Source organism: Saliphagus sp. GCM10025334 (assembly GCF_042663485.1).
Lineage (GTDB): Archaea > Halobacteriota > Halobacteria > Halobacteriales > Natrialbaceae > Natronosalvus.
Window position 1 is genome coordinate 1,303,648 of sequence record NZ_JBHTAF010000001.1, and the last position, 448,016, is coordinate 1,751,663.

General features: G+C 64.6%; 421 protein-coding genes, 8 tRNA genes and 6 pseudogenes (2 of these 435 only partly in view). 210 read left to right on the forward strand and 225 right to left on the reverse strand.

All coding sequences use genetic code 11. From position 1 onward, the window contains the following. Both ACFQO4_RS06085 and gap read right to left on the reverse strand, forming a co-directional pair. Positions 1 to 126, reverse strand: the beginning of a protein-coding gene (locus tag ACFQO4_RS06085) for a phosphoglycerate kinase (RefSeq protein WP_500260044.1). It extends 1,080 nt beyond the left edge of the window; 126 of the gene's 1,206 nt are visible here — the first part of the coding sequence; the start codon lies at positions 124 to 126; its stop codon lies off the left edge, out of view. An 88-nt stretch (positions 127 to 214) separates the two neighbouring features. Next, entirely contained in the window at positions 215 to 1,282 is a 1,068-nt protein-coding gene (gene gap, locus ACFQO4_RS06090; protein WP_500260045.1) for a type I glyceraldehyde-3-phosphate dehydrogenase, read from the reverse strand. 326 nt (positions 1,283 to 1,608) lie between these two features. On the opposite strand from gap, the gene ACFQO4_RS06095 reads away from it, so the two are divergent. From ACFQO4_RS06095 to ACFQO4_RS06110, 4 genes are all read left to right on the forward strand, one after another. Then, complete coding sequence (locus ACFQO4_RS06095; protein ID WP_500260046.1) at positions 1,609 to 2,679, forward strand: type II glyceraldehyde-3-phosphate dehydrogenase; 1,071 nt, start codon at positions 1,609 to 1,611, stop codon at positions 2,677 to 2,679. A 187-nt stretch (positions 2,680 to 2,866) separates the two neighbouring features. Next, positions 2,867 to 3,262 (forward strand): Hsp20/alpha crystallin family protein, encoded by a 396-nt coding sequence (locus tag ACFQO4_RS06100; RefSeq protein WP_253432479.1) that lies wholly within the window; start codon positions 2,867 to 2,869, stop codon positions 3,260 to 3,262. A gap of 216 nt (positions 3,263 to 3,478) precedes the next feature. Next, positions 3,479 to 4,195, forward strand: coding sequence for a V-type ATP synthase subunit D (locus ACFQO4_RS06105; protein WP_500260047.1), 717 nt, complete (start codon positions 3,479 to 3,481; stop codon positions 4,193 to 4,195). 31 nt (positions 4,196 to 4,226) lie between these two features. Next, positions 4,227 to 4,613 carry a DUF6276 family protein gene (locus tag ACFQO4_RS06110; RefSeq protein ID WP_500260048.1) on the forward strand — a complete coding sequence of 129 codons (387 nt, stop codon included), beginning with the start codon at positions 4,227 to 4,229 and terminating at the stop codon, positions 4,611 to 4,613. Positions 4,614 to 4,725: 112 nt separating this feature from the next. Here ACFQO4_RS06110 and ACFQO4_RS06115 read toward each other — a convergent pair whose 3' ends face one another. Continuing rightward, the gene (locus ACFQO4_RS06115) at positions 4,726 to 5,508 is read right to left on the reverse strand and encodes a helix-turn-helix transcriptional regulator (RefSeq protein ID WP_500260049.1); all 783 of its coding nucleotides are present in this window, start codon (positions 5,506 to 5,508) and stop codon (positions 4,726 to 4,728) included. A 213-nt stretch (positions 5,509 to 5,721) separates the two neighbouring features. Then, a complete protein-coding gene (prf1, locus tag ACFQO4_RS06120) occupies positions 5,722 to 6,981 on the reverse strand; it encodes a peptide chain release factor aRF-1 (protein ID WP_500260050.1) in 1,260 nt (419 codons plus the stop codon). Positions 6,982 to 7,117: 136 nt separating this feature from the next. Between prf1 and ACFQO4_RS06125 the strand changes: the two genes are divergently transcribed. Together ACFQO4_RS06125 and ACFQO4_RS06130 are read left to right on the forward strand one after the other, a co-directional pair. Then, complete coding sequence (locus tag ACFQO4_RS06125; RefSeq protein ID WP_500260051.1) at positions 7,118 to 7,753, forward strand: hypothetical protein; 636 nt, start codon at positions 7,118 to 7,120, stop codon at positions 7,751 to 7,753. Positions 7,754 to 7,873: 120 nt separating this feature from the next. Further along, a complete protein-coding gene (locus ACFQO4_RS06130; protein ID WP_500260052.1) occupies positions 7,874 to 9,061 on the forward strand; it encodes an archaeosine biosynthesis radical SAM protein RaSEA in 1,188 nt (395 codons plus the stop codon). A gap of 21 nt (positions 9,062 to 9,082) precedes the next feature. Here the strand turns inward: ACFQO4_RS06130 and ACFQO4_RS06135 are convergent, their stop codons facing one another. Beyond that, positions 9,083 to 9,580, reverse strand: a complete 498-nt coding sequence (locus ACFQO4_RS06135; protein WP_500260053.1) for a hypothetical protein — start codon at positions 9,578 to 9,580, stop codon at positions 9,083 to 9,085. 312 nt (positions 9,581 to 9,892) lie between these two features. Further along, entirely contained in the window at positions 9,893 to 13,189 is a 3,297-nt protein-coding gene (locus ACFQO4_RS06140; RefSeq protein ID WP_500260054.1) for a PAS domain S-box protein, read from the reverse strand. Between the two features lie 233 nt (positions 13,190 to 13,422). Here ACFQO4_RS06140 and ACFQO4_RS06145 point away from each other — a divergent pair, with 233 nt between their 5' ends. Further along, positions 13,423 to 14,544 (forward strand): MBL fold metallo-hydrolase, encoded by a 1,122-nt coding sequence (locus ACFQO4_RS06145; protein ID WP_500260055.1) that lies wholly within the window; start codon positions 13,423 to 13,425, stop codon positions 14,542 to 14,544. Between the two features lie 102 nt (positions 14,545 to 14,646). On the opposite strand, the gene purQ is transcribed toward ACFQO4_RS06145, so the two are convergent. The 5 genes from purQ to ACFQO4_RS06170 form a co-directional block, all read right to left on the reverse strand. Further along, positions 14,647 to 15,336 carry a phosphoribosylformylglycinamidine synthase I gene (purQ, locus tag ACFQO4_RS06150; protein WP_500260056.1) on the reverse strand — a complete coding sequence of 230 codons (690 nt, stop codon included), beginning with the start codon at positions 15,334 to 15,336 and terminating at the stop codon, positions 14,647 to 14,649. A gap of 77 nt (positions 15,337 to 15,413) precedes the next feature. Further along, positions 15,414 to 15,665 (reverse strand): phosphoribosylformylglycinamidine synthase subunit PurS, encoded by a 252-nt coding sequence (purS, locus tag ACFQO4_RS06155; protein WP_253432447.1) that lies wholly within the window; start codon positions 15,663 to 15,665, stop codon positions 15,414 to 15,416. 253 nt (positions 15,666 to 15,918) lie between these two features. Beyond that, positions 15,919 to 16,215 (reverse strand): DUF7853 family protein, encoded by a 297-nt coding sequence (locus ACFQO4_RS06160; RefSeq protein WP_500260057.1) that lies wholly within the window; start codon positions 16,213 to 16,215, stop codon positions 15,919 to 15,921. A gap of 91 nt (positions 16,216 to 16,306) precedes the next feature. Then, positions 16,307 to 16,873, reverse strand: coding sequence for an NUDIX hydrolase (locus ACFQO4_RS06165; RefSeq protein ID WP_500260058.1), 567 nt, complete (start codon positions 16,871 to 16,873; stop codon positions 16,307 to 16,309). 92 nt (positions 16,874 to 16,965) lie between these two features. Beyond that, positions 16,966 to 17,949: a diacylglycerol/lipid kinase family protein gene (locus ACFQO4_RS06170; protein ID WP_500260059.1), complete on the reverse strand. Its 984-nt coding sequence runs from the start codon at positions 17,947 to 17,949 to the stop codon at positions 16,966 to 16,968. 53 nt (positions 17,950 to 18,002) lie between these two features. Here ACFQO4_RS06170 and ACFQO4_RS06175 point away from each other — a divergent pair, with 53 nt between their 5' ends. After that, positions 18,003 to 18,704 carry a PHP domain-containing protein gene (locus ACFQO4_RS06175; RefSeq protein ID WP_500260060.1) on the forward strand — a complete coding sequence of 234 codons (702 nt, stop codon included), beginning with the start codon at positions 18,003 to 18,005 and terminating at the stop codon, positions 18,702 to 18,704. Between the two features lie 16 nt (positions 18,705 to 18,720). Here ACFQO4_RS06175 and ACFQO4_RS06180 read toward each other — a convergent pair whose 3' ends face one another. Next, a complete protein-coding gene (locus tag ACFQO4_RS06180; protein ID WP_254159320.1) occupies positions 18,721 to 19,134 on the reverse strand; it encodes an Lrp/AsnC family transcriptional regulator in 414 nt (137 codons plus the stop codon). A 102-nt stretch (positions 19,135 to 19,236) separates the two neighbouring features. On the opposite strand from ACFQO4_RS06180, the gene carA reads away from it, so the two are divergent. Together carA and ACFQO4_RS06190 are read left to right on the forward strand one after the other, a co-directional pair. Further along, positions 19,237 to 20,316 (forward strand): glutamine-hydrolyzing carbamoyl-phosphate synthase small subunit, encoded by a 1,080-nt coding sequence (carA, locus tag ACFQO4_RS06185; protein ID WP_500260061.1) that lies wholly within the window; start codon positions 19,237 to 19,239, stop codon positions 20,314 to 20,316. A gap of 93 nt (positions 20,317 to 20,409) precedes the next feature. Beyond that, complete coding sequence (locus ACFQO4_RS06190) at positions 20,410 to 21,060, forward strand: maltose acetyltransferase domain-containing protein (RefSeq protein ID WP_500260062.1); 651 nt, start codon at positions 20,410 to 20,412, stop codon at positions 21,058 to 21,060. Here the strand turns inward: ACFQO4_RS06190 and ACFQO4_RS06195 are convergent, their stop codons facing one another. From ACFQO4_RS06195 to ACFQO4_RS06215, 5 genes are all read right to left on the reverse strand, one after another. Further along, a complete protein-coding gene (locus ACFQO4_RS06195; RefSeq protein WP_500260063.1) occupies positions 21,061 to 22,734 on the reverse strand; it encodes a DUF7519 family protein in 1,674 nt (557 codons plus the stop codon). 128 nt (positions 22,735 to 22,862) lie between these two features. Further along, entirely contained in the window at positions 22,863 to 24,137 is a 1,275-nt protein-coding gene (locus tag ACFQO4_RS06200) for a DUF58 domain-containing protein (protein WP_500260064.1), read from the reverse strand. After that, entirely contained in the window at positions 24,134 to 24,817 is a 684-nt protein-coding gene (locus tag ACFQO4_RS06205) for a DUF7269 family protein (protein ID WP_500260065.1), read from the reverse strand. Before ACFQO4_RS06205 ends, ACFQO4_RS06200 begins: the two co-directional genes overlap by 4 nt. Beyond that, positions 24,814 to 26,703, reverse strand: a complete 1,890-nt coding sequence (locus tag ACFQO4_RS06210) for an ICP22 family protein (RefSeq protein WP_500260066.1) — start codon at positions 26,701 to 26,703, stop codon at positions 24,814 to 24,816. The genes ACFQO4_RS06205 and ACFQO4_RS06210 overlap by 4 nt, the downstream gene beginning before the upstream one ends. 119 nt (positions 26,704 to 26,822) lie before the next feature. Continuing rightward, positions 26,823 to 27,311 carry a TRAM domain-containing protein gene (locus ACFQO4_RS06215; RefSeq protein ID WP_500260067.1) on the reverse strand — a complete coding sequence of 163 codons (489 nt, stop codon included), beginning with the start codon at positions 27,309 to 27,311 and terminating at the stop codon, positions 26,823 to 26,825. A 214-nt stretch (positions 27,312 to 27,525) separates the two neighbouring features. On the opposite strand from ACFQO4_RS06215, the gene ACFQO4_RS06220 reads away from it, so the two are divergent. The 3 genes from ACFQO4_RS06220 (at position 27,526) to ACFQO4_RS06230 (ending at position 30,611) form a co-directional block, all read left to right on the forward strand. Next, positions 27,526 to 28,317 carry an electron transfer flavoprotein subunit beta/FixA family protein gene (locus tag ACFQO4_RS06220; protein ID WP_500260068.1) on the forward strand — a complete coding sequence of 264 codons (792 nt, stop codon included), beginning with the start codon at positions 27,526 to 27,528 and terminating at the stop codon, positions 28,315 to 28,317. Then, positions 28,314 to 29,273, forward strand: coding sequence for an electron transfer flavoprotein subunit alpha/FixB family protein (locus ACFQO4_RS06225; protein ID WP_500260069.1), 960 nt, complete (start codon positions 28,314 to 28,316; stop codon positions 29,271 to 29,273). The genes ACFQO4_RS06220 and ACFQO4_RS06225 overlap by 4 nt, the downstream gene beginning before the upstream one ends. Before the next feature lie 393 nt (positions 29,274 to 29,666). After that, complete coding sequence (locus ACFQO4_RS06230) at positions 29,667 to 30,611, forward strand: formyltetrahydrofolate deformylase (protein ID WP_500260070.1); 945 nt, start codon at positions 29,667 to 29,669, stop codon at positions 30,609 to 30,611. 46 nt (positions 30,612 to 30,657) lie between these two features. On the opposite strand, the gene ACFQO4_RS06235 is transcribed toward ACFQO4_RS06230, so the two are convergent. Continuing rightward, positions 30,658 to 32,055, reverse strand: coding sequence for an MATE family efflux transporter (locus ACFQO4_RS06235; RefSeq protein WP_500260071.1), 1,398 nt, complete (start codon positions 32,053 to 32,055; stop codon positions 30,658 to 30,660). Between the two features lie 393 nt (positions 32,056 to 32,448). On the opposite strand from ACFQO4_RS06235, the gene ilvA (ACFQO4_RS06240) reads away from it, so the two are divergent. Continuing rightward, complete coding sequence (gene ilvA / locus ACFQO4_RS06240; RefSeq protein WP_500260072.1) at positions 32,449 to 33,660, forward strand: threonine ammonia-lyase; 1,212 nt, start codon at positions 32,449 to 32,451, stop codon at positions 33,658 to 33,660. 50 nt (positions 33,661 to 33,710) lie between these two features. Here the strand turns inward: ilvA (ACFQO4_RS06240) and ACFQO4_RS06245 are convergent, their stop codons facing one another. From ACFQO4_RS06245 to ACFQO4_RS06255, 3 genes are all read right to left on the reverse strand, one after another. Then, positions 33,711 to 36,212: a methyl-accepting chemotaxis protein gene (locus tag ACFQO4_RS06245; protein ID WP_500260073.1), complete on the reverse strand. Its 2,502-nt coding sequence runs from the start codon at positions 36,210 to 36,212 to the stop codon at positions 33,711 to 33,713. Beyond that, the gene (locus tag ACFQO4_RS06250; RefSeq protein ID WP_500260074.1) at positions 36,209 to 37,489 is read right to left on the reverse strand and encodes an ABC transporter substrate-binding protein; all 1,281 of its coding nucleotides are present in this window, start codon (positions 37,487 to 37,489) and stop codon (positions 36,209 to 36,211) included. Before ACFQO4_RS06250 ends, ACFQO4_RS06245 begins: the two co-directional genes overlap by 4 nt. A gap of 155 nt (positions 37,490 to 37,644) precedes the next feature. Continuing rightward, on the reverse strand, positions 37,645 to 38,640 hold the full coding sequence (locus tag ACFQO4_RS06255) for a radical SAM protein (protein WP_500260075.1): 996 nt from the start codon (positions 38,638 to 38,640) through the stop codon (positions 37,645 to 37,647). 195 nt (positions 38,641 to 38,835) lie between these two features. On the opposite strand from ACFQO4_RS06255, the gene ACFQO4_RS06260 reads away from it, so the two are divergent. Then, positions 38,836 to 39,483, forward strand: coding sequence for a helix-turn-helix domain-containing protein (locus ACFQO4_RS06260; RefSeq protein ID WP_500260076.1), 648 nt, complete (start codon positions 38,836 to 38,838; stop codon positions 39,481 to 39,483). 13 nt (positions 39,484 to 39,496) lie between these two features. Here ACFQO4_RS06260 and ACFQO4_RS06265 read toward each other — a convergent pair whose 3' ends face one another. Next, positions 39,497 to 40,258, reverse strand: a complete 762-nt coding sequence (locus ACFQO4_RS06265; RefSeq protein ID WP_500260077.1) for a class I SAM-dependent methyltransferase — start codon at positions 40,256 to 40,258, stop codon at positions 39,497 to 39,499. A 179-nt stretch (positions 40,259 to 40,437) separates the two neighbouring features. Between ACFQO4_RS06265 and ACFQO4_RS06270 the strand changes: the two genes are divergently transcribed. From ACFQO4_RS06270 to glmS, 3 genes are all read left to right on the forward strand, one after another. Next, a complete protein-coding gene (locus tag ACFQO4_RS06270) occupies positions 40,438 to 40,692 on the forward strand; it encodes a DUF5789 family protein (RefSeq protein ID WP_500260078.1) in 255 nt (84 codons plus the stop codon). A gap of 271 nt (positions 40,693 to 40,963) precedes the next feature. Further along, positions 40,964 to 42,148: a sugar phosphate nucleotidyltransferase gene (locus ACFQO4_RS06275; protein ID WP_500260079.1), complete on the forward strand. Its 1,185-nt coding sequence runs from the start codon at positions 40,964 to 40,966 to the stop codon at positions 42,146 to 42,148. Further along, on the forward strand, positions 42,148 to 43,953 hold the full coding sequence (gene glmS, locus ACFQO4_RS06280) for a glutamine--fructose-6-phosphate transaminase (isomerizing) (RefSeq protein WP_500260080.1): 1,806 nt from the start codon (positions 42,148 to 42,150) through the stop codon (positions 43,951 to 43,953). The genes ACFQO4_RS06275 and glmS overlap by 1 nt, the downstream gene beginning before the upstream one ends. Positions 43,954 to 44,188: 235 nt before the next feature. Here glmS and ACFQO4_RS06285 read toward each other — a convergent pair whose 3' ends face one another. The 4 genes from ACFQO4_RS06285 to ACFQO4_RS06300 form a co-directional block, all read right to left on the reverse strand. After that, positions 44,189 to 46,372: a dipeptide ABC transporter ATP-binding protein gene (locus ACFQO4_RS06285; protein ID WP_500260081.1), complete on the reverse strand. Its 2,184-nt coding sequence runs from the start codon at positions 46,370 to 46,372 to the stop codon at positions 44,189 to 44,191. Between the two features lie 2 nt (positions 46,373 to 46,374). Then, complete coding sequence (locus ACFQO4_RS06290; protein ID WP_500260082.1) at positions 46,375 to 47,280, reverse strand: ABC transporter permease; 906 nt, start codon at positions 47,278 to 47,280, stop codon at positions 46,375 to 46,377. After that, positions 47,277 to 48,227 (reverse strand): ABC transporter permease, encoded by a 951-nt coding sequence (locus ACFQO4_RS06295; RefSeq protein ID WP_500260083.1) that lies wholly within the window; start codon positions 48,225 to 48,227, stop codon positions 47,277 to 47,279. Before ACFQO4_RS06295 ends, ACFQO4_RS06290 begins: the two co-directional genes overlap by 4 nt. Positions 48,228 to 48,472: 245 nt before the next feature. After that, complete coding sequence (locus tag ACFQO4_RS06300; protein WP_500260084.1) at positions 48,473 to 49,807, reverse strand: aminotransferase family protein; 1,335 nt, start codon at positions 49,805 to 49,807, stop codon at positions 48,473 to 48,475. Between the two features lie 176 nt (positions 49,808 to 49,983). On the opposite strand from ACFQO4_RS06300, the gene ACFQO4_RS06305 reads away from it, so the two are divergent. Then, a complete protein-coding gene (locus tag ACFQO4_RS06305) occupies positions 49,984 to 51,453 on the forward strand; it encodes a CoA-acylating methylmalonate-semialdehyde dehydrogenase (protein WP_500260085.1) in 1,470 nt (489 codons plus the stop codon). 86 nt (positions 51,454 to 51,539) lie between these two features. On the opposite strand, the gene ACFQO4_RS06310 is transcribed toward ACFQO4_RS06305, so the two are convergent. The 9 genes from ACFQO4_RS06310 to ACFQO4_RS06350 all read right to left on the reverse strand — a co-directional run bounded on the left by ACFQO4_RS06310 (position 51,540) and on the right by ACFQO4_RS06350 (position 63,655). After that, positions 51,540 to 52,061: an Lrp/AsnC family transcriptional regulator gene (locus ACFQO4_RS06310; protein WP_497902481.1), complete on the reverse strand. Its 522-nt coding sequence runs from the start codon at positions 52,059 to 52,061 to the stop codon at positions 51,540 to 51,542. 78 nt (positions 52,062 to 52,139) lie between these two features. Continuing rightward, positions 52,140 to 52,925 (reverse strand): hypothetical protein, encoded by a 786-nt coding sequence (locus tag ACFQO4_RS06315; RefSeq protein WP_500260086.1) that lies wholly within the window; start codon positions 52,923 to 52,925, stop codon positions 52,140 to 52,142. Continuing rightward, positions 52,922 to 53,884 (reverse strand): hypothetical protein, encoded by a 963-nt coding sequence (locus ACFQO4_RS06320; protein ID WP_500260087.1) that lies wholly within the window; start codon positions 53,882 to 53,884, stop codon positions 52,922 to 52,924. Before ACFQO4_RS06320 ends, ACFQO4_RS06315 begins: the two co-directional genes overlap by 4 nt. Continuing rightward, a complete protein-coding gene (locus ACFQO4_RS06325; protein ID WP_500260088.1) occupies positions 53,877 to 55,142 on the reverse strand; it encodes an ArgE/DapE family deacylase in 1,266 nt (421 codons plus the stop codon). The genes ACFQO4_RS06320 and ACFQO4_RS06325 overlap by 8 nt, the downstream gene beginning before the upstream one ends. Before the next feature lie 2 nt (positions 55,143 to 55,144). Continuing rightward, entirely contained in the window at positions 55,145 to 55,894 is a 750-nt protein-coding gene (locus tag ACFQO4_RS06330; RefSeq protein ID WP_500260089.1) for an SDR family NAD(P)-dependent oxidoreductase, read from the reverse strand. A gap of 138 nt (positions 55,895 to 56,032) precedes the next feature. Beyond that, positions 56,033 to 57,607, reverse strand: coding sequence for an ABC transporter substrate-binding protein (locus tag ACFQO4_RS06335; protein WP_500260090.1), 1,575 nt, complete (start codon positions 57,605 to 57,607; stop codon positions 56,033 to 56,035). A gap of 188 nt (positions 57,608 to 57,795) precedes the next feature. Next, positions 57,796 to 59,277, reverse strand: a complete 1,482-nt coding sequence (locus ACFQO4_RS06340) for an aldehyde dehydrogenase family protein (protein ID WP_500260091.1) — start codon at positions 59,275 to 59,277, stop codon at positions 57,796 to 57,798. A 140-nt stretch (positions 59,278 to 59,417) separates the two neighbouring features. After that, complete coding sequence (locus ACFQO4_RS06345) at positions 59,418 to 62,063, reverse strand: heavy metal translocating P-type ATPase (protein ID WP_500260092.1); 2,646 nt, start codon at positions 62,061 to 62,063, stop codon at positions 59,418 to 59,420. Between the two features lie 188 nt (positions 62,064 to 62,251). Next, positions 62,252 to 63,655, reverse strand: a complete 1,404-nt coding sequence (locus ACFQO4_RS06350) for a DUF8593 domain-containing protein (RefSeq protein WP_500260093.1) — start codon at positions 63,653 to 63,655, stop codon at positions 62,252 to 62,254. 474 nt (positions 63,656 to 64,129) lie between these two features. On the opposite strand from ACFQO4_RS06350, the gene hisG reads away from it, so the two are divergent. From hisG to ACFQO4_RS06375, 5 genes and pseudogenes are all read left to right on the forward strand, one after another. Further along, positions 64,130 to 64,984, forward strand: coding sequence for an ATP phosphoribosyltransferase (gene hisG, locus ACFQO4_RS06355; RefSeq protein WP_500260094.1), 855 nt, complete (start codon positions 64,130 to 64,132; stop codon positions 64,982 to 64,984). Positions 64,985 to 65,088: 104 nt separating this feature from the next. Continuing rightward, positions 65,089 to 66,771 (forward strand): MATE family efflux transporter, encoded by a 1,683-nt coding sequence (locus tag ACFQO4_RS06360; protein WP_500260095.1) that lies wholly within the window; start codon positions 65,089 to 65,091, stop codon positions 66,769 to 66,771. A 45-nt stretch (positions 66,772 to 66,816) separates the two neighbouring features. Beyond that, positions 66,817 to 66,889, forward strand: a tRNA-Arg gene (locus ACFQO4_RS06365). A gap of 396 nt (positions 66,890 to 67,285) precedes the next feature. Further along, positions 67,286 to 67,665: pseudogene (locus ACFQO4_RS06370) on the forward strand (hypothetical protein); the annotation flags it as partial. Between the two features lie 762 nt (positions 67,666 to 68,427). Then, complete coding sequence (locus ACFQO4_RS06375) at positions 68,428 to 69,600, forward strand: hypothetical protein (protein WP_500260096.1); 1,173 nt, start codon at positions 68,428 to 68,430, stop codon at positions 69,598 to 69,600. 22 nt (positions 69,601 to 69,622) lie between these two features. On the opposite strand, the gene ACFQO4_RS06380 is transcribed toward ACFQO4_RS06375, so the two are convergent. Continuing rightward, complete coding sequence (locus ACFQO4_RS06380) at positions 69,623 to 70,042, reverse strand: hypothetical protein (RefSeq protein ID WP_500260097.1); 420 nt, start codon at positions 70,040 to 70,042, stop codon at positions 69,623 to 69,625. Between the two features lie 507 nt (positions 70,043 to 70,549). On the opposite strand from ACFQO4_RS06380, the gene ACFQO4_RS06385 reads away from it, so the two are divergent. Next, positions 70,550 to 71,005, forward strand: coding sequence for a hypothetical protein (locus ACFQO4_RS06385; RefSeq protein WP_500260098.1), 456 nt, complete (start codon positions 70,550 to 70,552; stop codon positions 71,003 to 71,005). Between the two features lie 21 nt (positions 71,006 to 71,026). On the opposite strand, the gene ACFQO4_RS06390 is transcribed toward ACFQO4_RS06385, so the two are convergent. The 3 genes and pseudogenes from ACFQO4_RS06390 to ACFQO4_RS06400 all read right to left on the reverse strand — a co-directional run. Beyond that, the gene (locus ACFQO4_RS06390) at positions 71,027 to 71,884 is read right to left on the reverse strand and encodes a DUF6338 family protein (RefSeq protein WP_500260099.1); all 858 of its coding nucleotides are present in this window, start codon (positions 71,882 to 71,884) and stop codon (positions 71,027 to 71,029) included. Between the two features lie 842 nt (positions 71,885 to 72,726). Beyond that, the gene (locus tag ACFQO4_RS06395; protein ID WP_500260100.1) at positions 72,727 to 73,506 is read right to left on the reverse strand and encodes a DUF2971 domain-containing protein; all 780 of its coding nucleotides are present in this window, start codon (positions 73,504 to 73,506) and stop codon (positions 72,727 to 72,729) included. A 175-nt stretch (positions 73,507 to 73,681) separates the two neighbouring features. Further along, positions 73,682 to 74,062: pseudogene (locus tag ACFQO4_RS06400) on the reverse strand (PD-(D/E)XK family putative nuclease); the annotation flags it as partial. A gap of 246 nt (positions 74,063 to 74,308) precedes the next feature. Between ACFQO4_RS06400 and ACFQO4_RS06405 the strand changes: the two are divergent. From ACFQO4_RS06405 to ACFQO4_RS06430, 6 genes are all read left to right on the forward strand, one after another. Beyond that, a complete protein-coding gene (locus tag ACFQO4_RS06405) occupies positions 74,309 to 74,596 on the forward strand; it encodes a hypothetical protein (protein ID WP_500260101.1) in 288 nt (95 codons plus the stop codon). A 382-nt stretch (positions 74,597 to 74,978) separates the two neighbouring features. After that, positions 74,979 to 78,275, forward strand: coding sequence for an SRA domain-containing endonuclease (locus ACFQO4_RS06410; protein WP_500260102.1), 3,297 nt, complete (start codon positions 74,979 to 74,981; stop codon positions 78,273 to 78,275). Then, positions 78,268 to 79,617, forward strand: a complete 1,350-nt coding sequence (locus ACFQO4_RS06415; RefSeq protein ID WP_500260103.1) for a hypothetical protein — start codon at positions 78,268 to 78,270, stop codon at positions 79,615 to 79,617. Before ACFQO4_RS06410 ends, ACFQO4_RS06415 begins: the two co-directional genes overlap by 8 nt. A gap of 1,385 nt (positions 79,618 to 81,002) precedes the next feature. After that, on the forward strand, positions 81,003 to 81,212 hold the full coding sequence (locus ACFQO4_RS06420) for a ribbon-helix-helix domain-containing protein (protein ID WP_312911368.1): 210 nt from the start codon (positions 81,003 to 81,005) through the stop codon (positions 81,210 to 81,212). Then, on the forward strand, positions 81,209 to 82,069 hold the full coding sequence (locus tag ACFQO4_RS06425) for a tyrosine-type recombinase/integrase (RefSeq protein WP_500260104.1): 861 nt from the start codon (positions 81,209 to 81,211) through the stop codon (positions 82,067 to 82,069). The genes ACFQO4_RS06420 and ACFQO4_RS06425 overlap by 4 nt, the downstream gene beginning before the upstream one ends. A gap of 60 nt (positions 82,070 to 82,129) precedes the next feature. Further along, the gene (locus tag ACFQO4_RS06430; RefSeq protein WP_500260105.1) at positions 82,130 to 82,318 is read left to right on the forward strand and encodes a hypothetical protein; all 189 of its coding nucleotides are present in this window, start codon (positions 82,130 to 82,132) and stop codon (positions 82,316 to 82,318) included. A 260-nt stretch (positions 82,319 to 82,578) separates the two neighbouring features. Here the strand turns inward: ACFQO4_RS06430 and ACFQO4_RS06435 are convergent, their stop codons facing one another. Beyond that, entirely contained in the window at positions 82,579 to 83,553 is a 975-nt protein-coding gene (locus tag ACFQO4_RS06435) for a calcium/sodium antiporter (protein ID WP_500260106.1), read from the reverse strand. A 360-nt stretch (positions 83,554 to 83,913) separates the two neighbouring features. On the opposite strand from ACFQO4_RS06435, the pseudogene ACFQO4_RS06440 reads away from it, so the two are divergent. The 4 genes and pseudogenes from ACFQO4_RS06440 to ACFQO4_RS06455 all read left to right on the forward strand — a co-directional run bounded on the left by ACFQO4_RS06440 (position 83,914) and on the right by ACFQO4_RS06455 (position 86,539). After that, positions 83,914 to 84,689, forward strand: a pseudogene (locus ACFQO4_RS06440) (IS5 family transposase). A 280-nt stretch (positions 84,690 to 84,969) separates the two neighbouring features. After that, the gene (locus ACFQO4_RS06445) at positions 84,970 to 85,584 is read left to right on the forward strand and encodes a class I SAM-dependent methyltransferase (protein WP_500260107.1); all 615 of its coding nucleotides are present in this window, start codon (positions 84,970 to 84,972) and stop codon (positions 85,582 to 85,584) included. Positions 85,585 to 85,964: 380 nt separating this feature from the next. After that, entirely contained in the window at positions 85,965 to 86,243 is a 279-nt protein-coding gene (locus ACFQO4_RS06450) for a DUF7344 domain-containing protein (RefSeq protein ID WP_500260472.1), read from the forward strand. 17 nt (positions 86,244 to 86,260) lie between these two features. Then, complete coding sequence (locus ACFQO4_RS06455) at positions 86,261 to 86,539, forward strand: HalOD1 output domain-containing protein (protein WP_500260108.1); 279 nt, start codon at positions 86,261 to 86,263, stop codon at positions 86,537 to 86,539. A gap of 635 nt (positions 86,540 to 87,174) precedes the next feature. On the opposite strand, the gene ACFQO4_RS06460 is transcribed toward ACFQO4_RS06455, so the two are convergent. Continuing rightward, positions 87,175 to 88,746, reverse strand: coding sequence for a sensor histidine kinase (locus tag ACFQO4_RS06460; RefSeq protein ID WP_500260109.1), 1,572 nt, complete (start codon positions 88,744 to 88,746; stop codon positions 87,175 to 87,177). A gap of 240 nt (positions 88,747 to 88,986) precedes the next feature. Continuing rightward, on the reverse strand, positions 88,987 to 89,478 hold the full coding sequence (locus ACFQO4_RS06465; protein ID WP_500260110.1) for a CHRD domain-containing protein: 492 nt from the start codon (positions 89,476 to 89,478) through the stop codon (positions 88,987 to 88,989). Positions 89,479 to 89,959: 481 nt separating this feature from the next. On the opposite strand from ACFQO4_RS06465, the gene ACFQO4_RS06470 reads away from it, so the two are divergent. From ACFQO4_RS06470 to ACFQO4_RS06480, 3 genes are all read left to right on the forward strand, one after another. Further along, on the forward strand, positions 89,960 to 90,391 hold the full coding sequence (locus ACFQO4_RS06470; protein ID WP_500260111.1) for a plastocyanin/azurin family copper-binding protein: 432 nt from the start codon (positions 89,960 to 89,962) through the stop codon (positions 90,389 to 90,391). Between the two features lie 679 nt (positions 90,392 to 91,070). Next, complete coding sequence (locus tag ACFQO4_RS06475) at positions 91,071 to 92,492, forward strand: DUF7529 family protein (protein ID WP_500260112.1); 1,422 nt, start codon at positions 91,071 to 91,073, stop codon at positions 92,490 to 92,492. A gap of 393 nt (positions 92,493 to 92,885) precedes the next feature. After that, a complete protein-coding gene (locus ACFQO4_RS06480; RefSeq protein WP_500260113.1) occupies positions 92,886 to 93,335 on the forward strand; it encodes a MaoC family dehydratase in 450 nt (149 codons plus the stop codon). A gap of 162 nt (positions 93,336 to 93,497) precedes the next feature. On the opposite strand, the gene ACFQO4_RS06485 is transcribed toward ACFQO4_RS06480, so the two are convergent. Continuing rightward, positions 93,498 to 93,809: a hypothetical protein gene (locus ACFQO4_RS06485; protein WP_500260114.1), complete on the reverse strand. Its 312-nt coding sequence runs from the start codon at positions 93,807 to 93,809 to the stop codon at positions 93,498 to 93,500. A gap of 367 nt (positions 93,810 to 94,176) precedes the next feature. Here ACFQO4_RS06485 and ACFQO4_RS06490 point away from each other — a divergent pair, with 367 nt between their 5' ends. Further along, positions 94,177 to 94,371 (forward strand): hypothetical protein, encoded by a 195-nt coding sequence (locus ACFQO4_RS06490; RefSeq protein ID WP_500260115.1) that lies wholly within the window; start codon positions 94,177 to 94,179, stop codon positions 94,369 to 94,371. Beyond that, complete coding sequence (locus tag ACFQO4_RS06495) at positions 94,368 to 95,357, forward strand: NAD(P)-dependent alcohol dehydrogenase (RefSeq protein ID WP_500260116.1); 990 nt, start codon at positions 94,368 to 94,370, stop codon at positions 95,355 to 95,357. Before ACFQO4_RS06490 ends, ACFQO4_RS06495 begins: the two co-directional genes overlap by 4 nt. 46 nt (positions 95,358 to 95,403) lie before the next feature. On the opposite strand, the gene ACFQO4_RS06500 is transcribed toward ACFQO4_RS06495, so the two are convergent. Next, positions 95,404 to 96,078, reverse strand: coding sequence for a helix-turn-helix domain-containing protein (locus ACFQO4_RS06500; protein WP_500260117.1), 675 nt, complete (start codon positions 96,076 to 96,078; stop codon positions 95,404 to 95,406). An 85-nt stretch (positions 96,079 to 96,163) separates the two neighbouring features. Between ACFQO4_RS06500 and ACFQO4_RS06505 the strand changes: the two are divergent. Continuing rightward, a pseudogene (locus tag ACFQO4_RS06505) lies at positions 96,164 to 96,931 on the forward strand (DUF4386 domain-containing protein). 120 nt (positions 96,932 to 97,051) lie between these two features. On the opposite strand, the gene ACFQO4_RS06510 reads toward ACFQO4_RS06505, so the two are convergent. Beyond that, positions 97,052 to 97,444 carry a PH domain-containing protein gene (locus ACFQO4_RS06510; RefSeq protein ID WP_500260118.1) on the reverse strand — a complete coding sequence of 131 codons (393 nt, stop codon included), beginning with the start codon at positions 97,442 to 97,444 and terminating at the stop codon, positions 97,052 to 97,054. A 445-nt stretch (positions 97,445 to 97,889) separates the two neighbouring features. Between ACFQO4_RS06510 and ACFQO4_RS06515 the strand changes: the two genes are divergently transcribed. Next, positions 97,890 to 98,747: an N-glycosylase/DNA lyase gene (locus ACFQO4_RS06515; RefSeq protein ID WP_500260119.1), complete on the forward strand. Its 858-nt coding sequence runs from the start codon at positions 97,890 to 97,892 to the stop codon at positions 98,745 to 98,747. A 43-nt stretch (positions 98,748 to 98,790) separates the two neighbouring features. On the opposite strand, the gene ACFQO4_RS06520 is transcribed toward ACFQO4_RS06515, so the two are convergent. Next, a complete protein-coding gene (locus ACFQO4_RS06520; RefSeq protein WP_500260120.1) occupies positions 98,791 to 99,804 on the reverse strand; it encodes a tyrosine-type recombinase/integrase in 1,014 nt (337 codons plus the stop codon). Positions 99,805 to 100,277: 473 nt separating this feature from the next. On the opposite strand from ACFQO4_RS06520, the gene ACFQO4_RS06525 reads away from it, so the two are divergent. Next, a complete protein-coding gene (locus ACFQO4_RS06525) occupies positions 100,278 to 100,685 on the forward strand; it encodes a DUF2267 domain-containing protein (RefSeq protein WP_500260121.1) in 408 nt (135 codons plus the stop codon). Positions 100,686 to 101,006: 321 nt separating this feature from the next. Beyond that, positions 101,007 to 102,203, forward strand: coding sequence for a sensor histidine kinase (locus ACFQO4_RS06530; protein WP_500260122.1), 1,197 nt, complete (start codon positions 101,007 to 101,009; stop codon positions 102,201 to 102,203). A 56-nt stretch (positions 102,204 to 102,259) separates the two neighbouring features. Here ACFQO4_RS06530 and ACFQO4_RS06535 read toward each other — a convergent pair whose 3' ends face one another. From ACFQO4_RS06535 to ACFQO4_RS06545, 3 genes are all read right to left on the reverse strand, one after another. Beyond that, on the reverse strand, positions 102,260 to 102,577 hold the full coding sequence (locus ACFQO4_RS06535) for an AzlD family protein (protein WP_500260123.1): 318 nt from the start codon (positions 102,575 to 102,577) through the stop codon (positions 102,260 to 102,262). After that, the gene (locus ACFQO4_RS06540) at positions 102,570 to 103,304 is read right to left on the reverse strand and encodes an AzlC family ABC transporter permease (RefSeq protein ID WP_500260124.1); all 735 of its coding nucleotides are present in this window, start codon (positions 103,302 to 103,304) and stop codon (positions 102,570 to 102,572) included. Before ACFQO4_RS06540 ends, ACFQO4_RS06535 begins: the two co-directional genes overlap by 8 nt. 107 nt (positions 103,305 to 103,411) lie before the next feature. Next, complete coding sequence (locus ACFQO4_RS06545) at positions 103,412 to 104,662, reverse strand: hypothetical protein (RefSeq protein ID WP_500260125.1); 1,251 nt, start codon at positions 104,660 to 104,662, stop codon at positions 103,412 to 103,414. 228 nt (positions 104,663 to 104,890) lie between these two features. On the opposite strand from ACFQO4_RS06545, the gene ACFQO4_RS06550 reads away from it, so the two are divergent. The 4 genes from ACFQO4_RS06550 to ACFQO4_RS06565 are packed head-to-tail and all read left to right on the forward strand — an operon-like array spanning position 104,891 to position 107,682. Then, complete coding sequence (locus tag ACFQO4_RS06550) at positions 104,891 to 105,529, forward strand: Era-like GTP-binding protein (protein WP_253432329.1); 639 nt, start codon at positions 104,891 to 104,893, stop codon at positions 105,527 to 105,529. Positions 105,530 to 105,531: 2 nt separating this feature from the next. Then, positions 105,532 to 105,930 (forward strand): DUF2073 domain-containing protein, encoded by a 399-nt coding sequence (locus tag ACFQO4_RS06555; RefSeq protein ID WP_312911337.1) that lies wholly within the window; start codon positions 105,532 to 105,534, stop codon positions 105,928 to 105,930. Between the two features lie 9 nt (positions 105,931 to 105,939). Next, complete coding sequence (locus ACFQO4_RS06560) at positions 105,940 to 106,821, forward strand: OapC/ArvC family zinc-ribbon domain-containing protein (protein ID WP_500260126.1); 882 nt, start codon at positions 105,940 to 105,942, stop codon at positions 106,819 to 106,821. Between the two features lie 45 nt (positions 106,822 to 106,866). Then, complete coding sequence (locus tag ACFQO4_RS06565; RefSeq protein WP_500260127.1) at positions 106,867 to 107,682, forward strand: CPBP family intramembrane glutamic endopeptidase; 816 nt, start codon at positions 106,867 to 106,869, stop codon at positions 107,680 to 107,682. Positions 107,683 to 107,735: 53 nt separating this feature from the next. Here ACFQO4_RS06565 and ACFQO4_RS06570 read toward each other — a convergent pair whose 3' ends face one another. From ACFQO4_RS06570 to ACFQO4_RS06580, 3 genes are all read right to left on the reverse strand, one after another. Continuing rightward, positions 107,736 to 108,362, reverse strand: a complete 627-nt coding sequence (locus tag ACFQO4_RS06570; protein ID WP_500260128.1) for a DUF7411 family protein — start codon at positions 108,360 to 108,362, stop codon at positions 107,736 to 107,738. A 1-nt stretch (position 108,363) separates the two neighbouring features. Then, positions 108,364 to 108,735, reverse strand: coding sequence for a DNA-binding protein (locus ACFQO4_RS06575; RefSeq protein WP_500260129.1), 372 nt, complete (start codon positions 108,733 to 108,735; stop codon positions 108,364 to 108,366). Between the two features lie 232 nt (positions 108,736 to 108,967). Next, positions 108,968 to 109,423: a 30S ribosomal protein S19e gene (locus tag ACFQO4_RS06580; protein ID WP_500260130.1), complete on the reverse strand. Its 456-nt coding sequence runs from the start codon at positions 109,421 to 109,423 to the stop codon at positions 108,968 to 108,970. 151 nt (positions 109,424 to 109,574) lie between these two features. Here ACFQO4_RS06580 and thiL point away from each other — a divergent pair, with 151 nt between their 5' ends. Next, positions 109,575 to 110,552, forward strand: coding sequence for a thiamine-phosphate kinase (thiL, locus tag ACFQO4_RS06585; protein WP_500260131.1), 978 nt, complete (start codon positions 109,575 to 109,577; stop codon positions 110,550 to 110,552). A gap of 70 nt (positions 110,553 to 110,622) precedes the next feature. On the opposite strand, the gene ACFQO4_RS06590 is transcribed toward thiL, so the two are convergent. The 3 genes from ACFQO4_RS06590 to ACFQO4_RS06600 all read right to left on the reverse strand — a co-directional run bounded on the left by ACFQO4_RS06590 (position 110,623) and on the right by ACFQO4_RS06600 (position 113,450). Beyond that, positions 110,623 to 111,747, reverse strand: coding sequence for a site-2 protease family protein (locus tag ACFQO4_RS06590; RefSeq protein WP_500260132.1), 1,125 nt, complete (start codon positions 111,745 to 111,747; stop codon positions 110,623 to 110,625). 393 nt (positions 111,748 to 112,140) lie between these two features. After that, positions 112,141 to 112,380, reverse strand: a complete 240-nt coding sequence (locus ACFQO4_RS06595; RefSeq protein ID WP_253432306.1) for a DUF7123 family protein — start codon at positions 112,378 to 112,380, stop codon at positions 112,141 to 112,143. A gap of 236 nt (positions 112,381 to 112,616) precedes the next feature. Then, positions 112,617 to 113,450: a molybdopterin synthase gene (locus ACFQO4_RS06600; RefSeq protein ID WP_500260133.1), complete on the reverse strand. Its 834-nt coding sequence runs from the start codon at positions 113,448 to 113,450 to the stop codon at positions 112,617 to 112,619. A 107-nt stretch (positions 113,451 to 113,557) separates the two neighbouring features. Between ACFQO4_RS06600 and pyrH the strand changes: the two genes are divergently transcribed. The 6 genes from pyrH (at position 113,558) to upp (ending at position 122,782) form a co-directional block, all read left to right on the forward strand. Then, positions 113,558 to 114,289 (forward strand): UMP kinase, encoded by a 732-nt coding sequence (gene pyrH, locus ACFQO4_RS06605; protein ID WP_312911325.1) that lies wholly within the window; start codon positions 113,558 to 113,560, stop codon positions 114,287 to 114,289. Continuing rightward, complete coding sequence (gene lysS / locus ACFQO4_RS06610; protein WP_500260134.1) at positions 114,279 to 116,060, forward strand: lysine--tRNA ligase; 1,782 nt, start codon at positions 114,279 to 114,281, stop codon at positions 116,058 to 116,060. The genes pyrH and lysS overlap by 11 nt, the downstream gene beginning before the upstream one ends. Positions 116,061 to 116,195: 135 nt before the next feature. Beyond that, on the forward strand, positions 116,196 to 118,019 hold the full coding sequence (locus ACFQO4_RS06615) for a site-2 protease family protein (RefSeq protein ID WP_500260135.1): 1,824 nt from the start codon (positions 116,196 to 116,198) through the stop codon (positions 118,017 to 118,019). Positions 118,020 to 118,489: 470 nt separating this feature from the next. Continuing rightward, on the forward strand, positions 118,490 to 120,232 hold the full coding sequence (locus ACFQO4_RS06620) for a nitrite/sulfite reductase (RefSeq protein WP_500260136.1): 1,743 nt from the start codon (positions 118,490 to 118,492) through the stop codon (positions 120,230 to 120,232). Further along, positions 120,225 to 121,895 carry a Coenzyme F420 hydrogenase/dehydrogenase, beta subunit C-terminal domain gene (locus ACFQO4_RS06625; protein WP_500260137.1) on the forward strand — a complete coding sequence of 557 codons (1,671 nt, stop codon included), beginning with the start codon at positions 120,225 to 120,227 and terminating at the stop codon, positions 121,893 to 121,895. Before ACFQO4_RS06620 ends, ACFQO4_RS06625 begins: the two co-directional genes overlap by 8 nt. Positions 121,896 to 122,104: 209 nt before the next feature. After that, on the forward strand, positions 122,105 to 122,782 hold the full coding sequence (upp, locus tag ACFQO4_RS06630) for a uracil phosphoribosyltransferase (protein ID WP_500260138.1): 678 nt from the start codon (positions 122,105 to 122,107) through the stop codon (positions 122,780 to 122,782). A 109-nt stretch (positions 122,783 to 122,891) separates the two neighbouring features. Here the strand turns inward: upp and ACFQO4_RS06635 are convergent, their stop codons facing one another. After that, positions 122,892 to 123,491 (reverse strand): alpha/beta hydrolase, encoded by a 600-nt coding sequence (locus ACFQO4_RS06635; protein ID WP_500260139.1) that lies wholly within the window; start codon positions 123,489 to 123,491, stop codon positions 122,892 to 122,894. A gap of 121 nt (positions 123,492 to 123,612) precedes the next feature. Here ACFQO4_RS06635 and ACFQO4_RS06640 point away from each other — a divergent pair, with 121 nt between their 5' ends. Further along, positions 123,613 to 125,478: a S9 family peptidase gene (locus tag ACFQO4_RS06640; protein ID WP_500260140.1), complete on the forward strand. Its 1,866-nt coding sequence runs from the start codon at positions 123,613 to 123,615 to the stop codon at positions 125,476 to 125,478. Between the two features lie 51 nt (positions 125,479 to 125,529). Here ACFQO4_RS06640 and ACFQO4_RS06645 read toward each other — a convergent pair whose 3' ends face one another. Then, entirely contained in the window at positions 125,530 to 126,156 is a 627-nt protein-coding gene (locus ACFQO4_RS06645) for a methyltransferase domain-containing protein (RefSeq protein WP_500260141.1), read from the reverse strand. Positions 126,157 to 126,375: 219 nt separating this feature from the next. On the opposite strand from ACFQO4_RS06645, the gene ahaH reads away from it, so the two are divergent. The 9 genes from ahaH (at position 126,376) to ACFQO4_RS06690 (ending at position 134,925) form a co-directional block, all read left to right on the forward strand. Continuing rightward, entirely contained in the window at positions 126,376 to 126,708 is a 333-nt protein-coding gene (gene ahaH, locus ACFQO4_RS06650; protein WP_500260142.1) for an ATP synthase archaeal subunit H, read from the forward strand. Beyond that, positions 126,695 to 128,974 (forward strand): V-type ATP synthase subunit I, encoded by a 2,280-nt coding sequence (locus ACFQO4_RS06655; RefSeq protein ID WP_500260143.1) that lies wholly within the window; start codon positions 126,695 to 126,697, stop codon positions 128,972 to 128,974. Before ahaH ends, ACFQO4_RS06655 begins: the two co-directional genes overlap by 14 nt. 9 nt (positions 128,975 to 128,983) lie before the next feature. Further along, complete coding sequence (locus ACFQO4_RS06660; RefSeq protein ID WP_500260144.1) at positions 128,984 to 129,220, forward strand: ATP synthase subunit C-like protein; 237 nt, start codon at positions 128,984 to 128,986, stop codon at positions 129,218 to 129,220. Between the two features lie 23 nt (positions 129,221 to 129,243). Then, the gene (locus tag ACFQO4_RS06665) at positions 129,244 to 129,825 is read left to right on the forward strand and encodes a V-type ATP synthase subunit E (protein WP_500260145.1); all 582 of its coding nucleotides are present in this window, start codon (positions 129,244 to 129,246) and stop codon (positions 129,823 to 129,825) included. Positions 129,826 to 129,943: 118 nt separating this feature from the next. Next, positions 129,944 to 131,020 carry a V-type ATP synthase subunit C gene (locus ACFQO4_RS06670; protein ID WP_500260146.1) on the forward strand — a complete coding sequence of 359 codons (1,077 nt, stop codon included), beginning with the start codon at positions 129,944 to 129,946 and terminating at the stop codon, positions 131,018 to 131,020. After that, positions 131,017 to 131,361, forward strand: coding sequence for a V-type ATP synthase subunit F (locus tag ACFQO4_RS06675; protein WP_500260147.1), 345 nt, complete (start codon positions 131,017 to 131,019; stop codon positions 131,359 to 131,361). Before ACFQO4_RS06670 ends, ACFQO4_RS06675 begins: the two co-directional genes overlap by 4 nt. Before the next feature lie 3 nt (positions 131,362 to 131,364). Continuing rightward, a complete protein-coding gene (locus tag ACFQO4_RS06680) occupies positions 131,365 to 133,122 on the forward strand; it encodes an ATP synthase subunit A (protein ID WP_500260148.1) in 1,758 nt (585 codons plus the stop codon). 6 nt (positions 133,123 to 133,128) lie between these two features. Next, the gene (locus tag ACFQO4_RS06685) at positions 133,129 to 134,547 is read left to right on the forward strand and encodes an ATP synthase subunit B (RefSeq protein ID WP_500260149.1); all 1,419 of its coding nucleotides are present in this window, start codon (positions 133,129 to 133,131) and stop codon (positions 134,545 to 134,547) included. A gap of 177 nt (positions 134,548 to 134,724) precedes the next feature. Next, the gene (locus ACFQO4_RS06690; protein ID WP_500260150.1) at positions 134,725 to 134,925 is read left to right on the forward strand and encodes a hypothetical protein; all 201 of its coding nucleotides are present in this window, start codon (positions 134,725 to 134,727) and stop codon (positions 134,923 to 134,925) included. 22 nt (positions 134,926 to 134,947) lie between these two features. Here ACFQO4_RS06690 and ACFQO4_RS06695 read toward each other — a convergent pair whose 3' ends face one another. The 5 genes from ACFQO4_RS06695 to ACFQO4_RS06715 form a co-directional block, all read right to left on the reverse strand. Then, complete coding sequence (locus tag ACFQO4_RS06695) at positions 134,948 to 135,748, reverse strand: hypothetical protein (RefSeq protein ID WP_500260151.1); 801 nt, start codon at positions 135,746 to 135,748, stop codon at positions 134,948 to 134,950. Positions 135,749 to 135,862: 114 nt separating this feature from the next. After that, positions 135,863 to 136,771: a pyridoxal 5'-phosphate synthase lyase subunit PdxS gene (pdxS, locus tag ACFQO4_RS06700; RefSeq protein ID WP_500260152.1), complete on the reverse strand. Its 909-nt coding sequence runs from the start codon at positions 136,769 to 136,771 to the stop codon at positions 135,863 to 135,865. A 62-nt stretch (positions 136,772 to 136,833) separates the two neighbouring features. Further along, complete coding sequence (locus ACFQO4_RS06705) at positions 136,834 to 137,508, reverse strand: DUF6517 family protein (RefSeq protein WP_500260153.1); 675 nt, start codon at positions 137,506 to 137,508, stop codon at positions 136,834 to 136,836. A gap of 131 nt (positions 137,509 to 137,639) precedes the next feature. Continuing rightward, positions 137,640 to 139,124, reverse strand: a complete 1,485-nt coding sequence (locus tag ACFQO4_RS06710) for a sodium:solute symporter family protein (RefSeq protein ID WP_500260154.1) — start codon at positions 139,122 to 139,124, stop codon at positions 137,640 to 137,642. After that, the gene (locus tag ACFQO4_RS06715; protein ID WP_500260155.1) at positions 139,121 to 139,399 is read right to left on the reverse strand and encodes a DUF3311 domain-containing protein; all 279 of its coding nucleotides are present in this window, start codon (positions 139,397 to 139,399) and stop codon (positions 139,121 to 139,123) included. Before ACFQO4_RS06715 ends, ACFQO4_RS06710 begins: the two co-directional genes overlap by 4 nt. Positions 139,400 to 139,573: 174 nt before the next feature. Here ACFQO4_RS06715 and ACFQO4_RS06720 point away from each other — a divergent pair, with 174 nt between their 5' ends. Further along, positions 139,574 to 140,662 carry an ArsR/SmtB family transcription factor gene (locus ACFQO4_RS06720; protein ID WP_500260156.1) on the forward strand — a complete coding sequence of 363 codons (1,089 nt, stop codon included), beginning with the start codon at positions 139,574 to 139,576 and terminating at the stop codon, positions 140,660 to 140,662. 58 nt (positions 140,663 to 140,720) lie between these two features. Here the strand turns inward: ACFQO4_RS06720 and ACFQO4_RS06725 are convergent, their stop codons facing one another. Both ACFQO4_RS06725 and ACFQO4_RS06730 read right to left on the reverse strand, forming a co-directional pair. Next, the gene (locus ACFQO4_RS06725) at positions 140,721 to 141,833 is read right to left on the reverse strand and encodes a CPBP family intramembrane glutamic endopeptidase (protein WP_500260157.1); all 1,113 of its coding nucleotides are present in this window, start codon (positions 141,831 to 141,833) and stop codon (positions 140,721 to 140,723) included. 178 nt (positions 141,834 to 142,011) lie between these two features. Beyond that, entirely contained in the window at positions 142,012 to 143,316 is a 1,305-nt protein-coding gene (locus tag ACFQO4_RS06730; protein WP_500260158.1) for a phosphoglucose isomerase-related protein, read from the reverse strand. Between the two features lie 124 nt (positions 143,317 to 143,440). On the opposite strand from ACFQO4_RS06730, the gene ACFQO4_RS06735 reads away from it, so the two are divergent. Together ACFQO4_RS06735 and ACFQO4_RS06740 are read left to right on the forward strand one after the other, a co-directional pair. Then, a complete protein-coding gene (locus ACFQO4_RS06735) occupies positions 143,441 to 144,025 on the forward strand; it encodes a DUF8056 family protein (RefSeq protein WP_500260159.1) in 585 nt (194 codons plus the stop codon). Between the two features lie 92 nt (positions 144,026 to 144,117). Then, positions 144,118 to 144,597: a DUF5812 family protein gene (locus ACFQO4_RS06740; RefSeq protein ID WP_500260160.1), complete on the forward strand. Its 480-nt coding sequence runs from the start codon at positions 144,118 to 144,120 to the stop codon at positions 144,595 to 144,597. A 261-nt stretch (positions 144,598 to 144,858) separates the two neighbouring features. Here the strand turns inward: ACFQO4_RS06740 and ACFQO4_RS06745 are convergent, their stop codons facing one another. Continuing rightward, positions 144,859 to 145,659: an Ig-like domain-containing protein gene (locus ACFQO4_RS06745; protein WP_500260161.1), complete on the reverse strand. Its 801-nt coding sequence runs from the start codon at positions 145,657 to 145,659 to the stop codon at positions 144,859 to 144,861. Positions 145,660 to 145,779: 120 nt separating this feature from the next. On the opposite strand from ACFQO4_RS06745, the gene ACFQO4_RS06750 reads away from it, so the two are divergent. After that, on the forward strand, positions 145,780 to 145,926 hold the full coding sequence (locus ACFQO4_RS06750) for a hypothetical protein (protein ID WP_500260162.1): 147 nt from the start codon (positions 145,780 to 145,782) through the stop codon (positions 145,924 to 145,926). Positions 145,927 to 146,063: 137 nt separating this feature from the next. Beyond that, on the forward strand, positions 146,064 to 147,002 hold the full coding sequence (locus ACFQO4_RS06755; RefSeq protein WP_500260163.1) for an HFX_2341 family transcriptional regulator: 939 nt from the start codon (positions 146,064 to 146,066) through the stop codon (positions 147,000 to 147,002). A gap of 5 nt (positions 147,003 to 147,007) precedes the next feature. On the opposite strand, the gene ACFQO4_RS06760 is transcribed toward ACFQO4_RS06755, so the two are convergent. The 3 genes and pseudogenes from ACFQO4_RS06760 to ACFQO4_RS06770 all read right to left on the reverse strand — a co-directional run. After that, entirely contained in the window at positions 147,008 to 147,742 is a 735-nt protein-coding gene (locus tag ACFQO4_RS06760; RefSeq protein WP_500260164.1) for a Yip1 family protein, read from the reverse strand. Positions 147,743 to 147,828: 86 nt separating this feature from the next. Beyond that, a complete protein-coding gene (locus ACFQO4_RS06765) occupies positions 147,829 to 148,437 on the reverse strand; it encodes a hypothetical protein (RefSeq protein ID WP_500260165.1) in 609 nt (202 codons plus the stop codon). A 60-nt stretch (positions 148,438 to 148,497) separates the two neighbouring features. Then, a pseudogene (locus tag ACFQO4_RS06770) lies at positions 148,498 to 148,911 on the reverse strand (MMPL family transporter); the annotation flags it as partial. A gap of 301 nt (positions 148,912 to 149,212) precedes the next feature. Between ACFQO4_RS06770 and ACFQO4_RS06775 the strand changes: the two are divergent. Both ACFQO4_RS06775 and ACFQO4_RS06780 read left to right on the forward strand, forming a co-directional pair. Then, complete coding sequence (locus tag ACFQO4_RS06775) at positions 149,213 to 151,921, forward strand: valine--tRNA ligase (RefSeq protein ID WP_500260166.1); 2,709 nt, start codon at positions 149,213 to 149,215, stop codon at positions 151,919 to 151,921. 70 nt (positions 151,922 to 151,991) lie between these two features. Next, on the forward strand, positions 151,992 to 152,279 hold the full coding sequence (locus ACFQO4_RS06780; RefSeq protein WP_500260167.1) for a DUF7344 domain-containing protein: 288 nt from the start codon (positions 151,992 to 151,994) through the stop codon (positions 152,277 to 152,279). Between the two features lie 19 nt (positions 152,280 to 152,298). On the opposite strand, the gene ACFQO4_RS06785 is transcribed toward ACFQO4_RS06780, so the two are convergent. Continuing rightward, positions 152,299 to 152,994 (reverse strand): DUF1405 domain-containing protein, encoded by a 696-nt coding sequence (locus ACFQO4_RS06785; protein WP_500260168.1) that lies wholly within the window; start codon positions 152,992 to 152,994, stop codon positions 152,299 to 152,301. A 257-nt stretch (positions 152,995 to 153,251) separates the two neighbouring features. Here ACFQO4_RS06785 and ACFQO4_RS06790 point away from each other — a divergent pair, with 257 nt between their 5' ends. Next, entirely contained in the window at positions 153,252 to 153,398 is a 147-nt protein-coding gene (locus ACFQO4_RS06790; RefSeq protein WP_253432202.1) for a hypothetical protein, read from the forward strand. 101 nt (positions 153,399 to 153,499) lie between these two features. Here the strand turns inward: ACFQO4_RS06790 and ACFQO4_RS06795 are convergent, their stop codons facing one another. After that, positions 153,500 to 153,652: a hypothetical protein gene (locus ACFQO4_RS06795; protein WP_500260169.1), complete on the reverse strand. Its 153-nt coding sequence runs from the start codon at positions 153,650 to 153,652 to the stop codon at positions 153,500 to 153,502. 177 nt (positions 153,653 to 153,829) lie between these two features. After that, positions 153,830 to 154,318, reverse strand: a complete 489-nt coding sequence (locus tag ACFQO4_RS06800) for a hypothetical protein (protein ID WP_500260170.1) — start codon at positions 154,316 to 154,318, stop codon at positions 153,830 to 153,832. Positions 154,319 to 154,451: 133 nt separating this feature from the next. On the opposite strand from ACFQO4_RS06800, the gene ileS reads away from it, so the two are divergent. Together ileS and surE are read left to right on the forward strand one after the other, a co-directional pair. Beyond that, positions 154,452 to 157,661 (forward strand): isoleucine--tRNA ligase, encoded by a 3,210-nt coding sequence (gene ileS, locus ACFQO4_RS06805; protein WP_500260171.1) that lies wholly within the window; start codon positions 154,452 to 154,454, stop codon positions 157,659 to 157,661. A gap of 257 nt (positions 157,662 to 157,918) precedes the next feature. Then, positions 157,919 to 158,719, forward strand: coding sequence for a 5'/3'-nucleotidase SurE (gene surE / locus ACFQO4_RS06810; protein WP_500260172.1), 801 nt, complete (start codon positions 157,919 to 157,921; stop codon positions 158,717 to 158,719). Positions 158,720 to 158,811: 92 nt separating this feature from the next. Here the strand turns inward: surE and samp2 are convergent, their stop codons facing one another. Both samp2 and ACFQO4_RS06820 read right to left on the reverse strand, forming a co-directional pair. After that, positions 158,812 to 159,036, reverse strand: coding sequence for a ubiquitin-like small modifier protein SAMP2 (samp2, locus tag ACFQO4_RS06815; RefSeq protein WP_500260173.1), 225 nt, complete (start codon positions 159,034 to 159,036; stop codon positions 158,812 to 158,814). Between the two features lie 54 nt (positions 159,037 to 159,090). Continuing rightward, the gene (locus tag ACFQO4_RS06820) at positions 159,091 to 160,182 is read right to left on the reverse strand and encodes a bactofilin family protein (protein ID WP_500260174.1); all 1,092 of its coding nucleotides are present in this window, start codon (positions 160,180 to 160,182) and stop codon (positions 159,091 to 159,093) included. Between the two features lie 164 nt (positions 160,183 to 160,346). Between ACFQO4_RS06820 and ACFQO4_RS06825 the strand changes: the two genes are divergently transcribed. From ACFQO4_RS06825 to ACFQO4_RS06835, 3 genes are all read left to right on the forward strand, one after another. Next, entirely contained in the window at positions 160,347 to 161,375 is a 1,029-nt protein-coding gene (locus tag ACFQO4_RS06825; RefSeq protein WP_500260175.1) for a replication factor C small subunit, read from the forward strand. Between the two features lie 180 nt (positions 161,376 to 161,555). Beyond that, a complete protein-coding gene (locus ACFQO4_RS06830; RefSeq protein WP_500260176.1) occupies positions 161,556 to 162,083 on the forward strand; it encodes a hypothetical protein in 528 nt (175 codons plus the stop codon). A 138-nt stretch (positions 162,084 to 162,221) separates the two neighbouring features. After that, positions 162,222 to 162,713: a hypothetical protein gene (locus tag ACFQO4_RS06835; RefSeq protein WP_500260177.1), complete on the forward strand. Its 492-nt coding sequence runs from the start codon at positions 162,222 to 162,224 to the stop codon at positions 162,711 to 162,713. Positions 162,714 to 162,717: 4 nt separating this feature from the next. Here ACFQO4_RS06835 and ACFQO4_RS06840 read toward each other — a convergent pair whose 3' ends face one another. From ACFQO4_RS06840 to ACFQO4_RS06850, 3 genes are all read right to left on the reverse strand, one after another. Beyond that, positions 162,718 to 165,327 (reverse strand): GAF domain-containing protein, encoded by a 2,610-nt coding sequence (locus tag ACFQO4_RS06840; protein WP_500260178.1) that lies wholly within the window; start codon positions 165,325 to 165,327, stop codon positions 162,718 to 162,720. A 137-nt stretch (positions 165,328 to 165,464) separates the two neighbouring features. Continuing rightward, complete coding sequence (locus tag ACFQO4_RS06845) at positions 165,465 to 166,157, reverse strand: hypothetical protein (protein WP_500260179.1); 693 nt, start codon at positions 166,155 to 166,157, stop codon at positions 165,465 to 165,467. Further along, complete coding sequence (locus ACFQO4_RS06850; RefSeq protein ID WP_500260180.1) at positions 166,154 to 166,810, reverse strand: hypothetical protein; 657 nt, start codon at positions 166,808 to 166,810, stop codon at positions 166,154 to 166,156. The genes ACFQO4_RS06845 and ACFQO4_RS06850 overlap by 4 nt, the downstream gene beginning before the upstream one ends. A gap of 343 nt (positions 166,811 to 167,153) precedes the next feature. Here ACFQO4_RS06850 and alaS point away from each other — a divergent pair, with 343 nt between their 5' ends. Further along, a complete protein-coding gene (gene alaS / locus ACFQO4_RS06855; RefSeq protein ID WP_500260181.1) occupies positions 167,154 to 169,925 on the forward strand; it encodes an alanine--tRNA ligase in 2,772 nt (923 codons plus the stop codon). Between the two features lie 98 nt (positions 169,926 to 170,023). Next, positions 170,024 to 170,689 (forward strand): helix-turn-helix domain-containing protein, encoded by a 666-nt coding sequence (locus ACFQO4_RS06860; protein WP_500260182.1) that lies wholly within the window; start codon positions 170,024 to 170,026, stop codon positions 170,687 to 170,689. On the opposite strand, the gene ACFQO4_RS06865 is transcribed toward ACFQO4_RS06860, so the two are convergent. Beyond that, positions 170,686 to 171,048: a hypothetical protein gene (locus ACFQO4_RS06865; RefSeq protein WP_253432166.1), complete on the reverse strand. Its 363-nt coding sequence runs from the start codon at positions 171,046 to 171,048 to the stop codon at positions 170,686 to 170,688. The two genes, ACFQO4_RS06860 and ACFQO4_RS06865, sit on opposite strands and share 4 nt — an antisense overlap. 97 nt (positions 171,049 to 171,145) lie before the next feature. Here ACFQO4_RS06865 and ACFQO4_RS06870 point away from each other — a divergent pair, with 97 nt between their 5' ends. Further along, on the forward strand, positions 171,146 to 172,282 hold the full coding sequence (locus ACFQO4_RS06870; RefSeq protein WP_500260183.1) for a tRNA (guanine(26)-N(2))-dimethyltransferase: 1,137 nt from the start codon (positions 171,146 to 171,148) through the stop codon (positions 172,280 to 172,282). Position 172,283: 1 nt separating this feature from the next. Here ACFQO4_RS06870 and ACFQO4_RS06875 read toward each other — a convergent pair whose 3' ends face one another. Beyond that, positions 172,284 to 172,535 carry a hypothetical protein gene (locus ACFQO4_RS06875; protein ID WP_500260184.1) on the reverse strand — a complete coding sequence of 84 codons (252 nt, stop codon included), beginning with the start codon at positions 172,533 to 172,535 and terminating at the stop codon, positions 172,284 to 172,286. A gap of 129 nt (positions 172,536 to 172,664) precedes the next feature. Between ACFQO4_RS06875 and ACFQO4_RS06880 the strand changes: the two genes are divergently transcribed. Then, positions 172,665 to 173,978: a YihY/virulence factor BrkB family protein gene (locus ACFQO4_RS06880; protein WP_500260185.1), complete on the forward strand. Its 1,314-nt coding sequence runs from the start codon at positions 172,665 to 172,667 to the stop codon at positions 173,976 to 173,978. A gap of 121 nt (positions 173,979 to 174,099) precedes the next feature. Here the strand turns inward: ACFQO4_RS06880 and glnA are convergent, their stop codons facing one another. Next, complete coding sequence (glnA, locus tag ACFQO4_RS06885; RefSeq protein ID WP_500260473.1) at positions 174,100 to 175,455, reverse strand: type I glutamate--ammonia ligase; 1,356 nt, start codon at positions 175,453 to 175,455, stop codon at positions 174,100 to 174,102. A 125-nt stretch (positions 175,456 to 175,580) separates the two neighbouring features. On the opposite strand from glnA, the gene lrp reads away from it, so the two are divergent. Then, positions 175,581 to 176,039, forward strand: a complete 459-nt coding sequence (lrp, locus tag ACFQO4_RS06890; RefSeq protein WP_500260186.1) for an HTH-type transcriptional regulator Lrp — start codon at positions 175,581 to 175,583, stop codon at positions 176,037 to 176,039. Positions 176,040 to 176,049: 10 nt separating this feature from the next. On the opposite strand, the gene ACFQO4_RS06895 is transcribed toward lrp, so the two are convergent. Beyond that, positions 176,050 to 176,961: a hypothetical protein gene (locus ACFQO4_RS06895; protein ID WP_500260187.1), complete on the reverse strand. Its 912-nt coding sequence runs from the start codon at positions 176,959 to 176,961 to the stop codon at positions 176,050 to 176,052. Between the two features lie 105 nt (positions 176,962 to 177,066). On the opposite strand from ACFQO4_RS06895, the gene ACFQO4_RS06900 reads away from it, so the two are divergent. From ACFQO4_RS06900 to ACFQO4_RS06915, 4 genes are all read left to right on the forward strand, one after another. Continuing rightward, entirely contained in the window at positions 177,067 to 177,447 is a 381-nt protein-coding gene (locus tag ACFQO4_RS06900; protein WP_500260188.1) for a Rid family detoxifying hydrolase, read from the forward strand. A gap of 25 nt (positions 177,448 to 177,472) precedes the next feature. Next, positions 177,473 to 177,712 (forward strand): DUF7981 family protein, encoded by a 240-nt coding sequence (locus ACFQO4_RS06905; RefSeq protein WP_500260474.1) that lies wholly within the window; start codon positions 177,473 to 177,475, stop codon positions 177,710 to 177,712. A gap of 56 nt (positions 177,713 to 177,768) precedes the next feature. Beyond that, positions 177,769 to 177,850: transfer RNA gene (locus tag ACFQO4_RS06910), tRNA-Ser, on the forward strand. 451 nt (positions 177,851 to 178,301) lie between these two features. Beyond that, positions 178,302 to 179,084: an RlmE family RNA methyltransferase gene (locus tag ACFQO4_RS06915; RefSeq protein ID WP_500260189.1), complete on the forward strand. Its 783-nt coding sequence runs from the start codon at positions 178,302 to 178,304 to the stop codon at positions 179,082 to 179,084. 36 nt (positions 179,085 to 179,120) lie between these two features. On the opposite strand, the gene ACFQO4_RS06920 is transcribed toward ACFQO4_RS06915, so the two are convergent. Next, positions 179,121 to 180,113, reverse strand: coding sequence for an ornithine cyclodeaminase family protein (locus tag ACFQO4_RS06920; RefSeq protein ID WP_500260190.1), 993 nt, complete (start codon positions 180,111 to 180,113; stop codon positions 179,121 to 179,123). A 173-nt stretch (positions 180,114 to 180,286) separates the two neighbouring features. Between ACFQO4_RS06920 and ACFQO4_RS06925 the strand changes: the two genes are divergently transcribed. Together ACFQO4_RS06925 and ACFQO4_RS06930 are read left to right on the forward strand one after the other, a co-directional pair. Further along, on the forward strand, positions 180,287 to 181,084 hold the full coding sequence (locus ACFQO4_RS06925) for a tetratricopeptide repeat protein (RefSeq protein ID WP_500260191.1): 798 nt from the start codon (positions 180,287 to 180,289) through the stop codon (positions 181,082 to 181,084). Positions 181,085 to 181,251: 167 nt separating this feature from the next. Continuing rightward, positions 181,252 to 181,554 carry a DUF424 domain-containing protein gene (locus ACFQO4_RS06930; protein WP_500260475.1) on the forward strand — a complete coding sequence of 101 codons (303 nt, stop codon included), beginning with the start codon at positions 181,252 to 181,254 and terminating at the stop codon, positions 181,552 to 181,554. A gap of 56 nt (positions 181,555 to 181,610) precedes the next feature. On the opposite strand, the gene azf is transcribed toward ACFQO4_RS06930, so the two are convergent. The 3 genes from azf to cofH all read right to left on the reverse strand — a co-directional run bounded on the left by azf (position 181,611) and on the right by cofH (position 184,361). Beyond that, the gene (gene azf, locus ACFQO4_RS06935) at positions 181,611 to 182,360 is read right to left on the reverse strand and encodes an NAD-dependent glucose-6-phosphate dehydrogenase Azf (RefSeq protein WP_500260192.1); all 750 of its coding nucleotides are present in this window, start codon (positions 182,358 to 182,360) and stop codon (positions 181,611 to 181,613) included. A gap of 122 nt (positions 182,361 to 182,482) precedes the next feature. After that, entirely contained in the window at positions 182,483 to 182,767 is a 285-nt protein-coding gene (locus ACFQO4_RS06940) for a hypothetical protein (protein ID WP_500260193.1), read from the reverse strand. A gap of 208 nt (positions 182,768 to 182,975) precedes the next feature. Continuing rightward, entirely contained in the window at positions 182,976 to 184,361 is a 1,386-nt protein-coding gene (cofH, locus tag ACFQO4_RS06945) for a 7,8-didemethyl-8-hydroxy-5-deazariboflavin synthase subunit CofH (RefSeq protein ID WP_500260194.1), read from the reverse strand. Positions 184,362 to 184,558: 197 nt separating this feature from the next. Between cofH and ACFQO4_RS06950 the strand changes: the two genes are divergently transcribed. The 7 genes from ACFQO4_RS06950 to ACFQO4_RS06980 all read left to right on the forward strand — a co-directional run bounded on the left by ACFQO4_RS06950 (position 184,559) and on the right by ACFQO4_RS06980 (position 191,796). Beyond that, positions 184,559 to 186,640 carry a hydantoinase/oxoprolinase family protein gene (locus tag ACFQO4_RS06950; RefSeq protein ID WP_500260195.1) on the forward strand — a complete coding sequence of 694 codons (2,082 nt, stop codon included), beginning with the start codon at positions 184,559 to 184,561 and terminating at the stop codon, positions 186,638 to 186,640. After that, positions 186,637 to 188,238: a hydantoinase B/oxoprolinase family protein gene (locus tag ACFQO4_RS06955; protein ID WP_500260196.1), complete on the forward strand. Its 1,602-nt coding sequence runs from the start codon at positions 186,637 to 186,639 to the stop codon at positions 188,236 to 188,238. The genes ACFQO4_RS06950 and ACFQO4_RS06955 overlap by 4 nt, the downstream gene beginning before the upstream one ends. Before the next feature lie 209 nt (positions 188,239 to 188,447). Continuing rightward, positions 188,448 to 189,467 carry a phosphoribosylaminoimidazolesuccinocarboxamide synthase gene (locus tag ACFQO4_RS06960; protein ID WP_500260197.1) on the forward strand — a complete coding sequence of 340 codons (1,020 nt, stop codon included), beginning with the start codon at positions 188,448 to 188,450 and terminating at the stop codon, positions 189,465 to 189,467. A 195-nt stretch (positions 189,468 to 189,662) separates the two neighbouring features. Further along, a complete protein-coding gene (locus tag ACFQO4_RS06965) occupies positions 189,663 to 189,890 on the forward strand; it encodes a hypothetical protein (protein WP_497902395.1) in 228 nt (75 codons plus the stop codon). A 105-nt stretch (positions 189,891 to 189,995) separates the two neighbouring features. After that, a complete protein-coding gene (locus ACFQO4_RS06970; RefSeq protein ID WP_500260198.1) occupies positions 189,996 to 190,427 on the forward strand; it encodes a DUF5807 family protein in 432 nt (143 codons plus the stop codon). A gap of 131 nt (positions 190,428 to 190,558) precedes the next feature. Next, positions 190,559 to 191,251, forward strand: coding sequence for a hypothetical protein (locus ACFQO4_RS06975; protein ID WP_500260199.1), 693 nt, complete (start codon positions 190,559 to 190,561; stop codon positions 191,249 to 191,251). Between the two features lie 164 nt (positions 191,252 to 191,415). Further along, the gene (locus ACFQO4_RS06980) at positions 191,416 to 191,796 is read left to right on the forward strand and encodes a hypothetical protein (RefSeq protein ID WP_500260200.1); all 381 of its coding nucleotides are present in this window, start codon (positions 191,416 to 191,418) and stop codon (positions 191,794 to 191,796) included. Between the two features lie 39 nt (positions 191,797 to 191,835). Here ACFQO4_RS06980 and ACFQO4_RS06985 read toward each other — a convergent pair whose 3' ends face one another. Further along, entirely contained in the window at positions 191,836 to 193,683 is a 1,848-nt protein-coding gene (locus ACFQO4_RS06985) for a PAS domain-containing sensor histidine kinase (RefSeq protein WP_500260201.1), read from the reverse strand. Between the two features lie 331 nt (positions 193,684 to 194,014). On the opposite strand from ACFQO4_RS06985, the gene ACFQO4_RS06990 reads away from it, so the two are divergent. Continuing rightward, on the forward strand, positions 194,015 to 195,292 hold the full coding sequence (locus ACFQO4_RS06990; protein WP_500260202.1) for a tryptophan--tRNA ligase: 1,278 nt from the start codon (positions 194,015 to 194,017) through the stop codon (positions 195,290 to 195,292). Position 195,293: 1 nt separating this feature from the next. Here the strand turns inward: ACFQO4_RS06990 and ACFQO4_RS06995 are convergent, their stop codons facing one another. Beyond that, complete coding sequence (locus tag ACFQO4_RS06995; protein WP_500260476.1) at positions 195,294 to 196,193, reverse strand: isoaspartyl peptidase/L-asparaginase; 900 nt, start codon at positions 196,191 to 196,193, stop codon at positions 195,294 to 195,296. Between the two features lie 140 nt (positions 196,194 to 196,333). Between ACFQO4_RS06995 and ACFQO4_RS07000 the strand changes: the two genes are divergently transcribed. Beyond that, a complete protein-coding gene (locus ACFQO4_RS07000) occupies positions 196,334 to 196,633 on the forward strand; it encodes a hypothetical protein (protein WP_500260203.1) in 300 nt (99 codons plus the stop codon). Positions 196,634 to 196,692: 59 nt separating this feature from the next. Next, positions 196,693 to 197,955, forward strand: a complete 1,263-nt coding sequence (icd, locus tag ACFQO4_RS07005; protein ID WP_500260204.1) for an isocitrate dehydrogenase (NADP(+)) — start codon at positions 196,693 to 196,695, stop codon at positions 197,953 to 197,955. A gap of 241 nt (positions 197,956 to 198,196) precedes the next feature. Here the strand turns inward: icd and ACFQO4_RS07010 are convergent, their stop codons facing one another. Then, positions 198,197 to 198,598, reverse strand: coding sequence for an ArsR/SmtB family transcription factor (locus tag ACFQO4_RS07010; RefSeq protein WP_500260205.1), 402 nt, complete (start codon positions 198,596 to 198,598; stop codon positions 198,197 to 198,199). Between the two features lie 97 nt (positions 198,599 to 198,695). Between ACFQO4_RS07010 and ACFQO4_RS07015 the strand changes: the two genes are divergently transcribed. Next, positions 198,696 to 199,253, forward strand: a complete 558-nt coding sequence (locus ACFQO4_RS07015) for a DUF7509 family protein (RefSeq protein ID WP_500260206.1) — start codon at positions 198,696 to 198,698, stop codon at positions 199,251 to 199,253. Between the two features lie 108 nt (positions 199,254 to 199,361). On the opposite strand, the gene ACFQO4_RS07020 is transcribed toward ACFQO4_RS07015, so the two are convergent. Beyond that, a complete protein-coding gene (locus ACFQO4_RS07020; RefSeq protein ID WP_500260207.1) occupies positions 199,362 to 199,700 on the reverse strand; it encodes a cupin domain-containing protein in 339 nt (112 codons plus the stop codon). A gap of 107 nt (positions 199,701 to 199,807) precedes the next feature. Between ACFQO4_RS07020 and ACFQO4_RS07025 the strand changes: the two genes are divergently transcribed. Further along, a complete protein-coding gene (locus ACFQO4_RS07025) occupies positions 199,808 to 200,332 on the forward strand; it encodes a DUF5817 domain-containing protein (RefSeq protein ID WP_500260208.1) in 525 nt (174 codons plus the stop codon). Continuing rightward, a complete protein-coding gene (locus ACFQO4_RS07030; protein WP_500260209.1) occupies positions 200,329 to 200,682 on the forward strand; it encodes a hypothetical protein in 354 nt (117 codons plus the stop codon). The genes ACFQO4_RS07025 and ACFQO4_RS07030 overlap by 4 nt, the downstream gene beginning before the upstream one ends. A 77-nt stretch (positions 200,683 to 200,759) precedes the next feature. On the opposite strand, the gene ACFQO4_RS07035 is transcribed toward ACFQO4_RS07030, so the two are convergent. From ACFQO4_RS07035 to ACFQO4_RS07045, 3 genes are all read right to left on the reverse strand, one after another. Continuing rightward, positions 200,760 to 200,888: a hypothetical protein gene (locus ACFQO4_RS07035; RefSeq protein ID WP_500260210.1), complete on the reverse strand. Its 129-nt coding sequence runs from the start codon at positions 200,886 to 200,888 to the stop codon at positions 200,760 to 200,762. Positions 200,889 to 201,175: 287 nt separating this feature from the next. Continuing rightward, on the reverse strand, positions 201,176 to 201,835 hold the full coding sequence (locus ACFQO4_RS07040) for an ArsR/SmtB family transcription factor (RefSeq protein WP_500260211.1): 660 nt from the start codon (positions 201,833 to 201,835) through the stop codon (positions 201,176 to 201,178). Positions 201,836 to 202,001: 166 nt separating this feature from the next. Then, positions 202,002 to 202,865 (reverse strand): hypothetical protein, encoded by an 864-nt coding sequence (locus ACFQO4_RS07045; protein ID WP_500260212.1) that lies wholly within the window; start codon positions 202,863 to 202,865, stop codon positions 202,002 to 202,004. A 271-nt stretch (positions 202,866 to 203,136) separates the two neighbouring features. On the opposite strand from ACFQO4_RS07045, the gene ACFQO4_RS07050 reads away from it, so the two are divergent. From ACFQO4_RS07050 to ACFQO4_RS07070, 5 genes are all read left to right on the forward strand, one after another. Next, positions 203,137 to 203,625 carry a DUF5802 family protein gene (locus ACFQO4_RS07050; RefSeq protein ID WP_500260477.1) on the forward strand — a complete coding sequence of 163 codons (489 nt, stop codon included), beginning with the start codon at positions 203,137 to 203,139 and terminating at the stop codon, positions 203,623 to 203,625. Positions 203,626 to 203,653: 28 nt separating this feature from the next. Further along, positions 203,654 to 204,631, forward strand: coding sequence for a Vms1/Ankzf1 family peptidyl-tRNA hydrolase (locus ACFQO4_RS07055; RefSeq protein ID WP_500260213.1), 978 nt, complete (start codon positions 203,654 to 203,656; stop codon positions 204,629 to 204,631). Positions 204,632 to 204,895: 264 nt separating this feature from the next. Further along, on the forward strand, positions 204,896 to 205,912 hold the full coding sequence (locus tag ACFQO4_RS07060) for an N-acetyltransferase DgcN family protein (protein WP_500260214.1): 1,017 nt from the start codon (positions 204,896 to 204,898) through the stop codon (positions 205,910 to 205,912). Further along, complete coding sequence (locus ACFQO4_RS07065; RefSeq protein ID WP_500260215.1) at positions 205,909 to 206,949, forward strand: dipeptide epimerase; 1,041 nt, start codon at positions 205,909 to 205,911, stop codon at positions 206,947 to 206,949. The genes ACFQO4_RS07060 and ACFQO4_RS07065 overlap by 4 nt, the downstream gene beginning before the upstream one ends. A gap of 166 nt (positions 206,950 to 207,115) precedes the next feature. Then, positions 207,116 to 207,532: a hypothetical protein gene (locus ACFQO4_RS07070; protein WP_500260216.1), complete on the forward strand. Its 417-nt coding sequence runs from the start codon at positions 207,116 to 207,118 to the stop codon at positions 207,530 to 207,532. Between the two features lie 5 nt (positions 207,533 to 207,537). On the opposite strand, the gene ACFQO4_RS07075 is transcribed toward ACFQO4_RS07070, so the two are convergent. Beyond that, complete coding sequence (locus ACFQO4_RS07075; RefSeq protein WP_500260217.1) at positions 207,538 to 208,584, reverse strand: DUF7972 family membrane protein; 1,047 nt, start codon at positions 208,582 to 208,584, stop codon at positions 207,538 to 207,540. A 204-nt stretch (positions 208,585 to 208,788) separates the two neighbouring features. On the opposite strand from ACFQO4_RS07075, the gene ACFQO4_RS07080 reads away from it, so the two are divergent. Further along, complete coding sequence (locus ACFQO4_RS07080; protein WP_500260218.1) at positions 208,789 to 209,445, forward strand: FxLYD domain-containing protein; 657 nt, start codon at positions 208,789 to 208,791, stop codon at positions 209,443 to 209,445. A 278-nt stretch (positions 209,446 to 209,723) separates the two neighbouring features. On the opposite strand, the gene ACFQO4_RS07085 is transcribed toward ACFQO4_RS07080, so the two are convergent. Next, complete coding sequence (locus tag ACFQO4_RS07085) at positions 209,724 to 210,557, reverse strand: PspA/IM30 family protein (RefSeq protein ID WP_500260219.1); 834 nt, start codon at positions 210,555 to 210,557, stop codon at positions 209,724 to 209,726. Between the two features lie 147 nt (positions 210,558 to 210,704). On the opposite strand from ACFQO4_RS07085, the gene ACFQO4_RS07090 reads away from it, so the two are divergent. The 3 genes from ACFQO4_RS07090 (at position 210,705) to ACFQO4_RS07100 (ending at position 212,486) form a co-directional block, all read left to right on the forward strand. Next, a complete protein-coding gene (locus ACFQO4_RS07090) occupies positions 210,705 to 211,082 on the forward strand; it encodes a dihydroneopterin aldolase family protein (protein ID WP_500260220.1) in 378 nt (125 codons plus the stop codon). A gap of 148 nt (positions 211,083 to 211,230) precedes the next feature. Further along, a complete protein-coding gene (locus ACFQO4_RS07095) occupies positions 211,231 to 211,761 on the forward strand; it encodes a hypothetical protein (RefSeq protein ID WP_500260221.1) in 531 nt (176 codons plus the stop codon). Positions 211,762 to 212,027: 266 nt separating this feature from the next. Further along, entirely contained in the window at positions 212,028 to 212,486 is a 459-nt protein-coding gene (locus ACFQO4_RS07100; RefSeq protein ID WP_500260222.1) for a DUF5790 family protein, read from the forward strand. A gap of 56 nt (positions 212,487 to 212,542) precedes the next feature. Here the strand turns inward: ACFQO4_RS07100 and ACFQO4_RS07105 are convergent, their stop codons facing one another. Then, positions 212,543 to 213,280, reverse strand: coding sequence for a creatininase family protein (locus tag ACFQO4_RS07105; protein ID WP_500260223.1), 738 nt, complete (start codon positions 213,278 to 213,280; stop codon positions 212,543 to 212,545). Between the two features lie 125 nt (positions 213,281 to 213,405). Here ACFQO4_RS07105 and ACFQO4_RS07110 point away from each other — a divergent pair, with 125 nt between their 5' ends. Beyond that, positions 213,406 to 213,750, forward strand: a complete 345-nt coding sequence (locus tag ACFQO4_RS07110) for a DUF5789 family protein (protein ID WP_500260224.1) — start codon at positions 213,406 to 213,408, stop codon at positions 213,748 to 213,750. Between the two features lie 3 nt (positions 213,751 to 213,753). Here the strand turns inward: ACFQO4_RS07110 and ACFQO4_RS07115 are convergent, their stop codons facing one another. Together ACFQO4_RS07115 and ACFQO4_RS07120 are read right to left on the reverse strand one after the other, a co-directional pair. Beyond that, entirely contained in the window at positions 213,754 to 215,682 is a 1,929-nt protein-coding gene (locus ACFQO4_RS07115) for an ABC transporter ATP-binding protein (RefSeq protein WP_500260225.1), read from the reverse strand. Positions 215,683 to 215,844: 162 nt separating this feature from the next. After that, positions 215,845 to 216,345 carry a DUF192 domain-containing protein gene (locus tag ACFQO4_RS07120; RefSeq protein ID WP_500260226.1) on the reverse strand — a complete coding sequence of 167 codons (501 nt, stop codon included), beginning with the start codon at positions 216,343 to 216,345 and terminating at the stop codon, positions 215,845 to 215,847. 63 nt (positions 216,346 to 216,408) lie between these two features. Between ACFQO4_RS07120 and ACFQO4_RS07125 the strand changes: the two genes are divergently transcribed. Then, a tRNA-Val gene (locus ACFQO4_RS07125) sits at positions 216,409 to 216,482 on the forward strand. 454 nt (positions 216,483 to 216,936) lie between these two features. On the opposite strand, the gene ACFQO4_RS07130 is transcribed toward ACFQO4_RS07125, so the two are convergent. Further along, positions 216,937 to 217,374 carry a DUF7344 domain-containing protein gene (locus ACFQO4_RS07130; RefSeq protein WP_500260227.1) on the reverse strand — a complete coding sequence of 146 codons (438 nt, stop codon included), beginning with the start codon at positions 217,372 to 217,374 and terminating at the stop codon, positions 216,937 to 216,939. A gap of 449 nt (positions 217,375 to 217,823) precedes the next feature. After that, on the reverse strand, positions 217,824 to 218,681 hold the full coding sequence (locus ACFQO4_RS07135) for a DUF502 domain-containing protein (protein ID WP_500260228.1): 858 nt from the start codon (positions 218,679 to 218,681) through the stop codon (positions 217,824 to 217,826). 124 nt (positions 218,682 to 218,805) lie between these two features. Here ACFQO4_RS07135 and ACFQO4_RS07140 point away from each other — a divergent pair. The 3 genes from ACFQO4_RS07140 to ACFQO4_RS07150 all read left to right on the forward strand — a co-directional run bounded on the left by ACFQO4_RS07140 (position 218,806) and on the right by ACFQO4_RS07150 (position 221,273). Further along, positions 218,806 to 218,879: transfer RNA gene (locus ACFQO4_RS07140), tRNA-Phe, on the forward strand. Positions 218,880 to 219,161: 282 nt separating this feature from the next. Next, positions 219,162 to 220,022, forward strand: a complete 861-nt coding sequence (locus ACFQO4_RS07145; protein WP_500260229.1) for an aldo/keto reductase — start codon at positions 219,162 to 219,164, stop codon at positions 220,020 to 220,022. A 345-nt stretch (positions 220,023 to 220,367) separates the two neighbouring features. Beyond that, positions 220,368 to 221,273, forward strand: coding sequence for a hypothetical protein (locus tag ACFQO4_RS07150; protein ID WP_500260230.1), 906 nt, complete (start codon positions 220,368 to 220,370; stop codon positions 221,271 to 221,273). Positions 221,274 to 221,618: 345 nt separating this feature from the next. On the opposite strand, the gene ACFQO4_RS07155 is transcribed toward ACFQO4_RS07150, so the two are convergent. Then, complete coding sequence (locus tag ACFQO4_RS07155) at positions 221,619 to 222,071, reverse strand: RDD family protein (RefSeq protein ID WP_500260231.1); 453 nt, start codon at positions 222,069 to 222,071, stop codon at positions 221,619 to 221,621. 334 nt (positions 222,072 to 222,405) lie between these two features. On the opposite strand from ACFQO4_RS07155, the gene ACFQO4_RS07160 reads away from it, so the two are divergent. Next, positions 222,406 to 222,987 carry an OB-like fold-containing membrane protein gene (locus ACFQO4_RS07160; protein WP_500260232.1) on the forward strand — a complete coding sequence of 194 codons (582 nt, stop codon included), beginning with the start codon at positions 222,406 to 222,408 and terminating at the stop codon, positions 222,985 to 222,987. Beyond that, positions 222,980 to 223,498 carry a metal-dependent hydrolase gene (locus tag ACFQO4_RS07165; protein ID WP_500260233.1) on the forward strand — a complete coding sequence of 173 codons (519 nt, stop codon included), beginning with the start codon at positions 222,980 to 222,982 and terminating at the stop codon, positions 223,496 to 223,498. Before ACFQO4_RS07160 ends, ACFQO4_RS07165 begins: the two co-directional genes overlap by 8 nt. Before the next feature lie 102 nt (positions 223,499 to 223,600). Here ACFQO4_RS07165 and ACFQO4_RS07170 read toward each other — a convergent pair whose 3' ends face one another. After that, positions 223,601 to 224,926, reverse strand: a complete 1,326-nt coding sequence (locus tag ACFQO4_RS07170) for a PQQ-dependent sugar dehydrogenase (protein ID WP_500260234.1) — start codon at positions 224,924 to 224,926, stop codon at positions 223,601 to 223,603. Between the two features lie 145 nt (positions 224,927 to 225,071). Further along, complete coding sequence (locus tag ACFQO4_RS07175) at positions 225,072 to 226,391, reverse strand: DUF2238 domain-containing protein (RefSeq protein WP_500260235.1); 1,320 nt, start codon at positions 226,389 to 226,391, stop codon at positions 225,072 to 225,074. Between the two features lie 357 nt (positions 226,392 to 226,748). Between ACFQO4_RS07175 and ACFQO4_RS07180 the strand changes: the two genes are divergently transcribed. Both ACFQO4_RS07180 and ACFQO4_RS07185 read left to right on the forward strand, forming a co-directional pair. Beyond that, a complete protein-coding gene (locus tag ACFQO4_RS07180) occupies positions 226,749 to 227,291 on the forward strand; it encodes a hypothetical protein (RefSeq protein WP_500260236.1) in 543 nt (180 codons plus the stop codon). A 167-nt stretch (positions 227,292 to 227,458) separates the two neighbouring features. After that, entirely contained in the window at positions 227,459 to 228,007 is a 549-nt protein-coding gene (locus tag ACFQO4_RS07185) for an NUDIX domain-containing protein (protein ID WP_500260237.1), read from the forward strand. Between the two features lie 89 nt (positions 228,008 to 228,096). Here the strand turns inward: ACFQO4_RS07185 and ACFQO4_RS07190 are convergent, their stop codons facing one another. Then, the gene (locus tag ACFQO4_RS07190; protein WP_500260238.1) at positions 228,097 to 228,894 is read right to left on the reverse strand and encodes an alpha/beta fold hydrolase; all 798 of its coding nucleotides are present in this window, start codon (positions 228,892 to 228,894) and stop codon (positions 228,097 to 228,099) included. Between the two features lie 537 nt (positions 228,895 to 229,431). Between ACFQO4_RS07190 and ACFQO4_RS07195 the strand changes: the two genes are divergently transcribed. Further along, on the forward strand, positions 229,432 to 231,018 hold the full coding sequence (locus ACFQO4_RS07195) for a Cdc6/Cdc18 family protein (RefSeq protein WP_500260239.1): 1,587 nt from the start codon (positions 229,432 to 229,434) through the stop codon (positions 231,016 to 231,018). A gap of 12 nt (positions 231,019 to 231,030) precedes the next feature. On the opposite strand, the gene ACFQO4_RS07200 is transcribed toward ACFQO4_RS07195, so the two are convergent. From ACFQO4_RS07200 to ACFQO4_RS07210, 3 genes are all read right to left on the reverse strand, one after another. Next, the gene (locus tag ACFQO4_RS07200) at positions 231,031 to 231,465 is read right to left on the reverse strand and encodes a hypothetical protein (RefSeq protein WP_500260240.1); all 435 of its coding nucleotides are present in this window, start codon (positions 231,463 to 231,465) and stop codon (positions 231,031 to 231,033) included. 105 nt (positions 231,466 to 231,570) lie between these two features. Continuing rightward, positions 231,571 to 232,050, reverse strand: coding sequence for a copper resistance protein CopD (locus ACFQO4_RS07205; protein ID WP_500260241.1), 480 nt, complete (start codon positions 232,048 to 232,050; stop codon positions 231,571 to 231,573). 58 nt (positions 232,051 to 232,108) lie between these two features. After that, entirely contained in the window at positions 232,109 to 232,660 is a 552-nt protein-coding gene (locus ACFQO4_RS07210) for a metal-dependent hydrolase (protein WP_500260478.1), read from the reverse strand. Between the two features lie 142 nt (positions 232,661 to 232,802). Here ACFQO4_RS07210 and ACFQO4_RS07215 point away from each other — a divergent pair, with 142 nt between their 5' ends. Then, on the forward strand, positions 232,803 to 233,684 hold the full coding sequence (locus ACFQO4_RS07215; RefSeq protein WP_500260242.1) for a hypothetical protein: 882 nt from the start codon (positions 232,803 to 232,805) through the stop codon (positions 233,682 to 233,684). A gap of 22 nt (positions 233,685 to 233,706) precedes the next feature. Here the strand turns inward: ACFQO4_RS07215 and ACFQO4_RS07220 are convergent, their stop codons facing one another. Beyond that, the gene (locus ACFQO4_RS07220) at positions 233,707 to 234,186 is read right to left on the reverse strand and encodes a deoxyuridine 5'-triphosphate nucleotidohydrolase (protein WP_500260243.1); all 480 of its coding nucleotides are present in this window, start codon (positions 234,184 to 234,186) and stop codon (positions 233,707 to 233,709) included. 141 nt (positions 234,187 to 234,327) lie between these two features. After that, positions 234,328 to 234,534 (reverse strand): dodecin family protein, encoded by a 207-nt coding sequence (locus ACFQO4_RS07225; RefSeq protein WP_253432011.1) that lies wholly within the window; start codon positions 234,532 to 234,534, stop codon positions 234,328 to 234,330. Positions 234,535 to 234,695: 161 nt separating this feature from the next. Between ACFQO4_RS07225 and ACFQO4_RS07230 the strand changes: the two genes are divergently transcribed. Continuing rightward, the gene (locus ACFQO4_RS07230) at positions 234,696 to 234,977 is read left to right on the forward strand and encodes a hypothetical protein (protein WP_500260244.1); all 282 of its coding nucleotides are present in this window, start codon (positions 234,696 to 234,698) and stop codon (positions 234,975 to 234,977) included. A 241-nt stretch (positions 234,978 to 235,218) separates the two neighbouring features. Here ACFQO4_RS07230 and ACFQO4_RS07235 read toward each other — a convergent pair whose 3' ends face one another. Both ACFQO4_RS07235 and ACFQO4_RS07240 read right to left on the reverse strand, forming a co-directional pair. Next, the gene (locus ACFQO4_RS07235; RefSeq protein WP_500260479.1) at positions 235,219 to 235,614 is read right to left on the reverse strand and encodes a DUF7522 family protein; all 396 of its coding nucleotides are present in this window, start codon (positions 235,612 to 235,614) and stop codon (positions 235,219 to 235,221) included. A gap of 443 nt (positions 235,615 to 236,057) precedes the next feature. Beyond that, positions 236,058 to 236,130 (reverse strand) — tRNA-Pro (locus ACFQO4_RS07240). A gap of 84 nt (positions 236,131 to 236,214) precedes the next feature. Between ACFQO4_RS07240 and ACFQO4_RS07245 the strand changes: the two genes are divergently transcribed. After that, the gene (locus ACFQO4_RS07245; protein ID WP_500260480.1) at positions 236,215 to 236,469 is read left to right on the forward strand and encodes a pro-sigmaK processing inhibitor BofA family protein; all 255 of its coding nucleotides are present in this window, start codon (positions 236,215 to 236,217) and stop codon (positions 236,467 to 236,469) included. A gap of 64 nt (positions 236,470 to 236,533) precedes the next feature. Here the strand turns inward: ACFQO4_RS07245 and ACFQO4_RS07250 are convergent, their stop codons facing one another. Further along, positions 236,534 to 237,241: a DUF7504 family protein gene (locus tag ACFQO4_RS07250; RefSeq protein WP_500260245.1), complete on the reverse strand. Its 708-nt coding sequence runs from the start codon at positions 237,239 to 237,241 to the stop codon at positions 236,534 to 236,536. Positions 237,242 to 237,396: 155 nt separating this feature from the next. Between ACFQO4_RS07250 and ACFQO4_RS07255 the strand changes: the two genes are divergently transcribed. After that, complete coding sequence (locus ACFQO4_RS07255) at positions 237,397 to 238,056, forward strand: metallophosphoesterase family protein (RefSeq protein ID WP_500260246.1); 660 nt, start codon at positions 237,397 to 237,399, stop codon at positions 238,054 to 238,056. Positions 238,057 to 238,235: 179 nt separating this feature from the next. On the opposite strand, the gene ACFQO4_RS07260 is transcribed toward ACFQO4_RS07255, so the two are convergent. From ACFQO4_RS07260 to ACFQO4_RS07270, 3 genes are all read right to left on the reverse strand, one after another. Continuing rightward, positions 238,236 to 238,598, reverse strand: coding sequence for a hypothetical protein (locus ACFQO4_RS07260; protein ID WP_500260247.1), 363 nt, complete (start codon positions 238,596 to 238,598; stop codon positions 238,236 to 238,238). Positions 238,599 to 238,745: 147 nt separating this feature from the next. Continuing rightward, positions 238,746 to 239,012: an amphi-Trp domain-containing protein gene (locus ACFQO4_RS07265; RefSeq protein WP_500260248.1), complete on the reverse strand. Its 267-nt coding sequence runs from the start codon at positions 239,010 to 239,012 to the stop codon at positions 238,746 to 238,748. Positions 239,013 to 239,132: 120 nt separating this feature from the next. After that, positions 239,133 to 240,575: a phosphoglucomutase/phosphomannomutase family protein gene (locus ACFQO4_RS07270; protein ID WP_500260249.1), complete on the reverse strand. Its 1,443-nt coding sequence runs from the start codon at positions 240,573 to 240,575 to the stop codon at positions 239,133 to 239,135. 239 nt (positions 240,576 to 240,814) lie between these two features. Between ACFQO4_RS07270 and ACFQO4_RS07275 the strand changes: the two genes are divergently transcribed. Continuing rightward, positions 240,815 to 241,468, forward strand: coding sequence for an NADPH-dependent FMN reductase (locus tag ACFQO4_RS07275; protein WP_500260250.1), 654 nt, complete (start codon positions 240,815 to 240,817; stop codon positions 241,466 to 241,468). Positions 241,469 to 241,495: 27 nt separating this feature from the next. Here the strand turns inward: ACFQO4_RS07275 and ACFQO4_RS07280 are convergent, their stop codons facing one another. The 6 genes from ACFQO4_RS07280 to glmM form a co-directional block, all read right to left on the reverse strand. Then, complete coding sequence (locus tag ACFQO4_RS07280) at positions 241,496 to 241,669, reverse strand: DUF1059 domain-containing protein (protein WP_312911086.1); 174 nt, start codon at positions 241,667 to 241,669, stop codon at positions 241,496 to 241,498. A gap of 26 nt (positions 241,670 to 241,695) precedes the next feature. Next, entirely contained in the window at positions 241,696 to 242,106 is a 411-nt protein-coding gene (locus tag ACFQO4_RS07285) for a carboxymuconolactone decarboxylase family protein (protein WP_500260251.1), read from the reverse strand. A gap of 226 nt (positions 242,107 to 242,332) precedes the next feature. Continuing rightward, positions 242,333 to 242,599 carry a GIY-YIG nuclease family protein gene (locus tag ACFQO4_RS07290; protein ID WP_500260252.1) on the reverse strand — a complete coding sequence of 89 codons (267 nt, stop codon included), beginning with the start codon at positions 242,597 to 242,599 and terminating at the stop codon, positions 242,333 to 242,335. A gap of 84 nt (positions 242,600 to 242,683) precedes the next feature. Next, positions 242,684 to 242,833, reverse strand: coding sequence for a DUF7563 family protein (locus tag ACFQO4_RS07295; RefSeq protein WP_253431981.1), 150 nt, complete (start codon positions 242,831 to 242,833; stop codon positions 242,684 to 242,686). Positions 242,834 to 242,944: 111 nt separating this feature from the next. Further along, entirely contained in the window at positions 242,945 to 243,712 is a 768-nt protein-coding gene (gene larB / locus ACFQO4_RS07300) for a nickel pincer cofactor biosynthesis protein LarB (protein WP_500260253.1), read from the reverse strand. A gap of 69 nt (positions 243,713 to 243,781) precedes the next feature. Further along, positions 243,782 to 245,146: a phosphoglucosamine mutase gene (glmM, locus tag ACFQO4_RS07305; RefSeq protein ID WP_500260254.1), complete on the reverse strand. Its 1,365-nt coding sequence runs from the start codon at positions 245,144 to 245,146 to the stop codon at positions 243,782 to 243,784. Positions 245,147 to 245,316: 170 nt separating this feature from the next. On the opposite strand from glmM, the gene ACFQO4_RS07310 reads away from it, so the two are divergent. The 5 genes from ACFQO4_RS07310 to ACFQO4_RS07330 all read left to right on the forward strand — a co-directional run bounded on the left by ACFQO4_RS07310 (position 245,317) and on the right by ACFQO4_RS07330 (position 249,285). Continuing rightward, a complete protein-coding gene (locus ACFQO4_RS07310; protein WP_500260255.1) occupies positions 245,317 to 246,228 on the forward strand; it encodes an HVO_0234 family beta-propeller protein in 912 nt (303 codons plus the stop codon). Positions 246,229 to 246,296: 68 nt separating this feature from the next. Next, positions 246,297 to 246,827 (forward strand): hypothetical protein, encoded by a 531-nt coding sequence (locus ACFQO4_RS07315; RefSeq protein ID WP_500260256.1) that lies wholly within the window; start codon positions 246,297 to 246,299, stop codon positions 246,825 to 246,827. Positions 246,828 to 246,980: 153 nt separating this feature from the next. Next, positions 246,981 to 247,868: a ribose-phosphate diphosphokinase gene (locus tag ACFQO4_RS07320; protein WP_500260257.1), complete on the forward strand. Its 888-nt coding sequence runs from the start codon at positions 246,981 to 246,983 to the stop codon at positions 247,866 to 247,868. A 173-nt stretch (positions 247,869 to 248,041) separates the two neighbouring features. Continuing rightward, positions 248,042 to 248,587 carry a heme NO-binding domain-containing protein gene (locus tag ACFQO4_RS07325; protein WP_500260258.1) on the forward strand — a complete coding sequence of 182 codons (546 nt, stop codon included), beginning with the start codon at positions 248,042 to 248,044 and terminating at the stop codon, positions 248,585 to 248,587. A 134-nt stretch (positions 248,588 to 248,721) separates the two neighbouring features. Further along, positions 248,722 to 249,285, forward strand: a complete 564-nt coding sequence (locus ACFQO4_RS07330) for a hypothetical protein (protein ID WP_500260259.1) — start codon at positions 248,722 to 248,724, stop codon at positions 249,283 to 249,285. Positions 249,286 to 249,355: 70 nt separating this feature from the next. Here ACFQO4_RS07330 and ACFQO4_RS07335 read toward each other — a convergent pair whose 3' ends face one another. Then, positions 249,356 to 250,537 (reverse strand): S24/S26 family peptidase, encoded by a 1,182-nt coding sequence (locus ACFQO4_RS07335; protein WP_500260260.1) that lies wholly within the window; start codon positions 250,535 to 250,537, stop codon positions 249,356 to 249,358. A 134-nt stretch (positions 250,538 to 250,671) separates the two neighbouring features. Here ACFQO4_RS07335 and ACFQO4_RS07340 point away from each other — a divergent pair, with 134 nt between their 5' ends. Then, positions 250,672 to 252,222: a DNA-directed DNA polymerase II small subunit gene (locus ACFQO4_RS07340; RefSeq protein WP_500260261.1), complete on the forward strand. Its 1,551-nt coding sequence runs from the start codon at positions 250,672 to 250,674 to the stop codon at positions 252,220 to 252,222. A gap of 34 nt (positions 252,223 to 252,256) precedes the next feature. Here the strand turns inward: ACFQO4_RS07340 and ACFQO4_RS07345 are convergent, their stop codons facing one another. From ACFQO4_RS07345 to serA, 3 genes are all read right to left on the reverse strand, one after another. After that, on the reverse strand, positions 252,257 to 252,763 hold the full coding sequence (locus ACFQO4_RS07345) for a hypothetical protein (protein WP_500260262.1): 507 nt from the start codon (positions 252,761 to 252,763) through the stop codon (positions 252,257 to 252,259). Positions 252,764 to 252,852: 89 nt separating this feature from the next. After that, entirely contained in the window at positions 252,853 to 253,605 is a 753-nt protein-coding gene (locus tag ACFQO4_RS07350; RefSeq protein WP_500260263.1) for a hypothetical protein, read from the reverse strand. Positions 253,606 to 253,653: 48 nt separating this feature from the next. Beyond that, positions 253,654 to 255,234: a phosphoglycerate dehydrogenase gene (gene serA / locus ACFQO4_RS07355; protein WP_500260264.1), complete on the reverse strand. Its 1,581-nt coding sequence runs from the start codon at positions 255,232 to 255,234 to the stop codon at positions 253,654 to 253,656. A 218-nt stretch (positions 255,235 to 255,452) separates the two neighbouring features. Here serA and ACFQO4_RS07360 point away from each other — a divergent pair, with 218 nt between their 5' ends. Next, the gene (locus ACFQO4_RS07360) at positions 255,453 to 255,923 is read left to right on the forward strand and encodes a FlaD/FlaE family flagellar protein (RefSeq protein WP_500260481.1); all 471 of its coding nucleotides are present in this window, start codon (positions 255,453 to 255,455) and stop codon (positions 255,921 to 255,923) included. A gap of 311 nt (positions 255,924 to 256,234) precedes the next feature. Continuing rightward, positions 256,235 to 256,735: a PadR family transcriptional regulator gene (locus ACFQO4_RS07365; protein ID WP_312911057.1), complete on the forward strand. Its 501-nt coding sequence runs from the start codon at positions 256,235 to 256,237 to the stop codon at positions 256,733 to 256,735. 107 nt (positions 256,736 to 256,842) lie between these two features. Here the strand turns inward: ACFQO4_RS07365 and ACFQO4_RS07370 are convergent, their stop codons facing one another. The 4 genes from ACFQO4_RS07370 to ACFQO4_RS07385 all read right to left on the reverse strand — a co-directional run bounded on the left by ACFQO4_RS07370 (position 256,843) and on the right by ACFQO4_RS07385 (position 261,643). Next, entirely contained in the window at positions 256,843 to 257,421 is a 579-nt protein-coding gene (locus tag ACFQO4_RS07370; RefSeq protein ID WP_500260265.1) for a hypothetical protein, read from the reverse strand. Between the two features lie 165 nt (positions 257,422 to 257,586). Then, a complete protein-coding gene (locus ACFQO4_RS07375) occupies positions 257,587 to 259,140 on the reverse strand; it encodes a carboxypeptidase M32 (protein WP_500260266.1) in 1,554 nt (517 codons plus the stop codon). A gap of 227 nt (positions 259,141 to 259,367) precedes the next feature. Continuing rightward, positions 259,368 to 259,970, reverse strand: coding sequence for a TIGR00296 family protein (locus ACFQO4_RS07380; RefSeq protein WP_253431914.1), 603 nt, complete (start codon positions 259,968 to 259,970; stop codon positions 259,368 to 259,370). Positions 259,971 to 260,119: 149 nt separating this feature from the next. After that, complete coding sequence (locus tag ACFQO4_RS07385) at positions 260,120 to 261,643, reverse strand: carboxypeptidase M32 (RefSeq protein ID WP_500260267.1); 1,524 nt, start codon at positions 261,641 to 261,643, stop codon at positions 260,120 to 260,122. A gap of 163 nt (positions 261,644 to 261,806) precedes the next feature. Between ACFQO4_RS07385 and ACFQO4_RS07390 the strand changes: the two genes are divergently transcribed. Then, positions 261,807 to 262,361 carry a DoxX family protein gene (locus tag ACFQO4_RS07390; RefSeq protein ID WP_500260268.1) on the forward strand — a complete coding sequence of 185 codons (555 nt, stop codon included), beginning with the start codon at positions 261,807 to 261,809 and terminating at the stop codon, positions 262,359 to 262,361. Positions 262,362 to 262,413: 52 nt separating this feature from the next. Here the strand turns inward: ACFQO4_RS07390 and ACFQO4_RS07395 are convergent, their stop codons facing one another. Both ACFQO4_RS07395 and ACFQO4_RS07400 read right to left on the reverse strand, forming a co-directional pair. Further along, positions 262,414 to 263,508, reverse strand: coding sequence for a M20 family metallopeptidase (locus ACFQO4_RS07395; protein ID WP_500260269.1), 1,095 nt, complete (start codon positions 263,506 to 263,508; stop codon positions 262,414 to 262,416). A 136-nt stretch (positions 263,509 to 263,644) separates the two neighbouring features. Then, the gene (locus tag ACFQO4_RS07400) at positions 263,645 to 265,063 is read right to left on the reverse strand and encodes an O-antigen ligase family protein (protein ID WP_500260270.1); all 1,419 of its coding nucleotides are present in this window, start codon (positions 265,061 to 265,063) and stop codon (positions 263,645 to 263,647) included. 220 nt (positions 265,064 to 265,283) lie between these two features. Between ACFQO4_RS07400 and ACFQO4_RS07405 the strand changes: the two genes are divergently transcribed. Next, positions 265,284 to 267,191: a PINc/VapC family ATPase gene (locus tag ACFQO4_RS07405; RefSeq protein WP_500260271.1), complete on the forward strand. Its 1,908-nt coding sequence runs from the start codon at positions 265,284 to 265,286 to the stop codon at positions 267,189 to 267,191. Between the two features lie 120 nt (positions 267,192 to 267,311). On the opposite strand, the gene ACFQO4_RS07410 is transcribed toward ACFQO4_RS07405, so the two are convergent. The 3 genes from ACFQO4_RS07410 to ACFQO4_RS07420 form a co-directional block, all read right to left on the reverse strand. Then, entirely contained in the window at positions 267,312 to 268,616 is a 1,305-nt protein-coding gene (locus tag ACFQO4_RS07410; RefSeq protein WP_500260272.1) for an MFS transporter, read from the reverse strand. A gap of 593 nt (positions 268,617 to 269,209) precedes the next feature. After that, positions 269,210 to 269,848, reverse strand: a complete 639-nt coding sequence (locus ACFQO4_RS07415; RefSeq protein WP_500260273.1) for a DUF2391 domain-containing protein — start codon at positions 269,846 to 269,848, stop codon at positions 269,210 to 269,212. A 204-nt stretch (positions 269,849 to 270,052) separates the two neighbouring features. Continuing rightward, the gene (locus ACFQO4_RS07420; protein WP_500260274.1) at positions 270,053 to 271,927 is read right to left on the reverse strand and encodes a PAS domain-containing protein; all 1,875 of its coding nucleotides are present in this window, start codon (positions 271,925 to 271,927) and stop codon (positions 270,053 to 270,055) included. A gap of 364 nt (positions 271,928 to 272,291) precedes the next feature. On the opposite strand from ACFQO4_RS07420, the gene ACFQO4_RS07425 reads away from it, so the two are divergent. Continuing rightward, positions 272,292 to 273,035, forward strand: a complete 744-nt coding sequence (locus ACFQO4_RS07425; RefSeq protein ID WP_254159080.1) for a DNA polymerase sliding clamp — start codon at positions 272,292 to 272,294, stop codon at positions 273,033 to 273,035. A gap of 36 nt (positions 273,036 to 273,071) precedes the next feature. Here ACFQO4_RS07425 and ACFQO4_RS07430 read toward each other — a convergent pair whose 3' ends face one another. From ACFQO4_RS07430 to ACFQO4_RS07445, 4 genes are all read right to left on the reverse strand, one after another. Continuing rightward, positions 273,072 to 273,779: a DUF2238 domain-containing protein gene (locus ACFQO4_RS07430; RefSeq protein WP_500260275.1), complete on the reverse strand. Its 708-nt coding sequence runs from the start codon at positions 273,777 to 273,779 to the stop codon at positions 273,072 to 273,074. Beyond that, the gene (locus ACFQO4_RS07435) at positions 273,772 to 274,386 is read right to left on the reverse strand and encodes a hypothetical protein (RefSeq protein WP_500260482.1); all 615 of its coding nucleotides are present in this window, start codon (positions 274,384 to 274,386) and stop codon (positions 273,772 to 273,774) included. Before ACFQO4_RS07435 ends, ACFQO4_RS07430 begins: the two co-directional genes overlap by 8 nt. 78 nt (positions 274,387 to 274,464) lie before the next feature. Beyond that, complete coding sequence (locus ACFQO4_RS07440; RefSeq protein WP_500260276.1) at positions 274,465 to 275,469, reverse strand: metal-dependent hydrolase; 1,005 nt, start codon at positions 275,467 to 275,469, stop codon at positions 274,465 to 274,467. A gap of 183 nt (positions 275,470 to 275,652) precedes the next feature. Next, on the reverse strand, positions 275,653 to 277,788 hold the full coding sequence (locus ACFQO4_RS07445; protein ID WP_500260277.1) for a S9 family peptidase: 2,136 nt from the start codon (positions 277,786 to 277,788) through the stop codon (positions 275,653 to 275,655). Positions 277,789 to 277,974: 186 nt separating this feature from the next. Between ACFQO4_RS07445 and ACFQO4_RS07450 the strand changes: the two genes are divergently transcribed. Genes ACFQO4_RS07450 through ACFQO4_RS07465 form a run of 4 tightly spaced genes read left to right on the forward strand, consistent with a single transcriptional unit; the run spans position 277,975 to position 283,333 of the window. Beyond that, complete coding sequence (locus ACFQO4_RS07450; protein ID WP_500260278.1) at positions 277,975 to 279,081, forward strand: TAXI family TRAP transporter solute-binding subunit; 1,107 nt, start codon at positions 277,975 to 277,977, stop codon at positions 279,079 to 279,081. Between the two features lie 22 nt (positions 279,082 to 279,103). Beyond that, the gene (locus tag ACFQO4_RS07455) at positions 279,104 to 279,709 is read left to right on the forward strand and encodes a DUF1850 domain-containing protein (RefSeq protein ID WP_500260279.1); all 606 of its coding nucleotides are present in this window, start codon (positions 279,104 to 279,106) and stop codon (positions 279,707 to 279,709) included. 10 nt (positions 279,710 to 279,719) lie between these two features. Next, positions 279,720 to 282,419 carry a TRAP transporter permease gene (locus ACFQO4_RS07460; protein ID WP_500260280.1) on the forward strand — a complete coding sequence of 900 codons (2,700 nt, stop codon included), beginning with the start codon at positions 279,720 to 279,722 and terminating at the stop codon, positions 282,417 to 282,419. 56 nt (positions 282,420 to 282,475) lie between these two features. Next, positions 282,476 to 283,333, forward strand: coding sequence for a PH domain-containing protein (locus ACFQO4_RS07465; RefSeq protein WP_500260281.1), 858 nt, complete (start codon positions 282,476 to 282,478; stop codon positions 283,331 to 283,333). Positions 283,334 to 283,357: 24 nt separating this feature from the next. Here the strand turns inward: ACFQO4_RS07465 and ACFQO4_RS07470 are convergent, their stop codons facing one another. The 8 genes from ACFQO4_RS07470 to ACFQO4_RS07505 all read right to left on the reverse strand — a co-directional run bounded on the left by ACFQO4_RS07470 (position 283,358) and on the right by ACFQO4_RS07505 (position 289,346). Next, entirely contained in the window at positions 283,358 to 283,966 is a 609-nt protein-coding gene (locus tag ACFQO4_RS07470) for an IMPACT family protein (protein WP_500260282.1), read from the reverse strand. A 4-nt stretch (positions 283,967 to 283,970) separates the two neighbouring features. After that, complete coding sequence (locus ACFQO4_RS07475) at positions 283,971 to 284,378, reverse strand: hypothetical protein (protein WP_500260283.1); 408 nt, start codon at positions 284,376 to 284,378, stop codon at positions 283,971 to 283,973. A gap of 49 nt (positions 284,379 to 284,427) precedes the next feature. Continuing rightward, positions 284,428 to 284,724, reverse strand: a complete 297-nt coding sequence (locus ACFQO4_RS07480) for a helix-turn-helix domain-containing protein (protein ID WP_254159066.1) — start codon at positions 284,722 to 284,724, stop codon at positions 284,428 to 284,430. Between the two features lie 242 nt (positions 284,725 to 284,966). Continuing rightward, a complete protein-coding gene (locus ACFQO4_RS07485; protein WP_500260284.1) occupies positions 284,967 to 286,127 on the reverse strand; it encodes a DUF5305 domain-containing protein in 1,161 nt (386 codons plus the stop codon). Beyond that, positions 286,124 to 286,264 (reverse strand): hypothetical protein, encoded by a 141-nt coding sequence (locus ACFQO4_RS07490; protein WP_500260285.1) that lies wholly within the window; start codon positions 286,262 to 286,264, stop codon positions 286,124 to 286,126. Before ACFQO4_RS07490 ends, ACFQO4_RS07485 begins: the two co-directional genes overlap by 4 nt. A 52-nt stretch (positions 286,265 to 286,316) precedes the next feature. Further along, positions 286,317 to 287,486, reverse strand: a complete 1,170-nt coding sequence (locus tag ACFQO4_RS07495; RefSeq protein ID WP_500260286.1) for a S26 family signal peptidase — start codon at positions 287,484 to 287,486, stop codon at positions 286,317 to 286,319. Positions 287,487 to 287,582: 96 nt separating this feature from the next. Beyond that, positions 287,583 to 288,707, reverse strand: coding sequence for a CARDB domain-containing protein (locus tag ACFQO4_RS07500; protein ID WP_500260287.1), 1,125 nt, complete (start codon positions 288,705 to 288,707; stop codon positions 287,583 to 287,585). Positions 288,708 to 288,860: 153 nt separating this feature from the next. Continuing rightward, on the reverse strand, positions 288,861 to 289,346 hold the full coding sequence (locus tag ACFQO4_RS07505; protein WP_500260288.1) for a hypothetical protein: 486 nt from the start codon (positions 289,344 to 289,346) through the stop codon (positions 288,861 to 288,863). Between the two features lie 274 nt (positions 289,347 to 289,620). Between ACFQO4_RS07505 and ACFQO4_RS07510 the strand changes: the two genes are divergently transcribed. From ACFQO4_RS07510 to ACFQO4_RS07525, 4 genes are all read left to right on the forward strand, one after another. Beyond that, positions 289,621 to 290,211 carry a DUF7344 domain-containing protein gene (locus ACFQO4_RS07510; protein WP_500260289.1) on the forward strand — a complete coding sequence of 197 codons (591 nt, stop codon included), beginning with the start codon at positions 289,621 to 289,623 and terminating at the stop codon, positions 290,209 to 290,211. Continuing rightward, entirely contained in the window at positions 290,208 to 291,140 is a 933-nt protein-coding gene (locus ACFQO4_RS07515; protein ID WP_500260290.1) for a hypothetical protein, read from the forward strand. Before ACFQO4_RS07510 ends, ACFQO4_RS07515 begins: the two co-directional genes overlap by 4 nt. Positions 291,141 to 291,259: 119 nt before the next feature. Next, positions 291,260 to 291,583 carry an EMC6-like membrane protein gene (locus ACFQO4_RS07520; RefSeq protein WP_500260291.1) on the forward strand — a complete coding sequence of 108 codons (324 nt, stop codon included), beginning with the start codon at positions 291,260 to 291,262 and terminating at the stop codon, positions 291,581 to 291,583. A 1-nt stretch (position 291,584) separates the two neighbouring features. Then, positions 291,585 to 293,399 carry a ribosome biogenesis/translation initiation ATPase RLI gene (locus ACFQO4_RS07525; protein WP_500260292.1) on the forward strand — a complete coding sequence of 605 codons (1,815 nt, stop codon included), beginning with the start codon at positions 291,585 to 291,587 and terminating at the stop codon, positions 293,397 to 293,399. 140 nt (positions 293,400 to 293,539) lie between these two features. Here the strand turns inward: ACFQO4_RS07525 and ACFQO4_RS07530 are convergent, their stop codons facing one another. Continuing rightward, positions 293,540 to 293,791, reverse strand: a complete 252-nt coding sequence (locus ACFQO4_RS07530; RefSeq protein ID WP_500260293.1) for a YMGG-like glycine zipper-containing protein — start codon at positions 293,789 to 293,791, stop codon at positions 293,540 to 293,542. Positions 293,792 to 293,917: 126 nt separating this feature from the next. Then, positions 293,918 to 294,439 carry an archaemetzincin family Zn-dependent metalloprotease gene (locus ACFQO4_RS07535; RefSeq protein WP_253431834.1) on the reverse strand — a complete coding sequence of 174 codons (522 nt, stop codon included), beginning with the start codon at positions 294,437 to 294,439 and terminating at the stop codon, positions 293,918 to 293,920. Between the two features lie 39 nt (positions 294,440 to 294,478). Between ACFQO4_RS07535 and ACFQO4_RS07540 the strand changes: the two genes are divergently transcribed. The 3 genes from ACFQO4_RS07540 (at position 294,479) to ACFQO4_RS07550 (ending at position 296,475) form a co-directional block, all read left to right on the forward strand. After that, positions 294,479 to 294,925: a UPF0146 family protein gene (locus ACFQO4_RS07540; RefSeq protein ID WP_500260294.1), complete on the forward strand. Its 447-nt coding sequence runs from the start codon at positions 294,479 to 294,481 to the stop codon at positions 294,923 to 294,925. 62 nt (positions 294,926 to 294,987) lie between these two features. Next, on the forward strand, positions 294,988 to 296,031 hold the full coding sequence (locus tag ACFQO4_RS07545) for a zinc-binding dehydrogenase (protein ID WP_500260295.1): 1,044 nt from the start codon (positions 294,988 to 294,990) through the stop codon (positions 296,029 to 296,031). 102 nt (positions 296,032 to 296,133) lie between these two features. Continuing rightward, positions 296,134 to 296,475: a DUF7977 family protein gene (locus ACFQO4_RS07550; RefSeq protein WP_500260296.1), complete on the forward strand. Its 342-nt coding sequence runs from the start codon at positions 296,134 to 296,136 to the stop codon at positions 296,473 to 296,475. Positions 296,476 to 296,606: 131 nt separating this feature from the next. On the opposite strand, the gene ACFQO4_RS07555 is transcribed toward ACFQO4_RS07550, so the two are convergent. Beyond that, positions 296,607 to 297,140 (reverse strand): hypothetical protein, encoded by a 534-nt coding sequence (locus ACFQO4_RS07555; RefSeq protein WP_500260297.1) that lies wholly within the window; start codon positions 297,138 to 297,140, stop codon positions 296,607 to 296,609. A gap of 195 nt (positions 297,141 to 297,335) precedes the next feature. On the opposite strand from ACFQO4_RS07555, the gene ACFQO4_RS07560 reads away from it, so the two are divergent. The 3 genes from ACFQO4_RS07560 (at position 297,336) to ACFQO4_RS07570 (ending at position 299,377) form a co-directional block, all read left to right on the forward strand. Further along, positions 297,336 to 297,794 (forward strand): Tfx family DNA-binding protein, encoded by a 459-nt coding sequence (locus tag ACFQO4_RS07560; protein WP_500260298.1) that lies wholly within the window; start codon positions 297,336 to 297,338, stop codon positions 297,792 to 297,794. A gap of 64 nt (positions 297,795 to 297,858) precedes the next feature. Further along, entirely contained in the window at positions 297,859 to 298,644 is a 786-nt protein-coding gene (locus ACFQO4_RS07565; RefSeq protein ID WP_500260299.1) for an SDR family oxidoreductase, read from the forward strand. A 145-nt stretch (positions 298,645 to 298,789) separates the two neighbouring features. After that, positions 298,790 to 299,377 (forward strand): DUF8215 family protein, encoded by a 588-nt coding sequence (locus ACFQO4_RS07570; RefSeq protein ID WP_500260300.1) that lies wholly within the window; start codon positions 298,790 to 298,792, stop codon positions 299,375 to 299,377. A gap of 18 nt (positions 299,378 to 299,395) precedes the next feature. Here ACFQO4_RS07570 and ACFQO4_RS07575 read toward each other — a convergent pair whose 3' ends face one another. Continuing rightward, complete coding sequence (locus tag ACFQO4_RS07575) at positions 299,396 to 299,707, reverse strand: DUF7091 family protein (RefSeq protein ID WP_253431819.1); 312 nt, start codon at positions 299,705 to 299,707, stop codon at positions 299,396 to 299,398. 210 nt (positions 299,708 to 299,917) lie between these two features. Here ACFQO4_RS07575 and ACFQO4_RS07580 point away from each other — a divergent pair, with 210 nt between their 5' ends. The 3 genes from ACFQO4_RS07580 (at position 299,918) to ACFQO4_RS07590 (ending at position 302,077) form a co-directional block, all read left to right on the forward strand. Beyond that, entirely contained in the window at positions 299,918 to 300,847 is a 930-nt protein-coding gene (locus ACFQO4_RS07580; protein WP_500260301.1) for a replication factor A, read from the forward strand. Continuing rightward, positions 300,848 to 301,474: an RPA family protein gene (locus ACFQO4_RS07585; RefSeq protein WP_500260302.1), complete on the forward strand. Its 627-nt coding sequence runs from the start codon at positions 300,848 to 300,850 to the stop codon at positions 301,472 to 301,474. 204 nt (positions 301,475 to 301,678) lie between these two features. After that, positions 301,679 to 302,077, forward strand: a complete 399-nt coding sequence (locus ACFQO4_RS07590) for a DUF8146 domain-containing protein (protein ID WP_500260303.1) — start codon at positions 301,679 to 301,681, stop codon at positions 302,075 to 302,077. Between the two features lie 54 nt (positions 302,078 to 302,131). On the opposite strand, the gene ACFQO4_RS07595 is transcribed toward ACFQO4_RS07590, so the two are convergent. Continuing rightward, complete coding sequence (locus ACFQO4_RS07595) at positions 302,132 to 302,587, reverse strand: DUF5814 domain-containing protein (RefSeq protein ID WP_500260304.1); 456 nt, start codon at positions 302,585 to 302,587, stop codon at positions 302,132 to 302,134. A gap of 206 nt (positions 302,588 to 302,793) precedes the next feature. Here ACFQO4_RS07595 and ACFQO4_RS07600 point away from each other — a divergent pair. After that, positions 302,794 to 302,865 (forward strand) — tRNA-His (locus ACFQO4_RS07600). Positions 302,866 to 303,104: 239 nt separating this feature from the next. On the opposite strand, the gene tatC is transcribed toward ACFQO4_RS07600, so the two are convergent. Then, positions 303,105 to 304,223, reverse strand: coding sequence for a twin-arginine translocase subunit TatC (gene tatC, locus ACFQO4_RS07605; protein ID WP_500260483.1), 1,119 nt, complete (start codon positions 304,221 to 304,223; stop codon positions 303,105 to 303,107). A gap of 688 nt (positions 304,224 to 304,911) precedes the next feature. Here tatC and ACFQO4_RS07610 point away from each other — a divergent pair. Both ACFQO4_RS07610 and ACFQO4_RS07615 read left to right on the forward strand, forming a co-directional pair. Next, positions 304,912 to 307,263 (forward strand): twin-arginine translocase subunit TatC, encoded by a 2,352-nt coding sequence (locus tag ACFQO4_RS07610; RefSeq protein WP_500260305.1) that lies wholly within the window; start codon positions 304,912 to 304,914, stop codon positions 307,261 to 307,263. A 120-nt stretch (positions 307,264 to 307,383) separates the two neighbouring features. Continuing rightward, positions 307,384 to 307,560, forward strand: a complete 177-nt coding sequence (locus tag ACFQO4_RS07615) for a ribbon-helix-helix domain-containing protein (RefSeq protein ID WP_312910970.1) — start codon at positions 307,384 to 307,386, stop codon at positions 307,558 to 307,560. 53 nt (positions 307,561 to 307,613) lie between these two features. Here ACFQO4_RS07615 and ACFQO4_RS07620 read toward each other — a convergent pair whose 3' ends face one another. The 4 genes from ACFQO4_RS07620 to ACFQO4_RS07635 all read right to left on the reverse strand — a co-directional run bounded on the left by ACFQO4_RS07620 (position 307,614) and on the right by ACFQO4_RS07635 (position 311,985). Beyond that, positions 307,614 to 308,459, reverse strand: a complete 846-nt coding sequence (locus ACFQO4_RS07620; protein WP_500260306.1) for an arsenite methyltransferase — start codon at positions 308,457 to 308,459, stop codon at positions 307,614 to 307,616. Then, complete coding sequence (locus ACFQO4_RS07625; protein ID WP_500260307.1) at positions 308,452 to 308,823, reverse strand: ArsR/SmtB family transcription factor; 372 nt, start codon at positions 308,821 to 308,823, stop codon at positions 308,452 to 308,454. Before ACFQO4_RS07625 ends, ACFQO4_RS07620 begins: the two co-directional genes overlap by 8 nt. Before the next feature lie 167 nt (positions 308,824 to 308,990). Beyond that, entirely contained in the window at positions 308,991 to 311,387 is a 2,397-nt protein-coding gene (locus tag ACFQO4_RS07630; RefSeq protein ID WP_500260308.1) for a DEAD/DEAH box helicase, read from the reverse strand. Positions 311,388 to 311,472: 85 nt separating this feature from the next. After that, complete coding sequence (locus tag ACFQO4_RS07635; protein WP_500260309.1) at positions 311,473 to 311,985, reverse strand: PH domain-containing protein; 513 nt, start codon at positions 311,983 to 311,985, stop codon at positions 311,473 to 311,475. Positions 311,986 to 312,187: 202 nt separating this feature from the next. Here ACFQO4_RS07635 and ACFQO4_RS07640 point away from each other — a divergent pair, with 202 nt between their 5' ends. The 4 genes from ACFQO4_RS07640 to ACFQO4_RS07655 all read left to right on the forward strand — a co-directional run bounded on the left by ACFQO4_RS07640 (position 312,188) and on the right by ACFQO4_RS07655 (position 317,515). Then, positions 312,188 to 312,979 (forward strand): DUF91 domain-containing protein, encoded by a 792-nt coding sequence (locus ACFQO4_RS07640; protein ID WP_500260310.1) that lies wholly within the window; start codon positions 312,188 to 312,190, stop codon positions 312,977 to 312,979. A 95-nt stretch (positions 312,980 to 313,074) separates the two neighbouring features. Continuing rightward, the gene (gene endA, locus ACFQO4_RS07645; RefSeq protein WP_500260311.1) at positions 313,075 to 314,160 is read left to right on the forward strand and encodes a tRNA-intron lyase; all 1,086 of its coding nucleotides are present in this window, start codon (positions 313,075 to 313,077) and stop codon (positions 314,158 to 314,160) included. Positions 314,161 to 314,248: 88 nt separating this feature from the next. Beyond that, a complete protein-coding gene (locus tag ACFQO4_RS07650) occupies positions 314,249 to 315,814 on the forward strand; it encodes a sensor histidine kinase (RefSeq protein ID WP_500260312.1) in 1,566 nt (521 codons plus the stop codon). A gap of 84 nt (positions 315,815 to 315,898) precedes the next feature. Continuing rightward, on the forward strand, positions 315,899 to 317,515 hold the full coding sequence (locus ACFQO4_RS07655; protein WP_500260313.1) for a tryptophan--tRNA ligase: 1,617 nt from the start codon (positions 315,899 to 315,901) through the stop codon (positions 317,513 to 317,515). 201 nt (positions 317,516 to 317,716) lie between these two features. Here ACFQO4_RS07655 and ACFQO4_RS07660 read toward each other — a convergent pair whose 3' ends face one another. Together ACFQO4_RS07660 and ACFQO4_RS07665 are read right to left on the reverse strand one after the other, a co-directional pair. Beyond that, the gene (locus ACFQO4_RS07660; protein WP_500260314.1) at positions 317,717 to 318,187 is read right to left on the reverse strand and encodes a DUF5518 domain-containing protein; all 471 of its coding nucleotides are present in this window, start codon (positions 318,185 to 318,187) and stop codon (positions 317,717 to 317,719) included. 126 nt (positions 318,188 to 318,313) lie between these two features. After that, positions 318,314 to 319,420, reverse strand: a complete 1,107-nt coding sequence (locus ACFQO4_RS07665; protein ID WP_500260315.1) for an aldo/keto reductase — start codon at positions 319,418 to 319,420, stop codon at positions 318,314 to 318,316. Positions 319,421 to 319,641: 221 nt separating this feature from the next. Here ACFQO4_RS07665 and ACFQO4_RS07670 point away from each other — a divergent pair, with 221 nt between their 5' ends. The 3 genes from ACFQO4_RS07670 (at position 319,642) to ACFQO4_RS07680 (ending at position 321,934) form a co-directional block, all read left to right on the forward strand. Further along, positions 319,642 to 320,313: a DUF7344 domain-containing protein gene (locus ACFQO4_RS07670; RefSeq protein ID WP_500260316.1), complete on the forward strand. Its 672-nt coding sequence runs from the start codon at positions 319,642 to 319,644 to the stop codon at positions 320,311 to 320,313. Positions 320,314 to 320,627: 314 nt separating this feature from the next. Further along, positions 320,628 to 321,539: an acyltransferase gene (locus ACFQO4_RS07675; RefSeq protein WP_500260317.1), complete on the forward strand. Its 912-nt coding sequence runs from the start codon at positions 320,628 to 320,630 to the stop codon at positions 321,537 to 321,539. Positions 321,540 to 321,622: 83 nt separating this feature from the next. Further along, a complete protein-coding gene (locus ACFQO4_RS07680) occupies positions 321,623 to 321,934 on the forward strand; it encodes a DUF7577 domain-containing protein (protein ID WP_500260318.1) in 312 nt (103 codons plus the stop codon). Between the two features lie 101 nt (positions 321,935 to 322,035). Here ACFQO4_RS07680 and ACFQO4_RS07685 read toward each other — a convergent pair whose 3' ends face one another. Continuing rightward, positions 322,036 to 322,815 carry a hypothetical protein gene (locus ACFQO4_RS07685; protein ID WP_500260319.1) on the reverse strand — a complete coding sequence of 260 codons (780 nt, stop codon included), beginning with the start codon at positions 322,813 to 322,815 and terminating at the stop codon, positions 322,036 to 322,038. A 545-nt stretch (positions 322,816 to 323,360) separates the two neighbouring features. On the opposite strand from ACFQO4_RS07685, the gene ACFQO4_RS07690 reads away from it, so the two are divergent. Together ACFQO4_RS07690 and ACFQO4_RS07695 are read left to right on the forward strand one after the other, a co-directional pair. Beyond that, positions 323,361 to 323,639, forward strand: a complete 279-nt coding sequence (locus ACFQO4_RS07690) for a hypothetical protein (protein ID WP_500260320.1) — start codon at positions 323,361 to 323,363, stop codon at positions 323,637 to 323,639. A 53-nt stretch (positions 323,640 to 323,692) separates the two neighbouring features. After that, positions 323,693 to 324,535, forward strand: a complete 843-nt coding sequence (locus tag ACFQO4_RS07695; protein ID WP_500260321.1) for a polyprenyl synthetase family protein — start codon at positions 323,693 to 323,695, stop codon at positions 324,533 to 324,535. 9 nt (positions 324,536 to 324,544) lie between these two features. Here the strand turns inward: ACFQO4_RS07695 and ACFQO4_RS07700 are convergent, their stop codons facing one another. Beyond that, entirely contained in the window at positions 324,545 to 327,472 is a 2,928-nt protein-coding gene (locus ACFQO4_RS07700; protein WP_500260322.1) for a PAS domain S-box protein, read from the reverse strand. Positions 327,473 to 327,616: 144 nt separating this feature from the next. Further along, the gene (locus ACFQO4_RS07705; RefSeq protein ID WP_500260323.1) at positions 327,617 to 328,711 is read right to left on the reverse strand and encodes a DUF373 family protein; all 1,095 of its coding nucleotides are present in this window, start codon (positions 328,709 to 328,711) and stop codon (positions 327,617 to 327,619) included. A 223-nt stretch (positions 328,712 to 328,934) separates the two neighbouring features. Between ACFQO4_RS07705 and ACFQO4_RS07710 the strand changes: the two genes are divergently transcribed. From ACFQO4_RS07710 to ACFQO4_RS07735, 6 genes are all read left to right on the forward strand, one after another. Then, positions 328,935 to 329,513 (forward strand): cysteine hydrolase family protein, encoded by a 579-nt coding sequence (locus ACFQO4_RS07710; RefSeq protein WP_500260324.1) that lies wholly within the window; start codon positions 328,935 to 328,937, stop codon positions 329,511 to 329,513. A 113-nt stretch (positions 329,514 to 329,626) separates the two neighbouring features. Next, the gene (gene thpR / locus ACFQO4_RS07715; protein ID WP_500260325.1) at positions 329,627 to 330,184 is read left to right on the forward strand and encodes an RNA 2',3'-cyclic phosphodiesterase; all 558 of its coding nucleotides are present in this window, start codon (positions 329,627 to 329,629) and stop codon (positions 330,182 to 330,184) included. A gap of 399 nt (positions 330,185 to 330,583) precedes the next feature. Beyond that, positions 330,584 to 331,609, forward strand: coding sequence for a hypothetical protein (locus ACFQO4_RS07720; RefSeq protein ID WP_500260326.1), 1,026 nt, complete (start codon positions 330,584 to 330,586; stop codon positions 331,607 to 331,609). Between the two features lie 86 nt (positions 331,610 to 331,695). Continuing rightward, on the forward strand, positions 331,696 to 331,848 hold the full coding sequence (locus ACFQO4_RS07725; RefSeq protein ID WP_497902219.1) for a 50S ribosomal protein L39e: 153 nt from the start codon (positions 331,696 to 331,698) through the stop codon (positions 331,846 to 331,848). Between the two features lie 2 nt (positions 331,849 to 331,850). Further along, entirely contained in the window at positions 331,851 to 332,129 is a 279-nt protein-coding gene (locus ACFQO4_RS07730; RefSeq protein ID WP_253431751.1) for a 50S ribosomal protein L31e, read from the forward strand. 1 nt (position 332,130) lies between these two features. After that, the gene (locus tag ACFQO4_RS07735; RefSeq protein ID WP_500260327.1) at positions 332,131 to 332,796 is read left to right on the forward strand and encodes a translation initiation factor IF-6; all 666 of its coding nucleotides are present in this window, start codon (positions 332,131 to 332,133) and stop codon (positions 332,794 to 332,796) included. Positions 332,797 to 332,905: 109 nt separating this feature from the next. Here the strand turns inward: ACFQO4_RS07735 and ACFQO4_RS07740 are convergent, their stop codons facing one another. Continuing rightward, the gene (locus ACFQO4_RS07740; protein ID WP_500260328.1) at positions 332,906 to 333,220 is read right to left on the reverse strand and encodes an ASCH domain-containing protein; all 315 of its coding nucleotides are present in this window, start codon (positions 333,218 to 333,220) and stop codon (positions 332,906 to 332,908) included. Positions 333,221 to 333,443: 223 nt separating this feature from the next. Here ACFQO4_RS07740 and pfdA point away from each other — a divergent pair, with 223 nt between their 5' ends. Further along, positions 333,444 to 333,920 (forward strand): prefoldin subunit alpha, encoded by a 477-nt coding sequence (pfdA, locus tag ACFQO4_RS07745; protein WP_500260329.1) that lies wholly within the window; start codon positions 333,444 to 333,446, stop codon positions 333,918 to 333,920. 64 nt (positions 333,921 to 333,984) lie between these two features. Continuing rightward, the gene (ftsY, locus tag ACFQO4_RS07750) at positions 333,985 to 335,421 is read left to right on the forward strand and encodes a signal recognition particle-docking protein FtsY (protein ID WP_500260330.1); all 1,437 of its coding nucleotides are present in this window, start codon (positions 333,985 to 333,987) and stop codon (positions 335,419 to 335,421) included. 49 nt (positions 335,422 to 335,470) lie between these two features. Here the strand turns inward: ftsY and ACFQO4_RS07755 are convergent, their stop codons facing one another. Further along, a complete protein-coding gene (locus ACFQO4_RS07755) occupies positions 335,471 to 336,109 on the reverse strand; it encodes a DUF502 domain-containing protein (RefSeq protein WP_500260331.1) in 639 nt (212 codons plus the stop codon). A 265-nt stretch (positions 336,110 to 336,374) separates the two neighbouring features. Between ACFQO4_RS07755 and ACFQO4_RS07760 the strand changes: the two genes are divergently transcribed. Together ACFQO4_RS07760 and ACFQO4_RS07765 are read left to right on the forward strand one after the other, a co-directional pair. Continuing rightward, positions 336,375 to 336,752 (forward strand): thiol-disulfide oxidoreductase DCC family protein, encoded by a 378-nt coding sequence (locus tag ACFQO4_RS07760; RefSeq protein ID WP_500260332.1) that lies wholly within the window; start codon positions 336,375 to 336,377, stop codon positions 336,750 to 336,752. Between the two features lie 180 nt (positions 336,753 to 336,932). Further along, positions 336,933 to 340,451 (forward strand): LAGLIDADG family homing endonuclease, encoded by a 3,519-nt coding sequence (locus ACFQO4_RS07765; RefSeq protein WP_500260333.1) that lies wholly within the window; start codon positions 336,933 to 336,935, stop codon positions 340,449 to 340,451. Between the two features lie 53 nt (positions 340,452 to 340,504). On the opposite strand, the gene ACFQO4_RS07770 is transcribed toward ACFQO4_RS07765, so the two are convergent. Both ACFQO4_RS07770 and rio1 read right to left on the reverse strand, forming a co-directional pair. Next, positions 340,505 to 341,389 carry a transcription initiation factor IIB gene (locus tag ACFQO4_RS07770; RefSeq protein WP_500260334.1) on the reverse strand — a complete coding sequence of 295 codons (885 nt, stop codon included), beginning with the start codon at positions 341,387 to 341,389 and terminating at the stop codon, positions 340,505 to 340,507. 111 nt (positions 341,390 to 341,500) lie between these two features. After that, positions 341,501 to 342,367, reverse strand: coding sequence for a serine/threonine-protein kinase Rio1 (rio1, locus tag ACFQO4_RS07775; RefSeq protein ID WP_500260335.1), 867 nt, complete (start codon positions 342,365 to 342,367; stop codon positions 341,501 to 341,503). Positions 342,368 to 342,528: 161 nt separating this feature from the next. Here rio1 and ACFQO4_RS07780 point away from each other — a divergent pair, with 161 nt between their 5' ends. Continuing rightward, the gene (locus ACFQO4_RS07780) at positions 342,529 to 343,707 is read left to right on the forward strand and encodes a M24 family metallopeptidase (protein ID WP_500260336.1); all 1,179 of its coding nucleotides are present in this window, start codon (positions 342,529 to 342,531) and stop codon (positions 343,705 to 343,707) included. Positions 343,708 to 343,821: 114 nt separating this feature from the next. Here the strand turns inward: ACFQO4_RS07780 and ACFQO4_RS07785 are convergent, their stop codons facing one another. Both ACFQO4_RS07785 and ACFQO4_RS07790 read right to left on the reverse strand, forming a co-directional pair. Continuing rightward, complete coding sequence (locus ACFQO4_RS07785; protein WP_500260337.1) at positions 343,822 to 347,001, reverse strand: FAD-binding and (Fe-S)-binding domain-containing protein; 3,180 nt, start codon at positions 346,999 to 347,001, stop codon at positions 343,822 to 343,824. A gap of 7 nt (positions 347,002 to 347,008) precedes the next feature. Next, a complete protein-coding gene (locus ACFQO4_RS07790; RefSeq protein ID WP_500260338.1) occupies positions 347,009 to 347,980 on the reverse strand; it encodes an NAD(P)-dependent oxidoreductase in 972 nt (323 codons plus the stop codon). Between the two features lie 146 nt (positions 347,981 to 348,126). On the opposite strand from ACFQO4_RS07790, the gene ACFQO4_RS07795 reads away from it, so the two are divergent. Together ACFQO4_RS07795 and ilvA (ACFQO4_RS07800) are read left to right on the forward strand one after the other, a co-directional pair. Further along, positions 348,127 to 349,434: an amidohydrolase gene (locus ACFQO4_RS07795; RefSeq protein WP_500260339.1), complete on the forward strand. Its 1,308-nt coding sequence runs from the start codon at positions 348,127 to 348,129 to the stop codon at positions 349,432 to 349,434. Further along, a complete protein-coding gene (gene ilvA, locus ACFQO4_RS07800; protein ID WP_500260340.1) occupies positions 349,431 to 350,669 on the forward strand; it encodes a threonine ammonia-lyase in 1,239 nt (412 codons plus the stop codon). Before ACFQO4_RS07795 ends, ilvA (ACFQO4_RS07800) begins: the two co-directional genes overlap by 4 nt. A 378-nt stretch (positions 350,670 to 351,047) precedes the next feature. On the opposite strand, the gene ACFQO4_RS07805 is transcribed toward ilvA (ACFQO4_RS07800), so the two are convergent. From ACFQO4_RS07805 to ACFQO4_RS07830, 6 genes are all read right to left on the reverse strand, one after another. Then, positions 351,048 to 352,409, reverse strand: coding sequence for an aminotransferase class III-fold pyridoxal phosphate-dependent enzyme (locus ACFQO4_RS07805; protein WP_500260341.1), 1,362 nt, complete (start codon positions 352,407 to 352,409; stop codon positions 351,048 to 351,050). A 134-nt stretch (positions 352,410 to 352,543) separates the two neighbouring features. After that, positions 352,544 to 354,256 carry a BCCT family transporter gene (locus tag ACFQO4_RS07810; protein WP_500260342.1) on the reverse strand — a complete coding sequence of 571 codons (1,713 nt, stop codon included), beginning with the start codon at positions 354,254 to 354,256 and terminating at the stop codon, positions 352,544 to 352,546. Positions 354,257 to 354,638: 382 nt separating this feature from the next. Next, on the reverse strand, positions 354,639 to 355,286 hold the full coding sequence (locus tag ACFQO4_RS07815) for a DUF8102 family protein (RefSeq protein ID WP_500260343.1): 648 nt from the start codon (positions 355,284 to 355,286) through the stop codon (positions 354,639 to 354,641). Between the two features lie 87 nt (positions 355,287 to 355,373). Then, entirely contained in the window at positions 355,374 to 356,654 is a 1,281-nt protein-coding gene (locus ACFQO4_RS07820) for an amidohydrolase (protein ID WP_500260344.1), read from the reverse strand. Between the two features lie 116 nt (positions 356,655 to 356,770). Then, the gene (locus ACFQO4_RS07825) at positions 356,771 to 357,160 is read right to left on the reverse strand and encodes a Rid family detoxifying hydrolase (RefSeq protein ID WP_500260345.1); all 390 of its coding nucleotides are present in this window, start codon (positions 357,158 to 357,160) and stop codon (positions 356,771 to 356,773) included. 19 nt (positions 357,161 to 357,179) lie between these two features. Next, a complete protein-coding gene (locus ACFQO4_RS07830; protein WP_500260346.1) occupies positions 357,180 to 358,562 on the reverse strand; it encodes an aspartate aminotransferase family protein in 1,383 nt (460 codons plus the stop codon). A gap of 309 nt (positions 358,563 to 358,871) precedes the next feature. Here ACFQO4_RS07830 and ACFQO4_RS07835 point away from each other — a divergent pair, with 309 nt between their 5' ends. Then, on the forward strand, positions 358,872 to 359,318 hold the full coding sequence (locus tag ACFQO4_RS07835) for a DUF2391 domain-containing protein (RefSeq protein ID WP_500260347.1): 447 nt from the start codon (positions 358,872 to 358,874) through the stop codon (positions 359,316 to 359,318). 57 nt (positions 359,319 to 359,375) lie between these two features. Further along, a complete protein-coding gene (gene ligA, locus ACFQO4_RS07840) occupies positions 359,376 to 361,475 on the forward strand; it encodes an NAD-dependent DNA ligase LigA (protein ID WP_500260348.1) in 2,100 nt (699 codons plus the stop codon). Positions 361,476 to 361,542: 67 nt separating this feature from the next. On the opposite strand, the gene ACFQO4_RS07845 is transcribed toward ligA, so the two are convergent. Further along, complete coding sequence (locus ACFQO4_RS07845; protein ID WP_500260349.1) at positions 361,543 to 362,409, reverse strand: ABC transporter permease subunit; 867 nt, start codon at positions 362,407 to 362,409, stop codon at positions 361,543 to 361,545. After that, positions 362,406 to 363,329, reverse strand: a complete 924-nt coding sequence (locus tag ACFQO4_RS07850) for an ABC transporter ATP-binding protein (RefSeq protein ID WP_500260350.1) — start codon at positions 363,327 to 363,329, stop codon at positions 362,406 to 362,408. Before ACFQO4_RS07850 ends, ACFQO4_RS07845 begins: the two co-directional genes overlap by 4 nt. Before the next feature lie 149 nt (positions 363,330 to 363,478). Between ACFQO4_RS07850 and ACFQO4_RS07855 the strand changes: the two genes are divergently transcribed. Together ACFQO4_RS07855 and ACFQO4_RS07860 are read left to right on the forward strand one after the other, a co-directional pair. Further along, positions 363,479 to 364,129: an AAA family ATPase gene (locus tag ACFQO4_RS07855; protein ID WP_500260351.1), complete on the forward strand. Its 651-nt coding sequence runs from the start codon at positions 363,479 to 363,481 to the stop codon at positions 364,127 to 364,129. Between the two features lies 1 nt (position 364,130). Next, on the forward strand, positions 364,131 to 364,547 hold the full coding sequence (locus ACFQO4_RS07860; RefSeq protein ID WP_500260352.1) for an RNA-binding domain-containing protein: 417 nt from the start codon (positions 364,131 to 364,133) through the stop codon (positions 364,545 to 364,547). A 106-nt stretch (positions 364,548 to 364,653) separates the two neighbouring features. Here ACFQO4_RS07860 and ACFQO4_RS07865 read toward each other — a convergent pair whose 3' ends face one another. From ACFQO4_RS07865 to ACFQO4_RS07880, 4 genes are all read right to left on the reverse strand, one after another. Next, complete coding sequence (locus ACFQO4_RS07865) at positions 364,654 to 365,712, reverse strand: hypothetical protein (RefSeq protein WP_500260353.1); 1,059 nt, start codon at positions 365,710 to 365,712, stop codon at positions 364,654 to 364,656. Between the two features lie 126 nt (positions 365,713 to 365,838). Beyond that, positions 365,839 to 366,501, reverse strand: coding sequence for an HAD family hydrolase (locus tag ACFQO4_RS07870; RefSeq protein WP_500260354.1), 663 nt, complete (start codon positions 366,499 to 366,501; stop codon positions 365,839 to 365,841). A gap of 137 nt (positions 366,502 to 366,638) precedes the next feature. Next, on the reverse strand, positions 366,639 to 368,030 hold the full coding sequence (locus ACFQO4_RS07875; protein WP_500260355.1) for an oxidoreductase: 1,392 nt from the start codon (positions 368,028 to 368,030) through the stop codon (positions 366,639 to 366,641). An 80-nt stretch (positions 368,031 to 368,110) separates the two neighbouring features. Beyond that, positions 368,111 to 368,198: transfer RNA gene (locus ACFQO4_RS07880), tRNA-OTHER, on the reverse strand. A gap of 160 nt (positions 368,199 to 368,358) precedes the next feature. Between ACFQO4_RS07880 and ACFQO4_RS07885 the strand changes: the two genes are divergently transcribed. Further along, positions 368,359 to 370,257 carry a helicase C-terminal domain-containing protein gene (locus tag ACFQO4_RS07885; RefSeq protein ID WP_500260356.1) on the forward strand — a complete coding sequence of 633 codons (1,899 nt, stop codon included), beginning with the start codon at positions 368,359 to 368,361 and terminating at the stop codon, positions 370,255 to 370,257. 183 nt (positions 370,258 to 370,440) lie between these two features. On the opposite strand, the gene ACFQO4_RS07890 is transcribed toward ACFQO4_RS07885, so the two are convergent. The 3 genes from ACFQO4_RS07890 to ACFQO4_RS07900 form a co-directional block, all read right to left on the reverse strand. Further along, positions 370,441 to 371,691 carry a class I SAM-dependent methyltransferase gene (locus tag ACFQO4_RS07890; RefSeq protein WP_500260357.1) on the reverse strand — a complete coding sequence of 417 codons (1,251 nt, stop codon included), beginning with the start codon at positions 371,689 to 371,691 and terminating at the stop codon, positions 370,441 to 370,443. Beyond that, complete coding sequence (locus ACFQO4_RS07895) at positions 371,684 to 372,805, reverse strand: 60S ribosomal export protein NMD3 (RefSeq protein WP_500260358.1); 1,122 nt, start codon at positions 372,803 to 372,805, stop codon at positions 371,684 to 371,686. Before ACFQO4_RS07895 ends, ACFQO4_RS07890 begins: the two co-directional genes overlap by 8 nt. A 491-nt stretch (positions 372,806 to 373,296) precedes the next feature. Continuing rightward, entirely contained in the window at positions 373,297 to 373,428 is a 132-nt protein-coding gene (locus tag ACFQO4_RS07900; RefSeq protein ID WP_500260359.1) for a hypothetical protein, read from the reverse strand. A gap of 226 nt (positions 373,429 to 373,654) precedes the next feature. Here ACFQO4_RS07900 and htpX point away from each other — a divergent pair, with 226 nt between their 5' ends. The 6 genes from htpX (at position 373,655) to ACFQO4_RS07930 (ending at position 379,447) form a co-directional block, all read left to right on the forward strand. Beyond that, positions 373,655 to 374,545 carry a zinc metalloprotease HtpX gene (htpX, locus tag ACFQO4_RS07905; RefSeq protein ID WP_500260360.1) on the forward strand — a complete coding sequence of 297 codons (891 nt, stop codon included), beginning with the start codon at positions 373,655 to 373,657 and terminating at the stop codon, positions 374,543 to 374,545. Between the two features lie 286 nt (positions 374,546 to 374,831). After that, complete coding sequence (locus ACFQO4_RS07910) at positions 374,832 to 375,539, forward strand: class I SAM-dependent methyltransferase (protein WP_500260361.1); 708 nt, start codon at positions 374,832 to 374,834, stop codon at positions 375,537 to 375,539. 52 nt (positions 375,540 to 375,591) lie between these two features. Further along, the gene (locus tag ACFQO4_RS07915) at positions 375,592 to 376,038 is read left to right on the forward strand and encodes a RidA family protein (RefSeq protein ID WP_497902180.1); all 447 of its coding nucleotides are present in this window, start codon (positions 375,592 to 375,594) and stop codon (positions 376,036 to 376,038) included. Between the two features lie 3 nt (positions 376,039 to 376,041). Next, on the forward strand, positions 376,042 to 376,617 hold the full coding sequence (locus ACFQO4_RS07920) for a hypothetical protein (RefSeq protein ID WP_500260362.1): 576 nt from the start codon (positions 376,042 to 376,044) through the stop codon (positions 376,615 to 376,617). A 91-nt stretch (positions 376,618 to 376,708) separates the two neighbouring features. Beyond that, on the forward strand, positions 376,709 to 377,314 hold the full coding sequence (gene pspAB, locus ACFQO4_RS07925) for a PspA-associated protein PspAB (RefSeq protein ID WP_500260363.1): 606 nt from the start codon (positions 376,709 to 376,711) through the stop codon (positions 377,312 to 377,314). Positions 377,315 to 377,428: 114 nt separating this feature from the next. Next, positions 377,429 to 379,447 carry a MutS-related protein gene (locus tag ACFQO4_RS07930; RefSeq protein WP_500260484.1) on the forward strand — a complete coding sequence of 673 codons (2,019 nt, stop codon included), beginning with the start codon at positions 377,429 to 377,431 and terminating at the stop codon, positions 379,445 to 379,447. Between the two features lie 66 nt (positions 379,448 to 379,513). On the opposite strand, the gene ACFQO4_RS07935 is transcribed toward ACFQO4_RS07930, so the two are convergent. Beyond that, positions 379,514 to 379,960, reverse strand: a complete 447-nt coding sequence (locus ACFQO4_RS07935) for a hypothetical protein (RefSeq protein ID WP_500260364.1) — start codon at positions 379,958 to 379,960, stop codon at positions 379,514 to 379,516. Between the two features lie 159 nt (positions 379,961 to 380,119). Between ACFQO4_RS07935 and ACFQO4_RS07940 the strand changes: the two genes are divergently transcribed. Beyond that, a complete protein-coding gene (locus tag ACFQO4_RS07940; RefSeq protein ID WP_312910853.1) occupies positions 380,120 to 381,250 on the forward strand; it encodes an ORC1-type DNA replication protein in 1,131 nt (376 codons plus the stop codon). A gap of 119 nt (positions 381,251 to 381,369) precedes the next feature. Here ACFQO4_RS07940 and ACFQO4_RS07945 read toward each other — a convergent pair whose 3' ends face one another. Together ACFQO4_RS07945 and ACFQO4_RS07950 are read right to left on the reverse strand one after the other, a co-directional pair. Then, positions 381,370 to 382,725 (reverse strand): carboxylate--amine ligase, encoded by a 1,356-nt coding sequence (locus ACFQO4_RS07945; protein ID WP_500260365.1) that lies wholly within the window; start codon positions 382,723 to 382,725, stop codon positions 381,370 to 381,372. A 105-nt stretch (positions 382,726 to 382,830) separates the two neighbouring features. Continuing rightward, entirely contained in the window at positions 382,831 to 383,112 is a 282-nt protein-coding gene (locus ACFQO4_RS07950; protein WP_500260366.1) for a DUF7553 family protein, read from the reverse strand. Positions 383,113 to 383,242: 130 nt separating this feature from the next. Between ACFQO4_RS07950 and uvrB the strand changes: the two genes are divergently transcribed. Continuing rightward, on the forward strand, positions 383,243 to 385,297 hold the full coding sequence (gene uvrB / locus ACFQO4_RS07955) for an excinuclease ABC subunit UvrB (protein WP_500260367.1): 2,055 nt from the start codon (positions 383,243 to 383,245) through the stop codon (positions 385,295 to 385,297). 21 nt (positions 385,298 to 385,318) lie between these two features. Here the strand turns inward: uvrB and ACFQO4_RS07960 are convergent, their stop codons facing one another. From ACFQO4_RS07960 to lipA, 8 genes are all read right to left on the reverse strand, one after another. Beyond that, a complete protein-coding gene (locus ACFQO4_RS07960) occupies positions 385,319 to 385,570 on the reverse strand; it encodes a hypothetical protein (RefSeq protein WP_500260368.1) in 252 nt (83 codons plus the stop codon). Positions 385,571 to 385,645: 75 nt separating this feature from the next. Beyond that, positions 385,646 to 386,320, reverse strand: a complete 675-nt coding sequence (locus tag ACFQO4_RS07965; protein ID WP_500260369.1) for a helix-turn-helix domain-containing protein — start codon at positions 386,318 to 386,320, stop codon at positions 385,646 to 385,648. A 112-nt stretch (positions 386,321 to 386,432) separates the two neighbouring features. Continuing rightward, on the reverse strand, positions 386,433 to 387,530 hold the full coding sequence (locus ACFQO4_RS07970; RefSeq protein WP_500260370.1) for a molybdopterin-dependent oxidoreductase: 1,098 nt from the start codon (positions 387,528 to 387,530) through the stop codon (positions 386,433 to 386,435). An 82-nt stretch (positions 387,531 to 387,612) separates the two neighbouring features. Beyond that, the gene (locus ACFQO4_RS07975; RefSeq protein ID WP_500260371.1) at positions 387,613 to 389,286 is read right to left on the reverse strand and encodes a Na+/H+ antiporter NhaC family protein; all 1,674 of its coding nucleotides are present in this window, start codon (positions 389,284 to 389,286) and stop codon (positions 387,613 to 387,615) included. Between the two features lie 105 nt (positions 389,287 to 389,391). Beyond that, a complete protein-coding gene (locus ACFQO4_RS07980) occupies positions 389,392 to 390,990 on the reverse strand; it encodes a dihydrolipoamide acetyltransferase family protein (RefSeq protein WP_500260372.1) in 1,599 nt (532 codons plus the stop codon). A 1-nt stretch (position 390,991) separates the two neighbouring features. Then, on the reverse strand, positions 390,992 to 391,978 hold the full coding sequence (locus ACFQO4_RS07985) for an alpha-ketoacid dehydrogenase subunit beta (protein ID WP_500260373.1): 987 nt from the start codon (positions 391,976 to 391,978) through the stop codon (positions 390,992 to 390,994). Between the two features lies 1 nt (position 391,979). Continuing rightward, the gene (pdhA, locus tag ACFQO4_RS07990; RefSeq protein WP_312910837.1) at positions 391,980 to 393,089 is read right to left on the reverse strand and encodes a pyruvate dehydrogenase (acetyl-transferring) E1 component subunit alpha; all 1,110 of its coding nucleotides are present in this window, start codon (positions 393,087 to 393,089) and stop codon (positions 391,980 to 391,982) included. A 311-nt stretch (positions 393,090 to 393,400) separates the two neighbouring features. Further along, positions 393,401 to 394,357, reverse strand: coding sequence for a lipoyl synthase (lipA, locus tag ACFQO4_RS07995; protein WP_500260374.1), 957 nt, complete (start codon positions 394,355 to 394,357; stop codon positions 393,401 to 393,403). A gap of 137 nt (positions 394,358 to 394,494) precedes the next feature. Between lipA and ACFQO4_RS08000 the strand changes: the two genes are divergently transcribed. After that, positions 394,495 to 395,892 carry an MATE family efflux transporter gene (locus ACFQO4_RS08000; RefSeq protein WP_500260375.1) on the forward strand — a complete coding sequence of 466 codons (1,398 nt, stop codon included), beginning with the start codon at positions 394,495 to 394,497 and terminating at the stop codon, positions 395,890 to 395,892. Positions 395,893 to 395,951: 59 nt separating this feature from the next. On the opposite strand, the gene ACFQO4_RS08005 is transcribed toward ACFQO4_RS08000, so the two are convergent. Continuing rightward, the gene (locus tag ACFQO4_RS08005) at positions 395,952 to 396,560 is read right to left on the reverse strand and encodes a DJ-1/PfpI family protein (protein WP_500260376.1); all 609 of its coding nucleotides are present in this window, start codon (positions 396,558 to 396,560) and stop codon (positions 395,952 to 395,954) included. Between the two features lie 102 nt (positions 396,561 to 396,662). Continuing rightward, the gene (locus tag ACFQO4_RS08010; protein WP_500260377.1) at positions 396,663 to 396,830 is read right to left on the reverse strand and encodes a DUF1059 domain-containing protein; all 168 of its coding nucleotides are present in this window, start codon (positions 396,828 to 396,830) and stop codon (positions 396,663 to 396,665) included. Positions 396,831 to 397,007: 177 nt separating this feature from the next. Between ACFQO4_RS08010 and ACFQO4_RS08015 the strand changes: the two genes are divergently transcribed. The 4 genes from ACFQO4_RS08015 to ACFQO4_RS08030 all read left to right on the forward strand — a co-directional run bounded on the left by ACFQO4_RS08015 (position 397,008) and on the right by ACFQO4_RS08030 (position 401,129). Then, positions 397,008 to 398,765, forward strand: coding sequence for an excinuclease ABC subunit C (locus tag ACFQO4_RS08015; RefSeq protein ID WP_500260378.1), 1,758 nt, complete (start codon positions 397,008 to 397,010; stop codon positions 398,763 to 398,765). A gap of 116 nt (positions 398,766 to 398,881) precedes the next feature. Continuing rightward, positions 398,882 to 399,391 carry a GNAT family N-acetyltransferase gene (locus tag ACFQO4_RS08020; RefSeq protein ID WP_500260379.1) on the forward strand — a complete coding sequence of 170 codons (510 nt, stop codon included), beginning with the start codon at positions 398,882 to 398,884 and terminating at the stop codon, positions 399,389 to 399,391. 76 nt (positions 399,392 to 399,467) lie between these two features. Continuing rightward, the gene (locus ACFQO4_RS08025) at positions 399,468 to 399,761 is read left to right on the forward strand and encodes an SUI1 family translation initiation factor (RefSeq protein ID WP_254158939.1); all 294 of its coding nucleotides are present in this window, start codon (positions 399,468 to 399,470) and stop codon (positions 399,759 to 399,761) included. A 183-nt stretch (positions 399,762 to 399,944) separates the two neighbouring features. After that, positions 399,945 to 401,129, forward strand: coding sequence for an MFS transporter (locus ACFQO4_RS08030; RefSeq protein WP_500260380.1), 1,185 nt, complete (start codon positions 399,945 to 399,947; stop codon positions 401,127 to 401,129). Positions 401,130 to 401,233: 104 nt separating this feature from the next. On the opposite strand, the gene ACFQO4_RS08035 is transcribed toward ACFQO4_RS08030, so the two are convergent. Next, positions 401,234 to 401,692 carry a DUF8593 domain-containing protein gene (locus tag ACFQO4_RS08035; RefSeq protein ID WP_500260381.1) on the reverse strand — a complete coding sequence of 153 codons (459 nt, stop codon included), beginning with the start codon at positions 401,690 to 401,692 and terminating at the stop codon, positions 401,234 to 401,236. Positions 401,693 to 401,832: 140 nt separating this feature from the next. Between ACFQO4_RS08035 and ACFQO4_RS08040 the strand changes: the two genes are divergently transcribed. Next, on the forward strand, positions 401,833 to 402,771 hold the full coding sequence (locus ACFQO4_RS08040) for a DUF7983 family protein (protein ID WP_500260382.1): 939 nt from the start codon (positions 401,833 to 401,835) through the stop codon (positions 402,769 to 402,771). Between the two features lie 74 nt (positions 402,772 to 402,845). Here the strand turns inward: ACFQO4_RS08040 and ACFQO4_RS08045 are convergent, their stop codons facing one another. From ACFQO4_RS08045 to ACFQO4_RS08060, 4 genes are all read right to left on the reverse strand, one after another. Further along, positions 402,846 to 405,149: a PAS domain-containing sensor histidine kinase gene (locus ACFQO4_RS08045; RefSeq protein ID WP_500260383.1), complete on the reverse strand. Its 2,304-nt coding sequence runs from the start codon at positions 405,147 to 405,149 to the stop codon at positions 402,846 to 402,848. 191 nt (positions 405,150 to 405,340) lie between these two features. Further along, entirely contained in the window at positions 405,341 to 406,174 is an 834-nt protein-coding gene (locus ACFQO4_RS08050; protein WP_500260384.1) for a DUF8593 domain-containing protein, read from the reverse strand. 218 nt (positions 406,175 to 406,392) lie between these two features. Beyond that, positions 406,393 to 407,286: a hypothetical protein gene (locus tag ACFQO4_RS08055; protein WP_500260385.1), complete on the reverse strand. Its 894-nt coding sequence runs from the start codon at positions 407,284 to 407,286 to the stop codon at positions 406,393 to 406,395. A 67-nt stretch (positions 407,287 to 407,353) separates the two neighbouring features. Further along, positions 407,354 to 408,442: a saccharopine dehydrogenase family protein gene (locus tag ACFQO4_RS08060; protein WP_500260386.1), complete on the reverse strand. Its 1,089-nt coding sequence runs from the start codon at positions 408,440 to 408,442 to the stop codon at positions 407,354 to 407,356. 127 nt (positions 408,443 to 408,569) lie between these two features. Here ACFQO4_RS08060 and hjc point away from each other — a divergent pair, with 127 nt between their 5' ends. Further along, positions 408,570 to 409,091, forward strand: coding sequence for a Holliday junction resolvase Hjc (hjc, locus tag ACFQO4_RS08065; protein WP_500260387.1), 522 nt, complete (start codon positions 408,570 to 408,572; stop codon positions 409,089 to 409,091). Between the two features lie 133 nt (positions 409,092 to 409,224). On the opposite strand, the gene ACFQO4_RS08070 is transcribed toward hjc, so the two are convergent. Then, complete coding sequence (locus ACFQO4_RS08070) at positions 409,225 to 409,431, reverse strand: zinc ribbon domain-containing protein (RefSeq protein ID WP_253431591.1); 207 nt, start codon at positions 409,429 to 409,431, stop codon at positions 409,225 to 409,227. Between the two features lie 61 nt (positions 409,432 to 409,492). Between ACFQO4_RS08070 and ACFQO4_RS08075 the strand changes: the two genes are divergently transcribed. Continuing rightward, positions 409,493 to 409,702: a DUF8143 family protein gene (locus ACFQO4_RS08075; protein WP_500260388.1), complete on the forward strand. Its 210-nt coding sequence runs from the start codon at positions 409,493 to 409,495 to the stop codon at positions 409,700 to 409,702. A 93-nt stretch (positions 409,703 to 409,795) separates the two neighbouring features. Here the strand turns inward: ACFQO4_RS08075 and ACFQO4_RS08080 are convergent, their stop codons facing one another. From ACFQO4_RS08080 to ACFQO4_RS08105, 6 genes and pseudogenes are all read right to left on the reverse strand, one after another. After that, a complete protein-coding gene (locus tag ACFQO4_RS08080; protein WP_500260389.1) occupies positions 409,796 to 411,490 on the reverse strand; it encodes an outer membrane protein assembly factor BamB family protein in 1,695 nt (564 codons plus the stop codon). A gap of 318 nt (positions 411,491 to 411,808) precedes the next feature. Continuing rightward, positions 411,809 to 413,655 (reverse strand): annotated as a pseudogene (locus ACFQO4_RS08085) (acyl-CoA dehydrogenase family protein). Between the two features lie 126 nt (positions 413,656 to 413,781). After that, positions 413,782 to 414,411: an SWIM zinc finger family protein gene (locus ACFQO4_RS08090; RefSeq protein WP_500260390.1), complete on the reverse strand. Its 630-nt coding sequence runs from the start codon at positions 414,409 to 414,411 to the stop codon at positions 413,782 to 413,784. Positions 414,412 to 414,620: 209 nt separating this feature from the next. Next, positions 414,621 to 415,340: a rhodanese-like domain-containing protein gene (locus tag ACFQO4_RS08095; RefSeq protein WP_500260391.1), complete on the reverse strand. Its 720-nt coding sequence runs from the start codon at positions 415,338 to 415,340 to the stop codon at positions 414,621 to 414,623. Between the two features lie 142 nt (positions 415,341 to 415,482). Further along, positions 415,483 to 415,555 (reverse strand) — tRNA-Gln (locus ACFQO4_RS08100). 65 nt (positions 415,556 to 415,620) lie between these two features. Beyond that, entirely contained in the window at positions 415,621 to 416,211 is a 591-nt protein-coding gene (locus ACFQO4_RS08105) for a cupin domain-containing protein (RefSeq protein WP_500260392.1), read from the reverse strand. A gap of 127 nt (positions 416,212 to 416,338) precedes the next feature. Here ACFQO4_RS08105 and ACFQO4_RS08110 point away from each other — a divergent pair, with 127 nt between their 5' ends. Beyond that, on the forward strand, positions 416,339 to 416,932 hold the full coding sequence (locus tag ACFQO4_RS08110; protein ID WP_500260393.1) for an IMP cyclohydrolase: 594 nt from the start codon (positions 416,339 to 416,341) through the stop codon (positions 416,930 to 416,932). A gap of 79 nt (positions 416,933 to 417,011) precedes the next feature. On the opposite strand, the gene ACFQO4_RS08115 is transcribed toward ACFQO4_RS08110, so the two are convergent. Further along, positions 417,012 to 417,605: an NAD(P)/FAD-dependent oxidoreductase gene (locus ACFQO4_RS08115; protein WP_500260394.1), complete on the reverse strand. Its 594-nt coding sequence runs from the start codon at positions 417,603 to 417,605 to the stop codon at positions 417,012 to 417,014. A 233-nt stretch (positions 417,606 to 417,838) separates the two neighbouring features. Here ACFQO4_RS08115 and ACFQO4_RS08120 point away from each other — a divergent pair, with 233 nt between their 5' ends. Further along, a complete protein-coding gene (locus tag ACFQO4_RS08120) occupies positions 417,839 to 418,300 on the forward strand; it encodes a hypothetical protein (protein ID WP_500260395.1) in 462 nt (153 codons plus the stop codon). 234 nt (positions 418,301 to 418,534) lie between these two features. Here the strand turns inward: ACFQO4_RS08120 and ACFQO4_RS08125 are convergent, their stop codons facing one another. The 11 genes from ACFQO4_RS08125 to ACFQO4_RS08175 all read right to left on the reverse strand — a co-directional run bounded on the left by ACFQO4_RS08125 (position 418,535) and on the right by ACFQO4_RS08175 (position 429,727). Next, positions 418,535 to 420,595, reverse strand: coding sequence for a DEAD/DEAH box helicase (locus ACFQO4_RS08125; protein WP_500260396.1), 2,061 nt, complete (start codon positions 420,593 to 420,595; stop codon positions 418,535 to 418,537). A 235-nt stretch (positions 420,596 to 420,830) separates the two neighbouring features. Then, on the reverse strand, positions 420,831 to 421,553 hold the full coding sequence (locus tag ACFQO4_RS08130; RefSeq protein WP_500260397.1) for a hypothetical protein: 723 nt from the start codon (positions 421,551 to 421,553) through the stop codon (positions 420,831 to 420,833). A gap of 180 nt (positions 421,554 to 421,733) precedes the next feature. Then, entirely contained in the window at positions 421,734 to 423,026 is a 1,293-nt protein-coding gene (locus tag ACFQO4_RS08135; protein ID WP_500260398.1) for a DUF7345 domain-containing protein, read from the reverse strand. Between the two features lie 206 nt (positions 423,027 to 423,232). Beyond that, a complete protein-coding gene (locus ACFQO4_RS08140) occupies positions 423,233 to 423,886 on the reverse strand; it encodes a hypothetical protein (protein ID WP_500260399.1) in 654 nt (217 codons plus the stop codon). 205 nt (positions 423,887 to 424,091) lie between these two features. Then, positions 424,092 to 425,144, reverse strand: a complete 1,053-nt coding sequence (locus ACFQO4_RS08145; protein WP_500260400.1) for an ABC transporter ATP-binding protein — start codon at positions 425,142 to 425,144, stop codon at positions 424,092 to 424,094. Between the two features lie 2 nt (positions 425,145 to 425,146). Next, positions 425,147 to 426,310 (reverse strand): FecCD family ABC transporter permease, encoded by a 1,164-nt coding sequence (locus ACFQO4_RS08150; protein WP_500260401.1) that lies wholly within the window; start codon positions 426,308 to 426,310, stop codon positions 425,147 to 425,149. A 1-nt stretch (position 426,311) separates the two neighbouring features. Further along, positions 426,312 to 427,496 carry an ABC transporter substrate-binding protein gene (locus ACFQO4_RS08155; RefSeq protein ID WP_500260402.1) on the reverse strand — a complete coding sequence of 395 codons (1,185 nt, stop codon included), beginning with the start codon at positions 427,494 to 427,496 and terminating at the stop codon, positions 426,312 to 426,314. Between the two features lie 67 nt (positions 427,497 to 427,563). Beyond that, positions 427,564 to 427,962 (reverse strand): cupin domain-containing protein, encoded by a 399-nt coding sequence (locus tag ACFQO4_RS08160; RefSeq protein WP_500260403.1) that lies wholly within the window; start codon positions 427,960 to 427,962, stop codon positions 427,564 to 427,566. Between the two features lie 258 nt (positions 427,963 to 428,220). Further along, positions 428,221 to 428,415 carry a cold-shock protein gene (locus ACFQO4_RS08165; RefSeq protein WP_252701219.1) on the reverse strand — a complete coding sequence of 65 codons (195 nt, stop codon included), beginning with the start codon at positions 428,413 to 428,415 and terminating at the stop codon, positions 428,221 to 428,223. Between the two features lie 123 nt (positions 428,416 to 428,538). Continuing rightward, complete coding sequence (locus ACFQO4_RS08170; RefSeq protein WP_500260404.1) at positions 428,539 to 428,778, reverse strand: hypothetical protein; 240 nt, start codon at positions 428,776 to 428,778, stop codon at positions 428,539 to 428,541. Positions 428,779 to 428,959: 181 nt separating this feature from the next. Beyond that, positions 428,960 to 429,727, reverse strand: coding sequence for a carbonic anhydrase (locus ACFQO4_RS08175; protein ID WP_500260405.1), 768 nt, complete (start codon positions 429,725 to 429,727; stop codon positions 428,960 to 428,962). Between the two features lie 940 nt (positions 429,728 to 430,667). Between ACFQO4_RS08175 and hemL the strand changes: the two genes are divergently transcribed. Further along, entirely contained in the window at positions 430,668 to 432,020 is a 1,353-nt protein-coding gene (gene hemL / locus ACFQO4_RS08180) for a glutamate-1-semialdehyde 2,1-aminomutase (RefSeq protein WP_500260406.1), read from the forward strand. 570 nt (positions 432,021 to 432,590) lie between these two features. After that, positions 432,591 to 435,068 carry an ATP-dependent DNA helicase gene (locus tag ACFQO4_RS08185; protein ID WP_500260485.1) on the forward strand — a complete coding sequence of 826 codons (2,478 nt, stop codon included), beginning with the start codon at positions 432,591 to 432,593 and terminating at the stop codon, positions 435,066 to 435,068. Between the two features lie 105 nt (positions 435,069 to 435,173). Here ACFQO4_RS08185 and ACFQO4_RS08190 read toward each other — a convergent pair whose 3' ends face one another. Beyond that, complete coding sequence (locus tag ACFQO4_RS08190) at positions 435,174 to 436,544, reverse strand: ABC transporter substrate-binding protein (RefSeq protein ID WP_500260407.1); 1,371 nt, start codon at positions 436,542 to 436,544, stop codon at positions 435,174 to 435,176. A gap of 219 nt (positions 436,545 to 436,763) precedes the next feature. Here ACFQO4_RS08190 and ACFQO4_RS08195 point away from each other — a divergent pair, with 219 nt between their 5' ends. After that, positions 436,764 to 437,300, forward strand: a complete 537-nt coding sequence (locus tag ACFQO4_RS08195) for a DUF5518 domain-containing protein (protein ID WP_500260408.1) — start codon at positions 436,764 to 436,766, stop codon at positions 437,298 to 437,300. 59 nt (positions 437,301 to 437,359) lie between these two features. Here ACFQO4_RS08195 and ACFQO4_RS08200 read toward each other — a convergent pair whose 3' ends face one another. Continuing rightward, entirely contained in the window at positions 437,360 to 438,676 is a 1,317-nt protein-coding gene (locus ACFQO4_RS08200) for an ABC transporter permease (RefSeq protein WP_500260409.1), read from the reverse strand. After that, positions 438,676 to 439,590, reverse strand: coding sequence for an ABC transporter ATP-binding protein (locus tag ACFQO4_RS08205; RefSeq protein ID WP_500260410.1), 915 nt, complete (start codon positions 439,588 to 439,590; stop codon positions 438,676 to 438,678). The genes ACFQO4_RS08200 and ACFQO4_RS08205 overlap by 1 nt, the downstream gene beginning before the upstream one ends. 158 nt (positions 439,591 to 439,748) lie before the next feature. Here ACFQO4_RS08205 and rpiA point away from each other — a divergent pair, with 158 nt between their 5' ends. Then, positions 439,749 to 440,462 (forward strand): ribose-5-phosphate isomerase RpiA, encoded by a 714-nt coding sequence (gene rpiA / locus ACFQO4_RS08210; protein WP_500260411.1) that lies wholly within the window; start codon positions 439,749 to 439,751, stop codon positions 440,460 to 440,462. A gap of 97 nt (positions 440,463 to 440,559) precedes the next feature. Here rpiA and ACFQO4_RS08215 read toward each other — a convergent pair whose 3' ends face one another. The 4 genes from ACFQO4_RS08215 to ACFQO4_RS08230 all read right to left on the reverse strand — a co-directional run bounded on the left by ACFQO4_RS08215 (position 440,560) and on the right by ACFQO4_RS08230 (position 443,552). Next, positions 440,560 to 440,988, reverse strand: coding sequence for a hypothetical protein (locus ACFQO4_RS08215; protein ID WP_500260412.1), 429 nt, complete (start codon positions 440,986 to 440,988; stop codon positions 440,560 to 440,562). A 206-nt stretch (positions 440,989 to 441,194) separates the two neighbouring features. Then, the gene (locus ACFQO4_RS08220; protein WP_500260413.1) at positions 441,195 to 441,977 is read right to left on the reverse strand and encodes a methyltransferase domain-containing protein; all 783 of its coding nucleotides are present in this window, start codon (positions 441,975 to 441,977) and stop codon (positions 441,195 to 441,197) included. Continuing rightward, complete coding sequence (locus tag ACFQO4_RS08225; protein WP_500260414.1) at positions 441,974 to 442,531, reverse strand: OsmC family protein; 558 nt, start codon at positions 442,529 to 442,531, stop codon at positions 441,974 to 441,976. Before ACFQO4_RS08225 ends, ACFQO4_RS08220 begins: the two co-directional genes overlap by 4 nt. A gap of 220 nt (positions 442,532 to 442,751) precedes the next feature. Continuing rightward, positions 442,752 to 443,552: a helix-turn-helix transcriptional regulator gene (locus tag ACFQO4_RS08230; RefSeq protein ID WP_500260415.1), complete on the reverse strand. Its 801-nt coding sequence runs from the start codon at positions 443,550 to 443,552 to the stop codon at positions 442,752 to 442,754. Between the two features lie 151 nt (positions 443,553 to 443,703). On the opposite strand from ACFQO4_RS08230, the gene fni reads away from it, so the two are divergent. After that, entirely contained in the window at positions 443,704 to 444,771 is a 1,068-nt protein-coding gene (fni, locus tag ACFQO4_RS08235) for a type 2 isopentenyl-diphosphate Delta-isomerase (RefSeq protein ID WP_500260416.1), read from the forward strand. A gap of 95 nt (positions 444,772 to 444,866) precedes the next feature. Here fni and ACFQO4_RS08240 read toward each other — a convergent pair whose 3' ends face one another. After that, a complete protein-coding gene (locus ACFQO4_RS08240; RefSeq protein WP_500260417.1) occupies positions 444,867 to 445,586 on the reverse strand; it encodes a DUF547 domain-containing protein in 720 nt (239 codons plus the stop codon). A gap of 288 nt (positions 445,587 to 445,874) precedes the next feature. On the opposite strand from ACFQO4_RS08240, the gene ACFQO4_RS08245 reads away from it, so the two are divergent. The 3 genes from ACFQO4_RS08245 to ACFQO4_RS08255 form a co-directional block, all read left to right on the forward strand. Further along, entirely contained in the window at positions 445,875 to 446,864 is a 990-nt protein-coding gene (locus ACFQO4_RS08245; RefSeq protein ID WP_500260418.1) for an AI-2E family transporter, read from the forward strand. Between the two features lie 130 nt (positions 446,865 to 446,994). After that, positions 446,995 to 447,801, forward strand: a complete 807-nt coding sequence (gene pheA, locus ACFQO4_RS08250) for a prephenate dehydratase (RefSeq protein WP_500260419.1) — start codon at positions 446,995 to 446,997, stop codon at positions 447,799 to 447,801. A 131-nt stretch (positions 447,802 to 447,932) separates the two neighbouring features. Continuing rightward, positions 447,933 to 448,016, forward strand: partial view of an Hsp20/alpha crystallin family protein gene (locus ACFQO4_RS08255; RefSeq protein ID WP_500260420.1) — the 5' portion only. The gene runs 336 nt beyond the window's last position; only the first 84 of its 420 coding nucleotides appear in the window; the start codon lies at positions 447,933 to 447,935; its stop codon lies off the right edge, out of view.

Sequence of the window (448,016 nt, forward strand, 5' to 3'; positions counted from 1 at the left end):
AATCGAGTCGGCGTGTCGAGCGAAGCGCCGGTTGTTCTGGGCACGCCCGTCCTCGACGGGCGCGTTGAGGTCGACGCGGACGAGCAGTCGTTGGCCTGGCTCGAGGTCGTCGATGGTGTCGAACATATCCGTACGCGCGTCACGCGATCGCTTAAAAGGGACGGAATTACCAGGTGTTTCGTCCGGACCGTCGCGAACGACGACTCGAGTGGGGCTACTGCGTCGGGGCTTCCGCTTCAGCCTCGTCCTCGGCGATCACGTACGTCGCGAGGTCGAGCATGCGGTTCGAGAAGCCGTACTCGTTGTCGTACCACGTGAGGATCTTCACGAGACCGTCCTCGAGCACCATCGCGGACTCGAGGTCGACGTACGAGGAGAACGGGAGGCCGACGATGTCCCGGGAGACGATTTCCTCGTCGGTGTAGCCGAGCACGCCGACGAGGTCGCCGTCAGCGGCTTCGCGGATGGCGGCCTCGAGGTCGTCTTTCGTGACGTCGGCTTCGAGGTCGACCGTCAGGTCGGTGATCGAGCCGTTGGGGACGGGGACGCGAATCGCCATGCCGTCGAGTTTCCCCTCGAGTTCGGGGAGGACCTCGGTGGTGGCGATGGCGGCGCCGGTCGTCGTGGGGATGATGTTCTCGGCGGCGGCGCGACCGCGGCGGCGCTTCGATTCGGGACCGTCGACGAGCGACTGGGTGCCGGTGTAGGCGTGGACCGTGGTGAGCAGGCCCGAAGCGATGCCGAACTCCTCGTCGAGCACCTTGGCGACAGGGGCGACGCTGTTCGTGGTACAGGAGGCGTTCGAGAGAATGTCCTCGCCCTCGTACTCGTCGTGGTTGACGCCGTAGACGAACATCGAGACGTCCTTCTCGCCTTTCGGGGGCGCGGAGATGATGACCTTGTCGGCGCCTGCCTCGAGGTGCATAGCAGCGTCGTCGTGGGAGCGAAACAGACCGGTCGCCTCGAAGGCGACGTCGACGTCGAACTCCTCCCACGGTAACTCGGCGGGGTCGCGCTCGTTGAGCAGTTGGATCTCCTGGCCGCCGACGAACAGGGTGTCACCGTCGCGCTCGACGTCGTCGAGGCGACCGTGGACGGAGTCGTACCGGAGCAGGTACTCCATGTCGTCGTTGTCCATCACGTCGTTGATCGCGACGATCTCGATCCCGTTGTACTCGAGGGACGCGCGCAGGACGTTCCGACCGATGCGACCGAATCCGTTGAGGCCGACGCGAACGACGCCCTCCGTGGAAGTGTCTTCGGCGAATGAATGTTCACTCATATCTGAGTACTAAGCTGTCCAGGGTTAAAGTAGTTGCCCTGGCTCTGGACAGCGTCCGATGTACCTTGGATCCTATACTAACAGGCAGAGCGTAATTAACACCAGGGATGTTCGAACGTTCTGTCACACGAGACCGACGTACCGGGGTCGGTATAGGACCCACTAAACCCCGTTTATGAAAAAATTAAAAGATATATATTCGGCCGTGTGTCTCGTTATCAACCCGACGCAGTCTTCCGATTATTATCTCGAGTACTCAATTACGAGTTAACATCTATCAGTCTGTCCGAAACAATTATACCCGTCGCCGGTGGAGTGGACCTCGTATGCTCCGCGTCGGAATCAACGGATATGGAACCATCGGGAAACGCGTCGCGGACGCCGTCTCGGCGCAACCCGACATGGAACTCTGTGGCGTCGCCAAGGTCAGCCCCGACTACGTCGCCATCGGCGCCGTCGAGGCCGGCTACCCCCTCTACGTGGTCGACGAAACGCGGATCGAGGAATTCCGCGAGATCGGCGTCGACGTTGCCGGCACGGTCGACGAACTCGTCGAGGCAAGCGATGTCGTCGTCGACGCAACGCCCTCCGGGATCGGTGCCGAAAACCGTTCGCTGTACGAACGCCACGACACGCCAGCGATCTTCCAGGGCGGCGAGGACGCCACCGTTGCCGAAGTGAGCTTCAACGCCCGCGTGAACTACGACGAGGCCGAAGACGCCGACTACGTCCGCGTCGTCTCCTGTAACACGACCGGACTATCCCGGCTCGTCGCCCCGCTCGAGGAGGCCTACGGCATCGAGAAGGTACGGGCGACGCTGGTTCGACGCGGCGGCGACCCCAACCAGACCGGCCGCGGCCCGATCAACGACGCCGTCCCCGACCCCGTCTCCATCCCCTCCCACCACGGTCCCGATGTGCAGACGCTCTTCCCCAAACTCGACATCGACACCATCGGCCTGAAGGTGCCGACGACGATGATGCACGTCCACGCCATCAACGTCACCCTCGAGAACCCGCCTGCGAGCGAAGACGACGTGCGCGACCTGCTCGCGGCCCAGGAGCGAACTATCATGGTCCCCGAGTATGCCCGCATCGACGGCGCCGGGACGCTCAAGGACATGGCGGCCGACGCCGGTCGACCCCGCGGCGACATCTGGGAGAACTGCATCTGGGAGGAGTCAGTCACGCTCCAGGGTTCGGACCTCTACTGCATGCAGGCGATCCACCAGGAGTCCGACGTCGTTCCCGAGAACGTCGACGCCCTGCGTGCGATTTCGGGCCACCTGTCGGGTCCCGAAAGTCGGTCGCTAACGAACGAGACGCTCGGCATCGGCTTCGGAGGGCTTCGCGACCGGCCGGTGAAGCGACTCGATACGCAGACGGCCGACGACTGATTGCTGACGGCTGAACTAACGGCTGACGACTGGCGACTACCAATTCACGTTCCATCCTCCAACCACTCCGTTTCACATCGAAATCGCCAGCGACAGCAGAGTCGCCGTCACTCGAGCACATCGATCCCGTTCTCAGGATCTCGCCTCGAGGAATACCTTTTTGCACCTGCCACTTCTAGAGTCCCTCATGCGCCGAGACGACCGCGACGAACCCTTTGACGACCTCTTTCGAGAGATTGAGCGGATGATGAACGACATGATGGCTGGCGGAGACGTCGGCTTCGAGTCGCGGACGGACACCGACGCCGGCTTCGGCGCCGACACTCACGTCGACGTCCACGACACCGAAGAGGAAGTCCGCGTCATCGCCGACCTCCCCGGCGTCGAAAAGCAGAACATCGAACTCGAGTGCGACGGAAAGACGCTCACCATCTCCGCCCGGAGCGACCACCGCGAGTACGACGAGCGCGTCTCCCTTCCCCGCCGGGTCAACGAACACACCGCCTCCGCGACCTACAACAACGGGGTGCTCGAGGTCGTCTTCGAGCCCGCCGAGCAGTCCTCGGACATCAGCCTCGAGTAGCGGTATCGCAAGCGGTCTCGGTACGCAGTCGGTTTTTCCTCGCGTCTGTGCCGATCAGTGCCTACCCCCTCCCCTTGACCCCTATCACCGGTCACCGACGGTTACCAGCGGCCACCACACTACCGACACCCGTCGAGTACGATCACACAACGACCGTCTGGCTGTTGGCTGCAACTGTAAACAGTTATCCGACTGCGCGCGCAACCCACCCACAAGATGGCCAAGGACGTCAAACCCACCCGGAAAGAGTTGATGCAGATCGAGGATCGCATCGACCTCTCCGAGCGCGGGCACGGGACGCTCGAGAAGAAACGCGACGGGCTGATCATGGAGTTCATGGACATCCTGGACCAGGCCCAGGACGTCCGGGGCGAACTCTCGGAGGACTACGAGCGCGCCCAGAAGACGATCAACATGGCGCGTGCGATGGAAGGCGACGTCGCCGTTCGTGGGGCGGCCGCCGCCCTGCAGGAACACCCCGAGATCACGACCGAGTCGAAGAACATCATGGGCGTCGTCGTCCCCCAGATCGAGTCCTCGAAGGTCACGAAGAGCCTCGACCAACGTGGCTACGGGATCATGGGCACCTCCGCACGCATCGACGAGGCCGCCGAAGCCTACGAGGACCTCCTCCAGAGCATTATCCTCGCCGCCGAGGTCGAGACGGCGATGAAGAAGATGCTGCGGGAGATCGAAACCACCAAACGGCGCGTCAACGCCCTCGAGTTCAAACTCCTGCCCGACCTATACGAGAACAAGGAGTACATCGAGCAGAAACTCGAGGAGCAAGAACGCGAGGAGATTTTCCGGCTCAAGAAGATCAAGGAGAAGAAAGAGGCAGAGGAAGACGAAGAGGAGGAACTCGTCGGTACTCCGCGCGACGCCGAGGAGCACGAACCCGCGACCGCGAGCGGCGTTCCCGGAACCAACTAGGACCCAGCACCGTCGACACGCATTTATCTCGATGAACTGCTCCTGTGACGTCGACCCAATTACCTTCGCGGTTTCATCCTCGATTCGAGCCTACGCTCCCGAAGAGGCCGACGCGGCGGCAATCTGTCCGCACTGCCTTCGCGTCGAGCCCGCCAGCTCTGGGGCGGGCGATCCCGACTTCTCGCGCGTGAGTACGTCGTTTCCGTCAGGCGACGCGGGAATCTCACTGGCGCTCGCGATCGGACTCTGTGACTCGCTGGCGACGAACCGCACGAAACTCGAGGGCGCCCTCGAGGCGGTCGAGCGTCACGGGGCCGACCCACTGCTGGCCATCGATCGGGTGCTCGCCGAGCCGTCGGTCGAGCCAGCGGTCGACCTCGAGCGCCGGCGTCATCAGCTCGAACAGCTACTCTACTGATCGGGCGATCGGCGTTGCGAGCCACGGGGCTCAGGGGCTACAGGGCCTTGAGGCTACAGTGGCTACAGGGCTACTCGAGCGACGTCACTCGGTTCTGGAACTCGCGCGCAGTCTACTCCGGCGGCTGCAGCGCCGTTGCCGTAGAGCGAATCTGTCGAAACGCATCGCGCCCCCACTCGTAGGCCGCCTGCGAGTCGTTCTCGATGACCCCCTGGACGTCGCCCTCGTTCGTGAGAGTGACGAACGTGTACGTCTTCGCCGGCAGCTCGAGGACCGCCAGCCCGTACGGAATCTCCTCGACCGTCGCCGCTTCGAACGCATCCACCTCGAGGAAGCGCTCGAGGGCATCAGTGGAGGTCTCGAGGAGAAACGACAGGAGGTCGTCCGTCAGAACGACCTCGACCGCGAGGTCGCCGTCGGCCGTTTGATCGGCGAGAATACGACGAAACTGCGGCGTGCGTTCGGTGGCGCCGAGTGCCCAGACCCGGTCCGCGTCTCGCATACGGTCGGCGATCCGTTCGACCGGCGCGTTCGGCGCGTGCGAACTGGGTTCGTGGATCGTCGCCCCCTCCAGAACCGCCATCGACAGCGGAGCGTCGGGCGGGGCGAACTGCAGGACGTGACTGGCCGACGTGATGGATTCGAGGGCTCGCTGGCTCCGACGGTACTCCTCGAGGGCGAGTCGACCCGCAGTGGTCAGCCGTACCGACCCGTCGCGACGCTCGAGGAAGTGAGAGGTCTCGAGTTCGCGGATGGCGCGGTCGAGCGTCGACGACGAGCAGTCGATGGCGTCGAGGAGGTCGCCTTTCGCCCGCGGTCCCGTCTCGAGTGCTGCCAGCAGCGGGTGACGGCGGGACACCACCTCGAGCGGGGCGGCGGGCGAAGGCGAGGTCATCGTTCGTCATCGACTCCTCTGCTCGTGGTAAAAAGTCTCTCGGTCGTTCACGACTTGCGATTCACGACTCGTGACTCGTAACTCGGAACTCGTGGTTCGTCGTTCCAACTGGACAACGGGTCGAGAGAGCTACCGCCGGCTACCGCCACTCGAGGAGTCGACAGGAAGGTCGGATCGCTGTAGCTGCCTGGATGCCTAAGCTGCTTGAGCCGCCTAGATGCCCGTATCGTACCGGAGAATGCCCGCAATGCCACCGAAGGCATTGTAGAGCTGTTCGCCCTTCTCGAAGTCACTCGAGATGAACTTGGTCTCGGTGCCGCGCTGTTCGGCGATGGTGATGAGGTGCTCGATGGCGTCCTCGCGGTCTTCGTCCGTGACCTCGACGTCGGTACCGCACTCGCTGCACTCGTGAGTGGGCGTGGCCTTTCGACGGTCGATCAGGTCGTAGTCGGTGTTGCCACAGGCTTCGCAGTCGAAGGTGACGACGTCCTTGCGGAGGTCCTCGCTGATCAGGAGGGTCTCGACCGACCCCATCACGAGATTGCGCCGGGTCTGGTCGAACCCGTAGGTGGCGAGTTCCCCGCTGTGGAGTTCCTTGAAGAAGCGTTCCATGTGCTTCTTGTCCTTCATCACCTCGGCGTCGGCCAGAGCGTCGGAGGCGTTGTCGACCAGGTCCTTCAGGCCGGACTCGTCGGTGTAGGAGACGTCGAACTTTCCGAGTACCGTATCTTGAATCTCGTGATGGAGATAGTCGCCGTCGAGGAACTCGTCTTTCGTCGGGGAGGGACCGCCGACGAGAACGCCGTCGAGTTCGTGACGCTTGGGGACGAACAGGTCGTTGGCCATCCCCGCGACCTCCTGGTAGAAGTTGTCGATAGCCTCGAGGCGCAGGCGGGCGAATCGCTGGGCGGACTGGCCACCTTTCCGCTGCTTGCCAGGGACGAGCGAGGAGGCGGACTTGACGGGTTCGATGCGCTTGCCCTTGAGCCAACCGACGTTGGCCTCCCGGCGGTCGAGGACGATCAGCCCGTAGAGGCCGTGGTCCTCGAGCATGTACTCGAGGGGGTCGGTCAGGAAGTTCGAGTCGCAGTGGTACCGAAAGGACTCGACGGGATCCGGTGGGCTCTCGAGGACGCGCGTGATCATCTCGGTCTGGCCACCGCCGGAGTCGACGGCGCCTGAAAAGAGGACCATGCCGTTTTCGGGCGGGTAGGTGTCGTAGTACCGGAGTCGGTCCTTGATGCTCTTGAGGGCGTCCTGGACGTTCGTCCGAGTCTGTTTGGACTTGATGTTCGCCGCCTCGCTGTGCTCCTGGGTGACGTGGGCGACGACGTCGCTGACCTGGCGGTCCTCGGGGACGTAGATCGTTACGAGCTGGGTTCCCGATCCCTCGTAGTTGTCGAGGTCCTCGATGACCTTCCGGAACTCGTACTTCTTCCGGTCGGAACTGGCCTGCTCTCCCTCCTGACTCATTGTCTCTCTAGAACGGAGCCGCAGGTAAGTACCCTTTGACACGCCGTGGGACGCGGTGTCACCGGCCATCGGTGCCGCCACCGAAGCAAGCGCCACCACCCGAAGGATTACGTTCAGTCGTATTGTCACTATAGCCATGCAACGCCGCGCCCTCCTCGTTGGGTCTGCCGCCGCCCTCGTCGCCGGAGCCGCTGGCTGTCTCGGCGAGATCGGACCGTCCTCGAGCGCTCGAGCGGACGGAACCAAACGCGAACTCACGATGGTCGAGCAGGATTCGATACCCGCCGAACACGAGGTTTTGATCGATGTGACGTTGCTCGAGGAGACAGTAACGGAAGAGCGACCGGCACGGCTCGAGGTACGGACGACGAACGAGGGCGACGAACGGGCGCTCTCCGTGGGTGAAGCCGGGTGTAGCCTGTTCAACCGATCGCGAGGAGGAAGCGACGACCCCGAGGGGCTGTGGCTCTACAGACACACCGACCACCTCGAGCGCGTCGACGGCAGGTGGGTCGAGGACCGCGATGCAGAAGAAGGGAGAACGTTCACGACTCAGGGCTGTCCGCCTCGAACGTACGACCCCGACGAGTCGGTCGTCACCGAGTACGAGGTGTGGCACGACTTCCAAATCGATGGCTACTTCGATCCGGGTGCCTACCGCTGGAAGCACCGCGTTTCGGGGTGGGACGACCCGGACACGAGAGGGGACGCGGACAAAGCGTTCTCGCTCGAGTGGGGGTTCGCGCTCCGGGTTTCGAACCCGGATTCGTGACGACAGTCGCACGAAGTGACGAACGTCTGCACCCGCGAGCGAACGGAGTGAGCGAGCGGCCTCTTTAACTACTGTGTACGTCCCGAAGCCGCTTTACCCCTCGAGACGCTTTCCTCGGTAATGAGCCAGCCGACGCCCGAGGTCTACGAGCAGGGCAAGGGCATGGACGCCCACAACCAGGTGATGCGCGAGGTTCGCTCGCGCAAGGAGAAGAGCTACGACCCCCACGAACCGACGCGGGTCTGGCTCGACGAGGACAACACGCCCGACGGCGTCAGGGAGAGTCTGACGATCATCCTCAACACCGGCGGGTGTCGCTGGGCGCGGGCGGGCGGCTGTACGATGTGTGGATACGTCGCCGAGAGCGTCGACGGCGGGACGGTTCCCCACGAGGCGCTGATGGACCAGATTCAGGTCTGTCTGGATCACGAAGCCGACGAGGCCGACGAGCCAGCACCGCTGATCAAAATCTACACCTCCGGGTCGTTCCTCGACGAGCGCGAGGTGAGCGCCGAGTCCCGGAAGGCCATCGCCGAAACATTCGGCGACCGCGAGCGGATCGTCCTCGAATCCCTGCCCGACTTCGTCGACCGCGAGAAGATCGGCGACTTCACGCAGTACGGCCTCCAGACGGACGTGGCGATCGGCCTCGAGACGGCGACCGACCGGGTTCGCCGCGATTGCGTGAACAAGTACTTCGACTTCGAGGCGTTCGAGACGGCCTGTGCGGAGGCGGTCGCGGCGGACGAGGCCAGTGGGGCCGGTTCCGAGGTCGACGTCGAATCTGGCGCCGCAAGCGACGAAACCGGCAGCGGAGGCGTAGCTGACAGCACAGGCGAAGTCGGCAGCACAGGCGGCGCCGGCATCAAAGCCTACCTCCTGATGAAACCCCCCTTCCTCACCGAATCGGAGGCCCTCGAGGACATGGTCGCTTCCGTCGAACGTTGCCTGGCCGTCGACGGCTGTCACACCGTCTCGATGAACCCCTGCAACGTCCAGCGCTACACCATGGTCGACGACCTCTACTTCCGGGACGGCTACCGCCCGCCGTGGCTCTGGTCGGTCGCCGCCGTCCTCGAGCGGACCGCCGACGTCGAGGGCATCGTCGTCTCCGACCCCGTCGGCCACGGCACCGACCGCGGCGCACACAACTGCGGGGAGTGTGACGACCTCGTCCAGAAGGCGATCAAGGACTTCGACCTTCGACAGGACCCGTCGGTGTTCGAGCAGGTGTCCTGTGAGTGTGAGGCGACCTGGGAGGCTGTCCTCGACCTCGAGACGGGGTTCAACCAGCCGCTCACGCGGTAGCGGGGAAGCAGAGCGACACCGTCAGATCAGCGGGTAGAACAGGCCACGACTCGAGTCCCAGTAGACGGTGTCGCCCTCGACGGGAAGTAAGTTCTCGAACGCGACCAGCGACTCGAACTGTACCCCCGACATGGTCAGGTGAAACGGATTGCCACAGAGTCGGGGTTCGACGTTGAGCGGCCCCGGTCGCCAGATGAAGCCCGCCTCGGGAATGTAGGGATAGGCCTCCACCTGGTAGGTGAGCGCGTCACGGGCCTCCACGACGGCGGGGACGCGGTAGAGGTTCAACGTTCTCGCGAGTTGCTGATGGGCGTCGCCGAGTGCGATAACGTCTCCTCGCTCGTCGGCAGGGAGAGCGGCGTAGCGAACCGTCTGGTCGACGGTGAGTCCATGGGCGAACAGTCCGAGCAGTCGTCGTAACTCCGCGTCGAACAGACAGTCAAGTGCCGCGTCTGTTCCGTGGGCCCCGTCGTACAACGCACGCGAGGCGATGCGTTCGAGGGCGCGGTCGCGAGCCACCTCGAGTCGCCGACAGAGGAGCGGACCCCACGCTTCGATCGGCCCCGTTTGGACGACGTAATCGGTAGCCCCTGCCTCGAGAATCGTGGCTGGGTCGGCGGTGGGTTCGCTGGGGAGATCTGGGTCGAGGTCGGGATCAGTGTCGGGGTCGGATCACCCTGCCTTCGACAGTACGGACGTGAGGTCGTCCCTGCAGGGGGGCGAACCGACCAGCAGGAGCGACATTTCGGGGGTATCCATGATAATAGCGATCGATTCCCACATATTAAAGCGGTTGTGGCTTTCTCGAAACGCCGTCGGGGCCTGCTCGAATCAGTCGCTCGCCGCCGTCCCGTCGATCGTCGCTGAGCGCGTCGGCACGTCGGCCGTTGGGATCTGCATCCTGACGACGGTGCCTCGCGGATCGTTCTCCTGGAAGGTCAACTGCCCACCGGACTGGGTGATCACCCAGTTGACGAGCCACAGTCCGAGCCCGCTGGCGTGACGGAGCTGGGTGATCTCTTCGTCTTCCTGCAAGAGCGCACGCTCTTCCCCGGGGATACCGGGGCCGTCGTCGGCAACTGTGAGCGTGAGCGTATCGTCGTCGTCCACCTCGAGACCGATCTCGATCGTCGGTTCCTCCCGATCGCTGTGTTCGATGGCGTTCTCGAGGACGTGATAGATCGCGTCGGCGAGGAGTTCGTCGGCGCGAGCGTGTGCTCGATCGGGGAGCGTACAGCCGACGTCCACGGCCGGGTACTCCGCGTCGATTCGGTCGAGAGCGGTTTCGACGCAGTCGACGACGTCGACGGGGCCGGTCGCCGCGCCGTCGCGATCCAGCGTTCGTTCGACCGCTCGGGTCTTCTCGGCGAGGCTGATGAGTTCGCCAGCCCGTTCCTGAATCGCTTCGGCAAAGTCCCGGTCGTCGTCGTCCTCGACGGCTTCCGCGAGCATTTCCGCGCAGCCGTTGATGATGTTCATGCCGTTTCGCAGGTCGTGTCGGAGGACGCGATTCAGGATCTCGACACGTTTTTGATGCTGTTTCTGGGCCGTGATGTCGGTGTAGAGGCCGAACGCGCGGTCAGTCGAACCGTTCGTGTCCATCGGGACGACCCGCATCATGAAGTCGCGAAGCCCGTCGCTCGTCCGACGCTTGACCTCCGCCTCGACGGCTTCCCCCTGCGTCCCACGCTCGTTGATCTCCTGGGCGTGCCCGAAGCGATCGGGAGGCACGATGAACGAATCGAGCGGTTCCTCGAGCAGTTCGGACTCCTCGTACCCGAAGATTCGCTCGAACGCCGGGTTCACCTGCTCGACGATCGGACCCTCGGGGACGCGCTTCGTGCTGACGATCGCGTCAGGGACGTTCTCGAAGAGCGCGGCGAAGCGGTCGCGTTCCGCCTTGAGTCGGGTTTCGAACGCGAGGCGATCGAGCGTGTCAGAGACGTGCGAGAGCAACAACTCGGTCAGTTCCTGGTCGGCCCGGTCGAACGCACCCACGTCCGTCGAGACCGCCTGGAAGATGGCGCGGTCGCCGATCGGCGCGCTCAGCACCGATCGGTAGGAGTCGCGTTCGGGGGTCGCCTCCTCGTCGGCTCTGAGGTCGTCCAGCCGGTACGTTCGGTCGTTTCGATAGGTCTTCCCGGCGATGCCCTCGTCGATCGGTGCGCGACTCGAGAACCCGTCCTCGTGGATCGTCGAGGAGACGGCGACGGTCTCGAGGTACTCGCCGTCGACGCGGTCGACGACGCAGACGTCGAACTCGAGGACGTCCTCGGCGGTTTCGACGGTGAGGTCGTAGACGTCCTGGGGCGTTTCACACGAGTCGAGGCGGGAGGCGATCTCGTGGAGTTTCGCCATCTTCTCCCGATGATCGACGAGCTCTCGTTCCATCACCTTTCGATCGGTGACGTCCCGGAGGATGCCGACGCTACCGGAGAGGTCGCCCGCGCCCTGGAGGAGGGTGGTGTTGACCTCGCAGGGGACGATGTCCCCGCTTGCGGTGACGATGTCGACGTCGTAGGTTGCTACCTCGTCTCCGCCGCCGTCTTCGTCGCTAGCAGCGAGCCGTTCGACCTCACGGACCCCGCGCTCGAAGCTCTCCTCAGTGAGTACCTCGGAGGCGTGGAGTCCGACGAGGGTATTCCGGTCGTAGCCGGTGATATCGACCATCGTGTCGTTGACCGTGACGAGTGTTCCCTCGGTGTCGACGGCGTACAGGCTGTCGCCAACGGCTTCGACGACAGTCTTCGCTCGCTCGAGTTCGCGCTCGCGGGCGGCCTGGTCGAAGGCAGCTTCGGCCGTCGCCGCGAGAATTTGTATCAGGGTGAGGTCGGTCTCCTCGATCGTGGCGGGGCCGGACGCGGCGACGGTCAGCAGGCCGTGCTCGCCGAGTGGGTAGATGACAGCGTTGCCGACCTCGTCGGTGAGGTCGTATGGGACCATCTCCGCGGAGGCGTCCTCGATGACGACCGGCGATCCGGATTCGTAGGTCGACCACAGCGGGTCGTCACCGGGACCGACCGGCGTAAACTGCACCGTTTGCTCCTCGAGTCGCTCACTCACGGCGACCAGGTCGAGTCGATTCGCGTCCTCGTCGTAGACCCGGATACCGGCGAGGACGTCGTCGATAATCTCGTCCGTCGCGTCGATGACGAGCGAGCCGATTTCGGCCTCCGAACTCGTCTGCATCAGCGCCTGGGTCGTCTCCTGGAGCGTCTCGAGTGCGAGCGACCGCCGGAACTCCGACGTCATGTCGCGGACGAACGAGAGGGCTCCCGTGACGGTGCCGTCAGCGTCGACGAGGGGCGTCGTGGACCACTCGCACCGAAACGACGTTCCGTCTTTGTCGACGTTTCGCGAGATGCCGTGGTTCGTACTCGGCTCGCCCTCGAGCCAGGTCGCCCACCAGTCGGTAATCGCCTCGCGTCTCTCCCGGGGGACGACGAGGTCGGTCGCGTGACGGCCCATCGCTTCCGCCGCGGTGTAGCCGAACAGGTCGGCCGCGGCGTCGTTCCAGTGGCGGACCTCGAATTCGGGGCTCCACTTGATGATCGCGAATGGCGACTGCTCGACGATGAGTTGGACGTGATCGGGAGACGACTCGAGGAACGGTTCGTTGCGCTCGTCGTGTGTTTTTGCGAGCGAAGACGAGTCGCTGGAGTCAGGGTGGGGGTTGGGGTCGAGTTCGGATTCTGAGTCCGAGTTGAGACCGGAGTCGGGTTCGGAATCGGAGCCGTGACCGAGGTCGGCGCCAGCATCGGTTTCCGTCTCGACGATCGCCTCGAGCACGCGGGTCACGAGCGTCTCGACCCCCTGTGACTTCGGAACGTAGCCGGTGACGCCAGCGGCGAGCGCCTCACCCGCGATGGCTTCGTTACCGGCGTCGGTGTAGACCACGACTGGAACCTCCGGCGCCCGCCGACGAATCGCCCGGAAGAGGTCGAGGCCGGTTCTCGTGGCGGAGCCGAGGTCGTACTCCGTAATGACGCAATCGGTGGACTCGAGTCGGTCGAGACACGCCTCGTCGCTCTCGACGCACTCGAGGTCGAGACCGACTGCTCGAACGGCGGAGGCGACGCGATCGGTGCAGTCGGGGTCGACGTAGATGACGCGGGTTCGTGTGTCCATGACTCGAGTTCCAGAACGGGTGCTGTCGTTCAGTTGCAATCTACAAGGAACGGCCCCGTCTTTAGTGTTCGATTCGACTCAGGAATTGAGTCCACTTTAAGCTATGGGAAATTAACGGTGGTGAGGGCTCGTGAAGCGTTTTTACCGGATACCCCTGACGAGAACCCATCGAGAGACCGCCGCGACCGCCTGCAACACATTTATAATCGCCGCCACGATTGGTATTGTATAATATGGGCAATACTGATATCGACGCATCCGAGGTCGCCCGCCGCATCGTCGACGACGACGAGAGTCTGTTCGTTCTCGACGTCCGCAACGAGGACGACTACGAGGAGTGGCAGATTCCAGCCAGCACGAACGTCCCGGTCTACGACGAACTGCTCGAGTACGACTACTCGGGGCTCGAAGATCACCTCGAAGATCTCCCCGAGGACGAGGAGATCGCCGTCGTCTGCGTCGCGGGCGTCACGTCCGCCCGCGCCGCCGAATTCCTCCGCGACCACGGGTTCGACGCGAAGTCGATCCCCGACGGAATGAACGACTGGGGTCGCGTCCACCGGGAGTACGAAATCCCCGATGCCGAAGGCGTCGTACAGATCGTCCGACTTGGCACCGGTTGTGTGTCCTACCTCGTCCACGACGGCGAGGAAGCCGTCGTCGTCGATCCGACCCAGTACGTCGACCGGTACCTGGGCCTCGCCGACGACCGGGATCTCGAGATCGTCGGCGTCGTCGACACGCACGCCCACGCCGACCACGTCTCCGGAGCGCGCCGACTGGCCGGCGAACTCGACGTCCCGTACCACCTCCACGCAGCGGACGCGGGCGAACTCGAGACGATCACGGCCCTCGCAGACGGCGACGCGATTTCGGTCGGCGATCGGGAACTCGAAACGATGCACACGCCCGGCCACACGCCCGGAAGTGTCTCGTTGCGCTTCAGCGACGCGCTCCTCTCCGGGGACACGCTGTTCCTCCGGAGCGTCGGCCGCCCCGACCTCGAGGACGGGTCCGAGGACGCCATCCGCGGGGCGTCCGGCCAGTTGTTCGACAGCCTCGACGGTCTCCTCGATCTCCCCGACGAGACCATCGTCCTCCCCGGGCACTTCAGCGACGAGGACGTGCGCCCGCTCGCGACCGAACTCGGCGACCTCCGGGCGGAGACGACGAACGAACTCCTGGGGTACGTCGAAGACGGTAACGAAGAGGCGTTCGTCGAAACCATCGTCGAGAGCCTCTCCGACGAACCCCCGAACTACAACGAGATCAAGCAGATCAACTGGGGCAAAGAACAGCCCGGCGGCGACGTCGAAACCCTCGAGCTCGGACCCAACAACTGCGCCGCCAACTGAGCCGTCGTCGTTCGTCCGCTCGAGCGGAGTCGGTTCGAGTGCAGTCCACTCGATCAGGGGCCACTCGAGTAGAGTCCGCTCGAGGCAGACCCCCGTCGTCGATTACCCCTCGAGGGCCCGTTCGAACCCGCGCAGAATCTCCTGTCCGTCCGTCCCGCCGACGTCCGGGAGCGTCGCCCGTTCGGGGTGGGGCATCAGTACTGCCACCGTCTCGCTCTCGCCTAGCACGCCCGCAACGTTGTGTTTCGAGCCATTCGGATTGGCGTCGTCGGTGAGGTTGCCCTCGGCGTCACAGTACCGAAAGAGGACGCGGTCCTCGGTCTCGAGGCGAGTGAGGCGATCCTCCTCGATCTCGAAGCGGCCCTCGCCGTGTGCGATCGGGATCTCGATCACGTCGCCCTCCTCGAAGGCGGCCGTCCAGGGCGTGTCGGTTCGTTCGACTCGCAGGAAGACGTGCTCACACTGGAAACGGGCGCTCTCGTTCGTCGTGAACGCCCCCTCGGTCAGGCCGGACTCGCAGCCGACCTGGGCGCCGTTACAGATCCCGAGGACGGGGACGCCCTCGGCGGCGGCCTCGCGTACGTCCTCGAGGATCGGGGACCGGGCGGCCATCGCGCCCGCGCGAAGGTAGTCTCCATAGGAGAAGCCGCCGGGGAGAACGATGCCCGTCGTGTCCGCGGGGAGGCCGTCCTCGTGCCAGACGATTTCGGCGTCGATGTCCAGGTGCTCGAGGGCGGCTTCGGCGTCGCGGTCGCAGTTCGAGCCGCCGAAGCGGACGACGGCGACCGTCACCGTCGGCACCCCCTGGTGTGGCGAGTCCCGGTCGGCGTCGGCATGGGCACCGGCATCGACGCACGTGCAACCGTCATCTATCGCTCGTCGACCGCCACGTCGTAGTCGTGGATGGTCGGGTTCGCGAGCAGTCGTTCGGCCATCTCGTCGGCTCGATCGGCCGCCTCGTCGGCCGACGCCGCCTCGAGGTCGATCTCGAAGCGATCGGCCGAGCGAAGCGCCTCGAGCGAGAATCCCAGTCGCTCGAGGGCACGGCGGGTGGTCTCGGCCTCGGGGTCGAGGACGCCGCGTTTGAGTCGGACGGTCACCGTGGCGGTGTAGGCGGTCATCGTCTGAATCCCCGCATCCGTGCTCAAAAACGCTTTCGGGTTTGCCTCGTCATACACGTTCGTGGATAGTATCGACTGCTGCTCGAGATTCCGGAAGTTCTCGAGAGCAATCCGGGCGTTCGACGCCCGAGGGGAGCGCCAGGAGTTCGATCCGCGTCGGCGTGACGGCCGGCCATCCCGCATTCGATGGCGTGGCTCGACGGGTTGCGACGCAGAATCGACAAGGCGGCGTTCGTGAGGACGAAAACGGACGTCAGACCAGCGCGGCCTCGAGTTCGACGAGTGCGCCGTCGACGGCCTCCTGGTCCGCGTCCGGAATCGAAACGCGGTCACCCCGGAGGAGCGAGATGAGTTTCTGGCCCTGTCTGACCGTGATCGTGTCGTCGTCGGCCTCGATGCTCTCGACGATCTGGACGAGCCACGCCGGGACGGTTCGCTCGTCCTCGAGGTACGTGTCGGCACGCTGGACGAGGGCGTGGTGAACGACCCAGCGCTCTTCGCGCGAGAGGTCGACAGTGCGGCTATCGGCTTCCTGTGGAGGTGTACTCATCGTGTCACGGGTCGGCTCTACCGACCACTGGCCGACAGTAAGGACCGTCCACTAATAAGCCTTGTCGCTTGTTAACATACCTGTGAGTCACTCACCGGGTGTCCCGCCGCATCGCAATCTCGAACCAGGGACAGAGGCGAAGTTGTCGGTACCACTCGGGATGGGCCGAGAGCCGCTCGTACGGCACCCACATGAGCCCCGCGACCTCCTCCTCGTCCGGATCGAGCGTCGTGTCGTGGAGCGTCACCTCGAGGACGGCACAGACCTCGTGCTCGACGCCCGCGTTCTCGAAGTACCGCTTGTACTCGAAGCGGTCGGTGAGCCGGACGTCCTCGTACTGATCCGGTGTGATGCCGAGTTCCTCCTCGAGTCGCTGGCGCGTCGCATCCTCCTGGCTCTGACCCTCGACGGGGTGGGAGGCGACCGTCCCGTCCCAATAGGTCCCCCAGAGGCGCTTTCCGGGGGCTCGCTGGGCGAGCAGGATGTTGTCGTCCTGGTCGAACACGAGCGACGTAAAGGCCCGGTGGCGCGTCCCCTCGCCGGTGTGAGCCTCGAGGCGGTTGACCAGGCCGAGTTCGGTGTCGTCGGCGTCGACCGCGATCACGTCCTGGGCGGCGTTCTTGTGTGGCAGTTCTTCGGAATCCGTCGACTCGTTCATACGACAACTGAACGGGGCGTCCGTAAAACCAGTATCGGCTTTCGAGAGGAGATCTCTCGAGATTTGAGGAGAGGAGACCCTCGAGGCCGACCCTACAAGCCCGCACCCTCGGCGTCCGGGTTCGACGCGTAGTCGTCCCCCACGACGACCGAAATCGCCCCCGGAAGGGTCTCGAGATCGAGTTCCTCGGCCGCGAGCACCTCGCCGTCGAGGCTGTAGGTGATTGGCTCGTCGTGGAGGCTCTCGATCGTTACCCGCGGCACGCGGTGGCGGACGATCCCATCTGCATCCAGGTCGAAGAGGTGATCGAGCGCCGTCGCGCCGACCATCGACGGCATCGACGCGTTCTCGACGAGGGTCACCTCGAGCAACCCGTCCTCGGCGTGGGCCTGCGCCTGGCGCCGGCCGAACCGGCGGCAGTTCCCGATGAACGCGAGCGCGACGTCGCCCTCCCAGACGGCGGACGTCTCTGCGTCGGCGTTCTCGAGGGTGACCCGCAACGGCGCCCCGTTGTAGTTCGTCGCCGTCTCGATCGTCTTGAGTACGTACGCGAGCACGCCGAATCGCCGTTTGCTCTCGGAGTCGGTCTCGAGGCTGGCTTCGGCGGTCAGCCCGCCGATACAGGAGTTTAGAAACGCGCGGTCGTTGGCTCGCCCGAGGTCGAGGCGCCTTCGTCGGCCCGACTCCGCCAGCGAGAACGCCTCGCCGATGCTCTCGATGCCGAGGTTCGACGCGGCGTTGTTGCCCGTTCCGGCGGGGACGATCAGCAGCGTCGGCCAGCTCTCGACCCCTGACTCGACGAATCCGTCGACGACCTCGTTCACCGTCCCGTCGCCACCGGCCGCCGCGACGAGTTCCGTCCCACTTTCCGCCGCTTCGCGAGCGTACTCGCGGGCGTCACCTTCGGCTTCGGTTACGCGCAATTCCCACCCGCCGTCTGCCGCGAGGCCGTGAACCTGCTCGAGGTGGTCCTCGCTCCCGCTCACCGGGTTGCAGATCACGACTCTGTCGGTCGGTTCGGCGGCCCCGGAACCGTCTGCTCGGAGCGATCCAGGAGGGACCCTCGGGACGTGCATGCCAACACAACCTTTCCCCAAAACAAAAACCCTCCCCCATCGTTGTCCAGGATATGTTCGCCGTCGATTTACACGCACATACCCGGTTCTTCCACGGCCATCGGGGACTCGGGGATCGGTACGATCCAATCGGCGTCTCGCTCCTCGCTCGTACTGCCCGTTGGCGCGGACTCGACGGCGTCGCGACGACCAATCACGACTACTACACCCCCTTCGAGCGCGAGGCCGCCACGGTCGTTCCCGGCATCGAGGTCACGACAACCCGCGGGCACGTCCTCGTCGTCGGACCGAACCCGCCTCGTGAGACGGTCCCGCTCGAGTACACCCCCGCGGAGGTGGTCGACATGGCCCACGACCGGGGCTGTGCGGCCATCGTCGCCCACCCGTTTCGAAACAGCACGGTGACCGACGTCCAGGACCTCCCGTTCGACGCCATCGAGATCAACGGCAAACACCCCCGGACGCAGCCGCTGGTCGAGCGACTCGCGGCCGAACACGACGTCCCGCTCGTCGCCGGGAGCGACGCCCACTACCCGGTCGAGGTCGGGCGAGCGTACACGCGAATCGACGCCGACGAACTGACCCCCGAGTCGGTCGTCGAGGCGATCCGGGACGACCGTGTCGAGGCGGTCGTCGATCGACGGCCCGTCGACCGATTTATCCGACGCTGGTACCGGGCGATCCACAGCCGAAAGCACCCGAACGACCTGCTCTCGAAGCCGACACCCGGTGTCGGTGAACCACCGCAGAGTTAGTCTGATTTCTCGAGGATCAGCCCAGTTTCTCCTCGAGAATCAACCGCGTCTTGGTGCTCACGACCTCCTCCTGCTCGCGCGCCTGCGTGATGAGTTCGTTGACGCTGCGCGTGTCGGCGGCGTCGACGACGAGTACGACGTCCTGTTCGCCCGAGACCTGCCAGACGAAGTCGACTTCCGCCCACTCGGCCATACGCTCGGCGATGCTCGCGGTGTCGACGTCGACGGCGACGCTGATTTCGATCATCGCCTTGACGTTCCCCGTGCGCGTGGTGACGGTGAATCGTTCGATCACGCCGTCGGCGTTCATGCGTTCGACGCGGTTTCTGACCGTCCCCTCGCTCGTTCCAACCTCTTCGGCGATCTCCGTGTACGGCGTGCGGGCGTCTCGCCGGAGAATGTTCAGGATGTGTCGGTCGAGGTCGTCCATTGAGATTTGACTGTTCGGACGGCACCTACTTGTCGATTACGAATTTCGTAACAATACTTCGAAGGCAACACTTATGGTGGGCCGTACAATACGTATCTCGTAATGAACCCGGCCTACGTTGCGCTGGAGAGCGGTCACGTACTCGAGGGACGTGCTCGTGCTCCGGGTACCGCACGCGGGGAACTGGTTTTCACAACAGCATACACCGGCTACGAGGAGAGTCTCACCGACCCCTCCTACGAGGAACAGATCCTCACCTTCTCGTACCCGCTGATCGGCAACTACGGCGTCCGCGAAGAGCGCTTCGAGTCCGATCGAATCCACCCGCGAGCCGTCCTGGCCCGCGAGCTCACCGACGACGTCGCCGACTGGCTCGCGTCCGAGGGCGTTCCGGCCGTCGACCACCTCGACACCCGCGACGTCGTGACCGACGTCCGCGAGGGCGGCGCCATGAAGTGTGGCATCGCCGTCGGCGAAGACGTCACCCCAGACGACGCCCGCGCGGAACTCGAGCGGTGTGAGGCGATGAGCGATCACACCGAAATCGGCGCACAGGTCAGCGTCGACGAACCCGTGGTCCGCGGCGCCGACAACGACGGCCCGACCGTCGCGCTCGTCGACTGCGGCGCGAAGGGATCGATCGTCGACTCGCTGCTCGCCCGCGACGCCACGGTTCACGTCCTCCCCCACGACGCGAGCACCGCAGACGTCGAGGCCGTCGACCCGGACGTCCTGTTCGTCTCGAACGGCCCCGGCGACCCGGTTAACTTCGAGGCCGCGATCGACCTCGTCCAGGAATTCGTCGAGGACACCCCCGTAGCCGGCATCTGCCTCGGCCAGCAGATCGTCGCCGAGGCCCTGGGCGGGGCCACCGAGAAGATGACCTTCGGCCACCGCGGCGTCAACCAGCCCGTGCTCGACCTCGAGTCCGGCCGGGTCGTGATGACGACCCAGAACCACGGCTACACCGTCGCCGAACCCGGCGACCACCTCGAGGTCACCCAGCTCAACGTCAACGACGACACGCCCGAAGGTCTCGACGGCATCGAGTACGACGTGCTCACTCGCCAGTACCACCCCGAAGCGAACCCCGGTCCCGAGGACACCCTCGACTTCTTCGACGACGTCCTCGCGATGGCCACCCCTCGACGTTCCCCTCGTGCGATCCCGGCTGACGACTGAGCGACCTCGTCAGCCGTAGGTCGGTTCGTCCCCGCCGAACCGATCACGACGACCGTGTTCTACCCGCGTTCGAATCGACGTCCACACACCCGTATGGGAACTGAAAAACAGAAGATGGTAGCCGGGGAGCTGTACGACCCCGCCGATCCCGAACTCGTGGCCGACCGCGAGCGGGCTCGAGGACTCACGCGTCGCTACAACCGGATGGCCGAGAGCGGTGGCAACGACGGTGACGGCGACAGCGACGGGACGACTGACGGCGACGGGACGGCCGACAGCAACGGTGACAGCGACCACCGACGACAGATACTCGAGGAACTCCTCGGATCGATCGGCGGCGAGTGCCAGATCGAGCCACCCTTTCGCTGCGATTACGGGTACAACGTCCACATCGGCGAGGACTTCTTTGCGAACTACGACTGCGTCGTCCTGGACGTCTGTCCCGTGGAGTTCGGCCGAAACTGCCTGCTCGGACCCGGCGTCCACGTCTACACGGCGACGCACCCGCTCGAGGCCACCGCGCGACGCGAAGGGCTCGAGTACGGAAAGCCAGTTGCGGTCGGCAACGACGTCTGGATCGGCGGCCGGGCGGTGCTCACTCCCGGCGTGACGGTCGGCGACGCCGCCGTCGTCGCGGCCGGCGCGGTCGTGGTCGACGACGTGCCGGCGGGCGTCGTGGTCGGCGGGAATCCCGCGCGGGTGATCAGGGAGGTACCGTCTGCGGAGGGAGCAGAAGAGGAGTAGTCACTTGCGAAGGATCCAGGCAACCAGCACGACCGCCAGCAGCGCCGCCCCCAGCGCCGCCGCCGCGAGCCGTCGATCGACGACGAGGACGTCGCTCGCCGCCCAGCGGTAGAGGCCGACGCTCCCGAGTGCGACCGCGCCACCGGTCGCGACCGCGACGAGTGCGTGGACGAGTTCGGCCCGCATCGTCGCCGCGTCCCGCCCAAGTTCGGCGCGGAGCCCGTCCGCGTACTCGCCGACGTCCCAGACGACGAACGCGCCGGCGGCCGTCCAGATCGCCGCCTCCGTCCGGCCGATGACCGCGAGCGAGCTAGCGAGGCCGAGAATCGCCATCGCCGCCAGCGCCGAACCGACCGCCCGCGGCGACAGGAGGCGAATCGCTCGAAGCAACGAGACCGTCCCGAACAGCGACGAGAGCATCCCCAGTGCGACGAGCAGGACGGCGACGACGAGCGCGATCGGCGGGAACTCGAGCAACAGGTCCGCGACCACCTGCGGTTCGATCTGGCGAACCAGGGCCTCGAGCGACGCCTCGACGGCGGGCGTGGCGAGCACCGACGCGAGCGCGAGCGTCAGCACGACCCCGCCGACCATCGGGGCTGCCAATCGAGCGACGACCGCGGCCAGCCCCCGCCGTAGCGCCCGTCGAGTCCACTCGAGGGCAACCACAAATGCGGCAACGGCGAGGAGGACGAGGAAAAGAGTTCGAAGCTCCCGCGCGACGACGACCGTGGCCAGCGCCTCGCCGGCCGGTGCCGGCACGGTCGCCGCGAGTTCCCGGGGCGAGAGCGGAACGTCCGAGAACTGCTCGAGCAGCGCCGGAAGCACCACGACCCCGGAAAGACCGACCAGCGCCACACGGATCGCGATCGAGTTGCCGCGGCGAACGGCGCCGGCGATCCGCGAGACGGTCTCGCGCCGATCGGGCGGGACGAGGCGTTCGATCGGGACGTAGCCGACCGTCACGAAGACGGCCCCGGCCGTCACCAGGACGAGCCCGAAGAACGAGACGGTCGCCAGGGTCTGGCCTGGCTCGAGGAGGACGTCACTGGCGGCCCCCGTCACTTCGGCGACCGCCGGCCCCGCACGCTCCCTGACGCCGGCCTCGGGGAGCACGCGAACGACGACCACGACCACGACTCCGAGCGCGGCGAGCGTCGTGGCCCTGGCGGCCGCACGGACCCCGCCGTCACCCAGTCGGTCCCACGACGCCAGCGTCCCGGCGAGGGCGGCGACGACGAGCGACCAGACGGTCACCGCCGCGAACGGGCCGAAGCCGGCGACGCCGACGGCGAATGCCCAGGCGATGGTTACGGGGACGGCGACCAGGACGGCCGCGGGGACGGCGAGCGCCCCACCGACGGCGCGACGCACCGGGCGGTCACTCCCGAGCAGGGTGGCGACCAGCGCCGCGCCGATGCCGCCGACCGTCGCGACGGCCGCGAGACGGGTGCCGATCAGGGACCCGCCGACGGCGAGACAGATGGCGAGCGTGAGCACGAGGGTCGCGACGTCGCTCGTCGTCGGTTGCGCCAGGGCGCCTCGAACGGCCCCGAGTACGGCACTCGTTCCACGTTTCCCGGCCGCGCTCGCGGCGGTTCGGGCCGACTCGAGGCGCGAGTGGTCGCGTGTCCCGTGATCGCCGCTCGGACTCGGCCTCGTAGTCGGACTCAAGCGCGTACTATCGACTCGAGTCGATGTACTTGATTCGGTTCCGCCGTCGGTCCGTATGCGAGGGTCGCCTCCAGCAGCTGCATCGCTTCGGACGGCTCCATCCGCACTCGCGTCCGTCTCGAGCCCCGTCATCGGGCACCCCCCATCGCACGGATCGCCCGGGCCAGTTCGACCGACAGCGGATCGACCGGGTCCCAGTCGACGACGACGGAGCCGAGCCCGCGGAGGTCGTCGATGCGATTCCGGCGTTCGATGCCGGCGATTTCCGTTCCCGGCGATCGGTCGCCGCCAGACACGCTGGTCGTCATGTCCGGGCTCACGACGGTCACCGTCCGCCCGCGGAGGCGAAGCTGTTCGACCAGGTCGACCGCCGCGTCGTCCGTGAGCGGGCTACAGAGGACGACCTGCGCGTTCCGGGGGAGACGCGTCTCGAGGTCGGTCGCGAGCGTCCCGCCGTCGGCGGCGAGGCGGCTCGCGGTGCCGTTACCGGACACGTCGCCGACCGCGTCGTCCACACGCCGACGAACGTCGTCGCCACCGCCGGGGTCGATCCACACGTCGTCCTCGAGCGTCGCGAACCCGGTTCGGTTGCCGTCCTCGAGCGAGGCGAGTACGCCGCGCGAGGCGGCGTACAGCGTCAGGTCGTGCGAGTCGGGGCCGCCGGAGCGTGACTCGCGGTGGACGCCGGCGCGGTCGTCGACGAGGAAGACCATCGTGACGGCGCGCTCCTCGCGGTGTTCGATCGTCGCGAGGTCGCCCGTCCGGGCGAGGCGGTGCCAGTCGATCCGGTTGATCGGATCGCCGTGGCGGTACTCCCGGGCCGCGTAGAACTCGATCCCGTTCCCACCCTCGTCGGTCGGCGTCCGCCCGACGAAGCGGATCGTCCGGTCACGAACGGCGAACGAGTCCAAGAGTGTCTCGCAGGTCAGCGAGCCGTCGCCCTCAGCGTCGGGTTCGAACGTCTCGAGCGCGCTCGCGGCGAGGTTTCGGACGCGAACGCGGGGCGTGCCGAACGCGTACTGCCCCCGGGGTGGCAGCACCTCGTACTCGTGGCTGACGGTTTCGCCGGGACGAATCGCGGTGGCGAGGGCGCTCGAGCCGGCGACCACCGGCACGTCCTCGGGGACGGCGTCAACCACCCGGACGTCGGGGAGCACCCGGTCGCCCTCGTTGGTCACCGAGAGGGTGACGGAAACCGGCTGGCCGGGTCGGGGTCGATCGTCGTCGAGGGTTCGCTCGACGGCGAGGTCGGTCGACGGCGCGCCGCTCGCGACGCCGACCAGGACGTACCCCAGCGGAACGACGGCGACCACGAACAGCGCGGGCGCGCCCAGCACCACCGCGAGAAGGCAGATCGCGAGGGCGACGACGATGGCACTCTGCCATCGGGGGACGCGACTCATCGCGGGTCCCCCCGTCGTTCGCTCTCGATGGAGTGGTCTCGAATCGCCTCGACCGCCTCGATTGCGTGTTCGAGCCCGCGCGTGAAGGGATCGGCCGTGCTGCAGAGGTCGATCAGCCAGAGCGACAGCGGCGTCGACGGGCCGTCCTCGTCGGCGAGGAAGGCGGCCGCCCGCCGATCGTCGGTCCAGGTACCCGCCCGGATCGCCGCCACGGCGTCCGCCCGGTCCAGCCCGGTGTGAGTCGCGTAAGTGTCAGCGGCGAGCGCGCGAAGCGCCTCGACGAGTTCCGTTCGGGCCTGGTCGCGAACCGGGCGAGGCTCGTCGTCGTACGCCGTCGCGCGATCGATCCAATCGTCGTAGACCGCGCCAGCGAGTCGGGACGAGGTATCGGTCAGCGAGCGTGAGCCGGCGAATGGCTCGGTCGAACTCGCATCGAGTGGCCGCGGCGCGTCGACTCGGAACCGGCCAGCGGCCGTGATCGTCGGGGCGACGACCAGGAGGACGACCGCGAACGCCAGCACCAGGTGGGTGGGGTTCAGGGTCGAGAGCACCGACTCGAGTTCGGGAACCGCCTCGAGCACGGTCGCCGGGCGGTACAGCAGGCCCGCACCGAGCGCGAGCAGTCCGGTCGCGAGGGCGGTTCCGGCGAGCAGGCCGAGCGTCGATGGGCGACGGCTCACGGTTCACCCGTTGAGTTCTCGTTCGGACTTCCGTTTGCATCCCGGCTCGGGTCCCGGTTCTCGTCACCGTTCGCGTCGCTCCTTGCGTCGTCCGTCGGTTCGTCGCTCGTTCCGTCGTCCGCCGATTCGTCGTCCGCCGATTCGTCGTCCGCCGCCAGCGACGACCGAATCGTCGCTTGAGCGGCCGTCGTTCGTTCGAGTCGCCGCGCCGGGTCCCGGCCGCCGTACTCGACGTCGCGGAAGGCGTCCGTAATCGTCTCGACCGGTTCGGCGGGCACGCCCCGGGCCTTCGCCCCTTCGGCGACGTCCGTGGGGGTCGCGACCCGCAGTCGGGACACGGTCGAGACCGAGGCCACGTCCGCGAACGCCTCGCGGATGCGTACGCGAGCGGTCGGTCGGTCGTCTGGCGTGGCGGTCCCGGCGTCGGTCCCGGTTGCCTCGCCGCCGACGAACGGGAGCGACGCTCGCACGGAGCGAGCTTTCGTCCCCACCCCGGCGAGGATCCCGGCGACTGCTCCGAGGAGGAGTCCCGGCAACTCGGCGATCGATCGAAGGCCGCACAGCGCCTCGTAGGCTCGCTCGAGCGCCCGCGAGCAGGCGACGACGACGCCCATCGCGAGCGCCAGCAGGTGACTAGGGAGCGCTCGAAGTGTCGCGATCGGGTCGTCCTTCCGCAGGAAGACGTAGCCGACGACGACCGCCAGTGCGACGGCCAGGAGCGTCAAGATCGGTCGCTCGCCAGCCGGCCCCAGCGAATTCTCGAGCGAGTCGGTCACGCTGTTCGTGTCTTCCTCGGCGCTGTCCGTTCCGTCGTCTTCGGCGCCGTTTGTCTCGCCATCCGAAGCGTCGGTAGCGCCGGTGGCGTCGCTCGCGCTTGAGTCTTCGGTTCCGCCCGACGTCTCGGGGTCCGACTCGCCGCCGTCGCGACTCGCGTCCAGGTCGTCGGTCGGAGCATCGCCTTCGGCGTCGTCGGGGACAGCGCCCTCGTCCCACGCCTCGTCGCCGGCGTTCGCGTCGAACCCGTCGCCCGAGTCGGGTTCGTCGCCCGTACTCGAGCCGTCGGTCGCCTGGTCGTCGCCCCACGGAGACTCGCTATCGAGGCTTCCACCATCGTAACTTTCGCCGTCGATACCTCCCTCAGAACCGTCTACCGTCGTCTCACCGCCGGCCCCATCGCCCTCGAGCGAAATCGACCGGGCGCGTTGGTCGGTAACGAGGTCGCCGTAGCCGCCCTCGAGTCCGTCCGCCGAGGTCGGCACGTCAAGCAATCCGCCGGACGTCGTCGGCTCGTCGGCCATCCCAACCGCGTCTTCGGGAGCGGCTTCCTCGAGAGTCTGGGGATCGTCGAACGCGTTCGACTCGAGGCCCCCGGGGTCGTCGTACGCGCCGGGATCGGAACCGGTGGCACCGGCGGCGAAGTCGCCCGGCGACCCACCGATAGCGGCGTAGATGCCCGCGAGTCCGAACAACGCGTCGCTCACGACGGGATTCGTCAGGAGGTCGTGCTGGCCCTCCATCGCCGAGAGGGCCGCCGCCTGTACGAGTTGGTTGTCGAGGGCGCCAGCACCAGCACCGCCACTGGCGCCAGTTCCTGTACCAGCACCGGAATCCCCCGTTCGAAGTCCGTCGCCGTCCGCACCCGACGCTCCGAGTTCGTCAGCCCGTCCGGCGAGATCGCCGTCGTCCGCCGCAGCCGCCTCGAGCATCGCCTCCTGGATCGCCCGGTCGTGCTCTGCGCTCGTCTCACCGTCGCCGAGCGCGGTCGCTACCGGGGAGTCCGCGGCGAGCATCGGCATCGCGCTCGCAGCCAGGACGATCCCGCCGATGGCACAACCGACGGCGAGAACGGCGAGGAGGCGAGACGCTCCGTCCGATCCAATCGTCATTCACGTGTGACATACCAGCAGGTCTACTTACGTCTTATTGCAGTTTACAGTGCGCAAGCGACGACCGAAGAATACGTGGCGACGGCTCTACGAAGGCTCTGTCCACCCTGGCGGCCCGCTCAGGAGCCCCAGAAGTTCTCGCGACTGCCGAGTTGTTCGCGCTGTGGGCGACGCCCGCCTCGCTCGGACGTGTCTTCCTCGTCGTCGGCGTCGGCTCCGTCTGCCCCGTCGGCGTCCGCGTCGTCGTCATCCTCGTCGCTCTCATCCTCGGGCTCGAGGGGCAGTCGCTCGAGGACATCTGCGCGTGCGTGATTGCTGTGGACGCGGGTGATTTCGGCTTTGACCCGGGCCTCCGGCAGGACGCCGTCGATCATGACGATGAAGCCGTCTTCGGTTCGCCCGACGCCGGCGCCGCTTTCGTGCATGTCGACGACGTCGACGACCACTTCCTCGCCGGATTTGACCGGCTGGGTCTTGAGGTCCTGGATCGGCTGGTTGTAGTGGTTACACCACTCTTTGCCGCCGCGGTCGCCGTAGTGCGTACACCCCATTCCGCTGATTCGCTCGGTAAAGCTGGGGCAGTCGTCTGCGAGTGGACAGTCCGCCATGGACCCTAGTACCTGTGGTATCGTTAAACCGCTTCCGGAACCGGCTTCCAGAATCGAGACAAACGCCGGGTAAACCCACCGCAGACGCGTCCGGACGCGTGATACTCTCGATCGGTGAGAGATGGTCGCGAGTCCAGGCGAACCCGAATCAACTGAACGTCCGCGACGCGCGGTTTCGAAAACGTTTACGCCCGGGGGAGCGCAATCAACGATGATGAAGGTACTCGTACCGGTCAAGGAGGTTGCGACCGTCGAAGACGAGTTCGAAATCGACGGCACGACCATCGACGAGCGGTATCTCGGCGCCGATCTCAACGAGTGGGACGACTACGCCATCGAAGAGGCCGTCCAGCTCGAGGAAGACGGCGTCGTCGACGAGGTCGTCACCGTCACCATCGGTGACGAGGAGACCGAACAGACCATCCGCCAGGCGCTCGCGAAGGGCGCCGACCGCGCCATCCGCGTCTGGGACGACGCCCTCGAGGACGTCGACCTCCTCGACGTCGGTGCGAAAGTCGCTATCCTCGAGGCGGTCGTCGAAGCCGAGGACCCTGACCTCGTCCTGACGGGCGTCCAGTCAGGCGACGACAGCTTCGGTGCGACGGGCGTCGCCCTCGCGGAAGCCGTCGGCTACCAGTGGGGCGCCGTCGTCAACCAATTGGATCTGGAAGCCGGAGACGAGACCGCGTCGGTCCACCGCGAACTCGAGGGCGGGATCGAGGAGCTAACCGAGATCGACGTCCCCGCCGTGCTCACGATCCAGACGGGGATCAACGAGCCCCGCTACGCCAGCCTCCGGGGCATCCGGATGGCCCAGCGCAAGGAGCTCGACCATCAGACGCTCGCCGACCTGGGCGTCGAGGCCGACGCCGTCGCGGGTGACCTCCGACTGACCGCGATGTACGAACCCGAGAGCGAGAGCGACACCACCGTCTTCGAGGGTGGCGCCGACGAGACGGCCGCGCAACTCGCTGATCTCCTGCGGGAGAAGGGGGTGGCCCAATGAGCGCCGACGTGCTGGCCGTCGCCGAGCACCGCCAGGGCGAGCTCCGGGACGTCAGCCGTGAGGTCGTCACCGCGGGTGCCGAACTCGCCGGCGAAACCGGCGGCGACCTCCACATGGCCGTTGTCGGCGGCGACGTCGAGACCTTCGCCGACGCGCTGAATCTGGAAGGCGTCGACACCGTCCACACCGTCGCCTACGGCGACGAATTCAACCACGACGTCTACACGCAGGCGATCACCCAGCTGGCGGGCGAGCTCGAGCCCGCCTACCTGGTGATGCCCAACAGCGTCAACGGGCTGGACTACGCCCCTGCGGTCGCCACGCGCCTCGAGATTCCGCTCGTCACCGACGCCGTCGGCCTCGCGACCGAGGGCGACACCCTCGTCGGCACGCGCGAGATGTACGGCGGCAAGGTCGAGACGACCACCGAGGTCGACGCCGACCAGGTAGCCGTTACGATCCGTGGCGCCGAGTGGGAACCCACCGAAGCCGCGGGCGACGCCACCGTCGAGGCCTTCGAGGCCGACATCGACGAGGACGCCATCGGCTCCTCGGTGACGGGATTCGAGGAGGTTGCCGGCGGCGACGTCGACATCAGCGAGGCCGACCTCCTGGTCTCCATCGGCCGCGGCATCGAGGAAGAGGAGAACCTGGACCTGATTCGCGAGCTGGTCGAGGCGCTCGACGCGACGCTCTCGTCGTCGCGACCGATCGTCGACGCGGGCTGGCTCCCGGCCAACCGCCAGGTCGGCCAATCCGGCAAGGTCGTCACGCCCGACGTCTACATCGCCATCGGCATCTCCGGCGCCGTCCAGCACGTCGCCGGGATGAAAGGCTCCGAGACGATCGTCGCGATCAACACAGACCCGAACGCGCCGATCATGGACATCGCCGATTACGCGATCCACGACGACCTCTTCGACGTGGTGCCGGCGCTGATCGAGCAGTTCTCCTGAACACCCGCGCGAGCGGTACGCGGTGCGGAACGCGAGCACGGTTTTTGGTCCAGATTTTTCGAGGAGTGGTGAGCAGGGCGCGGTTCGGAGCGATCGTAGAGAGTGAGAACCGCGATCGCGAACGGCACCGCCGTGAGCGAACCCGACGAGAAAAAGGTGGTTCTGGCGTCGTGCCGGCACTGATCGAGTCCTGAGTACCCGCGCGAGCGACGCGGTTGGATCGAGGGCGATTTTCGGCTGGCCCCAAACTATACATTCTATAGTATTATCTCGGTCGCGGCTCGGCTTCACCTCGAGCGAGTCCGAATATTACACCGATGGCAGGGCTTTTCCCCGTTCGAGACGTGGGGGAGAGGTAATGTCTACTGCAGTGCTCGAGCGGCGGTGGTGTCGATGACGACCGATCTGACCGAAATCACGGTCGTCGGAGACGACGACACCGGGCTAATCGCCAACGTCACGACACTCCTGTTCGAGCGTGGGTGCAACATCGAGGACCTCGACCAGGCGGTTCGCGACGGCGTCTTCCGGATGAACCTCGCCATCGACACGTCGGGGATGGTCTGCACGGAGGCCAAACTGCGCGCCGACCTCGAGGATCTGGGCGACGACCTGGGACTGGACGTCCAGGTCCGGTTCCCGACCGACCGCGACAGCCAGCAGATCGCCGTCCTGGTCACGAAGGAGAGCCACTGCCTCGAGGCGCTGTTCGAAGCCTGGGCCAACGACCGCCTGGGCGCCGACATCGGCGTCGTGATCGGCAACCACGACACCCTCGAGCCTCTTGCCGACCACTACGACGTGCCGTTCCACAACGTCGGGACGGAGAACGGCCAGCAGGACGAAGACAGGTTGCTCGAGTTGCTCGCCGAGTACGACGCCGACCTGATCGTCCTCGCCCGGTACATGCGGATCCTGAGTCCGAACGTCGTGTTCCGCTACGAGGATCGCATCATCAACGTCCACCCCTCCCTGCTGCCGTCGTTCCCTGGCGCCGAGGCCTACCGGCAGGCCATCGAGGAGGGCGTCCGTGTCGCCGGCGTCACCGCCCACTACGTCACGACGGATCTCGACCAGGGGCCAATCATCACCCAGCGGGCCTTCGACGTCCCCGACGATGCCGACCTCGCGGAGATGAAAGCCCGCGGACAGCCACTCGAGGCCGAGGCGCTGCTCGAGGCCGTCCAGCTCCACCTGAACGGCGACGTCTCGGTCCACCGCGGCCGGACGACGGTGCGGGAAAACGGCGACGCCTATCAGCTCGGATTGCCCCGGGAACTCGAGGACGTGACCCCCGACCGGCCGATCGACGGAATCACGAGCGCACTCGACGACTGAGATTACGGCGAGTCGCGTTCGATTTTTTCGTTGCTCGTTCACTCGTTCACTCACTCGAGCGACTGCCACGTTCGGCCATCATCCGGGCCGCTTTGGCAGCCCAGTCGCGCTCGAGGTACGCCCAGGAGACGACGCACAACGCCCAGAGGTAGTACAGGAAGACGCCGGTCGCGACGCCGAGGACGCCCCAGTCGAGTGAGATGGCGGCGACGTAGGAGAAACAGAGGTAGAACAGGAACAGGCCGCTCGAGCGCGCCAACAGGGGGTAGATCGTCTCGCTGGCGCCCTGGAGCGCACCCGCGATGGCGACGTAGACGACGAGGAACGGCGCGCTGAGGCCGTATGCTCGAGCGAAGGTGACGGCGTGGCTCGCCGTTTCCGGGTCGTCGGTGAAGATCCGGACGAACTGGGGCGCGAAGACCGCGAGGAACAGCCCGATGACGCCGACCGTCGCCAGTCCCAGGCCGGCGATCGCCCAACCGTCATAGCGGGCCGTGTCCGGATCGCCCTCCCCGAGGTGCTGGCCGACGACGATGCTCGCGGCGACGTGATACCCCCGGGAGAGGGGACTCGAGATCTGCTGGTAGACCCGACGGCCGATCTGATAGGCGGCGTTGGCCTCCGTGCTGATCAGCAGCAGGATCGAGTTGAACGGGAACTCGATGGCAGTCGCGATCAGGCCCTCGGCGATGCGCGGTGCGCTCACTGCAAGCAGTTGCTTCGCGATGATCCAGTCGGTGGGTCTGACGAGCGAACTCTCCCGCCAGGGGCCGGCGAGTATCCCTAGCAGCGCGAGCGCCGTGAACACGTTGGCGCCAGCCGTCGCGAGGCCGACACCGACGACCTCGAGGCGCGGGGCGCCGAACAAGCCGAGCCCCAGCACGACCGATCCCGTCACGTTGAGGACGTTGGCGAGGACGTTGACGACCATCGGCGAGATCGTGTCGCCGGTCCCCTGGAGGGCTCTCGCGGCGATGATGCCGACGTGGCGGGCGGGCGCCGTGGCCATGATGATCGCGAGGTACACCGATCCGTACGTCACGACCGCCGATTCGGCGCCGAGGACCGCGATCGCGTACTCGCTGAGGAGGACGCCGAAGAGCACGAAGGGGACGCCGGCGACGGCTCCGAGGAGGATCGCCTGGGTGATCGCCTCGTCGCGAGTGTCGGTCGCGCCGCTGCCGGTGTCCTGGCTCGAGAGCGCGATGGCGCCGCCGCCGAGGCCGAGGCCGATCCTGAGCGGCAGGCGCGCGTAGAGGTCCGCGAGGCCGATGGCAGCGATGGCGGCCGGCGAAAAGAGGCCGGTCACGACGATGTCGACGGTCCGCATCAGGGTCCGCGTCGTCTGCTCGGCCATAATCGGCCACGCGAGTGCGAGGACGCGTTTCCAGACCGAGAGCACTCGCTCCCGTTCCGTCGACTCGGAACCGGCGCTCGCACCCATACGGCCGAACCGTTCTCGGGGGCGTTTATTCCTCCGAAAGGAGCAAGCTGCTCGAGGATTAGTTCGCCGGGTAAATGTGGAAATAAGGCCCGTCTGACGTGTCACCGAGGAACGAACGACAACCGTCTGCTACCCGTCAGACGCCAGTTTCACCTCGCTTCCGTCTATCGATTACACTTTCGCTCCGGCTGCATGAGATTTATATATCTCCGGTCCTCCTATACAGTCGCACGTCACACGCCGTGCATACCCTGTATTCCCTGTCGTGCTGTCGCTTCTGACAGCACGTTTTCCACACGAGGCCAGCGGCGCTGTTGTCTCCGACCGAATCGACGAACAGCTGGGCCGTCGCCAACAGCAATCCTTTACAATACTTGCCCGATACTCGCAGGTATGCTCGAGCTTGCCGACGTCCTCGAGGCCCGCGAACGGGTTCGAGAGACCTCGCGTCACACCCCGCTGACGTACTCACACACCTACTCCGACATGACCGGCGCGGCGGTCCACCTGAAACTCGAGAACTTCCAGCGGACCGGCGCGTTCAAGATCCGTGGGGCGACCAACCGCATTCAGACGCTCTCGCCCGAAGAGCAGGCCGCCGGCGTCGTCACGGCCAGCGCGGGAAACCACGCCCAGGGCGTCGCGCTCGCGGCCACCCGCGCCGGAGTTGATTCGAAGATCGTCATGCCCGAGCAGGCTCCGATCGCGAAGGTCAAGGCGACCCGGAGCTACGGCGCCGAGGTCGTCCTCGCAGGGGCCAACTACGACGCGGCCGCCGAACGTGCCCACGAGATCGAGCGCGAGGAGGGCCGAACTTACGTCCACGCCTTCGACGACGAGTACGTGATGGCCGGCCAGGGGACGATCGGCCTCGAGATCCTCGAGGACTGCCCCGACGTCGAGACCGTGGTCGTCCCCATCGGCGGCGGCGGCCTCATCGCTGGCATCTCGACGGCCATCAAGGCGAAACGACCCGACGTTCGCGTCGTCGGCGTCCAGTCGACGGGCGCCTCGAGCGTCGCGGCGTCCCTCGAGAAGGGGTCGGTCGTCACCATCGACGGGGTCGACACGATCGCCGACGGGATCGCGACCCGGAGCGTCGGCGAGAAGACGTTCTCGGTCATCCGCGAGCGCGTCGACGAGGTCGTCACCGTCACCGACGAACAGATCGCGATGGCCGTCGCCCACCTCCTCGAGCGTTCGAAGACCGTCGTCGAGGGTGCGGGCGCCGTCCCGCTCGCGGCGATCCTCTTCGAGGCGTTCGACTACGACGACGGCGAGGTGATCGTTCCACTCCTCTCGGGGGGCAACATCGACCTCAACATGCTCACCACGGTGATCGTCCGGGGCCTGATCGAAACCGGCCGCTACCTGAAGATCCAGACCGTGCTCAAAGACCAGCCGGGAGCGCTCGAGGAACTCCTGGCGATCATCTCGGGCCATCGGGCGAACATCTACGCGATCCAGCACGATCGAACGTCGAGGGACATCAAGATGAGCGACACCGAAGTCGAGATCGACCTCGAGACGCGGGGCCACGACCACGTTGCGGAGTTGCTCGAGGCCATCGAGGATCACGGGTACGCGGTCGAAGTCCTGGTGTAGTCCCGAGAATCGAGCGTCGTCCGAGGAGGAAGTCGAAGCCGTTCCGAACCCTATTTAGTGTCTCCGAACGTGAACGTTCCCTCGGTGTCGGGCCCCGAGTCGTCTGCAGTTTCGCGCTCATCCTCGACGTTCTCGAGGGCTTCGTCTTTGTCTTCGTCTCCGTCTCCACCCACCTGCACGGATTCGTCACCAGCCGAGTCGTGGGGCGATTCCGTTGCCGACGCGTCGTCGAACTCGAGCGGCTCGTCCGACGCCGTCGACGCGTGGGCTGTATCGGAGTCCGGAAGGGCCCCAGCCCCAGAGCCGTCGATCCCGACGCCCGCACCATCCGTCTCGAAGCGCTCGAGGGCGGCACTCAACTGGCTCGCCTGGTCAGTGAGCGAACTCGCGGAGGTCGTCACTTCGGAAATCGCGGAGGTCTGTTCCTCGGCTGCGGCGGCGACGTGCTGTGACTCGTTCGAGGTCGCCTGGGAGATCTCGGTTGCGTTCGAGACCATCGCCACGGCCTCCTGGGTCGAGGCCGCCTGTTCCTCAGTCGCCGCCGAGATCTCCTGGACGCCGTCGTTCGTCCGCTGGGCGAACTCGGCGATCTCGTCGAGTGCCGTCACCGCGTTCTCGATCGACTCGCTGTGCTCGTCGATGCGCGTCGCCGTACCCTCGATCTGGGCAGCCGTCTCGTGGGTTTGAGAACTGATCGACTCGATGCGCTCCTCGATGTCCTCGGCCGTCTCCTTGGCGTCGGCGGCCAGTTCCTTGACCTGCGCGGCGACGACCGCGAACCCGCCGTCTTCGTCGCCGCCAGTTCCGCCGCGGGAGGCCTCGATGTTCGCGTTGAGCGCCAGCATGTTCGTCTCCCTGGCGATGTCAGAGATGAACTCGACCAGGTGGTCGATCTGGGCCATCTCCGCCTCGAGGGCGTCGATCGCCTCGACAGCCTCCTCGGACTCCGCCTCGATCTCGTCCATGCCATCTTTGGCCGCCTGAGCGGCCTGCTTCCCGCGGCGGCCGGTTTCCGCCGTCCGCGCCGCGATGTCGGCGACCTCGTTCGAGGAGGCCGCGATCTCCTCGGTCGTCGTCGAGAGGCCCTCCATCTCCCCGGAGACGGCCTGCAGTTCCTCGTGCTGTCTGTCCGCACCGTCCGAAATCGCCTGGATCGACTGCGTGACCTGCTCACTCGCGGAGCGCACCTCCTCGCTCGAGGCCGTGACCTGCTCACTCGCGGTGGCGACCTCGTGGGCGAATCGCTTGACACCGTCGGTCGTCTCCTCGAGTTCCTCGAGCATTGCATTGAACGAGTGAGCGATGTCGGTCATCGCCTCGCTCCGGCTCTCGGGATCGAGTCGTCGGGTGAGGTCGCCGTCGGCGGCCTCCTCCATCACGACGCGGTACTCGTCGGCTTTCGTCTCGAGGTGACGGGCCATCGCCTCGGATTCGGCGCGGGCTTTCTCGGCGTCCGTCCGCGCCCGCTCGGCCTCACGAATCTGCTCGCGAAGCGACGTTCGCATGCTGTCGAACGCCACGAACAGCTGTCCGATCTCGTCGACGCGGTTCGTCTCGAGGTCGACCTCGAGGTCCCCGCGTTCCATGTCCGCCGCTCGATCCCGGAGGCGCCCGAGCGGGGCGACCGTCTGCCGCCCGAGGACGACTGCGACGAGCCCCAGCGCGAGCAGGCTCACCAGGAGCATCGCGAGGACGTTCTGGCCCACGTCCGTTGCCACGCCGTAGGCCGCGTCGGTGGGCACGCTCGAGACGGCGACCCACTGAGTGTCGGCGACGGGGACGTACGCGCGGACGTAGTCGCCCTCGTTCTCGACCGTCATCCGTCCGCCGAGGGCCGCTTCGACGGCTTCCCCGTCGAGGTCGTCGCCGTCGAACGCGAGCGATCCCGGCGCCAGCACCCCGTTTCGGTCGCCGTCGACGATCATCGTCGTCGACGCCGCGCCGGGCTGGTCGAGCTGGTTGACGCGGTACTCGAGGGTGCCGATCAGCACCACCACGCGATCGTCGTCGCCAGCGACCGGGCTGGCGAAGGCCATCACCTGATCGCCCAGAGCCTCTGACTCGTAGGCCTCCTCGGTGTTCCAGACCGCTTCCTCGTTGCCGAGTTCGCTCGCAAAGTCGGCGTCCGTCCAGGGCTCCGAGACCGACTCGAGGGAGACGTCCCGGTACTGGGAACTCGTGCTGGTCTCGATCGTTCCCGTCTCGGCGTTCACGACGTGGATCGCCCGGACGTCGACGGAGAGGCGCGCCTGCGATTCGACGATCGCCCCCTGCACTTCCTGCACGTCCTCGGAACGCAGGGTCTCGTCGGTCGAACTCGTTCGCGTCTGGACGCGCATCGACTCGACCCAGTCGCCGATCCCCTCCGCCTGCAACTCGGCCGTCGAGGCGAGCTGGTCGGTCGCGTCGTCGCGAACCGTTCGGTCGATCTCCGTGTAGCTGACCGCGCCGACGGCGCCGATCACGAGCGTCACGGCGAGAATCGAGATGACGAATTTGAGCAGGTACCGCCGGCGAATCGGGCCCGGAACGAGTCGCGAGAGACGGCTCATTCGAGACTCACCTCGTCCAGACTGGCGATGCCGCCGTCGGCACTTTCGTCGAACTCCCAGTACTCGAACGTCGCGTCCACCGTATCACCGTTCGTATCGAAGACCACGGAACTCGAGGCCCCCTGGTACTCGACGGGGTCGCCGGCGGCGGCTCGCTCGAGGCCGTCCGCGAGGCTCGCGGGCGTCACGGTCGTTCCGGACTCGCTCGTGACGGCGTACATCGCGCTCCGGATGGCCGTCCCGTCGTTCTGCCCGGCGTACGCGTTTGCGAGCAACAGCGCGGCCGACGCGTCGTAGGCGTGGGCGGTGAAGATGCCCGGATCGGCGTCGTAGGCATCCGTAAAGAGGTCGGCGAACTCGTCGGCGTACGGACCCGCCGAGAGCGGGGCCGTCCCCCGGATGCCGTCGAGGGAGTGATCGACGGCCTCGTGGAGCGTCGGATCCCGCATCCCTTCGGTCACCAGCACGTCCTCCTCCCCGCCGGCGTCGTAGAAGTCCGTGAGGATGCGCGCGCCGGTCAACGGATAGCCGATGAGCACCAGCAGGTCCGGGTCGTCGGCCTGAGCGGACTCGAGTTCGTCCTCGTACGATCGGTCGTCCCCCTCGTCCTCGAGGGGTTCGAACGGCACCCGGTTCGTCACCGTTCCGTCGTGTTCCGTCTCGAACGCCTGGGTGAACGCCTGGCTCAACTGCCAGCCGTAGTCGTTGTTGACGTACAGGACCGCCGCGCTGTCGTGGCCCAGGTCGCTCGCGGCGCGTTCTGCGAGGATGACCGCCTGCAGGGAGTCCGAGAGCGCCGTCCGAAAGACCAGCCCACCGTCGTTCAGCGACGTAATTGTCGGGGTCGTACTCGCCGGCGAGCAACAGACTGTCCGGTACGGAATCAAGACCTGCTGGGTCGCCTGCAACGTGACGTCCGAAGCGGCCGGTCCGTTCACCATCGGGTACCCCGCCTCGACGAGTTCGACGGCCCGCTGGACGCCGGTCACCTGATCGGCGGCGGTGTCGACGACGCTGTAGTCGACACCCATATCGACCGCGTCGGCGACCTGATCTGCAGGCAGGATCGCCGCGTCCCGAATCGGCTTCCCCACTGCCTCGAGGTCGCCCGTCAGTGGTTGCATCACGCCGAGTTTGATCGTTCGATCCGTTTCGTCCTGGCTCTGGCCGTCGCTCGAGGGAACGAACTCGCGAACGTCGTTCAGGCAGCCGGCCAGCGCGGTCAGACTGCCGGCACCAACGGCAGCGAGCACCGCACGCCTGGGAGGTGAAGTCATACGCCTGTATTAGAGGTCATATTAATAATTGTTTATACAAACATTGGAGATATTACAGCAATTGTGAGATAACGAATGCATTTGTGAAGATATATTACAGCAGTTGTTCAGCGAAGGTTCTGCACCGAAAAAATCGCTCACTCACGGGTCGAACACTACGCCAGCGGCGTCCGCTCGACTACCTGGCCGTCGTACGTCGGATACTGCTCGACGATCTCGCCGTCGTCGACGTCACCCGCCTCGATCATCTCCTCGAGTAGCCACCAGGCGACCTCGACGTGATTCGACTTCACGGTGTAGAACTCCTCAGGGACCCCGAGCGCCTCGAATCTCGAGGGGGCGACGCGAGTCTTTCCGTAAACCAGGGTCCCGTCGTCGGTGACGTCGTCGAACTCCCGGCGGACCGTTCGGGCCATCCGCTTGAGTCGCCGCCGGTGCTGGGCCGCGTCCTTGAACACCGAGGTGCAGAAGTAGACCTTCGGGTGGTCGCCCATCACCTCGAGGATGCCGTCGCGGTCGTTGTCGACGGCGCTCATGTGGCCCTCTTTGAGTTCGAACCCTTCCGCCTGCATCCGGCGGTAGTTGCCGTGGGACATCTCGAACTCGTTGACGTTACAGAAGTCGGCGGCGCCCTCGTCCAGAAAGTCGAGGAACTCCGTCTCGGGGCGGATGCCGGGGATCTCGAACGCCGGAGTCAGTCCTTCCTCGCGAGCGACGTAGAGGATGTCCTCCCACTCGGTGCCGTGGAGGTCGCCCCACTGCTCGAGCGGCGGGTGGAACCGAATTTCGTCGAGGCCGGCCTCCGAGAGCCGTCGCATGTTCTCTCGGCCCCCCGGAATGCCGGTGTAGAGGTGGGTATGGTGGTCCTGGCCGAACTCGTCTTTCAGCAAGGAGAGGTAGTGACAGGTGCGCTCGAGGGCCTCCTGGGGTTCCCCGCCGGTGATCGAGGTGCCGAGGGCGTCCATCCGATGGGCCTCGGTGAGCACGTCCTCGTCGTCCTCGACGAGGCGCTCGTTGGCGTAGACGTCCGTGACGTTCTTGCGGTTCTCGCCGAGCGGGCAGTAAAAGCAGTCGCGCTGGTCGCAATAACCGTAGACGAACAGCACCATCTTGCCGCCTTTCGCACACTGCTCACAGCCCTTCGAGATCATTCGATAACACCGATTCGGTCTCGAGGGTCAAAAGCGGTGCGAATCGCCGCGTTCGAATCCCTGGGTGCGAATGGGTCTCGTGCGTTCTCTGCGGTCCCCGCCGATCGGCTCTGGGAAGCGAGTTGAACGAACCGACGGGAGTTTCGGCCGAAGCATATCGTGAATATATAACGGCCGAATTCGTGTCGTCGACGCATGAGGTCCGTGCGCGTTTCGCTCGGTCACGACCCGGAGGCACTCGCGCCGATTCACGCAGCCATCTGCGAATCGCCCGCCATTGACCGCGAGGTCGTCCTCGGCGGGCAAGCAGTCGACAGCGTCGAGACGATTACCTCGTTCGTGTACGGCGACGTCGACGCCTACGAGTCGGTCCTGGACGGCCTCGAGACGGTTCACGAGTACGACACGACCCCCGCCGACGACGGGTTCTTCCTGTATCTCCGTCGAGACCTCGGGCCCGAAGGGACGTCGTTGCTCGACGCGCTCTCACAGGAGACCGTCGTCGTGGTTCCGCCGATCGAAATTCGGTCCGACCGGACGATTCGAACGACTCTCGTCGGCCACTCGAGCGACCTCGCGACCGTGATCGAGGAACTCGCGGGCGGCGTCACGGTCGACGTCCGCTGGACGAGCGATTCCGTGACGGTCACCGAAACGGCGGCCTCGCAGCGACAGTTAGTAGCGCTCGAGACCGCCTGGGCGGTCGGCTACTACGAGGTCCCGCGCCGCAACGGCATCGAAGCGGTCGCCGACGAACTCGAGTGTGCCGTATCGACGTCCTCGGAACTGCTCAGGCGCGGCGAGGCGAACGTCGTTGGCCGGGTGCTCGAGACGCGCCGGTGATCGTGCGCGGCCGCTAGCGGTCGTCTCGCGCGGTGGAACCGGCGTCGATGCCCGCGTCGACACCGCCATCCGAACCGAGAGCCTTCCGACACCGTACTGTGTACCCGATCCCCGCGGCGTACGTCGCGACGACCTCGCACTCGTCGAAGACCGCCCGGAGCGATTCGTCGACGTCGCCGTCGGGATTCCAGTTCGCGTACCAGCGAAGGAACCACCGGAGGAACGGATTCGCGACCCGTGCGGGTCCCGCTGGGACGGCACCGAGGTCGAACACGACGAAGGACCCGCCGGAAACGAGGTGTCGGTACACGTTCTCCACCGCCCGGCGCACGTCGGGCATGACGCTCATCGAGAGGGTCGCGACGCCGGCGTCGAACCGCTCCTCGAGCGCGACGGTCGTCGCGTCGGCACGGTGAACCTCGACGTTTTCCCACCCGTGTCGGTCGATCCGCTCTCGAGCCTTCTCGACCATCGCTGGGCTGTAATCGACGGCGACGAGGCGTCCGTCCTCCCCAATCGCCCGTAGAATCGGCTCGAAGTTCACCCCCGGACCGCAGCCGACGTCGAGTACCCGGTTCCCCGGTCGAAGGTCCAGGTGGTCGATTGCGTGCTCGCGAATGGGCTCGAAGTCGCGCTCGCTCATCGCGTACCAGTCGCTCCAGCGATTCCATACCTTCCGACTGCGTTCCAGGTGAGCCTCGCGCTCGGCGCTCGAGACGCCACCGTCGCCGTCCGCTTCCGTCACGTCCCTCGACTCCGTCGATTCGTCGCTCATAGTCGTGGGTTCGGCCAGGTTGACCGAGTACCTGGTCACGAAATCTATCGGCTATTTATATATCATCGAGCCCGGATTCGCATCGCTCGAGCGAACACTCACGGTAATTCGAATCACTCGAGTTGACACTCACGGTAAACCTCACAGAAATTCAAGCCATTCCGCGGTGTCCGAGGCGTATGGAGGAAGTCAAACTCAGCCGCGTCGAACACGCACTCTCGGAACTCTCGTACCCGATTACGCGAGCGGACGCCGCCGTCGAATTGGAGGACGTGACGCTGTTGCTCGCCGACGGGGAGGCCAACCTCGGCTCGGTCATCGAGGAGACCCACAGCGAGGAGTACGACTCCGCAGACCAACTCGAGGACTCGCTGTACAACGCCCTGCCGATGGAGGCCGTCGGCGAGCCGTACCAGTCCGAAGGGGAGGGATAGGTCGGCTCCGCCCTGGCCCCCGTTCGACGGGCGTCTGTCGCGCTCGCGTCCACGTTGGGTGTTCGCGTTCACATCCGTCGCTCGGGTCCGCCCGTTCGCCCGCTCGTCCGATCACCCGCTCACAACCCACCGACTCGAGGCCCCCAGACCCGTCGAACCGGGGACGCTCGAGGGGAACTCGACACCCGTCGTGAGAATCGACCGAGATACAGAACCCGTGTGCATGAGTCCATCCAAAAGACTGACGTCGCCAGACGGAGGGTCGAATAGTATGACCGAACGCTCCGCGATCGTGCTCGCGGCCGGGGAGGGAAGCCGCCTCAGACCGCTGACCAAGCATCGGCCGAAACCGATGCTCCCGGCGGCGACGAAGCCGATCCTCGAGCACGTCTTCGACGCGCTGATCGACGCGGGCGTGACCGAGATCACGACCGTCGTGGGCTACCAACGAAACCGCGTCCAGTCTCACTTCGGGCCGACCTACCGTAACGTCCCGATCAGGTACGTCCAACAGGAGAAGCTGCTGGGAAGCGGCCACGCGCTCCTGGCCGCGGCGGACGCCCACCGGGACGACCAGGGGTCGACGCTCGTCGTCTACGGCGACCAGCTCGTCGACGGCGACATCGTCGCGGACGTGCTCGAGTCCCACGACGAGGACTCGGTGGCGACGCTCGGCCTGATCCCGACCGACGACGTCGGCGAGTACGGCGGCGTTCTCACGGACGACGGCGAAGTTATCGAGATCGTCGAACGACCGCTCGACGACCGCGAGTACTACCTCAACGCGGGCGTCTACGTCTTCGACGAGCGCATCTTCGAGGCGATCCGCGGGGTCGACCCGCGCGTGGGCGAACAGTCCCTCATCGACGGCATCTCGAGCCTGGTCGACGACGAGACCGCCAGCGTCCGGGGCGTCGTCTCCGACGGCCTCTGGGTCGATGCGACCTACCCGTGGGACCTGCTGACCATCGCCGAGGACCTCCTCGCCAGCGGCGGCGTCGAGAGCCAGGTGTCAGCCGACGCCTACGTCCACGAGTCCGCGACGGTGGTCGATCCCGTCGTCGTCCCCGCCGACTGCGTCGTCGGGGCGGGGTCGGTCGTGGGACCGAACGTCTGTCTCGGCGAGAACGTGACGGTCGGGTCGAACGTCTCGCTTACGCACGCCGTCGTCGACGCCGACACGCGAATCGAAGACGGGGCGACGGTTCGCGACTGCGTCACTGGCCGTGGAGCGCGAATCGGCCCCGGGTCGACCGTCGTCGGCGGGCCGAGCGACGTGCAGATCAACGACGCGGTCCACCGGGACGTCGACTTCGGCGCGCTGTTCGCCGACCACGCCCACGACGAGGGCGGATCGACGTTCGCCCCCGGCGTAATCGTCGGCGCCGACGCCTACGTCCAGGCGGGATCGACCCTCCGTGGAACGATCGAGGACGACGTGGAGGTGCGTTCCTGATGTGTGGCATCATCGGCTTCGTCGGCAACGGCGAGGGCGAGACTGACGCGCTCGACGTCCTGATGACCGGGCTCTCGGGCCTCGAGTATCGGGGGTACGACTCCGCCGGCGTCGCTCTCGGCGACACGGACCTCCGCGTCCACAAGCGCCAGGGCGAGGTGTCCTCGCTCGAGGAGACCCTGGCGGCGAACGAGCCGGGCGGCGAGTCCGTCGGCATCGGCCACACCCGCTGGAGCACCCACGGCCCGCCCTCGGACGTGAACGCCCACCCACACACCGACGCGGAGGGCCGGGTCGCCGTCGTCCACAACGGCATCATCGAGAACTACCAGTCGCTCCGGACGGAACTGCGCGAGGCCGGGGTCACGTTCCAGAGCGACACCGACACCGAGGTCGTTCCCCACCTGATCGCTCGGGGCCTCGAGGACGGTCTCGATCCCGAGACGGCGTTCCGGGCGGCCATCGAGCGTCTCGAGGGGAGTTACGCCATCGCCGCCGTCTTCGAGGGATCGGAGACGGTGTACGCGGCCCGCCACGAGTCGCCGCTCGTGCTCGGCCTGGGCGAGGACGGCCACTACCTCGCGAGCGACGTCCCGGCGTTCATCGAGTACACCGACCGCGTAATCTACCTCGACGACGGCGAGTTCGCGACGCTCACCGGCGACTCGATCCGGATCACCGATTCGGACGGCGAGGTCGTCGAGAGCAGCGTCGAGACCATCGAGTGGGACGCCGAAGACGCCGGCAAGAGCGGCTACGACCACTACATGCTCAAGGAGATCCACGAACAGCCCACCGCGATCCGAGAGTGTCTCCGCGGGCGACTCAACGAACTCACCGGCCGGATCGAACTCGAGGAACTGGCGGACATCGCCTTCGACGGCCCCGTGACGTTCGTCGCCTGCGGGACCTCATACCACGCCGCGATGTTCGGCGTCTCGCTATTGAACCGCTGGGGCGTCCCCGCCCAGGCGACCCTGGCGAGCGAATTTACGGCTGACACGATGCCACTCACGGACGACTCGCTCGTCGTCGGCGTCACCCAGAGCGGCGAGACGGCCGACACAATGCGCGCCCTCCGGGAGGCGAACCGGGTGGGCGCGACGACGCTCGCCGTGACGAACGTCGTCGGCAGTTCCGCCGCCCGCGAGACCGATCACGTCCTCTACATCCGGGCCGGCCCGGAAATCGGCGTCGCCGCCACGAAGACGTTCGCGAGCCAGCAGGCCGCCCTCACCATGGTCGCCGCCGCGCTGAGCGACCACCGTTCTCGCGAACTGATCCAGTCACTCCGATCGATCGCCGACGCCATCCAGCAAGTGCTCGACACCTCGAGCGCCCAGGAGGTCGCCCACGCATACCGCGACGCCGACGCCTACTTCTTCATCGGCCGCGGCCTCAACTACCCGGTCGCGCTCGAGGGGGCGCTGAAGCTCAAAGAGATTTCCTACGAACACGCCGAGGGCTTCGCAGCGGGCGAGTTGAAACACGGGCCCCTTGCGCTCGTCGGCCCGAATACACCCGTGTTCGCGCTCGTGACCGGTGATGGCGAGGAAGCCGAGAAGACCATCGGCAACGTCAAGGAAGTCGAGGCCCGCGGCGTACCCATCGTCGCGGTCACTGACGGTCAGTCCGACGTCGAGCGCTACGCGGATCACGTCCTCGAGATTCCGGCGCTCGAGGCCGTCGCGAGTTCGGTCGTGGCGAACGTCCAGCTCCAGCTGGTGTCGTACTGGATCGCCAACGAGCTGGGTCGATCGATCGACAAGCCCCGGCACCTGGCGAAGAGCGTCACCGTCGAGTGATCGCGGAGAACGTCACCGGTGGGTGACCGAACGGTCGCTGCCGAGAAAATTGCGAGATTTGTGGTGGTTCGTTGGTGGTGGTGGAACAGTTCCAAATCTCGCAGCCGTAGTATACAGTTATTCACATATATTACTATTGGATGAACTTTGTTCGGTTAATTTGTGAGGTCACAGACCGCCGTTCTGTATGAAAAATATCAGTTCGGCTGTAGCCGTCGCTTCGGCGATGTCCGACTCAGTCGCTGCCACGGTGGGCCGCCTCGAGAACGTCCTCCGGCGGCTCCTCGTCGCCTCTGGTAGCCGTCGAGTGGAGCAGACAGGCCGCACGCTGATCGCCGTCGACCGGGACGAGCGCCGGGTCGTGTTCGTGACACTTCGGCATGACCGCCGGACAGCGGCTGGCGAAGTTACACCCCGTCGGCGGGTATCGCGGGTCCGGAATCTCGCCCTCGAGGGTGATCCGCTCGCTCGAGCGCTGCGGATCGGGATCGGGGTCGGGAATTGCGCTCAGCAGCGCTTCCGTGTAGGGGTGTTTCGGATCGGCGAAGAGCGCGTCCACAGGCCCGGTCTCCACGAGTCGGCCGAGGTACATCACGGCGACGCGGTCGGAGACGTGGCGGATGACCGAGAGGTCGTGACTGATGAAGATCATCGAGAGATCTCGTTCGGCCTTGATCCGCTCGAGGAGGGCCAGGATCTGGCCCTGGACGCTCACGTCGAGCGCGCTGGTCGGCTCGTCCGCGATCAGGACGTCCGGATCGACCGCGAGCGCCCGAGCGACGCCCACGCGCTGTTTCTGCCCGCCGGAGAGTTCGTGGGGGTGGCGGTGACGGGTTTCGGCGTCGAGACCCACCTCCTCGAGCAGGTCGATCACGCGGTCGGTGACCGTCTCGTTAGGTGCCAGCGTCGCGTGTTTCTCGACCGCGAACCCGAGAATGCGCGCGACTCGCTGGCGCGGGTTGAGCGACGAACTGGGGTCCTGGAAGACGAACTGGATTCGCTGGCGGAGCTCCTCGTCGGGGGTCTCCGCGAGGGAGACGCCGTCGAGCAGGATGTCGCCCTCGGTCCGATCCTCGAGAGCGATACAGAGGCGCCCGAGGGTCGTCTTGCCGGAGCCGCTCTCCCCGACGAGCCCGACGGTTTCGCCCGCGCGAAGCGAGAGCGAGACGCCGTCGACGGCCTGCACCGGCGGCGATCCCTTTGGGAGCAGGCGATCGAGCAGCGAGGTCGACGTGTCGAACTCCTTTCGCACGTTCTCGATCTCGAGGATGGGGTCGCCGACGTCGGTCGTCCGTGACCCGGCCGTCTCGGATGCCTCGGCGGGCACGGGCTCGAGGACGCCGATCTCGTCGGTTCGAATGCAGGCTGCTCGCTGGACGGCGCCGTCGTCGGTCGGTGGCGGTGCGGTTCCAGCGGCGGTTTCAGCGGCGGTCTCGGAGGTCCGCGCTGGGACGCCGTCGTCTCTCTCGACCGGCTCGAGTGGCGGATCGTCCGCCTCGCAGGCCGCCGTCGCGTACGGACAGCGTGGGGCGAAGTTACAGCCACTCGGCCGGTTTCCGGGCTGGGGAACGGTCCCCTCGAGCAGTTCGGGTACGTGGTCGGTCAGCCGCGGCATCGATCGGAGCAGGCCTGCCGTGTAGGGGTGGCGGGGTTGGGTGAACACCCGCTCAGTCGGCCCCTGCTCGACCATCCGTCCGGCGTACATGACGCCCACGCGGTCGGTCGACTCCGCGACAACCCCCAGGTCGTGGGTGATGAGGACGACGCTGAGATCGCGAGAGTCCCGGAGATCCTCGAGCAACTCGAGGATCTGGGCCTCGATAGTCACGTCCAGCGCCGTCGTCGGTTCGTCGGCGATCAGCACCTCGGGATCGCAGCAGATGGCGATCGCGATGAGTACCCGCTGGCGCTGGCCTCCAGAGAGTTCGTGCGGATAGGACTCGAAGACGGCCTCGGGGTCGGGCAGGCGCACCTGCTCGAGCAGGGAGAGCGCCGTCTCCCGCGCTTCCTCGTCGGACAGTTCCCGGTGCTGGTGGAGCGTCTCGAGGAGCTGCGTGCCGACGGTCAACACCGGCGTGAGCGAGGTCATCGGGTCCTGGAAGACCATGGCGATCTCCGATCCGCGGATCGACTGCAGCGTCGAGTCGGACATCGTCGTCAGATTGGCGCCGTCAAACGTGACCGAGCCCGACGCGATCCGGCCGTTGTCCTCGAGTAGCCGCATGATCGAGTGAGCGGTGACGCTCTTGCCGGAACCGCTCTCCCCGACGATACCGAGGGTTTCCCCGCGTTCGAGGGTGAAGGTCACGTCCTCGATGGCACGAATGCCGCCCTCGTCGGTCGCGAATTCCGTCGTCAGTCCGTCGACCGATAGCAGTGGGTCACTCGTATTCGTGCTCGTGTTCGTATTCGAACTCATGCTCAGAACCTCCGTTCAGCGTTTTCGTGCGGATCGAGCGCGTCACGAAGCCCGTCGCCGACCAGGTTGAAGCCCAGTACGGTGACGAAGACGGCGACTCCCGGAAACACCGAAATCCAGGGGGCATTGCTCATGTAGCTACTCCCGTCAGCGACCATCTGCCCCCACGAGGCCTGGGGCGGCTGGACGCCGAGACCGAGAAACGAGAGGGAGGCTTCCGCGATGATGGCGAACGCCATCAGCAGGGAGGCCTGGACCAGCAGCGGCGAGAGGCAGTTCGGTAACACCTCCCGGAAGACGATGTGACGCCTCGAGTAGCCGAGGGCCTCGGCGGCCTCGACGTACTCCTCCTCGGTGACCGAGAGGGCGCTGCTGCGGGCGATGCGGGCGAACTGCGGGATGTAGACGATTCCCAGCGCGATGATGACGTTCTGGAGGCTGAACCCGAGCGCGGCGACGACGCCGATCGCGAGGATGAGCGCGGGGAACCCGAGCAGCACGTCCACCCCGCGCATGATGACTGTCTCCGTGTACCCTTTCGCGTAGCCGGCGAGTACGCCGAGCAGCGAGCCGATCACGGCGGCGACCGAGACCGCCGTGAGCGCGACCTGCACCGACACCTTCGCGCCGTAGATCGTTCGCGACAGGACGTCGCGACCCAGTTCGTCGGTCCCGAACGGGTGGTCCGCACTCGGTCCCTCGAGCGGGGTGAACGCGGGGTCGTTCGGGTCGTGGTGAACGGTTTCGATGATCGCTCCGCCGAAGAACTGCTCGTCGACGAACGCGAGCACGCCGACGACGACGATCACCGACACGACCGCGAGGCCGGCCACCGCCAGTTTGTGCGCCGCGAAACTCCGAACGAACCGGCGGAATCGATCCCGACGGGCGCTCGAGACGACGCTCATTGGCCGCTCACCCGCGGATCGAGGTAGCCGTACGTGAGGTCGACGAGCAGGTTGATCGCGACGAACAGGGTGGCGACGACGAGGACGGCCCCCTGCACCGCCGGGTAGTCCTGCTGGAGGACGGCGAACCAGATCAGCCGTCCCATGCCGGGCCAGGCGAACACCTGCTCGACGACGACGGTGGCCGAGAGGAGGTAGCCGAACTGCAACCCGGCGACGGTGATGACGGGCAACAGCGCCCCCTTCAGGACGTGGGCGGTCATGATCCGGCGCGTCGAGAGTCCCTTCGCCTTCGCCATCCGCACGCTATCGGAGCGCAGGTTCTCGAGGACGGCCGAGCGCGTCTGGCGCGTCAGCAGGGCGGCGTAGGCGGTTCCGACCGTCACCGCCGGCAGGAAGACGCTCTCGAGTGCACCGACGGGGTCGTCCATCGGCGAGACGTAGTTCCCCGCCGGAAAGAGTTCGATCGACGTCGCGAAGAAGAGGATGAGGAGCAGACCGAGCCAGAAGTTCGGGATCGAGATACCCGAGAGCGCCCCGAGCGTGACCGCGAAATCGGTCTTCGATCCCTTGCGGACTGCACTCAGCATGCCGGCGGGGATTGCGATGAGTATGGCGACGACCATCGAAGAGACGGCGAGGAACAGCGTCGCTGGCAGACGGCTCACGATCAGGTCCGAGACGGCCCGGCCCTGGACGAGCGAGCGGCCGAAGTCGCCCTGGAGCACGTTCGAGAGCCACGAGAAGTACTGAATGTACAGCGGCTGGTCCAGTCCGTGGGCAGCGCGGACCGCCTCGATGTTCTCATCGGTCGCCTGGATGCCGAGCATGTTGACGACCGGATCGCCGGGTGCCGCGTGGACGATCAGGAACACGACTGCGGAGACTCCGGCCAGCACGGGGACCGTCTGGAGCGTCCGCACCGCGACGTAGCGAAGGAAGTTCATCGAGCGATCAGGCCACCTCCGGCGGTGTGAGGCGTAAAATCATGGGTAGGTCGTTTTCACGGGCTCGCTTAAGTGTTGTGTCGAGTTCGTGGGAATCCAGGGTTACCTGAAATTCGTTCATTATTTCGATTGTGGGTTGGATTCTGTTGGTCGGACTCTGGTCGGGCGCATGTGAGCGACCCCGCGGGCCGGAAAGGGGCTCGCCCCTCGGGTCGGGAACCGCTCGAACCTCGAACCGAGATGGGTCAGGCTTCCATCGCCGCATCGGCGACGTCGAGGGCCACGTCGATCGCTGCAATCGCCTCGTCGATCTCTTCTCGGGTGATCGTCAGCGGCGGCGCGACGATGAGCGTGTTGATCATGTTGGCGACGTAAGTCCCGTGCTCGAGCGCGCGGGCGGCGACCTCGTCGACAACGGTCGCTCCCTTCGAGAGTTTGTCCTCGCGCGTCCCGAAAGGAGCCCGCTCGTCGGTCCGCTTCGTGAGTTCGATCCCGTGGAACAGCCCGGTTCCGCGGACGTCGCCGACGCTCGGGTGGTCGACTTCGAGCGAGGCGATTCGGTCGCCCAGGTACGAGCCGACCTCGTCCGCCCGCTCGATCAACCCCTCGGACTCGTAGGTCTCGACGGCCGCCAGCCCCGCCGCGCAGGCGACCGGGTGCCCCGCGTAGGTGTGGCCGTGAGTGAACATGTTGTCCTCGAAGTGGGCAGCGACCTCGTCGGTGACGACGGTCGCCGCGAGGGGCTGGTAGGCACCCGTGAGCCCCTTCGCCATCGTCATGATGTCGGGAGTCACGCCGAAGAGGTCGCTGCCGAACCACTCGCCGGTCCGACCGAACCCGGTCATCACCTCGTCGCAGACGAGCAACGCGCCGTGGTCGTGGGCGATTTCCTTGAGCCGCGGGAGGTACTCCTCCGGCGGGACCAGGATGCCGTTCGACCCGACGACCGGTTCGACCAGCACCGCCGCGACGGTGTCGCCCTCGAGCATCAGCATCTCGTCGATGTACTCGAGGCTCTCCATGGGGTCGAGCGTCGACCCGTAGGCGTAGGGGTCGGGCGCCTTGATCGCGCCCGGAATACCGGGTTCAGCGGCGAGTCGGCGAGGGTCACCGGTGACGCTGATCGACCCCGCGGTCGCGCCGTGATACGAGCGGTACCGGGAGACGATCTTGTCCTTGCCCGTGTAGAACTTCGCGATCTTGATCGCGGCCTCGACGGCTTCGGTGCCGCTGGTCGAGAAGAACGTCTTCGAGAGGTTTCCCGGCGTCACCTCGGCGAGTTTCTTCCCGAGTTCGGCCCGCGCCTCGGTGGCGAACCCCGGCGCGAAGTACGCCCCCGCTCGAGCCTGGTCGGCGATAGCTTCCTCGACCGCCGAGGCCGAGTGGCCGAGATTCGAACACATGAGTTGCCCGGAGAAGTCGACGTACTCGTTCCCGTCGGCGTCGGTGAACCGGGCGCCGTCGCCACCGACGATCTGCGTCGGCGAGACCTCGCTCTGGTAGGCCCACGTCCCGAAGACGTACTCCCTGTCCATCGCCTCGACGGCGTTCAGCCCGTCGCTCGAGTTATCCGTTACCATGTCCCTACCACGGCTATCGGACTCTGTTGATTAATATTTATCCCTTAATCAGATTTCTCGGACAAAATTCTACATTTCAGAGTTACACAGCATTCAGTCCATGTTTTCTATGGATAGTGAGTACAATATCCATAATTTCAGAAGCCTTATAGTGGCTGGCGGACAGCCCTAGACGAATGCCACACGATACCACCGAACAGTTCGGGACGGTGAAAAACTACGTCGACGGAGAGTGGGTCGCCCCTGGCGCGGACGGCCAGGACGTGGTGAACCCGGCGACCGGCGACTCCCTCGGATACGTCGGCTTCAGCACCGACGAGGACGTGGACGCGGCCGTCGAGGCCGGCATGGCCGCCTTCGAGGACTGGCGAGAGACGCCCGTCGAGGCACGCATCCAGCCGCTGTTCGAACTGAAGCGCCTCCTCGAGGACCACCTTGACGAACTCACGGAGATCCTCGTCCGCGAACACGGAAAGACCATGGGCGAGGCTCGAGGGGAACTCCGACGAGGCATCGAGAACGTCGAAGTCGCCTGCGGCATCCCGACGCTCATGCAGGCGGGACACGTCCAGCACGCCGCCCCCGACATCGACGAGACGGCCGTCAGGGAGCCTCTCGGCGTGTTCGCCGCCGTCACCCCGTTCAACTTCCCCGGCATGATTCCGCTGTGGTTCCTCCCGTACGCGGTCGCGACCGGGAACAGTTTCATTCTGAAGCCAAGCGAACGAGACCCGCTCGTGACCCAGCGGCTGTTCGAACTCATCGAGGAGGCCGGCTTCCCCGATGGCGTCGTCCAGCTCGTCAACGGGAGCGTCGACACCGTCGACGCCCTCCTCGAGCACCCCGACGTCGCCGGCATCTCCTTCGTCGGCTCCACCCCCGTCGCGAAACACGTCTACGAGAAGGCGGCCGCCCACGGAAAGCGCGTTCAGGCTCAGGGCGGGGCGAAGAATCACGTCGTCGTCTCCGCGACCTCCGACCTCGAGTTCGCCGCCGAGAAGACGGTAAGTTCCGCGCTGGCGTGCTCGGGCGAGCGCTGTCTCGCCAACGACGTCGTGCTGGTCGAGGAGAGCGTCTACGAGGAGTTCGTTGACCTTCTCGCTGCGGAGACCGAAGCGCAGGTCGTCGGCGATGGCCTCGACCCCGAGACCACCGTAGGGCCGCTGATCACGCCCGAACACGAAGAGCGGGTTCGGGAATTCGTCGAAACCGGCCTCGAGGAAGGGGCCGAACTGGTCGTCGACGGCCGGGACGTCGGTCGCGACAGCGAGGGCAACTTCCTCGGTCCCTGTCTCTTCCGGGACGTGAGCCCCGAGATGACCATCTGCCGAGAGGAATTATTCGGCCCCGTCCTCGCCGCGATGGCGGTCGAGAACGTCGCGGAGGGAATCGAGGTGATGAACCGCAGCGACTTCGGCAACGCCGCGAGCCTCTTCACCGAGAGCGGTTCCGAGGCCCGGCAGTTCCGTCACCGAGCGGAGGCGGGCAACCTCGCGGTCAACGCGGGAACGGCCGCGCCGATGGCCTTCTTCCACTTCGGCGGGCAGAAAGACTCGTTCTTCGGCGATCTCCACGCCCAGGCGGAGGACGTCGTTCGGTTCTACACCGACGAGACGGTATACATCGAGCGCTGGCCGAACGCATAGGTCGACGTCTTCGGACCCCTACCCACACCCATCTCCCGTTCTCCTCGACGGCGGAAAACGCGCCTCGACTCGAGTCGAGACGCCGATCAGCGATCCCCGTCCTGGACGATCCGCTTCATCTCCTCAGACATCACCGAGACGACCCGCGGAGTGCTCTTGATCTCGTCCATGACGAATCTCGAGGACGTTTCCTTCACGCCCTCGATGCCGACGATTTCGTCGATGACCTCGTTCATCTGTTCGCGGTCCTGGACGCGCACGATCGTTACGAAGTCCACGTCGCCCATCGTGTAGTAGACCTGTTCGATGCCGTCGATCGCCGCGAGTTCGGTCCCGATGTCCTCGGAGTACCCTTGCTCGTGGGTGACCGAAATCTCCGTCAGCGCCACCATGTCCAGTCCGAACGGCACCGGATCGAGGTCGGCCGTGATCCCGCGGATGACGCCCCGGTCCTTGAGTTTCTCGAGTCGGTAGTGGATCGCGGATTTAGATAGGCCAAGTTCCTCCGAGAGGACGTTGAGGTTGACGTCGAAGTCGTTCTCGACGTACTCGAGGAGGTCGACGTCCGTCTGGTCGAAGGTCTCGCCCCGAGAGCGTGTGTTCGACATACTTCACGTAGAGCGCCGTCTCACATAAAAACGTGTGTCTTCACGAGTATCTGATAGGTTCCACGGGTATCTGACAGGTCACCGGTCCGCTGCCGGGCGTTCGAGCGCGGTAACGGCACCCTGCTCCCGGGCGCGTCGCGCGACTCCGATCGTCTCGGTGTGGTAGGCTCCGCCCAGGTTCGATTCGATACGGACGTCCTCGAGGCCGCCGAGCACCACCACGTCCGAGAGCACGTCGGCGGCGGCGTGCGTGACGGCCACTTCGGCGTCGGGCGCGAGGTACGGCGTCGTCGCGGTGGTGATCGCCTCGATCACGTCGCCTCGAGCGCCGTCGTGGGGAACGTCCGCGCGGAAGCGCGCGCCGTCGTACTCGAGGTCGAGGGAGACGCCGGATCCCGTCTCGGCGGGCGAGACGGTGATCGAACCGTCGTCGGTCTCGCGGATCACGGACTCGGAGAGCGTCGCGCGGGTCTCGCCGTCGATCGGTTCCGTGCCGACCTCGCGTACGGCCGTCGCGAGCGCGGGATTCGGGAGTCCCGCGGGGTGGCTCACGACCGCGTCGGGGCCGAGCGTCGTCGCGTAACAGAAGCGGTGTTCCGGCCGGGAGAAGTCCCACTCACCAGCGATTCCGGTGACGGACGCAGCGGTGACGCCACAGAGCCGCAGCGGGCCGAGGACGTGTTCGACCACGAACGCGCGGCCGTCGCCGGTGTAGTCGGCGTCCGGTTCGACGAGGTCGACGCGCACGTCCGCCTTACGGACACACTCGAGGCTCGCCGGGATGCCGTTGACCTCGATGCCCGGCTCTGACCGGGGTTCGACGCGAACGTACTCGCCCTCGACGGGTTCGGCGACCGTCCTCACGCCGATCCCTCCATACGGGCTAGCGTCTCCTCGAGGAGTCGCGTCCCGGTCGCGAACGCGTCCGCGCCGAACGGTTCACCCGGTTCACCGGTCCCGAGCGCCACTTTCTCGGGGGTCGGCACGGCCTCGAGGGTCGATCCGGGCGCCAGCCAGTCGTACGCGCAGTCCCCGAGCACCGCGCGGTGGGCGCCCTCGACGGCCGTCCGTGTCGCTCGAGACGGTCGGGCGCGGTCGACGCCCGCGACACGCTCGAGGCGAACCGCCTCGACACCCGGACAGGATTCGAACCGGGATTCGACCTCGGCGAACGCGGTCGCCGGCGTCGTCGCCGCCTCGAGGACGACCGTCAACCGTTCGTCGCTGGTTTCGACGCCGGCCAGCGAGAAGGTGGTCATTCCAGTCGTGAACACCCCGTCTCGGTCGTCGTCGATGGGATAGTAGGGATGGGACGGCTTCGCGGCCTCGAGGACGGTAGACAGGCGGTTCTCGTCGGTCTCGAGTCGCTGGTAAGTAGCGCTCGCCTCGGGCGCGCGCTCGAGGTCGACCGACACCCTCGCTCGGCCCCGGACGACGGTCGACAGTCGACCGCCGAGGGGTTCGAGTACGAGCCACGGACCCGCCGCGGTGAGGTTCGCGTCCGGGAAGTGCAGTCGCGCGGTAGTGTCCGCGGCCGCGTTCAACTCCCCGTCCGCCTCCTCGCTCCCGGCGACCGTCGCCGCGACGGCGAGCAGCCCCGCTTGGGCCGCCTGAGGTCCGCGATAGACGCCCTCACCGGTTTCGGGGTCGGTCGCGACCTCGAGGTCGGCTAGCGGGTCGGTACCGTCGAACGGGCCGACGAGCAGGTTGACGCGTTCGTCCTGCCCGTCGCGGCCCGTGTCCGCTCCAGGGTCGTTCGAACCGCGTTCGGCCACCTCGAGCGCTCGCTCCTGGATCGTTTCCGGCGACGGCAATTCAGCCATCGAGGTGCCCCATCAGGTCCGCCGTCGCGGCGGCCATCACCTTCGCGGCCGTGACGACCTCCTCGACGGGCACGTACTCGTCCTCGACGTGGGCCTGTTCGAGCAGGCCCGGCCCGTAGACGATGCACTCCTCGATGCCGGCGTCGTTGACGATGAAGCGCTGGTCGTCCGATCCCGGCGAAACGACGTACTCCGGCGGCCCGTGGTGGGGTTCTATCTCCCGCGCGAACGTCTGGGCGACGGTACAGTCCCGCGAGACGAGCGCGGGTTCGGCGAACATGATCTCCTCGTAGCCGACCCGCGAACCCGTCGCGGCCTCGGTCTCGGACATCAGCGCCTCGATCTCCTCGCGAGCGCCGTCGACGCTCTCCTCGGGGACGAGCACGCGGTAGAACGTAGCCGTACAGCGGTCGGGAACCACGTTCTCGGAGTAACCTGCGTCGACCATCGTCGCGGAGACGTCCGCCCGGGCCGACGCCGCGGGGACGACCGGTTCGTCCGTCGTCCGTCCGTGGAGGGTCTCGCGATACTCGCCGATCCGGGTGAGGAAGTCATTCATCGCCATCACGGCGTTCTCCCCGCCGTGGGCCATGCAGCCGTGGGCTTTCTCGCCGTGAGTGACGACGCGGAACTTCAACACGCCGCGGTGGCCCAGACAGATCCGCGAGGAGTCGAAGCACTCGGTGTAGACGCAGTAGTCCGTGTTCTCCCGGGAGAGGTAGCCCTCCCGGACCAGTTCGCCGAGGCCGGTGAAGCCGCCGGTCTCCTCGTCGACGGTCATGCTCTGGGTGATCGAGCCCTCGATCGGCACCCCCAGGTCCCGGAGCGCGTCGACGGCCAGTACGCTCGCGGCGATGCCGGACTTCATGTCGCTGGCCCCGCGAGCGTAGAGGTTCCCGTCCTCGAGGGTCGGCTCGTAGGGATCGGTGGCCCAGTCTTCGCCCGCGGGGACTACGTCGTAGTGGCCCGTGAAGTGGATGTCGGGGCCGTCGCGCCCCTCGTCCAGTCGGGCGAGGACGTTCATCCGGTCGTGGTCGGTCCGGTCCGGATAGTACTCCTCGACGACCTGGTCGGGGACGTCGATCACGTCCACGTCGTACTCGCGCGCCTCGAGTTGCTCCCGGAGGAACTCGGCTCCCTCGCGGTAGTTTCGCCCTGGCGGGTTCTCGGTGTCGATCCGGAGGAACTCAGTCAGAAACTCGAGGCCGTCCTCCCGGCGCGACTCGACGATGTCGTCGATGGCAGTTCGGGTCGTCATGGTCAGATGTCGCGCCCCCCGTCGACCTCGAGGGCGGTGCCGGTGATCATCGAGGCGTCCTCGCTAGCGAGGAAGACGGCCGCGCCGGCGACGTCTTCCGGTTCGCAGAGTCGCCCGAGCGGGATGGTGTCGTGCATCGACTCGACGCTCAGGTCGCCGGCGGCGAAGTCCTGCAGCATCGGCGTGTCCGTCGCGACGGGACAGATGGCGTTGACGCGAATCCCGTCCTCGGCCAGCTCGTACGCCAGTTGCTTCGTGAGGCCGACCATCCCTGCCTTGGAGGCGACGTAGGCCGAGAGCCCGGTCCGCGGGCGAATCGCGGCGGTCGAGGCGGTGTTGAGAATCACGCCCGCCTCGCTCTCTCTGAGCGTGGGCACCGCGTACTTGGCCCCGAGGAACGCGCTCTTGAGGTTCACGTCGACGGTGGCGTCCCACGTTTCCTCCGTCACGTCCTCGACAGGCGTCGACTCCTGCGGGATCCCGGCGTTGTTGTGGAGCACGTCCAGGCCGCCGAACGCCTCGACCGCGTGGTCGATCATCCCTTCCACGGCTGCCGGCTCGGACACGTCGGCGACGTGACTCCGGGCGGTCCCCCCGTCGGCCTCGATCGCCTCGACCGTCGCCGCGGCCCCGTCTTCGTCGAGGTCGACGACCAGCACGTTCGCGCCCGTCGCCGCGAACCGCCGGGCGGTGGCTTCGCCCATCCCCGACCCGGCCCCGGTCACGAGGACGCTTCTGTCACTGTCAGACATACTCGAGGGTCAGTTCGAACGGGCATGAAGTTTTGGGATGCGGGGGCCGATATCGGAACTTTGTTCCGACTTTAGAAGAATTATAGAACAGAGTTCAATGAGATTCGCCGAGAAGATATTTCGTTCAGTTATTCCGACTCACTCGTAAGTCGCCTCGTGGAGCGACCGGAACGAGCCGTGGGGGTACTGTTCGAATCCCTCCATGCGGTCCGAAACGCCCTGGATCCGCTCGGGGTAGTAGGTGTAGACGGAGTACACTTCCTCGTAGATGATCTGCTGGATCTCGTCGAGGAGTTCCTGTCGGGCCTCCTGGTCCGTCGTCTCGCGCTGTTCCTCGAGCAAGCTGTCCAGTTCGTCGTTGCTGATGTTCCAGACGTTGAGGCCGTCGGTGTGGTGGAGGTAGAGCAACTCGTCCGGATCGGCGAACGACTCCCAGTTAGAGACGGCAATCTCGAAGTCACCCTCCTGCTCGCGGGTCCAGAACGTCGAGCCGTCTAGCGTCTGCACGCTCGCCTCGACGCCGATGTCCTCGAGCATGCTCTGGACGAGCGTCGCCGCCTGCTCGTGCTGGGTCGTCGTCGAACTGATGATCTCGAGCGAGAGGTCCTCGTGACCGGCCTCTGCGAGCAGGTCCTGGGCCTGTTGTGGGTCCCCGTTCGGGTGATTGAAGTCCGAGAGATCGCCGTTGTACGCCGCGAAGGAACTCGGGAGGATCGACTTTCCGGCCTCGCCGTACCCCTGCAGAACCGTCTGGACGATCTGTTCCTTGTCGATCGCCCACGCGATGGCCCGACGGACCCGGCGGTCGTCGAGCGGTTCGACGTCGGTGTTGAAGTCGACGCGACCGGAACTGACGTCCTCGGTTCGCAGGACCGAGATGCCGTCGGCGTTCTCGACCTGGTCGACGTACTGGGGCGACATCTGGTCGACAGCCTGGATCGACCCCGTCTCGAGCTGGGAGATCATCGACGACTCGTCGGGGAGGATGCGGAACTCGATCTCGTCGATGTTCGGCAGGTCGTCCTGCCAGTAGTCGTCGTACTTTCGAAGGATCGCGTTTTGCCCCGAGTTCCACTCGACCAGTTCGTACGGCCCGGTCCCGACCGGGTTCGAGTTGTAGTCCTCGCCGTGTTCGGTGACGGCCGCCTCCGAGAGCGGCCACATCACCTTCTCGACGTTATCGAGAAACGGGGCGTGGGGGTGCTCGAGGTCGAAACGAACCGTGTAGTCGTCCTCGACGACGACGTCCTCGATCGCGCTGACGTAGTTCTTCCGGGGGTTCTCCTCGGTCTCGATCCACTCGTAGGTGTACTGGACGTCCGAGGCGGTGAAGTCCTCGCCGTTGTGGAACGTGACGCCCTCCTCGAGTTCGAACACGTACTGAGTGTCACTCTCGAGTTCCCAGTCGCTGGCCAGTTGCGAGACGTACTCGCCCTCGGGGGTGATGTCCACGAGGTTGTTGTAGATCAGCGAGTACACTTTGTTGGAGTCGAAGTCGGTGTCGCGCGCGGGAATCAGGTCCCACGCGCCCCGTCCGATGCCGAGCGAGACGCTGGTTCCGCCGCCACCGTTCCCGCCGTCGCCGTCCCCGTCGTCCCCGTTCCCGTCGTCGCTGGTACACCCCGCGAGACTCACCCCGCCAGCCGCTGCGATCGCCGTGAGGAGTCGTCGCCGCGACGCGTCGATCGCACCCTGTGTGGAAATGTCAGTCATGACGCTCGTATCACTATTATCGCTCGATGATAAAACAGTTTCCATAACTCGCATGATAAATGTGGAAATTTTTCTCTCGTCGAGGAAATATACGGATTTATTACACCACATTCGACCGACGACCGATCAAAACTGCCTTCTGCGTGGAGTCGCCGAACGACGTTCTCCTGGGTACGAGGACCGGACGATCACGCACCCGGCAGGTTGGCGCCACCGTCCTCGAGCGCAATGGCAACGTTCTTCGTCTGTACGTAGGATTCGAGCGCCTCCAGGCCCTTCTCGCGGCCGATTCCGCTCCGCTTGTACCCGCCGAAGGGCGTCTGCTGGGTGTCGACGAACCAGTCGTTGACGTAGACGTTCCCCGCCTCGAGGCGCCTCGCCAGTCGACCTGCTCTCGAGACGTCCCCGGTGAAGACGCCGGAGACCAGCCCGTACTCGACGCCGTTGGCGATTTCGAGGGCCTCGGCCTCGGTTTCGAATGGAACGACGCAGAGGACCGGACCGAAAATCTCCTCCTGTTCGATTCGCATCCCGGGTTCGACGTCGGCGAAGACGGTCGGTTCGACGAAGTAGCCGGGCCGATCCGGCGTCCCGCCGCCGGCCGCGAGCGTCGCGCCCTCCCGTTGCCCGAGGTCGACGTAGCTCGTGACCTTCTCGAACTGTTCCTCGGAGGCCAGCGGGCCCATGTCGGCGTCCTCGGCCCCGGGGGCGAGGTCGTACTCCTCGGCGAGGTCGACGATTCGTTCGACGAACTCGTCGTAGACCGACTCGTGAACGAGCGCCCGATCGGCGGCCGAACAGACCTGCCCGGCGTTCGTGAAGATGGCCGTCGAAATCGTCTCCGCCGCGGCCTCGAGGTCGGCATCGGGAAACACGATCGCGGGGTTCTTGCCCCCGAGCTCGAGCGTGACAGGCGTGATCGACTCGGCGGCCGATCGCATGATGGCCTGGCCCGTCGGGACGCTTCCGGTGAAGGTGATCGTGTCGACGCCCTCGTGTCCGGTGAGCGCAGCCCCCGTCTCCCCGCCGCCGGGAACGACGTTGACGAGACCGTCGGGAACACCCTCCTCCGCACACAGTTCAGCCAGCCGGAGCGTGCTCAACGGCGTGTTCGGCGCCGGTTTGACGACGACCGCGTTCCCGCCGACCAGCGCGGGGGCGGTCCCGCGCGCGAAGAGATTCCCGGGGAAGTTCCACGGCGTGATCTGCGCGCTCACACCGTAGGGTTCGCGAATCGTGAAATCGAGGGTGTCGGAACCGAGGGGGATGCTCTTGCCCTCGAGTTTGTCGGTGAACCCGGCGTAGTACTCGAAGTAGCGGGCCGCGCTCTCGACGTCGCTTCTCGCCTGCGATAGCGGCTTCCCCTGGTCCAGGCTCTCGAGGGCGGCGAGTTCGTCGACGTGATCGCGGATGACGCGTCCCATTTCGTAAACCCGTCGACCGCGCTCGTCCGGGGGCGTCTCTCGCCACTCCGCGAAGGCTCGCCGCGCCGCTCGCACGGCGTCGTCGACGTCGGCCTCAGTGCAGCTGGCGACGCGGGTGAAGGGTTCCTCGCTCGCCGGATCGATCAGTTCGCTGTAGTCTCCCCCGGACGGCGGGGTCCGTTCGCCGTCGATGTAGGCGTCGTACGCCGACGCGATCTCGAGATCGGCGTGTGTGAACTGGCCCATGTGTGTCACTGACGCCCCAGCTATATTATGTCTGTGAATAGTACCCGATGCCCGATTTTCGTTCTGTTATGGGGTATAATACAGAACTTTGTTCACCGAGAATGGAGAATTCGAAAATATATTCGTCCCTTGGCCAGTCGCTACCTCCGAATCCACTCGAGCGGCCGCGTGACCAGCGGCCGGTAGTCCTCGTGGGGATCGTAGGCGGCAAACGAGAGGCTGTTGGTCATGACGCTCACGCTCGAGGTCGCCATCGCCAGACCGGCCAGGGCAGGGTTGAGCAACCCGAGCGAGGCGATCGGGACCAGCGTGGTGTTGTAGATCAACGCCCAGAAGAGGTTCTGTCGAACCTTTTTCAGGGTGGCCTCCGAGATGCGAATCGCCTTGAGCACGTCGGCGGGGTCGTCGCGCATCAGCGTCACGTCGGCCGATTCGATGGCCACGTCAGTCCCGGATCCGATGGCGACGCCGACGTGGGCCGTCGTGAGCGCGGGCGCGTCGTTGACACCGTCGCCGACCATCATCACTCGCGTGCCGTCGCTGTCGTCGCCGCCGGCCGACTGCAGATCCTCGATGTGATCCGCCTTGTCCTCCGGCAGGACGCCCGCCCGAACGTTCGCGGGCTCGATGCCCACTCGCTCCGCGACCGCTCGAGCGGTTCGCTCGTTGTCGCCGGTCAGCATGACGACCCCGATTCCCCGCTCTCGCAGGGCGGCCACGGTCTCCGTCGCGCTCTCGCGGACCTCGTCGGCCACCGCGACGACGCCCAGCAACGCGCCGTCGACGGCGACCGGAATCGCGGTCTTCCCCTCGCGCTCGAGGCGCTCGAGGATTTCTTCGGCTGGCTCGGGGTCGATCCCCTCGTCCTCGAGCAGCTTTCGTCGGCCGACCACGACCGTCCCGCGGGCCGTCTCCGCGCGAATCCCGTGACCAGGGACGTTCTCGAAGTCCTCCAGGTCACCCATCTCGACGCCGCGCTCAGTGGCGCCCTCGACGATGGCGCGTCCAATGGGGTGTTCCGAGCCCGATTCGGCGGCCGCTGCGGCCCCCAGGACGAACGACTCGAGGGATTCCTCGCGCGTCTCGAGGACGCCGCCGTCGGCGCGGGAGTCGGTACCGCCGTCCGCTGCGACTCCGCTCGTTTCGTCGTCCAGGACGACCACGTCGGTCAGCGTCATCTCGCCGTGGGTCAGCGTCCCGGTCTTGTCGAAGACGACGGTGTCGATCCCACGGACCTGCTCGAGGACGTCGCCACCCTTGAAGAGGACGCCGTTGGTCGCGCTCAACGTGGAGCCGACCATCGTCGCCGCGGGCGTCGCCAACCCGAGCGCGCAGGGACAGGCGATCAACAGCGCGGAGGCGAGCACGACGACCGAGAACTCGAGGACGGGCACGCCGCCCGCGACCGGGCCGCCCCCGACCGGCTCGAGGATGGGGATCCAGGAGCCGATCCAGGCCGAGGCGCCGTGGAGGGCGTCGGGGAACAGCGCCCAGAGGACTGCCCAGACCACGGCGTTGACGATCACCGCCGGGACGAAGTAGGCGCTCACCGTGTCGACCACCCGCTGGATCTCGGGCTGGCGGGACTGGGCCTCCTTGACCCGGTCGACGATCTGTTGCAGAGCCGTCTCGGAGCCGACTTTGGTCGCCTCGACCAGCAGGACACCGTTCTCGTTGATCGTGCTCCCCACGACGTCGTCGCCCTCGCTCTTCTCCACCGGGACGGATTCGCCGGTCAACATCGACTCGTCGACGGCGCTCTGGCCCTCGAGGACGACGCCGTCGGTCGGAATCCGCTCGCCCGGTCGGACCTTGAGCACGTCGCCGACCCGGACGTCCTCCAGAGGAACCTTCACTTCAGTCCCGTCCCGCACGACCGTGGCGTCTTCGGCCTCCATCTCGAGGAGTTCCCGCAGGGCGTTGCCCGCCCGCGCCTTCGACCGGACCTCGAGCCAGTTGCCCAGCGTGATGAACCAGAGGATGAACGCGACGGCCTCGAAGTAGAGGTTGCCGGTCAGCCCGATGGTAAGCACGGCCGTCGAGTAGACGTAGCCCGCGAGGGTACCGACGGCGACGAGGGTGTCCATGTTCGCTCGTCGGTTGTGCGCGAACGCACGATAGGCGCCAACGAGGAACTCGCGGCCGAGGGTCGCCATCATGACCGTCGCGATGGCGAACTCGGTCCAGTCGACGACTCCCTCGCCGATTCCGAGCACCTCGTGGAGCGGCGGCACGAGTCCGAGCATCGCGAGCATGATCGGCACGAACGGCAGCGTGAGCAGGCCGCCCCCGATCACCAGCCGTCGCTGCCGGGCCAGTTCGCGCTCGACGGCGCGCTCGCGCTGGCCCTCGTCTTCCTCGTCCTCGCCGCCCGCAGGTTCGTACCCCGCCTCCTCGATCGCTCGTCGGATTTCGGCCAGCGAGACGTCCGACGGGTTGTAGCGAATCCGGGCCTCGTCCGAGGCGAAGTTCACGTCCGCCGCGACGACCCCGGGAAGGGCCTCCGTCGCCTCCTGGACGGTTCCCGAACAGGTTGCACAGGACATCCCCATCACGGGAATCGAGGTGGTTTCGGTCGCGACCTCGTAGCCCGCGTTCGACACCGCCTCGACGACCTCCTCCAGGCTGACCACGTCGGGGTCGTAGGCGACGACCCCCTCGTCGGTCGCGAAGTTCGCACTCGCCTCCTCGACTCCCTTGAGATCGCTCAGAGCGTCCTGGACGGTCCCCGAGCACGTCGCACAGGACATCCCGGTGATTTCGAGGTGGGCGCGTCGTTTCGTCATGGTGGAGACTACGGGTTACGTGTTCAAGCGAGTTGTGCCTTTCAATTACACGTTATTCCACCATCCGAATTTCGATTGTAAACCACCACTCCCGGTGGATTGATGAAGTGAAAGTGAACGAGCCACTCGTCGTCTCGAAAACGAATCCGCCGCTCGAAGACCACAGCGAGCGAAATCACGCGACTGGGCTACATCGATTCCTCATCCGACCCGAGTTCCTCGGCTCCTTTGAGTACTACCTGGTCGTCGGTCACGCGCTCGATTTCGTTGGCCTCAACGGGGAAGTCGTCGTCGTTGACGTTGCCCCAGTCGAGCGCGGCTTTGATCTTCTCGGTGATCCCCGGGTGGGCATCGACGTACATCGTTTCGCCGCCGTCTTCGACGTCGGTAACCATTCCGAGTTCCTCGCCCGCGGTGTCGACGACCGCTTTTCCGATTTCGTCGTCGGAGAGGGTTACTCGCTCGGCCCCCTCCGTAAATTCACCTTCAGAGGCCCCCATCGGTTCTCCTTCGGTAGCCCCCATCGATTCCCCTTCAGCACCCTCGACGACCCCGTCCTCGGTCGTGCCGGTCGGCATCGTTCCGGATTCCTCGGTAACGATGTCCTCAGTGTGAACGGTCTCCATCGCCAGGAGTTCGCCTCCGGTCACGTCGGCGTACAGGCGCTTCCGGTCGACCACCTCATCCTCGACGACGTGTTCGCGGGTGAAGTAGGTGTGAATTCGGTCGTCTTCGCTCACCTCGGATTCGATCTCGTACTCCGTGAGCACGTTGTCGGTCGACACGTCGACGTCGAGAAGATTGCTCTCGGCGATTGTGCGCTGGAGTCCCTCGATATCGATGTCGCGGTCCTCGACGGTGTCGGTTTCAACCACATCGGTGCCCGCGACGTGGCTCTCGACCGTGAATCGTTCGGTGAACTCGCGAGTGACCGACCACATCTCCTCGACATCGAGTTCGACGGAGTACGGGACGTCAGTAGTGGACTCGATGGAACCTACCTCGGTGTCTGCGGGCGCGGACTCTGACTCCATGCGACCGACCGCGTCGTAGTAGCGGTCCTCGTCGAACCAGTCCGCGTGATCATGCTCACCCGCTCCTTCCTCGACGAGTGTACAGCCCGTACACTCGCGTTGCAGGAGTTCGACGTCGACCACGCTCTCGTCGACCACCTCGGTGTCGACGAGTTCACTCTCGATACTCGTCTCCTCGACGACGACGCTCTCGACGACGGTGGTCTCGGTAATCTCCGTCGTCACCGTCTCGCCCTCGAGAAGGCGCTCTTTCAGGTCCTCGCGATCGATGCTGCTTCGCGTGAGAGCCTCGTCGCGACGGATCACTTCGAATGGTTCGGACGCCTCCGCGCCGTGGTAGATTACCACCTGGTCGCCCTCCTCCAGTCGGCCGAAGAACTCGTCCCACTCGACCGACTCGTGGGATCCCATCGTCTCGGACTCCGGGAGGATGCGGTAGCGATCCGGTTCGTCCTCATGTCGAGCGGGCGTCGCAGCGTGTTCGTCCGCCCAGCGGCGGATCGTCTCTCGGTCTGCCGACAATCGACTCTCCTGGGGTTGGTCTGTGGGTTCGTCCATAACACCTTCGGGATGCACGGTCGGAGGTAAAGCGAGGCGGATCGTTTCACCCACAGATTGATATTAGAAAGTGGTAACTGACGGGCGCCATCAGCTACGAGCGGGTAAACATACGCTTACCGATCGGAATTGGGGAATGGAGTCACTGGAGCGGCCGTACCGGTGCCTGCTTCGAAACGGATGAACCCTATATCGCCCGCTTCGCTCGAGTATTTTCCGAGACGATCCAGCGGAATCTCAATCGTAGATTAGTTTCCAGGTTTCGACAATCGACTGTACACCTTCGGCTCACTTCCCACTCAGTTTTCGTTTACCTTCAGTAATTAGTGAACTCGAGAGCCGATTCCCGGAATCGGACTAATCGAGCTGGCGATTTCTCGGTCGGCTCAAGACGAGCGACCTCTTCTGGGTCGAGCAATCGCGGAGCGGTTTCGATGGAAAGACAGTTCCCACCGCGCTCCCAATAGCCCGTAAATGCGTCTCGCCGTCCCCAACAAGGGCCGCCTGCACGACCCGACGATCGACCTCCTCGAGCGGGCCGGCCTCCACCTCGAGAACGGCGCCGCCAGGAAGCTCTACGCCGACACCGTCGACCCCGAGGTCACCATCCTCTTCGCCCGGGCCGCGGACATCCCCGAGTACGTCGCCGACGGCGCGGCCGACCTCGGGATCACTGGCTACGACCAGTACCGGGAAGCCGACGTCGCCACCGTCTCGGAACTGCTCGACCTCGAATTCGGCCGCTGTCGACTCGTGCTCGCGGCTCCCGAGGACGGCGACATCGCGTCCGTCGAGGACCTGGCGGGCAAGACCGTCGCCACGGAGTTCCCGACCGTCACCCGGCAGTTCTTCGACGAGCGCGGCCTCGAGCCCTCCATCGTCGAGGTCACGGGCGCGACGGAGTTGACGCCCCACGTCGAGATGGCCGACGCCATCGTCGACATCACGAGCACGGGGACGACCCTGAAGATGAACCGCCTCGCCGTCATCGAGGAGGTCCTCTCGAGTTCCGTCCACCTGTTCGCCCGCGAGGACGTCCTCGAGGAGCCCAAAGTACAGGAAATTCGAACCGCGCTCTCCTCGGTGCTGGCCGCCGACGGCAAGCGCTACCTGATGATGAACGTCCCCAGAGACCGACTCGAGGACGTCCGCGAAGTCATCCCCGGCATGGGCGGCCCAACGATCATGGACATCGCCAACGGCGGCGGCGAGTCAGTCGCCGTCCACGCTGTCGTCGACGAACGCGAGGTGTTCGAGACCATCACCGAAGTGAAGAACGCCGGCGCGAGCGACATCCTGGTCACCGAGATCGAACGGCTGGTCGAGTAGGGCTCCGCTCGAGGGACGAGAATCCCCGCTCGAACGTGGTCGCGAAATAGCGACGATGCGGCAGGTTCAGAACGTTCATTGTCCCGCTCCCACATCCTCAACCAGTGAGCGACGAGTCAGACGCCTCGAGCGACCGGCCAGCCGCGGACGTCGACGGCGGCGTGGACGTCGAGGACGATAGCAACCCTGACGACGCCCCTGCCGACCCCACTCCCGTCGACACCAGCGCCTCGATCACCGAGGGCAGCCTCGTCCGACCGCTCTTTCGCCTCGCCTGGCCCATCGTCGTCATCCAGCTACTGCAGGTCACCTACAACGTCGTCGACACCCTCTACCTCGGCCGGCTCTCCGCCGAGGCCGTCGGCGCGATCAGCCTCGCCTTTCCGCTGATATTCTTGCTCATCGCCATCGCTGGCGGCTTCACCACCGCCGGTGCGATTCTCGTCGCCCAGTACACCGGCGCGAAAGGGAATCGATCCGCGGGGCTCGTCGCCGGCCAGACCCTCTCGTTCGTCGGCCTCCTCTCGGTGTTCATCGGCATCGGCGGCTACTTCTACACCCGCCCCGCCCTCGAGCTCCTGCCCAGCGACCAGGAGACCGCCGCGTCGGTGATTCCGCTGGCCGCAGACTACATGGAGGTCATCTTTCTCGGCATCCCTCTCATGTTCGGCTTCTTCGTCTTCTCGGCGCTCATGCGCGGCTACGGCGACACCCGAACCCCGATGCTCGTGATGGTCGTCTCCGTCTTCCTCAACGTCCTGCTCGACCCGTTCTTCATCTTCGGGTTCGCCGACAACCCCCTGTTCGTCTGGCTCAACCTCGAGGGCCTCGAGGCCGCCCTCTACGGCCTTACCGGCTTTTCTGGTCTGGGGATCCAGGGCGCCGCACTCGCGACGATCGCCGCCCGCGGCGTCGCGACCGTGATGGGCCTGTGGATCCTCTTCACCACCGCGAGCGGGCCGGCCGTGCGCCTCGAGCACCTCCCACTGGACCGCGAGATCATTGGGGACATCGTTCGCCTCGGCGTGCCGAGCACGGTCGAACAGACCACGAGCGCGATGGCCATGATCACGCTCACCGCCATGATCGTCACGTTCTCGCCGCCGGTGGTCGCCGCCTACGGCCTGGGCAACCGGCTGATCTCGCTCGTCTTCCTGCCCGCGATGGGGCTCGGCCGCGCCATCGACACCATGGTCGGCCAGAACCTCGGTGCCGACCGGAGCGACCGCGCCGAACGCTCGGTCTGGCTCGCCGCCTCGACCGGCGCCGGCGTAATGGTCGTCGTCGCCGTGATCGCCGTCGCCTTCACCGAACCCATCGTCAGCGTCTTCCTCGGCGACGTCCCCGACGCCCCCGCGACCATCGCCTACGGCGTCGAGTACGTCCGCATCCGCTCTGTCGAGTTCGCCTTTATCGGTGTCTCACAGGTGATCCTCGGCGCCTTCCGCGGCGCCGGGAACACGAAGACCGCGATGGTCATCTCGATGCTCACCCTCTGGGTCGGCCGCGTCGCGAGCGTGCTCGTGCTGGCGTTCTCCTGGTCGATCACGGTTCCCGGCGTCGGGGTCACCCTCGCCGCCCTCGGCTGGGGCGAAACCGGCGTCTGGGTCGGGATGGCCCTGGGGAACGTCCTCGGCGCCACCGTGGGGGTCGCCTGGTTCACCCGCGGGACCTGGAAGGAGAAGTACATCGACGACGTCGAGGTGGTGGACGACGCGAACGCGATCGAAGAGGACCTCGAGGATGAGGCCGAAGTCGAGGCGACGGCTCCTCGAGGCGAAGACTAGCCACGACAGAAACATTATACGGCCGTAGTCAATCTATACCGACGAGGGCGCGTAGCTCAGTGGACAGAGTCCTTGGTTCCGGACCAAGATGTCGCGGGTTCAAATCCCGTCGCGCCCGTTCGAGTTCTGAACGGTGCAGATTCGATAGACGGCGCCGATGCGTTTATAACCCAAGCGCTGTCTGCGCGAAAGAGTTCGTTCGTTTTTCGAACGGGGGTCGGCATCATCGTGCGATTCGCTAAGAGCTAAATCACAAGGGTCGGGCATAATTGTTCCGGGCGACCTTGGTAAGGGTGAGGGTTCGGGTTCAATTTCTGTCTGGGATTTCTACCCTCCACAACACACCAGAGACGCGTAACTGCTCGAGGTCTTCGTCCGTTTTAATTCCGTTTTGTTATCTCCTTTCTGCGATCTGGTGGTTTCTACGACGCCCTTTCGAGCGTGATGCTTGGCCCACCGTCCGAAGGTTACCTCGAGGACGGCCAGGTCCTTACCGGGCCTGGAAGTATCGCGAATCCGTGCACTCGTTGAGAGCGCCGAGTACGGCATCGAGAGCTACGCCGAGCGGATTCAGCATATCATGGGGCTGGCGGATCACGTCGCCGAGTGCTCCCCGTTCCAGAAGTGGCTGGCTGAGCACGGCGCCGAACTCGAGTTCGACCAGGAAGGCGAACCGAAGCGGCTCCGATTCGACACGATCCTGTCGACGCTGAAAGCCTCAAGCTTCGAGAGCGCCCACGAAGTCGCCCGCGAGGCGATTGAGAAGTGGCGCCACTCAGGGAACGACCCAGCATTGTTCTCGAGAATCCGATGCTGTGGCGGACGCCTGGGGGGAGACACGGAAACGCGACCGGTCGGACGACTCGCGCCCGACTGGTAGAGCGGCCCTCGTGAGTGGCGACACTCCTTCGTGACTTCTTTTCAGCAATTAAGATATTAATCAATATGTGTGTGTGCAACTTCAGTTGTATTCCGGTCCTCGAGGGGTCGGGCTCCGCTACGATCGGGTCGGAGCCTTGGTAGGGTCGATTCGCGCTGCGCGCAAACGCCCCTTGAGGCGTATCCCCAAGGGGACAAAGCCAAAAAATTACAACGCCCCCGCCCCGCCTCCGCACGCAGATCTCCAGTTGAAGCACACGAAATAGGGGGCTGGCTTCACTGAATGTATGTAGTACTTAGATCGACTTGAGCTACCTAACCAACTGAGGTTGCACCCACTCCAACTAAAGTTTAGAAGATTTTATATGTATACATGGTTTTGTCTTCGCTGGATAGGGGCACGGTGAGGACGATTTTCTCACCAAGCCTTTAATGAGTTAGAGACATCCCTATATGCCCTAATATTAACCCCTATAGGTGGCCCTATGGTTGGGAGCGATTTTGGTATATAAGTGAATCGGTGATTTCGAATCCTGAATCGAAAGCCCCGCCCCACCGATTTAAGTCCGGTATTCGAGTGATTAATGATTTCCTACCGACTAGTGCTAGATGTTTAAGTGCCACCAACCACTATGAGTCTATTAAGGATTGACACGCCCGTCCCCGTGCCCCTATCCACCGCTTCCGCGCGATCGCGACAAATAGTTCGGCGGAATCGGCAGGCCGTGGACAAAGTTAGTCCGAGGAGCATGAGCGTTAATCATGCATACCCGACACATGGATATTGAGACGATTGATTTCGATGGCGACTCGCTGTCGACACGGAAAGTGGTTGATGTACAGTCTAAGCAGTTTAACACGCCAGTTAAAGCTCTTCAGGCCGGCAAACTCCGGGCATCTGAAACGGTTTCTCCATTCGCTCGTGGAGTCGTTGAGATATATCGAAGGGTAGACGCTGCAGCTCTGGAAAATTCCCAAGGTGAATGGACCGGCTTGGCAGATGGGCTGAAACGACAGCTGAAGGACGCACGAGATAATGAGTTCGTGGTCCCCTTCATCGAATATGACGATACTGCCGACCTTGAACTCGAACACGCAAAAGAAATTGCAAAACTGCAGACTAACTATGGGGATATACTCACGGTCCCACTGATGGTACCCCTTGTCAAGGCTGCAGACGATGGTGATGATCGGGAAACGTCCCATGTCTCAGACATCATCCAGAATACGCGTGTGTACCTCGAGGCTATCGAAGAGTTACAGATTAGCAAACCGGTGATGGGCGTAATCCCACCAATCAGCGAGGACTGTACACGAGTACTCGTAGAACTGTATGCAGAGAATGATCTTCGAGCATATTGCGTAGACTTCAGTCGACGCTCACCGATGGCCAAAGCCCAGATCGATAATGTCATAAATCCAATGATGCAGTACCTCACCGGATATAGTATCCGTGAGGAAAGTCTCATCTACGCGGTCAACGCGTACAATAGCCGTCCAGCAAAAGACGGTCGACGAACTGCTGACGCAATGTACGCGTACACGCTCGGGTTCGATATCGTAGGAGATAACCACATCGCACCAAACGTCCCAAAAGAAGTCCTCGAAGAATGGGCTAAACAAGGTGAAGAAGACGAGATTACAATGAGATTGTTCGATGCCGAGACAGTCTCGATCGTCGATGTTGAGGTTGGTGATCTAGACGACTTCCTTCCCCCAGAGGCGGATCTTTCAGTTGAACGAATCCAAGACCGGATCTCGAAAAACCAGAATGAAAAATACCGGTTCAGGAATCTCATTAATACTGAACTAATCAGTCTCTATCTCGAATCAGAAGGCGGGGTTGACCCCCGTAAAATATTCGTTGAACTTGACGAGGGTGAGTATACGTTGGATTCTGATCTTGAGAGGGTTCGGCAATTAACTGCCGAAGTGAGAAGTAGCGAGTAAAGGCAGTGCCTCTTAGCTAATTTCAATCGTTTTTACAAGCGCCAATAACTGATCGCCTTCGGTGAGCAACTGTTGACAAAGGTTCGTTGCAGTGTGGACAAATATCGTATTTAGGAAGCGCTTCATCAAGCTTGAGACTAACCTCTGCTATTTTTTGCCAATTACTGTTCACCTTTTGCCAAAGCATAGCTTCAGTTTCTGGACCAGGTGCTGTTAGAAGATACTGATTATTATCTGTCAAATCTTCGATCCTAAGCCTCGGGCCGTAGTAAGTTATGTCGCGTTTGAGAACTGTTGCGGTATTTGGGATTTTCTCACTATGAGGATTATCGATCACTCTATTTATTAAAATTCTATCCTCATGTTCTGCTCTCATGAATACTTGCTTTGTTGAATGTGTGGTTTCTGAACAAGTATACTGTTTATTCGTTGCTGCGGCCATGGGTAACAGTCTAATTTGTGTCCCTAGAATAGTTGTGGTACCGGCGAGACACGACTCTAATTACAAGGGGCCCACGTCTTCCCCCCCCCCCCCCCCTCCCCCCTGTTGGCGATGGTGGTATCTCGCTAACCAGGGTTGTCGAATGTGTTTAGGATAGGTCGAATCGGCCACTCAGATTACCTTCTAAGCGGACAATCCTCGATCAGCGCGGGAGGGAGTCTGTCGTTGCCAACGTCGGGCTTGCAGCTGACCAACCGACCACATCATTGTTATTCCTCACGCTACTCCTATCTACCAGAGCGGATAGCTGCGAGTGGATTCATGGCTCAAACGTGCCAAGGGAACAAAGCAAAAAACAACGTGGTCCGGTCACTTTCGCTAATCTCCATCTGAAGGTGGGGTTCTACAAGAAACAGCCGAAACAAGGGTTGTATGATGGATTCCCGTATTTTCCTAACAGTTATTTGGGTTGGGAGAGAATCCTAAGATAGGTAGGTAGCTAAGCCCATGTCCCAACCACTTACGTTGAGGGAAACTATCCCATTAGTCCTGTTATACGAATCCGAGGACTATCGGATAGAGGGCAGAACTCGTTTCCAGAAACTTGTATTTCTCGTACAAGAACAGATAGATAGAGATCTTTATCAATTTGTTCCGTACGATTATGGGCCATTCTCAAAGATATTGCTCGATGACTTAGAAAGGCTCGAGGACCTTGGTTTAGTTGAGATCAATCTGAAAGAGCTTTACCGGGGCGGAGAGCGGTATGACCATCAGTTATTACCAACTGGTGTGAAAAGCGTACGGAACCTCTTAGAGAATTCTGAGAACCCCGCAGTAATTGAGATTCATGAAGCAGCACAAGAGGCTATCAGACAGTGGGAAGACAAGTCCATGTGGGATCTGCTGGATCACATCTACGAAAATCATCAACAGTATAAGGAAAGAAGTGTGCTTTACTGATTCGCAGTAATCAGATCAGGGCTATTCGTCTGTTCCATCCGTCGTTTCAGTACCATCTTCTTCAATTTCTATATCTACGTCTTTTGCTTGTTCAATATCGATCTCATTAGTGGTAGATTCAGATGATACTTGTTGATCTCCTATTGGCCAATCTCCCACATCTTCTTTGTCTTTATCTGGTAGTTGATAATCAATGAATTGTACATGGGAGATATCTTGATGACGGCAGTAAAGCACATCTGCTCTACCTTTTTCAAGCCCATCCTTTTTCTCTTCCCCACTTACATCTACAGAAATCTCACTAGGTCTGCGGAGTAACAAGTCATAATTCCCATCAGCAGATCCTGATTGATGGAGTTGTCCCTCTAACTGGCGCCCCTGTCTAGTGATGATCCTAAGCCGGTCTCCACGGTCAACCCCTTCCAAAGCAGTTTCCCATGGTTGTTCTAAATCATAAAGAGATTTATCATCATCAGACTGATGAGATCCCAGACAATACGCAAATATCCCACCAATTACTGACTGTACACTAATAGCGGTAACAAAACTCAAAACAGACCAATCACCGAGTTCCGATAGAAGTATTTTTCTGCTCAAAAATACATCTATGCTAATTTCTTGATTACCAAAACCATTCTGTAATATTGACCAAAGGTATCCATGGGGATTCCATCGGTGGAGTATCGATAAGCCAACTAAAGAGACGAAACCAAACATGATGGTGAGAACCCATTTATCGAACCGGTTGTAGTCGTCCTCCTGATATCTTGCCCTGAGATATGTTCTGAACGAAATATAACCGGGTATCAGTAAAAATATAAATAGAAATAGCTGACTCGACAATCCCTGTCCTGTTTGCAAGGGTATTGTCTTAATCATAGCTCTGATTTCAGTATCCAGTAGACAGACTCACCGTAGATACTTATCGGTTTAATCATATTCTTCAACCCTAAAAAGCACTACTCAAGATTTGACTCCTGTTCAAAAACACTGTATTGTCGGACAGAAAAACAGCTGTTCGATGCCTCGGAATTACAGATCCGCATGATCCTCACGTTCTTAAGACCGGTTCATGCGCTAACCGGACGTGCAACTCGAAACCTACGAGACGGCAGGTGGTCGGCGGGTTCGGCTCACCGAGTCTGAACACGATCGCCTATTCGCGGTGTACGATGCTAAGAGAAGGCAGGTTGCTCTGTCATTGATGGCTCGCTGTGACTGTCGTGTTCGTGAAGTTGTAGATGTACTCCTTCGAGATGTTCGCCAAGGCGACGAGACTGGTCGATGGTTCCTTCGAATACCAGATGGGAAAGGGAGCAAGGAACGACAAACGCCTATGCCCACGGATGTAGCTGGCATGATCCCATGTACTATCCCAATAACTGGACCCAGATGATTGCATCCTTAAGGTGACTACGCGAACTGTACGCCGATGGGTCCGACGAACTGGACAAACTCGAGCGGCTGAGGAAAATGACGATCGCTGGTTGTACGTTGGACCACACGACCTCCGACGGACTTGGGGTCATCTTGCCCTTGAGGCAGAAGTTCTGCCGTCAGTATTGGTGCAATGGGGCGGGTGGGAGGATTACGAAACGTTTCAACGTTACTACTTAGGACAACATAGCGAACAGGTACAAACACGAGAAGCAGATAAAGTCAGCTGGCTTTAATTGGATTATCAGAAATTCCTGGATTTACCGGTTAGAATAGCCCGTTCACTAGAATTGTGGTTGTTGGTTCAATTCCGAGGATTCAATCTCAAACTCATATCCATACTTCTCAGTGATTGACTTAACAGTAGAATGAAGCCACTCTGGGGCAGTAGGTCCAATTAAGATTTTTTCAATGAGTGTGTCAACATCAACCGACATTTGTTTGCCAGAATTCAGTACATCTCCAAGCTTGGTATATGGAACGCCGTTTTCAGGAAATTTATCTAAATCTCGATATAGAATCCGATATTCCTGTTCATGCCTAAAACCATTTCTTTTATGATAATATGGTGCGATCGTACTGTCTTCACAGATAGTCTCTTTTGAGTAGTCGATATAAGTTACTTCCCCAAATTCAAGATCATCGGTATTTTCTAGCGACTTTTTCACAGACTCCGGGGTAGATATAATGGCCACTCCTCGACCATCGGTATAAAGACGCCACATGGCATCAGATTCATGATTATTCATGTGCCAGCAATTGAGATACGTTAGTAGGCGGAAGGATCGATAGGTATCCGACAAGGCCGCTTGTGTCCCTTCGTCATATTTTGAACGTCGATCATGGATATTCATAGGAGGGACTGACCCCTCATATGGGTCATCAAAATTATCAGACCTAGAAAACCACAACTTCTCTCGATCTAAGAGCGTTACAAATTGTCCCAGACTTCGATATCGCCATATTTTCTCATCACTTTTCGGTTGCGGCGGATTCCATTTATCGCTTTCAATCAAAGGAACGGATTCCTCATTCTGCACAACGTGAGGAATGAGTCTTGACATGAGTAGCAATTAGTGAAGAGACAAGAAAAAGAATGGGCTATTTACGGAGAAAGATCTTCAAATTGCCGTCGACATAGGATGGTGTCCAGATCCTATCGAGCATATTAATGAACACAATTTCTTTATAGCGGACTTGCAAAAACCAATAGGATTCATGTATATTGATTACATGTTTAAAATATTCATTAATTGGTAATTTGGCTTGCTGAGTTTTACGGTGGTCGCCACCCCCGTGCCACCGAAGTAATGGGATGGCCGAAGCTTTACACATCCGATCTTTAATAATCGTACATCCGCTCAAGCCATGAGGGCGATAAACAACAAAACAGTACCAACCGTCTGAATGACGTAGTTTTTCGTGATGTGCTCTATACACTTTAAAATTCCCTGGCTGCCCATCTGAGTGCTCGAGCATCGCGCTCTTGATTTCGACGGGCGTTTTGTTCTAGAATTTCGCATCATGCCAGCTCGAGCGCTCGAGTTCGAAGCGGCGCTTCCGGGCCATCCTCTTTTCGCAGATCGTCCCAAAGTGATTCGCTCGCTTTGACCGATTCACGCCGACTACGCATGCGCGTGCCGATATATATATCAACTCCTCCACCTGGTTCGACGACCGCCCATCGGTCGCTTCGCTCCCCGCGGGAGCGAGCGATGGGCGTGGGGCCTCGAGTAAAGGGGTCTGGGTATCCGTATCCAGCCATCCATCGGGCCGCAGTCATGCGATAACCTCGTTCACTTTGGAAATCGCGTCGACGTGTTCGCCGTTATCTCGGTACTCACACCAGCGTGAACCCACCCAGCCGTGACTGGAGGGAACGAATTTGGCGGTTTCACGGTTCGTCAGTGCCTCTTCCTTACAGCTGGTCGTCGTCCACAGCGCGGTGAGGTGAGCAGCCTCGTCGGCATTCATCTCGTCGGTATCATCATAGCGCGACCAGCTCCAATCACTGGCTTCCTTGGAATTGTACCGGAAGTCTGTCGAGGGGATGTTCTCTATTTTGCCATGGATATCGGCCAGTTTCGTTTTGCTGATCGAATCGGGATGATGGCTTTCCTCTGGCTCACCTTGACAGGATTTATGACGGAATGATGTATCGTATTAGGAGACTATGACTGATGGTCGCAGGATGACTACTGATCGATTCTACGGTGGGGTCGAGAATCGATTGCAAATTCTTTCCGATTTTCTCACCCAATTTGACGAATCCGACGCGGAACGTGCAGAGATATCTCGAGAAAGGGCCATCGAGTGGATCCTAACCAACACGAATGCGGAGGAGCGAAACGCCATCGAACGCCATCTGGGCTTTATCGAGTCAATCGGTTTGATCGAGGGAGACGGCGATCACTACAGACGGACCCGAATAGGTAAATGCTATCTACAGGATCAAGATCCGATCGTACTGTACGGTTGCCTGCGTACCGGCGTCAAGGGCTTCGACACTATTGTTCGAGCGTTGGCGACTGAACCCATGAACGATGAGGGGTTGATGGAACTCCTGATCAATGAATTCGAAGAGTGCAACATGGGAACTGCCGCAGTGGCAAAGCGTCACCGAGAGTGGCTGCAGGTGATCGGCTACGTCGAACGGATTGACGATCAAAACCACCTCACCGATTCCGGAAAAGCGGTTGCGAACCAACTTCGGGGTATCTCGTCGCTGCAACTCGAGCCCGGATCGATCTACAGTCGAAAGGAGTTACACGCAGAATACGGCGGGAGCATTCAAGGGGGGATAGCGCCCTCTCGCGACGAACCGGTCGTCTTCCTCTTCACGGGCGGGACCGGTGAAGAGCACGGCTATCGCGACGAGATACAATCAGACGGAACGGCGATCTACACCGGCGAGGGGCAGGTTGGCGATATGGAGATGCTTCGCGGCAATCGAGCCATACGAGACCACGTGGAGGAGGGGCGAGAGCTTCACCTCTTCTCGATGGAAGACGGGAATGTCCGGTACGTTGGGCAGTACCTGTATGCTGGTCACTTCTTCGAGCAGCTTCCAGACTCCCGAGGAGAGCCCCGCAAAGCAATCCGTTTCAGGCTCTCGCCGGTCGGTGAGGTAGCGAGTTCGGATTCGCCAGGTTCTGGAGAGGTCGTTCAAATCAGAGATCGGAATTCCCCCGATTCGAACCCTCCTCAATCGGCCAACCCGACGATTTACCAGGTTCCGGTAAAGACCGGCAACGGGCCGATCCGAACGAACTTCAAACGAACGGTGATCGAAGGCGTCGATCGGTATCGAGTGGCGGACGTCTACGATCCGCCGCTAGAACACGATTCGATTCGTGTCTGGGGTAATCGTGAGAACGAAACCGCTGACGAGGGAGACTACCTGCTGTTTGCAGATCGAGAAAATCGTTACAAAGGAACCTACACAGTTCTAGCGCGGATTGCTCACGCGACAGTACTGGATACGGAGGTGGCGGCGGAGTTCACCGACGCAGTCGGATGGGGAGACGACATCGATGCGATCTTCCCCCACGTGATGTTTCTCGAACCGGTGTACGAGGTAGCACTCGACCGAGAGGAATTCTGGGATACGCTGGGGTTCAAGGGATGGCCGAACGACACCTTCAGCGGTGTCAACTTCGATCGGCCTGGATCGACATTCTTCGAGGAGTACGACTCCGTCGAGGGGTTCGTTGAACAGATCAAGGAGTCTCGATTGTACCCATCCGAGCCGGTTACTGATTACGACTCGATGGAAGCCGCGCTCACGGACGTTCGGACCAGGCTTTCGAAATCTGATGAAGAGCGGTCGTGGATCGAGTCTCGCATTGGCGAGGTGATTATCCGCGACTGGTCGCGTTCGTTATCCGGGTTCAGACCCTCGGATGAAGTGTCTCCCGAGACTGCAGCGACGTTCGATCAAATCCGATCTATCTTCGATATGCTGGAACCGGAACTCGAGATCAAGGCCGAACAACTCAGAGTGGGATCGCTCAGCCGATACTCTCCGGCGCAGACGCTGTTCCTCACGCTGGTTCGCATCGTCCAGGAGGACCAGGGTCTCGAAGGAGTACCGCTCACACAACCGCGATTGAACAGCATTCTCAGAGATACCTACGAGGTGATCGGTCAGACTGATGTGGCTGACTCGCCTGCGGGTTCGAATCACCCAGTCATCGATCACATCCGGGGGACCGATCCCGCGGTCTACAAATTAACCGGCCCGCCGGATTACTGGCTCACGAGCGTCGAGTACGGGTCGGTCTCGTTCGAGGATAGACACGAGAACCGGTGGGACGAACTAGAAGCCGGCGACGTCGCCTTACTCCATTCACGAGCAGAACCGTCGAACGACGAACTCGGCACCAAGCCAAACGGCCTGATCGGCGTCGGAATCGTCGGTGAGACGTTCGAGAAGGATGAACCATGGTGGTGGGACGAATATGAGGTCGGGGACGGACAATCATACACGAAGATGGCGAGTTTCGATCGCCTGTTTCTCACCGGGAACGTGAACGCTATCGATACGTCTCGTGGGATCACCGAAAAGGATCACCTGGAGATCGAACGCGAGCTCGACGCGCTGACTGCGAACTATCTACCGACTGAGAAAGCCAACAAAATTTGCATGGACGTCTACGGAGCCGAATTCCCGGTACAGGGGATGTTCGCCAGGTTCCGCACGGATGACGGTGAAACCGACTATGACCGGCCGCTTGCCCTCATCGACGCTATGGCCGACGATCTGGCCGAAGTGACGACGATCAATCCTCACGAGACGTACGACGGATCGTTGCCCGAAAGGATCCTCGACGGGCTTCACTTCCCGAACGACCAGGGCGAGCGAATCCTCGAGCAGATTTCGACGGCGCTTCGGTCGGGTAAGCACGTCCTCCTCACGGGTCCGCCGGGAACGGGGAAGACCGAAATCGCCGAACGCGTCTGCGAGCACCTCGTGACGACGTCCCATCCGCACCTCTACTCCGGGTTCGAGATGACGACGGCCACCGCCGACTGGTCCACGTTTGACACTGTTGGCGGGTACATGCCGGGTGAGTCCGACGACGGCGGTGAGGAACTATCCTTCACGCCCGGTATCGTCCTCAACCGCCTCAAGGATATCGAGACGGGCGTTCAGTCGAACGAACTGATCGTCATCGACGAGCTCAATCGGGCGGACATCGATAAAGCGTTCGGCCAACTCTTCACGCTCCTCTCGGGACAATCCGTTCAACTCCCGTACACGGTCGACGGAAAAGAGGTCGAGCTGACCACGTACGAGAGCGTCGATGGAACCCCCTCGGCCAACCAGTACGTCGTGCCGAACTCGTGGCAGATCTTCGCGACGATGAACGCTTACGACAAGACCTCGCTGTACGAGATGAGCTACGCGTTCATGCGTCGGTTCGCGTTTGTCCGCGTACCGGCGCCAGAGCTTCCGGAGGAAACAGACGGCGACCGGTCTGTCGAGGATGTCGTCTTCGAGTACGCTGACGCCTGGGACCTCGACATTACCCGACCGGAGGCGTGGGCGGTCGGTCGCGTCTGGCAGGAGACGAACCACGCCGTCGAGGAGCGCGCCATCGGACCCGCCATCGTCGAGGACGTCCTTCGATACGTCACCCAGCATCCGGAAGAGGAACTCGAGTACCATCTTACGCAGGCCGTCATCAGCTACGTGTTCCCGCAATTGGAGGGGGTGCCCAAGCGAAAGCGAATCGTCCGCGAGATCGCAAGCGTAGACGAGATCGATTCGATACTGCTCGAAGCCGCAGCACGCGAAATGCTCCAGGTCACCCTTTCGGAGAATGAATAAAGACGAACTCCTCGAGCAACTCACGGAGGACATCCTCGCGTACGTGATGCAGGGGTCCTTTCCCGAGCGCGAGCTCGCCCGGTCGATCAAGCCGGAGCAGTTGGACGAGCGCTTCGAGGAGTACGAACTCTTGCTCGACCTCCACTTCATTCTGCAAGACGATGTCGTCGACTTCGTCAGGGAGCTTCCGGAGCACCTTCGAAGCATCCGAACGGAGACAAGAACGACGTCTCGGACGAGACGAGGGACCGTCGACGGTCGGATCAACTGGGGTGCGACCCTGAAGAAGCGGTACGCTGAACATCCGCGGGATGCATCGATCTTCGTCTGCGACAACCGCTCCGAGAACTACGACATCCCGGAAAACCTCGTCCTCAAACGGCTCATATCCGTTATTCATCGTACGGTCCGTGAGTCCGAGGAGTATCTTCGAGCGAACTACGATTGGGTAAGCGAAACGTGGCGTGCTAACGGAGATCTGATCGACGAACTACAGCGAATCGTCGAGCGGAACGTCCACGTCCGACGGATCCGCGAACCCGATGCATACGAGCCCACGGAGCGAATGCTTACGGCGGCCGCTGACTCGCGCCACGAGGTGTACCGAAATGCGGCGTCTCTCCTCAGGGCTAGACGACGGCTTTTCCGCGGTGAAGCCGACGAAATACATCGGCTGCTCGAAGAAACTGCCATCGCGCCGGACGATGAGAACACGCTCTTCGAGCTATTCGTCCTGTTTCGTTTCGTCGCAACTATCGAGGACCTTCGGGAAAGCCAACCGCAGTTCCAGACGATTGCGACTGACCGCCAGGAGGTCGCCAGGTTCGAGGGTGAGAAGGAGGTCGTCCTCTATCACGACAATTCCGCTCGTGACCGTGAGTTGTCCTTCGTCGCAGTGCCAGACGAAGAAGATGAGAAACATTCCCGATCCGATAAAGTCCAGCTGGTGGCACAGGATATAGCGAGCAACTACTTCGGAAAGGACTACCGCAATCAAACCGGGCGTCCCGACGTTATCGTCCTCGAGATTATCTCCGAGGATGGCAATGAGCACGAGTACCTGATTACGGAGGTGAAAAACAGCATCAACGAGGACACAATCCGTCGAGGGATCAAGGAAACCCTCGAGTACCTCGCGTTCCTCCGCGTCAACAAGGAGTATGTCTTCGGACGAGAGGGTAGTAACGTCTTTGGCTCCGGTTGGAACGGGGTTCTTGTTGTACAAGATCTAAACGACGAAACAGCCACCCTCGATGAGCAATCCGGTCGCGAAATCGCTATCCTTCAGGCTTCGGAGTTGAATGAGGGGTTGAAGCGGATACTCAGTGAAATCGTGTTGTGAAGGCGTTCGAATCATCTCGGGTCGAAGCAGGTCTCCACCACTGTTCTGCTGACCAACAAACCGATCGTCGTAGAACTCGGCCTAGGCACCTACTGGTAGAGTCGCCGGCGAGTACTGTTGATCTCTTCGGGTGCCATCGCCCATCGTGAACGAGCCGGTTCGCTCACAATAATTGGGATAGGGTTGGTTGATCAAGACAGAGAGGACGTCCTGCATCGCCTGATAGAAAGATCCATTCCTCCGGGAACGAATACTCCAGCGCAACCATTGTGGACTCTTTCCTATTAGGCATATGATTCCTATTAGGAATAAATTGGGAACGGTGAATGGGTTACCGTTCGTATCGGAGACGGGCTGACGGAGGTCACCGACCTCGAGAAGTACGGATCCGCACGTTACGCCCCTGTTACGTCCCATTGTCGAGTAATTCGGTCTACTCCAAAACCGACCATGAACCGGTTGATAGCACTGGCCCTGCTCCGGAGCAGCTGACAGTATAGTATCCGAATGCTACCACCAATTCCGATAGCCGAATTTCACCATCTCGACCGACTAGGAATGCGGTTTTGCTTGCGTGTCATCAATAGTCTTCGTCACCAATTCCGCCACTTCGCCTAGCGAATTTGCCCGGTGACGCGAAAGAGAAAAGAACTCAGCGAAAAACAGTCCACCGACCGGCCGAAAACCGAGGGAGGCAACCGATCAGTTGGTCTTCCCGACCATCCCGTTCGGACTATAATCCAAGTTCCACCAGATCGACCGACGGAAATGCCCAAATTGGGCCGATTCGTAGTAGTCGCATGTGACGTACAAACCCGACGACTGAACCCGGCCGTTGGCTCTGTTCGCCTGACCAACAGTAGATCCGACTCAGAGACCGATGCATCAACCGAGAATAGAGACCGGCCGCCGGCCCCGGGAACCGAGACCGACGCGATCGGTTAAAACGGGGTGTAACCCCAGCAATAACATCGATCGAGCATCACTGTTTGTGAGTATTCGATTCTTCTCGAGAGCGTCCACTCACCATTCATGTAGATTCGATCGGTCCAGATGCAATCGCAGCTCCGGGGCAGTGTGTGGCAGCCAGCTCAATGTGATCGTCGTGGAATCACTAAACAGTCGAATTTCGCCATTGGATTGGCCGAATTCCACCAATCAATGGTACAAAGAACTGGAAATCAGCCCACTCGACCGCGCGCGAGATATTATCTCAATAATAAGATATTATTCAAATAATTATTAGAAGGAACAATATATTTCACCGGTTCGTCCAATTTTGTGTTCACCATTGGAACCACCATTACCCCTCCGCTTGTTAGCGGTTTTCACCAACCCACCAATTAAATGGTCCGCTTATATACCATGAGTTGAACGTCGGGTGCATGGGAAAACCCCAAACGAAGCCGGTCTCCGGCCGGGTCCCGACCGACGTCGCCCAGCGACTCGAGCGGGCCGCCGACGAGACTGGTCTTACGAAATCGAAGCTTGTCGCCCGTGCAGTAGAGTACTACGTCGACGAAAATCCGGATCGAATCATGGAGTTCTATCCGGACGGATCGCTCGCTGCGTTCGTCGAGGAATTATGCCAATGAGTCAGACAAATCACGTCCCCACGATCGTCGAGGAGTCGGATGCCGAGCGGTTGCTCCGACAGCTCCACGAAGCGACGGAGACGAGCCTCGAGCCGATCGAACCGGTGAAAGCTCTCGGACTCTACCTCGAAGACAAGGCGCGCGACTGTCGACAGTCGACGGTCGACGCGCACCGATCCCGGCTCGGCTTCTTCGTCGACTGGTGTCACGAGCGCGACCTCGAGAACTGCAACGACTTGACCGCCCGCGACCTCCACGAGTATCGCGTCTGGCGACGAGAAGATCTCAACGTCGTAAGTGAGAAGACACAGATGGACACGTTGCGCGTCTTCGTCGAGTGGTGTGAAACGATCAACGCGGTCGAGTCCGGTCTCTTCAAGAAGGTCAAATCTCCAGCGATCCCCGACGGCGAAAACGCCCGCGAGACGGTCATCCACGCCGACCGTGCTCGAACGATCCTCGAGCACCTCGGGAAGTACGAGTACGCCTCGACCGAGCACGCCGTCTGGCTCGTCCTGTTCGAGACGGGGATGCGAATGGGAGCCGCTCGAGCCCTCGACGTCGTAGACTACCGATGTGACGCCGAGGTGCCCCACCTGACCGTCGTCCACCGACCGGAGACCGACAGCCCGATCAAGAATGGCGCTCGAGGCGAGCGTCGAGTCGGGCTCTCCGACGAGGCGTGCGAGGTACTCGACGACTACCTCGAGCACCAGCGGTCCGACGTGACCGACCAGCACGACCGGGTGCCGCTACTCGCTACCGCACAGGGTCGAATCGCCAAGTCGACGATTCGAAAGTACGTCTACAAGTGGTCACGACCATGCCTCGTTGGTCTCGAGTGTCCACACGATTGAGATCCAGATGAATGCAGCGCGGCTACCGATCTCGATAGGGCGTCGAAGTGTCCCTCGAGCGTGACGCCCCACCCGATCCGTCGAGGGTACATCACGCAACTCTTCCGGTCCGGCGTCGACGTACAGGTCGTGAGCGAGCGATGTAACGTCTCACCGGCGATCATCGACGAGCATTACGATGTTCGGTCGGAGGAGGACAAAATGCGCCAGCGCCAGGAGGTATTGCGTCGGTCGCTTCTGGAGGAGTAATCGGGGGATTGGGGAAGAACGGCTCTGTTGAAACATTTGATTAGTGATATATTTCAGAAGTCGTGCTGAATACAGAGCGCGAATGTTGCACAGGCTGAGGAAGGATCAATGCGGAAGGTTGAACGCTCAGTATAGGTCAAGGAGGTAACGGAGCGATGGCCGGTCTGTTCGAAAGGTATCAGAGACCGCGTGCGAAATGTAGAGGTTGGTACTTGACAGAGGAAACCCGCCAGGATTAACAAAAATGGCTATCCGACCAATCAGAGAATACCCAGGATCCACCGAGCAACTTCAGAGGTGGCGAACAAGGCGCCTTCCAAACGAGAGAGTACTCTCCCCGTCCAGAGGGCAGTGATCATCAGTAGAACGATTCCAGTGAGCCATGCCAGAGTCTCCAGTGCCGCGCCGCTCATCACGAGTGGGCGAACGACCGCTGCTACGCCCATGATTCCCGTGATGTTGTAGATGTTGCTGCCAACGACGTTGCCGACCGAGACGCCGAGGCTCCCCCGTTGGATAGCCACCAGCGAAACGGCGAACTCCGGTGTCGAGGTTCCTGCGGCGACGATCGTTCCGCCGATGACCCATTCGGAGATGCCGACGCCGCGGGCTAACTCCGAGGCGGCCAGTACCATATAGTCGCCGCTCACCAGTACCAGCGCTAACCCGCCCACGAGAAACACGATGTCTCGTCCACGAAAGGTCACCTGTTCGGTCACTCGGCGGGTCACTCCTTCTTCTCCGAGCGACTGATTAGTTGGCCCGTTCGGTTCTGTGTGGTTGGCTCGGAGCAAATAGGCTGTGTAGGTGACAAACAGTCCTACTAAGAGTGCACCTTCGGCCCTCGAAAGCTGGAGGTCGAACAGGGCAATTCCACCGATGAGAGTGCTCGCTAGCAGAGCAGCGCCATCACGATGGACGAGTGATTCCCCAATCGGGATCACTTTCAACAGAGAAACCACACCAAGGATGAATGCTAGATTGTAAATGTTTGAGCCAAGGACGTTTGCGACTGCGATGTCACCCGACCCCTTGAACGCGGCATCGACCGAGACCACGAGCTCTGGTGTCGATGTCCCCATTGCCACGATCGTCAGTCCGATTATGAGGTCCGGGAGGCCGAACCGTCGAGCCAATCGAACGACAGCATCGACTAAGAGCCCCGCGCCAATCCACAGGCCCAGAACTGAGAAGAAGACGACGCCTATTTGAACGGCTACGCCACCTTGAACCATCGTACCGGTATTCCGTTGATCAGCTAATCAATGTTGGGTGCCCGGTCTTTCCCCGCTGTCTCCTGCGATAATACTCCATATACGCCCTTGTTCAGCGCGACCGTGGTAACATCTCCAGCAGATGGTAGAAGTCTCAGTGCTCGATTCGCACGTCTACTGAGCGAGTCGTTCACCGATTTCGGTGTGAAACAAACGTACTGTCGTGCTGAACTCATCCTCTGTATTCAGCACGCCAATTTTTGACAGTGACCCGATAATTCGATCACGATTTGCTGAATACACAGCGCGGGCCGTGTTTAGACGCTAGTAATATTGCCTCTATGTCGGGATTTCTAGGGAATGAAGCGAGCACGGTCGGATGTGCACTCCAGACTGGCCCGCTTCACCGGACGATGCGTCGAATCATCTCAAAAAGCTGTCGGAAGTGATCCGAAAGAACCCCTCAGCAAAGGAAAAGATGGCTACGCTGGCTGGGTGATCGTGGCGATTCATGGCCTTCGAGAATACCTCGATCACTCCTATCGACAGTTGCTCGATGTACTTCGGAAATGCCCGATATCGTCGCCAAACTCGGCCTTTCACCGGATGAACTGCCGGACTTCACGACTGTTTGTGCTCGAAAACAAGCGCTCAAGATGCCAGTCTGGCGGACGCTGTTGCAGCTGTCGGCGGAACTATTCAATACCGGAGAGGTCCAGGCAATCGACTCGACCAGTATCGCTCATCGCTCGTCGAGCCATAACTACGCAAAACGTGTCAAAGGGATGTTTGAGTCGGTCAAAACCACTATTCTCGTAGACTGTTCTACGCGAGCCATTCTCGATGTGCACTGCTCGATGAACCTACCACATGACACGCAAATCGCGTGGCAAGTCCTGAAAAGAAACCTCAGCACCGTGGAAACTGTCGTCTCTGACAAAGGGTTTGATTGGGATGAACTCCGGCAGATGCTGCGAAGCGAGGGGATTAGACCGGTAATCAAGCATCGTGAGTTCTACTCGCTCGACGCTGCGCACAATGCTCGGATTGATGATGAAACCTACCATCAACGGTCTATCGCCGAATCGATATTTTTCGCGTTGCGCAAGCGTTCCGGTTCAACACTTAAGGCAAGAACGTGGTTTGGGCAGTTCTGAGAACTCGTCCTAAAGGCTGCCGTCAGAAACATCGAACAATCAACCAGGGCCTAACCCAGCTGATTTCGCGCGTCTAAACAAGACCCAAGGCGCGAATCGGGTACTTAACACCGGCAGAATGGTAGTGGTCGGTTCGACTGACTCAGAGACGTGATCAACAAAGCAACGAGAGTCCTATATGAGCCCGATCGAGAAACGGGAGTCCACGCCCACAGCAACACAGTCACGTCCGTTTTATTTCAACAGAATTATTATCCGAGGTTGAATTGAGTAGCAGTCCATGTCGGAGCAATCGGATTCTGAAACAGGTGGTCCAGCGGAGTGGTGGAACGGCGTATACGAGAGCGAGACCGTCCCTCCCTGGGATATTGGCAAGCCACAGCCAGCTCTCGTGAACGCCGTCGGGAGTGACGGATTATCCGGTCGCGTCCTTGATATTGGATGCGGAACTGGAATACATGCACTCTGGGCAGCAACTAAGGGACACACAGCTGTGGGCATAGATTTCTCCAAAAAGGGGATCGAGCAAGCACAGAAGAACGCCGAAGAACGAGGGCTCAATGCGACGTTCCGAGTCGCAAATGCACTGGACTTTCCCAACGACATCGGAACGTTCGACACCGTGCTGGACAGTGGTCTGTTCCATGCGTTCCAGAGCGAAGAGCGTGAGGACTACGCATGCGAACTCGCCAATATCGTCTCAGTAGAGGGTCGTGTGTTCCTTGTCGGATTTGGTGCAGGTGCTCCGGAGGATGGAGGACCGAACCCGCTCACTCCTGATGACGTATTCACCGCCTTTGCAAGAGAGTGGAACGTCCTGGAAACGCGGGAAGTAGCGTTCGAGACGCGCGAAACCTCGTTCCCAGGGTTACTCGCGATTATCGAGCGAGTCTGAGTGTTGGTGACCGGCACGCACTTTAGTCTGCCAGCGCATTCACCTACTCGAAGGCGAAACAAACGAGATTGCTGACTGCAACTTCTGAGTCGGTCACGTCGTTTCTGACAAAAATCGGATAGTTCATTCAGTGTGTGCTGAACTCAGGGCGCGAGTGCGGACTCGATGAAAGTAGATTATGGGGTGGTGATCGATCAGTACATATACGTATTGAGCACCCAAAGAGGTTTGTTACCACATAGCATAGTATCGCGCTATGAGGGAACGATGAACGCAAACGGGACGGGGAATGGCGAGTGCGATAAGTCCGAGTCAGGGGGGCCATCTGACGCGAACCTCCACGAGGTGTCGCTCTCTCTCTCGACACGATCCTATCGCTCCTGGCACATCATCAACGACGAGATCTCCTTCGCTATCTCATGGAGTCTCCTGACCAAACCCGCAGTCTCGAGGAGTGCGTTCACCACCTGACGAAACGAACCGGCGAACGTCCATCGCAGGACCAGGTGGAGGCGGTCCTCCATCACATTCACATCCCGAAACTGCGTGACTGTGGTGTTTGTGAGTACGATCCCCGATTTCAGGAGATTCGCTACTGGGGCCACGACCATCTCGAAACCTGGCTCAACCGGATACAAGCCCACGAAGCAGACCCATAACAACCACTATTTACATCATGACGGACCAGCCTGAGAAGGGGATCATCCATCGAGAACTCGAGACCGACGCGGAGAATCCAGCGATACAGGTCGCGGAAGCCGTCGCTGACATCGAAGGGAAAGATGCGATCGACTTACCGAATGTGTATGACTGTGTCGATGGTGTCCTTAACCATATCTTCTCGAACCCACCAGCACCGGATGCACAAATGCAGGTCGAGTTCAGCTATGAGAGCTACCGAATCACGATTGAACAGAACGGAAACACCAAGTTCGTAAAACTGGGTGATTCTTGAGAGTTGCCACTGTGGTTACTGGTATCACCTGCACCGAACGATTAAGCCGTATCCTACTCGCGCCAATTGACTGATTCAGAGATCAACTCAAAAATCACCGGTGAGGAGAGCGTGTCGGCAAATCTGGAGTTGATTATTCTGTTGCTTGGAGAAATTCATCTAACGTATCGGTGAGTTCGTTAAAACCTGGTTTCCGTTGTGGTCCGCCGAGTAGCGGACAAGAACACATCCTTCTCATCGGTATGACGCGCCTTGTCAACTTGATTAACCCCTTTCCATATCCCTGTGACATCGACCTGCCCGTGTTCAGTATGCTCGTATGATTCACCTCGCTCTACTGCCCGGTCAGAGTCAGAACCAGGTAGATCATCAGATCCACCCCTTGAGGCTACTGGCACCGCTATCCACCTTGTCTCTTTTGTTCGTGCGGTAACAGCTCCACCTCTACTGACTGGTTGATTCATTGTCTTCCGGATGAAACAAACAATGCCGTCGTGCATAACTCGTCCTCTGCATCTTGCATGAATTTTCTGACGGAAGAAGGATAGGTTAAACGAAGCGTGCGAGATACAAGGCGCGAATGTAGCACGAGATCCAGCTTGATTTGGAAAGTGGTGATCACCAGTACAGTGTGCTCAATTATCGGAATTGTCGGCTACCGGCAGCGTAAAAGCAAACGTTGTTTCATCGTGAGGGTTGGACTCGACCCAGATGTTGCCGCCGTGGCGCTCAATGATGCGCTCACACAGTGCCAGCCCAATTCCCGTCCCCCCGCCTTCCTCTTGCGTGTGGAGGCTCTGGAACACCTTGAAGACTCGATCGGCATCCGCAGGATCGATACCGACACCCTCATCGCGAACCGAGATCGTCCACTCGTCGCCCGCTTGCTCGGCTGAGACGTGTACTCGTGGTGGCTCTTCGCCGCTGTACTCGATGGCGTTGTCGAGCAGGTTTTGGAACACCTCCCGGAGTTGGTTGGCGTCGCCTTTGACGCGGGGAAGTGTCTCCGTGACGATCTCCGCATCCGTCTCCTCGATTTTTAACTGGAGGTCCTTGTGAACGTCTTCGAGAACGGTGTCCAACTCGACCGGCTCTAAGGAGTCCCCACGCGTTTCGACCCGCGAGTAATCGAGTAACCCATCTATCATGTCTCGCATCCGGTCGGCACCATCGACTGCAAACTCGATGAACTCCCGACCGTCCTCGTCGAGGTCGTCGGTATACCGCGACTCCAGCAACTGGAGGTAACTGGTCACCATCCGCAGGGGCTCCTGGAGGTCATGCGAGGCGGCGTAGGCGAACTGCTCCAAGCGTTCGTTGGACTCCTCGAGTTCCTGCTTATACACCTTGTGCTCGAGTTCATTGCTCACCCAGTTGCTGAGCAGACCAATGAACGAGACTTCCCAATCGGAGAACGCCTTGGTCCGCGCCTCCATCCCGTAGAAACAGAACGTCCCGTACACTTCTCCATGGACGATGACCGGTGTCCCGAGATAACAGGCGATCCCCCACTCGGGGTCGACCAGTTCCGGAGCCTCGGACTTCACGTCCTGCAGGACAAGCGTCTCAGCAGTCTCGACGACGCGTGAGCAGTTGGGCAGGGTCTCCAGTGGCGTCGTGTCACCCGGTTCGAGGCCCACAGCTTCCGGCGCGGCCACGTGTTCAAAGGTGTATTCACCAGCATCTTCATTGACACGTGAGAGCGTCGCAAACTTGGTTCCGACTGTCGTCCGGACTAGTTCAAGGAGCGAATCTATCTGCTGGGAGAACGGTTGGTCTGCGGCCGCCATTATCTCATTGGCACGTCGGAGAGCTTGCTCCCGTTTCTCGACTTCTTGCTGACGATCATCCGGGTCAGTGATGTCGCGTACGTACACTGAAAGTCCGGTTTCAGAGGGATAGACCTGGATTTCGTACCAACCGTCCTGTGGCGGATAGTGCGTCTCAAATGTGACAGCTTCTTGGGTTTCCATCGCACGTTCATGCTCCCACTGGAACGGCGAGTCGGTCAACATGGAAAATTCCTTCCAGATAACTTCCCCACGGAGATCCGCTTGGCCTCGCTGGAACAGGGTTTCAGCCTGGTCGTTGCAATACGTGAACCGCCAGTCTTCGTCAAGCGCGAAGATAGCGTCGGTTACGCGCTCCAAGACCTCTTCTGGAGAACTTTGAGTGGGGGGTTCACTCGGCGTCTCTGGGTCCGTCATTAGATGCCCTCAGTGCTTTAAGAGATATGGGCATTACGCATATCTACCGAACGGCTGGTTCATTGGTCTCGGGATGAAACAAAGAAAGCCATCGTGCTGAACACATCCTCTGTATTCAGCACGCTCGATCTAACAGCTGATGGATAGATCATATCAAGCCGTACAAGATACTGGTCGCGTATTGGTCAGCCTCTCCCGGACTGTGATTAGAAGAGAAATGGAACAGGGTGATGGGCCGGTTTAGTGAATCTGACCTCGAATCTCTCCAGGCGGATTGTCTACCGTATGAACGTTGACGTAGGTGTCTCCACGTTTCATGGCGAGAATGACATCATCGAGCGTGCTCCACCCACATCCGTTTCCATCGTCTGGGGCTGTGATCGTTCCCTCGGCGAGGATTCCGCTGTCGCTGGTTGGTCCACCGCTAAAGAGCGTTACGCCGACTGGCCCGTTCTTGCCCGCCGGTGCACAATGAACGTGCGCAGCGACGACATCCTCGATGTTTGTGACGATCAATTTGTAGCTTAGTGTATCACCTGCTTTGTTGAGTTGGAACGTAGCCTGACCTTGGGCATCCGTCTCGACAGGGGGAACTTCGTTGTTACCCGAAAGATGGGTCCGGAAGTTGCGAACCTGCCCACGACCGGCCGCGACACCGATGGCGGTCAGCGTGAATCCACTGCAAGTGACCGCTGAAACGAATCGCCGTCGTGACGTGGTATGTTTTGACATGGTATAATTACGATCGCCAAATGCGCATATGAGCCTTTTCCGAATTTCATCCCAGATTTGCTTGTGTGGCACAGTTGATGAATTCAGCCTCTGTATCTCGCACGACGGTCCTGACTGTATTCTGGTAAGATGTTCAGACAATGCTGAATACACAGCGCGAATGTAGCACAAGCTGGCAACCGATCAAATGGGAGGTGCTCGCTCAGCACAGGTAATGTAGGTAAACGGAAAGTCCTCAATTCCGCCATAGAGGACGAGAACTCCGTTCTGATTCAAAGCTGGATCGTGCACCTGTAGGTCCATCTACCAGTCAATCGGTTCCAGACTAACCATCGTTACACGGCAAACTGCTTTGAGAGGACTTTGAGGCACTTCAGTTGCGTATTTCTGAGATACTTCACGGCTCAACAGTTCGCATCTCGTTTCAGTCCAGTTGGTGTGATGAATGGTTTAAGCAACTCGTCGTAGCCAGACGCGTTTGATGGTACGAGAGACATCACGGCGGCGAGTTCTTCAGATAACCGGCGGAGCGTTTCTAATCGGATTCGGTAGTGCGTCTGTAAGCGCACAGGAAGACGACGAAGCCCTTGAGCCCGATACACAGATCGTGCTCGAAGCCCTGACCGAAGGCTGGGTCGGCGTCGAGCCGGACGAAATTGCGGACGAAGAGAATCCGACACTCACGCTACAAGAGGGTGAATCGTATGAAATCGGCTGGGAAGAAGGCGACGGCCAGCCACACAATATCGAACTCGTTGACGAGGACGACGAAGTCGTCGAAGACTACGAGACTGAAGAGGCAACCGAAGGCGGCGATGATCAATTCATCGAGTTCGACGCGACCGATGAAATTGTTGAGTACGTCTGCCGAGTCCATCCCGAGACAATGCGCGGTGAAATCGAGATCCAGTAAACGTCGCGCAGAACACGGAGACGACGATCGTCAGCGTGACGGCAAAGCCTTCGTAGTACTTTTACCGACTGACTGTCGAATCCTCTTTCGCTGAAATCGCCGGTAATTAGCAGAGGTATCAGCGCTACGTTCGCACGTATAGTGAGCAGATGGTTCACCAGTTCCAGGGTGAAAGAAGCGAAATTATCGTGCTAAACTCATCCTCTCTATCCAACACGCCGATCTTGCCAGTGGTTCGGTAATTCGATCAGGTCTTGCTAAATAGAGTGCGCGAATGTGGCAACACCAATGAAGTAGTACTCGCCTGGCACAGAGAAACCACATGTCATACTAAGACTGTACAGTAGGTTCAGCAGATCCCATTGTCGTGGTGTCAGAATTGTATGTGATATTATCGTTACTATTTTATATAGGGATCTGACGTGCGATAGTGTGAATCGATTGCGGTAGTTCTGCTGTACAACGCTTAGGGGAGGCCAATGAGTAAAGAGACACATCATACAACGCCAGAATCGGATTCCGAACCGCTGCGAGTAACCCGCCGAACCGCGCTTCGCGGGTCAGGTCTCGCCGGTTTACTCGCGCTGGGCGGGGCAGCGCTACGGCGCAAAAGGATTTCCTTGGGCCAAACGCCTCACAGGATCAGAACGAGACGTCAGAAGATGATGAGCCAATCCCAGTGACGTGGGAGAATTTCCTACGCGCCCAAGCAGATACCAACTTCGAAGCACATGTCGAAATCGGTGGGTTTGGCGAGTTCAAGCACTACCGAGATATTCCCCCCATTGAGGAGCAGGTCGACCAACCCAAGGCACCAAATCATGACGTGCTTTACTCATGGGGAATATTCGACCTAACCGAGCCGGTTACCATCACGAAACCGGACACCGGTGACCGATACCAGTCGATAGTTCTTACCAACCAAGATCAGTACGTGAAAGGGGTTCTCTCCGATCCCGGCGAGTACACGTTGATGCAGGATGAGATCGGAACGCGGTACGTCAGCGCCCTCATGCGCACGTTTGTCGATCTGAACGATTCAGACGACGTGAACGAAGTTCATAGACTACAGGACGAAACTACGGTAAGTCAACAATCGTCAGGATCGTTTGAGATTCCCAACTGGGATCAAGAATTGTTCGAAGAAATCCAGGAGGCGCTCATCACGGTCGGAGAGACGATGGACGACTTAGGAGGCGTCTATGGTGACGTCGACGAGGTTAACCCCGTCAAGCATTACCTCGGAGCCGGGGCATTCGGAGTGGGTGGACTTCCTGAGTCGGAGTCGGCACTTGTGATGCGGTATCCCGAACAGAACGACGGCGAAACGCCGTACACACTCACCGTCGACGAGCCGGATACTGTCCCCGTTGACGCGTTCTGGTCGATCACCGTCTACGAGGCCGAGGACAATAGCCTGGGAATACGCCGGGCGTCTGGAGGGATCAAAGAGGCCTGGAAACAGACAAACGAGGAGATGCAGGCTATGGCGGAGGCTCGTCGCGAGGAGGGGTGGGAGGTTGCGGCGATTCCAACGGTTCACACGTCGGTCGTTCCGCGTGACGCCAATGAAGACGATCGGTTTGGGTTCGTCTACGTCGTGCCGAACAACCACGCCGACGCGTTTACCGACGCGTTCGAACGGGGTACGTTCGACACCTACGAAGCCTACCAGACCGAGACGAACAACATGACGTTCCTGGTCACCGAGCTGCTTGACCCGGACAAAGAGATCGCCATCCTCGTCGCCAGTGCGTACGAGACCAAGTACTTCCAGCCGCTCATCCCGTCGATTCTCGAAGACGAGGCGATGTACTCTCACTTCAAGCTGATCAATGGGGACGTGCTTGGAACCGTTCGCCACGTCGAGTACGTGCCGCTGGTGCCCGAATCGATCTCGCTGTACGCGTACTCAGTTAACAACGTGACCGCAGAGCGGAACGATGACGGGAGTGTCACGGTACATTTCGGCGGTGACACCGATCAACCGAACTTCATCTACACTCCGGGAGGATGGCGCTATATTGTCCGACTCTACCAACCACGTGAGGAGGTTCTCGACGGGAGCTATCAGTTCCCCGAGGCCGAGCCGGTTGAATGACAAGGGCCCGGACATCAATGTTCTGACAACCGTGTCGGCGTGACTCGACCATCGCTCGACTTCTGCTTCGTACTGACAGTCGTGCTGAACTCAAGCTCTGTATCTCGCATGTATTTCTTGACAACAATTCGGTAGCTCGTCGAGTGTCTGCTGAATTCAGAGCGCGAATGTGGCACGAGTTTAGCTCAACCCTCGAAGTGGTGAGCGCTCAGAACGGGAAATACAGAGACCAACCTTAGGGTAGTTCTCTTCACTATCGCTGTAATCACACACCTCGGAAACATTTGGCTGAGAGCACACTGTAGTTCAGTGAATAATAATTTACTCATAGACCTCGCACAGGTACCCAGGATTACGAAGCACAGCAACCAGCCAATGAACTCGTTATAAAGAATGCACTATTACGAAGACATCGAAATCGGCGACGTAGAAGAGTACGGCAAGTACGAAGTCACGAAAGAAGAGATCAAGGAGTTCGCACGGAAATACGACCCACAACCGTTCCATCTGGACGAAGACGCCGCGAAAGAGTCTATCTTCGGAGAACTCGTTGCATCTGGCTGGCACACCGCGGCCATTATGATGCGTCTGAGCGTTGTGAATAGCGAAGAGGAGAGCGCGTTCCTCGGCTCGTTCGGTATCGATGAAATCAGATGGAAGTCACCTGTGCGGCCAGGAGATACACTCCGGCGTCGAAGTGAAGTTATTGAGAAGCGACTTTCGGAGAGCCGAGATGATCGAGGCTACGTAAAGAGCCGAATAGAAGGTCTCAACCAGAACGATGAAGTTGTCATTTCCATGATCGGGAACGGCATCTATGCGTGCCGACCTGACGATGGATAGAGAGGGTGTAGTGAGTGGATGGTTTGCCGGTGTCAATGCGAAATAAACGATGATGCCGTGCTGAACTCATCCTCTCTATTCAGCACGTCGCTCTTACCAACAGCCCGTCAGTTCTGAACTCATCTGCTAAATAGAGAGCGCGAATGTAGCACGGTCTAAGTCCTAATAAAATGGCGCGGGATCCCCTTTTGGTGGTTCAATTCGAATAGGTATTCCATCAATTTCATCAGGAATCTTCTCTGCGATTTCCTCTTCAGCGTAGACTACGGGTTGGAAACAAGTTTTCCCCGCGATGACTCGCTCACCTTTCCCCAACCCAGATCCGGTAACTCCTTCCTTATCACTGAATTGATCGCGTAATGTCTGAAGAACGCGCTTAGCTCGTTGATTGTGTTCATACCACTCTTTTGGAACACGCTCCGTGGCACCTCCGCTCGACCCTTCTTCAGTCGTAACCTCGATCCATTCAGTCATGCAGAATGTTAGTCTCTTGTCACCAATAGTGCTTCCGGCGTAGGAGCTCGATTGATCCTCCTGAAAAAGAAGAACCCATCTATTCTGAGCGCTATATTCGACCCAAGGCAAGGTGAAATGAGAGAAGATAATCTGCTAAGCACGCAGTTCTACAGATCGCCTAATTCAACGCAGTTTGATTGGAATAAACGAAGCCAGTTTGCTGCATCCATCCTCTGTATCTTGCACGCCATGTCTGACAGCAGTTCGGTAGTTCGTTGTGCCTCTGCAAGATACAAAGTGCGGATCTGTCCTGGGACTGTGCCGCCGTACGACGGAAATGGGAGTAGACCGGCACGTTTAGGATAACTCAGTCGTTTCGAGTGAAATGACCAGGCTCCCTAGCGTCGAGTCAATCGTTGTCATCAGGCCGGTGCTGGAGGCATTCGTCACCGTCCGACCGATACTGGCGACCGTTGGAGCGGTCTCGAGGATTGCGGGGCTTCTGGTCACAGGCGTGAGCGCCCCAGAAACGGCGACGGAGACGACGAGCCTGTCGCCGGGAACGAGTTGCCAGCGATGATCGAAACCAGAGAGATGCGGGCCGTCGTCATGCGTGGCTTTGGCTCGCCCGACGTCCTCAAACTTACGGCGGTCGAGAAGCCGACACCCGCGGACGACGAGGTGCTGATACGGACCCGTGCGACGACCGTGACCGCGGGCGACTGCGAGTTCCGACGGCTCGACCTCCCGCTCTCCTTTCGGCTCCCAGTCTGGCTCTACGTGAAGCTCTGGAAGGGGAATCGGGTCGTCCCCGGGCAGGAGGTCGCCGGGGAAATCGAATCGGTCGGCGACGACGTGACGCGATTCGTGCCGGGCGACCAGGTGTTCGCCGCGACGTCGTTCCGGTTCGGCGGGGCTGCCGAGTACGCCTGTCTCCCCGAGTCGTATCCCATCGCGAGGATACCGGAACCCATGACCGTCGAGGAGGCCGTCACGCTGCCGACGGGCGGACTGAACGCGATGCACTTCCTGCGGAGCGCGAACGTGGGGGATGGCGACGCGGTCCTGATCAACGGGGCCGGTGGCAGCATCGGCACGTACGCCGTCCAGATCGCTACGGCCTGGGGAGCCGACGTGACGTGTGTTGATAGCGGAGAGAAGCTGGACGTGCTGCGCTCGCTCGGGGCGAACTACGTCGTCGATTACACGCGAGAGGAGTTCACCGACCGCGGCGAGCGCTACGACGTCGTCGTCGACGTCATGGGTACGAGTCCGTTTTCGCGCACACTGCGCTGTCTGTCGACCGGTGGTCGATACGTCCTGGGCAATCCAACGCTGCTCGGGCGAATCAGGGGTGGTTGGACGAACTTGACCGGCGAGAGAATCGTCATCTCGTCCCTCGCCGGGTACGCGCCCGAGGACGTGGAGGCCCTCGTCGAACTCGTCGAAGCGGGCGAAGTGAGAGCGGTCGTCGACAGGCGATATCCGCTCGACGAGATCGCCGACGCTCATCGATACGTCGAGAGTGGACGGAAAACGGGTAACGTGGTCATCGACGTGGTGTGATACGGTCCGATTGGGCGCCCGACGGGAAGCGTCGGTCGACCGACTCCTACTTTAGGGGACCGAACTCGTCGAGCGCCGCGGTGATCACTTTTCCCTCCGCCTTCTGGAGGTGATCGCTCGCCGTCTGTGGCGCACAGCTGAGCTCGGCGGCGATCTCTTTCAGCGTTGCACCGCGGGGCTGTTCGTAGTATCCGAGGTCGGCGGCGATCTCGAGGGCTTCGCATTGGCGAGCGCTGAGACTCGCCCATGCGGTGTCGATGTTCCCGCGGAATTCGCCGATCTCCTCGATGGTGACCTCCATGTCCACCGGATCATGCTCGAACATCTCCTGGAGCTGGGCGGGGTCGCCGATGACGCGGGCACGCATCATTCCGTCGCGGTAGACGACCGGCATCCGCGGGATCACGCCGTGAACGCCTGTTTCGTGGCGTTGAGCTTCGACCAGTGGCTCCCCCTGCGGCTTGATGACGACGAGGACGTAGCCGGCGTCCTCGCCTACGTGGACAGTCTCGACGGCCTCAATCGCTTGAATGTCCGAGGCCTCGGCAGCCAGGGCGGTCACGTCACCGTCGATTGCCACGAAGAACGTCTTGTAGTCATCGAGCGCCGTCATCATCTCCAGGACGCGCCCTTCCTCGATGGACGGCGAATGCGCGAGCAACGCGAAGATGGGCGGTGCGTCCTCTCGGTCCGCCCGGACGGTGGCCCGAAGGTGTTTCACGCCAAGCTATCGCGCCACGCCACGATAAATGGAACGGCTATATCCTAAAAAACGCTCTTCGACGCCGCGTGCGTCTCCATTACCGATGAACTTCATACCGGAGGCATCAGATGCGGTACCGGGCGGCGACAGAACAGATCGATCGGTGCGGTCGGCGAGCGTAATCGGCGGCATCGGTCTCATATTGATGCTCGTCCCCGCGCTCTTTGGCACGCTCGTCGTTGTGAAGGGGCTCGTGACGCCCGGCGACGCCACGGCGACCGCCCTCGCCATCCAGGACGCCGCGGGGATGTTCCGTCTCGGGATCGCAGGCTTGCTCGCCGTCGCGATCCTCGACGTGATCGTCGCGTGGGCGCTGTACACCGTCTTCGAGCCGGTGAACAGGCGCATTTCGTAGCTCGCCTTGCTCTTTCGCGTCGTCTACGCCGGCGTCTTCGTCGTCGCAATCAGCCAGCTCGTCGGCGTAATCGGGACGCTGACCGACCCCGACGCGCCGGCCGCCTACACGACTGACCAACTCCATGCACAGGCCATGCTCGACATCAACGCCTTCAACGACATTTGGAACGCCGGCCTGCTTCTGTTCGCCGTGCACCTGCTCCTGCTCGGATACCTAGCGTACAGGGCGGACTACGTGCCGACGCTCATCGGAATTCTCCTCGCTATCGCCGGGTTCGGTTACGCCATCGACAGCATTGGTGTCGTCCTTGTCGCCGACTACTCGCTCCAGGTGACCATCGTGACCTTCGTCGGCGAGATCGTCTTGATCGGCTGGTTGCTGCTCAGGGGCCGCCGCGTGTCAGTGGACGCCGAGGATGCCACGTTGAACCCTCGGAGGGATTATGGCCGGTGAATTGAAGCGACAGGCCTGCAACCGCCTCGTTTGAAGAGCCACCTGCCGAATGAGGCAGGTCTACAGCGGGCATGTCTCCCTGATCTTCTGTTCTAGGAAGTAAAGCACAGAAACAGATTATCATTCGCTCGCTTGTTGTGCTTGGTTCTTACCCATTTGTTCACGGGCTGCGGTGGCAAATGGCTGGCCAAGCCGTTTCGTGACTGGGAATTCATTATCGATAGCAGGGCCTTGCAGTTTGAGTAGGCTGTTTCGGATTCCTCGGTTAAATTGAATACTGGTGATTTCTTCCAGTCGATAATCTTCAGTTTCTGACCGAACCATACCTGAATCAATCTGAATGATACGGCTATCAGTGAGGATTAGTTTTGGATTATGCTTTGATCGAACTCGACCGACTTTCGTATCAATTGCCTTTATAAACTCCTCATCATCAAACATTGTCTCTGCTACCCGTTTCCGGTACCGACGTGGTAAGGAACTGAGCGAATTATACTGTTCGTAGGTGACCATACCAGAGAATGTGCTAACTGACACCATATAACTTGGCGTATATCAATTTTCAATATTAATGTTGGCTACATGGGCATTTTCAAGGAAGATTGAGCAAATATTGTAACTTATAGAAGTGGTTTGTGTTATGACGGCTGGTTGTGACGACCATTATTAGCGCGTATCGACATGCAATAATCTGGAAAATTCGCCAACGTTTCGAATCGAAATGGCGTTGGTTAACTGTCTAAGCTGCAGTGGCCGGTGATAGGCATCTGTAGCCGTGATGAACAGAAGATCCAGCATGGGACTCAACAAGCATCACCGTGCTGGTGTCCGGGAAGGCAGAAGCTTCGAATGCGATACGAAATTCGGGACTACGATAATCACGACAGCCTGTTTAGAGTTCTAAAAGTTTGGTTATTACAACCAGAACACTTGTTACCTTATAGGATAGACTACAAACATGCGGAAGGAGCGCATAGAGGCCGTCTCAGAAGCACTCGCGGGCATCGGTTACGAGGGGATTGTTGCCTTCGATCAGTTCGAACCTGAGTACAGGACTATCGAGAGACTTTATCGAAAGTTCGAAGAAACCGACTCTGTCCAGCTGTTGGTCACGTGTGCGACGACTCAAGATTTCCAGCTCAATGGGGACGCCCAAGCGTTCTGGCGGACACTCACCGAAGTCTCGCTTGAGCATGATTCCCTGGATTCGCTCAACAACGTCGAGGCGGTATTATGGGAGGTCATGGAGGAACCGGTGAATGCCAGGTTCAATAGTATGAAGAGCGCTCGTCTCGAGAAGTTGCTCAATTCCAGATTCCCTGAATGGTTCTTAGCGAACCACCGTGATGCGGAACCGTTCGAGGTATGGGAACGACTTGCCAACGGTATCGAGAACGAGAAGCGAAAGAAGACGGTGGTACTCTCGATGAAGATCTATGACATTGCTCACCTCATAGAAACCGGTGAGTATCTGGAGTTTCCATACGATATTCCAATCCCGTGTGACCTGCAGATCGAGCGAGTCTCAAAAACCTCGGGGATTGTGAATTCCACAGAGACGAGTGAGGTCATGGCCGCCTGGGCAGAGGTAATGGAACGGGTGAGCGAGAAGGTCGGCCACCCCGTCTCGTTGCTGCGAATTGACTCGATCATTTGGCAGGCCGGACAGGTTATCGGGAACGCAGGTGAGGATCTCGGGGAGAGTCGCCAATCCCTCGACGCCCATTTCCAGGATGTCGGCCTCGAAGATCCAGAGCGCACCGATCTCGTCAACGAATTAACTGCGTCTATAGAACACCACCCAGAAGTATCATGAATCGCTCGAGTCGAATCTCCGAGTTCTAGTACCGAAGACGGTTTCAGATGTTACTGAGGTACTGCCGCCGCTGCTCCATCTTCTCCCGCTTCGTCCGCTGATCGTAGTGCTGCTCGAGCACGTCTGGGCTCACGTTCGCCCGTTGGCTTACGGCCGTCTCCGGTACGTCACTAGCCAGATAGTGCGTGATCCCACCACGTCGATAGGCGTGCGGACTGACGCTCGAGGGGCACTTCGGTGCCTTCCCTGGACTCTGCATATACTCGCAGCTCTCGGGATCGCGACCGTGCGGGCAGTCCGCGCCGGTCACGCAGGGCCGCGAGTAGCAGTAGGCGTCCTTCGCGATGGTCGCGGGGGACACCCGACCGTGGGTAGTCGTGATCAGCGGCTTTCGGCTGTACTCGTCGGTAACGTCCTCGCGACGGTCACGGATGTAATCGTCGAGGAGGTCGCAGATCCGATCAGAGAGTGCGACGAGGCGCTCGCCAGACTTGCCGTTCTTGACGGGCGTGTCGGTATCGGGCCGGTGGACGATCGCAAGGAACTGCTCGTCACGGTCGTAGTCCGCCAGGTCGAGTCCCCGCACGGCACCGCGTCGAAGCATCGTGTGCCAGAGCAGCGCCACCACGACGTGGGTGCGCGTCGCGTACTCGTATTTCTCGAGGTAGGCCAGCATCCGCTCGGCGTCCTCGGTATCGAGCATCACCGATCGGGTGTTCTCGTCGTCCGAGATGTTCGGCGAGCGTACCTTGTGATGCAGGTCGGGATGGACGCCGTCGATGGTGCCAAGCCAGCGGACGAAGACACGTAGCGTGTCTAGCTGGGTCTTCTCGGTCGCCGGCGCGAGGTCGCCCTCGTTGCGCCGCCAGATACGGTACTCGTGGAGCAGTCGGCCGGTGAGGGCGTTGCAGTTGGTGATGTCGCGCTCGTCGCACCAACGGACGAAGTGGCCGAGCCGCGACTTGTGGGCCTTCACGGTCGCCCATCTGAGTTCGGTCTCCCTGTCCGCCAGGTACAATTCCACAGCCGTTTCCGGGTCAATTGGTTCGAGGTTCATGGTTCGCGGTAGTTCTGACGCGAACCGCACGACGACGACGAGGAGGAATGCGCCCGTTCGAAAAAGGAACGGTTCACAGTCAAGACGGGCCGAACTCGGGACTCGAGACGGAACCGAACCCGACTCAGCCTGGCGATTTTCTGAATCACCATTGTTTCCGAAGGAACAGCCCACCCCCGTCGCGCCCGCTACGTTTCGTCACGGTTCGAATCCACTGGCTGTGGCATGTGGTGCAAAAACACGTTGGCACTATCCGGAATCAGTGACGAGTCGTATGCCGGTGCCCCGGTATGAGGGGAAGTAGCACTGCACACGGTCCGGAAGCGAATCTCGTGCGCTGAATAACGAGTTCCGATTGAAATGATCGTACTCAATCTGACTCGCACCCAGTCCTCGACGAACTGGCATCTCCGTTCGCCTACCTTGCATCTGAGGGCCTAATTTCGAGGCCGACTACGTACGAATAGCGGAACATGCAGGAAGACGAATTCTATGCCCACGTCCAGGAAGTCAGCCACCTCGAGACGACGGACCGTGCACAGGCTGCGAGCGAAGCCGTGCTCGCGACGCTCGGCGAGGCGCTGACAGGTGGCGAAGCCGAAGACGTTGCCGCGCAACTACCCGGCGAGCTGGCACGGATTCTCGAGGACGCCGATCACGATGGTACTGGATGCGAACGTGACGAGTTTATGAATCGCGTCCGAGAACACGTGCGCGACAGGGACATCGAAGCTGACGACGCCGAACGGTTCACCGAGGCGGTGACTGACGTCATCGCTGTCACACTCACGAACGACGAAGTCGAGGATCTCAATGGGCAGCTCGATGCAGAGATCCAGCCGCTGTTCGAGAACGTGGACGTCGATCCAGAATGGGCCTGATCCGAGCGAATATCGACCAGGGGACCACTATCCTCGTCTGGCAGGAATACCTCGAGGAGAAGTCGACGAGCACGGCGAATCGGAGAGCGCGGCCGGTCTCCGGTTCTCCTCGCAACTCCAGGACCGACGACAAGTGTGCTCGACCGGGAACGCCCAGAGAGGCGCCACCTCGAGCGCTCGATCGGCGGTTCCGCGAGTCGTCGACGGTCGGTTTGCCACTCGGGATCGTGAACGCGCCTTCATCTCGCCGAGAGTCTCGAGCCACGAACCCAATGTGTATTGGACAGAAACTTATGCGAATTCAGAATAATGGCTGCCACGATGAGTTCATCGTCCGACTCGGAGACGGAGCTTTACACCCGCATTCATCAGCAAAAAGTCGTTTCTTCGCTGGGAAGACGGGCGCTCGAGACGGACGACATCGATCGACTTATGCACGACGCGGCGGCGACGGTCGCGGAGACGCTCGATTGTGAGTACTGCAAAGTGCTCGAGTTGCTTCCCTCCGGGAACGTCTTCCTTCGGCAGGGCGTCGGGTGGCAGGAGGGGATCGTCGGGGAGGCGGAAGTGCCGACGGATACGAACTCGCAAGCCGGGTACACGCTCCTCTCGGAGGAACCGGTCGTCGTCGACGATCTGCGAACCGAAGAGCGATTCAGTGGCCCAGACCTGCTCACCGATCACGACGTAGTGAGTGGCATCAGCGTCATCATCGGCACCGTCGACGATCCGTGGGGGATCCTGGGCGTCCACACGACGGATCAGGTCTCGTTCACCGACCACGACGTCGACTTCGTCCAGAGCGTCGCGAACCTTCTCGCCGCGGCGATCGAGCGCCACACTTACCAGGACGAACTCGAGGAGACGGTCACGGAACTCCAGGCGTTGAACACGCGCCTCGAGAAGTTCGCCAGCATGCTCGCCCACGAACTCCGGAACCCGGTAACGATTGGCCAGATATACGCCCAGCACCTGCCGGAGGAGGCCGCGCCGAAGGCGGTCGAAAACGTCGTGGAGTCGTTCGACCGGATCGAGAACATGATCGACGTGATGCTCGTGTTGACGCGACGTGGTGACGCCGTCGGAGAGCGTGCACCCGTGTCACTCGCCGAAATGGCCCGAGACGTCTGGGAGGACGTGGAGACCCGAGAGGCGACCCTGACGGTCGACGGTGACCTCGTGATCGAAGCGGACGAGGTGTACGTGCGACACCTGTTCAGGAACCTGTTCGAGAACGCGATTCGACACGGCGGATCGGACGTGGCGATCGAGGTCGGAACGGTGGCGGACGGGTTCTACGTGGCGGACAACGGGAACGGTATCCCACCCGAAGACAGGGAACTGGTGTTCGAGCCGGGGTTTACGACGGCCGCCGATAAAGACGGGACCGGGCTCGGACTGGCGTTCGTCGACCGATTGGCCGACGTCTACGACTGGGACCTGCAGTTGGCCGAGAGCGATGCTGGTGGAGCGCGATTCGAGTTTCGAGACGTGGCCGCCAGCGAATCGCCACTCTGACCGACCGAGGCCCCCTCGAGCACCGAGCCATCACAACGTCGGCTACCGCCCCACGATCAGACGAGGCCACGAAACGCCACGACCGCGAGGATGCCACCACACAGCGCCAGGAGGATGTTCTCCGTTCGCCACGCGACTGCCAGGACGACGGCTCCGGCGGCCCACTCGGCTGGCCCGCCCGACGCTAGTTCCGGACCCAGGATGGCGATCACGATCGCCCCCGGGAGCACCGACAGGCCGGCCTCGAGGCGGTCGCTCACCTCGAGTCGGCTCAGGACCCAGAGCCCGCCGACCTTCGTGAGGTAGGTGAGGACGGCCATCGCGAGGACGACGGCGACGACGAACGGGTCGAGCGAGAGCCATTCCTCACGCATCGTAGCGGATCACCTCGAGGGCCGCCGCGGCGAGTCCGCCGAGGAGGATGTACCAGCGGCCGGGGAGCACCGACGAGGCGACCAGCGCCGTGGCGAGGGCGACGAGCCAGGGGACGAACGTCGACCGGCCGTCCCAGAGGTCGACCGCGAGCGCGAGGAAGACAGCGGCGAGGATGAAGTCGAATCCGTACCTGGCCGGATCACCGATGACGCCGCCGGCGAGGACGCCGACGACCGTCGAGACGACCCAAAAGGTCCAGACCGCGATGCCGCTGCCGAGGAGGAAGGCGCCGCGGCCGCTCCCCGTTTTCAGGTCGCGAACGGTCAGCGCCCAGTTCTCGTCGGCCATCAGGAAGAGGCTGCCGTAGACCTGGGCAGGCGAGAGGTGGCGAAACCAGCGCTCGAGGGCGGCGCCCATGAGCGAGTACCGGAGGTTGACGGCGACAGTCGTCACGAGGATTGCGGTGACCGGAAGCGGATCGGCCCAGAGCTCGACCGCGATGAGCTGAGAGGCCCCGGCGACGACCGTCGCGCTCATCAACGCGGCTTCCGCGACGCTCAGGCCGGCCTGGTTCGCGACGACACCGAAAGCGACGCCGTAGCCGGCGACGCCGAACGCGACCGGGATGCAGGTCAGAAAGCCGGTTCGAACGCCCTCGAGGGAGAATGTGATGGCGGAATCGGAGGCGCCGTCTGCCGATGTGGGGTGGTCGTGGGATGGAGCCATTGAGCGGTCTACTGTACGCTCGAGTAGAGGGTGGTGAGCGCGAAAACCGTCTCGGTTCCCCCAACAACTGACCGCTTTCCACAAATTGGGAGTTCGAACCGACTACACTACAGCGGTTCCCGAAGCGCCCACACGTCCTCGAGCGGCTCCAGTCGGTGCGGTTCGGCGCCGCGCTCGGTCAGGATACCGGTGTGATACAGCATCGCCTTCAACTGGAACACCGTCGGCGTGTGGTAGACGGCGCCGTCCTCGAGCGCATCGGGCCGCAGTTCGCCGTCGACGGTGAGCACCCGGCTTCGAACCGCTCGGTCTCCCCTGACGAACAACTCGACGGTGAAACTGGGGTGTAACGCGTGCAACCGTCGGACGAGGTCGACCAGCGACGGCTCGAGATTGCCGTCGTCGTGTAACGCCTGGAGTTCCGTCACGAGCAGTTTCGTCGCCGGGTAGGCGTAGACGATCCGGCGTGCCAGCTGGCCCCAGGCGGGAGCGAGGTCGATGAACCGCGTTCGCGAGCGGTACCAGTTCGTGAACTCCTCGAGGGCGGCCTCGACCGTGCCGTGACGGGCGAGGGCGAAGCGGACGACCTCCCGGCCGAGGGGTGTGAGTCCGGGCTCCCCGAGAGAATCGACACTCGCCTCGATCAGTCCCAGGAACGCCGCACCCCGTCTCGCCTCGTCGACAGCGCCGACTACGTCGTACGTCTCGAGCAGCGTCGCGGTGTCGCCGTCGGCGTAGCTGGCCAGCGGATAGCCGAGGTAGTTCTTCGGGTGGTTGAGCCCGAACGAGCGGTCGGTCACGCCCTGGGCGCTCGCCTGAAACCGGATCGCGTTCGCCTCAGTAGTCGTCCGGTTGCCGACGACGCGGGGCACCTCGAGCGGTTCGACGGCTCCCGACGGGGTGACGCCGAGAATGCCCACGTTCAACTCGCGGGCGAGGGTTCGATCGGTCTGGGAGACGACGGCCGCTGGCACGGCGAGGTAGGCCGCGTTGGCCTCGTGGAGCCGGTCGTAGGCCTGGACGATGCCCCGCTCGGTGTCGACGCCGCCTGTCGCGTAACCTTTGGCCTCGACGGCGATCAGCGGTGGTTCGTCGCCGAAGCGTTCGACCGCTAACAGCTCCGGCTCGAGACGCCTCACACCGACGAGATCGGGGTACCCGCCGCCGACTCGGACGCGATTGAACGGAGCGAGTGTCTCAAGAAGGTCCGTCTCGAGGCGCTGACCGGATCGCCACTCCGGCGTCGAAAATTGCGTGTCGACGACGGCGTAGGTGTCGGCTTCCCCCGACGGAAACAGCGCGCGCTTGGCGTGAGCGAGCACCTTCGGTTCCGCGAGCGAGCCGGCCGCGCTGCTCATAGCGGAATCATGCGAGTCCTGGAGCAAGAACCTTCGCCTCCTGCGGCCCGCTCGCGGCTCGAGCCGACCCGAACTCGAGTCGTCTATCGCGGGAATCGCGGGAAGGGACGCGATCACGCGATCGAAACCGTCGTTCGTGTGTGACAATCCCACTGTCTGACGTAGACTTAAGTGAATTCGGTTCTGTAGTACGTTCAGACACACTCGCAAGTGTGGAGGATCTCCAGGATGGGATTGTTTACAGGACTCAAAGATAGCATCTCTCGCGCGACGGATCGGCTCTTCTCTGAGCAGGAGCCAAAACGGATCGGCATCTACGGCCCCCCAAACGCCGGGAAGACGACCCTCGCGAATCGTATTGCCCGTGATTGGACCGGTGACGCCATCGGCACCGAAAGCCACATTCCCCACGAAACCCGTCGCGCTCGCCGGAAAGAAGACGTCGAGATCGAGCGAAACGGCAAGTCGGTGACCATCGACATCGTCGACACTCCCGGCGTGACGACGAAAGTCGACTACGAGGAGTTCACCGACGAGATGGAGAAAGACGACGCGATCAGGCGCTCTCGAGAGGCCACGGAAGGGGTCGCCGAGGCCATGCACTGGCTTCGTGAGGACGTCGACGGCGTCATCTACGTACTCGACAGCGCCGAAGACCCGATCACGCAGGTCAACACGATGCTGATCGGTATCATCGAATCGCGCGACCTGCCCGTACTCATCTTCGCGAACAAGATCGACCTCCCCGAATCGAGCGTCAAGCGGATTGAGGACGCCTTCCCCCAGCACAAGACGGTTCCGCTGTCGGCGAAAGAAGGGGAGAACATGGACGAAGTGTACGAGAACATCGCGGAGTACTTTGGATAACCATGCCTGAAGCAACCAAAGCCGACGACAACCGCCACGACGGCGTCCAGATCGACCTCATCAGCGGGGAACGCATGGAGGGTCTGGCGAGCATGGAGAAGATCCGAATGATCCTCGACGGCGTCCACGACGGCAACATCGTCATCCTCGAGGAGGGACTCACCCCGGACGAGGAGAGTCGCCTGATCGAGGTGACGATGGCCGAGATCAGCCCCGACGAGTTCAACGGTATCGAGATCGAAACCTATCCGAAGTCCGGCACCCGCGACTCCTCGCTGCTCGGTCGGATCATGGGCAACGACGAGTCGCCGAAGAAACTCACCGTCATCGGGCCGGCGAACCAGATCGAGACCCTGCACAAGGACGAGACGCTCATCAGCGCGCTCGTCTCCCGGAGCTAACGACGACGAATGCCACACCAGTGTACCACCTGCGGCCGGACGTTCCCCGACGGATCCAAAGAGATGCTCTCGGGGTGTCCGAACTGTGGCGGCAACAAGTTCCAGTTTGCGCCGGCGTCGTCCGGCACCGCGACCTCGAGTGGGACCGACACCGACACCAAGTCAGCCACCGGCAGTCGATCCGACGGTATCACGCGAGAGTCCGAATCGGCGTCCTCGAGTGAGAGTGACGGTGACGGGCGTGGGATTACGCAGTCGGGGTCGAGGTCGGGATCGAGGTCCGAGCCCAGATCTGGGTCCGGATCCACCTCGACATCGACGTCCACCTCGACGTCGGAATCGACGTCGACGAACCGCACCTGGCCTCGAACCGCGAGCGAACCCGCCTCGACCGAGCAGGACGACGCGCCAGCGGAGTTCACCGAGTGGCCCGAGTCGGCACGACGGCCCGACGATCGCGGTCGAGCGGAGACACACACCGATCGGTCCGCGCCTCGAGCAGACGACTCGACCGTCGAAGCAGGTGACACCCACACCGAACCCGAAGGAAGCGAGGGGGACGAGGACGCCGCCCAGGCGAGCGCCCGGAGCGACGTCGTCTCGAGCGACGAACTCCCCACTTCGAGTGCGACCGGCCCAACCGACGAGAGGGCAGGGCCCGACGTCGATAACGGCCGCGTCGTCAGCGAACCGACCGACGACGACCGCCCCTCGCTCGAGGACCTCCGCGAGGAACTCAACGAGCAGTTCGAGAGCATCAAGATCCTCAAGCCCGGCCAGTACGAACTCAACCTGATGGAACTCTACGACCGCGAGGAGTACATCGTCTCCCTGCAGGAAGACGGCCGGTACGTGATCGACGTGCCGGACTCCTGGCGCGACGGCGAGTGAATCCGGGAAGGCAACGCCAAAGAGGTGGGACGCTAACACGTTACTATGGACACCGTGAATCGGACCAGCGGATACACCCGATCCGTACTCGTCGCCGTTGGGCTGATAATTGCCGGATTTATAGCACAAACGTTCGCTTCTCTACCGGCGGTACTCGTCGACCCACAGGTAGCCGAAGCGCCGCTCGAGACCTCCTACGAGGTCAGGGCGCTTTACCTGATCCCACAATTCATCGGATTCGTCGTCGTTGGTGGCGCGTATCTGCAGTGGACTGGCCGCGGGCTGGGGTTCGTCGACCTCTCGATTCCGAACCTTCGCCAATCGATCATCGGCATCGTCGGCGTGGTCGGGAGCATCGCGTTCGTGATGGTCGCGGGCGTCGTTATCCAGGTTATTGGGATCGAAGCGACGTCGAATCAGATTCTCCAGTTCGTCGGCGAAGATCCGACGATGGTACTCATCATGATCGTCATCGTCTTCCTGTTCAACGCTCCCGCCGAGGAGTTCCTCTTCCGGGGAATTATACAGAAGCGGCTCTACGAAGCGTTCACGAAACCACAGGCGATCGTCGTGACGAGTGCCATCTTCGGCCTGGTCCACGTTCCCATCTACCTCGTCAGTGGACAGCCACTCGTGGGGACGTTCGCCTCGGTACTGATCGTCGCTGGTGCGGCAGTCATCTTCGGCTACTTGTATGCGATCACCGACAATCTCTTCGTGCCGATCGCCGCCCACGCCGGATACAACGCGTTCCAGTTCGGGCTCCTCTACCTCGCGCTCAAGTACGGTAACGAGGAACTGATCGAGGAGGCCACCTCGATCGTCGTGACCGCCATCGAGACGGGCTCGGTCCTCCTGTAATAGCCGAAGCTCCTCTCCCGTCGATACGAAACGCCGCTCGAGTGACGCGGGTGTCAGCGATTCCGTTCCTGTACGCCCGTGACGTGCGTCTGTTCGTGAGCCGGGAAGATCGACCCGAGCGCTGCCTCGCCGTCGCGCTCGGCGATGAGCGCTCGCAACTCGGCCTCGTAATCCGCCCGCGTGATCTCCTCGCTTGGCCCGACCGTCACGTCCAGCGTCGACTCGACCAGCCGATCGACCGCCTGGCGGCCGAACCCCGACAGCGGCGCGATGTAGTCGACGTCGTGGCGATCCTCGAGGCTCTGGGCCTGGGCACGCGAGACCGTCGGAACCCGGTCGTCGCGTCGCGTTCCGTCGGCGACGGCGTCGAAGTCCATCTCCGCCAGGCGTTCGAGGGCGTGTTGGTGGACCCGCTGGATCCCGTTTCGCGGGAAGCCGTCGGTGCGAATCGTCTCGACGGCCTCGGTCGCGACGTCGGAATCGAGTTCGAGTTTCTCGAACGTAAAGCCGAGCGAACGGGCGGTGTCTCGTGCGTAGGTCCAGTCGTCGGTGACGCCGAAGGTGGCCGTCGTCAGTGTCACGTCGTAGAAGTCCTCGAGCAAGAGTGCGGCGAGCGTCGAGTCCTTGCCGCCGCTGTAGAGGAGCCCGAGACGGAGTGAGGCGGGCGTCGACTCGTCCATTCTAGCGGCGCTTGATGTCGAAGCTCTTCTTCTCTGGCTGGAGTTCCTTGAGCAACTGCTCCATCTTCTGGTCGTCGATCTTGCCCTGGATGCGCCCGCTCTGGGCGAGGGCGACGACCTGGCGTTCGACCTGCTCGCCGAACTGCTGTTTACTCATCTTGACGGTGTTCAGGCGCTTTCGCGCGTCGTCGGTGAGGTACTGGCGCAGGAGGGCCTGGCGCTGGGCGTCGGCCTGCTGCTGGGCGGCCTCCTGGGCCTCGGCGTTGGCCCGTCCCTGCCCCTGTCCACCCTGGGACTCGGCGCGGTCCTGTAGCTGCTCCAGTTTCTTCCGGCGCAGTTCCTCGAGGTCGTCGTCAGATTGTTCGCCGTTCATAGACGCGTGTTGTCGGGCAACGGAGAAAATGATTACGGACGCGTACGGACACGTGCAACTGGAGGTCGAACGGCGGACTGTCGACTCGCTCTCGAGCAATTGCGCCGTCGCTCACCGTTCGGTTGCGAATCGAAGCCCGTCGAAAACCGATCTGACGGATCGTTGCGATGGGTTCTCACCAATCGCTCAAACGAAGCAGAGACTGCCGATACCGAACGACAACGGGATCGTCTCAGGCGTAGCGCTCGAGTTCCGGACGGTCGAGCTCCGAGAGGACCTCCCCGGCGGTTTCGTCGAGGCGGCTGCGTCCCTCGGCGGTGATACGGCGACCCTCGCCCTCGGCGGTCTCGACGAGGTCGAGGTCCTCGAGTTGCTGGAGGATCGTTCGAATTACGTTTCGCGATCCGTCGGCGCGCTTGTCGGGGGCGACCTGGTAGCGGTTCGAGCCGCGTTTGGCGCCGCCGTACTCGGTCGCCAGGCGCTCGACGCCGATGGGGCCGTTGTCAGCGACCTTGCGAAGGAGACTCGCCGCGCGGACCGCCCAGAAGTTCTCCTGCTCCGGGGGAAGGTCTCGATTGACGCCGTTTTTCGCGAACGCTGCCCACTCCGGTTGCTCGAGGTCGTCTTCGAGGTCGTCGGCGAGCGCCTCGATGAGCGCTTCCGCCGGGACGTCGTACATCGTAGCCATTGGGTTCTGGTTCCCGCTTGCGCCATTTAAGCGCATCGTTGTCCCTTCGGCGGCTGACCGGCCAGCCTCGCCGGTTCCGGGTGTGAGAGCCCCGCACGGGTCGGGGCCGTGGATCCGGATGGTTTTTCGCCCCGCCGTCGAAAGGACCGGTATGGACGAACGGGCCGCGCTGGCGTTGCTCGAGAACCGGTTCGACCCGGTAGGTGACGACGCCGCCGTCGTGGACGATCTCATCATTACGACGGACATGCTCCACGAGACGACCGATTTTCCGCCGGGGACGACCCGGTACACGGCGGGCTGGCGCGCCGTCGGCGCCTCGCTCTCGGACGTCGCGGCCATGGGCGCCGAGGCGACGGCGGCCGTCGCCGCCTACGCGGCCCCCGAGTTCGACGCCGCCGATCTCGCGGCGTTCGTCGACGGTGCGAGCGCGGTCTGTGAACTCGTGGACGCGAAGTACGTCGGCGGGGACCTGGATACCCACCGGGAGTTTACGGTGGCGACGACGGCTGTCGGGCGAGCAGACGAGCCAGTGTTTCGCGATGGGGCCTCCCCCGATGACGTCGTCTGCGTGACGGGGACGCTCGGACGGACCGCCGCCGCGTTGCAGTTGTTCGCGGAGGCTGGCGATGGCGACGTCGTCACTGGCAATACTGGAGACGGCGCTGGCGGCAATGGAGACGGCGGTGATAACGGAGACGGCGATACAGAGAGAAACAACGCCCTCGAGCGAGCCAACGACCTCTTCCAGTTCGAGCCGCGCATCCGTGCAGGGCGCGCCCTCGCCCCCTACGCGGGCGCGATGATGGACTCGAGCGACGGTCTCGCCCGATCGCTCCACCAGCTGGCCGAGGCCAGCGACTGCGGGTTCGCCCTCGAGCGCGAGTCGATCCCCGTCGCGCCCGAACTCGAGGCCGTCGTCGACGATCACGAAATCGCCCTCGAGCGAGCGATCACGACCGGCGAGGACTTCGAACTCGTCTGCACCGTGCCCGAGGCAGCCGTCGAACGCGTCCGGGACGACCTCGAGTGTTCGCTCACGGTCGTCGGACGGGTCGTAGACGCCGACGCGGGGATCACGCTCGACGGCGAAGCGCTGGCCGATCGGGGCTACACGCACGGCGAGTGACCGCACGCACAGCAATGAACGCACCGCGAGTGACCGTCTCCGACACCCTCGAGCCCCCAGTCTCGAGCCGTCAGTTGATCACGGCAATGGGTGCGGGCATGAAACACAGCAATCCCAGCCCGAACGTGACGACACCGAGTGCGAACCGTTTGCGGTCGAGTCGGTCGTCGTCGATCGGAACCGCTGGACCCACCGCCGCGAGCAACCCGGTGAACAGCCCCCAGAACACCCAGATGAACACCGAGTTTCCGCTGTAATCGCCTACGTAGTAGAGGTAGCCCGCGAGCGCGAACAGGACCCCGGGCACCAGCGCCGCGATGGTCTCCTGGAGGTCGCCGGCCATCGCCCGGAGGATGTGGCCGCCATCGAGCTGGCCCACCGGAATCAGGTTCAGGAACGTGATGAACATCCCGACCCAACCGCCGATGACGACCGGGTTGACGTTTCGCGTCTGATCGTCGGCGTACAGCGGCTGATCGACGGCACCCGCGATCAACTCGAGCATCGGCGGGAACCCCAGTCGAATCTGGGTCGCGTTCGGGTCGGTCGCCCCCTCGGGGACGGGCACCGGCGGGAGGTGGAGGCCGACGACGGTGACGACGACCGTCGCGACGAGCCCGGCGATCGGACCCGCGACGCCGATATCGAACAGCGCCTTGCGGTCGGGCATCTGCCCTTTCATCTTGATCACGGCGCCCATCGTCCCGATGAGCGTCGGCACCGGCAGGAAATACGGCAGGGAGGCGTCGACCCGGTGGTAGCGACTCAGCACGTAGTGACCCATCTCGTGGACGCCGAGGACGCCGAGGATAGCGACGGTGAACGGCCAGGCGCGCCACATCTCGGCCGGGTTGGCGATCGGGTCGATGCCGTACCACATCGTCCCGGCGAACAGTGTCGAGACCACCGTGGCGAGCAGGAGAAAGACGTTCGTCCAGGGGACGCCGTCCGGGCCGAGCGAGAGCGGTTCTGCGACAAGTACGTACTCGCCGCGACGAACCGTGAGTTGCACGTCGTAGCCGGCGTCTCGAAAGTCCCGCCAGAGTTCGCGCATCATCCGTTCGGGAGCCATCTGTGGCGTTCCGTAGTAGCGAATCTCCTCGTCGTCGACGGCGATCTCGTAGACCGAAAACGCCGGTTCGATCGACTCGAGGGGCGGGCCGTCGACGGGATCGGTCGGGTCCGCCGGATCCATTGCTGGTTCGTTGACCGCCTGTGCGTATAAATCGACTGTCGGCGGCGAGCGCTGGTGGGAACCGGGTGAGTGGGAGGCGACTATTAGGGTCGTTTCTGACCCAGTCGTCACTTCAGGCGTGGAGGCGATTGAACACCAGTCGCCACTCGAGAGCTGGCGACAATGGAAGGGGAACGCCCGGCACCGACGGGTACGACAGGGTCGGCGCCGGAACGTGTGTGCGTGTTGGGTGTCCGCTGTGCGTTCGATCACGCCCCCGTTCGGTTGGCGAGGGCGGCGGTTCTTGGGGGGTGGACGACGTAAGATCGCCCGGGTCCGGCAATGATCGCCGTGTGCGCCTTGGAGGAACGCACACGCGTCGGGGCCGTTCAGGGCGTCAATGGCACGACGCGATCAGGCGGGGGCGACGCGCCAGGTCGTCGCGCTCGTGTACGACCACTTCTCGATCTCGAGATCGGTCGCCGAGTCGGAGAGCTTGACCATTAGCGCGCCGATTTCCTTGGGAGAGAGGCCGACGTCGTCGGCGATGAACTTCCCTTTGAAGTACATCTCGCCGTCTGCGGCACGGTCGCGCAGGTACTGCTTCAGGCGGAGTTCTTTGCGGTCGGTGGAGGGTTGGGCTGTCGTGCTCATCGACAACTACCCCTACAGACCGGATACTGTTATAAAGGTCAGTTACTTAGAACCGTTTCAAATCGCTTCAGGCAAACGAGGGGTAATCTTCGTTTTACCCGTGTTTTACGAACCGTTAAAGGCGCCACCAGACCCGCTTAGACGTTTTAAAACAGCTGCTAACGTATTATTGGCCGAATCTCATCGATGGTCGCGAACGGTCGTGGAAATAGTGTTTCAATGTCACTTTGATCGTCTCACGAGCGTTCGTGAACCCAGAATTCGTCCTCGACCGTCACTTCCTTCTTGAATAGCGGCACCTCGTCTTTGAGTCGATTGATCCCGTCTTCGACCGTCCGAAACGCCTCCTTGCGGTGGCCTGCGAGGACGACGACGTACACGATGTCCTCGCCGTCGCGAACGACGCCCGTCCGGTGGTGCAACTCGACGCCGAAGACGCCCTCGCGCGCCTCGAGTTCCGCCTTGATCGTCGCCATGCGCTGCTCGGCGACTCCCTCGTAGGTCTCGAACTCGAGGTACTCCGTCCGCTCGTCGTCCGGCGTGTCTTTCGCGCGGACGCGCCCGGTGAACGTCGCAATCGCCCCCGCCCGATCCGCTGCCGGACGATCCCTGAGGCGGTCCACGAGGGACTCGAGCGTCTCGTAGGGCTTGTGAGCCTCGAGTTCTGCGACGAGGGACTCGAGATCGAGGTCGCCGGGCTCGTCGACGGTCGCGAGAACCGGCGAACGAGCGATCGCGGCGTCGCTGCCGACCACGACCGACGGGTGGCCGGGGATCTCGAGGCCGATGACGACCGCGAACGCGCAGTCGGTCGCGAGGGTGTCGAGGGCGTCGGTCACCGAGAGGCCAGTTCCCGTGGCCGTCCAGTCGCCGTCGGCGCCGAGGGTGTAGGTGACGTCGCCGCCGGGGGTGAGTCCCGAACCGTGGGCGTCCGCCAGTCCGTCCGCGATCGTCGCGTCGTAGCGGACGACGCCGACTCGGCCTGCCTGCGAGAGCCTGTCCACGGCCAGGTCGGCCGTTCGCTCGAGGACGTCGGCGGGCTCGTCGCCGATGATGCCGAGGACGTGCATACACGATACTCGGCGTGGAGCGTTTTGTAGCTGTCGTCCGCGCGCGGAGCGGCCGCCGAACGGGGTTGACAACCCTTAAGATGGCAACCCGGTTAGACCGCGGTAGTATGAAAGTGGTCGTCTCAATCGGCGGGAGCGTGCTCGTGCCCGAGCCCGGCGCGGATCGGGTGCAGGCACACGCCGCCGTCGTCGAAGACCTCGTCGCGGACGGGTGTCGAGTCGGGGCCGTCGTCGGGGGCGGCGGCGTCGCTCGTGAGTACATTAGCGCCGCCCGGGACCTGGGTGCCAACGAGATCGAACTCGACCAGCTGGGTATCGACGTCACCCGGCTCAACGCGCGCCTGCTCATCGCCGCGCTCGGCGAAGATGCCGTGACGGCGCCGGCTCGAGACTACGAGACCGCCGGCGACGCCCTCCGTCGCGGGGAGGTCTGCGTGATGGGTGGCGTCGCTCCGGCCCAGACGACCGACGCCGTAGGGGCAGCGCTGGCGGAGTACGTCGACGCCGACCTGCTCGTCTACGCCACGAGCGTCCCCGGCGTCTACTCCGACGACCCGAACGAGAACGATGGGGCGACGAAGTACGGTGAACTGTCGGCCACGGAACTGGTCGACGTCATCGCCGGCCTCGAGATGAACGCCGGCTCCTCGGCACCTGTCGACCTGCTCGCCGCCAAAATCATCCAGCGCTCGGGCATGCGAACCATCGTCCTCGACGGGACGGACCCCGATCGGATCGCCCGAGCCGTTCGCTACGGCGACCACGACGGCACGGACGTTATCCCGGAAAGAGCGGGCGAGGAACCGACCTACTGGGCGGGCGAGACCGATGAGCACTGAGAAGACGGCCTCGAGCGACGACGACGACTCCGGCGGGGCCAATGGCTCCCCAGCGAGTGAGACAGAGAGTCCGTACACGCTCCAGCGCGAGCGCGAGGAAGGCGGCGACGAGTATCACGCGTTCTGGGCCGACGAGGTGGCGGATCGCATCGAGGCTCGAGAGCCCGAGGAGCCGATCGTCGTCAAGGGCGGCATCTCCCCCTCTGGCGTCCCCCACCTCGGCAACATGAACGAGATCATGCGCGGGTACTACGTCGCCGAGGTCCTCCGCGAGCGCGGCCACGAGGTCCGCCAGGTGTTCACCAGCGACGACCGCGATCCCCTTCGCAAGCTCCCGCGCACGCTCTGTGACCTCGAGGGGAACCTCGTCGACCTCGGGGACGTCGACGCGGGTGCGCTCGGTCGGAACCTGGGCGCGCCCTACACCGACATCCCGGATCCATTCGGCTGCTGTGACTCCTACGGCGACCACTTCTCGACCATCATCCAGGACAGCGCGGACGCCCTCGAGGTTCCCATCGACCTCGTCTCGACGACCGACCTCTACCTCGAGGGCGCGTTCGACGACGTCGTCGCGTACGTCCTCGAGAACCGCGACCGCGCGGCCGAAGTGCTCTCACAGTACCAGGACAAGGTCGACAGCGACGGTGACTACGTCCCGTTCAATCCGATCTGTGAGGAGTGCGGCAAGGTGACCGAAACCGTCACCGGCGTCGACCTCGAGGCCGGCACCGTCGCCTACGAGTGCACCGACATGGAGGCCGGCGACCGGACGATTTCGGGCTGTGGCCACGAGGGAACCGCCGAATTTAGCGAGGGCAAGATGCCCTGGCGCTTCGAGTGGCCCGGCCAGTGGCAGGTCCTGGGCGTCGACTTCGAGCCCTTCGGAAAGGATCACGCCGAGGGCTCCTGGCCCAGCGGGGAGGATATCTCTCGAAACTTCTTCGAGATCGAACCGCCCGTCCCGATGGTCTACGAGTGGTTCACCCTCGACGGCGAGCCCTTCTCGTCCTCGCAGGGGTACGTGATTCTGGTTTCAGACGTCCTCGAGGTGCTCGAACCCGAAGTGCTCCGCTACTTCTTCGCGAAGGATCCGGCGAAAGCCCGGGACTTCAGCGTCGAGCGCCTCGACCTCCTGGTCGACGAGTTCGATCGCTTCGAGGCGATCTACTTCGGCGAAGTGGAGGCCAGCGAGGACGAGCGGGCGTTCGCCGAGCGAGTCTATCCGCTGGTGGTCGGCGGCGTTACCAGCGACGGTGACGAAGGCGACGCGACCGGCGTCGACGAACTCGAGGCTCGAGAAGATCGAATTCGCCTCCCCTACACCTTCGCCGCCGTCCTCGGCATGACCGAGGATCCCGACCTGCGCGAGGAAATCGCCCGCCGCGAGGGTCACATCCCCGACGACGCCCCCGAGTGGGCCGTCGAGGACGCCCTCGACCGCGTCGAGCGCGCCCGGAACTGGGCCCGGCGCACCGAAAACGAGTTCGACTACGAACTCAAGCGCGAGGAAATCCCGGACCACGACTTCGACACAACGACGGAGGCGGCGCTCGAGGAACTTGCCGACTTCATCGAGGAAGGCCACACCCCCGACGAGATCCAGGGCGAGATCTACGAGACCGCGAAGCGTCACGACGTCGGCGTCGGCGACTTCTTCGCGGCCGGCTACCGCCTCTTCTTCGACGAGGAGCAGGGGCCGAAGCTCGGCCCGTTCCTCGCAAAAGTGGATCGGGCGTTCGTCGTTGACCGGCTTCGACGGGAGCGATAGCCTTCGGTCTACGTTTCGGAGCGGGCCCCTGCTGGTACTCCGTCTCTCCGCGACTACTCGTCCCCTCGAGGAGAACACCCTCCGGCACGGTTCCAGACAAAACGCCTTTGGCTACGCCGCTCCCACAACGTACCAATGCAGACTTCCACGGTCGTCGCGTTCCTCCCCATCTCGGACACTCTCACGTGGATTCTCGCCGGGATCGCCGCCTACTGGCTGGCCGTCGTCGCCCTCCGCCAGCGCGGTCTCCTCCCCAACTACGTCAAGACCCAGGGGCCGATCCTGACTATCCACACGAAACGCGGGCGGGCCTTCCTCGACTGGCTCGCCGGACCGAAACGGTTCTGGCGCGCCTGGGCGAATTTCGGCGTCGGCATCGCCATCGTCGTCATGGGCGCGATGTTCGTCTTCTTGCTCACCGCCGCGTTCGCCGCCGCGAACTCGCCACAACCCTCGAGCGTCCAGCAACCCTCGAACGTCCTCGTGATTCCGGGCGTCAACGAGTTCCTGCCGCTGTCGGCTACCCCGGGCATCGTCGTCGGCCTCCTGGTCGGCCTCGTCGTCCACGAGGGTGGCCACGGCCTGCTCTGTCGCGTCGAGGACATCGACATCGACTCGATGGGCGTCGCCATGCTCGCCGTTCTGCCGATCGGCGCGTTCGTCGAACCCGACCAGGAGAGCAGCCGAGCGGCCTCCCGGGGGGCGCAAACGCGAATGTTCGCCGCGGGCGTCACGTTCAACTTCGCGGTGACGATCCTCGCGTTCGCCCTGCTCTTCGGCCCGGTCGTCGGATCGATCGGCGCCGCCCCGGGCGCCGCCGTCGGCGGCGTCGCCCCCGGTTCGCCCGCCGAAGCCGCGGGCATCCAGCCCAACGACCGCATCACCGCCGTCGAGGGGCAACCGGTCGAGTCTAACGACGACCTCTCGGAGACGCTCGAGGCCGCGGGTAGCGGCACCGTTACCGTCGAACTCAACGGCGATCGGACCGAGGAGATGGACCAGTCCCTGCCGGTGACCGCCGCGCTCGAGGACTCGCCGATCGACATCGAGCCCGGCGACCTCATCCTGGCTGTCGACGGCGAGCCAGTCGTCACCGAGGCGGGCTTCCTCGAGGCCGTCGGCGACAGCGAAACGGTCGACCTGACGATCCAGCGCGACGGCGAGGAGCGAACGCTCGAGGCCGTCCCCATCGGGAGCGTCGTCCAGGTCGCCGACGACGGCCCGCTCACCGAGGCAGGAGCACCCGCCGGTGAGCGATTCGTCATCACCGAGTTCGACGGCGAGCGCACGCAGTCGTACGCCGACCTCGAGTCCCTGCTCGGCGACACCGATCCCGGCGACGAGGTGACCGTCGCGGGCTACCTCGGCGGCGAGCGCGTCAGCTACGACGTCACCCTCGGCGAACGCAGTCAGCTCACCAAGGGCGGAACCGTCGGCTTCTTCAGCGTCGGCGGCATCTCCGGCGTCCAGGTGAGCGACGCCGGCCTGGAGCTGTACCCGGTCGAGGAGTACCTGGCGGTCCTCGGCGGCGACGCTCAGGGCAGTTACGGCCACATCACCGACAGCTTCCTCGGGAAGGTCGCGTTCGTGCTCTTCTTGCCGATCGTCTCCGTCGTCGGCCTCCTGCCGTACAACTTCGCCGGCTTCGCCGGCGGTATCGAGAACTTCTATCAGGCCCAGGGGTTGCTCGCCGGCCTGGGCGACTGGACCGTGTTCGCCCTCGCTAACGCGCTGTTCTGGACCGGCTGGATCAACGTCCAGCTCGGCTTCTTCAACTGCATTCCGGCGTTCCCGCTCGACGGCGGGCACATCCTCCGGACGAGCACGGAGTCCGTCCTCTCGCGGCTCCCGCTCGAGGCGACCCGGGGGATGGTCCGGGTCGTGACGACGCTCGTCGGCGTCACGATGCTCGTGAGCTTCCTGTTCATGCTCTTCGGGCCGCAGCTGTTGGCAGGGTGACCGGCCGAGAAGGTCTTGGCTCGAGGAAGTAATCGAATCGAGTGCTCGCCGGCGTTGCAAATCAACCTGAAGACGGCCGGGCCCGGCTGTCGCCGCCGCTGCCCGAAACCGGCAATTTCCTCCGCATCGTAGCGAGCGACGAGCACCCGATCTCCAACCGCCTGGACCGATAGCGTACTGGTTCGGAGTGCTCACGGCGAGCGGCAGGAACGTCGGTCGGGCATGCCGGGGCCGACCCCGGCGAGGCCGGCGGACGCCCGGATAGGATCGACCTTCGCTACTGATCTCGCTGATGGGCGCGTCACGGGTACCGGCAAGAATGTGAACGTTTCGCGCAGCGCAAGCAGCGTTGACCGTGATACCAAGAGGCATTGATAAGGACTCTGTAAGATATTCGCACGCAAGTCGCGTCGGTGATTCACCATGCACGGTACAGACGGTCCCCCGGACCAGAACCGGAGGACGACACGATGAACGCGGTCGAGGAGTGGAAACGAGAGAAGCACCCGCTGGACGTCATCGATGACGTCAGGCGATACGCCGAGGAGGGGTTGTCCTTCGACGAGATTGAAGAACGCGGCGGCGGCGGCGAGTGGGAACGGCTCAAGTGGGCCGGTATGTACAGCCACGGCGTCCAGGACGGCTACTTCATGATGCGGACGAAGGTTCCGGGCGGGTACCTTACACCCGATCAGGCCGAGGTGATCGGCGAGGTCGTCGAGGAGTACGCCAGGGCACCCGAGGCGTACGGCGGCGAGAACCAGAACGAATGCTGGGGCGACGCCTACCTCGACATCACCACGCGTCAGGACGTCCAGAAACACTGGGTGGAGATCGAGGACGTCCCCGACGTCTGGGAGCGCTACGACGAGGTCGGCCTGACGACGATCCAGGGGTGCGGTGACGGCGCGCGGAACGTGCTCGGCTGTCCCGCGGCGGGGCTCGACGATCACGAGTGCTTCGACGCCCAGCCGGTCGTCGACGCCGTCTCCGAGTACTTCACCGGCAACCGCGAGTACGCGAACCTCCCCCGGAAGTTCAAGATGACGATCACGGGGTGCAAACACGACTGCGGCCAGTCCCAGATCAACGACCTCGGGCTGGTTCCCGCACGCAAGGAACTCGACGGACAGGAGTACTACGGCTTCCACGTCCGCGTTGGCGGCGGCCTCTCGGACGGCCCGCGGATGGCCTCGAACCTCGACGTGTTCGTCTTGCCTGAAGATGCCGTCGAGTTCTGCCGGGCGGTCGCCCAGACGTTCAAGGAGCTCGGCGACCGCAACAACCGCGGCGTCTGCCGGATGCGCTACCTCGTCGAGCAGCTCGGCCCCGAGACGTTCGAGGAGGCGATTCGCGACCGCTGCACCGTCGACTTGCCCACCAGGGGCATCGACCTCACCGAGGGGTACGCCGGCGACCACGTCGGCGTCCACGACCAGAAACAGGAGGGCCTGACGTACGTCGGCTTCAACGTGATCGCCGGGCGGATGGGCGGCGACGAGTTCGCCGAGGCGGCCCGCGCGGCCAGGACGTACGGCGCCGAGGACGCCTCGATCCGGCTGGCGACCGACCAGAACTTCCTCATCACCCACGTTCCGGTGGAGAACGTCGAGGACCTGCTCGCGGAGCCGTTCGCCCAGGACTACCAGCCTGATCCAGGGCCGTTCTCGCGCGGCGCCGTCGGCTGCACCGGTTCGGAGTTCTGCAACTACGGCATCATCGAGACGAAAAAGCGCGTCAGGCGCTGGGCCCGCGAACTCGACGACCGCATCGACACGCCAGACGACCTCGAGGTCGTCCGGATGCACATGTCGGGCTGTTCCGCATCGTGCGCCCAGCCCCAGATCGCGGACATCGGCTTCCGTGGTGAGACCGTCCAGGTCGATACTGGCGGTGAGAGCGCGGAGCCTCGCTCCGCGGACGATTCGAGCGGGCAAAACCCGCGAGACGCTGACGACATCGTCGAGGGCATGGACTTCGGCCTCGGCGGCTCGCTCGGGTCCGACAACGAGTTCCTCGACTGGGTCGAGAATGCGGTCCCCGCCGAGGCGGTCATCCCCGCCCTCGAGCGGCTGTTCGAGGCCTACGCCGAGGGCCGGGCCGACGGCGAGCGGTTCTACGAGTGGTGTCGCCGGGTCGACAACGGGCGACTGCGCTCGATCATGAAGCAGGCAGACGCACCCGTCACCGAGGGGGTGGCTGTCGATGACTGAGGAACACGACGAGCGGACGACCGAGGAACGGGACAGCGACGTCGACGATACCCCCGCGTTCCCGGCAGTCCCCGAGACGGACGCCGACGATGACGAGGAGTCGGTCCCAATTGCCTCCGGCGCGCGGATCCACCGCCCCGACAGCGAACACGGCACGATTCCCGCCGACGGCGTCGGTCCCGGCGGCGAGGAATCCGAGTCGGCCACGGCGGCTACGGCGGAAACCGCCAACGAGGGCTCGTCGGAGATCCATTCCGACGGCGTTCCCGTGAGTGAAACGAACGAGGGCAGGTCAGGGCTTCGCCCTGACGGTGGCGCTCGACCGGCAAACGTCGACGCCGACGGAACCCTCGGCGACGTGGAGTTCACCGAACCCGCCGAAGGGGTCAGCCAGGACGTCGACAGCGGTGCGCCCGACGAGCGCGTCGGCGTTCCCGAGGGCGTCGACCTCGAGACGCCGGGCTACGAGATCCGCTCGGAGATGAACGACATCGAGACGCCCGACGAGAAGACCTGGTTCATGGAACTGGACGAGGCCGTCATCGACGACGGCCGCTGTATCCAGTGTGGAACCTGCGTTTCGGCCTGTCCGTCGGACTCCATCGGCGTCGGTGACGACGACCTGCCGAAACTGGTCAAGATGTGCACCGGCTGTTCGCTCTGCTGGGACTTCTGTCCCCGCGGCGGCCTGCGCTACGAGCGCCAGTGGAAGATCACCGGCGGCGACGACAACGTCTCGGGCGCAGGCGACCCGATCACGGAGTTCTCCGCGAAGGTCGACGACGACTGGACCGGCGGGGCCCAGGACGGCGGCGTCGTCACCGGCATCCTCGCCACTCTGCTCGAGGCCGGCGAGATCGACGGCGCGCTCATCGCTACCGAGAGCGAGGAGGAGCCCTGGAAGGCCGAGAGCTACCTCGCCACCAGCCGCGAGGACCTGATCGAGAACGCGGGCACCATCTACAACCAGACGCTCGCGCTCGGCAACCTCGATCTCGGTCAGTGGGAGCACAAGCTTCCCGACGAGCCCTGGGAGGACATCTCGCTGGCGCTCGTGGGCACTCCCTGCGAGATCGAGGGCATCCGCGCCCTGCAGGACTTCGGCTGGGAATACGGCGCCCAGGAGGAGGGCATCCGCGCGGTGGACTACACCATCGCGCTGATGTGCACCAAGAACTTCAACTACTACAGCCTCATGGGCGAGCACCTCGAGGAACAGCGGGGCATCTCGCCCGACGAGATCGGCAAGATGGACGTCCTCCACGGGAAGTTGATGGTCTACGGCCACGACGGCCGGATGGTGCTGGAGGAGGACATCGAGAACTTCCACGACGCCGCGCTCAAGGGCTGCGACGAGTGCGCCGACTTCACCGGCTATGCCGCCGACATCACCGTCGGCTCCGTCGGCTCCGCCGACGAGTTCTCGAGCGTCATCGTCCGCACCGAGCAGGGGCTGCAGGCGTGGGAACTCACCGAACCCGTTCTCGAGTACCACGACCTCGAGGACCGGTCGGCCATCGGCGGCCTTCAGAGCTGGGACAAGAAGAAGGCCTTCGAGAGCCTCGAGCGGCCGTTCGACCCCGACGCGCCGCGGTTCATCGACTACGCCGACCACGCGGAACACTACGGCACGAAGCTGAACCCGCACGACGCTGGGCACTGAACGGACCAACCGATGCCGGACGACCGGCGAGCCGTCGGGCGCCACCTGCACCTGTACCTGCGGCTGAAGCGCCCCCTTCGGACCGACTCGAGGCACCGTCCGCGAGCCGTTCGAGGTTCGAGGCTCGAGTGGTGACGAGAGCGGCGCTCGGAGGGAAGGTCGTCTCGAGCAATCGGTACAATAAATGTCACCGCCTGCGGAATGCCGGTATGCCGATCGAAGACCGCGGTGACGCCTACCTCGTCACCCACGCGCTGGCGAAGGACACGCTCTCGCGCCTGCGGGACGTCGAAACCGAACAGGTGAGCTTCCGCAAGGGACTCGTGAAACTCGGACGGATCTGTGGCTACGAGATCATCGACGGGCGCATGGAGACCGAGTACGTCGAGATCGAGACACCCCTCGAGCCCACGATGGGCGAGCGGGTCAAGGGGCTCGACGACGTGGTCATCATCAACGTCCTCCGGGCCGCGACGCCGTTCGTCGAGGGATTGCTCAAGGCCTTCCCGCGCGCCCGCCAGGGCGTCATCAGCGCCAGTCGCGACGAGGAGGCCGGGCGCGACGAGAACGGCACCTTCCCGATCACCATCGACTACGTCAAGCTCCCCGAGATCACCGAGGACGACACCGTGATCGTCGCGGATCCGATGCTCGCGACCGGCAGCACGATGAACGCCGTCCTCGAGCACGTGGTCGCGAACTCGACCGATCCGGAGCACCTGATCGTCCTCTCGGCGGTTTCGGCGCCCGAGGGCCTGCTTCGCGTGAGCGAGGCCGTCCCCGAGGCCGACCTCCTGACGGTGGCCATCGACGACCACCTCGACGAGAACGGCTTCATCGTCCCCGGCCTGGGTGACGCCGGCGACCGGGCGTTCCGGACGACCTGAGCGGTCGACGGGCCGTCTTTCTGTGGGCGTGTTTCCACGACAGGGTGTCGCTCGAGCGAGAGTCAGTGACCGAACCGGCGACTCAGAGAGAGAACGAAAGAGCGACGCCTCACTCGAGCGTCTCGGCGAAAAAATCGCCAATCTCCGTCGCGACCGACTCGTGCTGGCCGACGAAGAAGTGATCCGCCGAGAACTCGAGCACGCGGTCGCCCCGCTCCGTCGCCGCCTCGACGACCGGTTCCCAGTCGACGGTCGTATCCCGGACGCCGTAGCCGATCTGGACCGGAATATCGAGCGACGCGAGCGCCGGCACCACCTCGAGATCCTGGCCGAGGCTCGAGGGCGGCGCCAGTGCCGAGACCGCGTCGACGGCGGGGTCGTCGGCGCTCGCGAGCAGGGCCAGGCCGGAGCCGAAACTGAAGCCGAAGACGCCGACGCGGTCGTATCGTGGGCTCGCCCAGCGGATCGCGTTCCGGACGTCTTCTCGCTCGCCGTGGCCCTCGTTCCACTCCCCGTAGTCGATCCGCAGGCAGGCAATTCCCCGCTCGACGAGGGCGTCGCTGACGGCGACCAGGCGCCGATCACTTCGATTTCCCCCGTGCTGGGGGTGAGGCGGACAGGCGACGACGATGGCAGTCGGCTCCGACGACGGTTCCTCGAGCGTGGCCCGGACGTCTCGCGCTCCGGGGACGACGATCGGCTGTGACACGGCCGGCGGTTCGGGCTCGAGAGGCTTGAAGCCACCATATCGCCCGCTGGCGATGGTGCGGAAGGCGGAGAGACGTGACGCATTTCCAAGTATTGAAGAGCCCCCCGAGTCACGGTGACGTATGGCACAATCTACCGACGCCGACGTTCTCGAGGAGCTGGCGAGTCTGCCGACGATGGCCCACCCGACGATGAGCCCGGACGGCGACGAAGTGGCGCTCTACTACGACGTGACGGGGCGAAACGAACTCCACGTCCTCGACGTCGAGAGCGGCGACCTCGAGCAGTGGTCCGACGGCGAGGTACCCCGAAACGCCCGCTGGTACGTCACCTGGGGTGACGGCGACCGGGTGTTCTTCCACCTCGACGACGACGGCAACGAGCAGAACGACGTCTACGCGCTCACCCGCGACGGCGAGGTCGAGACCGTCCTCGAGATGGACGGCCAGGTCACGGTCCAGGACGTGAGCGACGACGGCGAGACGCTGGTCGTTGGCTCCACACGAGACGGCCAGATGAACCTCTATCGCCACGACCGCTCGAGCGGTGAGACGACCAAGATCACCGACTACGAGCGAGCGGCCGGTGGAGCGAAACTCTCGCCGGACGGCCAGCGGGTGGCGTTCTCGACGAACGAATCGGACGACCACAACAACAAGGACGTCTACGTGATGGACGTCGACGGCTCGAACCCCCGAAATATCGAACTGGGCGAGGACGGCGCGGAGTCGATGCCCAACGACTGGAGCCCCGAGGGCGAGCGCTTGCTCGTCAGCGACAACTCCGCTGACCTGGGGCGGATCGGCGTCTACGACCTCGAGTCGGAGTCGGTCGAGTGGTACGGCGAGGACGAGTACGAGGAACACGGGACCGCCTTCCTCCCCGACGGCGAGCGCGTGCTCGCGATGCGGAGCCGCGACGCCGTCGCCGTCCCCGTCGTCTACGACCTCGAGACCGGCGAGGGCCGCGAGTTCGACGTCCCCGAGGGCGTCGCCTCCCTGGGCGGCTACGGTCCCGGCAGCGTCGTCATCGACGACGATCGGGTGCTCGTCCAGCACACGACGCCCACCCGGCGCCCCGAACTGCTGGTCTACGACCTGTCCGATGACAGCTACGAGACGCTGCTCGAGGCCGAATACGGGCCGTTCGATCCCGAGGACTTCGCGGACGCAGAGTACCTCCGCGTGGACTCCGACGGGATTCCGGAGACGCCCCAGCGCGCCGTCGAGCACGAGCCCTACGACGAACTCGAGATCGGCGCGCTCTTCTACGATTCGGGCGAGCGACCGTCGCCGCTGATCGTCAACCCCCACGGTGGCCCCCGCGCTCGAGACACGAAGTCGTTCGACCTCTACACCCAGGTACTGGTCTCCCAGGGCTTCTCGGTGCTCCAGATCAACTACCGTGGGTCCACGGGACGGGGCCGGACGTTCGTCCGCGAACTCTACGACGACTGGGCGGGCGCCGAACAGGGTGACGTCGCTACCGCGGCCGAGCACGTCCTCGAGACCTACGACTTCCTCGATTCGGACCGCGTCGTCGTCTTCGGCGGCTCCTACGGCGGCTACTCCGCCTACTGGCAGATGGTCCAGTATCCGGACCTGTACACCGCGGGCGTCGCCTGGATCGGCCTCACCGACCTCACGGACATGTTCGAGAACACGATGCCCCACTTCCGGACGGAGTTGATGGAGACCTACCTCGGGACGCCCGAGGAGAACCCCGACCTCTACCGGGAGCGCAGCCCCGTCACCCACGTCGAGAACGTCGACGCGCCAATTTTCCTCGTTCACGGCGTCAACGACCGCCGCGTCCCCGTTTCGCAGGCCAGGATCTTCCGGGACGCCCTGCTCGAGGCCGGCTACGAGGAGGGCGAGGACTTCGAATACGAGGAACTCGGCGAAGAGGGCCACGCGTCGTCGGATCAGGCACAGAAGCTGCGGATGTTCGAACTGCTGGCTGACTTCCTCGAGCGGCGGGTGGAGTGAAGCCGGCTCGATATGGGCCAGCCAAAGAATCGGCGTCAAACCCCCTCTGGGTTACTCTTCAGGCGCTCGAGCGATCGTCGTGATCGCCACCTCGGGTTCGTAGCTGGGTCCCTGGAACAGGTGCTTGACTTCCTCGAAGCCCGCCTCCTTGAACATGCGGTCGGCCTCGTACTCGTCGTAGAAGAGCATCATCGCGTCGGCCAGCACCTGGGCGATCCGGTTGTCCGGGTAGTTTGGCCCGACGACGAGCACCTGGCCCCCCGGTTTCAGCACGCGGTTGAACTCCCGCAAGGCGAGGACGGGTTCGGGCCAGTACTCGATCGATCCCGACGACCAGATGATATCGAACGTGTCGGTCTTAAACGGGAGTCGCTCCGCGTCGCCCCGGTGGAAGTGGACCGGGCCGCCCGTCTTGCCGAACTTGGCGTAGGCCTTCTCGAGCTGGTGTTCGCTCTGGTCGAGCGCGTAGACGGTGTCGACGTGCTCGAGCAGACCCTCGGTCGCGAAGCCGGTGCCACAGCCCACGTCGAGCACCATTTCAGCGTCCTCGAAGTCGAGCAGCGAGAGCGCCTCGGTTCGCATCTCCTCGTTCCAGATGAAGGGGTTGATCCGGTCGTAAATCGTCGAGAGGTACTTGTAGAACAGCCGCGCCCGCGCCTTGTTCTCGAGGATTCCCATTTGGTGCCGATTGACCGGCTGTCGTGATAGGTCTGTCCATCCAGCGCGACTCGAGCGCCCCCGTCCGTCGATTCGGCGCCTGGTGACGCCGCAGTGGCGACTCGAGAGAGGCCCTCGTTCGGCGTTCCCTTCGGGGACCGGAGCGAAACGCGAGGCCGCACGCCAGCCACTTTCGCAACTACCTTATACGCGCTCAAGCAAACGTCGGGTGCTTAGAGTATGCCGAGGCCACAGGTTCTACAAGAGATCAAGTCGGCCGAAGAGGAGGCCGACGAAATCGTCGCATTGGCGGAGAACGACCGCGACGAGCGCATCGCCGAGGCCCGGAAACGCGCCGAGGAGATTCGCTCGGAAGCAGAAGCGGAGGCTCGAGACCTCAAGGAGCGCCGACTCGAGGACGCTCGTGAGGAAATCGACGCCGAGTGTGAACGCGTGCTCCGGGAGGGGACCGAAGACCGCGAGGCGCTCGAGAAACGCGCCATGACACGGGTCGACGAGGTGGCATCCCACGTCGTCGACCTGTTCCAGGAGGACGTCAATGCTCAGACCTGAACGGATGAGCAAGGTCTCGGTGACCGGCTCGAAGGGCGTCATGCCCACGGTCATCGAGGCAGTTTACGACCTGAACCTGGTGCACCTCTCGGACTACGACGGCTCCTGGGCGGGCTTCGACAACGGCAACCCCATCGTGGGCGCCGACGAAGCCTCCGAGAAGCTCGTCACGGTTCGAGCCCTCGAGAGTACGCTCGACCTCGAGGACGAGGACGTGGACGTCGCCACCGGCCGGCTCGGCGACGACTGGGAGCCCCGCCTCGAGTCCATCCGGACGCGGGTCAACGACCTCGACGACCGACGCACCGAGGTTCGCGACCAGCTGCGCCGCGTCAGGGAGCGACTCGACCGGATCGAACCCTTCGCGGACCTCGGGATCGACCTCGACTTGCTGTCGGGGTACGATTCCGTCGAGGTCGTCGTCGGCGACGGCTCGCTGACGGAGGTCGAGACGGTCCTCGACGCGTCCGACGACGTTCGCGCCTACGAGACGTTCACCGGCACCGGCGACGGAGTCGTCGCCATCGTCGCAGCACCCGCCGCCGGAGCCGACGAAGGGTTCGTCGACGACGCCCTCGTCGGCGTCGACTTCAGCCGCTACCAGGTGCCCGAGACGGAGAAGGACCCCGAGTCCTACGTCTCTGATCTCGAGCGCGAAGAACGCGACCTCGAGGGCAAACTCGAGGAGATCGACGCCGACCTCGAGACGATCAAGACCGAGGAGGGCGCGTTCCTGTTGCTCGCCGAGGAGAAACTCACGATCGAGGTCCAGCGCGCCGAGGCGCCGCTGCAGTTCGCGACGAGCGACCGAGCGTTCATCGCCGAGGGCTGGATCCCGACGACCGAGTACGACCGCCTCGTCGCCGCGCTGAACGACGCCGTCGGCGATAGCGTCGAGATCGAAGAACTCGAACGCGCCGACTACGACCGTCACGGCGCTCACACGCACACCGAAGACGTCCAGAAAGGGACGCCCGCCGCACAGGACGAGGACGGGCCGACCGCCAGTGAGGACGAAGAAGAGCGGGCCGAGCAGAAAGCCGTTACCGACGGCGGCTCGGCCGTCACGATGGACGACGAACCGCCGGTCATCCAGGACAACCCCTCGGCCGCGAAGCCGTTCGAGGCCCTGGTCAACGCGGTCAACAAACCCAAATACAGTGAACTCGACCCGACGATCTTCCTGTTCCTGACGTTCCCGGTCTTCTTCGGCTTCATGATCGGCGACGTCGGCTACGGGATCCTGTACGTCGCCATCGGCTACTACATGGCGACTAACTTCGAGAGCGACGGCATCTCGAGTCTGGGCGGCGTGGCCATCTGGGCCGGCGCGTTCACGATCATCTTCGGGTTCATCTACGGCGAAATTTTCGGCTTGCACGCTCTCGGCGACATCGTCTGGGGCGACCTGTTCGACGTCGAGCTGTTGCCGTTGAACAAGGGCCTCGAGCCCGGTGCCGCCGAGTTCGCCATCGGCTGGATGGTCGTGAGCGTGCTCGCCGGCATCGTGCACCTGAACATCGGCTACCTGATCGACTTCTACGAGAACCTCAGCCACGGCGTCAAGGACGCGCTCTTCCACAGCGGGTCGTGGATCCTGATGCTCAACGGGATCTGGATCTGGATCTTCTCGGCTCACGCCGCGGGCGAGAAGCCGGAGTTCCTCTACACGACGTTCGCCAGCGATGGACCCTTCCCGATCGGGTTCACCGGGTTCCCCGAGTGGGGCCTGTTCACGTTCCCGGAAGCGATACCGGGCATCGGCGGTTCCCTGCTGACGGTGCCGCTGCTCGTGTTCTTCGTCGGACTGGTCATGCTCGCGATCGGTGACACCGTCGAGGTCGTCGAAGCGCTCGACGTCGTCGTGAACGTCTTCTCGTACACCCGGATGGGCGCGGTGTTGCTCGCGAAGGCCGGCATGGCTTTCGTGGTCAACCTGCTGTTCTTCGGCGCCTACGAGGATCCCGATGGAGCGTTCCACTTCCTCGGCTCGGCCGGACACGACCCCAGCTACGTCGCCGAACACTACGGCAGTGGGGCCACAGTCATCTTCGACGGCCTCATGCACATGGGTGGCATCGCCGGACTCATCGGCGGCTTCGTCATTCTAGTCGTCGGACACATCGTCGTGTTAATCCTTGGCGTGACAAGCGCCGGCTTACAGGGCGTTCGACTGGAGTACGTCGAATTCTTTAACAAGTTTTATGAAGGCGGTGGAGCCAACTACGAACCGTTCGGACACGATCGAACCTACAGCCAGGAGTAATCAAAAATGATGGAATCCCTCGAAGCCTCGAACGTTGCACTGCAGACCCTGAACGACCCCGGCGCGGCCGCCGCGATCGCGGTCGGTCTCGCGGCACTCGCCTCCGGATACGCCGAGCGAGGTATCGGTGCGGCTGCCGTCGGCGCGATGGCCGAGGACGACGACATGTTCGTGCCAGGCCTGATCATGACCGTCCTCCCAGAGACGCTCGTGATCCTGGCACTGGTCGTCGTCTTCATCGCCTAAGCACCCCCGTTCGCTTTTCCACAATGAGTTTGGATACAGTCGTAGAAGACATTCGAGAAGAGGCCCACGCGCGTGCGGAGGACATCCGCGCGGAAGGCGAGGCTCGCGCCGAGGAGATCGAGTCGGCGGCCGAGGACGACGCCGAGGAAACCCTCGAGCGTGCCGAGACCGAGGTCGAACGCGAGATCGAGCAGCTGCGCGAACAGCGACTCTCCAGTGCGAAACTGGAGGCGAAACAGGAGCGCCTGGAGGCCCGACGCAACGTCCTCGGCGAGGTTCGCGAGCAGGTCGAAACCGAACTGGCCGACCTCGAGGGCGAGACCCGCGAGGACCTGACGCGGACGCTCATCGACGCGGCCGGCGAGGAGTTCGACGAGGGCGACGACGTTCGCGTCTACGGTCGCGCCGAGGACCAAGCACAGATCGAGTCGATCCTCGCGGACTACGACGGCTACGCGTACGCCGGCGAGCGCGACTGCCTCGGCGGCGTCGTCGTCGAGAGCGACCAGTCCCGCGTCCGGGTGAACAACACCTTCGACTCGGTGCTCGAGGACGTCTGGGAAGAGAACCTCCGGGAGATCAGTAACCGACTCTTCGAGCAATGAGCACGGTCGTTCCCACTCGCACGGCTCGCATCCCACTCTCTGCTCACACTCACCTACGTCGGACTCGTCCGACGAGGATCGCCTCACGACACTCGGCTCACCACACGAGGTGGTTCGCGTGAGTACGGGCGCCTCGAATCCGGAATACGTGAACGCTCGCGTGCGGTCGCGTCGAGCCTCGCTGTTCGCGGACGAAGACTATCGGAAACTGGTCCGGATGGGGCCGAGCGAGATCGCACGGTTCATGGAGGAGACGGAGTACGAACGCGAGATCAACGCCCTCGGTACCCGCTTTTCCGGCGTCGACCTGATCGAGTACGCGCTGAACCAGAATCTCGCCAGGCACTTCCACGACCTGCTCGACTGGGCCGACGGTCGTCTCTACGACCTCATCGCCCGGTACCTCCGGAAGTTCGACGTCTGGAACCTGAAGACGATCCTCCGGGGCATCTACACCGACTCCAACGCCGAGGAGGTTCGGACGGACCTGATCCGTGCCGGCGAACTCGACGAGCGAACCATCGACCGCCTGCTCGAGGTCGACACCATCGAGGACGCGATCGAGGTGCTCGACCGGACGATCTACCACGACCCCCTCGAGGTCGCCTACGAGGAGTACGAGGAGAGCCACGCGCTGGTCCCCCTCGAGAACGCGCTCGATCGGGCGTTCTACGAACGGCTGCTGGCCGACATCCGCGGCCTCGACACGCCCGGGTCGGCCGGTCCACAGGAGGGACCGCGAGCGCTCTACATCGAGTTCCTCCAGGCCGAGATCGACTTCCGGAACGCACGGAACGCTCTGCGACTCGCTCGCAGCGGCGCCGACCTCGACCCCGCGGCGTACTACATCGACGGCGGCGTGCTCTTCACCGAGAGCGAACTCCGCCAGCTGGTCAACCGCTACGACGATCTGGTCGATCACATCGCCGCCAACCGCCGCTACGGTGACCGGCTCTCGGGCGCGCTCGACCGACTGCGCGACGCCGACAGCCTGATCCAGTTCGAACACGCCGTCGACGCCGCGTTGCTCGAGTACGCGGACACGCTCTCGAGCATCTACCCGGTGTCGGTGTCGGCCGTGCTCTCGTACATTCTCGCGAAAGAACGCGAGATCGAGAACATCCGCGCCATCGCTCGCGGTCGAGAGGTCGGCCTCTCGGAGAACGAAATCGAAGAGGAGCTGGTGATCCTATGAGCCAGGAGATCGCAGTCGTCGGCAGTCCGGAGTTCACCACGGGCTTTCGGCTCGCCGGCGTCAGACGGTTCGAGAACGTCCCTGACGACGAAAAGGCCGACACCCTCGACGACGCCGCTACGGCCGTCCTCCAGGACGGTGACGTCGGCATCGTCATCATGCACGAGGACGACCTCGAGTATCTCTCGCGAAACGTCCGCTCTGACGTCGAAACGAGCGTCGAGCCGGTCGTCATCACCATCGGCGGCGGTGCCGGCGGTGGCGGTGGCCTTCGCGAGCAGATCAAACGCGCCATCGGAATCGACCTGATGGACGAGGACGAAGACCAAGACAGTCAGTAAGCTATGAGCCAGGCACTAGAATCCGTCGACGAAGACGGTGTGATAGAAAGCGTGAGCGGTCCCGTCGTGACCGCCGCGGACCTCGACGCCCGAATGAACGACGTCGTCTACGTCGGCGACGAAGGGCTGATGGGCGAGGTCATCGAAATCGAAGGGAACCTGACCACGATTCAGGTCTACGAGGAGACCTCCGGCGTCGGCCCCGGCGAACCCGTCGAGAACACGGGCGAGCCGCTTTCGGTCGACCTCGGACCCGGCCTGCTGGACACCATCTACGACGGCGTCCAGCGACCGCTCGACGAACTCGAGGAGAAGATGAACTCGGCGTTCCTCGACCGCGGGGTCGACGCGCCGGGGATCGACCTCGAGGCGACGTGGGAGTTTACGCCCACCGTCGACGAGGGAGACGCGGTCGAACCCGGGGACGTCATCGGTGAAGTCCCCGAAACCGAGAGCATCACCCACAAGGTGATGGTCCCGCCGGATTACGAGGGTGGCGAGATTACCTCGATCGAGAGCGGCACGTTCGCGGTCGACGAGGTCGTCGCCGAACTCGATTCCGGCGAGGAGGTTACGATGCACCAGGAGTGGCCGGTTCGGTCGGCCCGCCCCGCCAAGGAGAAGCGGACGCCGACGATCCCACTCGTCAGCGGACAGCGCATCCTCGACGGTCTGTTCCCGATCGCCAAGGGCGGTACCGCGGCGATTCCGGGCCCCTTCGGCTCCGGGAAGACGGTCACCCAGCACCAGCTCGCGAAGTGGGCCGACGCGGACATCGTCGTCTACGTCGGCTGTGGCGAGCGCGGCAACGAGATGACCGAGGTCATCGAGGACTTCCCGGAACTGGAAGACCCCAAGACCGGGAAGCCGCTGATGAGCCGGACCTGCCTCATCGCGAACACCTCGAACATGCCCGTCGCGGCTCGTGAATCCTGCATCTACACGGGGATCACCATCGCGGAGTACTTCCGCGACATGGGCTACGACGTCGCGCTGATGGCCGACTCCACCTCGCGGTGGGCAGAGGCCATGCGCGAGATTTCGAGCCGACTCGAGGAGATGCCCGGTGAGGAGGGCTACCCCGCCTACCTCGCCGCGTCGCTCTCGGAGTTCTACGAGCGCGCCGGCCTGTTCCAGAACATCAACGGTACCCAGGGATCGGTGTCGGCCATCGGCGCAGTCTCGCCTCCGGGCGGTGACTTCTCCGAGCCCGTCACCCAGAACACCCTGCGCATCGTCAAGACGTTCTGGGCACTAGACGCTGACCTCGCCGAGCGCCGGCACTTCCCGTCGATCAACTGGAACGAGTCGTACTCGTTGTACCGACAGCAACTCGATCCCTGGTACCGGGAGAACGTCGCGGAAGACTACCCGGAGGTCCGCCAGTGGGCCGTCGACGTGCTCGACGAGGAGGACGAACTCCAGGAGATCGTCCAGCTCGTCGGCAAGGACGCCCTGCCGGAGGACCAGCAGCTGACCCTCGAGGTCGCGCGCTACCTTCGGGAGGCGTGGCTCCAGCAGAACGCGTTCCACGACGTGGACACCTACTGCGAGCCCGAGAAGACCTACCGGATGCTCCAGGCGATCAAGACGTTCAACGACGAGGCCTTCGAGGCGCTCGACGCCGGCGTCCCGGTCGACGAGATCCAGGACGTCGAGGCGACCCCCCGGCTCAACCGGATGGGCACCGCCGAGGACTGGCACGAATTCATCGATGAACTCGAGTCGGATATCGAGTCCCAGATCAGGGCCCTCTACTAGCCAATCATGAAAGAATATCAAACGATCACGGAAATCAGCGGTCCGCTGGTGTTTGCCGAGGTCGACGAACCCGTTGGCTACGACGAGATCGTCGAGATCGAAACGAAAGACGGCAAGACCCTGCGCGGACAGGTACTCGAATCGAGCGAAGGACTCGTCTCGATCCAGGTGTTCGAGGGGACGGGCGGCATCGACCGCAACGCCTCCGTTCGCTTCCTGGGCGAGACCATGAAGATGCCCGTCACGGAGGACCTGCTCGGGCGCGTCCTCGACGGGTCCGGGAACCCCATCGACGGCGGTCCCGAGATCGTTCCCGACGAGCGACTCGACATCGTCGGCGCGGCGATCAACCCCTACTCCCGGGAGTACCCCGAGGAGTTCATCCAGACGGGTGTCAGTTCTATCGACGGCATGAACACGCTCGTTCGCGGGCAGAAACTGCCGATCTTCTCCGGTTCCGGACTGCCGCACAACGATCTGGCGCTCCAGATTGCCCGGCAGGCGACGGTGCCGGAGGAGGAAGGAGAAAGCGACGAGGAGGGCTCGGAGTTCGCCGTCATCTTCGGCGCGATGGGGATCACCCAGGAGGAGGCCAACGAATTCATGCAGGACTTCGAGCGCACCGGCGCGCTCGAGCGCTCGGTCGTCTTCATGAACCTCGCGGACGACCCCGCCGTCGAGCGGACGGTCACGCCGCGACTGGCCCTGACCACCGCCGAGTACCTCGCCTTCGAGAAGGACTACCACGTCCTCGTCATCCTCACGGACATCACGAACTACTGTGAGGCGCTGCGCGAGATCGGCGCGGCCCGCGAGGAGGTGCCGGGCCGACGTGGCTACCCCGGATACATGTACACCGACCTGGCCCAGCTCTACGAGCGGGCGGGTCGAATCCAGGGCCGCGAGGGCTCGGTCACCCAGATTCCGATCCTGACGATGCCCTCCGACGACATCACCCACCCGATTCCGGACCTGACGGGCTACATCACGGAGGGTCAGATCATCGTCGACCGGTCCCTGAACAGTCAAGGGATCGAGCCGCCGATCAACGTCCTGCCCAGCCTGTCGCGGCTGATGGACGACGGGATCGGCGAGGGACTGACCCGCGGCGATCACGCGGACGTTTCCGACCAGCTCTACGCCGCGTACGCGGAGGGTGAGGACCTGCGCGACCTCGTGAACATCGTCGGTCGCGAGGCACTGACCGAACGGGACAACAAATTCCTCGACTTCGCCGACCGGTTCGAAAACGAGTTCGTCCAGCAGGGGTACGACACCGACCGGTCGATCGAGGATACCCTCGAGATCGGCTGGGATCTCCTCTCGATGCTGCCCAAAGAGGAACTCAACCGGATCGACGAGGACCTCATCGCGGAGCACTACCGCGAGTCCGAGGAGTCCGCGGAAGCCGTTCAGGCCGACTGATCGGTTCGATTCGACGATTTCTTCGACCTCGTGTGCTCGAGCGGTGGCGCTGCCTGGCTCGAGTTGTACTGGCTGGTGTGGTCGAGTCGAGTTACGATGGACGGTGTAGCCGGCTCGAGAGACTCGGACTCGAGACAGCGATGCAACACTTAATACGGCAGCGTTATTTCACGCCGTATGGACAGAATCGAAGTGTTCCTCGTCGTGATCGCGTGGGAACTGGCGGCGATCGTGCTGACGACTGCCGGGATGCCGGGGAATTTCGTCGTCCTCCCACCGCTGTTCCTGTTCTTCGCACTGCCGATTTATCTGGTCGGGATGATATTTGTTGACAATGTGTCTCAGCAGACGCTCACTCGCCTGTTGCGTCTACAGTAACCTGGCTCGGAGGCGCCTTCGGCTACGAACGTCCGTTTCGAGGCAAACCGCGTCGCTGCTGCCAACGACGACCGTAGATCCGCGGAAGCGGGTCGATCGCTGCACCCCGAACGGCGGGCGGAACCGACGAGTACCGCACGGAGGCGCTGTCCGGCAGCGGACCGCCCGGGAGTAGCGAGACGGCCGTCGGGTTTCGCGGCCCTTCTCGCCGCTTCCTGGAGGGCTTCGATCGATTCCTGGTGTACACCTCCTCGAGGGCCGCGTGTCCCTCGACCACGCCGCGTCGAGCTTGCTTCATCCGTTTCTTGGCCTGCTGCTGGAGCGCCACGTTCGGCGCCTCGGCCCGGATCTCGTCGCCGAACGCCTCGAGGTCGGCCGCGGCTCTCGAGTCGCCGTTCGAAGCGGCGGACAATCGATCGGGACCGACCACGTCCTCGATTTCTGCCCTGAGTCGGCGGCTCGCCTGCCGGAAGTCCACGAGGTCGACCGTATTCCAGAGTTCCCGCAACTTGATCGCGTGGTGGAGCTCGCTGAGATCGATCCCTTCGCTCGCGTCGCGATCCCGGATCGCTTTCGGGAGGTTCTCGACGTCGATCAGGTCGGGGAGGTCGTCGGCGTCGACGGCGTCGGGCAGCCGCTCGAGGTCCACCGTCTCGAGGAGGCCTTCGGCCGCGTCGGTGATCTCCCACAGTTCCTTCGCCAGGCTCGACACTCGCTCGTCGGACGCGTCCCGTTCGATCGCCTGAAACAACCCGGTCGTTCCCCCGAGGACGCGTTCCGAGAGCTGCTCGAGGTCGTTCGTCTCGGTCGTCGTACTGTTCATACCGTACGGAGGCGCCGAACGGAGAAAACGGGGCGCCTTACCAGGGAAAGGTCGCGAGGCAGGAATCGCGTTCGGGCCGCTGATTCGGTGACGAAGACGGGTTCGAGTCCCCGTTCAAACGCCTCGGCCCTGCATCCGCTCCTCTTCGGGCAGGTCGACGTTCGCGTCGCCCTTCATGCTCTTGCCCAGGTTCTTCGAGATTTCGGCGAGTGACTCGGGGTCGTCCCAGTGGTTGACCGCCTCGACGATCGCCTCGGCCATTTCCGGCGGGTTCTCCGCGCCGAAGATACCGCTGCCGACGAAGATGCCGTCGCAGTCGTGAGTCATCATGAGCGCGGCGTCTGCCGGGGTGGCGATGCCGCCCGCGGCGAAGTTCACGACCGGGAGCCGCCCCATCTCCGCGGCCTCGTGGACCAGGTCCGCGTTCGCCTCGATCTCGCGGGCGTAGGCCTCGCGCTCCTCGTGGCTCATCCCCTCGAGTTTGCGGATCTCGCCCTTGATCGTGCGCTGGTGGTAGACCGCCTGGTTGACGTCGCCGGTGCCGGCCTCGCCCTTGGTGCGGATCATGGCCGCGCCCTCGTCGATCCGGCGCAGGGCCTCCCCGAGGTTGCGCGCGCCGCAGACGAACGGCGCGGTGAACGCGCGCTTGTCGATGTGGTAGTCGTTGTCCGCGGGCGTGAGCACCTCGCTCTCGTCGATCATGTCGACGCCGACGGCCTCGAGGATCTGTGCTTCGGTGCGGTGGCCGATACGGGCCTTGCCCATGACGGGGATCGAGACGGAGTCGACGATCTCCTCGACGTCAGCGGGGTCGGCCATTCGAGCGACGCCGCCGCGCTTTCTGATGTCGGCGGGGACGGCCTCGAGCGCCATCACGGCGACGGCGCCGGCGTCCTCTGCAATCCGTGCTTGCTCGGGGTTCACGACGTCCATGATGACGCCGCCTTTCTGCATACGGGCGAAGCCGCGCTTGACGAGATCGGTGCCGCGTCGAAGCTCCTCGAGATCGGTTGGCTCGGGCATGAACGAGCGTTCGGAAGCCCTGCACTTACGCGTGTCTGTTGGGCCTCGCGATTCGTCATTCGTCAGTCGAGGGTGGACTCGTCCGGTTTCGCTCCCGCGTCGATTCCCTCCGAACGCTCGGTCGAGTCGACCGTTTCGCGGACGCGAGCGCGGACGAACGCGGCGATCGTCTCGCGGTCGGCCTGCGGATGGACCTCGACTTCTGCCTCGGTCTCGACCTCGTCCGCTGCCTCTGCCTCTCCCTCGAGGGCGTCCTCAGGCGGTGTCTCGAGCGGAATCGTGCCGCCCGCCATCGCGAACTGGTCGCCCGCGGGCCAGACGGCGAGGTGCGTTTCGGTGTCGATCCGGGCGTCGCCGGCGGGATGGGTCGTCTCGAAGACGTACCACCGGCCGGCGGTGCCGTCGCCGCGGTCGAACTCGGTGACCGAGCGTTCGTCCCGGACGGTGATCCCCTCTTCGTCGAGCAGGGAGACGAACCGTTCTTTGGCCGGGTCTGCGGCCAGCGACATCACGTCCTCGACGGATTTTCCAACGGCCGACAGCGACGGCGAGAGGTCGACGTCGATTCCGAGTAGCGACCGGGGCTGAATATCACAGTCGCCGATTTTCGGCGTCTCGGCGTGCTCGTAGACCGTCGTCTCGGCCGTGATCGACAGCAGCGAGATCGAAACGTCCTCGGTTCTCGAGCCGACGGGCACCCACGTCTCGTGAAGCGACGGCGGCAACTCGGCGGTCATACCTCCGCTTCGACGGCCGTCCTTTTTGCCGTGGCGGTCTCCCGGCTTAGTACGCTCCCAAGCATCGACTGATGAGTGACACCGGATGAACGCCGTCGGTTCCACCCATCAGTTCAGGCTTGGAAAAGCACTCAGTCGGCCTCGAGCGCCTCGAAGTAGATCGCCCGTTGTTCGGCAGACGCGGGGGTGGTGAGCCACGAGATACCTATCGTGAGCGCGAGACCGAGGCCCATTCCGACGAGACCGGCTGACCAGCCGCCGTAGCTACCGGGGACGAACGGGAGGAAGACGCTCGCGAGGTAGAACGCCTGGCTCCCGAAGATTCCTGCGGTAATGCCGGCTCGAGTCGTCCCGCGCCAGTAGAGCGCGATCATCACGGGCAAGGCGAGCTGGGCGAACCCACTGAATGCGGCGTCGCCGAGTTCGAACAGCGTGGCCTGGTTCGAGAGGCTCGCGAGGAAGGTCGAGACGGCGAAGACGACGACGCCGAGGCGAGCGATCGTGTCCTCGCGCCGGTCCGAAAGCGTCGCGTCGACGAACGGACGATAGAGGTCGCGCGTGAAGTACGACGACCCCGACAGCAACATAGAATCCGAGGAGGACATCATCGCGGCCATCGCGCCCGCTATGACGAGCGCGGCGAACCACGTCGGAGTGAACTCGGCGAGGATCAGCGGAAGGACGTTGCCGCCGGCCTCGATTTCGGCGACCGCGATGCCGGTGTCGAGCCCACGAGCCCAGGCGCCGAGCAGGAACGCGGGGACGAAGAGGAGCAGACAGAGGACGGGCCAGAGGGCGAACGACCGCTTGAGTACCGCCTTCGAGCCTGCGGCGAAGAACCGCTGGTTGACCTGCGGGAACATGGCGACGCCGAAGCCGATCGTGATCGCCGTCGAGAGCATAAACTGCGGGGAGTAGTAGGCCCCGCCCAGCGCGAGGTGTTCGCTCGCGGTCGCCTCGAGTTCGGCCGTCGCTGCGGTCGGCCCGCCGACGGCGGCGAGCATCCAGAGCAGGGCGGCCCAGGTCGTGACGAGCATGAACGCGCCCTGGAGCGTGTCGGTCCAGGCGATGCCCCGGAAGCCGGCGAGGACGACGTAGAGGATCATGAAGAGGGTAATGAGGCCGGCCCCAGCGGCGTAGGGAATCGCGCCGTCGGTCAGCGCCTCGAGGGCGGTCCCCGCGCCGACCTGCTGGAGCATCACGTACGGGAAGAGCCACACGAGGCTCACCCCGGCGACGAGGCCGCGGAGGCGTCTCGAGCCGAAGCGGTCCCCGAGCATCTCCCCGAGGGTGACGTAGCCGCGTTGCTGGCCCAGCAACCACTGTTTGTAACCGACGACGTACCAGAGGACGGCGAAGATGAGGCCGTCCATCACGCCCATAACGAGGATCCACTCGGGGCCGTAGAGGAAGGCCAGGTTTGGTCCGGCGAAGAAGGTGAACGCCGAGAGCAGGGTCGCGAAGGTGGTAAACAACAGGACGATCGTTCCGAGCGTTCGGCTGGCGAGGTAGAAGTCCTCGGCCGTCCGCTCGGTGAGCCGGTAGGCGACGAGGCCGACGGCGAGCGCGAGCAGGAGGTAGCCGACGACGATCCCGAGCTGGAGCGCGAGGGTCACCGGCGATCACCCCCACCGTCTGCTCGGCCGTCCGACCGTGGTGACCGTGACTGTGACTGTGACTGCGGTCGGTTCGGCTCGATCCCGACGCCCCAGGCGCGCTGGGCGAACGTCCAGAAGAGCGCGGAACACAGCGCCAACCAGCCGACGTGCCACCAGAGCCACAGCGGCAGGCCGAACGCGGTCGTCGCGTCCCCCCAGAGGAACCACGGGATCCCGAGGAGGCAGACGAGCACCGCCACGAGGACCCAGCCGATTCGTTCGAATCGCTTCATACGCCCCGTCGTTACTCGCCCTGGGTAATTGTTTCTATTCGACTTCGGCCTTTGAAGACGATCGTTCATCAATGGCGTTTTGGGCGGTTTCAACCGACTCTCCGAAAGGTAAAACGCCTCTTTCAGGTAGGGAAAGGAGTATATGTGTCGGTGAGAATACCTGAATAGACACTGATGGCCCGCCTCTTTCCCCTTCGTTCGGAGACGCCCGCCCAGGAGGGCCAGCCTCGAGTGGTCGACCTCGAGGACGAGGACGCCGACGCGGTGTTCGGTGCGCTGTCGTCGACGACGGCCCGCCGGATCTACAGTCACTTAAACGACGAACCCGGGACGCCGAGCGACGTCGCCGATGCCATCGACTCCTCGATCCAGAACGTCCGCTACCACCTCGAGAAACTCGAGGACGCGGGACTGGTCGAGGTCGTCGACACCTGGTACTCCTCGCGGGGTAACGAGATGAGCGTCTACGCGACGGCGGACGGGCCGCTGATCGTCACGAGCGACCGCTCGACGGCCGAGCGGCTGAAGACGGCCCTCTCGCGATTCATCGGGGGCGTCGCGGCCCTCGCTGGCGGGAGTTTGCTCGTCCAGTACGGCCTCTCGAGGTACGTCGGTCCGCAGGCGGGAACGGAAGGGACGGCGGGGACGGGCGGGACGACTGATGGTGGAGCTGCTGGGAACGGGAACGGAGACGGAGACGGGAACGGGGCAGGCGACGAAGCCGGCAACGGTAACGGAGCGGCTACCGACGACAGCGCAGACAGCGCCGACGCCCCCGAATCCGAAGATAGCGAGATGGCCGAGGAGGATACGGCCGACGGCGATGGGGGTGATGGAGCCGAGAGCGAAGACGGTGGACCTGACGGCAGTGACGGTAGCGACGATGGCGATATGGGTACTACCGACGTGGACGAATCCGACGAGGACACAGAAACCGGCGACGACGCCTCGAGCGACGATGCCTCGAGCGACGGCGGCGGTGACGACTCGGTCGAGGGGGACGACGCTGCCGACGCGGACGGCGCCAACTATAGCGACAACAGCACCGACGGCACCGACGGCGACGTCGCCACCGACGGCGGCAACGAGTCGGTCGTCCCGTCGGGTGACGGCAACGGCAGCGTCGACGGCGTCACGGACGGCGCTGCGGAGGCTGCCGACGCCATCTTCGCGACGATTCCGCCCGGCGCACTCTTCTTCCTCGGCGGACTGGTCGTCCTGATCGCGGTAACGGTCTACTGGTACTGGGCGACCTCCTACTGAACCGACGGGGCCTGCCCGAGACTCGAGAGAGACGGGGTGGGGCGCGTTCGGATTCGAGTCACAGAGCAATCGACGCGAAGATGACGGCGTTGTAGATGCCGTGGATGATCGCCGGGACGACGAGGTTGCTCGTCACGAGATACACCGTGCCGAGCACGAGCGAGAGGCCGAAGACGATGGCGAGGCTGGCGATGAGCGCCTCTGGGCCCGCCGTTGCGTACGCAGCAGTGTGGACCACCGTGAAGAGGACGCTCGAGACTAGGAGGGCACCGAGTGGGGAGAACACGTCGTACATCGACTTCTGGATGACGTTCCGGTACATCAGTTCCTCGAACGGGCCAGTGATGAGAATCGAGGCTGGAACCATTACGTAGAGCAGTTCGGGGTTTCGTTGTGCGGCCTGCGTCGCCGAGTGCTCGGCCCCTTCGATGCCGCCCGAGGAGAACAGTACCGAGATGGCGATATTGACGAGAAAGATGAGCGCCACGCCCCCGGCGATCCAGGCGACGGCGCGGAGACTCGGTGTCTCGAGGTCGAAATACGAGCGATCACGCCCCGTGGTGTAGACGAAGGCGACGGCGATCACCGCCGTGCCGATGGCGACGCCAATCTGCATGACCGCCTGTCGCTGCAGTTCAGACAACCCGCCGACGACGAGCGCGGCGGGAATCTCGAGGAGGAGGCCGATCAACGGGCTCACTATCCAGGCGACCAGCGCGAGCGCCGCGAGCCGTGCGGTTACGACGGTTCGCCGTAGCAGGCCGGCAGTGGGAACCGATCCGTACTCGGCGAGTGCGATGCCGATAGCCGTTCCGGCCGCGAGAAACGACACGAAGACGGTCGAGATCCGTACGCCGAAGCCCGGAATATCGGTCCCGCCGGAGAGACCTTGCGTGAGGGCGTAACCGGTCAGCAAAACGACGAGCAGGCTACCCAGCGCACCGACCAGGCTGTAGCGACGCTCGAGGAGGTCGTATCGGCGGCCAGCGAAGACGGCGAGGGTGCCGACGGCGAACAGAAGTCCAAACAGGACGGCGAGGTGGTCGACGCCCTCGCGAACGGGGATGGCGAGTCCGGTCGTCGCGAACGCCGCGACGACGAGGCCAATGCCGGCGACTGCCCCGGTTTCGTCGCTCGATCGAGCGCGGTCATCCCGCGCGGTCTCGTTCATATCTCTTCGTTCGCCCGAACGATAATAGGCGCTCTGCAATCGGCACCTGGTCGGGTCCGTCGAGGGTGGTCGAGGGTGTGGACCAATGGTCGGTGAGGTCGTCGCCTGGTTACTGCCATCCCGACGTCGAACCATTCCCGGAGTACCGCTCGTTCCCGGAGAACCGTTCGTTCTCGAATTACCGCTCGACGCGCAGCGTCGTCTTCTCCGCGACCGCCTCGGCTTCCTCGAACTCGCCACCACCGAGCAGTCCGCGAGTGGCCTTTTTGGCCCACTCGACGGCCGGTTGGGTGAACGTGCTCACCTCGTAGAGTTCGCCCGCGAGGACGCAGGCGGCTTCCATACCGTAGAGGAGGCCGCCGAGTTCGAAGGCGTCGACCGACTCGAGTTCGACGCGGACGTTGGGGCGGCCGGCCGCAGCGAGGCTCGCCTCGGTGGCCTCGAACTCCGCCTCGAGCAACTCGCCGAGGGTGGCGTCCCCGAGGTAGGCGAGTTCGTCGACGTCGGTCGCGGGAATCTCGCGGTCGGCGGTCTCGCGCGGTGTGACGAACGTCACCAGCTTGTCGCGGGGGCCGGCCCGATAGAGCTGAAGCTGTGAGTGCTGGTCGGTGACGCCCAGCGCGCGGACGGGCGTCTGGCCCAGGTCGTCCTTGCCGAGGCTCTCGGCCCACAGCTGGGCGAACCACTCGGCATAGGTCTCGAGCGACTCCGCGTAGGGGACCATCGCGTTCATCGAGGCGCCCCGGGCGTCGAGCGCGTAGGCCGTCGCGCCGTAGGCGTAGGCCGGGCACTCGAACAGCGACCCAGACAAGGTGTCGGCTTCCGCCGCCGCCCCCTCGAGGATGGCCTCCAGGTCGTGCCCGCAAATGGCCGCGGCGACCAGGCCGACCGCCGAGAGCGCCGAGAAGCGACCGGGGACGCCGTCGGGCACGGAGACGGCGGCGAGGCCGTGGCGATCGGCGAGTGACCGCAGGGGGCCGGACTCGCCAGTCGTGACGACCGTCCGCTCGGTCCAGTCGACGCCGGCGTCCTCGAAAGCCTCGCGGACGACCAGGAAGTTCGCGAGCGTCTCAGCAGTCGTCCCCGATCGGGAGACGACGTTGATCGCGGTCGACTCGAGGGGCAGAGCCTCGAGGCGTCGGGTGATCCAGGCGGGGTCAACGTTGTCGAGATAGATCGCCTCGGTGCCGTCGCCCGCGTCGGCGAGCGCGTCCGTAATCGTCGCCGCGCCGAGCGCGCTCCCGCCGATGCCGATCGTGACGAGCGCGTCGGCGTCGGCCACGGGCTGGACGGCGGCTCGAATTTCGTCTGGATCCGTTCGCTCGGGGAGATTCAGGGCGGCGTAGCCGTGTTCGTCGTTCGCCCGTCCCGCCTCGATTCGCTCGTGCGCCGTCGCGACCCGTTCGTCCAGACGCTCGAGACTCTCTCGCGAGATGCCGGGAGAAGCGACCGACGCGAGCGCGTTGCCGATGTCGACGTCCATATCGGAGAGGCGATAGCGACCGGTAAAGGCGTTCCGTCACGCCTCGAAGCGGCGTTCGCTCCGAGCGGAGACTGGACGCTCGAGCATCGCATCCCTTATTCGCTCCGACTGCCAATCGCGGTCAATGAGCGCGTCTGACGAGTCGCCCGACTCGAGGGCTGTACCTGGCGACGAGTCAGTCGACTCCGGAGCCGCAACCGGCAACGAGACGAGCGACTCGAAGACGTACGGCGGAGTGCTCGGGGCGTTCCCGTACGCGATTCGCCAGAGCAACTCGCGGCTGTTCAGGAGCTACGTCCTCGTCGGCGGGGCCATTGCGGCAATTCTCGTGTTCGCGTTCGCCCTCTCCCTGGTTCGCGTGATCGGGGAGACGGTCGGCACGACGGCGACGCTGTCGTTCTCCCGATCGTTCGTCATCGTCGTCGGCATGGCCGTCGTCGCGCCGATCCTCGCGCCCGTCTTGCTCGTCGCCCGGCGCCACCGGCGACAGGTCGGCGACGACGTGCGGTACGACCGGCGACTCGCTGCGAGCGGCTACCTCTTCCTGGCTGCGCTGTACGTCGGCCTGATCCCGACGGTTCCCGCGGAGTTTCAGACCGAGGGCGGTCCTATAGTGGGCTTTCTGTACGGCCTCCCGCTCGCCGTCGGACTCGCCATCCCAGCGCTCGCCGGGGCTGGGATCTACGTGGTCCACCGGCTCTCCCGGTAGCCAAGAGCAGAGCAGCGCACTCGAGTCGGCTCGCGAGCGCATACCCGCGACGAGTCGAAACCCCGAAAGCCGTCGCGCTCCTCTCATCCACTATGACCGAGAAGACGGGCACCTTCGTCGTCACCCACGCCGAGGACGAGTCGGTCGTCCTCCGGGACGTCGACTCCGCGCAGGTGCACACGCTCGCCGCGAACGACGGCCTCGAGACACACGACGTACTCGAGGCGACGATCGCCCCCGAACCGCCCCTCGAGGTCGCCTGGACGCTGATCGACGTCGAGGACCGACGCCGGGTCGAACTCGTCGACAGCGACCTCGAGCCGACGACCCACTCGAAGGAGTTGGCTGCCGAGGCCGACGTCGGCGACCTCGAACAGCACGAACGGGCCGGAACGGGCGAGATCCACGTCTTTCGCGTTCCCGCCGCGCGCGTCGAGGAGGCAGCCCGCGACGTCCTCGAGGACGAAGAGACCATCGCACGGGCGGCCCGCCTCGAGGCCGTGCGCGTCGAGGTTCGTCGAGCGGTGGACGACGAGACCGGCGTGTTGAGCGTCAGGTACCTGCCAGACTGACTCGAGTGTAAAACTACAGATTTTGAAGTAGTTGTGAGTACGAGTGTTCGGATCGAAGGTGGACGCTGGCGCTGAGGGCGCTGTCGAGAGGAAAAGGCCTGGCCGTAGGGCAAAACGCTGTTGACGAGGCGCTCCCGGTGAAGGCATCGTCACGAGGACAGAACCCCCGACGCGGCGTCGAGGCCGCAGCGCCCCGATCTCGAGTCCAACCCCCACGTCCGACAGCCTTCGACGTTCGTCACGGGCCGGTTCCAGTCGTGCTCAGAACTCGCCGTACGGATCGCGCCGTTCGATCGACACCTCGCCGGTGGCCAGGACGCGAACCAATCCGCTCGTGGTCCGGTTCGGATCGACAGTCCACGTGCCGGAGGCCGTCGCCCCTTCGGCCGTCTCGATCGAAATCCCGTGATCCCCACGAGCGGCGCTCACGTTTCGAACGTGGACGGCCGATCGAGGCTCTAGGGCGACGGTTTCTTCGTACGCCGTGTCGCCCTCGTGGGTCACGGTGACGGTGACGTCGTGGGCGAGGTGGTCGAAGTTGGTGACGGCGAATCCCGACGCGGGTCTGTCCGCGTGGTCGGCCCCGAACGTTCGGTCGGCAGTCCGGTACTCGGTGGCGTCGTCGCCGATCCGAACGGCGTACTCCTCGCCGACGGACCACTCGATGGGTGGCGGTCCGTAGTCGCGGTGTTCGGGTTCCGCACCCGCCCCACATCGCGAGTAGCCGGTCGCCACGGCGAACGCGTAGACGCCGTGATCGGTTTCGGCCTCGAGGACGGCGTCGGACGCGACGTCGATTTCCCGCAGGTCGCGGCACTCGAGCGTGTTGTACGTGAACGCGTGTTCGTATCCGGAGACGTACGCAGAGACGTGCTCGGCCGTCATCTCGGCAGGTCGTTCGGGTGATTCTTCCGGACCTGGCGGGAGTGCGGGCGGATCGACCGTCGCAGGCGGGTGCGGATCGAACGCCGTCGAGTCCAGCCTACCCCCGCGGTAACCAGTCAGCGGAAGCGGAACACCGCTCCCGATTCCAGTTGCCGCGAGGAAATGACGTCGATTCACGTCGTTTGGAGAGACAGTCAGTCGATAAATAACTTCTCGCCGTTCGAGAGGTCTGGCACCACGAGTCGAAGACGTCGTCTCCGGACAAGCTACTTGGGCACGAAAGGCGAATAACGGAGCATGGACGAAGAGGGCGACGAAGCGGACGAGAACACCACGGACGAAGCTGAACTGGTGGCATGGGTCGAACAGCGACGCGGGCGCGAACTCACCGAGGAAGAGGCGAATCTGTCTCTCGCCCAGGCTCGCCTGATCGGCGAGCTGTGAGACTACCAGTCGTTCGGAACGGACGGCCGATTAGTGTTACAGACGCTGACGGCAGCTGGAGCGACAGCGACTGACCACCGCGTCGCAGCGGTCGAGAGTCTGATGGTTTTTATACTATCCGGCCACCTCTACCGCGTATGCAAACCCACATCGTCCCGGTCGGCTTCGACTACGACCGGCTGATCGCCCCACTGGTGCGCGATCAGTACGGCGTCGACCGCGTCATCCTCCTCGAGGGGGCCGTCGGGAGCGAGGCCAACGTCGAGTACTCCCGGCATCTCTCCCAGAAACTCGAGACCGACTTCCAGAACCTGCTGGGGGCGACCACCGAGCGGTTCGTCCTCGAGGACGTCTACGACTACGACGAGGCGTTCGAGCAGGCCTACGACCTGATCAACGACGAACTCGACGAGGGCAACGAAGTCTGGGTCAACATCGCTGCCATGCCCCGGACGGTGAGCTTCGCCTTTGCGACCGCTGCCCACTCCCTGATGGTCGAGCGCCAGGACGACCGCGAGCACATCCACACCTACTACACGGCCCCGGAGAAGTACCTCGAGACCGAACTGGCCGAGGAGTTACGCGAGCAGTCGGCCTTGCTCGAGGATCTGCTTGCAGGGGGAGGGGAGCCCGACGGAGGCGAATCCGCGGACGTCGTCGAGACGGAACGCGTGTCCACCCGCCTCGAGAGCGCCCAACAACTCCTCGCGGAGTTCGACGAGCGCGGGACGACCATCGGCGCGAAAGAGATCGACGGCGAGCACATCGTGGAGCTACCCGTGGCCTCCTTCTCGAACGTCAAGCCGTTCGAGGAACTCATCCTCTACAAACTCGGCGAGGACGGCGAGTTCGAGTCCGTTTCGGAGCTCGCGGAGGCCCTCTCGCGCGAACTCAACGAGGAGTACACCGACAGCTTCCGCTCGAAGGTGATCTACAACGTCGACCGACTGGGGCCGGGCGGAAAGGGCTACATCGAGCGCGAGGAGCACGGGAAGTCTTACCGGACGCGGCTGTCGCGGATCGGCGAGCTGTGGGTCCGCGCGCACTCCGATTCGGCCGCGATGTCCGAACGGTGAACGACTCAGAAGAGCGTCACGAGCGAAAAGAGACCCAGGGGGATGCCCACGCCGAGCGCTGCCGCCCCGTTCGGAATGTCGGCTTCGCTGGCGAGTCCACCGGTAAGCAGGTACCACTGCCAGCCGATCGTCACCAGGGAGGCGACCAGTAACAACGGATCGAGCGGCGCCATCGCCGCCTCCAGCGCGTCGACGCTTCGGTCGACGTCGGTGATGGTCACGTCCGAGAGCGCGACTCGGAGTCCAACGAGACCGATTGCGAGTCGAACGAACTCCGGTAGTGCGGCCCACCCTGCGAGCGACAGTACACCGGTGAACGACGGCGTCCCGCCCGCGAGGCGTCCGACGGCGTAGAGAGTTCCCGTCCCGAGCGCCCAGAGGAGGAGCGGAGCGAAGACGGCGAAGCCGAGGGAGTCGTGGACCGCCTCCTGGACGAGTTCGCCTGCGTCGCGCTCGATCGTTTCGGGTTCGCTACAGCCCTCGGTAACGAGCGAATCGGCGTCGTCTTCGTACGTCTCACAGACCATTTCGGGCGGTCGATCCGGATTGTCCATCGTGACGGTGGCGTCGATTGCGCCGGCGAGCATCGATCCGACGAGTGAGACGGCGAGGACGAGCGCGATCGTGTACAGAACCACGATTCCAACCGCGATCGGGAGGGTCGTCTTCGGCGGTCGTTCGTCGAAGAACGCAGCCGGCGACAGGAGGAGCTGTGCGAGCGGGCGGAGGGCAGGGATCATTGCGTTCCCGAATAATTAGATAAACAACAAATAAATTCCCCTTCGAGCTATCCGACTATCGAAGGAGACGGACTCGAGGGAGACGGTCAACGTCCCCGGCCGCCCTGTTCCCGGTCGCCCTCGTCGTCGCCACTGGAGGACGACTCACCGGGGCCTGCGTGGTCCGGCGGGCCGCCACTGCTGGGCGTTCCTGCGTGCGGCGGCGGGCCGTTCCCGGACGTGTCCCCAGTACCTCGTCGACCTTCCCCGCCGCTCCGTCCCTCGTCCGATCGAGCGCGTTCGCCCCGGTCCGAGTTCGCGGCTGACCGACGCTCACCACGGTCGATCTCGCGGCGTTCGTCGTCCGCAGCTTCGGATCCATAGCGTTCGTCGTCGCTCGAGGGGGAGGCATCGTCGGTTCCACGTTCGCGTCCAGTTGGATCGTCAGGTTCGTCCGGGTCGCCCGAACTACCGTTCGAACCAGGTCCCGCGTCGGTACCATCGTCGACCAGCGGCGACGTCGTCCACGAAAACGGGTCCGGGGTGGGACTGTCGTCGGCAACGTCGTCGCTCGAGTCGATCACGTCCGGCTCGAGGGCCGGGACGAGCAGGAGGGCGAGTCCGACGAAGGTGACGGCGGCGAGTACGATCGGGGCGACGAGACCGAGCGGCGACGTCGAGAATTCGCCGTCACGTTCCGGGCGGTCGTCGGGCATCAGTGATCGTCGAGAGGCGGCGAACGACCTTCGTTACGCACACCGAACTGGCGCAGGGTTTTAGGCGAAGCGCTCGAGCACCCGTTCCCGAACGACGAGCAGCGACGGGAGGACCGTCAGGCAGGCGACGAACGTGAACACGATCGCCAGCCCGGTCACCAGCCCGAATCGCTGGAGCCGCGGCGCGAGTGCGAGCGCGAGCACTCCGAATCCGGCGGCGGTCGTCGCCGCACTGCCGAGCAAGGCACCGCCCATTCCCGTCACCGTCGCCGAGAGAGCGCTCTCGAGGGTCGGGCGCTCGCGGCGTTCGGCGACGAAGCGCTCCCCGAGGTGGATGCTGTAGTCGACCCCGAGACCGATCGCGAGGCTCGTGATGACGGCCGTCTCGCTGTTGAACGGAATCTCGAGGAGCGCCATCGCGCCGAGCAGCCACGCCAGCGCGACGACGACGGGCGCGAGCGTCACGAGGCCGACCTCGACTTCGAGGGGGAGGCCCGGGCCGTTCTCCGCCCCGGCGAAACGCGAAAAGGCTAACACGCTGTGGCGACCAGTCGACGTATGGACGAGTCCGTCAGGTTCGGCGACGACGGTCCTCGAGCCGCCGTTTTTGTAGGGCCGCCTAGGCCCATCTCCTTTCCTCGTTTCGACGGATGTATTGTTCCGGACTGGAATACAGTGACCAACGACCAGTATCACCGATGTACGATCACGACACCGATTACCGGATGCGAACGGCCCAGGAGTACCGACGACGCCCCGCGCGGGCGGTGAGAGCATGAGTGCCGACGCCGACTCAGAGGGCGAAGGCGACCTCGAGGAGCAGGACCAGGATGATGACCAGGGACTCGAGGGTACCTACGACCCCGAAGCCATCGAATCCCGATGGCAAGACGCCTGGGTCGAGGCCAAAACCTACGCCTACGAGAACGAGTCGACCGATCCGAACACGGCGTACGGCATCGATACGCCCCCGCCGACGGTCTCTGGAGATATGCACATGGGGACCCTCTACGGGCATCTTCTGCAGGACTTCGCGGCGCGATTCAATAGAATGGCAAACGGTGAGGTATTATTCCCGTTCGGCTACGACGACAACGGAATCGCGAGCGAGCGGCTGACCGAAGACGAACTCGACATCCGTCACCAGGACTACAACCGTCAAGAGTTCCAGCAGCTCTGCCGGGAAGTCTGTGCTGAATACGAAGAACAGTTCACTAAGAAGATTCAATCGGCGGGTTGTTCGATCGACTGGGATCACACCTACAAGACGATCGAGCCCCGCGTCCAGCGGATCTCCCAGCTCTCCTTTATCGACCTCTACGAGAAGGGACGCGAGTACCGCAAGAAGGCGCCCGCGATCTGGTGTCCCGAGTGCGAGACGGCCATCTCGCAGGTCGAGACCGAGGACGACGAGCGGAACTCGCACTTCAACGACATCGCGTTCGAGATGGCCGGCGATAATCCGCCTCGAGAAGAGTTCGTCATCTCGACGACGCGCCCCGAACTCCTGCCGGCCTGTGTCTCCGTCTTCATCCACCCCGACGACGAGGAGAACCGGGATCTCGTGGGTGAGTCGGCCAGGATCCCCATCTTCGGCCACGAAGTGCCGATCATCGAAGACGACCGCGTCGACATGGAGAAGGGCAGCGGCGTCGTCATGTGCTGTACGTTCGGCGACCAGAACGACATCGAGTGGTACCAGGCCCACGACCTCCCACTACGGGTGGCCATCGACGAGACCGCGACGATGACCGACCTCGCGGGCGACTACGAGGGGATGGGTACCGAGGACGCTCGAGAAGCCATCGTCGAGGACCTCGAGGACGAGGGATACCTCCGTGATCGCCGCGAAATCGTCCACGACGTCGGCGTCCACGAGCGCTGTGACACCCCCGTCGAGTACCGCGTCTCCAAGCAGTGGTACGTCGAAATCCTCGACCACAAAGAGGAGTACCTCGAGGCCGGCGAGGCCATGGACTGGTACCCCGAAAAGATGTTTACCAGGTACCGTCACTGGATCGAGGGCCTCGAGTGGGACTGGCTGATCTCGCGCCAGCGCGACTCGGGCATCCCGTTCCCCGTCTGGTACTGCAGCGAGTGCGATCACCCGATCATCGCGGAGAAGGAGGATCTACCGGTCGATCCCCTGAGCGACGACCCGCCGGTCGAGCGCTGTCCCGAGTGCGGTGGTGAGGGATTCGAGGCCGAAGAGGACGTCTTCGACACGTGGGCGACCTCCTCGCTGACCCCGCTGATCAACGCCGGTTGGGACTGGGACGCCGAAGCTGAGGCCTTTACGATGGCGAACCCGGAACTCTACCCCTTCGACCTGCGCCCGCAGGGCCACGACATCATCTCGTTCTGGCTGTTCCACACCATCGTCAAGTGCTACGAGCACACCGGCGAGGTGCCATTCGATGCGACGCTGATCAACGGCCACGTCCTCGACGAGAACCGCGAGAAGATGTCCAAATCGCGGGGCAACGTCGTCGAACCCGCCGAAGTCCTCGCGGAGTACCCCGTCGATGCGGTCCGCTTCTGGGCGGCCAGCGCCGCCGTCGGCGACGACTTCCCCTACCAGGACCAGGATATCGTCGCCGGCGAGAAGCTCCTGCGCAAACTCTGGAACGCCTCGAAACTCGTCGACTCCCTCGCGCCTGCCGAACCCGAAGAGCCCGCGGAACTCGAGGCGATCGACCGCTGGCTGCTGGCGGAACTCGACGCCACCGTCGAGATGCTCACCGAGCACTTCGAGAACTACGAGTTCGCCAAAGCCCGCAACCACCTGCGGACGTTCTTCTGGAACACGTTCTGCGACGACTACCTCGAGATCGCCAAAACGCGGGCGGACAGCGCCTCGACGCAGTACGCGCTGCGAACGGCTCACCGAACCTTCCTCCTGCTCTGGGCGCCCATCCTCCCCCACGCTACCGAGGAGATCTGGCAGGCGGTGTATGCCTCGAGCGACGAGGCGACGGACGAGGACGACCTCGACAGCGTCCACACCGAGGACTGGCCCGTCTCACAGGGCCACGAGGCCGACCTCGAGGCCGGCGAGACCGCGATGGAGGTCATCTCCGCACTCCGGCGGTACAAGTCCGAGCGCCAACTACCCCTGAACGCCAGCCTCGACAGCGTGGCCGTCTACGGCCCCATCGAGGGCTTCGCGGACGCGATCCAGGACGTGAGCCACGTCCGGTCGCTCGAGTCCCTCGAGCAACCGCCGGAGATCACCACCGAGGTGGCGTCGATCGACCTCGACTACGCAACCCTCGGCCCGAAGTACGGCGCGAAAGTCGGCGAGATCGACGCGGCCATCGACGCGGGCGAGTACGAGATCGAAGACGAGACGCTCGCCGTCGCCGGCGAGGAACTCGAGGCCGACCTGTTCGAGGTCGACCTCGAGCGAACCTACTCGGGCGACGGTGAGATGATCGAGACGGAGTCGGCGGTCGTCATCGTCGACGACGAGCGGGCGGACTGAGTCCGTCGGATTTCTCGCGCTCCGTCCGAGGTCCCGCGAGTCGTTCGACGCCCAGGACTCCCAGACGGTCGTGGAAATCGAGCACGTTGGCTATATACGTTCACTGGTAAGAACGACGAGAGCGACGGGTGCACACACTGCGCCGCTCGAGCAGCTCGCCGACGCCGTCGCCGTCCACGAGGGCGGTCGATCGCCGGATCGACTCGAGCGCGTCGCCACCGCGTTACACCACGCCCACCTGCCGAAACTGGCCGACGCCAACGTCGTCACCTACGACCGCGAAATCAGCCGCGTGGAACGACTGCCGGCCGCCGCACAGCTCGACCCGTTCCTCGAGTTGGTCGACGACGAGTACTAGCTGACTGCCGTTTTTCCGTTCACTGGGCCGCGGCCTGCCGCGCCGTTTCGCACAGTTTCGCACGCGTCGCCAGCGCCAGAAACAGCGCCAGCAGCGTGACAGTTACCTCACCAGCGCCGATGATGCCCAGCGCGTCAGCCCCGAGGTACATCGGTTCCGTTCGCTCGAGCGGGATCGCCGTGTGGTGGAGGTCGCCAACGACGGGGACGAAGTAATCCAGGACGAGGTTGACGCCGTAGTACGCGAGCGCGACGGCGATGGCCCAGACGGGAAAGTCAGTAATTCGGTGGAGGACGAACGCCTGGACGACCATCGCGAGGTGGCTCCAGAAGAGGAAGTGGAACATCAACGGGTCGAGGTAGCTGTAAGCGTCCCAGAAGGCGAGCAGCGTGTAGGGCGTCCAGAGTCCGAGGATGATGTTTCCGAAGAAGGCGATGGCGGTGAGCCAGGGCTGTTCGTAACCGAGTTTCCAGGCGCCGATAGCCAGTGCGATGGCCAGCGTTGCCAGTGGGCTATCGGGAACGAACGGCCACATAACGGGCGACGTCGACAGGAGCTGGGCCTGATAGTACCAGAACCCGAAGACCGTCCCCGCGAGGTTGATCGCGACCACGAGCCACGCGAACCGGAGCCCCAGGTCCTCGAGCGCCGTCGGCACCGGCGCCAGGTATCGCGGGAGCGGCTGGCGGTCGGCCACTCGCGTGTGTGCTGTCATCGCTACCGACCACGAAGACGGGGTGCAAAACGATAGCGGTCCGTCCCTTCGGTGTCCGAACCCGTCGACTGCTCGCTCGAATCGAGCGCCCGGTCGTCGAACGGAGTGCAGTTACGTCGGGACGACGGTATAGTGGGACGACGGCACAACGGTGAAACGGCGGAGACGGCGGTACGGCAGAACGGTGGGCGAGGTATGGCGGAGACGACAGGAGCGCGTGCGAGTCCTTTATGTGCCCGCCGTCTGAATATCAACCAATGAAATCCGATGGATCGTCAATGGCTGGCGAGGATCGAACGTTCACCCGCGAGATCATGTTCGTCATGCTCCTGTGGATCGTCGCCGTCGTCGCCGCCGGTATCGTCCTGATCCTCTTCCGAGACGTGCTGACCGGCCTGTTCTGAGGCGACTCACATCCGACGCAACGCGCCTCGAGGGCAGACTCGACGAGTCGAGGGCCCTGTCATCGGCTTCCTTCGTCGATCACCGATCAGCCCTCGAGCGATCAGAGCATTCGATACCGGAACGAGAGGTAGACGATCACGAAGACGAACGCGCTCGCGAAGAGGTACTCGCCGGTCGTAATCGCGTAGACGAGCGCCCCCGCGTTGAGCGCGATGCCGAAGAGGTAGACCGGTCCCAGCCGATCGGTGTTCATACGCCTCTCACCCGACGGGGTGGCTCGAGTCGGTCGGTCACCAGTCTGTCGACGGTCATCATCGCTCTCTCGAGAGGCCAGAGACCTCAATCCGTCGGTCGGCGGCCACCGAGAGCGCCGGACCAACCGGTGTAGCTGTGCCAGCGGCGAGCCGAGCAGGTCCCTGCCCGTCCGTGGTCATCGGTCACCGGTTCCACTCGAGGCCAGGGAAACCTCGAAGACGCCGGCGATCAGGCCCGCCAGCCCCAGTAGAAGCAGGCCGGCGAGGCCGGTGACGACGACGGGTTCGCGTTGCGACGTCGTCAGGAGAATCGAAACGGCGAGGAGCGTAGAGAGCGCGCCCACGACGCCGAGAGCGCCGGCGACGCCGGGGCGCACCCACGCGAGGCCGGAATCGGGAACCCAAGCGCGACCACGAACGAGAGACGCGACCGCCGCCCCCGTGAGTCCGAGCACGAGAACGTAGGCGACAAACAGGATCGAGGAAGTGGCGTCCGCGAACTCGACGGCGACGGCCTCCTCGAGGACGCCGAACCCCACCAGGATGAGGTAGCCTGGGATCTGCAGGGGCTGAAACGACGTCGAGAGGGCGAGGGCGTACAGACCGCCGAAGACGACCGTCGGGACGACGGCGTCGCGAACGAACGTGCGTTGGCGTGCGTGCATCGGTTACGTGTGCGCTCTCCGACAGCAAAGGTGTACTGTCCGCTCCTCGCCCGAGCGTCCCTCACGGTTCCGATCCGGCAGATCAGTCTGCCCAACCGATTCCTCTTTACTCCCGGAGTGATTCACCACGGGTATGAGCCGGTTCGAGGAGGTGGACGACCAGTACGATCCCCACGCACTCGAGGAGCGCGTGTTCGACTACTGGGACGAGGTCGACGCCTACGAGCGAACGAAGCAGCATCGCGCCGACGGCGAGTCGTTCTTCTTCGTCGACGGCCCGCCGTACACCTCCGGGGCGGCCCACATGGGCACGACCTGGAACAAGAGTCTCAAAGATCTCTACATCCGCTTCAAGCGGATGCAGGGGTACGACGTCACCGACCGGCCGGGCTACGACATGCACGGCCTGCCCATCGAGACGAAAGTCGAGGAGGAACTCGGCTTCGAGAACAAGAAGGACATCGAGGCCTACGGCGAGGAGAACTTCATCGAGGCGTGCAAGGAGTACGCCGACGAGCAACTCGAGGGCCTGCAGTCGGACTTCAAGTCCTTCGGCGTCTGGATGGACTGGGACGATCCCTACAAGACGGTGAATCCCGAGTACATGGAGGCCGCCTGGTGGGGCTTTTCGAAGGCCGCCGAGCGCGGGCTGGTCGAGCAGGGTCAGCGCTCCATCTCGCAGTGTCCCCGGTGTGAAACCGGCCTCGCGAACAACGAGGTTGAGTACGAAGACGTCGAGGATCCCTCGATCTACGTGAAATTCGATCTCGCCGATCGCGAGGGATCGATCGTCATCTGGACGACCACCCCGTGGACCATCCCCGCGAACGCCTTCACTGCGGTCGATCCGGACCTCGAGTACGTGGGCGTTCGCGCCGAACGAGAGGGCGAGAGCGAGGTTCTCTACGTCGCCGAGGCCTGCCTCGAGGGCGTCCTGAAGAAGGGGCGCTACGAGGACTACGAGATCCTCGAGGAACTCACCGGCGAGGAGATGATCGGCTGGGAGTACGAACACCCCCTCGCCGAGGAGGTGCCCGACCACGCGAGCCACGAGGGCGCCCACCAGGTGTACGCCGCGGACTACGTCGAGGCCGACCGCACGGGACTCGTCCACTCCGCGCCCGGCCACGGTGAGGAGGACTTTACCCGAGGACGGGAACTCGGCTTCCCGATCTTCTGTCCCGTCGGCAGCGACGGCGTCTACACCGAGGAAGGCGGGAAGTACGCGGGCCAGTTCGTCAAGGAGGCCGACGAGGAGATCACCGCCGACCTCGAGGCAAACGGCGCCCTCCTCGCCTCGGAGACGGTCACCCACAGCTACGGCCACTGCTGGCGCTGTGACACCGGCATCATCCAGATCGTCACCGACCAGTGGTTCATCACGATCACGGACGTCAAGGACGAACTCCTCGAGAACATCGAGGACAGCGAGTGGTTCCCGGACTGGGCCCGCGACAACCGGTTCCGTGACTTCGTCGAGGACGCCCCCGACTGGAACGTCTCCCGCCAGCGCTACTGGGGCATCCCGATCCCGATCTGGACGCCTGAGGGACGGGACGACGGCGAGGACATGATCGTCGTCAGCACCCGCGAGGAACTCGCCGAGCGCGTCGACCAGGATGTCGATCCCGAAACAGTAGACCTCCACAAGGACGTCGTCGACGACCTCACGATCACCGAGGACGGGACGACTTACACCCGCGTGCCCGACGTCTTCGACGTCTGGCTCGACTCCTCAGTGGCGTCGTGGGGTACCCTCAACTTCCCCGGTGAGCAGGAGGAATTCGACGAACTCTGGCCCGCCGACTTCATCCTCGAGGCCCACGACCAGACGCGGGGCTGGTTCTGGTCCCAACTGGGGATGGGCACCGCCGCGATGGGCGAAATTCCCTACGACAAGGTGCTGATGCACGGCCACGCGCTGGACGAGGACGGCCGGAAGATGTCCAAATCGGTCGGGAACGTCGTCGAACCCCAGGAAGCGATCGAGCGCCACGGCTCCGACGCGATGCGGATGTTCCTGCTCTCGGCGAACCCGCAGGGCGAGGACATGCGCTTCTCGTGGGACGGCATGCGGACGATGGCGAACCACCTCCGGACGCTCTGGAACGTGTTCCGGTTCCCGCTGCCGTACATGCGACTGGACGGGTTCGATCCGAGCGAGACGGGGCTGGACGAGGTCGATTCGGACCTCGAGCTGGTCGACGAGTGGGTCCTCGCCCGCCTCCAGTCCACGAAGGACGAGATGACCGAGCACCTCGAGCAGTTCCGCCAGGACCGGGCACTCGAGACGCTGCTCGAGTTCCTCGTCGAGGACGTCTCCCGGTTCTACGTTCAGGCGGTCCGCGAGCGCATGTGGGACGAATCGGACAGCCCCTCGAAGGCGGCCGCGTACGCGACGATCTACCGCGTTCTCCGCGAGGTCGTGGTGCTGCTCGCACCCTACGCGCCGTTCGTCACCGAGGAGATCTACGGCACCCTCACGGGCGACGACGGCCACCCGACGGTCCACATGGAGGACTGGCCCGCGGTCGAGGAGTACTGGGCCGATCCCGAACTCGAGACCGACGTGGCCTACGTCCGCGCCATCGAGGAGGCGGGGGCGAACGCCCGCCAGCAGGCCGGGCGAAAGCTCCGCTGGCCCGTCCCGCGCGTGGTCGTCGCCGCAGACGACGAACGCGCCGTCGAGGCCGTCGAGCGCCACGAGTCCCTCGTGGCCGATCGGCTCAACGCCCGCGCGGTTGAGCTCGTCGGCCCCGGCCAGCAGTGGGGCGAACTCGCCTACAGCGCCGAGGCGGACATGAGCGAACTCGGCCCCGCCTTCGGCGGCCGCGCCGGCGAAGTCATGAACGCGCTCAACGAAGCCCGGATCGAAGAGCCGAGCCTCGAGGCGCTCGAGGCGGCCGTCTCGGACGCACTGGAGGGCGAGGAACTGACCGAGGAGATGGTCTCGTTCGTCACCCAGACGCCCGACGACGTGGCCGGTACCGCGTTCGGCCTCGACGGCGACGACAAGGGCGTCGTCTACGTCGACGCCTCGCTCACCGACGACATCGAGAGCGAGGGCTACGCCCGTGAGGTCATCCGACGCGTCCAGGAAATGCGCAAAGAACTCGACCTGGACGTCGAGGAGCGCATCGCGCTCGAGATCGAGATCGAGGACGACCGCGTGTCCGACCTCGTCCGCCAGCGCGAGGACCTGATCCGCGAGGAGGTCCGCGCCGAGGCGCTTCGAGCGGTCGAGGCGGACGGCCCCGACGCCTACCAGAAGACGTGGGACGTCGAGGGTGTGAGGATGGAGTTGGCGCTCGAGCCGGTTGCGGCGGCGGAAGCGTCGGACTGAGCAGCTCGGGAGCGATCTCGGACACGGAACGCGAGCGGAAGCGAGCGTTCCGCCTTTTTGGGCCAGATTTTTGCGCGAGTGGTGAGAACGCACCACGTTTGAACCCGAGTGGAAAAAGGTGGGTGTCGACGATGGATCTGGCGCTCGAGCCAGTGGCGGCCGCGGAAGCGTCGAACTGAGCGACTCGAGGCCTACTATCGCCGGTCGTATCCGACGGCTAACGAAAGCTGATAGTCGTGGCGAGCGAAGGATCGTTCATGTCCGCCCGACCGGCCGTGTTGCTGACGAACGACGACGGGATCGAGGCGACGGGAATCCGGGCGCTCTACGACGCCCTCGAGCCCGTCGCGGACGTGACGATGGTCGCACCCGCCACCGACCGGAGCGGCATGTCCCGGAGCGACTCCAGGGCGTTCACCGTCGAGGAGCGAGCGGAGGGCTACGCCGTCGACGGCACCCCGGTCGACTGCGTCCACTTCGCCCGGGGCAAACTCGAGCGGGAGTTCGACGTCGTCGTCTCCGGCTGTAACGACAGCCCGAACCTCGGCGCGCACAAGATCGAGCGCTCGGGGACGGTCTGTGCGGCCATCGAGGCCGGCTTCCTCGGCCTGCCGGGAATCGCCCTCTCGCTGTACGACTCCGTGACGGGGAGCCGCGAGTTCGTCCGCGACGAGTACGCCGACGCCGAGCGGATCACCCGATACCTGGTCCGGGAAACTCTCGAACTCGGCGACCGACGGCCGTTCGACTACCTCAACGTCAACGTGCCCGCCGGCGAGTCCGACCCGCGGATCAGGATCACGGAGCCGACCTACCACTTCGACGTGCGGATCGACGAGCGGCCGGACGGCACCTACCGCGCCTGGGATCACTTCTACGACCCGCTGGACCCGAGCGTGGACGTCGATCTGACCGATCCCGTCGGCACCGATCGCCGGGCCGTCGCCGACGGCGAAGTGTCGATCACGCCGCTGTTCGTCGACCACCGGACGCCTGAACCCGACGCGCTCGAGTCGCTGGCGAGCGGCTACTCGAGCGACGGTGAGGGACGTCGCTAGGCGGTTCGATCGGTCGCCTGACCCTCGCAAGAAATACTATAGAAAGTATAGTAATACTTCGAGAGAGCGAACTCTCGAGCCAGTGATCCAAACTACCCGCCCTTGATCAACCGCAGGACGGTCATCGTCTCGGCGTCGATCGGCTGATCTTCGGGTACCGGGCGACCGTCGACGAGGACGCTCACCTCGTGGGGGCTGAGGTCCACGGCGGCGAGAGCGTCGGCGTAGGTGGGGACGTCGCCGTCGTACTCGAGGGCCGCGAACTCGAGTTCTCTCGTCCCCTCGCCTTTGACGTCGACAGTTACGCGGTCAGGCATTCGTGTTCGGCTCGAGGTTGCCGGTGCGAGCACTTGAGCGCGTCGCTCGCGTTCTCACGCGGTGGCGTCGCCGGGCTCCGGGTGACCGGTGTCGGTGGTCGATTGTCTGACCCGACGGCGGTGAGCGAGCAGCCCACCGACGAGCGCCCCAAGGCCGAGGAGCGTGATCAGCAGGTTCAGGAACCAGCCGACGAACGGTACCAGCCCGACGAGGGCGCCGGCGACCAGGCCGACCACCAGCGCGAGCCAGCGGTTGTGGACGTCCGCGAACGAGAGCGCCCACGCGGCGACGGCGAATCGGCCGTAGACAACCCCGATCCAGACGAGGAAAGCGAACGCCAGCGCTCCCACGAGCGAGAGCGGAATGCCGATCACGGTCAGCGCGACGGCGATCAGGAGAATCGGGACGCCGATCAGCACCGCGAGTCCGATCAACCCCGTTCGCACTGGCTCAGCCGCGACTCGAGCGGCGACTCCGTCCGAAAACCGAGGGAAGAGCGACAGCAGGACCGCCCCCAGCAGCAAGTTCGCCGCCAGCGCGTAGGCGGCTGCGATCCACGAGGCCAGGGGGAGGACCACGGGTGCGAGATCGACGCCGAGGCTCGAGTCCCGGGTAATCTCGCCCGCGACGGCGCCAGTGTTGCCCTGTAGGTCGCCGTCGTACCGGAGATCGCCCTCGACGGCCGCCGACTCCCCGAGGGTGATCGTTTCGGCGCCGATCGTCGCGTCGCCCGCAATCGTCCCGTCGATGGTCACCGTCCCAGCGCCGACCTCGAGGGAGCCATCCACGATGCCGCTCTCGCCGATCTCGAGGGTACCCGCGGCGCCGGCGATGCTGCCACCGACGTGCCCGTCTATCTGGACCGTCCCGCCGACCGCATTGACGTCCCCGCGAACCTCGCCGCGCTCGGCGACGATCACGTTTCCGGAGACCGCGTTCACGTCGCCCGTGACGGTCCCTTCGACGACCACGTTCCCCGAGATGGCGTTGACCTCGTCGACAGTTTCGTCCTCGGCGACGACGACGTTGCCGCCGACCCCGTTTTCGGACTGCGCCAGCGCCACGCCGGGTACGAGCGCGAGGACGAGCAGCGTCGCGATGGCGACAACGACGATACGAGTCGACAATTGAGATTTAGTTGACATATTACCAGTAGCTAGTACGCCATGCTCGACGATAAAACACCACTGCAGGTCCCGTTGGCGGAGCCGATTGAGGTCGCCGTCTCTCCTCCCGAGTGGCGCGATCGCGTCGCCAGCGCAAACACCGCTTCGGTCGTTTTATTGCCGGCGCTCCCCTCGTCGGGGACATGAGTGAAGACGAGTCCGAGTCGTCGTCTGGCGACGCCGAGTCGACCGGCCAGACGGCAGGCCAGGCGGAGTCCGTCGCCGGGCGAACCGAGGTCTGGATCGAGAAGTACCGGCCAGAGACGCTAGACGAGATTAAAGGCCACCAGAACATCGTGCCCCGACTGGTAAGCTACGTCGAGCAAAACGATCTCCCCAATCTCATGTTCTCGGGGCCGGCCGGCACCGGCAAGACCACCGCAGCCCAGGCTGTCGCCCGCGAACTCTACGGCGAGGACTGGCGGGAGAACTTCCTCGAGTTGAACGCCTCCGACGAGCGCGGGATCGACGTCGTCAGGGATCGAATCAAGAACTTCGCGCGCTCGAGTTTCGGCGGCTACAACTACCGCATCATCTTCCTGGACGAGGCCGACGCGCTGACGAGCGACGCCCAGTCCGCCCTTCGCCGGACGATGGAGCAGTTCTCCCACAACACCCGCTTCATCCTCTCGTGTAACTACTCGAGCCAGATCATCGACCCGATCCAGTCTCGCTGCGCCGTCTTCCGCTTCACGGAACTCTCCGATGACGCCGTCGAGACACAGGTGCGCGAAATCGCCGACGCGGAGGGCATCGAGGTGACCGACGACGGCGTCGACGCGCTCGTCTACGCCGCCGCGGGCGACATGCGCAAGGCGATCAACGGCCTGCAGGCCGCCGCCGTCATGGGCGACACCGTCGACGAGGAGGGCGTCTTCGCGATCACCGCGACCGCCCGCCCCGAGGAGGTCGAGGAGATGGTCGAGAAGGCCATCGCCGGCGACTTCACGGCGGCCAGGGCGACCCTCGACTCGCTGCTCACCGACCGCGGCCTGGCCGGCGGCGACGTGATCGATCAGCTCCATCGATCGGCCTGGGAGTTCGACCTGGAGGAACTCGCCACGGTGCGCCTGCTCGAACGCCTCGGCGAAGTGGACTACCGCATCACGGAGGGGGCGAACGAACGGTTGCAACTCGAGGCGATGCTGGCGTCGCTGGCGCTCGAGGAGTGATTACCGTTCCCTGGAACACCTTCGTCGGAATCGACCTGCTCAGCGGAGGGAAGTTAAGGACGATCCGTGGGTGGACGCCGTATCGACTGTCGGACTCGGTCGCTGGTCGGATGCAGGAGACCGACGGCGAATTCGATTCGTGGATGAATTCACGAGAGGTGCTACCCCGCCATTTTATGCGTGGGTGAGGAGAAAGTACTTAAAGATGCCATTTCGAGTGAGCGTATGGATCGTAGACAGGTACTGGCGGTCTGTTGCAGCGGCGCATTAACGCCGGTCGTCGGTTGTCTTGATCGGGATACCAGTACCGCCAGCGACGATCCTCGAGAGACGGATACTAACACAGTGGGTGCTCTCGAGAGCGACCAGATGAGAGCAGTGTACGCGCTTCTCGTTACTGAGGCCCCATCTGAAGCAGACGTTACACGATCGACGCACGAAGCAATCGCAGACAATTCGGTGTTGGACGAGATCCTCTCACGGTCAGTGGAGTCGGGGAGGGACTTTCCAACCGAAAAGCGAGCGAGCGGGGAGTACGAAGTCGTGACGATCGATACCAATGAGATGGACCGAGAGAAACTGTACGACGCCGCTGTCTCTCTCGAGAGACTTCCCACGTACGACGAGGATTCGACAGAACACCCGTTGGGAAGGTACGTCGAGCACGAAGGTCAGCTACTCGTGTTCGGGTACGGGGTCGACGATTAGGTCCGTTCCCGGAATCCCGAATATCGGAGCGGCCAGTGCTGGCGTCGCTGGCGCTCGAGGAAACGTTCGCGGGGAGAGCGAACGAGAACGAGGGAACGCCTCGGAACGATTTAGTCGACGACAGTTCTATCATCGAACATGGTAGTCGACCCCGGCGCCGCAATCGTCGGCCTCGTCGGCGTCGGCTGTCCCGCCCTCGCCCTGGCGACCCTGCGCCACGGCAGCTGGATCCGTCTCGCGTACAGAACGGATCCCGCCGACGATACCGACGCTCGAGCGAACGCGCTCGTGATGAGTGCTGTTGGAGCCTCGATGCTCGCGCTCGCGCTCGCGGTCGACCTCGAGCTCCCCGAACGCGCCGTCGGAACCGCCGCGATCCTCGGAACGAGCGCGCTCTGTTTTGGACTTGGCTGGGCGGTCCGACGCTACGACCGCCGGGACCTGCTGACGACGCCGAACGTCGACCGCGAAACCGGAAAGCGACTCGGAACCGCCGTGATGCTCTGTGGCGTGTTGGTCCTCCCGCTCGCGGGGGCCGTCTGGATCGAGGTCGACGCCGGACTCGTGGTTCTGCTGGCTGCCGGCTCGAGTCTCGCGTCGTTGCTGGCGATCGGGATCGCCTACCGGTAGCCCGTCAGGGCGACGGGTCGCTGCCCTCGGCTGGTGACTCGAGGTCGGAGCGTGGGCGACGATGGCGGTGGTCGACGGCGGGATCGGCAGAATCGGCAACGGACCCTCCGTCCGAACCGTGCTCCTCATCTTCGGGCGACCCCTCCCGGAACTCGAACCGCGCACCGCCCGCGTCGCTGTCGGTAATCTCGACGATCCAGCCGTGAGCGCGAGCGATCTGGTCGACGATGTTCAGTCCGAAGCCGGTCCCGCCGCTGGCGGTCGTGTACCCCGTTTCGAACACCGACTGGCGCGCATCCGATGGAATTCCGACGCCGTCGTCGGCGACGAAGAAGCCGTCCTCGAGGGCACCGACGGTAATGGTCAGGTCGCTCGCGTCGCCGTTTCGTTCCCCGCTGGATTCGCTCGAGCCGTGTTCCACCGAATTTCGAAACAGGTTCTCGAGCGCTTCCCGAAGTCGCGCCCGGTCGGCCTCGAGCGACTGGTTCTCACCGAGTTGCAGCGTCGCCCCGTCGGTGTCGACTGCCGACCAGGCCTTCGTCGCCACCGCGTGGACCTCGAGGGGTTCGGTGTCGTCGATCACGTCGCCGCGTCGCGAGAGCGTGAGCAGTCGTTCGATGAGTTCGTCCATCCGATCGAGTGCGTTGTCGATCTCCTCGAGATGGGACTGATCGCCAGTCTCGCCGAGCAACTCGAGGTAGCCCTGGGCGACGTTGAGCGGGTTCCGGAGGTCGTGGCTGACGATGCTGGCGAACTCGTCTAAGCGCTCGTTCTTCGCCGTAAGCGCGCGTTCGTGGCGCTTCTGGTCGGTGATGTCGGTATAGATGGCGTACCCCTCGACGCTTCGTTCGCCGGCGGTGAGCGGGACGACGTTGACCAGGAAGTCCCGAACGTCGGTCGCGGTTCGCCGCCGCGTGACCACGCGCAGGGTTTCGCCGGCGAACAGCGCCTCGTTGAGCCGGCGCGCTTCGTCCTCGTACCCCGACGGGATGATGTAGTCGTCGACGTCCTCGTGCAGAACGGTATCGGTGTCGAAGCCGAAGACCTCCTCGAATCGGTCGTTGACCGCCTGGACGGTCGGTTCGCCGTCCGAGAGGTGGTACTGGACGGCAGGGTCGGGAACGTTGTCGAACAGCGCCGAGAGCCGATCCCGTTCCTCGACGAGGCTGGCTTCGGCCCGCGCCCTGCCGATGGCTTCGGTCACGTGGGCACACAGGAGCTCCGCCAGCTCGAGGTCGATGTCGTCGAAGGCGTGTGATTGCTCGGAGACTGCCTGGAAGACGCCGTACTCCCCGAGGGGCACGGTCATAGCCGACTTGAATCGTTCCAGGCCCTCGATTTCCGGGTCCTCGATCATGACTTCGTCGATGACCGACGGCTCGCCCCGTTGGTAGGTCTCGCCGACGATTCCGTGGTCGAGGGGGACGCGCCTGGCCAATCGCTCGTCCATCGTGTCCGAGTAGGCTTCGGGGACGAGTTCCTCGGTCTCGAGGTCCGCCGAGAGGAAGACGCAGATGTCGAGTTCGAGCACCGTCTCCGTCGTCTCGAGAGCGCGCTCGTAGACCGCCGCCTCGTCTGTCGAACCGACGATTTTAGTCGTCCCCTCGTGGAGCCTGGTCAGGCGCTCCCGCCGTTCGCGCAACGTCTCTGCAACGCGGAGGCGACTGAGCGTCTGGGCGACGTACGTCACGAGCAACTCGGCGAACTCGAGGTCCGATTCGTCGTAGGCGCGTTCGTCGGTCGAGATCGCCTGAAAGACGCCGAACTCTTCGATCGGGACGCTAATTGCCGATCCGTAGCCGTCCTCGTGCGGGCGGGCGTCGGGGTGATCCGCCACCTCCTCGAGCAGGAACGAGCGTTGTTCCCGGTAGGTCTTGCCGAGGATCCCCTCCGAGAGATCGTGTGCTCGCGAGATGTCGTCGAATTCGTCCGAGCCGGCGCGAATCACCAGCTTCGTCTCGCCGTCTCGCTCTTCGGCGAGCGAGATCGACGATGCGTCGAATCCGAGGATGGCTTCGGCCGACTCGATGGCGAGGTCGAGGAGGCGTTCCTCAGAGCGACACGCGACGAGACGAGTGGTCATCCGGTGAAGGCGAGCGACCTTCGGGCGGTCGCCACTTTCGTCCACTGTAGCGGTCGCTGTCGATTGTCCCGACTGCCGTCTGCACTGCCAGTCGATCTCGTCGGCCAGGTGAACCACCGAGTCGTCGGTCCGACGAACGAACCCGTCAACGCCCTCGAGGGCGTGGATCGATGTGGAATCGACGCGTGAGTCGGCGGTGAGGTCGTGGGTAGGATCGGTGTCGGGACCGTTGTCGGGATCGGCAGCAGAGACACGGTCGGGATTGCCGTAATAGATGAGCGGCGTTCCGCTACAGGCAGCGGCGACGGCTTCGATCGGCGGCGCGTCACCGGTCGCGTCCTCCGCGAAGACGACGCAGTCGGCAGCGGCGACGCGCTCGTCGAGGGCTTCGATCGAGTCGACGCACTCGACGGACGACCGCGGCGCCACCCGCTCGAGTTGGCGTTCGAGTTCGAGAACGCCTTCGGACCAGGTCGTATCGGCCGACGGCCCGGCATTGGGAGCAGTTACGTAGAGGACGGTATCGGTCATGGCTGGTGAGGCGGAACGCTGGAAACGACGCTCGAGTTACCGTAGAATGGGCGATATCTAACATATATCTGTGGGTTGTTCAGTGCCGGAATTCTTCGGAGCCATCCAGGTGAGATCAGTCGAGACCCCGCTCGCCGTCAGACCGACTCGCTCGAGCGAGCGCGGTCCGCCGACAGCGACCACGCCCACCGCACCCAGTAGAATCCGAGGATTGCGGCGACGACGAACCAGAGGCCGCCAAACGGGGCGTACCACTCGAGCACGTACGCCGGCGCGGCGGCGACGAACCGACCGACGCCCACGGCCGCCACAACCACGAGCGCCGTGACGAACAGGAGTCGATCGGCGTCGACCTCGCTCGAGCGCCACACCCGAACCGAGCCGAGTCGCCGAACGTCGGCGGATACGAGTGCGACGGCGGCCGCGCTCGCGCCGACGGTCAACGCGAGCGCGACGTCCAGGTCGAGGACGTACCCGCCGGCGAGGAGGTCGCCGATGGTCACCGGCACGAGCGGCAGCGTGAACGATAGCGCCGGACCGCCGTTCCAGGCCGCGTAACAGAGCGGAATCAGCAGGATCGTTGGGGTGACGAGCGCGATAGCGATCGTTCTGACGGTGTCGAATCCCACCGTCAGCGAGTCGAGGACGACGTCGTCGATCGTGACGCGTGTGCCGACGTGGCTGATCAGGAACAGCGCGATGAGCCCACACAGGTAGCCGCCGACGGCGACCGTTCGTCGGCGCTCGAGGCCGAGCCAGGGGTGGTCCAGGAGCTCGAGGACGGGGCCAGGCGTCGCTCGCTCGGGGAGGGAAGGGATGTCGGTGCTCACGGGTCCTCCACGATGAGCGTCGCGCGTCCGTCGTGATCCGGACCGGACTCGTTGGTCATATCGATCGCCCCCGGGGAGACCCGCCAGCCCGCGGCGTCGAAGATGGCCTCGACGGTCTCTCGTCCCCGCCGGTAGGAAGCGATGCCGTGTTTCGGACGGGCGCCGGTGTCCTCGTGAGCCTGCATCGAGACGACGTCTTCGAACGACCAGCACCGGACGTGGCGTCGCCCGCTGGCCCCCCAGTAGGTCTGGGCAGCCGTCGTCTGCTGGCGGACGTACGAGTCGGTCGTTCGATCCCAGGCGAATCGCGTGTATTCCACCGGGTTGCGGACCCACCCCTCCTCGTCCAGGACGGTCATGACGCGCTCGAGGCCCGCCTCGCCGTCCGCAGCGGGTATCAGCACAACGTTGAACGGCGCCGTGGGGACGAACCCGTCGCGCGTCGGCGCGTAGTGGTGGCGGCCGACGGGCGCCTCATCCTCGGTGGTGATTTCCGTGCCGATCCAGTCAGCGGCAGCCGCGGACGGTTCGGCGCCCTCGACCGTGCCGTGAAGTGTGGTCGAGTGCGGGGGTGTCGGGAGGAGGGCGATACCAGTAGCCGTGCCGATACCGGTCAGGCCGATTTTCCGCAGCAGGGACCGTCGCGTCGTCATTGCCGACACTCGACCTCGTTTACTATCGCAGCCGTAGCCGTGGCTGAGACTGCGACCGTAGCCACAGCCGTGGCCGCGACCGTCGTCGACGGACGGAGGGGGGGGCGGCCCGTCGCGGCCTCGAGAGGGCCGTCGCCCGAGTCGAGACACATATTCGATCGCTAACATCATATCGGAAAGTCCAACTGAGAGTACTTATTTATTTCGTGATCTATTCGTCCCGCAATAGTCGATTCGAGTGACACGCGGGTCGGACAGATGGGCGTTCCAGGCGCCCAGAGAATGAGCCGTGACACCCGTTGCGCAACTGTTTTACCGCCTGCAGGGCCAATACGAGGTACGAATGAGTGAACTGGAGGAGGAGTACCGACTCGAGTATTTCGAGGAGGAGGGGTTCGTGCGCAAGGAGTGTCCCTCCTGTGGGGCACATTTCTGGACGCGCGATCACGACCGCGAGACCTGCGGGGAACCGCCCTGCGAGCAATACGACTTCATCGACGAACCGGGATTCGCCGAGGAGTACACCCTCGAGGAGATGCGCGAGGCGTTCCTCTCGTTCTTCGAGGACCACGACCACGAGCGCATCGATCCGTACCCGGTAGCGGCCAACCGCTGGCGCGACGACGTCCTGTTGACCCAGGCGTCGATCTACGACTTCCAACCGCTGGTTACCTCGGGGAAGACGCCCCCGCCAGCGAACCCGCTGACCGTCAGCCAGCCCTGCATCCGGATGCAGGACATCGACAACGTGGGCAAGACGGGCCGGCACACGATGGCCTTCGAGATGATGGCCCACCACGCGTTCAACGTCCGCGAGGACGCCGAGGAGGAGTACGCCTACGAGGGCGAGGTCTACTGGAAGGACCGCACCGTCGAACTCTGTGACGAACTGCTCGACTCCCTGGGCGCGGACATCACCGACGTCACCTACATCGAGGACCCGTGGGTCGGCGGCGGCAACGCCGGGCCCGCCATCGAGGTCATCTACAAGGGCCTCGAGCTGGCCACGCTGGTCTTCATGTGCATGGAGCAAGACCCCGACGGCGAGTACGAACTCAAGGACGGGAACACCTACTCGTTCATGGACACGTACATCGTCGACACGGGCTACGGCCTCGAGCGCTGGACCTGGATGAGCCAGGGGACGGCGACGGTCTACGAGGCGATCTACCCCGAGATGATCGACTTCCTCAAAGACAACGCGGGGCTGGAGTACACCGACGACGAAGCCGACATCGTCGCCCGGGCAGCACGGCTCTCGGGCCAACTCGACATCGACGACGTCGACGACGTCGAGGCCGCCCGCGGGGAAATCGCTGACGAACTCGGCGTCGACGTCGGCGACCTCCGCGACCTCGTGGAGCCGCTCGAGCGGATCTACGCCATCGCCGACCACTGCCGGACCCTCGCGTACATGTTCGGCGACGGCATCGTCCCCTCGAACGTCGGCACAGGTTACCTCGCGCGGATGGTGCTCCGCCGAACGAAGCGGCTGTGCGACACGGTCGGCGTCGACGCCCCCCTCGACGAACTCGTCGACATGCAGGCCGAGCGCCTAGGCTACGAGAACCGCGACACCGTCCGCGACATCGTCCGCACCGAGGTCGAGAAGTACCGCGAGACGCTCGAGCGCGGCGGCCGACGGGTCGAAGCCCTCGCAGCGGAGTACGCGAAGAAAGGCGAGTCGATCCCCCTCGAGGAACTGATCGAGCTCTACGACAGCCACGGCATCCAGCCCGACATGGTCGAGGAGATCGCCGCCGAAGCCGGCGCCGACGTGGACGTCCCCGACGACTTTTACAGCCTCGTCGCCGACCGCCACGACACGACGACGGTCGAGGAAGCCACCGAGGAGGGCGACGAGCGGTTCGCCGACCTCCCCGAGACGGAGAAACTGTACTACGACGACCAGCAGCGAACCCAGTTCGAGGCAGTCGTCCTCGACGTGTTCGACCGCGAGGAGGGCTACGACGTCGTGCTCGACCAGACGATGTTCTACCCCGAGGGTGGTGGCCAGCCAGCCGATCGGGGCACGCTCTCGAGCGAAGAGAAGACCGTCGACGTGCTCGATGTCCAGATCGAAGACGGCGTCGTCACCCATCGAACCGACGAGGATCCGGGGAAGGGCGAGTTCGTCAAGGGGCAACTCGACGCCCCTCGTCGTCGCCAGTTGATGCGCCACCACACGGCGACCCACATCGTCATGCACGCCGCCCGGCAGGTGCTCGGCGAGCACGTCCGCCAGGCGGGTGCTCAGAAGGGCGTCGAGTCCTCGCGCGTAGACATCCGTCACTACAACCGGATCTCCCGGGAGGCCGTCAAGCAAATCGAGCGCGTCGCCAACGGCATGGTGATGGACAACGTCTCCGTCGACCAGGAGTGGCCCCACCGACACGAGGCCGAGGCCGAACACGGCTTCGACCTCTACCAGGGCGGAATCCCACCGGGAACGAACATCCGACTCATCCACGTCGCCGAGGACGTCCAGGCCTGCGGCGGCACCCACGTCGCCCGTACCGGCGACGTCGGCGCGATCAAGATCCTGACCACCGAGCGCGTCCAGGACGGCGTCGAGCGACTCGTCTTCGCCGCTGGCGACGCGGCCATCGAGTCCACCCAGCGCACCGAGGACGCCCTCTACGGGGCCGCCGAGGCCCTCGACGTCTCCCCCGAGAACGTCCCGGAGACCGCCGAACGCTTCTTCGAGGAGTGGAAAGCGCGTGGCAAGGAGATCGAGGATCTAAAAGAGCAGCTCGCGACCGCCCGCGCCAGCGGCGGTGGCGGCGGTGAGGAGGTCGCAGTCGGCGAGACGACCGCCGTCGTCCAGCGGATCGACGCCGACATGGACGAACTCCGGGCGACGGCCAACGCTCTCGCCGCGGAGGGCAAGATCGCCGTCATCGGCTCAGGCGAGAGCGGCGCGCAGTTCGTCGTCGCCGTCCCCGACGGCGCCGACGTCAACGCCGGCGAGGTCGTCGGCGAACTCGCCTCGCGAGTCGGCGGCGGCGGCGGCGGTCCGGCCGACTTCGCCCAGGGTGGCGGGCCGAACGTCGATGCGCTCGACGAGGCGCTCGAGGACGCGCCCGACGTGCTTCGGCAGGTACTGGACGCCTGAGACGCGCTCGCCGTCCGGGGGCTCACTCGACCGACGGCAACACCAGTGCCCGTGAGAGGCCAGGTTTTTTGACGCCGCTCGTCCCATGACCGACGACGATGGCGCTATTCGCGGAGTTTTCCGTTCCAACAGAGGCGTTCGCCCTCCACGAGACGCTCGAGGCCGAGCCTGACGCCGTCGTCGAAATCGAGCGCGTCGCCGCCACCGAGGAACTCATCACGCCGTACTTCCGGGTCAGCGGCGTCGATCTTGGTGCCTTCGAGGCCGCCGCCGCGGACGACCCGTCGGTCCGGGGACTCACGCGAATCGATCGGTTCCGGGAAGCGACCCTGTACCGTGCCGACCTGGTCCGGGACGTCGACGCAATTGTCTACGCGTACACGTCGACAGACGCGACGATTCTCGAGGACTCGGCCCAGCACGACCGCTGGGAGCTTCGGATGCGGTTTCCCGACGGCGACGCCCTCTCACAGTTCAGCACCTACTGTGAGGATCGAGAGATTCCGTTCGAACTCACGCGACTGTACGACCGGGCCAACCCCCAGTCGAGGGCCAAGTTCGGCGTAACGGAAAAGCAACACGAGGCGCTGCTGACGGCGTGGAAACGCGGGTACTTCTCCTCGCCAGAGGTCACGCTCGAGGACGTCGCGAGCGAGATGGACATCACGCCACAGGCGCTCTCGAATCGGTTGCGACGTGGCTACGAGTCGCTGATCGAGCACACGATTGCGGTGACGGGGCCCGACGAGGATATGGAGGGCTAGAGAAACTCGCGCACGTCGGAGTACCACATGTCGTGGTAGTCGACGTGACCGACGCGACGGCCGATCGAGACGGCCAGGACGTGCCAGCACAGCGCCGTGGGATCCTCGGGATCGAGGTTGAACTCACTGTCCTTGCAGGTACAGCCGCCGTCCTCGACGACGTACTCGTCCTCGTAACCCACGACGACGGTGAAATCCCGGTAGACCTTGACCCGCCCCTCCGCGACGGCCTCGATGGCGCGCACCCCGCGGTCGCCGTGCAGGCGAGAGATGCGCTCGACGATCGAGGGGGAGAGTTCGCCGGCCTCCTCGAGGTCGGCCTGCCAGCGCTCGACGGGATCGGCGTTCGACTCGGGCACGTCCGGTACTCTCTGTCGGACCGTCATATCGGTTTGGGTGTCCGGGCGGGAACGTGGAAATCACACCGCTTTTCGCCCCCCGCCGTCGAGAACGGGTATGCGCGTGACGGAGGGTGGCGTCGAGTTCGAGGTTCCCGGCGAACAGACCGAAGGCGTCGAGGAGTCGGTGTTCTACAACCCCCGCCAGGAGTTGAATCGGGACCTGACGATAGCGACGCTGCGAGCGTTCCGCGAACGCCAGTCCAGGGCCCGTCGCTACCTGGACGCGATGACCGCCAGCGGCGTCCGCGGCCTCCGGGCGGCCGTCGACGGCTGGGACGTCACCTGCTGTGACCGCGAGCCGGAAGCCGTGGACCTCGCGAGCGAGAACCTCGAGCGCGCCGGCTTCGAACTCGGGGTCGACGCCGAGGTCGTCCACCGGAACGTCAACGCCCTGATGCACGACGCCGTCTTCGACGTGATCGACCTCGACCCCTACGGGACGCCGATGCCGTTCGCCGACGCGGCGTTCGCCCGGTGTCGCCACCTCGTCTGCGTCACCGCGACCGACACCGCGCCGCTGTGTGGCGCCCACTTCAGGAGTGGGATCCGCTCCTACGGCGCCGTGCCCCGGAACACCGAGTACCACACCGAGATGGGCGTCCGGACCCTGCTCTCGGGACTCGCCCGGAGCGCCGCCCGGTTCGACGTCGGCGTCACCCCGCTTCTGACGCACGCGACCAGTCACTACGTCCGCACGTTCCTCGAACTCGACCGGAAGCCGACCGCCGCGGACGCCAGCCTCGAGGAACTGGGCTTCCTGGTTCACTGCGAGGACTGCCTGTATCGCGAATACGCGTTCGGGCTGGCGCCCGCCGCGGATCTCCCACTTCGGACGTGCCCCAACTGTGACGGCGCCCGGCTGCTGGCGGCCGGCCCGCTCTGGCTAGGTCCGATGCGGGATCGCGAGTTCGTCGTCGACGTTCGCGAACGAATCCCGGACGAGTTCGGGACCGCCGGGACGGGACGGGCGCTCCTCGAGACGCTCGAGTCCGAACTCGACGAACCGACCTACTACGACCAGCACAAGCTCTGCAAGAACTGGGGGCTACCCGCCAACGCGATGGCCGACTTCCTGGCCGACCTCGAGACGGCGGGGTACGCGACGTCGAAGACCCACTACGGCGGGACGACGTTCAAGACAGATGCCCACGTGGGCGAGATTCTCGAGGCGACGAGGGCGAGTCTGGAGTGAGTCAGGGCTCGAGATTCTCGTCTGCGTCCCCATTTGCGTTCGCGTCTCCGTCTGCATCCCCATCCGCGTACAGCCGAACGAGACCACACTCCGGACAGCACACCGCCTCGAGTTTCGTCGTCGTCTCGAGGCCGAGTTTCCCGAGCACGCCGTCGTGCTTGGCGCCGTCGATTCGGAGCCCGTAGCCGCTTCCGGTCCGGACCGTCGTCTCCTCCATCGTCACGGCACAATCGGGACATCGACGCTGGATCATGTCGCTTTCTTTTAGAGTTCGAACAATAGATCTGGCGGATGCCACTGTGAATCGACCACTCAACGGAGCGGCGGGTTACGGGACGCACTCGTCCGCAGGGCTATTACCCTCCCCGAGGAAGACCTACCCGTGATCGACCGTCGCCGCACGATTCAGCTCACCTATCGCATCCTCTCGCTCGCCCGGGCCGAACAACTGACACTGCTGTCGGCAGCCGTCGCGTTCTACGCCTTCCTCTCCCTCGTGCCGCTGTCGCTGCTATCACTCGGCGTGGCGGCGTCGATCGGCGGCGAGCCGCTGGCGGCTCGGGTGGCCGCAGTCTCCGAAGACGTACTGACGCCCACGGCCCGGCAGATCCTCGCGGAGACGCTCCTCGACGAAACCGGCCGACAGGGGGCGACGGCCATCGGCGCCGTCGGCCTCATCTGGGGCGCCAGCCGCGTCCTTCACGGCCTCGACCAGATGTTCTCGGCCGTCTACGGTACCGTGCGGTCGTCCTCGCTGCTGGACACCCTCTGGGACTCGATGATCGTCCTGGTGGCCGCCACGCTCGGCTTCAGCGCGGTCACCGTCCTCGAGTTCGCCGTCGAGTTCGTTCCCGGGTTCTCCGTCGGCCTCCTCGGCCCGGTGTTCGTCCTGATCAGCCTCCTCGCCGCGTTCTTCCCGATGTACGTCGTCTTCCCGGACGTCCCGGTGGGCCTCCGGGAAGCTGCACCGGGGGCGATCATCGCCACGGTCGGCTGGTTCGCGCTCGGGCAGGTGTTCTCACTCTACACCGCATTTGTGGGCGGGTTCAGCGTCTACGGCGTCCTCGGCGCCGTCTTGCTCGTGCTCATCTGGCTCTACATTGGTGCCGCCATCGTCGTCTTTGGCGTCGTGGTCAACGCCGTCCTCGCCGGAATTGACGTGGATCGGCAGCTACAAAGTCACGGGCCACGACAGGTATCCACAGAAGCGATGTCCGAGGACGCCACTGGAACCGACGAGCAAGACGGGCCAGCACGGGGGGCAAGCGAGCCGCAGTCACGATCACGCTCACAACAGCGCGAGGGATCCAGAACCCGCGACCGAGCGGACGATCCCGCCGCCCTTCGCGAGGAACTCCGCCAGCTCGAGGATCGGCTCGAGTCCTTCGAGAGCTCCGTCGAGGACCGAACCGTCAGACGCCAGTCCCTCGAGGCCGACCTCAAGCGGTACGTCCGTCGCCGCGTTCGCCGGGGGCACGCCCACGGCTGGGGACCGTACCTCGTCTTGCTGTACGGCACCGCGATGACCCTGGGCGCGTTCTACTTCCTCGAGGGCCCGTGGGCCGTGCTGGCGATGCTCGTCGTCTGGACGTCGACGCTCGGCGTCTACGTGCTGATGGTGCTGTTCGGCGCCGGCATCTCCGCGCTCGGTCTTCCGGGACGGCTCCGTAACCGAATCTCGGAATGGCGGTCCTGAGCGGGGTCGACCGCTCGAGGAGGAATCGATGGACGACCGTGCGCTCCTCTCGTCGGCACCATCCGACAGCACGAAGAAGAACGCAAACAGCGAGCGGCGCGGTCGGTGATCCAGTGAAGCGCTAGAACGTCTCGAGGTACCGATCGAGTTCCCACTCGGAGACGTCGACCAGGTACTCCTCGAACTCCTGGCGCTTCGCCTCGACGAACTTCGGCCCGACGTGCTCGCCGAGGGCGTCGTAGATGACCTCGTCCGCTTCGAGGGCGTCGACTGCCTCACCGAGGTTCGTCGGTAGGGTCTCGATGCCGTACTCTTCACGTTTCTTCCCGTCGAACTCGTAGATGTTCTCCCGGACAGGGTCTGGCGCCTCGAGGTCCTTCTCGATGCCGTCGAGACCCGCGTGGATCATGACCGCCAGCGCGAGGTAGGGATTACACGAGGGGTCGGGCGAGCGCAGTTCGATGCGAGAGGCCGCTGGCACGCGAGCGGCCGGCTTGCGGATGAGCGCCGAGCGGTTGCGGTCGGACCACGCCACGTAGACCGGCGCCTCGTAGCCGGGCACCAGGCGTTTGTAGCTGTTGACGATCGGGTTCGCGATCGCGGTGATCGCCGGGGCGTGCTCGAGGACGCCCGCGAGGAACGACTTCGCCGTACTCGAGAGGTTGAACTCGTCGTCGCCGTCGTGGAACGCGTTCTCGCCGTCCTCGGTGAACAGCGAGATGTGGGTGTGCATCCCGGAGCCGTTGATCCGCGGGATCGGCTTCGGCATGAACGTCGCGTGGTAGCCGTGCTGGGCCGCGATGGCGCGCACGACCGTCCGGAAGGTGCCGACGTTGTCGGCCGTGGTGAGCGCGTCGTCGTACTCGAAGTTGATCTCGTGTTGGCCCTCGGCGACCTCGTGGTGGCTCGCCTCGACCTCGAAGCCCATGCTCTCGAGGCCGTAGATGATGTCCCGGCGGACGTCACTCGCGAGGTCCTTCGGCGCGAGATCGAAGTACCCGCCGGCGTCGTTCGTCTCGGTCGTCGCGCCGCCCTCTTCGTCCTCCTCGAACAGGAAGAACTCGGGTTCGGGCGCGGCGTTGATCGAGTAGCCGAGGTCCTGAGCGCGATCGATCGCCCGCTTCAGAATGTAGCGCGGGTCGCCCTCGAAGGGCTCGCCGGTGGAGGTGTTGTAGACGTCACAGATCATCCGGGCCGAGGCGCTCTCGCCGCTCTGTCTCCACGGGAGGATGGCGAACGTGTCCGGATCGGGCACCAGACGCATGTCCGACTCCTGGATTCGCACGAAGCCTTCGATCGAGGAGCCGTCGAAGTAGATTCCCTCGGTAAACGCCTTCTCGGCCTGGCGGGACGGAACGGCGACGTTCTTGACGACGCCGAGGATATCGGTGAACTGGAGCCGGAGGAAATCGACGCCTTTCTCCTCGATTTCGTCCAGCACCGCCTGTTCGGTCGGGGTGATGTTTCCGCTTGTCATCTTCTCGTCGTTCTCCTCAACGATGTCCACTACTAAAATCCTGCTGTTGTGAGCAAATCTCCCGTCTCTCGATCGAAAGTGGATATTCGTAAAGTTCTAATGGTGGGAGTGAGTTGGTAGACGTGATGACGTACGAAAATCTCGACGCAAAGTTAGTGAATGCACTTCTGGGCGACGGCCGGGCGAGCCTCCGCAGCCTCGCCGAGGACCTCGACGTCTCCGTGACCACCATCTCGAACCACCTCTCTGCGCTCGAGGGCGAGGGCGTGATCCACGGCTACACCCCGAAGATCGACTACGATGCCCTCGATTACGACGTTACGGCCGTCATCCAACTGAAAGTCGAGGGGAACGCCCTCCCGGACATCACCGAGACGCTCAAAGAGCACAAGCAGATGATCTCCGTCTACGAGGTCACCGGCGACTACGACGTCATCGCGGTCGGAAAGTTCACCGACACCGACGGGATGAACGACCAGATCAAGGCCCTCCTCACCGACCCCGACATCAAGGAGTCGAACACGAGCGTCGTCCTCAACGCAGTCTCCGAGAACGAACAGTTCGAACTCGAAGTCGACGAATAGCGCCTCGAAATTACCTCGAATCGCCGTCTCTCGCCTCGATTGTGTACTCGATCGTCAAAAACTGTCGACCGACGAGCCACATCTCGTGGCTGGCGTGCAGGTCCTGGCCGTCGCTCGCGACCCGCCAGACGCGAAACCGCTGCTCCATCGGCAGGCGAACCGGCCCCAGGGGCGTCACGAGATAGAGACCGCCGTCGCCCGGGCCCCGGGTGGTGAAAGTCACCCCGTCCTCGTCGGACTCGAGCGCGAACTGCTCCGGCCGGAGCACCGTCGAGAGGTTGCTCGCCGGCAGGGGAACGGCGACGTTCGCGTACGTGACGCCTGCTCGCTCGTGGGTCGTGTAGACCGCGACGAACACCGCCTCGCCGGAATCGGGATCGGTTCGCGTCCAGACGCGAGCGCCGCGCGGGTCTGCCGACGTCGGAACCCGCGCCAGCCGACTCTCGAGGCGGCGCGTCCGTCCGTCGCTCCGTCCGGGGAGGTTGAGCTGCTCGAGGCGAGCGGTCGCGAACGAGGCGAGCCATGCCCCGAGTCGAAAGCCGCGGTGCCAGCGCGTTTCGTAGGTGAGGTCGTAGTCGCTCGTCCGTTCGTAAAAGCGGCGGACTGCGGGGTGGACGTCGCCGGGGTCGAACGCATCGACCGGACCGGACTCGAGGTCGATTTCCTGGCGTTCGTAGACGTCGAAGTCCTCGAGTTCGCCCGCGACCGGGTCGACCTCGAGTCCGTTCCGGGCCGCCCAGTCGGGGCCGACGTAGCGGCCACCGAACAGCGGCGAGAACGGCCGGTCGGCGACGAAACGGGTTCGAATGGCACGCCAGCAGCCGACGAGCGCGACGGCCGTGAACGCGACGACGAGGAGCCAGCGTGCTCGGGATTGGAATCGTGAGCGAGCACCTCCGCGACGCCACCTCCATGGTCCCATCGGTGAGCCATCGGGTCGCGGGCGGCTTATACTGTCGGCCTCGTTCGCGAACTCCGCCCGGCCGTTTCGCCGGTTTTTAAGTCACCCTGTCGAGTTGCCTCGTACATGAAGCGCATCATCAGCACGGACGACGCACCGGCGGCCGTCGGCGCCTACAGCCAGGGAACGACCGACGACTCGATCGTTTTCACTGCGGGCCAGATCCCGCTCACGCCCGACGGCGAATTGCTCGACGACGAGCCGATCGACGTCCAGACCGAGCAGGCCCTCGACAACGTCGAGGCCGTCCTCGAGGAAGCGGGCGCGGCCATGAGCGACGTGCTCAAGATGACCGTCCTCCTGGACGACATCGACGAGTTCGAGGCGATGAACGAGGTCTACGCGAGCTACTTCGACGACGAGCCGCCGGCCCGGAGCGCCTTCGAGGTCGCGAACCTGCCGAAGGGCGTCGGAATCGAAATTGAAGCGATCGCCAGCCTCGAGTAGTCGAGGCGTGGTCGAAACCGTAAACGTGGACGCTCGCCTGAAATCCGCCGTCCTCTGGGGTGCCGTCGGCACGATGACGTTCCTCGTGCTCGTCCAGGGGTACGCACTCGCCATCGAGCCACTGGTGTCGCTGACTCGAGCGGGACTGGTCGCGCTGGTGGTTGGCCTCGGAACTGCGGCGGCGGCGTACCGACTCGAGCCCCGGGTGGCGCGGTGGGCAGCGGGGCGGACCGGTGAGCGAGACGTGGACGGGGAACGGAAGTGACGCCCGTCGACTCCTTACGTAACAGTTAAACGACCCACCCGGCTATGCTCGAGTGAGCCAGGATGGCCGAACGGTAAGGCGCACGCCTGGAAAGCGTGTTCCCTTTCGGGATTCAGGGTTCAAATCCCTGTCCTGGCGTTTCTCGCGTCACAACCCCGCGAGCGGCGCGTAGCGACGCGAGCGATCGTGACGCGAGAAACGCGAACGAAGGGATATAACGAGGGAAGTCGCAGCCCGCACAGCGAGCGAAGCGAGCGAGCAGGACCGTCTTTGCGTAGTTCAAATCCCTGTCCTGGCTCGATTGTCGCAAGTAAACGTACAACGGGTTGACTCTTCGTCCTCCACCGCTCGAGGTATCGTAGTCATCGAAACGAGTTACCCAGTGGTTGCAGGCAGCCGGCTGGAACCAGCAATTCCGACCGACCAGTTGCTACCGATCGGCAATAATAGTGAACACCTGCTACAGGATCGATTGCGTCAAGCCTTACCGCCTCGAGCGCGTCTGCCAGAACATGACCGACTGTCGCGCCCACCGTCCGGCGTTCGGACGTGCGGCGAACCGAGGAGTAGAGACTCGAGGTGGGGACTGATGGGACGAGGGAAAGACGACTACTACAACCGCGCGAAACAGCAGGGCTATCGCTCGAGAGCGGCCTACAAACTCAAGCAACTCGACGACCTCGAGTCGCTCATCGAGGGCGGCGACACCGTGGTCGACCTCGGGGCGGCCCCCGGTGGCTGGCTCCAGGTCGCCGCCGAGAAGGTCGGTCCCCGCGGGCGAGTCATCGGCGTCGACCTCCAGCGAATCAAGGATCTCGAGGATCCCGAACTCGCCGATCGCACGGAGACGCTCCGAGGGGACATGACCCAGGAGAAGACCCTGAAGCGGGTCCTCGATGCCGCGGACGGCCCCGTTGACTGCGTCGTCTCGGACATGGCGCCGAACATGTCCGGGGAGTACTCGCTAGACCAGGCGCGCTCGCTTCACCTCGCCCGAATGGCCTTCGAGACGGCCCTCGAGTTGCTGGACACGGGGGGCAACTTCGCGGTGAAGGTGTTCGAGGGGCCGGACGTGGACGCCCTCCGGGCGGATATCGAGGACGAGTTCCAGTACGTCAGAGCGACCAGCCCGGACGCCTCCCGGCAGTCCTCCTCCGAGATTTACCTCCTCGCCAAGGGGCGCCTGACCGCCCCGGTCGAGGTGGGTGAGGAACTCGAGGTCGAGATTATCGACACGGGATCGGAGGGCGACGGTATCGCGTCGGTGGAGGGGTACCGGCTGTTCGTCGCCGGGACCGAGGAGGGAGAGACGGTCCGGGTTCGCGTCGAGGACGTCAAACCGAACTTCGGGTTCGCGGAACTGCTCGAGTGACTGTACTCCAGAAGTGGTAAATCACCAGACTCGAGCCTACTTCTGGACGCCGACGAGGTCAAACGGCGAGCCGTTCTCGTTGCTCGCGGCCTGTTCGTAGACGACGTGAGCGGCCGCGACATCCTGGATCGCGAGACCGGTCGAGTCGAAGACGGTGACGCCGGTGTCGGCGTCCCGCCCCGTCTTCTCGCCGACGACGAGCTGGCCGATCTCGCCGTAGATGTCGTCGTCGGTGAGGACGCCCTCGTTGTAGGGGACGTTGATCTCGCCGGAGTGGGTGCACTGCTTGTGGTCGTCGATGACGATGCGGGCACCCCGGAGGAGGTCGTCGGCCAATTCGTGCTTGCCCTCGGCGTCGGCCCCCATCGCGTTGATGTGGGTATGCTCGCCGACGTCGTCGGGACCGACGATGGGCGTCTCGACGGGCGTCACCGTCGAGAGCACGTCGCAGTGGCCAGCCTCGCTGATCGATCCCTCGCGAACGTCGAACTCGTCGCCGTAGGCGTCGATAAATCGCCGGACGCGCTCGTCGTCTAGGTCGCTCACGACGACCTCCTCGATGGGTCGAATCTGGGCGATGGCGTCGAGCTGGGTGTACGACTGGACGCCGGCGCCGACGATGCCGAGGCTCGTGGCGTCCTCGACGGCCAGGTAGTCCGTGGCGACGGCGGCCGCCGCGCCGGTGCGCTTCATCGTGAGTTCGGTGCCGTCCATCACCGCGAGCGGGAACGCAGTCTCGGGATCGGAGTAGATCATCGTCCCCATCACGGTCGGCAGGTCGTGGTCGACGGGATTGTCGGGGTGGACGTTGACCCACTTCAGCCCAGCGGCGTCCCAGTCCCCAGCGTCGAGGTAGGCGGGCATCGACCGGAAGTCCCCGTTGTACTGGGGGAGGTCGATGTAGGACTTCGCCGGCATCTGTGCGTCCCCGCGCTCGTAGGCGGCGAAGGCGTCCTCGACCGCGCCGATGACGTCCGCCATCATCGCGTTCTGGTCGACGTCCTCGCTGTCCAGCAGGAGCGTTTGCATACCCGCGAATATTGCGGGCCCGTACTTAATACATGAGAATTCCTCGCGTCTTCGTCTCCTCGTCTCTTGGCCCCTCGCCCTCTCGCTTTCTCGCCTCCGCTCGAGGCCGCAGTCCTCGATTCGACAGCAATCCGAACGCAGGCCTTAACCCGCCAGCTACCCAACTCGAGGACATGACCGACCGCCAGGAGGATTCAGACCGCAGGCACCGCTTCTCGGAGGGAGCCGGCTTCGACGAGTCCTACGAGGAGTTCGACCTCGATCCGCCCGAACTCGACGTCGATCCCTCGCGGGTCGACCCCATCGATTCGCGGGCACTCGCCGACATGCTCGACGAGCGCCAGATCGGGAGCGAGGACGTCGACGCCCAGGAACTGATCGACGTCGGCCTCAGCTACACGCAGATCAACCGCTACGAGCAGGCCACCGAGGCCTTCGAGCGCGCCGCCCGGTTCACCGACGACCCCGCCACGGAACAGGAGGCCTGGGTCAACAAGGGGGTCGCCCACGCCGAACTCGAGGAGTACGACGAGGCCATCGGCGCCCACCGCGAAGCCCTCCGCATCGCCCGCGAAGCGGAGGAAGACGCCGGCGAGTACGATCGCTCCTCGCCCGAGCACACCGCGACCGCCCACACCAATCTCGCCTACGCCCTGTGGGAGTTCGGCGAGACGGCCGAAGCCCTCGACCACGCCGAACGCGCCGTCGAGGTCGACGACCGCTTCGCCGAGGGCTGGTACAACCGGGCGTTCTTCCTGGCCGACCGGGGCCTCACCGAGGATGCGCTCCACTCGATCGACAACGCGATCAGGCTGGGGCTCCGTAACGCGCCGGTCCTCGAGGAAAAAGCCCGGATTCTCGAGGAACTGGGCGAGGACGAGCAGGCCGAGGCCCTCGCCGAGGAGGCGAACGAACTGCGCGAGCAGGCCGAACAGCAACTGGTCGAGGAGCGCGAGCAGATGCGTGAGTGACCGTGACGTCGACGAACGCCGACGCGGACGATGACTTCGAATCGGGCGAGGACGCGCTCGAGGGGAGCGTCGACTCGAGTGAGAACGCCGAGGCCGTGACAGGCGGAGACAACGAGGTGAACGCAGATGCCGACACCGAGGCCAGCGAGCACACCGACGATGGCCCGATGTTACTCGTCGAGCGCCAGACGCCCAAAGGCCTGCTCGTCTCGGTCTGTGATCGGAACGTCCTCGGGGAGTCCTTCGAGGCCCCGGACGGTCGTGCCTCGCTGACCGTCACCGAGGACTTCTACGGCGAGGGGGCCGACGCCGTCGGCGAGGAAGCCGTCGTCGACAGCCTCTCGCGGGCGAGCGTCGCCAACCTGGTCGGCGAGGAATCCGTGTCGGTGGCGATCGGTGCCGGATTCGTCGAAGCCGAGCACGTCCTCGAGCTCGAGGGGACGCGACACGCCCAGTTCTTGCGGATGTAAGTGCTGCAGAATGCGGATGTGAGCGCTGCAGAAGCTGACGTCTCGCAATCGCCGCCTTACTCGTGAGCCGCCGAGTTGTCCCGCGGTTCGTACCCCAGCACCTCGCGAGCGCGCTCGAGCGAGTAGTACTTGCGGTCGTTGTCGGAGATGCCGTAGACGATCTCGTAGCCGTAGTCGGCCTCGATCGCCCGGTCGAAGAGGTGGGCGCAGTCCCGGTAAGAGAGCCACATCGCCTGCCCGCGCTCGTAGTCGACGGGCGGGTGGTCCTTCGTGAGGTTCCCGATCCGGACGCAACACACCGAGAGGCCGTATTCGTCGTGGTAGTACCGGCCGAGGGTCTCTCCGGCGGCCTTCGAGACGCCGTAGAGGTTACCAGGGCGGGGGAGTTCCGTCCCGTCGAGGCGGAACTCGTCGTGGACGCGGTAGAGGTCCGGGGTCCGCTCGTCGGTCTCGAAGGCGCCGACGGCGTGGTTCGAGGAGGCGAAGACGACCTTCTCGACGCCGGCGTCGACGGCGGCCTCGAGGACCGTCTGGGTGCCGTCGATGTTGTTTCGCAACACGCTGTCCCACGGTGCCTCCGGACGCGGGTCGCCCGCGAGGTGGATGACGACGTCGACGCCCTCCATGGCCTCGCGGACGGCCGTCTCGTCGACGATGTCGGCGACGACGCAGTCGTGGGTTTCGGCGTACTCCCCGGTCAGCGGCTCGCGGTCGAGCAGCCGCCAATCGTAGTCGTCGGCGAGGTCGTCGAGGATCGCGGTCCCGACGCGGCCTCCAGCCCCCGTGAGCAGGACTGACTGTTCCATTCGTTCGGGTGGTGGTGAAGGGGTGATAAGAAACGTGCGGTTCGTGATTCGGGTTCGTTATTCGGGATTTATGATTTCTGGCTGGCCTCGCTGCCGACTCGAGGTCGCCCTAGATCGTTCGCTTATGACCGCCGAATGCGAAACCGGTCACCGTCGAGGGCCTCGAGCACGCCAGGCTCTCGCAGACTGACGACTCGACCCGTCGGCGTCGCCTCGGTTTCGGCGCGCACGTCGACGGCCTCGAGCGTTCCGAGCAACTGGGCCGAGGGCGGTTTCTGTGCCGCTCCGCAGTCGTAAATCGTGAGCAAGCCGCGTTCGCCGGAGCCCCGCTCGTAGACGACGAGGTGAGCGTGGTTCGGCAGGTGCCAGCGGTTCTCGGCGTCGCTGGCGGGTACGAGGTGGTTCATACGCGACCACTTTTCGCGCGCCCGTGATAGACTTCCCGACGTTCGCTCGACGTGGGACTCGCACACGAACCCGAGTGTCGCTCGCGGTCGATTGGCGCTCGAGCGTCGAACCAGTCCTACTATAGTTTGTATAGTATAGTCGAGCGAGTATTATTCTGTACGAGCGTCGCACCTGGCTCTCGATCGCTGTGGCCGACTCCAAAATCGATTACTCAGGAACCGATTCCACGCCGGCTGTGGCCCGCTCGTCCTCGAGCAGCGGCGTTCCGTCGGCCTTCGGTCCCAGTCGCGGCCCGAACGGCGGGTCGTCGGGGTCGATCACGCGCCGCGTTTCGTAGTCCGTCGAGCGCTCGACCGGCACGCGACCGATCGAAGTGACGAGGTCGACGTAGTCCTCGAAGGATCGGAACTCGCCGTGCTCGCCGCCGGCGCGGGTCGTGATCTCCTCGGAGAGGATCGTTCCCATGAAGTCGTCGGCCCCGCAGGCGAGCATCTTCAGGCCGCCCTCGTCGCCGTACTTGACCCACGACGACTGGACGTGGTCGATGTTGTCGAGAAAGAGCCGCGAGACGGCGATCAGCAGTTCGTCCTCGTCCTGGCTGGCCCCGCCCGAAACGACGCCGTGTTCGTACAGCGGCGTGTTCTGGTGGACAAAGGAGAGGGGAACGAACTCGGTGATGGCACCGTCGACGCGCTCCTGGAGGTCGCGAACTTCCTTCAGGTGCATCGCGCGGTGGGCCTCGTTCTCTACGTGGCCGTACATGATCGTCGCGGTCAGGCCGAGACCGACGTTCGCGGCGGCCTCCATGGCCTCGAGCCAGTCGCCGGTTCGGATCTTCCCGGGGCAGATGACGTCGCGAACCTCGTCGACGAGGATTTCGGCGGCCGTTCCTGGAACCGTGTCTAGCCCAGCGTCCTGCAGTCGTCCGTACACCTCATCGTAGGACCAGTCGGTTCCCCGCCGGGCGTGGTATCCCTCCTCGGGGGTCATCGAGTGGACGTGGACGCCGTCGACGCTCATCGCCTCGAGCTGGTCGGCGTAGGTGCCGGGATCCGTTTCGTACGTGGCGGGCGGTTTGTAGTTGACCGCCTTCGGATCGGGGTGGGCCTCGAGGATCTCGAGGTGCTCGTCGTCGAGGGCGAACGCAGGGTGGAGGCCGGAGACCGAGGTCACCTCGTAGATTCCTCGCTCGACGGCGTCGGCGACGATTTCGCGCGATTCGGCAGGTGTCTTCGTGAAGCCAGCCGTCTCGAGGCCGTCGTAGTCGCGCTCGAAGGTGTGGGCGGCGTCCTTGAAGTTACAGAAGAGACAGCCGACGTTGCACGCGGTCGTGACGTTGTTGTTGAGGTTGGCGATGAACGTGACCTCGTCGCCGACGACGTCCTGGCGGCGGTGGTCGGCCGCCTCGAGCACCCGTTCCTTGCGCTGGCGGTCGATCCCCTCGCGGTCGGTCCCCGTCGTGAGCAACTCGACGGCGTCGTCGACCGTGAGCCGTGTCCCGTTCCGTGCCTTCTCGAGGGCGTTCTCGAACGACTGGTCGGTCTCGGGAACGTACTCGAAGGCGAGGTCGGCGTCAGTCACGGGGGGTTCCATCGTCGGTACGATGGACACAGAGCAGGAAAAACGTGGTGAAAGTGGCCGATTCCGCTGTCCACTGACTTTCACTTCGGTTGCCAGCATCGACACGACTCGAGGGGCCTGCCAACGCTTTTTGGGACCGTCGCATATAGACGGGATATGAGTCCGAACGAGCCCCTCGCAGGATCAGCGGAGACGACGGGGGCGGGGTGATGAACGCGACGACACAGGTCGGCGTCGACGTCGGCGGCACGTTCACCGACGTCGTCCTGGCGACCGAGGACGGCCTGACGACCGCGAAGGTCCCCTCGACGGCCGACCAGAGCGAGGGCGTCCTCGAGGGAATCGAGAAGGCCTGTGAGAAGGCGGCGGTCCCGCCCGACTCCGTCGAGACGTTCACCCACGCGATGACGGTCTCGGTGAACGCGCTCCTCGAGGGCGACGGCGCGACGACCGCGCTGGTCACGACGGAGGGCTTTCGCGACGTCCTCGAGATTGGTCGCCAGGACCGCCCGTCGCTGTACGACCTCTCGGTCGAGCGGGTCGACCCGCTCGTCCCTCGCCGCCGTCGGTTCGAACTCGCGGAACGGGCGACGACCGAGGGCGTCGTCGATCCGGTCGCCCTCGAGGACGTGGTCGACCTGGTCGACCGCCTCGCCGAGGCCGGGAGCGAGATCGAGAGCGTGGCCGTCTCGTTCCTCCACGCGTACGCGGATCCCGCGAACGAGGCCGCCGTCGCGGACCGACTGCGGGAGCGACTCGAGGTGCCCGTCTCGGCCTCCCACGAGGTGCTTCCCGCGTTCCGGGAGTACGAGCGGACCTCGACGACGGTCGCAAACGCCTACGTCCGCCCGGCGATCGACGCCTACCTCGGACGGCTCGTCGAACGGGCTCGAGCCTCCGGTCTCCCGGAACCGCAGGTGATGCAGTCAAACGGCGGCATCGCGGACCTCGACGCCGTCCGCGAACGGGCGGTGACGACGGTACTCTCGGGGCCGGCGGCGGGCGTCGTCGGGGCGGCCGCGACCGCCGAGGCCGCAATCGCGGACGCGGGTCTCGAGGGACTCGTCACCTTCGACATGGGCGGCACCTCGAGCGACGTGAGCCTCGTCCGCGACGGCGAGGTCGCCCGAACCACGTCGGCCGAAATCGCCGGTCACCCCATCGCGACGCCGATGGTCGACGTGACGACCGTCGGCTCCGGCGGCGGCTCGATCGCGTGGGTCGACGCCGGGGGCGCCCTTCGGGTGGGTCCCGCGTCGGCGGGCGCCGACCCCGGTCCCGCGTGTTACGGTCGCGGGGGGATCGAGCCGACCGTCACCGACGCCGCCGTCGTCCTCGGCTACCTCGGCCCGGACGCGACCCTCGGCGGCGAGGTCTCCCTCGACGTCGGCGCCGCCCGGGAGGCGCTCGCGGAACTGGCGGGAGCGGCGGGGCTCGAGTCTGCCCGCGAAGCCGCCGCCGGGGTCTACCGCGTCGCGAACGCGACGATGACTCGCGCCATCCGATCGGTGACCGTCGAACGCGGCCACGACCCTCGCGAGTTCGGGCTCGTGGCCTTCGGCGGCGCCGGACCGATGCACGCCGCCGCCGTGGCAGACCAGCTCGGGATGGACCGCGTCGTGATCCCCCTCGCCGGCGGGGTGCTCTCGGCGTACGGCCTGCTCGACGCCGACGAGAAACACGATCGGGTTCGAACCCACCGGACGCCGCTCGAGGCGGCCGACCGCGATGTCCTGGAGGAAACCTACGCCGAGCTGACGGCCGACGCGCTCGAGGACGTCGACTCCGGCGGCAACCCCGTCGTCGAACGACGCGCCGACCTCCGGTACGCCGGCCAGAGCTTCGAACTCGAGGTGCGGGTCGACGACTCGGTCGACCTCGCGACCGTCCGCGAGCGCTTCGACGCGGCCCACGAGCGCGCCTACGGCTACCGGATGGACGAACCGATCGAACTGGTCGCGCTCGGGGTGACGGTCCGCGCGACCCGCGAGGCGCCGTCGATTCGATACGAGGCACGGGGCGAGGGACGGGACGAGAGAGACGACGAGGACGCACTCGATTCGCGACCGGTCTTCTTCGATGGGGAGCCCCACAAGACGACGATTCTGGCCAGAACCACCGTCGCTCCGGGGGCGACGGTCGAGGGGCCGTCGATCCTCGAGGGCGAGGAGAGCACGACGGTCGTCCCGCCGGGGTGGTCCGGTTCGGTGGGCGAAGACGGCGAACTCATCCTCGAGCGTGACCACGGCCCCGGTCAGAAAGCCGAGACCAACGGAGGTGAGCGCCCGTGACCCTCGACGCCGTCACCCTCGAGGTGCTCCGGAACCGGCTCGAGGGCATCGCCGAGGAGATGGGTCACGTGTTGATCCACGGGGCCTACTCTCCGAACATCAAGGAGCGGCGAGACTGCTCGACGGCGCTGTTCGACGCCGAGGGTAGGCTGGTCGCTCAGGCCGAGCACATCCCGGTCCACCTCGGGGCGATGCCGGAGGCGGTGCGGGCGGTTCGAAAGCGCGACCCCGAACCCGACGAGGCGTACGTCCTGAACGATCCGTTCACCGGGGGAACGCACCTCCCGGACGTGACGGTCGTCGCACCGATCGACGTCGGCGGCGATATCGTTGGCTACGGAGTCACGCGAGCCCACCACGGCGACGTCGGCGGGATGACCCCGGGGAGCATGCCCGCGGGGGCGACCGAGATCTACCAGGAGGGGCTGCGACTGCCGCCGACACGGCTCGTCGTCGACGGCGAGATCGATTCGAACGTGCTGGAACTCGTGCTCGCGAACGTCCGCAACCCCGCGGAGCGCCGGGCGGACCTCCGGGCCCAGCTCGCCGCGACCGACCGAGCCCGCGACCGGGTGCGCGAACTCGTCGCCGAACGCGGGCGGGCGACCCTCGAGGCGGCCTTCGACGGCGTCATCGAGTACTCTCGAGAGCGGATCGAGGCCGAACTCGAGACGATTCCCGATGGTACCTATCGGGGACGCGACTGGCTCGAGGGCGACGGCGTCGAGGAGTCGACGATTCCGCTCGAGGTGGCGGTCACGATCGACGGGACGACGGTGGACGTCGACTTCGCGGGGACGGCCGACCAGGTGGCCGGCAACATGAACGCGCCGCTGGCGGTCGCCAGGAGCGCGGTGTACTTCGTCCTCAGAGCCGTGACGGACCCGGACATTCCGCCGAACGACGGCTGTTACCAGCCGGTGACCGTGCGTGCGCCAGCGGGATCCGTTCTGAACCCCAACCGGCCAGCGGCCGTCGTCGGCGGCAACGTCGAGACGAGCCAGCGAGTGACGGACGTGGTGCTCTCGGCGTTCGCAGAGGCTGTCCCCGAACGCGTGCCCGCCCAGAGCCAGGGCACGATGAACAACCTGATTATCGGAAGCAGGGACGCCGAGGGCTTCACCTACTACGAAACCATCGGCGGCGGGTTCGGCGCCCGGCCCGACCGCGACGGCGTCGACGGTGTCCAGGTCGGGATGACCAACACACTGAACACGCCGATCGAAGCTCTCGAGGCGGCCTACCCGATGCGCGTCGAGCGCTACGCGCTCCGGGAAGGAAGCGGCGGCGACGGACGCTATCGCGGCGGCCTCGGCCTCGAGCGCTCGGTCACCGTCGAGGCTGACGCGACGGTCTCCCTGCTCACCGAGCGTCGACGACTCGCCCCACGCGGCGCGAGCGGCGGCGAGGACGGTACCACGGGCGAAAATCGGATCGACGGGACGGCCGTCCCCGCAAAGACGACGGTCGACGTCGAGGCCGGCACCACCGTCACCGTCGAGACGCCCGGCGGTGGCGGGTACGGCGACCCGGGCGAGCGCGATTCGAGTGCGCGCGAACGCGACGCCCTCGACGGCAAGTCGGTCGACGGGAAGTAAACGGAGTCGGGGGAGCGGGGTCGAAGATAGCCGAGACGACGGAACTCGAATCGATACTGAAACCTTTTAGGCGCCCGTACTGGCATCTCGAGTATGCACGGCGGCCCAGTGGCTCCCTCCGGATCCACATCCACGTTCGCGACGACGGCACCGACGAGCACCCGGAAATCCAGCCCGACGAACCGGTCCACGGTTCGGGGGTGGCTCGCGTGACGAGCGTCAAGGAGTTTCGCATCGACGAGGAAGCGACCGCCGACGAACTGGGCTCGGGCGCATTCGTCTTCACGGACGATTATTCGGTGTTCGACTGGGGAAAGATGCCCAACCAGATCCCCGACAAGGGTGCGAGCCTCTGTACGATGGGCGCGTACAACTTCGAACTGCTCCAGGACGCCGGCGTCCCGACGCACTACCAGGGCGTCGTCGAGGATGGGTCGGTGGTCCCACTCGAAGAGGCCACTCGCCCGCCGTTCGAGATGGCGATCGACCTCACCCAGGTCCCCGATCTGCCCCACGAGGGGCGCACCTACGACTACGACGCCTACCACGCCGCGGCCGGCGAGAACTACCTGATCCCCCTCGAGATCGTCTTCCGAAACGAGGTCCCGATCGGCTCGAGCCTTCGCCGACGAACCGATCCCGAAGACCACGGCCTCGAATTCGAGGACTGGCCCGAGGGGGCGGTCGACCTCGAGACGCCGATCGTCGAGTTCTCCACGAAGTACGAGGAAGGTGACCGCTACCTCTCCCGGGAGGAGGCCGACGCCATCGCCGGGAAAGCCAACATCGAGGTGCTCGAGGCGGTCGCCCGCGAGGTCAATCACGCCATCACCGAACAGGCCGAGACGGCCGGACTCGTCCACCAGGACGGCAAGATCGAGTGTCTCTACTACCGGGGCGAGATTCGCGTCGCGGACGTCGTCGGCACGTTCGACGAGAACCGCTTCAGCTACGAGGGGGTGCAACTCTCGAAGGAGGTCATCCGCCAGCACCACAAGCGAACCCAGCCGGACTGGGTCGACGCCGTCACCGACGCGAAAGAACGCGCCAGGGCCGAAGACGTCGCCGACTGGAAGTCCCTCTGCGATCGGGAGCCCCAGCCACTCGACGAAGACGTGATCGACATCGCTCGAGCGATTTACTGCGCTGGGACGAACGCCTACGTCGGCCGAGAAATCTTCGAGGCGCCGTCGCTGTCGGCCGCGATTGGGGCCGTCCAGCGGCTGTAGGCCTGGTTGGGCCGTCCAGCGGCTGTGCGTCACGGTCGACACCCTCCTGTAGCGTCGGCCGGACCGATGCCGTCCAGCAGTCGGAGGCCCCAATCGGACTGGAGGCGGGGCCCCTCGAGTCGATCTCCCACGCTCTTTGGCACCATCCCACAATCACAATTATTAACGAAGATTTCCGGACAAAGTAACGCTCATATGGGCCGATTCCGTACGATCGATCGATACCTGATCACCATGTTGGCCTTCCTGTCCGCCGATCCGACGACCGCAATCGCCATCGTCGCGAGCATCGCCCTCGTCTTGCTCGTGTCCATCGTCACGTTCTTCGCGCTGGCCCCGACCGTCTCCCCGACGTGGGCCGAGCGACTCGACGCCGGCTCGAGCGCGCGTTCGTTCGAACACGAACCGCAACACGGCGACTGATCGACAACGAACGACCGGTTTTCCTTTTTACCGCACCCGGCTCGAGTTCACCGACCCTGGCTCGAGTGCGCGCCATTTTTCACCCGTGACCTCCTCGAACGTGGTATGACCGAGGCACGCGAGGCATTTCTCGCCGGCGAACGACCGGAGGACGTAGCGCTCTTTCTTGCCGACTCCTACGTCTCCGACGACCGACTCGCCGAGTACGGCGATCCCGTCGAGGGTGGCGTCCTGATCGTCATCGACGGCGAACGTGGCCGAAACGCGTTCAAAGCGGCGACCGGCACCGGCGCGATGGAGTTCGCCAGGCTGGCGATGGAACACGAGGGGATCATCGACGACGACTTAGCTGGCGGCACCTGCCCGGACAAACCCGAGGGCGAGGAGGGCGACCACGGCGCCCAGTTCGTCTTCGCGTTCGCCGAGGAACAGAACGAGGAGGTCGGCGGCATCTACGCCGAGGGCGACGTCGTCCACGCCTACGCCCAGTGTACCTGCGGGACGGCCTACTCCGATCGCTGGGCGGTCCAGGGCTGACGTCGTCGACGTTTGAGGTCAGAACCGCGAGGGACGCCCGAGTTCTCGCCCACCGCTCGAGGGGCCGGACGCGCTCACCGCTCGAGGTTCTGGACGCAACGTTTTCCGTCCGGCCGACGTAGGCGCAACCCATGAGCGTCGATTCGCCGTACGAAACCGACACCGGAACCGGCTTCTCGAGCAGAGAACTGCAGGTCATCGGTGGCGCCACCATCCTGATGGCGATCAACGTCGCGCTGATGTACGCCGTCGTCCTCACCCCGCTCCAGGAGGCCAACGCGTACCTCTTCCAGTTCCCCATCGTTGGCGTGCTCGTCTACGGGGCCGCGATCACGGGCGGTGAGATCGTCGCCGAGCGCGGCGTCACGGGAGGGAACCTCGGCATCGCCTTCGTCGGCATGGTGATCCTCCAGTTCGCTTTCGGGGTCTTCGGCGCTGGCGTGCTCGGGTTCGTTCCGCGCGCCCAGCAACCGCAGATCCTCGCCGTCACGGCGGTCGTCGTCGCCGTCGTGACCGCCGTGATCGCCACCTACGTCTACGCCCGCTCGAAGACGTTCGAGTCCTGGGGTCGCTTCGCCACGTACGCCTTCATCGGGGGCGTGGTGGCCATCCTGATCGGGACGTTCGTCACCCCCGTCCTGCTGGCCGGCTTCGTCCTGATCTTCCTCGGCTTCCTGCTCCGGCTCGGCTACGAAATCTGGCAGGTCCGGGACAAACGCAACGCCTCGGTCGCCCTCCAGACCATCGGCGTCTACATCGCCGTGGCCGGGGTCTTCGTCCACGTGCTCCAGCTCGTGATTCGACTCCTGGCCTCGAGGGGGTGAATGGACGAATTTCGTCCGTGCTCGAGGATGTTCACCGATCGGTTCTCTCGCGTATCGATCGGGGTCAATGCTCTACCGGAGGCCGAGCGACCGCCACTCGTCGGACGCGTCTGACGGGCGACTGACTGACCTTTTTGGCGGGGTGTGTGGTAGCAGGAGACCCAATGGCTGTCACGTTCCGTGAGCTCGAAGCGGACGGGTCGAAAGCAGGTGACGAGGAGCCGGCGAGAGGGACCGAGACCAGAACTGAAAGTGAAAGCGAAGTCAGCGTCGACATCGACGCGGCGTACATGCGCCAGTGTATCGACGGCGACGCGTCGGCCGATCAGGCCTCCGACCGGGAAAAACTCGACGAACGCACCCTCCGACAGCAGGTCGCAGTTCTCGAGCGTCTGGTGCGCGCCGAACGACGGCGAAACCAGGCCGTGATCGACCACTACGAGCGGGTGCTCGAGGAGCGGGAAACGGACGGTGAGCGAGCGGGCCAGGAGTCTGAAATGGAGACGAAGTCTCTACTCGAGCGCGTGCTCTCGAGGCTCGGGTGAAAACGACAGTTCGAGAGGCAGCGACAGCGGCCGGCACCGCTACGAGTCGAACTCGAGTCCCGTGATTTCGAACCGGGCGCCGCCGTCCTCGCCGTCGGTAACCCGGATCGACCAGTCGTGGCCAGTGACGATCTGTTCGACGATGTAGAGACCGTATCCGGTGCCGTCGACCGATCCGGTGTACCCGAGGTCGAACACCTCGTCCTTTCGGCTGTCTGGAATCCCTGGCCCGTCGTCCTCGACGGCGAAGCCGCGGGGGATTCGCTCGACCCTGATTCGACCCTCACCCGCCGTTCGCTCGAGACCGTGTTCCACGGAATTTCGAAACAGATTCTCGAGGGCTTCCTGGACGCGCACCGAATCGCCGTACGTCACGCCCTCGAGCTCGTTCTCGAGGACGGCGTCGTCGGTCGGGACGTTTCGCCAGGCTCGATCCACGACGGCGGCGAGCTCGACCGGTTCGACCGAGTCGACGATCCGTCCGTGACGAGCGAGTTCGAGCATCTCGCCCGTGAGCCGTTCCATTCGATCGAGGGCGTGTTCGATCTCGTCGGCGTGATCGGGGTTGCCGCTGTCGCGATAGGCCTCGAGGTAGCCTCGCGCGGTGCTCATCGGGTTCCGAAGGTCGTGGCTGACGATGCTCGCGAACTGCTCGAGGTGTTCGTTCTGGGACTGCAGTCGGGCCTCGCGTTCGGCTCGATCGAGGGCGACCTCGACGTTGGCCGCGAGAATCTGGGCGAGGTCGACGCTGAACGGTTCGAGCGGCCCGCTGGTCGTCTCGAAGCCCAGCACGCCGTGAGAACCGAGCGGGAGTACCGCGACGACGGCGCCGTCCTCGAGGGTGGTTTCGATTCCGTCGGCGTCGAGGTACCGCGCCCCGCCCTCGAGCACGGATCGATCGAACGCGTCGCCGTAGCGGTCGAAGACCGCCCGGTCGTCACAGGCCGGTTCGAGGTGACCGTCCTCGAGGAGCGCGATACAGATCCGCGGCAAGTCGGGAATGTCCTCGGCGATGGCGACGGCGACGTGGGCGACGTCGGCGCGGTTCGAGGCCGAGACGAGGTCGCGACTCGCCTCGTGGAGGACGTCGAGCAGCTGTTCCTGTCGCTGTTGTTCGGTGACGTCCCGAGTGCTCCCCAGGACGCCGATGGCTTCGCCGCCGTCGTACCTGGCGGCCTTGCTCGTGCTCACCCAGCGATCGCGCCCCTGCCGATCGACGTAGTGTTCGATCTTGTTGATGATCGGCTCGCCGGTTTCTATGATCCGGCGCTCCTCAGCGAAGAGCTCCTCAGCCACCTCGGGCTGGAGGAGTTCGAAGTCGGTCAGACCAATCATCTGTTCGCGCGTGAGTCCGTACTCGTCGGCGGCGACGCGACTCGCGTCGACGATTCGGTGGTGGTCGTCCTTGAGGAAGACCTGGTGAGGGAGGTACTCGAGCAGGGACTCGAGTCGGCGGGCAGGCGATTGCGCCGGCGGTCCGCCGCCCGCCGCAGCGCGGAGTCGTCGCTCGAGCAGGGGAGAGCTGTCGGCGCCCGGACAGATGACGTCGGCCGCACCGGCGGTGAGCGTGGCCGTCACGGGCTCGAGTTCGTGGACGAGCGAGTAGACGACGACCGGGGTTGACCCCCCGACCCGGTCGAGTACCGCCTCGAGCTGGGTGAGGCCGTCGACGTCGCTGGCGTGACAGACGACGATGCAGTCGGCTGGCTCCCTGTCAGTGTTCGTGTTCGTGTCCAGGTCCATGTCCGCACCCGCGAGGTCCTCGGGCCGGTCGACGACGGTTACGTCGATGGTGGAACAGTCTCTCCGCAGCGTTTTCGCGAGCGCCTCGAGCGAGCCGTTCGGGCTCACGAGGGTGACGTCGATGTGGGATCGCGTTCGTTCCATACTGGTCTGTCGCTCGTGGTATAACTAGATTGTACGTTCATCACTCGGCGACAGTCAAAACCCTATTGGCCCGTTCAGATTTCACCGCCGGCTACCAGACCACCGAAACGCTCTTTGTCGGTTCGTCCGGAGAGTGAGTATGGCGTTCGCTCTCGAGTGGCGGTGGCGCGTGCGGTTCTCGAGAGCGGACAGTGTCGTCGTCGGTCGCGTCGATTGACCCGGCTCCCCGGTCGCGGCGGTCGTCGGTGCTCCCTTCGCTCCTCGCTTCTGGCGGCTTCAGGCCGCCGCGGTATCGTTTTCGATAGCACTGCGATTCAGTTTCAGTTCCGAGATGACACCGACACCATCGTCACCCACCGACGAATCGACATCGGACAATCAGACACCGGACAATAAGACGCGGACCGACCGCGACGACGATCGCGTCGACACCGATGCGACAAGCGAATCCGGAACCGACCACGCCATCGTCACCCCATACGCCGTCCGCGGCGAGGTCGACTACGACCGCCTGCTCGAGCAATTCGGCGCCGACCGCCTCACCGACGCGCAGCGGGAGCGCTTTCCCGATCACCCGACGATCCGGCGAGAGACGTTCTACGCCGGCCGAGACGTCGACGCCTTCCTCGAGGCCGCCGAGGCGGGCGACCCGCACGCCATCGTCACCGGTCGCGGTCCGTCCGGTCCGATGCATCTGGGTCACGTCCTCCCCTTTTACCTCGCGCGGACGATCCAGCGCGAGACCGGCGCCACGGTGTACCTGCCGGTCTCCGACGACGAGAAGTTCCTCGCGAAGAACCAGTCCTTCGCGTCCATCGGCCAGGCTACGCGCGAGAACCTGCGCGACCTGCTGGCGGTGGGCTTCGATCCCCAGCGAACTCGAATCGTGATCGATACGGCCGACGCGGACGTAGTCTACCCGGTCGCCGTCCGACTGGCGAAGCACCTCACCCCGGCGACCGTCGAGGCCGTCTACGGGGAGCAAGACACCGTCGGCCTGCAGTTCTACCCCGCCGTCCAGGCGACGCACCTCCTGCTCCCGCAACTCGTCTCGGGTCGCCAGCCGACGCTCGTCCCCATCGCCGTCGACCAGGATCCCCACGTCCGGGTCTGCCGTGACGTCGCCGCCAGAGAAGCGCTCCCGGTCGAGAAGCCGGGCGCCCTGCTCGGTCGATTCCTCCCCGGCCTCGAGGGGCCCGGGAAGATGAGTTCCTCGGGCGCGGCACCGTCGATCGAGCTGACCGATGGCCCGGAAGCCGTCGCCGACACGATTCGCGAACACGCCTACAGCGGCGGCCGCTCGAGCCTCGCAGCCCATCGCGAACACGGTGGCGACCCGACGGTCGACGTGGCCTTCCAGTACCTGCGCTACGGGTTCGAACCGGACGACGACCACCTCGCGACGGTCGCGGCCGACTACCGCGACGGGCGCCTCCTCAGCGGCGAACTCAAGGAACTCGCCGCCGAACGAATTTCGGAATTCCTGACCGACCACCAGCATCGCCGGGCAGCTCTCGGCAACCTCGAGGACGAACTCGCGCCGTACCGATTGACAGAGGAGGAGCGACGGACGGCGCTCGAGGCGGCGGGCGTGCCGAGTCTGGACTAACCTACTCCTCGAGCGAGCGACGCGAGACGCGGGCCGTCTGCATGGCGTCGCTGTTGTACGCCGCGCCGATCCCTCCGCGGGAGTCGATGGCGATCACGCCGGCGCTCGAGCCCGTCAGTTCGCCGAACTCCTCGATGGCGAGGTCCGTAGCTGCCTGCGCGTCGAGACCGCGCTCGACGTGGCGGGCGACGCGCCGCGAGAGGGTGACCCGGGCGATGTCCTCGCCGGCACCCGTCGCGCTCACGCCGGCGGCGGGGCAGGCGTAAAAGCCCGAGCCGACCTGTGGGACATCACCGACGCGACCAGCGAGGGCGAGCCACCGCCCGCCCGTGGAGGTGGCCGCCGCGATTCGGTTGCCGTCGAAGGCGACCGCACCGACGGTGTCGTGATCCTTCGGGTCGTCCCGGCCGTCAGGGTCGGATTGCCCGTACTGGTCGCGAATCCACTCGAGCTGGGCTTTCGGGCCGCCCTCGGGCGCCTCGAGGTCGGCCCACTTCTCCCGGGTACGTTCCGAGCGGAGGTCCACGCCCGTCTCGATTCCATACTCCGCGGCGAGCGCGACCGCGTGCTCGCCCGAGACGAATCCGTGGGGCGTCTCGTCCATGACCAGGCGGGCGACGCTGACGGCGTGCTCGACGCCGGGCATCGAACAGGCTGCACCGACATCCCGATCGTCGGTCATAATCCCCGCGTCCGTTCGGACGACGCCGTCGCTCTGGATGGCTCCGCCGACGCCTGCGTTGAACCGGGGCGAGGACTCGAGGACGTGAATCGCGCTCTCGACGGCGTCGACCGGCGTCTCACTCTCGGCGCCCTTGTTCGCGGCCGTCTCGAGGACAGTTTGCCTGGGTTCGGGCGCTTCGGGAGCGGTTCCGGCGCCACCGTGGACGATGACCTGCAGCTGTGACCGTGAGGACATACTGTGAGGCGGTTCCGGAACCCAAATGATTCTTGCCATCCCGCCGGCGGTCCAGTAGCGACGAACCTCTAACCTGAGACAATCCCACACACTTAGGAGGGCGCCGCTTGTACGGACCGGCGATGAGCCCGGTCGCGTTTCTGGTCATCTTCTGTGCGACGATGACCGCCATTGCCGCCAGTCGTATCGACTGGACCGCCAGCGACGAGTTCGGCGAACCGGAGGGAACGGCCGGCGTCGTCCTCGGGTTTACGATCCTCGCCATCCGCTGGTTCGGCCTCGCGGAGGGATGGCTCTCCTCGAGGTGGCTCTCGCTCGCGCTCGCACTCCTCGGGGCGGTCGCCGTCGTCCTTGGGCTGGTCGTACTGGCCGGCGACTCGAACGCGGACGACGCCCAGGACGCGAACGCGCTCGAGAAGTGAGCGCCAGCCAGCCCAAATGGGAGGTCTTTTACCCCCGAGCAAACCACCTACGAACGATCATGAGCTACGAGCAAGTCGAGGTCCCCGAGGACGGGGAGAAAATTACGCTCGCCGACGAGGAGACCGGCGAACTCGACGTACCGGCAAACCCGATTATCCCGATTATTCACGGCGACGGCATCGGCACCGACGTCGGCCCCGCCGCCCAGAAAGTACTCGACGCCGCCGCGGAAGCGACCGGCCGATCGATCTCCTGGATGCGCGTCTATGCCGGCGAGAGCGCCCGCGAGCGCTACGACGAGAACCTCCCCGAGGACACCGTCAGCGCGATCCGCGAACACCGCGTCGCGATCAAGGGCCCGCTGACGACTCCCGTGGGGGCCGGCTTCCGCTCGCTCAACGTCGCCCTGCGACAGACGCTCGACATGTACGCGAACGTCCGTCCGACCTACCACATCGACGGCGTCCCCTCGCCCGTCAAAGAGCCCGAGAAGATGGACATGATCACCTTCCGGGAGAACACCGAAGACGTCTACGCTGGCGTCGAGTGGGAAGCCGGCACCGACGAGGTCGAGCAGGTTCGCACGTTCCTCGAGGAGGACATGGACATCGCGGACGTCATCCACGACGGCCCGGTCGGCATCGGCGTCAAGCCCATCTCGGAGTTCGGCTCGAAGCGCCTGATCCGCGAGGCCATCGACTACGCCATCGCCAACGAGCGCGATTCCGTGACGCTGGTCCACAAGGGCAACATCATGAAGTTCACCGAGGGCGCCTTCCGTGACTGGGGCTACGAACTCGCCGAGGAGGAGTACGGCGACGACGTCATCACCGAGGACGAACTCTGGGACGAGCACGACGGCGACCAGCCTGAGGGCACCGTGGTCGTCAAGGATCGCATCGCCGACAACATGCTCCAGCAGCTGCTGACCCGTACCGACGAGTACTCTGTCATCGCGACGATGAACCTCAACGGCGACTACATGTCCGACGCCGCCGGCGCCCAGATCGGCGGTCTCGGCATCGCTCCCGGCACCAATTTCGGTCACGGCCGCTGTCTCGCTGAACCCGTCCACGGCTCCGCGCCGAAGTACGCCGGCGAGGACAAGGTCAACCCGACCGCGATGATCCTCTCGGGACGGGAGATGCTCGACTACCTCGGCTGGAAAGACGCCGCCGACCTCGTGCGTGACGCCGTCGAGGAGACCATCTCCTCCGGAACCGTGACCTACGACCTCCACCGCCAGATCGACGGTGGCACCAAGGTCGCCACGAGCGAGTTCGCCGACGCCGTCGTCGAGAACATCGAAAAGCTCTCATAGAGAGGTTTTCGAGCTCTGGCGGCTCTGCCGCGAGAACATCGAGAAACTGTCGTAGACATTTTTCGGGCGCAACGCCCGTTCCAATCTATCGATTTTTCGTTCATCGGATTCGAGTACCACGTTCGATCCTCGGCGGCTATCGCTCGAGCGGTCACCCACTCTCAATCCGGCCCAGCGAGTCCCCGTGGCGAAATTCCTCGTCTCACCGACGCGAATCTCTGGTACGTCTCGAGCGCGACGCTCAAGAATCGGTGGCGTCGTACGTCTCGAGGGATTCCCACTCCAGCCGAAGCAGTTCGCGGATGCCGTGTTCGAGAATCGCCTCGCCCATCCCGCTCGCCCGGTAATAGGAGTGGAGGCCGCGGCTGTCGGGCGTCTTCCGCTTCCGGTTCTCGACTAGCCCCACGTCGACCAGTTCGTCGAGGTGGTAGTGCAAGGTGTTCCCGCGCAGGTCGAGGGCCTCCCGGAGCTCGGTCGCGCTCATGGCACCGTCCTCGACGAGGGTGTTGAGGATGCGAAATCGGTGCTCGTTCCCGATCGCCCGCTGCATGTCGAGGTACGCCTCGAGCGGGAGGACGCTGTGTTCGGGAAGGAGCCCCTCGTCGTCCGAATGTCCGACGTCGCCGCGGGGTGCGCCTGCCATTACCGGAACGTAGTCTCGCCACCGTCTTAACAGTTCTCGAGTCGAGAGGTGCTGATAACGCGCATATTTAAATAGTGCCCGTTCGTCGGTCGGTTCGATGCGCGATCGCCTCCGCGACGCTCTCGATCCGATTCCCCGCGAACGCTTTCTCGTCTACCTGATGGGACCGTACAAGTCGATCGATCCCGATTCTGGTCCTGGCTCCGGAGCCAACGGCGACGACGAACTCTTCGACCTGCTCGTCACGCTTCGCGATCGGCTCCGGACCGAGTCCGGCGTGAACGCGTTTCTGGCTGTCGACCCGGAGATCCCGCTCGAGGAGGTCGACGCGGCGACCCAGAGCATCGCGTTCGCCCGGGCGAGCAACGCCGTCGTCTTCGTCCTCCCGTTCTCCGGGGAGAATCTCGGAGTCGGCATCGAGGTTGGGTCGGTGCTCGAGGACGTCTACCAGTCGGACGACCCGGAACGAGCGGAGCGAACGCTGGTTGTTCACGAGGCGGACGTCCGGAGCGCCATGCTCGGCGGGGTCACCCGTCGCTGGGACGCGACAGTCTACGACTACGAGGACGCGGACGAACTCGTCTTCCGGACGAAGGAGTTCGTCGGAAACGTCATCGCTCGGGAAGCGACCGGGTCGCTGTCGAGTCTCGAGTGACGATCGTCGACACTCGCGACAGCGATGGGCTCTCCGCCGGTAGGGAGGCGACGTTCGCATGGCGGGACGAGAGCGGCCCAATCACGACTCGAGCGACGGCTGGGCCCACTACTCCTGCCAGGTCGGATTCTCTCGCGGCGGGTCGAAGATGTCCACGCCGCGAACCGTCTCCTCGCCGCGATTCTCGGCAGCGTGGGGCTGGTCGCCGGGGATACCGTAGGCGTCGCCCGGCCCGCAGACGATCTCCTCGCCGTCGGTCAAGAACGTCAACTCGCCCTCGTAGATGAACCCCGTCTGCTCGTGGGGGTGGCTGTGCTCCTCGACGGCCGCGCCGGGTTCGATTTCGAAGTGCTGGACGTTCATCGAGTCGGTCCCGGCCATGATCGCGAGGTGGACGCCGTCGGCGGCTTCGGTGGTCTCGATGTCGGGCAGCGATACGTGATCCATGCGTCCGAATGGACGGCCACCACCGTAACGATTTGCGCCGCGGCAGGCGCGTTCACTTTCGCCACGGTTCCCGAACGTTCAACTGGACCCGCCCCGGACGAGAGCGTATGTACGCCGTCGTCGGGTGCAGCGAGTGTTCGCACCTCTGGTTGTTCGAGGGGCGATCCGAGACCACACAGTGCCCACGCTGTGGCTCTCGCAAGCCCTACGAGCGCCGCAAGAAGTTCGTCGAGACCGACGACCCCGACCACGCTCGCGAGGTGCGCGCTTCGATGCTCGCCAACCGGCAGGGCCAGGGCGAGGCCTTCGCTCGCGTCGACTCCTTCGCCGACCTCGAGAGCCGAGTCGCGGATGGCGTCGTCAGCGACGAGGACTACCTCGAGGAGTCGGGTCTCGACGTCGAGGAGGTCGCCGCCGCGGGTGAACGGGACCCGCGCCAGCCGACGAGAAGCGGGAGCAAGAAGGACGTCGTCGAGCAGGCGCTGTCGGATCTCGAGGAGCCGACCGAAGACGAGGTGATCGCCTACGCGGGCGACCAGGGGGTCGATGCGGGATACGTCCGAAAGGCCCTCGAGAAACTCGTTCGGGCCGGCGAGGTCAGCGAGAGCCGCGGGCGATATCGATCGCTATGAGCGAATCGCTCGAGGTCCAGCGGACGATCATCGGGCTCGGGCTCCTTCTGGCGGTGCTCGTGATCGGGTACGGTGCGGTCGTCTCCGAAACCGTGCTCGGCGTCGACGCAACGACGGCCGCGATGTGGGTCCTGGCCGGAACGTTCGCCGTCAGTTCGATCGTTCACGCCTGGATCGGCCAGTACGGCTTCGCGCTGGGTCACGCCGGCGGCGCCTTCGGCTGGGGAGCCGTCTTGCTCGGCTCGAGCGCCGCAGAGGTCGGCATCGGTCTGGCGTTGCTCGTCCTGTCGGGAGTCTATCTCGCCCTGATGGGGCGGCGCGGGGCGCGGACCGATGCGGCGTCGACATAGCGCTCGGTCTCGTGGTCGACCTATCTCCGCCCTCGTATTTGATCAGTCGCTCGACGTACTCACCTCGCGAACCGGCCTCAGAGGAGGCCGACCGCGGCACCGATCGACAACGCGAGGACGACGATCGTCAACACCAGTTCGGCCAGTAGCAGGTACTGGTAGAAGCGATACCGCTGCAGACGGGGGGATGGGCAGTCTCGAGTCATGGGGGTGGAGCGCCCGCCGGTGCTCGCCGAACGGACGCACTCATAGCTACCGGACGACGTGAAAAGTATCGTCGCCTTGGCCCCACAGTGAAAGTAAAAGTGGATTACCGCGATTAAAACGCCGCGGAGATGGCTCGTCGTGCAGTCTACGGATAGATGTGGGGTCAGTATCCGAGGCGATGACGAGTGAAAGTGATCCGGTTCGATCGGAGTCCCATTTAGGGTCCAGCCTCAGTTCCGATCACTGTCTCATTCCCAGCCTCAGTCGAGGTTCCGCTCGGCGCCACTCACGTCTCCGTCTTGAGTTCCCACCCGCGCTCGGTTCGCTGGACGACGCCCTCGTCGGCCAACCGCTCGAGTAACTCGGCGATAACCTCCCGCGGCGCGCCAACCTCGTGGCCGAGTTCGTCGATCCCTTTGGGTTCCTGGCGAACGCTCGAGAGCACGTCGGCGTGGATGCGACTATCCTGGCCGACGCCGACCTCCTCCGAGAGACGGTCGAGCGTCTCGCTGAGTCGTCCCTGCACCCACCGCTGGGCGAGTGAGAGTTCGTTTTCCAGGACCTCGAGGTCCTCGAGCGTCGAGAGGAGGTCGTCGAGGCCGTCAGACGACGCCCCGGAGACGTCGAGAGAGAGGTGTCGACAAGTCGTGATGTCGAAGGTGTTGTTCTCGGGATAGGCGCTCTTGCTGGCGAAGCCGTACGGCGAGACGTTCACCTCGAGGCGGACGTTGCGGGCGATGTGGAAGTACTTCCGTCGCTGGTCGTCGACGCGGCTCTCGACGAGGCCGGCCTCCTCGAGTTTTCTGAGGTGGTCGATGACGGCCTTCGGACTGACGCCGAGGTACTCGGAGATCTCGGTCACGTAGCAGGGTTTTCGCGAGAGGAGTCGCAGAATCCGTCGCCGGTTCTCGTTCCCGAGCAGATCCAGCAACGCAGCAGAGTCCATCTATCCGGTGTTGGCGATGGGTACTGAAAAGCGTGTCTCTCGTTTTGTAGCGTTTTCGAGCGTTTTCGAGCGTTTCGGCATGAGACCCGAGAGCGGCTTCACTCGAGCGACGAGAATTCGAGACAGTAAGTGGTGTGTGAGCAGGAATCCGCGGCGAACAGGTCGATCAGTCGTCGGTGTTGTTGGTGTCCTGGCTCTCGTCGTCGGTCGTCGATTCCTCGTCAGAGTCGTCAGTCGTCACGTCCTCATCGGACGCCGATTCCTCGTCGTCGGCGCGTTTGTCGGGCGTATCGGGCGGTGACTCGTCACCGGAACCGGCGCCTGGATCGTCTGGAGCGCCGTTACCCTGTCCTTTCTCCTCGCCGTTGCCTTCGTTCTCGTCTTCACCTGGCCCAGTTCCCTGACCGGCATCACTCCCCTTCTCCTGACCGTTTCCCGGCGAACCGTTCTGTCCGCCAGCGTGGTCGGGCGGTCCCCGCGGCGGGTCGATACCGGCAATCTGCTTCGCTCGCTCGGCGACTTCGGGGCCGGCCAGTTCGGACGCGTTCGCCCGTAACGTCTGAATGGACGTCGTATTGACGCCAGCGTCCGCCGCTCGCCGTTCGGTGCGGTTGATCGAGTCGTCGACACTCGCGAGTTCGACGGTCAGACGCGCCATCCGAACGTTGTACTCACCCGGGTGGAGTTCGTCTTTCTGCTCCTGAAGGGCCCGATACTCCTCCTTCAGGTCGGCGATTGTCGAGTTGTGCTCGTCGGTTCGTTCGGCGATCAGTGCGGCTCGTCGCTCCTCGCTGGCGTTCTGGAAGGCTGCCTCGAACATGCCATCGTCGACAGCGTGGGTGGTACTCACCGAGCTGGCTTGCATGAACGTCGACACTTCCTCCCCCATCGTCGAGCTATTCTCGGCCGTGGTCGACTCGCTCTGGCTGGCGAACGAACCGAGCCCCCCGGTGGCGGCCACGGCTGGGGCGACGAGGACGCCGACGACGGCCACAGCGACGAGACACACCACGGTACGGGTCGCAGTCATTACTCGGGGCTTCCCCAAACACGACTAAAAAGACGGAGTTTCGTTCGGACCGTTTTTGCGTTCACCAGAATCGTTCGAACCGTTTCGAGCGTTCAAATCGCCCGTGGGCGCCGTCGTCCGCCGACTAGTAATTCGAGCGTCGCTACCAGACCAGTCGCCTGTCGTTCGCGTGCTCGAACGGCGTCGGGCCATTCGAAAGGACGCTGAAAGCGCTCATTGATAAGGTATTCGCACAATAGTTATACGACACCGTGCCATGGTATCAGGTAGCATGTTCGAAATCTTCTCTCGAAGCTACTACCTCGGCCGACTCTACGTGACGCCCGCGAACGGCGACCAGGCCATTATGGAACGAACGCAACACGAACGGATCAACGAGGCCGTCTACACGACCGGCGAGGGAGTCGAACCGCTCGACGCCCCGCTCGTGATGAAACTCGAGTCGGGCCACTTTGCCGTCCACGGCGACGATTCAGTCCCGACGAACACCCTCGCCGTTCCCGAATCGATGCTCGAGGGATCCCAGATTCGAAACCCGCCGAGTCTCCGGGAGGTGTTCCTGGCGCGACGCGACCGGGCCGAGCAGTTGCTCGGACTCGGCCTGGGCGGCTACCAGGATAGCTACCCGTCGATGGGCGAGGGCGTCGATGGCGCCGACAGCACCGACGGAACCGACGGCACCGATGGGTCCGATACTGGACGCGGACCAGGTCCGAGTTCGGGTCCGGGGCACGGGTCGGGACCAGGAACCGGGACCTAAAAGTAACCCCCGTTCGCCTATCCGGTCGATGATCGACGAGTTGCTCGGGCGGGCGACGCTCAAGAACCGCATCGCCGACCTCGAGGAGGAGAACGAGCGACTGCGTCGTCGGTACGAGGCCGAGTCCGATCGCCGGTCGGATGCCGCCACGGCACGGCAGACGGCCGAACGCGAACAGAACCAGCTCGAGGATCGGATCGCCCAACTCGAGGGCGAACTCGAGCGGCTTCGGGCCGACCAGACGGACGCGGACGGCGGCGACGGAATCGACCCACGACGACGAGATCGCATCCGCGGCGCGGAATTGTCGTCGATCCTCGAACGCCTCGAGTCGTTTCGAACGGGGCCAGAGGGGGCGCTGACGGCGGTGGTGCCGACAAACGACGGGCTCGATTCCGCACCCGATGTCCTGACGGAGGTGCTCGGCGAGCGGGTCGCGCTGCTCGAAACGCTCGATCCCGCCGTCGTGTGCGTCGACGACGCCGAACTGGTCGCGGTTGCCTTCTCGCCGCCCGTCGATCCCCGGAACGCCGAGCTCGACGCGGGGCGCTCGAGCGACGGCGCCGTCGCTGGTCCACACCTCGAGTGGGACGACCGATTCCGATTCGAACGCTCGTGGTTTCTCCCGCACGGACGGTTCACGCTCGCACTCGTCCGCGCGGATCTGTTCGCCCTCGGCGTCTACGACGGCGACGACCGCCTCGACTATCGCGGGTTCGAGAGCGACGTCAAGGGAAGCCACTCGAAGGGTGGCTTCTCGCAGGGACGCTTCGAGCGCATCCGCGACGGCCAGATCGCCGACCACCTCGAGCGCTGTCGGGAGGCGATCGCCGACCGACCGGACGGTCCACTGTACCTCGTCGGCCAGGACGAGGTCGTCTCGCGGCTGGTCGAACACGGACTCGAACCGACGGCGACGGCCACCGTCGACGCAACGGGGAAGCCGAAGGCGGCGCTCGAGGATGCATTTCGGTCGTTCTTCACGACGGAATTGGTCATCCTATAACTATCATTAGTATAGTCTTGCTCGAGCAGGTGAAAAACGAAATTATCGGGCGGGTAGAACGGTTTCGAGACGCAAAATCGGTAGCGAACTCGAGATCGTGCCTCCGTCCGAATCGAGCGGACGCGTGTCTGGGTCACCTCAGGCGGGCGCACATTCGAGTCACCTCAAGCGCGCGTCCAGACCGTCATCGAGCACTCGCGTACCGACGCTGGCCGGGTCGCCGGTGACGACAGAATAAGGTTCCCCCTCACCGTCTACTCCCGCATGCGCGTCGCTATCCTCGCTCACGAAAAGTTTCCCGACCACGCCAAGACGGCCCTCGGCGTGCTCCGCTACGCGGACTACGACGTCGTCGGCGTCCTCGACCGCGAGACGGCCGGCGGCCGCGTCGCCGACTTCGTCCCGGACGTCCAGGACGCTCCCATCGTCTCGAGCATGGCTGACCTCGAGGCCGAGGGCGTCGACGCCTTGCTCATCGGCATCGCGCCGGTCGGCGGCGGGTTCGACCCCAGCTGGCGCGAGGACGTGCGGACGGCCCTCGAGTACGGCTGCGATCTCATCTCGGGGCTGCACTACTTCCTCGAGGACGACGAGGAGTTCGCCACGCTCGCCGACGAGTACGACGCCGACGTCTGGGACGTACGAAAGCCTCACGACGAACTAACGGTCGCCGAAGGCGTCGCCGACGAGGTCGACGCGGAGGTAATCTTGACCGTCGGCACCGACTGCTCGGTCGGCAAGATGACGGCGACGATGGAACTCGCCCGCGACGCTCGCGATGCGGGCCACGACGCCGGGGTAATTCCAACCGGCCAGACGGGGATTATGATCGAGGGGTGGGGCAACCCCGTCGACCGGGTCGTCAGCGACTTCACGGCCGGATCGGTCGAAGAGATGATCCTCGAGAAGGGCGACGACCACGACTACCTGTTCGTCGAAGGACAGGGGAGCATCATCCATCCCGCCTACTCCGCCGTGACCTGTGGCATCCTCCACGGCGCGATGGCCGACAAACTGGTCCTCTGTCACGCGGCCGAACGGGAGATGCTCGCGTACGACTACGGCGTGACGGTCCCCTCCATGCAAACCTACGTCGATCTCTACGAGAGCCTCGCCGAGCCGGTTCATCCGACCTCGGTCGTCGCCGGCGCGCTCAACACCTACGGCCTCGAGGCCGACGCAGCCCGCGAGGCCGTCGACGCCTTCGAGGCCGACCTGGGGAAACCCGCCACGGACGTCATCCGGTACGGGACCGACGGCCTGCTGGAGGTGCTGCTGTGAGCCTCGAGACCGGGTTCGAGCGGGTGACGATGCCGCTCGAGTTCCCGTTCACGATCGCCCGCGGGACGCAGACGACTGCGGAGAACGTAATCGTCCGGATCGAGGACGAGGACGGAACCGTCGGTATCGGCGGGGCGGCGCCCTCGTCGCACTACGGCGAGACGGCGGCGACGGTCGAGGCGGTCCTGCCAGACCTGCTGGCGGTCGTCGAGGACGTCGGCGACCCCCACCAACTCGAGCGAATCGAACGCCGGATGCGCGAGACGATCGAACGCAATCCCGCCGCCCGGTGTGCCGTCAGCATCGCTCTCCACGACCTCGTGACGAAGCGTCTCGACGTCCCGCTCTATCGCTACTGGGGGCTCGATCCGACCGAGACGGTCGAGAGTTCCTACACCATCGGCATCGACGACACCGAACGGATGCGCGAGAAGACCGAGACAGCCCTGGATCGCGGCTTCGGGACGCTGAAGGTCAAACTCGGCACCGACCGCGACCTCGAGATCGTCGAGACGATTCGCGACGTCGCCCCCGACGTGCGCCTCTACGTCGACGCGAACGAAGCCTGGACGCCCCGCGAGGCGGTCTCGCGGATTGAAGCGCTGGCGGATTACGACCTCGAGTTCGTCGAACAGCCCGTCTCGGCGACGAACCTAGAGGGGCTTCGGTACGTCTACGAGCGAGCGGCGCTGCCGATCGCCGCCGACGAATCCTGTCTCACCGCGGCCGACGTGCCGCAGATCGCCGAGCGATGTGACGTGGCCAACCTGAAACTGATGAAGTGCGGGAGCCTTCGCGAGGCGCGCCGGATCGTACACGCCGCCCGCGCACACGGCCTCCAGGTGATGTGCGGCTGCATGACCGAGTCCAACGCCTCCATCGCCGCGGCGTGTCACCTCGCGCCGCTACTCGACTACGCCGACCTCGATGGGTCGCTCTTGCTCGCGGACGACCCCTACGACGGCGTGTCGATGCCCGGCGGTCGCATCGACCTCGAGGGTCTCGAGCGGTCTGGTATCGGCGTCGTTCGGCCCTGAAGTCCGGTGCCGGGTCGTCCGTCCCTGAGATTCGGTACGAGTATCGTCCGTTCCCGGAGTCCGCTACCGGCGACATTCTCGAATGCGATCGAGGCAAACCGACAAATCACGTTGTGTGTCAACAATCCACAAACTATTTATGCCAGCAGGTAGAAACAACGAGACCATGGCATCCGAGCGGCCTCGCACCGAAACACGAGTCGTCGAGCAGTGGAATCGGGTATTCGAGGCGCTTTCGGCGGAATCGAGGCGTCGGCTCGTGGCGTCGCTGCTCGAGGCCGGACCGACCGAATCCGTGCCCCTTCCGGAGGCCGCCCAGTGTCACGGGGATGTAGACGACCAGCGCGCCGTCACGATCCGGCTCCACCACCGGGACTTGCCGTTACTCGCCGACGGGAACTACGTCGACTGGAGTCGCGAGCCGTTCTGTGCGAGCCGCGGCAACAACTTCGACGAACTCGCGGCCGTAATCGAAGCGATCGAGACGGCTGCTCCCACCTTCCCCGAGCAGCTCGTCGGGGACGGAGGCGAAGACAGGGACGGTGACCGACTCAAATACGAACGCGCTCCAGTCGACCGATAACGCCCTCACCTGGAGTCCGGGTCGGATGCACGCCGATCCGACATCGATCCCGACTCGGACTCGAGAACCAGCGGTCCGATAGAGACCGTCCGCCGCGTGATCGTCGCCGTCCGTAGAATGTACGCCGTGAGCAGCGCGAGCGGGACGAAGACCACGGCGAGTAGGGCGCTCACTACCCACGGAAGCGCCGGCAACGCGATGACCGCCCCCGTCCGACCGGCGTACAGAAACCCGATTAGCAACGCCGACGTGATTGCCGGAACCCCGGTCAGGATCGTGAGCTGGGAGAAGCGAGTCAGCTCCCGCTGGAGGTACGTCGTTTTGATGTGTTCGCGGGCGACCGTGAACAACTCGAGATCCGCGACGATCCGGTCGAGAGCCTCCCGGGCCGGTCGCGAGAGGGCTCCCTCGTGATATTGTCCGAGTCGCTTGGCGGTGTAGAGGTGCCTCGAAACGTCGTACTTTACGGCGACCGACACCGCATCGAACGTTTCGGTACTCGATTCCGAGAGGATCGTCTGGGCGCGATCCGTCCTCGATTCGACGGTGCGGACGTACCGCCGAACGTCCTCCCGGGCGTCGCCCTCGAGGGTGTCCGCCTCATCCTCGAGGGTGGTCGCTCCCTCGTGGATGGACGCGAACAGTTCCTCGAGAACGCGAGCCGGCGACGCCGGGGCGACCGGGTCGCCGATCGTCTCTGCGACCTCGGATCTGAAGGATTCGACGCCCTCGAGTCTATCCTCCGCCGCTCCGGCGGACGTGAACTCCTGTGAGAGGATGAGCTGGTTGATCGAGACGACGAGCGTGACCAGCGAGAACGTTCCGGCGACCATCCCGCTCGCCAGCCGAGTTATCGAGTTGGCGTTGGCGAACGAGATGACGCCGAGCCAGTCCAGTCCCAGAAAGAACAGGAACGCACCGACCGAAATCCACGCGGCGATGAACAGCCGATCGCCGTCGACGAGCACCCATCGCTGGAAGCGGGCGAGAACGGTTGGTCGTCGTCTCGAGGCCGATGCCTCGTCGGCTGTGCTCGTCTCGTCACCGACCATAGTCGGCGTTCACCGGCCACGAGCAAAAGCGTCGTCGTTGCAAACGGATGTCGTGATCGATCGACGCCCGCAAACGCGGTTCCAGAGACTGACGCCACCCATTCAGGACCCACTCTGAGACGACCAGCGGGGCCGCCACTCCCTGGCACCCGTTCAGGTGCATGCCACAGACTAAACCCGGTTGGCATAGACGTGAAACGTGCGATGGCGACTAGCGACCAGGACGGAGAGCGAACGAACTCGACGTCGGCGAGGAGCACGTATAGCACGGACAGCACAGGCGACGAGCGATCGCACCGCCAGCATCCGGACTGGCAGGACCCACCGACCAACCGAAACGAGCGCCCCGGACCCTCGACGTCACGACGCGGGGCCCTCGCTGCCGTCGGATCGGTCGCCGGACTGGCGATCGCCGGCTGCCTCGGAACGGGAACGACTCCGTCCTACGGTGGGACAGACGACGAGCAGGGAGCGGAGACGGAGCGTGTCCCCGTCGACGTCGACGGCGAGGGGCGAACGGCCGAGGAGATGACCGCCGCCGCGGCGCTCGCCGACGACGGCCCCGCCGACGGCGTCTCGCCACTCGACGCGATCACCCTCGTCGATCACGAGTTCGTCCTGGAAGACGATTACCAGGGCTCGACCGTCCAGGGAACCCTCGAGAACGCGGGTAACGATCGGCTGGCACTCGTCGAGATCCGCGTCCGGGTCTACGACGACGCCGACAACCTGCTCGGCACCTACTTCAAGCACACGAGCGACCTCGATGCCGGCGATACGTGGGCGTTTACCGCGTACGTCCTCGCGTCGCCGGCCGACATCGCGGCGTACGACATTGCCGCACTCGGGACGCCCACCTGACGAGGGGAGCGGCCGTACGGTCTGTCGCCCGCCGCTTCACTTTCGGCACGTTCCAGACTGCCCCGGCTGAGAATGCTTCCTCGCTCGCCGCGAAAGCGTCTATCTACATCCCCCGCTCGAGGGTTGTGACCCTCGGTCGAGGCGAACGCGGCGACTATGTAGCAATACCGGCGCCCGGTCTCTCGACCCCGAAACCGCAGTTGTATCCGGGCGGACTCGAAGCAACTCGATCGGAGCCAGTCACCGCGACCGGACGACTCGAGGAACGGCGCTCGCGATCAGTTTTCCTCTTCTTCTTTGAGTTCGGCCAGTTCGGATTCGACCTCGGCGTCGCTCACGTCGGCGTCGGCCTCGGGTTCGGTTTCGACTTCCGCCTCGAGGTCCTCTGTGTCAGCCTCGGACTCAGTCGCCCCCTCGCCGCCCATCTCGGCCTTGAGCGTCTCGAGTTCGGCGTCGACGCCGCTGTCGGTCGACAGGGACTCGAGTTCGCGGTCGATGCTGTCCTTGTCCGAGAGGACGTCCTCGAACGCGCCCGACTCGTGGAGTTCGTCCATCGCGGCGGCACGAGCCTCCATGTCCTCGGTCTTCTCCTCGGCGCGCTCGATCGCCCGGCCGACGTCCTCGAACTCCTCTCCCGTGGCGGTCATCGCCTCCGAGACCGTGGAACTCGCCTCGGCGGCCTCGTACCGGGCCTTCATCGTCTCCTTCTTCGTGCGGAACTCCTCGATGCGACCCTGGAGCTCGTCTTTCTGCTCGATCAGCCGATCCTGCTGGTTCTGCAGGTCCGAGATCTGGCGCTCGAGCTCCTCGATCTGGTTCATCTTGGCCTTCTTCTTCTCGAGGGCCTTCCGGGCGAGGTCTTCCCGTCCCTGCTGGACCGCCGTTCGGGCCTGCCCGTTGTGCTTCTCGACGTTCTCCTCGAGGCGGCGTTTCTGCATCTCGAGGCGCTTTTTCTGCGTCGTCAGGTCGGCGATGCCGCGTTTGACCTGCTGGAGCTGGTCGCGCATCTGCTCGTAGGAGTAATCGAGCGTCTGCGTCGGATCCTCCGAGCGGTCGAGGATCGCGTTGAGCTTCGACCGGATGATGTACGACGTCCGAGAGAGGATACCCATACGTACTACGTGTCGCTCCCGACTCTTAAAAACTTCACATCAACTACTCTTCGTGCGAGCCCGAGAGCAGACGGCCGTTCGCGCGATTCGCTCGTCGTCGTCACCGCGGACCGCAACGACCACAGGCCCCGATGCGAAAGTGAACGTATGCCTACCGACGACGCCGACGACTCGAGCGCCGCTCCAACGGACGCCCAGCAGGCCTGCTTCGAGGCCGGCATCAAGTTCGGCTCGCTCTACCACCAGTTCGCCGGCACGCCCATCAGCCTCGAGAGCGCCGACAGCCTCGCGCGAGCGATGGAGGAAGCGATCGAGAACCAGCCCCACTGCACCGACGTGACCGTCGACGTGCAGAGGGACGCCCTCGAGGCCGCGCTCGAGGAGGGAGCCGCCGAGTACACGGAACTCACGGGTCAGTTCCTCGAGGTCGAGATCGACGTCACCTACGAGGACGTCGAGGTCGTCACGAGAATGGCGATGGAGAACGGCTACCCGCTAATGCGCCTCGAGTCGGTGCGTCGGTGAGTCTCGAGTCGATGAACCGATAACGCGTCCGATCGCTATAGACCCGTTAAATCCCGTGAACGGTCCCAAATGGAGGAGAACAGTCACGAACCCCGCGGACGATGGTCGGCGTTTTTTACCCCCTCCGTGGTCGCCATCGACTACAGCCATGTACTCAGACGAATCCGGTCGTTCGACGCTCGACCCGCGAATGGTGCAGCGAGTGACGAAGTTGGGACTCGCGTCGGCCGCGGTACTCGTCGTGCTGTGGGTGGCGACGCAATTGCCAGGTGCGGGCTGGCTCGTCCCCGGGACTCCCCTCACCGTCGCCGCCCTCCTGAGCGCCGTCGCGACGCTCACCGTCGTCGGCCTCCTCCTGTTGCTCGCCCCGGCGCTGGCCGACCTCGTGAAGACGGGACTGCGGGACGCTCCCGAGGTCGCCGAGCGCATCGCGTCCGTGACCCGGGTCGCGACCGTCCTCGCAGCCGTCCTCGTCGCCCATCGAGGACTGGCCGCGGCGATCACGCCGCTGCTGGGCGGGTTCGAGTGGCTGTACGACGTGGTATTCCTCCTCCTAGCGCTGCCGCTGCTCGTCGCCCTCGCGGTCGTCCTCTACGGTTCGCTCGAGCCGACGGCCGACCTCTTCGCGACGAAGCTGGTTGGTTCGCGCGACGGGCGGTCGGGTCTCGAGTCGTCGTAACGTCTCGAGCCGATTCCCATTGCCAGAACGGCCGACCGCAGAGCCATACCGACCAATTGCACGAGCCACCCCGGCCAACCGCACGAGCGACCACGGCTGATCGCACAAATCACCCCGGTCAACCGCACGGACCATCCCCGGCATCGACACCGGTGTCAACCGTTTCGAAACCGGGACGCCATTTTCCCTCGAGAGCCCTCGTTCACCGCATGTTCACTTTCACTTTCGGGCTATCTTTTAACCCCGGTGCCCGTGAAGTGGGCGCCATGAGTCAAGCCTCACTGGACGACGACGAACTGTTCGGGGAAGCCGCCTCCGAGATGCGCTCGGACGTCGAATCCTCCCTCGGGGACGCCTGGGACGCCCTCCCAGACGCCGACGACATCTGGGAGACCGACGCAGAGAACGTCCTCGGCGTGCTCAACGGCCTCAAGTCCGCCCTCGACGTCGGCGACGCCGAGGACCACCTCCGCGACGCCAAGAAGTGGTACACGATGGGCGAACGCGCCGACGCCTTCGAGGACGCCGACGACCTCGAGGAAGAGATCGCCGACCTGGAGGAGGCCCTCGAGAACATCACCGATGCAGGCGAGCAGGTCGGCGAACTCACGGCGACGATTCCGGCGCTTCGGGGAACGCTCGAGGATGCGGGGAGCGAGGAGGCTGACGACGAAGACGAAGACGAGGACGAGGACGAAGCAGAAGCGGAAGAAGACGACGAATAACCCGACACCAGCCCACGTCCGAAACCCGAACCTCGAAACTCGACAGCCACCACCGACTAGCGTCGCTCGGGACCCGAGACGTCCCGCTCCGCAACCGCCTCGAGCAACCGCTCGAGAGCCGCTGCGGCTAACTCGAGCAGTTCCGCGCCCAGTTTCTCGTCGCCCGCTGTCGGATCACCGACGACCCCGTTTTCGGAGAACTCCGCCGAATCGACCGCCAGGTTCGCGTAACTGACCCACTCGCCCCAGCGCTCGGCGGCGCCCGCCTTCGCGTCCTCGAGTCGGTCCTCTCGAACGAGGCCGGGGCGACACCGGCGCAGGAGCGCCGTCTCCAGGGGCCCGCCGTGGCCCATCTCGCTCGCGTGCTCGCCCACGGCCTCGAACCAGGTGAACGGGACCGCGTACGCGTCGTCGTGGCGGGTGATCGTCGCGGCGACCTCCCGCAGGGCGTCGACGTTCCCGCCGTGGCCGTTCACGATCACGACGCGGTCAAACCCGTGGTGGGAGAGGCTGGCGACGGACTCGCGAACGTACGCCCGGAAGGTGTCCGGTGAGACCCACATCGTCCCGGGAAAGTGACGGTGCTCCTCCGCAACGCCGACCGGGACCGCCGGCGCGCGAATCACCTCGCGGTCGATTCGCCCGAGGGCGGCGTCCGCGACGGCCTCGGCGGTGAAGACGTCCGTCCCGAGCGGCGCGTGGGGGCCGTGCTGTTCGGTGCTTCCGACCGGGAGGACGACGAGGTTGGTCTCGCAGTCGGCGACGTCGGTCCAGGTGGCCTCCTCGAGGTGCATGGTCGCCACGAGGAGCGGTCGGGCCTTGTAGCCACCGCAACGCCCGCTCCAGAGATTTCGCTGGCCCAGTGGAGCACGCGATGGCAGGGAAAACTGGTTTCCCGCACGGTGATGGACAGGCACCCATGAGCGAAGATTCCCGCGAACTCGGCATCGAACTGGGGGCGCTCCAGGACGAACTGAAAGACCACGACTACCCCGTTTCACAGGACGAACTGCTCGAGAATCACGGCGACGTCGAACTCGAGATGGGCGAGGAGACCGCGACGCTCGAGGAACTCATCGGGCCGCTGAACGAGGACGGGTACCAGTCCTACGAGGAGGTCGAACAGGCCGTCATGAACATGGTCGGCGACGAGGCCATCGGACGGAAAAATTACAGCGACCGGACGCCGCCGGCACCCGGCGAAGAGCGACAGAAGGACAATCCCTCGGGCGAGGACGTCCAGTCCGAAGACGAATCCTTCTAACGCTCAATCGCCGCCCCGACGCGCCTGCGTCCGCGCCGTTCGCTTCTGGGCACGTTCGATGAACTCCTGGGGAAGTTCGTCGATCTCGCCCGCCTGCACACCCCAGAGGTGGGCGTACAGTCCGTCGTTTTCGATCAACTCGCCGTGAGTGCCACGCTCGACGATCTCGCCGCCCTCGAGGACGACGATCTGGTCGGCGTCCTTGATCGTCGAGAGGCGGTGAGCGATGGCGAACGTCGTCCGCTCTTCCGTGAGGTGGTCGATCGACCGCTGGATGAGCATCTCGGTCTCGGTGTCGACGTCGCTCGTCGCCTCGTCCAGGATGAGGATCTCCGGGTCCTTGAGGATCGCTCGCGCGATACACAGCCGCTGGCGCTGGCCGCCGGAGAGTTTGACGCCGCGCTCGCCGACCATCGTGTCGTAGCCGTCGGGCAGGTTCTGGATGAAGTCGTGTGCCTCGGCGGCTTTGGCGGCCTCGACGATCTCCTCCTCGCTGGCGTCGAAGGTCCCGTAGGTGACGTTCTCCTTGACAGTCCCGTAGAAGAGGTACGACTGCTGACCGACGTAGCCCATCGACTGGCGCAGACTCGGAAGGGAGACCTCACGGATATCCTGGTCGTCGATCCGGATGGCTCCGTCGTCGACGTCGTGGAGGCGCAACAGGAGCTTGAGGACGGTCGACTTCCCGGCACCAGTTGGACCGACGAGAGCGATCGTCTCGCCGCCAGGGACGTCGAAGGAGATGTCGTCGACGATGACCTCCTCCTCGTCGTAGCTGAACGTCACGTCGTCGTACTCGACGCGACCCTCGTTGATCTCGAGGTCGGGAGCGTCGACGTCGGTCTCGATGCGTCCCTGTTCGTCCATCAGGCCGAAGATGCGTTCGGCGGACGCCTCCGCTCGCTGGTACATGTTGATGATCTGTCCGAATTGCGCCATCGGCCAGACGAGTTGCTGGGTGAGCAGGATGAACGTCGCGAACTCCCCGACACCCAGCTCGCCGGAGAAGGGGCCCGGCGCGCCATTGAACACCCAATATCCGCCGACGAGGAACGTCAGGACGAACCCGATTCCCGAGATGATCTGGAGACCGGGGAAGAACTTGATCCGGATGGTAATCGCCCCCCAGTTCGTGTCGTAGTACTTCCGAGAGACGTCCTCGACGCGCCCCGACTCGTAGTTCTCGGTGTTGTCGGCCTTGATGACCTGAATGCCGCCGAGATTGTTCTCGAGACGGGAGTTGACCTCTCCGACGCTCGAGCGCACCGCAGCGTACTTCGGCTGGATCTTCTTGACGAAGATGTAGGTGAAGACCGCGATCAGGGGCACAGGGGCCATCGAGACGAGGGCCAGTTGTGGATTGATCGTCAGCAGCACCGCAGCGATCCCGAGGACCATAACCCCGAGTCGGAACGCCGAGTTGAGTCCGTCGTTGAGAAATCGCTCGAGCTGGTTGACGTCGTTCGAGAGAATCGACATCATCTCCCCGGTCTGCTTATCGGCGAAGAACTCCATATCGAGGCGCTGCATCTTGTCGTAGGTGTCCGTCCGCACGTCGTGCTGGATGTCCTGTGCGAACGCGTTGAACCCCCAGTTGCGAAGCCAGTGAAACGCCGCGCCGATCGTAAACGAGAGCGCGATGATGACGACCGTCAGGGTGAACTGATCGGCCTGCTCGGTCGGCAACCACTCGCTCGGAACGAAACGTAGGTCGAAGGGGCGGTCCTGCAGAAATATCGCGTCGATCGCCAGTCCGAGTAAAATCGGCGGAATCAAATCGAGCAACCGGGCGAAAACGCTCGCGGTAATCCCGGACGTAACTGAGAACCAGTACGGCCGGCCATACTCGAACACCAGGCGTTGCATGGGATTCTCGATATTCTCCCGTTGTTCCTCGAACGGGTCGTCTTCATCCCAGTCAGCACTACTCATTGCACTGGCTGAGTGGACGGTCAGCAATAAACGTTGCCTACGAATCGAAATATATCCAGATCGCAACCCGTTAGCTCCGGAACGTGTTGCCGGAAGTCACCGTTCGCACTCGCGACAATCGTTCGATACCGCCGATTTTCCGTCGTCGAAAACGCGGGCGCGTCAGTCCTCGAGATCGATTTCGACCTCGTCACCGACCTCGAGATTCGACTCGTTGGCCGTTCCTCGTGGAACCTCGAGGACCCACTTCGCCTCGCCGGAGTACCGGAGGTCCTCGCCGTCCTCGCCGGACTCTGGCGCCCGCGCGTGGTGGATTTGGGTAATCTCGCGGTCGGCCCCGATGAAGATGATGTCGATGTCGAAGTCCATCTCGCGCATGACGAAGGTGCGGTCGTCCTCGTCGCTGTAGACGAACAGCATTCCCGTGCCGTTCTCGAGGGAGTCGTGGTCGCTGAGACCGGTGTAGCGCTGTTCGTAGGTGTCGGCCACCTCGACGTCGACGGCGAGTTTAGTGATCCCGTCCCCGTCCACGACGCGCACGTCGCCGCTATCGTGTGTCCACGGCGCGGGGAGAATCGAGAGCTGGACGAGCCCGTAGCCGACCGCGAGCACGACGACCACGACGACGAGCGCAGACCAGACGCGCCTGTAGGACTGTCGCATCCAGGCTCGTCTTCGACTCGAGAAAGTAAAGGTTATTCGCACGGGCCCGCTCTGGTCGGATACGGGCTCGTGGTCTAGCTGGTTATGACGCGGCCTTTACAAGGCCGAGGTCGGTGGTTCGAACCCGCCCGAGCCCACTACTCCTGCTGCGAACAATCCGTGAGCAGCAGGATTGTAACGGGAGGGCGGTTCGAACGAGAGAAGTCGCAGCGCTCGAGCGAAGCAAGAGCGACCGTCTTCGCGTTGTTCGAACCCTCCCGAGCCCATATGCCCTTGAGAAGGTAAGTTCGCAACCACAGGAATCCGTCCCGAGCGGCGGTACAAACGACACGAAAAATACCGTGAGGACGCACACCTCGAGCAACGGCAAAAGCCAACATGTGAACGATCTCCGTTACCGTCCAGGAGTCGCTCGAGTAGAGGATGGACGTCAAGACCACGCACGAGAAAGGCGACGAACGGACCGAAGCGACTCGAGTTCGATCGATTCGTCTCCAAGTCCAGGAGAATCACCGAAGCGACGCGAGAAATAACTTCCCACTACAGAACTCCTCTCGAGACGACGATCTGGATGCCGAAACCCCACAACAGTCAGGACTTGAGCCGCTGACGAAGCGACCCGAGCAACCCGTCGCCGCGTTCGACCTCGAGCGCGTCGTGGAGCCGCGAGTTCTCGGGTTCGTCCTTGATCACCACCCTGAGATACGGCTCGAGTTGTTCGAAATTCTCGGCAAGAATGACCGTGTGATTGTCGTCGTCGTGGTCGACCACGCCAGCGTCGGCAAGTTTCGGAACGTGGCACTGAACCGAAGAGACGTACACGCTCTTGTACTCGTTCTTCGCGACGTCGTCGGGATGCACGTCGTGCTCCCAGCCAGCGACTTCTTCGGCCAGTTTCGATAACTCGATGGGCTCCGTGCGGCCGCGAAGCGCGTAGAGGAGGTATCGACGACGGCGGTTGGCGAGCAACTCGAGAATCACGTCCGCTGTGAGTTGCTCGTCTGCCTCACTCGAGGGAAGCGCTTCCATAGCTTATCATAGGCGAGCGGCGCTGAAAAGGGTGTCTTGAATATCCGAAATTCCAACATACGCCGGCGTAATGGTCGACTATCGGAATCGATGAGTCTACCGACACTCGAGGGATCGAACGATCGAGCGGTGGGGTGACGAAATTGGCCGGTTCGCCCATCAGCGATCCGGTCGCTACACGAGCGACCGGAGTAACCGCAGCGGAAACGTGATAACTGCGATGACGAGGCTAATCGCTTCCCGGACGAACGACCGAAGGGTGCCAAGCATTGCAATTGCGCGTACCACGGCCCTCGACCTACGAACGAGGGTTGTGTGTGCAAGGTGTTCAGGTCCCTCCGGCGTCCTCACGTCGTCGATTCTCAGGGGGGCGAACGTCGACGATCCATTGCCATTGTCGTCGAATACGGGGATGACCACCAGCGCAGTGGCACCGATTTTGCCGTCAGTTACCGCGATTCGTCGTCGTCGGCGACGGAGTCGGCGTCGGCGTCGGCGGTAATCGCATCTTGGAGCCGATCGATGTCCGTGACCTTCTCGAGGTCGCCCATGGTGACCGGGGTCGGGTCGCTGGCGGATTCGCCGCTGGCGACGCCGCTCGTGAGGATGCTCCGGACGCCCTCCTCGATCGTCATGTCGACGTCCATGACGCGGCTTCGCGGGACGTGCGTCAGGAAGCCACCAGTTACTGGATTCGGCGCGAGCGGGATGAACAGCGTGACCATCTCGTCGTGGCCGGTTACGTCCGCAATCGTCTCCGGCGAGGTGCTCGTCTCGAAACCGATCACGTAGATGTCGTCGTCGAAACACTGGACGAGTTTGATCTCCTGGAAGTTCTCCGCCTCGTTGTCGAGCATGACGTCACCCATGCGACGGAAGCTCTTGTAGACGGTTCCGAACCCGGGAATAGCGGCGATTGCGAGGTCGACTATCTCGATGGCCCGCTCGCCGTAGCGGTGGCGACCGATCGAGCCGACGACGACGACGATCCCCAGCAAGAGCGCGAGGGTAATGAGTTCCGTGAGAAAGCCGATAATGTAGGGGTAGAGCCCCATCTGGACGAGCGCACCGACGAGTTCCGTGCGTCGGAACCAGTCGATGATCCCGAACCACTGCAGGAGTTCGATGAACGGCACTAACGCGTTGGTAATGAACTCGAGGACGATCTGCAGAACGTAAAGGGTGATGACGAGCGGAACGATGATCGCGATACCGGTCATCAACACGTCGAGCGTTCCTTCGTAGAGGGACTTGCCCGCTTCTCTGGGAGAGGCCGGTGCCCCATCGGGCGAGTCTGGAATCGCCATTGCGTTTCGAAAGGATACCTCGGTGAAAGATGTTGTCGTTCGTAACGGCTATCCAACTCTCCTCCCCCGTCGCTCGAGCGGCATTCGAAATCCTTTTTTATATCATCGCCGGAGGTAGGAGTGAGCCGCCTTAGCTCAGACTGGGAGAGCACTCGACTGAAGATCGAGCTGTCCCCGGTTCAAATCCGGGAGGCGGCACTTTTGCGACGCACAAGACGGCGAGCGTAGCGAGCCGTCCGTACGGAGCAAAAGTGTGACCGACTGGATTTGAACCCTGGAAGTCGCAGCGCTCGATCGAAGCGAGAGTGACCGTCTTCCTTCGGTTCAAATCCGGGAGGTAATATGGCTTTTTCACTCGTAGCAGAAGCGATTCTCGCTCGAGTAGCCCCCGAGGTCGGCAGTTCATGACACAATCCCGGCACCGAGAACACGGCAAATGACCGCCCAACGGTTATCCCACCGTAGACCAGAGACGTCGACGTGAGTAGTGACTCGACCGCAAACGAGAGCGATACGTTCGAGATCGGCGACACGACCGTCCACCGCCTCGGGTTCGGAGCGATGCGTCTCTGCGGCGACGACATCATTGGCACGCCGGCGGACGAGGAGGCCGCCTGCGAGATCGTCCGGCGCGCCGTCGACTGCGGCGTCGACTTCGTCGACACGGCGGACTCCTACGGTCCAGGCGTCAGCGAGCGACTCGTCGGTGAGGTACTCGGCGACCGCGACGACGTACTAGTCGCGACCAAAGCAGGGTTACTCCGCAACCGCGAGGGTGACTGGATCGCCCACGGTGATCCGGATTACATTCGCAACCAGGTCCTCACGTCGCTCGATCGGCTCGGGACCGACGCCATCGACCTCTACCAGTTCCACCGACCGGACGACGACACGCCGTTCGAAGACTCCGTGGCGGCCTTCGCCGAACTCAAAGACGAGGGGCTCGTTCGCGAGGTCGGCCTCAGTAACGTCTCCACGGAACAGCTCGACCAGGCCCGCGAACAGATCGAGGTCGCCACCGTCCAGAACCGGTACAACGTGAACGACCGCTCGTCGGCGGACGTCCTCGAGGTCTGTGCCGAGAACGACATCGGGTTCATCCCGTGGGCACCGATCGACGGCGACGACCTCGAGGCCCACCGCGACCTCCTCGATGAAATCGCGACCGAGCACGACGCCACACGGCGCCAGGTCGCGCTGGCGTGGTTGCTCGAGCGAGCCGACGTCGTCCTGCCGATTCCCGGCACGTCGGACCCGGATCACGTCGAGTCGAACGTCGCGGCCTCGCGGCTCTCGCTCGCGGACGACGACGTACGGCGGCTGACCGAGGCGGCCGACTAGGCGTCTCGACGAGTGCTGGCGGGGAGCCTGTCGACGAGCGTCCTCGTCTCTCGAAACGGAGAGACGGAGAGACGGACAGTTTCGTGAATGAATCGTTTCGTGAGAGGCAATCGTTAAAAACGGCACGGAGAGTGTCTCTCTGTGGCGAATTTGGCCAGTTGATAGATCGTCAAACGAGTGGGAATTCGTGAAATTATAGAAGTGAAACAGTACGCGAATTGCTTAATCGTCCGATAGTAAACACTCGAGTCCCAGAATCCGTAGACACCTCCCCGCAAGGGGATGGGGACGAAGCGTGTCGACGGATACAAAATCGAAGACGATTCCACACCTTCACCACTAACCATGTCTGACGAACCCAAGCAACGTCGAACGGTCCTGAAAGCACTCGCAGCATCGGGAACGATCGCTGCCATTGGCGGCGTAACGAACGCACAGATCGACGGCGACGACGAGAACGAGACCGACGAAGACTACGACGAGGACGGCGAGACGATCGAAGACGGCGAAGAGGTCGACGAAGAGGAAAGCGATAGCGATAGCGACGATACTGGCGACGGTGACGACGGAGACGAAGAAACGACTGACGACACGACGACTGGCGGCGCGACGCTGTCCGTCGACTCCTCGAAGCCGGGTGCGACGACGACGTACACGTTCCGCGTGACGGTCGGCGACGATACCGACGGGGATTCCCTGAACGACCTGGTCTGTGACCTGGAAGGAACCGACATCGGGTTGTTCAACGTCGACGACGCGAAGGTAGACGTCACACACAACGGCGACAGCGTCGTCGACGATCTGGACGAGATCGCCGCCGACGACAGCAAGACGATCGCGCTCAACTTCGGCGGCAGCTACTCGCTCGAGGCGGGCGACCGGATCTGCGTCACGGTCGAGTGCGTCGTGAATCCCGACGAGGAGGGGACCTACGAGGCGTCTGTCATCGTGAACAGCCAGAGTGCGGCCGAGACGTACTCGGTGTCGGTTACGATCGGCGACGAGTGTCCTGACGGCGACGAGGGAGATTCCGGTGGCGACAGCGACGACAGCGACGACGATGACAGCGACGACAGCGACGACAGCGACGACAGCGACGATAGCGACGACGATGACAGCGACGACAGCGACGACAGCGACGACGCCAACGAAGACTACGACGAAGACGGCGAGACGATCGAAGACGGCGAGGAAGTAGACGAGGACGACGATGACGATGACGACGACGGCGACGACAACGATAGCGACTAATCCAGCACGACTCGAGCGGACGGAAATCGGACGGTAACCGATCGTCGATAATCGAGGACCGCGCGCCGTCGCCGCTACCGATGACGGAGGGACGAATCCGAAACCGTCCGAAATCGAGCGGTGGTTGGCGCTGCTCACCCGCATTTCGACGGACGTGCGGGCTCGAGCCAAACGCCATCCACGGTTCGAGAGACCTCGTGGCCTCCCAGCGCTCGGGAGCCCTCGTCCGTCAGGGCGTGGAGGAGGCAACTCCGTTTCGCGTCGAGAAGAAACGATCACCGAGAGGGTTCTCGACACTTGGTGTAGGTGACGACGTTCGACGTGCGTTCACGCCGGTACTCGCGGTCAGTCGGCCCCGACGACGACCGTCTTGGCTGCGAGATCGCCGATACGCTGGTGATCGCCCGTTGCGTACGCCGAAATCACGCCGACGACGTAAAACGCTGGAAGGACGTCGATAATTCGCAGAAGATTTCGGAGTACTGCCGCCGTCCACGTGCACCGCGAACCGTCTTTTCTGACGACGACGATACCCCGAGCGCGCTTGCCGACCGTCTGTCCAAAGTACCCTTCGAACGAGGTTTGATAGAGCACCAGTCCGACCGGGGCGCCAAACTGCAAGGAGACTAGAAGGCCGCCGAAGCCGCCGAACGGCCCGTCGAAGAATACCGTTCCGGCAACGTAGCCGAGGATTCCGAAGATTACCGCCACCAGAATTCCATCGATGAGAAGCGCTTCGAACCGTCTGTCTAACACACCAACTCGTTCGCCCATATCGGGCGCTGGATATCGATCCATGACATGCCGATCTCATGTGTGTAATTTAAATATTATGATAGTGTTCAATTTCAAGAAGCTGGATAGGCTGGTGCTGAGTGTGCTCGACCAGCGTCACTCGAATCCGAGGACGATGCCGCACCCGATCTCACACCCGTGCGGTATACGGTTTACGCCGGTAGCTTCTGAGTGCACTAATCGATCCGTATCCTCGACGAGGTCACGCCGTTTCTACCGTTTGCCTTTCGTCTCGGTCCACCGTCGTCTCTCACATTGAATCGGGTCGAAAGCGTCGAGAGTGGCAAGAGTGGCGAGGGAAGAAAACACGTATCGACGCTCGAGCGAAACGGGTACCATGGCAGAGCTACACGGCCAGCTCGGTCGCGTTCTCGCCGGGCTCGTTCTCCTCGCCCTCCTGGTCGGCTGTTTGCTCGTAGCGGGTTCGATGTCCGACGAACTCCTGGAAAGCGAGCATCCAAACCAGATGGACGTGCGGCAAGACCGGGCAGCCTACGTCGGCGAGCAGGTCGTCATCGGCGGCTTCGTCGTCGAAACCGACCCCGTCGTCGTCGCGACGCTCGCCAGCGGTCACGGTCGCTTCACGCTCGTGGACGTCGACGACCGGATGATAGACGGCGACGAACCGCTCGAGGTGAACGACCGCGTGAACGCGTTCGGACGCCTCGAGGACGAATCGACCCTCGTGGTCGAACGGGCGGTGACGCGCGAATCCGCCGATGCCGGCTACCTGTACGGCGTTTCGATGGTGGGCGGACTCTGGATCGTCGGCCGACTCGTTCAGCAGTGGCGTTTCGACCCGACGACGGTCGCGTTCGTACCGCGAAGAAGTGCGTCCGACAGCCGTCCGTCCGATGGCCGCTCGTCAGACGTCCATCACGCCCACAACACTGGGGATGACGGTGATCACCGTGGCTGATCTGCTCACGCACCTCCTGGTCGGGTACAGCATCGGAACGCTCCTCTCGTTTCGATACGAGCCACTCCGTCCGGCACACGTCTCGCTCGTCATGGTCGGCGCCGCGAGTCCGGATCTGAACCGAATCGAACTGGTCGTTTCGGACGGGTTCGTCGCGGGCGTGCTCGGTCTCCCCTTTTCGTGGGAGCCGTTGCACACCCTCGTCGGATCCGTGCTCGTGACCGGCCTTCTCGTCGGGCTAGTGACGCCGGAGCAGCGCAAACGGGTCCTCGCGCTGGTGGCCGTCGGCGTCGTCTCCCACCACGTGCTCGACCTTCTGTTGATCACCCCGACGGGCCAGTCCTACGCCGTCTTCTGGCCGATCCTCGAGTACCGGGTTCCGTCCGGGGATCTCTATCGGAGTACCGACCGGTGGCCGATGCTCGCGTCCGGGTCGTGTGCGGCGCTCCTGTGGGCGATTCGTCGGCGTCGCGACACTGCGGCCTCGGAGTCGGAGACGCTACCCGACTGAGATGTCAGTGCACACGCGATTCGAGACGTGGTTGACCGCCGTGAGAGGGTTCAGACGAAGGCTCGAGACGAAGCGAGCCGAGAAAACTGGCGGGGAGCCGGATCACGCGGCCGGGACGATCTGAAAGAGTCCACCGCCTTCGGATCCCGTTCCCAGTACGTAGACCTCGCCATCCTCGTCGCGGCCGAACGAGAGCGCTCGCGTGAGTTTCTCCGCGTCGGCGAGCTCGAGGGCGGCGGTCCGCCACAGTCCGTCGGCGTCGGCGTCGACATCAGTGTCGACGTCGTCGGGAGGGGCGGCGACGAACAACCGCCCCTCGGGGATGAAATCGCCGAAGACGTAGCGCCCATCCAGTTCCGACAGCGTGGACCCGCGGTAGACGTAGCCGCCGACGACCGAGACGCCGCTGATCGGGTCGCCTTCGTGCGGGTACTCGACGATGGGGTCACGAAGCGGTTCGCCGCCCCGGACGTGATCGGGCGTTCGGTCCGGACAGTCGTCTGCTTTGTAGCAGTGGGTCCCCTCTTTGACGTTCCAGCCGTAGTTGCCTCCCTTCTCGACGAGGTTCACCTCCTCGAACCGGTTCTGGCCGACGTCCGCGACGTAGAGGTCCTCCCCGTCGAACGACAGGCGCCAGGGGTTCCGGAACCCCCACGCGTAGTGCTCGTCGAGTCCATCTCGTCCGACGAGCGGGTTGTCTTCCGGGACGACGTAACCCTGATCGTCTGTCCGGGTATCGACGTCGAGACGCAGAACGCTCCCCAGCAGGTTCTCAGTCACGTCCTGTCCGTTCCCGCCGCCTGGACCGTCGTACCAGACCCCCTCGGGGGATTCGCCGCTGTCACCGACCGAGACGTAGAGGTACCCGTCGGGGCCGAACGCGAGGTCGCCGCCGTTGTGAAGGTCTCGCGGCTGCGGAATCTCGAGGATCGACCGTTCTGAGTCACGTCGTGCTCGCGCCCCGTCCTCGGCCACTTCGAACGCGGCCAGGACGAACGTGTGACTGTAGTTCTCGGGCATCCCCTCTCGGAGCGGCGCGCTGTACCGGACGAACAGCCGACGATCGGCCGGGAAGTCCGGGTGTAGCGCAATCCCGAGCAACCCTTTCTCTCCCTCGGTCTCGACCGTGTCACGAAGGTCGAGAACGGGGTCGTCCTGCACGCCGTTCGGCCCGTGAAACAGAACGCGGCCGTCGCGCTCGGCAACGTACCGCTGGTCGGTGTCGGGGACGAACGCGACGGCGAGAGGCGCGTCCAGTCCGCCTATCGTCGTCTCGAGACTGACCGCTTCCGGTAACTGATCGGTCGGGTCGAGTGTCTCGCTCAATTCGGACGGTTCGGTGGCAGACGGTGACGCACATCCGGCGATCCCGGTCGCACAGAGGGCCGCGCCTGCGAGGAATTCGCGTCTGGCAGTGAGAAAACTCATAGGACGTTCGTACGGTTTCGAGGGGGAAATACGCCTATTCGGGGGACGATGAACTAGACACTTACCTGACTGTTAGGAAATACGACGGGTTCGGCTTCGATTAATGGGGCAGAGCGAGACAACCGGGCCGTTCCGGTCGGTCCGATCAGCGTTCCGATTCCTGGCCCGCGTCCCCTGGCTCGAGGCGGTCGGCGAGCCGATACGAGACGTCGGTGAGGTACACCCATCCCCAGGCGGCGACGAGGACGGCGCCGACGAGGTCGTAGAACAGGTCCCCGACCGTGTCGGTGATCCCGTGCTGGGCGAGCACCATCGTGTACCCCGACCACCGACCGATCAGCCCGAGAGCGAACTCCATGAGCTCCCAGACGACGCCGAACGCGAGGACGAAGATGAGGATGAAGACGAACAGCATCCGGTTGGGCAGGTAGACCGAGTCCGTGTGGAGGTCGATCGCTCGAACGACGGCGTAACCCGCGCCGGCGACGATAGACGCCGAGAGGGCGTGTGTCAGGCTGTCCCACTGCCCGAGAAGCCCGTAGAGCCCCGCCGATCCGAGTGCGTGGAGCAAGACCGCTCCCGTGATCCAGACCACGAGTTCCGGCTCGAGCGGCGTGCGGTAGTTTCGCTCGAGGATCGCCGGAAGGGTGGTGATCGCGAGCGCGATACTCGCGTTGGCGATGGTCGTCACGTCGCGCGCGAAGAGACCGTAGAGGAGAACGGCGACCAGGGCCGCCTGGAGGAGCCAGGCCACGCTCCTGACCGTTCGTTCGGGAACGTCGAATTGCCCTCGAATCAGCGACGGCGTGCTGTCGGATTCCTCGTCGCGACCGGGGCTCGAGCGGTCGTCAGGCGCTTCGGAAGATTCCTCGTCGCCCGACAGCGGCGACGCCTGCACCGGGTATCGTTTGAAGAGGACGCCGGCGAGCAATCCGGCGACCGCGGCGTAGACGAAGTCCATCATCATCGCGTGGTTGGCCGCGTCCTCGGAGCGTCCGGTGAGAATGTACGACGTCTCGAGCATAACGTCGGAGAGCCAGAGCACGACGTTCCAGGTCGCGGCGACCGCGAGCGTCGTGAGGACGACCAGTGCAATCGCGAACGTGTGAGTCATCCGAACGGCCGTGAATCGGTCGATTTCGGCGACGGCCACGAGCGCGACGGCGGCGACAGCGACGTACGTGGCGATCGACGTCAGAAACGTCTCCTCGAGAACCGTGGCGTCGACGACGGGAATCGCGACGAGCACCAGCAGTTCCCAGGACGGCATCGCGAACGGGTTCCGGCGCGCCGCGGCGGGCAGGAGGACGATCACGATTGCGAGTCCCGTGAAGACGAACCACCGGTACGACGACTCGAGGACGTGAACGGTGGCGAGCACGGTGAGGAGGCCGACGACGAGCCAGCCGATCGCTGCGTTTCGACGAGAGGCCTCGGAGGGGTCGCCGGATCGATTCTCCTGCATAGCACTCCGTACGTGACCGACCGACAAAACGTCGCATCCGGAATAGTATGCGTGGTCGTCTGGCGACTCGGTACGCCTACGCTGTTTGTACCGGATCGGTTCGGTGTACCGACATCGCCGGACACGCTGGCGTCGTCGTTCCTCTGAGTGCAGGGGATCGGCGTACGACCGCTCGAGGGACACTGTCGATAGAGCGCCTCGGTTGAGTAACTCCGAGCGATCCCTCGAGCGGCGCACACCCCGGCGAAAGACGGCATCCTCGCACCCACGTCCCGACGGGACACCTCGACACCCTCCGGAGTCAAAATTGTCACTGTAAGGGTCTCCCGCCATCCGTCTCGAGCCCCAATAGGGAGCATGAAGCTCGCACACGTCACGCTCTTCGAGGACTTCGGCACCCGCTCGGTCACGATTCACGGGCTCATGGTCGTCGCGTTCGTCAACGCGATCTTGGCCGGCCTGTTCGTCGAGGGACAGGTGGGGCTCGTCTCGTTCGTCGCGCTCCTCAACGTCACCGCCGGGTTGTGGGTCGCCCACTCGATTCACTCGCTCGGCAACGTCGCAGCCGACGGCGAGTACAGCGGCGTTCTGAACGAACTCTTCGACGTCGGCGACGGCGACGCCGGCCATGGATTCAACATCGGCCGATTCGGTCGGCTACTCGGACTGATCGCGGTGGTGACGGCCGTCTCTTTGCTGACGTCGGCGCAGGCCCTCTCAGGAACGGTGCTCTCGATCGCCGTCGTCGCCCTCGGCGGGGTCGCGCTCGTGACCGCGATCATCGGCTTCCTCATCGCGCTCGGGGCGTCCTACGACGGCGCCCAGCGGCAGACGGCCGCGAACGTGGAGCGGTACACGGAGGCGACCGACGTCGACGGTGGGAACGCCATCGACCAGTGAGACCCACCGTGTCGCGTGATCGGGCACCACAGATACACAGTTGAGACGAGAGCGCTCACGTCTCCCGCTTTCGCTCTCGCCGGTGTATGGCGCTCGAGACGACCGCCTTCGTGAAGTGCTCGTCGTCCGGCAAACACTCTTGTCGTCACCCCATCATTCGCGTTCGTATGGGCAACGAACCGCCGACGTTCTGTCACTACTGCGGTGGAGAGCTGACCCCCATCGACCCGCCGACGGTCCATCGCTGTGCCGCCTGCGGGGAGCACGTCTTCTACAACCCCAGCCCCTGTTCGCGGGTCGCGGTCGTCGACGGTGAATCGATCCTACTCGTGAAAGTCGACCTCCCGGAGCGCGACATGTGGGGGACCCCGGGTGGCATGGTCGAGGCGGGCGAGGATCCGGACGAAGCGGGGGCTCGAGAACTGGCGGAGGAGACGACACTCACCGTCGATCCGAACGACCTCGTGTTGTTCGACGTTCGGACGTTCGCGAAGTTCGAGACGGTCCACAAGACGTACCTCGTCTACGCGGTCGACGTCGCGGACGTTCACGGGACGCCACGAGCCGACGACGAGGTGGCCGCCGCCCGGTTCTGGACGCCGGCCGAACTCGAGGCTGCTCGAGACGAACTCCTCACCAGCTGGCCGACCGAGTACCGGGACCTTCGTTGGTGGGTCGATGGCGCGCAAGCGGCCCTGGATTGGGGCCGGTCGTAGATGGGCGGGTCGGACGACGAAACAGGGGAGCGAGGGCGGACAGCGAGGCAAGGTGGGGAGGCGGAACGGCGAAACAGGACGACTGACGATCAACTGTGCTGGGAGCAAAACGCCCGTAGCTCCGCGAATGCCGCCTCGTACTCGTCGCGAAAGACGCAGTGGCCGGCGTCGGGAACGTGGACCAGTCGCCCGTTCGACAGCGCCGCGGCCGCCTCGAGGTCCCGCACCCGACGGGGCGTCCCGGCGTCGGCCTTCAGCACCAGCGTCGGACAGGTGATCTCCGCGAACGCCTCCTCGAGGAGCGGGTACCCGGCACGGGCGATTTCGGCGCTGTGAGGGTGAACCTCCTCGCGAGCGACGGCGAGGCGCCGGTCGAGCCATTCGTCGCGATTGTCGAACGCCGACATACGTTCCTCGAGGGACTGGCCCGCCCACTCGGCACACCGCTCCTCGACGACTGTGGCCCGTTCGTCCGGTCCGAGATCGGGGTCGCCGTACATCCCGGCCGGGTCCTCCAGGACAATCGCTCGCGCCAGGTCGGGGTGGGTCGCGGCCGTCCACGCGACGGTCGAGCCGCCCATGGAGTGTCCGAGCAAGAGTGGGCGCTCGAGGACGAGTTCATCAACGAGGCCGCGAAGGTCGGCCACCCGGTCCTCGATCCCGTACCCGGTTTCGGGCGCGTCGGATCGGCCGTGACCGCGCGCGTCGTACGTGAGTACCTCGTAGCCATCCGCGACGAGCCCCATCGCAAGCCGTTCCCAGCAGCGGCCGGTGTCGTAGAAGCCGTGCGCCAGCACTATCGGCTCGCCCTCGCCGGTTCGATAGTACTGGAGGTCGACACCGTTCGTTCGAACGGTTCCCGTCGACCAGCCGTCCGGAAGCTCCATGGAGGCACGAACAGGCGGCGACGAGAAAAACGGTCCGACTGTCGGCACACGAGCTGACGTCTCGACGGGACTGAACGTCGTTCGTCCGAGCGATGCCGCTCGAGACGCGCCCCGGTCGAACGGCTCACCAGGGATCGTCCCGGGAGCGAACGCCGGTTCCACGCGAAGAAGGGGTATCGGCGATCGATTTGGACGAAAAATCGATCCGAACTGGTCGCCTGAGATCGAGCGATATCGAGATCTCGAAGCGCCGGTCGAGACAAAACCGGCCCGAATAGCCCTGTATGTGCTGACAAGAGCAGGAAGAGATTTTAGTCACGTGTCGGTCGGCGAGACAGAAAGTGCCACGCCGAGAAACGTCACCTGGATTGAAGGGAAGCGTTTATTAGGTATGTGTTCCTTTGGTTCGTTTGCATCAACTGGACGCCGGAGAATACGCGCTGTACTCAAATCGCCACTTGATCGGGGATTTATGCCATCTACAGGCCGTTTTGGGTCGAGCGCTCCACACGAAATGAGGGGGTATGCGTACGACGAATGTCAGACGAGAAATCAGATACCACGGATTCGGGCCGTTCGGGCGATCGAGAGTTGCCGGCTGGCTTCATGGCAGACCTCGAGAGCGCCACCGAGGGCGAGGAGTCGAATCAGGGGCTGTTCGACGATCTGCTCAGCGGCGAACCGATTTTCGAGAACAAGGAAGTGCTGCGACCGTCGTACACGCCCCACGAACTGCCCCATCGAAGCGACCAGATCAACAAGATGGCGACGATTCTCGTCGCGGCCCTTCGCGGGGAGACCCCGTCGAACATCCTGATCTACGGCAAGACCGGGACCGGTAAGACCGCGAGCGCGAAGTTCGTCAGCAAGGAACTCGAGAGCACCTCCCAGAAGTACAGCGTCCCGTGTGACGTCGAGTACATTAACTGCGAGGTCACCGACACGCAGTACCGCGTGCTCGCCCAGCTCGCCAACAAGTTCATCGAGGAGAACGAGGCGCGAATCGACGAGCGAATCGATGAACTGGAGTCGATGCGGGCGGCGCTCGAGGAGGCCGACGAAGGAGTGGACCGCGAAGACGCCGACGAAGCGACGGACGATGAAGCCGGCGCGGAACCGATAGACGAAGCCGACGCCCTGGCACACACGGAGGGCGACGTCCTCGAGGACGAACCGTTCGACTCCATCGAAGACGTAGACGAGGAGATCGACTCGCTCGAGACCGACCGCGAAGAGTTCGAGGAAGTGCCGATGACCGGCTGGCCGACCGACCGCGTCTACAGCGTCTTCTTCGACGCCGTCGACTACTCCGAGCGCGTCGTCGTCATCATGCTCGACGAAATCGACAAACTGGTCGAGAAGTCGGGCGACGACACGCTCTACAACCTCTCGCGGATGAATTCCGAACTCACCAACTCGCGGGTGTCGATCATCGGCATCTCGAACGACCTGAAGTTCACGGACTTCCTCGATCCCCGCGTCAAGTCCAGTCTCGGCGAGGAGGAAATCGTCTTCCCGCCCTACGACGCCAACCAGCTCCGGGACATCCTCCAGCACCGTTCGGAGGTCGCGTTCAAGGGAGACGCCCTTTCGGCGGACGTCATCCCGCTGTGTGCGGCCTTCGCCGCCCAGGAACACGGCGACGCCCGACGCGCGCTCGACTTGCTCCGGACCGCGGGCGAACTCGCCGAGCGCTCCCAGGCCGAGACCATCGTCGAGGAACACGTCCGCCAGGCCCAGGACAAGATCGAACTCGACCGCGTGGTCGAGGTCGTCCGCACCCTCCCGACTCAGAGCAAACTCGTCCTCTTCGCGATCATCTCCCTCGAGAAAAACGGCGTCCACAGCATCAACACCGGCGAGGTGTTCAACATCTACAAGCGCCTGTGCGACGAGATCGACGCCGACATCCTGACTCAGCGACGGGTCACCGACCTCATCAGCGAACTCGACATGCTCGGCATCGTCAACGCCGTCGTCGTCTCCAAGGGGCGGTACGGCCGCACCAAAGAAATTAGCCTCTCGGTCCCGCTCGAGGAGACCGAGGCGGTCCTCATTTCGGACTCTCGACTCTCCGACATAGACGACGTCCAGCCGTTCGTGCAGGCGCGCTTCGAAAACTAGTACTGGCTCACGCTACTGTACCGGTTCTTGCCCTTCGATACGCGCCCAGCCGATCGCGTCGAGGACGATCACGTGGTCGCCGTGTCTGACGTAGACGCCGTTGTACTCGCCATCGCGCCCGTCGTAGTACGGGAACGAACGGCGAATCGCGTCGACGATCTCCCAGGAGCCGTCGCGCTCGAGCGTGACGTGTTCCCACTCCTCGCGGGCGTCGTTACGAACCGCGCGACGAATCGCTCGCGAGACACCGGGCAGGCGACGGAGTTGGCGGCTCGAGCTATCGACAACGGTCGCGTTGCGGGGAACGTCGTCGACGATTCGCGCTCCGACGTCGGCCTTCGACTGGGCGTCGGGGTCGCGTCTCCCGACGGACCGAAGGAGATAGCCAGCGGCGGCCGCGGAGCCAACGAAGAGAAGCGACACGGCCACGTCCTTTCCTCTAATCATTATGAAGCTACCTAACAGTAACCGACTAAGTATCTTTCGGCAAGAGCTCACGTGTCTGACACATTTAGAAGAAGCCGTTTCAGGGATAGACGGCGGTAGACGTCGTTACAGGACGTAGACAGCGCCCGAGGTGATGAGGCCGCCGATGACGAGCAAGAGCAGTCCCACGACCGCTCCGGCCCGGAACAGCGGAAGCGCGCGTTGGGCCGGTTCGCGAAGCTTCTTGCCGTTGAGTCCCGATTCGAGGCGCTTCGCACCCACCTCGACCAGCGCGGCGAGGAGCAACCAGCAGACGACCATGAGCACGACGAGTCGCCCGTTCGGCGAGGAGAACAGACTCGGTTTACCGACGCCATCGAACGAGTAGCCGGTCCCGGCGAGGTGCCCGCCAGTGAGCAAGAGTGCGAGCGCGCTCACGCGCGAGATCGTCGTGAGTCGAGTCGTGATTCCCTCGAGGGGCTTCGTCGTGTTGAACGCGCCGTCTCGAGCCAGCGGCAACACCACGAACGCGACGTAGAAGACGCTCCCGGCCCAGATTGCGGCGAACAGCAGGTGGGCGATCCGGGAGGCGATGTCCACGAGCATGTTCGCTCGGTCGGCGACCGAGCGTATCAGCGTTGCGACTCGTCGGTGCCGCGGACAGTCACTCGATCCAGTCCGGGACCCACTCGACCAGTCGGCGTCTGCAGAGCGTGTACGCGAGGGAGACGAGCACGCCGGCGACGATCAGCCATCGAAGCGGATCCGAGAAGACGACGAGCGCGGGAACGGCCAGCACCGTCGCGAGGATGGCATCCTCCGGGGCACCGTCGTACCGATTCAACCGTCGTGGCCGGATCCACGTCCCTCGAGCGTGGTCGTAGACGGCGCGCTCGCTCGGGTTTCGCCAGGGATCCATCTCCGGGCCCCCACCCAGGGCGTCGGTCACGGCGTGGACCCAGGCGCTGACGATACAGGCAGCGATACCCGCCGTAATTGCGGAAGGCGCGACCGCCGCGAGTCCAACGGCCAAACCGGCGGCGAGGAATCCGAAGACGGGGAAGTGAAACGTCTTCCGGTGGCTCAACACGAGGTCGACGTCCGGTAGGAGGCCACCGACGACGGCGCCGACGGCGAGTGGCGTCGCGAGTTCCGGAACGACGACGGCAGCAGGGGCCACGAGGGCGAGCCCAACGAAGACGTGGGTCGTGGCCATCATGCTCGAATCGAGGAGACCAGGAGGTAAAAAGACCGGCCACCGTCGATTCGGTTGCATCTCCGGAACGGGGACCGTACCGTCATCCAGCCCATCGGTAGCAACTCGATAATTATCACTGGGAAGAAAGTATCGGTAGTACATGACCCTCCTTGGAGACCGACAGTTCGTCGTTCGGGACTTTACGTTCGATGCGTACGAACGGCTACTCCAGACCCTGAACGAACGGGGGTACGAGACGTACTCCGTGGCGTCGTTCCTCGAGACGGAGACGGTCCCCGAACGGTACGCAATCGTTCGCCACGACGTCGACCGGCGGCCGAGCATCGCGTGCTCGATGGCTCACCTCGAGGCCGAGTACGGCGTCGAGGCGACCTACTACCTCCGCACGTCGACGTTCAGTCCCGAGTTCGCTCGCACCCTCGTCGACCTCGGTCACGAAGTCGGCTACCACTACGAGGACCTCGCACGGGCGGGGGGAAATCGGGAGCTCGCTTACGAAGCGTTCGAGCGGAACCTCGAGCGGTTTCGCGCCCACGTCGACGTGACGACGGCATGTTCACACGGCAGTCCGCTCTCGCCCCACCTCAACACCGACCTGTGGGACGACGCGCGGCCGCCCGAACGGTACGGACTCGCCGGGACTGCCTACGGATCGATCGAAACGGACGATGCGGATCCGCGGAAGCCGACGTACGTCTCGGACACCGGTCGCCACTGGGGCGTCGTCGACCCGACTATCGGCCGCATCGACACCACCGAGGACCTCGTCGAACTGCTCGAGTCGGGCGCCTGTCCGCGGCTGTACGTCCTCGCGCACCCGAGCCGGTGGGCGCGCTCGCGCGGCGAGTTCGTCGAGCGAGTGAGCTGGGACGTCGCCGCCGAGGCCGGAAAACGAGCCGTGGTGCCGCTCCACCGGGCGCAGGGACGCGTACGCTCGGCCGCCGACGAAGCGGTTCGAGCGATGAGTCGGCCGGTGGCGATGTCGAGAAACGCGCTCGGAATGACGACCAGGAAACGGTGATCGGTGCCGAAGACGCTCTCAATCAGAGATTCTCGCCCTGGTAGCTCCCGTCGTAGGTCTCGTCGTGATCAGCCTGTGCGAAGACGAGCTGGGCGATCCGCGCCCCGCGCTCGAGTTCGACGTCGTGGTGGACCTGCAACAGGCCCTCGCCGCGACCCTCGTAGCCCGCGTCCCAGACGGCCGTGTTGAGCATACACGAGTTTCGCATGAGCGACGAGCGCGGATAGACGAAGCCGACGTGGCCTTCAGGTACCCGAATCTGCTCGCCGTACCGCACGATGTAGGAACCGACCGGCAGGTAGTACTTATCGGGGTCCTTGCGCTCGAGTTCCTCGAGCGGGCGGGCGACCCGGTCGCCGATCTCCTTGCCGTCGCGGGTTATCCGGCCCGGCTCGAGCTGGTCGAAGACGACGTCGACGGTGAGGTCGACGCCGTTGGGCTGTACCTGTTCGTCGATCGCCGGCGAGACGTGCTCGGCGACGAACGCGCCAGAACGGAACATATAATCGAAGACGGACCGGTGGCGAGAAAAACGTGTCGCGTCACGGCGGCCGGTCGGCTCTCGTCGGCGTTCGGTTCGTCTGGCTGCCACCCGGCCGTCCCGTCTCGAGGCGTCGGCGGACGACGCAGCCCTCGAGTGCGACTACGAGTGCTCGACCGGGAACGCGATCTCCGTCGTCGCCTTGTACTCCACGATTTCGCCGTCCTCGACGTCGGCCGTCCACCGTTCGACGTTGATTCCCGAGATGTCGTCGACCGTCTGGCTCGCCTCGCGGAACGCTTCTCGAGCGGCTTCTTCCCAGGACTCCTCTGACGTACCCATCACGCGGATGACTTTGACTGCCGTCATGGCACCCGTCGTACCACCGTCGCACTGATAATGCCTACTCGCTCTCGCGATGACGTTCACGCCAGGTGACTCGTCTGCGGAACGTGACGGCGCGGGCTGTAGACGACACGACGGTGACGGCCAGGTGGAGGGTTCAACACGTCCGGGGGAGTAGTTCGTCTATGCCAATCGATAGCGAACATCGACTGCGGGAGGACGGGGGTTCAGATTCCGTCGACAGTGACGACAGTCCGGTCACCCCACAGGCGATCGTCGATTCGATTCGGGCCGCACCCGTGCCCGTCGTCAATACGCAGTACTTGGCCGACCAGTACTCGGTTCCGGTCGAAGAGATGCACGAACAGCTGTCGGCCATGGTCGAGGACGGAACGCTCGAGCACCTGCACGTGAAGGGGCGGTGGCACCTCTGGTGGCTCTCGCTCGAGGCGGAGCGAACGGAGTGACGCGACTCGTACTCGGCACAGGAGTTGCGCAGGGGGCACCACCTCGTGATGATCGTCGCATTAGTCCCCGATCGATTGCGTTGTAGTCCGGCGAAGGGAGAACTCACACTAGCGGGTTGAGGACAGGACCACCAATCGTGAATTATGGCCGGATCGGACGTTCTCCTTCATTCAAATTCGGACTCATCACGCCGCGTCGCTCGCGGGTTTGTTCGCGACGAGACCAAATAAGGAGGTTCACTCACTCCTCAGTAGTGTCACCCGTATTCGTTACCAGGACCGATTTGAGAGCAGTGGTGAGTTCTTCGAACCGCTCCATCGACATCGAGTCAGTCGTCACCCAGGCACCATAGCGGTCGTGAATAACGCGTGTCAGATACCCGTATTCGAACATTCGAATAGTGGCCTGGTACTCACCCAACTGCGTATCTCGGTATAGCTCGTCCGCTCGAAAGCCGTTCCGTTCCAACTCGGCGAACCCGATGAGATCAGCCGTTCGATCGAGATCAGACCGGAGGTAGATTTGCTCAACCTGATCCTCGGTGAAATACGTGATGCTTCGTAATTCATCCCCGACTGCCGTCCGACACACGCTGAGTATTGCATCTGCGAACGCTGACTCAAGTCCGTCGCCCATGGTAACGCATAACACGATAGCTCGCGTTATAAGTGCTAGTGGTAGAGAGTACAGCTTCGAGGCCATCTCCGGGTTAGTCTGGCGAAGCATCCACTGGGCTCGCTGGGCGCCACGAGTTTGACGGTAAGGGTCACCAATACCGCCCGGTCGGTTGAGGGCCGACGCTGGTGGAGGTGAAGGTGAGAGTGTGATAGCTCGATCTGAATTAAGAGGATGGGACCGCCCGGATTGTGAACCACGGTCGGAGCGGAGCACCTCCCTGGTTCAAATCCGGCTTTTCACGTTGGCGTCGCTCGCGAGATTGCTCGCAACGACAGAAGTGGGACCGCCCGGATTTGAACCAAGACCAGACGGGCTCACTTCGTTGTGCGCGACTGGTACGGTTCAAATTCGGTCGCTCATCTCGTTTCCGTCGCTCACGGCGATGTTCGCGACAAAAATCATGGGACCGCCCGGATTTGAACCGGGGTCACGGGCACCCAAGGCCCGAAGTATACCAGGCTAACCCACGGTCCCGTGTCCGTACTTCTGGGCGCGGTGCGTAAAGGCTTTCGTTTGTGAATGGACGCGCTTTTCATCTCCGGTGGTGTGTCAGCCGACATGGTCACCGGCCTCGAGATCCTGATCCTGGTTCTCGCCCTCGCGTTCGTATTCGGCGCATCGCGGCTCATCGACACCGTTCGACCGTTCTTCGCCAACGCGGTCGCCGGGTTGCTCGTCCTCCTGGCCGTGCAGTGGCTGTTTGTCTTCGAGATCACCATCACCCCGATCGTGCTTGTGATCGTCGCCCTCGGCGGCGTTCCCGGAGCACTGCTAATCGTATTGCTGTCGATCACCGGCGTCGCCTTCGTATAGGGTGCCTCGAGACGGCGGAGCCGTCGCTCGAGTGTTGCTTCGAGCGACGAACCGGATGGCAAAATCAGTTCTCGAGCACGCGAGCGACGTCGTCGTCGGTCGCTTCGTCGAAGTCGGCCAGGTCGATCGTGGGCCAGGACTCGTACTCGTCTTCGGCGTCCCAGTTCGACAGCAACGCCGCAACGTCGTCGTCGGTCGCCTCCGGCAGGTCGTCCTGGACGCTCTCGTCGACGACTACCTCGTCGAACATCGAGCCAAACGTCGCGACGATGCGATCCTCGTGCGCCGTCGGGTCGAGGTGGAAGTGAGCGATGGCGCCGACGCTCGAGAGCCGTTTGGTAAGGACGTACGCGAAGTGAAACACCTGCTTCGGCGGGGCGTAGCGCAGGAGCATGTCCAGGGAGTGAAAGCAGATCCGGACGTGGTACTGCTCGCCCCACTGTTCGCAGAACTCGCTGATCGTGACGCCGAGGGCCGACAGGTCGGTCGGGTCGTCGATCGCATCGACGACGAACGGGGCGGAGTAATCCGGCCCCATGGTAGCCTCGGCCGCACGGAGGACGTCGCCGACGGAGATGATGCCGAGTTTCGCGGGACCGTCGCTAGCCGTCGGCCGACAGTCCGTCTGGGCCCCGGCGAACGAGACGCGCAACTCGGCGACCTCCGAGCACGACTGGCAGAGGTCGTGGCAGGCGTCTACTGGCTGGTTCGTTTCGTGAACGAGGAGCACGTTCGACGGTGCCTCGATCGATTCGGGGATACTCGGTTCCATGGTGGCGACGTCGAGTCGACGTTAGGCGAAGGGTCACGGGCCCCGCTCATTACTGTTCTGGCCGCTGACACCCGCGACATAACCGTTGTGGCCGGTTTCGCTCGGAGCGTTCGCACGCCCGCACATACATGTATCTCACGTCAGTAGTGACAGCCATGCGGATCGGACTCTGCTCTGACGTGCACGGGAACCTCCCCGCGCTCGAGGCCGTCCTCGCGGACCTCCCCGACGTCGACGCGCTGGTCTGTGCGGGTGACGTCGTGGGCTACAATCCCTGGCCGGCCGAGTGCGTCGAACGGCTGCGGGACCTCGAGGTGCCGACGGTGATGGGGAATCACGACCGGGCGGTCGCTCGAGAGACGACGTTTCGGTTCAACGCGATGGCCGCGGCGGGGGTCGAACTCGCCCGCGAACGCCTGACTGACGACCAGCGGGAGTGGCTCGCCTCGCTGCCCGACGAGCGCCTCGCGTTCGACGGCCAGGTGAAAATCGCCCACGGCCACCCCGCGGATCCCGACCGGTACACGTACCCGCGGGACTTCTCGCCGCGACTGCTCGAGGACGAGTCGGTACTGGTGCTCGGCCACACCCACGTTCAGCACGTCGAACGCTACGCTGAGGGGATCATTGTGAATCCGGGCAGCGTCGGTCAGCCGCGAGACGGCGACCCCCGGGCAGCCTACGCCGTCCTCGATCTCGACGCGCTCGAGGTAGAAACGCGTCGCGTCGCCTACGACGTCGAGCGCGTCCAGCAGGCCGTGGCCGAGGTGGGGCTCCCCGAAAAGATCGGGACGCGATTGGCTCGAGGCGAGTGAGGGAACTCAGCGTGAACTGAGCGCGAACGGTGCGCGAACAGTGCGGTAGAGGTCGCTCGAGGGAAGAGGTCGGTCCGTCTGGCTCGAGGGGATCGACCGTTTGCGCTGACTCGAGGTAATCGGCCAATCCGGCTAACTCGAGGCGAGCCCTGGCCCCTCCAGCGACGACGGCTCGTCGCTCACCCGCGCTGGGACTCGTCGACCGTCCCGTCGGTACCCGCCGGACTGTCGTGTTTGTCCTCGACATCGTCGTCCTCCGCAGTCGTCGTCGCGGTCGACTCAGTCGCGCTCTCGTCCGAGGACGGCGGTTCCTCGGAGTATCCCAGTTCGAACCACAGCTTCGCCGTACAGTCCGTCCCCTCCGAATCGCCCTCGGAGTGGCGAGCGAGGAACCCGTTACACCGGTTGTGCTCGATGACGTTCGAGAGCGACGCCATCGACCCACACTCCGGGCAGTCGATCGCGTAGCTGCCGTCGTGCTGGTGCCAGCTATCGGGCGTCAGTTGCATGTAGGCCGCGTCCTCGGTGTCGCGTTTCGTCATAGCGGATGAACGGGTTCTCGAGGGATAATCGTCGGCCCGGCGAGAGCAACCTTCGCCGAGTCCCGACGGTGACGAGTCCGGTAGGCCCACTCGAGCACCCAACCCTCAGGCCGCTCTCGAGGGGCGTGCGTCTCCCCTTCTGATTCTTCACTCCCCACCTGAGCTCCCCTTCTGATTCTTCACTCCCCACCTGAGCGTCAAATCGATCTCCTCGCGCCGACTGCCGAGCATCGGGGAGCGCTCCTCGATCTCGATATCGTACTTGATTTGCGCATCGGGTGAAAGCGTCACCATCTTATTACCGACTGCGATGTTGGCATCGCCCTGGCCGCGGATCTCGCGCGCCATTTCCTGGAGCATATCGGCCACTTCATCTCTCGTGAGTTCGTCGCTGTAGTTCGTCGTATCCGCCATAGGCAACCGCCCACGGGCGTTCGCAAAAACCTTGGCCCCAAATCGCGGTGATGGGTGCGGTTTCCGGAACGAAGGGAGTGATTACCGGGTGACGATCATCGCACCAGTAGAGCGTGTTCGTCAGACGAGCGGCTCGAGCAACCCCTCGCCCGCCTCGAGCAGGTCCTGGACGCGACGAGCGCGTTCGGCCTCGGCGTAGACGCGCAGGACGGGTTCGGTTCCGCTCGGGCGGACGAGCACCCAGGAGCCGTCCTCGAGGGTCAGTTTGAACCCGTCGGCCGTGTTGACGGTCGCGACCGGTGTCCCCGCGACCGCGTCGGGGATTTCGTCCTCGAGCGCCGCCAGTACGGCAGCCTTCTCGTCGTCGGGGCAGGCGACGCTGGTCTTTCCCTGGGTGACGTCGCCGTGGGTCTCGAGCAGGCGGTCGACCCGGTCGTCAATCGGTTCCGCGGCGTGTACGACGGCCGCGAGCAGGCCCATCAGCACGCCGTCTTTCTCGCGGACGTGGCCGCGGACGGTGAACCCGCCTGACTCCTCGCCGCCGACGAGGGCGTCGTGGTCGGCCATCGCCTGGGCGACCCACTTGAAGCCGACGGGAACCTCGTGGACTGACTCGCCGTGGGCCTCGGCGATCCGGTCGATCAGGAAGGTCGTCGACACCGTCCGAATCGCCGGCCCGTCGTTCGACTCGAGCAGGAAGTCGTAGAGCGCGGCGAAGAAGAGGTTCTCGTCGAGGAGGCCGCGGTCGGGCGTGACGACCGCCACGCGGTCGGCGTCACCGTCGTTGGCGATCCCGAGCGCTGCGTCCCCTTCGGTGACCGCCTCGACCAGTTCTTCGAGGTTCTCGGCGGCGGGTTCGGGCGATCCCCCGCCGAACTCCGGATCGCGAGTGCACCGGAGGCGCTCGACGCTCGCCCCGACGCGCTTGAGGAGGGCGTCAGTCGTCCCCCGGCCGCTGCCGTGCATCGCGTCGTAGGCGATGGGCAGTCCCTCGAGTGCGTCTTCGGGGTCGATATCCCCGGAAACCGAGCGAACGACTTCGAGACAGGCCTCGGCGTGTGCGTCGACGAGGTCGACCTCGCGAACCGAACCGTGCTCCGCCTCAGGCAGCGGATCGGGGACGGCGAGCGAGTCCGCGATGGCGTCCATGACCGGGGGGAGCGCCGGAGCGCCGTCGTCGGGGATGAACTTGATGCCGTTGTACGACGGCGGGTTGTGCGAGGCCGTGATCACGACCGCCGCCGAGAGGTTCCGGTCGACGACCGCGTGCGCGCACAGCGGCGTCGGCCGGTCGCGGTCGCTCAACAGGACGTCGAAACCGTTGGCACACAGGACGCGGCTGACCTCCTCGGCGAACCCGCGGGAGGTCTCGCGGGCGTCGTAGCCGACGACGACCGGTGCCGTCTTCCCCTCCTCGCGGAGCGTCGTCGCGATAGCCTGGGCGACCATCCGCACGCGCGGTGCGGTGAACTCCTCGAGCGTGGCTCGCCAGCCGTCGGTGCCGAAGGAAATCGCTGCCCTGTCGTCGGCCGCCGTCGCGTCCGTTTCCGTCTCCGGATCCATACGCGAACCGTCGTCGCCCCGGTCGAAAAAACCGACGCACGCACACGAGGGTGACGCCGCGGCCACTAGGTGGTCCAGGGCCGACAGCCTCGAGCATCGATACGCGGTCGTTCTGAGACACCGTTGAATCACGGTCATTCCAGAACGCAGTCGAACCACGGTCGATCCGAGACGCGGCCGGAAGAAGTAACGGCTGGCCGTATCGAGTCCGTTTTACCGCGCGACCCGGTAGAGCGCGTATGGAAGCCGCTCCACACGTCGTCGCCGTCTCGGGGAGCCTCCGCGAGGAGAGTACGACCCGAACGGCCCTCCAGTACGTTCTCGAGGCTGCAGCGGACGCCGGCGCCGAAACGACGCTACTCGACCTCCGCGAGTACGACCTCCCCGTCTACGACCCCGACGTCGACGGCCAGGGAGACGGAGACGCCGCGAAACGGATCGTCCGAGACGCCGACGCGGTCGTCCTCGGAACGCCCGTCTACCACGGATCGTACTCCGGGGCCCTGAAGAACTTCCACGACTACTGCGGCTGGGACGAGTACGAGGACACCACTGTCGGCCTGCTGGCGACCGCCGGCGGCGGAACCTACGGGTCGACCCTGGACCACCTCCGGATCACCGTCCGGGGCGTTCACGGCTGGGTCCTCCCGCACCAGGTCGGCATCCGGAACGCGTCCAGTCAGTTCGAGGCCGACCCGAACGCCATCGACGGCCGGGCGTTCGTCGACCCAAATCTCGAGGAGCGCGTCGAGAAACTCGGCCGTCTGCTGGTCGAGTACGCGTTCATCTCCCCCGAGGTGACGACGCCGCGAGCGTCGGATTCGAGTTCGGGTTCGGGTGCAGGTGCAGAGTCGAGTTCGGGCTCGGGCTCGGGCTCGAGCCCCAGCGACTGACCAAAAAACCGAATCGCCGGACGGCACTCAGACCGATTGCAGGTATTCAGTCTGCAGTTCCTCGTCCGTATAGTCCTTCCCGTGGACCTCCTTCATGTGATTTCTCGCCAGTTCGATCGCCTCTCCCTCGTCTTCGGACTGGACGACGAATCGGCAATCGTTTGCCGCCGATTCGCAGTCGAGTTTGTGTGCTGTCGTCATGTGGTTGTCTCCGTTAGTCGCCTCCCTCAGTCGTCGCCAGCCGCCCCTTCCTGGACGTGGGCGGCGATTTGCTCGGCCTCCTCGTAGAAGGTCTCGAGATCGTAGTCCTGTGCCTGGATCATCGCGCTGTATCGCGGCGTGTAGCTCGCGAGGAACGACAGTTCCGCGAGTTCCGCCTCGGTCGCGCCGTGGAGCTGTGCCACCCCCCGGTGGAAGTGTCGACAGTACTCACAGCCGATCGCGGCCGCCACCGCGAGGCCGACCAGTTCGCGCGTCTTCGGATCGAGTGCCGTCTCGCCGAAGAGGAAGCGCTTCATGGTAGGCCACTCGTTCTCGAGGGCCTCCTCCGGGAGCGTATCGAGAAAACCCGGAACGATGCCGAGCGTTTCCTCGATGTCGCCCCTCGTGTCGTCGTGTGCGTGTGTTTCTGTTGCCATGGTCCCCCTCCCGCTCGGTGTGGTTCGAGCGGTAACCGGCGTTCGGCATCATGTTGAGTGTTACCAAACACCACTGTTCGTACCCCCGCGAGTGAGTTAACGGTTTTCGACGGAAAGTCTATACACGCACACCGGAGCGTCCAGAACGGAATCCAGTCGTTCGGTCAGAAACGGATTGGTTTTCGGCGTTATTCCCGCCCTACTTGCCCTACTCGATATACTGACCCTACTCGACTTGCTCACCCTCGAGGCCGACCAACCGCTCCTTCCGCGAGCGGGCGAACTGCTTGATCTCGTACTCCCTGCTCATCGCTGTCGACTTCGAGGCGTAGCGTTCGACGTGGACGACCTCGACGGGACCACGACCGCGGGTGTACTTCGCCCCCGTTCCCGCGTTGTGCTCGTCGACGCGTCGCTCGAGGTCGGTCGTGTAGCCGGTGTAGAGGCTGCCGTCGGCGCACTCGAGGACGTACACCGTGTGTCGCTCGGTCATCGAACTCGCCGATCAGTAAGGTGGGCGATATCAAAAAGCCTCGCTACGGCGTGGGGTCCGCCGGTGTTCGTCTGGGCTGGCCGCTCAGGAACTGGTGGCGCGCTCTCTCGCCGCTTCCGCGATTCCAGCGTTGGCCGAACAGCTGATACACGCGTGGATCTTCCCGTCTTCGTCGGCGAAGACGCGTGCGAAGCGCTCGGAGACGTGCGCGCCGCAGTGGGTACACGTTGGCATGGTATGCCGGGACGACGCCGGCATCTCGAATTAGTGCCCGATCGATAAATAGCCTTTGCCAAACGCTGCCAAGTTTTTACAGAAAGAAACATTATCTTTCGTTACTGCGACTTACGACTCGCCGGTTCGGGCCTCGTCGATCGCTCGAGCGATCAGCGTCGCCTGGGCACCGGCGACGAAGCCGGCGTCGATGTTCACAACCGAAAGGACGGTACACGACTGAAGCATCCCCGCCAGGGCGGCTTCGCCGTCGCCGCCGTGGCCGTAGCCACTCGAGACCGGCACGCCGATAACGGGGGTGTCGACGAGACCCGCGACGACGGTCGGGAGCGCCCCCTCGCGGCCGGCCGCGACGATCGCCACGTCGGCCGCGCGCACTCGGTCGACCTGGTCGATCAGTCGGGTGAGCGCGGCGACGCCGACGTCGTCGAGCCGGTCGACCTCGAGGCCGGCGTCGGCACAGACCAGGGCGGCCTCGTCGGCGACCGGGCCGTCGACCGTGCCCGCGGTGACGATGGCCACGGTCGCCTCGAGGGCCGGTCGGTCGTGGTCCGCCGCGGTCGCGAGGAGGGTCGTTCCTCGGCGGTCGACCGTGGCGTCCGGGACGGGCTCCTCCAGACGTTCCTCGAGTGCGTCGACGTGAGCGTCCTCGAGCCGGGTCACGAGCGCCCGGCCCGTCGTCTCGAGGGCGGTCGTTGCCAGACTCACGACCTGTTCCGGTGTCTTTCCCTCCGCGAGGATCGCCTCGGGGATCCCTCGACGGGTGTCTCTCGCGGCATCGAAGCGGCCCGCTTCGCCCGTGACGTATCCGCTGAGTTGGGCCTCGGCCTCGGCGGGCGAACACTCCCCCGCGGCCACGGCCTCGAGTAACTCGCGCATAGTTCGTAGTGTGGCGGGAGCCTACTCGAATGCGTCGCTCCGGGGGCCGCCTTCGTAATCGACAACAGATCAGGCTTGCTCTTTCGCCTCGATCAGCGCCTCGTGCATCTCGGTGACGAGCGCCTCGGCCCGCTCTCGCTCGCGCGCCTCGGCGTAGATCCGGACGAGCGGCTCGGTGCCCGAGGGCCGCGCGAGCACCCACGCGTCGCCGTGATCCAGGCGATAGCCGTCGCGCGTGTTGAGTTCGGCGTCGGACGACTGGGCCTGGTTGGCCGCCGCGTCGAGCATCGCGTCGCGCTCGGCGGTCGACTCGTAGGCAACGTTTCGGCGAACGTTCGCGTAGCCGTCGTAGGGCGCGACGATCTCGCTCACCGGGCGGTCGGCGACGAGTTCGAGGAATCGCGCGGCCGTGTAGCCGCCGTCCCGGGCGAGCCGGAAGTCGGGGAAGAAGATCCCGCCGTTGCCCTCACCCGCGATCGGGACGTGGCGGTCGTTCAACTCGAGTTCCTCGATTCGGGTGATGATGTTCGTCGAGCCGATCGGCGTCAACTCGAGATCGGCGCCGACGTCGTTGGCCACGTCGACCAGCCGCTGGGAGACGTTGACCGCGGAGACGGTGACGTCGTCGGGCTCGAGTTCCGCGGCGGCGAGGGCGGCCAGGGTGGCGTCGCCCTCCACGTAGGTGCCGGTCTCGTCGAAGAAGATGGCCCGGTCGGCGTCCCCGTCGTGGGCTACTCCGAGGTCCGCGTCGGTCGCCCGGACGAGTCGACCGAGATCGGTGAGGTTCTGGCTGACCGGCTCCGGGTCCCGGCCGGGGAAGTGGCCGTCGGGCTGGGCGTTGACCGTGACGACGCGGCAGCCGAGCGCCCGGAAGAAGCCGGGACTCGTGAGCGAGCCGGCGCCGTGACCGGGATCGAGCGCGACCGTTAGCCCGGCGTCGGCGATCTTCTCGCGGTCGACGTTCGCCAGCAACTCGTCGACGTAGTCCTCACGCACGCCGTCGACCTCACGAACGCGGCCCGTCTCGTCCCACGATGCGACCGAGAACGTCTCTCCGAGCAGGGTCTGTTCGATCTCCTCGAGATCGGACACCGCGAGTTCGACCCCGTCGCTTCCCACGAGTTTGACGCCGTTGTACTGGGGCGGGTTGTGCGAGGCCGTGATGACGATGGTCGGCACTCCCTCACGCTCGGCGTAGAACTGCGCACCGGGCGTGGGGACGATCCCGAGGCGGTCGACGTCCGTTCCCGTACTCGCCAGTCCGCTCGTGGCCGCGTCGGCCATCATTCGACCCGTGTACCGGGTGTCTCGAGCGACTGCGACCCGGTCGACCCCCCAGGCGGTCCCCGCCGCTTTGGCGACCCGGAGTACGAACGCCGGCGTCAGTTCCTCGTTGGCGACGCCGCGGGTCCCGCTCGATCCGAATACCTTCATTGCCGGGAACTCTAGCGGGCGAGGTCAAAGTGGTTCCGAAGCGGTCTGGTCGGCTTCGAGCACGCTCGAGCGCTCCGATTTTACTATAATTTCTATAGTGTTTTCTGGAGCGTTCTCGGAGACCAACGACAGACAGCAAACCTTTCGGCCTGCGCCGCTCGACTCGAGGTATGGTCTCGATCGACGAAAAACGCGTCTACGGTGCTCGCGAGGGGGCGACGGCGGCCTACGTCGTGGCCGAGATGGGCGTCGTCCGCGTGCTGATTTCGGGGGACGCTGTCGGCGAGTTCTCGCTGCTCGAGCGCTGTACCGCCCGCGACCTCGCGACGGGCGTCGGCTGGCTGGCCGTCGCGACCGACGAGGACGTGCTGGTCTGTGACCTGTCGAGCGAGTCCGAGGAGCCAGCGTTCGCTCGAACCGACTTCGGTCCCGCCGTCGCCGTCGGAATACGCGACGGGACGCTGCTGGCCGCGGACGCGAACGGCCGGGCGGGTAGTCTGGCCCTCGAGGCGCTCGCGGCGAGCGACTGGCGCGACCTCACGTTTGCCGACGCGAAGTCGCCCGAGGAACCGACCGTTAGAGCCGCCGACGGCGACCTCCTCGCGACCGATGCAGGCGTCTACCGGCGTTCGGGAACCCGACTCGCACACGCCGGTCTCTCGTCCGTCCGCGACGTCTCAGCCGCCGGCGTCCCCCTGGCAGCGACCGCCGACGGACTGTACCGCCTCGGTAACGGCTGGATGCGCGACCTCGAGGGAGCGTTCGATCGGGTCGCGGCGGATCCGCTGAGCGACCCCGGATCGCTCGCTCGCGCCCACGCGCTGGGCGACGCAGTGTACGAACACGGCACGGACGGAGCGGACCCCGAAACGGCGAGCGAAAACGGCTGGCGGCGCCTCGAAGCGCCGAACCCCGACCTCGTAGACGTCGCCTACGGCGAGGGCGTCTACGCGGTTACCGAGGACGGAACCGTCCTGGTGGCCGACCCAGATCGGGGACCGGGAACCGAGTCCCGCTGGCGGCCCCACGCGATTGGTGTCCGCGGCGTCGCCGCGATGGTCGTTCCGCTCGAGCGCGCCTGAGCCGGCCCGAATGCGTCAGACGAGCGTCTGACGGGGAGTTATCAGTAGGGCACCCCATTCGCTCGAATATGACCGAATTGACACGCAGACGGGTGCTCGCAGCGACGGGGATCGCCGGTGCAATGGCGACCGCTGGCTGTCTGGGATCGGCCGACGAAGGTGACGGGAACGAGAACGGAAATGGGGACGGATCGGACGACGAGGACCCCGTACCGGCCGGAACTCGCCTCGGCGAAATCACCGTCGAGAACCTCGACGACGCAAACCACACGGTCGACGTCCTCGTCGAATACGACGGCGAAATCGCCCACTGGTCGACGCACGAGTTCGACGACGAGACCGGCGGCGCCACGCTCGAGGCCGACTGGCCCGACGAACGGGGCGACTTCCGGGTGACCGCTCGCATCGACGGCGGGGACTTCACGCAGGTGACGCCGGCGAACTGGAGCGAGCCCGACTGTCTCAACCTCATCGTCCTGGTCCGCCGGGACGGGACGGTCCGCATCGCCGGCGTCACCGAGGGCGGTCCCTGCGGCTCCGGCGACGTGGACATCGAGGACGCCCAGGACGCCGAAGAAGCGAACGAGAGCGACGAGTAGGGACTCGAGTCGACGACCGCCGGACGAAGTAGCGGCGAGGACGACGAGCGCGGCGAAGCGGAGACGTAGGCGGCGGGAGCGGTGAAGCGGAGGCGAGGACGACGCGAGCGACGAACGAAAACGGGTTTTACCACGGGCACGCTTTCCACGCGTATGACCACCATCGTCAGCGCCTCGAGTTCCCAGGCGCTTGCGGCCGCCCTGGCCCGCGAACGCGACGCGACGCTCGCCAGCGTCGCCTACGACCGCTTCCCAGACGGCGAACTGTTCGTCAGCCTCGAGGGTGAGTCGGCTGACCTCGAGGGCGAACGCGTCGTCGTCGTCGCCGCGACAGCCTCGAGCGACGCCCACGTCGAACTGCTCTGTCTGCAAGACGCCGCCCGGGAGGCCGGTGCATCCGAGGTCGTCACCGTCGTCCCGTACATGGGCTACGGCCGCCAGGATAGGGCGTTCGAGCCCGGCCAGCCGATCTCGGCGCGCGCCGTCGCCCGGTCGATCTCGACCGGCGCCGACGCGACGTTCGTCGTCACGCCCCACGAGACGTCGGTCTGTGACTTCTTCGACCCGGCGGCGACCCCGGTCGACGCCGCGAGCGTTCTCGCCGAGCCCCTGCCAGCCGACCTCGAGGAGCCGGTCTTCCTCTCCCCGGATTCGGGCGCAATCGAACTGGCCGAAACCGTTCGCGACGCCTACGGTCGCGGGGAGACAGACTACTTCGAGAAGGTTCGTCGCTCCGGCACCGACGTGGAGATCTCCCCGAGCGATGTCGACGTCGCGAATCGAGACGTCGTCGTCGTCGACGACATCATCGCCACCGGCGGCACGATGAGCGAGGCCGTCGGCGTCCTCGGCGAGCGCGGCGTCGGGCGCGTCTTCGTCACCTGTGTCCACCCGCTTCTCGTTCGGAACGCCTACACGCGCCTCTCGAACGCCGGGGTCGAGGCCGTCTACGGCACCGATACCCTCGAGCGACCGGCGAGCGCCGTCTCCGTCGCGCCAGTCGTCGCCGAGGCGCTCGAGAGCGCGGGCCACCTCGACTGATCTCGGATCACCGGGAAAATTGCCGCGAACGGACGGCCGAAGACCCATGAGTCGAACGACATATTACGGTTGGGTCGAATCATCGATTCGAACGGGAGATTCGGCGGAAGTTCACGGGAGACTCGCCGGGGGTACCGACGAATCATCGACTACGCGACCCACACTCGTCCCAGATGCACGGACTCGTCCACCAGACGCTGAAGACCTACGTCGTCGAGAAGACCGACGAAGCGAGCTGGGCGGTCGTCCTCGAGCGCTCGGGGATCGATCCCCGGCTCTACCTGCCGGTATCGCACTACCCCGACGAGGAGATCGCGACGATTCTCGAGACCGTCGCCGAGCTGTCGGGTCACGAGGTGGCGGCCGTCGAGCGCGACTTCGGCCGGACGCTCGCTCCCGCGTTGCTCCAGAACTTCCGCGCGCACTGGCGAGAGGACTGGTCGCTCGTCGACCTCCTCGAGGCGCTCGAAGAGATCGCCGCTGCGCTCGCAGCCAAGTCGGCCGAGAACCGACCGCCGACGGTAACCTGCGAGTCGACCGAATCGGGTCTCCAGGTCACTTACCGCTCACACCGCGATCACCCGGCAATGGCCCACGGCATCCTCGAGGGACTGGCCCGCGAGTTCGAGGCGGACGTGACGGTAACCCGCGTCGAGACGGAGCGGACCGACGCGGAGACGCGGGCTGTGTTTCGCCTGGACGGCGACGGACTCGAGTGATCGGTGGGTGAAATCGGCCTGGGCGCCACCACGGTAGGCGCTGACAAACGAGACGGAGAGTGCCCGCAGCCGCGTCGAAACAGTGGTTAACAGGAGACTAACCAATAGGGACGGGGTGGAGCGCTCGAGTAGCTATGAGCGACTACCCCAGGGACGAACCGGATGCCTCTGACGCCTCGGACGTCTTCGACGACGTCACACCCGATCCGGACGCCGTACTCGACGCCTTCGACGTCGACTCGCCCGACGACCTGCTCGCCGACGCCGCCATCGGTGACGGCGCTCACGACCCCACGACCGACGACGCCATCGACGCCGACGACACCATCGCGAGCGAACTCTTCGACGAACTCGGGCGCGTCGCCCGCGAACTCGAGGCGACCGATACGGTCGAACGCGAACCCGAGGGGACGCTCACATCGGAGCTCACGACTGAACGCACGACCGAACGAACGCAACTGGGCTACGAAGAAGCCGACGACGTCGGGAAAACGACCGTCGAAAAACGCGTGCGCGAACTGCCGTCGTCCTGGCAGGCGGCCTTCGGCCGCGAGTCCGATCGGAGCGACGGCCGAACCGAACGCCGACAGCGGCGAACCGGGAGACGGCTTCGGGTCCGAACCGAGTCCAACCTCACGCTCTCGGGGCCGACGCCGTCGCCGGTGCGCATCTCGAACGAGACGTTCGGGCGAGTTTGAGTCTGAAGGCGATACGACGCGACCACACGAATCGAGACTCACGCGAGTCGGCTGGTCAGCGCCGGGACGATCAGCGCCGTCTCGAGCACGGTGGATACGCGAATCCAATTGCGCCGACCATCCCGAGAAGCGTCGGTGACAGGAGGGAGAGGCTGCTCGAGACGGCCGGAATCACCGCGAACGGGAAGAGTTTCTCGAAGCCCAGCCGAACGTGCCCGAGCCACGGGATCCGGAACATGCCCTTGCCGGTGGTCCACTCGGGTTTGACGACCGACGTGTCGGCGCCGACGTTCGCCGTCTGGTCGTAGCCGCTGTTGGCGTCGCCTTTCGTGATGAACCCGTCGTGGGGGGCCGGGCAGGCCCGAACCCGATCGCAGCTGGCGCCGTTGACGAACTCCGGGTTCGCCTGCCCGTCGACCCAGTTCTCGTCGGCCTCGACCCAGAAGTGGGCGCGGTGGATCACCGGCGTCTCGCGTGCGTTGCCGTCCGGTCGGAAGATGATCACGTCGCCGGCACCGCCGAACTTCTCGTGGCCGTTCTCGAGGCCCAATTCGCGGGTGACGATTCCGGTTCCGTCGATCGAACCGTCGCCGACGAACCGATCCTCGGCGACGACGAAGATCATGTCCCCGCGCTCCATGTTGGGTTCCATGCTCCCGCTCTCGACGGCGACCAGCGGCGGCCAGATGCCGCTGACGCCGAAGAGAACCAGGCCGATGACGGCTACGAGCGCGACGCTGCTCAGCACGTCGCGGACGGCGACGACGGTGCCGTTGTTGGTCCGGAGGAACCAGCGAATCGGGCCGTCGTCTTCGATCGTCACCCGGTCGTCGTCCGGCCGCGCCCGTCGTGGCGGTGGCGGTGTTCGGTCGCGCTCCCGGGCGGTCTCGCTGGCGAGCGTCGACTGGCCTTCGGACATACCGACACTGCCATCGCTGTCACCGCTTGCGTTACCGACGTCACCGCCACCGCTGCCGCCGCTACCGCTGCTACCGCTGCTACCAACGTTGTCGCCACCGCTACCGACACCGTCTCTATCGCCACCATCGCCGGACGCCCCCGCCGGCGACGATGAGTCGCTTCGGCCCGCACTCGAGTCGTCTTCCGCAGGTGGTCGACTCGAGTCGGCCCGTTCGGTACCATCGTCCCTCGACTGATCGCCGTCCGCCCGGTCGCTCGGACGTTCCGGCCCGGTGCCGTCGGCGCGCTCACTCGAGTCCGCCTGTCGGTCGTCGCCGCCGTCACCGCTCATCGACTCCCGGTTTGGGGGACGCGGCAATCAATTTTCTGTTCGAGGGTGACTCGCGTTCTCACGCCGACAGGTCGTCGCTCGAACGGACAGTCGTATCCGCCATCCTTTTATCGTCACTCACGAATACGCAGGACGTGCCACTCGAGGGGCCAGCCCGGATCGTCAGCGAACTCACGAGTCGCGGCTACAACGCCGACCGCGAGGCGGTGACGCTTATCGCCACCGCGGACGACCCCGCCAGCGTCCTCGAACGCGCTATCGACGCCGCCCCCGAGAATGCGCTCGTCCTCCGGACCGAGGACGTCAGGACGGCGCTCGACGGCGCAATCGATCAGCCGGCCTCGAGCGAGCCGACGTCCGCTCGCCAGGACCCCTCTGTTTCGACTGGAACCACCGCCGACGTATCGCCACAAGGCGAGGGGAGCGCTCCAGTCGAAACGAAGGGGAGTTCCGCTCCGAGAACACCGCTCGACCCGAATCGGCAGTCGATCGACGTCGCCAACGACATGACCGGCCAGAGTACCGGCACCGGCGAGTACGAAGACTTCGTGGCGGTCTTTCGCGACCGCCTCGAGCGCCTCGGCGGTAAACTCCGGGGCCGGGTCAACCACCGTCCGGCGACCGCCATCCAGGCGATGCCCGGCGGCGGCGAGGTCGGGATGGTCGGGTTGGTCAACGACATTCGCTCGACGGCCAGCGGCCACTGGCTGATCGAACTCGAGGACGCCACCGGGACCTTCCCGTGGCTGGTGATGAAGGACCGCGACTACGCCGACCTGGTCGACGAGTTGCTCTGTGATGAGGTGCTCGCGATGGAGGGAACGCTCTCGGACGACGCGGGCATCGCCTTCGTCGACTCCATGTACTTTCCGGACGTCCCCCGGACCCACCAGCCCTCGACGGCCGACCGCCACGTCCAGGCGGCGCTCATCAGCGACGTCCACGTCGGCAGCCAGGAGTTCATGCACGACGCCTGGAACCGCTTTACCGACTGGCTCCACACCGAGGACGCCCAGCACGTCGAGTACCTGCTCATCGCCGGCGACATGGTCGAGGGCGTCGGGATCTACCCGAACCAGGACGAGGAACTCGACATTATCGACATCTACGACCAGTACGAACGCTTCAGCGAGTACCTCAAGCAGGTTCCGGGCGACCTCGAGATCGTGATGATCCCGGGCAATCACGACGCGGTTCGCCTGGCCGAACCCCAGCCCGGGTTCGACGAGAACCTGCGCGAGATTATGACCGCCCACGACGCACAGATCGTGAGCAACCCCGCGATGGTCACCGTCGAGGGCGTCTCCGTCCTGATGTACCACGGCGTCAGCCTGGACGAGGTGATCGCCGAGTTGCCAGCCGAGAAGGCGAGCTACGACGACCCGCACAAGGCGATGTACCACCTCCTCAAGAAGCGCCACGTCGCGCCCCAGTTCGGCGGCCACACCCGCCTCGCCCCCGAGGAGAAGGACCACCTGATCATCGACGAGGTGCCCGACATCTTCCACACCGGCCACGTCCACAAACTCGGGTTCGGGAAGTACCACAACGTGCTCGCGATCAACTCCGGGTGCTGGCAGGCCCAGACGGACTTCCAGAAGAGCGTCAACATCGACCCCGACTCCGGCTACGCGCCCATCGTGGATCTCGACACGCTCGAGGTCACCGTGCAGAAGTTCGCGTAGGTGCGTCACTCTTCGTCCGCGTCAGTGATCGGCATTAGACGTATCCCTCGATAGCCACCGAAACCGACTCGAGGGCCTCGGCTCTCTCGTCAGTGACCCTGACGAGCAGCGAGTGGATTCCCAGATCGTCGTTCACGCCGCGCCACCACGGGTGTTCGACGGTTACGTCGAGGTGAAGTCCGTCGTCGGTGCGAGAGACCGCCTCGAGTGCGAGATTGGGTTCGGTTTGCATTCCCGTCTGGACGACCACGAGAGACGAGGCGTCGAAATCGGTCTCTTCGACGAACGTGATCGCAGAATCGTCGAACGTGATCTCGTCCGCTCCCGTCTCCTCGTCTTCGATAACCCTGTGTCGCTCCTCTCTCGAGCCCAGATCGCGATCGGGCGGCGCTGGCTCGCCGAACACGTCTCCGCTAACGTACAACGTTTCGACGTCCATTCCGTCCGGCAGGGAGGGGGATCGATACCAGTTCCACGCGACGTATCCGCCTGGAACACTGGCGCTCGCTCCGGCGAGAGTGAGTACGCGCCTTCGGTTCATTGAGGATATGTCGTATGCAAAAACCATGACTCTTCGGGAGGCATCCAGAACATGATTGGTCGATAGAGAGATCGTACTACGCCCTCTTGCTACGTTTCCCGTACATTTCGTCGGTCGGTCTCGTACGCCCACACTGCACTCACCCCAGCACCGACGACGATGTCCGCACCGAGTCCGAGAATTCCACCGACCATGCTCCCGAGAACGCCCGCTGACGGCTCGTACCAGGAGAGCGCGATCACGCGACGATCGCGATCGGGTTCGATTCCGGCCAACATCTGCACGCCGGAGCACGTATTTCCCACACAGAGCGATGGTGGTGCGATGGGGTACGACGTCTCGCCGTCCTTCCACTCGACGAACGGTTCCGTCGAGAACACGCCCGCCGGATGGGCCTCGAGTACCGTGCGAACGGCCGAAATAACGGCGGGATTCGCGTCCTCGTCGAGGGTGAACGACGTATGTTCCGGGACGTACTCGAGACAGCACCGACCGTCGTGGAAGAGCCGAATCGACCTGAGCGCGTGCACTCGCTGCCAGGAGTCGATCGTGAGCAACGCGTTCAGTACGTCGCCGACATCCTCGGCGGCGTTCCCCTCATAGACGACGTCGCTCTCGTCAGGTCGTGCGTCGAATCGATCCTCGAGCAGCGAAATTACGTCAGCGTAGTCGTCTTCGAAGTGTGTCCGCTCGAGACCGCCGCTGTCGCGACGATGGCGTCGACCAGGAGTCGAACGTGCGCGTCGGTACCGATCACGGGGTCGCCGACGAGCACGGCGTGACTCAACTGGTGTTGCACTGTATACACCACCAAGCGCGGGATAAATGAGCGTTTCTGACAACTCGAGCGACGACGACCGAAAACGAATCCGAATCACCCAAACGGGCTACTACCCGTTCAGCGTGATGTACCGAACTCTGATGATCCGTTCGTCGGCCTCGAGTTCCTCCCTCGCCTCGTCGGGCACCTCGCCGTCGACGTTGTAGACGGTCAGCGCCTCCCCGCCGTGGGCCTCGCGAGCGTTGAACATCCCTGCGATGTTGACGCCGTGGGCACCCATCACGGTCCCGATGAGGCCGATGACGCCGGGTTCGTCCGTGTTCCGGGTGACGACCATCTTCCCGTGGGGGATAGCGTCGACGCGGTAGTCGTCGATGCGAACGATCCGCGGATCGTCGCCCGCGAACAGGGTGCCGTCGACCGTGATCGCGTCGTCGCCGCTCGAGACCGTGACCGAGATCAGGCTCTGGAAGTCCGCGCTCTGGCGACTCTTCGACTCGGTCACGTCGACACCGCGGTCCTCGGCGATCTGGGGGGCGTTCACGGCGTTGACCTGCCACTCGAGTGGTTCGAAGACGCCCTTCAGCGCCGAGGCGGTGATGAACTCGACGTCCTCCTCGGCGATGTCGCCCTCGTAGCGCACCTCGATGGATTCGATGCGAGCGTCGAGCACCTGGGCGGCGATCTTGCCCGCCGTCTCGGCGATGTTGATGTAAGGCTCGAGGCGCGGGAACGCGCTCTCGTCGATCGAGGGGGCGTTGAGCGCGTTCGCGACGGGTTCCTCCGCGAGGGCGGCAACGACCTGTTCGGCCGTCGAGGTCGCGACGTTCTCCTGGGCGGCCTCGGTCGACGCGCCGAGGTGGGGCGTGACGATGACGTCCTCGACGAACAGCAGCGGCGAGTCTTCGGGAAGCGGTTCCTCGCGGAAGACGTCGAGCGCCGCACCCGCCACCACTCCCTGCTCGACCTTCGCCGCGAGCGCGTCCTCGTCGACGATGCCCCCGCGACCGACGTTCACGAGGTAGCCGTGGCCGAAACGCTCGAGTTCGGCGTCGCCGATCAACCCTTCCGTCTCCGGGGTCAGCGGGGTGTGTATCGTCAGGAAGTCGCCGCGCTCGAGGCAGGTCTCGAGGTCGACGAGTTCGGCGCCGAGGCGGTCGGCGCGCTCCTCAGAGATGTAGGGATCGTAGGCGACGAGGTCCATGCCGAGGGCGTCGAGTTTCTTCGCGACCTCCTGGCCGACCCGGCCAAGGCCGACGATGCCGAGGGTCTTACCGTTGAGTTCGGTCCCGAGAAACTCGCTCTTGGCCCACTCGCCGTCCTTCAGGCGGGCGTGGGCCTGCGGAATCGAGCGGGCGGCGGCGAACGTCATCGCGACCGTGTGCTCGGCGGCCGCGCGGACGTTCCCCTCCGGCGCGTTGGCGACGATGACCCCCTCGTCAGTGGCTGCCTCGATGTCGATGTTGTCGACCCCAATACCCGCCCGCCCGACGATCACGAGGTTCTCGCCCGCTTCCAGGACCCCGCGTGTGACCTCCGTCCCGGAGCGCACGATCAATCCGTGTGCCGTCGAAACCGCCTCGAGGAGCGCCTCGCCCTCGAGTTCGTAGGCCGTCTCGACCTCGTGGCCGGCGTCGCGAAGTACGTCCAGACCCGCGTCGTCGATGGGGTCTGTGACCAGAATCTTCATGCGCGAGTCAATCGCGTGCAACGGGTAAACCCTTCCGAACCCTGCAGATGTTGGGACGTCGTGTGAGCGAGGCTCACACCCGAGACGCGAAGGCGAGCACCGCCGTCCGCGACTCATCGCTCGACTCACCGCTCGAAATGACGGGAATGTTCATGCCTGCTCCGGCGAAGAACCCAACAGACACGCAGCCAGGCGGCCAGGCACCCCACACCCCCATCATGTCATCCCCCACCCCCACCCCGTACCTCGAATCGCTCGAACAGTCCTCGGCCCACGCCGACGCGACGATCAAGTGGGCCCGCTACCTCGGCGAGACCTTCGGCACCACCGGCGCGCTCAACTGCCTGCGGTACTACGAAACCCTCGGGTGGATCAGCCCGCTCGTCCGCAAGCAAATGACCTCCTACCTGCGCGGCCTCTCGCTCGGCGAGATCCACAACCGCCGCTACGACGAACCCGCGAGCCTCGAGTACCCCCTCGAGTCGCTGTCGGGGACGCTCTTTGGCGCCCACGCCCAGAGCCTCGAGTACATCTCGAAGATCAGCGGGGACGACCTCGAGGAACACGTGATGATCGCGCGGATGGCCGAACGTCGCGTCGAGCGCCGACTGGACGAGGAGGAGGAGGACTCGAGTCAGCCGAGCGAGATGGTGAGCATCATCCGGGACGAGGCGACGAGCCTTTCCTGACGGCGAACCGCCATCTTCTCGACGACGCCGGCCGTCCAGATTCGGCCGTCGAGATGGACGACATATGCTATTTCGTATATGAGTTTAAGATTCGCCCGTAAACCCCCCTCAACCGGAATCTGAGTGCTTCTAACGCAACGTTCTATCTCGGACAATCGGTTTTCATACCGGCAAGAATCGGCCACGTTCTTTATTACGTGGTAGTTCATCCTCTTGAGTAATTCACGATCGGAAATGGAATCAATCCAACCGTTCTCCCGTGCGTGGGGAAGGGTGGTGCGTTCGGTCGTGAACCCCCCAGGTGTTCGAAAATGCGTGAGCAACCCCCCAATACGAAGTCCGTCCTCGAGCAGTTCTCGAGCGCGGCGACTGCGGCAGGGCAGTCAGCACAGTACGATATCACGATCGGGACGACCAAAGAAGACAGCCGGGCCGTCGAGCGCGAACTCGACGAACTCATGGCGGAGGTCACGAGTGCGCTCCCGACCGACGATGTCCAGTTCGACGACGCCATCATCAAGGAGAATCTCGACGAGATCCTCCTCATGCTCATCTCGCTCCACGGCGAAACCCACGGCAAAGAACTCCTCTCGGACCTGACGCACCTCTTCGGTGCCCAACTCAGCCCCGGGACGGTCTACCCGAGCCTCCACGAGCTGGAGGACGAGGGTGTGCTCTCGATGCACGCGAAGGTCCGCACGAAGGAGTACGCCATCGCCGACGAGGACTACGTCCGAACGACCGTCGAGCAAACGATGCTCCAGCACCTCGCGTTCGGGTTGCTGTTGTACGCGTTCTTGCCGCGGCTGTAGGTGTAGGCGATTTTCTCGGCAGAACGTTCGACAGCAGCCGATACTCGTGGATTCTCTCTGGCGAAGTCATCCGAACAGTGACTACGAACAGTGGCTGCGAACAATGACTACGCTCGAGGGTCGGAGTCCGGTTCGTGGCTGGAGTCGGGATCGACGTCGGGGTCGGCGTCGGCGTCGGGGTCGGGTCCGGGTTCGATGACGTCTTCTCCGAACTCGTCGGCGCGAGGTCGTTTCGTACGCTGATCCTGGCCCCGGTCTTGACCTCGATTCTGGTCCCGATCGCGGTCCCCGGACTCACCGGACTCGATTTCGATCGTCGTCCCTCGAGTCTCCTCCTCGCGCCGTTTGCCGATCAACTGCTCGATGCCCCGCTCCGTCTCCTCGTTGATCGCCCACAGCACTCGCCCGAGTCGGTCGGCGTCGCCCGCCAGCCGCTCGAGGTTCTCGTCGGGCGCGAACTCCTGGATGCTCCGGGCGCCATCCGGGTGGAGATACTGCAGCGGATGATCCGGCGGCACGTCGTTGAGGTCGACATCGAAGCCCCAGAGGTACGGAAGCGCCTGCACGGCGTACCCGTGTGGTTTCGGTGCTCGGCGACCCGCCGCGGTGAGCGCGAGGGTGACCGCCGTCGATTCGGCGTCGGTGTCGTAGTAGATGCCCGGCATCCCCGGTATCGAGACACGCATACTCGAGTCAGGGGCGCCTGGAGAAAGAAGTACTCGCCCGGCATACACAGGGTCGCCTCCCTCCTCGAGGTTGGTCGGTCGTTAGCACCCTTTCAGGCGTCGACCGACGAGTGAAAACCGGACGAACGCCACCGGTTCGCCCATCAATTCAGGCCTGGAACGCCACTAGAGGTCGTACAGCGTCCGGAACTTCTCGTCGACGTACTCGAGGAAGTACTCGGCGGTGAGCGGTTCGCCCGTCGCCACCTCGATCAACTCCTCGGTCGGGTAGCGCTGGCCGTGACGATGGACGTGCTCGGTCATCCATTCGCGGAGGGGGTCGAACTCCCCCTCCCGAACGAGCGCGTCTACCTCGAGGTCCTCGCGCATCGCGGCGTCGAGCTGGGCCGCGAGCACGCTCCCGATCGTGTACCCCTGGAAGCCGGCGAAGCCATACGACCAGTGGGTGTCCTGGAGACAGCCCTCGGCGTCGGTCTCGGGTCGGACCCCGAGGTAGTCGTCCATCTTGTCGTTCCAGACCTGCGGGACGTCGGCGACCTCGAGGTCCCCCTCGACGAACGCCCGATCGATCTCACACCGGAGGATGACGTGCAGGTGGTAGGTGAGTTCGTCCGCCTCGACCCGGATCAGGTTCTCGGGGTAGATCCGGTTGACCGCCGCGTAGGCCACGTCGACGGTCACGTCCTCGAGGTGGGGAAAGTGCTCTTTGACGGTTGGGAGAATCAGCTCCCAGAACGCCTTCGTCCGGCCCACGTGATTTTCCCAGAAGCGAGACTGGGACTCGTGGACGCCCGAGGAGAGCGAGGAGCCGAGCGGGTTCCCGTACTGGTCTTTCGGCAGCCCGAGCTGGTAGGTCGCGTGACCGAACTCGTGAATCGTCGCCGTCAGCGCGTCGAGCGGGTCGTCCTCCCGGAAGCGAGTCGTGATCCGGGCGTCGAACTGATTGCCGGACATGAACGGGTGCGGAGCCGTGTCGAGACGACCGTGGGTTCGGTCGTAGCCCAGCACGTCCAGAACGGCCTCCGAGAGCGCCATCTGGGTCTCCTCGTCGTAGGTGTGGCCCGCGAACGGCGTCGGCAACTCGCGGCCCCGCTCTTGAATCTCGTCGATCAGCGGAACGAGATGGGCGCGCAACTCGTCGAAGATGCGCTCGACCGTCTCGAGCGGCAGGTACGGCAAACTATCCTCGTAGAGCACCCGATAGGGGTTCTCCGCGGGGTCGATCGCCGCCGCGCGCTCGCGGTGGAGGGCGATGAGTTCCTCGAGCGCCGGCGCGAACCGCTCGAAGTCGTCGGCCGCCTTCGCCTCCTGCCAGACCTGCTGCGTTTCAGCCTGGTGGGCCGTCAGCCGCTCGACCAGGTCGACCGGGACGTCGGCCGCCCGGTCGTGCTCCCGGCGGAGTTCGCGGACGACCGCCGCCTCTTCGTCGGTGAGGCCGTCCGCAGATTCAGCGTTACCCGTATCCCGCGGCACCCCATCGGACTCGAGTGCCTCGAGCCACGTCGACACCTCGTCAGCGGTCAGTAGTTCGTGTCCCAGCGACGAGAGCGTCGACAGTTGCCCCGCCCGCGCCGGCGTTCCCCCTTCGGGCATCATCACCCGTTGATCCCACCCCAGCGCCATCGACGCCATCCGGACGTTCGTCAGCTTCTCGGATCGCTCGAGAAGCCGATCGTAGGCGTCCGACGGGTCGATGACAGTCTCGTCAACAGTTGCCATATTTCGTCTCGAAAGGTTCGAGTGAGTGATAGTAAATCCTCGGGCCGATTCGACGCGCCAGGCAACGCGCCAAATGCTGTTCGTCGATGCGCCGCTCGCTATAAAAAGTGTAGTGTCCCCCTCCCCTGGTGGACGCCCCCGAAGGCGCCACCTCCGACGTGCGTCCGTCCGGCGAGTGGGCACCGAGCGCGGGCCACATCGAGCCAGAACGGACGCGACGGAAGACGTTACAGTTCCTCGATGCTCCCGTCGCTCGAGCGCTCGCGGAAGACCTGTCCCTCGAAGAGGGTGACGACGACGTCGTCGTCCTGCCAGGCCGTCGGGGGGAGTCCGGCCTTGCGGCACGTTCGGTCGAGGTACTCGCGGGCACTCCAGCCGTTCTCGACCGGAATCGTCGGGTAGAGCCACCCCGCGTTGCCGCCGCCGTCGATGGCGACGCCGTGGGTACCGAGTTCGAGGTCCTCGAGCGGGTCGTCGGTGAGCAGGATGTTTCGAACCGTACAGACGGAGACGGTCAGGTTCGAGAGTTCCGAGGGCGTCACCTCCGAGCCACAGGAGTCGCCGCTCGCGGCTTCGATCGCTGCGTCGACGATGACGTGACCGAGCTGTTCGCCCGAACGATAGCCGCCGGCACAGCCGCGAAGGCTGCCCCGACCGCGGGTGGATTCGAGCCGGACGAACGCACCGGTGCGCTCGTAAAAGGTCTCGCGCATGCTTCCCGGGTGTTCTCGTTGGCCGTGCCGTACGTAGGATTCGACGGATTCGCGTGCGAGTTCGACCGCACGCGCCCCGTCCTCGTAGGAGAGGTCTGCGCCCTGTCGCTGGGACATACAGACGTACAAGGAGTTACGTCCCCTAAAGCGCTTCTATTGGAAAAGGGGTATAGTAGCCTCGGCTTACGAGGACGAAAAATCGCCTTGCGTCGGGCACAATACGGGATTACTGGCGTCCGTTCGACCGGCCCCGGGGCAGTTCAGCCTCAGTAGTCCTCGAGATCGTACAGGTCGCCGTACTTGTCTTTCACGTACTCGAGGAAGTAATCCGCCGAGTAGGTCTCGCCGGTGGCTTCCTCGACGAGGTCGGGCGTGGTGTAGCGCTTGCCGTGGGCGTGGATTTCCTCGCGGAGCCAGCCGTTGAGGTCGGCGAAATCGCCCTCGCGGACGCGGTCGTCGAGGTCACCCAGTTCGGCTTCGGCGGCGGCGTACAGCTGGGCCGCGAGCACCGACCCCAGCGAGTACGTCGGGAAGTACCCGAACGAGCCGTGGCTCCAGTGGATGTCCTGCAGACAGCCCTCGGCGTCCGTTTCGGGGCGGACGCCGAGGTACTCCTCGTACTTGTCGTTCCAGGCCTCGGGGACGTCTGACACCGCGAGGTCCCCCGAGATCAGGTCCCGTTCGATCTCGAATCGGACGATGATGTGGAGGTGGTAGGTGAGTTCGTCCGCCTCGACCCGAATGAGGTTGTCGTCGTAGACCTGGTTGGCCGCCTCGTAGGCCGCCTCCGGGGAGACGTCCTCGAGTTCGGGGAAGCGCTCACGGGCAATGGGCAGGAAGTGCTCCCAGAAGGGACGAGAGCGACCGACGTGATTCTCCCAGAGTCGGGACTGGGACTCGTGGACGGTCAGGTCCCGCGCTTCACCGAGCGGGGTGCCGTACCCCTCGTCGGGAAGCCCGAGGGTGTAGTTGGCGTGGCCGAACTCGTGGATGGTCGACGTGATCGACCCCAGCAGGTCGTTCTCGTCGAAGCGAGTCGTCACGCGCGCGTCGAACTGCGTCCCCGTCGAGAACGGGTGCGGGGCGGTGTCGAGGCGACCGCGATCCCAGTCGTAGCCCAGCGAATCGAGGACGTCTCGAGCGAGTGCTTCCTGATCGTCGTCGTCGAAGGTGCCCGCAAAGGCGTCGGTTTCGACGTCGGCCTCGGAGTCGTCGATGGCCTCGAGCAGGGAGACCAGTTCGTCGCGCAGGCGTTCGAGGACGCGCTCGGCGGTTTCGAGGTCGAGGTAGGGCTCGTACTCCGCGAACAGCACCGCGTAGGGATCGGCATCCGGGTCGATGTGGTTCGCGTACTCCTTTTGCAGGTCGACCAGTTTCTCGAGCGTCGGTTCGAAGATCGAGAAGTCGTCCTCCGCCTTGGCCTCGACCCACGTCGGGTGAGCGTTCGATGTCGTCTCCGAGATCTCCTCGACGAGGTCCTGGGGAACGCTCGTCGCCCGATCGTACCGTCGTCGGATTTCGCGGACGACGGCCTCCTCCTCGTCGAGTTCGGTATCCTCGAGTGCCTCGAGCAACTCGCCAGTTCGGTCGTCGGTCAGCAGTTCGTGGCCGAGCGCCGAGAGCGTCGAGAGCTGTTTCGCCCGGGCGGGCGTGCCGCCTTCGGGCATCACGACCTCCTGGTCCCACCGGAGGACGCCGGCGGCGTTGCCGACGTTCGTGATGCGTTCGATACGCGTGAGAAGTTCGTCGTACGCGTCTGTTTCCGTCTCCGAATCCGAGACAGTCGCCATGTCACTGCAATACTTGCGGCGGGCTATCAACCTCGTGGTTTCGGTACCAGCCTCGAGGCGGTGCTGGCGACGTCTCGAGCAGGGGAAACGAGCCTACGAGACGAATACCACGTATTGGGAATTGGTCCCCTCGTTTAATGGATCAGCAGACGACCGTTCAACTATGGCAACAGAAGAAGTACAACTGCAAAGCACAGTTGCCGGATATACGGCGACCGGAAAGCTTCACACACTCAGCGTCTGGTTCATCCTCGCGCTGCGACTGATGATGGGACTCGCCTTCTTCCAGAGCGGGTTCGACAAGGTCCTCTCCGGAGAGTTCAGCGCGGCGGGCTATCTCACGGGGGCGGCACCGAGCAACGGGAGCCCCGCCGCAGACCTGTTCGTCGCGATGGGCGAGACCGGCTGGTTCGTCGACTTCGTGAACATTGCCGTCCCATGGGGCGAGGTCCTCATCGGTCTCGGGCTCATCTTCGGCGTCCTGACGCGCCTGGCGGCCTTCTGGGGCGCGTTCATGATGCTCATGTTCTACCTGGGCAACTGGGACATCTCCCACGGCTACATCAACGGCGACTTCGCGTACATGCTCGTCTTCCTGTCGGTCGCCGCCTTCGGTGCCGGCCGCATCCTCGGTCTCGACGCCTACATCGAGCAGTACGAGGTCGGCGGTCAGCCGCTCGTCGAGCGCTATCCGTGGACGCGGTACTTCCTCGGGTAGGCGGTCGCTCTCGAGACATTTTCTCCGATCAGGAGTCGTGTCGGCCAGTGATTTACCCGTCCCGCTTCCAGCCCGTAGACGCGAGTCGTCGGTACGTCTCGAGGCAGCGCTCGAGTACCCGGATCGAGACGCTCTCTGTGGCGGTGTGGGCCTCACCGGGTTCGGACGGGCCGTAGACGACGCACTCGGTGCCGGCCTGGGCGAGCCAGCCGGCGTCGGTCGCGTGGGGTTTCGTCACGAGTTCCGGCGAGTTCGACGCGTCCGACTGGACTGCTCGAGCCACCTCGAGCATCCGTTCGGCGAATCCGTCGTCCCCACAGCGCATCGGCGGCAGGTCCTGGTCGACCGTCCACTCGATCCCCGGCAGGGCTGCGACGGACTCGAGGTCGACCCGCTCGCCGGGGACGGTTCGCTCGTCGACCGTCAGGGTACACGAGTCGGGCACGACGTTGATCCCTGACCCGCCGTCGATTTCGGTGACGGTGACGTGGCCCTCGAGTGGTTCGCCCGCGACCGTTACTCGGGGCGCCTCGAGGTCGCGAATCGCCTCGACGGCGTCGGCCGCGCGATAGATGGCGTTCTCGCCGACGTCAGGTTCGCTGGCGTGAGCCGCCGTCCCACGGGCGGTGATCGTGCTCCCGCGGCGACCCCGGTGGGCGACGGCGACGTCAGTCACGCCCGGGCCGGAGTAGTTCGTCGACCCCTCCCCGACGACCGCGTAGTCGGGGGCGAAGCCGTGCTCGATGGCGTGGCGGGCGCCGACGCCGCCGACTTCCTCGCCGACGAAGCTCGCGAAGACGAGTTCGCCAGCGGGGTCGGCGTCTCGAAACGCGAGCATCGCCGCCGCGACGGCCCCCTTCATGTCGGCCGCGCCGCGACCGTAGAGGCGCCCCGCTCGTTCGTCGACGACGTACCCGCCGTCGTCCTCGAGCTGTGAGGGGGCCGGGGCGACGACGTCGTGGTGACCGACGAGCGCCAGCGACGCACCGCCCGCCCCTCGTCGGGCGATCACGTTCCCCACCTCGTCTCGCGTGACGTCGGCATCGGTTTCGCGTCGCAGCCAGTCCTCGACGTAGTCGCCCGCGGCCGTCTCGTCCTCGTGGCTGGGAATCGAGACGAGGTCGCGGGTCAGTTCGCGAACGTACATGGCGGCGAGTACGACGGCGGAGGTGTTGGGTCCACCGGGTTCGGTTCTCGAGCGTGGATCTGACCACATCCAGATCGAGCGTGGAACCGATCACCTCCGAATCGAACGTGGGTCTGACCGCCGCAGGCTCGAGCGCTCAGTCCCCGAACAGGAGGTACCCGATGACGAGCGACCCGATCACCGCACCGGGCGACCACCAGAACAGGGTGTAGGACTCGAACAGCTGGTGGACGGCCCAGCCGGCGGCGAACGCGAGCATCGCGACGTCGACCTCGCGGTACTCGATCGCCCCGGCGACGACGCTGCCGACGACGAGGCCGAGGTACGCGAGGCCGCCGACCAGTCCAAACCGGACGAACACCGAGAGGTACGAGTTGTGCGGCGACGCGGACAGCCCACCGTCGAGGTAGGGTTCGATGACGTGTCCCGCCGGAGCGCCGTACCCGAACAGGAGCGGCCCGTCCCGGATCGCCGCCAGGCTTCCGGCCCAGAGGTCGAAGCGGTTCGAGTCGGAGATGTCGACGACGTCGACGTACATACCGAGGAGAAATCCGGTAATCGTGAGGGCGGTCGCGACGAGTACCGCTGGAACGGCGCGTCGACCGAAGACGACGTACCCGGCGTAGATCACGACGGCGGTCGCCGCGGCGAGCATCGACGCTCGAGCGTTCGACAGAAACAACCCGAGGCCGCAGATTCCAGCGAGGGCGGCGGTGACGGCCCCACCGAGGGGGCGCCTGGTGGCGGCCGCCCGATGGAACTCCACCGCGGCGGCGACGAACCCGGCGAAGGTGACCACGCCGAGGGAGTTCGGGTTCCGGAAGATCGATCGAAGTATCGTGACGTCGGTCTCGATTCCCGGGAGCGACGGGGAGCCGGACCACTGGCGAACCTCGAAGATCCACAGCGTGTAATCGCCGACGGCGTACGTGACCAGCCCCAGCAGGACGACGGCCGCGGCCAGGCGAGCGAGGATCCAGAGGAACACCCGCTCGGGAACGAGGCGCGGAATCACGACGAGGCTGCTCCCCATCACGACCAGGGCCCACACGGGCCAGCGCGACTGCGAACTCGAGGGGACGAACGCCAGCGTGTGTGCGAGCGAGACGGCGGCGAGTGCTACGAAACAACCCACCGCGACCCACTCGCCGGCCGAGTACTGCCTCGCGTCAGTCACGAGGAGGAAGAACGAGACGATGGCGACGAAGACGACGACGACCGAGAGCGGTCGGATCGATCCGAGTCCGAATCCCGGCGAGCGGCTGCGGTAGACGACGGCGAGGACGGCGGCGGCCGCGGCGAGAATGATGACGAGACCGAGTCCACGGCGGACGGCCTCTCGAGACGAGGCCACGGCGAGTCGACAGCCGAGGACTGCCCCGGGGACGATCGCGACGGCGGCGAGGTGCCACGCATGTACCGAGTCGGTCGCGTTTGCGACGACGACCAGTCCCAGGTAGCACGCGAACAGGAGGCCGGTCGCGCCCGTCACGAGCCAGCCGTCGCTCCGGTCGAAGACGAGCGGCGACGCCGGTCGCTGGTCGATCGTAGCCACAGTCGTGGCAATCACGACGAGTGATAAATAGCTGTTCCAATCGACAATCTGCCAAGTACGGGTCGAACGACCACACTCCCGACGCGTTCTGTCTCGCTGACTGTACGCGACTGGACGATTTCCGCGTACTCGCCCGTCCGGCAACCAGCACGCGTCCGGCAGCCGCACACCTGGTATCGCCGGTGGACACGCTTATACGCCTCCGTCGAGCAATTATCGTATGAACGTCGTGCCGGACACGAGCGTGGTCATCGACGGCCGCGTCTCCGCTGCGATCGAAGACGGGCAGTTCGAGGGAGCGACGGTCTCGGTACCGGAAGCCGTCGTCGCCGAACTCGAAGCGCAGGCCAACGACGGCCTCGACAGCGGCTGGGACGGCCTCGGCGAACTCAAGCGACTAGCCGAGTTCGCCGACGAGGGCCGCATCGACCTCGAGTACGTCGGCGAGCGTCCCTCCGCCATCGAGCGCGGCCACGCCGCCGAGGGCGAGATCGACGCCGTCATCCGCGACCTGGCCGAGGACCTCGAGGCCACCTTCGTCACGAGCGACATCGTTCAGGCCGAGGTGGCCCAGGCGAAGGGCCTCGAGGTCGATTATCTCTCCCCCGAAGTGCGGCGAGTCGGCACCCTGGCCATCGAGGAGTACTTCGACGACCAGACGATGAGCGTCCACCTCAAGACGGACACGCGGCCGAAGGCCAAACGCGGGGAGATCGGCGACATGCACTACCAGGATATCGCCGACGAGCCCCTCGACGAGGACACGATGGACGAGTACGCCCGCGAAGTCGTCGACGGCGCCCGCGAGGCCACCGGCGGCTTCATCGAGCTGTCGGAGCCGGGAATGAAGATCGTTCAGTTCCGAGACTACCGGATCGCCATCGCCCGACCCCCCTTCGCCGACGGCATCGAGATTACCGCCGTCAGGCCGATCGTCCAGACCGACATCGAGGACTACGAGCACGCCGACGAACTGAAGGACCGATTGCTCGAGCGCCAGCGCGGCGTCCTCATCTCCGGATCGCCCGGGGCCGGGAAGTCGACGTTCGCCCAGTCGGTCGCCCGCTACCTGAACGACCACGACTACGCGGTCAAGACGATGGAGAAGCCACGGGACCTCCAGGTCGGCCCCGAGATCACCCAGTACACCGAACTCGGCGGGCGGATGGACAAGACTGCGGACGCACTGCTGATGGTCCGGCCCGACTACACCATCTACGACGAGGTCCGGAAGACCGACGACTTCGAGGTCTTCGCGGACATGCGCCTGGCTGGCGTCGGCATGATCGGCGTCGTCCACGCGACCCGTCCGATCGACGCCCTCCAGCGGCTGGTTGGTCGGGTGGAACTCGGCATGATCCCGCAGGTCGTCGACACCGTCGTCTACATCGACGCCGGCGAGGTCTCGACCGTCTACGACGTCAAGACGGAGGTCAAGGTCCCCGCGGGGCTCACCGAGGAAGACCTCGCGCGGCCCGTGATCCAGGTAACGGACTTCCAAACGGGCAAACCCGCCTACGAGATCTACACGTTCAACCGCCAGGTCGTCACCGTCCCGCTCGAGGACGGCGGCGAAACCGCGGAGAGTGGCGTCGATCGAATCGCCAAGTCCGAGATCGAACGCGAGATTCGCTCGATCGCCCGTGGCTACGTCGACGTCCAGCTGAAGAGCCAGAACCGTGCCGTCGTCTACGTCGAGGAGGACGACATCTCGACGGTGATCGGGAAGGGCGGCGGGCGGATCACCGACGTCGAGAACCGGCTTGGGATCGACATCGACGTGCGAACGCACGACGAGAATCCCCACGGGTCGGGCTCGAGCGGGGGTAGCGGAGGCGGTCGCGGTGGCGGTGGTGGCCGCAGCGGCCACGGCAGCGCAGGCGGAAACAGCGGCAACGCACAGCCGGCCGGCCAGATCGTTACCCCCGAGATCACATCGAGACACGTCATCGTCCCCGTCGACGGCAACCACGGCGAAACGGTCGAGGTGCAAGCTGGCGGCGAGTACCTCTTCACGGCGACGGTGAGCCGCGGGGGCGAGATTCAAGTTTCGCGGGGGAGCGCAATTGCGGACGACCTCGAGGATGCGATCGATCGCAAGCGGCCGATTACGGTCGTCCCGTCGTAGCTGGCACCGGTACTGTACCGCGGCGAGCGAAGCGAGTCGCGGCTTTTTCGTCCAGGTTTTTGCGCGAGGGTGAGCGCAGCGAACCCGACGCGGAAAAAGGTGGGAACCGCGGTCAGCCCGCTATTCTTCGTTGGGGCTCGAGGGTGTCGTCACGTCGAAGGCCGCCGGATCCGCGTTCACAACCGCGGGAAGTCGCCGAAGCCGCGGGCGCATGAGGACGTACAAGCCGGTGAAGCCGAAGCCGAACGCGGCCAGCCCCATCGTCGTCGTTGGGCCGACCACCGTCGCGATGAGTCCGCCGACCAGCGATCCGAGCGGCAGCCTGGCACCCGAGGCAGTTCCCTTGGTCGACGACACGCGGGCGAGGAGGTCAGCCGGGAACACGGTCTGGTTCAGGGTCGACGTGAGCACGCCGCTGACGCCCGCGGGGACCCACGCGAGACCGAACAGGACGACCGTGGGCGCTGGCGACGGCGCGTACACCGCGGCGAGCCAGCAACACGCGCCCAGCGAGTGGCCGACGAGCAGCAGTCGTCCGTACCCGACGCGCTCAAGGGACGGGGCGACGAGCGAGCCGACGAGCCGACCGATGCCGAGCGCGCCGAGTAACAGGCCGTAGACGGCGGGACCCCCGAGACCGTCGCCGACCGCCGGGAGGATCGCGAGCGTCACACCGGTCGCGAAGTTCGCCACCGCCGTCAGGAACACCAGTTCGACGAAGACGGTCCCGCGGAGCACGTCGATCCCTTCCCGCAGGTCGTCGACGTACGAGCCCAGCACCGACTCGGGCTCGCCGTTTTCCGCCGTCGGTTCGTCTGCAGTACCGGGCGTTGGTACGGCGATTCCCGCGAACAGGAGCCCGGCGACGGCGAACGTGACCGAGTCGAACAGGAAAAGGGTCGTCGCGCCGAAGACGGCGATGAACAGGCCGCCGAGCGCGTCGAACACCATGTCGAGTCCGAGCGTGACCGTTGCGAGCGCCGAATTGGCCCGGGAGAGCCGCGTATCGGTCACGATTCGAGGGAGAAGCGCAGCCTGCATCGGGGCCATTAGCAGCGTCGCGAGCGTCAGTACCGGGACCACCGCGAGCAGGACACCGACGCTCAGGCGTCCCATCGCCGCGGCTAACGGGAGGGCGAGCACGACGACGCCCTGCAGGACCTGCGACCCTACGAGCACGGCCCTGAGCGGAAGCCGATCCACGATCGGCCCGGCGAGTATCTGAAGAAGCCAGGGGAGCAACAGGATCGAGTTCGCGACTCCCGTGAGGAACGTCGAGCCGCTGAGTTCGAAGACGAGCCACAGGACGGCCACGGTGTAGAGGCTATCGCCAGCGTTCGTCACGAACTGTCCGGCGAAGAACCGTCGAAAGTTGACGTTCTGCCATAGCGACGATGCCTCTCTGGCCTCGGTAGCGACGGCCATTAGCGACCCCCTCCGAGGGTTGTCGAACGAGCTGAGAGCGGTCGGCGAGACCGTTGGCGATACGTCTGTTGGTTGCGAAGCGATGCGTGATCGGATGAGCCTGGACCGTACGCGGCCGGCTCGACGGATGACTGCATATACGTGCGTATGTTCGGTCAGTGCACTGCGGCTACAGGACGTAGCGAAACGAACCCGAATGCTGTAGCTATCGGGCCCGGATCGCGGCGGGCGGCGAAAGGGGATCAAACACCGGACGGCACGTGAGCCGACGAGTCATAGAACGGTTCGTCATACATATCGGCGATACGTCAAATAAATCTGCCGGTCCCCTCGACCTCGGTTTGCTTCCAGAAGGTCCGAACGGGACAAGCCGTTTCGCTCGAGGTGACCGGCACGAACACCGTCTGCGCTGCGGCAGTTTCGCTCCTCGAGCCACGTCGTCATCTCGTCGACGGCAACCACGGCGAAACTGCAGGCCGGCGGGAGACGGGTGCCTCTTCACGGCGACGGTGAGCCACGGGGGGGCGAAATCCAGGTCTCGAAGGAACGCGGGTTGTGATCGAGTGAGAGCCACGGAACGGAGGAGACGTCGATCAGAGGCGGTCGTTGATGTCCTCGTCCGTCGATTCCCCCGGAAGGATGTCACCCAGTGCGGCGCCGAACGCGGCGACCGTCCAGATCACCGTCACGCGACTCACCTGCTCCATCGTCGTCGGATTCCCCGCGGTGAGTTGCCCCCACATGAACAGCATCCCAGTGGACGCCAGAAGCGAAACGAGGAGGACTCCCGCGTACCGTCGCGGGATCACGCCGAGGATTGGCTTTCGAACCTCGACCTGCCTGAAGTCGGCGTAGTAGAGCAATCCCGCGGTCATCGCCAGGAGAAAGCCGAGATTGGCGACAAAAAACACGGGAACGCCGCCGAGGGTGACTGTCAGGAACCACTCCGCGATGGTGAAAACGCCGTCTTCGACGAGTAGTGGGAGCGCGAAGATGACGGACCCCACGAACGCCTGAGCGATGTCCTTCGTCGTGTACTTTGTGATCCGCTTCGTAAACGCCTCGCTTCCCGGCATTCGATTGACGAGCCTGATCGTCTCTTCGACTCGCCGACGTTCTTCAGGATCGTCAGCGGCGTCTTTCAACTCATCCAGTTTGTCCAGCAGATCCTCGAGATCCGGATCCGAAACGTCGTCACTCGAGGCACCGCTCGCGTGCGTATCGGCGGTCATCTATCCGAATGTGGATCGGTTGTCGACAAAAGTGTCGGTGTCTCTGGCCGGTCCAGCCCTGCGTAGTGAGCAACTCATCGAGGCCCGCGGCGGATTACAGTGGAGGACGTGGACGAAGACCCCGACGACGGCGACGTAGACGCCGAGGGTCTGGAGCGTGACGGACGGCGCTTACGGATCGGCATCCGAACACAGCACGCAGAATTACGGGTCAGATTCTGAACTCGAGAACTCGACGTCCAGAAAGTCGATCCGCGCGCCGCCTTCGTCGCTCTCGTCGATCGCACACGTCCACCCGTACACTTCCGCCAGTTCCCGAACGAACGCCAATCCTAGTCCGGTTCCGCCGTGTTCCTCGGCGGTCGTAAAGCCGGCCTCGAACGCAGTCTCCGGATCGTCCACCGAAAACCCCGATCCGTCGTCGGCGACGAAAAAGCCCTCCGGCGTTCGATCGACCTGGACGGTGACGTCCGGGCCACCGTGAAGGACAGCGTTTTCGAAGAGGTTTCTGAACAGGTGTTGGATGTACGTCTCGTCGCCCCTGATCTCGCCTTCGAGAGAGATGTGGGCCGTCGCGTCTGGAGCGTCCACCTCGCCCCAGGCGTCTCGTGCTGCGGTCGCGAGCGAGACCGGGTCCCGGTCGCCGACCGACGTTCGTCCGTGGGTCAGGACCAGCAGAACGTCGATCATGGTTTCGATGCGGTCGAACGCCTCGTCTACGTACTCCACCGCGTCCGAGTCCGCTTCGGCCGGCAACTGGTTCGCGTAGATCTGGCCGATCGCGACCGGATTGCGCAGTTCGTGGGCGATCATGCTGGCCAGACTCTCGAGGCGATCGTTGGATTGCTCGAGCTTTTCGATCGTCTCCTCGAGCTTACGTTCGCGTTCTTTGAGGGCGGTGACGTCTTTGGCAGTGCCGACGATCCTGTTCAGGTCGTCGTCGGCGGTGCGGACGCTGCCGCCCTGTGCGTGAACCCACCGAACCTCGCCGTCCGGCTGTACGACCCGGTACTCCTCGTCGTACGCTTCCTCCGGGAGGGCCGCGAACGCCTCGCGGACGCGCTCGCGGTCGTCGGGATGAATTGCCTCGAGGAACGACATAGGATCGTCGTACAGCGACTCCCGATCGCGCCCCCACACGTCCTCGTAGGCTGGGTTGATGTAGACGAACTCGGAGCCGTCCGCGCTGGCCATCCAGACGACCTCGTCGACGTTCTCCGCGAGGACTCTGAGTTTCGCCTCGCTCTCGCGGAGTTCACGCTGGGCCGCTCGACGCTCGGTGATGTCGATGAGAGCACCAGGAAATGTCGTGGGATTGCCCTCCTCGTCGGATTCGACGTGTCCGCGAGCGACGACCCACCGGAGTTCGCCGTCGGCGTTCCAGACGCGGTACTCTTCTTCGTACTCGCCACGGTCCTCGATAGCCGCTTCGATCGCGTTCTCGACTCGCTCGCGATCGTCCTCGTGGATCCCCGCAACGATGTCGTCGAGGGAGACTCCCTCCTGGACGGCGTCGGGGTCGGCGCCAAACTTCTCAGCGAACCAGGAACTCGTGGTGAACTCGTCTTCGGGGATGTTCCACTCCCACGTGCCGACGGCCCCGGCCTCGGTCGCGGCCTCGAGTTGCGATTTCGCGTCGTCGAGGAAGCGCTCGCGTTCTCGCTGTTCGGTCACGTCGCGAACGATTCCGACGATGCCCTCTACGGTGTCGTCCTCGACGATCGGGTTGACTCGCACTTCACACAACAGCTGGTTTCCGGAATCGGTCTCGACGGTACACTCGAGAAGGTCGCTCCGTGGGACAGATGGCGCCGCTATCCGGAGCCGTTCGATTTCTCGTTCGAGCGTCGACGCGCCCTCGTCGAAGAGCGTCGAGACGTGCTCGTCGCGGATGTCGGCACGGTCGCAACCGATCGTCTCGAGGAAGTCGTCGTCGCCGCCGACGACGTGGCCCTCGGCGTCGAGGTGAAACAGTCCGTCGTCGATCGCGTCCAGGATCGTTCGATACCGTCGCAGTGACGTGTCGACGTCTGTAGAGTCGAGAAAGGAATTTTCCGTTGTCAACCCACGCTCACCCATTCGTTCGTTATTGAGAGTTCTATCAGATAAACGTTCACCGTTGCCGTCTCGACGAGGCGTCACGACTTTCCCGTCTAGACGGTGCATCACGACCGGGCGTTCGACGACAGTTCACGGGATCGCCCCCCCCCCCCCCCCACTCCCTCGGGTCTCCTCGATTCGCAGGGTTCACCGATTCGTTTCTCGAGGACGCGAACTCGTAGAGACGCGATCGACGTGCGACTCGGGATCCGCCATGCGACTCGAAGTGCTGCCTATCGGAACACCGTCGACGGCCACGAGCAATGGACGCCAGGCGGTGGACGCGAACGGGGTCAGCGCCAAAGGGTGCCTTTTTGTACCGACCGTCCGTAGCCCGATCCATATGTTCAAGGCCATCGTGAGCGCGGAAACGCTCACCAGCGCGCTCGATTCGGTGAGCGTACTGGTCGACGAGTGCAAGATCCACCTCGAGGAAGAGGGGCTCTCAATCCGGGCCGTCGACCCCGCCAACGTCGGCATGGTCGACCTCTCGCTCGAGGCGGCCGCGTTCGAATCCTACGAGGCCGATGGCGGCCTAATCGGCGTCGACCTCTCCCGACTCGAGGACATCGCCGGCATGGCCGAATCCGGCCAGTTGATCCAGCTCGAACTCGACGAAGAGACTCGCAAACTCCACATCCAGATCGACGGCTTAGAGTACACCCTCGCGCTGATCGACCCCGACTCAATCCGCCAGGAGCCGGACATTCCGGATCTTGACCTGCCCGCCCGGGTCGTCCTCGAGGGCAAGGACGTCAACCGATCGGTCAAGGCGGCGGACATGGTCTCCGATCACATCGCGCTGGGCGTCGACGACGCCGAGGAGTTCTTCTACGTCAACGCCGAGGGCGACACCGACGATGTCCACCTCGAGTTGACCCAGGACGACCTCATCGACCTGCAGGTCGGGCCGGCGCACTCGCTGTTCTCGCTGGATTACCTGAAGGACATGAACAAGGCAATTCCGAGAGACACCGAGGTCACGCTGGACCTCGGCGAGGAGTTCCCCATCAAATGTTACTTCGGATTCGCGGAGGGACAGGGCCAGGTCACGTACATGCTGGCGCCGCGAATCCAGAGCGACTAATCGACTGATCGACTGATCGACTCGAGTCGACACCGTTCACTCCTTCTGTTCTTCCGTTTCCCCCCGCTCGAGGTGCTCGAGTCCCCCGGCTGATCGAGCCTCGAGTCGCTCACGGATCGCCCCGCTCACGTCGCCGAGGTAGGCCCCACCCCAGGTGGCGACGACGAGCGCCCCGATCGAGTTGAAGACGAAGTCGAGCATCGTATCCTCGAGGCCGTACTGGGTGAGCACGCGTGGCAGCCCCAGGGCCTCGGCGGTGAGAGCGATGGCGAACTCGAGGATCTCCCAGAGGACACCGAACGCGAGGACGAACAGCAGGATGAACAGCGCGATGAACCGGCCGGGGAAGTGGATCCCCTCGGCGTGCTCGTCGAGGGCACGGACGGTGGCGTAGCCCGCGGCGGCGACGACCGACGCCGAGAGCGCGTGGGTCATGTGGTCCCACCACCAAACCTGACTGTAGAGCGTGCTCGTGGCACCTGGCAGGCCGACAGTGCCGAAGGCGTGGAGGAAGACGGCGGTCGTGATCCACAGCGTGAGCCGCGGATCCATCGGGATTCCGTAGTCGCGCTCGAGGATCGGCGGCAGCTGGGTCACGGCGAGGGCCACCGCGGTATTGACGACGATGCCGCCGTTGCCGCGGTCGACGCCCACGAAGAGCATGCCGACGAGCGACAGTTCCATCAGGTACGAGAGCTGTCGCTGGCGCTCGGTCGAGAGTGTGAACGCGGCGAGGTCAATCATCGTCTACCCCCGGAAGGAGGTCCTCGAGGTCGGGGAGCGGGTCGATGCGGCCGAGGCGCCTGAAGTACAGTTCGAAGACGACGCCCGCGCCAAGTCCGGCGAGCGCGGAGAAGACGAACTCCCACATGACGGCGTCGTGGTCGGCCTCGAACGGGATGCCGAAGACGGTGGCGATCCCCCAGCGGAACACCGTCCAGAGGGCGGCGGCGGCCATCGTCGTGACGACGACGAAGACGACGGCGAAGGAGGCGGTCATCCGCACAGCGGTGAACGTCTGGAGCTCGACGGCCAGCACGAGCGCGACCGCGGCTACCGAGAGGTAGGAGGCGACGTGGCCCGTCAGGAGGTCGGCCCCCAGCACGATGCCGAGTGCCGGAGTCGCGGCGAGCAACAGCACCTCCCAGGGGAGCATGACCAGCGGTGATCGGAAGGCAATCGGCGGAAGGATGGCGAGCCCGACCAGGACCAGCGCGAACGTCGCCCACAGGAGTTCACGGGTCGCCAGCCCGCCGACCCCGATTCCCGCGAGGGCGACCACGATCGCCCAGCCGGCGACGGCGTTCGTCCGGTCGTCGCCGATCAGTTGCTCGAGTCGCGTTTGAGACACGGTCATTGATACCGATGGAATCGTTAAAAAGGAGAGGGCTCTCCGGAGGGAGTTCGATTCGATTTCGTCGAGATAGATCTACAGCGGGCCCACGAGCGCGTACACTGCCACGTAGGCCAGGAGCGCGACGGTCACGCCGGTCAGCGCTGTCACTACAATATCGAACACGCCCCTCGAGGTGCGCCAGCGCTGCGGAACGACTCCGTGAACCCCTGGCACGGTTCCCTCTCGGACGACGCCACAGAGCAGGCCGGCGCCCAGGATGGAGAAGACGAAGTGGTAGGACATGTCGAGCGTCGGGGGCGTACTGACCAGGGCGACGACGCCGTAGGCGGCCCCGGCGGCGGCGCGACGGTCCAGCGCCGCGAGAGGGTCTCGATCGGCCAGGCGCGCGTAGGTGAGCAGGGCGAGCCAGATGACGCCGAGTTCGATCGCGAACGCGCCGAGCAGGTTCAGCGTCGGGTCCGGGTGGAGGACGACGCGAGACTCGAGAGCGGGGGCGGCGAACGGGAACAGCCACTCGGGCGGTTCGCCGGTGAACAGGTCGCCCCACGGATGCGAGCACAGGCCCCAGAGCGCCGCGAGCGCGATCGTCGCCGGCGAGAAGGTGGTCGCTCGAGCGGTTCCGAGCGCGACGACGGCGCCGGTGATCGCGAAGAGGGCCATTACGAACGCCGCGACCGGACCGGACGCGGCGAATGCGACGACAACGAGCGCGGCGAGCAACCCAGCGGCGGCGGTGTGTGCAAGTCGAGCCCCCGTCGTACTCGACCTCGAGCGCGTGCGACGAATCGCGAGCAACCCGAACGCAGGCGCGGCGACGACGCCGACGACCAGCGAGTGGGTGGCCGAGCGGTGGACGCTTCGGCTGGCGTCCCAGAACGCCGTCGAGGCGCCCAGGGCGCCGTCGCCGAGGTTCCACTCGGCGAGGCCGACGAGCGCGTAGGCGACGTCGACGTCGGGGATCGTGGCGAAGAGGCCGGCGACGACCCCGATCGCCAGCGCGCGACGTGGCTCCCAGCCCCGCCACTCGGCGACGAGCGCCGCGACGGCGAACGCGAGGAGCGCGTGACCGACGAACACGATATATCGGATAGGGAACGCGTCGTCTTAAGCGACTCGCGTACTCTCGGTAGTCGGAAGTAGGTGCCGCGACGCAGGAACCAGGTAGCTCGAGGGAGTCTCGACGGCAGTGACAGACGGCTCGAGGTGCCGTGACGGCGGTGACAGGCGGCTTGAGGGCGACAAATCCGTAGCGATTCGATATCAGGCGCTCGTCTCCTCGTCGTTCTCGGCTGGCGTGTCGCCTCCGTTTTCGTTCGCGTCGCCCTCACCCTCGTTCGCGTCGCCCTCCTTGCTCGCCGTGAGCCCCTCGTTTGGGCCGCGCTCGAGCGCCGGCGACGCGTCGGTGTAGTCGCTGTAGCCGTCGAACCAGCGGACGATCCGCTCGAGGCGGTCGACGACATGGGCCGGCTCGCCCGAGCGGGAGAGTTCGTGGCCTTCGCGGGGGTACCGAACCATCCGGGTGTCGACGCCGTGTTTCTTCAGGCCGAGGTAGAACAGCTCGGCCGTGTTCGCTGGCGTGCGGTAGTCCTGGTCGGCGTGGATCAGGAGCGTCGGCGTGGTCACGTCCGGGACGTGAGCGACCGGGGAGTGCGCCCAGAGGTGCTCGGGGTCCTCCCAGGGCGTGACGCCGTAGTCACCCTCGACGAGCTTGAACGCGTCCGTCGAACCGTAGAAACTCGTGAAGTCGTAGACGCCGCGCTGGCTGACGGCGGCCCGGAAGCGGTCGGTCTGTCCGACCGTCCAGGCGGTCATGAACCCGCCGAAGCTACCGCCGGTGACGTACTGTTCGTCGGCGTCGACGTACTCGCGCTCACAGGCGAGGTCGGCCCCGGCCAGCACGTCGGTGAGCGTCACGTCGCCCCAGTCGCGTTCGATGGCGGCGGCGTGGGCCTCCCCGTACCCGGTCGATCCTCGGGGGTTCGACCAGAAGACGACGTAGCCAGCGGCGGCGAGGCTCTGGAACTCGTGCCACATCGTCCCGCTGGTGGTCCACCGGGCGTGGGGGCCGCCGTGGATCTCGACGACGAGCGGGTACGTTTCGTCAGGATCAAAATCCGGCGGCGTCAGGAGCCACCCCTGCACCGGCCCCTGGTCGCTCTCGTAACGCAATTCCTCGGGTTGAGCGACGGCTCGATTCTCGAGGTAATCGGCGTTGACGCGGGTCAGCCGGGTGATCTCGTTACCCCCGCGCGTGGACGCGAAGACGTCCCCCGGGTGGTCCCACTCGCTCTGGACGTAGGCGATGGCGTTTTCACCTACCGAGAAGCCCTCGAGTGTGACGCCATCGCCGTAGACTTTTACCGGGTCCTCGCTCCCGTCGCCGGGGGCCGACCAGAGCGCGCTTGCCCCCTCGTCCGGCGTGGCGAAGTAGAGGGTCTCCTGGTCGGGCCCCCACTCGATCCCGCCGTCGAAGCTCAGGGTGCGATCGATGGAGTCGGTCACGGTCGTCTCCGTTCCGGCCGTCCGGTCGTACACCTTCAGTTCGGTCTGACGAAGGGTAAACCCGTCTTTCGGCACCCACGGGTAGGCGACCCGGCCGTCGGTCGTCGCCGCGAGCATCGTCGCCCAGCCGATCGTTTCGGTTACCTGCTCGACCTCGCCCGTCTCGAGGTCGTGTGCGAGGATTTCGGACTCGATGGAGTCGTCGGGTTCCTCGCCGAGCTTTCGCGCGTAGTAGACCGTTTCGTCGTCGCCCCAGGTCGCCCCCGTGTGGTCGACGTCGCCGTCGGTGAGTCGCTCGAGGGCGTCGTTGTCGCCTGCCGTCTCGGTAACGGCCCCTTGCTCGAGCGCAGACTCGACGTCGAGCGTGTAGACGTGGTTGCGGCGGCCGTCAGCGTAGCGCTGGTGGGCCCGGTAGACGAGTCGGTCGATCACCCGCGGGTCGGGCGTCTCCGGTTCGTAGTCCGGATCGACGGCGAAGTCGCGCCCCTCCGCGCGGTCGTCGGCCGTCGAGGCCTGCGTAAAGAGAACCCGAGAGCCGTCGGGATTCCACTCGAGGCCGGAGACACCACCGACGACGCTCGTGACCTGACGAGCCTCGCCGCCGTCGGTCGGGAGGAGCCAGAGCTGTGGCCGGTCGTCGTCGGCGCCGCGAGTGCTGACGAACGCGAGGTGTGACCCGTCGGGGCTCCAGCGCGGCTGACTGTCGACGCCCTCGCTGACGGTGAACTGGGTCGGCTCCTCGCCTCCCAGTGGAACGACGTAGATGGTCGCCTCGTAGGACTCGTCGTCCTTCGGTGCCTTCCGGACGAACGCGACGCGCTCGCCGTCGGGCGAGAGCTGGGGGTCGGCTACCTGGACGAGGTCGTGGTAGTCGGCGGGGTTGACCGTGTGCATAGTCCTCACTCCGGGCGGTCGCGAGTATACGTTTCGGTTCGTAGGAAACGCGGGCGTCAATGACGCTGTCACCAGCACATTACTGGGCGTTCAGCACGTCGTGAGTGTCCAACAATCAGTACTTTCAGTAGACGCAATCGGTTATGCTCGGCATAGTAATCAGCCGAAAACGCATAGACGGCCAGCATGGCGCGAAAGTTCAATCGACGCGACTTCATCGCAGTGACTGGTGCAACAGGAATTGCAGGTATCGCCGGGTGCATCGGTGAGGACGCCGAAGACCCCGGGAACGGCAATGGGAACGGCAACGGCGACGACAACGAAACGGAAGATGGGAACGGCAACGGCGACGACAACGAAACGGAAGACGGGAACGGCAACGGGAATGGAAACGGCGAGGACGAAGAAGACATCGGCGAGGCCGACCCCGACGAAGGCGGCGAGGTCCTCTCCTGGCACGCCGGCGGCACCGGCGGCACGTACTACCCGCTCTCCGGCGAGGTCAAGTCCATCGTCGAGGAGAACACGCCCCACGGCCTCCAGGTCCAGTCGACCGGCGCCAGCGTCGAGAACGTCGGCAGCCTCGCCCGCGAGGAGGCCGAGTTCGCGCTGATCCAGAACGACGTCGCCTACTTCGCGTTCAACGGGACTGGCATCGAGGAGTTCGAGGGCGAACCCGTCGAGAGCATTCGCGGGGTCGCGACGCTCTACCCCGAAACGATCCACATCCTCACCCAGGCCGACTCGGGGATCGAGTCCGTCGAGGACCTCGAGGGGGCGACGATCAACACCGGCGACGCCGGCAGTGGGACGCAGGTCAACGCGAACCAGATCCTCGAGTCGGCGGGCATCTCTGACTTCAGCGAGCAGAACACCGACTTCGCGACGGCGACCGACCAGATCCGTGACGGCGACGTCGACGCGGCCGTCATCGTCGGCGGGTGGCCCGTCGGCTCGGTCGAGGAACTCGCCTCCTCGAGCGACATCTCGCTCGTGTCCGTCGACGGCGACGTGCGCGAACAGGTCAAGGAAGACGCGGAGTGGATGGCCGACGACACCATCCCCGGTGGCACCTACGACGGCGTCGACGAGGACACCGAGACCGTCTCGGTCCAGGCGATGATCGCCACTCACGAAGGCGTTGACGAGGGCATCGTCGAGGAGGTAACGACCGCCATCTTCGACAATACGGACTCCTTTACGATCAAGGCCGACTTCATCAGCGCCGACACCGCCCAGGACGGGATGCCGATCGACCTCCATCCCGGCGCGTCCGCGTACTTCGGCGAGTAACGCGTCCACGACGCCTCTCACCGTGTTCACTGGTCACCGCCGTCGCCGAACGCTCGTCGGTATCGCCGTCGTCGTCGCCCTCGTCGTCGGGAGCGTCGCGGCCGCCTCGAGTCTCGATTCGGACCCCGAACGAACCCTCGTCGTTCGGGACGCCGACTCGGGCGAGACGCTCCTCGAGCGACCGGTCGAAGACGGCAAGCGGGTAACGCTGGCGTACACCCACAGCGTCGAGAAGACGCCGGTCGAGGACGTCTACGTCGTCGACGGCGATCAGTTGCGGATGACGGAGATGCGATTCAAGTCCCACGGGGCCGGACTCCCCGCAGACGAGTCGATGGAACGAATCGACGGCTGGTTCGTCGTCGAGCGAACCTCGACGTACAGTCAGCTGCGGGTCGCCCCCGGCTCCATCGCCGGTCACGAACTACTCGTCGGCGAGGATCGGTACGACCTCGTGACGATGTCGGACGGGCCGGTCGTCATCATCGTCGACGAGGACGAACCGGGAGCGCTCGAGGGACTGCTGGCGCTGTCGGCGTCAGAGATGTCACAGGACAGAATATTCGGCGGTGAACACCGCTCGAGCGGTACTGTCGAGACCCACATACCTATGGAACTCACCCACTGATACCGTACCAATGAGCGTCGACACCGGCGGGTCGGATGAATTGTCCGAAGCCGAACAGGAACAGATTCTCCAGGAGGTCGAACGACGCCGGACGCTCCAGGGCGGAGCCGCCGTTCTCGTCTCGCTAATCGGGATCACCTTCTCGGCCTTCCAGATGTGGATCGCCGCGAGATCCTACATCTTCGAGATTACCCTGCCGCTCTACGGTACGATCGATATCGGCTCCCTGCAACTTCTGCAGGTCGGTGCGATCCACGTCACGTTCGCGCTGGTGCTCGCGTTCTTGCTCTTTCCGGCCAGCCGGGGCGACGGTTTCGTCGCCCGGCGTCTCGGTCGTCTCGAGCCGGCCGCGAGAGGACAATTCGGCGACGAGCACCCGGTCACTCGAGGGGTCTCCCGGGCGGGCGATTTCGTCCGCTGGGCCGCCATCGATCCGCAGATGAACCGGGTGACCCCGCTCGACGGGCTCATGATCGTCCTCTCGTTGCTCCCCGTACACTATACCGTCACCAACTACGACGAGATTCAATCGATCGCCATCAGGCGATTCGACAATACGCAGGGCGTCGGGGACGTGCTCTGGTTCCTCGAGCCGGTCGTCACCGGAATAGCGGCGCTCGGAATACCCATCGATGAGGCCTCCTACGCGTTCTGGATGGGGGTTCTCGGACTCCTGCTCGTGCTCGAGGCGACCCGACGGACGCTCGGCTTCATCCTGATGAGCCTCGTCGGATCGTTCATCGTCTACGCGCGCTGGGGCTACCTCGTCCCGCGAGATTCCGTTATCGGAGCTCTCGCCATCCAGCCCGAGAACTGGGCAAATATCGTCTACAACCTGTGGTACACCGTCCAGGCGGGCGTCTTCAGCACGCCCGTCATCGTAAGCGTCCGGTACATCTACATCTTCATCCTCTTCGGCGCATTCCTCGAGATGAGCGGCGCCGGCAAGTGGTTCATCGACCTCGCCTACGCCCTCACCGGCACCCGACGGGGTGGTCCCGCGAAGGCGAGCGTCGTCTCGAGCGGCTTCATGGGGATGCTATCGGGGTCGTCCATCGCGAACACGGTCACGACGGGTGCGTTCACGATTCCGCTGATGAAACGGTCGGGCTACTCCCCCGAGTTCTCGGGGGCCGTCGAGTCCTCCTCGTCCTCTGGCGGCCAGATCCTCCCGCCCGTGATGGGGGCCGCGGCGTTCCTCATCGTCGAGTACACCGGCATCCCCTACGCGACCGTGATCATCGCCGCGACCTTACCTGCCCTCGCCTTCTTCTTCGGCATGTGGGTCATGGTGCACTTCGAGGCCGTCCAGCACCACATCGGCGGGCTACCTCGAGAAGAGTTGCCGGACGTCCGCTCGCGCCTGCGTTCCGGCTGGTTCTACCTGGTCCCAATCGTCCTCCTGCTCTACTTCCTCATCGGACTCGAACTCTCGATCAACCGCGCGGGCTGGTTCACCATCGTCTCGGTGATCGCCCTCATCGCGTTCGTCGCGGCCTACGACGAGCGCTCGCGCGTTCCCCTGGTCGGCACCATCGCCGCCCTCTTCACCCTGCAACTGCTCAGCTACGCCACCGTCGGCGGGAACTTCGTCGACGCCGTGCAGGTGCTGGCGGGACTCGAGGCCGCCGGGACGGGGCTGGGGCTCGAGGCGGCCGCGAACGGCGCGGCGAGCGGACTGGGAACCATCGTGATCCTCGTGAGCGCCGCCGTCATGCTCGCCAGGCCGGGAACGATCCCGACGCTGCTCGAACTCGACGACGCCGTCGACGAGTCGGCGGAGCGAGTGGCGTCGAAGATCCGTCGACCGCAACTCGCCCGGAACCGGGCCTACCGGTTCGGTGCGTTCGTCCTCAAGTCGATGGACTCGGGGGCGCGAACGGCGACGACGGTCGTGATCGCGGTCGCGGCTGCGGGTGTCATCCCGGGGGTCATCAGCGTCTCCGGCCTCGGCCCGAACCTGGCCGCGCTGATCGACGCCGTCAGCGGCGGCTCGCTGTTGATCTTGCTCGTCCTGACGGGCATCGCCTCCATCATCTTCGGGATGGGAATGCCGACGACGGCAATGTACATCATCCTGATCGCGATGCTCGGCGGGCCGATGGAACAAGCGGGGACCGCCCTGCTGGCTGCCCACCTGTTCGTGCTCTACTTCGGCCTGATGGCCGACGTGACGCCCCCGGTCGCCGTCGCCGCCTTCGCCGGGGCCGGCGTCGCGAAGGCCGACGAACTCGGGACGGCGTTGATCGCCTTCCTGCTCTCGCTCAACAAGATCCTCGTCCCATTCGCGTTCGTCTTCTCGCCGGGCATCCTGCTCCTGCGAGAACGCGGCGACGAGTGGACGATTCTCACCGCCGCCGATGTAGCCGACCTCGGCTTCTTCGTCCCCGATGTCGTCATCCCCATCCTCGGCATGTTCCTCGGCGTCTACGCCCTCGGGGTCACGATCATCGGCTACCAGTACACCGGCGTCGGCCGGGTCAAGCGAGCGCTGTACGCCATCGCCTCCATCTTCCTGATGGTCCCCGAGATTCCGCTCCTGGTTCTCGAGGGCACCCTCGAGGCGGTCGGCATTCCGGCGTACCTCGCCATCTTCGAGTTGACCGCCTCCCTGCGACTCATCGGCCTCGTCACACTCGTGGTACTCTCGACTCGAAACCGAACCCGCGGACGGACGACGGAGGCGACGGAGACGGCGAAGACGGCCTGATCGCCGAACGTCGGGCCGCCGTTGCATTCATATCCCTCTTCGGAGAATCGAATAACGTGTTATCGGATCGACAACAGTCCGCGCCCCGCCTCGAGCGCGCCGGCCTCGAGGTCCCCGATATCGGTTTCCGGTTCGGTTTCGGTGCGTACGTCGCCGCGATACTCACCGCCACGGTGACGGCGGCCGCCGTCCTCGCCGGCGTCACCGGCACAACCGTTCTCGCGCTCGCTCCTGGAACGGTTACCGTCGGTGTGATCGGCGGTGGCATTCTCGCCGGCCGATATCGTGGGCTGGCCGAACGACTCGGTCGCCGACGCCTGCCCGGCGTGCAGTGTTCGCTTCCCACCCTCCTGTTCGTCGGACTGGCGCTCGCCCCGTTCGCGATCGACGTCGGAACGAGCGTCGCCGCCGTCGCCATTATCGGCGCGATGGGAATCGTCCTGGCGGGCCTTCTCGTCGCCGCGATGGCCACCAATCGCTACGTCGACGCGGTCACGAGCGACGAACCCGCCGTCGCCTGGACGTGGGCCAAAGCCGGCGTGCTCCGGCGGGAACTGGTCATCGGCGTCGGCTTCCTGCTCGTCGGCCTCGGCTCGTTCTACAGCGGCGACCGCACCTTCGCCGTCCTCTGGGGCGGCTACGGCCTGTTCTGGCTCGTCGCCGGCTACTCGAGATCGCTCTTCGACGCCGATTCGGTGTCGACGCCCACCCTCGCGGCCCACGAGGCCGGGCTCGTCGTCGACCGCGGCCTCACGAAACGGCTGCTTCCCTGGGAGGCGATCACCGGCGTCGAGATTACCGCGGACGAACTTGTGATCGAACGGGACTGGCGCTCGCTCCGCTGTCGTCGGGACGCGATCGACGATTCCGAATCGGTCGCCGCGACGCTCGAGGGTCTTCGGACGGAACGATAACCGCGCTGGCGACCACCGAACACCTCACTCGAGACGCGCCCGCCCGCTCGTTGCACTGCGAATTCGGTCACGGAGAGCGTCGGCGTCGGCGATCGGCACTCGGACCTCGAAGCGTACGTCCGCTTCGTACTCCGCCTCGAACTCGAGCCCCTCGCTCTCGAGGATGCCACGAACGGTGCCCGAATCGTCGTACTCGAGGGTGATCGAAATGGTTTCGTGGGGCCGCTCCTCGATCACGCCCGCGGCGTCGACTGCCTCCTTGACCGCTCTGGAGTACGCCCGAACCAGGCCGCCGACGCCGAGGTTCGTCCCGCCGTAGTAGCGCGTGACGACGACCGCAACGTTCTCGAAGTCACGCTGGGTGAGCACGTTCAGCGCGGGTTTTCCGGCGGAGCCGCTCGGCTCGCCGTCGTCGCTCGCGTACTCCCGGAGCCGGCTATCAGCGTCGACTCTGACCCGGTAGGCCGGGACGTTGTGGGTCGCGTCGGCGTACTCCTCACGTACGTTCTCGATGAACGCCTCGGCCGACTCGAGGTCGTCGACGGGGCGAACGTGCCCGACGAACTCCGAGCCCCGGACGACGAAGCTCGCGGTCGCGGCCTCGGCGACGGTTCGGTAGGCCTCGGCGTCCATGGCGTTACCTCGAGCTGGCGTCGTCGGGACGGTAGAGGTCTGGGTTACGCCACCAGAAGAGAGCCCAGCCGGTGAGAAAGCCCACGAGCATGGCGAGCAGGTCCCGCAGGAACTGCGAGCCGATCAGGTCGATCGTCAGCGCGATGGCGATGCCGGCGCCTACGGCCGTTCCCACGACCAGGAAGCCGACGTCGCCGAAGATCTTCGCTCGTGACTGCTCCCAGTAGTACTGCCTGTCCGGGTCGTACCAGACGCCCACGTAGACCAGGACCGGCGCCATCACGGTGACGATAATGGCCATCCGCCAGTCGGTCGAGATTTGCAGGGCGATGCTGATCCCGTTGGCGACGACCGCAGCGACCATCAACCCGAGAAACAGCCACGCCCACTCCGGCAGCGTCTCCTTGTCCATGTCTCGAGTCGGTCACTCGAGGACGAATATTCTATCGACTCGCGACAGGTCACTCCGCACAGCAGGCATCCTTGCTGGCTGGCTCGCCGCTCCCGCCGTCGGCCGCGACTGGTTCGGCCTCCGTGATCCGGTAGAGACTCTGGCGCGCGTCCGCGAAGTAGATGTTCTCGTCGACGGTGCCGATGTCGCTGAGGCGCTCGAGGGCGTACCTGACCGTGCGCGCCGACAGCATCGACTCCTCGACGATCTGTTTCTGGGTCAACGGACCGTCGTACTCGAGGACTTTGTAGACCAGCTTCGCACTCGGTGGCAAATCCGTGATGTCCTCCCCGTCAGTCTCACTCATATTACGAATCGAAATGCTCCAGGAGTATAAAGTTGAGCCTTTCCCGATGACAGAACGGACGATTGATTCACGGATATATTTATGAATATTGGATATAGAACCTCGAGAAACGGGACATTCGCGACAATTTGACCGGTCAGTCAGTCGGCGTGACAGACTCGGGTGAGAACATAAACGAGCACACACGAAAGTACTCGACAGAGTACAGATATGCGCGACCGATCACCCGTGTGCGCGACCGATCACAGATTGTTCCAGGCGTCGTCGTCCTCGGGGTCCGGCAAGTCCTCGAACGGCGGCTTCGGTCCGCTATCGCCCGGTCGAGCCGCCGGTCCGTCGCCGTCACCGGGCGAGACCACGTCGCCCGGAGTCGGCCGCTCCTCGAGGTCGAAGTCCGGCCACGCCGTCTCCTCCCAGAGCCCGCGGTCGCTGTAGTAGTAGACGACGCCGTCGCTGACGACCGCGAACAGGCCGCGATTCCGGTCGTGGATCACGCGCTCGTTCGTGTCGATGGCGACGTCGACGACGTCCTCGAGCGTGTCGAGCGAGACGTGTTCGTCGCCGATCCACATCGGCAGCGAGCCCCGCGAGATCCACTCCGCGTAGCGATTCTCGTGAATCGCCTGCCGTGCTCGGTCGACGTCGACGTCGGAGCGGGAGTTGACGAACGCGGCCCCGCCGAACGAACCCACCGTGAGGATCAGGAGGGCGCCGATCAGCGCGGAACTGGGTGGGTCCGTCGTCTCGACGGTCTGGGTGACCGGATTCGGGTCCGACTCTTCGGGATGGTCCTCGAGATAGTAACTTCGCTCGGTGACGACGAACGGGGTCGAGGGGGCGTGCTCGCCGACGTGTGTTCCCGTATCGTAGCTCGTACGGACGATCAGCGAGAGGTCGACCGTACCGACCCCGTCGAGGCGAGTCCTGAGTTCCTCACGCCGGTCCTGGACCTCCCGGACGTCGACCGACGCTCTGGTGACGCCCTGCCCGTCCGTAATCGTCGGTTCCTCGGCCGCCAGCACGCGTTCTGACTCCCAGAACACCTCGTCGTTGCGCGAGGCCGCGTACCTGAGGACGATCTCGTGCTCGAGGCTCGTCTCGTCGCCCGGAACCGCCGTCTCGGCGACGATCTCGAGTTCCGGCGAGGCGTTGATCACGTACGCGGGGTTGTCCTCGAGCACGGTGCCCGCCTCCCAGAGACCGTCCTGGACGACCACGGCTTCCGTGCCGACCTGCGTCGAGACCGTCTGGCGATCGACTTCCTGGGTGGTCGTCGTCGTCGACGGGTTCGCGACGACCCAGCCGGTCGCGAGCAGGGCGATCGTGCCGATCACGAGCAACGTGATGAGGATCGGCCGGCCGGATCTGGCGATCAGCAGGTCGAGGCGCGGCGTGTTCGTCACGGTGCCCCCTCCTTCCCGTCGCTTCCGTCGCTTCCGTCGGTCCTGTCGGACCCCACCGCTGGCTGTGACTCGCCGTCGGCCAACCCCCCATCTAGCACAGTGGCGAAAGTCACGCGATACGATAGGTCGTCGTTCATCGACTATAACAGTAGTGGCCGTCGATCGACCGGTCGGAGAAGGTGATAACGGTCACAGCCACTTCTCGAGCAGGCGCTCGAGTCGCCTCGAGAGCGGGAGATGCGAGCCGGGCGTCCGAATCCGGAGGTCGCCGGTGCCGAAGAGGGCGAACACGAGACCGACGGCGACGGCGACGATCACGACGTTGACCGCGCCGATGGCCACGAACGGATGGAGATCGTGGAGCCAGACGAGCAGCGTCGGTGGCAAGACGAGAAGGTACCGGCTCTCGACGACGTCGCGGGTGTAGCTCCCCGTCGTCTCCGGCGCCGTCATCGAGAGCGCGACCTCGGCGGTGTCGCGACTGCTGACCGTCGCTGCCCGCGGCTCGGCGTCGACGGCGGGGTGTGGCGCGTCGAGCACGACGACGACCGGAACGTAGCCACTGTTGTCGATCGTTCGCGTGAGCGTCGTCGTCTCCCCGGGGGCGACGATCTGTGGGTCGTCGGTCGGCGAGTCGGTGCTCACGAGTTCGTACGCGGTTCCGCCTGCCGGGATCACCATCGCCGCGGTCGCGAACAGGGCGAGCACGACGACGACGGCCGACAGCGCCGACCAGAGGCCGATCACGTTCTCGCGGCTGGTTCGTCGCGCCGTCCGCCGTTCGGCCACGCCAACGCGCTCGAGTAGCAAGCCGACCCCGAGCAGGCCGACCCCGAGGGCCACCAGCAGGGCGCCGGTCCCCTCGGCGTCGAAGGCGGCCGTGATCCCGAGCGGCGCCGCCAGGAGACCGAAGACGGCCCCGACGAGTCCCTGGACGCTCATGATAACGGTTCCTAGATGCGGGACCCGGACGACCGACCCCCCGATCTGCCAGGCTTCGGCGACGATCTTCCCCTCGGTGACCGGTGGCTCGCCCCCGTCCTGGTCGGTGAACGGGTTGGCGTCGCCCCGCGTCACGTACCCCTCGTCGGTCTCGGCGACGATTCGATGGGTGGTGAGCCCACCTCCGTGTAACGTCTCGGCCTCGAAGACGACGACGTCGCCGGGTTCGGGCGCATCGGTCACCGCGCTCGGGACCGCGACGAACCCGTCGCCAGCAGAGAGCGTCGGCTCCATGCTCCCCGTCGCGACGTAGCCGAGTAGTATCGGCTGGCCCAGCACCTGACCGAGTACCAGCAGCACCACGACGAGGCCCACCAGCCCCATCGTGACCTGTTTGGCTATCGATGTCCCGTTCATCGTCGTCGCTCCCTCGAGTTCGCTCCTGGCACGGTCGTGTTTTCCCTGTCTCGCATTCGAATCGTCTTAACTGCTCGTCTCCGGTCGGTACTCATCTCACGTTCGCCGCCGCCGGACGACGAACCCGACGCCCAGCGCGATCGGGAGCGCGAGCGCCGCCGTCGACCGCGAGGGGAGCACGGCCGTGACGGCCGCAATCGCCGGCACGCCGGCGACCGTGACGGTACCCACATCCTCCCCCTCGAGCGCCAGCGCGTAGCGTCCGGGGTTGGCGAACGATCGCTCGAACTCGACCTGTCGCGTCTCGCCGGGTGCGAGTTCTACCCGCTCCGTCTCGACGACGAACCCACCGACGGCGAACTCGAGGGTTCGTACCCCCGTCGCGTTGCCCGTGTTCTCGACGGTCGCCGTGACCGACACGGACTCCCCGATTGCGACCTCGGTCCGGTCGAGGTCGACCCCCGTCACCGTCATATTCGGCGCCGGTTCGCCCGGTTTGGGTTCGGGTTCGGTGACCGTCACCGTGTGCGTCCGGCCGTCGATGCCAACCTCGTACGTCCCGGGTGCGTCCATCGTCCGCTCGAAGGAGACGGATCGATTCTCGCCGCCGAAGACGAACACCCGTTTCTGGCTGACGACGATATCGTCGACGGTTAGCCCGACCATCGTCGCCATCGACTGGGACCCGCCCCGGTAGATACCCGTGACCGTGATCGTCTCGCCGACGGTCACCTCGGTGTCCGAGACGATGACGCGCTCGAGCGTCGGCGGGTCGGGGTCGGTTTCGTCGTCATCGTCATCGTTGTACCGCACGTGGATCGTGAACGACTCCGTTCCTTCCCCCGCCTGGTGCGTGTCGATGGAGACGCCGACGGCAACCGTCTGGCCGGTGGCGGGCTCGAGCGGGGATCTCGCGGTTATCTCATCTCCAGGATCGCCGTTTCGGTAGAAGGTGACGCCGTCGGTGCCCGAGAGCCAGATGCGGTCGATGTTCTCGTCAGTCGCGCGTACGGTGAAGGCTTCATCGACCGTCGTCACCGCGTCGGCATTGAGCCGCTCGAAGTCGAGCTCGAGTTGGCCGTTTTCGGTCGAGGCGTAGGGGCTCGAAGCCTCGAATTCGATGGAAGAGGTTGTGTCGGCTGGCTCGAGGGAGACGGCGGCTGTTGGAACAGCCGAAAGAAGGGGAGCCACAATAAAGATGAGGAGGAGCTTTCGGTCCATCTGAAGGGTAGTAGCCAGGTGTGGTAGAGTGTCTATTTCGACGTTTTGAACAGGCCGTCTGAGCCTACGCGTTTTGGGCAACCCCAATGCCGTACTCGAATCCACTCGTCTGCGAGTAGCAGCCGGAGGGTAACTCCGTATTTGATGAGGTCCTTACTGTTGTATTGCTTCAATTGTAATTGTCGTATCAGCCGTGTTTTCGCCCGTATCGACGGCAATACCGATTTTAGCCGCCGTTTGGTCATCAATCGGACCGGTAGTGAGGGAGTTGCTATCCGTATCCGACGGACCTCCCGTCCCTTCGTAAAAGATCAGCCCCGAACCGGCGTCAGCATTGACCGTGATTTCGTACGACGGCGTTTCGGAGTGGCTTATTGTTAGAACCTCGTCGAAGCTCGTGATCGCGTTTTCGTTAAGCCCCGAGACATCGAAACTGATGGTAGTGCCGGAGGGGGTGGCAACGGCGCTATAACTATCGTCAATGCTGAGATTGAGCAGAGCAGCACCGTCACCTTCAGTCTGAATAGTCACGTCACGCGTCGCTTCCACTGTACTGAACGCACCCGTCGCGAGTGCGCCGCCGCCGCCAGCTACGATTGCACCCAGTCCGACAAGCACATTGCGTCTGTTGAGTCTCATGGTATCGTCTCCGTTCGATCCGCGCCGGCACCGTAGGCACCGGGTACCGACGTGATCATTACACCTCCCACTCGAGGCCACCCCCTTTGTATTAGGTCGCCAGAAGCGGTTCTGGGCCACCAATCGAGGCTTCAAGACGGGCTTGATCGGGCGAAATCGGCAGTTTGAGAGAGTGGTATGTGAGTCAAAGACACGCTTGTGTTAGATCTACACGCGACGGCAACAAACGTTATGTAGCCATAGTTCAGTAATTCTAGATAGATTTCGGGGGCTAATGTCGACGATTACCGAACAGGTAGGCGAGAACGACGCTGAAACGACTGAGAGCGGCGGGAACGCCGCCGGCCCCACCCGTGGCGAGATTTTCGACCTCCTGAGCAACCACCGCCGACGGTACGCCATCCACCACCTCAAGCAGACCGACGATCCCGTCGAACTCGGCGAGCTAGCCGAACGCGTCGCCGCCTGGGAACTTGAGAAAGATGTGCAGGGACTCACCTCGGCCGAGCGCAAGCGTGTGTACACGTCGCTTCAACAGACGCACTTGCCGGCGCTCAAGCGCGCGGGAATGGTCGAGTTCGATGCTCGAGCGATAGAACTCACCGAGGAAGCCGAGCAACTCGAGGTGTACCTGGACATCGTCCCCGGTGATTCGATTCCCTGGGGCGTCTACTACCTTGGCCTCTCGGCGGTCGCCGCCGCGGTGATGGCCGGCCTCTGGCTCGAGATTATCCCCACCGACACGGTTCCGACACTAGGGTGGGCGACGGCCGTCGTCAGTCTGTTTGCGGTGTCGGCGGTGGTGCACGTGCTCGAGAATCGGCGCAATCGCTTGGGCGAGGGGAAACGCCCGCCACAGCCATGAACGGGATCGGAAAACTCGCGGTTATGCTCGTGGTCGTCGGCGCAGTATTACTGGCCGGACCAGTCTTCGGGTTTACGACGATCAATGCCGACCGCGGGGTCTCCGTGGGTACGGCTTCGGATCCCGACGGATTGCTCGGCGTCATCGATAACTCGGGAAACAAAAGCGCGAACGTCAACCCCTCTACTAATCAGCGCGGCGAAGTCTTTTACCTTGACGACAACACTGGCGTGTTCGGCGTGAGCGACGTCGACGCCGACGTCGTCGGCTTCAAAGGTCAGGATACGAACCTCGAGGCGCAGGTCGAGACCGACGGCACCAGCGGTGACTACGTCGTCGTCGTGACGTGTGGAACGTCAAATCTCAAGGATCAGGGAACGCTCACCGTGCAACTGACGGCCTCCAGCAGCGTGACCGTCGAACTCGAGCGGACTACTGGCGCGGAAATCGACGTGAACTGTCGCGGTGGTGGCGGAAATAACGATCCGCCGGGGCTTGAGGTCACCAGCGTCGATTCCGTGCAGGGGGGCGTTGTCGAGTTTACGATCAACAACACCGGCGGTAAAATCGACATCACGGAAGTCTCGGTTACGAGGACATCGACGGCGGCGACCGAGATTTCGCGAGGGAATCAAGCCGGAGAAGTAATCGTCAATGGCGGAACCGGTAATACCGAAACGGCATCCGCTAGCCCCTGGGAGATCGGAGAGGAGACCGTCGAGTTTGGCAACGGAAACGGGAAACGAGTTACTCTCGAGACGGGGGATCTCGCCACCGTGACGATCGACGCATTCGTCGACGAGAGCGGCGAGGAGGTTTCGATGGACGACGCAGAGATTGATATGACGTTCTACGGCAAGAACGGCGAGTCCGATAGCGTAACCGTCACCATCTCCTGTGACGATGGATCGACGAACTGCGAGCCGTAATCCGGACTGACCGTCACTGTGGAAATAGAATTATATCGGGTGTACGGTTGCGCTCGCCCATGCTAGGGCTTTCCGGACAATGCGAACGGCTTTTGAACGCCCAAAACAGACTCAGTAGTATGTCAACCGCAACGATGAGCGATCGACGCGAGCACATTCGCTCGATCGGCGTGACAGCGTTCGCCTGTCTCGCCGGGGTTGGCGCCGCCATCGGCTCCTCGATACTCACCGCCGGGGAAGCCGTCGACGCCGCGGCGACCGAACCGCTCACCTACCTCCTCGTCTTCGGGCTGATCGCCCTGCAGGTCATCGGCCTGCCGGCCATCGGCCTCTACGATAGCGAGGAGTTCGGACCCAAACACGTCCTGTTCATCGGGCTGATGACCTTCTCGTTCTGGTTCATCACCTGGGGAATCATGCTGAGCACCGGCGCGAGCTTCTAACATGGCCAAAGACAGCATCGCCGTCGTCGACCTCGATCGGTGCCAGCCCGACCGGTGCAACTACGAGTGCAAGAACTACTGCCCACCCAACCGCACCGGCAAGGAGTGCATCACGCTTCGGGGCGAAGAGGCCGACGAAGGCCAGCCCGAGCAGATCCGTATCTCCGAGGAGATATGTCTGGGCGAAACCTGCGGCATCTGCGTCGAGAAGTGCCCCTTCGACGCCATCGAGATCATCAACCTGCCACAGGAACTCCAGGACGACCCCGCCCACCGCTACGGCGAGAACGCCTTCTCGCTGTACGGCCTCCCAGCGCCACAAGAGGGGAGGGTAACGGGCATCCTCGGACCGAACGGCATCGGGAAGACCACCGCCGTCCGCATTCTGGCCGGCGAACTCGAGCCCAACCTAGGGCGCTTCGACGATCCACCGGGCTGGGACGACGTGCTCGAGGCCTACCGCGGCACCGAGATTCAGGACTATCTCGAGGCCGTCCGCGACGGCGACCTCTCGGTCGCGCGGAAACCACAGTACGTCGACCAGATCCCGAACCAGTTCGACGGCAACACCCGCGAACTGCTCGAGCGGACGAACGAGCGCGACGCCCTCGAGTACCTCGTCGAGCGACTCTCGATCGGCCCGGTGATGGACCAGTCGATCGACGATCTGTCGGGTGGAGAACTCCAACGCGTAGCGCTTGCGGCGACACTGGCTCGCGACACGGACTTCTACTTCCTCGACGAGATTACGCCGTATCTCGACATCGGTCAGCGGGTCACCGCGGCCCGTCTGATCCGCGAACTCGCGGAGGAGGAAGGAAAGTCGATGCTCGTGGTCGAACACGACCTCGCCGTCCTCGACTTGCTCGCCGACACCCTCCACGTCGCCTACGGTGAGCCCGGCGCCTACGGTGTCATCACGACGCCCAAGTCGGTCCGCAACGGCATCAACGAGTACCTCGCGGGCTACCTCGAGAACGAGAACATGCGGATTCGGCCGAACCCGATCGAGTTCGAGGAACACGCCCCCCGGAGCGCCACCCGCGGGGATACCCTCGTCGAGTACCCCGACCTCGTCAAGTCCTACGGCGACGGCGAGTTCTCCCTCGAGGTCGAGGGCGGCGAAATTCGGAAGAACGAGGTGCTCGGCGTCGTCGGGCCGAACGGCATCGGGAAGTCGACCTTCGCGAAGCTGTTGACCGGGGCGCTCGAGCCCGACGAAGGCGAGGCCGAATTGGATCTCGACATCTCGTACAAACCGCAGTACGTCACCATCGACCAGCCGATGCGCGTCGACGCGTTCCTCGCTTCGATTACCGACCAGTTCGGCTCCTCGTACTGGAACACCGAAATCGCGGGCCCACTCCAGCTCGAGCGAATTATGGAACAGAGCCTCTCGGACCTCTCGGGCGGGGAGCGCCAGCGGGTAGCCATCGCGGCCTGCCTCTCCGATACCGCGGATCTGTACCTGCTCGACGAGCCCTCGGCCCATCTCGACGTCGAACAGCGGGTCCAGGCCACGCGAGCGATCCGGCGCTACGCCGAACAGCAGGACGCCACCGTCCTGGTCATCGACCACGACATCTACATGATCGACCTGCTGGCCGACCGCCTGATGGTCTTCGACGGCGAACCGGCCGTTCACGGCCGCGCGGGGACGCCCCAGTCGATGCGCGGCGGCATGAACGAATTCCTGGCGAACCTCGAGGTGACGTTCCGCCGGGACGAGCGGACCTCGCGCCCGCGGATCAACAAGCCGGACTCCCAGCTCGACAGGCAACAGAAGCGCGAGGGCGAGTACTACTACGCACCCTGATCGGTGCCGTCTGATTTCTTCGCGATTCGAATTTCACGCTCGAGGTCGAGGCACTCAGCAGTCGCTATTGCGTTGGCTCGCGTCGAGGGTCAACCAAAAAAAGCCGTCTCCGATCGTACGTCCGTCTCTCGTTCGTCTCGCTACTCTTCGACGTCGCTGCCTCGAGACCGCAGTCCGCTAACGTTGGGCCCACTGCCGGATTTCAGGTCGTCGAAGCGCGACTGGACGGTCGGGCGGTGTTCGCCGAAGGTCGCGCCGACGAGCGCACCGAGGGCGGCCCCGGTGCTCGCGGTCTGTTTGCCCAGTAGTCCACCCAGGAAGGCGCCGACGGCGGCGCCCATCGCGGCGTAGCGTGCGCGGCTCATGGCACGGACGAGTCTATCTTTCACCATGCGTGAGTGTACGGTCGAGAGAAAGATAAGCCTGTTCCTGGCTGTTGCCCTGCGGGTGTACTGATTCACTGGTTACGCCGGGGATTCACCGGTTATGCTGAAGGCACACTCGTGGGCGAGACGGAATCAGCCGATCAGCCGCTGACAGCTCCCACAGAGGTGTTCTTCCTTGATGTCGACTTCCCGCACCGTGGGCGAGAAGTTCATCACACACCGCTGGTTGTCGCAGTGCTCGAGCCCGTAGGTGTGGCCGATCTCGTGAACGATCTCTTTACGGATGCGGTCCTGGAAGATGTCGCTCGCGCTCTTGTTCGAGAACCCGCCGTCGCTCGAGGTCTGCAGGCGATAGGTCGAGACGACGCTGCCGCTCCCGTCGAGGTAGGCGAGGCCGAAGACGTAGTTGCGTCGGCGGTAGAAGAGGTCGTGGGGGGTGACGGCGATGTTCTTGTCGCCTCGGCCGACGCGCTCGGCCAGCTGGATGAACGTCTCGGCGCAGTACTGGTTGCGCCCGGAGTCGTACGCGCCGTTCGGGATCGACTGGGCATCGTTGACCGTGACGTCGCAGTCGTAGACCGACCGGAGCGCCGCGGAGGCCTCCCGCTTGACGTTCGCGGGAACGGACCCGACCGGCACGATGTCGACGAGCATGGCAACGTCTATGGCGCCCCCCAGCATAAACGTCCCGCCGTGGTACGCTTTCACCGGGATCGAGACGGAGACCGGTCCCAGAATCTGGACGCGCTCGTGGGAAAGCTCGCAGCCTACGAGCGCCTGCTCGAGGTCGGCATCGGACGGCGCACGGCGGTCGCCGAGGCGCTCGTCGAGGCCGGGTGTGCGGTCGTTGCGACGGACGTTCACCCGCGCGAGACCCCAGAGGGAGTGCGGTTCGTGATCGACGACGTCACCGACCCCGACCTCGAGTTGTACGCCGACGCCGACGCCATCTACGCGCTGAACCTCCCACCAGAACTGCATCGGCCGGCGCTCGAGGTCGCTCGCGCGTTCGACGCCGACTTCCTGTTCACGACGCTGGGTGGCGATCCGCCGCTGGTGCCCGTCGAGCGAGTGTCGCTGCCTCGAGAGACGCTGTTCGTCTCACATCGTGGAACGGAGCATCCCGGCGGCGGCCGTTGAGAGGGAAAACGAGCGCCGTCGGTGACGAACGACTTTTCACGAACTCCCGCGTTGGCCCCGGTATGCAGGCTGTCACCTTCACCGGCCACGGAGACACCGACGTGATCGAGTACGCCGAGGTTCCCGACCCCGACGTCGGCCCCGAGGACGTGCTCGTCGACGTGAAGACGGGCGCGCTCAACCACCTCGACGTCTGGACGCGACGCGGGCTACCCGGACTCGACCTCGAGATGCCACACGTCCCCGGCAGCGACGCGGCGGGCGTCGTCGTCGACACCGGCGAGGCCGTCACCCGATTCGAGGAGGGCGACCGGGTCGCCCTCTCCGCGGGCGTCTCCTGTGGCGAGTGCGAGTTCTGCCGCCGCGGGGAGTACCCGCTCTGCGTCTCCTACCACGTCATCGGCGAGCACGTCCCCGGCGTCCACGCCGAGTACGCCGCCGTCCCCCAGGACAACCTGATCCCCGTTCCCGAGGGCGTCGACTGGGTGACCGCGGGGTCGACCACCCTCGTCTTCCAGACCGCGTGGCGCATGCTGATCGACAGAGCCGATATCTCGGCGGGCGAGTCCATCCTCGTCCTGGGAGCCAGCGGCGGCGTCGGCCACGCGGCCCTCCAGATCGCCGCCCACGCGGGCGCGGAGGTGTATGCCACGGGCAGTAGCGAGGAGAAACTGCGATACGCCGAGGCCCACGGCGCCGACCACGTCGTCGACTACGAGGAGGAGAACTTCGCCGACTGGGTGCGCGCCGAGACCGGCAAGCGCGGCGTCGACGTCGTCGTCGACTACATCGGCGCCGGCACCTGGCGCGATTCCATCCGGAGCCTCGCGAAGGGTGGCCGCCTCGTCACCTGCGGGGGCACCGCTGGGCCGAATCCCGAGACCGACATCCCCCGCATCTTCTGGAACCAGCTCACGATCCTGGGCTCGACGATGGCTACCCCGGGTCAGGTCGACGACGTGATGGAACTCGTCTGGGACGGCACATTCGAACCCGCCGTCCGCGAGGTGCTCCCGATGAGCGAGACCGACCGCGCCCACGCCCTCCTCGAGAATCGCGAGGGATTCGGGAAGGTCGTCGTTCGACCGGATAGCGAACTCGAGTAGTCGAAGACGGGCCGTGATGGACGGACGGGAAAGTCGAATATCGGCCCTGACGTGCGAACGAGAACCGTGAGGGCTATGCAGACGCGCTCGAAACGTTCACACGTGACCTCGAGCGACGACGGCGGCTACGTCCACGACCCGAACGCGTTCGACCAGGAGGGTCGCCGAGCCGCGGACGACCGGAAGGCGAGCGCGAACACCGAGGACGACTCGAACGACGACGCCTGGCTCGAGCGACCGATCCACCCCGAGGCGGGCGACCGAGAGTTCGGTCGTCGCGGCTGGGTGCTCGTCGGGATGATCGTCCTCGCGTTCATCGTCGCTCCCGGACTCATCCTGCTGACGCCGCCGGATATGGACTACTGGTTCGCGCTGTTGATCCTCCCGCTCTTGCCGGCGACAATGCTCGCGCTGACGGCGGTGTGGGCGACGACGCGGCCCTGAGCCCGAACTGGTCGGTTCTCGCCTTGAGGGACGTTCCGCGACTTCTTTGCCGCGAGTGTCCCACCTCGGGCCACGGTTCCTCACGATTCGCATCTCGAGGCTCGTCTCGAGTCGAACCGTTCCCCTTACCCTCACTCCTCGACATCGACGAACGCATCGTAGAACTCGCTCGTGAGGTGGCGCCGTTCCCACCGTTCTCGAGTCTCGTCCCCAATCAGCGACGCCCAGACCGTCAGAACGACGGTACAGGCGGCCAGTCCCGGGAGAACCGCGACCGCGGTCGTGATCAGTGGCTCGAATACGAAGAAGCCGACGAACCTGGATCGGAGGCCGGAGACGTCCGGGCCGAACAGGAGCCACCGCGCCGGAAACGGCGCGAGGACGACGATGGCGATCGGGTACGGGAGCACGTTTAACACCGGCCCGCCGTAGCCGCGGACGAACGCGAGCGAGAAGTACGTCCAGACGGCGACGCCCGCGGCCGCGCAGCCCACCCGTTGTGCGCCGATATTCGACTCGAGCGCGAGCACCGTGAGGTCGCCGTAGACGGCGGCGACGGCCCCGAAGTACGCGAGGAGACAGACCGCGATCCCGCCAAGAACGGTCAGCGCGTGTACGCGTCGTGACTGGGTAGCGAACGGGTCGAAGCCGAGCGGGCGATTCATCCTTACCTCGAGTCGTGGTGGAGACGGAGGTTGAAGGTTGCGAGTGCGGCAGTGGGACTTGAAGTGACGAGTACGGCGACGGGACGCCACAGACCGCCCAACGACCGGAGATGCTTTGGGGATCCCCTCACCTAGGTCGGGTATGGACGCGATCACGGCCGCGACGGCCGCCGTCGAGTCGAGGGGGTATCGACCGTGATCGAGGACGCCGAGGAAATCCTCGAGGAGGTCGGCTTCGACCCCGAGGCGAGCGTCCTCACCCACCGCCAGGCGCAGGTGCTGGCACTCCGCGAACGCGGGTTCTCCCAGGCGTCGATCGCCGACGCGCTCGGGACCTCCCGCGCCAACGTCTCCTCGGTCGAGGGGAGCGCCCGCGACAACCTCGAGCGCGCACGCGAGACTATCGCGTTCGCCGAGGCGCTGCGAGCCCCGGTTCGCGTGCAGGTCGAGGCGGGAACGGACCTCTACGATGTCCCCGAGGCGGTGTACGCGGCCTGCGACGAGGCGGGCGTCAAGGTCGAGTACACCGCGCCGGACCTGATGAAGGTGGTTTCGGACGCCGCGGGCGACGCGGTGACCGGTCGACGGGTGGCGACGGATCTCGTCGTCGGAGTCACGAGCGACGGATCGGTCCGGGTTCGCCAGTCCGAGTGAAGAGGAAAGGAAAGCGGGTTGCCACGGCCCCGAGAGATTTGTCCTCGGCCACCGTAGTAGACCCATGGACCTCGACGTCGACGACAACGCGGCACTGGTAACGGCATCCTCGAGCGGCCTCGGCCTGGCGAGCGCGGCGGTGCTCGCCCGCCAGGGCGCGGACGTCGCCATCTGCGGGCGCGACGAGGAACGGCTCGAGACGGCGCGCGAGCACGTCGATTCGCAGGGAGACGGCGAGGTGCTCGCGAAGCAGACCGACCTCACGGATCCCGACCAGGTGTCGGACCTGGTCGCGACCACCGCGGAGGCCTTCGGCGGCATCGACCACCTCGTCACCTCCGCGGGCGGCCCGCCGAGCACGACCTTCCTCGAGACGAGCGAGCGCGAGTGGTACCAGGCCTACGACTTGCTGGTGATGAGCGTCGTCTGGACGATCGAGGAGGCCCACCCGCACCTGCTCGAGTCCGACGAGGGGTCGATCGTCTGCATCACCTCCCGGACAGTCCAGGAGGTCGCCGACGGCCTCCTGCTCTCGAACGCGGTCCGCCGGGCGGTCATCGGTCTCGTCAAGACCGTCTCCCGGGAGTTCGCGCCCGAGATCCGGGCGAACGCGGTTCTGCCGGGAACCATCGAGACGCCCCGCATCGAGGAACTGATCGATGCTCGCGTCGAGAACGGCACCTACGAGGACTACGAGTCGGGACTCGAGGCGATGGCCAACGACATCCCGATGGGACGAATCGGCGATCCGGAGGAGTTGGGTGAAGTGGTGGCCTTCCTCTCGAGCCCCCACGCGAGTTTCGTTACCGGGGTGGAGGTGCCGATCGACGGCGGGCTGTTGCGGAGCTAGTAGCCGATCGAGGAACGTTCGGGTTCGACGTTCGACGACCGGGAGCGTCCGACGACCAGCGACGACCAGCGACAATCACCCACCGCTCGCGATTCGTGAGGACGCCCCCACCAGCATTTGTATCTCGTCGTGGTAGCCGCCGAGAATGACGCGCGAGCCGAGACGGGACCAAGGATCGGATAGCGATCGGACTCCAGGACGCGACCGGATCCCGCAACGAGAGCAAGCTCCTGGACGGGCCACCCGCCCCGCCTACTCGAGCCAGCGTCGCACCTGGTACGGTCACGGCACGCTGGCTCGAGCCGAAAAGCCGCCGCTTCGGCGCTACCTCCACGACGTGACCACCGTCTTCGCGGAACTCGCCGTGTTGGGACTGCCGGCGATAACCCTGGCCTTCCTCTCGCCCGACCCGACCGTCTACGGCGTCTCGAGCGCGATGCTCGTCGCTTGGTTGACGATGACGGCGGTCGCCGCCGGGGTTCGCGGCGGGTGGATCCGGCCACTGGGAACCGACGTTCGGGGCTGGCTCTCGCTCACCCCGTGGCTCGTCGTGCTCCGAATCGCCTACTACAACCTCGTGCTCGGCGCGATTGCGTTCGGGAGCCCTGCCGCCGGGGACGCGGTCGGGTTTCCGCCCGCATCGCTCGTCGTGGCCGTCGGCTCGAGCGCCCTCGCCGCCCTCGCGTTCCCGCGGCTGGGCGAGTGGGTGTATGGGCGGCTCGAGGGCGACTAAAAGTTGGATTTCGAGTAGTCACCACGTCTCGATGCGCCCCTCGTGAACGTCCTCGACACACCCCTCGCAGTCAGGGTGGTCCGCCTCGTAACACGCCGGCCGGAACTCCTCGTCCAGTTTCGCAGCTCGCTTCTCCGCAAATCGGCGGCAGACGATCTTCGCCCGCCCCGCATCGTCCGTCGGCAGGCTCCGGGCGTTTCGCGCCACGCGGTAGGCCTCCCGTGCCTCCTCGAGCTGCCCGTCCGCCGACCGGCGAACCTCCGCGTACTGGGTTCCCGCCTGCTCGAGTTTCGAGCGCAAAAATCGCTCGAGTCGACGCCGATCTGCCATTGTGGGTAGTGTTCGTGGGCCGGACACATATACTGTTGGCCAGAGGCAGCTGCTCGCGCCTCGTTATCGACCGGGAAGGGACGAAGACGATCGACGCGACGCATCGAACCCGCTCGAGGACCACTTTCACTCCGGTGGCGGCAGTTTAAATACGATCGGGCGCGAACACCGGTATGCCTCCCATGGATACACAAGAGGAGGCGTGATCCGATGAGCGACGTACGCCAACACGCAGAAGACATACACGAGCAGTTTTCAGAACACATCGACCTCGAGGTCGAGGACGTCGAGAAGCGACTCACCACGCTGGTCGACGAGTACAAAGTCCCGATGGACGAGGCTCGCCGATCCGTGACGACGCACTACCTCGACGAGGCCGGCCTCGAACGCGAGGACATCTCGAGCGGCGGCAGCGAGCGCGCCCAGATCGAGGACGTCGACGAACCCGAAGAGTGGATCGACCTCACCGCCAAGGTCATCGAACTCTGGGAGCCCCGCAGCGACTCCGTCGCGCAGGTCGGCCTCCTGGGCGACCCGACGGGTACCATCAAGTTCACCAAGTGGGCCAAATCCGACCTCCCGAGCCTCGAGGAGGGCGGCGTCTACGACCTCCGTAACGTCGTCACCGACGAGTACCAGGGCCGGTACTCGGTCAAACTCAACTCGACGACGGTCGTCGAAGAACTCGAGGAGGACCTCGAGGTCGGCGACGATACCAGCGAAATCGAGGGGGCGCTGGTGGACATGCAGAGCGGCAGCGGCCTCATCAAGCGCTGCCCTGAGGACGACTGTACCTACGTGCTCCAGAACGGGCGCTGTCCCGACCACGGCGAGGTCGAGGGTGACTTCGACCTGCGCATCAAGGGGGTCGTCGACGACGGCCTCGACGCCCACGAGGTCATCTTCGACGCCGAGGCCACCGAGGGGCTGACGGGGATCAGCCTCGAGGAGGCCAAAGACATGGCGATGGACGCCCTCGACACGACCGTCGTCGCCGACGAGATCCGTGATCGGATCGTCGGCACCTACTACCGCATCGAGGGGCCGACCTTCGGCCGCTACGTGCTGGCCGACGAGGTCGAGGAACTCGATGGGCCAGTCGATGCCGAGGAACTGCTGATCAAAGCGAGGTCGATGTAAATGTCTCAGACACAACTCACCCGCGAGGTCGCAAAGCGCGTCTTCGCCTCCGAATTCAACGACTCGACGTACGCGTTCAAGGAGTCCGACGACGAGCGCGCGCCGAACTACGCCCTGTTGCCGACCGGCGACCGCGCAAACCGCGTGTTCTTCGTCGGCACGCTCACCGAGACCGAGGACGTGGGCGACGAGAGCGAGTACTGGCGGGGGCGCGTCGTCGATCCGACCGGGACGTTCTTCGTCTACGCCGGCCAGTACCAGCCCGAGGCCGCCGCGGTCCTCCGGGACACGGAGCCGCCGGCGTACGTGGCTATCGTCGGCAAGCCACGCACCTACGAGACCGACGACGGCACCGTCAACGTCTCCGTCCGACCCGAGTCCATCGCGGTCGTCGACGAGGCCACCCGCGACCGCTGGGTCGTCGAGACCGCCGAACGGACCCTCGACCGCGTCGAGGCGTTCCAGACGTGGGAAGCCGAGCAGGAGGCTCCCGAGAGCGGCTCGACGGTTCCCACCAACGAGTACGCCCAGATGGCCCGCGAGCAGTACGACTCGCCCGTCGAGAACTACCGTCGCGACGTGATTCAAGCGCTGGAGAGCCTCGAAGAGGTCGAGGCCTCGGCCTGAATCGAGACCGAATCGCACCACCCTGTCGTATTCCCTTTTTGTGGACGAAGATCGGTCTGCTGACAGCGCCTCGAGCGAGAGCCTACGCTGGAAATCGTCACCCCATCGCCGACGAAGCGGACTGGAGGCGGCGATGACGGGCCGTAACCGGTCGTCTGACAAACGGTTAAGTGCCTCGCGCGACGATAGGTCATCGATACCGACATGGGCAACAAGAACAAGACCATCTCGTTCCGGGTGAACGAGGACGCCTTCGCGGCCCTCCAGGAGATCGCCGAGGAGCGCGACATTTCGTTGTCCGCCGTCTTCCGGGACTACGTCGATCTCCTGGTCGACCACGACGGACAGGTTGCCGTCGTCCCCGAGGACGAACTCGAGGCCCGAAGTGAGAACGAACAGTCGTTCCCGCCCACCGTCGAGGTGCCAAAGAGCTTCGTTCGCGAGCACGAGCGACTCGAACTCGAGGCCGAGCACCTGCGTGAACAGCTCGAAGAGCACAAGTCCTACGTCACCGACCTGCGCGATCGCCTCGAGGACGAGGAAGACGAGGTCCTCCTGCTGGACGACCTCGACGACTCGAGCGACTCGCCGACGGTTCGATAGCTCGTCGGACGAGCACCGAAGCCAGCGTCGAACCCGGCGAACGGGCTCGTGCAGTTACCGTGACAACTCCCGCTTCACGCGCCGAATCTCTTCTTCGGCTTCGTCGTCGCCCTCGACGCGAGCCAGCCCCTCCGCGGCCTCGAGCGTGCGAACCCCGCTGTCAAGAAACGAGAGGACGTCCCCGGAGTAGGCGTAGACCATGTAGTCGTCGCTCATCACGTCCACGATGGCGTCCGGACCGAGCCCCTGAGCGCGTAACTCGAGGAGGTAGCGGACGAACTTCCGCTCGGGACAGCCGCAGTAGGGATTGTTGTCGCAGTCGCAGTCCAGAAAGTCCGTCGCGAAGTCGAGCACCCGATCGCGGGTAGCGTCATCGAGTTTCTCGAGGCCCTGGCCCTGAAAGAGCACGTCCAACGTCGCTCCCTTGAACGCCCCCTTCGGAATGTTCGTCTCGAGCTGGGAGCTGACCTGGCGGTGGTTCTTGACGTAGATCTTGTCGGTGATGGCCACGCGTTGGTGGGAGTACTCGCGGCACGGGCAAAAACGGCTCGGATAGTTGTGGTGCGGATTACGGGCTCGAGCTATGAGAGAAGATGAGTAGTTAGGTACGAGGTCGATGGACCGGGCGGCCGTCAGCACACGCTAGCCACTCCCATCCCGTCTCGAGAGTCGTAACGTATTTGAAGTTGACCAGGCTAAGAGTGCTTGCAAGCGCGTCCGGGTTGGGGTAGTGGTTATCCTTCAGCCTTGTGGAGGCTGAGACGCGGGTTCGATTCTCGCACCCGGACTGTATCAACTTCTTTATATTTTTGGTCCCTTAGAGGAGAATATATTGGTCTGATGCTCACGTCTCGAGAACGTCGTCTCGCTCTGTCTGCCGTGTCACCGACGAGCGGAGTTTAGCCAGATCAGCGTCGAGACGGTTCGATCGGACGCCGGACTCGAAACGGCGACGGCGACCGATTCGCTCTCGGAACTCGAGGCGGCTTGACTCGAGCGAAAAACGACACTTCAGCCCCGATTCAGATCACTCCCGCCCGGTCCACTTGAGCAGGAGCAACGTCCCCTCGAAGAGGATGATCATGATGATCGCGACGATGATCGGCGCCATCAGCGTCGGGTCGATCGTGAACATGAACGACAGGCCGGCGAACGCCGCCCAGAAGTACAGCCGTTTGTCGGCCAGCCATCGACGGGTCGTCACGCCCATCAGGACCGCGAGGATGACGAGCAGCGGGATCTGGAAGACGATCGCGAGGAAGCCCGTCAGCGTGATTATGAGGCCGAACGTCTCGCCGAGGGCATACGCGATGTCCGCGCTCCCCTCCGAGTAGAACGTGAAGTACTCGAACAGAATCGGTAACACGACGATGAACGAGACGAACATCCCGATCCCGGCGAGGACGACGCTGGTCGGCACCGCCGCGAGGTAGTACTTGCGCTCGTTGGGGTACAGCCCCGGGCGCATGAACAGGTAGCCCTGGTAGACGAGCATCGGAATCGCGACCATAATCCCCGCCAGTGCGGCGACTTTGATCCGGGTCAGCCAGAGTTCGAGCGGGGCGTAGACGTGCGGCGGCGGCACCTCGGCGGCCGGTCCGGGGAAGACGTTCTCCCAGATGAGTCCGATGGCCTGTGAGGACCACAGCAGGGCGATGGACGTCGCGGCCGCGCCGACGAGGAAGACGACGGCCAGCCGGAGAACCATCTCCTCGATGTGGTCGGCCAGGGGCATCTCCTCGTCGTCCGGTGGGGTCGAGATGCCGCCGATGTCGTCGTCGGGGTCCGGATAGCTCGGCTCCTGGCGGTCTCGCGCCCCGTCGTGGTGGCCGTGGCCGTCGGTCTTCGCTTCTGGGCTGGCGGTCGCATCGGCGTCGGTGTCGGTCTCGCCCGGCGGTTCGGGGGCGGGTTCCTCAAGGTGGCTGAGGTCGGGGCTGGTGCCGACACCGGCGGGGTCGTCTTCGTCTTCGAAATCGTCGACCTCGTCTTCGTCTTCATCTTCGCCTTCGAGATCAACGTCATCGGGGTCTGTATCGTCCTCAGACTCCTCGTCTCCCTCGTCCTCTTCGGACGATTCGAGACTGGGGTTGAATTCGAATTCGGTATCGGTTTTGGCTTCGTACGTGGCCTCGTCATCGCCACCGATACTCGAATCCTCGTCGTTCGAACGGCCCCTCCCCTTCGGACCGAGTTGTGGGCGTTCGTCGAGCGGAACGTCTTCGAACCCGCTGGGCGCGTCGCCGTCGGTTGTCCCTCCGCGAGCCGTGAGTCCGGTCGATTCGTCGTCGGCCGCGTCCGGAGTATCAGTGTCGTCGTCGCTCAACGCATCAGTGTCGTCGTCGCTCGAGGGTTCGTTGGCCTCGCCGTCGGCATCGCCGGAGGTATCGTCACCATTGGTGCCATCGGCGGTGGTGTCCTCACCGTCGTTTGCGTCCCCATCGCGATCACTCGCGGCCGTGGCGACGTCGTTTTCGGATCGGGGATCGGTAGCGGCCTCGGCGCTCGAGTCCCGCGGCTCCTCGGCCTCATCGGTGTCCGACCCAGCATCCGACTCGTCCGACATCTATCGGGATATAGATAGGCGCCCGGTTATAGGCCTTTTTCTTACGCCACGGGATTGAGAGTCGAGGAAGGTGACACAATCGGGCGCCGAAACGACCCTTCGGTCGCCATCGTCCCAACCGGCCTGGTCCACGGCACCGACCCCCCAGAAGGGCGAATTCGGTCGAAGAGCATCGACCCGAAACGGCCTCCGAGAGACCGAAAACGGACGTCCATCACGAGTGTTGACTCGAAAAGTTGATAACTGTAAATAAGCTATCGTGGGACACCGAATGAGCGCTATCGACGAGGACACCGTCCGGACGATAAATGCCGGACGGGACACGCTCGGGGCGATGCTCTCGAGTGCCCAGGCGAATCTCCAGAAGGTCTTTATCATCTTCGTGATCGGCTTCATCGGATCGTTCTACGCGCTCCGACTGTACATCTGGGACTTCCTCAAGGCGACGGCGAAAGCCGAGATGGCGCCAAACGTCGCCGACCAGGCCACGGTCATCACGCGGACGCCGTTCGAGGTGATACTGCTCCAGGCGAAAATCGGCATGATCGTCGGCGTCATCGTCGCGATTCCGGCGCTGCTTTACTTCTCGCGCGACAAGCTTCGAGAACGCGGCATCGAGAGCGCCGTCCCGATTTCGGCGGCTTACCTCGCCACCTTCGTCCTCCTCTCGCTCGTCCTCTTCGTCGTCGGACTGATCTACGCCTACGGGGTCTTCTTCCCCTACGCCTTCGGCTTCCTCGCCGGGAACGCCGTTGCGATGGGCGTCAACCCCAGTTTCGGGATTACCGAGTTTACCGAATTCATCGCCCTCCTCACGGTGTCGTTCGGTCTGGCCGCGCAGTTACCGCTGTTCATGAGCGCCCTCTCGTACACCGAAATCGTCCCCTACGAGACGTTCCGGGACAAGTGGCGCCACGCCATCGTCGCCATCACGGTCTTCGGCGCGCTCTTCTCGCCGCCCGACCCGTTCACCCTCGTCATGTGGGCGGCACCGATGGTCATCCTCTACGTGTTCAGTCTCGGCCTCGCGAAACTCGTCGCCAACGTCCGCCGGAAGGGCGAAGCCGAACTCGAGAGCGGTACCGGCCTCGTCAAACGCCGGGTCCTCCAGTTCGGCCTCGGCATTCTCACGATCGCTGGCCTCTCGAGCCTCGCCATCAGCTACGGCGCGTTCGAGTACCTCGAGGAGGAGGTCTACCCCGCCCTCCCCGCCTGGATTCGACCCGGCGGCGGCTCGATCCTCGAGACCCTGCCGGCCGAACACGGCCTCACGGGAACGATCACCGCGGGACTGATCGTGGGCCTCGGCGTCGCGCTCGTCGCGCTGATCGGCTACACGATCGTGGTCCTCCAGCGGCCGATCTACCCCCGCGAATCCGCGCTTCGAACCGCGACGGACCCCTCCGAGATCGACCTGCAGGTGCTCGAGGCCGACGCCATCGAGCGCGCGCCGCCGCAGGTCTTCCTCAAGATGACCGAGGAGGAGGCCATGGAGGAGGCCCGCGAGGCGATGTACGACGACGACAAGGCGAAGGCGCAGGCGATCCTCGACCGGTACGATTCGCTGAACGCGGCCGCTGACGCCGACGTCGACGTCGACGCCGACGCCGACGCCAGCGCGCCAGCGACGGCACCCGGTGAATCCGCCGGAACCGAAGGCGGCGACACCGGCGACGCCGACGAAAGCGGCGGCATCCTCTCGAGCACGGCCGCCGGCATGCTCGACCCGTTCACCGAAGACGAGACGACCGAGGAGGACATCGGCGGCTACGCGTACGACTTCGCGTTCATCCTCAACAGCCTGACCTCGAAGATGTTCCGGCTGGTCGGCCTGTTCATGCTCGTCATGGCCGGGACGTTCTTCTGGCTTTATCAGGGCGGCGTCGGCGACGTCCTCGAGTTGTTCTTGAGCCGGATGCCCGAGTCCGTCCTCGAGGAGGTCGCCGTCGAGAGCGACGTCGATCCGAGCGGGATGGATTTACAGACGTTCCTCGAACAGACCGACCTCGTGGTCGCGATCCACCCCGTCGAGGTGCTGATCTTCGCCGTGAAGGTGAGCGTCATCGCGGGCTTCGTGGCCGTGCTTCCCCTCTTGCTCTACTACGCCTGGCCCCCAGCCAGGGAGCGCGGCCTGGTCCGGGGCGACCGACGCGTGTTCCTCGTCTGGGGCGGGACGATCGCGCTCGGGTTCGCCGCCGGGACCTACCTCGGGTTCTTCTGGATCGCCCCCTCCGTGATCTCCTATCTCGTCGCGGACGCGCTCGCCAACGGGATGGAGGTCTCCTACCGGATCAAGAGCTTCTTCTGGCTCGTGATCTACACGACCGTCGGCATCGGGTTCCTGTTCAACATCATCGTCACGATGGCGCTGTTCCACGTCGGCGGTATCGTCAGCTATCGGACGATGCTCCGGCGCTGGCGACCGGTCGTCGTCGGCATCTTCACCGTCGCCGCGTTCGCGAGTCCGAAAGGGATACTGACCATGTTCCTGATGGCGATCCCGCTCGCGGTGACCTACATGCTGGGACTGGCCGTCCTCTACGTGCTCACCGGCGGCGGGCGATTATTCGGCGGCGGTGGATCGACATCGGCGCCCGAACCCGCCGAGCACGAAACCGGGTAGTACCGTTCAGTTCGTTTTCCGTTTCTCGGCCGCTCAGTTTCTCTACCGCTCGATCGCTCAGCGATTCTGCCACGCGATCCCGACAAACCGCTTAAGGACTCCGCCTCCAAAGTGGAGCACATGCCGAAGATCAGCGTCGAGATCCCCCAGGAACTCCTCGAGGACCTCGACGAACACGTCGGCGACGAGGGAAAGTTCGTCAACCGAAGCGACGCGATTCGCGCCTCGATCCGCAAGACGCTCGACATCCTGGACGAGATCGACGAGCGACACGATCGGCTCGAGGAGGAATCGTAGGATGCCGTCGCCTTCGTTTCCGATTTCTTCGCGTCGATTCGGTAGCCGATGACTCACCGGACCGGCTTCCGAGCTTCGATGGTCGCGGAAACGACGTACTCGCTCAGATCGCGGTCGTCGTCCCACTCGCGAATGAACGACTCGCTGTCCGCCTTCGGTTCGATGGAGACATCCTCGAACCCTGCCTCGACAAGCATCGACTCGAGGGCCGAGATCGAAGACGCGCCGGCGACGCAGGCGGCGACCGAGGACGGATCTGCTCGCACCTGATCTGGAAGCGGAGCAGTGGTTACCACGTCCGAGATGGCGAGGCGTCCACCTGGTCGAAGCACGCGAAACGCGTCGGCGAACACCTGCGGTTTGTCCGACGAGAGGTTCACGACGCAGTTCGAGATTATCACGTCGATCGACCCGTTGGCGACCGGAAGGTGCTCGATCTCGCCGAGGCGGAATTCTACGTTCGTCGCGTCGTTTTCTCGCGCGTTCTCACGAGCCTTCTCGACCATCTCCGGCGTCATGTCGACGCCGACGACGTGGCCATCTGGCCCGACTTCCTGTCCGGCGAGGAAACAGTCGAAGCCCGCCCCAGAGCCGAGATCGAGGACGGTCTCGCCCGACTCCAGACTCGCGATTGCGGTCGGGTTTCCACAGCCGAGTCCCAGGTTCGCGCCCGACGCGACGCTCTCGAGGGCATCCTCGGCGTAGCCCATCGACCGCGACCGGTCGTCGTACGTCTCCGCATCGTCGGTGTCGCTCCCACACGACGACTCGCCAGTGTCGCCACAGCAAGCTGCTGAATCGGTAGCGATATCGGCGTACCGCGCTCGCACCGCCTTTCGCTGTTCGGCGGCGCTGAGTCCGTCGCTTTCCGTTTCCGTGGCCGATCGATCCTCACTCATCCTCGAGCCTCCGGGTTTCGTCGAGGACCGCGAGCAGTCTGTCGGCTCGCGACGTCGTGTCGTAGTACCGCCACCGGCCGTCCTTGCGCCGCGTCACGAGGCCGGCGGCGTACAGTCGCGAGAGCGCCTGGCTGACCGCACCCTGGCTCACGCCGAGGGCAGGTTCCAGTTCGCAGACGCAGACGTCCTCGTCGCGGTCGGCGATGAGACGTAGTGCCTCGTACCGGGTGTCGCTTCCGACGGCCGACAGCGTTCGGACGTCGGCGGCCAGTTCCCGTTCGCTCAGGGCGTGTTCGGCCGTGGGACAGCAGTCCGCGTCTCGATTCGACCGAGTGGATTCGTTCGCCGGGTGGTGCGCAGTCATTTTAGCTATCCCTAATATTAGCATGATCTAATATAGGTGTTTCGACGGTGATGGCTCGTATCGACGTCTACTGGAGAACATACTGCTCCCTCCCGTTAGAACGATCTACGTGAGAAGCACCGCTCGAGCCTCGAGCGCCTGATCGCGGACAGTCCTCGAGACCGACGCTATCGACGAACCTCGACCGTCCGCTGCTCCTCGAGCGGACACAGCGGCTCGTCGGGGAAGGCAACGCTGACGGTGTACTCGAGTGCGTCGGCGTTCGCACCGAAGACGCCGACGGGGACGGTCTCCGAGTCGCGGAGGTACGTGCTGGTACTGGTCATCTCGACGCCGTTAACGGTGACGCGAATGCCGGCCCTGGCCGGTTCCCCCACGTTTTGAATCCGGACCTCCTGGACGGCGTTCTCGCCTGCACCGATGGTCTCGGGAAAGTCTCCCCACTCGAGTTCGACCGCGGGGAGCGTCTGTGCGCCCTCGTAGACGCGCTCGGCGATGCTCTCGCCCAGCCCCGCGTCCTCGAGTCCCGAGACGCCGGCCGCGACAACGTCACCGGGCGTCGAGAGTCCCTCCGTCGAAAGTTTGCTCGCCCGACCGGCGGCGACGCCGTCGATGGCCGTCAGGCCGACCGCGTCGTCGGTAACGCCGTTCTCGATCCGGGCCTCGAGTCGCCGAGCGAGGTTGGCATCGTGCGGCGTCGCGAACCGGTCGAGGAACGCGCGAAGGGCGGCGAGCAGGCGAAGCGCGTTCTGTCGAATCACCCAGGCGTCGCTCCGGAGGTCCTGCGGGGTGTTGCCGGTGTCGGCGGCGCTTCGCAGGATGGCGAGCACCTTTCGCTGACCGGCGTCGAGGTCGCCAGTGTCCTGGCCGACGAGCGCAGCGTTGATCGCATCGCGCTCGGACTGGCGGGCGGAGACGGAGTCGAACTCGCCAGCCGTGGCGACGGCTTCGAGGACGTCGTCGGCCTCGAGGGTCGTTCCCGGCACCGATGCGGTGGTGGAGTCGTCTCCCCCGGCGCCCATCGCCCGGTCACACAGCGCTGCAAAACCGACGGCCGTCTCGAGGCGCAGATAGTACGTGGAGGCGAGCACGCCCCGGGGCGTTGCCTCGACCGAGAGGTCCTCGCCGGTCTCGACGAAGCCCTGCTCGACCAGTTCCTCGAGGCAGTCTCGAACGCGCCGTCGGAGGTTCTGGAAGTCGTAGGACTCCGGGCGCGACTGGCCGCGAACGTAGTAGAAGGTGGTCTCGAGCCAATCCATTACGTCCTCGAGGTCGGCGATGGTTCCCATCGCGATCTCGGCGTTGAGGTGGGTCTGGAGGCTCTCGGCCAGCCGGGACTCGATCTCCTTTCCCTCTCGAAGGAGTCGGCGGTAGTCGTCCGCCTCGGCGCCGTCACAGACGACCCAGCCGTAGCCGACGTCGTCGTAACCGGGTCGGCCCGCGCGCCCGAGCATCTGGAGGATGTCGAGCGGGCTCATGTCCACCTCGCCCTCGAGCGGGTCGTGGTACTTCGTGTCCCGGATGACGACGCAGCGGGCGGGGAGGTTGACCCCCCAAGCGAGCGTCGATGTCGAGAACAGCAGTTCGATCTTGCCCTGTTTGAACCACTCTTCGACCAGATCTTTGTCGTTCTTCGAGAGGCCCGCGTGGTGAAAGCCCACGCCGTCGAGCGCCGAGTTTCGCAGGGTATCGTTCTCGAGGCGCTTGGTCTCGGTGTGAAAGTCGTAGTCGCCGCGGGCGCCCATCGGGATATCGCGCTCGCCGATCTCGTCTCGGGCCTTCTTCGCCGCCTGGACGGTGTCCTGTCGGGAGGCGACGAACACGAGTGCCTGGCCGTCCTCCCGGAGGTGGGGTTCGGCGAGGTCGAGCGCCCGGTAGAGGCGACGGTACTTGTCGGCGAAAGAATTCTCGCCGTGCGTGTAGGTCTTGACGCCCGCGTTGAGGTCGACCGGCCGGTACTCGTCGCCGAACTCGAACGTGCACGCCGGCGGGGCGTCGAGCCAGGCCGCCACGTCGTCGACGTTCGGCATCGTCGCCGAGAGCGCGACGACGCGGGGATCACAGAGCCGGCGGAGTCGGGAGACGGTCACCTCGAGGACCGAGCCGCGCCGGTCGGCGTCGAGCAGGTGGACCTCGTCGATCACGCAGACGTCGACGTCCGTCACGAAGTCGTACCGCGGCGAGTCGTGTTTTCGAGTCGCGGAATCGAGCTTCTCGGGCGTCATCACGAGGATGTCCGCGCGCTTCGCCCGGCGCGGATTCAGGTCGCGTTCGCCGGTGACGACGTACACCGAGTAGCCGAGCGAGTCGAATCGGTCCCAGTCGGCTTCCTTCTCGTTTGTCAGCGCTCGCAACGGCGCGATAAAGAGGGCAGTACCACCGTCGGCCAGTGCGTTACAGATCGCGAGTTCGGCCAGGGCCGTCTTCCCCGACGCCGTCGGCGCGCTCGCGACCACGTTCTCCTCGCGCTCGAGTAACGCGGGCAGGGCCTCGCGTTGCATCTCGTTGAACGCCTCGAACGCGAAGGCGTCGGCAAAGTCGGGTAGAACCTCGGCGACCTCCATCACTCGGACACGGGGTGTGCCCGGTGAAAGGCGTTTCTGTCCCGGCCAGCGACGGGGGCACGAGGCGTCTCGTACCGAATCCCGCTCACGTCGGCTGGATACCCGTATCGCCCTCGAGTTCGGCGCTCAACCGGCCCGCCGCGCGCTCGGGATTCGGTACGTGCGTAAACGTGAGTTCAGGGTCGGCCGAGCCCGCCGTGTAGACCGTCAACTGCCCGTACCCGAGCAATCGCTCGAGGACGCCCTGCTCGAGGGTCGTGTTCTGGACGCGGTCGAGACGAAACTGGGTGACGTCCCGGGAGAGGATGCCACGTTTCCGGTACAGTTGGCTCGTGGTGAGGACGTAGCGCGTGCTCGTCCAGCGGAGGTAGGTCGCGGTGACGACGACGAGGCCGACGGCCCCGACGCCCAGTCCAATCGCCCTCGCGAGGCCGGACTCGGTCCCGGCCGACAGGCCGAGGACGACGATTCCGAAGAGCATCAACCCGAGGCCCATCGGCAGTTTCCACCCCATGTCGATCGGATGCGGCCGGCTCTCCCAGACGACGGCCTCCCCGTCGGCGAGGTGGAGCCAGTCCGCCTCGTACGTCTCCCCCATACCAACCGGTATCACGACCGGGGTCAAAAAGTCTCGTCTCGCTCACATCGAACGCGAAGACGAACGTGAGCACGGGACATGGACGTGAACGAGAACGTGAACGCGAATCGAAGCGGGCCGTTCGCCAGGCGTCGAGGAGAGGCGCCAGGACCGGGACACACCGGCTCGAGAGTTTATATACCATCGCGCGGCCAGACCACCCATGCCCGACGACAGCATTCGCGTCCTCGCCGGTGACTGCACCGTGATCACCGACGGAACCGACCGCGAGGAGTACCGCGGCCGCGTCACGACCATGGTCAAGCCCGACAACACCGTCCTCGTCCACGACGTCGACGGCTACCAGCCCGTCGCCTGGCTCACCCGCGCCGACAGCGTCTCGAGCGACCGCGAGGACGGGTTCACCCTCGTCGCGAAGAAGGACACCCAGACGCTCCGGGTCGCCGCCCACGTCGAGGACGGCTTCGCCACCTATCCGGCCTCGAGCGCCGGTACCCCCGTGGGCGAGTGTCCGAACGATGGCTGCACCGGCGTCCTCGTCCGGTCGAACGGCGTCCACTGCGTCGGCTGTGGCGACCGCTACGGCATCCCGCTGGATGCGACTCTCCGCGACGACCGCTGTGACTGTGGTCTCCCTCGCATGCGCGTCGAGCGCGGGCTCGCGTTCCACGTCTGTCTCGACCGCGGCTGTGAATCGCTCGACGACGCCGTCCGCGAGGCGTTCGACCGCGAGTGGGACTGTCCGAACTGCGAAGGGGACCTGCTGATCCTTCGACGGGGCGGCCTGATCGCCGGCTGTGAGCACTACCCCGACTGCGACACCGGGTTCGTCGTCCCCACGGGCGTCGTCGACGGCGAGTGCGCCTGTGGCCTCCCCACGTTCGACACTGCGACCGGCACCCGCTGTCTAGACGCGACCTGCGACCGCGCCCCGGTGGGAGCGCTCGAGTCCGAGGCGACAGCCGAAGAGGGATCGGTGACGGCCGAGCACTGACGACTCGCCGCACAGACGCCTGCCCGGCGACGTGAGCCACCAGCACCGACGACGGGATCCGCAGGGGCTTTGTGGCCCGCCCGACACCTCCGGGTATGGAACTCGAGGGACGGTTCGACGGCGACGTCGTCCGGGTCGGCAACGACGCCCGCCAGCGGTTTCACGACTCACGCGGCTACGGCTACCCGCTCGAGGGCAACGAGATCGCCCTCGCGCCGGTCGAGGCCGCCCACCTGCTGTACCGGGGCGACCTGGCTGCCGTCCGCGACGGCGACGAGCGACTGTCGTTTCGCTCGTTCCTCGCCCGCGAACCGGGACCGGAACCCGACTTCGGCGTTCGGTTCCTCGTCTACGCCGACCTCCGCTCGCGCGGGTTCTACCTCGCCCCCGCTCGCGAACCGTGGGTGTCGGACCCGCCTCGAGCCGAGTTCGCCGTCTTCCCCCGCGGGAAGGGGCCGGGAGACGGGGAGATCGAGTACGCGCTGAGCGTGGTCGGCGAGCGAACCGACGTGGCCGCGGGCGACCTCGAGAGCGGCGCCCTCGCCGTCGTCGACGAGGAGAGCGAGATCACCTACTTCGACGTCGGCCGGCCAGAGATTTCGGGAACGAGCGAGACGGCCCTGCCCGAGGACGTGGACGCCGACCTGCTCGCGGATCGGGTCGTCATCTGGAACCCCCCACTCGAGCTGTACGAACGCACGTTCTACGGCCAGCCGCTCGAGGGCCGGGAGTACGACCGACCGACCCTGCAGTGTTCGTTGCTCGAGGCCGCCCACCTCGCGTCGGCGGGCGCGATCGACCTCGACCCGGCGGCGGTGCTCGAGCGCGGTCGCGACGTCGAAGGCGAGCGATTCGACCGGCGACTGGCCGTCTACACCGCGCTCCGTGAGGCCGGCGTCGTCCCGAAGACGGGCTACAAGTTTGGCGCGGACTTCCGGACGTACGCGAACGTCGAGTCGGTCGACGACCTCGGCCACTCCGAACTCCTGATCCGGGTGCTGCCGGCAGAGCACGTCTTCGAGCCGCGAGACATCTCGCTCGACGTACGGCTGGCCCACGGCGTCCGGAAGACGATGGTGTTCGCGCTGGTCGGCGAGGTGGGTCCGGGAGGTGACGCCAACGCCGACGCCGACGCCGACGCCGACGTCGAGTGGCGGTCGCTCGAGCGGCTGACCCCCTGACCAAGCCGAGTTCGAATTCGGTTTCGAGACCCGTTTCAACGGTCGATTCCACGCCAACGTATTTGCAGCCTCGTTACCTCGTGAATCTATGACAGTGGACCGTGGACACACGCCGAACGTCCTCGTCGTCGGCACCGGTCTCGAGGCGGTCACGACGACGCTCGAGTCCCGGCTATCCACGCCGGTCGTCCACGAACGTCACCTCTCGGCTGCGTTCGACCGCCTCGAGTCCGGGACCGTCGGGTGCGTCGTCGTCGGAGACGTCGGCGACGACGAGCGTCGTCGACGTGATCTCCTCGAGCGAGTTCGAGCACAAGCGACGTGTTCGGTCGTCCGCTGTGTCGACGGCGATTCGGATTCGTGGCTCGAGGACGGGCCCTACCAGCCCGCAGCCATCCCGATTGACGCGACCGAGACGCTGATCGATTACGTCGGCGAACGGCTCGACCGACACCGCAAGATGCGAATCTTGAGCGCCCTGCAGACGGCGACGCCGAGACTCTTTCGAGCGTCGACCGCCGACGAAATCGCTGAAACGACCGTCGAAACGGCGAGTACCGTTCTCGAGCAGCCACTGACCGCCGTCTTCGCCGCCGACGATGGGACTGGCCGGTTCGACCTCGTGGCCACGACGGACGAACGGAAGGGCCACGGTGCGGTCCCAGAACACCTCCCGTTCGAGAATTCGCTCGCCGGCGTGGCCTTTCGGGAAGGGCGAACCACCGTGTTCGCCGAAACCGAAGACGACCCGCTGGCCCACGTCGAGAACGCGAGGTTTCGGTTGATCGACGAGAGCGACGTCCTCGGCGACCCCGCACACCCGATGACCGCGGGGATAATCGTCCCGCTCGGTTCGTACGGCGTGATGAGCGTCGTGACGCCGGAGTCGGGGACCCTCTCCGTCGACGACTGCCAGTTCGTCGAGTTTCTGGCCGAACACGCCGCTGCGGCGTTTCGGCGAACCGAGCGCGAGCGCGACCTCGAGCGCGCCAACGATCGCCTCGAGGCGTTCGCTGCCATCGTCTCTCACGACCTGCGGAATCCGCTGACCGTCGCGACCGGCTACCTCGAACTCCTCGACGAGGACTGCTCGAGCGACCACGTCGAACCGATCGCCGAATCGCTCGAGCGAATGGACGACCTGATCGACGACGTCCTGACGCTCGTCCGCTCGGACATCGACGAGGGCGACCTCGAGTGGGTGTCCGTCGGCGTCGTCGCCGGGCGTGCCTGGGAGACCGTCGACACCGGGCAGGCGACCCTCGAACTCGATCCGGCAGCCGACCTGGAACCGGTCGAGGCGACGCCGGGAGCGCTTCGAGAGCTGTTCGAGAACGTCTTCGGCAACGCCGTCACCCACGGCGGCGATGGCGTGAGGGTACGGCTCGGATCGCTCCCCGACGGCGGGTTTTACGTCGAAGACGACGGGGTCGGCGTCAGCGGCGAGGCCGACCTCGCGGTGCTCTTCGAGTACGGTCACTCGGGCACCCAGAAGGGGACGGGACTCGGCCTGTCGATCGTCCGCCGAATCGCGGAGGCCCACGGCTGGACGGTCGAGGCGGGCACGAGCCAGCACGCCGAGAGCGGCTTTCGCCTGGAGGTTCGGACGGGGTCGACGGCGGACGACGTGGACGAACTGAACGAGGCGTCCTGATCGGCGAGCGACGGCCTCGAGTCGGGACGGGACGGACGTCGCGGAAGCGAAGGTTTTTGCGCACCGGGCGGCGAATCCGGGACAATGACCGGTACGGTCACGAATACCATCGAAGACGCCGAGGCCGACGAGGCCACCGAGGAACCGCTGACTGACGGAGGGGCCGCTGGCGCTGACGAAGTCGCCCTCGACCCCTGGGGCTCCTCGAGCGTCTCCGACTACCGCAAACTCTTCGAGGAGTTCGGCATCGAGGAGTTCGACGAACTCCTCGCGGACCTGCCCCATCCTCACTACCTGATGCGCCGGGGCGTCATCTTCGGTCACCGCGACTACCGGCCGGTCCTCGAGGCCATGCGCGCGGGCGACCCCTTCGCCGTCCTCTCGGGGTTCATGCCGACCGGCGACCCCCACATCGGACACAAGCTCGTTTTCGACGAGATCATCTGGCACCAACAGCAGGGCGGGGACGCCTACGCGTTAATCGCCGACCTCGAGGCGCACTCCGCGCGCGGGCTCACCTGGGACGAGATCGACGAACACGCCCGGGACTACCTGCTCTCGCTGCTGGCGCTCGGGTTCGATCTCGAGGACGGAACGATCTACCGCCAGTCGACCGAGCGCGAGGTGCAGGACCTGGCCTTCGAACTGGGCATCGAGGCCAACTTCTCGGAACTGGGTGCGATCTACGGCTTCGACGGCGAAACCGACGTCTCGCACATGCAGTCGGTCGTCACGCAGATGGCCGACATCCTCTACCCCCAGCTCGAGGGACCGAAGCCCACGGTGATCCCCGTCGGCCCCGACCAGGACCCACACGTCAGGCTGGCGCGCGACCTCGCCTCCAGGATGCGTTACTTCGGGATAACGACGGCGTATGCGAGTTTCGAGGCGACCGAGGACGAACTCGTGGCGATCGGCGCGGCCTACGACGCCCGGGAGTCGTACGCGGACGATCCCGACCAGCCGCGGTGTGTGGAGGCTGCCGAGTGGCTCTCGTCCGCCGACAGTGAGGTCGGCCCAGAACTCGATCTCGAGACTGTCACGGACGACGCCCTCGAGCGCACCACATCGAAACTCGAGAACGCCGGCATGGAACCCCTCCGTCCTCGAACGCGGTTCCTGAACCGTCGGGCGACCGACGAGGCCTTCGAGGCGCTGATCGACACCGTCGAGGGCGAGAAACGGGTCTTCGACGAACACGTCGACGCCTTCGACCTCGATCACGACGAGGCCGCCGAAATCGCCCGCACGATCGAACTCGCTCACGACGGCTACGGCTTCCAGCCACCGTCGTCCATCTACCACCGGTTCATGACCGGGCTCACCGGCGGGAAGATGTCCTCCTCGATTCCGGCCAGCCACATCTCGCTGCTGGACGACCCCGAAGACGGTTACGACAAGGTGAAGGCGGCGACCACGGGTGGACGGGAAACCGCGGAGAAACAGCGCGAACTCGGCGGACGAGCCGACGAGTGTCCCGTCTACGAACTCTACGCCTACCTGCTCGCTGGCGACGACGACGAGTTCGCGAAACGGGTCTACGACGAGTGCGTCGGCGGCGAGCGCCTCTGTGGGGACTGCAAGGAACAGGCCGCCCACCTCATGAAGGAGTTTTTGCGAGACCACCAGGAAAAACGCGAGGAGGTCGCCGACCTGCTCGAGGCGGCGGACATCGAACTCGAGTCGCCGCGGCGCGGCTGATCGCGGCGCGACGGCGGGATTCAGGAACGAAACCGGTCTTCCTCTCGGCGGTAGCAATGGAAGCATTCGGGGGGTGTCTCTGCTCAGAATTCCGGGCGTCGTTCCGTGATTCGGCGTCGGAATCGGCGTCGGAGCCGAACACGGGCTTCGAGAGAAAGTATCGTCGACGTCGGTGACGAGCGGTCAGCGAACTAATTCGTACTAGAGGCGACCGAACACGTCACCGAACTCCTCGTTCAGGTACGCGCCGACCCAGCCGCCGAACCCCCCGGCGAACGTGCTGTAAAAGACCATAAAGAGGATAAGACCGCCGTCGACGAACTCGAGCCCACCGACCAGGTCTCCGACGCCGACGACCGGCCCCAGTCCGAGCACGAGCGGCAGGAGGATCAGTGCGGCGTAGACGAAGCCCGCGTACAGACCCGCCATGATCCCGTCTTCCCTGTCGGCCCCCTCGAGGTAGCCGGCGACGAGGCCGCCGAGGAGCACCGAGAACGTGAGAAAGGAGGTGAAGACGGCGACGAGGCCGCCGAGGAGGCCGTTCATCGTGGCTGGTCGAGCGTCCGGCACGTTCGGTTCGCTCGAGGGGGTTGATTCGACCGGTTCGACCGCGTGTTCCGTTCCGTCCGTTCCCTTCGGCCCGTCCGGGGGAGAGGTTTCGGGGGACGACATGACCGTCACTCTCGGGCCGACCGACGAGAATGTTCGTATTCGTGTGTAGTCCGTGGTCGAAGAAATTCGTCAGATCAGGACCGCCAACGCTCGAGCGCCACCGTCTTTCTCAGCGCGGCGACGAGATCAGTCGGCAGCCAATTTGTCCAGGCCGGCCGATCGAATGTCCTCGCCGTCGACCGACGACCGAAGCGAGTCCATGCCGTCCTCGCGGTCGATGCCGAAGTCGTCCTCGTAGAGGTCGGCGACGCGAGCCAGTTCCTCGTCGCTCAGTTTCGGCACGTCGCTGGCGGCCGCCCACTCGTCGATGTCGTCGGCAGTGCGGAACGTCGGCGTGACGCTGGCGACCGACTCGTGGCTCAGGAGCCAGGCGATGGCGGCCTGGCCCATGGTTCGCTCGCCGTCTCTCTCTCCCGGGCTTCGCCCGCTCGAGGTATCCGCGGAACTACGTTCCGCGCGCTCCAGGAAGCGCAGGGCCTCAAGTTTCTCCCAGCCCGTCTCGTACCAGGCGTCGGGGCGGAAGCCGCGGTGGTCGCCCGCGTCGAGCTCCGTCTCGGGGGTCACCTGCTCGTTCAGGATACCCGAGGAGTGGGGCACGCGGGGGATCAGGCTCGTCGAGGAACCGGTGCGCTCGATGGTCTCGAGGAAGTGATTGCCGACCTCCTGCTCTAGGACGTTCCAGACCAATTGCAGGGAGTCGAACTCCTCCTCGATGGCGAGGTCGCCCTCGGCCAGCCAGCCGATAGAGGGACCCAGCGCGAGGCCGCGGGCGCGAATCAGCCCCTCCTCCTCGAGTTCGTCGAGGAGTTCGAGGACGTCCGGAGTGATTTCGTCGACGTTCGCGTTGTGTAACTGGAGAACGTCCACGTAGTCGGTGTCGAGTCGCTCGAGGCTCTGCTCGACGGCCTCCCGGAGGTAGTCGGGGTCCATCGCTTTCGGCAACTCGCCGTGACCCGCCTGCGGGTTGTTGTAGAAATCGTAGCCGACCTTCGTGGCGATGGTGACGTCTTCGCGCACGTCCGCGAGGGCCTCCCCGACGAGTTCCTCGCTTCGCCCGTGGCCGTAGACGTCGCCCGTGTCGAAGTAGGTGATCCCCCGATCGAGAGCGTGGTCGATCATCTCGATCGCGTCGGCTTCCGAGCGGTCGCCCCACCAGTCGGTGCCGACGACCCAGGCACCGAAGCCGACTTCGCTGACCTCGACATCGGCGGTTCCGAGCGTCTGATACTGCATATCTCGGGCTTAGGAGCGAGGGGACTTAGGGCGTGCGGAACGTCGCTCGTTCGTCGCGAACCACAGACGCGGCGGGGAACGTCCGGCGGTCGTTCGAAGCTGAAACCGTGCGTCCAGTCCGGGTGCTGAACAGTACCATAGCAGTCATTCACGAACGTTGACCGACCACCAATCTGTTTTGGAACGATGCTTAACCGGCTATGGTAGTAAGCACCGGTTGTATGAGCCAGACGGACTCTGCGGCACGTAATCTGTCGATTGATTCGACGTTTAACGCCATTACCAGTCGACGGCGACGGCGTATTCTGGCGTTCGTCGGCGAACGGCGCGAGGGCGGAATCGACCGGCTCTCGGTCGACGAGGTCGCCCGTGAACTCGCTGCCGAAGAGCGTGGGAAGCCCGTCGCGTCGATCACCACGGACGAGCACGAGGAGCGCCGAACGGCGCTCGTTCACGTCGAGTTGCCCCTGCTCGAGGACGCCGGATTGCTCTCCTGGGACCGCGAGGCGGACGCCGTCTCGCTGCCCGACGACCTCGTCCTCGACGGGGCGACCATCCGAAAGACGACCGAGCGCAACGACACGAACTGGGACGCCGTCTTCGAGGCGCTCGCGAACGAGCGGCGTCGAGTCGCCCTCGCCGTACTCGATGAGGCGTCCGAGCCGCTCTCCGTCGCCGTCCTCGCCTCGGAAGTCGCCGCCGAGACCGGCGCCGATGAAACGGACGTGCGGATCACCCTCACTCACCAGCACCTGCCCGCCCTCGAGGCGTCCGGGTTGGTCACTGTCGGCGAGAAGGGCGTCATGTACGCCGACAACCACCTCGAGGACGGGATCGTCGACACCGACTTCGACACGCCCTCGCGTCCGCTCGTCGCCGGAACGTCGCTCTGATCGGTCCGCTGGCACCGAGTCACGACAGCCGCGTTCCGTCTTCTCGCCGCGCTCGAGGACCGTTCAGATGATCGCCAAGTACGCCTTCGTCGAAGAGCATCCCGATAGGCGAGGCTGATAGATACTGATTCGCGAGCGAGAGAAACACGTTCTCGAGCGTGGGAACCCGTTCTCGAGCGTGGGGAATCACTATCGGCGAAACTCCGGCTCTGCACCGATCGGTAGCGTCGGACTACTCTGATACCGAACGCTCTCGAGAGGGAGCGAAAATCGAGAACCGAACGTCTATGACCTTCGCCACAGTACATCGCGACATGACCAAGCGGTACGTCTCGCTGCCGGACGAGGCGGAGGCGGGGATGCGGGAGTTCGTGACGACTGTCGACGAGCGTCTCTCGAGCGAGGAGAGCACCTGTTCGGTCGTCGAGGACGTACTGATCGATCTCTCTGGGGACCGGGACGCCTACGAGCGCTGGCAAGCCGGTGGCGACGTCTCGCCAGCCGAACTCGTCAGGCTCCAGAGTTACGACCCCTGTAACACGACCCTCGAGAGCGAGTACTACGCCGAGAAGGACGAAGAGAAGTTCGAGCGCTCGAAACACCTCCAGTGGCTCTGGCGACAGTTCGACAGCCTGCCACTCGCCGACAACGTCGAGTTCGCCCTCCGGTTCAGGCGAATGCTCGCCGATCACCTCTTCGAGGACTGTGGGGAGAACTGCCGCTTCTTCAAGGGGATCACGTTCACGTACGGCCACAACATCACGGTCGGCGACAACACGGTCATCCACGACGACGTCCACCTCGACGACCGCGGCAGGCTCACGATCGGTGACCGGGTCTCCATCTCCGACGGCGCGCACCTCTACAGCCACGACCACGACGTCGTCGACCAGACCGAAGTCCGAAACTTCCACACCATCGTCGAAGACGACGTCCGCCTGACCTACGACTCGATGGTGCGAGCGGGGAACAGAGTCGGCGAGAACGCCATCGTCGGCGCCCGCGCCATCGTCCAGAACGACGTACCGGCCCACCACATCGCCGTCGGTATGCCCGCAAAGAGTATCAAGATCAAACCCGGCTGGGAGGACGTCGCGACCCCGCTCGAGGACGCGGGCGAGAACCGACAGGCCGAACGCGAGATCGAGTACGACCTGGACGACGGCCACGAGCAGTTCGACGAGTTCCAGCGCGACCTGACGCCGCCCGGACGCCGAACGAACTGACGGCGAGCGTTCCCAATTCAGACTGTCACGAGCGGCGATAGTTCGGGCAATAACCAAGTAGGTTGAGAACGTATAGCACACTAATGAGCCTCTGGGTCTGGCTCGTCGGGTACGTGCTGTTGTTCGCCTTACTCCACCTGGTGCTCTACTACGCGTACGTGCGCCGCGACGGCGAGACCAGCCTTCCCGCGTCCGTCACCGACGGCGAGCACGCCGGCCTGCAGTCGTCGCCGCGATTGGATCGGGCCCGCACTCACCACGACGGCACCGACTCACTCGACGCCGACCTCGAGGTCGACGGCGAGACGACGACCTGTCCGCACTGCGGCGCGCCGAACGAACAAGAGCCGACGTTCACCTACTGCCGGGTGTGCGTCTCGCCGCTCAGACGGTAGCCGCGACGGATCCGTTTTCTCGGTGCTGGTCGGTTCGTCGAGTTCGTCATTTCCGTGCCAGAAGGTGGCGCGTCACCGCGAGTCGTCGTCACAGCGAGTCGTCATCGCTGTGAACCATCGTCACCGTCACCATCACCGTCACTACCAGCCAGCGCCGTCTCGAGCGCCTCCAGGTGATCGACGCCGACGACGGCGACGACCGACCCCTCCGCCCGGAGCGACTCGAGGTGGTCGGTCATGCACGATTCCCGCGTCTCGTCACGATACGTCGTCGCGTCCGCCCCGTCACCCTGGAGCTGGAGGAGCGTTCTGACGCCGGAGACGTGTCGGCGCTCGTGTTCGGCCTGCGTTGCGGGCGGATCGTCCGCCGAACAGGCGTACTCGATCGGATCGTCGCAGGCAACGGTCACCGACGTCGCGTTCGAGACGGTAGCGGCGACGCGACAGGTCAGCGCCGTCCGCGTCGCCCCGCCGAGACTCGAGAGGACCCGTCGAGCGGTAGACGCCGGGACGCGGTCGGCGAGCAAGCGAGTGAAGAGGCGGCGGAGAAACGACCAGTTGGGAGCGTCGATACCCACGACGTCCGCTTCCGGCGCGGCGCGAATCGCGGCCGCCATCTCGCCGCCGAATTCGGGCGAGGGCGTCCCCTCGCTGTCGCGGGCGTAAGTTCGATACAGCGGAACGGCCGCACCAGGGAGTTCCAGTGCCAGCGAATCTGGCTCCAGATACTCGAGGACGGTTTCGACGCGGGCGATGCTTGCAGGGTGATCGTGAACGACGCCGAGGAGCGTTACGTCCGTCTCGCCAGAGAGTCGGCGGCAGAACTGCGTCGTAATCCGTGGATCGTCGAAGCGGTCGACGAACGACGGGTCGCCAGTCATGAATCGAGTAGTAATATGCGACTACCGTCATAACCCTTCTGGCCTCGGATCGTTCGCACCTATCGGTCGCGATGGCCGTCGGCGTCGGTTATCCGTCCGATCGTCGCTCCGGGGGCGTGTAACCGCCACTTACCTGCGTGGGGAGGCAGCGTAATCGATCGTTGTCGGCGTCGCTCTCGAGTCACGAGTGTCGTCGTAGACATGCGCGCGCCAACCGACGAAGCACGGCAGCAACGAAGCACGGCAACACGGAGTACAAAGAGAACGTCGAACCGCATCGAGAAGACGTCTCGAACGACGAAGTAACGGCAAACGTCCGTGACATCCAGCAACCTTGGATACAGTCTGGCACCGTCGGAGCAGGGACGTACCCCCTGGCGACGTCCATGGCCGTTCCACCACCTCTGCTGTTGCTGGCCACCGTCGCCACCCGAACCATGGGAAACGGCTATCTTGAGCGTTGTGGCCGTCAGCCGGAATCGGCCGGCGAACGTGCCACCGGGCGTGAAAACGTGCTTTTCTCCTCGAGACGCGTAGATACGCGTATGGACACCAGACAACGCCACACTCGACGCGGAGTCCCTGGCCGAAAACCGGCGGGGCAGGGCGCCGCGCGACGAACGGACCAGCGACTCGAGACCGTACTCGCTCGACTCGACGCGACCGAGCGCCGCCAGCGATTGCTCGAGGGCACCGTGAGCGGCCTGGCTCGAGAGCTGGGCGCCTCCATCGCCGGGTCGTGCGGTCGTTGTGAGCGGAGCTACCTCCTCGTTCGTTCGGACGCGCTGTACTGTCCGGCGTGTGGCTACCGGCGCGCGCTGTGAAGGCGGTGCTGGCAACCGTCACCTACTTTTGAGGGCCGTCCTAAGCCCTGTCAATGGAACTGCTGGAGCACCGTCGAGCGCTCCTCGAGGAGCGACTCATCGAGGTCGTCGACGGCGTCGAGCCGGAGGCGCTCAACGACGGCGTCCGTCACGCGACCCTCGCCGGGGGAAAACGCGTCCGCCCGACGGTGACCGTCCTCGCCTGTGAAACCGTCGGCGGAGCGGCGAGCGACGCCGTCGACTTCGGCGTCGGCATCGAACTCGTCCACACGGCGTCGCTCGTCGTCGACGACATCATCGACCGCTCGGCCCTCCGGCGGGGCACCACCAGCGCTTGGTCGGAGCTGGGGTACGGCCCCGCGATCATCACCAGCGACGGCCTCCTCGGGGAAGCCTTCGCGCTGTTCTCGAGCGACCCCGCCGCGATGCAGGTCGTCTCCGAGGCGATGGTCGAACTCGGCGTCGGCGAGGCGACCGAACTCGAGGCGAAACCCGAGACGGAAGCCGAGTACATGACCCTCGCCCGGCGCAAGACCGGGGCGCTGTTCCGGGCGGCCGCCGAACTCGGCGCCATCGCGGCCGACGCGGACACGTTCACGGTCGAGGCCCTCGGCGAGTACGCCGAACGGGTCGGCGTCGCCTTCCAGATCCGTGACGACGTTCTGGACGCCGTCGCCGACCCCGAAGCGCTCGGCAAGCCGACCGGACACGACGCCGTGATGGAGCGTCCGTCGCTCGTGCAGATCACGGACATGACGCCGGCCGAGGCGAACGGCCGGGCCCGAGCGGAGGCCGACCGGGCCATCGACGCCCTCGGCACCGTCGACGTCGCGAACGCCGAGGCGCGAGACTACCTGCTCGAGCTGGCGGAGTTCGTCGTCGAGCGAGAACGCTAACACCGATCGTCAGGCCGTCTCGAGGCCCCGGAATTCGAAGCGAGCACCGCCCTCTTCGCCCTCCGTGATCGAGAGCTCCCAGCCGTGAGCCTGGGCGATGTCACGAACGACCGCGAGCCCGATGCCGGTGCCGCTGCCCGACGTGTAGCCGTACTGGAGCACCTCGTCCCGTTTTTCTGCTGGGATTCCCGACCCCGTGTCCTCGACGGCGAACCCGGGCTCGTCCTCGAGCGACCGGACGCGAACCGTGACCGCCTCGCCACCGTACTGCACGGCGTTTCGAAACAGGTTCTCGAAGAGCGAGTGGAGCTGGTCTTCGTCGACGAGCACCCGCCCGAGGTCATCGCCCACTTCGAGCGTCGCCTCGGCCGTCTCGACGTTCTGCCAGGCGGCCGTCGTGGTCGCAGCGAGCGAAGCGGGATCCGGGTCGGAGACGTTCCGGCCTTCGCGCGAGGTGGTCAACAGGTTCTCGATGATCGTCTCCATGCGGTCGAGGGACTGCTCGATCTGGTCGAAGTCCTCCGGGTTCCCCTCCCGTCGCGCCATGTCGGTGTAGATCTGGGCGATACCCAGTGGATTGCGCAGGCCGTGGGAGACGACGCTCGCGAACTGCTCGAGCTTCTGGATACGTTCGTTGCGGTCGGTGATATCCTGGAACATCGACAACCCGGCGACGGACTCGCCCTCGACGGTGGTGATCGGGACGACGTGGACCGCCCACTGGCGATCCGCGTGCTCGATCTCGATCGATCGCTCGGTACCCTCGAGCGCGTCGCCGTAGGTCTCCTCGAGTAGCTCGCCAGCTTCGCCGCCGATCGCTTCTATCGGCGTCCGCCCCTCTATGCCATCTACAGACAGGGGGAGCCTCTCGAACGCCTGTCCCGCCGCGAGCGTACACCGGAGGTCCTCGTCGAACAGCATGACGACCCCGTTCGGGAAGTGCTCGGCGAGGGTGCGGTAGCGTCGCTCGGATTCCGCCAGCTCCTGTTCGCGCTCGATTCGCTCGGTGACGTCCCTGAAGTAGACGGAGACCCCGGTTTCGGAGGGATAGAGGTTCGCCTCCACCCAGAAGTCGAGCGGCTCGAAGTAGAGTTCGTAACTGGTCTGCTCCTGGGTCTCCATCGCCGTGTGAAACGCGTCCCAGACCTCGTCGACCTCGGCCGCCTCCGGAAACATCTCCCAGAGCGACTCGCCGAGGAGTTCGTCCTCGTTGGCCTGGAGCAGTTCCTCAGCGCGTTCGTTGACGTGCGTGAATCGATACTCGTCGTCCAGCGCGTAGAACGCGTCTGAGACCCGTCCGAGCAGTTCCCCGAGCTCGGACTCGAGTTGTCGTTCGCGTTCTTTGACCCCGGTGATGTCCTCGGCCGTGGTGATGATTCGCTGGAGGTCGCCGCCGTCGTCGAACACGGGGGCGGCGCTCACGGAGAGCCATATCCGGTCGCCGGAAGGGCGTTCGACGACGACTTTCTGGTCGAGAACCTGATTTCCGGTTTCGAGAACGCGAACCGCGGGCCGATCCGACGGCGAAAACGACGTACCGTCAGCGTGTGAAATCGTCCACTCCTCGAGGCTCTCGGAGCCCTCGGCGAGGTCCGGCTCCGTGAGTCCGAACAGCTCTCTCGCGCGGTGGTTCGCCAGGAGGAGCGAGCCCTCGGCGTCCCGGACCGAGATCGCGATCGGCGAGGTCCGCAGGAGTTGTTCGGTCAGGTCGCGCTCACGGCGGAGTTGCTCCTCGTACTCCCGTCGCTCGGTCATGTCTCGCGTGACCTTCGCGTACCCGACCAGGTCGCCGTCGTCCCTGATCGCGGTGATGACGACGTTCGCCCAGAACCGCGAGCCGTCCTTCCGGACGCGCCAACCCTCGTCCTCGACCTGTCCCTCCTCGCGAGCCGTCGCCAGTAGCCGCTCCGGTTTCCCGTCCGCGGCATCCTCCTCCGGATAAAAGGTCGAGAAGTGGTCGCCGACGACGTCGTCGGTGGTGTAGCCCTTGATCTCCCGGGCACCCGTATTCCACGTGACGACCGTCCCGTCGGCGTCGAGCATGAAGATCGCGTACTCGTCGACCGCCTCGACCAGCGTCCGCAACTGCTCTTCACGTTCGTACAGCGCGACCTCGGATCGCTTCCGATCCGTGACGTCGTAGTAGAGTTCGATTCGCCCGCCCGCGTACTGGCCGGCCGTGATCGGATTGCTCCGATGCTCGAGCCACCGTTCCTCTGCTCCGTCCACCGACTGGAGACGACACTCGAATCGCTCGGCGGCGGTGTTGTCCTCGTAGCTCGAGCGGATGACGTCGACGAATGACTCCGGATCGGCTACCCGGTCAGCGATCGTCTCCTCGAGCACGTTGCGCTTGTCGCGGCCGACGACGTTCTCCCGGTCGAGGTCGAAGAACCGCTCGATCGTCCGGTCGGCCCACACGATCTCGAAGTCCGAATCGAGGAGGAAGACGCCGACGTCGGCCTCGTCGAGGACCGAAGCCATCGACTCGAACGCGTCCTGAACGCTCTCGAGTTCGGCCTCTCGTCGCACCCGATCGGACGCGTCGCGGGCGATGCAGACCGCCCCCCGAGACGACCCGCCGGCCGACACGACGTTGAGTCGAAGTTCGCAGGGAATCGATTCGCCGGATGCGGTCCGGATCGCGAGCTCGAGCGTCGAAGCGTCGGTCGTCAACCGCGATCGAAATTCGGCCTCCAGTCGCTCCGCGTCGTCGTCCGTGAGGAACGCGGAGGGGCATGCACCCACCAGTTCCTCGCGATCGTATCCCGTCAGTTCGACGAGGGCGTCGTCGACGGCGACGAGGCAACCGTCCGCATCGAGTTGACAGACCCCACCGGGGACGGCGTCGACGAGCGTTCGATAGAGTTCCGAGAAGGAGGCGTCTGCGCCGGGTGGAGAAGACTCGGCCTCGTCGGTTTCCGGACGTTCACCCATACCCGTTTGGCAATCACCGGACACATAAATACTCTGTTACAGAACATCGAGGAGAAAGCCCACGACTTCAGTCGTGTGGAGGATGTCAACCGCTGTACCAGTTCGTACGGACGTTTGCGTGGGTAGCGCCCATCTGCGGCCGTCTCAGGCACCCTCGACGCGACGGGCGCCGTCCGACAGGCGCGACTCTGCGACCGCGAACGTGAGCGTACTCACGATTCCCAGGAGCGTCCCGCCCGTCAACGCTGTCGCGAGATACGGGATGCCGGCTCGATCGAGGAAGAAGGCGCTCACGGCGTGGAGGACGATCGCCATCGCGATTACGTAGAACGGGGCGTTGAGGTAGCGTAGCTCGAGGCTCCCGGCGATGTACTCGTCGGTGATCTGGCCCAGACTGGTCGTGATGCCGGCGGCGGCGATCCACTGGATCGAGCCGTAGACGAACGCCGCGAGCGCGACCGGAACGCCCCCGCCGGTCTCTCCCTGGACGGATTCGATCGTGTCGAGACCGCTGACGCCCCCGAGCACCATCAGCGTGGCGGCGACGACGTACGCGATGAGGGTCATCCGTCCGGCGTACAGCGAGAGCCGAAGTCGCTCGACGCTCTCGTCGAGGTGCTCGCCGAGGCCGAGGCCGCGCGAGATCAGGTACAGGCCGAGCAGTGCCGAGGTCACCCCCAGCATCAGCCCGGGCAGGTTGAACAGGCTCCCGAGCAGCGCGAGGGGGTACACCAGGAGCAAGATCCCGATCGGGATCAGGACCGTCCCCCGGGTCTCGGGGTCGGCCAGCACCTGCTTCATCGTGTAGTACATCGACTCGAGATTCTGGGCCTGGCGGACGACCACCCGGCGGACGCCGTCGATGGGCACCCGCGAGCGGATAATGGGGACGACCGACTCGTCCTGGGCGCCGTCGGTGACGAGCAACGCGGTGACGTCCTCGCCCGTCGTCAGACTGGCCAGCACGGTGTCGACCTCGTCGCCGACCTTGCGGTTGGCTTTGACGTCGGATCCCTCAAGGCCGGTGACGACGGCGACCTCGACGCTCTCGTCGCGAGAGTCGAGGTCGTCGTAGATGTGGAGCCCCTGGAAGACGACGTTGACGTCGGAGTCCTCCGGGTCCGCGGTCGCGAGGGCGACGGCCGCCTCCTCGACGTCTTCGCGGCCGATGACGGGCGTCGAGAATCCGGTCTTCCGACCCAGGTCGTCGTCGAGGTCGACACAGAGGACCAGCAGCATCGTGGGGACGTTGGGTTGCCCAGTATTTCCCTCTTCTGGGAGTGAGAGGACGTGGCATACCCTTCCGAAGGTGAGACGGTGTGAGACCCTCTTCTGCGAGCGAGACGGCGTGTCGCGATCGAGGCCTGGTGACAGGCAAAGCGCTCGAGCGAAACGAACGACCGCAGGAGTTGCCTCGAACGCTGGTCGAAGCGTTCAACGCGCTCGAGCCCCACCCACCGGCATGAACGGACTCGAAACCCCGCTTCCCGCGAACGCGGCGTTGCTCCCGATCGACGTCCAGCGAGGCTTCGACGACCCCGTCTGGGGCGAGCGCAACAATCCCGATGCCGAGGCGCGAATCGCGGACTTGCTGGCGGCCTGGCGCGAGACCGCCCGGCCGGTCGTCCACGCGAAACACTGCTCGAGCGAGGCCGACTCGCCGCTGCGACCGGGTCAACCGGGAAACGACTTCAAATCCATCGGGGAACCCCGCGAGGGCGAACCCGTCCTCGAGAAGCGAGTCAACGGCGCGTTCGTCGACACGGACCTCGAGGAACGCCTGCGTAAACGGGACGTAGAGACGGTCGTCCTCTGTGGCTTCACCACCGATCACTGCGTGTCGACGACGACCCGAATGGCCGAGAACCGCGGCTTCGATCCGGTCGTCGTCGCGGACGCCACGGCGACGTTCGACCGCGAGGGCTACGACGGGACGACCTACGACGCCGAGACGAGCCACCGACTCGCACTGGCTCACCTCGAGGGGGAGTTCGCGACGGTCGCGGAGACGGCGGCAGTGATAGACGCGGCCCGAGCGTGATCGGGTCGTCGTGGTTATGGTATACTATTCATAGTGTAAAAGTATATAATACATAGTTTTAGAATCGCCGTGACCCCACCAGCATTCAAGCCCATACGCGCCATAGCGCCGGTATGCGACTGTTCGTCAGCGTCGACCTCCCGGAATCGCTCGCCGACGCCGTCGCCGCGGCCCAGGAACCGCTCTCCGATGCCGCCGGAATCCGGCTCACCGACCCGACACAGGCGCACGTCACGCTCGTCTTCCTCGGTGACGTCGATCCCGATCGCGTGCCCGACCTCGAGCGGGAACTCGAGGCCGCCGTCGACGACGCCGGGGTCGACCCGTTCGAGGCACGCTTTGCCGGCCTGGGCGTCTTTCCGAGCCTCGAGTACATCCGCGTGGTCTGGCTCGGCGTCGAAAACGGACACGAGGAACTGACGCGCCTCCAGGCGGCCGTCGAGAATCGGACGACGGCGATGGGGTTCGAGGCCGACGACCACGAGTTCACGCCTCACGTCACCATCGCGCGAATGGACCACGGCGGCGGGAAAGAGCGCGTCCAGTCGGTCGTCCGCGAGCGCTCGCCAACCGTCGGCACGGCCACCGTCGAGGAGATTCGACTCACCGAGAGTCGACTCACCGACGACGGTCCCGTCTACGAGACGCGTGAGCGCTTCCCGCTCGAGTAGTCGGTTCGTCGAGGCTTTCGCTCGAGTCGATTTCGACGTTCCGTCTCCCATCGGCGAACCACCTGTTCTCTCCGCTCACTATCCGTCGTTCGTGACAGTCCGAGTCCCGCGTCAGTATCGCTTGAAAGACCGTCATCGAAAATAGACTGTTTTGTGATACTTACGTGTATTTTTCGATTTGGGTAGAGTCACCAAACAACTATTATACGCCCTGTAACTCGTGTTATCGACGAAATACAGCGGGAAGAGTAATACCAGATTCTGTTGTAACGGAACAGGTATGATCGAGGGATCGAGGACGGTCGATGTCGGTCGAAGCCTGACTGTCGTGAACCCAAACGCGTCCGTGAGCGCGACCGCCACCGCGGTGATCGAAACGGGTGCCGATCGGCCGATGCTATGACCGAGACCGACGGGTCCCGCGATTCTGGAGGCGACGGAACGACAGTCGGGGCGACAACCGACACGACGGACGGCGCTACGGCCGGCACGGCGGACGACGCGTTCGTCGACGGCGTCACGACCCGACGAGAGGTGCTGGCAGCCCTCGGCGGCGCAGTCGTCCTCTCTTCGACCACCGAGACGACGACCACGTCGGTCTCCGAAGGGCCGGTCCACCTCCGCGTCTACCCCGGCGCCCTCCCGACGACCGGGTGGACCCGCTACGGCTGGCAGGGCGTCTCGAGTGGCTGGCCACCGCCGTACGAGGACGCCCTCGAGGCCATCAGGGATGCGTTCAACCAGGTGACTGCGTACGCCACAGAGCAGGGACGGCTCGAGGGCGTCGACGTGATCGTCGAACGCGGCGGCCAGGTCGACCTCTCGCTCGCATCCGGTTCTTCTCCGCGGGACGCCGTCGCGCCCACCCAGCAGGGCGTCCTCGACGCCTTCGCCGAGGTGCTCGAGGAGCGAGGGGCCGTCACGGGGCGGTGTAGCCACCTCCTGTGCTGGTGGGGGCCGGTTCACTACGCAGTCGGGTACGGCGGCACCCGGCGTCCGAACCACCACGTCCGTGCGGTCGAGGGCGAGGACGCACAGGTCGTCGCCAACCTCGGCGCTGCGGAGACGTGGGACTCCCGCGACGTGACGAAGAACATCGCCATCCACGAGGCCTTTCACACGTTCCTCACCGGCGACGTCGTCGAAACCGTGATCGACAGCCGGTGTGAACACGACCTCGGGACCGCCGTCCGCGTCGACGACGACACCCTCGAAGTGTCGCCGATGGCGACCGCCTACGCCGGACCGGAGGGAGTCGGCGGCGGGACGCGATTCCACGGTACCTCGTGCTACGATCACGACGCGTTCTACCGCCACGACGGCTACGACGGAGTCGAGAACTGGCAGTACACGACGACCGTCAGCGAGGCGACCCTCGAGGCCGTCACGACCTACGTCGAGCGCTATCTGCTCGAGGACGGGTGACTCGGGCACGTTGCTCGAGTGCGCGTCGAACCCTCGACGGCCAGATGGACAAGATTTTAAGCCAGCGTCGGTTACCTGCGTCCACTATGGGCAAAAAATCCAAGGGCAAGAAGAAGCGGCTTGCCAAACTCGAGAACCAGAACAGCCGCGTCCCCGCGTGGGTCATGCTCAAGACCGACATGGAAGTGCAGCGAAACCCCAAACGACGCAACTGGCGTCGAAACGACACTGACGAGTAACCATGAGTGCAAGTGATTTCGACGAACGCGTCGTCACCGTCCCGCTGCGTGACGTGAAGAAAGGCCCCAACCACGAGGCCGCCAACTACGCGATGTCGGTCGTCCGCGAACACCTGGCGAAGCACTTCGCCGTCGACGAGGACGCCATCCGCCTCGACCCCTCGATCAACGAGGAGATCTGGGCTAACGGCCGCGCGAACCCGCCGCGGAAGCTCCGCGTCCGCGCCGCCCGGTTCGAGGACGCCGGCGAGGCCATCGTCGAGGCCGAGGTCGCCGAGTAACTTGCTTCGCGCCGCGTTCGGCGGGTCGTCGTACATCGGCGTCTTCGCCCGTGCGACCGACTCGCACCTGTTCGTCCGCCCCGACGCCGACGACGACCTCGTCACAGCACTCGCCGAGGAACTCGCTGTCGAGGCCGTCCAGACGACCGTCGGCGGCTCCTCGACGGTCGGTGCCCTAGCGATGGGTAACGAGAACGGCCTGCTCGTCAGTTCGCGCGTCCTCGAGTACGAACGCGAACGCCTCGAGGAAACCCTCGACGTGCCCGTCACCGAGTTGCCCGGCCAGATCAACGCCGCTGGAAACGTCGTCCTCGCGAACGACTACGGCGCGTACGTCCACCCCGATCTCCCCCGCGAGGCCGTCCAGGTCGTCGGCGACGCTCTCGAGGTGCCCGTCGAACGCGGCGACCTCGCCGGCGTCAGGACGGTCGGAACCGCGGCCGTGGCGACGAACGATGGCGTCCTCTGTCATCCCAAGGCGACCGACGGGGAGTTAGACGCCCTCGAGGACGCGCTCGACGTCCGCGCGGACGTGGGAACGATCAACTACGGTGCGCCGCTGGTCGGCTCCGGTCTGCTCGCCAACGCCCAGGGATACGTCGTCGGGAGAGACACGACGGGGCCGGAACTGGGCCGAATCGAGGACGCGCTCGGGTACATCGACTGACGGCAGACGAGTCGCGTTTCTTGCCTGTGATGGCCGGAGATCGACTAACAGTTTCTACGGACGATCATGGTACGGCCTCGAGCGTAGCCACGCTTCACTGATTTTACCCTTACTCCCGACGCTCGAACCGATGGCAAAGGACCTCGCTCCCGTCGTCCCACTCGAAGTTCTCGTGAGCGCGCTCGAGCAGGTCGCGGTACGCCTCGAGGTCCTCGACGCCCTCTCTTCTGGTGTCGGCGTCCGTCAGGTCCCCGAGGGTTCGCTCCGTGACGTCGACGACTTCGAACGTCGCGTCGTCGACGACGAACGTATCGCCCGCTTCGGCGTAGGCTCGTCCGCGGTGAATCTGGGTGATTTCGCCGTCGGAAGCCTGTGATCGCATTCGAGGCGAGGGGAGCAGGGTATCCGGCTCGAGTTCGGTCATACCCGGCATTCGGTCGGTGGGGCAAAAACGCTTGAGCCTACGGTGGGGATGGTCTCGAGCATGGCTGGCGTCTCGGAACCCGGATTCATCGATCCCGAGTAGTCGGGTCGGCAGGGAAGGGAACATTCTTCCGACTGCCTGACGGACCAATAGCCATGCGAACAATCGATAGCCGCGAGGCGACACACGCGCGAACCGACGCCGCAACCGAGGTGGCTCACTGATGGGCGCCAGTCAGCAACAGCTGCAGGAACTCTCCCAGCAGCTCCAGGAGATCGAAGAACAGATCCAGGTCCTCCGGAGTGAAGTCGAGCAAGTCCGGGACGAACAGGACGCCGTCGACGAGGCGACCGACGCCATCGATCAGCTCGAGACCGGCTCGACGGTCCAGGTTCCCCTGGGCGGCGGCGCCTACGTCCGGGCGACGATCGACGACATCGACGAGATCATCGTCGAACTCGGTGCCGACTACGCCATCGAACGGGACCAGGACGGCGCTGCCGAGACGCTCGAGCACAAGAAAGACCGCCTCGGCGACCGGATCGACGACCTCGAGGAGGAGATTACGGATCTCGAGAGCGAAAGCGGCCAGCTCGAACAGCAGGCCCAGCAGCTCCAACAGCAGGCGATGCAACAGCAGATGCAGCAGATGCAGGGTCAGGGCCAGGGTCCGGGATCGGATCAGGGCCTCGACGAGTAACGAGGACCGAGAAACGAGGAACGAGAAACCAGCAACGAGAACGAGGAACGAGTAGGCGACACCTATGTTCGACAACCTGAAGGAAAAACTCGGCAGTTTCCGCAAGGACGCCGAAGAAGCCGCGGAGGCGAACGTCGAAGACGTCGACGAGGACGAACTCGAGGACGGCGACCTCGAGGAACCGGTTGACGCGTCAGAGGCGGAACCCGCGCAACCGGAACCGGAACCTGAACCGGACGCCGAGAACGAACCAGCAGCGACGGCCCCAGCCACGGCGACCGACCCGCGGTCGAGTGTCGAGTCTGAACTCGAGGACGAAGCGGCTGCTGGTGCAAGTACTGAACCCGAACCCGAACGCGAGTCTGCGGACGCGGACGCGACCGACGCTGGCGCGTTCGGAACTCGAGACGACGCTCCCGTTGCAGAGACCGACGCCGCACCCGTCGAAGACGGAGCGATCGAGGAGGATGCCACGACCGACGAGGAGGTTGTCGGGGGCGGTTTGCTGGGCGAAAGCGAAGACGGAGACGAACCCGAAGAGGACCTCGAGGTCGAAGCCGACGCTGAAGTCGAAGCTGAAGTTGAAGCCGAAACCGACGCAGACGACACCAGCGGCATCGGCTTCGGCCGCAAGGCCAAATCACTCGTCCGCGGCAAGTTCGTCATCGAAGAAGACGACCTCGAGGGGCCGCTTCAGGAACTCGAACTGGCCCTGCTCTCGAGCGACGTCGAAATGGGCGTCGTCGACGAGATCGTCGACAACATCCGCGAGAAACTCGTCGGCGAGACACGCACGTTCACCACCTCGACGGGCGCGGTCGTCGAAGAGGCCCTCAAAGACGCAATCTACGACGTGATCAGCGTCGGCCAGTTCGACTTCGACGAGCGGATCGCCATCGAGGACAAGCCGGTCGTCATCGTCTTCACGGGCGTCAACGGCGTCGGCAAGACGACCTCCATCGCGAAGCTGGACCGCTACTTCGAGGAACGCGGCTACTCGACGGTGATGGCCAACGGCGACACCTACCGCGCCGGCGCGAACGAACAGATCGCCGAGCACGCCAGAGCCCGGGACTCCAAACTCATCGCCCACGACCAGGGCGGCGACCCCGCAGCGGTGCTCTACGACGCCGTCGAGTACGCCGAGGCCAACGACGTCGACGTCGTCCTCGGAGACACCGCGGGTCGGCTCCACACCAACGAGGGGCTGATGGACCAACTCGAGAAGATCGGTCGCGTCGTCGGCCCCGACATGACCCTGTTCGTTGACGAGGCCGTCGCCGGCCAGGACGCCGTCAACCGAGCCCGGGAGTTCAACGCGGCCGCCGAGATCGACGGCACGATTCTCACGAAAGCCGACGCCGACTCGAACGGCGGGGCAGCCATTTCGGTGGCCCACGTCACCGGCAAGCCGATCCTCTTCCTGGGCATCGGCCAGGGCTACGAGGACCTCGAGCCCTTCGACCCCGACGAGATGGTCGAGCGGCTGCTCGAGGAGTAAGGACTGACGTTCTCACAGCGGACGACGTTTTTCGAGGGCGTCGAGCAAATCAGCGATCCTCGTCCACGCCGTTGGACGCGACGCCGAGCGTCGCGGTCATTCGCACGGCTTCCTCGACGCTGACGTCGACGTCGGAGACGGCTTCATCGGGGACGTGGACGATGAACCCGTTCGTCATCGGATTCGGGCCGAGCGGGATCATGACCGTCTGCATGTCCCCCGCATCTGCACTCTCCTCGATCGCCGTCGGAGTGTCGGCGGTCAGAAAGCCGAGGACGTGCGCGCCCCGGTGGGGGAATTCGACGAGTTTCACGTCCTCGAACTGGTCGACGTCGTCGTCGATCAGGACGTTGCTCGCCTGGCGAACGCTCGTGTAGATCGTTCCAATGCCGGGAATCGTCTCGAAGGTGCGGTGGAACCAGCGAGAGAGGTACGTACCGGGGGTGTAATCCGCAGCGAGTCCGACGAGGAGGAAGAATGCGAGCAGCGCGAGGATGGTCAGCACTTGCATGACCGCTGTCGACGGCTCGTTGTCCCAGAGGTAGCCGATGCCGGCGATCACCGGCGTGAGGATCCCGAGGACGAACTCAAGGACGACGAGGAGGACGATGAGCGTGACGATGATCGGGATCGTGATCACGACCCCGTTGACGAACCACCGCCTCAGCCGCGACGACAGCGCGTTCATACGTCCGTATACGGTACGGATCCATGAAATTCGTTCGGCCTGCAGTGATCACGAGTCGGTGGTATCGACGCGCTCACGGCACCGGCGGTGATCGTCTCAGTGCTCGTATGACCGGTGGAATGATCGTGCCAGCGCTCGAGTATGACCGACGGGACGGTCACGCCAGCGCTCGAGGACGGACAGTGGTACGGTCACGCCAGCGCTCGAGGCGGTCGGCGACTGCCCGAGGGACAGACCTTTCGGTCGCCCAACCATCGATGGAGACATGACGAAAACGCCGCCACCGCGACTCGTCTACGACGACGACTGTGGCTTCTGTACCTGGTGTGCCGAGTACGCCGGTGCCCGCGGCGCGTTCGAACTCGTCGGCTTCGAGGACCTCTCGCCGGATCAACTCGCCCGACTGCCCGACGACTACGAAACCTGCGCCCACCTCCTCACCCGGGACCGGGTCTACTCCTGCGGCGAAGCCCTCGAGGAGGCCGTGGCCCGCCTCGAGACGCCCGATCGGTTCGTGGCTCGAGCGTTCCGGCGACTCCCCGGACACGGTCGATTGCGAGAGTGGGGATACCGCGCGGTTGCGGACAACCGGGTCCTGTTCGGCAAAATTGCGAGCCGGGACCCACCGGCGAGACAGCAGTGACAGCAGCCGTCACCTCGTACGAACGATATTGATCCTCGCTATAACATCTATACTATTACCGAACAACGAGTCTCGAACGTCTCGGGTGGTCGAATTACTCAGGGAATAAGAGAGTCAGGCTGACCACTTTCAGCCGGCTATACGACCATTTATACCCCATGCCGACCCTAGACGATTTCAATGGCGCAAGCGGGCAACTCTGAACTCGTCGACGCGTTCGAGCAGTTCTTCCGTAACTACTACGACAACGAGATCAAGCAGCTCGCCCAGCGTTACCCCAACGAACAGCGCTCGCTGTCGGTCGACTGGCAGGACCTCTACCGGTTCGACCCGGACCTGGCCGACGACTTCCTGAACCAGCCAGAACAGCTCCAGCGCTACGCCGAGGAAGCCCTCCGACTCTACGACCTGCCGATCGACGTCAGCCTCGGGCAGGCCCACGTCCGCATCCACACTCTCCCGGACACCGAATCCCCCGAGATCCGCGAGATTCGCGCCCGCCACATGAACACCCTCGTCCAGGTGCGCGGCATCGTCCGGAAGGCTACCGACGTCCGCCCGAAGATCGAGGAGGCCGCCTTCGAGTGCCAGCTCTGTGGCACTCTCTCGCGAATCCCCCAGTCGACCGGCGACTTCCAGGAACCCCACGAGTGCCAGGGCTGTGAGCGACAGGGCCCCTTCCGCGTGAACTTCGACCAGTCCGAGTTCGTCGACTCCCAGAAACTGCGCATCCAGGAGAGCCCCGAGGGACTGCGCGGCGGTGAGACGCCCCAGGCCATCGACGTCAACATCGAGGACGACATCACCGGCGAGGTCACCCCCGGCGATCACGTCTCCGCGGTGGGCGTCCTGCGCCTCGAGCAACAGGGCAACCAGCAGGAGAAGTCGCCCATCTTCGACTTCTACATGGAGGGAATGTCCGTCCAGGTCGACGAGGAGCAGTTCGAGGACATGGACATCACCGACGAGGACAAGAAACAGATCTACGAGATTTCCCAGCGCGAGGACGTCTACGAGGACATGGTCGGCTCCATCGCGCCGGCCATCTACGGCTACGAGGAAGAGAAGCTCGCGATGATGCTCCAGCTGTTCTCGGGCGTGACGAAGCAGTTACCCGACGGCTCGAGGATTCGCGGAGACCTGCACATGCTACTTATCGGAGATCCTGGTACGGGGAAATGTGTTTCAGGCGACACGGAAGTCGTACTTGGAGATGGACGTGAAGTCAGTATCAGGGAACTCGTCGAATCGAACCTCGAGAATCCGAAACCCATCGACGACGGGTGGTGGGATGAAGTCGACCTCGAGGTCCCCTCCCTTCAACAGGACGGCACCATATCGAATCAACGAGCTACCAAAGTCTGGAAGCGTGAAGCACCCGACCAGTTGTATCGAATTCAGACATCGAGCGGACGCGAAATCGAAGTAACACCGTCGCATCCGTTGTTTGTTCAGCAAGACGGTCACTTCACACCAGTACGAGCGAGTGAGCTACAGGAAGGTTCGTTTATTAGCGTTCCTCGTCGTCTCCCAACGGAAGGAAACGACTCGCTTGAGGGAGATGTCCGACGTTCCCAATCGAGGAATGCCGTTCGCCTCGACGTACCAACCGAGTGGACCCCTTCTCTCGCCCGGTTAGTCGGGTATATTGTAGCAGAGGGATACGTCGAGAAACGCCCTGACAACACGGGTTTCGTCTCGATTACAAACAACGATCAAGAAGTCCTGGAAGACGCCAAGTGTGCTCTTTCGGATCTCAATTTGAACGCAACGGTTCGGGAGGTACATCCCGATAAAGAGGCTCGTGAGATACTGTGTTCATCTGGCGAGTTCGTAAGTTTCCTCCAGTCGCTCGATCCACGATTACTGCAGTCATCGCACGAACAACGGGTTCCAGAGCAACTATTACGCGCTTCGACAAGAATTCAGACCGAATTTGTAAAAGGGGTGATTGAGGGAGAAGGCCACGTCTCTCAAACTCAGCGTGAACTGACAGTGGCTTCGATGAGTGAAGAATTGCTCGAGGGCGTCAGATCGATTCTGCTATCCCTCGGGATTCGCTCCCAACTGCACGAGCGACACAATGGAAGTCATCGACTCCGAATTAGCGGTAAAGAGTTCGGAACGTACGTATCCAAAGTCGGGTTTGTCACAGATCGGAAGCAAAGTGCTGCGGACAGTTACACTGGAACGGCCGGGAACACGAATACCGACATAGTTCCCAAAATTGGAACAGAATTACGGCGTATCAGAGAGTCGCTAGGCCTCACACAGGCCGAATGCGGAATTCCTCGGAGTACGTATCAGCACTACGAACGGGGTTCTCGTAACCCTAGTAGAGAGAGTCTAAAAAAGGTGGTGTCCAGGTTCGAACAATCGATCTCGGCTGAGAAATCGAAAGTAGATAGCCCCCTATCCGCCGATGGGGGTTCACTCGAGACAGCCGTGCAACGACTCCAACACTTCATCGAGGGGGACGTTTGCTGGGATCGTATAGAGGTAATCGATGCAGTTGAACCCGACGAGGAGTGGGTATACGATCTCGAAATCGAAGGCACACACAACTACATCTCGAACGGGATCATCTCCCACAACTCTCAGATGCTAGGATATATTCAAAATATTGCACCCCGTTCGGTCTACACCTCGGGCAAGGGGTCGTCCTCGGCAGGGCTTACCGCTGCTGCGGTGAGAGACGACTTCGGCGACGGCCAACAGTGGACCCTCGAGGCCGGAGCCCTCGTCCTCGCCGACCAGGGAATTGCGGCGGTGGACGAGCTCGACAAGATGCGCCCGGAGGATCGAAGCGCCATGCACGAGGCCCTCGAGCAACAGCGGATCTCCGTTTCGAAGGCCGGCATCAACGCCACCCTCAAATCCCGCTGTTCGCTGCTCGGGGCGGCCAATCCTAAGTACGGCCGCTTCGACCACTACGAGCCCATCAGCGAGCAGATCGACCTCGAGCCGGCGCTCATCTCGCGGTTCGATCTGATCTTCACCGTCACGGACCAGCCCGACGAGGAGAAAGACCGCAATCTGGCAGAACACATCTTGACGACGAACTACGCCGGCGAGTTGACGACCCAGCAACGGGAGATGCCCCAGCTCGACGTCTCCACCGAGGAGATCGAGTCGATGACCGAGGAGGTCGACCCGGTGATCGACGCCGACTTGCTGCGCAAGTACATCGCGTACTCCAAGCAGAACTGCCACCCGCGGATGACTCAGGAGGCCCGGGAAGCCATCCGGGACTTCTACGTCGACCTCCGCTCGAAGGGGACCGACGAGGACGCCGCAGTGCCGGTGACGGCCCGAAAGCTCGAGGGCCTGGTCCGGTTGTCGGAGGCCAGCGCGCGGATCCGCCTCTCCGATACGGTCGAGGAGGAAGACGCCACGCGCGTGATCGAGATCGTTCGCTCGTGTCTGCAGGACATCGGCGTCGATCCCGAGACCGGCGAGTTCGACGCGGACATCGTCGAGGCAGGGACCTCGAAGTCTCAGCGCGACCGGATCAAGAACATCAAGCAACTGATCAGCGACGTCGAGGAGGAGTACGACGAGGGCGCGCCGATCGACGTCGTCCTCGAGCGGGCGAACGAGATCGGCATGGACCAGTCGAAAGCCGAACACGAGATCGAGAAGCTCAAGCAGAAAGGCGAGGTTTACGAGCCGAGTACGAACAACTTGCGGACGACGTAGGCGTCGCTCGCGCTCGTGCTCGGCGTCGCCAAAAAGTGGATCGCCTCGAGTCCTCACTCCACCTGGTCGACCAGTTCGACGGCCGATCGGATCGTAACCGGCGAGACGTCGGCGACGTCGGCGGCGGCCTGCTGGGTGATGGCCTCGCAGTCGAGAACGACCGAGGCGTGATACAGACAGCCAGCGGCGACGCCGCCTGGATTTCGGCCACCGATCAGACTCTGTTCGAGGAGCGCGTCGACGCGTTCCTGGGCGTAGCGCTCGACGTCGGTATCGAGGTCGAGTTTCGAGGCGAACCGCGGTAAGTACTGGGACGGGTCGATCGGACCGGTCGGCAAGCCGAGTTCGCGGTTGAGGGCGTCGTAGGCGGCCTTGAGTTCGTTTTCGCTGGCACGGGAGACGGCGACGATTTCGTCGATGGTTCGGGCGATCGACCGCGTTCGACACGTCGCGTAGACCGAGGCCGCGGCGAAGCCCTCGAGCGACCGACCCTGTAGCAGGTTCTCCGACTGGGCCGATTTGAAGAGGGTACACGACTGTTCACGGACGGATACGGGAAGTGAGAGGCGACTTCGAATGCGACGGATCTCGGTAAATCCGTAGACGCGATTTCGGTCCGCTTTCGTCGCGATGCGAGCGCGGTTGTGCTCGCGCCTGAGTCTGCCGAACTGACGACGTTTCCGGCCGGTGAGACGCGTGCCCGAACCGTAGCCGATTTCGGTCGAGAGACCGCGGTCGTGTCGCGACCGCGTGAGCGGCGCGCCAGTTCGGCGCCGAGACTGGTCCTGGTCGCCGTAGGATCGCCACTCCGGGCCAGGATCGATCGCGTGCTCTCGACAGACGAGTCCACACTGGCTACAGATCTGTTCCGTCCCCGTCGATCGGATGGTCCCCTCGCACTCGGGACACCGGTCCTTACGTGCACCTTGTTCCACCATACATTCATTGGGACATTGGTAGTATTTAAATTATACTATTGAAATACAACCTTCATTTTTATCTGTAGGAGTTAAAAATACGGTTGGGCATAACACCTAATTTCCACCGTATCAGGCTCGAGACGGGTCCGGTTCAGGCTGGGTGACGAACTCGAGAACCTCGTCGTCGGTCACCTCGAGCCCCTGTCGCCGGAAGAAGGAGGCAACGTTGTGGCAGTCTCGCTCGAGGAAGCCCCGACTGTTGGGGTGGTGGACGGTGACGGCTTGCCCGAGGTCGATGACGATGAGCTGATTCTCGTGGACGATGACGTTGTACTCGCTCAGGTCGCCGTGGATCAGGCCGGCCGAGTAGAGTCGACGCATGTACTCCCGAATCACCTCGTAGGCGGTCTGCGGATTCTCGACGTGAACCTCGCCGAGGCGCTTCGCTCGACCGTCCGCGTCGTTTCCGAGGTATTCCATCACGAGGACGTTCCGTTCGGCTGCGATTGGTTCCGGGACGCGAACGCCGGCGGCGCGGGCGCGCTCGAGGTTGGCCAGCTCCTTGCGGACCCAGGCGAGGACGACGTCCTTCTTCTTACCACCAAGTCCCTCGAACCGGGGGTCGCCCTCGAGGTAGTCGCGCATCTGGCGGAAGTTCGAGGCGTTGATCCGGTAAATCTTCACGGCGACCTCCCGGTCGTCACCGAGGGCGTGGTAGACGTTGGCCTCCTTACCGGTCGAGATGGGGCCGCCGAAGGCCTCGACGTGGCCGTCCTGGACGAGTTTGTACAGCGCGGCGAAGGTGGCGTCGTCGAACACCGACTGTTCGACCTTGAACTGGTCGGCGTCCTTGATGCGTTCCTCGAACTGTTCGAACTCGCGGTCGCGCTTGCGGGCGATACGGTCGGCTTCCGTGTCGGTGACGTCGATCTCCTCCCACTCATCACCCGGGGTGTCCGCTTCCTCGAGGTCGACCAGTTCGAACGCGGCTGTCATCTAGGGTGACGTAGGGCGCGAAACGGGTAAAGGGTAGGCATGAGCAACTGGTCGGATTCGACGGCAGGGTGACCGGGAGTAGAAGTAAACAGTATCTGTAGCCATTGTACACGAAAAACTTTTAGTATTCCTGGTGGACCACCACTGTAGGGTCTGTTACCATGTCTCGAGACGTCTTCGACGAACGCGAGTACGAACGTCGGGTCGAGCGAGCGAAGACTCAGTTGCGCGAGGAGGAACTCGACGCCATCGTCGTCACCGATCCGGCCAACATGAACTACCTCACCGGCTACGACGGCTGGTCGTTTTACGTCCACCAGGCCGTCGTCGTCACGGTCGAGCGCGACGAACCGGTATGGGTCGGCCGCGAGATGGACGCTAACGGCGCCCGGGCGACGACTGCTCTCTCCGAGGAGAGCATCCGGGCGTACAGCGACGACCACGTCCACTCGCCGTACGACCTCCATCCGATGGACTACGTCGCGGGCGTCCTCGAGGACCTCGAGGTCGCGGACGGGCGAATCGGCCTCGAGATGGACGCATCCTACTTCACCGCGAAGTCTTACACCCGGTTACAGGGGAACCTTCCAGAAGCCGAATTCGAGGACGCGACGCTGCTGGTTGGCTGGGTTCGGATCAAAAAGTCCGAACAGGAACTCGAGTACATGCGCCAGGCGGCCCGCATCTCGGAGAACGCGATGCAGGCGGGTCTCGACGCGATCGCGGAAGGCGTCCCCGAGTACGAGGCCGCGGCCGCGATTTACGACGCACTGATCACCGGCACCGACGACTACGGCGGCGATTATCCGGCGATCGTCCCGCTGATGCCCTCGGGCGATCACACCGACACGCCCCACCTCACGTGGACTGACCGCCCGTTCGAGGACGGCGATCCCGTCATCATCGAGCTTTCGGGGTGTCGTCACCGGTATCACTCACCGCTGGCCCGGACGACGTTCGTCGGCGACCCGCCCGCGGAACTCGAGCGAACCGCAGACATTGTGGTCGAGGGGATCGAGGCGGCCCTCGACGCTGTCGAGCCGGGGGTCACCTGCGAGGCCGTCGAGAAGGCCTGGCGCGACACGATCGCCCAGTACGGCCTCGAAAAGGAGGACCGAATCGGCTACTCGATGGGGCTCGGCTACCCGCCGGACTGGGGCGAACACACCGCGAGCATTCGCCCGGGCGACGAGACCGTCCTCGAGGAGGACATGACGTTCCACATGATCCCCGGCATCTGGACGGAAGAAATTGGGATGGAGATCAGCGAGACGTTCCGCGTGACGGGAACCGGCGCGGAGACGCTGGCCGACTTCCCACGGCGGTTGTTCACGGCGTAGCCACAACGGTTGGACGGCCGACGGAACGAACGGCGGAGTTCGTCGCGAACTGGCGCCCGATTCGGCGCTCTCGAGGGAGAGAGTTCACCGAACCAGGCCGGAGCGGTCGGGCTGTCACTCGGTCGGCAGCGCCGCTGCCACCATTTCGATCGGGTGGGGAGGCTCGTCGCAGCCGTCGTGGGCAGAGAGCTGCGTTCGACAGGACGCACCCGGCGCCACGACCCGGTCGCCGTCGCTCGAGTCGACCTGGTCGAACAGGATATCCCCGATGGCCCGGCTGAGCGAGTAGTGCTCGGCCTCGTAGCCGAATGAGCCGGCCATTCCGCAACAGCCCGAATCGAGCGCGTCGACCTCGTAGCCGACGGTCTCGAGGACGGCCGCGGCGTGGCCGTCCTTCTTCGTCGCCTTCTGGTGACAGTGGCCGTGGTAGGTCAGACGACGGCCGGCCCCGTCGGCCGGCAGTTCGCCGGCCAGGTCGAACCGGTCAAGGTACTCACAGACGCCGTAGGAGTTCCTCGAGAGTCGTTCCACATCGGGACCCGACAGCAGATCCGGGTAATCCGACTGGAACATGACCGCGTCGGAGGGTTCCACCAGGACGACCTCCCACCCGTCCTCGAGGAACGGCGTCAGCGCGTCGACGTTAGTCCGGGCGCGTTCGCGGGAGAGGTCCAGGAAGCCCTTCGAGTGCGCCGGCCGTCCGGTCGAGGTCACGCCGTCGGGAAGTCGAACGTGAACGCCGGCCGTCTCGAGGACCTGGACGGCCGCCTTGCCCGCCCGCGGGTGGTTGTAGTTCGTGTACGTATCCGGGAAGAGGAGCACCTTCCGGTCCGCCGCCTCGAGCGGGACTCGGGAACCGCGCGCCTCGAACCAGTCCTCGAAGCTTTCGCTCGCAAACGTCGGGAAATCGCGCTCGCGGGCGATTCCGGCCGTTTTCTCGGCGACCGTCCCCGATCCCGGTAGCGACGCGGCCCAGTTCGACAGCGGCGCGAGCGCGGAGCCAACGGCGTTGAGGCGGTCGACGTTCGCGAAGAGGCGGTCCCGGAGGGACGCCCCGTTTCGCTGGTGGGCGGCGTGTTCCACCTCGGCTTTGAGCTTCGCCATGTCCACCTCGCTCGGGCAGTCGCGCTTACAGCCCTTGCAGCCGATACAGAGGTCCACGACTTCGGCCAGGAACTCCTCGTCGACCGCGTCGGCGTCGAGTTCGCCGCTCATCGCCCCCCGGAGCGCGTTCGCCCGGCCGCGGGTGCTGAGGCTCTCTTCCTCGGCCGCACGGAACGTCGGGCACATCACGCCGCCGGTCGTCTCCTGGCCGCTCCGACAGCCGGCACAGCCGTGACAGAGGTCGACCATCCCCTGGAACCCGTTCTCGTTGTCCCAGTTCAGGGCCGGTTCGAGCCCCGGATCGAACGCGTAGTCGGGGTCGAACCGGAGGTGCTCGGTCATGTCGTGGTCGCCACAGACGGTCCCGGGATTGAGCAGCCAGTCGGGGTCGAAGGCCGTCTTCAGGTCGCGAAAGAGGTTCCACACGTCGTCGCCGTAGAGCTTGTGATTCCACTGCGTGCGGGCGCGGCCGTCGCCGTGTTCTCCCGACACCGAGCCGCCGTACTCGACGACGAGGTCGGTGACGTCGTCCGCGAGCGACTCGAACGCCTCGAGTCCAGCCGGGCTCTTGGTGTCGACGAGCGGCCGCATGTGCATACAGCCCGGCCCCGCGTGGGCGTAGAAGCTGGCGAACGTGTCGTACTCCTCGAGGACGGTCTGGAAGTCCGCAACGTAGTCCGCCAGGTTCTCGGTCGGGACGGCCGTGTCCTCGATGAACGAGATGTGCTTCGCGTCGGACGTTCGCGAGAGGAGGATCGGGGCCGCGCTCTTGCGGAGCTTCCAGAGTTCGGCGATGCCTTGCGGGTCGTGGGCCTCGAGGGCGTCGAAGGCCCGGATGGGGTCGTGATCCGGGGCGGCAACCACGTTCGAGTCCGCTTCGTCGGCCCCCGGATCCGGGACGTCCGCATCCGGCAACCGATCGGCCAGCAGGGCCGCGACCTGCTCGTGGCCGTGCTCGTCGTCCTCGGCGTAGAACTCGACGAGCAAGGCGGTCTCGGTGCCCGCGGGGAGTCGTTCGGCGACGGCCGCGAACTCCTCGGTTCGCTCGGCGAGGTCGATCAGCACGTCGTCGATCGCCTCGATCGCCGCCGGATCGTGGTTGCGGACGATCGTATCGACGTCGGCCATCGCCTCAAGCAGGTCGTGGTAAGTCAACAACGCTACGGACGTGGTCTCGGGCACGGGTTCGAGCGAGACCGTCGCTTCCGTCACGACGCCGAGGGTCCCTTCGCTGCCGGCGAGCACCCGGGCGAGGTTGACCGTCGCGTCGGGGTCGGGATCGCCGTCGATCACGAGCGGGCCGTCGCCACGCTCGTCGAACGCGTCGGGCCGCCCGTAGGCCTCCGCGACCAGCCGGTCCAGATTGTACCCCGAGACGTTGCGCTTCAGTTGCGGGAAGGCCTCGCCGATAGCGCCTGCTTCCTCGTCGATCACGCGGCGCAACGCCTCGTAGACGCGCTCGAGGAGGTCGCCGTCCTGATCGGCCGTACTCCGGAGGTCGGCGACGGTCACCTCGCCGATGTGCTCGACGGAGCCGTCGGCGAGGACGACCTCGCACGACTCGACGTAGGCGTCGGTCTTGCCGTACTGCAGCGAGTGGGCGCCCGTCGAGTTGTTCCCGATGGCGCCGCCGACCGTGCTGCGGTTGCCGGCGGCGGGGTCGGGCGCGAACTTCAACTCGTGGGGGTCGAGCGCCGCGTTCAGGTCGGCGAGAACGGCCCCTGCCTGGACGGTCGCCCGGCGTTCGGCAGGATCGATGGTGCCGACCGCGTCCATGTGCGCCGTGAAGTCGAGGACGACCGCCTCGTTGACCGCCTGGCCGGCGAGGCTCGTGCCGGCGCCGCGCGGCAAGACGGGGATGCCGTTGTCGGCGCAGTAGTCGACGACGCTCGAGACGTCCGCCGTCGATCGCGGCAGAACGACGCCGACGGGCGTCCGCTCGTACGCGCTCGCGTCGGTCGCGTACAGCTGACGGGTGTACTCGTCGAATCGGACCTCGCCGTCGATTCGCGCGTCCAGGTCCGAGACGAGAGCCGGTCGATCGACGGTCCCGCCGACGTAGTCGTAGTTCGCCCGTGAATCCGCCGCGGGATCGGCTCCCCGGTCCGCCGCCGAATCGGATCGGCTCGAGTCCGGTTCCCCCGCCGGGTCGGGCCGATCGGTCGTGGACGCGGCGTCGTCGGTGGCCATCGCTCGGTCACCCCGACGTTGGCTCGAGGACGGCGTTCTCGAGAGCGTCGCCCGACTCGAGGGCGCGGACGTTGTGGGTGACGATGTCGGCCAGCCGATCCCAGTGTTTCGGCGTGTGGCCGCCCGTGTGGGGCGTGATCAGGCAGTTCTCGAGGTCCCACAGCGGGTGGTCGTTGGGCAGCGGTTCGGGATCGGTGACGTCGAGGGCGGCCCCCCGGATGCCGTTGAACTGCAGCGCCGAAACGAGCGCGTCGGTGTCGATGAGCCCTCCTCGAGCGGCGTTGACGACGACGGCGTTCGGCGGGAGCGTCGCCAATTCCGTCTCGCCGACGAGGCCGCGGGTCGTATCGTTGAGCGGGCACGCCAGGACGACGTAGTCGCTGCGCGAGAACGCCTCGTGCACGTCGTCCGCCTCGAATCCGAAGATCTCGTCGGTCGGGCCGCCCTTCGACGGCGTGTACCGGATGCCGATCGTCTCGACGTCGAAGCCCTCGAGCCGTGTAACGATCTGCTGGCCGATCGAGCCAAGGCCGACGACCGTCACGGTGCTGTCGGTGAATTCGTGGGACTGGAAGTGGCGCCACTCGCCATTTTGCTTGCGGCGCCACCCTTCGTGGAGGTTTCGCGCGAAGACGAGCATGTTGGCGATCGACTGCTCGGCGATGCCGGGCGCGTGGATGCCACCCGCGTTGGTCACGGCGACGCCGTGGTCGGCCAGCGCATCCATTGGGACGTGGTCGGTCCCGGCGAACGTACACGCGAACAACTCGAGGCGGTCGGCGTACTCAAGCATGGCCTCCTCGATGGTGATTCCGGTCACCACTCGAGCCTGTGAAACGAGTTCGCGCTCGGCCGCTGGCGTGCGAGCGAGTGCGACGGTGCGATCGGGGAGGCGCTCGCGCAGCGCCTCGGCGTACGATTCCATCGACAGGCCCTCCGTTCCCTCCCGGAGAACGACGACGTCTGGATTCGTGCTCATGTGGATCATCTCCGTCACAGCGACGGCCCACCGTCCCTGAAACGTTCGTACGCTACGGTTGTCACACGTTCCCTTATCCTTTTTGTGTACCCGACGTTAACACTGATTGTGTATAATTAAGTGCGTGGGCCGCGTCAGCGTCTCGCATGAGCGAGTCAATACGGGACCGGCTCGTCCCCCTCCGTCGCCGTTTTCACCGCCACCCAGAACCGGCCTGGTGTGAGTTTCAGACGACCGCTCGACTCGTCGACGAACTCGAGCGGATCGACGTCGACGAACTCGCCGTCGGGGCGGACGCGTACGATCCCGCCGACCGGATGGCCGTGCCCGACGAGGCGGACCTGGAGCCCTGGCTCGAGGGGGCGCGTGAGGCCGGCGTTCGCGAGGACCTCCTCGAGCGGATGGCTGAGGGAACAACCGGTGCCGTCGCGGTCCTCGATCGAGGCGACGGGCCGGCCATCGGGCTGCGCGTCGACATCGACGGCCTGTTCATCGAGGAATCGACCGATGCGGATCACGAACCGGCCGCCGAGGGCTTTCGATCCGAACTCGACGGCACGATGCACGCCTGCGGGCACGACGCCCACATGACCTGGGGACTGGCCACGCTCGAGGCGATCGTTGAGAGCGACTTCGCCGGGCGACTGGTCGTCTTCTTCCAGCCAGCCGAGGAAACCGGTGGCGGCGGGTGTCCGATGGCGAAGAGCGAGTTCGCGGCGGATCTCGACTACCTGCTGGCGATCCACGTCGGCCTCGACCACCCAACGGGGGAGGTCGTCGCGGGCATCGAGAAACCCCTGGCCATGTGCCACGTCGACGCGACGATAGAGGGAACCTCTGCACACGCGGGAAAGGCACCCAACGAGGGAGAAAACGCCTTGCACGCCATGGCCACGGCGATCGAGAACGCCTACGGCATCCCCCGCCACGGCGACGGGATGACCCGCGTGAACGTCGGTCGTGCGGAGGCGGGAACCGCGAGCAACGTCATCGCCGAACGGGCCCACATCGTCGCCGAAGCCCGCGGCGAGACCACGGCGCTGATGGAGTACGTGAAGGAGCGACTCGAGCGGACGATCAAGTCGGCTGCGACGCTTCACGGCTGTCAGGCGGACGTCGAAATCGTCAGCGAATCGCCGCGGGCCGACAGCGATCCCGAACTGCAGACGCTCGTGAGCGAGGTCGCGGCCGACGTGGTGGGAATCGAGCACGTGCTCCCCGCAGCCGACTTCGGGGCGAGCGAGGACGCGACCTTCCTGATGGAACGCGTCCAGGCAGACGGCGGTCTCGCGTCGTACCTCATCGTCGGCACCGATCACCCGACGAGCCACCACACGCCCACGTTCGACGTCGATGAGCGGAGTCTCGAACACGGCGTCGACGTGCTCGTCGAAACGATTCGCGAACTCGAGCGACGGCACCCGGTGGCTCGTCGCGACGAGAGCGAGGCATGAGCGACAGCCGCGTTACCCTCGCGGACGTCGAGGCGGCCCAGGAGCGCATCGACGACGTCGTCCATCGCACGCCGCTGGATACGTCGCGCACCTTCGCCGAGATGAGCGGCGCGGCATCGGTCGGGCTCAAACTCGAGAACGTCCAGCGAACGGGCTCGTTCAAGATTCGGGGGGCGTACAACCGGTTGGCCCAGCTCTCGGAGGCGGAGCGAGAAGCGGGGGTCGTCTCCTCGAGTGCGGGAAATCACGCACAGGGCGTGGCGCTGGCCGGGCAGCTGCTCGAGATCGAGACGACCATCGTCGTCCCCGAGGTGACCCCCGCGGCGAAGATCGAGGCCACCCGCGGCTACGGGGCCAAAGTGGTCGTCGAGGGCGACATCTACGAACGATCGTACGAGCACGCCCTCGAACGGGCCGACGAGACCGGCGAGACGTTCGTCCACCCCTTCGACGACGAGGAGATTGTCGCCGGGCAGGGGACGATCAGCCTCGAGTTGCTCGAGCAGTATCCCGAAATCGACACCGTGCTCGTCGCCATCGGCGGCGGCGGGCTGATTTCGGGCATCGGGACGGTGCTGAAGGCCCACGATCCCGAGATCCGCGTGATCGGGGTTCAACCGGAGGGGGCCGCTCACGCGAAGCCCTCGCTCGAGGCAGGCGAGATTCGCGAACTCGAGACCGTCGACACCGTCGCGGAGGGTATCGCAGACACCCGGATGCTGGAGACCACCTTCGCCATGGCCCGCGAGGTCGTCGACGACGTAGTCAGCGTCACCGACCGGGAGATCGCCGCCGCGGTGACGTTGCTGGCCGAACGCGCGAAGACGGTGGTCGAGGGCGCAGGTGCGACGCCGCTGGCGGCCGCCATTTCCACGGAAACGGCGGTGGACCTCGAGGGAGCACACGTCGGCGTGATCGTCTCCGGAGGCAACGTCGGCCTCACCGAACACGCGGAACTGACGCGAACCGGCCTCCACGAACTCGGACGCTACGTCGAGGCAAGGTTGGCCGTCGACGGGTGGCCCTCGGTCGTCGGAGACGTCGCGGAGACCGTCGAGTCCGAGGGCGCCGAACTGGACGTCCTCGAGCGCGCGCGACGCGGTCCCGTCGACGAGCCGAATCGGGTTCCGGTGACCGTTGGTCTCGAGGGCAGCGGACGGGAGCACCTCGGGGGCGTACTCGAGTCGCTGGACGTGCTCGATGGGATTTCCGTCGTCGAGCGCTCGCTCGAGTAACTCCCTCGAATCGCTCCCACGGGCCCACTGTTGGCGCGCTGAACCGCGACTTCGTCGCGGTTCGAATGGCGCGAGGGATGAGTGATCGAGCGAAGCGAGTGAGCGAATCGGCTGGGGAGGGTGTGGACATCCTAGTGGCCACGATCGAGTTGTGGTAACGGCACGATACGGCCGTCGAGACGGAGCAGTGGTCCTCTTACATTGGCAACGAGGGATTCCACGACCTCCCCAGCCGATTCGTTCGCTTTTGACAGTCGCTCACTCATCCCTCGCGCAGTTTCGGGACGCGCCATCGCACGTGGACGATCCGACCAGTACGTGCAGCGGCTCGAATACCAAGTCTCGAGTCGTAGAGTCAGAATCGAAAACGGAAAACGATCACGCCACTTTCGCGCTCGGTCCAACGGCCTCGATCGCCTCGAGGAAGATGCCGATACCCAGTTCGATCTCGCGCTCGCTCGAGTCGAGCGGCGGGAGCAGTCGGATCGTCTTCTTGCCACAGCCGAGGGTCAGGAGACCGCGCTCGAGGGCGGCCTCGACCACGGCGCTCCGGCGCTCGGGGGTATCGAACTCGACGGCCAGCATTAGCCCCTTGCCGCGGACGTCCTCGACGTACTCCGGGGCCTCGTCGCGCAGGAGTTCTTTCGCCTGCTCGCCGCACTCGGTGGCGTTGTCGAGCAGGTCGTACTCCTGGATGGCCTCGAGGGTGAGCGCGCCCATCATCGAGCCGAGCAGGTCGCCACCGCCGAAGGTCGAGCCGAGCCGGTTCTTCTCGTCGGGGAAGACCTCCGAACGCGAGATCGTCGCGCCTACGCGAAGCCCCTTCGCGCTCGCGATGACGTCGGGTTCGATCGGGTAGTGATCCGAGGCCCAGATCTCGCCGGTGCGGCCGACGCCGGCCTGGATCTCGTCGACGACCAGCGGGATGTCGTACTCGTCGGTGACGTCCGCCACCTCCTGCATGAACGCCTCGCTGGGGAATCGGTAGCCGCCGACGCCCTGAATGGGCTCGAGCGCGAGGAAGGCGATCTCGTCGGGGTCGATGTGGCCGCCCTCGGGCGCGAGCATACTGCGGAGCTGGGAGTCGCCGCCGGCGAAGAAGCCGCAGTCGCAACTGTCGGCGTCACAGCCGCGGTCGGCACAGAACGGTACCGTCTCGATCCCGCTGATCTGGGGGTAGTGGCGCGTGTAGACCTCTTTGGACTTCGTGATCGAGAGCGTGCCGAGCGTCCGGCCGTGAAAGCTGCCGGCGAAGGCGACGCCGTACTTCGCCGGGGCGCGGTGATCGTTCGTGATCTTCATCGCGTTCTCCATCGCCTCCGCGCCGGAGTTCGAGAGGAACACCGTGTCCATCCCGTACTGGCTCGAGACCTCGACTAACTTCTCCATGAGGTGACTCGAGCCCGGTACTGCCGACTCCTCGGGTGTAGGACCGGCGCCGAAGTACAGGTCCTGGCCGGCGATTTTCATCGGCTCGACGAGGTCGAACGCCTCGAGTTTGTTGAGAATCTTCTCGTTGTTGTAGCCGAGTGGTGCAGCACCGATGTGGCAGGTGAAATCGAGCAGAACGTTCCCGTCGACGTCCGTGACGAACGGGCCGTCGGCCTCGCGCGTGATATCCCAGACGAAGTCGTGGGAGTACTCGCTGGGCGCGGAGTGCGCCTGATGGAAGTCGACCCACCGCTGGGCGTTCGGACCCGGAAGCGCGTCCGCATCGGGTTCCGCGGTGTCCCTATCCATACACAGATTATGTATACGCCGTACATTAAATCTTGGTATAGGGCAGGGAACGAGTCGAGCCGTCGCACGAAAAAACGAGACGAAACACGGAAGGAGAGGGGCGACTGGCAGCGAGGCGAATAGCCGCAGGCAACTCAGTCGTCGTCGGATTCGACGGGTCCGCCGGGACCGGTCGGCGGTGAATCCGCTTCCGTTTTCCTGCTCGAGCCGATGAGGACGGTCTCGTCCTGCAGCAACACGCGGCCGTAGTTCGAGCCGAAGTCCTTGATCAGTGCGAGCATCGCGAGGAAGCAGACGAACGCGAAGGGAGTACCGGTGATGATCGCCGCCTGCTGGAGCGTGTTCGCGCTTCCGCTGCCGCCGAGGATCATCAAGATTGCGGCGGTCATTCCGAGGACGACGCCCCAGAAGACCCGGTTGATGGTCGACGGTCTGGCCTTCCCGCCGGTCGTCATCATCGAGACGGCCAGCGTCGAGGAGTCCGCGGACGTGACGAAGAACGTCGTCACGAGAATCAGGAACATGTAGATCAGGACCCCGCCCACCGGGATGGCGTACGTGCCGAGTCCGACGGCGCTCAGATCGATTGTGAACTGCAACGCCTCGAAGAGAATGAAGCCGGAAATCTCGGCGCCGGCATCACCGGAGAGCACCGCGCCGAAGTCCGCGACGCCATTATGTTGGGCCCACACCGCAGTACCGCCGACGAACGTGAACCACGGGATGGTCGCCGCCGACGTCGCGACGATGCCGGTGAAGGCGACCTCGCGGACGGTCCGTCCCTTGGAGATGCGGGCGATGAACAGTCCCGCGAACGGGGACCACGACAGCGCCCACGCCCAGTAGAAGACGGTCCAGGTGTTCATCCACTCAGTGGCTGCCGGATCACCGTTGCCCATCGGACCGGCGCCGGTGAAGAGGCTCATCGAGATGAAGTCGGTAATCATGCCGCCGAGGGCCTGAGAACCGAGCAATACCAGGAACAGCGTCGGTCCGACGATGAACGTCGCGAGCATGAGCACGACGAACAGGACCATGTTGAAGTTCGAGAGGCGTCGGATTCCCTTGTCGACACCGAGAACCATCGAGATCGTAAACAGCAACGTCATCATCGTTACGACGGCGAGGATTCCGATATTCCCCATACTGATCCCCCACTGGTAGTCGAGGCCAGTGACGAACTGGCTACCGATGAATCCCAGCGAGGTTGCCACGCCGCCGATCGTCGCGAAGACGGCGAGGATGTCGATGACTTTGGCCGCCGGTCCGTCGAGGTTCTCCTTCCCGAGAATCGGCGTCAGTGCCGAGGATACGCGCAACGGGACCGAGTCGTAGTTGTACGCGAAGTACCCGATCGCGATCCCCATGATCGTAAATACGGCTAGCTGGGGCAACGCCCAGTGGAACAGCGTCTGCTGGATCGCAATGGGGATCGCTTCGGCCGTCCCACCCTCGACGTTGAATAGCGGCGAGGGACTATCATAATAGAACAGTCCCTCGGTCGGCCCCCAGAACACGACACCCGCAGCGAAGCCGGCCGAGTACAACATCGCGAAGAACGACAGGAAGCTGTACTCGGGGTCCTCGTCACCGAGTTTGATCCTCCCCCACGGTCCGACGATTAGAAACAGGAGGAAGACCACGATCAGGAACACGATCACCAGCAATGCCCAGTTGAACGCGCCGAGCATCGAATCGTTTAGCGACCCGATCCCTTGCTCGACGGTGTCGGGACTGATGAAGAACGCCGCGATCACGCCGACGGTCAGCAACGCCCCGAACGCGAAGACGATGGGATCGATCTCCTCCCGGAACTGAGCGATCGCTCCCCGCTCGGCGTCACTCATCCCCACTCACCCCCCAAACCGAGCGACAGCTCACTGGTCGGTTGAGCCTCCACCCACAATTTGCCATGCTTCGTGTTGGCATACCGCTACCATTTACGTCGTATACAATAAGTGTTTCTCACTCTCGTAGACTATCTACAGATTGCGTTTATTTGACGTTGGCTCGAGCGACCATCGACTCGAGGCTATGTTCGCTACGGATGTTCTGAAAACACCGTTCGGTCGAGGAATTACCCACGTTCACGGATAACGGCGTTCTGGGAACCTGTAATCTGAATACGCGACGGATCGTCGGTCGAGCTGTGGGCTGAGCAAAATTCGGGTGGCGAGCGACCGTCAGCGAATGCCAGCGGTCGTCAGTTCGCCAGTTCGTCAACGGCCGTCAGTTCGTCAGTTCTTCGAGATTCCGCTCTCGGGCCTCAGCGCTCTCTGCCACTCGCTCGGCGAACTCGTCGACGCGATCTTTGATCTCCTCGCGGGCCGTCTCGGGCGAGAATCCCTCGGACATCGTCAACAGTCGGACGAACGCACGAAGTTCCTCGTCGGTGAGCTGAGCGAACTCCTCGGCCTCGAGTTTCTCGATAACCGCGTCGACGTCGATCTGCCCGACCGGCTCGACGTTGAACTCGACGTTGACCATCCGGTAGTTCGACCCAGCCAGTCGCTGTTCGGCCTTGCCGACGCCCTCCGAGAGCATGTCCTTGAACGGCGTGTGATAGCCCATCGTTCCCAGGTGCAGAAAGGCGAGCATGTCGGTGATCCCCTGGGTGTAGGCGTCCCGATCCTCGTCGTCGGGATCGAACACCGTCTCCCGGTCGCGTTCTTCCATGTAGGCAAAGAGTATACTGAAGTCGAGAATCGCGTTCCGAACCCGACGGCGGATCCGGTTTCGCTTCTGTTTCCTCGAGTGGTCGGTGTAGTCGGTCTTCCGACCGAGCAGGAAGTCGCGGTCGGAAGGTGTGAGAATCCCGCGTGGCCGATCCGCGTCTGCCGCCGGTCGGAGGGACTCCGGCACGTCGTCCTGGCTCATACGTGACACACAGGCTGGCCGCGAATTAACGTTTCCGTTCCCGAGAACGTGACAGTATTCGAACACCTCCGGCAACGGGAGACGACCTTAGACGGGTCGTTGCGAGAGTTCGACGGCCGTCTCGGTCAGCACAGAGACGCCAATCTCGAGGGAGGCATCGTCGACGTCGAACGTGGGCGTGTGGTGACTGGTGGGGTGGTCGGTCCCGACGATGAGGTACGACGCGAGACCGCCGTCGTTCTGGACGCGTTCCATCAGGTACGTAACGTCCTCGCTGACGCCGAACTGAGTCGTGGGAACGACGCGCTCGACGCCGTCGACTTCGCGAGCGATGCGCCCGACGAGATCCCGCAACGCCGGGTGGCTGTCCGCACACGGCGACTCGCTGATGACCCGCGGCGTGACGTCGCAGTCGTGCATCTCCGCGGCGGCGTAGCAGACGCGCTCGAGTTCCGTCCGCATGTACTCCATCAGGCCCGTCGTCTCGCCGCGGACCTCAGCCTCGATCGTGATCTCCTCGGCGATGACGTTGCTCGCGGTGCCGCCTTCGATGCGGCCGACGTTCACGCGGGTCATGCCGTCGCTGTGGCGGGGAATCGCGTACGCGTTCTGGATCGCCGTCGCCGCCGCCTGCATCGCGTTGCCCCCCTCGTTGGGCGCCTTCCCGGCGTGGGCGCTGGCGCCCTCGAACGTCGCGGTCAGGTGGGCCATCGCCAGGGGCTTTTCGACGCCGGCGACGACCTCCCCCGTCGGGTGGTCGAGGCCGACGTGGATCGCCAGCAGGTAGTCGACGTCGTCGAGGTAGCCGCCCTCGGCCATCGCCTTGCCGCCGCCCGAGATCTCCTCGGCGGGCTGGAAGAACACCTTCAGTGTCCCCGAGAAGTCGCTGTCTTTCACCGCTTCGACGGTCCCCAGCGCGATCGCGATGTGGGCGTCGTGCCCGCAGGCGTGCATGTACCCCTCGTGTTCCGAGCGGAACCCATCCGTAACGGGACGGTGGTCCTCGGCCGACGACTCCGCCATCGAGATGGCGTCGAGGTCGACGCGCAGGCCGACGGTCGGCCCCTCGCCCCGTTCGAGCACCGCCACGACACCGGTGTGCCCGCCCGCGGTGCGCTCGAGGAGGTCCTCGCGAACGCCGGCCTCGCGAGCGCGTTCGAGCCAGGGCTCGAGGTCCGCCTCGTCGGGCACGGCCATCCGGTCGGCGGTCGAGAGCGCCTCGCGCCCGACGGCGAGTTCGTCGACGCCGATCCGCTCGAGTTCGGCGACGACGCGCGCGGTCGTCCGGAACTCGCGCCAGCCGGGCTCCGGGTGACGGTGAAACGCCTGCCGAAGGTCGGCCAGCCTGTGTCGCACGTCGTAGGACATTCGTGCCGGATGTAAGCGCGGGAACTACTTAATCGTGGTCGATAATTGTATATCGATTACGCGGCATCGGTGTAGCCGATCGACGGCGGCCGGGGAAAAGGGGCGGCCCTTCCACCTCAGCCGAGGTACGCAACCGCGTCCATCTCGATTCGAACGTCGTCGGGTAGTTTCGAGACCTCGACGCAAACGCGTGCTGGCGGTTCTTCGCCGAACCGTGCGCCGTAGGCCTCGTTGACCCGGTCGTAGTCCTCGAGGTCGGTCAGGTAAACCGTCACCTTCACGACGTCGGAGAGACCCTCGCCGCCGGCCTCCTCGATCACGGCGGCGACGTTCTCGAGCACGCGCTCTGTCTGCGCTTCGATGTCGCCGTCCACGACCTCGCCGGTATCCGGGTCGACCGGGCCGTAGCCGGAGATATAGCACGTATCGCCGGCCAGAACGCCCTGCGAGTAGGGGTTGTCGCTGCTCGGTGCACCGTCGGTCTCGAGTGAGATGGTGTCGGACATGGTTCGTTCGAGCGTCGGCTCAGGCCGTCCGTTTCGCCTCCTCAGTCACGTGTTCGATCGCGTCCACGACGACATCGAGTGCTGTCTCGGCCAGGTCGTGGGTGAGGACGAGCGGTGGGAGGAAACGCAGGACGTTTCCGTCGCGACCCGCGGTCCAGACGAGGACGCCGTGTTCGAAGCAGTAGGTCTGGATCGCATCGACGGCGTCGCCGTCGGGGGCGCCGTCCTCGTCGACGAATTCGGCGCCGATGAACAGTCCCTTCCCGCGGACGTCGGCCAGTCGGTCCGTTTCCGCGGCTGCCTCCAGGAGTCGACCCTGGATGTACTCGCCGAGGTCTCGAGCGTGGGTCAGGAGATCGTGTTCCTGGATGTACTCGATGGCGCGGGTCCCGGCGCGCATTCCCACGACGTGGCCGCGGTAGGTGCCAGCGTGGTCGCCCGACCCCCAGGTGTCGAGGTCCTCGTGGTAGATGGTCGCCGACAGCGGAAAGCCCGCCCCGCCGAGGGCCTTCGCGGAGGTCATCGCGTCCGGGGTAACGCCCTCCCAGTCGCAGGCCCACCACTGCCCGGTGCGGCCAAGCCCGCTCTGGATCTCGTCGAAGACCAGCACGACGTCGTTGTCGTCGGCGATGTCGCGTACTCCCTGCAAGAACCCAGCCGGCGGCGTGACGATGCCGCCCTCGCCCTGGATCGGCTCGACGATGATTCCGGCCGGGTTGGCCAGTCCTCCGTAGGGATCCTCGACGATCGCCTGGACCTCCTCGAGCGCGTGGTCGACCGCCTCGTCGGGCGTCTTGTCCTGACGGAACGGGTGGGGATACGGCGCGTGAACGACGTCTGCGAGCAAGGGCGTGTAGTGGCCCTTGAACTTCTTGTTCGAGGTGACGCTCATCGCGCCGGTCGTCGCGCCGTGGTACGCCCCACGGAAAGCGATGAGGCCGTCGCCACCGGTGTTGTACTTCGAGAGTTTGATCGACGCCTCGATGGCGTCGCTCCCGGTCGGACCGCCGAAGACGACCTTGTTCTGGCCCTGCAGCCCGTCCGGGGCGATCTCGTCGAGCTTTTCGATCAACTCGAGTCGGGCCTCAGTCGGAAAGTCGACTGTGTGGACGAACTTGTCGGCCTGCTCGTGGACGGCCTCGAGCACGTGGGGATTGGCGTGGCCGACGTTGAGCACGCCGATCCCCGCGAAGAGGTCGATGTACGTGTTGCCGTCGGCGTCGCGGACCGTCGCCCCCTTCCCTTCCTCGAACGCGATCGGAATGTCGTTCGGGTACGCGACCGCACTGCTGTCTATTTCCCGCTGTTTCTCGAGCAGCGACCGGGTTATCGGCCCGGGAACGGAATCAACGTCCGGTGCATCGTCGAAGTGAAGGTCGGCGATCGGCGGTCCTGCCGTCATACGTGACTCGTTGTGAAACAGCTACTAATAATTTGTCCACAATATCTATTCAAGTCGTACACAGTTACTGAATAGGTTACGAGCACTACGTTCGTTGCGCCGTCGCCCGCGTCCGCCAGCGTGTCGACGATGGCCAGGTTCGAGTGCTCCAGTTCGGTATCACCCTCAACCCGGCTGACAGCGGTACACTTCCGCCGAGCCGGTCGAAACGGCCAACCGGTGGATGGTCGCGCTGAAACGGCCGACCCTCGACAACCGTAGCCGTCTCGAGACCGGGTGATACTTGACGAATCGTCTGTTATTTCGAGTATGCAACTTCGCCGTCCTCGTCGGCCGCCCCAGTTCCGGGTGGCCGACTCCGCCCAGCAGCTCGTCGGCGGATTCCTGCTGGCGGGGCCGTTCGTCGTCACCGAGGAGGTGTGGGTCCTCGCGTCGAATATGCATCTCGGGCAAGCGTTCGCGACGATCGGTCTCGTCTTCGCGATCGGGTATGCGGCGCTGTACGCCGCAGATTCGAGTCGCGATCCCGATGTGGAGAAGGAAGTCGGCGGCATCCCGCTGCGATTCATCTCCCTCATGCTCGTCTCGTTCGGATCGGTCACCATCCTGGCGTTGCTCTTCGACGCTCCCGATACGTTTATCGAAGAAGCCGAAACCACGACCCGGGTTGCGGTGATCACCGTCAAGGCGATCAGCGTCGGCTCGATCTTCAGCGTCGTCGGGGCGGCGACGGCCGACAGCGTCTTTGCGAAGTGACTGGGTCCGTGATCCACAAACCTACGTTTTAATCGGATCGGGACGAACGCTCGAGTAATGTCCACACCGACGACGGAGAATCCCTACCTCCGGGATCCGCCGGTCGAGTTCGATCCGGTCGAGGACCTCGATCTCGAGTCGGCCGAAGAACAAATTGAGCGCCTGCGGGAGGCTATCCGCGAACACGACCGACGGTACTACGTCGAGAACGACCCGATCATCGCCGACCGAACGTACGATGCCCTCTTCTCACGACTCAGGGAACTCGAGGACGAATTCGACCTCGCTCACCCCGACAGCCCCACCCGAGCGGTGGGGGGCGAACCGCTCGAGGCCTTCGAGACGATCGAACACGTCGCACCGATGCTCTCTATCGACGCCAGCGGCGAGGCCGACGACGTCCGGGAGTTCGACGAACGCGTCCGCCGGGAGCTTCGCGACGCGGGTTACGAGGGCGACGACGAGGTCGCCTACGTCTGTGAACCCAAGTTCGACGGCGTCTCCATAGAGTTCGTCTACGAGGACGGCTCGCTCGAGCGGGCGGTCACCCGCGGCGACGGCCGCGAGGGAGACGACGTGACGCGAAACGCCCGAACGATCGGCTCCGTCCCCCAGCGATTGCACGACAATCCGCCCGAACACTTCGCCGTCCGTGGGGAAGTGTACATGCCCAAAGACGCCTTCCAAGCGCACAACCGCGAGCGCATCGAGCGCGGCGAGGATCCCTTCGCCAACCCCCGGAACGCGACCGCAGGGACGATCCGTCAGCTCGATCCGTCCGTCGTCGCCGAACGCCCGCTCGAGGTGTTCTACTTCGACGTGCTCGCAGCGAGCGACCTCGCGGACAGTCACCGCGAGGAACTCGAGGACTTCCCCCGATATGGTCTCCGGACTAACGACCGCGTCGAAATCGTAGACAATGTCGAGGCAGCCATCGACTACCGCGACCGCCTGCTCGAAGAACGCGACGACCTCCCCTACGAGATCGACGGCGTCGTGATCAAGGTCGACGACCGCGAGGCCCGCGAGGAACTCGGGCAGACGGCTCGCCACGACCGCTGGGCCTACGCCTACAAGTTCCCCGCCCGCGCGGAGGTGACGCCCATCGTCGACGTCGCCGTCCAGGTCGGGCGGACAGGACGGGTCACGCCGGTTGCACTGCTCGAGCCGGTCGACGTCGGCGGCGTCACGGTCTCGCGAGCGAGCCTGCACAACCCCGAGGAGATCGCCGCGAAGAACGTGAACGTCGGCGACACCGTCCGGGTCCAGCGCGCCGGCGACGTCATTCCCTACGTCGAGGAGGTCGTCGAGAAGGGGAGCGAGGGACACTACGTACTGCCCGACGCCTGCCCCGTCTGCGGGAGCGCCATCGAACGCGACGGCCCGCTGGCGTTCTGTACGGGCGGCCTGGCCTGCGACGCCCAGCGCCGACGCTCGATCGAGTACTACGCGAGCGACGACGGCCTCGACCTCGAGGGCCTGGGCGAGAAGACGGTCCGTCAACTGGTCGATGCAGGGTTGCTCGAGAGCGTCGCCGACCTCTACGAGTTACCGGAAGAACGAGACGCACTCCGAGACCTCGAGGGCTGGGGCGAGACGAGCGTCGAGAACCTGGTAGCCGAAATCGAGGCGAGTCGCGAGCCGCCGCTGGCGGAGTTCCTCTCGGCACTCGGCATCCCCCACGTGGGGCCGACGACCGCCCGCGAGCTAGCCGGCGAGTTCGGCTCCTTCGCGGCGTTCCGAGAGACTGCCGAGGACGACCCCGCGAAACTCGAGGGCGTCGACGACGTGGGCGAAACCGTCGCCGAGACGATCTACGAGTTCTTCGCGAGCGAGGCGAACGCGGCCGTCGTCGACGCCGTGCTCGAGCACGTCTCGCCGCAGGAAGCTGATCGAGAGGGCGGTGGCGACGAACTCGAGGGCCTGACGTTCGTCTTCACGGGGAGTCTCGAGGGAATGACCCGGAGCGACGCCCAGGACCTGGTCGAAGCCCATGGCGCGAACGCGACGGGTAGCGTCTCGGGCAACACCGACTACCTCGTCATCGGCGAGAACCCGGGGGCGACGAAGCTCGCCGACGCCGAGGAGGAGGGCGTGGACGTACTCGAGGAGGACGCGTTTCGGGCGTTGCTCGAGGAACGGGGTATCGACGACTGATTCGGTCGAGGACTCGCGGCGAGGGTTCGAGAGGGTGAAAGACGCTCGACGGGTGCCAGGAACGGCGCTACAGGTCGATCTTTTCGAACCGGGCGTACCCGATTGCGAGCGGAACCGCGATCCAGAGCGCGAGGATCACGAACGCGAACCAGTGCTGGAGGTAGAACGGCTGAGAGATCGCATCGACCGCTTCCGGATTCTCGACGAAGAGCGGTCCGCCGACGAACGACGTGTTCGGGATGTCGTGTCGAATCGAGAGCAGCGCCATCAGCGAGTCCAGGAAGACGACGAACAGGTCGAAGCGCTCGATGAAGAGCAGCAGGTCGCCCGAGAACAGCTCGAGTCGACCGTTGACGTACCCGAACAGACTCTGCCAGAAGTACAGTAGGAAGAACGCGCCGACGCCGCCGATTGTGGCGCGGGTCTCGGTGCTTGTAAACGCCGACACGCTGAGGCCGATGGCGACGAAGACGACGCCGAAGCAGATCGTCACGAACACGAGTGCGACGTACTCGAAGAACGGCAACTCGCCGGTCTGAACGAACATGATGATCGCCGCGGGGACGAACCCGGCGAGAATCGCGGCAGTCAGCAGGCCAGCACGGCCGATAAACTTGCCGAGGATGACCTCCTGGCGGGTGTGAGGCAGTGAGAGGAGGATGCGGATGCTCCCGAGTTCCCGTTCACGGACGATGGATTTGATGCTCACCACGAGCCCGGTCAGTGGCACCAGAAAGATGATGGCAGCGACCACGGAGAGACCGAGCAACGCAAACAGCGCGACGCCCGAGTCACCAGACTGTCCCTCGAACCCGCGAGTGGCGACATAGGTGAATCCACCCATCGAGAGCAAGAACAGCGCCATCAGTGCCCACAGCAGACGCGAGCGAATTCCGTCCCGGAAGTCCTTCCGGACGATGGCGGTGACGCTCATGCCGTCACCTCCGTGTACCGCTGGAAGACGTCCTCGAGCGACGCCTCCGCCGTCGAGAAGTCCTCGACGACGATGCCGGCGTCCTCGAGCGCGCCAAGCACCGCCGTCTTCGAGCCAGTCGTCTCGACGGCGACAACCGCCCCGTCCGAACCGGATTCGAGAACTTCGGCGCGTTCGACCCCTTCGAGGGCCCGGACGGCCTCGATGGCGGGTTCGGTGATCCGGTCGGCCTCGATGCGCAACTGGCTGGCCGTCGAGACGGAATCGCGAAGTCCTTCGACGCTGTCGACGGCGACCATCTCGCCGTTCCGGATGATTCCGACGCGGTCACAGACCGCCTCGACCTGCTCTAAGATGTGACTCGAGAAGAAGATGGTCGTCCCGCGGTCGTTCTCCTCGCGAATGAGCTGGCGCATCTCGCGGGCGCCGTTGGGGTCGAGCCCAGTGGAGGGTTCGTCGAGGATCAGCATGTCCGGGTCGCCGACGAGCGCCATCGCGAACAGGAGCCGCTGGGACATCCCCTTCGAGTAGCCGCCGGCTTTGCGGTCGCCTTCCTCCGGAGTGAGGCCAACCCGCTCGAACAGCAGGTCCGGCTCCTCGGTCGCGTCTTTGGACTCGATGGCGAACTCGAGGTGCTGACGACCAGTGAGGCGGTCGTAGGTCGTGAACCCCTCGGGGAGGACGCCGAGGCGCTGTCTGATCGCCTTGCTGTCCTCCTGGGCGTCCATGCCGAGTACGGAGACGGTGCCGTCGGTTGGGCGGATGAAGTCGAGGAGGAGGTTGATCGTCGTCGACTTGCCGGCCCCGTTCGGTCCCAGGAAGCCGAAGATTTCGCCGTCTTCGACGGTCAGAGAGAGGTCGTTCAGGGCGGTGACGTCACCGAATCGCTTCGTGACGTTCGTGACCTCGATTGCGTTCATACGGCCCGCTACTGAATCCAGAGATAAATACCCACCGATAGTATAGGATTTTCAACAAAATGATGCGAACAGTGTCGAGGAAAGCGACCCCCACGGAACGTGAGCCCGAGACACAGCCCTTATGCACTCGTCGCCTGTACTCGCATCCGATGTACGTTATCGGAACTGTCGGACTCCCGGGAAGCGGCAAGGGCGAGGCCGCGACGGTCGCCCGCGAGCGAGGAATCCCGGTCGTCACGATGGGCGACGTGGTTCGACAGGAGACCGCCGACAGGGGACTCGACCCCAGCAAGGACCACGGGACGGTCGCTCAGGCGCTTCGGGAGGAAAACGGCCCCGCCGCCATCGCCGAGCGGTCGCTCCCGATGCTCGAGGACCGCTTAGAGGACCACGAGGGCGTCCTCGTCGACGGTATTCGATCAGGCACCGAAGTCGACGTCTTCGAGGAGCGCTTCGGCGAGGACTTCACGCTCGTGAGCATCGAGGCCCCGTTCGACCTCCGGCGAGAACGCGTCGTCGACCGCGGCCGAGACGCCGACGAGGACGACGGCGGCGAGGGCCTCGAGGCCCGCGACGAGCGCGAGCGCGGCTTCGGCATGGACGACGCGATGGCACGTGCGGACGTCGTCGTCGAGAACACCGAGAGCCTCGAGGCGTTTCGGTCGCAGGTCAGCGAGGTGCTCGAGGCGGCGGCCGAGGGTGCCGACGTCGAGGCCGCCGAAGAGCCTCAAAACGCCGACGATGTCGAAAGTGTCGAAGATACCAAAAATAGCGAACCGACCCTCGAATCCGAACCCTGACATGACCACGCTCTACCGCGTCGACGTCGAAATCACTGCCCCCGTCAACGACACGGAGGTCACGAGCCGGGTCGAAGACGCCATCAGGAACCTGTTTCCGAACGCCGAGCCCGACGAACAGTTCGGTGAGGTGACGGCGACGGTCCACTCCATGGAGCACTTCTCGGAACAACTACACCGCCAGGAGATTCTGGATACGGCCCGTGGCGAGTTCTTCTCGAGCCACGAGGGCGACACGTTTCACTTCGCGCTGAAGAAGCAGGCGGCGTTCGAGGGACGCGTGAACTTCTCGGTTGGCGAGCCCGACGAACTCGGCGAGATCGCCGTTCGCGTCCGCGTCGAGGAACCGTCGCTCGAGGCCTACGTCGATCACGTCGCCCCGCGAACCGAGGACGGGCGGCCGGTCGACTCGTCGTAGTCGGTTTCGCTATTCGCGAATCGTCGTTCGTTCCGGTGTTCGCAACTCTTCGTAGTCGATACCGGCGTTCACAACTCGTCGGAGGTCGTTCCGACGTTCGCTCACCTTACGTTCCGCACGCTTCCGCCAGCTCGAGTTGCTCCTCCGCGTCGGCCTCGCGTTCTTCGGCCGTACTTCGGTCCCCGTCGTCGGCCGCCTTCGCTGCCTCGTTGAACGCGACGGCCGCCCGTTCGAGGTGGCCGACCTGACACAGCGCTGTCTCGAAGTACGCCACCAGCCCCTCGGGAGCGTCCGCGTGACCGTCCTCGAGCGACGCTGCGGCATCTGCGTAAATCGTCGCCGCGTCGTCGAACGCCGTACACGCCTCGTTGAACGCTTCTTCGTCGGCCAGGTTACCGCCTTCCTCGAGCGCTTCGTGGCCAGCGACGAGGGACACGAGCGACGCCGAGAGGACGACCAGGGAGTCGACGACGGACGCGAGCGTCCGGACGCCGTCCTCGACGGCCTCGAGGTCAGTGATCGCGAGGTCGGCGAGTCGCTCGACGTCGAGAGATTCGACGCCCTCGAGCGCGGGCTGGAGGGTCTCCTGTGCGGGGGCGAAGGTGTCGACCAACGACTCGGCGACCGACCGGGCCGTCACGAGGTCCTCGTCGACGATGGCGTCGTTGACCCGGTCGACCTCCTCCTCGAGACCGTCGTCGGTGACGACGGCCGTCACCTCGATGGCGGGGCCGAGGACGGCCGCGTAGGCATTCAGTTCCTCGATGTCGGCGCGCTGTGCCTCGGTCGGGTCGGCGTCTTCGGCCGCCTCGAGCGATTCGAGGGCTTCGTCGAGAAACGCCTGGGGTTCCTCGGAGTCGTAGTCGGCCGATTCGGGATCCTCGAGGGAGTCACGCGATTCTCGAAGCGAGGCGCCGGCGCGGTTCAGTCGCCCGGCGGCCATTCGAATCTCGCGGTCGGCTTCATCGCGGCCGGCGCTGCCGTCGGTCGTGGAGTCGTCGGTGCCGTCGGTACCGCCGTCGCCGTCGTCCTCCGTCCCGTCGCCGTTCCCGACCGTCTGATCGGCGTCGCTCCTGGATGTCGCCTGGAGGTCGTCGAGACAGCCGGCCAGACCGCCCACGGCGAGGCCGGCGGCGAGCGTCTCGAGATAGCGACGTCTGTTCATGTATTCGTTAGTGACGCTCACGACGTTTGAACGTACTGGCCACAGAGGGTGTCGTTACCAGGGGGCACTGAGAGTGTTAGTACCAGAGGACACAACGGGTCGCGTCAACGAAACACAGCGGGTCGGTTAGCGCGGGGCAGTCCGGACCCGCTCGAGGACCGCTTCGCGCAGTTCTCGCGGTGTCTCGACGACCGCGTCGGCAGGCGAGTAATCGACGTCGTCGTGAGCGTCGATTTCGTAGGCGATGCAGGTCGTCCCCGCACGGGCCGCCGCACGGATTCCGTGCTCGGAGTCCTCGAGGACGACGCACTCCCCAGGATCGACGCCGAGTTCGGCCGCGGCGTACTCGAAGACGTCCGGTTCCGGTTTGCCCGGCCCATCGATCTCCTCGGCGCTGACGACCGCGTCGAACCGGCCCGCGAGGTCGAAGCGCTCGAGGACGACGTCGATCCAGTCGTGGGGCGACGAGGAGACGATCGCTCGCGGGACGTCCCGTTCCTCGAGTTCGTCGAGCAGATCGTAGGTTCCCTCGAGGAGGGCGACGTGGTCGCGGTAGAGGGTCTCGGCGGCGTCCTCGAACAGGTCCAGAAACTCCTCGCGGGAGACCGCAGTCTCGTACTCCGCATCGAGGTAGTCGTAGATCTCGCGGTAGTTCATTCCGGTGATTTCGGCGACGGCGACGTCCTGGTTGGGGACGACCTGTGGCAGGAGTTCCTCGCGCTCGAGGGTGACCCAGTAGTCCTCGGAGTCGACGAGGACGCCGTCCATGTCGAAGAGCACTGCGCGCATGTGACCCGACGTTTCGGGCGGCGAAGCATAGGCGTTCGGCCGGCACTCGAGGCCATCGGCGGCTCGAGCGGACAGTCCGTCATCCGATCGAGCGGACGGGTCATCACCGGCTCGACCGACAGTCCGTCGATCGCCCGTTACTCGCGGTCGTACGCACCCTCACACTCGAGTTCGCCCCGCTTTCTGAGCACCGACGGCGTGCGACAGATTCCCGGCGCACCCGTCACCTGTGGGACGGTGCAGTTGTTGCAGTTCTCACAGAGGACGCGCGTCTCCGGGGTGAGTTCGCGGTCGGTCGCGCCCGGGGACGGAGACCGAGACTCGAGCAATCGCGCCCCCAGTCGCGGTTCGGCGTAGAAGGGACGAGCCATGCCGACCATGTCGCAGGCGGGTTCCGCGTTCCTGGCCGCCCCATCGTCGGTTTCGCCAGCCGCGCCCAGCAACCGGTCCATCTGCCCCCGCTCTCGAATCCCGCCCTCGGCGAGGACCGGAATCGACACCCGCTCACGGACGCCACGACAGAAGTCCTCGTTCCAGGCCGATTCGAAGTCGTAGACCAGCGACTCGAGTCGATTCCCTGCGGCGATGAGTCGACGCCGCCACGACCCGCCGAAGGCCTCGTCGTATCCGTCACGAAGGGCCTCGTTCTCCCAGGCCCGTTTCGGATACCGCCCGCGGACGATGCTCATGTCCCAGGCGACCGAGGTCTGGACCGGAACCACGCCGTCGTACCCGATTCGCTCGAGGCGTCGGGCAATCTCGACGCCGTCCTCGAGGGAGAGCTTTCGGCGGACGACCGGCCAGGGCGGGGCCGGCGTCTCGGCGGGAACCTTGGTGATCAGCGGGACGTCGCCAGCCCGGTCGCGGATCTCGTCGTGGACGACCTCCAAGAAGGCGAGTCGGTTCTCGGGAGAGCCGCCGAACTCGTCGTCTCGGCGGTTGTAAAACGGCGAGAGGAACTGCTGGACGATGCCCATGTTCGCCCCCGAGATGTGGATGCCGTCGTAGCCCGCGTCGACGCAGTACGCCGCCGAACGGCCGAAATCGGCGGCCAGTTCGTACACCTCCTCGGTCGTCAAGACGTGCGGGTCGTAGGCCAGAAAGCCCGCCCTGTCGAGCGCACGAAGCGGTGCCGGGAGGGGCGAGGCGGCGAGTTGCTCGAGGTCCGGGTGCTCGCGTCGGTAGCCAGCGTGCCAGGTCTCCATGCTCCGGAGACCCCCGTGCTCGAGTTGCACGAAGATTCGGCTCCCGTGGTCGTGGATTCGATCGGTGAGCCGCGAGAGATGGGACACGAAAGTAGGGTCGTGGACGCGGGTCATCCCCGGGGCCGCGCAACCGCCCTCTCCGCGGACGATAGTCGCCCCCTGACAGAGCAATCCGACACCCGACTCGGCGGCCGGCTCGAGGTCCTCGATCAGCGCATCGACGGCGTCGGGTCCGTTGCCCGCGCACTCGAGGACCGGCGCACGGTAGAGTCGGTTCGGAATCTCGACGCCGCCGATCTCGAGCGGGTCCTCGAGGCGTGCCATGGCATCCGTTCGCAGTCGGTGACAAAGAGCGTGGTGCTCGGCTCACGGCATGGCTATAGAAAATATAGCAAAGGCGGGAGCGGAAGGGGTGGGATTCGAACGCCACGAGGCCGGACGGCCCCCGCGGGTCGGAGACGCCGCGGTGCTCTTCCGCTGAGCGACCCTTCCGTACGTCGGTCGACGCCGACGATTCTGATTGTAATCGGGTTCCTACCCTCGCGTAAGCCGGGCGTTCTCGCCGGAAGCTCACCTCGAAGTCGACCGGCGTGGATTCGAGACGCGCGAGACTCCGCAGCCTTTAGGACCACGCCCGCCGGTGACTCGAGTGGTGAATCCCGACCGGATCTTCGAGGCGTTCCCCGCGCCGAGCTACCGGGGCAACCAGGAACAGGCCCTCCGCGACATCCGCGACGCCTTCGAGGCGGGCAACGACGTCGTTCTCGTCCGTGCACCGACGGGCAGCGGCAAGTCCCTCCTCGCTCGCGCGGTCGCGGGCTGTGCCCGTACGATCGACGAAGCGGAGCCGGTAGAGGCGACCGGCGCCTACTACACGACTCCGCAGGTCTCCCAGCTCGACGACGTGGCCGGCGACGACCTGCTCCAGGACCTCAACATCATCCGCGGGAAATCGAACTACACCTGTATCCTCCCCGGCGAACTCGACACGCCGGTCAACCAGGCCCCCTGCGTCCGCGAGCGGGGCTACGACTGCTCGGTGCAACACCGCTGTCCGTACTTTTCCGACCGGGCCATCGCCTCCAATCGGTCCATCGCGGCGATGACGCTCGCGTACTTCATGCAGACCGCGGGCAGCGAGGTGTTCCGCAAGCGCGACGTCGTCGTGATCGACGAGGCCCACGGCCTCTCCGAGTGGGCCGAGATGTACGCGACGATCCAACTCGGCCCCCGGACGGTGCCCTTCTGGGACGACCTTCGCGTCCCACAGGTCGACTCCGTCGAATCGGCGGCCCGCTACGCCGAGGCACTCGGTCGGCGGTGTACCAGTCGCAAGGACGAGTTGCTCGGCCAGGAATCCCTCTCGCCCGCCGAAGTGCGAGAACGGGACCGCCTCCAGGAACTCATCGGCGAACTCGACTTCTTCGTCGAGGACTACCGCGACCCGCAGAGTCCGACGACGTGGCTGGTCGACCAGGACGAGGCAACGAACTCGAGTCGCGACGGAGGGTCGGACTCGAACGACGAGGACGAAACCGAGAATCCACAGGGCGGGCCCCTCACCATCAAACCGATGGACCCCGAGCGTTACCTCCGGTACACCGTCTGGGACCGGGGCAACAAGTTCGCGCTCCTCTCGGCCACCATCCTCAACAAGGACGCCTTCTGTCGCCACGTCGGCCTCGAGCCCTCCCGCGTCGCCCTCGTCGACGTCGGCCACACCTTCCCCGTCGAGAATCGCCCGCTCTACGACGTCACTCAGGGGAAAATGACCTACGAGCACCGCGAGGAGACCCTGCCGAAGATCGCTCGCACCATCGTCCGCATCATGCAGGCCCACCCCGACGAGAAGGGGCTGATCCACGCCCACTCCTACGCGATCCAGGAGCAACTCGAGTCGCTCCTCACTGACTTCGGCGTCGGCGACCGCGTTCGAGCCCACTCCAGGGACGACCGGGACGCCGACCTCGAGGCCTGGAAGGCCTCCTCTGACCCGGACGTCTTCCTCTCGGTCAAGATGGAGGAGGCCCTCGACCTGAAGGGCGACCTCTGTCGCTGGCAGGTGCTCTGTAAGGCGCCCTTCCTCAACACGAGCGACTCGCGGGTGGCTCACCGACTCGAGGAAGGGCAGTGGGCGTGGTACTACCGGGCGGCGCTCAGGACCGTGATCCAGGCCTGCGGTCGGGTAATTCGCGCCCCCGACGACCACGGGGCGACCTACGTCGCGGACTCGAGCCTGCTCGACTTGTTCGAACGCGCCCGGACGGACATGCCCGACTGGTTCGAAGAACAGGTCGACCGCCTCTCGGAACCAGCACTGCCCGAGTTCGAGCCGCGAGCGGCGCTCGAGGCGACGGGTGGGGGCGGGGGCGGCGGGTACTCGAGAACGTCCTCGCGAAGTATGTCGAGTTCCGGGCCAAAGGAGGGGACGGACTCAGGCGGGAGCGCGAACGAGAGCGATGCTCGAGGCCAATCACGGTCGCGGTCGCGACGCGGCCGACGCTCCTCGAAGCGAAGCCCGCTCGCGGACGTCTGGGATACGGACGGCTAGAAAATAAACGTCGCGCCCCAGGCGACCATCGACGTGATCATCAACAGGGCGAACAGCGCCGCGATGATCTGGTTTTTGTTCATAATAACCGCTTCTCACCACGCTGGTATGAATGTCACGCCCAATGTGGCCACATCGGCCCGCATTCGCTCGTGTCGACCCGAAAGCGATCACGTCGTTCGGTTACACCACACGGGCGTCCACGACCACGTGCTCGACGCCCGCGCTGTGCGATTTCACGCGCCGCTTCTCGAGCACCTCGAGGGTCCGCCCCGCCTTTTCAACAGCAGTCTCGAGCCGGCCGATAGGGCGCCCCCACAGCTCCGGCTCGGGTGTCGCCTCGTGGTAGTGGACGATACCACCGGGTTCGAGGGCCTCGAGGGCCGCCGGCAGGAACGAGACGGTCTCCTCGACGCGACTGCCGTATCCCTCCTCGTCTTCGCCGTCGGCAACTCCGTAGTACCCCATGACGACCCGGTCCGCGCGAACGTCCCTCGCGAGGTCACGACAGTCGCTGTGGTAGGCGTCGATCCGACTCGAGACGTCGTTGGCCATCGCGTTCTCGAGCAGGTAGCGAAACGCCGTCGGGTTCAGCTCCGTCGCGGTCACTCGCGCCCCCGCTCGCGCCATCGGGAGCGTGAAGTAGCCGATACCGGCGAACATGTCGAAGACGCGCTCGTTCGGGTCGACGACCTCGGCCATCCGCCGGCGCTCGGCCTGATTGCCCGGCGAGAACATGACGCGAGCGGGATCGAGTCCGTACCGCGTGCCGTCCTCGACGTGGACCGTCTCGGTGTCGCTTGAGCCCGCGAGCAGTCGCGTCCGGGGTTCGCGGTAGGTTCCGGCGTCTCCCTCGCCGTCGCCCCCGTTCGAGATCCCCTCGTCGGCGAGCACGCTGTCGGCCTCGCCGTGGAGTTCGAGTAAGGCCTCCCCGAGTTCGGCCTCGTTGTGGCAGTCGTCGGGAACGCGAACGAGGATCACCGAACCGATAATGGCCCAGGAACCGGGGGCCGTCTCGAGGTCGGCGTCGCTCCATCCCCGCTCGCGGAGGTGGTCGGCCAGGTCACGGGTGCGGTAGGTGGGGTCGATTTGACGGACGACCTCGAGGACGGCCGTATCCGAGGGTGGCTCGAGCACCGGGAGCGCCACCGTCTCGGAGCCGTACTCCCGCACCCGGCGGTCGTCGTCGTAGACGCCCTCGGCTCGCAGGGACTCGATCGCCGTCTCCGAGCGCGGTTTCTCGACGACGACCGCGAGGGGATCGTCTCGCAACTCGAGCGCGGTCGAGTCCTTTGCTATAGAATTTGTAGTATTGACGTCGCTACGCGGGTTCGACTCGTCGTCCGAACTCGAGGATTCGTCTCGAGGCCGACCCTCGTCTCGAGACCCGCCTTCGCCTCGAGACCGGGCGTCCTCTCCGGAGTCCTCAGGCATCGTCCTCGGGCAAAATATGCAATCCAGCGCGACTCTTCAGCGCCGGTACTTCCTCGGCGTCGGTGTCGATGTACTCGGGTCGAGAGATCGTCTTCGCCTGGTAGGTCTCGGGGTCGAGCACCTGGATCGAGCGCTCGTCCTCGACCGTGACGACGGTCGTCTCGACGGCGTCCTCGCGCTCACCCAATTTGCGAGCCTCCGGGGAATTTCCCTCCTCGTAACTCGCCTCGTAGCGCTCGCCCGTCCGCAATCGGATCCCCTTGAGGTTGCCGTGGGCGCTACTGACCAGGACCGGCCCCTCGTCGTCGTCCGCGAGGTCGATCACGTCGCCGGGGACATACGGCGGCAGGCGGACGGCGAAAGTTACGCGGTAGACGCCGTTGCCGTCTTCGTCCTCGGTGACCAGAGTTTCAGCGTCGTTGACGGTGCCGCCGAACTCCTCGACCATCTTGTTGGCGATCTTCTTGCCGATCTTGTTAGTCGAAACCCGCATGTTGAGGCCGTCGTCGGTCTCCGTGGTTTCGGTGATGAAGGCGTTCCGGTCCCCGGTCGCTTCCATGTCCGCGACGATGGTCTCGGCGATTTCTCTCGCCCGCTCGAGTTCTTCCGTCGTAGGCGTCCGGCCTTCGGCCCGGATCTGGACGATGCTGGCGTAGTAGTCCCCGGCAATGCGGCCACACCGGGTACAGGTCTGGCGAGCGATCTTTACGGGAATCATCACCTGCTCTTCGACGGGCGTTCCGCGAACCGTTCCCGTGAAGTAGCAGTGCATCCGGATCGTGTTCGGCCCGACCTCCTCGGGTTCGACCTGCCAGGCGACATCCTCGACGTCGACGTGGACGGCCAGCGCCTCGCTCACCTCCTGGATGGCGAGATCGGTGTAGTCCTGCGCACCGACGTCGACCCAGCGACGGCCCCGATGGACAGCCCCGCACTGGGCGCAGACGCGTACGTCGATCCGGTCGGGCGCGTCGATGAATTCGAAATCGTCGAAGTAACAGCTGTCACAGAGGTCGACGTCGGTCCCCGGTCGGAGGGGGTCCGTCGCGTCGCCTTCGCTCCGCTCCGGCACCGGATCGCCACAGCGGGGACAGAACGCACGCGAATCGGTCATGTCCCGTGGTTGGGGACTGAGGGAGTTAAACGACGCGTTCGTCGACGGTGTCGACCAGTTCCAGCGGGACGTCTCCACCGGAAATGGAGGGGTTCGACGGGCCGTTCGGTCACAGCATGTGGGAACTCCACCCGAAATCGGGGGGTTGCGAATCGTGCTATCAAGCCACATGGAATTCGTCTCCGGTGAGCGTGTATTTCGAGCGATACGTCGAATCTCCCCCGTTGCTGTCGGTTTCGATCGAGGTGTTATCGATCGTCAAACATCTAGAACGACAAATTTCACGCCCGTCTGACGTTTCCGGTGGAACTCGAAACCCGGCCGTCTGACGCGTGGCGTACGCTTGAGCGTCGACACCGGCGGTCGCCTCCACGTGTTCGCCTTTCCAAGGGAAATAGAGGGGTTGTGGAAACGCTCGCTCGGTTCTTCGACGTACCGGCTCGAGCACTTCCGACCCAGCTGAAAGACGGGTATTGGGGTGGCCAGGTGGCTCAGTCGGCTGCGACGAGCACGACCGTGATCGCACCGACGATCCAGGTCAGGGTCGCGACAGCCACCCGGGACAGAATCGCGTAGTGCGTGGCGTCGAGAAAGGCGAGTACGGCCAGCACGGTAGCGATCACGACGGCGACTCACGAATCGTTGGCGGCAATCTCGAGCGATCCGAGTCGGCCCATGGTTCGAGAACGTGTCGGGGGAGCGATATAGTCGGCGATCCGCATCGCTGCTGGAGGTCGATTGGACCGATTACGAGGCGCGACTCGAGGACGAACGCGAGCGAAGCGGTCCGGCCACCCGCTCGAGGCGCGTTCGCGGCGGATTTATCCGCCCTCGGTCCATTGTTCGCGTATGGACTGGAAACCGGACTGGGGATTGCGGTTTCGGATGTTCCTCACGATGTTCCTGCTGTTCGCCCTGTACATCGTCTTCGCAGGGGTGCTGACGGCGTACATCGCGGGCGGAGCGAACCTGCTGATCTTCGGCTTGCTCTTCGGCGGAATGTCGCTGGTGCAGTACTACTTCAGCGACACGCTCACCCTCAAGACGATGGGCGCGAAGACGGTCTCCGCCGAGGAGTACCCACAGCTCCACAGCGCCGTCGAGCGCCTCTCCCAGCAGGCCGACCTCCCGAAGCCGAAAGTCGCCGTCATCGACTCGAAGGTGCCGAACGCATTCGCCACGGGGCGAAACCAGAAGAACGCCGCCGTCGCCGTCACCACGGGACTGATGCGGACGCTCGACCGCGACGAACTCGACGGCGTCCTCGCACACGAGCTCGCCCACGTCAAGAACCGCGACATGATGGTGATGACCATCGCCTCGTTCCTCTCGACGATCGCGTTCATGATCGTCCGCTGGGGCGCCTTCTTCGGCGGCGGCCACGGTCGCGGCCGCGGCGGCGGTGGCGGCGTGATCGTCGCCATCGTCGTCTCGCTGGTCGTCTGGATCGTGAGCTATCTCCTGATCCGGGCGCTCTCTCGGTACCGCGAGTTCTCTGCCGACCGAGGCGCTGCAACGATTACCGGCAAGCCCTCTGCGCTCGCCTCCGCGTTGCTGAAGATTTCGGGCGAGATCGACAAGGTTCCCGACAGGGACATGCGCGAGGAGGCGGAGATGAACGCCTTTTTCATCATTCCGCTGAAATCGGGCGTCGTCGGGAGACTGTTCTCGACGCATCCATCGACCGAGCGCCGCGTGGATCAACTCCGCCAACTCGAGCGCGAGATGGAGACAGTCTAGATCCTCGCTCGAGTTTCGACAGCACCGGATCCGGTGAGAATCCGCGACGAACGCCGAAAACTATTTAACCCGCCGCACCGAATTATTACATACAGAAAGTAAACGAATTAAAATCGGTGCTTTCTTTTATCACTACCAATACGTGTAGCTACAGCGCTCGAGAGTCCTGATTTCGGGCGCACTGTGAAACGACGACTCGCCTTCGATCCCACAGCGACGGCTCTCTCCAAGAGTCGACCGCTCCCGCCGACCGACACCCGATCGAACGGATAGCAACTCCTCACGCATGACAGACACCCCTTTCGAGCAGACCATCGACTGGAACCGCTTCTGGGAGACCGCCGACGCGGACGACCGCGCCGGCGCGACCCCCAGTACCCACCACCTGACCGACCTCCTCGAGGACTTCGTCGCCGCGAAAGGCGTCCCCGATTCGGTCGCGGACGTCGGCTGTGGCCCCGGCGAGGTCGCCTTCACCGTTGCGAAACGCCACCCGGAAACCAGCGTCGTCGGCTACGACGCCGCCGACTCGATTCTCGCGGCGAACCGCGACCGAGCGTGCTCGAGCGGGGTCGAGAACGTATGCTTCGAACGCGCCGTGCTCCCCGAGTTCGATCCCGGTCGGCAGTTCGATCTCGTGTGCTGTTACGCGACGCTGTGTTACGTCGACGACACCGAACGCGCGCTCCGCGCGCTGTACGATGCCGTCACCCCCGGAGGCCACCTCGTGCTCGGCTACATCACCGAGGCCGGGCGCGATCACTACGACGGTCGTCTCGCGGACCCCGACGCGTGGCGCGAGCACGACCCGGACTTCGATCCCCACGGGTTCGCCAGGCGGTTCCGGCTGGTGCTCGAGGGGGAAAGTACGCTCTCCGAATCGGCAATCGAAGACGCCCTCGGCACTCCGCCGCGGCAGTTCTGGGAATTCACCGAGAAACCCGAGGAGCGCTGGGCCTGGGATCACGTTCCACTGGTCTGGTTGCCGAAATGAGTCCATTCCAGGAACGCGGCGAATCCAGTCGAAACGCAGACACGAGATACAGATGAAGAAAACCGTCATCGCACCCGGACAGGGCACGATTGAATCGGACGTCATCGACGAACCGCAAATTTCGCTCGCAGTGGCAACGCATCACGACACGCACACGCACGTCGAGATCAACGGCCTCGTCTACCCTGAGGGGAACGTTCGTGAGCAGACTCGACAGATGCTGGGCCTCGTTGAAAAGATACTCGAGGACCTCGAGGGGTCGATGCACGACATCGTGAAGTTTCGATGGTTCGTTCGCGAGGATGTCCTCGATGACGAAACCAGAGGAACGATTCACGAGGTCCGATCGGACTTCATCGACTATCCTCACTACCCGGCTAGTTGCATGGTCGGGGTTGCCAGTCACAACGTCGACGGAGCCCTCGTAGAACTCGAAGTGCGGGCGACGATTCCCACCGACGGCGAGTGGACAGTTCGAACGATTACCGGCGACGAATAACCAATGACGGAGAAATCACCACGATCCGCGACCAGCTCGACGCGCACCGACTCCCTGACCGACCTCGAGTCGCTCACCGACCCGGCTCGGTTCCGAGACCACGACGACGTTCGCTACGCGGAACGCACCGAGATCCACGTCGACGAGAACCACTGCCGCGCCCACAGTCGCGGGATGGCCGTCGTCGGCGTCACCGCCGCCGACGGCTCGGTTCTGATCGCTACCCATCTCGAGGAGCCCGTCGCCCTGTTACCGAACGCTCGCCTCGAGGGCGAAGACGACGACTGGCTCGCGGCCGCCGATCGAGCGGTCAAACGGCTCACGGACGAGCCCGTCGACGTCGGCCGTCCAGTTCGCGTTCGATCGGTCGAACACGTCGTCGAGGGCGACGACACGGCCCACACCTCGAGTCACACCGTCGTGTTCGAGGCCTCCCCGGAAGCGGACGGGGCGACGGCAGCCGATCTCACCGCCAGGACGACCTGCGGCTGGGACGCCGGGTGGTACACCTCGTTCCCCGACGGCTGTGACGAAACGCCCGAGCGGCCGGCGGCGGACGTTCGACTGTTCCTCGAGTGATGGCATCGAGTGAAGCCGTCCTCGGGTGATGGAACTACCGCTTCGAGCGAGAAAACGCGAGCTTTCAAACCCTGGCCGTCCAACGAAGGGTATGGGACTGCTCGACGGACTGCGATCCGTGCTCGGCATCCGCGCCGAGTCTGACGCCAGCCGAGACGCCGACCCCGAGGACCTCTTCGGAATGAGCACCGCCTACCTGACGATGGAAGCCGACCTCGGCTACGACTCCGCCGACGCGGGCGCGCTCTGTTTCGCCGGTGTCGACTCGAGCAGCTTTCGCGACGCCGTCGAGAACGTCGAAGCCATCCTCGAGGCCGGCAGCGAAGACACCGGCACCGACTTTCGCGTCACCGAGGACGGCCACGGCTACCACTGGGTCGTCCTCGAGGACTCCGACCCCGAGGATCTGATCACCAGCCTCCACTTCGCGGCGGACACGTTCATCGAGGAGGGGTACGGCTCACGGCTGCTCGCGGCCGTCTTCGCCTACCGAAACCACAGCGGACCGGCCTACTGGATCTACTCCTTCCGGCGCGGCGCGTACTACCCCTTCGCGCCGCGGGCCGGCCGCGAGCGCGATTCGGGCACCGAGTTCAAACTCGAGTCCGTCCTGGGCGGCGAACTCGAGATCGAACCCGACAAGGAGTACTGGTATCCCCTGTGGCCGAGCACGAGCGGGCGTCATCCCTGGGAGTAGCGCGCTCGCCGGCTGCCAGTCTGATCCGGGACTCGAGACTCGAGACTTGAGACTCGAGCCGAGAGCGGGGCGGGACCTTTTTCTCGTCTCGGCGGGACGTGGCGGTCGATGGCAATGGACCTCGAGTCGATCCCGGGCGTCGGCGCGAAGACCGCCCGTGCACTGGACGAACTCGACGACCCCGAGCGGGCCCTCGAGAACGGCGACGTGGCCACACTCGCCAGCGCGCCCGGCGTCACCGTCGGCCGGGCCGCTCGCATCGCCCGCGGTGCGATCCGCCGCGAACACGACGACCCCGGCGGTTTCCTCGCGACCGACCGCGCACGCGAGATCTACCGACAGGTGCTCTCCCTGTGTCAAGACCGGACGGTGACCGACTACGCGGCCTACCGCCTCGAGACGCTGTACCCCAGCCCCAGGCGCTCGCGCATCGAGGAGGTGCAGGACTTCTCCCGTCAGGCGATCGAACGCGACCCCGATCCGGCCGTGCTCGAGGCCCTCGAGGGCGTCGAACCGCTCGAGCGGCCCGGTGACGTTCGCGTCCGGGACCGCTGTCTGGCGACGACCGATGCCGAGCGCTACGCCGAAGCCCGTGAGACGATTCCCGAAATCTCCGTCGAAATCGTCGAGGACGCCCAGGGACTCGCCGAACTGGCAAGAGGCTATTCGACGGTGGTCGCGATCGACGAGTCCTTCGCCGGCGTCGAGGTCGAGGGCGACGTGCAGGTTCGCCCGGATGCACTCGCAGATCCCGCCGACGTGGTTCCAGAGCGCCCGCTCGCGTTCTTCGCCCGCAACCGGGAGCGACTGCGGGCAGCGGTTGCGGTTCATCGTGCGGTCGGCGGTGGTGACACCGATTCGCAACTGGACGCGACGGTCGACCTCGACGCCCTCGAGAACGGCCTCGAGCGCCTCGACGACGATGGCACCGTCGCCGGCGACCCCGAACTCGATCGGCTGACGGTTGCCGTCGACGACCTCGACGCGGTCGCAGGCGTCGCCGAGAGCGTCGCCAACGACCGACTCCGCGAGGCCATCGAGGAACGCGACGTGACCATCGAGGGCGCCGACCTGCTCTCGCTCGTCGAACGCGGTGCCGGCGTCGACTCGCTGCTCTCCCGGGAACTCGCCGACGAGTTCGCCGCGGCGGTCGAGGCCGCCCGCGAGCACCTGATCGACGCCCTCGACCTGGACGTCGGCGAGGCCGAACTCGCCCGCCACGTCTTCGACGACGAGCCGACCTTCCCCGTCGAGCGCGACGAAAATGCCACGGCACGGCTTCGCGAGGAACTCACCGTCGCCCGGGACCGGCGGGCGGCCCAGCTCAAACGCGACCTGGCAGCCGACCTCGCCGCCCAGCGCGAAGGCGCCCACGACCTGGTTCGCTCGGCGCTCGAGCTCGACGTCGAACTCGCCGTCGCCCGCTTCTCCCGGGACTTCGAGTGTACGATGCCCGAGTTCGTCTGGGACGGCGACGACGGCTACGGAGAAACCGGATTCGTCATCGAGGGCGGTCGCTCGCCCGTCCTCGAGGAGCCCCTCGAGGCGATCGAACCCGTCGACTACGCGGTGTCGGGCACCACCCTGCTCTCGGGAGTCAACAGCGGCGGGAAGACCTCGACGCTCGACCTGGTCGCGAGCGTCGTCGTCCTCGCGCACATGGGTCTGCCAGTTCCCGCCGAAGGCGTCCGACTGCGCCGCTTCGACGACGTACACTACCACGCCAAGACGCAGGGAACTCTCGACGCCGGAGCGTTCGAGTCCACTGTCCGGGAGTTCGCGGATCTCGCCACCGGTGGCGAGGGCTCGCTCGTCCTCGTCGACGAACTCGAGAGCATCACCGAACCCGGGGCGAGCGCGAAGATTATCGCCGGCATCCTCGAGGCACTCGCCGAGAACGGCGCGACGGCCGTCTTCGTCTCCCACCTGGCCGGCGAAATCCGGGAGATGGCCGCCATCGACGTGGCCGTCGACGGCATCGAGGCCGTCGGCCTGGTCGATGGCGAACTCGAGGTCAACCGGTCGCCGGTCAAGGACCACCTCGCGCGGTCGACACCCGAGTTGATCGTCGAGAAGCTGGCCCAGGAGGGGAACGCCGCGTTCTACGACCGGTTGCTCGAGAAGTTCGAGTGACCGCGGTCAGGGGGCGACCACGGAGTCGGAGAGTGAACACAGTCGGAGAGCGACCTCGAGGTCGGGTCATCCGCGAGGCTCGTTCGAGGGTCGAGCCGCGGTCTCGGTGGCGGCCGCCCGCATCCCCCGATACCCCGCGACGGCGACGAGGGCGCTGGCGAGGGCGGCGACGTAGAGGCCGGGTTCCGGCGAGACGGTGACGTAGTGGGCGGGGTAGCCGACGGCGAAGACGTTCTCGAGGGAGGTGTAAATCACGCCCAGCGACAGGAGCGTCAGGACGCCCACGGCCGCGGTCACCTTGGCCTCGAACGCGGTCCACTCGCGCAGGGTTACCAGTCCGAGGGCAACGAAGCCGGCGACTGGAACGGCGTAGCCCATGCCGGTGAATCCGTTCGTCGTCGTCGATATGTCGAACACGTCGATGCTGGCCCAGGGGAGGAACGCGCTGACGACGAGGCATACGCCGCCGAGGGCGGCCAGACGCTCGTTTCCGTCCGCAGGTACGTCGATCATCGATCCGTTCTGGCCCCGGCTTCGTATATAAAGTCGTAGACGCTGTGTCGGTGATTGAGCACCAATATCCCGTTTCGACGGTCTCGAGCGGTGAGAACCCGGCTTCACGCCGAAAACGACCGCAAACAACTAAGTAGCTTCGAGGGCGTGGTGAAAGTGATGACTGGCGACCCCGAGGAGGGGATGTTGTCGTGGGACGAATCCGTGTTCAGGAACGAACACGTCTTCGAGATCGATTACGTCCCCGAGACGTTCCGCCACCGCGATTCGCAGATGCAGAGTCTCACGTACGCGCTGCGACCCGCGGTCCGGGGCTCGCGCCCGCTGAACGTGATGGTCCGCGGACCGCCGGGAACGGGGAAGACCACGGCGATTCAGAAGCTGTACGACGAGGTCGGCGCCCAGACCCGGGACGTCCAGACGATCCGGGTCAACTGCCAGGTCAACTCGACGCGGTACTCCGTCTTCTCGCGGCTGTTCGAGGGCTGTTTCGACTACGAACCCCCGTCGTCGGGCATCTCCTTCAAGAAGCTCTTCGGCCAGATCGCCGAGAAACTCGTCGAGGACGACCGCGTGCTCGTCGTCGCGCTCGACGACGTCAACTACCTCTTCTACGAGAACGAGGCGTCTGATACGCTCTACTCGCTGCTTCGCGCCCACGAGGAACACCCGGGGGCGAAGATCGGCGTCATCGTCGTCTCCTCGGACCCGGCGCTCGAGGTGATCGACGCCCTCGACACTCGCGTCCAGAGCGTCTTCCGGCCCGAGGACGTCTACTTTCCGGTGTACGATCAACCGGAAATCGTCGACATCCTCCACGAGCGCGTCACCCGCGGGTTCCACGACGGCGTCGTCGCCACGGACGTCCTGGAGCAGGTCGGCTCGCTCACGGCCAAGAGCGGCGACCTCCGGGTGGGCATCGACCTCCTCAGGCGGGCCGGACTCAACGCCGAGATGCGTGCGAGCCGAACCGTCGAACTCGAGGACGTCGAGAAGGCCTACGAGACGTCGAAGTACATCAACCTCTCCAGGAGCCTCAACAGCCTGAGCGAGAACGAGCGGGCGCTCCTCGAGGTACTCGTCGACCACGACGGCGCGCAGGCCGGCGAGGTGTACGAGCGGTTCAGCGAGGAGACTGACCTCGGTTACACTCGCTATTCGGAAATCGTCAACAAGCTCGACCAGCTCGGTCTCATCGACGCTGAGTACGCCGAAATCGACGGACGTGGACGGTCGCGGTCGCTGACGCTCTCGTACGAACCCGAGGCGATTCGGGAGCGACTCGAGTGAGTCGCTGGCCGCCGGTCGCCGGTCGTCGTTTCGCTTACCCACCGCCTCGGCCACCCGACAGGTGAGGCACCCGCTCGGTGCCGATCTATCGTCCAACGCCGAGTAGCGACGACTCGGCGTCAGTTCGTCCGTCCGCGCTGGTCCTCGAGGGGCTCGAGGTCGGCCGTCGCCGGCGTCGACGTGGGCTTTTTCTCGGCGAGCGCTGGCGATCCGACGGCCGGCGACGACGCGTCGGCTTTACTGCCCGCTCGAACGGCGCTAAGTTGCTCGCCGGCGGCCGAACGGACGAAGTTCCAGCCGTCCTGGACGAACGGAACGGGGTCGTCCGCGACGGCGTAATCGAACCGGGGCTCTCGAACAATCGACGTGGCGACGTCGCTGACCGCGGAGAGAAACGAGGGGCGTTCGACCAGCGGGTAGTCCTCGGCCAGGATGCTGTGGAGGTGACAGAGTTCGCCCCGGAGGAGGTGGCCGCCGATGCCGACCTCGTAGTCGGGCTGGCTGATCGGCTCGCCGCGTGCCAGCTGCCAGTAGTAGTAGGGGAAGTCGGCCCCCGCACGGACGGAGAATGGGAGCGACGACCAGAACCGCGGGTTGATCTCCATCAGTTCGAACGAGCCCGTCTCGGGGTTGCGCAGGAACTCGACCATCGCCAGGCCGTGCCACTCGAGTTCGTCCAGCAGCGCGAGGCCGGCCGCCTCGAGTTCGGGGATGTCCGTCGACTCGCGGTAGGCGCTGGGACCGCCGCTGTACTTGTAGCCCCGTTTCTGGCAGTGCTGGAAGGTGGCGACCGCCTCCCCCTCGTCGTACAGCGCGAAGAAGCCGTACTCCCGGGAGTCGGGGACGTACTCCTGGACGATGGGGACGTGGCCCCACTCGTTGAGCGACGATTCGACCGCGGGCGGGGTGCCGGGTTCGTGGTAGACGGTCGACCCGATGTCGCTGAGTCCGGCGTCGTGACCGAGGTACTCGGGGGCGGCGACGGTGTAGCGGGGCTTGATGATCGTCTCGCGCGACCAGTCGTCCCACTCGTCGAGCAGGGTCGTCTCGGGCGTCTCGACGCCGGCACGGTCGGCGGCCGCGAAGAGTTCGACCCGGTCTTGCACCTGCCGCAGGGTCTCGAAGTCCGGCCACGGCGTCGCGACGTGCTCGGCGAAGGCGTCCCTGTTCGCCGCGAGCGTGTAGACGTCCTCCTCGCGGACGGGAATAATCGTCTCGACGCCGGGACGTTCGGCCAGCGAGAGGAGGACGTCTCCGTACGCCTCGAGGTCCGACCGCGGGTCGGGGAGCGTGACGAATCGATCGCAGTACCGCGAGACGGAGCCGGGCGTCGTCCGGTCCTCGGAGCCGACGATGGTGTAGATCCCGCGCGGCCCGAGCGACCGCAGACAGGCGACGGTGCTGGGGGCCGTGATACCGGGAACGATGACGCGTTCCCGCGCCCCGCGTGGTTGGTCGTGCGCAGCCGATTGCATACGTTCTCGAGAGGGCCACGAGGGTATTGTTATGGGTCCGTTACCCTCGTAATGCTGCCCTACCGGCACAAAAACCGATTCTGGAGGGGCGATCCTCGAGAGGGTTCACGCGTGCTCGAGGCGCTGGCGATAGCTCTCGGCGTGTTCGATGGCGCCCTCGAGTCGGTCCGCCGTCTCGGCGTCGGACTCACGTCGCGCCTGTCTGAGTGCGTTGAGGTGTTCGTCGAAGACGGCATGATCGGCCTCTCCCTCGCTGGCGGCGATTTCGGCGAAGGCGGCCGCCGTATCCCGGATCGTCTCCCGTACGTCGTCGCCGGCGGTCTCGGTCGCCAGCTCGAGGTCGGCTCGAGCCTGCTGTAAGTCGGCGTCTCCGCTGGAACTGGACATACGTTCTCGACGACGACCGGCGTCAAAGACGTGGGGGCGGCATATGCACGGCGGCCTCAGTCGGCGGGCCCGCCAACCGCGGCCGTCAGACGAGCGGCTTACGTAGCCCGAGCCCCTGGTCACGGATACGATGAGCGACACTCGAGGCCCCCTCCAGCCGGATCGACCCGAGGCCGCGAAACCGTTCGCGGTCGACGCCCCGTTCGAGCCCGCGGGCGACCAGCCCGAGGCGATCGAACAGCTGGCAGCGGGCTTCGCCGACGGCATGGACCGCCAGACGCTGCTCGGCGTGACGGGGTCGGGCAAGACCAACACCGTCTCGTGGGTGATGGAGGAGGTCCAGGAGCCGACGCTTGTCATCGCCCACAACAAGACCCTGGCCGCCCAGCTCTACGAAGAGTTCCGGAACCTGTTCCCCGACAACGCCGTCGAGTACTTCGTCTCCTACTACGACTACTACCAGCCCGAGGCCTACGTCGAGCAGACCGACACCTACATCGACAAGGACGCCTCGATCAACGACGAGATCGACCGCCTCCGTCACTCAGCGACGCGCTCTCTGCTCACGCGAGACGACGTGATCGTCGTCGCCTCGGTCTCGGCTATCTACGGACTCGGTGACCCGCGAAACTACGTCGAGATGGCGATGCGCCTCGAGACGGGCGAGGAGATCGGCCGAGACGAGTTGTTGAAGCGGCTGGTCGACCTGAACTACGAGCGCAACGACGTCGACTTCTCCCAGGGGACGTTCCGGGTTCGCGGCGACACCATCGAGATCTTCCCGATGTACGGCCGCTACGCCGTCCGTGTCGAGTTCTGGGGCGACGAAATTGACCGCATGCTCAAGGTCGACCCGCTCGAGGGCGAGGTCAAGAGCACCGAACCCGCCGTCCTCGTCCACCCCGCCGAGCACTACTCGATGCCCGAGACTCGTCTCGAGCAAGCCGTCGAGGAGATTCGAGACGACCTCGACTCGCGGATTTCGTACTTCGAGCGCAAGGGCGACCTGCTCGCCGCCCAGCGAATCGAGGAACGAACCACGTTCGACCTCGAGATGATGGAGGAGACGGGCTATTGCTCGGGCATCGAGAACTACTCGGTGTACCTCGACGACCGCGACCCCGGCGACACGCCCTACACCCTGCTGGATTACTTCCCGGACGACTTCCTCACCGTAGTCGACGAGTCTCACGTCACGCTGCCCCAGGTTCGGGGCCAGTACGCCGGCGACAAGTCCCGGAAGGACTCGCTGGTCGAGAACGGCTTTCGACTCCCGACCGCCTACGACAATCGCCCGCTTACGTTCGAGGAGTTCGAGGAGCGAACCGACAAGACGCTGTACGTCTCCGCGACGCCAGGTGACTACGAGCGCGAGGAGAGCGACCAGATCGTCGAACAGATCGTTCGCCCCACGTACCTCGTCGATCCTGAGGTCGAGGTTGCCCCCGCGACCGGTCAGGTCGACGACCTCATGGACCGCATCGACGCCCGCATCGACCGCGACGAGCGAACCCTCGTGACGACGTTGACCAAGCGAATGGCCGAGGACCTGACCGAGTACCTCGAAGAGGCGGGCGTCGACGTCGCCTACATGCACGACGAGACGGATACCCTCGAGCGGCACGAGATCGTTCGCTCCCTCCGCCTCGGGGAGATCGACGTCCTCGTCGGCATCAACCTCCTGCGGGAGGGCCTGGACATTCCCGAGGTCTCCCTCGTGGCGATCCTGGACGCCGACCAGGAGGGGTTCCTCCGATCCGAGACCACGCTCGTCCAGACGATGGGGCGGGCGGCCCGCAACGTCAACGGCGAGGTCGTGCTGTACGCCGACGAAGTCTCGAACGCGATGGAGTCGGCCATCGAGGAGACGCGGCGCCGTCGCGAGATTCAACGCGAGTTCAACGAAGAACACGGCCACGAGCCGATGACCATCGAGAAGGAAGTCGGCGAGACCAACCTGCCCGGGAGCAAGACTGACACCTCGAGCGTCGCCGGGACCGACCTCGAGGACGAAGAGGACGCCGCCCGCTATGTCGCCGAACTCGAGGATCGCATGCAAGAGGCAGCGAGCAATCTCGAGTTCGAGCTCGCGGCGGACATCCGGGATCGGTTGCGGGAGGTTCGCGAAGAGTTCGACCTCGGGGGGAAGGACGAGGGTGTCGCCCCGCCAGCCGAAGAGTTCTAGCGGCTCCACCCTCGCTGCTGCTCACTCGATGACGTCGAACTCTTTGCACCCGCATCGACAGCCCGTTCGCCGGCCGATCGGCTGTACCGTCCCGTCGGGCCACAACTGAGCGGCGTAGACGTTCGAACAGGATTGGCAGGCGGCCGCGACCTTTCGTTTTCCGTTTTCTTTGACGTCGCTTTCGCTCTCGTCCGGTCTGTCGACTCCATTCGGCCGCGGTTCGGACTGCGAGGAGGGCTCGACGCTCGTCTTCGACCGTGGCGGCTCGGCCATAGTATACTCCATCACGGGAACGAGGAAAGCCGAACTGCTTTGAGTTAGAAGCTACTTATATACCCGAGGATGGGGTCATGATCGCTCGAGGTCCTCCGCCCGCTCCGAGGATACCGTGAGCGTATTTCTGGTGAGGTTGTTCGTCGCCCGACGGAGCCGCTGTGAGACGGCGTTCGTCGAGATGTCGAGGGCGTCCGCCAGTTCGGCGATCTGCGTCTCGCGCGGGACGGCGAAGTAGCCCATCTCGAGCGCGGTGATCATCGCCTCCCGTTGCTGGGGCGTCAGGTCGTACTCGCGTTCCTTCGGGTCCGTCACCTCGTAGAGCCGCTGGAGTTCGAAGGAGTAGCCCCGTTCGTCGAAGTAGTGCTGGAACGACTCGAGTCGCCCCTGCCCGACGAACTGGAGTTTGAGATACCAGGTCCCGTTCGTCGCTGCTGCTTCCTGGACGATGCCGTGTTGGTCGACGACCTGGTCGATCAGTTCCTGGACGCGTTCGGTCCAGTGGACGTTGAAGTAGCCGACGTTACCGGTGCGATCGATCGTCTTCAGTTTTGTAACCGAGGAATCGGCCCGCATCGCCGCTTCCGCCGCGTCGAGGTCGTCGGCAGTCACCCACAGGAACGGCATGACCCACTCGCGGCTGTGGGTGGCGAGGCGCTCGACCTCGATTGTGAGGTCCGGGACCGTCTCGAGTGCCTCCTCGAGGGCGAACGCCTCGGCCGGGAGCGTGAACTCGGTTACGATGCTCATGCGGCGACTGATGGGTCCGACCCGTAAAAGGAGTCGCCAGGAATCCGCCACTGAACCGTCGAGACTGGCGGGTCGGCGGTCCCACTATCCTCACTCGACACTCGAGCGCGTCTCACTCGAACCCACTCACCAGCGTCGCGAGCCACTGGGCTGGATCGCCGCGTCGACGGACCTCGACTCGCTCGACCCACTTCACCCACTGGAAGCCGCGACGACCGGGCGCCACGAGTCGCATCGGCGCCCCGTGACCGTGGCTCAACGGTTCGCCGCCGACGTGCGTCGCGAGCAACGCGTCCCGGGCTTCCTCGATCGGGAGCGACCACCGGTAGCCGGTCACCGAGATGAACCGGACGTATCGGGCGTCTGCCCGGGCACCGGCTTCCTCGAGCAGGTCGCCGACACGGACGCCGCTCCAGCGCTGGACGGTGTACCAGCCGCTCGTGCAGTCGAGGAGCGCTTCGTCGGAATTGTTCGGGACCAATTCGTCCGCGCCGTCCTCGAGCTCGAGGGGCGTTTCGACCTCACCCTGAACGGACAGCGTCCACTCGGCCCGGTCGATCGGATCGGGGTCGTCCGCGACCCACGAGGTAACCGGAAAACTCGCGTTCCCGTCGCCGCGTCGCGGCTGTGAGCCCGTGAACCGCCGGTCTGCGCCGCGGGTCTCGAGGAGTCGGTTGGCGCCCTCCTGGACCCGATACGCGGCGGCCCCGCCGAGCAGCAACGTCCCGTAGGCGAGCGTCGTCCGGCGACGGTCGAAGTCGCGCCGGCGCGGGAGTCGAAACCGGGTCACGAGGTGCCACGCCATCAGGGGAACGAGCGCGAGGCCGAAGCCAACGTGGACGCTCAGCAGGGTCCAGTACGCGATGCGAGCGTCCACACCGAACACCCAGACGACGCCCGTTCCGACTGCGCCCGTCGCCGCGACCAGGGTGAGCACTGACAGGGCGGTAGAGCGACGCCACAGGTGGCGGTTCGTCAGTCGGTGACGAACCCTGGCGAGTTTGAATCCCAGCAAGGCGACGAGCGTCAGGCCGAGAATTCGGTGGAGCCAGAAGAGCGGCCACCCCTCCGGCTTGCCGACGGTGAACGAGAGCAGTCCCGAGACAGCCTCGAGCACGACGATTGCGAAGATCGACCAGTCGACGAGCCGCGGCGGTGGCTGGAGGGCGTCGACGGCTGTGCTGAAAACCGCTGGTGGCCTGAAGCCCATGCTCGTGATACGAGTTCACACGATAAGAAGAGCGCGACGAACCGTGGTCGTGGCGGCAGTTCACTCGAGCGGCCCGGAACCGTCAGTCGTCACCAGGGGCTTCTCGACGCTGGGTTCCGGCGAACGGCTTGGCAGAGATGTTCTTACGGCCGGCGTCGAGTTCCGAGAGGGCGTACACGAGACCGACGAGCAGAATCGCGCCGAGGGGCACCAGGACGAACGGCGAGAGGCCGAACAGACCGTACGCCAGGTAGACGATCAGTGCGACGAAGATCACCGTAACCGCGTAGTACAGCTGGGTCCGAACGTGGTCGATGTGGTCGGCACCGGCGAACGTCGAGGAGAGGATCGTCGTGTCCGAGATAGGCGAACAGTGGTCGCCGAAGATGGCCCCCGAAAACACGGTCCCGACGGCGAGCGCCAGCACTTCCGGCGAGCCGTTACCGACCTCGTAGGCCAGCGGGATGGCGACCGGCGTCACGATTCCCATCGTCCCCCACGAGGTGCCGATCGAGAAGGCGATCACGGCCGTCGTCAGCAACACGACGACCGGGAGCAGCGTCGGCGTGATGAAGCCGGCGGCGATGTCGGTGACGTACCGGCCGGTCTCGAGCACCTCCGCGACGGTCCCGATCGACCACGCCAGGACGAGGATGCTGACGGCGGTGAGCATGATCCCGAACCCGTCGAGGACGGTCTCCATCGACTCCTCTAGACTCATTACGTCGTAGTACAGCGCCATCGCGACGGCGGTCGCGACCATGGCGAACGAGCCCCAGACGAGCGCGCCTGTGAAGTTCACGTTGTCCACGAGGGTGATGAGCGCGTCGCCGCCGGATGCGGCCTCGGCGGGCGTGACCCCGGCGGCCTGGAAGCCGGTGATCGCCGCCCCGCCCATGACGACGGTCACGAGGACGGCGACCGGCACGACGAACGTTCGCACCAGGGGATCCTCGACGATCGGCTCGCCGAGGTCCTCCTTCATGCTCTGGAGCGGGGTGGCGTCCTCGCGCGTGACGTTCCCCGTGTCCCTGGCTCGCGTTTCCGCGGTGAGCATCTCCCCGAAGTCCCGGCGGGTGAGGACGACGATCAGAACCATCAAGAGCGCCAGCAGACAGTAGACGTTGAAGGGGATCGACCAGAGGAACGTCGCCACGGCCGAGGGCGTCTCGCCGTCGATGTTCTGATACTCGTTCTCGATGAGGCTAATCTGAAAGGCGACCCAACTCGAGATGCCGAAGGTCGCCACCGGCGCGGCCGTCGAGTCGAGGATGTAGGCCAGTTTCTCCCGGGACATCCGCATCTCGTCGGCGATGTCCTTCACCGCGGAGCCGACTATGGCCGTATTAGCGTAGTCGTCAAAGAACCACACCAACCCGAGCAACCAGGCGGCCAGGCCGACCCGCCGATGGGAGTCGACCCGGTCGGTCGCGGCGCGGGCGATGGCGATCGAGCCGCCCATTCGCCACGTGAGGGCGATACCGGCGCCCAGCAGGAACGTGAACGTGATGATCTCGGCGTGGAACGTGTCGTCTCCGAACGAGGCGACGATCCAGCCGAACGCTTCGATTACGCCGACGAACGGGACGGCGGCGATGTCGAGGGCGCTCTCTGCGTTGTCCCAGGCGATGAGCACGCCCCCGGACCAGACGCCCAGAAACAGCGAGAGCATGGCCCGACGGGTGAGGATGGCGAGCATGATCGCCAGCAACGGCGGCAGGAGCGACCACGCGCCGAATGGGTGTGGTTGTACCATGTACACACGGAGCACGCTAGTGGTATTTAAACGATGCGTAATCGCAATCTTCGAGTCACTGACAGACTAACAGCCCAGTTTCGCGGAGAAGAACGCTCGAGTGCGCTACTCGAGCAACAGGAGTTCGGGGTTCTCGAGGTACCGCATGACCTCGTTGGTGAACGCCGCGCCCTCGGCGCCGTCGATGAGGCGGTGGTCGAACGACAGCGAGAGCGTCATGACCGAGCGGGGTTCGATCGATTCGTTGCCCTCGTCGTCGGTGACGACGCGGGGCTTGCGTTTGATCTCGCCGACCGCGAGGATGCCCGCCTCGGGGTAGTTGAGAATCGGCGTGGCGTACTCGCCGCCGATACCACCGATGTTCGTGATGGTGAACGTCGAGCCACGGAGTTCGTCCGGGCTGATGGTGCGCTCTCGAGCCTTCGTCACCAGTTCGTCCGTTTCCGAAGAGAGCTGGAGCATGCCCTTGTGGTCGGCGTCCTCGACGACCGGAACCATCAACCCGGCGTCGGTCGCGGCCGCGACGCCGATGTTGTAGTAGTTGCGGTGGACGATCTCCTGGTTCTCGTCGTCGATCATGGCGTTCATCTCCGGGAACTCCTTGAGCGCCGCGACGACCGCCTTCATGATGAACGGCATGTAGGTCAGCCGAATGCCCTGTTCCTCGGCCACCGGCTTGAGCCGTTCGCGAGCCTCGACGAGTTTCGTCACGTCGACCTCGTCGTGGTGGGTGACGTGCGGTGCCGTGTACTTCGAGCGCTCCATCGCATCGGCGATGGTCTTGCGAACGCCCTTGAACGGCTCTCGGGTCTCTCGCGGACCGGTCTCGCCGGTTGCGACTGCGGCAGCGTCGGCCTCCTGGGCGCGCTGCTGGGCCTCCGCGTACTCCATCACGGCCTCCGGTGTGACGAACGCCTCCCCGTCGCGCTCTTCCGTGGCGGGGACGGCATTGATATCGACCCCCTGCTCCTCCGCGACGCGGCGAGTGGCGGGAGCGGCCAGCGTGCGGTCGCGGTCGGCCGATTCGACGGACGGAGCGCTCGAGGCGCTCGCCCCAGTTCCCGTGCCCGTGCCCGTTCCTGCTCCCGACTCGGTCTCGCCGTGGGCACCCGCGGCAGCGTCGACGCCGCCGGTTCCCTCGGTCGGCTCCGCCGGAGCGGTCTCGGCGGATTCGGCACCACTGTCGCTCGAGCCACCTACACCCGCAGCTGCCTCGACGTCGCCCTCGGTGATCCGACCACCGGGACCGCTACCCTGGACCGTCGAGATGTCGACGCCCTGTTCGCGGGCGAGTTTTCGAACTCGCGGCGGGGCGAAGACGCGGCCCTCGGGGACGTCGACGGATTCGGTGTCGGCCGCTGCGTCCGTGGATTCGGTCGACCTCGAGTCGGCCGTCTCCGTCTGGTCGGCGTCTGCTTCGGTTTCCGTTTCAGTTCCGGTCTCGGCTTCCGCCTCGTCCGCCTCGCCCTCGACGTTGAACGTGATGATCACGTCGCCGACCGGGACCATTTCACCTTCCTCGGCGCGAAGTTCCGCGACCGTGCCGTTGTACGGCGAGGGAACCTCGACCAGCGCCTTGTCGGTCTCGACCTCGGCGACTGGCTGGTCCTCGCTGACCGTGTCCCCGGGTTCGACCAGCCACGAGACCAGTTCGCCCTCGGCCACGCCCTCGCCCACGTCGGGAAGTTTGAACTCTCGAGCCATGTCAGTAATCCATCGCGTCCCGGATTCCCGTCTCGATGCGGGCCGGTTCGGGCAGGTAGTAGTCCTCGAGCGCGTACAGCGGGAACGGCGTGTCGAACCCGCTGATGCGCTGGATCGGCGCCTCCTGGTACATCAGGGCCTCCTCCTGGATGGTCGCCGCGATCTCGGCGCCCATGCCGTTCGTCTTCGGCGCCTCGTGGACGACTGCGCCGCGGCCGGTCTTCTTGAACGACTCGACGATGGTGTCGATGTCCAGCGGGGAGACCGTACGGAGGTCGACGACCTCGACGTCGATCTCGCCCTCGAGGTTCTCTGCAGCCTCGAGCGTCGGGCGGGTCATCGCGCCGTAGGTGAACACCGAAATATCGGACCCCTCGCGGCGGACGGCCGCCTCGCCGATCGGCACCTCGTAGGGCTCGTCGGGCACCTCCTCGCGGAACGCCCGGTAGATGAGCTTGGGCTCGAGGAAGATGACCGGATCGGGGCTCCGAATCGCGCTCGTGAGCAGCCCCTTCGTGTCGTAGGGCGTCGAGGGGATGACGACCTTGAGGCCGGGCTGGTGGACGAACATCGCTTCGCTCGACTCGGAGTGGTGCTCGGGCGCCCGGATTCCACCGCCGTAGGGCGCGCGGATGACCATCGGGCAGGTGAAGCGACCGCGCGATCGGGTTCGCAGGCGCGCGGCGTGGGAGACGATCTGGTCGAAGGCGGGGTAGATGAAGCCGAGGAACTGCATCTCGGGGACGGGGCGAAGCCCGTAGGCGGCCATCCCGATAGCCGTCCCGACGATGCCCGATTCGGCAAGCGGCGTGTCGATGACCCGGTCCTCGCCGAACTCGTCGTAGAGCCCTTCCGTCGCCCGGAAGACCCCGCCGTTCTTCCCGACGTCCTCGCCCATGACGACGACGTCTTCGTCCCGTTCCATCTCCTGACGCAGTCCGTCGCGGACCGCCTGTACCAGCGTGAGGTTTTCAGATTCTGCTGCCATGTTAGTCCTCCAGTAGCGCGTCGTCTCCGTACTGTTCGCGAATCCGTTCGAACCACTCGCGTTGTTCCGCGAGTCGGCGCGGCATCTCGGCGTAGACCTGCGAGAAGATTTCCTCGGGGTCCGGCCGCTCGACGGCTTCGGCGGCGTCGATCGCGTCTGCGACCGCGTCGGTGACGCGCTCTTCGATCGCGTCGGCGCGCTCGTCGTCGAGCATCCCGTGTTCGCGCAGGAACGTCTCCATGCGCGGGATCGGATCCTTCTGTTTCCAGCGTTCGACCTCCTCGTCGTCGCGGTAGACCGAGGGGTCGTCGGCGGTGGTGTGGGCCCCGAAGCGGTACTGGACCGCCTCGATGAGCGTCGGCCGAAGTTCGCCCTCGCCCGGATTCTTGGCCTTCTGGATGGCATCGCGGGTCACCTTGTAGACGGCCAGCGGGTCCATCCCGTCGACCTGGACGCCCTCGAACCCGTAGGCTTTGGCCTTCTGGGCGATGGTGTCACTCGCGGTCTGGCGCTCTCGAGGCACCGAGATGGCCCACTGGTTGTTGTTACAGAAGAAGACGGCCGGCGCGTCGAAGACCCCCGCGAAGTTCAGCCCTTCGTGGAAGTCGCCCTCGCTCGTGGCGCCGTCGCCGAAGTAACAGAGGAACGCCTTCTCCTCGCCTCGCAGTCGGGAGGCCCAGGCGGCCCCGGTGGCGTGGGGAATCTGGGTCGCGATGGGCACGGCGACCGTGAAGATGTTCTGTTCTTCGGGAACCGCGTTGCCCTCCTCGTGGCCCATCCAGTAGAGCAGGGTCTGTTTCAACGAGAGGCCGCGAACGAGCGCCGCCCCGTGCTCGCGGTAACTCGGGAAAAGCCAGTCCTCGTCGTCCAGGGCGTGGGCGCTTCCGATCTGGGCGCCCTCCTGGCCCGACAGCGGCGGGTACGTCCCCATGCGACCCTGTCGCTGGAGACTCACCGCCCGCTGGTCGAAGTGGCGGGCGAGTTTCATCTGCTCGTAGAGCTCGAGGAACTCGGATTCGTCGAGATCCGGTACCTCGACGCCCTCGAGGACGCGACCGTCGTCGTCGAGTACCTGTACTCGATCACTGGGGTCGTGCTGTAGCGTGCTCACGGGTATACCCACCTTCGCATACCCTAATGGTCTATCGCTCACGTTAAAGGAGTTTCGTAAATAATTTACTATCAGCACGATTCTTGCCATTGATTACCAAAGTTCGCCGTTGTTTTCGGATGAGAGCGACCGATCGTCCAAATAAACGCGAGGAATCGCGAGAATAGTTTGGAGTATCACGGATTATCTCCACGTTACTGGACGGATGTTCGTCGCTCGAGCAGGTTTCAGGAGCGAACCGCCCGTGCGGCGGCCCGGTACGATGTCGAATCGCGTCTGAAAGGTGATGGAATCGCGGGGCGAGAGACCGCTCAGTTCGACGCGGGGCTCCGACGAGCGCTCGCTCGAGCGTCCTCGACGCTCTTGCCCTCCCGAAGCACGGCGTCGACGAACAGTTCGCCGGCCTTGTACGACGAGCGAACCATCGGCCCGCTGGCACAGTACAGGAAGCCGAGTTCCTCCTCAGCGACCCGTCGCCAGGTCTCGTACTTGTCCGGGTGATCGTAGCGCTTGACCTCGAGGTGACTCAGCGACGGCTGGAGGTACTGACCGAGCGTGATGATGTCGACTCCGCGCTCGCGGAGGTCGGCCAGCGTCTGGTAGACCTCGTGGTCGTACTCGCCGTGGCCGAGCATGATCGACGTCTTGGTGTAGATGTCCGACTCGCGTTCGACCTGCTCGAGCACGCCCAGGCTCTGTTCGTAGCCGGCCCGACGGTCTCGGACCGGGAACTGTAGACGCTCGACCGTCTCGACGTTGTGGGCGATGACGTCCGGCTGGGCGTCGATGATCTTTCGGACGAGGCGTTCCTCACCCTGGAAGTCGGGAATGAGGACCTCGACGAGGATGCCCGGGTGTCGCTTCTTGATCTCGCGGATCGTTCGCGCGAAGTGGCCGGCGCCCTGGTCGGGGAGGTCGTCGCGGTCGACGCTCGTCAGGACGACGTAGTCGAGGCCGATCTCGGCGATGGCCTTCCCGACGTTCTCGGGTTCGTCCGGGTCGAGCGGTTCCATCCCGCCGGTCTCGACGTCACAAAAGTTACACCCGCGCGAGCAGCGATGGCCCATCAGCATGAACGTCGCCGTGCCGCCGCTGTCCGATTCGCCCGTTCCGTTTCGGCCGCTCCAGCACTCGCCCAGGTTCGGGCAGTTCGCCTCCTCACAGACGGTGTTGAGGTCGTGCTCGCGCAACGTCTCCTTGATCCCGGTGAACTCCCGGCCCGACGGCGGCCGCATCTTCAGCCAGTCGGGCTTTCGCGAGCGACTCATACCTGATCCTGGACGGCGATGGTGAAAAGTCGTGGTGGTTCTCGTCGAAATTCGGCCGCCGTTCCGTTGAGACAATGCACCAACGTGAATGAACAGTTATATTACGTCCCGTGTGCCAATGTAACAGGTCACTGACGATGCTATCCGCTTCGCGTGAGGAAATTTCGAACGGCTCCCTCCCGAAAGTCCTCCTCGTACTCGCCGCGCCGCTGCTCGTCCAGAACCTCGTCCACGTCGCCAACCAGGTGATCGACGTCTTCTGGCTCGGCCGACTGGGCGGCGACGCCATCGCAGCCGTCGGGTTGAACTTCCCGATCATTGCCCTGCTGTTCACCGTCGCCATCGGCATCTCCGTGGGCACGCAGGTCGTCGTCGCCCAGCGCGTCGGCGCCGAGAACCTCGAGGGGGCCCGCCGCGTCGCCGTCACCGGCACCGTCGTCGGCCTGATCGGCGGAACCATCCTCGGCATCGTCGCGTTCGTCTTCGCGCGTGACGTCATGGGGCTGTTCGCGGCCGAACCCCAGGTCATCGAGGCCGCCGCCGCTTACCTCGCAGTCATTGCACTCGGCATTCCGCTCGCGACCGCCAGCGACGCCCTCGAGTCGGGCTTCGTCGGCTGGGGCGACGCCCGTGCAGCGCTCTACATCAACGTCGCCACCGTGGTCGTCAACGTCGCCCTCGACCCGTTCCTCATCTTCGGCTGGTGGGTGTTCCCAGAACTCGGCGTCGAGGGAGCGGCCGCCGCGACCGCCATCGGCTACACGGCGGGCTTCTTCTTCGCGGTCGGCCTCGCCGTCTACGGCCGGGACGACTTCCGGATCGGGCTCCGTGATATCGGCTTCGACCTCGAGGACGCCCGCGAGATCGTCGACGTCGGCTGGCCGAACGCCGGCCAGTACATCGCGAGCCAGTCCGTTCGCGTGTTGATGGTCGCCATCGTCGCCGTCGCGGGCGGGTCGGCCGCCGTCGCCGCCTACACCATCGGCGCCCGAGTCGCCTCCATCGCCTTCATCCCCGCCCAGGGCCTCCAGCAGGCCGCTCAGAGCGTCATCGGACAAAATCTCGGTGCCGAGAATCCAGGACGGGCGACCAGGACGACCTGGGTCGGCGTCGCCATCGCCGCGGGTGCCCTCACCGTCGTCGGCGCAGTCCAGTGGCTCGTTCCCGAGATACTGACGACGGTCTTCGTGCCCGACGCGACGCCCGACGAGGTCGCCCACACCGTCGCGTACCTCGAGATCCTCGCCTACGGTTACTGGGCCATCGGTGCGAACTACCTGCTGATGGCCGGGTTCAACGGCGCCCGACGGACGCGGACCAGTTTCGTCGCCACGCTCTGTCAGTACTGGGCCGTTCGCCTCCCGGTCGCCGCCCTCGGGATCTACGTGCTCGGCATGGGACCGGTCGCCGCTTTCTGGGCCGTGACGATTTCGAACGTCGCCGTGGCCGTCGGACTGGGACTGTACTACTGGTACGAGACCGGCTCCGGGATGAACCAGCGCGCGGTCGACGTCGCGGCCTCGAGTACCGATTGACCGGCTTTCATTTCTCTGGCTCCCTCGACGCTCGGTCCCTCGAAGACGAGGCCACCCCCTCAGTGCGTGACGATCGCTCCTCGACGCTCGTGTTCGATCTCCTCCGTGACCGCCGCCGCGACCGCCTCGCCGAACTCGCGCTCGAGGAACCACAGCGCCAGGTCGATTCCCGACGTGACGCCGCCCGCGGTCAACACGTCGCCGTCGTCGACGACACGCGCCGAGCGCACGTCAGCGACCGCCTCGAGGGCCTCGAGAGCAACCCGGTGCGTGACGGCGGGCCGACCGTCCAGCAGGCCCGCATCGGCGAGTACCATCGCGCCCGTGCAGATCGACGCGACGACGGCGCCATCGGCGTGACGGTCGGCGACGGCCTCCGGAAGGCGACCCTCGTCGATTATACGACTGACGCCCCCGTCGTCGCTCGTCCAGCCCCCGCCCGGGACGACGAGTACGTCTGGATCGCCCAGAGTGTCGTCGGGCTCGACGCGCAGGCCGTGGCTCGCTCGAACCCGATCGACGGACTCGAGGGTGACGAGTTTCGTCTCGAGGGGCGCACCGGCTCGGGCGCCGTTCTGGAATACCTCGAAGGGGCCGATGGCGTCGAGTTCGTCGAAGCCGGGAAAGAGGACGATCTCGACCGTCGTCGTGGAATCGGCGTCGGACATGTGCTCGAGGAGGGGCCTCGAGACGAAGCGTGTTTCGCGTTCCGGATGACGAAATGTCGACTCTTTCCGCCTCGAGCCGACGATAAAAGGACGGTCGTCCGTCTATACGTCGTGCATCAGGCCCTTGACGTCGTCTCGAGAGACGGACTTGTCGTGCGTCTGTTCGGCGTGTTGCTGGACGAGGTCGACCATCTCGTCCTCGTTTTCGTCCCGGATGACGAAGTCACAGTCCTCGAACCCTGCATCTTTGCATTGTACCTCTTTGACCATAGGAATCACTCGCCTCGCGCCGGCAGAGATTTCCACACCATCGACCGCAATAACGGTTGTCGGAGGCGAGAATGACAGTCACTCGGAGCGAAGACTCCGGACCATCCGACGAACGCGGCGGCGTCGTCCGGGGACGGTACACTGAAACCCCTCGCCCCGCTAGAGGCGTCGATAGCGATGGACGCCGAGACGCTTCGCGAGCGAGCCAGCGACCTCCCTCGAGAGCCCGGCGTCTACCAGTTCCGCGACCGTGACGACGAAACGACGCTGTACGTCGGCAAGGCCGTCGACCTCCGCTCACGAGTGCGTTCGTACGCCGACCCCCGGAGCGCCCGTATCCGACGGATGGTCGACCGTGCCGACGACCTCGAGATCGCCGTCACCGACACCGAGACCCAGGCGCTGTTGCTCGAGGCGAACCTGATCAAGCGCCACCAGCCCCGGTACAACGTCCGGCTGAAGGACGACAAGTCCTACCCGATGGTCCAGCTGACGGCCCACGAGGCCCCGCGGATCGAAATCACCCGCGACCCGGCCGAGGCCGCGACCGTCTTCGGCCCGTTCACGAACAAGGGACGGCTCGAGACCGTCGTCAAAGCGCTGCGGGAGACCTACGGTCTGCGCGGCTGCTCGGACAACAAGTACGCGGGCCGCGACCGCCCCTGCCTCGACTACGAGATGGGGCTCTGCACCGCCCCCTGCACCCGCGAGATCGACCTCGAGAGCTACCGCGAGGACGTGCAGTCGGCCGTCCGCTTCTTCGAGGGCGAGACGGGCGTGCTCACGGACCCCCTCCGGCGGGGGATGGAGGCCGCCGCCGAGGGCCAGCAGTTCGAGCGCGCGGCCCACCTCCGGGACCGCCTCGAGACCGTCGAGGCGTTCCACGGGGACGCCGACGACGCCGTCCAGTCGATGGGCGAGAGCCAGGAACACCTCGTCGACGTCGTCGGCGTCGCGATTCGCGGCGAGGACGCGACCGTCGCCCGCCTGCGCTCCGACCGCGGCAAATTGGTCGACCGCGACCGCCACACGCTCGAGGCACCCGCGACCGACGAGGGAGCCGAGAGCGCCGTCCCCGCCGTCCTCGCGGCGTTCCTGGTCCAGTACTACGCCGAGCGACAGCTACCGGACGCACTGTTGCTCCCCGAGCGCCACGGCGATCCGGAGGTTGCCGCCTGGCTCGAGGCCGAGGGCGTGGCTGTCCGCGTGCCGGGCGCCGGCCGCGAGGCGAAACTCGTCGAATTGGCGCTGAAGAACGCCCGCCAGAACGTCGGCCGACGAGACGAGTGCGGCATGCTCGCCGACGCGCTGGGTCTCGAGCGGGCAAGGCGACTCGAGGGGTTCGACGTGAGCCACGCCCAGGGGACCTCTGCGGTCGGCAGCAACGTTGCGTTCGACGACGGGAGCGCCGACAAGTCGGGCTACCGCCGGAAGAAGCTCACCGACGAGAACGACGACTACGCCAACATGCGCCGACTCGTCACCTGGCGGGCCGAGCGCGCGCTCGACGGGCGGGACGACCGATCCGACCCGGACCTGCTGGTGATCGACGGGGGTCGAGGACAGCTGGAGGCGGCACTCGAGGCCCTCGAGGAGACAGGCTGGGACGTGCCCGCCATCGGACTGGCGAAAGCCGAAGAGCGCGTCGTCACGCCCGACCGGGAGTACGACTGGCCGCGGGACGCTCCGCACCTCCACCTGCTCCAGCGCGTGCGCGACGAGGCCCACCGCTTCGCCGTCCAGTATCACCAGACGCTACGCGACGAGGTCTCGACGGTGCTCGACGACGTCCCGGGAATCGGGCCGGAGACGCGAAAGCGACTGCTGGGACGGTTCGGCAGCGTCGAGAACGTCCGGGCGGCGAGCCTCGAGGACCTGCAGAGCGTTCCTGGCGTGGGCGAGCGAACGGCGCAGACGGTGAAGGAGCGCCTGTGAGCGTAACCGGTGAGATCGGCTGTGAACGGTTCGTAGAGCCGTAGGGATACGGATCGAGGGACGTCTCGACCTCGAGTCCCGGTCACCTCTTTGGTACTCGATGACGTGGGTCGCGTATGGACACCGACATTCGCCCGGCCACGGCCGACGACCGCGAGGCCATCCGCGAACTCGCTCGCGAAACCTGGCACGACACGTACGCGGAACTCGAACCCGACGTGATCGACGAGACCGTCGACGCCTGGTACAGCGACGAGGAACTCGAGCGCGCGCTCTCGACGCCCGGCACGACGATGCTGGTCGCCGAAGCGGGTGAAGAAGCGGGTAGAGAAGTGGGAATCGTGGGTGTCGCCCACGGCGTCGTTCAGGAGGACGAGGGCGACGTCCTCCGACTGTACGTCCACCCCGACCACCAGCGCGAAGGTATCGGCACGGCCCTCCACGAGCGCCTCCGCGAGAACCTTGAGGACTTCAACATGCGTCGCATGCGGGCGATCGACCTCGCGTCGAACGCCGACGGGCGGGCGTTCTACGAGGATCTGGGGTTCGAGAAAACCGGCGAGGGGACGGTCGATATCGGCGGCGAGTCCCGCCAGGAGGTCGTCTACACACTCGATCTCGAGTGACGTCTCGTTCCCTCGAGTGACAGTCAATTCGGTCGAGAGACAACGCTTTGGTACTCGAAAACGTAGCACACGTACCGTGTCAAACGACGACCTCGACGACCTGCTCGACGAACTCGACTCCCACGACGACCTCACCGTCGCCGAACAGGTGCTCACGATCCGCCTCGAGAAGCGCCGATACGGAAAACCCGTCACGATTCTCGAGGGGTTCGACCTCTCGACGGCGGACCTGAAATCGACCGCGTCCGAACTCAAACAGGCGCTCGGAACCGGTGGCACCGTCGAAGAGGGTCGAATCGAGCTTCAGGGGGATCACCGCAGTCGACTTCCGCCACTCCTCCGCGAACGCGGATTCCAGGTCCAGGAGTAGCACTTACACCTTTTTGTCGTCGAGCACGATCGGTCGCTCGACTGCCGCAACCGACGCGTTCTTTGGGACACCGACTCGAGAATAACACGACACTCGAGCGTGTCGGGTTGCCACGGAGAGAACGGCAGCCAGCCGCCCGCAGCCTCGAGACGAAACTGACGACGAACGACGAAACCGACGACGATGGACCTGCTGAATCGATGGCGCTACCGAGAGACCGTCCTCGCGCTCTGTACGCTCGCGTTCTTCGCGACGATGGTCGCCCGACTAGTGATCAGCCCGGTCGTCACCGACGTCACCGACGCCTTCGGCGTCTCGAACTTCGTCGTCGGCATCGCGCTCACCGGCCTCTGGATGACCTACTTCCTCGCGCAGTTCCCTAGCGGCATCCTGGCCGACCGCTTCGGCGAGCGACCCGTCATCCTGGTCGCCGTCGGTGGCACGGCGGTCACGAGCCTCCTCATCGCCGTCTCCCCGGCGTTTCCGATCTTCCTGCTGGCGACGCTCGTACTCGGCGCCGTCGCGGGCCTCCACTACAGCGTCGCGACGACGCTCCTGACCCGAACTTACGACAACATCGGCTCCGCCATCGGCGTCCACAACGGCGGCGGCCCGCTCGCCGGCCTCGTCGCCCCGGCGCTGGCCGCCTGGATCGCCGTCGTCCTCGGCTGGCGCTACGCCATCGCCCTCGGCGTCGTCGCCGCCGTCCCGATCTTCGTCCTATTCTCCCGCTACGTCGAACCGACCGAGCCGCGCCGCCCCGACCAGCCGATGCGCGACCGGTTCGAACTCGAGCCCCTGCTCGAGGTGCTCTCGCGTCCGCCCATCGCGTTCACCGTGTGCCTGTCGATTCTGGCGGCGTTCGTCTGGCAGGCGCTCTCGTCGTTCCTGCCCACCTTTCTGATCGAACACCGGGGCCACTCCCAGACCCTCGCAGGCATCGTCTTCTCAGCGTACTTCGTCGTGCAGGCGCTCACCCAGGTCGCCGTCGGCGCCGTCTCCGACCGCTACGGCCGCGACCTCGCCGCCGCCGGCTGCATGGTGCTCGGCTCGAGCGGCCTCCTCCTGTTCGTCTTCGGCCCCGGCTTTCCCTCGATCATCCTCGCCGTCCTGCTCGTCGGGACGGGCCTGGGTTGGGGTGCGGCCCTGCTCCCGCGGATCATGGACAACCTCACCGACGAAGAGCGCGGGGCCGGCTTCGGCCTCGTCCGGACCGTCTACGGCGTCGTCGGCTCACTCGGCTCCGTCGCGACCGGCCTCTTCGCCGACGTCCTCGGCTGGAACGTCGCCTTCACGATTCTTGCCGGTCTCCTGGTCGTCGTCCTCCTCGCGCTGGTCACGAACCGGGCTCTCGGCCTGGGATACTGATCTGCCAGATCCTCGAGACGATCTCTTCGAGGATTCTATCGGTTCGGCTTATTACTATAGAAAATATAGTTTCGTCGAGCCATGGAGCCGAAGCGACGGAAGCGTCAGTGTTCCTCGTTCAATTCCCGTTCCTTCGTGACCGTCTGGTCGCCTTCCGGCGGGGCGTCCTCGATGTCCGCGGGACGAGACGCGCCCGAATCTTCGGTTTTCGCCGTATCGACGCCGCCCTCGCTCTCGCCGTCGCCCGCCTCCCGCTCGTCCCAGGACGGCCCCTCGCTCGAGGGAAACGCCTCGAGTCGGATCGCCTCGTCGACCGTTCGAACGTCGCTCTCGTGGAGCGGGACGGCGTCCTGAGGGTCGGACGACCAGCCGAGGGCTGCCCTGAGCGAATCGACGACGCCCGGCTCCGGTTCGACGAACGCGGTTTCGTCCTCGACCGAAACGACGACGCCGACCGCCGCTCCCTCGTCGTTTTCGACTGTCTTTCCGACGTCGTCAGCCGTGAAGGTGGCGCACATACACTGGGCTAGCCCCGCCTCGAGCGAATAGTGTGGTGCCTGCATCGGCTGGCAGGTCCGGGAGGGTCGTTCGAGCGTAGACGCCGTCCCATCGCCGGCGGCGTCAGAATCCCATCGTCGGAGTCGAGCCACCACCCAGCACACACGCGGCAATGGCTTTTCGAGGTGGCCGTGGACCGTTCCCTATGGACTGGAATGCCCTTCGCGACGCGTGTAGAGGCCTCGAGTCTGGAAGCGAACTCGTGACGCCGGTCTCCGAGCGCGCCTTCCGAATTACCGACGCGCTCGAGGACCGACTCGTGGTCCAGTTCGTCGACAGCGGCGAGGAACGCCCGCTCCACCGCGAACAGTTCGACGTGCTGGCCGAGCAACTCGAGGGCGGCCCGATCCCGCTCGCGGAACTCCCGCCGGGCGTCGAACCGTACGCGAGCGTCCTGAGCTGTTCGGACGAACACGTCTCCGACGGCGAGACCCTCGAGCGTGCCCCGGAGGAGGCCGTCGCGGGTGAGAGCCCGCACCTCGTCTCGCCCGAGGACGCCCGGACGAGCCTCGAGCGGGTGCACGACGACGCCACCCTGCTCGCCGATCAGCTCGAGCGCCTCGGACGCGACGGACGCGTCGAGCCGTCGACGCTCGACACGGAGACTCTGACCGACCTGTACGTCCTGCTCTCGGACGTCCAGCGGGGGTCCGATCGGGTGCGGCGAACGGCCGGCGAGACGCTCCTCGAGCGGCTCGGCCCCGATCAACAGCTCCACGGTCGCTTCGGGACGGTCCGGCGAACGACCCGCGACCGGCGCCAGCCGAAAGACGAGGACGTCGTCCTGGACGCCCTCGACGAGCACGGCATCCCCCACGAGTGGGTGCTCGGGGTCGATTCCGACAAGCTGGACGTCGTCCTGGCGGTAACCGACCTCGAGCCCGACGCCGTCTACGACGTCGAGCAGCAGGTGTACGTCCAGAAGACCGGTGTCGACGAGGGCGAGAAGTACTCCCGGCTGCAGGGGCTGGCCGAGCGCCTCGAGGACGTCGACGCGGAAACCGCCGGCCAGATCGACGAGTCGCTCTACGACGACCTCAGCGACCTCGAGCAGCGGCTCGAGGAGGCGCTCTCGGCGGGGTGATCGGGTGGCGGGCCGTATGGTAGATCAACTCTGCCCGAGTTCGTGAGTCACCCCGGTTTCGTGACGGCTGCTCTCTATCGCTGCGGCTGGTCCTCGCCCCAGTCCTCCGCTCTCGAAAGCGTGAACGAGAACGTCGTTCCCTCGCCGAGTGTCGATCGAACCCAGATATCTCCGCCGTGACGGTCGACGATCCGCTGACAGAGCGCGAGCCCGATGCCCGCTCCGTCGTGCTCCTCGCGACTGTGCAGCCGGTTGAAGATCGTGAAGATGCGATCCTGGTCCTCGGGAGCGATGCCGATGCCGTTATCCCGGATCGAAATCACCGGCTTCGTCCCCCGGTGGCCGGACTCAATCCGAATTTGAGGCGGGTCGTCCCCGCTGTACGTGATCGCGTTGTCCAGGAGGTTCTGGAAGACCTGCTGTAACTGGGTCGCGTCCCCGTCGACCCGTGGCAGGTTGTCCCTCGTAATATCGGCGCCTGCTTCGTCGATCTGGATTCGAAGGTTATCGAGCGCATCGTCGAGGACGGCGTCGAGGTCGACCGGCTCGAGCGAACCGCTCTCCGTGTCGACGCGGGAGTACGCGAGGAGTCCGTCGATCATCTCACGCATGCGGTCGGCGCCGTCGACGGCGAATTCCAGGAACTCCTCGCCGTCCTCGTTGAGAACCTCCTCGTAGCGCTGCTCGAGCAGTTGCAGGTAACTCGAGACCATTCGCAGCGGTTCCTGGAGGTCGTGGGAGGCGGCGTAGGCGAACTGCTCGAGGCGTTCGTTCGACTCCTCGAGTCGCTCGACCGTCTCTTCGAGTTTCCGCTCGTACTCCTTGCGCTCCGTGATGTCCTGGGCCATCGTCATTCCGGCGAAGACGTCGCCCCGTTCGTCAGTGATCGGAACCGCATGGAGCACCCACTCCCGGTCGGCGTAGGAGAGTTCGACCGACCGCTCTTCCCCCTCGAGCGCGGCCCGGAAGGCGGGCTCGAGCGCGCTCCACGTTTCGTCCGACCAAACGTCACACGCCCGGTTCCCCTCCAGATCGGCCGGGTCCACCGGAATGCGGTCGAAACCCTGCCCGGCCGCCAGCGTGTACGTGAGGTCGTCGTCGAAGAGCGTCACCAACCCGTTCGGAAAGCACTCCGCGAGCGTCCGGTGACGCTGCTCGGACTTCTCGAGTTTTCGTTCGCGCACCCTGTGCTCGGTGACGTCCCGGAAGTAGACCGATACGCCCGTCTCGGAGGGGTAGACGTGTTCCTCGAACCAGGCGTCGTACGGCTCGAAGTAATCCACCATCGAGACGGGCTCCTGCGTCGTCATCGCCTCGCGGTACCGCCGCTCGAACTCAGTGTCGACGACCTCCGGGAACGCGTCCCAGATCACCCGTCCGAGGAGTTCGTCCTCGGCGGCGTCGAGAATCGATTCAGCGCTCTCGTTGACATGGGTGAACTCCCAGTCGTCGTTCAGCGCGATGACGCCGTCGGTGATGCGGCCGTAGATCTCGTCCAGTTCGGCCGTGAGCTCGCGTTGTCGACGCTCGAGCGCGCGTTCGCGCTCTTTGAGGTCGGTGATGTCTTCGCCGGTCGTCACGACGCGTTCGATGGTCCCCGCGTCGTCGAAGAGGGGCGCGGCGTTGATCGAGAACCAGCGACGGTCGCCGCTGGGGAGATCAACCCGGAAGTGCCGATCGTACACCGGTTCTCCCGTCTCCAGCGTGATCGCGAAAGGGTGGTCTGCGGTCGAAATTCGCTCCCCGGTCTCGTCGTAGACCGCTCGGTTCGACGGGTCGTACGTCTGCACCTCGCGCTCCGGGATCTCGAGCATCTCCCTGAGGCGGTCGTTCATTCGCGTGACCTCGCCGTCCGAGTCGAGCACCTGAATGCCGATCGGACTCGTCTCGAGAATCTGGTCGGTCAGGTCGCGCTCGAGTCGGAGTTGCTGTTCGCGATCCACGAGTCGCCGTTCCACGTGATTCCGGTCGGACACGTCGCGGACGATCCCCACGGTCCCTTCGAACATTCCATCTTCGAGAAGGACGTTCGGTCGAAGTTCACAGGGAATTTCCTCTCCGTCCGCGGTTCTGACGGCGAGTTCGAACGTTCGGTTCAGTCGACCGTCGGCCGAAAGGTGCTCCTCGATGGCCCGTCGGATTCGTTCGACGTCGTCGTCCTCGAGGACGAAGGAGACGTGTTCGCCGAGGAGTTCGGCTCGTTCGTACCCGGTCATCTCGACGATGACGTCGTTGACCGCAGTGAAGCGGCCGGCGGGATCGAGCTGGTAGATTCCGTCGCTGACGGCGTTGACGAGCGTACGGAATCGCTCGAGCGCCACGTCGGCGTCGGAATCGGCCCAGAACGCCCCATCCGTCGCGTCCGCTCGTCGATTCATGACTGCGTGCACAATGTTGGTGGTGATAAACGCTCCCCGTCGCGCTGCATCGGGGATGGATTCGGCGCGTCCTCGAGAAGTCGAGGGAGTCGACAGACGAGTCGCGCAGAGAGAGCGTTCGCCGCAAACGACGCTCGGAGAAGAAGCGGGAGGGAAAGAAAACGAAGGCAACGTCCGACGAGGCAAGAACCTTACCGGTTCGATTCGTCGTCCCGCTCGTCGGCCTCATCGCCGCTTTCCGTTCGGCGTTCTTCCTCGTCGCCGTCGGAGTCCGAACGCTTCGAGCCCTCGAGGCCCTCGCGAACCGCGTCCGGTTCGACCGCCGCGTCAGTCCGCTGGCCGACGTCCTCGCCCGGACGAACCTCGGCTTCCGGGTCACGGTCCGTGAGTTCGGTCGGATCCACCTCGAGTTCCCGGCGCTGGGCTTCCTCGATCTCCTCGAGTTCCTCGAGGTCTGTGGCCGGGTCGACCGACCCGCTCGAGTCGCCGTCCGCGAGCGGATCCGTCTCGTCTGCGGCGTCGATTTCGCCGACGGGATCCGTGACGTCCGCCGGGTTGCCGGCCGGTTCTCCTCGACGCTCTTCGTCCCCGTCGATTCGCTCCCCCGCGTCCGCCCCTGGGTCCGGATCGTCCTCCCCGGGCGGCGCCGACGGCTCCTCCTGGTTGCTCGTGACCGGTTCCCCTGGTGTGTACTCCTCGTCGGGAGCGGGGGTGTTCTTCCCCGAGGCTTCCGACGATGGCAACTCCGAGTCGGCCGGGCTCGCGTCGCTCGTCAGGTCCTCCCCGGGGAACGACGGGTCGAGCCGAACCGCGTCCTCCGTAACCCGGTCGACGGCGTCGTCCGCGAGGGGGACGGCGTCCTCCCGGCCGCCCCACCCGAGCGCGGCCCTCGTGGAGGCCGCCATCTCCGGGTCCGGTTCGACGTAGGCCGTCCCGGGGTCGACGGCAGTGACGATACCGACCGTGTCTCCCGACGCGGTCTCGACCGACTTGCCGACATCGTCCGCGGTGAATACTGGACTCATACGAGTCGATCTAACACAGCCCGTTCGAAGTGGTTCGTGCCTGCATGGTCCTGCCTCGGCCAGTCCTTTCGATTCGCGCTGTAATCGCCCTTCACGAACCGCCTTCAGCGTCCCTCACGACTGCTCGAGCACTCGGTCGGTGTCGCTCATGGGTTGATCGACACGCATCGGCAACAAACAGGTGATCGCTGCTCACGCAACCCGCGGGCCGAAGTCCCTCAACTCGAGTCGCGTCGGTCCGATTCGAGGTCCTCGGGCACCGGTTCGTACCGCAGGACGGGAGTGGAGTCGGGGTCCTCGGTCTCGCCGACCCGCGAGACGCCGGGAATCTCGAGGAGGAGGGACGAAAGCGCCTCGGCTGGGCCGTCGCCCGACTCGTGTTCCGTCGAGTGCCCGCCCTCGATCGCTTCGAGGAGGTCGTCGACCGTCGCCCGTCCGCGCTCGGCGAGCACGACGAACGCCGCCCGAGCGGTCGCTCGCTCCGCTGGCGAAGGTTCGAGGCTCTCGAGGGCGTGTCGGGCACTTCCGATCGAGTGTCGAACCGAGGGCGGGTCCGGAACGTCCCGTCCGTCACCGTCTTCCGGACGGTCGATCGCCGGGGTTCCCTCGTAGCGCCACCGTTCGCCGAGGTCCTCGTCGCCCGAGCGCGCGACGGTTGGCAGGGCCTCGAGGCTATCGTGAACGCACTCGGACCACCACCGCTCGGCCGACTCGTAGCCCGCGGGGACCTCGCTGTAGGTCGCGTCGATTACCTCCGCGGCTGTGGCCTCGCCCCAGTACCGGAGGAACGAGAACGCTGCGCGGACGGCCGACGCCTCGTCCGGTCGCAGGTCGCGCGACTCGAGGACCCGTTCGACCTCGTCGGGGGTGTCGATCCGGTAATCACGCCCGCCGACAGGGGTCGCTTCGAGGACGCGCCGGCCGTTGTCGGTGAGTTCGTACCGGTCGTCGCCGCGGCTCACGAGTCCGTTGTCCGCGAGGTGCTCGAGGCTGTCAGCGACGCCGTCGGGCCCCGTATCGAGGCGGTCCGAGAGCGCCTCGATTCCCGCGGGGCCGTCCTCGAGTGCCTCGAGGATCGTTCGATCCCGATCGTCGAGCGTGTTCGACGGCACGCGAGAACGTCCAACGCCGGGGCACCTAAGTCGAACGCCGGCCGTCGAAAGGTAACGGTTTCGAAGGTCACTCGGCGGGCATCGCGCCCGACTCGATCTGTTTCTCGTCGTCGTCGAACGACCCCGACACCCGCTCGAGGTCGAAGACGAACTCGGGTCCGAACGCGCCCGCCGGCGTGCAAAAGCCCTCGTCGGCGTCGCCGGCGAGCACCCGTCGAGCCGCCGCGACGGCGCCGTCAACGGTCACCACGTACGGATCGGGCGTCTCGAGTCGCGAGACGACGCGCACGTCGCCCTCGCGCGCCTCGCCCCAGACGAGGGCCGACCCCCGCTCTCGCGCCCGCTCGGACGGTCCCTCGCGGACGAGTTCGGCGACTGCCTTCAGCGCCCGTTGCACGGGATCTCTCGCGAGCACCGGGGCGAGCAGCCGATGTGACTTGAGACCGAGGCGGGCGGGCGGGGGCATCATCGCGTACACTTCGACGTTCGGCACCCCGGTCGTGTAGTACGCCGCCGACACGTCGCCCATGGGCACGGTGACGGCCGGTCGCTCGCCGCGTCCGAAGTCGATCCACCGCGTCCGCCACCCGGCCGGGACGCGCTCGAGGTGGCCATTCCGGCGAATCGCACCGCCGGTGTCGACGCCCTCGACGACCGTTCTGAGCGTGCCGACCGACGGCACCCGGATCGAGTCGACCCCCAGTGCGAGCGCCGAGGCGCCGGGAAACCGCTCCGCGAGGTGGGCTGCGAGGCAGTCCATCGCGATCACGGAGAACCCCGCGGCCGGGAGCAGCGTCACGCCGGCCTCGCAGGCGTCCACGTCGCGGTCGTGAATCGACTCGATGACGGGAATCTCGCCGGTGATGTCGACGTAGTCGGTTCCGGTTCGGATGCAGGCCTCGACGAGCGGGTCGGCGGTGTTCGAGAACGGGCCCGCACAGTTCAACACGCACGCGACGTCCTCGAGCGCTTCGGCCACGGTCGACGGATCGTCGAGAGCGAACCGTCGGCCAGGGCGTCCGAGTTCGTCGACCTGATCGGCTACCCGATCGCCGTCTCGACCGGCGAGGATCACGTCGATGCCTCGATCGACGGCCGCCTCGGCGACGAGCGACCCGACGAACCCGTACGAGCCGTACAGCAGGAGCGACGACATACCGACGCGTTCCACGACCCGGCGGTTAAACGGTTGGCTGGCGTAAGCCGACGGCGCCTTCGACGGGTGGAGGGCGGCCTCGGCCGTAGTCGGCCGGTTTATAACGATTCGGTGGCGAGAGGGGGACATGTCTCAGGCGAAGGGCGACCGCCGGGAACGCGAACTCGTCAACCTGCTCGACGAGGCCGGGTTCGCCGTCATGCGAGCGCCCGCCAGCGGCTCTGCGACCGAACGCGAACTGCCCGACGTACTCGCCGGCGACGGCGAGACCTTCTACGCGATCGAGGCCAAATCGAGCGCCGGCAACCCCATCTACCTCACCGGCGAGGAGGTCGAGGCGCTCATCTACTTCGCGCAGAACTTCGGCGCAAAACCCCGCATCGGCGTCCGGTTCGACCGCGAGGACTGGTACTTCTTCCACCCCGGCGACCTCCACGTCACCGACGGCGGGAACTACCGCGTGAAAAAGGAGACCGCTGTCGCCGAAGGTACCGACTTCGACGAGTTCGTCGGCCGCTCGCAGAAGGTCACCCTCGAGGAGGTCGGAGACGCCACTGACTCGGGGCCGGATCCCGAAATCGTACGCGTCCTCCGGGCGGTCGAGCAGGGTGTGATGGACGTCGAGGAGGCGGCGACAATACTCGAGTAGGGCAGGGACGGCGACGCTCGAGTAGGCCGTCAGTGGGTGTCGGTGTTCGAGTAGACCGCCATAGTGTGCTGACACTCGAGTAGCGTCGAGTCGAGATTGAGGTCTCGAGTCGAAACGGCACCCTCGAGCCGATTCACCCCAAGAAGAGGTCGATCATGTCGTTACTCGAGTTGCCGCGGTACAGTTCCGAGTAGCCGCAGTTGGTACACGAGACGACGCGAAAGCGACGGTTCTGGATGTCGAAGATCTTCGAGAGGCCGGTGCCGGAGGTGGCGATGTCGTCGACTTCCGTCTCGGTGTGGCCGCACTTCGGACAGCCCTGATCGCTATCGGAGACCATACGCGCCGTTCGTGACGGATGTTTGAATACTTTATTGTCGCTGAACGTCGAATTGGCACCTATGACCGCCGGATTCGTCGCCTTCGTGCTCCTCCTCTCGCTGCTGGTGCCGCTTGCGCTCTACGTGCTGATCAGCGACGAAACCACGAACCCGGAGGTCGTCGATCGAGAGAGCGCCGAACGCGAGGCGATGAGCCTCGGCGGACGCGACGCTCGAGCCCGGTCTCGAAACGCCGAATCGACGGTGGCAGACTCGAGGGAATCCGAGTAGGAGAGAGGAGCGGATCCCGATCAGGTCGAGCGAGACCACGGAGTGGGGGTACAGCCGACTCTCGTCGAGATTCCCTGCACCCGACAACTCCTGTTACTCCTCCGGTTCGTCCGTATTCGACTGCCGGCGCAGCCACTCGAGGCCGAGGAGCCCGCCGAAGATCCCTGCGCCGGTCGTGAAACCGGGTGACTCGTCTGCGTCCGTCTGGGAGGTGCGTTCTTCGGCCTCGTTAGCCCCGTCGGCTCCGTCGTCGGAGTCGGTCGTGGTCTCGTCATCGTCGTCGGATACGTTTCCGTCGGATCCGGTCGTATCCTCGCCATCGTCGTTTTCGTCGTCGTTGGGACACCCGCACGTGTCGCCGTCGTTTGTGCCGTCGCTGTCGTCATCGTCGTCTCCATCATCACCACTCGTTTCCTCGTCCTCGTTATCTCCGTCGTCGTCCTGGTCATCCTCTCCGTCGGCGTCGTCGCTTCCGTCGCCGTCGCTTTCGTCGCCGTCATCCTGTTCGTCGTCTCCGTCGTCACCCGACCCGTCGTCGTCAGGTTCGTGGATTGCGACGATACCGTCGTTATTGGTACGGTCTCGAGAGAGATAGATCGCGTCGTCACCGATTGCCGTAATCTCGTGGCGATCGAACTCGTCAGAGAGCGAGAGGACCCACTGCACCGTCCCGTCGTCGAGGTCGAAGGCGACCAGGTCGTTTTCGTACTCCTGTTGGTCACTCTCTGCATACCCGAAGTAAGCGTAGAGTGTGTCTCCGGCAACTACGCCGGAATCGCCAACCACCGGAGCGGACGTCCGCCAGCGTTCCGCTCCGCTCTCGAGATCCATCACGGTCAGACTGGAGTCCCCCGGACTCTCTCGGACGCTGGAAACGGCCAGCGACCCCTTCAGTGTGAATCTACCCCACACGAACGAGCTGTTTTCCAGGTGCTCTCCCGTAATTGGATCGAGCCCTACCCAGCCCCCTCTCTCGATGCTATTGGCGAGGAGAGCGCTATCGGTGACGATCATCGCACCGTTCTCGTGGAACTCATCTGGGGCGACGGCATCGTGGTGTCGCCACACCTCCTCGCCCGTTTCGGGCTCGAGCGCGAAGAGTACGTGTTTGTTCGACGCGTAGACGACCCCGTTCGCCGCGCACGTGCCGCGGAACTCCTTCTCGTAGGTCTCTTCACCGTCGTACCCGTCGACCGTGATCGTCTGAATCTGCCAGCGTACCGAGCCGTCTTCGGCGTCCAATCCGTACACGACACCGTCGGCGACGACGTAAATGCCCCCGTAGGCAACCGTCATCGAAGAAACAGCCTCCTCAGAGCCGATGGACGATTCCCAGCGTAGTGACCCATCTGATCGATCGAACGCGTAGACCTCGTCTCCGCTCGCGTAGACGGTATCGTCGATGACCGTCGGATTACTCGCCTGGACGTCGTCGTTTCGCCACTGTACCGACCCGTCCTCGGGGTCGAGTGCGGCGATGGAGTCGTCCACACTACAGTACACTCGCTCGTCGTCGAGCGCGATTTCGGCGCCGGCGTCGACCGTCCACGCCACCTCGAGAGCGTTCTCGTCGAACGTTCGCTCGCCCTCGACGAACTTCGTGTTCCCGGAGTTCGCCCGATTCGACCACGTGTCGTTCGCCCCGCTCGGTCCGATTTCCGGGTCGGGAAGCGAGTCGAGTACGTTGGAGTCCCCGTCCGTTACCGCACTCGCTGAGTAGGCGCTCCCCGCGAGTACCACTGCTACTGCGCTGTGTTTCAGGAAATCACGTCTGTCGTAACCGGACATACTCGCAATGGGCGGAAACTAAAATATCAATACCCACCAGATAATTTGTTAATGAAACAGTTCGCCATGGACAAACCGACGGATCTACCGGTACGCACCGCGACCACTCAACCGTTCGATCGTACACACTCGAGGGCGCCGTTCAGGCCGCGAGCGGTTTCGAGAGCCTTCCAAAGTGACGATTTCGATACGTGAAGCAGTTGATAGTAGGAGAGATTGCTCGAGTGGGACGCGTTCTCGAGCGGCTGTCGATCCGGTTCGAGAATACGACTATGGCTGCTACCACCACACTATGCTAGCCGCGGTTCTGGCCCGTCATTACTGTGTTTCCGGCCGATCGAGGGTCGCCGGGTCAACCGCACCGTAACCCACGACCGCATCGAAGTGCTCGAGCGCGAACCGGTCGCCGCTCGTGATCCCACGGGCCGCCCGAGCGTCGAACTGCCGATCGATGAATCGCCGAGCGACGAGTGCGAGGCGGGCGTCGGGATCGCCACCGTCGTGGCCATCACGCCGGCCCTCGAGCGCTCGCTGGGCCTCCTCGAGCAACAGCGCCGCGGTGAAGACGTCGAAGACGTAGTGAGTCAGCTCCTTGGCCTGGAGCTGAGCGTACTCGACGTCCTCCGTCGCCAGTTCGGCGAGTGCGGTCCCGAGATCCTGAAACTCCCTCTCGACCGCCTCGGCGGAATCCGCAAGGAGCGAGTGCGAAACGGCCTCGAGCCGCGCCTCCACGACCTCGAGGAACGGCTCGTGAGCGTCTTCACGCTCGAGCGCGCGGAGCACGTCGAGCGAGAGGATGTTCTCGGTCCCCTCCCAGATGGGGAGCACCTGGGCATCGCGCAGCAGGCGGTTGGTGATGAAGTCGTTCACGTAGCCGTTGCCGCCCTGGATCTCCATCGCGTAGGAGGCGGTGTCGACGGCCATCCGACCCGTCCGGGCTTTCGCGATAGGGATCAGCAGTCGCATGAGTCGGTAGGCGTGTTCCCCTTCGGCCTCGAGTTCCTCGAGGCGGCCGTCCGGGATTTCGAGGTCCCCACGCGCCGCCCGCTCGGCCCGCTCCCGGATCGAGAACAGCCGCGCGGCCTCCATCGTGAACGCCGTCGCCGCCTCGTGATCGACGACCATGTCGACCAGGTCCCGTCGCACCAGCGGGTGCTGGTCGATCGGTTTTCCGAAGGCTTCCCGATTGGCCGCCCTGACTTTGCTCTCGAGCAGCGCCCGACCGATGAGTCCGCACGACGCGGCGGCGTTCGAGAGGCGCTCGAGGTTGAGCATCTCGGCCATCTGCCGGAACCCGTTCTCTGGTTCGCCGACGAGAAACGCCTTCGCACCCCGGAACTCGACTTCGCCCGTTGGAACCGCAACGGTCCCTAGCTTGTCCTTCAGGCGGCGATACAGCTGGTCGTTCAGCTTCCCCTCGAGTTCGTGCGGCACGAGAAACAGCGAGAGCCCGCTCGTGCCGTCGGGTGCGCCTTCGATTCGAGCGAGAGCGAGTGTCCCCTGGGCGTCGACGTTCGAGCAGAACCACTTTTCGCCGGTGAGGCGGTAGCACCCGGCATCCTCGTCCCACTCGGCGCGGGTTTCGGTGGCGCCGACGTCGCTGCCGCCCTGCTTCTCGGTGAGGAACATCGCCCCTCGATCAGGTCGTCGTAGGCGCGGCTCGTCAGGCCGTCGTAGTAGGACTCGAGGCTCCCGTCGTCGAACTTCTCGAGGACCAGCGCGGCCCCCGCGGTCATCGCGACCGGGCAATCGAAGCCGACGTCGGCGTAACAGAGCAGGTGCTGCATGACGAGGTTGTGCACCAGAGGCATCGGGTCGTCGCGACCCGGTGGCGCCTCGAACGCGTCGGCGACGATTCCGGTCTCGTAGACCAGGCGCTCGTTCTCGAGCTGTTCGGGCGGGTAGCGAACCCGGTTCTGCACCTCGCCGTGTTTGTCGTAGGGCTCGAGTTCCGGCCCGTGGTCGTCGATCACGTCCGCGTTGTCGGCCACCGTGTGCCCGACGAGCTCGCCGAACGCCTCGAGGCGCGGGCTGGCCCACTCGAGTTCGTCCTCGGTGTAAATGCGGGCAACCTCGCGCTGGAGCGCCCGGTCGAAGGTCCAGTAGTTGACGTGGCGACCCTCCTCGAGGGCGCCGTAGTCGATTCGGTCGTCCGTGATCGTCATACCCGAGTACTCGGATTCGGACGACGATAAAACGGGGCGAAACCAACGGATGGGGCGTTGCGCCTGGTTGTCGGCAGTCGCTGGCGCCCAACCAGACCTCAGAACGAGTTCAGAGGTGGCTCAGGCTCAGACCTTCTCGAGGCGCGTCCGCGGGAAGACGTACACGCGTAGCGACTCGGGAACGGGGCCATTTCGGGCGACCGTTGCGTGGGGATACACGGCGCCGACGACCGGCACGTCGGAGTCGTAGCGCCTGTTGGTGACGTAGTCGGCGACTGAGGTGTCGGCGGCGCTGATGTGGACGGCGTCCGCCCGAAGGTCCGAGACGTCGACGACCGTCAGGCGGTCGCCGGTTTCCCGGTCGCGGACGCGGTCGCCGGGGTAGACGGCGTGCTCGTCGCAGTAGGCCGGACCGTCGGCTTCCGGGCCGTCCTCGTCAACGAACGTCGGGTCGCCACAGTCGAAACAGGGGACGGCGAGCTGGCCCGGCGGCGGCGTCCGCCCCTCGGTAATCTCGATGGCGATTCGGCGGACGTGCTTACACCGGGCGTCCCGGAAGACGTGGTCGGGACAGGTACACCGGCCGGCCTCGAGGTCGACCAGGTAGGTTGCGCCGCTGCCGGCCTCGACCTCGTAGAGGCCGTCGCCGAGCGGGAGTACGGACATACGATCGGTTCTCGCCCGGACCGACCGGTCGTCGAGGTGTCGGCGGGGCGGGAGGGGGAGCGATGCTTTCGGTGACGCGACTGTGTTCATGGATGCGTCGATAGTGGTGGATTCGGTCGTCGGGCTATTCGACAGTAATAGGGGCTCGAGCACCCTAAACCCTCGGTCAGCCGATACTGACTGTTCAGGACAATTCGGTGCGCGGGCCGTCTCGGTTCGACGCCAACGCGGAGAGCGTGAGTCGAGCGGAGGGCATGCGAACCGGTACAGAATCCGAGGTGAGAAACGTCGAACGTCCGTCAGGCGTCCACGACGCCGGTCGTCAACTCGCCGAGGGTCGCCTCGAGCACGTAGTCCGGTGCCTCGAGCGACAGGACGGTCTCCTCGTCGACGTCAGCGAAGCGAACGAGGAGTTCGTAGGAACCGTCGGCCTCGACCTGCGAGATCTCTTGCTGGGATTCGTCGAGCGTCGAGAGCCAGACGTACTCGCCCTCGTGGTCCGGCGAGGACCGACCGACGATCTCGTAAGTGGGGATGGACTCGGCGCTCTCGCCCGCGGTCGGATAGCCCGCGTCGGTCCACCCGTTGTACCCCTCGTCGAGCGCGTAGACGTTCTCGAAGCCGTCCGCGAGCAGTTCGCTCGCCCGGAGGACGGCCAGCGAGTGCGGACAGCCACAGTAGGTGACGATCCGGGTGTCCTCGCTCCACTCCTTCGTCGGGTCGCCCTCGACGCCGTCGGGCGCCGTGCTCAGGTGCGCCCCTTCGATGTGCGAGGCGCCGTACTGTCCCGCTCCGCGCGTGTCCAGGAACTCCGCTTCGTCGGCCTCGTACCACTCGTAGGCGTCCTCGAGCGGGACCAGGGGGACAGTCTGACCGCCCTGCGATTCCGTGTCGTATCCCTCGTCGTTCGTCGCGTCTCCACCGGGCGAGTCCTCGTCCTCGAGGATCGATCCGAGACAGCCCGATAGACCCGATATCGAAGCGATCCCGACCGCCCCGAGAACCGTACGTCGTCGCATACGGGTTTCAGGTCGTGCCACCGTCTAAACCTTCTGGTGTAAACCCCGCTTCTCGCCGGTAATTTCGATGAGAGAACCCCTTCATTTCGAGTGGAAACCGCTAGCAAGGGCTACGATCGGGCTCGAGTCGAAGTTTGAGAAGTAGACCCACCAGGATTCGAACCTGGGTCGAAGCCCCCAGAAGGCTTCAGGATTGGCCGCTACCCCATGGGTCTGCGAGCGCAGAACGAGATTCGCGCGGCCACTACTTATGACTGTCGTATCGGACCAGGCGGAACGATCATCGCTCGGAAATTGGCGGTTCCTCGAACGTCTCCTCGCAGCCGTGACAGCGAACGATAGCCGACTCGATGCTGCCGTCGACGCCTGTTCCTCGAGCGAACGCGAGGTCCTCGCCCCCACAGACGGGGCAGCGGTCGCCCTCGAACGTACTGTCGCAGTTCGGACACTCAAACGTGACCGTCCCCTCGTCGGTTCGCAGTCGCAGGGGTTCGTCCCCACAATCCGGACAGGAAGCTGGTACCCTGACGTCCTCGGTTTTCCGTGGTGCGCCGAGTGCCAGCACCACCAGTTCCGTGTCACCACCGTTTTTGCCGGACTGAAAGGTTCCGCGACCGAATCGCACCGCCTCGCTCTCTGCGACGGTAACCGTACCCGACAGCGTCTCGAACGTCGCGACGCCCGACAGGATTACGAACACCTCCTCCTGGTCACGGTGTGCGTGCAAGCCACCCGGAAACTCCCCGCCCGGCGGGATCCGGTACTCGTTGATCGCGAGATCCGACGTTTCCAGCGCGCCCGAGAGTTCCCGCCGTCGGCCACCGTCGGCGAACTCGACGGGCTCGAGGGCGTCGATCTCGACGGGTTGCATACGCGAGCGTTTCGCTCCAGGAAGATAAAATCGAGGTCGGGACGACTGATAACGGATGGCGGTGCCGAAGCGGGACGGTCGTGCATACATCGACACCTATTTTCCCTCTAGATGCACACGAACGCGTATGTACGTCGGACGATTCGTCGTCGTCGGTCCGGACGCGGGCGCCTACCGCGTCTCCTCCCGTTCGTTTCCCAATCGCCAGATTACCGCCCGCGAGGAGGCGCTCACCGTCGGCCCCACTCCCGACGCGCCCGAGACGGACAACCCCTACGTCGCCTACAACTGCCTGCGCGTGGTGGAGACGCCGACCGGCGAAACGGTCGCCTTCGGCAACGGCTCACACGTCGACCCCATCGCGGAGAAACTCGAGCTTGGCTACCCCGCTCGCGACGCCCTCGCCACCGCGTTGCTCGCGCTAGACTTCGAGAAAGACGACTACGACACGCCCCGAATCGTGGCGACCATCGACGCCGACGGCGAGGCTCTGATCGCCACCGTCCGTCGGGACGCCCTGCTCGTCGAAACTGTCGAGGAGCCGACACTCGTGGCCACCTACGAGAAAAATACGCCGGAAGCGTTCGAGTTCGAACCAACGGACGCCCTTGACGCGGCGAGCGAGGTACTCGAGGCCGAGTTCGAACACGCCGTCTGTGCCGCTGGCGTCGTCCGAACCGACGAGGGGTTCGAGACGGCGATCGACAACGGCGAGAACTGAATAGAACGGGTGCAGTCTGCCCGAGTCTAGAACCGAATACGGAAGCGCGAGTCCGGAACTCGAGCGTTTCGAGAGTACGTTACTCGTCGCCCTCGTCCACCAGCGAGCCGAACAGCGCCTTCGCGTCGTCCGGCACGTCGAAGTCGTGGTAGTGCTCGCCCTTCTCCTTCGTCAGGATGTTGAGCGCCGCCGCCGCGCCGTCACCCGCCGAAATGACCGCCTGCCACTCCTCGGCGCGTCCCATCGCCCCCGTGGCGTAGGCGTTCTCGAGGCTGGTCTCCATCGTGATATCGACGTCGACGACGTCATCGTCCGTGAAGTCACAGCCCAGGTCCTCCGCGAGGTCGCGGTTGGCACCCGTCGCGAGCACGAGATAGGGCGCCGTCTCCTCGCCGTCTTCGGTCGCGACGCGGTAGCCGTCGCCCGTGGACTCGACGCCCGTGACTTCCACGCCCTGCTGGCGATCGACGCCGAAGTCGTCGACCTGCTCGCGGAGGGTCTCGAGGTACCGGGAACCGTCCATCGACTGGACGCCCGGGTAGTTGAACAGGTGAGCCTTGTGCATCCACGTCGCGTCCGTGTCGTAGACGGTCGTCTCGAGGCCGTTCTTTCCGGTGAACAGGGCCGCGCTCAATCCGGCTGGACCGCCGCCGACGATCAGTACGTCCGTCATGGGTTGAAATTACACAGGAACGCGAATAAGCGTGTGGAAGGCGGCGAACTGGTCTCGAGTAACGAGCCCTCTGATTTTTCGGCTTCAGTATCTCGAGGGGCCACACAGTGTAATCTCCTCAAAAGTGTAACCCGGTCCTCCATTTCGACTCCTATCTCGTACGGATGATGGTTGGGTTCCACATAAACTACAGATAGTGAACATATATACGAGAGTAGATAATGTATGATAGTATGAACGATAAACCAGATATATTTCTCTTCGGAATAGCCTTCGTTTACGGTCTGGTTGTTCCGGCTGGAGTTCTTTATCTGATAACAAATAGTAGTGATGTAACCTCGGTGTACCCGTCTCTCTCGTTTGTGCTTCCAGCCGCCTGGTTTGCCCTGGTTACACTCGGGGTAGTGTTCCTGGGTCGCAATCTTCAACTTCCGACGGATTCACTACTGGGAGGAGGTATTTTGGGAACGGTCGCTGGATTTGGACTGTTCGACGTTCTTGTTGGGTGGAGCTTCGTGATGTTCGCAATTGCACTAATCGCGATACTGGCGGTTATTCTGGGTTCGTGGATTGCCTACGAGTGGAATCGTCGCTCGAGAGACATCGCGGAACCGCCATATGGCACCTGGCGCCACATTTTCGTGCTGGTAGCGACACCGCCGATTGTCATCGTATTCCTGTTTGTTTTGGTCTGATAGATCGGTCGACAGAGAACCAGTACAATACTCACCTGCACTGACTGTTAGTCGGGAGCAGTAAAACGGAGAAAGTGAGAAGCACTCGCCAGACGACCATCTCGAGCCTTTCGAGCCTTTCGAACAATTCGAGGAGTATCGAGCCACAGCACGTTGTGTTCACTGAAACGCCGTCTCGAGAATCCCAACAGAGTCACACGGGACCGTCTCAGGCGTCGACAGACCCGAAAACCGCTACAGATCGGATTCCCGCAACTCGATGTCAGCGATCAGGTCGTAGGGATGGGCGTCCTTGCGGATGCCGTCGACGATCGCGAACGCCTCCCCGGGCGAGAGGAAGTGTTCGGTGACCACGCGCCCCAGCGGTGTCGGCGAGAAGCCGTCGATGAAGTCGTACTCGAGTAACTTGCCGATGGCGTGGGTCGTCGGCACCTCGCCGAGCATCCGGTCGTTGAGCGCCTTCGCCGCCTTCCCGCCGACCGTGATGTTCGCCAGGGTCTCCTCGATGGCGCCGTCCTCGTCGTAGTGGGTCATCACCGGCTCCATCTCCCCCTTGAGGAGCTTGAAGGCCACTTCGTCCTCGGTCATCTCCATCGAGTTGTGGTAGCTGCAGTCGGGTTCGACCAGGACGTAGACGGTCCCCTGGTCGTGGTAGTCCGGTCGTCCCGCCCGCCCGAGCATCTGGTGGAACTCCTGGACCGAGAGCCACTCGATGCCCATCGCCAGCGAGTCGAAGATCACCTGCGAGGCCGGGAAGTCGACGCCCGCGGCGAGCGCTGCAGTGGTGACGACCGCCGCGAGGTCCTGGTCGGCGAACATCTTCTCGACGCGCTTGCGTCGCCGATAATCGAGCCCCGCGTGGTACGGCGCCGCGTTGTACTCGAGCTTTCGCGAGATCTCGTGACACCGCCTGCGGGAGTTGGTGAAGATTATCGTCTGGCCGCGGTACCCCTTCGAGGACTCGGTGTCGAACTCCCGTCTCACGAGTTTGTTCTCGACGTTCACCTTCTCGCGACCGTCGGCGAACGTGACGTGGCGCTCGATGGGAACCGGGCGCTCCTCGAACTCGATCAGGGTGGCCTCGAGCGCTTGGCCTAGCTGTTCGGCGTTTCCGACGGTCGCAGAGAGGTAGATCCACTGGGCGCCGCCGTACTCCTCCCGGGCCGCCGCGCGCTTTTCGGTCGTGTACTTCAGTCTCGAGATGAGGCCGTCGAGGCGGTGACCTCGCTCTTCCTCCTTCAGCGTGTGAACCTCGTCGATGACGACGGTGCCGATGTCGCCCATGTCCTTGCCCGTCCGCAGCGCGTGGTCGATCCCCTCGTAGGTGCCGACGATGACGTCCGCGTTCGGGTCGAACTGGTTGCCAGAGTCGGCGATTCGGCTCGCGCCGACGCGGATGGAGACGTCCACGAGGTGGCCGTACTCGTCCTGGAAGTCCTCGTACTTTTGATTGGCCAGCGCGACGAGGGGCACGAGAAAGAGCAGTTTTCCCTTCCCGTTGAGCACGCGGTTGAGCCCCGCGAGTTCCCCCACGAGCGTCTTCCCCGTCGCCGTGGCGCTCACGACCAGCTGGTCGTCCCCGTCGAACAGGCCGTTCTCGACCGAGAGGCTCTGGACCGGCAGCAGGGTGTCGAACCGGTCCTCGAGCAAATTCTGCAGGCCCGGATGCAGGTTGAGGGTGTCGACGCCCACCGGATCAACCTCGTCGGTCGTCGCGGAGATGGTGTCGAACTTCGTGAGATCCGGATCCAGTCGCCCCTTCAGCAGGTTCGTGATCCGCTGGAGGTCCTGTACCTCGAGCATGAGGTCCTCCAGGCGGTCCTTCGCCGCCCCCGTCACGTTCCCGACGTAGGAGAGTTCACGCTCGAGTTCGCGAGCGGCGCAGTCGGTGCAGATCCAGTCCTCGTCGTCCTTGATCGCCGTTTCGGTCGTGATTGGGGAGTACCGGCCCGAGGACGCGCAGTACCGACAGGTTCGGACCACCTTCGTCTTTTCCTCGAGCTGGTAGCCCGCGAACATTTCCTCGAGTTCCCGGCGGCCCTCGGGAGAGGTCTGCTCGGAGATGCGGATGCGGCCGGCGCGACGAGCGAGGTCGACGAACTCGTCCGGCTGACGGGGCTCTTCGCTCGAGTTGCGCTTGACGCGAAACTTCGCGGGTCGTGGTCCTGCCGAGGTCTCCGAGACGCCGAGTTTTGCCCGGAACAGCCGCTTTCCGTCCCGGGTGACCACCACGAGGTAGTCGTTCCCGGTCTCGTGACAAAAGAGCGTCTCGACCTCGGGGACCTGTTTTGACACGCCCGTCAGTAACAGCGTAGCGTACTTGAGCGGTTCGGACTCGGCCGATCGCCGGTGTATCTACGCTATAAAAACTATATTTTAATTCGGACGACACAGTGACCGTTCTGCCAGCGTGCAAAAGCCTCGAGTCGAGACAGAAATGGGAGAGACGGGGCTCGAGAGCCGGTAGCGGTGGTAAATCTCGTCGTTGACGATAGCTCGAGAGTACCGCCTGTTCTGCGATTGCTCGAGATTACCGTCCCTGCGACGATTCCGCGTCGGCGCTCTCGTTCCCGCCGTCTCCAGCGCTCTCGTTGCCGTGGTCTCCCGGCGTCTCGTTCCCGCCGTCTCGAGCCGGTTCATTCCCGCCGTCGGGCGACCGGTCGTCCATCGGCTGGCCGACGCCCTCGCCGGCGATCGACCGCGCCGTCGCTGCAGTGTCCGGTCCGCCACGCTCGCCGGCACGCTCCCGGAGCGTCCGAATCTCCTCGACGTCGACGCCCTGCGCCGAGAGAACGTCGCTTGGCAACTCACCGGCGGCGTTCGCGCCGATGGCAGCACGTCGCTCGACGCTTCCCATCTCGGCGACGACCTTCGCGACATCGGCGCGATAACGTCCCTCGCTGATCTCGCCTGTCTCCCGGGATTCATCGAGTTCCTCGAGTCTCCCCTCGAGGTCCGTGAGCCGGGTTTCGTCTTCTCCGTGGCGCTCGGCGATGATCGCCGCCTTCGCCTCGTCGGACTCGGCGTTCGCCAGTTCGAGACCGAAGGTTCGTTCGGAGACGTCACCGTCAAGTTCGGCGTTCTGGACGCCGACTGCGGCCGAGAGCTGTTCGCCGGGGGCAATCGATTCGTTCTCGGCGTCGGATTCCTCCTGGACGGCCCCGTTGGGGACGACGCTCGCCGCGGCCAGCGGAACCGCTACCGCCACTGCGAGGAGGACAACCGTCAGTGCCATCGATGTGCGTCGATTCATTGGTGGCTATTGGACTGGTTCGACGATATACGTTGGAGTCGATGGCCCCGGATCAACGACCATCAACGCGATTCAACGCCGTTTTCGATCCGGTTCCATCTATCGATTTCGTCGATTTTGGCGGTTCTGGCGGTTCCGGCATTGCCATCACCGCAGACTCGAGGCAGACGGCCGAGCGGATCACGGTCGTTCGTCACCTCCGTCGCCTCCGTCATCACCGCCACCGCCGGTTGCCGACGAGTCGCCACCCTCGGAATCCGCCCCTCCTGGGCCCTCCACCTCCGGAAGCGAGAGCACGTTTTCCCGACCCAGTCGGAACGACTCGAGTTTGCCCTCCTCGCGGAGGCCGGTGACGACTTTACTGGTTTTCGCGTCCGTCCAATCGAGTTCCTCGACGACCGATTGCTGTTTCATCCGGCCGCCACGGGACTCGAGGAGACGGATGACCTGCTCTTCGTTGCTCAGAAGTTCCACGTCAGGAGTCCCGGCGATGGGCGACGCCGATTGTTCGGCCGACGACGGTGGCTGATTCGCCGATGATGCCGACTGATCAGGCGGCGACGTCGACCGATCGGCCGGCGGTTCAGACGCTGGTCCGTCTCGAGTTCCCGGTTCGTCCCCGGAGTCGTCGAGGTCGGCGCCGGTTTCGTCGACTCGAGACGCTGCCTGTACACCGGAGTGGGTGACCGTATCCCCACTGCCGCCGTCCTGGCCGGCTGGCTGATCGCGATTTCGATACCACCAGGCCCCACCGGCGGCGAGTACGACGACGGCGAGCGCAGCAGCGACCACGGTCGTCGTGCTCGGGCCCCCACCGGCGGCGAGGACCACTCGAGGCTCCCCGGAGACGAAATCGGTCTCGCCGCCGCGCCAGATCACCGCGCGGTCGCGTTCGTCGTCGGGATCGGGTGCGACCGCGGTGCGTTCGTATCCCTCCGGCCACTCGACGAGCAATCTCGTCCCCTCGTCGAGATAGATCCCTTCGATGGCGTCGCCGACGCGGATCTCGCCGTCTTCGACGGCGGCGAAGCCGTGCCAGTCGAACGTGTACCTGACGACACCGTACTCGCGCGCGAGCGACTGCCGCTGGGTCTCCACATCGAACCCGTCGACGGCCATCTCCCGACCCGTCGCTTCACTCGCCGTCGCGGCCGTCTCGGTCATCCGGTCGGCGAACGAATGCGTGTAATTGTCGGGATTATCGCGGATCTCCTGGCGCAACGATTCGAACGCCGCCTCGCTCTCGTCGTCGTCGAGCCGAATCCAGAACTCGAGCGTCCACTCGGCGGTCCCGTCGGACTGAATAGCGACGTCCATCCGGACCTCGTCGGCGTCGATCTGGTCCTGCTGGAACGCGTTCGATTCGGGTTGCGTCGCTCCGGCCGCGGCCGTCCCGAATACGCCGGCTGTCGGTCCGACGCCGGAGAAGCAGAGCAAGACCACCAGGACAATTGCGCCGACGCGACGATTCATACGAGTCGATGCTTGCCACGTCGCTTAAAATACACGAAAGTGAGAAAAAGCGGGTATCGGTTCGGGTACGTATCGTTCAAAACGGTCGGCCGGAACGATATCGAACAGCCTCGAAGACGACAAACATATCAGGGTGGACAGATTTCTGGAGCTGTCACGTCCATCTCGAGTGTCGGTGACTCCGTCGCGTGGGGCGAAGGTTCGTCTCAGTCGTCGTTGGCGTTCGAGTCCTCGACGTCGTCAGCGTCTTCCGCGTCTTCGCCTTCTTCGTCGTTTTCGCCGTTTTCGTCGCTGTCGTTGGTCCCCTGCTCGTCGTCACTTTCGTCCGTGTCTTCGCCTCCTTCGTCGTTCTGCTCGTCGCTTTCGTCGCTGTCGTCGCCACCCTCGTCGCTTTCATCCGTTTCCTCGTCGTCGGCCTCGTTACGGTCGTCGCTTTCGTCGGACTCCTGCTCGTCGTTCTCCTCCTCATCACCTGGCGTCACGTCACGGATCGCCTCGCCGAGCGTGCCCTCGAGGGTGCCGTCCAGGAAGGCCGCGATACGGTCGTGGATCGCGGAGACGTGATCGGGGACCTGCGCGGGCAGGTCGACGTTCGGACCCTGTCCCTGGCGGGCGTCCGCACCGCGATCGGCGCCAGCGGCGTTCCCACGTCGGTCGTCGGCGATATCTGCGTTCTCGCCCCGGTCCTCGGCTCGATCGTCGGCACGGTCGTCAGCACCGTCGCGATCTTCCGCCGAAACGTCGGAGCTGTCGTCGTCCGCACCCACGGACGTGGGCGCGTTTCCGGGTACTGCGGCGGCGAAGCCGGTCATTATCACGAGTACTGCCAGCACGGCTGCGATCAGCGTTGTTCGGTTCATGACTGCACTCGGCTCTGCTCGCCAGACCCACTTCAAGCAGTAACTCAGTGGAATCGGATTTCCGGGTTTTGACGCCATTTGGCGGCCGTTTTCCTCGGTTTTCCCCCGTTCAACGCGGCTCGAGCGAGCGGTTCGCAACCGAGACGTCGAGCGACGCCCGGGCCGGTCCCGACGACCCTCGAACGCGCTCGCGCGTCCTCGGCGTTCACCGCTCGACCGGATGATGAGGCTGGATGATCGGCCCCTCCTCGCCGTAGCCGACCGTCGCGACGACGCCGAAGACCTCCTCGAGCAGGACGTCCGTGACCACCTCGTCCGGCGGGCCCCAGTCGTAGACGCTGCCGTCTCTGAGCGCGACCAGGTTGTCCGCGTACCGGGCCGCCTGACCGATGTCGTGCAGGACGATGCCGACCGTCACGTCTCGCTCGGTCGTCAACGCGTCGATCACCTCGAGCACCCGGAGTTGGTGGTGTAAGTCGAGGTAGGTCGTCGGTTCGTCGAGCAAGAGGACGTCGGTCTCCTGCGCCAGGCTCATCGCGATCCAGACCAGTTGCTTCTGGCCGCCGCTGAGGCTCCCGACATCGGCCTCGCGGAGGTGGTCGACACCGGCCAGGTCGATAGCGCGGTCGACGGCTTCTGCGTCCGCCTCGTCGACCGCGTCGAAGAACCCGCGGTAGGGATAGCGGCCGTGGTAAACCAGTTCCTCGACGGTGATACTCCCCGGCGAGTCGTGTTCCTGGGAGAGGAGGCCGACCTGCCGGGCGAAGGCCTTCTTCCCGAATTCGCCGGTGTCGTCCCCGTCGAGGAGGACGGCGCCCCGGTCGGGTGCCAGCTGGCGGGCGAGCGACTTCAGGAGCGTCGATTTCCCGCTCCCGTTCGGACCGACCAGCGCCGTCACCTCGCCTGCGGGGAGGTCGATCCGCTCGCACTCGACGACCGGTTCGTCGGTGTCAGGGTAGCCGATCTCGAGTTCTGTGCCGACGAGTTCGCTTCCCGTTCGCGCAGGTCGGACGGCGTTCGAGGACCCCCGCGTTGCGTCGGGGACGCTCGAGCCGCTCGAACCCGCGGCGTCCGATTTCGAGTCGATATTGTCGGTCGTCGAGGTGGATTCGGGGCTCGAGGTCAGTTCGGAGTTCGAGCTGGTCGTTTCGTCGTCAGTTTCCGGGGTGTCGGGTTCCGAGTCAGTCGAATCAGTCGAATCAGTCGTGTCCGTCTCCTCTTCTCGAGCGCTCCCGCGGAGGTTTGGGAGGCGTTTCATGACTAGAGATCACCCAGGTGCTTGCGTCTACGCATCAGATACAGGAAGTACGGCCCGCCGATCAGGCCGGTCAGGATACCGACCGGAAGCTGGTTCGTGCTGCCGAAGAGGACGGCCATGCCCAATCGCGCACCCACGTCTGCGGCGACCAGCAGTGCCGGGCCGACGAACAGACAGCCCACGATGAGGCGCTTGTAATCCGAGCCCACGAGCGTTCGTACGGCGTGAGGGACAATGAGTCCGACGAAGCCGACGATGCCCGCCGCGGCGATCGACGACGACGCTGCCACGATCGCGATTCCCGAGAGGCCGAACCGGACGCGCTCGACGGACATCCCGAGCGCCCCAGCGGTTCGTTCTCCCAGTAGGAGGACGTTCAACTGTCTCGCGCCCGCCAGGGCGAGAATCGACGTGATAATGGTCCAGGGGAGGACGAGTCGAACCTCGTCCCAGTCCGCGCCGGTGAGCGTCCCGGTCGTCCAGGAAATCGCCGTCTGTACGGTCGCCATGTCCTGAGCGAACAGGAGGAGGGCCGTCTGGAGCGAGTTGAAGACGGTACCGACGATCACGCCCGCGAGCACGAGTCGAACGGGGTTGGTTCCGCCCTTCCAGGCGATCGCGTAGACGAGGACGAACGCGAGCGCACCGCCGAAAGCCGCGCTGATCGGGAGCAACGCTGTCATCCCCGAGAAGATCACGAGCGTGAGCAAGATCGCCAGCCCGGCGCCCGAGGAGACCCCGAGGATGTACGGGCTTGCGAGTTCGTTGCGCGTGACCGCCTGAAAGATTGCACCAGAAATTGCGAGATTCGAGCCGACCAGAACCGCGGCGAGTACCCGCGGCAAGCGGCCGTTCCAGACGATCGTCGTGTTTCGCGCCAGGTCGGGGAGTTCGTAACTCTCGGGAACGAACAGCACGGTCCGCATCAGATCCTCACCGAGGAGGAACGACAGCAATACCCGCTCGTCGTACCAGACGTCGGCGTCGAGGACGGCGTACCACGCCTCCGCAATGGACATCGAGTACACGCCGAAGCTCACCTGGACGAACAGCGAGACGAGCACGACGACGACGCTCGCGATGGCAACCCCGACCAGTCGAGCGTCTATCCACCCGTAGCTCTCGAGTCGCGCAGACAGTTCCTGTGCCGTCCTCGAGTCACCCATCTCAGGGCCCGTCAGTGACGATTTCGGCGACTCGCTCGCGGTCGAACAGATCGCCCTCGAACCGGTCGGGGAACAGTTCTAGTGCGGCGCGTTCCGTCGTAAACAGGTTGATGATGGGGCCCTGGTAGAGCGGACCACCGCGGAACACGCGCTCGTTCTGGACGGCGGCGAGATCGCTCGCCATGGGGTGATCCTGCATGAACGCGAGCACCGAGTTCTCGAACTCGTCGGCCGACTTGGCTTCGTGTCCGCGCACGAGAAGTACGTCAGGGTCGACCTCCAGTATCGTCTCGTAGTCGATCTGGCCGCGGTCGTCGGTGCTCAGTCCGTCGACGCCGGTTCCCTCGAGAGCGTCCCCGATGCCGAGGTCACGCCACTGTTTCTTGCTCGTTCCCTCGCCGAGCCGGTACGGCGAGAACGCTTCGGGCTCCTCGCCGCCCCAGACGAGCAGGGCGTTCGGCCGCTCGGATTCGGGCGGCAACTCCGCCTGGACGTCCGCGATGAACTCGTCGTGGAACGATTTGAACGCCTCGTAGCGCTCCTCGCGCTGGAAGATCTGGGCGACAATCTCGAAGGCCTCGTACAACGAGTAGTACCGGTAGTCGTGCCACGGGTCGGTCTGTCGGAAGATGACGTTCCCCATGAACGGCGCGATTTCCGTCGAAATCTCGTCCACGTCGGACTGTTCGAGGTTGAACGCGCCGTTTTCGATCAACCAGTTCGGGTCCATCAGGTGAAGGTCGGCCTCGAGTTCGTAGAACACCTCTTTGTCGATGCCGCCCTCGCCGATTAGCTGGACGAGGTCGTCCTTCTCGACGGAGACGCCGTCGAGTTCGTCGTAGTGCTGGGTGTGATACCGGGGGAGATTCCCGACGGAGAGGAGTCCATCGCCGACACCGAGGGTAACCCCCATGTCGGCGTACCCGGGGAAGTACGTCGCCCACCGCTCGGGTGGCTGGTCGAACTCGAGGGTGCCAACGGGTTCCATCGTGACCGAATAGGAGCCGTTGCCTTCGTTTTCACCAGTGTCGCTCGAGTTCTCGCCCGCCGTCTCGTTGCCGTTGCCGTTTCCGTCGTTAGAATCAGGATCTTCCTCCCGACCGGTACCGCTCACGCACCCCGCGAGGCCGGCGAGTGCCGCCGTTCCAGTCGCCAGAACCGCCCGCCGAGTCCGATTCGAAGTCATACGTTTTAGGCTAGCCTAACAGCGTAAAAGTGCATTGATTTAGGCCGACCGAAACGAGTCGGTTCGCTTACTCGAGGAGTTCGATCTCGTCGTCGCCGTTGGGAACGGCACAGAGGAACGCGCTCTCGGCGTCGGATTCGTTGCGGTACCAGTGGACGGTTCCAGCCGGGATCAGGAGGGAGTCGCCCGCTTCGACGTCGTACTCCTCGTCGCCGATCCCGACGACGTACTCGCCTTCGAGGACGTACTGCTCGTGCTCGACGGCGTTCGTGTGCGGTGGAACCTCGGCACCTGGCTCGAGGGTGAACCGGCGAATCGCGAAGTTCGGTGCCCCGTGTTCGGCCGCGATGAGGACGCCTTTCGCGAGTCCGTCCGCGGCGTCGACGGATTCGTACTCGACGTCGTCGGTACGGCGAATCGTCGCCTCAATGTCCGGATTCGATCCAGCGGATTCGGTGTCGGCCATAATGGTCGTGAGCGCGTGAGCGACAAAACGGTTCGGACTCCGCAACCCGGATCGGTTTGGGGTACGCTTGGCCGCGTCGCCGAGGGCACCATTTCGTGTCGAGCGAGATTCGTCGTACTCGAGGACCGTACCCGGAACTGAGACTCGAGTCGGGGCAGTGATGATGGTTCGTGGTTCGAACCGCAAACGCGAGCGAAAGCGTCGTCACTCGCGGTCGAAAAATATAGTTCAAAAACGGTACCTCAGTGAATTCCCGATTTACAGGCGCTCGACGTTCGTCGCGCGCGGGCCCTTGGGGGCCTGCTCGATGTCGAACTCGATTTCCTGGCCTTCTTCCAGGTCAGGGCCGCCGACGTCTTCCATGTGGAAGAAAACGTCGTCGTCCGCGTCCTCAGTCTCGATGAATCCGTAGCCGCCAGTGTCGTTGAAGAAATCAACGGTTCCTTTCGCCATTGCTTCTGAAGAGAGTCGGGGAAGACGGATAACCGTTCCGATGTATCCTCCAGCCGGAACAGACGGCTGACAGGCCTCGAAAACCGTTCTACCGCCGTGTTTTGGCGCCGTTTCGAATCGCAGTTACTCCTCGTCCTCGAGTCGCTGGGCGAAGATCGAGACGAAAAAGACCAGCATGAACAGTGAGAACCCGATGACGATTCCGAAGAAGCCGCCCTGGGTGAGATCCACCGAGCTGGTTAGCGAGACGGCGACGAACGCGACGACGAAGACGGCAATCGTCAGGAATCCGATGGCGTAGTAGAAGTTGGTGTCGTTCTCGAGGAAACCCCACAGCGAGTCCCAGATCGGGGGTTGTGGCATGCTCGAGTGTTCGAACGCGAGGACGAATAACGTTCGGTCCGCGGTTCGCTTCACCTCGAGACGGGGGCTGACGCGCGATCACATCATATTCCACTACATCACATTGCGATTCGAGGACGGAACCGTTCGATAACGGCACGTGGGGCGAGGAGAATCGTCGTTCGCTACGACGGTGGTGTAGTCAGTAAAGCAGACTCGAGACGCTATCGGCGTACGTATCGGGAAGGTCCATCGCGATGGACCGCGGGTCGGTTTCGCCGTCGAGGTTGACCAGGTACGCTCGCCCCGGTTCGGATCCGTAGGTTTCGTGAAAATCGTAGACGAAGCCGTAGCAAGTGACCGAGGACGGAATCGATTCCGCCATTCGAAGATAGGAGACCTGTCGATGGACGTTGTACTCGACGAGCTGGTCGATAATCCCGGTGTCGGCGTCGGCATCAACGTCATCGTCGGATCCAATATCGGTATCGACCAGTTCGCTCTCGAGACCCGACTCGACGACGGGAACGAGCGCCTCGACCCACTTGGTGACCCCGCGCGGGCCCGGGGGTTCCTCGTCACCCGACGCGACCTCGTAGGCGGCCGTAACGGCACCACAACCGGTGTGACCGACGACGGCGACTGCCTCCGTATCGGTGTAGTGAATCGGGTACAGAACGCTCCCGTCGACGAACCGCTCGCCGTCGTCGACGTCCCAGATCTGGTTTCCGATCGTACTCGGTGTGAAGATGGCTCCGGGACGGTCGATTGACCACATCCCTTCCTGTGAGACCCGCGAATCCGAACAACACATGGTGACGACGTCGGGGTGTTGTTCGTCTCGAACGGCGTCGAAGTAGCCGTCGGAGAGAGAATCGACGTGGCGTTCGTTCCCCTCGAGGAGGTCGAAGAGGACGGTTGCGTGATCGTCTCGAGCGTCCGTTGAGTCGGAGTCGGAGTCGGATGTCATGGGAATCGTCCGGAGTTTCACGTAAACGAACGACGAGAACCGTATAATTGTGTTGGGGATTCCGATCACGGAGCGACCAGCTGCCGTCGCCTCGAGCGGGTGGTGACGACTGGCTGTCGCTTGAAATGGTTGGTGAAGGGGTCGATTTTGAACGTAGAGGGCAGGAGGAATCGAGAGGCGGAGGGTGAGACGAATCAAGGGCAAAGAGTGAGAGAAGGATTGGAAAGAATGGAGTGTGGTAGGGGACACAGATTTGGTAGAGGGAGAACCGGATGACGTCGGGAATCCCAACGAGATTGGAGAGTTGTGAGTGGAAGCCACGAACCATGAGGTACGATAACACGATCTCTCGGGAGAGGATTTGGAGGGAACCCCCCACCCCTTCGTTTCAGGTGGAGACCGGAAAGAAGGGTAGGGGGTGGGAGGGGTTTCTAGGACAGGAAGGTTTAAGATACCTCCCGAGAAATTAGTCCGCAGCACTAGCAAATAACGCATCTTACTAGGTGGGTTGGTTTTTGTTACTAGACTCTACTAGGAACGTCGTTCTAGACGGCTTGAGTTACTAGATCGTCGGAACCCTCCGAATTCACGACTTTCACGGCTTCTCCTGCCGTCTCGAGTAGAAATCGTTCCCACTCAATCACCGATTCGGCTCTCCGGTCCCACGAAACCCACCACCCCTTCGTCCATCTCCACCTGAAACGAAGGGGTGGGGGTGTTCTATCCCCGGCAAACCCCTCAGAACAATTCACTTTCTCCATCTCTGCAATAATAACAAATATCTAACAACAGCTGCCACATGACCTATCACCCCTTCGTTTCAACTCGAGAATCACTACGTTTTCAGGCACGGTCCAACCGCCAACACACCAACCCAGATCTCGAGGGAACCAGACCTCGGTACATCTTTGCCGTCCGCAACCAAAGCGCTGACCATACCATGAACGACGAACGCTCACGCGCGCTGTACGACCGGGCGCTCTCAGTCATGCCCGGCGGCGTCAACTCCGCCGTCCGGGCAGCCATCGAGCCGTACCCGTTTTTCGTCCAGAAGGGCGACGGCGGCCACGTCGTCGACGCCGACGGCAATCGACTCGTCGACTGGGTCATGGGCCTCGGGCCCCTGCTCCTCGGGCACGATCTCCCCGAACCCGTCCAGGCGGCGATCCAGCGAGCGGCCAGCGAAGGACCGATGTACGGCACGCCGACCGAACTCGAGGTCGACCTCGCCGAGTTCGTCGTCCGGCACGTCCCGAGCGTCGAGAAGATGCGGTTCGTCAACTCCGGCACCGAAGCGACCGTCTCGGCCGTCCGCCTCGCCCGCGGAACGACCGGCCGAAACAAGATCGTCATCATGCAGGGCGGCTACCACGGCGCCCAGGAGTCGACGCTGGTCGAGGGCGACGCCGACCATCCAGCTCCCTCCTCCGCCGGCATCCCGCAGGCGTTCGCCGAGCACACCCTTCCCGTCCCGTTCAACGACGAAGCGGCCGTCCGCGAGGTCTTCCAGGAACACGGCGACGACATCGCGGGCGTCCTCGTCGAACCGATCCTCGCCAACTACGGCATCGTCCACCCCGTCGACGGCTACCTCGAGACCCTCCGCGAGCTCACCGACGATCACGACTCGCTCCTGATCTTCGACGAGGTCATCACCGGCTTTCGCGTCGGCGGACTGGGCTGTGCGCAGAGTCACTTCGGCATCACGCCCGACCTCACCACCTTCGGCAAGATCATCGGCGGTGGGTTTCCCGTCGGCGCCATCGGCGGCCGCGCCGAGTTGATCGAGGGATTCGCACCCACCGGTGACGTCTTCCAGGCCGGCACCTTCTCCGGCCACCCCGTGACGATGGCCGCCGGCCTCGAGACGCTCACCTTCGCGGCCGAAAACGACGTCTACGACCACGTCAACGGGCTCGGCGAGACGCTCAGGGCTGGCCTCACCGACATTCTCGCGGATCAGGCACCGAACTACACCGTGGTCGGAACCGACAGCATGTTCAAAGTGATTTTTACGCGCGACGGTCCCTCTCGAGACGAACTCGGGGCCGGTGACCAGTGCGAAGCCGGCTGTCGCCAGAATCCCGACTGTCCGCGCTACGAGTACTGTCCGAAGAACGCGGCCGACGTCAAACGAGCCGAAACCGAACGCTGGCGGCGGATCTTCTGGGGCCAGATGCGCGAACAGGGCATCTTCCTCTCTCAGAACCAGTTCGAGAGTCAGTTCGTCAGCTACGGGCACACCGAGGAGGACGTCGAGCGGACGCTCGAGGCGTACAAGCACGCGCTCTGATCGCCCCCGCGCCTCGAGTCACTGGCTGCTCGTCGTTTTACTCTGTGAACGTGGCCGCCCGTCGTCTTTTTCTTGAACCTGGACACCAGTCGCTTCACTGTGTGAAAGCTATCCAAAGGTTTACGTTTCGAGCCATCGCCTCTTCGAGTGGCCACTGGGGGGTGGCCACCTGGGAATACAGGGTCGCGGCTGGTCGTTCCGATGGCCGGCCCGTGTCTTTTGTGGTGCGTTACAGTGGTGGGTTTCCGAATCGTCAGGTGGTGTTCTAGCGAGCCTCGCGTTTCAGCGCAGTCTCGCTTTCCAGCGCTGCGTTGCGCACTAGCACCGCCTCACGTTCCAACGTCGCTTCGCGCACCAGCATCACCTCGCGTTCCAATCGAGACGACGGTCCACCGGGCTCGGCCGACGAGTCGATTCGACTGCAAACTCGAGTAACGACGATTCATCTCGTCGCTACTGATCGACGATTCGTTTTTCGACTGCAAACGCCGCTGCCGATACTTTATATACGATACCGCGGCCAGATCAGTCCGTCAACCCTATGCACGACCGACGATGAGTACGGAGGAGATGACGGACTGGCGCCCAGTGTTCGGCCACGACGAACCCTACGACGAACAAGTCGACGGGATCGAGACGGCCATCGAAACCGCTACCGAGAGCGGGTACACGGTCATCGAAGGAGCCTGTGGGACCGGCAAGACGATGATCGCGCTCACCGCGGGCATCGACCTCGTTCGCGACCCCGAAAGCCAGTACGAGCGGGTGTTCGTCCTCACGAGCGTCAAACAGCAACTGCGCCAGTTCGAGACGGACCTCGAGACGATCAACGAGAACCTGCCCGCCGACTGGAACCCGATTTCAGGGCTCACGCTCGTCGGCAAGGCCGACGTCTGCCCGTACAACCGCGAAAACGCAGGCGGAATCAGCGACGACACCGTCTACGACCGATGCGAAACCCTCCGCGATCGCACGCGTGACCTCACCGGCGAGGGCGGTTCGACGACGGCCGGCGCGCTCGCTGCCCAGGCCCGCAGCCAGCAGCTCGGCCTGGCCGATAGCGGTCGCGGGAGCCGGCACGGGCGCAGCAGTTCCAGTGGAACCGAAGGGGGTGTCGATGGCGGAGACGGCAGCGCAGGAACGGGCAGATCGACCGTCAGCCGCGCCGGCGTGCGCTATCTCGAGACCGCCGGCGAACCGACGCCGTACCCACCGGAGATGCCGGAGTACAATACCGGCGGTCCCGCGGGAAGCGAGGTCGAGTACTGTCCGTTCTACGCGCAGTACCTCGAGGACCTGCCGGAGGAGGGAAGCGACGCCGATCCAGTCGAAGCGGCTCCCTTCGACGTGACCGAAACCGGGCTCCTCACGCCGGGAGACCTCGTCGCTGGGTCGGTTCGACACGGCACTTGCCCGCACTCGGTGATGGGGGCCGTGCTGGGCCACGTGGAGGTCGTCATCGGCAATTACTACCACGCGTTCGACCCGACGACGACCGCCACGTTCACCGGTGCCTTGCTCGACGAGTCGACGTTCGTCGTCTGTGACGAAGCGCACATGCTCGAGCCCCGGGTTCGCGACCTGGTCAGCGACAGGGTTGCGGACACCACACTTCGCGACGCCGAAACGGAGCTCTCCCGGGTGCTCCAGCCGGTTCGATTCGACCAGGAGGGTCGCCAGGCCCAGGGTGGCTCGAAGACCGCCGACGCGGACCTCGTTCGCGCCGAACTGAACGACACCGACGTCTCGATCGAGGAACTCGAGCGCACCCTCGAGTTCGTCCAGGACCTCCGTGGGGAACTCGACCGTCGAGTTCGTGCCCACCTGGAGCGGACCAACCGGGGCTGGCAGTCGGATCTGACGTCGCTCGGAGACGACGAAATCCCGCTTCGCGATCCGACGATGCCGGCCGAGGACGAGATTTCCGAGTGGTCGGCCGAGGCGGGGTACAGCGACGCGATCTGGGTGCGAGCCGAGTCGGTTGGGGCGGTCGTTGAGCGGATTCTCAACGAGGCCGAAGACGAGGAGAAGACCCGGGCCTCGCCCGCCGTCGGCCGCTTGCTCGGAGAGTGGTACCGTCGCGATCACACGACGAACTTCCGAGAGATCGAACTCGAGCGAACCTGGGACGAGATGGAACCGGCCGACTCCTGGCGGCGAGCGTACACGGCTCGACTCGCGCTGCACAGCTGCGTTCCCAGCGACGCCATCGGGTCGCGACTGTCGGCGTTCGGCGGCGGGATCTTGATGAGCGCGACTCTCGAGCCGATGGACGCCTTCCGTGAGGTCACGGGCCTCGAATACCTCGCGCGTGAGGAGGGGCGTCCGGTCGTCGAACGGCAGTACGGCTTGCACTTCCCCGAGGCGAACCGTGAGAGCTTCGCGGTGTCGGTGCCGAAGTTTACCTACGACAACCGGGGGCCGCCTGGCGAGGAGTCGCCGACGCGAACCGCGTACGCGGACGCACTGGCGCAGGTCGCCCGAGTTCCGGGGAACGTCCTCGTCGGAATGCCGAGCTACGGCGAGGCCGAGTGGGCCGCGTCGGTCCTCGAGGCGCATTCGGGACTCGACAAGCCCGTCTTGCTCGACGCCTCGAGCAGCGACGACGCCACGGAATCGTTGAAAGACGAGTTCTTCGCGGGCGGGGGGAAGGTACTCGTCACGAGTCTCCGCGGGACCCTGACGGAGGGCGTCGATTACAGCGGGGATCGGCTTGCGGCGGCGGTCATCTGCGGCGTTCCGATCGTCAACACGGCGAGTCCGCGGACGAAGGCGATTCGACGAGCTTACGACGACGCGTTCGGCGACGGGTTCACCTACGCGCTGACGGTCCCGGCGGTTCGGAAGGCCAGACAGGCGATCGGTCGGGTGATCCGCTCGCCCGAGGACGTCGGCGTCCGCATCCTGCTCGACGAACGGTACGCTCGCGACAGCTGGGATTCGGTCCGTCAGTTCCTTCCGGACGACGACGAGTTTCAGCCGGTCAGTCCCGACATGCTCGAGTTCGGCCTCGAGCGATTTCGCGAGCGGCTCGAGTCGAGCCAGTAGGGGGTCCCACTCTTCAGCAAGCTGAATTTCTCTTCTCCGCAAGACATTCTTGTTCCTCGTTGCAGAAATCCTGGTAACACACGCTTTAACCCTCTCGCAGTGCTCTCAGTAACCAAATTCCTCCTCCCAGGCACCGCGCCACGCTGGAAGGTCGTCCCGGCGGGTTTCGTACGAAAACGTCACGACGGATGGCGGGTCCTCGGCGTGGTCGGCGTAGACGTCGAACTCCTCGGGGAACTCGAGTTCGTCAATGGGTCGCACCGGGTACTGCCCGAGGCGTGGAGCGAGTCCGGCCTGAATCTCCGGCGAGAGCGCGAACTCGAGGAACGTGTAGGCCAGGTCGACGTTGATCGCGTTTTCGAAGATGGCCATCTGGAGGGGTTCGGCGTAGGCCTCGCCGTCGAGGTACGTGACCTGGTACTGATCGGGGTCGCCGCCGATGTCGGCCGCTTCGTCAGTCGATTCGTCGTCCGGGTCGTCCGCGCTCGAGTCGTCGCCGTTGGAACCGCCGCCGTCCGCATCCGACTCGTCGTCGGTACCCGATTCGTTGGCGTCGTCCGGTCCCGAATCGGTGGAACCGTCGCCGTCGGCCTCGGTTCCGTCGGTCGCATTGTCCGAACCGTCAGTTTCGTTTTGCTCGCTTCCCCGTGTTTCGTCGGTATCTGACGTCACTGCCCGGTCGATCGCCGCGAGCGCATCCGCTGCGTAGGCGACGGTCATCGGTCGAGTGCGCTCGGCGTACGCCAGCAGCGTCTCGACCCAGGTGTCGTAGACGTCGAGTCCGTTGTCCTCCAGTTCGCCCCAGACGGTCAGCGCGTCGTCGGGACCGGCGGACTCGAACAGCCAGTCGAGAAAGGCGCTGCCGCGACCGCGAGACGGCGTCGGCGTGAGGAGCGAGTCGGCGTAGGTCGGTTCCCTGAGTTCCTCGAGTTGGGTAGGTGGGTCGATACGCGTCTCATCGACCATCAGACAGGAGTACTGCGTGCTGACCGGGACGATTCGCCCGGCGGGATCCTCGAGGTCGAGTTCGTCGACGACGCCGTCGAGCGTCTCGATTCGATCCCGGTTGAGTTCTCGAAACAGGCCACCCTCCTCGAGATCGCGGTCGACGGTCGCGAGGTTGGCGGCCGAGAGGCCGACGTAGGCGTCGACGTCCGGGAGAAATCCGCGCTGCTCGCGTTCGACGTAGTGACCGATGCCGGATTCGGGAATCACCCAGTTGACTTCGACGTTGTCGAACGTCTCCTCGAACTGAGTTTTGAGCCAGGCCGAGGCGGGATTCTCGCCGTGGGCGAACGCGTCCGTTGTCGCGACTCGAAGGACGCCTTCGTCCTCGGGTTCGTCCGGTTCGTCGTCGCCGTTTGGTTCCTGGGGCTCTGGTTCCGATTCACGGGTGGCACAGCCCGCGAGCGACGTCAGGCCGAGCGTCGTGGATCCGGTTGCGACGCGAAGGTACGACCGTCGATCCAGTCCCATCGTGCGAGATATCGACGCGCTGGTGCATAAGTCCGATGTCAGCGCGTTCAAAGGTTTTTCGCTCGAAATTGCGTCGCTTCTCGACACCTCGAGACTGAGTCTTTGAGCCCGCATCGTTTTCGAGGATCGACACTCACATTCACCATGACCGACGGACCCACGGTGGGTCCGGCGCTCGCGGGGCATGGTGTTTTTCCAACTCGGCGTCCTACGTTCGGTATGGTCCGTTCGTCGACGCCAGTTCACGCGGTCATTGGAGCGATCGTCGGGGTCGTTCTCTCGTTTCTCCCGTTTTCGACCGTTCTGGGCGGTGCAGTGTCCGGCTTCCTCGAGGGAGGCGACGCTCGCGGGGGGACCGTTTCGGGTGCACTCGCGGGAGCGATCATGACCGTGCCGATCGCCGGCGCACTCTTCTTGTTCCTCGGACTGTTCGGCTTCGGTGCCGCCCTTAGTGGGTTCCCCGTTGAGGGGTTCGCTCTGGTACTGTTCTTCGTCCTCGCGTTCGGCGTCGCCACCTGTCTCTACACCATTGGCGGTGCGGCCGTCGGCGGCTTCGTCGGATCGATGCTCGCTGCCGAATATCCGGATGAGCGGCGTCGACTCCAGCGATCGATCGGGCTCACGCCGGCAAGCGACGCGGACAACCTCTCTCGTAGACCGGATCGTCGAGAACCCGATGCAGAATTTGATGCAGAACGGCGACGCACGGACCTCGAGCCAGAATCGGAACGCCGACACGAGCGAGATCGCCGATAGTTCCAGTTCGATCGGCCGCAACCGCTGATAGTTCCGACGCGATTGGCCGCGACCGGCACTCACTCGTATCGAAGCGCGTCGATCGGATCCGTCCTCGCGGCTCGCCACGCCGGATACAACCCGGACACGACGCCGACCAGAATGCCGGCGACGATCGCGAGAGCGACGTACTCGAGTGGGTACACCAGCGGGATGTCGATGTACCTGGCTGCGAGTGCGGCGACGACGAGGCCGAGGACGGTTCCCAGAACCGCTCCGATGACGCCGAGGATCACGGCCTCGGTGAGGAACAGTCCGAGAACGTCCCGGTTCTGCGCGCCAACAGCTTTCATGATCCCGATTTCGCGGGTTCGCTCGGTGACCGACACGAGCATGATGTTCGCGATACCGATCGAACCGACGACGAGCGAGATAGCGGCGATGCCGACGATGAAACTCTGGAGGATGTCGAGGATGTCCTCGAGTTGCTGGAGTAACTCGGTGCTCGTCTGGAGCGTGACGGCGACGTCCTCGCCGAGGAACTCGCTCGCGTCGGATTCCTCGCTCTCGAAGTACGCAGTGGCGGCCTCTCGAGCGGCGTCGACGTCGTCTTCGTCGGCGCTGGGAGCCTCGATCACGATGGCGAGGTAGCGGACGTCGGTTTCCGATCCGGTATCGTCGGCGTTATCGTCGCTGCTCTCGTCACTGCCCTCACCCGAATCGCCACCTCCACCCGCCGGACCGACCGCCTGCTCGAGATAGAACGGATCCGTCGGGACGTACATCCGTGGCGCCGCGTCGAACCCCTCGAACGGGCTCAGCCCCTCCGAGGTGTCGGTGATTCCGACGACGGTGACGGTCTCGGTTCCGCCGGTGGCGATCCGAACCTCGAGTTCGTCGCCGACGCTGACGTTCTCCTCGAACTGCTCGGCGGCCGCAGGGTTGATGACGGCCTCGCGTTCGCCCATCTCGAACTGGCGTCCCTCGCGTAGGGAGGATTCGCGAATGTAGGACGGGCCGGCGGCGATCAGACCGTTGCTCTGTAACCTGGTCTCACCCTCGTGGGTCACCGACTGGGCGTCGATGGTCGCGTACCCGTAGGCGGCGTCGACGCCCTCGAGTTCCTCGACGGTTTCGAGGTCGTCCTGGCTGAAGACGAACTGGGCGCCGGCGAGCGGGCCGCCCTCGGTGTCCGGGTCGGCCGCCCAGCCGTAGAGGTTCCGCTGGTCGTCGGGACTGATGTCGCCGATGATGCCGGCCTGTAGGCTCGCACCGAGGGCGACGAAGGCGATGACGGCGGCGACGCCGATGATCACCCCGAGCGTCGTCAGCGCCGACCGAAGTCGGTGGCCGCGAATCGACCGCCAGGAGAGTCGGAGCGACTCGAGCGGGTTCATCAGCGTTCCTCCCCGCTCGCGGTGGGGTCGTCTTGGCTCGCGGTAGGGTCGTCATTATTCGAGGACACACCATCACTCGAAGACTTACTGTTGCCCGAAGACACACCGTCAATCGAGGATTGACCAGCAGTACGTTCGTCCGTGACTTCGCCTCGAACACCCTCGACAGACCCCTTCGTTTCCACTCGAGAATCGCCACCAGGGGACGCCTTGGAATCCTCACCTTCAAGCGACTCGATTCGTTCGACGTTCCCGTCCAGCAGGTGGACGATTCGTTCGGCGCGTTCGGCAACGTGGCGCTCGTGCGTGACGACGACGAGCGTCGTTCCGGCGTCGTGGAACTCCTCGAAGAGGTCGAGCACGTCCGCTTCCGTTTCGGTGTCCAGGTTGCCGGAGGGCTCGTCGGCGAGGACGATCGCCGGATCGTTCACCAGTGCGCGGGCCAGGGCAACCCGCTGGCGCTGGCCGCCCGATAACTCGTTCGGGAGGTGATCGAGTCGGTCGCCGAGTCCGACGCGCTCGAGCAGGCTCCGTGCGCGGTCGTGGCGCTCCGTCCGGCCGACGCCGCGGAACAACTGGGGGAGGGCCACGTTCTCGAGGGCGTCCAACCGCGGCATCAGGTTGAACGTCTGGAAGACGAATCCGACTCTGGTCCCCCGAAGGCTGGTCCGTTCGCGTTCCGAGAGCGTCGAAATGTCCTCCCCGTCGACGGCAACGGTGCCCGACGTCGGGGTGTCGAGACAGCCGACGAGGTTCATCAGCGTCGACTTCCCCGATCCGCTCGGGCCCATGATGGCCGTGTACGACCCGCGCGGGATCGACAGCGAGACGCCGTCGAGGGCGTGTACCGGTTCGCCGACGCGGTACGTCTTCCGCACGTCGGTCATCGTCACCGCGTCGTCGCTCGGTCCCATCGTCCCTCTACAAGGCTCGCTCGAGCCAAAAGCTTTGGCGGGGTGGGGTCGACTCGCCACGATCGCCCGACCGAGTTCAGTCTCGACTCGTCTCGATCAGCCGGCTGCGCTCGGCCTCGAGGGCTACGCTTTTCCCCCCGCCGCCCGCTCGTGACGGTATGAGCGCGAAATCGTCGGGCGGCGCCGACGCCCACAAGCGCCGTGCGGGGGAACGAGCAGTTGAGGAGGTCGAGGACGGGATGGTCGTCGGCCTCGGCACCGGGTCGACGACGGCCTACGCCATCGAGGCGCTCGGCCGCAGAGTCGCGGACAGTCTCGAGATTCGGGGGGTCGCGACCTCTTTCCAGTCCAGGCGACTGGCCCTCGACGTCGGTATCCCGCTGACCGACCTCGACGCCGTCGACGGGATCGATCTGGCCATCGACGGGGCCGACCAGGTCGTCGACGACCCCGACTCCTCCGCCTACGGGGCGCTGATCAAGGGTGGCGGCGCGGCCCACGCCCGCGAAAAACTCGTCGCCACCGCGGCCGACCGGTTCGTCGTCGTCGCGGATTCCTCGAAACTCGTCCCCGCACTCGAGGCGCCGGTTCCAGTCGAAGTGCTCCCCGCGGCACACACCGTGGTCGCGAATCGCGTTGCGGAACTCGGCGGTGAACCCACCCTCCGCATGGCGACGCACAAGGACGGCCCCGTGGTCACCGACAACGGGAACCTCGTTCTCGACTGTGCCTTCGGTTCGATCGACGACCCGGCCGCGCTTGGGCGCGACCTCGCGTCGATTCCCGGCGTCCTCGAGCACGGCCTGTTCGTCGACTTCGCCGACGCGACGTACGTCGGAAGCGACGACGGAGTCGAGGTTCGGTCGTACTAACTCGAAACCGAGTACGTCGAGACGCGCGCCCTGCGTACCGTGTCCTGCGTATCGTGTCCTATGTATCGCGTCCCACGTACGTCGTCGAGAACGGACGCTATTCCAGGCGAGAACTCGACGCTGATCGCGGGTTCTCAGTGGGTGCCGACACGCGCCCGGCGACCGTACCGAGGACGACGTAGCAGAGACCGATCGCTCTCGTCGCCGGAACCACCCACGGTTTCAACTCGAGATCGTCCGGATTCCGGTAGGCGAGTTCGAGCGCCGTTCGAACGAATCGCTCCGGGGCCAGGAGGGCTGGTACGCCGAGGATGGCGACCAGCCTGGCGACCGTGGGGGTTCGACTACGCCCACCGAGGGCGAGCCACGCGAACAGCACGCCCTCGAGGCGAGCCATCGGCATGGTCCACGTGCGCAACTCGCCGGCGTTGGGGTTCTCGAACGCCTTTCGTTCTCCCCAGGCGATGATCCGGTCGGGAAACAGGGTTTCGACGACGCTGAACACGAGGACGATTGCTCGCCACATGGTAACGCGTTCGACGGGCAGGCACAAATACCTGAAAGCCGAAGCGCCAGCCATGGAAACGTCTGAGCGCCAGACGTGTACGATCGGCACCGCTCGTAGGTTGTGAGTGGGTCTCAAGTATGCCGTGAGCGGTTCCGAGCGGATCCGAACCGCTTCGAGCGGCTCGAAATTGCCTCGAGAGCGGGTCTCGATCACAACTGGCCCGTTCAACGCTTGCGAGCAACCAGCGAGATACTCTTGACCCCGTAGGTCTGGCACGCGCTCTGTGCTCGATCCGAGGTAAATTCGTACCGATCGTTCTCTCGGCGGTCGACTACGTCGAACCCCGGCGTCTCGATGGCGTCTGCGTAGTCGTCGACTTGCACCGCCCCGCCGATGCAGACCGCCCAGAGGTCCGCGTTCGTCTTGATGGAATCGGGCATCTGCTCCTCGCTGGTGATGTCCGACAGCGCCAGTCGGCCGCCCGGAGCGAGGACGCGGCGCACCTCTGCGAAGACGCGACCCTTCTCGGCCGAGAGGTTGATCACGCCGTTGGAGATGACCGCGTCGAACGACTCGTCGTCGAACGGCAGGTCCTCGATGTACCCCTTTTCGAAGCTAACGTTGTCGAACCCGCCGTCGTCGCGGTATCTCCGACCGTTCTCGAGCTGGTCGTCGGTCATGTCAATGCCGACCACCCTCCCCTCGTCGCCGACGTGAATCGCAGCGACGAAGACGTCCATCCCCGAGCCACTCCCGAGGTCCAGGACGCGCTCGCCGGGCTCGAGGGCCGCGAGGTCGAAGTGGTACCCGACGCCCGCGAAGGAGTCGATGGCCCGGGAGGGAATCCGATCGAGCACCGAAGGGTCGTAGCCGAGGCGCTCGGCCAGGTCGCGCCCCATCTCGAAGTGAAAGTTCCCCTCCGGCGACCTCGCGACGTCCTGGTAGACGGTCTTGACCTTCTGCTCGAGTTCGTCTGTGTCGAGCCTCGACGCATTCGTCTCGCTCATAGCTTCGTGTCGGCGACCAGGTCGGTCTCCACCGGAACCTCGTTCGTGATGCTGTCGATGAGCGGCGAGGTCGCTTCCACGCGTTCGCGAAGTTCGGCCAGTTCGGCTTCCGAGGCGTCGGCGTCGACGTACGCAGTGCAGGTGATACCCTCGTAGCCGGGTCTCACGGTCTCGTCGATGCCGAGGAACCCCCGGAGGTCGACGTCGCCGTCCATCTCGAAACGGACGTCCTCGAGGTCGATGCCCATCGCGGCGGCGTTCGCGGCGTAGCCGACGCTCAGGCACGAACCGAGAGCCGCGAGCAGGAGTTCGACCGCGTTGGGCGCGGTCCGCTGGCCGAGGATCTGTTCGGGTTCGTCGCCCTCGATCGTGAACTCACGCGTCTGCACGCGCTCGCCCGCCTGGTCGAATTCGTCGATGGTCGTCTCACACCGGAGCCCGTCCGTCCACTCGGTTTCCGCGTGGAAGTTAAACTGGCCCACGGCCGAATCGTCGCTGATCGCGTCGATCGCCTCGCCCAGCGCGTCGACGTCGACGCCGTTCGTGGTGCTCATCGGGATCCGCCCCGGGGGACTGTTCGGTCGGTAACGTGTGGTGCTGTACGGTCGGTAAAGTGGCTGTCAGTCATTGGAATTCTCCCTCTGCGGCCCTCTCTACGTGAGAGGAAATTATGTAGGCAGCTAGTGAGATGAAGGCAGCCGATGCCGGCGGGGCAGGGAGTGCTCGTCGGTCACGTCGTGCAATCAAATATCACTCGAAAGTAACGTATTGGGATCATCCGATCTCGGTTTCGGCCTCGAGCGCCAGCGGTCGCGCTCCCTGCCGATACCGTTCGAACGTCTGTTCAGCCCAGGTGCGAACCGCCATCGAGTCGGTGTCGACCATTGCCTCCAGAGAGCCGGTATTGGGCGCGTAGACGCAGAGACCGACCCGCTCGTCGAAGAGGCTGAGACCGTGCGGGGGCGGGTCGTCGTGGAGCAAGGCGGTGAGGTTTCCGCTTCGGAGCGTCCTCGTCGAGCGGTCGGGATAGGTCGAGCGAATGTAGTTCGCGACGCCGGGAAGGTCGATGATGGTCGCTTCCAACCCGTCTATGATCTGTCTGCAGAGTTCGTCTATACAGGGCTCGATCAATCCCAGTTCGAAGCCGACGAACCGGAACGTATCGCTCTCCCCGAGCAGTGCGAGAAAGCGGGATACGGGCCGGTACGGATCCTCTACGGTGGCCGGCGTCACGGCGGCATCGGCGAATTCCTCGAGTCCGCCGTCGACCTCGCCAACCGGTAGTCGCTCCCAGATATCGCGAAAGTTCTGTTCGGTCTCGAGTCGCTCGAGCAGGTCGGTGACGCCCGCCGCGACGTACGTTCCGAGTGGCGTCGCCTCGTAACAGTGGCCGTTCCGGACGACCCAGCGCCGTTCCTCGAGTGCCCGGAGCGTTCGACTGATCGTCGACGTCGATGCGCCTGTCGTCTCCCGTAACTCGGCCCGCGTTTTCGGCTCTTCCGTGAGTGACGTGAGCACCGTCACCCGGTGGGAGGAACGAGCGAGATACTCGACGTCCTCGAGTGCAGATACCATGTACTATGATAACACGACCCAGAATATGAATGCAACTGGTCCGGCGACGCTGGTGATTGAGCTACCGCGATAGCACCGGGTGGGCGAACCCACCGTCGCGAATGGACACCTTTTCAATACCGCCGGCGAACGACACAGCAGAGACGAAGCGATGCCCGAGACATCTGACCGCAAAGACGATCATATCCGCATTATCGAAGAAGAAGACGTCGAGACCTCGGGGACCGGCTTCGAGGACGTCGAACTCGTCCACGAGGCGCTGCCGGAGATCCACCGGGACGAGATCGATACGAGCGTGGACATGTTCGGACACGAACTCGCGGCCCCCATCGTCATCGAGAGCATGACCGGCGGCCACCCCAACACCACGAAGATCAACCGATCGCTCGCCGCCGCAGCCCAGGAGATGGGCGTCGCGATGGGCGTCGGCAGCCAACGCGCCGGGCTCGAACTCGACGACCCGGACCTCCTCGAGTCCTACACCGTGGTCCGCGACGTAGCCCCCGACGCGTTCCTCTACGGCAACGTCGGCGCCGCTCAGTTGCTTGAGTACGACGTAGGAGACGTCGAGCGCGCCGTAGAGATGATCGAGGCGGACGCGATGGCGATCCACCTCAACTTCCTCCAGGAGGCGGTCCAGCCCGAGGGCGACGTCGACGCCCGCGGCTGTCTCGAGGCGATCGAAACGGTCGCGAGCGAGCTTTCGGTGCCGGTGATCGTCAAGGAGACGGGCAACGGCATCGCCCGGGACACCGCCGAGCGGTTGACGGCGGCGGGCGTCGACGCCATCGACGTCGCCGGTAAGGGCGGGACGACGTGGTCGGGCATCGAGTCCTACCGGGCCGCCGCCGTCGGCGCGACCCGCCAGGAACACGTCGGGCGACGCTTCCGGGCCTGGGGCGTCCCGACGGCGGTGAGCACGCTCGAGGCCGCAAGCGTCCACGACACCGTAATCGCCAGCGGCGGCGTTCGCTCAGGCCTCGACGTGGCGAAGGCAATCGCCCTCGGTGCGCAGGCTGGCGGCCTCGCCAAACCGTTTCTCTCGCCGGCGGGACAGGGAACCGAAGCGGTCGTCGACCTCCTCGAGACCCTCCGGGTCGAACTCGAGACGGCGATGTTCGTCACGGGGTCGGAATCCGTCGCGGACCTCCGAGAGGCGGAGTACGTCGTGCTCGGGCGAACGAAGGAGTACCTCGAGGGTCGAGGGCACGGGCGCTGAGGTCCTCGAGGCGGCAACGATGCTGAGATCCCCTGGCCGGTAATGACGCCGGCGGCCCGCTTCGGCCTTCTCCGGCCATCGAGGACCCCGACAAATTACTTTCGGCGATAATCACCCAGATCCATCGACCAGTCGTACTCGTCGTACTGCAACGTCGGCGTCACGCCGGGCGGAATCACGTCGTAGCGCTCGAGGAACGACCGAATCCCGCTCGAGCCGCCGAAATCACCGCGGTACCAGAGGAAGACGCGCGGCACGCGGGCAACGCGCTCTCGTGGCTGGTAGCTCACGTTCTCCTCGAGGAACCAGTCGGTCGCGGTCTCGAGTTCCGTCTCGACGTCGGCAGGGCTGTAGACGGCCACCGGCGGACAGCTTTCGGTGCCGCAGTTCAGCGCGAAGTGGATCCGGGGATCGACCGATTCGAGCCGAAACTGGCGCTCGAAGGCCGTCGGAAACGGTCGCGGCAGGTACCCCATCCCCCAGGGATGCCTCGAGCCGCGAAGGAGTCCGTGCTGGATGTCGTTGAGACTCAGCCAGACGCCGGCGATCGGAACGCGATCCCTGGCGAAGAACTTCCAGCGGTCGAGCACACCGCCCTCGAGCAGCGAGGGATCGTCCTCGAGGAGGATCTGCACGTACGCGTTGTAGCAGTTGAGCCAGAAGGCGAGTTTCTCGGCGCGGCCGCCGAGCGCCCGGTCGAGTCGCGTTCGCTCGAGCGTGGCGAGATGGTCGCGGAGGGCGTCCCGCTCCCCGTCCGTCTTGACCGTGTAGAGGAGGTCGGCCGAGATCGAGAGCGGGTCGAGCTGGGTCGACATAACCGGTACTAGGCGAACCACGCTCTTGAACCCGTGTGACGAGCGAGCGGACAGTCGACACGGACGAACCGTTTCCGCCAGTCAATCCCGTGTTTCCCCGATTTCCCGGAAGAAATACCATCTTCTCGGCGGTAATCGGGCCTTCACGCGGGCGTCTTCGGCGTGCTGGTCGAGGTCGGCTTGTATTACGGCCGATCCGTCAGCGTCTTGTTCGTCGTCCTCGACCGTGTGCCGTCGGCCTGTACCTGCTGCCACCGCTTTTAACCCGCTCCCTGTTGAGTTCGAGGTGTGAACCGATCGAGAGGAACGTTACTCGTTCTCATCGCCATCCTCCTTCTGGTGTCGGCCCAGCTCGTCCTCCCGTACATCCAGTACGTGCTGGCCGCCGTTCTCCTCGCATTCGTGCTGACGCCGGTCCAGCGCCGCCTCGAGCAACGAACATCGCCCGCGATCGCCGCGTTTTCGCTCGTCTTGCTAGCACTACTCCTCGCCATCGTCCCCGTCGTGATCGTCGTGGCGTACGTCTTTCGCGACGCCCAGGCACTCGTCGAAGGCGCCGACGCCGATTCGCTTCCGCTCGAGCCCCTCCAGTCGGTCGCCGAGCGATTTGGAGTCGACCTCGAGTCGACGGCGATGGACTGGGCACAGTCCGCGGGGCAGACGCTCCTCGAGCGGAGTCCGGAACTGTTGGCGGGGCTCACCCACACGGCCATCGGCATCGGCGTGGCGCTCTTTTTGCTCTACTACCTCCTCCGGGATGGCGACTCCCTGCTCAGATGGCTTCGCGAGGTGACGCCGCTCCCGGACGCCGTCCAGACGAATCTCTTCGAGGCGCTCGAGAACGTGACGTGGGCGGTGCTGGCCGGTCACGTCCTCATCGCGCTGGTCCAGGGCGGACTGGCGGGAATCGGCCTGTTCGTCGTCGGCATCCCGAACTCGCTGTTCTGGACGGTCATCATGATCGTCCTCTCGCTGATTCCGATCGTCGGTTCGTTCCTGGTCTGGGGCCCCGCCGTGATCTACCTGCTCCTGATCAACCAGCCGGCGTTCGCGATTGGGCTGGCGATCTACAGTATGGTCATCGTCGGTCTCTCGGACGACTACCTGCGACCGATCGTCGTCGATCGTTACGCTGAACTCAACCCGGCCGTGATCATCGTCGGCGTCCTGGGTGGGGTCACCGCTTTCGGGTTCATGGGGCTGTTCTACGGCCCCATCGTTCTCGGCGCGCTCGTCGCCACGCTCGAGGTGTTCAGCGACGATTACGGGTCGTTGTAGGAACCGACGGACGAACGGCGTCGCCACGCATTTGGGCGCGAGACACCGCTTCTCGAGACGAAGACCCAGCACTTCTCGAGAAATCACCACCTTCGGCACGTTTTTCGGGGTTCGACTCCCACCAGCGGGTATGACAGCCGTCACGCTCGGCCCCGAAGGGACCTATTCGCATCGCGCGACGCGAGCGCTCGACGACGACGTCGTCTTCCGCCAGTCGGTCACCGACATCGTCGCCGCCGTCGCCGCCGGCGAGTTCGACCGCGGGGTGATCCCCATCGAGAACAGCATCGAGGGGAGCGTCACCGAGAGCCAGGACGCCCTCGCGGAGTACGACGTCGCCGTCGTCCGCGAGATCGTCACGCCGATCCGCCACGCCCTGCTCGCCCAGGGACCAAACTTCGACACCATCGCCAGCCACTCCCAGGCGCTCGCCCAGTGTCGTTCCTACCTCGAGTCCGAGTACCCCGACGCGACCCTCGAGGCCGTCTCGAGCACGGCCCAGGGCGTCGAATATGCTCGCGAAAATCCCTCGGTCGCGGGCATCGCCCACCCCGCCACGGCGGGCGACGACCTCGAGGTCCTCGCCGCCGACATCCAGGACCAGACGTCGAACGCGACGCGGTTTTTCGCACTCGCACCCGCCTCCGAGCGCTCGGAGGCCGGCGGGAAGACCTCGCTCGTCGTCTACCCGAACGCGAACTATCCTGGACTGCTCCTCGAACTCCTCGAGCCGTTCGCCGACCGCGACATCAACCTGAGTCGGGTCGAATCACGTCCGAGCGGGGAGCGACTCGGCGACTACGTCTTCCACATGGACGTCGACGCCGGCCTCTACGAGGAGCGCACCCAGGCGGCCCTCGCCGACCTGGAGGCCCTCGCCGAGAGGGGGTGGGTTCGCCGACTGGGCTCGTACGACCTCGAGCACGTCGTCGAGTGAGATTGTACGTGGTTGAGTGAAAGTGTACGACCTCGAGCACGCGGTCGAGTGTACGAAACCCGCGCGACCCTGCCAGTTCTGTCGTCCTCGCCGGGGCACAATTTATCCTCTTCGAGCGCCTATCGACTCGCATGCGACGCAATCCGTTCGACGACCTCGAGGAGATGCTCGACCGAGTCAGCAAGCAATTCGAAACGGGCGTCGGCGGTAGCGGC

Excerpts from the sequence above, each read along its gene's own strand:
- gap (WP_500260045.1), bottom strand. The coding sequence starts at position 1,282 with ATGAGTGAACATTCATTCGCCGAAGACACTTCCACGGAGGGCGTCGTT.
- ACFQO4_RS06095 (WP_500260046.1), top strand. The coding sequence starts at position 1,609 with ATGCTCCGCGTCGGAATCAACGGATATGGAACCATCGGGAAACGCGTC.
- ACFQO4_RS06100 (WP_253432479.1), top strand. The coding sequence starts at position 2,867 with ATGCGCCGAGACGACCGCGACGAACCCTTTGACGACCTCTTTCGAGAG.
- ACFQO4_RS06105 (WP_500260047.1), top strand. The coding sequence starts at position 3,479 with ATGGCCAAGGACGTCAAACCCACCCGGAAAGAGTTGATGCAGATCGAG.
- ACFQO4_RS06110 (WP_500260048.1), top strand. The coding sequence starts at position 4,227 with ATGAACTGCTCCTGTGACGTCGACCCAATTACCTTCGCGGTTTCATCC.
- ACFQO4_RS06115 (WP_500260049.1), bottom strand. The coding sequence starts at position 5,508 with ATGACCTCGCCTTCGCCCGCCGCCCCGCTCGAGGTGGTGTCCCGCCGT.
- prf1 (WP_500260050.1), bottom strand. The coding sequence starts at position 6,981 with ATGAGTCAGGAGGGAGAGCAGGCCAGTTCCGACCGGAAGAAGTACGAG.
- ACFQO4_RS06125 (WP_500260051.1), top strand. The coding sequence starts at position 7,118 with ATGCAACGCCGCGCCCTCCTCGTTGGGTCTGCCGCCGCCCTCGTCGCC.
- ACFQO4_RS06130 (WP_500260052.1), top strand. The coding sequence starts at position 7,874 with ATGAGCCAGCCGACGCCCGAGGTCTACGAGCAGGGCAAGGGCATGGAC.
- ACFQO4_RS06140 (WP_500260054.1), bottom strand. The coding sequence starts at position 13,189 with ATGGACACACGAACCCGCGTCATCTACGTCGACCCCGACTGCACCGAT.
- ACFQO4_RS06145 (WP_500260055.1), top strand. The coding sequence starts at position 13,423 with ATGGGCAATACTGATATCGACGCATCCGAGGTCGCCCGCCGCATCGTC.
- purS (WP_253432447.1), bottom strand. The coding sequence starts at position 15,665 with ATGACCGCCTACACCGCCACGGTGACCGTCCGACTCAAACGCGGCGTC.
- ACFQO4_RS06160 (WP_500260057.1), bottom strand. The coding sequence starts at position 16,215 with ATGAGTACACCTCCACAGGAAGCCGATAGCCGCACTGTCGACCTCTCG.
- ACFQO4_RS06165 (WP_500260058.1), bottom strand. The coding sequence starts at position 16,873 with ATGAACGAGTCGACGGATTCCGAAGAACTGCCACACAAGAACGCCGCC.
- ACFQO4_RS06170 (WP_500260059.1), bottom strand. The coding sequence starts at position 17,949 with ATGCACGTCCCGAGGGTCCCTCCTGGATCGCTCCGAGCAGACGGTTCC.
- ACFQO4_RS06175 (WP_500260060.1), top strand. The coding sequence starts at position 18,003 with ATGTTCGCCGTCGATTTACACGCACATACCCGGTTCTTCCACGGCCAT.
- ACFQO4_RS06180 (WP_254159320.1), bottom strand. The coding sequence starts at position 19,134 with ATGGACGACCTCGACCGACACATCCTGAACATTCTCCGGCGAGACGCC.
- carA (WP_500260061.1), top strand. The coding sequence starts at position 19,237 with ATGAACCCGGCCTACGTTGCGCTGGAGAGCGGTCACGTACTCGAGGGA.
- ACFQO4_RS06190 (WP_500260062.1), top strand. The coding sequence starts at position 20,410 with ATGGGAACTGAAAAACAGAAGATGGTAGCCGGGGAGCTGTACGACCCC.
- ACFQO4_RS06200 (WP_500260064.1), bottom strand. The coding sequence starts at position 24,137 with ATGAGTCGCGTCCCCCGATGGCAGAGTGCCATCGTCGTCGCCCTCGCG.
- ACFQO4_RS06210 (WP_500260066.1), bottom strand. The coding sequence starts at position 26,703 with ATGACGATTGGATCGGACGGAGCGTCTCGCCTCCTCGCCGTTCTCGCC.
- ACFQO4_RS06215 (WP_500260067.1), bottom strand. The coding sequence starts at position 27,311 with ATGGCGGACTGTCCACTCGCAGACGACTGCCCCAGCTTTACCGAGCGA.
- ACFQO4_RS06220 (WP_500260068.1), top strand. The coding sequence starts at position 27,526 with ATGAAGGTACTCGTACCGGTCAAGGAGGTTGCGACCGTCGAAGACGAG.
- ACFQO4_RS06225 (WP_500260069.1), top strand. The coding sequence starts at position 28,314 with ATGAGCGCCGACGTGCTGGCCGTCGCCGAGCACCGCCAGGGCGAGCTC.
- ACFQO4_RS06230 (WP_500260070.1), top strand. The coding sequence starts at position 29,667 with ATGACGACCGATCTGACCGAAATCACGGTCGTCGGAGACGACGACACC.
- ACFQO4_RS06235 (WP_500260071.1), bottom strand. The coding sequence starts at position 32,055 with ATGGGTGCGAGCGCCGGTTCCGAGTCGACGGAACGGGAGCGAGTGCTC.
- ilvA (WP_500260072.1), top strand. The coding sequence starts at position 32,449 with ATGCTCGAGCTTGCCGACGTCCTCGAGGCCCGCGAACGGGTTCGAGAG.
- ACFQO4_RS06245 (WP_500260073.1), bottom strand. The coding sequence starts at position 36,212 with ATGAGCCGTCTCTCGCGACTCGTTCCGGGCCCGATTCGCCGGCGGTAC.
- ACFQO4_RS06250 (WP_500260074.1), bottom strand. The coding sequence starts at position 37,489 with ATGACTTCACCTCCCAGGCGTGCGGTGCTCGCTGCCGTTGGTGCCGGC.
- ACFQO4_RS06255 (WP_500260075.1), bottom strand. The coding sequence starts at position 38,640 with ATGATCTCGAAGGGCTGTGAGCAGTGTGCGAAAGGCGGCAAGATGGTG.
- ACFQO4_RS06260 (WP_500260076.1), top strand. The coding sequence starts at position 38,836 with ATGAGGTCCGTGCGCGTTTCGCTCGGTCACGACCCGGAGGCACTCGCG.
- ACFQO4_RS06265 (WP_500260077.1), bottom strand. The coding sequence starts at position 40,258 with ATGAGCGACGAATCGACGGAGTCGAGGGACGTGACGGAAGCGGACGGC.
- ACFQO4_RS06270 (WP_500260078.1), top strand. The coding sequence starts at position 40,438 with ATGGAGGAAGTCAAACTCAGCCGCGTCGAACACGCACTCTCGGAACTC.
- ACFQO4_RS06275 (WP_500260079.1), top strand. The coding sequence starts at position 40,964 with ATGACCGAACGCTCCGCGATCGTGCTCGCGGCCGGGGAGGGAAGCCGC.
- glmS (WP_500260080.1), top strand. The coding sequence starts at position 42,148 with ATGTGTGGCATCATCGGCTTCGTCGGCAACGGCGAGGGCGAGACTGAC.
- ACFQO4_RS06285 (WP_500260081.1), bottom strand. The coding sequence starts at position 46,372 with ATGAGTTCGAATACGAACACGAGCACGAATACGAGTGACCCACTGCTA.
- ACFQO4_RS06290 (WP_500260082.1), bottom strand. The coding sequence starts at position 47,280 with ATGAGCGTCGTCTCGAGCGCCCGTCGGGATCGATTCCGCCGGTTCGTT.
- ACFQO4_RS06295 (WP_500260083.1), bottom strand. The coding sequence starts at position 48,227 with ATGAACTTCCTTCGCTACGTCGCGGTGCGGACGCTCCAGACGGTCCCC.
- ACFQO4_RS06300 (WP_500260084.1), bottom strand. The coding sequence starts at position 49,807 with ATGGTAACGGATAACTCGAGCGACGGGCTGAACGCCGTCGAGGCGATG.
- ACFQO4_RS06305 (WP_500260085.1), top strand. The coding sequence starts at position 49,984 with ATGCCACACGATACCACCGAACAGTTCGGGACGGTGAAAAACTACGTC.
- ACFQO4_RS06310 (WP_497902481.1), bottom strand. The coding sequence starts at position 52,061 with ATGTCGAACACACGCTCTCGGGGCGAGACCTTCGACCAGACGGACGTC.
- ACFQO4_RS06320 (WP_500260087.1), bottom strand. The coding sequence starts at position 53,884 with ATGGCTGAATTGCCGTCGCCGGAAACGATCCAGGAGCGAGCGCTCGAG.
- ACFQO4_RS06325 (WP_500260088.1), bottom strand. The coding sequence starts at position 55,142 with ATGACGACCCGAACTGCCATCGACGACATCGTCGAGTCGCGCCGGGAG.
- ACFQO4_RS06330 (WP_500260089.1), bottom strand. The coding sequence starts at position 55,894 with ATGTCTGACAGTGACAGAAGCGTCCTCGTGACCGGGGCCGGGTCGGGG.
- ACFQO4_RS06335 (WP_500260090.1), bottom strand. The coding sequence starts at position 57,607 with ATGACTGACATTTCCACACAGGGTGCGATCGACGCGTCGCGGCGACGA.
- ACFQO4_RS06340 (WP_500260091.1), bottom strand. The coding sequence starts at position 59,277 with ATGGGCCAGTTCACACACGCCGATCTCGAGATCGCGTCGGCGTACGAC.
- ACFQO4_RS06345 (WP_500260092.1), bottom strand. The coding sequence starts at position 62,063 with ATGACGAAACGACGCGCCCACCTCGAAATCACCGGGATGTCCTGTGCG.
- ACFQO4_RS06350 (WP_500260093.1), bottom strand. The coding sequence starts at position 63,655 with ATGGACGAACCCACAGACCAACCCCAGGAGAGTCGATTGTCGGCAGAC.
- hisG (WP_500260094.1), top strand. The coding sequence starts at position 64,130 with ATGCGTCTCGCCGTCCCCAACAAGGGCCGCCTGCACGACCCGACGATC.
- ACFQO4_RS06375 (WP_500260096.1), top strand. The coding sequence starts at position 68,428 with ATGGATATTGAGACGATTGATTTCGATGGCGACTCGCTGTCGACACGG.
- ACFQO4_RS06380 (WP_500260097.1), bottom strand. The coding sequence starts at position 70,042 with ATGGCCGCAGCAACGAATAAACAGTATACTTGTTCAGAAACCACACAT.
- ACFQO4_RS06385 (WP_500260098.1), top strand. The coding sequence starts at position 70,550 with ATGTCCCAACCACTTACGTTGAGGGAAACTATCCCATTAGTCCTGTTA.
- ACFQO4_RS06390 (WP_500260099.1), bottom strand. The coding sequence starts at position 71,884 with ATGATTAAGACAATACCCTTGCAAACAGGACAGGGATTGTCGAGTCAG.
- ACFQO4_RS06395 (WP_500260100.1), bottom strand. The coding sequence starts at position 73,506 with ATGTCAAGACTCATTCCTCACGTTGTGCAGAATGAGGAATCCGTTCCT.
- ACFQO4_RS06410 (WP_500260102.1), top strand. The coding sequence starts at position 74,979 with ATGAACGATGAGGGGTTGATGGAACTCCTGATCAATGAATTCGAAGAG.
- ACFQO4_RS06415 (WP_500260103.1), top strand. The coding sequence starts at position 78,268 with ATGAATAAAGACGAACTCCTCGAGCAACTCACGGAGGACATCCTCGCG.
- ACFQO4_RS06420 (WP_312911368.1), top strand. The coding sequence starts at position 81,003 with ATGGGAAAACCCCAAACGAAGCCGGTCTCCGGCCGGGTCCCGACCGAC.
- ACFQO4_RS06425 (WP_500260104.1), top strand. The coding sequence starts at position 81,209 with ATGAGTCAGACAAATCACGTCCCCACGATCGTCGAGGAGTCGGATGCC.
- ACFQO4_RS06435 (WP_500260106.1), bottom strand. The coding sequence starts at position 83,553 with ATGGTTCAAGGTGGCGTAGCCGTTCAAATAGGCGTCGTCTTCTTCTCA.
- ACFQO4_RS06445 (WP_500260107.1), top strand. The coding sequence starts at position 84,970 with ATGTCGGAGCAATCGGATTCTGAAACAGGTGGTCCAGCGGAGTGGTGG.
- ACFQO4_RS06455 (WP_500260108.1), top strand. The coding sequence starts at position 86,261 with ATGACGGACCAGCCTGAGAAGGGGATCATCCATCGAGAACTCGAGACC.
- ACFQO4_RS06460 (WP_500260109.1), bottom strand. The coding sequence starts at position 88,746 with ATGACGGACCCAGAGACGCCGAGTGAACCCCCCACTCAAAGTTCTCCA.
- ACFQO4_RS06465 (WP_500260110.1), bottom strand. The coding sequence starts at position 89,478 with ATGTCAAAACATACCACGTCACGACGGCGATTCGTTTCAGCGGTCACT.
- ACFQO4_RS06470 (WP_500260111.1), top strand. The coding sequence starts at position 89,960 with ATGGTACGAGAGACATCACGGCGGCGAGTTCTTCAGATAACCGGCGGA.
- ACFQO4_RS06480 (WP_500260113.1), top strand. The coding sequence starts at position 92,886 with ATGCACTATTACGAAGACATCGAAATCGGCGACGTAGAAGAGTACGGC.
- ACFQO4_RS06485 (WP_500260114.1), bottom strand. The coding sequence starts at position 93,809 with ATGACTGAATGGATCGAGGTTACGACTGAAGAAGGGTCGAGCGGAGGT.
- ACFQO4_RS06490 (WP_500260115.1), top strand. The coding sequence starts at position 94,177 with ATGACCAGGCTCCCTAGCGTCGAGTCAATCGTTGTCATCAGGCCGGTG.
- ACFQO4_RS06495 (WP_500260116.1), top strand. The coding sequence starts at position 94,368 with ATGATCGAAACCAGAGAGATGCGGGCCGTCGTCATGCGTGGCTTTGGC.
- ACFQO4_RS06510 (WP_500260118.1), bottom strand. The coding sequence starts at position 97,444 with ATGGTCACCTACGAACAGTATAATTCGCTCAGTTCCTTACCACGTCGG.
- ACFQO4_RS06515 (WP_500260119.1), top strand. The coding sequence starts at position 97,890 with ATGCGGAAGGAGCGCATAGAGGCCGTCTCAGAAGCACTCGCGGGCATC.
- ACFQO4_RS06520 (WP_500260120.1), bottom strand. The coding sequence starts at position 99,804 with ATGAACCTCGAACCAATTGACCCGGAAACGGCTGTGGAATTGTACCTG.
- ACFQO4_RS06525 (WP_500260121.1), top strand. The coding sequence starts at position 100,278 with ATGCAGGAAGACGAATTCTATGCCCACGTCCAGGAAGTCAGCCACCTC.
- ACFQO4_RS06530 (WP_500260122.1), top strand. The coding sequence starts at position 101,007 with ATGAGTTCATCGTCCGACTCGGAGACGGAGCTTTACACCCGCATTCAT.
- ACFQO4_RS06535 (WP_500260123.1), bottom strand. The coding sequence starts at position 102,577 with ATGCGTGAGGAATGGCTCTCGCTCGACCCGTTCGTCGTCGCCGTCGTC.
- ACFQO4_RS06540 (WP_500260124.1), bottom strand. The coding sequence starts at position 103,304 with ATGGCTCCATCCCACGACCACCCCACATCGGCAGACGGCGCCTCCGAT.
- ACFQO4_RS06545 (WP_500260125.1), bottom strand. The coding sequence starts at position 104,662 with ATGAGCAGCGCGGCCGGCTCGCTCGCGGAACCGAAGGTGCTCGCTCAC.
- ACFQO4_RS06550 (WP_253432329.1), top strand. The coding sequence starts at position 104,891 with ATGGGATTGTTTACAGGACTCAAAGATAGCATCTCTCGCGCGACGGAT.
- ACFQO4_RS06555 (WP_312911337.1), top strand. The coding sequence starts at position 105,532 with ATGCCTGAAGCAACCAAAGCCGACGACAACCGCCACGACGGCGTCCAG.
- ACFQO4_RS06560 (WP_500260126.1), top strand. The coding sequence starts at position 105,940 with ATGCCACACCAGTGTACCACCTGCGGCCGGACGTTCCCCGACGGATCC.
- ACFQO4_RS06565 (WP_500260127.1), top strand. The coding sequence starts at position 106,867 with ATGGACACCGTGAATCGGACCAGCGGATACACCCGATCCGTACTCGTC.
- ACFQO4_RS06570 (WP_500260128.1), bottom strand. The coding sequence starts at position 108,362 with ATGGACGAGTCGACGCCCGCCTCACTCCGTCTCGGGCTCCTCTACAGC.
- ACFQO4_RS06575 (WP_500260129.1), bottom strand. The coding sequence starts at position 108,735 with ATGAACGGCGAACAATCTGACGACGACCTCGAGGAACTGCGCCGGAAG.
- ACFQO4_RS06580 (WP_500260130.1), bottom strand. The coding sequence starts at position 109,423 with ATGGCTACGATGTACGACGTCCCGGCGGAAGCGCTCATCGAGGCGCTC.
- thiL (WP_500260131.1), top strand. The coding sequence starts at position 109,575 with ATGGACGAACGGGCCGCGCTGGCGTTGCTCGAGAACCGGTTCGACCCG.
- ACFQO4_RS06590 (WP_500260132.1), bottom strand. The coding sequence starts at position 111,747 with ATGGATCCGGCGGACCCGACCGATCCCGTCGACGGCCCGCCCCTCGAG.
- ACFQO4_RS06595 (WP_253432306.1), bottom strand. The coding sequence starts at position 112,380 with ATGAGCACGACAGCCCAACCCTCCACCGACCGCAAAGAACTCCGCCTG.
- ACFQO4_RS06600 (WP_500260133.1), bottom strand. The coding sequence starts at position 113,450 with ATGCACGTCCTCGGCATCATCGGCGACGAGCCCGCCGACGTCCTCGAG.
- pyrH (WP_312911325.1), top strand. The coding sequence starts at position 113,558 with ATGAAAGTGGTCGTCTCAATCGGCGGGAGCGTGCTCGTGCCCGAGCCC.
- lysS (WP_500260134.1), top strand. The coding sequence starts at position 114,279 with ATGAGCACTGAGAAGACGGCCTCGAGCGACGACGACGACTCCGGCGGG.
- ACFQO4_RS06615 (WP_500260135.1), top strand. The coding sequence starts at position 116,196 with ATGCAGACTTCCACGGTCGTCGCGTTCCTCCCCATCTCGGACACTCTC.
- ACFQO4_RS06620 (WP_500260136.1), top strand. The coding sequence starts at position 118,490 with ATGAACGCGGTCGAGGAGTGGAAACGAGAGAAGCACCCGCTGGACGTC.
- ACFQO4_RS06625 (WP_500260137.1), top strand. The coding sequence starts at position 120,225 with ATGACTGAGGAACACGACGAGCGGACGACCGAGGAACGGGACAGCGAC.
- upp (WP_500260138.1), top strand. The coding sequence starts at position 122,105 with ATGCCGATCGAAGACCGCGGTGACGCCTACCTCGTCACCCACGCGCTG.
- ACFQO4_RS06640 (WP_500260140.1), top strand. The coding sequence starts at position 123,613 with ATGGCACAATCTACCGACGCCGACGTTCTCGAGGAGCTGGCGAGTCTG.
- ACFQO4_RS06645 (WP_500260141.1), bottom strand. The coding sequence starts at position 126,156 with ATGGGAATCCTCGAGAACAAGGCGCGGGCGCGGCTGTTCTACAAGTAC.
- ahaH (WP_500260142.1), top strand. The coding sequence starts at position 126,376 with ATGCCGAGGCCACAGGTTCTACAAGAGATCAAGTCGGCCGAAGAGGAG.
- ACFQO4_RS06655 (WP_500260143.1), top strand. The coding sequence starts at position 126,695 with ATGCTCAGACCTGAACGGATGAGCAAGGTCTCGGTGACCGGCTCGAAG.
- ACFQO4_RS06660 (WP_500260144.1), top strand. The coding sequence starts at position 128,984 with ATGGAATCCCTCGAAGCCTCGAACGTTGCACTGCAGACCCTGAACGAC.
- ACFQO4_RS06665 (WP_500260145.1), top strand. The coding sequence starts at position 129,244 with ATGAGTTTGGATACAGTCGTAGAAGACATTCGAGAAGAGGCCCACGCG.
- ACFQO4_RS06675 (WP_500260147.1), top strand. The coding sequence starts at position 131,017 with ATGAGCCAGGAGATCGCAGTCGTCGGCAGTCCGGAGTTCACCACGGGC.
- ACFQO4_RS06680 (WP_500260148.1), top strand. The coding sequence starts at position 131,365 with ATGAGCCAGGCACTAGAATCCGTCGACGAAGACGGTGTGATAGAAAGC.
- ACFQO4_RS06685 (WP_500260149.1), top strand. The coding sequence starts at position 133,129 with ATGAAAGAATATCAAACGATCACGGAAATCAGCGGTCCGCTGGTGTTT.
- ACFQO4_RS06690 (WP_500260150.1), top strand. The coding sequence starts at position 134,725 with ATGGACAGAATCGAAGTGTTCCTCGTCGTGATCGCGTGGGAACTGGCG.
- ACFQO4_RS06695 (WP_500260151.1), bottom strand. The coding sequence starts at position 135,748 with ATGAACAGTACGACGACCGAGACGAACGACCTCGAGCAGCTCTCGGAA.
- pdxS (WP_500260152.1), bottom strand. The coding sequence starts at position 136,771 with ATGCCCGAGCCAACCGATCTCGAGGAGCTTCGACGCGGCACCGATCTC.
- ACFQO4_RS06705 (WP_500260153.1), bottom strand. The coding sequence starts at position 137,508 with ATGACCGCCGAGTTGCCGCCGTCGCTTCACGAGACGTGGGTGCCCGTC.
- ACFQO4_RS06715 (WP_500260155.1), bottom strand. The coding sequence starts at position 139,399 with ATGAAGCGATTCGAACGAATCGGCTGGGTCCTCGTGGCGGTGCTCGTC.
- ACFQO4_RS06720 (WP_500260156.1), top strand. The coding sequence starts at position 139,574 with ATGGCCCGCCTCTTTCCCCTTCGTTCGGAGACGCCCGCCCAGGAGGGC.
- ACFQO4_RS06725 (WP_500260157.1), bottom strand. The coding sequence starts at position 141,833 with ATGAACGAGACCGCGCGGGATGACCGCGCTCGATCGAGCGACGAAACC.
- ACFQO4_RS06730 (WP_500260158.1), bottom strand. The coding sequence starts at position 143,316 with ATGGACGTCGACATCGGCAACGCGCTCGCGTCGGTCGCTTCTCCCGGC.
- ACFQO4_RS06735 (WP_500260159.1), top strand. The coding sequence starts at position 143,441 with ATGAGCGCGTCTGACGAGTCGCCCGACTCGAGGGCTGTACCTGGCGAC.
- ACFQO4_RS06740 (WP_500260160.1), top strand. The coding sequence starts at position 144,118 with ATGACCGAGAAGACGGGCACCTTCGTCGTCACCCACGCCGAGGACGAG.
- ACFQO4_RS06750 (WP_500260162.1), top strand. The coding sequence starts at position 145,780 with ATGGACGAAGAGGGCGACGAAGCGGACGAGAACACCACGGACGAAGCT.
- ACFQO4_RS06755 (WP_500260163.1), top strand. The coding sequence starts at position 146,064 with ATGCAAACCCACATCGTCCCGGTCGGCTTCGACTACGACCGGCTGATC.
- ACFQO4_RS06760 (WP_500260164.1), bottom strand. The coding sequence starts at position 147,742 with ATGATCCCTGCCCTCCGCCCGCTCGCACAGCTCCTCCTGTCGCCGGCT.
- ACFQO4_RS06765 (WP_500260165.1), bottom strand. The coding sequence starts at position 148,437 with ATGCCCGACGACCGCCCGGAACGTGACGGCGAATTCTCGACGTCGCCG.
- ACFQO4_RS06775 (WP_500260166.1), top strand. The coding sequence starts at position 149,213 with ATGAGTGCCGACGCCGACTCAGAGGGCGAAGGCGACCTCGAGGAGCAG.
- ACFQO4_RS06785 (WP_500260168.1), bottom strand. The coding sequence starts at position 152,994 with ATGACAGCACACACGCGAGTGGCCGACCGCCAGCCGCTCCCGCGATAC.
- ACFQO4_RS06790 (WP_253432202.1), top strand. The coding sequence starts at position 153,252 with ATGAAATCCGATGGATCGTCAATGGCTGGCGAGGATCGAACGTTCACC.
- ACFQO4_RS06795 (WP_500260169.1), bottom strand. The coding sequence starts at position 153,652 with ATGAACACCGATCGGCTGGGACCGGTCTACCTCTTCGGCATCGCGCTC.
- ACFQO4_RS06800 (WP_500260170.1), bottom strand. The coding sequence starts at position 154,318 with ATGCACGCACGCCAACGCACGTTCGTTCGCGACGCCGTCGTCCCGACG.
- ileS (WP_500260171.1), top strand. The coding sequence starts at position 154,452 with ATGAGCCGGTTCGAGGAGGTGGACGACCAGTACGATCCCCACGCACTC.
- surE (WP_500260172.1), top strand. The coding sequence starts at position 157,919 with ATGTCCGCCCGACCGGCCGTGTTGCTGACGAACGACGACGGGATCGAG.
- samp2 (WP_500260173.1), bottom strand. The coding sequence starts at position 159,036 with ATGCCTGACCGCGTAACTGTCGACGTCAAAGGCGAGGGGACGAGAGAA.
- ACFQO4_RS06820 (WP_500260174.1), bottom strand. The coding sequence starts at position 160,182 with ATGTCAACTAAATCTCAATTGTCGACTCGTATCGTCGTTGTCGCCATC.
- ACFQO4_RS06825 (WP_500260175.1), top strand. The coding sequence starts at position 160,347 with ATGAGTGAAGACGAGTCCGAGTCGTCGTCTGGCGACGCCGAGTCGACC.
- ACFQO4_RS06835 (WP_500260177.1), top strand. The coding sequence starts at position 162,222 with ATGGTAGTCGACCCCGGCGCCGCAATCGTCGGCCTCGTCGGCGTCGGC.
- ACFQO4_RS06840 (WP_500260178.1), bottom strand. The coding sequence starts at position 165,327 with ATGACCGATACCGTCCTCTACGTAACTGCTCCCAATGCCGGGCCGTCG.
- ACFQO4_RS06850 (WP_500260180.1), bottom strand. The coding sequence starts at position 166,810 with ATGACGACGCGACGGTCCCTGCTGCGGAAAATCGGCCTGACCGGTATC.
- alaS (WP_500260181.1), top strand. The coding sequence starts at position 167,154 with ATGAGTGAACTGGAGGAGGAGTACCGACTCGAGTATTTCGAGGAGGAG.
- ACFQO4_RS06860 (WP_500260182.1), top strand. The coding sequence starts at position 170,024 with ATGGCGCTATTCGCGGAGTTTTCCGTTCCAACAGAGGCGTTCGCCCTC.
- ACFQO4_RS06870 (WP_500260183.1), top strand. The coding sequence starts at position 171,146 with ATGCGCGTGACGGAGGGTGGCGTCGAGTTCGAGGTTCCCGGCGAACAG.
- ACFQO4_RS06875 (WP_500260184.1), bottom strand. The coding sequence starts at position 172,535 with ATGATCCAGCGTCGATGTCCCGATTGTGCCGTGACGATGGAGGAGACG.
- glnA (WP_500260473.1), bottom strand. The coding sequence starts at position 175,455 with ATGACAAGCGGAAACATCACCCCGACCGAACAGGCGGTGCTGGACGAA.
- lrp (WP_500260186.1), top strand. The coding sequence starts at position 175,581 with ATGACGTACGAAAATCTCGACGCAAAGTTAGTGAATGCACTTCTGGGC.
- ACFQO4_RS06895 (WP_500260187.1), bottom strand. The coding sequence starts at position 176,961 with ATGGGACCATGGAGGTGGCGTCGCGGAGGTGCTCGCTCACGATTCCAA.
- ACFQO4_RS06900 (WP_500260188.1), top strand. The coding sequence starts at position 177,067 with ATGAAGCGCATCATCAGCACGGACGACGCACCGGCGGCCGTCGGCGCC.
- ACFQO4_RS06915 (WP_500260189.1), top strand. The coding sequence starts at position 178,302 with ATGGGACGAGGGAAAGACGACTACTACAACCGCGCGAAACAGCAGGGC.
- ACFQO4_RS06920 (WP_500260190.1), bottom strand. The coding sequence starts at position 180,113 with ATGCAAACGCTCCTGCTGGACAGCGAGGACGTCGACCAGAACGCGATG.
- ACFQO4_RS06925 (WP_500260191.1), top strand. The coding sequence starts at position 180,287 with ATGACCGACCGCCAGGAGGATTCAGACCGCAGGCACCGCTTCTCGGAG.
- ACFQO4_RS06930 (WP_500260475.1), top strand. The coding sequence starts at position 181,252 with ATGTTACTCGTCGAGCGCCAGACGCCCAAAGGCCTGCTCGTCTCGGTC.
- azf (WP_500260192.1), bottom strand. The coding sequence starts at position 182,360 with ATGGAACAGTCAGTCCTGCTCACGGGGGCTGGAGGCCGCGTCGGGACC.
- ACFQO4_RS06940 (WP_500260193.1), bottom strand. The coding sequence starts at position 182,767 with ATGAACCACCTCGTACCCGCCAGCGACGCCGAGAACCGCTGGCACCTG.
- cofH (WP_500260194.1), bottom strand. The coding sequence starts at position 184,361 with ATGGAACCCCCCGTGACTGACGCCGACCTCGCCTTCGAGTACGTTCCC.
- ACFQO4_RS06950 (WP_500260195.1), top strand. The coding sequence starts at position 184,559 with ATGAACGCGACGACACAGGTCGGCGTCGACGTCGGCGGCACGTTCACC.
- ACFQO4_RS06965 (WP_497902395.1), top strand. The coding sequence starts at position 189,663 with ATGGGCCGATTCCGTACGATCGATCGATACCTGATCACCATGTTGGCC.
- ACFQO4_RS06970 (WP_500260198.1), top strand. The coding sequence starts at position 189,996 with ATGACCGAGGCACGCGAGGCATTTCTCGCCGGCGAACGACCGGAGGAC.
- ACFQO4_RS06975 (WP_500260199.1), top strand. The coding sequence starts at position 190,559 with ATGAGCGTCGATTCGCCGTACGAAACCGACACCGGAACCGGCTTCTCG.
- ACFQO4_RS06980 (WP_500260200.1), top strand. The coding sequence starts at position 191,416 with ATGGCTGTCACGTTCCGTGAGCTCGAAGCGGACGGGTCGAAAGCAGGT.
- ACFQO4_RS06985 (WP_500260201.1), bottom strand. The coding sequence starts at position 193,683 with ATGGAACGAACGCGATCCCACATCGACGTCACCCTCGTGAGCCCGAAC.
- ACFQO4_RS06990 (WP_500260202.1), top strand. The coding sequence starts at position 194,015 with ATGACACCGACACCATCGTCACCCACCGACGAATCGACATCGGACAAT.
- ACFQO4_RS07000 (WP_500260203.1), top strand. The coding sequence starts at position 196,334 with ATGAGCCCGGTCGCGTTTCTGGTCATCTTCTGTGCGACGATGACCGCC.
- icd (WP_500260204.1), top strand. The coding sequence starts at position 196,693 with ATGAGCTACGAGCAAGTCGAGGTCCCCGAGGACGGGGAGAAAATTACG.
- ACFQO4_RS07010 (WP_500260205.1), bottom strand. The coding sequence starts at position 198,598 with ATGGCAGGCGCACCCCGCGGCGACGTCGGACATTCGGACGACGAGGGG.
- ACFQO4_RS07015 (WP_500260206.1), top strand. The coding sequence starts at position 198,696 with ATGCGCGATCGCCTCCGCGACGCTCTCGATCCGATTCCCCGCGAACGC.
- ACFQO4_RS07020 (WP_500260207.1), bottom strand. The coding sequence starts at position 199,700 with ATGGATCACGTATCGCTGCCCGACATCGAGACCACCGAAGCCGCCGAC.
- ACFQO4_RS07025 (WP_500260208.1), top strand. The coding sequence starts at position 199,808 with ATGTACGCCGTCGTCGGGTGCAGCGAGTGTTCGCACCTCTGGTTGTTC.
- ACFQO4_RS07030 (WP_500260209.1), top strand. The coding sequence starts at position 200,329 with ATGAGCGAATCGCTCGAGGTCCAGCGGACGATCATCGGGCTCGGGCTC.
- ACFQO4_RS07035 (WP_500260210.1), bottom strand. The coding sequence starts at position 200,888 with ATGACTCGAGACTGCCCATCCCCCCGTCTGCAGCGGTATCGCTTCTAC.
- ACFQO4_RS07040 (WP_500260211.1), bottom strand. The coding sequence starts at position 201,835 with ATGGACTCTGCTGCGTTGCTGGATCTGCTCGGGAACGAGAACCGGCGA.
- ACFQO4_RS07045 (WP_500260212.1), bottom strand. The coding sequence starts at position 202,865 with ATGACTGCGACCCGTACCGTGGTGTGTCTCGTCGCTGTGGCCGTCGTC.
- ACFQO4_RS07050 (WP_500260477.1), top strand. The coding sequence starts at position 203,137 with ATGTTCGAAATCTTCTCTCGAAGCTACTACCTCGGCCGACTCTACGTG.
- ACFQO4_RS07055 (WP_500260213.1), top strand. The coding sequence starts at position 203,654 with ATGATCGACGAGTTGCTCGGGCGGGCGACGCTCAAGAACCGCATCGCC.
- ACFQO4_RS07060 (WP_500260214.1), top strand. The coding sequence starts at position 204,896 with ATGCGCGTCGCTATCCTCGCTCACGAAAAGTTTCCCGACCACGCCAAG.
- ACFQO4_RS07070 (WP_500260216.1), top strand. The coding sequence starts at position 207,116 with ATGGCATCCGAGCGGCCTCGCACCGAAACACGAGTCGTCGAGCAGTGG.
- ACFQO4_RS07075 (WP_500260217.1), bottom strand. The coding sequence starts at position 208,584 with ATGGTCGGTGACGAGACGAGCACAGCCGACGAGGCATCGGCCTCGAGA.
- ACFQO4_RS07080 (WP_500260218.1), top strand. The coding sequence starts at position 208,789 with ATGGCGACTAGCGACCAGGACGGAGAGCGAACGAACTCGACGTCGGCG.
- ACFQO4_RS07085 (WP_500260219.1), bottom strand. The coding sequence starts at position 210,557 with ATGGGTATCCTCTCTCGGACGTCGTACATCATCCGGTCGAAGCTCAAC.
- ACFQO4_RS07090 (WP_500260220.1), top strand. The coding sequence starts at position 210,705 with ATGCCTACCGACGACGCCGACGACTCGAGCGCCGCTCCAACGGACGCC.
- ACFQO4_RS07095 (WP_500260221.1), top strand. The coding sequence starts at position 211,231 with ATGTACTCAGACGAATCCGGTCGTTCGACGCTCGACCCGCGAATGGTG.
- ACFQO4_RS07100 (WP_500260222.1), top strand. The coding sequence starts at position 212,028 with ATGAGTCAAGCCTCACTGGACGACGACGAACTGTTCGGGGAAGCCGCC.
- ACFQO4_RS07105 (WP_500260223.1), bottom strand. The coding sequence starts at position 213,280 with ATGCACCTCGAGGAGGCCACCTGGACCGACGTCGCCGACTGCGAGACC.
- ACFQO4_RS07110 (WP_500260224.1), top strand. The coding sequence starts at position 213,406 with ATGAGCGAAGATTCCCGCGAACTCGGCATCGAACTGGGGGCGCTCCAG.
- ACFQO4_RS07115 (WP_500260225.1), bottom strand. The coding sequence starts at position 215,682 with ATGAGTAGTGCTGACTGGGATGAAGACGACCCGTTCGAGGAACAACGG.
- ACFQO4_RS07120 (WP_500260226.1), bottom strand. The coding sequence starts at position 216,345 with ATGCGACAGTCCTACAGGCGCGTCTGGTCTGCGCTCGTCGTCGTGGTC.
- ACFQO4_RS07130 (WP_500260227.1), bottom strand. The coding sequence starts at position 217,374 with ATGGAAGCGCTTCCCTCGAGTGAGGCAGACGAGCAACTCACAGCGGAC.
- ACFQO4_RS07135 (WP_500260228.1), bottom strand. The coding sequence starts at position 218,681 with ATGGCGATTCCAGACTCGCCCGATGGGGCACCGGCCTCTCCCAGAGAA.
- ACFQO4_RS07150 (WP_500260230.1), top strand. The coding sequence starts at position 220,368 with ATGTCTGACGAACCCAAGCAACGTCGAACGGTCCTGAAAGCACTCGCA.
- ACFQO4_RS07155 (WP_500260231.1), bottom strand. The coding sequence starts at position 222,071 with ATGGATCGATATCCAGCGCCCGATATGGGCGAACGAGTTGGTGTGTTA.
- ACFQO4_RS07160 (WP_500260232.1), top strand. The coding sequence starts at position 222,406 with ATGGCAGAGCTACACGGCCAGCTCGGTCGCGTTCTCGCCGGGCTCGTT.
- ACFQO4_RS07170 (WP_500260234.1), bottom strand. The coding sequence starts at position 224,926 with ATGAGTTTTCTCACTGCCAGACGCGAATTCCTCGCAGGCGCGGCCCTC.
- ACFQO4_RS07175 (WP_500260235.1), bottom strand. The coding sequence starts at position 226,391 with ATGCAGGAGAATCGATCCGGCGACCCCTCCGAGGCCTCTCGTCGAAAC.
- ACFQO4_RS07180 (WP_500260236.1), top strand. The coding sequence starts at position 226,749 with ATGAAGCTCGCACACGTCACGCTCTTCGAGGACTTCGGCACCCGCTCG.
- ACFQO4_RS07185 (WP_500260237.1), top strand. The coding sequence starts at position 227,459 with ATGGGCAACGAACCGCCGACGTTCTGTCACTACTGCGGTGGAGAGCTG.
- ACFQO4_RS07190 (WP_500260238.1), bottom strand. The coding sequence starts at position 228,894 with ATGGAGCTTCCGGACGGCTGGTCGACGGGAACCGTTCGAACGAACGGT.
- ACFQO4_RS07195 (WP_500260239.1), top strand. The coding sequence starts at position 229,432 with ATGTCAGACGAGAAATCAGATACCACGGATTCGGGCCGTTCGGGCGAT.
- ACFQO4_RS07200 (WP_500260240.1), bottom strand. The coding sequence starts at position 231,465 with ATGATTAGAGGAAAGGACGTGGCCGTGTCGCTTCTCTTCGTTGGCTCC.
- ACFQO4_RS07205 (WP_500260241.1), bottom strand. The coding sequence starts at position 232,050 with ATGCTCGTGGACATCGCCTCCCGGATCGCCCACCTGCTGTTCGCCGCA.
- ACFQO4_RS07210 (WP_500260478.1), bottom strand. The coding sequence starts at position 232,660 with ATGGCCACGACCCACGTCTTCGTTGGGCTCGCCCTCGTGGCCCCTGCT.
- ACFQO4_RS07215 (WP_500260242.1), top strand. The coding sequence starts at position 232,803 with ATGACCCTCCTTGGAGACCGACAGTTCGTCGTTCGGGACTTTACGTTC.
- ACFQO4_RS07220 (WP_500260243.1), bottom strand. The coding sequence starts at position 234,186 with ATGTTCCGTTCTGGCGCGTTCGTCGCCGAGCACGTCTCGCCGGCGATC.
- ACFQO4_RS07225 (WP_253432011.1), bottom strand. The coding sequence starts at position 234,534 with ATGACGGCAGTCAAAGTCATCCGCGTGATGGGTACGTCAGAGGAGTCC.
- ACFQO4_RS07230 (WP_500260244.1), top strand. The coding sequence starts at position 234,696 with ATGCCAATCGATAGCGAACATCGACTGCGGGAGGACGGGGGTTCAGAT.
- ACFQO4_RS07235 (WP_500260479.1), bottom strand. The coding sequence starts at position 235,614 with ATGGGCGACGGACTTGAGTCAGCGTTCGCAGATGCAATACTCAGCGTG.
- ACFQO4_RS07245 (WP_500260480.1), top strand. The coding sequence starts at position 236,215 with ATGGTCACCGGCCTCGAGATCCTGATCCTGGTTCTCGCCCTCGCGTTC.
- ACFQO4_RS07250 (WP_500260245.1), bottom strand. The coding sequence starts at position 237,241 with ATGGAACCGAGTATCCCCGAATCGATCGAGGCACCGTCGAACGTGCTC.
- ACFQO4_RS07255 (WP_500260246.1), top strand. The coding sequence starts at position 237,397 with ATGCGGATCGGACTCTGCTCTGACGTGCACGGGAACCTCCCCGCGCTC.
- ACFQO4_RS07260 (WP_500260247.1), bottom strand. The coding sequence starts at position 238,598 with ATGACGAAACGCGACACCGAGGACGCGGCCTACATGCAACTGACGCCC.
- ACFQO4_RS07265 (WP_500260248.1), bottom strand. The coding sequence starts at position 239,012 with ATGGCGGATACGACGAACTACAGCGACGAACTCACGAGAGATGAAGTG.
- ACFQO4_RS07270 (WP_500260249.1), bottom strand. The coding sequence starts at position 240,575 with ATGGATCCGGAGACGGAAACGGACGCGACGGCGGCCGACGACAGGGCA.
- ACFQO4_RS07275 (WP_500260250.1), top strand. The coding sequence starts at position 240,815 with ATGGAAGCCGCTCCACACGTCGTCGCCGTCTCGGGGAGCCTCCGCGAG.
- ACFQO4_RS07280 (WP_312911086.1), bottom strand. The coding sequence starts at position 241,669 with ATGACGACAGCACACAAACTCGACTGCGAATCGGCGGCAAACGATTGC.
- ACFQO4_RS07285 (WP_500260251.1), bottom strand. The coding sequence starts at position 242,106 with ATGGCAACAGAAACACACGCACACGACGACACGAGGGGCGACATCGAG.
- ACFQO4_RS07290 (WP_500260252.1), bottom strand. The coding sequence starts at position 242,599 with ATGACCGAGCGACACACGGTGTACGTCCTCGAGTGCGCCGACGGCAGC.
- ACFQO4_RS07295 (WP_253431981.1), bottom strand. The coding sequence starts at position 242,833 with ATGCCAACGTGTACCCACTGCGGCGCGCACGTCTCCGAGCGCTTCGCA.
- larB (WP_500260253.1), bottom strand. The coding sequence starts at position 243,712 with ATGCGCGAGTTACTCGAGGCCGTGGCCGCGGGGGAGTGTTCGCCCGCC.
- glmM (WP_500260254.1), bottom strand. The coding sequence starts at position 245,146 with ATGAAGGTATTCGGATCGAGCGGGACCCGCGGCGTCGCCAACGAGGAA.
- ACFQO4_RS07310 (WP_500260255.1), top strand. The coding sequence starts at position 245,317 with ATGGTCTCGATCGACGAAAAACGCGTCTACGGTGCTCGCGAGGGGGCG.
- ACFQO4_RS07315 (WP_500260256.1), top strand. The coding sequence starts at position 246,297 with ATGACCGAATTGACACGCAGACGGGTGCTCGCAGCGACGGGGATCGCC.
- ACFQO4_RS07320 (WP_500260257.1), top strand. The coding sequence starts at position 246,981 with ATGACCACCATCGTCAGCGCCTCGAGTTCCCAGGCGCTTGCGGCCGCC.
- ACFQO4_RS07325 (WP_500260258.1), top strand. The coding sequence starts at position 248,042 with ATGCACGGACTCGTCCACCAGACGCTGAAGACCTACGTCGTCGAGAAG.
- ACFQO4_RS07330 (WP_500260259.1), top strand. The coding sequence starts at position 248,722 with ATGAGCGACTACCCCAGGGACGAACCGGATGCCTCTGACGCCTCGGAC.
- ACFQO4_RS07335 (WP_500260260.1), bottom strand. The coding sequence starts at position 250,537 with ATGAGCGGTGACGGCGGCGACGACCGACAGGCGGACTCGAGTGAGCGC.
- ACFQO4_RS07345 (WP_500260262.1), bottom strand. The coding sequence starts at position 252,763 with ATGAACCGAAGGCGCGTACTCACTCTCGCCGGAGCGAGCGCCAGTGTT.
- serA (WP_500260264.1), bottom strand. The coding sequence starts at position 255,234 with ATGAAGATTCTGGTCACAGACCCCATCGACGACGCGGGTCTGGACGTA.
- ACFQO4_RS07360 (WP_500260481.1), top strand. The coding sequence starts at position 255,453 with ATGTCATCCCCCACCCCCACCCCGTACCTCGAATCGCTCGAACAGTCC.
- ACFQO4_RS07365 (WP_312911057.1), top strand. The coding sequence starts at position 256,235 with ATGCGTGAGCAACCCCCCAATACGAAGTCCGTCCTCGAGCAGTTCTCG.
- ACFQO4_RS07370 (WP_500260265.1), bottom strand. The coding sequence starts at position 257,421 with ATGCGTGTCTCGATACCGGGGATGCCGGGCATCTACTACGACACCGAC.
- ACFQO4_RS07375 (WP_500260266.1), bottom strand. The coding sequence starts at position 259,140 with ATGGCAACTGTTGACGAGACTGTCATCGACCCGTCGGACGCCTACGAT.
- ACFQO4_RS07380 (WP_253431914.1), bottom strand. The coding sequence starts at position 259,970 with ATGTCCCAGCGACAGGGCGCAGACCTCTCCTACGAGGACGGGGCGCGT.
- ACFQO4_RS07385 (WP_500260267.1), bottom strand. The coding sequence starts at position 261,643 with ATGGCGACTGTCTCGGATTCGGAGACGGAAACAGACGCGTACGACGAA.
- ACFQO4_RS07390 (WP_500260268.1), top strand. The coding sequence starts at position 261,807 with ATGGCAACAGAAGAAGTACAACTGCAAAGCACAGTTGCCGGATATACG.
- ACFQO4_RS07395 (WP_500260269.1), bottom strand. The coding sequence starts at position 263,508 with ATGTACGTTCGCGAACTGACCCGCGACCTCGTCTCGATTCCCAGCCAC.
- ACFQO4_RS07405 (WP_500260271.1), top strand. The coding sequence starts at position 265,284 with ATGAACGTCGTGCCGGACACGAGCGTGGTCATCGACGGCCGCGTCTCC.
- ACFQO4_RS07410 (WP_500260272.1), bottom strand. The coding sequence starts at position 268,616 with ATGGCCGTCGCTACCGAGGCCAGAGAGGCATCGTCGCTATGGCAGAAC.
- ACFQO4_RS07415 (WP_500260273.1), bottom strand. The coding sequence starts at position 269,848 with ATGACCGCCGATACGCACGCGAGCGGTGCCTCGAGTGACGACGTTTCG.
- ACFQO4_RS07420 (WP_500260274.1), bottom strand. The coding sequence starts at position 271,927 with ATGGGTGAGCGTGGGTTGACAACGGAAAATTCCTTTCTCGACTCTACA.
- ACFQO4_RS07425 (WP_254159080.1), top strand. The coding sequence starts at position 272,292 with ATGTTCAAGGCCATCGTGAGCGCGGAAACGCTCACCAGCGCGCTCGAT.
- ACFQO4_RS07430 (WP_500260275.1), bottom strand. The coding sequence starts at position 273,779 with ATGATTGACCTCGCCGCGTTCACACTCTCGACCGAGCGCCAGCGACAG.
- ACFQO4_RS07445 (WP_500260277.1), bottom strand. The coding sequence starts at position 277,788 with ATGCACACGGTCAACCCCGCCGACTACCACGACCTCGTCCAGGTAGCC.
- ACFQO4_RS07450 (WP_500260278.1), top strand. The coding sequence starts at position 277,975 with ATGGCGCGAAAGTTCAATCGACGCGACTTCATCGCAGTGACTGGTGCA.
- ACFQO4_RS07460 (WP_500260280.1), top strand. The coding sequence starts at position 279,720 with ATGAGCGTCGACACCGGCGGGTCGGATGAATTGTCCGAAGCCGAACAG.
- ACFQO4_RS07470 (WP_500260282.1), bottom strand. The coding sequence starts at position 283,966 with ATGGACGCCGAGGCCTACCGAACCGTCGCCGAGGCCGCGACCGCGAGC.
- ACFQO4_RS07475 (WP_500260283.1), bottom strand. The coding sequence starts at position 284,378 with ATGGACAAGGAGACGCTGCCGGAGTGGGCGTGGCTGTTTCTCGGGTTG.
- ACFQO4_RS07480 (WP_254159066.1), bottom strand. The coding sequence starts at position 284,724 with ATGAGTGAGACTGACGGGGAGGACATCACGGATTTGCCACCGAGTGCG.
- ACFQO4_RS07490 (WP_500260285.1), bottom strand. The coding sequence starts at position 286,264 with ATGAACGACGACCTATCGTATCGCGTGACTTTCGCCACTGTGCTAGAT.
- ACFQO4_RS07495 (WP_500260286.1), bottom strand. The coding sequence starts at position 287,486 with ATGAACGGGACATCGATAGCCAAACAGGTCACGATGGGGCTGGTGGGC.
- ACFQO4_RS07500 (WP_500260287.1), bottom strand. The coding sequence starts at position 288,707 with ATGGACCGAAAGCTCCTCCTCATCTTTATTGTGGCTCCCCTTCTTTCG.
- ACFQO4_RS07505 (WP_500260288.1), bottom strand. The coding sequence starts at position 289,346 with ATGAGACTCAACAGACGCAATGTGCTTGTCGGACTGGGTGCAATCGTA.
- ACFQO4_RS07510 (WP_500260289.1), top strand. The coding sequence starts at position 289,621 with ATGTCGACGATTACCGAACAGGTAGGCGAGAACGACGCTGAAACGACT.
- ACFQO4_RS07515 (WP_500260290.1), top strand. The coding sequence starts at position 290,208 with ATGAACGGGATCGGAAAACTCGCGGTTATGCTCGTGGTCGTCGGCGCA.
- ACFQO4_RS07520 (WP_500260291.1), top strand. The coding sequence starts at position 291,260 with ATGTCAACCGCAACGATGAGCGATCGACGCGAGCACATTCGCTCGATC.
- ACFQO4_RS07525 (WP_500260292.1), top strand. The coding sequence starts at position 291,585 with ATGGCCAAAGACAGCATCGCCGTCGTCGACCTCGATCGGTGCCAGCCC.
- ACFQO4_RS07530 (WP_500260293.1), bottom strand. The coding sequence starts at position 293,791 with ATGGTGAAAGATAGACTCGTCCGTGCCATGAGCCGCGCACGCTACGCC.
- ACFQO4_RS07535 (WP_253431834.1), bottom strand. The coding sequence starts at position 294,439 with ATGCTCGTCGACATCGTGCCGGTCGGGTCCGTTCCCGCGAACGTCAAG.
- ACFQO4_RS07545 (WP_500260295.1), top strand. The coding sequence starts at position 294,988 with ATGCAGGCTGTCACCTTCACCGGCCACGGAGACACCGACGTGATCGAG.
- ACFQO4_RS07555 (WP_500260297.1), bottom strand. The coding sequence starts at position 297,140 with ATGAATCGCCCGCTCGGCTTCGACCCGTTCGCTACCCAGTCACGACGC.
- ACFQO4_RS07565 (WP_500260299.1), top strand. The coding sequence starts at position 297,859 with ATGGACCTCGACGTCGACGACAACGCGGCACTGGTAACGGCATCCTCG.
- ACFQO4_RS07570 (WP_500260300.1), top strand. The coding sequence starts at position 298,790 with ATGACGCGCGAGCCGAGACGGGACCAAGGATCGGATAGCGATCGGACT.
- ACFQO4_RS07575 (WP_253431819.1), bottom strand. The coding sequence starts at position 299,707 with ATGGCAGATCGGCGTCGACTCGAGCGATTTTTGCGCTCGAAACTCGAG.
- ACFQO4_RS07580 (WP_500260301.1), top strand. The coding sequence starts at position 299,918 with ATGAGCGACGTACGCCAACACGCAGAAGACATACACGAGCAGTTTTCA.
- ACFQO4_RS07585 (WP_500260302.1), top strand. The coding sequence starts at position 300,848 with ATGTCTCAGACACAACTCACCCGCGAGGTCGCAAAGCGCGTCTTCGCC.
- ACFQO4_RS07590 (WP_500260303.1), top strand. The coding sequence starts at position 301,679 with ATGGGCAACAAGAACAAGACCATCTCGTTCCGGGTGAACGAGGACGCC.
- ACFQO4_RS07610 (WP_500260305.1), top strand. The coding sequence starts at position 304,912 with ATGAGCGCTATCGACGAGGACACCGTCCGGACGATAAATGCCGGACGG.
- ACFQO4_RS07615 (WP_312910970.1), top strand. The coding sequence starts at position 307,384 with ATGCCGAAGATCAGCGTCGAGATCCCCCAGGAACTCCTCGAGGACCTC.
- ACFQO4_RS07620 (WP_500260306.1), bottom strand. The coding sequence starts at position 308,459 with ATGAGTGAGGATCGATCGGCCACGGAAACGGAAAGCGACGGACTCAGC.
- ACFQO4_RS07625 (WP_500260307.1), bottom strand. The coding sequence starts at position 308,823 with ATGACTGCGCACCACCCGGCGAACGAATCCACTCGGTCGAATCGAGAC.
- ACFQO4_RS07630 (WP_500260308.1), bottom strand. The coding sequence starts at position 311,387 with ATGGAGGTCGCCGAGGTTCTACCCGACTTTGCCGACGCCTTCGCGTTC.
- ACFQO4_RS07635 (WP_500260309.1), bottom strand. The coding sequence starts at position 311,985 with ATGGGGGAGACGTACGAGGCGGACTGGCTCCACCTCGCCGACGGGGAG.
- ACFQO4_RS07640 (WP_500260310.1), top strand. The coding sequence starts at position 312,188 with ATGCCCGACGACAGCATTCGCGTCCTCGCCGGTGACTGCACCGTGATC.
- endA (WP_500260311.1), top strand. The coding sequence starts at position 313,075 with ATGGAACTCGAGGGACGGTTCGACGGCGACGTCGTCCGGGTCGGCAAC.
- ACFQO4_RS07650 (WP_500260312.1), top strand. The coding sequence starts at position 314,249 with ATGACAGTGGACCGTGGACACACGCCGAACGTCCTCGTCGTCGGCACC.
- ACFQO4_RS07655 (WP_500260313.1), top strand. The coding sequence starts at position 315,899 with ATGACCGGTACGGTCACGAATACCATCGAAGACGCCGAGGCCGACGAG.
- ACFQO4_RS07660 (WP_500260314.1), bottom strand. The coding sequence starts at position 318,187 with ATGTCGTCCCCCGAAACCTCTCCCCCGGACGGGCCGAAGGGAACGGAC.
- ACFQO4_RS07665 (WP_500260315.1), bottom strand. The coding sequence starts at position 319,420 with ATGCAGTATCAGACGCTCGGAACCGCCGATGTCGAGGTCAGCGAAGTC.
- ACFQO4_RS07670 (WP_500260316.1), top strand. The coding sequence starts at position 319,642 with ATGAGCCAGACGGACTCTGCGGCACGTAATCTGTCGATTGATTCGACG.
- ACFQO4_RS07675 (WP_500260317.1), top strand. The coding sequence starts at position 320,628 with ATGACCAAGCGGTACGTCTCGCTGCCGGACGAGGCGGAGGCGGGGATG.
- ACFQO4_RS07680 (WP_500260318.1), top strand. The coding sequence starts at position 321,623 with ATGAGCCTCTGGGTCTGGCTCGTCGGGTACGTGCTGTTGTTCGCCTTA.
- ACFQO4_RS07685 (WP_500260319.1), bottom strand. The coding sequence starts at position 322,815 with ATGACTGGCGACCCGTCGTTCGTCGACCGCTTCGACGATCCACGGATT.
- ACFQO4_RS07690 (WP_500260320.1), top strand. The coding sequence starts at position 323,361 with ATGGACACCAGACAACGCCACACTCGACGCGGAGTCCCTGGCCGAAAA.
- ACFQO4_RS07695 (WP_500260321.1), top strand. The coding sequence starts at position 323,693 with ATGGAACTGCTGGAGCACCGTCGAGCGCTCCTCGAGGAGCGACTCATC.
- ACFQO4_RS07700 (WP_500260322.1), bottom strand. The coding sequence starts at position 327,472 with ATGGGTGAACGTCCGGAAACCGACGAGGCCGAGTCTTCTCCACCCGGC.
- ACFQO4_RS07705 (WP_500260323.1), bottom strand. The coding sequence starts at position 328,711 with ATGCTGCTGGTCCTCTGTGTCGACCTCGACGACGACCTGGGTCGGAAG.
- ACFQO4_RS07710 (WP_500260324.1), top strand. The coding sequence starts at position 328,935 with ATGAACGGACTCGAAACCCCGCTTCCCGCGAACGCGGCGTTGCTCCCG.
- thpR (WP_500260325.1), top strand. The coding sequence starts at position 329,627 with ATGCGACTGTTCGTCAGCGTCGACCTCCCGGAATCGCTCGCCGACGCC.
- ACFQO4_RS07720 (WP_500260326.1), top strand. The coding sequence starts at position 330,584 with ATGACCGAGACCGACGGGTCCCGCGATTCTGGAGGCGACGGAACGACA.
- ACFQO4_RS07725 (WP_497902219.1), top strand. The coding sequence starts at position 331,696 with ATGGGCAAAAAATCCAAGGGCAAGAAGAAGCGGCTTGCCAAACTCGAG.
- ACFQO4_RS07730 (WP_253431751.1), top strand. The coding sequence starts at position 331,851 with ATGAGTGCAAGTGATTTCGACGAACGCGTCGTCACCGTCCCGCTGCGT.
- ACFQO4_RS07740 (WP_500260328.1), bottom strand. The coding sequence starts at position 333,220 with ATGACCGAACTCGAGCCGGATACCCTGCTCCCCTCGCCTCGAATGCGA.
- pfdA (WP_500260329.1), top strand. The coding sequence starts at position 333,444 with ATGGGCGCCAGTCAGCAACAGCTGCAGGAACTCTCCCAGCAGCTCCAG.
- ftsY (WP_500260330.1), top strand. The coding sequence starts at position 333,985 with ATGTTCGACAACCTGAAGGAAAAACTCGGCAGTTTCCGCAAGGACGCC.
- ACFQO4_RS07755 (WP_500260331.1), bottom strand. The coding sequence starts at position 336,109 with ATGAACGCGCTGTCGTCGCGGCTGAGGCGGTGGTTCGTCAACGGGGTC.
- ACFQO4_RS07760 (WP_500260332.1), top strand. The coding sequence starts at position 336,375 with ATGACGAAAACGCCGCCACCGCGACTCGTCTACGACGACGACTGTGGC.
- ACFQO4_RS07765 (WP_500260333.1), top strand. The coding sequence starts at position 336,933 with ATGGCGCAAGCGGGCAACTCTGAACTCGTCGACGCGTTCGAGCAGTTC.
- ACFQO4_RS07770 (WP_500260334.1), bottom strand. The coding sequence starts at position 341,389 with ATGGTGGAACAAGGTGCACGTAAGGACCGGTGTCCCGAGTGCGAGGGG.
- rio1 (WP_500260335.1), bottom strand. The coding sequence starts at position 342,367 with ATGACAGCCGCGTTCGAACTGGTCGACCTCGAGGAAGCGGACACCCCG.
- ACFQO4_RS07780 (WP_500260336.1), top strand. The coding sequence starts at position 342,529 with ATGTCTCGAGACGTCTTCGACGAACGCGAGTACGAACGTCGGGTCGAG.
- ACFQO4_RS07785 (WP_500260337.1), bottom strand. The coding sequence starts at position 347,001 with ATGGCCACCGACGACGCCGCGTCCACGACCGATCGGCCCGACCCGGCG.
- ACFQO4_RS07790 (WP_500260338.1), bottom strand. The coding sequence starts at position 347,980 with ATGAGCACGAATCCAGACGTCGTCGTTCTCCGGGAGGGAACGGAGGGC.
- ACFQO4_RS07795 (WP_500260339.1), top strand. The coding sequence starts at position 348,127 with ATGAGCGAGTCAATACGGGACCGGCTCGTCCCCCTCCGTCGCCGTTTT.
- ilvA (WP_500260340.1), top strand. The coding sequence starts at position 349,431 with ATGAGCGACAGCCGCGTTACCCTCGCGGACGTCGAGGCGGCCCAGGAG.
- ACFQO4_RS07805 (WP_500260341.1), bottom strand. The coding sequence starts at position 352,409 with ATGGATAGGGACACCGCGGAACCCGATGCGGACGCGCTTCCGGGTCCG.
- ACFQO4_RS07810 (WP_500260342.1), bottom strand. The coding sequence starts at position 354,256 with ATGAGTGACGCCGAGCGGGGAGCGATCGCTCAGTTCCGGGAGGAGATC.
- ACFQO4_RS07815 (WP_500260343.1), bottom strand. The coding sequence starts at position 355,286 with ATGAGCCAGGACGACGTGCCGGAGTCCCTCCGACCGGCGGCAGACGCG.
- ACFQO4_RS07820 (WP_500260344.1), bottom strand. The coding sequence starts at position 356,654 with ATGTCCTACGACGTGCGACACAGGCTGGCCGACCTTCGGCAGGCGTTT.
- ACFQO4_RS07825 (WP_500260345.1), bottom strand. The coding sequence starts at position 357,160 with ATGTCCGACACCATCTCACTCGAGACCGACGGTGCACCGAGCAGCGAC.
- ACFQO4_RS07830 (WP_500260346.1), bottom strand. The coding sequence starts at position 358,562 with ATGACGGCAGGACCGCCGATCGCCGACCTTCACTTCGACGATGCACCG.
- ACFQO4_RS07835 (WP_500260347.1), top strand. The coding sequence starts at position 358,872 with ATGCAACTTCGCCGTCCTCGTCGGCCGCCCCAGTTCCGGGTGGCCGAC.
- ligA (WP_500260348.1), top strand. The coding sequence starts at position 359,376 with ATGTCCACACCGACGACGGAGAATCCCTACCTCCGGGATCCGCCGGTC.
- ACFQO4_RS07845 (WP_500260349.1), bottom strand. The coding sequence starts at position 362,409 with ATGAGCGTCACCGCCATCGTCCGGAAGGACTTCCGGGACGGAATTCGC.
- ACFQO4_RS07850 (WP_500260350.1), bottom strand. The coding sequence starts at position 363,329 with ATGAACGCAATCGAGGTCACGAACGTCACGAAGCGATTCGGTGACGTC.
- ACFQO4_RS07855 (WP_500260351.1), top strand. The coding sequence starts at position 363,479 with ATGTACGTTATCGGAACTGTCGGACTCCCGGGAAGCGGCAAGGGCGAG.
- ACFQO4_RS07860 (WP_500260352.1), top strand. The coding sequence starts at position 364,131 with ATGACCACGCTCTACCGCGTCGACGTCGAAATCACTGCCCCCGTCAAC.
- ACFQO4_RS07865 (WP_500260353.1), bottom strand. The coding sequence starts at position 365,712 with ATGAACAGACGTCGCTATCTCGAGACGCTCGCCGCCGGCCTCGCCGTG.
- ACFQO4_RS07870 (WP_500260354.1), bottom strand. The coding sequence starts at position 366,501 with ATGCGCGCAGTGCTCTTCGACATGGACGGCGTCCTCGTCGACTCCGAG.
- ACFQO4_RS07875 (WP_500260355.1), bottom strand. The coding sequence starts at position 368,030 with ATGGCACGCCTCGAGGACCCGCTCGAGATCGGCGGCGTCGAGATTCCG.
- ACFQO4_RS07890 (WP_500260357.1), bottom strand. The coding sequence starts at position 371,691 with ATGCCTGAGGACTCCGGAGAGGACGCCCGGTCTCGAGGCGAAGGCGGG.
- ACFQO4_RS07895 (WP_500260358.1), bottom strand. The coding sequence starts at position 372,805 with ATGACCGATTCGCGTGCGTTCTGTCCCCGCTGTGGCGATCCGGTGCCG.
- htpX (WP_500260360.1), top strand. The coding sequence starts at position 373,655 with ATGGACTGGAAACCGGACTGGGGATTGCGGTTTCGGATGTTCCTCACG.
- ACFQO4_RS07910 (WP_500260361.1), top strand. The coding sequence starts at position 374,832 with ATGACAGACACCCCTTTCGAGCAGACCATCGACTGGAACCGCTTCTGG.
- ACFQO4_RS07915 (WP_497902180.1), top strand. The coding sequence starts at position 375,592 with ATGAAGAAAACCGTCATCGCACCCGGACAGGGCACGATTGAATCGGAC.
- ACFQO4_RS07920 (WP_500260362.1), top strand. The coding sequence starts at position 376,042 with ATGACGGAGAAATCACCACGATCCGCGACCAGCTCGACGCGCACCGAC.
- pspAB (WP_500260363.1), top strand. The coding sequence starts at position 376,709 with ATGGGACTGCTCGACGGACTGCGATCCGTGCTCGGCATCCGCGCCGAG.
- ACFQO4_RS07930 (WP_500260484.1), top strand. The coding sequence starts at position 377,429 with ATGGACCTCGAGTCGATCCCGGGCGTCGGCGCGAAGACCGCCCGTGCA.
- ACFQO4_RS07935 (WP_500260364.1), bottom strand. The coding sequence starts at position 379,960 with ATGATCGACGTACCTGCGGACGGAAACGAGCGTCTGGCCGCCCTCGGC.
- ACFQO4_RS07940 (WP_312910853.1), top strand. The coding sequence starts at position 380,120 with ATGACTGGCGACCCCGAGGAGGGGATGTTGTCGTGGGACGAATCCGTG.
- ACFQO4_RS07945 (WP_500260365.1), bottom strand. The coding sequence starts at position 382,725 with ATGCAATCGGCTGCGCACGACCAACCACGCGGGGCGCGGGAACGCGTC.
- ACFQO4_RS07950 (WP_500260366.1), bottom strand. The coding sequence starts at position 383,112 with ATGTCCAGTTCCAGCGGAGACGCCGACTTACAGCAGGCTCGAGCCGAC.
- uvrB (WP_500260367.1), top strand. The coding sequence starts at position 383,243 with ATGAGCGACACTCGAGGCCCCCTCCAGCCGGATCGACCCGAGGCCGCG.
- ACFQO4_RS07960 (WP_500260368.1), bottom strand. The coding sequence starts at position 385,570 with ATGGCCGAGCCGCCACGGTCGAAGACGAGCGTCGAGCCCTCCTCGCAG.
- ACFQO4_RS07965 (WP_500260369.1), bottom strand. The coding sequence starts at position 386,320 with ATGAGCATCGTAACCGAGTTCACGCTCCCGGCCGAGGCGTTCGCCCTC.
- ACFQO4_RS07970 (WP_500260370.1), bottom strand. The coding sequence starts at position 387,530 with ATGGGCTTCAGGCCACCAGCGGTTTTCAGCACAGCCGTCGACGCCCTC.
- ACFQO4_RS07975 (WP_500260371.1), bottom strand. The coding sequence starts at position 389,286 with ATGGTACAACCACACCCATTCGGCGCGTGGTCGCTCCTGCCGCCGTTG.
- ACFQO4_RS07980 (WP_500260372.1), bottom strand. The coding sequence starts at position 390,990 with ATGGCTCGAGAGTTCAAACTTCCCGACGTGGGCGAGGGCGTGGCCGAG.
- ACFQO4_RS07985 (WP_500260373.1), bottom strand. The coding sequence starts at position 391,978 with ATGGCAGCAGAATCTGAAAACCTCACGCTGGTACAGGCGGTCCGCGAC.
- lipA (WP_500260374.1), bottom strand. The coding sequence starts at position 394,357 with ATGAGTCGCTCGCGAAAGCCCGACTGGCTGAAGATGCGGCCGCCGTCG.
- ACFQO4_RS08000 (WP_500260375.1), top strand. The coding sequence starts at position 394,495 with ATGCTATCCGCTTCGCGTGAGGAAATTTCGAACGGCTCCCTCCCGAAA.
- ACFQO4_RS08005 (WP_500260376.1), bottom strand. The coding sequence starts at position 396,560 with ATGTCCGACGCCGATTCCACGACGACGGTCGAGATCGTCCTCTTTCCC.
- ACFQO4_RS08010 (WP_500260377.1), bottom strand. The coding sequence starts at position 396,830 with ATGGTCAAAGAGGTACAATGCAAAGATGCAGGGTTCGAGGACTGTGAC.
- ACFQO4_RS08015 (WP_500260378.1), top strand. The coding sequence starts at position 397,008 with ATGGACGCCGAGACGCTTCGCGAGCGAGCCAGCGACCTCCCTCGAGAG.
- ACFQO4_RS08020 (WP_500260379.1), top strand. The coding sequence starts at position 398,882 with ATGGACACCGACATTCGCCCGGCCACGGCCGACGACCGCGAGGCCATC.
- ACFQO4_RS08030 (WP_500260380.1), top strand. The coding sequence starts at position 399,945 with ATGGACCTGCTGAATCGATGGCGCTACCGAGAGACCGTCCTCGCGCTC.
- ACFQO4_RS08035 (WP_500260381.1), bottom strand. The coding sequence starts at position 401,692 with ATGCAGGCACCACACTATTCGCTCGAGGCGGGGCTAGCCCAGTGTATG.
- ACFQO4_RS08040 (WP_500260382.1), top strand. The coding sequence starts at position 401,833 with ATGGACTGGAATGCCCTTCGCGACGCGTGTAGAGGCCTCGAGTCTGGA.
- ACFQO4_RS08045 (WP_500260383.1), bottom strand. The coding sequence starts at position 405,149 with ATGAATCGACGAGCGGACGCGACGGATGGGGCGTTCTGGGCCGATTCC.
- ACFQO4_RS08050 (WP_500260384.1), bottom strand. The coding sequence starts at position 406,174 with ATGAGTCCAGTATTCACCGCGGACGATGTCGGCAAGTCGGTCGAGACC.
- ACFQO4_RS08060 (WP_500260386.1), bottom strand. The coding sequence starts at position 408,442 with ATGTCGTCGCTCCTGCTGTACGGCTCGTACGGGTTCGTCGGGTCGCTC.
- hjc (WP_500260387.1), top strand. The coding sequence starts at position 408,570 with ATGTCTCAGGCGAAGGGCGACCGCCGGGAACGCGAACTCGTCAACCTG.
- ACFQO4_RS08070 (WP_253431591.1), bottom strand. The coding sequence starts at position 409,431 with ATGGTCTCCGATAGCGATCAGGGCTGTCCGAAGTGCGGCCACACCGAG.
- ACFQO4_RS08075 (WP_500260388.1), top strand. The coding sequence starts at position 409,493 with ATGACCGCCGGATTCGTCGCCTTCGTGCTCCTCCTCTCGCTGCTGGTG.
- ACFQO4_RS08080 (WP_500260389.1), bottom strand. The coding sequence starts at position 411,490 with ATGTCCGGTTACGACAGACGTGATTTCCTGAAACACAGCGCAGTAGCA.
- ACFQO4_RS08090 (WP_500260390.1), bottom strand. The coding sequence starts at position 414,411 with ATGAACACAGTCGCGTCACCGAAAGCATCGCTCCCCCTCCCGCCCCGC.
- ACFQO4_RS08095 (WP_500260391.1), bottom strand. The coding sequence starts at position 415,340 with ATGCGACGACGTACGGTTCTCGGGGCGGTCGGGATCGCTTCGATATCG.
- ACFQO4_RS08105 (WP_500260392.1), bottom strand. The coding sequence starts at position 416,211 with ATGCAACCCGTCGAGATCGACGCCCTCGAGCCCGTCGAGTTCGCCGAC.
- ACFQO4_RS08110 (WP_500260393.1), top strand. The coding sequence starts at position 416,339 with ATGTACGTCGGACGATTCGTCGTCGTCGGTCCGGACGCGGGCGCCTAC.
- ACFQO4_RS08115 (WP_500260394.1), bottom strand. The coding sequence starts at position 417,605 with ATGACGGACGTACTGATCGTCGGCGGCGGTCCAGCCGGATTGAGCGCG.
- ACFQO4_RS08120 (WP_500260395.1), top strand. The coding sequence starts at position 417,839 with ATGAACGATAAACCAGATATATTTCTCTTCGGAATAGCCTTCGTTTAC.
- ACFQO4_RS08130 (WP_500260397.1), bottom strand. The coding sequence starts at position 421,553 with ATGAATCGACGCACATCGATGGCACTGACGGTTGTCCTCCTCGCAGTG.
- ACFQO4_RS08135 (WP_500260398.1), bottom strand. The coding sequence starts at position 423,026 with ATGAATCGTCGCGTCGGCGCAATTGTCCTGGTGGTCTTGCTCTGCTTC.
- ACFQO4_RS08140 (WP_500260399.1), bottom strand. The coding sequence starts at position 423,886 with ATGAACCGAACAACGCTGATCGCAGCCGTGCTGGCAGTACTCGTGATA.
- ACFQO4_RS08145 (WP_500260400.1), bottom strand. The coding sequence starts at position 425,144 with ATGAAACGCCTCCCAAACCTCCGCGGGAGCGCTCGAGAAGAGGAGACG.
- ACFQO4_RS08150 (WP_500260401.1), bottom strand. The coding sequence starts at position 426,310 with ATGGGTGACTCGAGGACGGCACAGGAACTGTCTGCGCGACTCGAGAGC.
- ACFQO4_RS08155 (WP_500260402.1), bottom strand. The coding sequence starts at position 427,496 with ATGACTTCGAATCGGACTCGGCGGGCGGTTCTGGCGACTGGAACGGCG.
- ACFQO4_RS08160 (WP_500260403.1), bottom strand. The coding sequence starts at position 427,962 with ATGGCCGACACCGAATCCGCTGGATCGAATCCGGACATTGAGGCGACG.
- ACFQO4_RS08165 (WP_252701219.1), bottom strand. The coding sequence starts at position 428,415 with ATGGCGAAAGGAACCGTTGATTTCTTCAACGACACTGGCGGCTACGGA.
- ACFQO4_RS08170 (WP_500260404.1), bottom strand. The coding sequence starts at position 428,778 with ATGCCACAACCCCCGATCTGGGACTCGCTGTGGGGTTTCCTCGAGAAC.
- ACFQO4_RS08175 (WP_500260405.1), bottom strand. The coding sequence starts at position 429,727 with ATGACATCCGACTCCGACTCCGACTCAACGGACGCTCGAGACGATCAC.
- hemL (WP_500260406.1), top strand. The coding sequence starts at position 430,668 with ATGAACGACGAACGCTCACGCGCGCTGTACGACCGGGCGCTCTCAGTC.
- ACFQO4_RS08185 (WP_500260485.1), top strand. The coding sequence starts at position 432,591 with ATGACGGACTGGCGCCCAGTGTTCGGCCACGACGAACCCTACGACGAA.
- ACFQO4_RS08190 (WP_500260407.1), bottom strand. The coding sequence starts at position 436,544 with ATGGGACTGGATCGACGGTCGTACCTTCGCGTCGCAACCGGATCCACG.
- ACFQO4_RS08195 (WP_500260408.1), top strand. The coding sequence starts at position 436,764 with ATGGTCCGTTCGTCGACGCCAGTTCACGCGGTCATTGGAGCGATCGTC.
- ACFQO4_RS08200 (WP_500260409.1), bottom strand. The coding sequence starts at position 438,676 with ATGAACCCGCTCGAGTCGCTCCGACTCTCCTGGCGGTCGATTCGCGGC.
- ACFQO4_RS08205 (WP_500260410.1), bottom strand. The coding sequence starts at position 439,590 with ATGGGACCGAGCGACGACGCGGTGACGATGACCGACGTGCGGAAGACG.
- rpiA (WP_500260411.1), top strand. The coding sequence starts at position 439,749 with ATGAGCGCGAAATCGTCGGGCGGCGCCGACGCCCACAAGCGCCGTGCG.
- ACFQO4_RS08215 (WP_500260412.1), bottom strand. The coding sequence starts at position 440,988 with ATGTGGCGAGCAATCGTCCTCGTGTTCAGCGTCGTCGAAACCCTGTTT.
- ACFQO4_RS08220 (WP_500260413.1), bottom strand. The coding sequence starts at position 441,977 with ATGAGCGAGACGAATGCGTCGAGGCTCGACACAGACGAACTCGAGCAG.
- ACFQO4_RS08225 (WP_500260414.1), bottom strand. The coding sequence starts at position 442,531 with ATGAGCACCACGAACGGCGTCGACGTCGACGCGCTGGGCGAGGCGATC.
- ACFQO4_RS08230 (WP_500260415.1), bottom strand. The coding sequence starts at position 443,552 with ATGGTATCTGCACTCGAGGACGTCGAGTATCTCGCTCGTTCCTCCCAC.
- fni (WP_500260416.1), top strand. The coding sequence starts at position 443,704 with ATGCCCGAGACATCTGACCGCAAAGACGATCATATCCGCATTATCGAA.
- ACFQO4_RS08240 (WP_500260417.1), bottom strand. The coding sequence starts at position 445,586 with ATGTCGACCCAGCTCGACCCGCTCTCGATCTCGGCCGACCTCCTCTAC.
- pheA (WP_500260419.1), top strand. The coding sequence starts at position 446,995 with ATGACAGCCGTCACGCTCGGCCCCGAAGGGACCTATTCGCATCGCGCG.